This window comes from Arthrobacter sp. yr096, assembly GCF_900108925.1.
In the GTDB taxonomy this organism is placed as follows: domain Bacteria; phylum Actinomycetota; class Actinomycetes; order Actinomycetales; family Micrococcaceae; genus Arthrobacter.
The window spans coordinates 1-374,500 of record NZ_FNYI01000004.1; the positions used below are offsets into that span (position 1 = coordinate 1).

General features: G+C 62.6%; 352 protein-coding genes, 4 tRNA genes and 1 riboswitch. Of the genes, 167 read left to right on the forward strand and 189 right to left on the reverse strand.

All coding sequences use genetic code 11. From position 1 onward, the window contains the following. Positions 1 to 2: 2 nt before the first annotated feature. The 6 genes from BMY91_RS10920 to BMY91_RS10945 all read right to left on the reverse strand — a co-directional run bounded on the left by BMY91_RS10920 (position 3) and on the right by BMY91_RS10945 (position 9,518). A complete protein-coding gene (locus tag BMY91_RS10920) occupies positions 3 to 1,403 on the reverse strand; it encodes an L-serine ammonia-lyase (protein ID WP_090821797.1) in 1,401 nt (466 codons plus the stop codon). Between the two features lie 376 nt (positions 1,404 to 1,779). After that, on the reverse strand, positions 1,780 to 3,099 hold the full coding sequence (glyA, locus tag BMY91_RS10925) for a serine hydroxymethyltransferase (protein ID WP_090821800.1): 1,320 nt from the start codon (positions 3,097 to 3,099) through the stop codon (positions 1,780 to 1,782). Next, positions 3,096 to 3,479 carry a glycine cleavage system protein GcvH gene (gene gcvH, locus BMY91_RS10930; protein ID WP_090821801.1) on the reverse strand — a complete coding sequence of 128 codons (384 nt, stop codon included), beginning with the start codon at positions 3,477 to 3,479 and terminating at the stop codon, positions 3,096 to 3,098. The genes glyA and gcvH overlap by 4 nt, the downstream gene beginning before the upstream one ends. A gap of 186 nt (positions 3,480 to 3,665) precedes the next feature. Continuing rightward, on the reverse strand, positions 3,666 to 4,802 hold the full coding sequence (gcvT, locus tag BMY91_RS10935; RefSeq protein WP_090821803.1) for a glycine cleavage system aminomethyltransferase GcvT: 1,137 nt from the start codon (positions 4,800 to 4,802) through the stop codon (positions 3,666 to 3,668). 11 nt (positions 4,803 to 4,813) lie between these two features. Further along, a complete protein-coding gene (gene gcvP, locus BMY91_RS10940; RefSeq protein WP_090822573.1) occupies positions 4,814 to 7,684 on the reverse strand; it encodes an aminomethyl-transferring glycine dehydrogenase in 2,871 nt (956 codons plus the stop codon). 149 nt (positions 7,685 to 7,833) lie between these two features. Then, a riboswitch (glycine riboswitch) is annotated at positions 7,834 to 7,932 on the reverse strand. 74 nt (positions 7,933 to 8,006) lie between these two features. Then, on the reverse strand, positions 8,007 to 9,518 hold the full coding sequence (locus BMY91_RS10945; RefSeq protein ID WP_090821805.1) for a PucR family transcriptional regulator: 1,512 nt from the start codon (positions 9,516 to 9,518) through the stop codon (positions 8,007 to 8,009). Positions 9,519 to 9,705: 187 nt separating this feature from the next. Between BMY91_RS10945 and speB the strand changes: the two genes are divergently transcribed. From speB to BMY91_RS11000, 11 genes are all read left to right on the forward strand, one after another. Next, positions 9,706 to 10,704, forward strand: coding sequence for an agmatinase (speB, locus tag BMY91_RS10950; protein WP_175538711.1), 999 nt, complete (start codon positions 9,706 to 9,708; stop codon positions 10,702 to 10,704). Then, on the forward strand, positions 10,701 to 12,140 hold the full coding sequence (locus tag BMY91_RS10955; protein ID WP_090821809.1) for a purine-cytosine permease family protein: 1,440 nt from the start codon (positions 10,701 to 10,703) through the stop codon (positions 12,138 to 12,140). The genes speB and BMY91_RS10955 overlap by 4 nt, the downstream gene beginning before the upstream one ends. Before the next feature lie 46 nt (positions 12,141 to 12,186). Then, positions 12,187 to 13,695, forward strand: a complete 1,509-nt coding sequence (locus BMY91_RS10960; RefSeq protein ID WP_256212697.1) for an aminobutyraldehyde dehydrogenase — start codon at positions 12,187 to 12,189, stop codon at positions 13,693 to 13,695. Positions 13,696 to 13,724: 29 nt separating this feature from the next. Further along, positions 13,725 to 15,017: a D-arabinono-1,4-lactone oxidase gene (locus BMY91_RS10965; protein ID WP_090821811.1), complete on the forward strand. Its 1,293-nt coding sequence runs from the start codon at positions 13,725 to 13,727 to the stop codon at positions 15,015 to 15,017. Between the two features lie 196 nt (positions 15,018 to 15,213). Then, complete coding sequence (mscL, locus tag BMY91_RS10970; RefSeq protein WP_090821813.1) at positions 15,214 to 15,678, forward strand: large conductance mechanosensitive channel protein MscL; 465 nt, start codon at positions 15,214 to 15,216, stop codon at positions 15,676 to 15,678. A 244-nt stretch (positions 15,679 to 15,922) separates the two neighbouring features. Beyond that, positions 15,923 to 16,834, forward strand: a complete 912-nt coding sequence (locus BMY91_RS10975) for an ACT domain-containing protein (RefSeq protein WP_090821815.1) — start codon at positions 15,923 to 15,925, stop codon at positions 16,832 to 16,834. Positions 16,835 to 17,190: 356 nt separating this feature from the next. Beyond that, positions 17,191 to 18,540, forward strand: coding sequence for an MFS transporter (locus BMY91_RS10980; RefSeq protein WP_254779877.1), 1,350 nt, complete (start codon positions 17,191 to 17,193; stop codon positions 18,538 to 18,540). Positions 18,541 to 18,644: 104 nt separating this feature from the next. Next, on the forward strand, positions 18,645 to 19,328 hold the full coding sequence (locus BMY91_RS10985) for a GntR family transcriptional regulator (RefSeq protein ID WP_090821817.1): 684 nt from the start codon (positions 18,645 to 18,647) through the stop codon (positions 19,326 to 19,328). Then, entirely contained in the window at positions 19,325 to 20,140 is an 816-nt protein-coding gene (locus BMY91_RS10990; RefSeq protein WP_090821819.1) for an aspartate/glutamate racemase family protein, read from the forward strand. The genes BMY91_RS10985 and BMY91_RS10990 overlap by 4 nt, the downstream gene beginning before the upstream one ends. 29 nt (positions 20,141 to 20,169) lie before the next feature. Then, positions 20,170 to 21,624 (forward strand): amidohydrolase family protein, encoded by a 1,455-nt coding sequence (locus BMY91_RS10995; protein ID WP_090821821.1) that lies wholly within the window; start codon positions 20,170 to 20,172, stop codon positions 21,622 to 21,624. 8 nt (positions 21,625 to 21,632) lie between these two features. Then, positions 21,633 to 22,367 (forward strand): maleate cis-trans isomerase family protein, encoded by a 735-nt coding sequence (locus tag BMY91_RS11000; RefSeq protein WP_090821823.1) that lies wholly within the window; start codon positions 21,633 to 21,635, stop codon positions 22,365 to 22,367. A 21-nt stretch (positions 22,368 to 22,388) separates the two neighbouring features. Here the strand turns inward: BMY91_RS11000 and BMY91_RS11005 are convergent, their stop codons facing one another. The 4 genes from BMY91_RS11005 to BMY91_RS11020 all read right to left on the reverse strand — a co-directional run bounded on the left by BMY91_RS11005 (position 22,389) and on the right by BMY91_RS11020 (position 25,790). Next, positions 22,389 to 22,736, reverse strand: a complete 348-nt coding sequence (locus tag BMY91_RS11005; RefSeq protein WP_090821825.1) for a hypothetical protein — start codon at positions 22,734 to 22,736, stop codon at positions 22,389 to 22,391. Positions 22,737 to 22,879: 143 nt separating this feature from the next. Continuing rightward, entirely contained in the window at positions 22,880 to 24,253 is a 1,374-nt protein-coding gene (locus BMY91_RS11010; protein ID WP_090821827.1) for an NAD(P)(+) transhydrogenase (Re/Si-specific) subunit beta, read from the reverse strand. After that, positions 24,250 to 24,582, reverse strand: a complete 333-nt coding sequence (locus BMY91_RS11015; RefSeq protein ID WP_090821829.1) for an NAD(P) transhydrogenase subunit alpha part 2 — start codon at positions 24,580 to 24,582, stop codon at positions 24,250 to 24,252. The genes BMY91_RS11010 and BMY91_RS11015 overlap by 4 nt, the downstream gene beginning before the upstream one ends. Beyond that, the gene (locus BMY91_RS11020) at positions 24,582 to 25,790 is read right to left on the reverse strand and encodes a Re/Si-specific NAD(P)(+) transhydrogenase subunit alpha (protein ID WP_090821832.1); all 1,209 of its coding nucleotides are present in this window, start codon (positions 25,788 to 25,790) and stop codon (positions 24,582 to 24,584) included. Before BMY91_RS11020 ends, BMY91_RS11015 begins: the two co-directional genes overlap by 1 nt. A gap of 187 nt (positions 25,791 to 25,977) precedes the next feature. Between BMY91_RS11020 and BMY91_RS11025 the strand changes: the two genes are divergently transcribed. Next, positions 25,978 to 26,589 carry an NADPH-dependent FMN reductase gene (locus BMY91_RS11025; RefSeq protein ID WP_090821834.1) on the forward strand — a complete coding sequence of 204 codons (612 nt, stop codon included), beginning with the start codon at positions 25,978 to 25,980 and terminating at the stop codon, positions 26,587 to 26,589. 6 nt (positions 26,590 to 26,595) lie between these two features. Here BMY91_RS11025 and BMY91_RS11030 read toward each other — a convergent pair whose 3' ends face one another. Both BMY91_RS11030 and BMY91_RS11035 read right to left on the reverse strand, forming a co-directional pair. Then, complete coding sequence (locus BMY91_RS11030; RefSeq protein ID WP_090821836.1) at positions 26,596 to 27,297, reverse strand: HAD family hydrolase; 702 nt, start codon at positions 27,295 to 27,297, stop codon at positions 26,596 to 26,598. Beyond that, positions 27,287 to 27,568, reverse strand: a complete 282-nt coding sequence (locus BMY91_RS11035; protein WP_254779876.1) for a hypothetical protein — start codon at positions 27,566 to 27,568, stop codon at positions 27,287 to 27,289. The genes BMY91_RS11030 and BMY91_RS11035 overlap by 11 nt, the downstream gene beginning before the upstream one ends. Before the next feature lie 114 nt (positions 27,569 to 27,682). On the opposite strand from BMY91_RS11035, the gene BMY91_RS11040 reads away from it, so the two are divergent. Further along, positions 27,683 to 28,324, forward strand: a complete 642-nt coding sequence (locus BMY91_RS11040) for an NADPH-dependent F420 reductase (RefSeq protein ID WP_090821838.1) — start codon at positions 27,683 to 27,685, stop codon at positions 28,322 to 28,324. Positions 28,325 to 28,544: 220 nt separating this feature from the next. Next, the gene (locus BMY91_RS11045; RefSeq protein WP_177179899.1) at positions 28,545 to 29,327 is read left to right on the forward strand and encodes a VOC family protein; all 783 of its coding nucleotides are present in this window, start codon (positions 28,545 to 28,547) and stop codon (positions 29,325 to 29,327) included. 51 nt (positions 29,328 to 29,378) lie between these two features. Here the strand turns inward: BMY91_RS11045 and BMY91_RS11050 are convergent, their stop codons facing one another. Beyond that, positions 29,379 to 30,365, reverse strand: a complete 987-nt coding sequence (locus tag BMY91_RS11050; RefSeq protein ID WP_256212698.1) for a PaaX family transcriptional regulator — start codon at positions 30,363 to 30,365, stop codon at positions 29,379 to 29,381. 20 nt (positions 30,366 to 30,385) lie between these two features. Here BMY91_RS11050 and BMY91_RS11055 point away from each other — a divergent pair, with 20 nt between their 5' ends. After that, on the forward strand, positions 30,386 to 31,189 hold the full coding sequence (locus BMY91_RS11055; RefSeq protein ID WP_090821840.1) for a VOC family protein: 804 nt from the start codon (positions 30,386 to 30,388) through the stop codon (positions 31,187 to 31,189). Here BMY91_RS11055 and BMY91_RS11060 read toward each other — a convergent pair. From BMY91_RS11060 to BMY91_RS11090, 7 genes are read right to left on the reverse strand one after another with little or no spacing between them, the layout of a single operon-like run. Continuing rightward, positions 31,167 to 31,592 (reverse strand): acyl-CoA thioesterase, encoded by a 426-nt coding sequence (locus tag BMY91_RS11060; RefSeq protein ID WP_090821842.1) that lies wholly within the window; start codon positions 31,590 to 31,592, stop codon positions 31,167 to 31,169. The genes BMY91_RS11055 and BMY91_RS11060 overlap by 23 nt on opposite strands. 8 nt (positions 31,593 to 31,600) lie before the next feature. Further along, complete coding sequence (locus tag BMY91_RS11065; RefSeq protein WP_090821844.1) at positions 31,601 to 32,959, reverse strand: MFS transporter; 1,359 nt, start codon at positions 32,957 to 32,959, stop codon at positions 31,601 to 31,603. 2 nt (positions 32,960 to 32,961) lie between these two features. After that, on the reverse strand, positions 32,962 to 35,352 hold the full coding sequence (locus tag BMY91_RS11070; RefSeq protein ID WP_090821846.1) for a bifunctional salicylyl-CoA 5-hydroxylase/oxidoreductase: 2,391 nt from the start codon (positions 35,350 to 35,352) through the stop codon (positions 32,962 to 32,964). A gap of 15 nt (positions 35,353 to 35,367) precedes the next feature. Then, the gene (locus BMY91_RS11075; RefSeq protein ID WP_090821848.1) at positions 35,368 to 37,056 is read right to left on the reverse strand and encodes an AMP-binding protein; all 1,689 of its coding nucleotides are present in this window, start codon (positions 37,054 to 37,056) and stop codon (positions 35,368 to 35,370) included. Positions 37,057 to 37,103: 47 nt separating this feature from the next. Beyond that, positions 37,104 to 37,976, reverse strand: coding sequence for an acyl-CoA thioesterase (locus BMY91_RS11080; RefSeq protein WP_090821850.1), 873 nt, complete (start codon positions 37,974 to 37,976; stop codon positions 37,104 to 37,106). Positions 37,977 to 37,979: 3 nt separating this feature from the next. Next, positions 37,980 to 38,462, reverse strand: coding sequence for a cupin domain-containing protein (locus BMY91_RS11085; protein ID WP_090821852.1), 483 nt, complete (start codon positions 38,460 to 38,462; stop codon positions 37,980 to 37,982). Positions 38,463 to 38,505: 43 nt separating this feature from the next. Next, the gene (locus BMY91_RS11090; RefSeq protein WP_090821854.1) at positions 38,506 to 39,360 is read right to left on the reverse strand and encodes a fumarylacetoacetate hydrolase family protein; all 855 of its coding nucleotides are present in this window, start codon (positions 39,358 to 39,360) and stop codon (positions 38,506 to 38,508) included. A 136-nt stretch (positions 39,361 to 39,496) separates the two neighbouring features. Here BMY91_RS11090 and BMY91_RS11095 point away from each other — a divergent pair, with 136 nt between their 5' ends. Both BMY91_RS11095 and BMY91_RS11100 read left to right on the forward strand, forming a co-directional pair. Then, the gene (locus BMY91_RS11095) at positions 39,497 to 39,895 is read left to right on the forward strand and encodes a RidA family protein (RefSeq protein WP_090821857.1); all 399 of its coding nucleotides are present in this window, start codon (positions 39,497 to 39,499) and stop codon (positions 39,893 to 39,895) included. Positions 39,896 to 39,936: 41 nt separating this feature from the next. Then, positions 39,937 to 40,281, forward strand: a complete 345-nt coding sequence (locus BMY91_RS11100) for an iron chaperone (protein WP_090821858.1) — start codon at positions 39,937 to 39,939, stop codon at positions 40,279 to 40,281. On the opposite strand, the gene BMY91_RS11105 is transcribed toward BMY91_RS11100, so the two are convergent. The 12 genes from BMY91_RS11105 to BMY91_RS11160 form a co-directional block, all read right to left on the reverse strand. After that, entirely contained in the window at positions 40,282 to 41,085 is an 804-nt protein-coding gene (locus BMY91_RS11105) for an IclR family transcriptional regulator domain-containing protein (protein ID WP_090821860.1), read from the reverse strand. 178 nt (positions 41,086 to 41,263) lie between these two features. Beyond that, a complete protein-coding gene (locus BMY91_RS11110) occupies positions 41,264 to 41,935 on the reverse strand; it encodes a 3-oxoacid CoA-transferase subunit B (protein ID WP_090821862.1) in 672 nt (223 codons plus the stop codon). A 2-nt stretch (positions 41,936 to 41,937) separates the two neighbouring features. Further along, a complete protein-coding gene (locus tag BMY91_RS11115; RefSeq protein ID WP_090821864.1) occupies positions 41,938 to 42,621 on the reverse strand; it encodes a 3-oxoacid CoA-transferase subunit A in 684 nt (227 codons plus the stop codon). A 14-nt stretch (positions 42,622 to 42,635) separates the two neighbouring features. Further along, complete coding sequence (locus BMY91_RS11120) at positions 42,636 to 43,850, reverse strand: thiolase family protein (RefSeq protein ID WP_090821866.1); 1,215 nt, start codon at positions 43,848 to 43,850, stop codon at positions 42,636 to 42,638. A 90-nt stretch (positions 43,851 to 43,940) separates the two neighbouring features. Continuing rightward, positions 43,941 to 44,387: a 4-carboxymuconolactone decarboxylase gene (pcaC, locus tag BMY91_RS11125; protein WP_090821868.1), complete on the reverse strand. Its 447-nt coding sequence runs from the start codon at positions 44,385 to 44,387 to the stop codon at positions 43,941 to 43,943. Then, entirely contained in the window at positions 44,384 to 45,187 is an 804-nt protein-coding gene (locus tag BMY91_RS11130) for an alpha/beta fold hydrolase (RefSeq protein WP_090821869.1), read from the reverse strand. Before BMY91_RS11130 ends, pcaC begins: the two co-directional genes overlap by 4 nt. Beyond that, on the reverse strand, positions 45,180 to 46,619 hold the full coding sequence (locus BMY91_RS11135) for a lyase family protein (RefSeq protein WP_090821871.1): 1,440 nt from the start codon (positions 46,617 to 46,619) through the stop codon (positions 45,180 to 45,182). The genes BMY91_RS11130 and BMY91_RS11135 overlap by 8 nt, the downstream gene beginning before the upstream one ends. Next, positions 46,616 to 47,230 carry a protocatechuate 3,4-dioxygenase subunit alpha gene (pcaG, locus tag BMY91_RS11140; protein WP_090821873.1) on the reverse strand — a complete coding sequence of 205 codons (615 nt, stop codon included), beginning with the start codon at positions 47,228 to 47,230 and terminating at the stop codon, positions 46,616 to 46,618. Before pcaG ends, BMY91_RS11135 begins: the two co-directional genes overlap by 4 nt. Positions 47,231 to 47,234: 4 nt before the next feature. Further along, a complete protein-coding gene (gene pcaH, locus BMY91_RS11145; protein ID WP_090821875.1) occupies positions 47,235 to 48,104 on the reverse strand; it encodes a protocatechuate 3,4-dioxygenase subunit beta in 870 nt (289 codons plus the stop codon). Positions 48,105 to 48,153: 49 nt separating this feature from the next. Beyond that, on the reverse strand, positions 48,154 to 50,040 hold the full coding sequence (locus BMY91_RS11150; RefSeq protein ID WP_090821877.1) for a bifunctional sugar phosphate isomerase/epimerase/4-hydroxyphenylpyruvate dioxygenase family protein: 1,887 nt from the start codon (positions 50,038 to 50,040) through the stop codon (positions 48,154 to 48,156). Then, entirely contained in the window at positions 50,040 to 50,948 is a 909-nt protein-coding gene (locus BMY91_RS11155; protein ID WP_090821879.1) for a shikimate dehydrogenase, read from the reverse strand. Before BMY91_RS11155 ends, BMY91_RS11150 begins: the two co-directional genes overlap by 1 nt. 310 nt (positions 50,949 to 51,258) lie before the next feature. Next, on the reverse strand, positions 51,259 to 52,029 hold the full coding sequence (locus tag BMY91_RS11160) for an IclR family transcriptional regulator (protein ID WP_090821881.1): 771 nt from the start codon (positions 52,027 to 52,029) through the stop codon (positions 51,259 to 51,261). A gap of 202 nt (positions 52,030 to 52,231) precedes the next feature. Here BMY91_RS11160 and BMY91_RS11165 point away from each other — a divergent pair, with 202 nt between their 5' ends. After that, positions 52,232 to 53,569, forward strand: a complete 1,338-nt coding sequence (locus tag BMY91_RS11165; RefSeq protein ID WP_090821883.1) for an MFS transporter — start codon at positions 52,232 to 52,234, stop codon at positions 53,567 to 53,569. 145 nt (positions 53,570 to 53,714) lie between these two features. Here BMY91_RS11165 and BMY91_RS11170 read toward each other — a convergent pair whose 3' ends face one another. Continuing rightward, entirely contained in the window at positions 53,715 to 56,429 is a 2,715-nt protein-coding gene (locus tag BMY91_RS11170; RefSeq protein WP_090821885.1) for an FG-GAP repeat domain-containing protein, read from the reverse strand. A gap of 227 nt (positions 56,430 to 56,656) precedes the next feature. Between BMY91_RS11170 and BMY91_RS11175 the strand changes: the two genes are divergently transcribed. Continuing rightward, positions 56,657 to 56,893, forward strand: a complete 237-nt coding sequence (locus BMY91_RS11175; protein WP_090822585.1) for a hypothetical protein — start codon at positions 56,657 to 56,659, stop codon at positions 56,891 to 56,893. 22 nt (positions 56,894 to 56,915) lie between these two features. On the opposite strand, the gene BMY91_RS11180 is transcribed toward BMY91_RS11175, so the two are convergent. Continuing rightward, entirely contained in the window at positions 56,916 to 57,203 is a 288-nt protein-coding gene (locus tag BMY91_RS11180) for a MoaD/ThiS family protein (RefSeq protein ID WP_090821887.1), read from the reverse strand. 7 nt (positions 57,204 to 57,210) lie between these two features. After that, positions 57,211 to 58,365, reverse strand: a complete 1,155-nt coding sequence (locus BMY91_RS11185) for a WD40/YVTN/BNR-like repeat-containing protein (protein WP_090821889.1) — start codon at positions 58,363 to 58,365, stop codon at positions 57,211 to 57,213. Between the two features lie 123 nt (positions 58,366 to 58,488). Here BMY91_RS11185 and BMY91_RS11190 point away from each other — a divergent pair, with 123 nt between their 5' ends. Both BMY91_RS11190 and BMY91_RS11195 read left to right on the forward strand, forming a co-directional pair. Next, a complete protein-coding gene (locus BMY91_RS11190) occupies positions 58,489 to 58,737 on the forward strand; it encodes a hypothetical protein (RefSeq protein WP_090821891.1) in 249 nt (82 codons plus the stop codon). A gap of 227 nt (positions 58,738 to 58,964) precedes the next feature. Further along, complete coding sequence (locus BMY91_RS11195; RefSeq protein ID WP_177179900.1) at positions 58,965 to 60,113, forward strand: GGDEF domain-containing protein; 1,149 nt, start codon at positions 58,965 to 58,967, stop codon at positions 60,111 to 60,113. 12 nt (positions 60,114 to 60,125) lie between these two features. Here BMY91_RS11195 and BMY91_RS11200 read toward each other — a convergent pair whose 3' ends face one another. Then, on the reverse strand, positions 60,126 to 60,884 hold the full coding sequence (locus BMY91_RS11200; protein WP_218143841.1) for a LamG domain-containing protein: 759 nt from the start codon (positions 60,882 to 60,884) through the stop codon (positions 60,126 to 60,128). Between the two features lie 49 nt (positions 60,885 to 60,933). Beyond that, complete coding sequence (locus BMY91_RS11205; protein WP_090821897.1) at positions 60,934 to 61,134, reverse strand: hypothetical protein; 201 nt, start codon at positions 61,132 to 61,134, stop codon at positions 60,934 to 60,936. A 167-nt stretch (positions 61,135 to 61,301) separates the two neighbouring features. Here BMY91_RS11205 and BMY91_RS11210 point away from each other — a divergent pair, with 167 nt between their 5' ends. The 3 genes from BMY91_RS11210 to BMY91_RS11220 are packed head-to-tail and all read left to right on the forward strand — an operon-like array spanning position 61,302 to position 64,768. Then, a complete protein-coding gene (locus tag BMY91_RS11210) occupies positions 61,302 to 63,878 on the forward strand; it encodes a CHAT domain-containing protein (RefSeq protein WP_090821898.1) in 2,577 nt (858 codons plus the stop codon). Further along, positions 63,862 to 64,203 carry a CU044_2847 family protein gene (locus BMY91_RS11215; protein WP_090821900.1) on the forward strand — a complete coding sequence of 114 codons (342 nt, stop codon included), beginning with the start codon at positions 63,862 to 63,864 and terminating at the stop codon, positions 64,201 to 64,203. The genes BMY91_RS11210 and BMY91_RS11215 overlap by 17 nt, the downstream gene beginning before the upstream one ends. Before the next feature lie 58 nt (positions 64,204 to 64,261). Continuing rightward, positions 64,262 to 64,768, forward strand: coding sequence for a universal stress protein (locus tag BMY91_RS11220; protein ID WP_090821902.1), 507 nt, complete (start codon positions 64,262 to 64,264; stop codon positions 64,766 to 64,768). Positions 64,769 to 65,078: 310 nt separating this feature from the next. On the opposite strand, the gene BMY91_RS11225 is transcribed toward BMY91_RS11220, so the two are convergent. Genes BMY91_RS11225 through BMY91_RS11240 form a run of 4 tightly spaced genes read right to left on the reverse strand, consistent with a single transcriptional unit; the run spans position 65,079 to position 70,096 of the window. Continuing rightward, positions 65,079 to 66,470, reverse strand: coding sequence for a GntP family permease (locus BMY91_RS11225; protein WP_090821904.1), 1,392 nt, complete (start codon positions 66,468 to 66,470; stop codon positions 65,079 to 65,081). A 23-nt stretch (positions 66,471 to 66,493) separates the two neighbouring features. Next, entirely contained in the window at positions 66,494 to 67,129 is a 636-nt protein-coding gene (locus BMY91_RS11230; protein ID WP_090821906.1) for a bifunctional 4-hydroxy-2-oxoglutarate aldolase/2-dehydro-3-deoxy-phosphogluconate aldolase, read from the reverse strand. Further along, positions 67,126 to 68,784 carry an N-acyl-D-amino-acid deacylase family protein gene (locus BMY91_RS11235; RefSeq protein ID WP_090821908.1) on the reverse strand — a complete coding sequence of 553 codons (1,659 nt, stop codon included), beginning with the start codon at positions 68,782 to 68,784 and terminating at the stop codon, positions 67,126 to 67,128. The genes BMY91_RS11230 and BMY91_RS11235 overlap by 4 nt, the downstream gene beginning before the upstream one ends. 10 nt (positions 68,785 to 68,794) lie before the next feature. Further along, entirely contained in the window at positions 68,795 to 70,096 is a 1,302-nt protein-coding gene (locus BMY91_RS11240; protein ID WP_090821910.1) for a type III PLP-dependent enzyme domain-containing protein, read from the reverse strand. A 177-nt stretch (positions 70,097 to 70,273) separates the two neighbouring features. On the opposite strand from BMY91_RS11240, the gene BMY91_RS11245 reads away from it, so the two are divergent. Genes BMY91_RS11245 through BMY91_RS11255 form a run of 3 tightly spaced genes read left to right on the forward strand, consistent with a single transcriptional unit; the run spans position 70,274 to position 72,463 of the window. Further along, complete coding sequence (locus BMY91_RS11245; RefSeq protein WP_090821912.1) at positions 70,274 to 71,296, forward strand: sugar kinase; 1,023 nt, start codon at positions 70,274 to 70,276, stop codon at positions 71,294 to 71,296. Then, positions 71,256 to 72,062 carry an IclR family transcriptional regulator gene (locus BMY91_RS11250; RefSeq protein ID WP_090821914.1) on the forward strand — a complete coding sequence of 269 codons (807 nt, stop codon included), beginning with the start codon at positions 71,256 to 71,258 and terminating at the stop codon, positions 72,060 to 72,062. Before BMY91_RS11245 ends, BMY91_RS11250 begins: the two co-directional genes overlap by 41 nt. Further along, positions 72,059 to 72,463 (forward strand): RidA family protein, encoded by a 405-nt coding sequence (locus BMY91_RS11255; protein ID WP_090821916.1) that lies wholly within the window; start codon positions 72,059 to 72,061, stop codon positions 72,461 to 72,463. Before BMY91_RS11250 ends, BMY91_RS11255 begins: the two co-directional genes overlap by 4 nt. A gap of 249 nt (positions 72,464 to 72,712) precedes the next feature. On the opposite strand, the gene BMY91_RS11260 is transcribed toward BMY91_RS11255, so the two are convergent. From BMY91_RS11260 to BMY91_RS11270, 3 genes are all read right to left on the reverse strand, one after another. After that, positions 72,713 to 73,441 (reverse strand): polyprenol monophosphomannose synthase, encoded by a 729-nt coding sequence (locus BMY91_RS11260; protein WP_090821918.1) that lies wholly within the window; start codon positions 73,439 to 73,441, stop codon positions 72,713 to 72,715. 119 nt (positions 73,442 to 73,560) lie between these two features. After that, a complete protein-coding gene (locus tag BMY91_RS11265) occupies positions 73,561 to 74,484 on the reverse strand; it encodes an AEC family transporter (RefSeq protein ID WP_090821920.1) in 924 nt (307 codons plus the stop codon). A 116-nt stretch (positions 74,485 to 74,600) separates the two neighbouring features. Continuing rightward, entirely contained in the window at positions 74,601 to 75,914 is a 1,314-nt protein-coding gene (locus BMY91_RS11270) for an LssY C-terminal domain-containing protein (protein WP_090821922.1), read from the reverse strand. A 208-nt stretch (positions 75,915 to 76,122) separates the two neighbouring features. Between BMY91_RS11270 and treS the strand changes: the two genes are divergently transcribed. Beyond that, positions 76,123 to 78,408, forward strand: coding sequence for a maltose alpha-D-glucosyltransferase (treS, locus tag BMY91_RS11275; RefSeq protein ID WP_090821924.1), 2,286 nt, complete (start codon positions 76,123 to 76,125; stop codon positions 78,406 to 78,408). A gap of 65 nt (positions 78,409 to 78,473) precedes the next feature. Here treS and ppk2 read toward each other — a convergent pair whose 3' ends face one another. Further along, the gene (gene ppk2, locus BMY91_RS11280; RefSeq protein ID WP_090821926.1) at positions 78,474 to 79,409 is read right to left on the reverse strand and encodes a polyphosphate kinase 2; all 936 of its coding nucleotides are present in this window, start codon (positions 79,407 to 79,409) and stop codon (positions 78,474 to 78,476) included. Between the two features lie 246 nt (positions 79,410 to 79,655). Next, complete coding sequence (locus BMY91_RS11285) at positions 79,656 to 80,195, reverse strand: GNAT family N-acetyltransferase (protein ID WP_090822587.1); 540 nt, start codon at positions 80,193 to 80,195, stop codon at positions 79,656 to 79,658. A 266-nt stretch (positions 80,196 to 80,461) separates the two neighbouring features. Between BMY91_RS11285 and BMY91_RS11290 the strand changes: the two genes are divergently transcribed. From BMY91_RS11290 to BMY91_RS11305, 4 genes are read left to right on the forward strand one after another with little or no spacing between them, the layout of a single operon-like run. Then, positions 80,462 to 81,499 (forward strand): TOMM precursor leader peptide-binding protein, encoded by a 1,038-nt coding sequence (locus BMY91_RS11290; RefSeq protein WP_090821928.1) that lies wholly within the window; start codon positions 80,462 to 80,464, stop codon positions 81,497 to 81,499. Further along, positions 81,483 to 81,965 carry a hypothetical protein gene (locus BMY91_RS11295; protein ID WP_090821930.1) on the forward strand — a complete coding sequence of 161 codons (483 nt, stop codon included), beginning with the start codon at positions 81,483 to 81,485 and terminating at the stop codon, positions 81,963 to 81,965. The genes BMY91_RS11290 and BMY91_RS11295 overlap by 17 nt, the downstream gene beginning before the upstream one ends. Then, positions 81,943 to 82,776 (forward strand): hypothetical protein, encoded by an 834-nt coding sequence (locus tag BMY91_RS11300; protein ID WP_090821932.1) that lies wholly within the window; start codon positions 81,943 to 81,945, stop codon positions 82,774 to 82,776. Before BMY91_RS11295 ends, BMY91_RS11300 begins: the two co-directional genes overlap by 23 nt. A 46-nt stretch (positions 82,777 to 82,822) precedes the next feature. Beyond that, positions 82,823 to 84,001, forward strand: a complete 1,179-nt coding sequence (locus BMY91_RS11305; RefSeq protein WP_256212731.1) for an MFS transporter — start codon at positions 82,823 to 82,825, stop codon at positions 83,999 to 84,001. Between the two features lie 19 nt (positions 84,002 to 84,020). Here the strand turns inward: BMY91_RS11305 and BMY91_RS11310 are convergent, their stop codons facing one another. Next, positions 84,021 to 84,929: a MurR/RpiR family transcriptional regulator gene (locus tag BMY91_RS11310; protein WP_090821936.1), complete on the reverse strand. Its 909-nt coding sequence runs from the start codon at positions 84,927 to 84,929 to the stop codon at positions 84,021 to 84,023. Positions 84,930 to 85,107: 178 nt separating this feature from the next. Here BMY91_RS11310 and BMY91_RS11315 point away from each other — a divergent pair, with 178 nt between their 5' ends. Continuing rightward, positions 85,108 to 86,400, forward strand: coding sequence for an exo-beta-N-acetylmuramidase NamZ family protein (locus BMY91_RS11315; RefSeq protein ID WP_090821938.1), 1,293 nt, complete (start codon positions 85,108 to 85,110; stop codon positions 86,398 to 86,400). Positions 86,401 to 86,456: 56 nt separating this feature from the next. Further along, complete coding sequence (locus BMY91_RS11320) at positions 86,457 to 88,460, forward strand: glycoside hydrolase family 3 protein (RefSeq protein ID WP_256212700.1); 2,004 nt, start codon at positions 86,457 to 86,459, stop codon at positions 88,458 to 88,460. Between the two features lie 6 nt (positions 88,461 to 88,466). On the opposite strand, the gene BMY91_RS11325 is transcribed toward BMY91_RS11320, so the two are convergent. From BMY91_RS11325 to BMY91_RS11335, 3 genes are all read right to left on the reverse strand, one after another. Beyond that, entirely contained in the window at positions 88,467 to 89,477 is a 1,011-nt protein-coding gene (locus BMY91_RS11325) for a YdcF family protein (protein WP_090821940.1), read from the reverse strand. Positions 89,478 to 89,486: 9 nt separating this feature from the next. After that, on the reverse strand, positions 89,487 to 89,960 hold the full coding sequence (locus tag BMY91_RS11330; RefSeq protein ID WP_090821942.1) for an SgcJ/EcaC family oxidoreductase: 474 nt from the start codon (positions 89,958 to 89,960) through the stop codon (positions 89,487 to 89,489). A gap of 80 nt (positions 89,961 to 90,040) precedes the next feature. After that, positions 90,041 to 90,394 (reverse strand): iron chaperone, encoded by a 354-nt coding sequence (locus tag BMY91_RS11335; protein WP_090822591.1) that lies wholly within the window; start codon positions 90,392 to 90,394, stop codon positions 90,041 to 90,043. Between the two features lie 60 nt (positions 90,395 to 90,454). Between BMY91_RS11335 and BMY91_RS11340 the strand changes: the two genes are divergently transcribed. Together BMY91_RS11340 and BMY91_RS11345 are read left to right on the forward strand one after the other, a co-directional pair. Beyond that, entirely contained in the window at positions 90,455 to 91,066 is a 612-nt protein-coding gene (locus BMY91_RS11340; RefSeq protein ID WP_143054064.1) for an AAA family ATPase, read from the forward strand. Between the two features lie 33 nt (positions 91,067 to 91,099). Next, complete coding sequence (locus BMY91_RS11345; protein ID WP_090821944.1) at positions 91,100 to 91,537, forward strand: VOC family protein; 438 nt, start codon at positions 91,100 to 91,102, stop codon at positions 91,535 to 91,537. An 8-nt stretch (positions 91,538 to 91,545) separates the two neighbouring features. Here the strand turns inward: BMY91_RS11345 and BMY91_RS11350 are convergent, their stop codons facing one another. From BMY91_RS11350 to BMY91_RS11380, 7 genes are read right to left on the reverse strand one after another with little or no spacing between them, the layout of a single operon-like run. Further along, positions 91,546 to 92,199 carry an alpha/beta fold hydrolase gene (locus tag BMY91_RS11350; protein ID WP_256212701.1) on the reverse strand — a complete coding sequence of 218 codons (654 nt, stop codon included), beginning with the start codon at positions 92,197 to 92,199 and terminating at the stop codon, positions 91,546 to 91,548. A gap of 14 nt (positions 92,200 to 92,213) precedes the next feature. Next, positions 92,214 to 92,618, reverse strand: a complete 405-nt coding sequence (locus BMY91_RS11355) for a rhodanese-like domain-containing protein (protein WP_090821946.1) — start codon at positions 92,616 to 92,618, stop codon at positions 92,214 to 92,216. Then, entirely contained in the window at positions 92,615 to 93,430 is an 816-nt protein-coding gene (locus tag BMY91_RS11360; protein ID WP_090821948.1) for an IclR family transcriptional regulator, read from the reverse strand. The genes BMY91_RS11355 and BMY91_RS11360 overlap by 4 nt, the downstream gene beginning before the upstream one ends. Further along, entirely contained in the window at positions 93,431 to 95,053 is a 1,623-nt protein-coding gene (locus BMY91_RS11365; RefSeq protein ID WP_090821950.1) for a beta-N-acetylhexosaminidase, read from the reverse strand. It lies immediately after the preceding gene. Next, positions 95,050 to 95,961, reverse strand: coding sequence for a carbohydrate ABC transporter permease (locus BMY91_RS11370; RefSeq protein ID WP_090821951.1), 912 nt, complete (start codon positions 95,959 to 95,961; stop codon positions 95,050 to 95,052). The genes BMY91_RS11365 and BMY91_RS11370 overlap by 4 nt, the downstream gene beginning before the upstream one ends. Further along, on the reverse strand, positions 95,958 to 96,950 hold the full coding sequence (locus BMY91_RS11375) for a carbohydrate ABC transporter permease (protein ID WP_090821953.1): 993 nt from the start codon (positions 96,948 to 96,950) through the stop codon (positions 95,958 to 95,960). The genes BMY91_RS11370 and BMY91_RS11375 overlap by 4 nt, the downstream gene beginning before the upstream one ends. A 43-nt stretch (positions 96,951 to 96,993) precedes the next feature. Further along, positions 96,994 to 98,286, reverse strand: a complete 1,293-nt coding sequence (locus tag BMY91_RS11380) for an extracellular solute-binding protein (RefSeq protein WP_090821955.1) — start codon at positions 98,284 to 98,286, stop codon at positions 96,994 to 96,996. A gap of 257 nt (positions 98,287 to 98,543) precedes the next feature. Between BMY91_RS11380 and BMY91_RS11385 the strand changes: the two genes are divergently transcribed. Genes BMY91_RS11385 through BMY91_RS11395 form a run of 3 tightly spaced genes read left to right on the forward strand, consistent with a single transcriptional unit; the run spans position 98,544 to position 101,519 of the window. Then, positions 98,544 to 98,909, forward strand: a complete 366-nt coding sequence (locus BMY91_RS11385; protein WP_090821957.1) for a metal-sensitive transcriptional regulator — start codon at positions 98,544 to 98,546, stop codon at positions 98,907 to 98,909. Positions 98,910 to 98,958: 49 nt separating this feature from the next. Beyond that, on the forward strand, positions 98,959 to 99,192 hold the full coding sequence (locus BMY91_RS11390; protein ID WP_256212702.1) for a heavy-metal-associated domain-containing protein: 234 nt from the start codon (positions 98,959 to 98,961) through the stop codon (positions 99,190 to 99,192). A gap of 8 nt (positions 99,193 to 99,200) precedes the next feature. Beyond that, positions 99,201 to 101,519, forward strand: a complete 2,319-nt coding sequence (locus BMY91_RS11395) for a heavy metal translocating P-type ATPase (protein ID WP_090821960.1) — start codon at positions 99,201 to 99,203, stop codon at positions 101,517 to 101,519. Positions 101,520 to 101,545: 26 nt separating this feature from the next. On the opposite strand, the gene BMY91_RS11400 is transcribed toward BMY91_RS11395, so the two are convergent. Continuing rightward, positions 101,546 to 101,818, reverse strand: coding sequence for a DUF2277 domain-containing protein (locus BMY91_RS11400; RefSeq protein WP_011776687.1), 273 nt, complete (start codon positions 101,816 to 101,818; stop codon positions 101,546 to 101,548). A gap of 158 nt (positions 101,819 to 101,976) precedes the next feature. Here BMY91_RS11400 and BMY91_RS11405 point away from each other — a divergent pair, with 158 nt between their 5' ends. Beyond that, on the forward strand, positions 101,977 to 102,240 hold the full coding sequence (locus tag BMY91_RS11405) for a WXG100 family type VII secretion target (protein ID WP_011776688.1): 264 nt from the start codon (positions 101,977 to 101,979) through the stop codon (positions 102,238 to 102,240). Positions 102,241 to 102,300: 60 nt separating this feature from the next. On the opposite strand, the gene BMY91_RS11410 is transcribed toward BMY91_RS11405, so the two are convergent. After that, positions 102,301 to 103,320 (reverse strand): EamA family transporter, encoded by a 1,020-nt coding sequence (locus tag BMY91_RS11410; RefSeq protein WP_090821962.1) that lies wholly within the window; start codon positions 103,318 to 103,320, stop codon positions 102,301 to 102,303. 71 nt (positions 103,321 to 103,391) lie between these two features. Here BMY91_RS11410 and BMY91_RS11415 point away from each other — a divergent pair, with 71 nt between their 5' ends. The 4 genes from BMY91_RS11415 to BMY91_RS11430 all read left to right on the forward strand — a co-directional run bounded on the left by BMY91_RS11415 (position 103,392) and on the right by BMY91_RS11430 (position 109,469). Further along, positions 103,392 to 103,940 carry a CGNR zinc finger domain-containing protein gene (locus BMY91_RS11415; RefSeq protein ID WP_090821963.1) on the forward strand — a complete coding sequence of 183 codons (549 nt, stop codon included), beginning with the start codon at positions 103,392 to 103,394 and terminating at the stop codon, positions 103,938 to 103,940. A gap of 211 nt (positions 103,941 to 104,151) precedes the next feature. Then, a complete protein-coding gene (locus BMY91_RS11420; protein ID WP_090821964.1) occupies positions 104,152 to 106,875 on the forward strand; it encodes a DUF7927 domain-containing protein in 2,724 nt (907 codons plus the stop codon). Positions 106,876 to 106,966: 91 nt separating this feature from the next. Then, on the forward strand, positions 106,967 to 108,454 hold the full coding sequence (locus tag BMY91_RS11425; RefSeq protein WP_256212703.1) for a SpaH/EbpB family LPXTG-anchored major pilin: 1,488 nt from the start codon (positions 106,967 to 106,969) through the stop codon (positions 108,452 to 108,454). A gap of 106 nt (positions 108,455 to 108,560) precedes the next feature. Further along, positions 108,561 to 109,469, forward strand: coding sequence for a class C sortase (locus tag BMY91_RS11430; protein ID WP_090821966.1), 909 nt, complete (start codon positions 108,561 to 108,563; stop codon positions 109,467 to 109,469). 56 nt (positions 109,470 to 109,525) lie between these two features. Here the strand turns inward: BMY91_RS11430 and BMY91_RS11435 are convergent, their stop codons facing one another. The 3 genes from BMY91_RS11435 to BMY91_RS11445 form a co-directional block, all read right to left on the reverse strand. Beyond that, positions 109,526 to 109,873: a hypothetical protein gene (locus BMY91_RS11435; RefSeq protein ID WP_090821967.1), complete on the reverse strand. Its 348-nt coding sequence runs from the start codon at positions 109,871 to 109,873 to the stop codon at positions 109,526 to 109,528. Positions 109,874 to 109,941: 68 nt separating this feature from the next. After that, positions 109,942 to 110,526, reverse strand: coding sequence for a DUF308 domain-containing protein (locus tag BMY91_RS11440; RefSeq protein ID WP_177179901.1), 585 nt, complete (start codon positions 110,524 to 110,526; stop codon positions 109,942 to 109,944). A 9-nt stretch (positions 110,527 to 110,535) separates the two neighbouring features. After that, a complete protein-coding gene (locus BMY91_RS11445) occupies positions 110,536 to 111,876 on the reverse strand; it encodes an MATE family efflux transporter (RefSeq protein ID WP_090821971.1) in 1,341 nt (446 codons plus the stop codon). A gap of 42 nt (positions 111,877 to 111,918) precedes the next feature. Here BMY91_RS11445 and BMY91_RS11450 point away from each other — a divergent pair, with 42 nt between their 5' ends. Both BMY91_RS11450 and BMY91_RS11455 read left to right on the forward strand, forming a co-directional pair. Further along, complete coding sequence (locus BMY91_RS11450) at positions 111,919 to 112,485, forward strand: antibiotic biosynthesis monooxygenase (RefSeq protein ID WP_090821973.1); 567 nt, start codon at positions 111,919 to 111,921, stop codon at positions 112,483 to 112,485. Between the two features lie 68 nt (positions 112,486 to 112,553). Further along, entirely contained in the window at positions 112,554 to 112,988 is a 435-nt protein-coding gene (locus BMY91_RS11455; protein ID WP_090821975.1) for a DoxX family protein, read from the forward strand. Between the two features lie 130 nt (positions 112,989 to 113,118). Here the strand turns inward: BMY91_RS11455 and aztD are convergent, their stop codons facing one another. Then, positions 113,119 to 114,432, reverse strand: a complete 1,314-nt coding sequence (gene aztD / locus BMY91_RS11460; RefSeq protein WP_256212704.1) for a zinc metallochaperone AztD — start codon at positions 114,430 to 114,432, stop codon at positions 113,119 to 113,121. 296 nt (positions 114,433 to 114,728) lie between these two features. Here aztD and BMY91_RS23590 point away from each other — a divergent pair, with 296 nt between their 5' ends. The 5 genes from BMY91_RS23590 to BMY91_RS11485 all read left to right on the forward strand — a co-directional run bounded on the left by BMY91_RS23590 (position 114,729) and on the right by BMY91_RS11485 (position 121,563). Beyond that, complete coding sequence (locus tag BMY91_RS23590; RefSeq protein WP_305728417.1) at positions 114,729 to 119,090, forward strand: rhamnogalacturonan lyase family protein; 4,362 nt, start codon at positions 114,729 to 114,731, stop codon at positions 119,088 to 119,090. A 129-nt stretch (positions 119,091 to 119,219) separates the two neighbouring features. Next, a complete protein-coding gene (locus tag BMY91_RS11470) occupies positions 119,220 to 119,618 on the forward strand; it encodes a hypothetical protein (RefSeq protein ID WP_254779868.1) in 399 nt (132 codons plus the stop codon). Positions 119,619 to 119,620: 2 nt separating this feature from the next. Further along, entirely contained in the window at positions 119,621 to 119,953 is a 333-nt protein-coding gene (locus tag BMY91_RS11475; protein ID WP_090821980.1) for a PEP-utilizing enzyme, read from the forward strand. Continuing rightward, positions 119,950 to 120,516, forward strand: coding sequence for a hypothetical protein (locus BMY91_RS11480; RefSeq protein ID WP_090821981.1), 567 nt, complete (start codon positions 119,950 to 119,952; stop codon positions 120,514 to 120,516). The genes BMY91_RS11475 and BMY91_RS11480 overlap by 4 nt, the downstream gene beginning before the upstream one ends. 72 nt (positions 120,517 to 120,588) lie before the next feature. Continuing rightward, positions 120,589 to 121,563 carry an acyl-CoA thioesterase gene (locus tag BMY91_RS11485; RefSeq protein ID WP_090821983.1) on the forward strand — a complete coding sequence of 325 codons (975 nt, stop codon included), beginning with the start codon at positions 120,589 to 120,591 and terminating at the stop codon, positions 121,561 to 121,563. A gap of 9 nt (positions 121,564 to 121,572) precedes the next feature. Here BMY91_RS11485 and BMY91_RS11490 read toward each other — a convergent pair whose 3' ends face one another. Further along, positions 121,573 to 122,181 (reverse strand): arsenate reductase/protein-tyrosine-phosphatase family protein, encoded by a 609-nt coding sequence (locus BMY91_RS11490; protein WP_256212705.1) that lies wholly within the window; start codon positions 122,179 to 122,181, stop codon positions 121,573 to 121,575. 387 nt (positions 122,182 to 122,568) lie between these two features. Here BMY91_RS11490 and BMY91_RS11495 point away from each other — a divergent pair, with 387 nt between their 5' ends. Further along, a complete protein-coding gene (locus BMY91_RS11495) occupies positions 122,569 to 125,136 on the forward strand; it encodes a LuxR C-terminal-related transcriptional regulator (RefSeq protein ID WP_256212706.1) in 2,568 nt (855 codons plus the stop codon). A 97-nt stretch (positions 125,137 to 125,233) separates the two neighbouring features. Next, complete coding sequence (locus BMY91_RS11500) at positions 125,234 to 125,788, forward strand: helix-turn-helix domain-containing protein (protein ID WP_143054065.1); 555 nt, start codon at positions 125,234 to 125,236, stop codon at positions 125,786 to 125,788. Here BMY91_RS11500 and BMY91_RS11505 read toward each other — a convergent pair. The 5 genes from BMY91_RS11505 to BMY91_RS11525 form a co-directional block, all read right to left on the reverse strand. After that, complete coding sequence (locus tag BMY91_RS11505) at positions 125,785 to 127,170, reverse strand: UDP-glucose dehydrogenase family protein (protein WP_090821988.1); 1,386 nt, start codon at positions 127,168 to 127,170, stop codon at positions 125,785 to 125,787. The genes BMY91_RS11500 and BMY91_RS11505 overlap by 4 nt on opposite strands. 70 nt (positions 127,171 to 127,240) lie before the next feature. Continuing rightward, a complete protein-coding gene (locus tag BMY91_RS11510) occupies positions 127,241 to 128,161 on the reverse strand; it encodes a nucleotidyltransferase family protein (protein WP_090821990.1) in 921 nt (306 codons plus the stop codon). 92 nt (positions 128,162 to 128,253) lie between these two features. Then, positions 128,254 to 129,219: a GDP-L-fucose synthase family protein gene (locus tag BMY91_RS11515; RefSeq protein WP_090821992.1), complete on the reverse strand. Its 966-nt coding sequence runs from the start codon at positions 129,217 to 129,219 to the stop codon at positions 128,254 to 128,256. Continuing rightward, positions 129,216 to 130,253 carry a GDP-mannose 4,6-dehydratase gene (gmd, locus tag BMY91_RS11520; protein ID WP_217639246.1) on the reverse strand — a complete coding sequence of 346 codons (1,038 nt, stop codon included), beginning with the start codon at positions 130,251 to 130,253 and terminating at the stop codon, positions 129,216 to 129,218. The genes BMY91_RS11515 and gmd overlap by 4 nt, the downstream gene beginning before the upstream one ends. Positions 130,254 to 130,298: 45 nt before the next feature. After that, positions 130,299 to 131,525, reverse strand: a complete 1,227-nt coding sequence (locus BMY91_RS11525; protein WP_090821996.1) for a glycosyltransferase — start codon at positions 131,523 to 131,525, stop codon at positions 130,299 to 130,301. 124 nt (positions 131,526 to 131,649) lie between these two features. On the opposite strand from BMY91_RS11525, the gene BMY91_RS23115 reads away from it, so the two are divergent. The 10 genes from BMY91_RS23115 to BMY91_RS11575 all read left to right on the forward strand — a co-directional run bounded on the left by BMY91_RS23115 (position 131,650) and on the right by BMY91_RS11575 (position 142,493). Continuing rightward, positions 131,650 to 131,802: a hypothetical protein gene (locus BMY91_RS23115; RefSeq protein ID WP_177179902.1), complete on the forward strand. Its 153-nt coding sequence runs from the start codon at positions 131,650 to 131,652 to the stop codon at positions 131,800 to 131,802. 643 nt (positions 131,803 to 132,445) lie between these two features. Continuing rightward, positions 132,446 to 133,018 (forward strand): DapH/DapD/GlmU-related protein, encoded by a 573-nt coding sequence (locus tag BMY91_RS11535; protein ID WP_090822000.1) that lies wholly within the window; start codon positions 132,446 to 132,448, stop codon positions 133,016 to 133,018. Further along, entirely contained in the window at positions 133,015 to 134,343 is a 1,329-nt protein-coding gene (locus BMY91_RS11540) for an O-antigen ligase family protein (RefSeq protein ID WP_090822002.1), read from the forward strand. Before BMY91_RS11535 ends, BMY91_RS11540 begins: the two co-directional genes overlap by 4 nt. After that, positions 134,340 to 135,686: an oligosaccharide flippase family protein gene (locus BMY91_RS11545; protein WP_090822004.1), complete on the forward strand. Its 1,347-nt coding sequence runs from the start codon at positions 134,340 to 134,342 to the stop codon at positions 135,684 to 135,686. Before BMY91_RS11540 ends, BMY91_RS11545 begins: the two co-directional genes overlap by 4 nt. Next, positions 135,687 to 136,601 carry a hypothetical protein gene (locus BMY91_RS11550; RefSeq protein WP_090822006.1) on the forward strand — a complete coding sequence of 305 codons (915 nt, stop codon included), beginning with the start codon at positions 135,687 to 135,689 and terminating at the stop codon, positions 136,599 to 136,601. Next, positions 136,598 to 137,881 (forward strand): glycosyltransferase family 4 protein, encoded by a 1,284-nt coding sequence (locus BMY91_RS11555; RefSeq protein ID WP_090822008.1) that lies wholly within the window; start codon positions 136,598 to 136,600, stop codon positions 137,879 to 137,881. Before BMY91_RS11550 ends, BMY91_RS11555 begins: the two co-directional genes overlap by 4 nt. Continuing rightward, complete coding sequence (locus BMY91_RS11560; RefSeq protein WP_143054066.1) at positions 137,871 to 138,959, forward strand: glycosyltransferase family 4 protein; 1,089 nt, start codon at positions 137,871 to 137,873, stop codon at positions 138,957 to 138,959. The genes BMY91_RS11555 and BMY91_RS11560 overlap by 11 nt, the downstream gene beginning before the upstream one ends. After that, a complete protein-coding gene (locus tag BMY91_RS11565) occupies positions 138,943 to 140,160 on the forward strand; it encodes a glycosyltransferase (protein ID WP_177179904.1) in 1,218 nt (405 codons plus the stop codon). Before BMY91_RS11560 ends, BMY91_RS11565 begins: the two co-directional genes overlap by 17 nt. A 187-nt stretch (positions 140,161 to 140,347) precedes the next feature. Then, the gene (locus BMY91_RS11570; RefSeq protein WP_090822014.1) at positions 140,348 to 140,686 is read left to right on the forward strand and encodes a PqqD family protein; all 339 of its coding nucleotides are present in this window, start codon (positions 140,348 to 140,350) and stop codon (positions 140,684 to 140,686) included. A 130-nt stretch (positions 140,687 to 140,816) separates the two neighbouring features. Further along, complete coding sequence (locus BMY91_RS11575) at positions 140,817 to 142,493, forward strand: tyrosine-protein kinase domain-containing protein (protein ID WP_090822016.1); 1,677 nt, start codon at positions 140,817 to 140,819, stop codon at positions 142,491 to 142,493. 330 nt (positions 142,494 to 142,823) lie between these two features. On the opposite strand, the gene BMY91_RS11580 is transcribed toward BMY91_RS11575, so the two are convergent. Continuing rightward, positions 142,824 to 144,281, reverse strand: coding sequence for a sugar transferase (locus BMY91_RS11580; RefSeq protein ID WP_254779864.1), 1,458 nt, complete (start codon positions 144,279 to 144,281; stop codon positions 142,824 to 142,826). A gap of 456 nt (positions 144,282 to 144,737) precedes the next feature. Between BMY91_RS11580 and BMY91_RS11585 the strand changes: the two genes are divergently transcribed. After that, positions 144,738 to 145,397 (forward strand): helix-turn-helix domain-containing protein, encoded by a 660-nt coding sequence (locus BMY91_RS11585; RefSeq protein WP_256212707.1) that lies wholly within the window; start codon positions 144,738 to 144,740, stop codon positions 145,395 to 145,397. A 228-nt stretch (positions 145,398 to 145,625) separates the two neighbouring features. Here BMY91_RS11585 and BMY91_RS11590 read toward each other — a convergent pair whose 3' ends face one another. From BMY91_RS11590 to BMY91_RS11615, 6 genes are all read right to left on the reverse strand, one after another. Continuing rightward, complete coding sequence (locus tag BMY91_RS11590; RefSeq protein ID WP_090822021.1) at positions 145,626 to 146,177, reverse strand: transcriptional initiation protein Tat; 552 nt, start codon at positions 146,175 to 146,177, stop codon at positions 145,626 to 145,628. 170 nt (positions 146,178 to 146,347) lie between these two features. Further along, the gene (locus tag BMY91_RS11595) at positions 146,348 to 147,601 is read right to left on the reverse strand and encodes a hypothetical protein (protein WP_090822023.1); all 1,254 of its coding nucleotides are present in this window, start codon (positions 147,599 to 147,601) and stop codon (positions 146,348 to 146,350) included. A gap of 312 nt (positions 147,602 to 147,913) precedes the next feature. Continuing rightward, a complete protein-coding gene (locus BMY91_RS11600; protein WP_090822025.1) occupies positions 147,914 to 148,570 on the reverse strand; it encodes a GntR family transcriptional regulator in 657 nt (218 codons plus the stop codon). Between the two features lie 112 nt (positions 148,571 to 148,682). Continuing rightward, positions 148,683 to 149,720 (reverse strand): transketolase family protein, encoded by a 1,038-nt coding sequence (locus BMY91_RS11605; protein ID WP_090822027.1) that lies wholly within the window; start codon positions 149,718 to 149,720, stop codon positions 148,683 to 148,685. After that, positions 149,717 to 150,580 carry a transketolase gene (locus BMY91_RS11610; RefSeq protein WP_090822029.1) on the reverse strand — a complete coding sequence of 288 codons (864 nt, stop codon included), beginning with the start codon at positions 150,578 to 150,580 and terminating at the stop codon, positions 149,717 to 149,719. The genes BMY91_RS11605 and BMY91_RS11610 overlap by 4 nt, the downstream gene beginning before the upstream one ends. Before the next feature lie 94 nt (positions 150,581 to 150,674). After that, on the reverse strand, positions 150,675 to 152,012 hold the full coding sequence (locus BMY91_RS11615) for an MFS transporter (protein WP_090822031.1): 1,338 nt from the start codon (positions 152,010 to 152,012) through the stop codon (positions 150,675 to 150,677). Positions 152,013 to 152,216: 204 nt separating this feature from the next. On the opposite strand from BMY91_RS11615, the gene BMY91_RS11620 reads away from it, so the two are divergent. The 5 genes from BMY91_RS11620 (at position 152,217) to BMY91_RS11640 (ending at position 156,646) form a co-directional block, all read left to right on the forward strand. After that, positions 152,217 to 153,059 (forward strand): sugar phosphate isomerase/epimerase family protein, encoded by an 843-nt coding sequence (locus tag BMY91_RS11620; RefSeq protein ID WP_090822033.1) that lies wholly within the window; start codon positions 152,217 to 152,219, stop codon positions 153,057 to 153,059. Positions 153,060 to 153,089: 30 nt separating this feature from the next. Continuing rightward, entirely contained in the window at positions 153,090 to 153,863 is a 774-nt protein-coding gene (locus tag BMY91_RS11625; RefSeq protein ID WP_090822035.1) for an SDR family NAD(P)-dependent oxidoreductase, read from the forward strand. A 40-nt stretch (positions 153,864 to 153,903) separates the two neighbouring features. Continuing rightward, the gene (locus BMY91_RS11630; protein ID WP_090822037.1) at positions 153,904 to 155,643 is read left to right on the forward strand and encodes a dihydroxyacetone kinase family protein; all 1,740 of its coding nucleotides are present in this window, start codon (positions 153,904 to 153,906) and stop codon (positions 155,641 to 155,643) included. Positions 155,644 to 155,653: 10 nt separating this feature from the next. After that, the gene (locus BMY91_RS11635; protein WP_090822039.1) at positions 155,654 to 156,112 is read left to right on the forward strand and encodes a ribose-5-phosphate isomerase; all 459 of its coding nucleotides are present in this window, start codon (positions 155,654 to 155,656) and stop codon (positions 156,110 to 156,112) included. 72 nt (positions 156,113 to 156,184) lie between these two features. Next, positions 156,185 to 156,646, forward strand: coding sequence for a phage tail protein (locus BMY91_RS11640; RefSeq protein WP_090822041.1), 462 nt, complete (start codon positions 156,185 to 156,187; stop codon positions 156,644 to 156,646). A gap of 4 nt (positions 156,647 to 156,650) precedes the next feature. On the opposite strand, the gene dnaB is transcribed toward BMY91_RS11640, so the two are convergent. Then, positions 156,651 to 158,039 (reverse strand): replicative DNA helicase, encoded by a 1,389-nt coding sequence (gene dnaB, locus BMY91_RS11645; RefSeq protein ID WP_089597011.1) that lies wholly within the window; start codon positions 158,037 to 158,039, stop codon positions 156,651 to 156,653. 596 nt (positions 158,040 to 158,635) lie between these two features. Between dnaB and BMY91_RS11650 the strand changes: the two genes are divergently transcribed. Both BMY91_RS11650 and BMY91_RS11655 read left to right on the forward strand, forming a co-directional pair. Beyond that, positions 158,636 to 159,109 carry a hypothetical protein gene (locus tag BMY91_RS11650; RefSeq protein WP_090822043.1) on the forward strand — a complete coding sequence of 158 codons (474 nt, stop codon included), beginning with the start codon at positions 158,636 to 158,638 and terminating at the stop codon, positions 159,107 to 159,109. Between the two features lie 7 nt (positions 159,110 to 159,116). Then, positions 159,117 to 159,692 carry a hypothetical protein gene (locus tag BMY91_RS11655; protein WP_090822045.1) on the forward strand — a complete coding sequence of 192 codons (576 nt, stop codon included), beginning with the start codon at positions 159,117 to 159,119 and terminating at the stop codon, positions 159,690 to 159,692. Positions 159,693 to 159,698: 6 nt separating this feature from the next. On the opposite strand, the gene BMY91_RS11660 is transcribed toward BMY91_RS11655, so the two are convergent. Next, positions 159,699 to 160,067 carry a TFIIB-type zinc ribbon-containing protein gene (locus BMY91_RS11660; protein WP_256212708.1) on the reverse strand — a complete coding sequence of 123 codons (369 nt, stop codon included), beginning with the start codon at positions 160,065 to 160,067 and terminating at the stop codon, positions 159,699 to 159,701. Positions 160,068 to 160,169: 102 nt separating this feature from the next. On the opposite strand from BMY91_RS11660, the gene BMY91_RS11665 reads away from it, so the two are divergent. Continuing rightward, positions 160,170 to 160,652, forward strand: a complete 483-nt coding sequence (locus tag BMY91_RS11665) for a MepB family protein (protein WP_090822050.1) — start codon at positions 160,170 to 160,172, stop codon at positions 160,650 to 160,652. On the opposite strand, the gene BMY91_RS11670 is transcribed toward BMY91_RS11665, so the two are convergent. The 4 genes from BMY91_RS11670 to BMY91_RS11685 form a co-directional block, all read right to left on the reverse strand. Beyond that, a complete protein-coding gene (locus BMY91_RS11670; protein WP_090822605.1) occupies positions 160,638 to 161,264 on the reverse strand; it encodes an FMN reductase in 627 nt (208 codons plus the stop codon). The genes BMY91_RS11665 and BMY91_RS11670 overlap by 15 nt on opposite strands. A 91-nt stretch (positions 161,265 to 161,355) precedes the next feature. Then, positions 161,356 to 162,315 (reverse strand): alpha/beta hydrolase, encoded by a 960-nt coding sequence (locus BMY91_RS11675; protein ID WP_090822052.1) that lies wholly within the window; start codon positions 162,313 to 162,315, stop codon positions 161,356 to 161,358. 72 nt (positions 162,316 to 162,387) lie between these two features. Then, complete coding sequence (locus BMY91_RS11680; RefSeq protein ID WP_256212709.1) at positions 162,388 to 163,347, reverse strand: alpha/beta hydrolase; 960 nt, start codon at positions 163,345 to 163,347, stop codon at positions 162,388 to 162,390. Between the two features lie 208 nt (positions 163,348 to 163,555). Further along, entirely contained in the window at positions 163,556 to 164,068 is a 513-nt protein-coding gene (locus tag BMY91_RS11685; protein WP_090822056.1) for a GNAT family N-acetyltransferase, read from the reverse strand. A 157-nt stretch (positions 164,069 to 164,225) separates the two neighbouring features. Here BMY91_RS11685 and BMY91_RS11690 point away from each other — a divergent pair, with 157 nt between their 5' ends. Both BMY91_RS11690 and BMY91_RS11695 read left to right on the forward strand, forming a co-directional pair. Further along, on the forward strand, positions 164,226 to 165,476 hold the full coding sequence (locus BMY91_RS11690; protein WP_090822057.1) for a CaiB/BaiF CoA transferase family protein: 1,251 nt from the start codon (positions 164,226 to 164,228) through the stop codon (positions 165,474 to 165,476). Then, the gene (locus BMY91_RS11695; RefSeq protein WP_090822059.1) at positions 165,473 to 166,450 is read left to right on the forward strand and encodes a beta/alpha barrel domain-containing protein; all 978 of its coding nucleotides are present in this window, start codon (positions 165,473 to 165,475) and stop codon (positions 166,448 to 166,450) included. The genes BMY91_RS11690 and BMY91_RS11695 overlap by 4 nt, the downstream gene beginning before the upstream one ends. 21 nt (positions 166,451 to 166,471) lie before the next feature. Here the strand turns inward: BMY91_RS11695 and BMY91_RS11700 are convergent, their stop codons facing one another. Both BMY91_RS11700 and BMY91_RS11705 read right to left on the reverse strand, forming a co-directional pair. Then, positions 166,472 to 166,921, reverse strand: coding sequence for an SRPBCC family protein (locus tag BMY91_RS11700; RefSeq protein WP_090822061.1), 450 nt, complete (start codon positions 166,919 to 166,921; stop codon positions 166,472 to 166,474). 81 nt (positions 166,922 to 167,002) lie between these two features. Continuing rightward, positions 167,003 to 167,296, reverse strand: a complete 294-nt coding sequence (locus BMY91_RS11705; protein ID WP_090822063.1) for a DUF4287 domain-containing protein — start codon at positions 167,294 to 167,296, stop codon at positions 167,003 to 167,005. A gap of 105 nt (positions 167,297 to 167,401) precedes the next feature. Here BMY91_RS11705 and BMY91_RS11710 point away from each other — a divergent pair, with 105 nt between their 5' ends. Beyond that, the gene (locus BMY91_RS11710) at positions 167,402 to 168,307 is read left to right on the forward strand and encodes a hypothetical protein (protein WP_256212710.1); all 906 of its coding nucleotides are present in this window, start codon (positions 167,402 to 167,404) and stop codon (positions 168,305 to 168,307) included. Positions 168,308 to 168,311: 4 nt separating this feature from the next. Here the strand turns inward: BMY91_RS11710 and BMY91_RS11715 are convergent, their stop codons facing one another. From BMY91_RS11715 to BMY91_RS11730, 4 genes are all read right to left on the reverse strand, one after another. Continuing rightward, a complete protein-coding gene (locus BMY91_RS11715) occupies positions 168,312 to 169,049 on the reverse strand; it encodes a GAF and ANTAR domain-containing protein (RefSeq protein WP_090822065.1) in 738 nt (245 codons plus the stop codon). 36 nt (positions 169,050 to 169,085) lie between these two features. After that, a complete protein-coding gene (locus tag BMY91_RS11720; RefSeq protein ID WP_090822067.1) occupies positions 169,086 to 169,985 on the reverse strand; it encodes a diacylglycerol/lipid kinase family protein in 900 nt (299 codons plus the stop codon). A 119-nt stretch (positions 169,986 to 170,104) separates the two neighbouring features. Further along, the gene (locus BMY91_RS11725) at positions 170,105 to 170,851 is read right to left on the reverse strand and encodes a class I SAM-dependent methyltransferase (RefSeq protein ID WP_090822609.1); all 747 of its coding nucleotides are present in this window, start codon (positions 170,849 to 170,851) and stop codon (positions 170,105 to 170,107) included. Positions 170,852 to 170,867: 16 nt separating this feature from the next. Next, positions 170,868 to 171,269: an IclR family transcriptional regulator gene (locus BMY91_RS11730; protein WP_256212711.1), complete on the reverse strand. Its 402-nt coding sequence runs from the start codon at positions 171,267 to 171,269 to the stop codon at positions 170,868 to 170,870. A 58-nt stretch (positions 171,270 to 171,327) separates the two neighbouring features. On the opposite strand from BMY91_RS11730, the gene BMY91_RS11735 reads away from it, so the two are divergent. Both BMY91_RS11735 and BMY91_RS11740 read left to right on the forward strand, forming a co-directional pair. Next, a complete protein-coding gene (locus BMY91_RS11735) occupies positions 171,328 to 172,005 on the forward strand; it encodes an ABC transporter ATP-binding protein (protein WP_090822069.1) in 678 nt (225 codons plus the stop codon). Between the two features lies 1 nt (position 172,006). Continuing rightward, positions 172,007 to 173,539, forward strand: a complete 1,533-nt coding sequence (locus BMY91_RS11740; protein WP_090822611.1) for a DUF6297 family protein — start codon at positions 172,007 to 172,009, stop codon at positions 173,537 to 173,539. A 16-nt stretch (positions 173,540 to 173,555) separates the two neighbouring features. Here BMY91_RS11740 and BMY91_RS11745 read toward each other — a convergent pair whose 3' ends face one another. Continuing rightward, positions 173,556 to 174,407 carry a PhzF family phenazine biosynthesis protein gene (locus BMY91_RS11745; protein WP_090822071.1) on the reverse strand — a complete coding sequence of 284 codons (852 nt, stop codon included), beginning with the start codon at positions 174,405 to 174,407 and terminating at the stop codon, positions 173,556 to 173,558. 58 nt (positions 174,408 to 174,465) lie between these two features. Here BMY91_RS11745 and BMY91_RS11750 point away from each other — a divergent pair, with 58 nt between their 5' ends. Beyond that, the gene (locus BMY91_RS11750; protein ID WP_090822073.1) at positions 174,466 to 174,888 is read left to right on the forward strand and encodes a DUF1801 domain-containing protein; all 423 of its coding nucleotides are present in this window, start codon (positions 174,466 to 174,468) and stop codon (positions 174,886 to 174,888) included. Between the two features lie 83 nt (positions 174,889 to 174,971). Here the strand turns inward: BMY91_RS11750 and rplI are convergent, their stop codons facing one another. The 4 genes from rplI to rpsF all read right to left on the reverse strand — a co-directional run bounded on the left by rplI (position 174,972) and on the right by rpsF (position 176,745). Next, positions 174,972 to 175,424: a 50S ribosomal protein L9 gene (rplI, locus tag BMY91_RS11755; RefSeq protein ID WP_090822075.1), complete on the reverse strand. Its 453-nt coding sequence runs from the start codon at positions 175,422 to 175,424 to the stop codon at positions 174,972 to 174,974. An 18-nt stretch (positions 175,425 to 175,442) separates the two neighbouring features. Beyond that, the gene (rpsR, locus tag BMY91_RS11760) at positions 175,443 to 175,682 is read right to left on the reverse strand and encodes a 30S ribosomal protein S18 (protein ID WP_003800144.1); all 240 of its coding nucleotides are present in this window, start codon (positions 175,680 to 175,682) and stop codon (positions 175,443 to 175,445) included. A 128-nt stretch (positions 175,683 to 175,810) separates the two neighbouring features. Then, the gene (locus tag BMY91_RS11765) at positions 175,811 to 176,389 is read right to left on the reverse strand and encodes a single-stranded DNA-binding protein (protein WP_090822077.1); all 579 of its coding nucleotides are present in this window, start codon (positions 176,387 to 176,389) and stop codon (positions 175,811 to 175,813) included. Positions 176,390 to 176,439: 50 nt separating this feature from the next. Beyond that, a complete protein-coding gene (rpsF, locus tag BMY91_RS11770) occupies positions 176,440 to 176,745 on the reverse strand; it encodes a 30S ribosomal protein S6 (protein WP_011776755.1) in 306 nt (101 codons plus the stop codon). Between the two features lie 231 nt (positions 176,746 to 176,976). On the opposite strand from rpsF, the gene BMY91_RS11775 reads away from it, so the two are divergent. Beyond that, positions 176,977 to 177,315, forward strand: coding sequence for a YnfA family protein (locus BMY91_RS11775; RefSeq protein WP_090822079.1), 339 nt, complete (start codon positions 176,977 to 176,979; stop codon positions 177,313 to 177,315). A gap of 99 nt (positions 177,316 to 177,414) precedes the next feature. On the opposite strand, the gene BMY91_RS11780 is transcribed toward BMY91_RS11775, so the two are convergent. Further along, positions 177,415 to 177,497: transfer RNA gene (locus BMY91_RS11780), tRNA-Leu, on the reverse strand. A gap of 119 nt (positions 177,498 to 177,616) precedes the next feature. Here BMY91_RS11780 and BMY91_RS23120 point away from each other — a divergent pair. Beyond that, the gene (locus BMY91_RS23120; RefSeq protein ID WP_175538704.1) at positions 177,617 to 177,781 is read left to right on the forward strand and encodes a hypothetical protein; all 165 of its coding nucleotides are present in this window, start codon (positions 177,617 to 177,619) and stop codon (positions 177,779 to 177,781) included. Positions 177,782 to 177,790: 9 nt separating this feature from the next. After that, a complete protein-coding gene (locus tag BMY91_RS11785) occupies positions 177,791 to 178,450 on the forward strand; it encodes a DUF1345 domain-containing protein (RefSeq protein ID WP_177179906.1) in 660 nt (219 codons plus the stop codon). Positions 178,451 to 178,532: 82 nt separating this feature from the next. Here the strand turns inward: BMY91_RS11785 and BMY91_RS11790 are convergent, their stop codons facing one another. The 8 genes from BMY91_RS11790 to BMY91_RS11825 form a co-directional block, all read right to left on the reverse strand. Next, entirely contained in the window at positions 178,533 to 179,948 is a 1,416-nt protein-coding gene (locus BMY91_RS11790; RefSeq protein WP_090822081.1) for an amino acid permease, read from the reverse strand. Between the two features lie 222 nt (positions 179,949 to 180,170). Continuing rightward, the gene (locus BMY91_RS11795) at positions 180,171 to 181,478 is read right to left on the reverse strand and encodes a M18 family aminopeptidase (protein ID WP_090822083.1); all 1,308 of its coding nucleotides are present in this window, start codon (positions 181,476 to 181,478) and stop codon (positions 180,171 to 180,173) included. 37 nt (positions 181,479 to 181,515) lie between these two features. After that, the gene (locus BMY91_RS11800; RefSeq protein WP_090822085.1) at positions 181,516 to 182,445 is read right to left on the reverse strand and encodes an intradiol ring-cleavage dioxygenase; all 930 of its coding nucleotides are present in this window, start codon (positions 182,443 to 182,445) and stop codon (positions 181,516 to 181,518) included. An 88-nt stretch (positions 182,446 to 182,533) separates the two neighbouring features. Continuing rightward, positions 182,534 to 183,226, reverse strand: coding sequence for a response regulator (locus tag BMY91_RS11805; protein ID WP_090822087.1), 693 nt, complete (start codon positions 183,224 to 183,226; stop codon positions 182,534 to 182,536). Further along, a complete protein-coding gene (locus BMY91_RS11810) occupies positions 183,223 to 184,512 on the reverse strand; it encodes a sensor histidine kinase (protein WP_090822089.1) in 1,290 nt (429 codons plus the stop codon). Before BMY91_RS11810 ends, BMY91_RS11805 begins: the two co-directional genes overlap by 4 nt. Positions 184,513 to 184,538: 26 nt before the next feature. Next, entirely contained in the window at positions 184,539 to 185,438 is a 900-nt protein-coding gene (locus BMY91_RS11815; protein ID WP_090822091.1) for an ABC transporter permease, read from the reverse strand. Between the two features lie 5 nt (positions 185,439 to 185,443). Further along, positions 185,444 to 186,385 (reverse strand): ABC transporter ATP-binding protein, encoded by a 942-nt coding sequence (locus BMY91_RS11820; protein ID WP_090822093.1) that lies wholly within the window; start codon positions 186,383 to 186,385, stop codon positions 185,444 to 185,446. Between the two features lie 159 nt (positions 186,386 to 186,544). Continuing rightward, on the reverse strand, positions 186,545 to 188,047 hold the full coding sequence (locus tag BMY91_RS11825) for a bifunctional phosphatase PAP2/diacylglycerol kinase family protein (protein WP_090822095.1): 1,503 nt from the start codon (positions 188,045 to 188,047) through the stop codon (positions 186,545 to 186,547). Between the two features lie 93 nt (positions 188,048 to 188,140). Here BMY91_RS11825 and BMY91_RS11830 point away from each other — a divergent pair, with 93 nt between their 5' ends. Next, positions 188,141 to 188,839 (forward strand): phosphatase PAP2 family protein, encoded by a 699-nt coding sequence (locus tag BMY91_RS11830; protein ID WP_143054067.1) that lies wholly within the window; start codon positions 188,141 to 188,143, stop codon positions 188,837 to 188,839. Here the strand turns inward: BMY91_RS11830 and BMY91_RS11835 are convergent. From BMY91_RS11835 to BMY91_RS11865, 7 genes are all read right to left on the reverse strand, one after another. Continuing rightward, positions 188,760 to 189,971, reverse strand: coding sequence for an MFS transporter (locus tag BMY91_RS11835; protein ID WP_090822097.1), 1,212 nt, complete (start codon positions 189,969 to 189,971; stop codon positions 188,760 to 188,762). The genes BMY91_RS11830 and BMY91_RS11835 overlap by 80 nt on opposite strands. After that, a complete protein-coding gene (locus BMY91_RS11840; RefSeq protein ID WP_090822099.1) occupies positions 189,968 to 190,735 on the reverse strand; it encodes a DeoR/GlpR family DNA-binding transcription regulator in 768 nt (255 codons plus the stop codon). The genes BMY91_RS11835 and BMY91_RS11840 overlap by 4 nt, the downstream gene beginning before the upstream one ends. Before the next feature lie 221 nt (positions 190,736 to 190,956). Continuing rightward, a complete protein-coding gene (locus BMY91_RS11845; RefSeq protein WP_062072182.1) occupies positions 190,957 to 192,639 on the reverse strand; it encodes an ABC-F family ATP-binding cassette domain-containing protein in 1,683 nt (560 codons plus the stop codon). A gap of 67 nt (positions 192,640 to 192,706) precedes the next feature. After that, entirely contained in the window at positions 192,707 to 194,677 is a 1,971-nt protein-coding gene (locus BMY91_RS11850) for a penicillin-binding transpeptidase domain-containing protein (RefSeq protein WP_371261048.1), read from the reverse strand. Between the two features lie 123 nt (positions 194,678 to 194,800). Continuing rightward, complete coding sequence (locus BMY91_RS11855; RefSeq protein ID WP_256212712.1) at positions 194,801 to 198,676, reverse strand: NPCBM/NEW2 domain-containing protein; 3,876 nt, start codon at positions 198,674 to 198,676, stop codon at positions 194,801 to 194,803. Between the two features lie 155 nt (positions 198,677 to 198,831). After that, entirely contained in the window at positions 198,832 to 199,488 is a 657-nt protein-coding gene (locus tag BMY91_RS11860) for a response regulator (protein ID WP_090822101.1), read from the reverse strand. Next, positions 199,485 to 200,765 carry a sensor histidine kinase gene (locus BMY91_RS11865; RefSeq protein ID WP_090822103.1) on the reverse strand — a complete coding sequence of 427 codons (1,281 nt, stop codon included), beginning with the start codon at positions 200,763 to 200,765 and terminating at the stop codon, positions 199,485 to 199,487. The genes BMY91_RS11860 and BMY91_RS11865 overlap by 4 nt, the downstream gene beginning before the upstream one ends. A 195-nt stretch (positions 200,766 to 200,960) precedes the next feature. Between BMY91_RS11865 and BMY91_RS11870 the strand changes: the two genes are divergently transcribed. Together BMY91_RS11870 and BMY91_RS11875 are read left to right on the forward strand one after the other, a co-directional pair. Next, positions 200,961 to 202,040 (forward strand): ABC transporter permease, encoded by a 1,080-nt coding sequence (locus BMY91_RS11870; RefSeq protein WP_090822105.1) that lies wholly within the window; start codon positions 200,961 to 200,963, stop codon positions 202,038 to 202,040. Between the two features lie 31 nt (positions 202,041 to 202,071). Then, the gene (locus BMY91_RS11875; RefSeq protein WP_090822619.1) at positions 202,072 to 202,770 is read left to right on the forward strand and encodes an ABC transporter ATP-binding protein; all 699 of its coding nucleotides are present in this window, start codon (positions 202,072 to 202,074) and stop codon (positions 202,768 to 202,770) included. A gap of 79 nt (positions 202,771 to 202,849) precedes the next feature. Here BMY91_RS11875 and BMY91_RS11880 read toward each other — a convergent pair whose 3' ends face one another. After that, positions 202,850 to 203,248 (reverse strand): winged helix-turn-helix transcriptional regulator, encoded by a 399-nt coding sequence (locus tag BMY91_RS11880; RefSeq protein WP_090822107.1) that lies wholly within the window; start codon positions 203,246 to 203,248, stop codon positions 202,850 to 202,852. An 83-nt stretch (positions 203,249 to 203,331) separates the two neighbouring features. On the opposite strand from BMY91_RS11880, the gene BMY91_RS11885 reads away from it, so the two are divergent. Beyond that, positions 203,332 to 203,937: an NAD(P)-dependent oxidoreductase gene (locus tag BMY91_RS11885; protein WP_090822109.1), complete on the forward strand. Its 606-nt coding sequence runs from the start codon at positions 203,332 to 203,334 to the stop codon at positions 203,935 to 203,937. A 7-nt stretch (positions 203,938 to 203,944) separates the two neighbouring features. On the opposite strand, the gene BMY91_RS11890 is transcribed toward BMY91_RS11885, so the two are convergent. The 5 genes from BMY91_RS11890 to BMY91_RS11905 all read right to left on the reverse strand — a co-directional run bounded on the left by BMY91_RS11890 (position 203,945) and on the right by BMY91_RS11905 (position 209,871). After that, entirely contained in the window at positions 203,945 to 205,390 is a 1,446-nt protein-coding gene (locus tag BMY91_RS11890; protein WP_090822112.1) for a phytoene desaturase family protein, read from the reverse strand. Further along, positions 205,383 to 206,900, reverse strand: a complete 1,518-nt coding sequence (locus tag BMY91_RS11895) for a glycosyltransferase family 87 protein (RefSeq protein WP_177179908.1) — start codon at positions 206,898 to 206,900, stop codon at positions 205,383 to 205,385. Before BMY91_RS11895 ends, BMY91_RS11890 begins: the two co-directional genes overlap by 8 nt. A gap of 173 nt (positions 206,901 to 207,073) precedes the next feature. Further along, positions 207,074 to 207,214, reverse strand: coding sequence for a hypothetical protein (locus tag BMY91_RS23125; protein WP_167510425.1), 141 nt, complete (start codon positions 207,212 to 207,214; stop codon positions 207,074 to 207,076). 609 nt (positions 207,215 to 207,823) lie between these two features. After that, positions 207,824 to 208,405, reverse strand: a complete 582-nt coding sequence (locus BMY91_RS11900; protein ID WP_090822115.1) for a histidine phosphatase family protein — start codon at positions 208,403 to 208,405, stop codon at positions 207,824 to 207,826. Further along, positions 208,402 to 209,871, reverse strand: coding sequence for a CCA tRNA nucleotidyltransferase (locus BMY91_RS11905; RefSeq protein ID WP_090822119.1), 1,470 nt, complete (start codon positions 209,869 to 209,871; stop codon positions 208,402 to 208,404). Before BMY91_RS11905 ends, BMY91_RS11900 begins: the two co-directional genes overlap by 4 nt. A 196-nt stretch (positions 209,872 to 210,067) precedes the next feature. Between BMY91_RS11905 and BMY91_RS11910 the strand changes: the two genes are divergently transcribed. The 5 genes from BMY91_RS11910 to trxA all read left to right on the forward strand — a co-directional run bounded on the left by BMY91_RS11910 (position 210,068) and on the right by trxA (position 215,928). Continuing rightward, entirely contained in the window at positions 210,068 to 210,571 is a 504-nt protein-coding gene (locus BMY91_RS11910; RefSeq protein WP_090822121.1) for an NUDIX hydrolase, read from the forward strand. Between the two features lie 26 nt (positions 210,572 to 210,597). Continuing rightward, entirely contained in the window at positions 210,598 to 212,604 is a 2,007-nt protein-coding gene (gene murJ / locus BMY91_RS11915; RefSeq protein WP_090822123.1) for a murein biosynthesis integral membrane protein MurJ, read from the forward strand. A 140-nt stretch (positions 212,605 to 212,744) separates the two neighbouring features. Next, a complete protein-coding gene (locus BMY91_RS11920; protein ID WP_090822125.1) occupies positions 212,745 to 214,406 on the forward strand; it encodes an ABC transporter substrate-binding protein in 1,662 nt (553 codons plus the stop codon). Between the two features lie 204 nt (positions 214,407 to 214,610). Then, a complete protein-coding gene (trxB, locus tag BMY91_RS11925; RefSeq protein WP_090822127.1) occupies positions 214,611 to 215,567 on the forward strand; it encodes a thioredoxin-disulfide reductase in 957 nt (318 codons plus the stop codon). A gap of 34 nt (positions 215,568 to 215,601) precedes the next feature. After that, a complete protein-coding gene (gene trxA, locus BMY91_RS11930) occupies positions 215,602 to 215,928 on the forward strand; it encodes a thioredoxin (RefSeq protein ID WP_014923339.1) in 327 nt (108 codons plus the stop codon). A gap of 4,055 nt (positions 215,929 to 219,983) precedes the next feature. On the opposite strand, the gene BMY91_RS23310 is transcribed toward trxA, so the two are convergent. The 9 genes from BMY91_RS23310 to rpmH all read right to left on the reverse strand — a co-directional run bounded on the left by BMY91_RS23310 (position 219,984) and on the right by rpmH (position 228,554). Then, positions 219,984 to 220,136 (reverse strand): hypothetical protein, encoded by a 153-nt coding sequence (locus BMY91_RS23310; protein WP_218143842.1) that lies wholly within the window; start codon positions 220,134 to 220,136, stop codon positions 219,984 to 219,986. Between the two features lie 2,771 nt (positions 220,137 to 222,907). Further along, a complete protein-coding gene (locus BMY91_RS11935; RefSeq protein ID WP_090822129.1) occupies positions 222,908 to 224,137 on the reverse strand; it encodes a ParB/RepB/Spo0J family partition protein in 1,230 nt (409 codons plus the stop codon). A 67-nt stretch (positions 224,138 to 224,204) separates the two neighbouring features. Next, on the reverse strand, positions 224,205 to 225,260 hold the full coding sequence (locus BMY91_RS11940; protein WP_254779860.1) for a ParA family protein: 1,056 nt from the start codon (positions 225,258 to 225,260) through the stop codon (positions 224,205 to 224,207). A gap of 87 nt (positions 225,261 to 225,347) precedes the next feature. Continuing rightward, a complete protein-coding gene (gene rsmG / locus BMY91_RS11945) occupies positions 225,348 to 225,998 on the reverse strand; it encodes a 16S rRNA (guanine(527)-N(7))-methyltransferase RsmG (RefSeq protein ID WP_090822133.1) in 651 nt (216 codons plus the stop codon). 6 nt (positions 225,999 to 226,004) lie between these two features. Further along, positions 226,005 to 226,556 (reverse strand): Jag family protein, encoded by a 552-nt coding sequence (locus BMY91_RS11950; protein ID WP_090822135.1) that lies wholly within the window; start codon positions 226,554 to 226,556, stop codon positions 226,005 to 226,007. Continuing rightward, on the reverse strand, positions 226,556 to 227,533 hold the full coding sequence (gene yidC / locus BMY91_RS11955; protein ID WP_062072211.1) for a membrane protein insertase YidC: 978 nt from the start codon (positions 227,531 to 227,533) through the stop codon (positions 226,556 to 226,558). The genes BMY91_RS11950 and yidC overlap by 1 nt, the downstream gene beginning before the upstream one ends. A 16-nt stretch (positions 227,534 to 227,549) precedes the next feature. Beyond that, positions 227,550 to 228,035: a membrane protein insertion efficiency factor YidD gene (gene yidD / locus BMY91_RS11960; protein ID WP_090822137.1), complete on the reverse strand. Its 486-nt coding sequence runs from the start codon at positions 228,033 to 228,035 to the stop codon at positions 227,550 to 227,552. Next, positions 227,965 to 228,375, reverse strand: coding sequence for a ribonuclease P protein component (rnpA, locus tag BMY91_RS11965; RefSeq protein ID WP_090822139.1), 411 nt, complete (start codon positions 228,373 to 228,375; stop codon positions 227,965 to 227,967). The genes yidD and rnpA overlap by 71 nt, the downstream gene beginning before the upstream one ends. A gap of 41 nt (positions 228,376 to 228,416) precedes the next feature. Beyond that, a complete protein-coding gene (gene rpmH / locus BMY91_RS11970; protein WP_011776797.1) occupies positions 228,417 to 228,554 on the reverse strand; it encodes a 50S ribosomal protein L34 in 138 nt (45 codons plus the stop codon). Between the two features lie 465 nt (positions 228,555 to 229,019). Here rpmH and dnaA point away from each other — a divergent pair, with 465 nt between their 5' ends. The 11 genes from dnaA (at position 229,020) to BMY91_RS12020 (ending at position 241,159) form a co-directional block, all read left to right on the forward strand. Continuing rightward, entirely contained in the window at positions 229,020 to 230,438 is a 1,419-nt protein-coding gene (gene dnaA / locus BMY91_RS11975) for a chromosomal replication initiator protein DnaA (protein ID WP_024818846.1), read from the forward strand. A 563-nt stretch (positions 230,439 to 231,001) separates the two neighbouring features. After that, a complete protein-coding gene (dnaN, locus tag BMY91_RS11980) occupies positions 231,002 to 232,126 on the forward strand; it encodes a DNA polymerase III subunit beta (protein ID WP_090822140.1) in 1,125 nt (374 codons plus the stop codon). Between the two features lie 42 nt (positions 232,127 to 232,168). After that, positions 232,169 to 233,053, forward strand: coding sequence for a phosphogluconate dehydrogenase (NAD(+)-dependent, decarboxylating) (gene gnd / locus BMY91_RS11985; protein WP_090822142.1), 885 nt, complete (start codon positions 232,169 to 232,171; stop codon positions 233,051 to 233,053). 23 nt (positions 233,054 to 233,076) lie between these two features. Then, a complete protein-coding gene (gene recF, locus BMY91_RS11990; protein ID WP_090822144.1) occupies positions 233,077 to 234,270 on the forward strand; it encodes a DNA replication/repair protein RecF in 1,194 nt (397 codons plus the stop codon). Continuing rightward, a complete protein-coding gene (locus BMY91_RS11995; protein ID WP_090822146.1) occupies positions 234,257 to 234,811 on the forward strand; it encodes a DciA family protein in 555 nt (184 codons plus the stop codon). Before recF ends, BMY91_RS11995 begins: the two co-directional genes overlap by 14 nt. 337 nt (positions 234,812 to 235,148) lie before the next feature. Next, positions 235,149 to 237,227: a DNA topoisomerase (ATP-hydrolyzing) subunit B gene (gyrB, locus tag BMY91_RS12000; RefSeq protein WP_090822149.1), complete on the forward strand. Its 2,079-nt coding sequence runs from the start codon at positions 235,149 to 235,151 to the stop codon at positions 237,225 to 237,227. 62 nt (positions 237,228 to 237,289) lie between these two features. After that, the gene (gene gyrA, locus BMY91_RS12005) at positions 237,290 to 239,959 is read left to right on the forward strand and encodes a DNA gyrase subunit A (RefSeq protein ID WP_143054068.1); all 2,670 of its coding nucleotides are present in this window, start codon (positions 237,290 to 237,292) and stop codon (positions 239,957 to 239,959) included. Further along, positions 239,956 to 240,660 (forward strand): DUF3566 domain-containing protein, encoded by a 705-nt coding sequence (locus BMY91_RS12010; protein WP_090822151.1) that lies wholly within the window; start codon positions 239,956 to 239,958, stop codon positions 240,658 to 240,660. Before gyrA ends, BMY91_RS12010 begins: the two co-directional genes overlap by 4 nt. 113 nt (positions 240,661 to 240,773) lie before the next feature. Next, positions 240,774 to 240,847 (forward strand) — tRNA-Ile (locus BMY91_RS12015). A gap of 46 nt (positions 240,848 to 240,893) precedes the next feature. Then, positions 240,894 to 241,013 (forward strand): DLW-39 family protein, encoded by a 120-nt coding sequence (locus BMY91_RS23315; protein ID WP_217639245.1) that lies wholly within the window; start codon positions 240,894 to 240,896, stop codon positions 241,011 to 241,013. A gap of 70 nt (positions 241,014 to 241,083) precedes the next feature. Then, positions 241,084 to 241,159: transfer RNA gene (locus tag BMY91_RS12020), tRNA-Ala, on the forward strand. Between the two features lie 269 nt (positions 241,160 to 241,428). On the opposite strand, the gene BMY91_RS12025 is transcribed toward BMY91_RS12020, so the two are convergent. Continuing rightward, positions 241,429 to 243,423, reverse strand: a complete 1,995-nt coding sequence (locus tag BMY91_RS12025; RefSeq protein WP_143054069.1) for a glycoside hydrolase family 84 protein — start codon at positions 243,421 to 243,423, stop codon at positions 241,429 to 241,431. Between the two features lie 118 nt (positions 243,424 to 243,541). Here BMY91_RS12025 and BMY91_RS12030 point away from each other — a divergent pair, with 118 nt between their 5' ends. After that, entirely contained in the window at positions 243,542 to 244,450 is a 909-nt protein-coding gene (locus BMY91_RS12030) for a DMT family transporter (protein ID WP_090822155.1), read from the forward strand. 17 nt (positions 244,451 to 244,467) lie between these two features. Here BMY91_RS12030 and BMY91_RS12035 read toward each other — a convergent pair whose 3' ends face one another. Further along, positions 244,468 to 245,343: a glycosyltransferase family 2 protein gene (locus tag BMY91_RS12035; RefSeq protein WP_090822157.1), complete on the reverse strand. Its 876-nt coding sequence runs from the start codon at positions 245,341 to 245,343 to the stop codon at positions 244,468 to 244,470. 117 nt (positions 245,344 to 245,460) lie between these two features. Continuing rightward, positions 245,461 to 246,420: a hypothetical protein gene (locus tag BMY91_RS12040; protein ID WP_090822159.1), complete on the reverse strand. Its 960-nt coding sequence runs from the start codon at positions 246,418 to 246,420 to the stop codon at positions 245,461 to 245,463. A gap of 153 nt (positions 246,421 to 246,573) precedes the next feature. Here BMY91_RS12040 and BMY91_RS12045 point away from each other — a divergent pair, with 153 nt between their 5' ends. Together BMY91_RS12045 and BMY91_RS12050 are read left to right on the forward strand one after the other, a co-directional pair. Next, positions 246,574 to 247,116: a peptidylprolyl isomerase gene (locus BMY91_RS12045; protein ID WP_090822161.1), complete on the forward strand. Its 543-nt coding sequence runs from the start codon at positions 246,574 to 246,576 to the stop codon at positions 247,114 to 247,116. A gap of 21 nt (positions 247,117 to 247,137) precedes the next feature. Next, entirely contained in the window at positions 247,138 to 247,992 is an 855-nt protein-coding gene (locus tag BMY91_RS12050) for a rhomboid family intramembrane serine protease (protein ID WP_090822163.1), read from the forward strand. A 13-nt stretch (positions 247,993 to 248,005) separates the two neighbouring features. Here BMY91_RS12050 and BMY91_RS12055 read toward each other — a convergent pair whose 3' ends face one another. The 7 genes from BMY91_RS12055 to BMY91_RS12085 form a co-directional block, all read right to left on the reverse strand. Then, positions 248,006 to 248,617 (reverse strand): GyrI-like domain-containing protein, encoded by a 612-nt coding sequence (locus tag BMY91_RS12055; RefSeq protein WP_090822165.1) that lies wholly within the window; start codon positions 248,615 to 248,617, stop codon positions 248,006 to 248,008. Positions 248,618 to 249,375: 758 nt separating this feature from the next. Next, on the reverse strand, positions 249,376 to 249,996 hold the full coding sequence (locus BMY91_RS12060) for a DNA-3-methyladenine glycosylase I (RefSeq protein ID WP_090822167.1): 621 nt from the start codon (positions 249,994 to 249,996) through the stop codon (positions 249,376 to 249,378). Positions 249,997 to 250,096: 100 nt separating this feature from the next. Continuing rightward, positions 250,097 to 250,813, reverse strand: coding sequence for an alpha-ketoglutarate-dependent dioxygenase AlkB family protein (locus BMY91_RS12065; RefSeq protein ID WP_090822169.1), 717 nt, complete (start codon positions 250,811 to 250,813; stop codon positions 250,097 to 250,099). Continuing rightward, positions 250,810 to 251,439 (reverse strand): methylated-DNA--[protein]-cysteine S-methyltransferase, encoded by a 630-nt coding sequence (locus BMY91_RS12070; RefSeq protein WP_090822171.1) that lies wholly within the window; start codon positions 251,437 to 251,439, stop codon positions 250,810 to 250,812. The genes BMY91_RS12065 and BMY91_RS12070 overlap by 4 nt, the downstream gene beginning before the upstream one ends. Next, entirely contained in the window at positions 251,436 to 251,966 is a 531-nt protein-coding gene (locus tag BMY91_RS12075) for an RNA polymerase sigma factor (RefSeq protein ID WP_090822173.1), read from the reverse strand. The genes BMY91_RS12070 and BMY91_RS12075 overlap by 4 nt, the downstream gene beginning before the upstream one ends. Beyond that, complete coding sequence (locus BMY91_RS12080; RefSeq protein WP_090822175.1) at positions 251,966 to 252,475, reverse strand: methylated-DNA--[protein]-cysteine S-methyltransferase; 510 nt, start codon at positions 252,473 to 252,475, stop codon at positions 251,966 to 251,968. Before BMY91_RS12080 ends, BMY91_RS12075 begins: the two co-directional genes overlap by 1 nt. A gap of 45 nt (positions 252,476 to 252,520) precedes the next feature. Then, a complete protein-coding gene (locus tag BMY91_RS12085; protein WP_090822177.1) occupies positions 252,521 to 252,775 on the reverse strand; it encodes a cell division protein CrgA in 255 nt (84 codons plus the stop codon). Between the two features lie 158 nt (positions 252,776 to 252,933). On the opposite strand from BMY91_RS12085, the gene BMY91_RS12090 reads away from it, so the two are divergent. Next, positions 252,934 to 253,761 carry a class E sortase gene (locus BMY91_RS12090; RefSeq protein ID WP_090822623.1) on the forward strand — a complete coding sequence of 276 codons (828 nt, stop codon included), beginning with the start codon at positions 252,934 to 252,936 and terminating at the stop codon, positions 253,759 to 253,761. Positions 253,762 to 253,931: 170 nt separating this feature from the next. Continuing rightward, positions 253,932 to 254,573, forward strand: a complete 642-nt coding sequence (locus BMY91_RS12095; protein WP_090822179.1) for an aminodeoxychorismate/anthranilate synthase component II — start codon at positions 253,932 to 253,934, stop codon at positions 254,571 to 254,573. 98 nt (positions 254,574 to 254,671) lie between these two features. Here BMY91_RS12095 and pknB read toward each other — a convergent pair whose 3' ends face one another. Genes pknB through BMY91_RS12130 form a run of 7 tightly spaced genes read right to left on the reverse strand, consistent with a single transcriptional unit; the run spans position 254,672 to position 264,214 of the window. Further along, the gene (pknB, locus tag BMY91_RS12100) at positions 254,672 to 256,573 is read right to left on the reverse strand and encodes a Stk1 family PASTA domain-containing Ser/Thr kinase (RefSeq protein ID WP_090822180.1); all 1,902 of its coding nucleotides are present in this window, start codon (positions 256,571 to 256,573) and stop codon (positions 254,672 to 254,674) included. Between the two features lie 10 nt (positions 256,574 to 256,583). Continuing rightward, positions 256,584 to 258,419: a protein kinase domain-containing protein gene (locus tag BMY91_RS12105; RefSeq protein ID WP_090822182.1), complete on the reverse strand. Its 1,836-nt coding sequence runs from the start codon at positions 258,417 to 258,419 to the stop codon at positions 256,584 to 256,586. Further along, a complete protein-coding gene (locus tag BMY91_RS12110; RefSeq protein WP_090822183.1) occupies positions 258,416 to 259,873 on the reverse strand; it encodes a penicillin-binding transpeptidase domain-containing protein in 1,458 nt (485 codons plus the stop codon). The genes BMY91_RS12105 and BMY91_RS12110 overlap by 4 nt, the downstream gene beginning before the upstream one ends. Further along, the gene (locus BMY91_RS12115) at positions 259,870 to 261,300 is read right to left on the reverse strand and encodes an FtsW/RodA/SpoVE family cell cycle protein (protein WP_090822185.1); all 1,431 of its coding nucleotides are present in this window, start codon (positions 261,298 to 261,300) and stop codon (positions 259,870 to 259,872) included. The genes BMY91_RS12110 and BMY91_RS12115 overlap by 4 nt, the downstream gene beginning before the upstream one ends. Continuing rightward, positions 261,297 to 262,976, reverse strand: a complete 1,680-nt coding sequence (locus tag BMY91_RS12120) for a PP2C family protein-serine/threonine phosphatase (RefSeq protein WP_090822187.1) — start codon at positions 262,974 to 262,976, stop codon at positions 261,297 to 261,299. The genes BMY91_RS12115 and BMY91_RS12120 overlap by 4 nt, the downstream gene beginning before the upstream one ends. A 3-nt stretch (positions 262,977 to 262,979) precedes the next feature. Further along, positions 262,980 to 263,459 carry an FHA domain-containing protein FhaB/FipA gene (locus BMY91_RS12125; protein ID WP_090822625.1) on the reverse strand — a complete coding sequence of 160 codons (480 nt, stop codon included), beginning with the start codon at positions 263,457 to 263,459 and terminating at the stop codon, positions 262,980 to 262,982. Positions 263,460 to 263,464: 5 nt separating this feature from the next. Next, on the reverse strand, positions 263,465 to 264,214 hold the full coding sequence (locus BMY91_RS12130) for an FhaA domain-containing protein (RefSeq protein WP_090822189.1): 750 nt from the start codon (positions 264,212 to 264,214) through the stop codon (positions 263,465 to 263,467). A 386-nt stretch (positions 264,215 to 264,600) separates the two neighbouring features. Here BMY91_RS12130 and BMY91_RS12135 point away from each other — a divergent pair. Then, positions 264,601 to 264,683 (forward strand) — tRNA-Leu (locus BMY91_RS12135). 63 nt (positions 264,684 to 264,746) lie between these two features. Here BMY91_RS12135 and BMY91_RS12140 read toward each other — a convergent pair. The 8 genes from BMY91_RS12140 to BMY91_RS12175 all read right to left on the reverse strand — a co-directional run bounded on the left by BMY91_RS12140 (position 264,747) and on the right by BMY91_RS12175 (position 274,727). Then, a complete protein-coding gene (locus tag BMY91_RS12140) occupies positions 264,747 to 265,946 on the reverse strand; it encodes an aminotransferase-like domain-containing protein (protein ID WP_090822191.1) in 1,200 nt (399 codons plus the stop codon). Beyond that, positions 265,943 to 267,646 (reverse strand): ABC transporter ATP-binding protein, encoded by a 1,704-nt coding sequence (locus tag BMY91_RS12145; RefSeq protein WP_090822192.1) that lies wholly within the window; start codon positions 267,644 to 267,646, stop codon positions 265,943 to 265,945. Before BMY91_RS12145 ends, BMY91_RS12140 begins: the two co-directional genes overlap by 4 nt. A gap of 1 nt (position 267,647) precedes the next feature. Then, positions 267,648 to 268,502, reverse strand: a complete 855-nt coding sequence (locus BMY91_RS12150; RefSeq protein WP_090822194.1) for an ABC transporter permease — start codon at positions 268,500 to 268,502, stop codon at positions 267,648 to 267,650. Beyond that, positions 268,499 to 269,467 (reverse strand): ABC transporter permease, encoded by a 969-nt coding sequence (locus BMY91_RS12155; protein WP_090822196.1) that lies wholly within the window; start codon positions 269,465 to 269,467, stop codon positions 268,499 to 268,501. The genes BMY91_RS12150 and BMY91_RS12155 overlap by 4 nt, the downstream gene beginning before the upstream one ends. After that, complete coding sequence (locus BMY91_RS12160) at positions 269,464 to 271,116, reverse strand: ABC transporter substrate-binding protein (protein WP_256212713.1); 1,653 nt, start codon at positions 271,114 to 271,116, stop codon at positions 269,464 to 269,466. The genes BMY91_RS12155 and BMY91_RS12160 overlap by 4 nt, the downstream gene beginning before the upstream one ends. A gap of 62 nt (positions 271,117 to 271,178) precedes the next feature. Next, positions 271,179 to 272,591 carry an FAD-binding oxidoreductase gene (locus tag BMY91_RS12165; protein WP_090822200.1) on the reverse strand — a complete coding sequence of 471 codons (1,413 nt, stop codon included), beginning with the start codon at positions 272,589 to 272,591 and terminating at the stop codon, positions 271,179 to 271,181. Positions 272,592 to 272,890: 299 nt separating this feature from the next. Further along, a complete protein-coding gene (locus tag BMY91_RS12170) occupies positions 272,891 to 273,589 on the reverse strand; it encodes a FadR/GntR family transcriptional regulator (protein WP_090822202.1) in 699 nt (232 codons plus the stop codon). 10 nt (positions 273,590 to 273,599) lie between these two features. After that, positions 273,600 to 274,727: an L-talarate/galactarate dehydratase gene (locus BMY91_RS12175; RefSeq protein ID WP_090822204.1), complete on the reverse strand. Its 1,128-nt coding sequence runs from the start codon at positions 274,725 to 274,727 to the stop codon at positions 273,600 to 273,602. Between the two features lie 447 nt (positions 274,728 to 275,174). Between BMY91_RS12175 and BMY91_RS12180 the strand changes: the two genes are divergently transcribed. The 3 genes from BMY91_RS12180 to BMY91_RS12190 are packed head-to-tail and all read left to right on the forward strand — an operon-like array spanning position 275,175 to position 278,684. After that, positions 275,175 to 276,668 carry a purine-cytosine permease family protein gene (locus BMY91_RS12180; protein WP_090822206.1) on the forward strand — a complete coding sequence of 498 codons (1,494 nt, stop codon included), beginning with the start codon at positions 275,175 to 275,177 and terminating at the stop codon, positions 276,666 to 276,668. A 40-nt stretch (positions 276,669 to 276,708) separates the two neighbouring features. Then, positions 276,709 to 277,875, forward strand: a complete 1,167-nt coding sequence (locus tag BMY91_RS12185; RefSeq protein WP_090822208.1) for a M24 family metallopeptidase — start codon at positions 276,709 to 276,711, stop codon at positions 277,873 to 277,875. Further along, the gene (locus tag BMY91_RS12190) at positions 277,875 to 278,684 is read left to right on the forward strand and encodes a carbon-nitrogen hydrolase family protein (RefSeq protein WP_090822210.1); all 810 of its coding nucleotides are present in this window, start codon (positions 277,875 to 277,877) and stop codon (positions 278,682 to 278,684) included. The genes BMY91_RS12185 and BMY91_RS12190 overlap by 1 nt, the downstream gene beginning before the upstream one ends. 33 nt (positions 278,685 to 278,717) lie before the next feature. Here the strand turns inward: BMY91_RS12190 and BMY91_RS12195 are convergent, their stop codons facing one another. Both BMY91_RS12195 and BMY91_RS12200 read right to left on the reverse strand, forming a co-directional pair. Further along, positions 278,718 to 279,725, reverse strand: coding sequence for a LacI family DNA-binding transcriptional regulator (locus BMY91_RS12195; RefSeq protein WP_143054070.1), 1,008 nt, complete (start codon positions 279,723 to 279,725; stop codon positions 278,718 to 278,720). Continuing rightward, a complete protein-coding gene (locus BMY91_RS12200) occupies positions 279,725 to 280,690 on the reverse strand; it encodes a polyprenyl synthetase family protein (protein ID WP_090822214.1) in 966 nt (321 codons plus the stop codon). The genes BMY91_RS12195 and BMY91_RS12200 overlap by 1 nt, the downstream gene beginning before the upstream one ends. 171 nt (positions 280,691 to 280,861) lie before the next feature. Here BMY91_RS12200 and BMY91_RS23435 point away from each other — a divergent pair, with 171 nt between their 5' ends. From BMY91_RS23435 to BMY91_RS12210, 3 genes are read left to right on the forward strand one after another with little or no spacing between them, the layout of a single operon-like run. Then, positions 280,862 to 281,107 (forward strand): RNA polymerase sigma factor, encoded by a 246-nt coding sequence (locus BMY91_RS23435; protein WP_256212714.1) that lies wholly within the window; start codon positions 280,862 to 280,864, stop codon positions 281,105 to 281,107. Beyond that, the gene (locus tag BMY91_RS23440; protein WP_256212715.1) at positions 281,085 to 281,435 is read left to right on the forward strand and encodes a hypothetical protein; all 351 of its coding nucleotides are present in this window, start codon (positions 281,085 to 281,087) and stop codon (positions 281,433 to 281,435) included. Before BMY91_RS23435 ends, BMY91_RS23440 begins: the two co-directional genes overlap by 23 nt. Then, positions 281,432 to 282,241, forward strand: coding sequence for a hypothetical protein (locus tag BMY91_RS12210; protein ID WP_090822216.1), 810 nt, complete (start codon positions 281,432 to 281,434; stop codon positions 282,239 to 282,241). Before BMY91_RS23440 ends, BMY91_RS12210 begins: the two co-directional genes overlap by 4 nt. 26 nt (positions 282,242 to 282,267) lie before the next feature. On the opposite strand, the gene BMY91_RS12215 is transcribed toward BMY91_RS12210, so the two are convergent. Then, positions 282,268 to 282,975: a TetR/AcrR family transcriptional regulator gene (locus tag BMY91_RS12215; protein WP_090822218.1), complete on the reverse strand. Its 708-nt coding sequence runs from the start codon at positions 282,973 to 282,975 to the stop codon at positions 282,268 to 282,270. 106 nt (positions 282,976 to 283,081) lie between these two features. On the opposite strand from BMY91_RS12215, the gene BMY91_RS12220 reads away from it, so the two are divergent. The 3 genes from BMY91_RS12220 to BMY91_RS12230 all read left to right on the forward strand — a co-directional run bounded on the left by BMY91_RS12220 (position 283,082) and on the right by BMY91_RS12230 (position 286,962). Next, positions 283,082 to 284,455, forward strand: a complete 1,374-nt coding sequence (locus tag BMY91_RS12220; RefSeq protein ID WP_090822220.1) for a flavin monoamine oxidase family protein — start codon at positions 283,082 to 283,084, stop codon at positions 284,453 to 284,455. A gap of 85 nt (positions 284,456 to 284,540) precedes the next feature. Next, on the forward strand, positions 284,541 to 285,428 hold the full coding sequence (locus tag BMY91_RS12225) for a universal stress protein (protein WP_090822222.1): 888 nt from the start codon (positions 284,541 to 284,543) through the stop codon (positions 285,426 to 285,428). 22 nt (positions 285,429 to 285,450) lie between these two features. Then, positions 285,451 to 286,962 carry an APC family permease gene (locus BMY91_RS12230; protein ID WP_090822224.1) on the forward strand — a complete coding sequence of 504 codons (1,512 nt, stop codon included), beginning with the start codon at positions 285,451 to 285,453 and terminating at the stop codon, positions 286,960 to 286,962. Here the strand turns inward: BMY91_RS12230 and BMY91_RS12235 are convergent. Continuing rightward, on the reverse strand, positions 286,959 to 287,504 hold the full coding sequence (locus BMY91_RS12235; RefSeq protein ID WP_090822226.1) for a hypothetical protein: 546 nt from the start codon (positions 287,502 to 287,504) through the stop codon (positions 286,959 to 286,961). The genes BMY91_RS12230 and BMY91_RS12235 overlap by 4 nt on opposite strands. A 106-nt stretch (positions 287,505 to 287,610) precedes the next feature. On the opposite strand from BMY91_RS12235, the gene BMY91_RS12240 reads away from it, so the two are divergent. Continuing rightward, a complete protein-coding gene (locus BMY91_RS12240) occupies positions 287,611 to 287,994 on the forward strand; it encodes a VOC family protein (RefSeq protein ID WP_090822228.1) in 384 nt (127 codons plus the stop codon). A gap of 53 nt (positions 287,995 to 288,047) precedes the next feature. On the opposite strand, the gene BMY91_RS12245 is transcribed toward BMY91_RS12240, so the two are convergent. Next, on the reverse strand, positions 288,048 to 288,497 hold the full coding sequence (locus BMY91_RS12245; RefSeq protein ID WP_090822230.1) for a DUF5997 family protein: 450 nt from the start codon (positions 288,495 to 288,497) through the stop codon (positions 288,048 to 288,050). Positions 288,498 to 288,530: 33 nt separating this feature from the next. Here BMY91_RS12245 and BMY91_RS12250 point away from each other — a divergent pair, with 33 nt between their 5' ends. Then, positions 288,531 to 289,256, forward strand: coding sequence for a LysR family transcriptional regulator substrate-binding protein (locus BMY91_RS12250; protein WP_090822232.1), 726 nt, complete (start codon positions 288,531 to 288,533; stop codon positions 289,254 to 289,256). On the opposite strand, the gene BMY91_RS12255 is transcribed toward BMY91_RS12250, so the two are convergent. Continuing rightward, positions 289,257 to 289,955 carry a GntR family transcriptional regulator gene (locus BMY91_RS12255; RefSeq protein WP_090822233.1) on the reverse strand — a complete coding sequence of 233 codons (699 nt, stop codon included), beginning with the start codon at positions 289,953 to 289,955 and terminating at the stop codon, positions 289,257 to 289,259. A 109-nt stretch (positions 289,956 to 290,064) separates the two neighbouring features. Between BMY91_RS12255 and BMY91_RS12260 the strand changes: the two genes are divergently transcribed. From BMY91_RS12260 to BMY91_RS12275, 4 genes are read left to right on the forward strand one after another with little or no spacing between them, the layout of a single operon-like run. Beyond that, positions 290,065 to 290,823 (forward strand): LamB/YcsF family protein, encoded by a 759-nt coding sequence (locus tag BMY91_RS12260; protein ID WP_090822235.1) that lies wholly within the window; start codon positions 290,065 to 290,067, stop codon positions 290,821 to 290,823. Positions 290,824 to 290,870: 47 nt separating this feature from the next. Beyond that, on the forward strand, positions 290,871 to 292,220 hold the full coding sequence (locus BMY91_RS12265; protein ID WP_090822237.1) for an MFS transporter: 1,350 nt from the start codon (positions 290,871 to 290,873) through the stop codon (positions 292,218 to 292,220). Positions 292,221 to 292,226: 6 nt separating this feature from the next. Continuing rightward, on the forward strand, positions 292,227 to 293,891 hold the full coding sequence (locus BMY91_RS12270) for a 5-oxoprolinase subunit B/C family protein (protein ID WP_090822239.1): 1,665 nt from the start codon (positions 292,227 to 292,229) through the stop codon (positions 293,889 to 293,891). 7 nt (positions 293,892 to 293,898) lie between these two features. Next, on the forward strand, positions 293,899 to 295,659 hold the full coding sequence (locus tag BMY91_RS12275) for an acetyl/propionyl/methylcrotonyl-CoA carboxylase subunit alpha (RefSeq protein WP_090822241.1): 1,761 nt from the start codon (positions 293,899 to 293,901) through the stop codon (positions 295,657 to 295,659). Here BMY91_RS12275 and BMY91_RS12280 read toward each other — a convergent pair whose 3' ends face one another. Further along, entirely contained in the window at positions 295,660 to 296,907 is a 1,248-nt protein-coding gene (locus BMY91_RS12280; protein WP_090822243.1) for a D-arabinono-1,4-lactone oxidase, read from the reverse strand. A 130-nt stretch (positions 296,908 to 297,037) separates the two neighbouring features. On the opposite strand from BMY91_RS12280, the gene BMY91_RS12285 reads away from it, so the two are divergent. Then, positions 297,038 to 298,042, forward strand: coding sequence for a LacI family DNA-binding transcriptional regulator (locus BMY91_RS12285; protein WP_090822245.1), 1,005 nt, complete (start codon positions 297,038 to 297,040; stop codon positions 298,040 to 298,042). Between the two features lie 51 nt (positions 298,043 to 298,093). Here BMY91_RS12285 and BMY91_RS12290 read toward each other — a convergent pair whose 3' ends face one another. The 3 genes from BMY91_RS12290 to BMY91_RS12300 form a co-directional block, all read right to left on the reverse strand. After that, on the reverse strand, positions 298,094 to 299,089 hold the full coding sequence (locus BMY91_RS12290; protein ID WP_090822247.1) for a bile acid:sodium symporter family protein: 996 nt from the start codon (positions 299,087 to 299,089) through the stop codon (positions 298,094 to 298,096). Positions 299,090 to 299,169: 80 nt separating this feature from the next. Continuing rightward, positions 299,170 to 300,666 carry a SulP family inorganic anion transporter gene (locus BMY91_RS12295; protein WP_090822249.1) on the reverse strand — a complete coding sequence of 499 codons (1,497 nt, stop codon included), beginning with the start codon at positions 300,664 to 300,666 and terminating at the stop codon, positions 299,170 to 299,172. A gap of 21 nt (positions 300,667 to 300,687) precedes the next feature. Beyond that, positions 300,688 to 301,794, reverse strand: coding sequence for a GTP pyrophosphokinase (locus tag BMY91_RS12300; protein WP_090822251.1), 1,107 nt, complete (start codon positions 301,792 to 301,794; stop codon positions 300,688 to 300,690). Positions 301,795 to 301,903: 109 nt separating this feature from the next. Here BMY91_RS12300 and BMY91_RS12305 point away from each other — a divergent pair, with 109 nt between their 5' ends. Genes BMY91_RS12305 through BMY91_RS12315 form a run of 3 tightly spaced genes read left to right on the forward strand, consistent with a single transcriptional unit; the run spans position 301,904 to position 304,547 of the window. Beyond that, positions 301,904 to 302,725, forward strand: a complete 822-nt coding sequence (locus BMY91_RS12305) for an alpha/beta hydrolase fold domain-containing protein (RefSeq protein ID WP_090822253.1) — start codon at positions 301,904 to 301,906, stop codon at positions 302,723 to 302,725. Between the two features lie 39 nt (positions 302,726 to 302,764). Continuing rightward, positions 302,765 to 303,715 carry a carbohydrate kinase family protein gene (locus tag BMY91_RS12310; RefSeq protein WP_090822255.1) on the forward strand — a complete coding sequence of 317 codons (951 nt, stop codon included), beginning with the start codon at positions 302,765 to 302,767 and terminating at the stop codon, positions 303,713 to 303,715. A gap of 22 nt (positions 303,716 to 303,737) precedes the next feature. Further along, positions 303,738 to 304,547, forward strand: coding sequence for an HAD family hydrolase (locus BMY91_RS12315; protein ID WP_177179909.1), 810 nt, complete (start codon positions 303,738 to 303,740; stop codon positions 304,545 to 304,547). On the opposite strand, the gene BMY91_RS12320 is transcribed toward BMY91_RS12315, so the two are convergent. Then, positions 304,544 to 305,476, reverse strand: a complete 933-nt coding sequence (locus BMY91_RS12320; RefSeq protein ID WP_090822259.1) for a methyltransferase family protein — start codon at positions 305,474 to 305,476, stop codon at positions 304,544 to 304,546. The two genes, BMY91_RS12315 and BMY91_RS12320, sit on opposite strands and share 4 nt — an antisense overlap. Next, on the reverse strand, positions 305,473 to 306,387 hold the full coding sequence (locus tag BMY91_RS12325; RefSeq protein WP_256212716.1) for an NAD-dependent epimerase/dehydratase family protein: 915 nt from the start codon (positions 306,385 to 306,387) through the stop codon (positions 305,473 to 305,475). Before BMY91_RS12325 ends, BMY91_RS12320 begins: the two co-directional genes overlap by 4 nt. Before the next feature lie 86 nt (positions 306,388 to 306,473). On the opposite strand from BMY91_RS12325, the gene BMY91_RS12330 reads away from it, so the two are divergent. Both BMY91_RS12330 and BMY91_RS12335 read left to right on the forward strand, forming a co-directional pair. Further along, positions 306,474 to 306,722, forward strand: coding sequence for a hypothetical protein (locus BMY91_RS12330; protein WP_090822261.1), 249 nt, complete (start codon positions 306,474 to 306,476; stop codon positions 306,720 to 306,722). A gap of 38 nt (positions 306,723 to 306,760) precedes the next feature. Beyond that, positions 306,761 to 307,540 (forward strand): glycerophosphodiester phosphodiesterase family protein, encoded by a 780-nt coding sequence (locus tag BMY91_RS12335; RefSeq protein ID WP_175538697.1) that lies wholly within the window; start codon positions 306,761 to 306,763, stop codon positions 307,538 to 307,540. Positions 307,541 to 307,569: 29 nt separating this feature from the next. Here the strand turns inward: BMY91_RS12335 and BMY91_RS12340 are convergent, their stop codons facing one another. Continuing rightward, positions 307,570 to 309,372 (reverse strand): glycoside hydrolase family 2 protein, encoded by a 1,803-nt coding sequence (locus tag BMY91_RS12340; protein WP_090822265.1) that lies wholly within the window; start codon positions 309,370 to 309,372, stop codon positions 307,570 to 307,572. A 75-nt stretch (positions 309,373 to 309,447) separates the two neighbouring features. Between BMY91_RS12340 and BMY91_RS12345 the strand changes: the two genes are divergently transcribed. Together BMY91_RS12345 and BMY91_RS12350 are read left to right on the forward strand one after the other, a co-directional pair. After that, positions 309,448 to 310,410, forward strand: coding sequence for a D-2-hydroxyacid dehydrogenase family protein (locus tag BMY91_RS12345; protein WP_090822267.1), 963 nt, complete (start codon positions 309,448 to 309,450; stop codon positions 310,408 to 310,410). 57 nt (positions 310,411 to 310,467) lie between these two features. Next, positions 310,468 to 311,610 (forward strand): glycerate kinase, encoded by a 1,143-nt coding sequence (locus BMY91_RS12350; protein WP_090822269.1) that lies wholly within the window; start codon positions 310,468 to 310,470, stop codon positions 311,608 to 311,610. Here the strand turns inward: BMY91_RS12350 and BMY91_RS12355 are convergent, their stop codons facing one another. Beyond that, on the reverse strand, positions 311,611 to 311,847 hold the full coding sequence (locus BMY91_RS12355; protein ID WP_090822271.1) for a DUF2630 family protein: 237 nt from the start codon (positions 311,845 to 311,847) through the stop codon (positions 311,611 to 311,613). Between the two features lie 93 nt (positions 311,848 to 311,940). Between BMY91_RS12355 and BMY91_RS12360 the strand changes: the two genes are divergently transcribed. Beyond that, positions 311,941 to 312,384: a YdeI/OmpD-associated family protein gene (locus tag BMY91_RS12360; RefSeq protein WP_090822274.1), complete on the forward strand. Its 444-nt coding sequence runs from the start codon at positions 311,941 to 311,943 to the stop codon at positions 312,382 to 312,384. 13 nt (positions 312,385 to 312,397) lie between these two features. On the opposite strand, the gene BMY91_RS12365 is transcribed toward BMY91_RS12360, so the two are convergent. The 6 genes from BMY91_RS12365 to BMY91_RS12390 form a co-directional block, all read right to left on the reverse strand. Continuing rightward, complete coding sequence (locus tag BMY91_RS12365) at positions 312,398 to 313,942, reverse strand: PucR family transcriptional regulator (RefSeq protein WP_090822276.1); 1,545 nt, start codon at positions 313,940 to 313,942, stop codon at positions 312,398 to 312,400. A 99-nt stretch (positions 313,943 to 314,041) separates the two neighbouring features. Then, complete coding sequence (locus BMY91_RS12370; protein WP_090822278.1) at positions 314,042 to 315,184, reverse strand: DUF917 domain-containing protein; 1,143 nt, start codon at positions 315,182 to 315,184, stop codon at positions 314,042 to 314,044. 1 nt (position 315,185) lies between these two features. Further along, entirely contained in the window at positions 315,186 to 316,733 is a 1,548-nt protein-coding gene (locus BMY91_RS12375; RefSeq protein WP_090822629.1) for a hydantoinase/oxoprolinase N-terminal domain-containing protein, read from the reverse strand. A gap of 5 nt (positions 316,734 to 316,738) precedes the next feature. Continuing rightward, complete coding sequence (locus BMY91_RS12380; protein WP_090822280.1) at positions 316,739 to 318,082, reverse strand: purine-cytosine permease family protein; 1,344 nt, start codon at positions 318,080 to 318,082, stop codon at positions 316,739 to 316,741. A gap of 132 nt (positions 318,083 to 318,214) precedes the next feature. Then, complete coding sequence (locus BMY91_RS12385; protein WP_090822282.1) at positions 318,215 to 319,336, reverse strand: VanZ family protein; 1,122 nt, start codon at positions 319,334 to 319,336, stop codon at positions 318,215 to 318,217. A 193-nt stretch (positions 319,337 to 319,529) separates the two neighbouring features. Then, positions 319,530 to 320,816, reverse strand: a complete 1,287-nt coding sequence (locus BMY91_RS12390; RefSeq protein ID WP_090822284.1) for an MFS transporter — start codon at positions 320,814 to 320,816, stop codon at positions 319,530 to 319,532. A 56-nt stretch (positions 320,817 to 320,872) separates the two neighbouring features. On the opposite strand from BMY91_RS12390, the gene BMY91_RS12395 reads away from it, so the two are divergent. After that, complete coding sequence (locus tag BMY91_RS12395; RefSeq protein ID WP_090822286.1) at positions 320,873 to 321,826, forward strand: ArsR/SmtB family transcription factor; 954 nt, start codon at positions 320,873 to 320,875, stop codon at positions 321,824 to 321,826. 49 nt (positions 321,827 to 321,875) lie between these two features. On the opposite strand, the gene BMY91_RS12400 is transcribed toward BMY91_RS12395, so the two are convergent. From BMY91_RS12400 to BMY91_RS12410, 3 genes are all read right to left on the reverse strand, one after another. Further along, positions 321,876 to 322,427, reverse strand: a complete 552-nt coding sequence (locus BMY91_RS12400) for a dihydrofolate reductase family protein (protein WP_090822288.1) — start codon at positions 322,425 to 322,427, stop codon at positions 321,876 to 321,878. 11 nt (positions 322,428 to 322,438) lie between these two features. Then, positions 322,439 to 322,759, reverse strand: a complete 321-nt coding sequence (locus tag BMY91_RS12405; RefSeq protein ID WP_090822290.1) for a hypothetical protein — start codon at positions 322,757 to 322,759, stop codon at positions 322,439 to 322,441. A 151-nt stretch (positions 322,760 to 322,910) separates the two neighbouring features. Further along, positions 322,911 to 323,477 (reverse strand): type 1 glutamine amidotransferase domain-containing protein, encoded by a 567-nt coding sequence (locus BMY91_RS12410; RefSeq protein ID WP_090822293.1) that lies wholly within the window; start codon positions 323,475 to 323,477, stop codon positions 322,911 to 322,913. 192 nt (positions 323,478 to 323,669) lie between these two features. Between BMY91_RS12410 and BMY91_RS12415 the strand changes: the two genes are divergently transcribed. The 3 genes from BMY91_RS12415 to BMY91_RS23650 all read left to right on the forward strand — a co-directional run bounded on the left by BMY91_RS12415 (position 323,670) and on the right by BMY91_RS23650 (position 325,951). Then, on the forward strand, positions 323,670 to 324,161 hold the full coding sequence (locus tag BMY91_RS12415) for a DUF2975 domain-containing protein (protein ID WP_090822295.1): 492 nt from the start codon (positions 323,670 to 323,672) through the stop codon (positions 324,159 to 324,161). Beyond that, complete coding sequence (locus BMY91_RS12420) at positions 324,161 to 324,427, forward strand: helix-turn-helix domain-containing protein (RefSeq protein WP_090822297.1); 267 nt, start codon at positions 324,161 to 324,163, stop codon at positions 324,425 to 324,427. Before BMY91_RS12415 ends, BMY91_RS12420 begins: the two co-directional genes overlap by 1 nt. A 93-nt stretch (positions 324,428 to 324,520) precedes the next feature. Further along, entirely contained in the window at positions 324,521 to 325,951 is a 1,431-nt protein-coding gene (locus BMY91_RS23650; RefSeq protein ID WP_090822299.1) for a lysozyme, read from the forward strand. Between the two features lie 177 nt (positions 325,952 to 326,128). Here BMY91_RS23650 and BMY91_RS12430 read toward each other — a convergent pair whose 3' ends face one another. Then, positions 326,129 to 327,484: a uracil-xanthine permease family protein gene (locus BMY91_RS12430; RefSeq protein WP_090822301.1), complete on the reverse strand. Its 1,356-nt coding sequence runs from the start codon at positions 327,482 to 327,484 to the stop codon at positions 326,129 to 326,131. Between the two features lie 254 nt (positions 327,485 to 327,738). Between BMY91_RS12430 and BMY91_RS12435 the strand changes: the two genes are divergently transcribed. Further along, on the forward strand, positions 327,739 to 328,344 hold the full coding sequence (locus tag BMY91_RS12435) for a malonic semialdehyde reductase (RefSeq protein WP_090822303.1): 606 nt from the start codon (positions 327,739 to 327,741) through the stop codon (positions 328,342 to 328,344). An 82-nt stretch (positions 328,345 to 328,426) separates the two neighbouring features. On the opposite strand, the gene BMY91_RS12440 is transcribed toward BMY91_RS12435, so the two are convergent. Next, on the reverse strand, positions 328,427 to 329,899 hold the full coding sequence (locus BMY91_RS12440) for an MFS transporter (protein ID WP_090822305.1): 1,473 nt from the start codon (positions 329,897 to 329,899) through the stop codon (positions 328,427 to 328,429). 105 nt (positions 329,900 to 330,004) lie between these two features. On the opposite strand from BMY91_RS12440, the gene BMY91_RS12445 reads away from it, so the two are divergent. Further along, positions 330,005 to 330,661 carry a TetR/AcrR family transcriptional regulator gene (locus BMY91_RS12445; RefSeq protein WP_218143844.1) on the forward strand — a complete coding sequence of 219 codons (657 nt, stop codon included), beginning with the start codon at positions 330,005 to 330,007 and terminating at the stop codon, positions 330,659 to 330,661. A 499-nt stretch (positions 330,662 to 331,160) separates the two neighbouring features. Further along, entirely contained in the window at positions 331,161 to 331,676 is a 516-nt protein-coding gene (locus BMY91_RS12450; protein ID WP_090822307.1) for a 2'-5' RNA ligase family protein, read from the forward strand. Here the strand turns inward: BMY91_RS12450 and pgm are convergent. Further along, positions 331,666 to 333,327: a phosphoglucomutase (alpha-D-glucose-1,6-bisphosphate-dependent) gene (pgm, locus tag BMY91_RS12455; RefSeq protein ID WP_256212718.1), complete on the reverse strand. Its 1,662-nt coding sequence runs from the start codon at positions 333,325 to 333,327 to the stop codon at positions 331,666 to 331,668. The two genes, BMY91_RS12450 and pgm, sit on opposite strands and share 11 nt — an antisense overlap. 201 nt (positions 333,328 to 333,528) lie before the next feature. Further along, the gene (locus BMY91_RS12460) at positions 333,529 to 334,284 is read right to left on the reverse strand and encodes an SDR family NAD(P)-dependent oxidoreductase (protein ID WP_090822312.1); all 756 of its coding nucleotides are present in this window, start codon (positions 334,282 to 334,284) and stop codon (positions 333,529 to 333,531) included. Between the two features lie 217 nt (positions 334,285 to 334,501). Here BMY91_RS12460 and BMY91_RS12465 point away from each other — a divergent pair, with 217 nt between their 5' ends. Then, complete coding sequence (locus BMY91_RS12465; RefSeq protein ID WP_090822315.1) at positions 334,502 to 335,155, forward strand: DUF4190 domain-containing protein; 654 nt, start codon at positions 334,502 to 334,504, stop codon at positions 335,153 to 335,155. A gap of 92 nt (positions 335,156 to 335,247) precedes the next feature. Here the strand turns inward: BMY91_RS12465 and BMY91_RS12470 are convergent, their stop codons facing one another. From BMY91_RS12470 to BMY91_RS12480, 3 genes are read right to left on the reverse strand one after another with little or no spacing between them, the layout of a single operon-like run. Then, complete coding sequence (locus BMY91_RS12470; RefSeq protein ID WP_090822317.1) at positions 335,248 to 336,747, reverse strand: peptide MFS transporter; 1,500 nt, start codon at positions 336,745 to 336,747, stop codon at positions 335,248 to 335,250. A 54-nt stretch (positions 336,748 to 336,801) separates the two neighbouring features. Continuing rightward, positions 336,802 to 338,238 (reverse strand): amidase, encoded by a 1,437-nt coding sequence (locus BMY91_RS12475; protein ID WP_090822319.1) that lies wholly within the window; start codon positions 338,236 to 338,238, stop codon positions 336,802 to 336,804. Beyond that, positions 338,231 to 338,974 carry a Type 1 glutamine amidotransferase-like domain-containing protein gene (locus tag BMY91_RS12480; RefSeq protein ID WP_090822321.1) on the reverse strand — a complete coding sequence of 248 codons (744 nt, stop codon included), beginning with the start codon at positions 338,972 to 338,974 and terminating at the stop codon, positions 338,231 to 338,233. The genes BMY91_RS12475 and BMY91_RS12480 overlap by 8 nt, the downstream gene beginning before the upstream one ends. Positions 338,975 to 339,127: 153 nt before the next feature. Here BMY91_RS12480 and BMY91_RS12485 point away from each other — a divergent pair, with 153 nt between their 5' ends. The 3 genes from BMY91_RS12485 (at position 339,128) to BMY91_RS12495 (ending at position 340,753) form a co-directional block, all read left to right on the forward strand. Further along, positions 339,128 to 339,454, forward strand: a complete 327-nt coding sequence (locus tag BMY91_RS12485) for a rhodanese-like domain-containing protein (protein ID WP_017198239.1) — start codon at positions 339,128 to 339,130, stop codon at positions 339,452 to 339,454. A gap of 29 nt (positions 339,455 to 339,483) precedes the next feature. After that, the gene (gene pheA, locus BMY91_RS12490; RefSeq protein WP_090822323.1) at positions 339,484 to 340,416 is read left to right on the forward strand and encodes a prephenate dehydratase; all 933 of its coding nucleotides are present in this window, start codon (positions 339,484 to 339,486) and stop codon (positions 340,414 to 340,416) included. Between the two features lie 106 nt (positions 340,417 to 340,522). Then, the gene (locus BMY91_RS12495; protein ID WP_090822325.1) at positions 340,523 to 340,753 is read left to right on the forward strand and encodes a hypothetical protein; all 231 of its coding nucleotides are present in this window, start codon (positions 340,523 to 340,525) and stop codon (positions 340,751 to 340,753) included. On the opposite strand, the gene BMY91_RS12500 is transcribed toward BMY91_RS12495, so the two are convergent. Then, entirely contained in the window at positions 340,750 to 341,811 is a 1,062-nt protein-coding gene (locus BMY91_RS12500; RefSeq protein WP_090822326.1) for a diacylglycerol/lipid kinase family protein, read from the reverse strand. The two genes, BMY91_RS12495 and BMY91_RS12500, sit on opposite strands and share 4 nt — an antisense overlap. Before the next feature lie 111 nt (positions 341,812 to 341,922). Between BMY91_RS12500 and serS the strand changes: the two genes are divergently transcribed. Beyond that, entirely contained in the window at positions 341,923 to 343,203 is a 1,281-nt protein-coding gene (serS, locus tag BMY91_RS12505) for a serine--tRNA ligase (protein ID WP_090822633.1), read from the forward strand. A 25-nt stretch (positions 343,204 to 343,228) separates the two neighbouring features. Here the strand turns inward: serS and BMY91_RS12510 are convergent, their stop codons facing one another. Then, on the reverse strand, positions 343,229 to 344,029 hold the full coding sequence (locus BMY91_RS12510; protein WP_090822328.1) for a class I SAM-dependent methyltransferase: 801 nt from the start codon (positions 344,027 to 344,029) through the stop codon (positions 343,229 to 343,231). Positions 344,030 to 344,203: 174 nt separating this feature from the next. Here BMY91_RS12510 and helR point away from each other — a divergent pair, with 174 nt between their 5' ends. The 4 genes from helR (at position 344,204) to BMY91_RS12530 (ending at position 348,671) form a co-directional block, all read left to right on the forward strand. Further along, a complete protein-coding gene (gene helR / locus BMY91_RS12515) occupies positions 344,204 to 346,405 on the forward strand; it encodes an RNA polymerase recycling motor ATPase HelR (RefSeq protein WP_218143845.1) in 2,202 nt (733 codons plus the stop codon). Positions 346,406 to 346,486: 81 nt separating this feature from the next. Beyond that, a complete protein-coding gene (locus tag BMY91_RS12520; RefSeq protein ID WP_090822330.1) occupies positions 346,487 to 347,332 on the forward strand; it encodes an HAD family hydrolase in 846 nt (281 codons plus the stop codon). 23 nt (positions 347,333 to 347,355) lie between these two features. Continuing rightward, positions 347,356 to 348,195 carry a helix-turn-helix domain-containing protein gene (locus BMY91_RS12525; protein WP_090822332.1) on the forward strand — a complete coding sequence of 280 codons (840 nt, stop codon included), beginning with the start codon at positions 347,356 to 347,358 and terminating at the stop codon, positions 348,193 to 348,195. An 80-nt stretch (positions 348,196 to 348,275) separates the two neighbouring features. Beyond that, positions 348,276 to 348,671: a DUF1761 domain-containing protein gene (locus BMY91_RS12530; RefSeq protein ID WP_090822334.1), complete on the forward strand. Its 396-nt coding sequence runs from the start codon at positions 348,276 to 348,278 to the stop codon at positions 348,669 to 348,671. 4 nt (positions 348,672 to 348,675) lie between these two features. On the opposite strand, the gene BMY91_RS12535 is transcribed toward BMY91_RS12530, so the two are convergent. Continuing rightward, positions 348,676 to 349,416 carry a GAF and ANTAR domain-containing protein gene (locus tag BMY91_RS12535; RefSeq protein ID WP_090822335.1) on the reverse strand — a complete coding sequence of 247 codons (741 nt, stop codon included), beginning with the start codon at positions 349,414 to 349,416 and terminating at the stop codon, positions 348,676 to 348,678. Between the two features lie 132 nt (positions 349,417 to 349,548). On the opposite strand from BMY91_RS12535, the gene BMY91_RS12540 reads away from it, so the two are divergent. Then, the gene (locus BMY91_RS12540) at positions 349,549 to 350,316 is read left to right on the forward strand and encodes a sigma-70 family RNA polymerase sigma factor (protein WP_090822337.1); all 768 of its coding nucleotides are present in this window, start codon (positions 349,549 to 349,551) and stop codon (positions 350,314 to 350,316) included. A gap of 20 nt (positions 350,317 to 350,336) precedes the next feature. Here BMY91_RS12540 and BMY91_RS12545 read toward each other — a convergent pair whose 3' ends face one another. Next, complete coding sequence (locus BMY91_RS12545; protein ID WP_256212719.1) at positions 350,337 to 351,419, reverse strand: FUSC family protein; 1,083 nt, start codon at positions 351,417 to 351,419, stop codon at positions 350,337 to 350,339. Positions 351,420 to 351,603: 184 nt separating this feature from the next. Between BMY91_RS12545 and BMY91_RS12550 the strand changes: the two genes are divergently transcribed. The 3 genes from BMY91_RS12550 to BMY91_RS12560 are packed head-to-tail and all read left to right on the forward strand — an operon-like array spanning position 351,604 to position 353,536. Then, entirely contained in the window at positions 351,604 to 352,515 is a 912-nt protein-coding gene (locus tag BMY91_RS12550) for a hypothetical protein (protein ID WP_256212720.1), read from the forward strand. Next, positions 352,512 to 352,943: a phage holin family protein gene (locus tag BMY91_RS12555; RefSeq protein ID WP_090822339.1), complete on the forward strand. Its 432-nt coding sequence runs from the start codon at positions 352,512 to 352,514 to the stop codon at positions 352,941 to 352,943. Before BMY91_RS12550 ends, BMY91_RS12555 begins: the two co-directional genes overlap by 4 nt. Further along, positions 352,940 to 353,536, forward strand: a complete 597-nt coding sequence (locus BMY91_RS12560; RefSeq protein ID WP_090822342.1) for a DUF3618 domain-containing protein — start codon at positions 352,940 to 352,942, stop codon at positions 353,534 to 353,536. The genes BMY91_RS12555 and BMY91_RS12560 overlap by 4 nt, the downstream gene beginning before the upstream one ends. A 49-nt stretch (positions 353,537 to 353,585) precedes the next feature. Here BMY91_RS12560 and BMY91_RS12565 read toward each other — a convergent pair whose 3' ends face one another. From BMY91_RS12565 to BMY91_RS12590, 6 genes are all read right to left on the reverse strand, one after another. After that, positions 353,586 to 354,185, reverse strand: a complete 600-nt coding sequence (locus BMY91_RS12565; RefSeq protein ID WP_090822343.1) for a hypothetical protein — start codon at positions 354,183 to 354,185, stop codon at positions 353,586 to 353,588. A 58-nt stretch (positions 354,186 to 354,243) separates the two neighbouring features. Next, the gene (locus tag BMY91_RS12570) at positions 354,244 to 354,894 is read right to left on the reverse strand and encodes a hypothetical protein (RefSeq protein ID WP_256212721.1); all 651 of its coding nucleotides are present in this window, start codon (positions 354,892 to 354,894) and stop codon (positions 354,244 to 354,246) included. Next, a complete protein-coding gene (locus BMY91_RS12575) occupies positions 354,866 to 355,501 on the reverse strand; it encodes an RDD family protein (RefSeq protein ID WP_090822345.1) in 636 nt (211 codons plus the stop codon). The genes BMY91_RS12570 and BMY91_RS12575 overlap by 29 nt, the downstream gene beginning before the upstream one ends. A 54-nt stretch (positions 355,502 to 355,555) precedes the next feature. After that, positions 355,556 to 356,332, reverse strand: a complete 777-nt coding sequence (locus BMY91_RS12580) for a hypothetical protein (RefSeq protein ID WP_090822346.1) — start codon at positions 356,330 to 356,332, stop codon at positions 355,556 to 355,558. Continuing rightward, on the reverse strand, positions 356,329 to 357,309 hold the full coding sequence (locus BMY91_RS12585) for a hypothetical protein (RefSeq protein ID WP_090822348.1): 981 nt from the start codon (positions 357,307 to 357,309) through the stop codon (positions 356,329 to 356,331). Before BMY91_RS12585 ends, BMY91_RS12580 begins: the two co-directional genes overlap by 4 nt. A gap of 198 nt (positions 357,310 to 357,507) precedes the next feature. Continuing rightward, on the reverse strand, positions 357,508 to 357,996 hold the full coding sequence (locus BMY91_RS12590) for an inorganic diphosphatase (RefSeq protein WP_024818962.1): 489 nt from the start codon (positions 357,994 to 357,996) through the stop codon (positions 357,508 to 357,510). 209 nt (positions 357,997 to 358,205) lie between these two features. Between BMY91_RS12590 and dacB the strand changes: the two genes are divergently transcribed. The 16 genes from dacB to BMY91_RS12670 all read left to right on the forward strand — a co-directional run bounded on the left by dacB (position 358,206) and on the right by BMY91_RS12670 (position 374,297). Continuing rightward, positions 358,206 to 359,654 (forward strand): D-alanyl-D-alanine carboxypeptidase/D-alanyl-D-alanine endopeptidase, encoded by a 1,449-nt coding sequence (dacB, locus tag BMY91_RS12595; protein ID WP_090822350.1) that lies wholly within the window; start codon positions 358,206 to 358,208, stop codon positions 359,652 to 359,654. A gap of 60 nt (positions 359,655 to 359,714) precedes the next feature. Next, a complete protein-coding gene (locus BMY91_RS12600) occupies positions 359,715 to 360,836 on the forward strand; it encodes a zinc-dependent metalloprotease (protein ID WP_090822643.1) in 1,122 nt (373 codons plus the stop codon). Between the two features lie 86 nt (positions 360,837 to 360,922). After that, the gene (gene tilS, locus BMY91_RS12605) at positions 360,923 to 361,993 is read left to right on the forward strand and encodes a tRNA lysidine(34) synthetase TilS (RefSeq protein WP_090822644.1); all 1,071 of its coding nucleotides are present in this window, start codon (positions 360,923 to 360,925) and stop codon (positions 361,991 to 361,993) included. A 31-nt stretch (positions 361,994 to 362,024) separates the two neighbouring features. Beyond that, entirely contained in the window at positions 362,025 to 362,576 is a 552-nt protein-coding gene (gene hpt / locus BMY91_RS12610; protein WP_026540856.1) for a hypoxanthine phosphoribosyltransferase, read from the forward strand. Positions 362,577 to 362,708: 132 nt separating this feature from the next. Further along, on the forward strand, positions 362,709 to 363,545 hold the full coding sequence (locus tag BMY91_RS12615; RefSeq protein WP_090822353.1) for a hypothetical protein: 837 nt from the start codon (positions 362,709 to 362,711) through the stop codon (positions 363,543 to 363,545). Positions 363,546 to 363,742: 197 nt separating this feature from the next. Further along, positions 363,743 to 365,812: an ATP-dependent zinc metalloprotease FtsH gene (gene ftsH, locus BMY91_RS12620; protein WP_090822356.1), complete on the forward strand. Its 2,070-nt coding sequence runs from the start codon at positions 363,743 to 363,745 to the stop codon at positions 365,810 to 365,812. A 10-nt stretch (positions 365,813 to 365,822) separates the two neighbouring features. Continuing rightward, positions 365,823 to 366,458 (forward strand): GTP cyclohydrolase I FolE, encoded by a 636-nt coding sequence (folE, locus tag BMY91_RS12625; RefSeq protein ID WP_090822646.1) that lies wholly within the window; start codon positions 365,823 to 365,825, stop codon positions 366,456 to 366,458. A gap of 5 nt (positions 366,459 to 366,463) precedes the next feature. Beyond that, entirely contained in the window at positions 366,464 to 367,369 is a 906-nt protein-coding gene (gene folP, locus BMY91_RS12630) for a dihydropteroate synthase (RefSeq protein ID WP_090822358.1), read from the forward strand. Between the two features lie 12 nt (positions 367,370 to 367,381). Continuing rightward, positions 367,382 to 367,741 carry a dihydroneopterin aldolase gene (gene folB, locus BMY91_RS12635; RefSeq protein WP_090822360.1) on the forward strand — a complete coding sequence of 120 codons (360 nt, stop codon included), beginning with the start codon at positions 367,382 to 367,384 and terminating at the stop codon, positions 367,739 to 367,741. Beyond that, the gene (gene folK, locus BMY91_RS12640) at positions 367,738 to 368,277 is read left to right on the forward strand and encodes a 2-amino-4-hydroxy-6-hydroxymethyldihydropteridine diphosphokinase (RefSeq protein ID WP_090822362.1); all 540 of its coding nucleotides are present in this window, start codon (positions 367,738 to 367,740) and stop codon (positions 368,275 to 368,277) included. Before folB ends, folK begins: the two co-directional genes overlap by 4 nt. A 2-nt stretch (positions 368,278 to 368,279) precedes the next feature. Next, on the forward strand, positions 368,280 to 368,801 hold the full coding sequence (locus tag BMY91_RS12645; RefSeq protein ID WP_090822364.1) for a DUF3180 domain-containing protein: 522 nt from the start codon (positions 368,280 to 368,282) through the stop codon (positions 368,799 to 368,801). Continuing rightward, positions 368,782 to 369,294, forward strand: a complete 513-nt coding sequence (locus tag BMY91_RS12650; protein WP_090822366.1) for a PH domain-containing protein — start codon at positions 368,782 to 368,784, stop codon at positions 369,292 to 369,294. Before BMY91_RS12645 ends, BMY91_RS12650 begins: the two co-directional genes overlap by 20 nt. A gap of 20 nt (positions 369,295 to 369,314) precedes the next feature. Next, positions 369,315 to 370,880: a PH domain-containing protein gene (locus BMY91_RS12655; protein ID WP_256212724.1), complete on the forward strand. Its 1,566-nt coding sequence runs from the start codon at positions 369,315 to 369,317 to the stop codon at positions 370,878 to 370,880. Further along, complete coding sequence (locus BMY91_RS12660; protein ID WP_090822370.1) at positions 370,873 to 371,781, forward strand: Rossmann-like and DUF2520 domain-containing protein; 909 nt, start codon at positions 370,873 to 370,875, stop codon at positions 371,779 to 371,781. Before BMY91_RS12655 ends, BMY91_RS12660 begins: the two co-directional genes overlap by 8 nt. Before the next feature lie 5 nt (positions 371,782 to 371,786). After that, a complete protein-coding gene (gene panC / locus BMY91_RS12665; RefSeq protein WP_090822372.1) occupies positions 371,787 to 372,689 on the forward strand; it encodes a pantoate--beta-alanine ligase in 903 nt (300 codons plus the stop codon). A 105-nt stretch (positions 372,690 to 372,794) separates the two neighbouring features. Beyond that, positions 372,795 to 374,297 carry a DHA2 family efflux MFS transporter permease subunit gene (locus BMY91_RS12670; RefSeq protein WP_090822374.1) on the forward strand — a complete coding sequence of 501 codons (1,503 nt, stop codon included), beginning with the start codon at positions 372,795 to 372,797 and terminating at the stop codon, positions 374,295 to 374,297. The last annotated feature ends 203 nt before the right edge of the window (positions 374,298 to 374,500 follow it).

Sequence of the window (374,500 nt, forward strand, 5' to 3'; positions counted from 1 at the left end):
ACTCAGCATTCGACGACGTTGACGGCCAGGCCGCCCATCGCGGTTTCCTTGTACTTATGGGACATGTCCTTGCCCGTCTCGCGCATGGTCACGATCACCTCATCGAGGGAGACCCGGTGCGTCCCGTCCCCCCACAACGCCATCTTCGCGGCGTTGATCGCCTTCGCCGCCGCGATCGCGTTCCGCTCAATACACGGGATCTGCACCAACCCGCCGATCGGATCACACGTGAGCCCCAGGTTATGTTCCATCGCGATCTCCGCAGCGTTCTCCACCTGCCCCGGCGTACCACCCATCACCTCGGCCAAACCAGCGGCAGCCATCGACGACGCCGAACCCACCTCACCCTGACACCCCACCTCAGCACCCGAAATGGACGCCTGCTCCTTATACAACACACCCACCGCACCGGCAGCGAGCAGGAACTTCACCACCACATCATCCCGGTCCGCCTGGGTGGCCTTGTCCATGCCCGGCGCGTAGTTCAACGCGTAATACAACACCGCCGGAATAATCCCCGCAGCACCATTGGTCGGCGCCGTCACCACCCGGCCACCAGTCGCGTTCTCCTCGTTCACCGCCAGGGCGATCAGGTTCACCCACTCCTGCCAGTACTTCGGATCGTTCCGGTCCTTGTCCTCCTTCAGGAGCCGCTCCAACCAGTCAGGAGCACGACGACGGACCTTCAACCCACCCGGCAGCACGCCTTCACGCTTCAACGAGGTCTCAACACAGGCTTCCATCACCGACCAGATATGCAGGAGACCATCACGGATCTCTTCCTCAGACCTGCTGGCACGCTCGTTGATGAACATGATGTCGGAAATCCCCAAACCCTTGGACGCGCACCGGCCCAACAACTCCGCCGCCGTCCTGAACGGCAACGGCAACTCCTTCTTCGACTCCTCAAGCTCCTCCCGGGCCGCGTCCTCCTCGCCGTCCCGGACAATGAACCCACCACCCACAGAGAAGAACGTCGCCTCCCGCAGCACGTTCCCCTCCGCGTCAGAGACAGCAAACTTCATCCCGTTCGTATGCCGCGGCAACACCGTCAACGGGTGCAGGATCATGTCTTCCAGGGCGTAGTCGAGGAGCACGCCGCCAGCCAGGTTGAGCTTCCCTGTGTCAGCAATGGAAGCCAGCCGCTCCTCCACCTCATCCGGCAGGATCTTCTCGGGTTCAAACCCTTCGAGCCCCAGCAGGACAGCAGTGAAGGTCCCATGCCCCTTACCTGTCGCGGCCAAGGAGCCATAGAGATCAACCCGTAAGGCGGCGACGGAATCGAGCACACCGGAATCACGTAGCTCAGCAGCAAACACCGCCCCAGCACGCATCGGCCCCACAGTATGCGAACTCGACGGACCAATACCCACAGAGAACAGATCGAAAACACCAACAGCCATGGCCGGGATCCCTTTCAGGGAAGAGTGAAACAAGAAAAAGAATGTGGGGCCGGGCCAATTCCCGAGCCAAGGCAGGCCCAGCCCCCGGAGGTCCCAGTGCGAACCTCCAACCCGGTTTTTATGTGCGGCATTCGTTCCCAGCAAATGCCGCACCCGGGTAGATCAAAAAACGTGAGCCCTTCGCAACGGTCGAGCCGTCAGGTCCACCCGGGCCCTCGGGCCCCAGCCCTTGAGCCGACCACCCATTTCGGGGCTTCGCTGCCAAACATGCCGTGCGCACGGCACACCCAGCAGGGAACCCCCGAATCGGCCACAAGAAGACACCTTCGAACCGAGCGCGCGGAGGATGCCAGCTCCGACGGGCCACCCAAGAGGCTCAGCCCAGGTTCGCAACCCCCGGGTAGAGCGGGTGCGCCGCAGCTAGAACCTCGACGCGGTGACGCAGCCCGGAAAGGTCCGCGTCGGCGTCGGCGATCAATGCCTCAGCGATGATGTCCGCAACCTCGCGGAAGGCCGCTTCTCCGAAGCCGCGTGTGGCAAGCGCCGGGGTGCCGATCCGGAGGCCGGAGGTGACCATGGGCGGGCGCGGGTCGAAGGGGACGGCGTTGCGGTTGACGGTAATGTCGATCGCGGCGAGGCGGTCCTCAGCCTGCTGGCCATCGAGTTCGCAGTCACGCAGGTCAACCAGGACCAGGTGCACATCGGTGCCGCCGGAGACAACGGAGATGCCTTTGGCGGCAACGTCGGGCTGAACCAGTCGCTCGGCGAGGATATGAGAGCCCGCCAGGACACGCTCCTGACGCTCACGGAACTCCTCGGAGGCAGCGATCTTGAACGCGACTGCCTTCCCGGCGATCACGTGCTCCAGCGGTCCGCCCTGCTGGCCCGGGAAGACGGCCGAGTTGATCTTCTTGGCGATGTCGGCGTCATTGGACAAGATGATGCCGCCGCGCGGACCGGCGAGGGTCTTGTGCGTGGTGGACGTTGTCACATGCGCGTGCGGGACCGGCGACGGGTGCAGCCCGGCAGCCACCAGGCCGGCGAAGTGGGCCATGTCCACCATGAGGTAAGCGCCAACGGAGTCGGCAATCCGGCGGAATTCAGCGAAGTCCAGCTGCCGCGCGTAGGCGGACCAGCCAGCCACGATCAGTGCCGGTTTGTGCTCCTGCGCCAAGCGCTCCACTTCGGCCATGTCCACCGTGTGGGTGTCCTCGCGGACTCCGTAGGGCACCACGTTGTAGAGCTTGCCGGAGAAGTTGATCCGCATGCCATGGGTGAGGTGCCCGCCGTGGGCCAGGTTCAGGCCCATGATGGTATCGCCCGGCTTGATGAGTGCGTGCATCACCGAGGCATTGGCCTGCGCACCCGAGTGCGGCTGGACGTTCGCGTACTCGGCACCGAACAGTTCCTTGATGCGGTCGATGGCCAGCTGCTCGATCACGTCTACGTGCTCGCAGCCGCCGTAGTAGCGCTTGCCCGGGTAACCCTCGGCGTACTTGTTGGTCAGCACCGATCCTTGGGCCTGCATCACGGCGACGGCTGTGTGGTTCTCGGACGCGATCATTTCCAGGCCGTCGCGCTGGCGACCCAGTTCGTCGTCGATCTTCGCAGCGATCTCGGGGTCCAGCTCGGACAGCTGGGCATCCAGCGACGCCGACACCACCTGCTGGTAGTCAGTCACAGATACCGGGTTCACAGCTCTCCACCATTCGTTGCAGCGTATTCTTCGGCCGACATGAGCGGCCCTTCTTCCGTGGCGGCCACCTTGAACAGCCAGCCGGCACCGTAGGGATCGTTGTTGATGAGCGCGGGATCGGTGACGACGGCGTCGTTGATCTCGGTCACCTCACCGGTCACCGGCGAGTACAGGTCTGAGACCGACTTCGTCGATTCCACCTCGCCACAGGTCTCCCCCGCGGTGACGGTGGAACCAACCTCGGGCAGGTCCACGTACACAATGTCGCCCAGGGCATCAGCGGCCACCGCGGAAATCCCGATTCCCACCGGCCCGTCCCCATCGACGGCAACCCACTCGTGCTCAGCCGAGTACTTCAATTCAGCAACTACCTTGCTCATAAGATTCCTTCTCTCACTAACTGAAAACTTTCAAGATCACCCGCGGCAGGTTGACAAATCAACCAGCGCTTAGGGGTGGGCGTCCAAGGGAGCATCGCGTCCGCCCAGCGGGCGCTAATGCGACCGAGCCCGCAGAGGAGGTCGGCTCCGCCGGGCTTCGATGAGTCACCGGCCACTCCCGCCGGGCTATTTTTGGCGCTTGTAGAACGGCAGCTGCACGACTTCGAACGGCTCGGCCTTGCCGCGGAGGTCGACGTCCACGATGGTGCCCGGTTCGGAATGCTCGACGTCGACATACGCCAAGGCGATCGGGTAACCGAGCGTCGGGCTTGGCTGGCCGGAGGTGACTTCACCGATCAGGGAGCCGTCCTTGAGGACCGAGTAGTGGGCGCGGGCGGCGCGGCGTCCGGCGCCTTTGAGGCCCACGAGCTTCTGGCCGAGAGTGGATCCGACGCCGGCGGCCTTGATGGCTGTCAGTGCATCGCGGCCGATGAAGTCGCTTTCCTTGGCGAGGGAAACCACCGGGCCCAACCCTGCAGCGTAGGCGTTGACGTGGCGGGAAAGCTCGTTGCCGTAGAGGGGCATCCCGGCTTCCAGTCGCAGGGAGTCGCGGGCAGCGAGTCCGGCCGGGATGAGACCGTGGCCGTCGCCGGCGTCGAGCAGCGCTTCCCAAAGGCCAGCAGCATCGACGTTGGGGAGGTAGATCTCGAAGCCGTCCTCGCCGGTGTATCCGGTGCGGGCGAGCAGCAAATCCTGACCGTTGATGGAGACCTCAACCGCTGCGTAGTACTTCAGTTCGGTGACCAGCGCGTGCTGTTCGGCCGGGACCAGAGCAAGCAGGATCGCTTCAGCGTTCGGACCCTGCACTGCGATCAGCGAGGTCTCGGCCGACGCGTCTTCCACCACGACGTCGAACCCGGCAGAACGGTCCTTCAGCGCAGCAGCAACTACCTTCGCGTTCCCCGCGTTGGGCACCACCAGGTACTTGTCCACACCTTCTTCGGGAGAGGGACGGCGGTAGGTAATGAGGTCATCGATGATGCCGCCGTCTGCGTTGCAGATCAGCGAGTACTTGGCTTTGCCCACCGCGATGGCGGACAGTTTGCCCACCAGGGCGTAGTCCAGGAAAGCAGCCGCGTCGGGGCCGGTGACCCAGACTTCGCCCATGTGGGAGAGGTCGAACAGGCCGGCGGTCTTGCGGACCGCGTGGTGCTCGGCGAGCTCGGACTCGTACTTCAGGGGCATCTGCCAGCCGCCGAAATCGGTGAAAGAGGCGCCGGCCTTTTTGTGCTGCTCGTAAAGAGCGGTGTAATTCTCAGACATGTCAGGAGTCCTTAGTTTTCGAAGTCAGCAGTGTTCTCGAATGCCTCGAGGGGCGGGCAGGAGCACACAAGATTCCGGTCACCTGCGGCGCCGTCGATCCTGCCGACCGGCGGGAAGTACTTGTCCTGCTTGAGGTGGTGGACGGGGAACGCTGCCTGCTCACGCGGGTAGTCGCGGTCCCAGCCGGAATTTACGACGGCGGCAGCCGTGTGCGGCGCGTTGCGCAGCGGCGACTTCTCCACAGTGAAATCACCGCTGGCCACCTGCTCGATTTCGGCACGGATGGTGATCATGGCTTCGATGAACCGGTCGATCTCCGCCAGGTCCTCGGACTCGGTGGGCTCCACCATGAGGGTGCCCGCCACCGGGAAGGCCAGCGTGGGGGCGTGGAAGCCGAAGTCGATGAGGCGCTTGGCCACGTCCTCGGCCGTGACACCCGTGCGGGCGGTCAGCTCGCGGAGGTCCAGGATGCATTCGTGGGCTACCAGTCCGCCCTCGCCCGTGTACAAAACCGGGAAGTGCTCATCCAAGCGCGAAGCAACATAATTCGCTGCCAACAAAGCAGACTTGGTGGCTTCCGTCAGCCCTTGGCCACCCATGAGCTTCACGTAAGCCCAGGAAATCGGCAGCACGCCGGCGGAGCCATAACGCGACGCCGAGATGGCCACGCCGCGCCCTTCCTCGTGCGCCGCTTTGTTCGCGTCGCCCGGCATGAACGGAGCCAGGTGTGCCTTCGCAGCAACCGGGCCAACGCCCGGACCGCCGCCACCGTGCGGGATGCAGAAGGTCTTGTGCAGGTTCAGGTGCGAGACATCGCCGCCGAACTTACCCGGCTGGGCAAGACCAACCAGCGCGTTAAGGTTCGCACCGTCAACGTACACCTGGCCGCCGGCTGCGTGGATGGCGTCGCATACCTCGCGCACATCGGCGTCGTACACACCGTGCGTGGACGGGTAAGTGATCATGATGCAGGACAGGACGTCCTTGTTCGCCTCGATCTTGGCCGTCAGATCCGCGTGATCGATGGTTCCGTCAGCAGCCGTAGCCACCACAACAACCTTCATGCCGGCCAGCACTGCTGAGGCAGCATTGGTCCCGTGGGCCGAAGCCGGGATCAGGCAGACAGTGCGCTGCTCGTCGCCACGGGACAGGTGGTAGCCGCGGATCGCCAACAAGCCTGCGAGCTCGCCCTGCGAACCGGCGTTGGGCTGGATGGAGACCTGGTCGTAGCCGGTGATCTCCGTGAGGTCCGCTTCAAGATCCTCGATCAGTTCACGCCAACCCGCCGTCTGGTGGTCAGGAGCGAACGGGTGGATCGAGGCGAACTCCGGCCAGGAAATGGCTTCCATCTCAGCAGTCGCGTTGAGCTTCATGGTGCATGAACCCAACGGGATCATGGTGCGGTCCAGCGCGAGGTCCCGGTCTGACAGCTTGCGGATATAGCGCAACAGCTGCGTCTCGGAACGGTGCGTGTTGAACACCGGGTGCTGCAGGAAATCGGAGGTGCGGACCACGGATGCGGGCAGTTCGAACCCGGAGGCGTCCCCCACTGGACCGGCCCCGAAGGCAACGGCCACTGCGGAGAGGACTTCCGGCGTCGTGGTTTCATCAACCGAAACGCCAACGGTGTCGGCGTCGATCAGCCGCAGGTTGATGCCGCGGGCTTCGGCGGCGGCGATGACCTTGTCCGCCTTGCCGGGAACGCGGACGGTGAGGGTGTCGAAGAAGGCCTCGGACACGAGTTCGCGGCCAGCCTTTTGCAGGGTCGAAGCCAAAACGCGGGCGTGTCCGTGGACTGTTTCGGCGATCGCCTTCAGGCCCTCGGGACCGTGGTACACGGCGTACATCGAGGCGACGATCGCGAGCAGCGCCTGGGCGGTGCAGATGTTGGACGTGGCCTTCTCACGGCGGATGTGCTGCTCACGGGTTTGCAGCGCCAAACGGTAGGCCGGTACGCCGGCGTTGTCCTTGGAAACGCCCACGATGCGGCCCGGAAGCGTGCGCTCCATGCCTTCGCGGACGGCCATGTAGGCAGCGTGCGGGCCGCCGAAGAACAGCGGCACACCGAAACGCTGCGCGGTACCGACGGCGATGTCCGCACCTTGCTCGCCCGGGGGCGTGATGAGGGTGAGCGCCAGCAAATCGGCGGCAACCGTGACCAGGGCACCGCGTTCCTTGGCGTCGGCGATGACTCCGGAGTGGTCAAACACACGGCCCGAAACCCCGGGCTGCTGCAGGACAATACCGTTGATGTCGCCGTCGGGAAGTCCGGCGGACAGGTCCGCAATCTCAACCTCGAAGCCCAGCGCCTCGGCGCGGCCCCTCACAATGGCGATGGTCTGCGGAAGGAGGTCGGCGTCCAGGACGGTCTTGCCGTCCTTCGCCGTCTTGTTCTTGTTGGCCCGGCGCATCAGCAGCACGGCCTCAGCTACGGCCGTGGCTTCATCCAGCAGGGAAGCATTCGCCACGGGGAGTCCGGTGAGGTCCTGCACCATAGTCTGGAAGTTCAGGAGAGCCTCAAGGCGGCCCTGGGAAATTTCGGGCTGGTACGGCGTGTAGGCCGTGTACCAGGCTGGAGCTTCCAGGATGTTGCGGCGGATAACGGGCGGGGTCACGGTGTCGTAGTAGCCCTGGCCGATCATCTGCACGGCGGTCTTGTTCTTGGACGCCAGTTTGCGTAGCTCGGCGAGAACCTGCACCTCGGTGAGGGCATCCTGGAGCTTGAGGGCAGTGTCCTGGCGGATGGAATCGGGGACGGCGACATCCACCAGACCGTCGACAGAGTCGTAGCCGATGGCCTTGAGCATGGTGTCAACGTCGGCTTGGCGACGGGCGCCGATGTGCCGGTCCGCGAAGGCGGTGGGGGTTGATTGAACAGTCAAGAGGAACTCCATGATTCAGGCGCCCAGTGAGCGCCACGATGATGTGGGGTTCCTCCCCGCTCTGTATTGGACCTGAGAGATTCCGCAGGAATGATTGCCTGCTTGCACCGTCGGTGAGCCCGGTTGCCCGGACTGCTTTCCAGAGTTGCCTAACCGCGGCGGTACATGGGCCTGAGAGATTCCTGGGGAGGATTTGCTCCTACGGCGCCTGACTGGATGTACCGGCAGGACTCTCCCGCCGCAGATCAAAAGCGTTGCGTCACCTGAGTGACACGCTTCACACCATAGCGGGTTATTTTGAGAAAGCGCAAGCAAGGTGACGTTACTGCTGCATGGCCTCGTGGATCTGCAACGCGAACCACAGCTGTGCCACGGTTGAGGTTTCACCCATGTCCAGCCCCGTCAGTTCACCGATTTTCCGGATCCGGTAGATGATGGTTTGCCGGTGCGCGAACAGGGCGGCAGCTGTCTTTTGCCACGACCGCTGCGAGTCCAGGTAAGTCCTCAGCGTGACGATGAGATCACCGTCCTGGCCCTGCTCGTAGTCGAAAATCGGTCCCAGGAGACGCCGGACCAGCGCAGTTCCTTCCTCGAAACCCGTGAGCCCAAGCCATGACGGCCCCTCCGCGTACCGGGCCAACCCCAGCTTGTTGGCCCTGGCTGAACCGAGCGCCCAGAGGGACTCCTGCAACGCCCGCTGTATAGCGCCGACGGCCGCCGGCGCACTGATCCCGATCGCGGCGTCAGTTCCTCCGCAATGGACCAGGACGTCGTCGGGCACATCGGCCGGAACCACCACGTGGAGCCTGTTGTTCCGCTTCAAGGACGCCGACGCAACCCCGTGCCGCCACAGTTCGATGTGCACGTCAGCCAGCCCGCCGCCGTCGTCCGCCACGCCGGAAGCGTCCGCTGACATGGTCGCGAGCACGAAGCCCTGGGCCGGCACGTCAAAAGCCGTCAGCCGGCTCTCCATCTCGGCCACACCCAAACGTCCATCCATGGCTTGCATCAGGAACTCGCCGGCCAAGCGGTGGCGGCCTTCCAGCGACAGGACAATGCGCGAGAGCTGCAGTCCCAACACCGTTGCGGCATGAAGAAGTACGACGGCGTCCGGGTGCGGTTCGCTGTTGGGCAGCACCACCAAGAGCGCGTTGGCATGGGTGGGGATGTCCATGGTCAGCACATGCCTGCCGCGGATCCGGTGCCACTGGAAGTTCTTTCCCGCCAGGCCCACCTGCCCGGACAACGGTGCCCACGCATCGGTGAGGAACCCGGGAAGTACCTTGCCGTCGGGATGCCAGGGGTGGAGGCAGCGGCGGTCCACCACGAAGAGTTCCGCGTCGAGTTCGGTTGATAGCCGCTGGACGAGGCTCTGCCAATGGTCCTCGGACGCTCCGGCAGTGCGGAGAAGATCATAAACGCGGGCTGTTTGGCGTAAACGGCGGGACTCTTCGAGCAGCGAAGACTCGGCAACCGAACGGGCTATGGCGATGAACGGCAGCGGATACGGGATGTTGATCAGGGGCAGCGGGAGCCGGTTGCAGGCCTCCAGGAACTCGTCCGTTAGCGGCGGTGCGTGCATCTTTTCACCGATCGCCAGTGCGCTGGCGCCACTGTCCACCAGGGCCTCGGCGAGCGCTACTTGGCCGGCTGCATCAGGGGGAATGGAGAGGCCGTTGGTCATCATGAGCTCCCCGCCGGTGACCCACTCCCACAGCCTGGGTAGGTCCGAGGTGTGCGCCCAGGTGATCCGGTTATCGGCGCCGTCCGCACCGGCAAGGAGGGTGAGGCCCAGCTGTGGCTCGGCAACGAGTTCGGCCACGGTAATTGCCATAGTTGCGCTCCGATTCCTTGCGTTGACGGCGTTCTGGCTGCCGTATCAAGCGACACTTAGACATTCGTCTAAACGCCTCGACCATTTGTAGTCAATGTAGCGCTATCCGCAGTGATCCGCGTCACCAAGAATGGAATTACTTACTTCCCGCTCAACGGCGAGCACCCCTCACCCCAAGGATCCGTCAATGACAACGCACCAGCCCATCGGCCCTGTCGACGCAACCAAAGTCCCCCGGTATGCAGGCCTCGGTACCTTCGCCCGCCTCCCCCAAATCGACCGCGTCCCGGATTACGACATCGCGATCGTCGGCGTCCCGTTCGACGGCGGAACCTCCTTCCGGCCCGGCGCCCGTTTCGGTCCTGCCGCAGTCCGCGAAGCATCCCGCCTCCTCCGTCCCGGCTACCACCCGGAGCTCGACGTTGAGCCTGTGTACGAAGCTCAGGTGGTGGACGCCGGTGACATCGCCTGCACCCCCTACGACATCACCCGGGCTGTCCGGGAGATCGAAGAGCAGGCTTTGCCTTTGATGAGCGAAGACAAGCGCCTCATTTCCATCGGTGGCGACCACACCATCGCGCTGCCCATGCTGAGGGCTTTGAACAAGGTCCATGGCCCGGTTGCGCTGCTGCACTTCGACGCGCACCTGGACACGTGGGACACCTATTTTGATCAGCCCATCACGCACGGCACCATCTTCCGCCGCGCCTTTGAGGAAGGTCTCCTTGTGGAGGACAAGTCGATGCATGTGGGAATCCGCGGACCGGTCTATGATCGCAACGATTTCCTCCGCGACCACGAGTTCGGCTTCCAGATCATCCGTTGCTCGGACCTGGACGTGATCGGCGTTCCGGCGGCCATCCAACGCGTGAAGGACAGGCTGGGAGACACCCCGGTTTACGTCTCCATCGACATCGATGTCCTGGATCCGGCCTTTGCGCCCGGCACAGGCACCCCGGAGATGGGCGGGCTCCACTCCCGGGAACTCCTGGCCCTGCTCCGCGGACTGAACGGCATCAACATCGTGGGCGCCGACGTCGTCGAAGTCGCTCCGGCGTACGACCATGCGGATATCACCACGGTAGCCGCAGCCACTCTGGTCTTCGACCTCCTGGGCCTGATGGTGAACCGCAGCAAGGCCACCACTGTTCGTGAACTGGCCTCGGCTACCAGGACCCTGTCATGAGCACCGCCCCAACAACTGAGGTTCCCCGGCTGGAGGACAAAACCATCCAGCCCATCCCGGCCAACGAGCGTCACGGCAAGGCAAGGGACCTCTTCACCATCTGGTTCGGTTCCAACATCATGATCATGACCATCGTGACCGGCGGACTAGCCACCACGGTGTTCGGCCTGGGCTTCGTCCCGGCCATCGCGGGCATCATCATCGGCAACGTCGTGGGCGGCATCTTCATGGCGCTGCACTCCGCCCAAGGCCCGCAGCTGGGCGTGGCACAGATGATCCAGACCCGTGGCCAGTTCGGCTCGTTCGGTGCCTTGTTGATCGTGGTCATCGTGGTGGTCATGTACGTCGGCTTCTTTGCCGCCAACCTGGTGTTCGGTGGCGAAGCAATGGCCGCCGTGAGCCCCGGTATCAGCGTTGACGCGGGCATCATCATCATTGGGGTGGTCAGTGTCATCGCCACGATTTTCGGCTACCGCCTCATTCACGCCTATGCACGCGTACTGAGTGTCGCCGCCGGCTTGGCCCTCCTGCTGGCCTTTGGCTGGATTCTGGTGGTCCACGGATTGCCCGGCAACTTCCTGGAGACCGGTAACTTCAACTGGGTGGGCTTCATGGGCACCATCTCCGTCTCGGCCCTGTGGCAGCTTGCCTACGCGCCTTACGTCTCCGACTACTCTCGCTACATGCCGCAAGGCACTGGCTCGGCCCCGGCCTTCTGGGCCTCCTACTCAGGCTGCGTGCTGGGAACTCTGTTCCCCATGATCCTCGGCGCCTTGGTGGGCACCCTGGCCGTGTCCATGAGCACCGGCGATGTGGAAATTGTCGGCAGCCTGGGCGCCCTGCTCCAGCCTTGGACCCTGATCATCGTGGGCATCTTCTGCCTGGGGGTCGCGGCGTCGAACGCCATGAACCTGTACTGCGGCGTCCTATGCACCCTGACCATCGGCCAGACGTTCAAGCCGAGCTGGCTGCCGCGTGCCAAGACCCGCAGCATTGCCGCGATCATCCTCTTCGTCGTCGCAGTGTCCATCGCCCTGTTCGCCCGCGACAACTTCATCCTCTTCTACACCAACTTCCTGTCCTTCCTGATGTACGTCCTGGTTCCCTGGACGGCTATCAACCTGGTGGATTACTACCTTCTGCGGCACGGCGACTACCGGGTTGAAGACTTCTTCAAGCGCGACGGCGGCGTGTACGGGCGGTTCAATTGGGTGGCCATCGGCTCCTACATAGCGGGTGCCCTGATCCAGGTCCCGTTCTCGGCAACGGCCATCTACACGGGCCCCTTGGCCGCGGCCATGGGCGGCGTGGACATCTCGTGGATCGTCGGCCTTGTGGTGGTCGCGCCCCTCTATTACGTCGCTGCCCGGGTCTTCGGCAAGAAGACAGAAGCCGCCCCCTTTCCCGCAACTGCCCTCACCCCAGACCTCATCTGATCAGCCCCCCTCATCTGACCAGCCCCTCATCTGAAAGCGAAGCATCATGACTGCCACCCAGACCCAACAGTTCACCGTCCGACGCCCTACCCCTGACCACGTCCCCAACCTGTCGCTCCCCTTGCCACCAACAGGGCACTTCATCAACGGATCCTTCGTCCCGGGATCCTCGGGCCAGTCCATCGACGTCGTGGATCCCACCACGGAGCAGGTCATCGCCTCGGTCCAGGCGGGCACCGCCGATGATGTGGACGCCGCTGTTGCCGCCGCCGTCGTCGCCCAAAAGACCTGGGCTGCCACCACCCCGAAGGAACGCGCTGATGTCCTGAACCTGATCGCCAACATCATCGAGCAGAACCGCCAGGCGTTCCAGGCCATCGAGTCGGCCAATACCGGCAAGCCGCAGGCTGTGTCTGAGGACGATGTCTCCAGCACCATCGACACCTTCCGCTTCATGGCCGGCGCCTCGCGAACGCTGACCTCCATGGCGGGTGGCGACTACGCCACAGACCACACCTCGGTGATCCTTCGCGAACCCGTGGGTGTGGTGGGCGTCATCACTCCATGGAACTACCCGCTGCTGATGGCCGCCTGGAAGATTGCGCCCATCCTCGCGGCCGGCAACAGCATTGTCATCAAGCCCTCCGAACAGACCCCGCTGTCCACGCTTAAGCTGGTGGAAGTGCTGGCCGGACGTATTCCTGATGGCATCCTCAACGTGGTCACAGGTCGCGGCCGGACGGTTGGGCAGCGGTTGTCCGAACACCCGGACATTGCGTTGGTGGCTCTGACCGGCAGCGTCGTCAGCGGCCAGGCGGTGGCCGAAACCGCCGCGAAGTCCGTCAAGCGCGTCCACCTGGAACTCGGCGGCAAGGCTCCTGTTGTTGTCTTCCCCGACGCCGACCTCCGCGCCGCCGCTGCCGGCGTGAGGAACGCAGGCTTCTGGAACGCCGGCCAGGACTGCGGCGCTGCTTGCCGCGTCCTGGTGCACGAGTCCGTAGCCGAAGAATTCACTGAGCACCTGGTCCGTGAGGTCAGCACCCTGGTGATCGGCGATCCCGAGGCGGGTGACGACGTCGAAATCGGCCCCATGATCTCGCTCCCCCACTACGAGCGGGTCAAGGAATCCCTGGCAGAAGCGCGGGCCGCAGGGCTCACCATCGCCTTGGGCGGATCGGCCCTGGAAGGTCCCGGGTACTTCATTGAGCCCACGGTCATCAGCAACGTTCCAGCCGGCGCGCACATCGCCACGCACGAGATCTTCGGACCCGTCGTTACGGTGGAAACCTTCAGCACCACCGAGGAAGCGGTGACACGTGCCAACGAGAGCCCCTACGGCTTGTCGGCCTCGGTGTGGACCAAGGATTCCAGCCTTTCCCTTCGGATTCCCAAGCAGCTGGATTTCGGCACGGTCTGGGTCAATGCGCACCTGGTCCTGGCCTGCGAGGTACCGTGGGGCGGATTCAAAGGTTCCGGCTATGGCCGCGACCTCTCGCTCTACGCCCTGGATGACTACTCGCGCACCAAGCACGTCATGATCAACCACGGCGCGTAAGCGTACAGACAAGCAACGGAGCTTTCACCATGACCACTCATGTTCCCCGGGCGGCGGCCGCACCGGCCGCCGCCACTCCCACGGTCCCCTTCACCACGGACGTTACGTGGACCAACTGGGGCGGTAACCAGAGCGCGACTCCGGCCTTCACCGTGCGGCCCAGGAATGAACAAGAAGCGCTCGACGCCGTCCGTTTCGCCATTCGCGAAGGCTTGCCTGTGCGGGCGGCCGGTTCAGGGCACTCGTCCTCACCGTTGGTTCAGACCGGCGGTGTCCTGATGGACATGTCCGGGCTCTCGGCCATCACGGGTACTGATCGGGTGGGGCGCCGGGCCCGGGCACTGGCCGGGACCACCATCAACGCGTTCGGTGATGCCCTGTGGGACAAGGGCTTGGCGCTCAGCAACCAGGGTGACATCGACAAGCAACAGATCGCTGGGGCGCTGGCCACCAGCACCCACGGCTCCGGTAAAGACCTGGGCAGCTTCTCCTCCAAACTGCGCTGGGTGAAGCTGATCAACGGCTACGGCGAGATCGTGGAGATCGGCGAAGGCCAGCTGCGCGAACTTCGCGCCGCGCAGACGGCCCTGGGTACTTTGGGCATCTTCCTGGAAGTCGAGCTGGCCGTAGAGGACAGGTACTACCTGCAGGAACAGATCACCTACCCCACCTGGGCGGAAACGGCATCCACGTGGCAGGCCGACATCGATGACAACAGGCACTACTCGTTCCTCTGGTGCCCGGAGGACGACTCCTGTGAACTCCTGGACCTCCCCGGCTCGCCGGATCACAGCATGGGTGGCCGCAGCTACACCAAGCGGTACAACGTTGCTTCGATTCAGGACGAAAGCCAGCTCTCCTCCGTGGAAGGTGCACGATTGGACCGCTCCTACCGGATCTACCCCGGAGGATTCACCACGCAGTTCCATGAACTTGAGTACTTCGTCCGCAGCGAGGATGGTTTGGTGGCCGTCGAGGCCATCCAGGACCTGATCCGCAGCAAGTATCCAGAGCAGAAGTACCCGGTGGAGGTCCGCTGGGTGAAGTCCGACGACGCCTACATGTCCCAATTCCAGGGCCGTGACAGTACCGTCATCACCCTGACCACTGAACCCGGCACCGACTACTGGCAGTTCTTCCGCGACGCCGACGCTGTCCTGCAGGACTTCGAACCCCGCGCTCACTGGGGCAAGATCCACTTCATGACCCGCAGCCGGCTGGAGCGCCTGTACCCGGAGCTGGACACGTTCATCCAGGTTCGTCGGGAGTTCGACCCCCGCGGAATGTTCCTCAACGACCACACCCGGGCGCTGCTCGCCTGATAGCCCGCCCGTCGGCCGGGGGTGAGAGAAGGCGCAAACCCTCTCTCACCTCCCGGCCCCTCCCAACAAACCCTCTCTCACCCCCCGGCCCCTCCCAACAAACCCTCTCTCACCCGATTGACACCCGCTTGAAACCGCGGGGTGGTATTTTGATCACTGCTGAGGCAGACACCCGCACCCAATCGGAGGACCATCCATGTTTAAGGGTTTCAAGGACTTCATACTTCGCGGCAACGTGATCGAGCTGGCCATTGCCGTCGTCATCGGCAGTGCCTTCACCGCCCTTGTGGCAGCCTTTACCAATCACATCATCAACCCCGTGATCGCGGCGGCCGGCGGCATGAACGCCGAAGGACTGGGCTTCAAGATCTGGGAGAACAACCCCGCGACGTTCGTTGATTTCGGCTCCGTCCTGACGGCCCTGGTGACCTTCGTCATCACTGCAGCCGTGGTGTACTTCATCTTCGTGGCGCCGATGAACAAGATTAACTCCCTGGTGAAGGAGCGCCTCTCCACCGAGGAGCCGGAGGAAGAGCCGCTGCCTGCTGACACAGCACTGCTGGCCGAAATCCGCGACCTCCTGAAGGAAGCTGCCGCCCAGCGCGACACAAACAACATCTCGGAACTCGACTCAGACCTGGATTCCGACCGCACCCGCTAAAACGGGAAGCTCATCCAGACCGGACAGCTCGTCGCGAGCGTTCCTTCCCAGTTGCTTGACCTGAGCCCGGCGTTCTCCCCGCGAGAACGCCGGGTTCTTGCGGTTCCGGCCCGGCCCCGCGCGCACCAACTGGGAAGGAGCGGTTGCCCTCTGCGGAAACAGTCCTGTCCGCGGAAACCTGCCTGTCCCCGGAACGTGACCGCAGGGCAACCGGCCTGAAACAGGGGCAGGGCAGCATGAAAACATGAAGCCCAACCCGAGCACTCCCGTCACCGCGGATCTCCTCTGTGATGTCTGCGGTCAATTGCCCGAAGCTTCCAAAGCCCGGCTCACCCTCGCCAACATCGCGGTCATGCTTCCCATCGAACTCCTGGTCCATGCAGCTGTGGTTGGAACCCATCTGCCCTACGTGGCCAAGGTCCTGCTGCTGGCAGTCACCGCCACGGTATTGGTCATCTGGGTGGCTGAGCCGTCCGCTGCCAAGGTCCTCCGACGATGGCTGCACGCGCCGGCGCTCCGTCAGCGGCGCACACTGCACCTCGCTCCTGCCCTGTGGCGCGCCCGGACCGTTCTGTTGGACCAGCCAGGGTCCCTGCAGAAGGTCACGCTGTCCCTCGCCAGGTTGGACGCCAATATCCTCAGTCTTCATATCCATCCGATGACCGGAACCGGCTCAACTCACGCGGGCTTCTCCGCTCAGACAGGTGCCGATGAACGGGTCATGGACGAGTTCGTTCTCTCCGCACCGGGCAATGTCACCGAGCAGGAACTGCTAAAAGCACTGCACGACGGCGGCGGGCATGAGTCCCATGTCTGGCCCACCACTGCTTTGGCCATGGCAGACGGCCAAACCAAGGCGCTGAGCCTCGCCGCCCGGGTCGCCGGGAATCCGCAGGAACTTCCCATGGCTGTCGCCGAGCTGCTTTCCGCAAAAGTTGTGGCGACGGACCCGGAAGGCCCGGCACCCGGGGTGACTACCGGCGTCGGGCCCTCAACCGACATCCTCAAGATCCCGACTGCCTGGCATGGGCCGCTGATCTTCTCCCGTCCAGGCGAGCCGTTCAGCCCGGCGGAATCGGCGCGAGCGCATCGGCTGGCTGAGCTCGCCGAAATTTTGGCATACAGTCCTGCAGCAACGGAGGGCTCCCGCGGCTAGCCGAGGCACCGCTCCTTTCAGGTTTACTCCAGCAAAACCCGACGTTTCGTAATGAAACGCCGGGGTCTGGCCTGCCATTGCAAAAAAGCCGTAGGAATCACAGCAGGAACAGTCACATGTGGTTTTTAGGATCTGTATACCAAACCCCTTGACAGTGTGCCGGGTCACATCTACCTTTGTTTTTGGGATCCCAAAACGGGATCCCAAATGATCCGCTTCCGGCTGTGATCCCGCTCCATCGATGAGCAGGGACCGCAACAGTTGCCGCCGGCACGGGTCAGGCTGCAGCGGTATCCCGCCCGGCTCATCCCCCCAAAAGACATTCCATCCCGTTGACTCCTAATGAAGGAGAAGCTGTGTCTCCCCAAAACACCCAACTGGCAACCGAGGAAACCCAAGAAAACGAGCCAACCTCCGGCAAGGACGGCGTGCAGCGACGCACGAACGTCCGCTGGAAGCTCTTCATCCTGCTTCTGGTCCTCGTCGCAGTCAATTACATCGACCGCGGATCCATCTCCGTGGCCTTGCCCATCATCCAGAAGGAATTCAACCTGCCACCTGAGCTCGTAGGGCTCTTGTTGTCAGCCTTCTTCTGGACTTACGCCCTCATGCAAATCCCGGTCGGCTGGCTGATCGATAAGTTCGGCCCCCGCAAAATGGTCACCGCCTCCTGCATCGGCTGGGGCGCGGCCACGGCCGCCTCCGGTTTCGCTGGTGGCTTCCTCAGCATGTTCATTGCCCGTTTGGGTATCGGCGTCACCGAGGCAGGTGTCATGCCCGCCGGCGGCAAGCTCAACGCCATCTGGATGCACAAGAAGGAACGTGGCCGCGGCGCCACTATTCTCGACGCCGGAGCTCCCCTGGGTGCAGGCCTGGGCGGCATCCTCATCACCTGGCTGATCGCCTCCACCGGCAGCTGGCGGATGTCCTTCATCATCGCCGGCGCCGCTACCATCCTCATGGGTTTGGCAGTCTGGTGGTACATCCGCGACAACCCCCGCCAGCACAAAGGCGTCAATGAGGCCGAAGCAGCCTACATTGAGGCTTCCCACGCCGAGGACGACGCCGAGGCCGCGAAGGAAGGCGCCCAAGGCAAGCGTGCGCTCCTCCCCTACTTGAAATTCCGGTCCTTCTGGGCAATGTGCTTCGGATGGCTTGGCTTCAATGGGGTCTTCTACGGGCTGCTGACCTGGGGCCCGCTGTACCTGGCCCAGGCCAAGGGCTTCGATCTGAAGACCATTGGCTGGTCCACGTTCGTCATCTTCGGCGCGGGCTTCGTCGGTGAAATCCTGGGCGGCATCATTGCAGACAAGTGGCGGGCCTCCGGCGCATCCGCCAACCGCGTCATGCGTACGCTGCTGGGCATCTCCAGCGTCGTCGTGGTGGGTGGGCTGGTAGGTGTCACCGTGGTCGCAGACCCGATCACCGCCGTCGTGCTTCTCTCGGTAGTCCTGTTCTTCCTGCGCTGGGTTGGCCTCTTCTGGTCCATTCCGTCCATCCTTGGCGGCCGGACCAACGCCGGCGTCCTGGGCGGTGCCATGAACTTCAGTGGCAACATTGCCGGATTCGTCACGCCGATTGTGGTAGGCCTGATTGTCGGAGCCACCGGCTCCTACACCTGGGCATTGCTGTACTTTGTTGGATCCGCAGTGGTCATGGGCGTCTCGGTGCTGGCCCTGGATTACAACAAGCGACTCCCGGTCTAACTCGCACAGACCGGTCCGGCCGGAGGGTCCTGAACCGCCCGACTGCCGGACGCCCGCCGGGTGGCCGGGCGCACTGCCTCACACATCACGAAATGGAGCTGTACATGCTAGCCGCAGAAGACACGAAGAACGCTGACCGCCCCCTCCGGGAGTCAGTGCGTGACACGCTCCGTTCAAGGATTTTCGAGGGGCACTATGCGCCCGGCACCCGGTTGGTGGAACGCGATCTCGCCGCAGAATTCAACGTCTCCCGCCTTCCCATCCGCGAAGCACTCCGCATGCTCCGTCAGGAAGGACTGATCAGGGACCGTGCCGGGCGCGGCTCTGAAGTCAGCGGGCTGAGCCCCAAGGACGTGGAAGATCTGTTCGATGTCCGCCAATCCCTTGAGGTCCTGGCTTGCCGGCTGGCCTCCAAACGAGCCACCCCGGGTGACCTCGAGTATCTCCAAGGCCTCTTGGACGAGGCCGATCGCTGCCTGGCCAAAGGCTCCATCCTGGAAGCGCACCGCGCCAACAGCGAATTCCACGATGCCATCACGCGCATCGCCAACAACGACTTTCTCCGCTCCGCACTGGAACCCCTGCAGGGACGCATGCACTGGCTTTTCCGCCACGTCAGCGACCTCCCGGAACTCATCCGGGAACACCGCGACCTCTACGCCGCCATCGCCAGCGGCGATCCGGACCGCGCAGCCGCCCAATCGGCGTCGCACATCGGCAAATACCGCGAACAGTTCCCGCAGGATTCCAGCGCAACCGAGCCCAAGCTGCAACGGAAGAAACCATGAAACTCCTGGTCATCAACCCCAACATCAGTGACGACGTCACCGCTCTGATCCAGGCCGAAGCCCAAAGGTCTGCAGGACCGGATACCGAACTGATCGTCCGGACTGCTGCACACGGCGTCGAGTACATCGAAACGCGCTTCGAGTCCCTTATCGCCGCGGGTGCGGTCGCAGAACTGATCGCCGAGTACGCTCACGACGACGCCACCGGACTCCCGCACGACGCCGCCGCTGGCGGTGGCCCGGTGGACGGCGTCATCGTGGCTGCGTTCGGGGATCCTGGCATGCCTGCTCTGAAAGAGCTGGTCGGTGTTCCGGTCATCGGCATCACTGAAGCGGCCCTGTGCGCAGCAGCACTGCAAGGCCACCGCTTCTCCATCATCGCCATCTCGGACCGTATCCAAGCCTGGTACCTGGACTGCGTTGAGCGGTTCGGTTTTGGCGGCCGGCTGGCTTCCATCCGCTCCATTAACCAGAGCCTGAACTCCGTCGGCTCAGTACAGGCTGACTTCCGGGAAACCCTTTTGGCGCTCAGCCGTAGGGCCGTCGAGGAGGACGGCGCCAACGTCGTCATCCTGGCAGGCGCCCCATTGGCCGGACTTGCCCGCGAGCTGGAAGGACAGATCCCCGTGCCTGTTGTGGACGGCATATCGGCCGGCATCCGCATGACCGAAGCCGTGGTGGCACTCCGCTCGGGAACCCATCGCAGTGGCTCGTTCGCCGCTCCCCCTGTCAAGGCCCGCCGGGGCCTGTCGGATAACCTCGACGCCGCTTTGGCCGTCGCGCAGTCGGCTCACCGCCCTGCCACTGTCTAGAAACCTTCAAGAACAAAAGGAGGACAACGATGTCCCAACTCCCAGATCTCGTCATTGCCCACGGAACCGTGGTCAACAGCTTCGGCCGGCAGCCAGCCCACGTGGTGCTGGACGGAGGCCGGATCACCCGGATCGTCGACGCCGCTGAGGCTGTCCCCGCCGCCGTCAAAACCGTGGACGCGTCCGGCAAGCTGGTCATCCCCGGAGGCGTGGATGGCCACTGCCACGTGGCGCAGGTGACCGGCCGCTTCCGCACGCTGGATGACTACCGGACCACCTCAACAGCCGCTCTGTGGGGTGGCACCACCACCATCATCGACTTCGGAATTCCGCGCGACGCCCAGGAAACTCCGCTCGACGCTGTGCTGAACAAGAAGCGCCTGGCCACCGAGTCGCGCTGCGACGTTGCCCTGCACGGATCAGTGGTCAGCTGGGACGAGACCGTGCCGTGGCAGTTGGAGCAGCTCGCTGCAGAGGGCGTCCGTTCGGTAAAGATGTACACCACCAACCGCGGCTCCACCATGGCCGATGGGGACACCGTCCTGAAGGTCATGCGGGAAATGGTGCGTCTGGACGGCCTCACATACATCCATGCCGAGCACGATGCCATCATTACCGACTGCACCGAACAGCACGCTTCTGATGGCCGCATCGGCATTGAGCACCTGCACCGTACCCGGCCCGAACTCGCCGAGGAGGTCTCCGTCCAGGAGACCCTGGCCATGGCCGAGTACACCGGAGCGCCCGTGTACTTTGTGCATCAGTCAACGCCCGGTGCCGTGGATCTGGTGACCGAGGCCCGCGAGCGCGGACAGGAGGCCTACTCCGAGACATGCCCGCACTACCTGACCTTGGATGACACCGTCTACGGTTCTGCATTCCCGGAGTGGTACGCCTGCTGCCCGCCCATGCGCAGCCCCGAAACGGTGGCCGCGCTGAAGGAGCGCCTCGCTGCCGGAGCGATCCACACGGTCTCTTCGGACCACTCCTGCTATGACCTCTCGCAGAAACGTGAGCGCACAGACGACGTCCGGTACATGCCGCACGGGCTGCCCGGCGTGGAGACCCGCATGCCTGTGGCCTTCACGGCCTTGGTGACCGAATCCGGAGGTTCGGTGGAGGACTTTGTTGAGGTGTTCTCCGCCGGTCCCGCACGGATCAACGCGCTGCCGCGCAAGGGTGCAATCGTGGAGGGGTTCGATGCCGACCTGGTGATCTTCGATCCCGCCACACAGCGAACGGTCGACGGCGGCGCGCTGCACATGGGGACTGATTTCTCGCCTTTCGAGGGGAAGACGCTGAACGGCTGGCCTGCCGTGGTTGTCTCTGCCGGACGGGTGGTCCTCGACGACAGTGGCTTTCATGATCCCGGTGCAGTGGGGCGCTTCGTAGCCCGGAACGGTTTCATTGAGCATCGCGATGCCCTTGCCGAACCTCTGACCGCTCATGCGGCGTCTGTCACTGCCGCTTCTGCCACCGCCTAGGAGCCACCATGCCTTCAGAGAACCGCCCCACCCGCATTGGCATGATCGTGCCGTCGTCCAATACCTGCCTTGAGCCGCAGAGCTACCGGATCCTCGGCGATCGCCACGATGTCACCATCCACTCAGCGCGCATTCCTGTCACCCGCATTGCCTTGGATGATTCCTCCGACAAGCAGTTCGATTCGTCCGTCATGCGTGCCGCCGCCGAGCTGTTGGCCACGGCGAATGTGGACGTGATCGCTTGGAATGGGACCTCAGGATCGTGGCTGGGCGCTGCGCATGACCACGCAGTGGTCCGCGAGATCACCGAGGCCACGGGAATCCCGGCTACAACGTCCACGCTCGCCTACCTTGAGGCGTTCGCTGTCTTCGGCACTGAGAGGATCGGGCTGTTCACGCCCTACACCGCGGATGTGAATGAAGCCGTGATTAGCTCATACGGCCGCGAGGGAGTCAAGACTATCGACCATCGCCATCTGGATCTCAGCGACAACGAGTCCTTCGCCAGAGTCACCAACGACGAGATGCTTCCAGGTTCCCTTGAACTGGCGGCTTCGCACCCGGATGCCTTGGTCTATCTGTGCACCAATTTGTACGGCGCCAATATCACCGCCGAGGTAGAGGCACGCACGGGCGTTCCCGTGCTCGACTCCGTCGCGGTCACGCTGTGGCATGCGCTGAAGCTGGCTGGCGCTCCTTTGCTTGACCCGAAATGGGGACGGTTGCTGGCGGACCCTGTGTAAGGCCCGGGAGCCGGTGCCGCGTCAGCTTTCGTCCACCTTTTCCAGAAGCTTCCCCAAGGCATCACGAATATCGTCGTAGTCATACTGACCGGCCCTGCTCTCGGCGGAAATAACACCGCAGCGGTGGATTTTCTTGAAGTCACCAATCGGGAATTTGTAGTGGCCCTTTTGATCGTCGGGGTGTTCGTCGTCCACACCAAGAAACCACTTGGAATACTCGGCATGCCCATGCTTTTCCAGAAACGCGTTCTCATCCTTGGAGGTGGGAGCATGCTCGCTCCAGTCATCACGGGTGTCCTTGACCACCTTGCCGTCGCGGATCAGGTGCTTCGCGTGGTCGAAAGCCTTGTTGTTGAGTTTCACGGTCATGGCGCAACCTCGCTGGTGGGGCGGTTCGGCATAGGCACTTTGTGCAGCCCAGCATAGGACCATCACGGACCGCCCCGGAAGCCCCGGACAGACGTCGGCCGGACTGAAGGGGTTCACCCAGGATGTTGTTGCGCAGGCGTCAACTACAGCCCCTTGACCGCCCCCAGCACCTTGGTCAACGAGTCCTTGGCATCGCCAAACAAGAGAGTGGTCTGCGGCTCGTACAGGAGCTCATTCTCAATCCCGGCAAACCCCGGCCTCATGGAGCGTTTGAGGAACACCACCTGCCGGGCGTCGGCCACCTCCAGGATGGGCATCCCATAGATCGGTGAGCCGGAGGTTGTCTTGGCGGCAGGATTGACAACATCATTGGCTCCCACCACCAGGGCAACATCGGTGGTCTTGAACTCGGAGTTGATCTCGCTCATTTCCTTCAGCGACTCGTACGGCACATTGGCCTCGGCCAGCAGGACGTTCATGTGCCCTGGCATCCGGCCTGCCACCGGGTGGATGGCGAAGTCCACGTCAATCCCCCTCGCTTCCAGAGCCAAAGCGAGCTCTGCCGCGGTGTGCTGCCCCTGCGCGACGGCAAGGCCGTATCCCGGGACGATGATCACGCGCTGCGCATAGCCGAGGAGCACCGCCACGTCCTCTGCGCTGGACGAACGGACCGGCCGCTCGCTCACGGCCGTGGAACCCGCGGTGGATCCGCCCTTGAAGGCGCCGAACATGATGCCGGCAACGCTGCGCCCCATAGCCGCAGCCATGGCACGCGTGAGGATGGTTCCGGATGCTCCCACCAATGTTCCGGCAACCACCAGGAGGACATTCCCCAGCACCAACCCCGACGCCGCGACGGCCAACCCGGTGAACGCGTTCAGGAGCGAGATGACGATCGGTACGTCAGCGCCGCCCACCGGGAGGACCAGGAGGATGCCGGAAACCAGGCCCAACACCAGAAGCACCAAGGCCAACTCCAGCCAACCGTTCAAGATCACCATCACGCCGGCTCCCACCGCGGCCAGCAGCACCAAGGCCATCAGTGCAGGCAGTCCGGGGAACGTCACCGGGCGGGTGGTCATCAGTCCTTGGAGTTTGGCAAAAGTCACACCAGATCCGGCGAACGAGACCGCCCCCACCAGCAAAGTGAAGACGATAGCTACACGGACCCAGGCGTCCCCTGTATGCGGCAGCTCAAGCAACGCCACCAGAGCAGCGGCGCCGCCGCCCACACCGTTGAACAGGGCAACGAGTTGGGGCATCTGCGTCATGTGCACCCGACGGGCCACAGGGGCAGCCACGCCCGATCCCACCACAATCGCCCCGAGAATCCAGGGAATGTTGTCCAGTTTCACGGATACAAACACCGTCACCACCGCCAGCAGCGCACCAAATGCCCCAATGAGGTTTCCCCGCCTGGCCGTCCGTGGTGAGTTCAGGCCCTTCAAGGCCAGGATGAAACAGGCTGCCGCGGCCAGGTACAGCAGAGCCGTCCAGGTGGGATTGAGCAGCGTCATTGGCGGCGCTCCTTAGCCCCGGGTTCCACCGCATCAACGTTCGACGGCGGCCGTTGCCTTCCGCGGAACATCTCCAGCATGCGGTCTGTCACCACGAACCCGCCCACCAGGTTGGCCGTGGCCAGGACCACCGCGAACAGGGCCACCGCCAACACCCACGGATCGGCAGCCTGTCCAGCCACGATGATGGCCCCCACCAAAATGATGCCGTGGATGGCATTCGCTCCGGACATGAGCGGCGTGTGCAGGGTGCTGGAAACCTTGGAAACAACTTCGAAGCCCACAAAAACAGCCAGCACGGTGATCGTCAGCAGGCTCATGCCATCCATCAGCGCACTCCTTCAGGTCCGGGCTGGGGACGCCCGGACGGAGCAACCCCCAAGGCCGTGTCGCCAGCGAGCGCCGCGAGTGCCTCCGCTGTGGGCGCATGCCGTACTTCGCCATTGTGGGTGAGGCAGGTTCCGGCCACAACTTCGTCATCAAAGTCCGGGGACACCACGCCGTCACGGGTCATGAGGGTCAGCAAATTCGCGACGTTCTTGGCATAGAGGCGGGACGCGTCCGCCGGCATTGCCGAGGCTGGGTCTTTGATCCCCACCAACGTCACAACGCCCTGGCCGTCGCCGGTGGGGATGGGAATATCCTGCCCCGGGATGCTCCCTTCCACATTGCCGCCGGACTCGGCCGCCAGGTCCACCACCACGGAGCCCGGGCGCATGCCCTGCACCATCTCCCGGCTCACCAGGAGCGGTGCGCGCCTCCCCGGAACGGCGGCAGTGGTGATCAGGACATCAGCCTGCGCGACGTGCGGCGTCAATAGTGCCCGTTGCAGCGCGCCCCTGTCCGCGCTCAGTTCCCGTGCGTACCCGCCTGATGCTTCAGCTGTCTCCAGATCCAGCTTGATGAACGTTCCTCCCATGGACGCCACCTCGTCTGCCGAAGCGGGCCGGATGTCGTTGGCCGAAACCCGGGCACCAAGCCTCTTCGCTGTTCCGATCGCCTGCAGGCCGGCCACGCCGGCCCCCAACACCAGCACCCGGGCGGGCGGGATGGTTCCGGCCGCCGTCATGTAGAGCGGGAAGAACCTTGGCAGCCGCATGGCAGCTTCCAGAACGCACCGGTAGCCGGCCACCAACGCTTGGGAGGTCAGGGCGTCCATGGATTGGGCGCGCGATATCCGTGGGACAAGTTCCAGTGCAAAGGATGTGATCCCGCCGGCGGCGAGTGCCCGCACGGTGGGCAACTCCGACGACGGCGACCCCAGGCCCACGGTGACCGAACCCGGGCGGAGAGCCCCCGCCGTCGACGGTTCCATGGGGCGCACGTGGCAGTAGACATCCAGCATGCCGAGGTCCAAGGACTGAACCAGTGAGGCTCCGGCCTGCCGGTAATCATCGTCGCTGTGGCCGGCGGCCAGCCCGGCGCCGGACTCGACCTCCACCGTCAGTCCCAAACCGGTCAATTGCTTGACCGTTTCCGGCGTCGCGGCCACACGTCGCTCACCGTCGAGCGCCTCGCGCGCTATGCCTGCTTTCACCCGCCACCCCTCTTCCGGAACTCCCCAGAAACCAGTTGGCATGAGTCTATGACCGCGGGGGTCCGGGCGGGAGTAGGGGGCTGCGCTATGTGTACAAGTCCATTAGGGTCGATGGGAGCTGGGGGCAACCAGCCACCACACCGTCGACGAGCCGGTTCCGGCCGTGCCGTCGGGAAGGAACGCCGCTATGGACACGTTCAAAATCGGCTATTTCGTTGGAAGCCTCTCAAGTACTTCCATCAACCGGGTCCTCTCCAAGGCGCTGATCAGCGTCGCGCCGCCAGAGCTGGAGTTCCATGAGATCGCCATCAAGGATCTCCCTCTCTACAGCTCGGACTACGACGCAGATTTCCCACCGGCCGGCCGGGAACTGAAGGACGCCATCGCGGCATCGGATGGAATCCTGTTTGTCTCCCCCGAATACAACCGTTCCATCCCCGGCGCCCTGAAGAACGCCATCGACTGGGGTTCACGACCCTGGGGCACCAATTCCTTCGCCCGCAAGCCCACAGGAATCATCGGCGCATCGCCGGGTGGTATTGGAACGGCCGTGATGCAGTCGTCCATGCGGAGCGTGCTGAGCTTCCTCGACGCGCCCCAGTTGAACGCGCCTGAGGCGTATATCCGCTTCGTGGCGGACGCGTACGACGACGACGGTTCAGTTAAGGACCAAGGTACAGCCGGGCTGTTGCGGCACTACATGGAGGAATACAGCGCGTTCGTGCAGCGCGTCCTTGCCGCCAACGCACCAGGCCACATTGGCGACCAGGAGCCCGATGCAGAGAAGCTGAACCGCTAGTCGAAATCAGGGGTTCAGCGTTCCCGCCGCCAGCTTTCCAATAATGCTGGATTCCAGGTGCTCCAACAGGTGCCGCGGATTGTCATAAACTTCCGCGGCACCAGCCTCGCGCAGCTCAGCCTCGCTGATTCCACCGCAGGTCAGGGCAACGACGGGAACACCGATCGCCGCACCGGCTTTCACGTCCCAGACGGCATCGCCAACAAAAACGACATCCTCCGGGTTGAGCCCGAGCTTCTCCAGGCAGGCCTCCAGGATGTCCGGTGCGGGCTTGCTTTCGTCAGCATCGTTCGAGCTCGTCCACGCGTCGATGGACGAACCGGCGTCCAGGATGTGGCGGCTCACCTCCAGGTCGCGATCCTGCGCCGATGACGCCAGCCCCACGGCCAGCCCGGCGTCGGAGCACGCAGCCAAGAGGTCGCGGGCCGAGTCGAAAGCCCGCAGCGTGGGCCAGAAAGTTGAGAACACGGCGCCGTGGGCTGATTTCAGGTCTTCCTGCATGTCCCGGGGGCAATCAGGTATCAGGCTCTGGATGAGCTTGTCGCCTCCCATGCCTACGCGTCGGTGGATGGCGGACATCTCGATGTCCAGCCCTTCGCGCCGGAAGGCCTGCCACCACGCCAAGGCGTGGAAGTAACTGGAATCAATGAGCGTCCCGTCCACATCGAACAGGACTCCGCGCTTCTTCTGTGCTGCATCAGCTTCCATGGCCTACCACCTTTGCTTGAGACCGTACACCCTGCGGCGCAGGCGCAGGGTCGTTGACAGGTTCCTCCATCACCAGGAGCGCATACCGTTCGGCGGATCCCGTGCGGAGCAGCCCTGTTCCCGCAACATCCCGCATGGCCGCTACTCCCTCTATGGCTTCGTCCAAGGAGGCGTAGCGTTTAGAGAGACCCATCAATGCGTCCCCGCTATCCAACACCAGGATGCGAAATCCTCCGTCGGGGGTTTCCACCAGTTCCAAATGACCGGCCACTCCAACCTCCTCGCCTCGATGACACACCATATAGTAAGACTACTTAGTATAGGCCCGTTCGAAATATTGCGTAACGCGGGAAATAGGCGTCTGCAACTTGTTGTTGGCATGGGCATGACAACAATCGGAATCATCGGTGCAGGACACATTGGCAGCCAGGTCGCACGAAAGGCCGTCGAACTAGGCTACGACGTCGTCATCAGCAACTCGCGGGGCCCCGAAACCCTCAGCGGGCTGGTCGCAGAACTTGGGCCGCGTGCCCGGGCCGCCACGGCGGCTGAGGCAGCAGCGGCGGGCGATTTCGCCGTCGTGACCGTTCCTTTGAAGAACTACCAGAGCATCCCCACGGAGCCGCTCGAAGGCAAGATCGTCATCGACACCAACAACTACTATTGGGAGCGCGACGGCCGCATCCCGGAACTGGATAACGGCGAGGCAACCACATCCGGGCTCCTCCAGAAGCATCTGCCCACCTCCAAGGTGGCCAAGGGCTTCAACCACATCTTCGCCAAGGACATCACCACCGACGGCGCGCCCGCCGGCACCCCCAACCGCCGCGCACTGGCCACGTCAAGCGACTTCCCTGAAGCCGCGGACCTGGTGACCAGGCTGTATGACGAGTTCGGCTTTGACACCGTCAACATCGGCCCGCTCGAGGACAGCTGGCGCGTGGAGCGCGACCGCCCCGCCTACGTCATCCGCCAGAACGCCGACGAATTGCGGGACAACCTCGCCAAAGCGCCACGCACCGTCTAAACAACAACGCACGACGGCGGGCAAGCGCCTTACGCCTTGCCCGCCGTCCTTTTTTTGGGGGTGCTTTTCGCATAGCGGGACACCTCGAATTTCTGGTGCAAAACCGTGTCACGAATCCGGTCCAGCGCGCACTGTATGGATGGCTGCCTTCTCAGATGCCCGGCGCATAGGGCATCCGGGGAGGCAGCTGCCCCTTAGAGCCCTGAACCCGAGGAGTCCCGTGTCCACCAAAATCTCAAACTGGCCCGCAGCAACACCCATCTGGGTGGACCTCGGCATCGATGATCTCCAAGCGGCGAAGGCCTTCTACTCGGATCTCTTCGGCTGGGACTACGTCTCCGGCGGCCAGGACTCCGGGGATTACCTGCTGGCGCACGTCGATGGGCGTGCCGTGGCTGGGCTCGGCCCCAAGCAGGACCCTGCCATGCCCACCGTATGGACCACATTCCTGGCATCGGACGACGTCGACACCACGGCCAAGAAGGTGGTTGCGGCCGGCGGGCAGCTAATTGCCTCCCCGTTCGACGTCATGGACTCCGGCCGCATGGCTTTGGCCATGGATACAGTCGGTGCAGTCTTCGGAGTATGGCAGGCCGGCAATCACATTGGCGCGGAGCGCGTCAATGAGCACGGCGCGCTGTGTTGGAATGAGCTCCACACCCGCGACTACACAGGGGCGCGCTCCTTTTACGCCCAGGCCTTCGATGTCAGCTACCAGGACGTCGCTGAGGAAGGCCTGGTCTACTCCACCATCAGAAGGCCACTGGACGGACGCGAAGTTGGCGGAATCCACCACGATACGGAGCTTTCCGAGGACGTGCCCAACCACTGGATGACGTGGTTCGCCAGCGACTACGTGGAGGGTACTGCCACCCGCGCCGTGGAACTTGGAGCCACGCTCCTGGGGCCCGTTGCCGACAGCCCGCTGGGACGCATGGCAGTTGTCCGGGCGCCGCAGGGTGAAGTCTTCGGCATCATCGACGCACCCCGCACCAGCGAGTAGCCGGGGGCGCCGCACCAGCGAATAGCCGGGGGCACTGACTGCCGGGAAAAGTCAGGCTGCCGCCGGATCCAGGGCCTCGGCGATGACCTCGTGGGCGTGGGCGGCGGCAAGGGGCGACGCCAAGCGATGAACTGCCTGGAAAGTCCTGCGCACCGCTGGACCATGCCAATCCGGCGGGAGGTAATCGGTGGGCAAGTTCGGGTCCCGGTAAGGGAACCGTCGCCACATGGTGAGCATCGGAATGTAGTAGCGGAAAGCGTCACGCCGCAGCTCTTCAGTGGACTCGGCAAGGGCAACGTCAGGATCGTCACCAACCCGCTCCGTCCACTGCTGCCCGGCCCCGCTGTACAGCTCGAGGAACTCGGTGAACTGCTCATCGAGTTCCTTGAGGTCCCACCATTCGGAAATCTTGGGGCGCATGGGTCCGTCGAAAACGTAGTCACTGCGGAACAGGTCCACGAACTCGATCAATCCACTCGCTGTGAGGCGCTCCCGGGCCTGGTCCAGCTTGTGAGCGGGCGCGATCCAGACGCCGTTGGCAACAGAGCCAAACCCCAGTCCGGACAGCTCGGAACGCAACTGGTGCCTGCGATTACGCAGGGATTCCGGCACGGAAAACACGGCCAGCACCCATGTATCCACCGGCGCAGGCTGTTCGGGCGCAAAAATCCGCCGGTCGCCTTCGCGGAATACATCGCTGACGGACTCCGAAATTTTGTACTTGGCGATCCCGCCCTCGCGGACACTCTTCAGCACACCCTTGGCCTTGAGCCTGGACACTGAGGACCTCACGCCAGGGGCGTCGTAACCGAGCGAACCCAGCATGGAGATCAGCGCAGAAACCGGCAAAGCATCGCCCGCGTTCCGGCCGTAGAGGCCGAAGATCGTGACGAGCAGCTGCTGGTGGCGCACCGGGGGTGCCGGGACGGCGAACATCGAAAGGATCCTCATTTCCGCGCCGCACAGCAGGCGCCAGTCCAGTTCATCATAGGTGCGGGATCCGGGGAGGCAGGCGTAGGCTGAGCGGCGTCCCGGCACTTATTCCTGGAGGTCCCGCCATGACCGATGCGCCAGCCTACCCTGTGGGAGCACCCTGCTGGGTGGAGTCACTTCAGCCTGACGTGAGAAAGGCCGAAGTCTTTTACGGTTCATTGTTCGGGTGGACGTTCGAGGATGCATCACCGGAGGGCTCCCGCGTTGCGCGGCTCGAGGGACGACGCGTAGCCGGTGTTGGGCAAGCGCCTGCAATGCTCGATCGCGGCGTGTGGGCCACGTACTTCCTCGTGGCGGACCTCGACCATTCAGCGGCTCTTATCGGCGAGGCCGGCGGAAGCATACTGGCCGGGCCTTTGGACACCGGCACTGAGAACGGGGGCAAAGGTGAGCGCACGGCGCTGTTTGCCGATCCCAGTGGCGCGCCGTTTGGAGTGCGTGAAGGCAGCGCCCCCACCGTCGCTGAAATCGTCGATGCGCCCGGCGCTTGGCAGATGAGTGCCCTGCACACGCCCGACATGGCCGGTGCGGAGACGTTCTACGGAACGGTTTTCGGTTGGCGGCTTGACATGGAGCCCGGCACGGACGTGGGACTGTGGCGCTTGGCTGGCAGCACCCGGCGGGCCACCCACCCAACCTTGCCGGATGACGTTGTCGCCGTAGCGACACTGGCTGTCCCCGGGACAGGAGTGCCACCCCACTGGGCAGTCAACGTTCAGGTGTCCGATGCCGATGCTGTTTCCCATCGGGTCATCGAGCTCGGCGGTTCTCTGCTGATGCCGCCAACGGACGCCCCTGGCTTCCGGAACGCAGTTCTGGCAGATCCGGCCGGCGGAGTACTCGCCATCAGCCAGCTCGTAGAGGCGTAGGCCCAGCCTGCCCACCTGTGATCGCGCGGACCAGATGCTCCGGCCAGGGCTGCGCCGAGGTAGTGCCGTGGGGGACGTGCACCGTGGTGACCGTCCCGTAGGCGGCCACCGCACCGGCGTCGGACATCACCTCAAAGGCGAGCGTCAGCGAGGTCCGGCCAAGCGCGTGGATCTTCACCATGGCGGTGATGCGCTGGCCGAACCACAGTTTGGCCTTGTAATTGATGACTTGCTGGACGCGGGGAGCGCTGGGGAAATAGTCCGGCAACTCCAGCTTCCGGAACAGCTCGGCTTCCGCAGCCTCCACCCAGCGCAGGATGGCCGAATTGTGCTGGTGTCCGGAGGCGTCCGTGTCCACCCATTCAACGGTGCGCTCAACGCACGCCTCCGGAAACCTACCCACGATTCTCCTTAGCGGGCACTGACGGCGGCGTCATCCGGATCAGCGCTGGATGCCAGGAGCGGCACCTCGGGCTGCGGCTTCGGAATCATCGCCACTGCACCGGCTGCAAGTACTGCGATACCTGCAAAGATGGCGAAGTTGGCCTCGAAAGGCAGCTTGGAACCCGCAATCCAGCCACCGATCAACGGACCGGAAATGGCACCCAGCCGGGCGAAGCTCAATGCCCAACCTGTTGCCGTACCGCGGACCTTGGCCGGGTAGTAGTCGGCAATGTAACCGGTGAGGACCAGCGATGTGGAGATGGATCCGACGCCGGCGAACGCTACGAACAGCAGGTTCACCACCATGGTGTTGGGGAAGACCAGCAGCATGATGCCCAGGCCGCCCAGAATGTAGAAGACCACCAGGATGAGTTTCTTGCCGTACTTGTCAGCGGCGCGGCCCAGGAGAAGGCCACCGATGGCGGACGCGAGGCTGAAGACCAGGAGGAACGTCAGGGACGAGCCGAGGTCGTAGCCGGCCTTCTTCATGATGCTCGGCAGCCAGGTGTTCAGGCCATAGACCAGCACCAGGCCACAGAAGAGCGAGATCCAGAAGAACACGGTGGACCGCAGGTACTTGCGCGAGAACATGGTGGTGATGGTCTTCCACCAGGGATCGGCCACCTGCGCACCCGAAGGGGCAACCGGGACCACGGGCCGGTAGTCCACAATCTGCAGTTTGGCAGCCAAAGCCTTCGCCTCAGGCTTGCGCCCCTTGGACTCCAGGTATTCGAGGGACTCCGGGAGGAACTTCCAGATGATGGGGAGCAGGACCACCGGTGCGGCACCGATGGCGATCACAGCGCGCCATCCACCGACTGGCAGGACAAACAGTGCGGCCAGCGCGGCTGCCACGATGCCCAGCGAGTAGCCGGAGTACATCAGGCCGTAGTTGTAGGAGCGCTTGTTCGGGGCCGAGTACTCAATGGTCAGGGCTGCGGCCACGGGGATGACACCGCCCATGCCCAAGCCGCCAATGAGGCGGAACAGGCCGAACAGTTCGGGCGTCGGAGCCCAGGCGGCGCCCGCTTGGGTGAGGGTGAAGATGACCATGGAAGCCAGGAGCATCTTCTTGCGCCCCACGAGGTCGCTCAGCGTGCCAATGAAAAGGGCTCCGATAAGCATGCCGATCAGGGCATATGATCCCAGTCCGCCCAAAGCCAGCGGGCTGAGGTTCCATTCCTTATACTCGGCCAAGGCCGGGAGGACGGCTCCGAGAACGCCAACGTCATAACCTTCGGCGAGGATCGCAAGCCAGCAGCAGAACAACACCAGGCCGGTGGTCTTCTTGGGCACGTTCCAGTTATTGACTGGTGCGGTGGCCATGGCTACTTCACCAAAACCGATGCAGCGGCGGACTCGGGAGTCCAGCGAAGGTGGGTGTTGACCTCTTCAATGTCCGCTTCCTTCAGCAAGGACAGACGGGGACGAACGGCGTCCGTGCGTGAGCTCGGAGGTTTCCGGCGGCCGGCACGGAACTGTGGAATCCACTGGGCGCCCGGCCCCTGGTATTCCTGTTCGGCCGCTGCGTGCAGGGTCCACTGGGGATCATAAAGGTGCGTGCGCCCCAGTGCGATGAGGTCGGCACGGCCCGCGAGGAGGATGGAGTTCACGTCGTCGTAGCTGGAGATGGCGCCGACGGCGATGACAGCCACGCCTGCCGGTGCGGCAACTTCCTGACGGATGCGGTCGGCGAACGGCGTCTGGTAGCTGCGGCCGAAAGCGGGCTTCTCTTCCTTGGCCACCTGTCCGGTGGAAACATCCAAGCCGGCAGCACCGTGCTCAACAAAGGCCGCGGCGATGGCCACAGAATCGTCGGAGGTGTTGCCGCCCTCGATCCAGTCGGTGGCGGAGATGCGCACGGTTACAGGCTTGTCCGCAGGCCAGGCCGCGCGAACGGCGTCGAACACTTCCAACGGGAACCGCAGCCGGTTCTCCAAGCTGCCACCGTATTCGTCGGTCCGCTTGTTGGACACCGGCGAAAGGAAGGAGGAGAGCAGGTAGCCGTGGGCGGCGTGGATCTCCAGGAGATCGAAGCCTGCCTCCTCGGCACGGACCGTTGACGCGACGAACTCCGCCTTGATGGCGTCCATGCCCGCGCGGTCAAGCTCCACGGGGGTCTGGTTCTCAGCGCTGTACGGCAGTGCGGAAGGACCGACGGCGGTCCAGTTGCCGGACTCGAGCGGCTGGTCGATGCCTTCCCACATGAGCTTGGTGGAGCCCTTGCGGCCTGAGTGGCCCAGTTGGGCACCGATCTTGGCGGTGGAACGGCTGTGGACGAAGTCCACGATTTCCTTCCAGCTGTCCCGCTGCTCATCCGTGTACAGGCCACTGCAGCCAGGAGTAATACGTCCGGATTCGGAGACGCAGACCATTTCGGTCATCACCAGGCCGGCGCCGCCGAGGGCCTTGGAGCCGAGGTGGACCTTGTGGAAGTCGCCCGGAACACCGTCAGTTGCCGAGTACATGTCCATCGGGGAGACCACAATGCGGTTCTTCAGCTCCAGCCCACCAATGCGGAAGGGCTGGAACATTGCCGGTGCCACCTCGCTGAGGCCCTGGGATTCAGCAAAGTCGCGGTCCACGGCATCGGCGAACTCAGGATCGCGGAGGCGCAGGTTTTCCTGGGTGATGCGGCGGCTGCGGGTGAGCAGGTTGAACGCGAACTGCGTAGGGTCCTGGTCCTTGTACTGACCGATGCGCTCGAACCACTCCAGCGATGCCTGCGCGGCGCGCTGGGTGGACGCGACCACGGGACGCCGCTCGGCCTCGTAGGCAGCCAGTGCCGACTCAACATCAGCGTGCTCGTGCAGGCACGCAGCCAAGGCAAGCGAGTCTTCCATGGCGAGCTTGGTGCCGGACCCTATGGAGAAGTGTGCCGTGTGGGCAGCGTCGCCCAGCAACACCACGTTGTTGTGGCGCCAGTTCTCATTGCGGACGGTGGTGAAGTTGATCCACTTCGAGTTGTTGGTGAGGACCTCATAGCCGTTCAGCTCTTCTGCGAAGATCTCACGGATCTTGGCGATGGCCTTCTCATCCGAAACGCCCGGAGGGAAGACCTCGTTGGCGGTCTCGTCGAATCCTGCCGCGTGCCACACGTCCTGGTGCATTTCCACGATGAACGTGGAACCCTCGTCCGAGTACGGGTAACCGTGGATCTGCATGACGCCCCACTCGGTTTCCTTCACGAAGAACTTGAAGGCCTCAAACACCTGGTCCGTGCCGAGCCACATGAACTTGTTGGTGCGCGGATCAAGGTCCGGTTTGAAGGAATCGGCGTACTTGGCCCGGATCTGCGAGTTGATGCCGTCAGCTGCCAGCACAAGATCGTAGTTGGCTTCGAGTTCCTCGATGGCCGGGGCGAGGGTACTGAACCGCACGTCCACGTTGAGTTCGATGCAGCGGCGCTGCAGCAACTCCAGCAGTTCCTTGCGGCTCATGGCGGCAAAGCCCTGGCCGCCTACCGTGATCATCTGGTCGCGGAAGTGGATGTCGATATCAGACCAGCGGGCAAAGCGGCGGCTCATGTACTCGGCCACCACGGGATCGGCGTTGCCGATGCCGCCCAGTGTCTCATCGGAAAACACGACGCCGAAGCCAAAGGTGTCGCTGGCAGCGTTGCGTTCCCAGAGCGTGATGTCGTGCGACGGGTCCAACTGCTTCATCAGTGCTGCGAAGTACAGGCCGCCGGGGCCGCCTCCAACGATTGCGATTTTCATGGGTGTTGCTCCTTCTCAGGCCTGGCTCTGGCCGGCGGGGGTAAGTTGTTCGGTGTCGCTCGCGGTTTTGTCCTGCGTGAGGACCCTGTCGCGGAGCTTGAAGTGCTGGAGTTTGCCGCTGGGATTCCGGGGCAGTTCAGTGACGAAGCGGACGTCCCGGGGGTACTTGTACGGGGCAATGGTCTGCTTCACGAAGTCCTGGATTTCCTTGCGTTTCCCGGCGTCGCCAGTGACGCCTTCGCGCAGGACGATGAACGCGCAGACGATGCTGCCGCGCTCCTCATCCGGGATCCCGATGACCGCGTTTTCCACGACGTCCGGGTGCTGATCGATGGCCGTTTCAACCTCAGGCGCACCGATGTTGTAGCCGGAGGAGACGATCATGTTGTCCGAGCGGGCCTGGTAGGTGAAGTACCCGTCGGCGTCCATGGAGAACGTATCGCCGGTGACATTCCAGCCACGGACCACGTAGTTGGCTTGCCGGGGATCGTCCAGGTAGCGGCAGCCCGTGGGGCCGATCACGGCCAAGCGACCGATGCTGTTCGGGCCGAGTTCGTTGCCGTCGTCGTCCAGGATGGTGGCCCGGAATCCCGGCACCGCGCGGCCGGTTGTTCCGGGGCGGATATCGTCCCCCGCTGCAGAAATGAAGACGTGCAGCATCTCCGTGGCGCCAATCCCGTTGACCAACCGCAAACCCGTTGCCTCATGCACGGCTTCCCAGGTTTCCTTGGAAAGGTGTTCACCCGCAGAGACGGCCATGCGCAGGCCGCGGAGGAGGTCACCGCGCTTTTCCTTGAGGATGGCCCGGTAGGCCGTGGGGGCCGTGAAGAGGATGGTGGCTCCGGCGGCTGACGCGTGCTCAGCCAGCTCTACGGGGCCCGCCTTTTCGGTCAGGAGCGAGGACGCGCCGAACCTTAGCGGGAAGACCACCAGTCCCCCAAGCCCAAACGTGAAGGCAAGCGGCGGCGAACCGGCAAAGACGTCGTCGGCTGTTGGCTGCAGGATGTACCGGGCGAACGTGTCGGCGTTGGCAAGGATGTCCCGGTGGAAATGCATGGTCACCTTGGGTACGCCGGTGGTGCCCGACGTCGGACCCAGCAGGGCAACGTCGTCTGCGGCCGTGTCCACAGCCGTGAACTTGCCGCTCTTGTGCCCGCAGCGCGAGGCGAGGTCGCCGTCGTCGTCGAATCCGTTGCCTGCTCCGTACGTCAGCACGGTGACGTCATCCCCCGCGGCAATCGCGAGTTCGTCCACGAACCTGTGGTCAGAGATGGCCACTGCCGGCTTGGTGAGCTGGATCAGGGTGGCCACCTCGCTGGATCGCAGCATAGGCATGGTGGTGACCACTACGGCACCGGCCTTCAATACGCCGAGCCAGGCCGCGACAATCCACGGGTTGTTGGGGCCACGCAGCAGCACTCGGTTGCCGGGGACAACCCCGAGGTCTTCGGTGAGGACCTGTGCCACCTGATTTGAGCGCGTTTGGAGCTGACCGTAGGTCCAGACGGTGCCATCAGGGGTCCACAATGCGGGACGGTCTGCGCCGAACTGTTCGACAGCGTCGTCGATCAGCACTGCGGCAGCGTTGAGCCGCTCGGGGTAATGGAGTTCGGGAAGGGTGAATTCAAGCGCAGGCCAGGTATCGGCGGGCGGCAGGTGGTGGCGGGTGAACGTGTCCACGTGGGCCGATGGCGTCATGCTCATGGCCGTTCCTTTCAGTGGTGCGTCGTTGAAGCTGATGAATGGTGGTTTCAGGAGCCGGCGCGGATCATGCCCTCTTGGGCGACCGTAGCGAGCAGCCTGCCTTGGCGATCGAAGAAGCGGCCCATGGCGAGGCCCCTGTTACTTTGACCGGAAATGGCGTCCTGGGCGTAGAGCACCCAGTCGTCCGCGCGACCGTCCCGGTGGAACCACATGGAGTGGTCCAAGCTGGCGGTGGCGAGTCCGGGGCTGGACCAGTTGAGTCCGTTGACGCGGAGGAGCGGCTCCAGGATGGTGTAGTCGCAAACGTAGGCAAGGGCGGTGCGGTGAAGGTTGGCGTCATCGGGCAGGGCGTCGAAGGCCTTGACCCAGATGGCCTGCTGCGGCACCGCGCCACCTTCGAGTTCGATATATACCGGACCAGGAATATGGCGCATGTCGAAGCTACGGCCCGCGGACCAGTAGTCCGCTGCTTTGCCGTCCACGCCGTCCAGCGCTTCCGCCGCGGTCCGCAGCGAGTCAGGCTCGACGGCGGCAGGAGACTCAGGTTGGAAGTCCGGGCCGTCTTCGGGGACCTGAAAGGAACCCATCGCGGCATAGACAGGCTTGCCGTTCTGGAAGCCCCGGACGGTGCGGGTGGAGTAACCGCGACCGTCCCGCAGGCGCTCCACTTCGTAGCGGACACTGGAACCGATATCCACGGGGCGCATGAAGTAGCTATGCATCGAGTGCAGACTCCTGTCAGCATCAACGGACCGCATCATTGCGGCCGCAGCCTGTGCCACCATGTCCCCACCATAGGCTTTTGGCCACGGCACGTACTGGGTGGTTGCTTCATAGGCTTCGTCGAAGACCTCTGCCGTTGTGGGCGTGAGTTCAACTGCCTTGAGGAACGTCTCGGACGTCAGGGTTCCAGTGATCATGGTTTAGACCCGGCGGTAGTCGGCGAGGGTTTCGTCAGCCACGTCTTCGAGGTTCACCACGAGGTTCTCCGGCGTGCGTGCGGTGAGCCAGACGAGTTCATCCGTGATGGACATGTTGGCTTCAACATGGGGCATGAACGGCGGCACGAAAACCCAGTCGCCAGCCTTCATGTCGATGAACTCCGAGTAGTTCTCGCCGAAATAGATCCGGCCGTGGCCGCGGAGCACGTACCCGCCGGTCTCAGCTTCACCGTGGTGGTGCGGGAGGGAACGGTAACCAGGGGTGTTGGATACCTGGCCGAACCAGATCTTGGTGGCCGGCGTGTGCTGGATGCTGACGCCGGAGACGCGGATGCAGTCTCCCGACTGGGCAGTATTGGTGTCTTCGGCGCCGGCGCGGGTGACCACCGGAACAACCTTTCCGTCAGCTTGGGCGTAGATGGAGTTATCGCCTTCGAGGCGGTATTCGGTGGTGGTCTGGCTCATGGGTCTCTCCTTCGTGTGGGGTGACGCTTGTGTGGGGTGGGACTTAGACGGTGGCGGCGACGGGCGCGTGGATCCGGAACTGGTTTTCCAACCGGCCGATCCCGTCGATTTCGGTGGTGAGGACGTCGCCGTCCTTGAGGAAGCGCGGCGGGGTCATTCCCATGCCCACTCCCCCAGGAGTTCCGGTGAGGACGAGGTCGCCGGGGCGAAGGGTGGTGAACTGCGAGATGTAGGACAGCAGCCGTGCCGGGCCGAACACCAGAGTGCTGGTGTTTCCCTCCTGTACCAGTTCGCCGTTGACGTAGCCGCGGACGTCGAAATGCTGCCCGGCTTCATCGGCCGTCAGCATGACCGGACCAACAGGGGTGGTGCCGTCCCAGGCCTTGCCTTGGAACCACTGCAGCGTCCGGTTCTGCCAATCACGCATGGAAACGTCGTTGGCCACGGTGTACCCGGCAATGGCCTCACGGGCTTGTTCTTCGTCAGCGCGGAACAGTTCAGAACCGACGACGACGGCCAGCTCGGCTTCCCAGTCCACACGTCCGCTGCCGTGGACTTCCACGGCGTCGGCGGCACCAACCAGCGTGTCTGCGTATTTTGCGAACAGGGTGGGGAACTCAGGAAGTTCGCGGCCCATTTCCTGGATGTGGTCGCCGTAGTTCAGGCCGCAGCAAATGACTTTGCCCGCCCGGGGCAGGAGCGGCGCGAGTTCTGCGTCAGCTGCGGCGATGACGGTCTGATCCTTGGACGCGGCAGCCCCCTCCACCACAGCACGCCAATCCGCCTGCGCCAGGAGTTCCCCAACCTCAGTGGCGGGCAACGCGAGGTAGGAGTCGGCGCCCGTGGCGAGTGCCGCCGTCGTACTTCCGCCGGCCGTACGCAAGGTGGCTAGTTTCATTGCGGGTTCCCTTCGAGATTTTGTGATGTGTCGACTTTTTTACGATCGTCACATATGCTCAACGTAGCACGGCGGAAATGATCTGCACAGAGGCTTTCCAAAAGTTTTTGCAGTTGCCACAACGAGGAGGAACAGCATGAGCCACACAACGATTAACCCGGAATCGCTGCCCAAGCCATCGGGTTTCGCGCACGGAATCCTGGCCGGCAACACCGTTTTCCTGGGCGGGCAGACGGCCCTGGATAAGAACATGAACATCGTTCCCGGCGGCATCGTGGAGCAGTTCACCCAGGCGTTCACCAACGTTTTGACGACGTTGCGCGAAGCCGGCGGGCAGCCGGAAGACCTGGTCAACGTGACCATCTACCTCACGGACGTGGACGACTACATGGCGAACGGCCGTGAGATTGGGCGCATTTGGCGCGACATGGCCGGCTCGCAGTACCCCGCCATGGCTGGCATCGGCGTCACGCGCCTCTGGCAGAAAGAGGCCCTGATCGAAATCCAGGGCATCGCGGTGATCCCGGAGCGCTAAACCTCTGGCCGATATAGGCGCATGTGGTGAACCATGTCCCTATGGGAACCGTCACCGAATATTTGGAGAACGTCAGCGAGGCCAACCGCGGGATCCTTGAGCGGATTGTGGGGATCGCCCGCGAACTCGCGCCCGATGCCGAAGAAGGCGTCAGCTACGGCATGCCCGCGCTGCTGGTTGATGGCAAGGGCTTCCTGAGCGTGCTCGAAACGAAGAAACACTTGGCCCTCTACCCGTTCAGCGGGCAGATCCTGCCGGAAATGTCGGAGGAGCTTGGCGGTTATTCGTGGTCACCCGGGACGCTGCGGTTTTCTGCGGACAACCCCGTGCCGGATTCCATGGTGCGCCGGATCCTGGAGACGCGGTTGGCGGCGATCCGGAGCTAGTCAGTGCTTGGCCGAGACGTCCTGCGAGATCGCGTTGGCCGTGGCCACTACTTCGGCTCGGACTGAATCCAGATACGCGTCCGCATCCGGCTGCGCTGCGACCGCTTGGGCCTGCAGTGACACGTTGATCGCAGCCACGTTGTCGCCGTTGTTGTGGTTCCACACCGGGGCTGCGATGGACATGAGGCCGATTTCCAGCTCCTGGTCCAGCAAGCACCAGCCTTGCGCACGGACATGCTCGACGGCGGCCCTCAAGTCGGGAACGCTGGCGACGGTTCGCGGCGTGATCGGGGTGAGTTCCGCCGTCGTGAGGTAAGCCTCAAGCTGGGCCTGCGGCAGTCCGGCGAGCAGGACGCGACCCATGGACGTGGCGTACGCGGGGAACCGGGTACCAACGGTGATGCCGACGTTCATGATCCGGCGCGTGGCAACGCGGGCCACATAGAAGATATCCGGGCCGTCGAGGACTGCGGCGGAGGTGGACTCCCCCAGCTTCAAGCTGAGCTGCTCCAGGTGCGGCTGGGCCAACTGAGGCAACGACAGCGCCGAGAGGTATGAGTAGCCGAGCTGCAGCACCTTGGCCGTGAGTGCGAACGTTTTGCCGTCGGTGCGGACGTAGCCGAGCTCAACCAACGTGTGCAGGAACCGCCGGGCCGTGGCTCGCGTCAGGTCCGTGCGGGCAGCCACTTCGCTGAGAGTCATGAGCGGATTGTTCGCGTCGAACGCCCGGATCACGGCGAGTCCCCGGGCCAGCGACTGGACGTACTGGTCGCTGGCCTGCGGGGTAACTGCGGAGTCGCTCATGGTTACCAATCCTAGAGTGCGTTGCGGGGCCTACTCTGCGCCCCGAACTCGCGAAATACCACGCAAAGCGGGCCCCACAACACAAGGGCTCGAACTTGCGGGGCCTACTCTGCGCCCCGAACTCGCGAAATAGCGCGCAAAGCGGGCCACACAACACAAGGGCTCGAACTTGCGGGGCCTACTCTGCCTTGGCCTTCAGGGGCAGCGGCACGAGCTCCTGGATTTCCTCAAAGGTGCAGCCGAAGGTCTCGCGGACCGTGACGCCGTCGGGTCCGGTGAGGAACACGGCTTTGTCCGTGTACACGCGGGTGACGCAGCCGACGCCGGTGACCGGGTAGGTGCACTGCTCCACGAGCTTGGACACGCCCTCGCGGGTCAGCAAGGTCATCATCACAAAAACGTCCTTGGCGCCGGTGGCCAGGTCCATTGCGCCACCGACGGCGGGGATGGCCCCCGGGGCTCCGGTGTGCCAGTTGGCTAGATCGCCGTTGGCGGAAACCTGGAACGCGCCGAGAACGCAGATATCCAGGTGCCCGCCACGCATGATGGCGAACGAGTCGGCATGGTGGAAGTACGCGGCTCCGGGCAGCTCGGTGACGGGAATCTTGCCGGCGTTGATCAAGTCTTCATCGATCTCATCACCTTCGGCCTCCGGGCCCATACCGAGCATCCCGTTCTCCGTGTGGAGCGTGATGTTCTGTTCCTCGGTGAGGTAATTGGACACGAGAGTGGGCTGGCCGATGCCCAGGTTCACGAACGAACCGGGGGCGATGTCGCGGGCCACCAACTGGGCGAGCTGGTCGCGGCCCAACGGCTTTTCCGAGGTCTGAATGCTGGTTTGGGTGCTCATAATCAGGCCACCTTCTCTGCGCTGGAACCGCTGACGCGGACCACGCTGTTGACGTAGATACCGGGTGTCACCACGTTCTCCGGATCCAGAGAACCGGTAGGCACGATCTCCGATACCTGCACGATGGTGTGTTTGGCAGCAGCGGCCATGATGGGGCCGAAGTTCCGGGCGGTCTTGCGGTACACAAGGTTGCCCTTGCCGTCAGCCTTGAGTGCCTTGATGAGCGCGACGTCGGCGTGGATGGGTGTTTCGAAGACCTGCCACTTCCCGTCCAAGAACCTGCTCTCCTTGCCCTCAGCCAACGTGGTGCCGTAGCTGGTGGGGGTGAAGAAGCCGCCGATTCCGGCACCGGCGGCACGGATGCGCTCAGCCAGGTTGCCCTGCGGAACCAGTTCCAGCTCAATCTCGCCAGCGTGGTACTTGGCGTCGAAGTGCCAGGAATCGGACTGCCTCGGGAAGGAACAGATCATCTTGCGGACCCGGCCTTCCTTGATCAGCAGCGCCAGGCCCTGGTCGCCTTGGCCGGCGTTGTTGTTGACCACGGTCAGGTCCTTCGCGCCGCAATCCATGAGTGCATCGATCAGTTCGAACGGCTGCCCGGCGTTGCCGAACCCGCCGATCATCACGGTGGACCCATCCTTGATGCTGGCGACAGCCTCGCCCACAGTGTCAATGAAATTCAGCATGACTCTTACCCCTTCTATGCCGACGCGCCGGCAGTGACGTTTTCGAGCACCACGGCCAGGCCTTGGCCCACGCCGATGCAGATCGCTGCCACGCCCCAGCGCTGGCCGGAGGCCTGCAAGGATCGAGCCAGCGTTCCCAGGATGCGGGTACCGGAGGCACCCAGCGGGTGTCCCATCGCGATTGCACCACCGTGCTGGTTCACGATTGCGGGGTCAATTCCCCACGCGTCAACGCACGCCAGCGATTGCGCGGCGAACGCTTCGTTAAGTTCGACGGCGCCCACCTGGTCCCAGCCGATGCCCGCCTTCGCGAGGGCCTTGTTCGCGGCCTCCACAGGGGCGAAGCCGAAGAACTGGGGATCGTTGCCGTGCGCACCGCGACCGGCGATGCGGGCGAGGGGCTCCAGGCCGAGTATGGAAGACGCGGCTTCGGAGCCGATCCACGCCGCCGAAGCACCATCAGACAAAGGCGAGGCGTTACCGGCGGTGACCGTGCCGCCGTCGGGCCCGTCCGACTCAGGGCGGAAGACGGTCTTCAAACCGGCAAGCTTCTCAGCCGAAGAACCGGCGCGGATTCCCTCGTCCCGGACAAGGTCGGTGCCCGGAACCGCGGTCACAAGGTTGTCGTAGAAGCCTTCATTCCACGCGGCGTCCGCCAAGTTGTGCGAGTCGGCCGCAAAAGCATCCTGCCGTTCACGGGTGATCCCATACTTCTCGCGGAGCCGTTCGGTGGCCTCGCCCAAGGAGATGGTCCAGTCCTTGTTCATGGCCGGGTTCACCAAACGCCAACCGAGCGTGGTGGACGCCAAGGTCATGTCACCGGCCGGGTAGGGCTTGGACGTCTTGGGCAGCACCCACGGCGCACGGGACATGGATTCGGCGCCACCCACCAGCATCAACTCAGCGTCGCCGGCGTTGATCTGGCGCGAAGCGATGATCGCCGCGTCCAACGAGGACCCGCAGAGCCGGTTGACCGAGGTGCCCGGAATGGAGACCGGCAGGCCAGCCAGGAGCGTTGCCATGCGTGCTACGTTGCGGTTTTCCTCGCCGGCACCGTTGGCGTTGCCGAACACCACCTCGTCGATCCGCTCAACGTCGAGCCCAGGGGCCCGCTTGACGGACTCCCGGACCACGTGGGCGGCAAGGTCATCGGGACGGACAGCGGCAAGTCCGGAGCCGAACTTGCCAAAGGGCGTGCGCACGGCGTCGTACACGAAAGCCTGATTCATGGGTTTCTCTTTCTCTTGCCCAACTGGCTGGCAGTAGAGGTTGTTTATGAGGGCTCAGAACAACCACGATTGCGAGCTAGTTGGGGGAACTCAGTTGGGTTCGGCCGCGTCGATCTCGGCGAATACTTTTTGGGCCGTCTTGAAGGCCGAGTTGGCCGACGGCACACTGCAATAAATGGCGGTCTGCAGCAGGATTTCCTTGATTTCGTCCCTGCTTAGGCCGTTGTTGAGGGCCGCCCGGACATGCATGGCCAGCTCCTCCCAGTGACCATGTGCCACCAGCGCCGTGAGGGTGACGGCGGAACGCATTTGCCGGCTCAGGCCAGGCCGCGTCCAGATGCCACCCCAGGCGATCCTGGTAATCATGTCCTGGTAGTCCTCGGTAAAGGAATCCTTGTTGGCGTTCGCCCGGTCCACGTGCGCGTCGCCGAGCACTTCGCGGCGAACCACCATGCCGGCGTCGTAAATGTCCTGTGCGGTGGCATCAGACTGAACGGCGCCCTTCCGTACAGCGCCGTTGTGTTCAGAAGAGGTCATCGTCCGTTCTCCTTCATAAAGGTGCGCATCAGTTCAGCCACGGCGGCTGGTGCTTCCGCGGGCGCCAGGTGCGCGACGCCGTCGAGCGTTTCCACCTGCGCGAGTCCTCCACCGGCTCGGATGCCTTCGGCCGTTTCTTCGGCGAGCGACGGCGGCGCTACTGAATCCTCGACGCCGGCAATCACCTGTGTAGGGACAGTGATGCTGCCGAGCTGCTCGCGGACATCGAACGCGGCGAGGGCTTCGCAGCAGAACGAGTAGCCAAAGCGGTCGGCGTCGCGGAGGGCATGCAGGAGGCGGCTGCTGATCTCCGGCTGACGGTCCATGAAGCCCGGCCCGAACCAGCGCTCGGCGGACCCTTGGATCATCACGGGCGTGCCCAGCTGACGAACCGTCTCGGCGCGCTCCAGCCAGCCTTCGGGGGTGCCGAGCTTGGCGCCGCTGCACTGCACGGACAGGCTGCGGAGGCGGTCGCCGTGCTTGATGCCGAGCTGCAGGCCGGTGGCCCCGCCCAGCGAAACACCGGAGTAGTGGAACTTTGATTCCGGCGACACCGAGTCGACAAGATCGACGACGGCGTCAGCCAGTTCCGCAATATCGAAACCTTCGGTGGTGGTGGGCGAGATGCCGTGACCGGGGAGGTCCCACCCGATGACGTCGTACTCATCGCCGAGGAGGGCCGCGGTTTCAGTCCACAGCACAGTGGACGTGCCCAGCGACGGGCCCACTACCAAGAGCGGTTTGGCTCCGAGTTCGCGCTGCGGGGACAGCAGCACGGCCTTGACTGTTGGCTTAACCACGTGTGGCTCCCTTCGTTGAGATTCCCGTGTTTGTTGCTGGCGCCGTGAAGTCGGGGTAGGCGTCCAGGATGCGGCGGCTGATCTCCGATGCCTCACCGAGGTAGCTCGCGGGGTCCAGGAGCTCTTCAAGCGTGGCGTCGGAGACCTTGTCCGCGGGGACGGTTTCGCGCAGGAGCTTGGTATAGATCCGCGACTGCTCGGCGACGGGTGCTTTCAAGGTTTCGTCGACGACGGCCTGAAGCTTCTGCTTTCCGTCCTCACCGAGGAGAGGCGCGACGGCGGCAGCCACACCTTCGCTGAGCAGCAGCGGCCCCGAGATTTCCAGGTTCCTGCGCATCGCCTCGGGGAAGAGACGGAGGCCTTCGGTGAGTTCGCGGAGGTGTCCGGCTGCGCCCAGGGCCAACGCGAGCAGGTGACGCAGAGCCGGCCATTCGCTGTGCCAGGCTCCGTCGGGTCGCTCGTCGTTGAATGTTGCTGCGGCAAGGTGCAGTTGCGCGGCAAGAGCGGGAGCCTGCAACGCCGCACTGCGGATGAGCACGGACAGCACGGGGTTCTGCTTCTGGGGCATGGCCGAGGAAACACCGCGTCCGGCAGCCAGCGGTTCGCCCAGTTCGCCGACTTCCGGGCGGCTGAGGAACAGCAGGTCTGCAGCGATCTTGCCGAAGGAGTCGATCAGGGCGGCGAGCCCGTCGCCGAGGGCCGTGACCGCGAGGCGGTTGGTGTGCCACGGCGCTGGAACAGGTGCGAGGCCCAGTTCGGCAGCCAAGGAATCCGCAAGGGTGAACGGCGTGGAGTCCGAGCCGGCGGTGAGCTTTGTGCCTGAGGCCAACGTCCCGCCGGCCCCGCCGAACTGGACCGGCAATTCAAGGGATTCCAAGCGGGCAGCCGCAGCCGCCACGCCGTGGAACCACTGCGCAGCCTTGAGCCCGAACGTGTAGGGAAGCGCGTGCTGTGTCAGGCTCCTGCCCACGCACAGCGTGTCCGCATGCTGCTCCGCCAAGGTGGCGAGCGCCGTCGTCGTGCCCTTGACGTCAACCAGGAGCGCGGAAACGGTGCGGCTGGCCAGCAGCATCAGGGCGGAGTCGAGGACGTCCTGGCTGGTCAGCGAGGTGTGGACAGCTTTGCCGGCACCGATTCCCGAGGTGTCCAACTCCTTGACGCGAGCACGCAGGTCTCCGAGCAAGGGAATCACCGGGTTGGCGCCGCCCTGGGCGCGTTCCGCTACCGAAGCTACGTCGTAGGAGTCACCATGGGCGGCTTCGGCCACCACAGCGGCGGATCCGGCAGGGACAAGCCCCGCACCCTCAAGGACGGCAGCCCAGGAGGCTTCGACGCGGAGGATTGCCGCGATCACGGCACGGTCGTCCGTCAGCGCCGCCACAGCGGACGACGCCGAGACGGGGCTGAGGAGGCCGAAGTCGCCGTCGGTCATGCCTGGGTTTCCCCTTCAGAATGGTCCGCATTGACGCTGGTTTCCAGTGAGCCGTCCTGCTGGAAGTCCAGGAACACGGTCTCGTCGCCACCCTGCAGGCGGATGTCCCAGGTGAGGCCACCATCGGCGTCGCGGCGGGCGATCAGCGTCTTGCGGCGCTCCGGGTCGAGGGAGCTCAGCAGAGGGTCATTGGCCAGCGCTTCCTCGTTTTCGGGAAGGTACACGCGGGTGAAGAGACGGTTCATGAGGCCGCGGGCGAAGACCGCCACGGAGATGAACGCTGCCGCGCCGGGAGCCATGGGGCCGGGGTTGACCGTAGTGAAGGTGTACACGCCCGAGTTGCCCACGGAGCCGCGGCCCCAGCCGGTGAACGTGTAGCCATCGCGGACCAGGGAGCCGGTGCGCTGGACGATCTTGCCCTCGGAGTCCGGCTGCCAGATTTCCAGGATGGCGTCCGGGATAGCGTTCCCCGCGCCGTCGTACACGGTGCCTTGGAGGCGGATGCTGCCGGGGCTGCCCGGAGCCAGGAGTTCGTTGTCCTTGTTAAAGGGAAGGGCGTAGCCGTAGAAGGGGCCAACGGTCTGACCCGGTGTGGGTGCCAGCTTGCTCATGCGCTTACTCCTCGTCCCCGGCGTCGCCGTATGCTTCGTTTTCGGTCCAGGTGCGCTTGGAACCGGTCAGGATGATGTCCCACTTGTAGCCGAGCGCCCACTCCGGGCTGGTCAGCTCGTGATCGTACTGTGCCACGAGGCGGTCGCGGGCGTCCTGGTCCACGATCGACTGGTAGATGGGGTCCAGCGGGAAGAGCTGGTCGCCCGGGAAGTACATCTGGGTGACGATGCGCTGGGTGAACTCCGAGCCGAACATGGAGAAGTGGATGTGCGCCGGACGCCAGGCGTTCAGGTGGTTCTTCCACGGGTACGCGCCGGGTTTGATGGTGGTGAAGCTGTACGAGCCGTCCGCACCGGTGATGCAACGGCCAACGCCCGTGAAGTTCGGGTCAAGCGGCGCGGGGTGCTGATCGCGTTTGTGGATGTAGCGGCCGGATGCGTTGGCCTGCCAGATCTCCACGAGCTGGCCCGCAACGGGCCTGCCGTCGCCGTCAAGCACGCGGCCGGCAACAATAATCCGCTCACCCTGGGGCTCACCGTTGTGCTGGATGGTCAGGTCCGATTCCAGTGCGTGCACGTCCTGGTGGCCGAAGGCGGGCGAGTAGAGCTCGATTGTCTCCGGGTCCGCGTGGTGCAGGCTCTTGGTGGGGTGGCGCAGGATGCTGCTCCGGTACGGCGAGTAGTCCAGGCGCGGCATGGTCTCCGGAGCGCGCCCGTTCTTCAGTGCCTCGGCGTAGCGATCGCCCATGGCTTTGATCTCAGCACTGAGATCTGCCTGGGTTTCCACCTTCTTGGACTCGTGTGCGGCGTGTGGCTCAGCGGGCGGCACGAGTTCCTCTGATTCGAGCGTCTGTGCTGTCTGTTCCTGTGGCACGGCCGGCTCCTTTCGGTTGACGGGTTCTTCTGGTTTATGGGCAGCGGGCCTACACCCGGTGAAGCGAGTCGTATTGGACGGCGTGACGTACCGGAGCGTTGGGCGCCCCGTAGCCGTCATAGTTGCCGCGGCGCTCCACCATTTCGAAGAACACACTGCCCACTGTGGCTGTGTAGAAGTGGAGGAATTCGCCGTTGGCGTCCCGGTCATACAGGAGGTTGAGCTCCTTGAGGGTGGCCAGGAAGCCGGGTTCGAGATCGAATCGGGCATCCAGGTCCTCGTAATAATTGGCCGGAATCTGCAGGAACTCGAGGCCGCGATCGCGGGCGGACCGGGCCGTGGCCACGAGGTCGTCCACGGCGAACGCGATGTGTTCCTGGTACGTTTTGCGTGCTGTTTCCTGGGCTTGCTGGGCGGGCGCCAGGTTCAGGACCAGCCTGACCGCGCCAGTGCTGGTTTCCATAACCTGCGAGCGCACCAAGCCGCTGGGGCTCGGGACTTCCGCAAATGGCTGCGGTTCCAGGGCCAGGGCACTGGTGTAGAAGAGGACGGCTTCATCGAAGTGCTGCCACGGCTGGGCCAGGTTCACGTGGTCAATCACAGCGTTCTGCGCACTGGACGCGTGGTCCAGGCCCTCGCCGAACTCGTGTGTCCACGCGGCGGTGCCGTCCGGGCTTCCCTGGCACAGGAAGATCTCCGTGGAGTCCGGGGCGGAGATACCTTGGAAGACTTCCTCGTCCGCCTGGACCTTGCGGGCAACCACGGGCGCCTTGAGTTGCTGGGCACGAGCGGAGGCAATCACTGGAGAGTCGACGTCGAACCCCAAAGCGGCGATAGCCGGTTCCGAGTGCGAGGCCGCCTGCTCGTTGATGATCACGCGCGCCTGGCCCATGGTCCAGAGCTGGACGTCCTTGGTGCGGTGGCGGCCTTCGAATTCAAAGCCGAGCTGGCCCAGCAGCTTCTCCAGCTGCGCGGTGTCATCGGCCTTGACCTCGGCGAAGTTGAAACCAGCGGGCTCGTTCACCTTGGGCAGCGTGGCAAGTTCCATGGGATAACGACGGCGGGACGAACCGCCGTTGCCGGCCGCGGTCCCAGTTCCGGTTTCCACAGCGGTGCTGGCGAGCCATTTGGCGCTCTGCTCCTCCAGCCAGATCAGGGAGCGCATGGCGTCCACGGCCGTGCGCTCGGTGTCCGACTGACGGAAGACGTCGTTGAAAACCTCCAGCGAGACTGGGCCGGTGTACCCGGCGCGGACAACATGGCCCATGAACTTGGCGAGCTCGAACTGCCCCTCGCCCGGGAACACGCGGTAGTGACGGCTCCAGGACAGCACATCCATGGAGAGCTTGGGGGCGTCGGCAACCTGGACGAAGAAGATTTTCTCCGCGTTGATCTGCTCGATGGGCGCGGTGTCCCAGTCCCGGGAAAGGATGTGGAAGGAGTCCAGGCACGTGCCGAGGTTGGGGTGGTCCACCATTTCCACCAGGCGGTAGGCGTGCTCGTAGTCATTGACGTATTTGCCCCACGCCAGGGCTTCGTAGGCAACCTTGACTCCGTGTGCCCCGGCCAACTCCGCCAATTCTGCGAGCTGCTCGGCCCTCAGGTCGTCGTCGTCGATGGTGGCTGTCGCCACGTTGGAGCAGACCAGGATGGTGTCCATGCCCAAGCGGGACATGAGCTTGAACTTGGCCTCGGCCCGCTTGAGGTTGGCCTTGAGCAGCTCCGGGGTAACGCCGTCGAAATCCCGGAAAGGCTGGTAGAGGTCCAGGCCCAAACCGAGGTCGGCGGCCATTTTCCGGACTTCTTCCGGGCTGTGCGGGGACGTGACGAGGTCCTGCTCGAAGATCTCGATGCCATCGAAGCCCGCAATGGCGCAGGCCTGCATCTTCTCCTTCAGCGTGCCCGACAGGCAGACCGTGGCGATACCGGTGCGCATCAGTGGCCTGCCTTCGTCAGCTCGGGGGCCGCCGCCGCGTCTTCCACTGCGATGAGTTCCAGGAAGTGTGCCCGCATCCGCTCCCGGTCGGCTTGACGTCCTGTAATGAGCTGGAAAGCGTCGGCCGCCTGACCCACCGCCATCCTGCCGCCGTCGAGGACGTCGCAGTTCTTGGCACGCGCTTCGCGGACCAGTTGCGTTTCGATGGGGCGGTAGACGATGTCAGCCACCCAGTGGCGTGGCTCCAGGAGTTCGATGTCCAGGGGCAGTCCCGGGTGGGCGGCCATGCCGATCGGGGTGCAGTGCACCAGGCCGTCGGCGAGCGGCATGATCTGCGCGAGTTCGTCAGTGCTGCGCGGCGTGACCGTGGCTTCGGGGAAGAGTGCGCCCAGCTCGGAAGCGCGTTCCGCAGCGCGGGCAGGGTCCATGTCCACCAGGTCCAGGGTGCTGACGCCGGCGGTGAGGAGCGCGTAAGCAACAGCCGAGCCGGCACCGCCCGCGCCGAGCTGGACCACACGGTTCAGTTTGGCGTTCGGGAGTCCGTCGGCGAGCGCCGAACCGAAGCCCGAGAAGTCTGTGTTGTGGCCGATAAACCGACCATCCCGAATCAGGACCGTATTCACGGCACCCAGGCGCGCGGCGTCGTCGGAAATTTCGTCAAGGTGCTCAAGCACCAACTGCTTGCAGGGGTGCGTGATGTTCAGGCCATTGAAGCCCATGCGGTGGGCTGCGGTGAGGAGATCCCCGACGGCGGCGGCCGGCAATGCCAGTTCCAGCAGGTCAATGGGGCGGTACAGCAAGCGAAGACCCTGCACATCGGCTTCGCGTTCGTGCATGGGCGGCGTGAGCGAGGGCATGACGCCCTCACCTATGAGGCCCACCAGAACGGATTCGGCTCGGTTGCTCATCCTAAAGCTCCTTTGACTTCAGCACCGCGGGCTTTTTGGCGCTTTCCGGGGCGCCGCTTGCCGGGGTGTTATTTAGATTACTACAAGTGTTCATATTCCGCACGCTTGTTCTTATCGCGAACATTTACTGAGCGCCGAAGTTTTGTGAGGTCGCGTTGCGGGGCCTGCTCTGCGCGGTATTCCGGGGATCCGGGGCGCAAAGCGGGCCTCACAACGAGGACCCTCGCGTTGCGGGGCCTGCTCTGCGCGGCATTCCGGGAACCCGGGGCGCAAAGCGGGCCTCACAACGAGCGGGCGTGCATCGCGGGACTCAGCGCTGGGGCAGCCTGGCCGCGAGTTCAGCCGCGGCCTCCTGCAGCGTGGGGACGTGCGCAATGAGTTCCTCCATGGTGAGGCGGAACACCGGCACGGCCGTGGCCAGGGACGCAAAAGCGTGGCCCTGGGAATTGAGGACCGGCACAGCGACGGCCCGCATGCCCACCTCGTTCTCTTCATCCATGACGGCATATCCCTGCCGGCGCACCTGCTCGATTTCTTCACGGAACTTGTCGCGATCGGTAATGGAGTGCTGGGTCAATGGATCCAGGGGCAGCTCCTCCAGGAGGCGCTTCCGCTCGATCTCTTCCTCAAAGGCCACGATCGCCTTGCCAACCGAGGTGGTGTGCAGCGCGCCCAGATGCCCGGGGTCGCTGGTGACACGGAAGGTCTTGGGTCCATCCACCTTGTTGACCGTGAGGTGATGATTGCCATCACGGACGGACAGGATGGTTGCCTCATGGGTTCGCTCCGTGACGCGCTGGAGGACAGGCAGGGCCGTCGCGGCGAAGCCGTGGTGATTGGAGACCCGCTGGCCGAGCTGGAACACGCGCAAGCCCAGGTGGTAGCGACGCCCATCAGGCTCATAGTCCACGAATCCGTCACGCGTCAGGGAGCCCAGCAGGCGATAGGTGGTGCTGAACGGCAGGCTGGCACTCCGGGCCAGATCAGCCGCACTTGCACCGCGCGGTTCATTGCCCAGAAGTACCAGCAGGCTTAGGGCTTTGCCGACCATGTCGGTCTTTGTGTCCTCTTTCACACTCATAACTCGATGCTCTCACATGGTGAGAGCTATTTCTAGATGGTGGTGACATCTCTTGACAAGTGACCCCACTCACAGCCACTATTGCTGTATTGCACAAGTAGCTCTCACCATGTGGTTACTTTCGGGATGATCCGGCCGCACCTCGCTCTGGTCTTCCCTTGAAGCTAGATCCGCGACATCGTCGTCACAGAAGGAACCTCCCATGAGCCAAACAATGCCGTCAGCGACGCCAGGCACTGAAACAACCACCGGAACTCCCAAGAAAGCAGCGCTTGCCAGCTTCCTTGGCAGCGCCGTGGAGTACTACGACTTCTTCATCTTCGGCTCGGCAGCGGCCCTGATTTTTCCGCATGTGTTCTTCCCGGACGCAGACGCCAACGCAGCCATCATGTCCTTCGCGACGTTCGGCTTCGCCTACGTCGCCCGCCCAGTGGGCGCCGTCATTCTGGGCCACTTCGGTGACCGGATCGGGCGGCAAAAGGTCCTCATGTTCACCCTGGTCCTGATGGGTGCCGCCACCTTCGTGATCGGCTGCCTCCCGGACTTCAAGACCATCGGCTGGTGGGCTCCCGTCCTGCTGGTCCTGGCCCGCCTGTGCCAGGGCCTCTCAGCCGCCGGCGAGCAGGCCGGCGCCTCCTCCATGACGTTGGAGCACGCCCCGGACAACCGCCGGTCCTTCTTCACCTCGTGGACCCTGACCGGTACCCAGGGTGGCCAGATTCTCGCAGCCCTCGTCTTCATTCCCGTGGTGGCACTGCCCGATGAGATTAAGTACGGCATCGGCTGGCGCATCCCGTTCTGGCTCAGCGCAGTGGTTGTCATGGTGGCCTACTTCATTCGCCGCACCCTGCACGAGCCGCCGGCATTCGCCGAGGCCAAGAAGAACAACCAGATCTCCAAGCTTCCCGTTGCCGACCTCCTGCGATTGCACTGGCGCGATGTTCTCCGCGTGGTCTGCTGCGCCTTCATTGCCGCAGTGAGCACCGTTTTTGGAACCCTGGCGATCAAGTACGCCCAGGACGTTGCCCACGTGAACAGCACCATCACACTGTGGCTGGTGGTCGCGGCCAACGTCGTGGCCCTCGGAACCCAGCCCTTGTTCGGCATGCTTGCGGACAAGATCGGCCGGAAGCCCGTCTTCATCTACGGAGCAATCGCCAGCGCCATCATGACACCGGTGTTCCTGCTGACGCTCGAGTCGGGCAATGTGCCGTTGATGTTCCTGGTTTCCATCGTGTTCTTCTCCTTCGGATACGCTGCCGCCAACGCCGTGTGGCCGTCCTTCTACGGTGAAATGTTCAGCACCAAGGTCCGCTTCTCCGGACTGGCCATCGGCACGCAGCTCGGCTTCCTCATGGCAGGCTTCGCCCCCGCAATCGTGACCGCACTGGGCGGCACCAAGCCGGGCGGATGGGTCCAGATTTCCATCTTCACCGCCGTGATCTGCGTGATCGCAGCTGTCTCAGCCATGACCGCCCGCGAATCCGCCAAGGTTCCCACCGCGGAGCTCGGCCTCCACAAGCACGCGCAGCACGCCTAAGTCCTGCACGCTCCTTCCCGGTTAGTCGGGGTCCGGAGCGGCGAAAGCCCGGAATGCCACCTGACATTCCGGGCTTTTCGCTGTGCCGGACACACCCCGGGCCGAGGCAACCGGGAGGGAACGCGTAGCTCGCTACCCCATGGAGCTACCGCGGGTTCAGCATCACCGGCTTGAACTTGCCGGCACCCGTTCCGGAGTACATGAGCAGGGTCCCATCACCGGCCACCCCGACGACGGACGGGTCGCCAGTGCCCGTGAAGCCGTCCCCCAAGGCTGCAACGCTGGAGAACATGTTCCACCCGGAACCCAGGTAGGAACGGGCCAGGAACCCGCCGTTGCCGTTGCCCGGGTAGAGCCACAGCCCACCGTCGGAGCCTCGGCCCAGGAGGTCTTCCTTGCCGTCGCCAGTGAAATCGCCGGCCTGCAGGACCAGGTTGAACATGTCCCACCCTGTGCCGATCTGCTTGCGTGCCAGGAAACCGCCGGCCCCGTTTCCGGGATACAGCCACAACACGCCATCGGCAGACTGGGCCACGATGTCAGCCTTGCCGTCGCCGTTGAAATCACCCGGAGCAAGCAGTTGGGTGAAGCCCTGCCAACCCGTGCCAATCTGCTTGCGGGCCAGGAATTGGGCCTTGCCGTCGCTCGGATACAGCCACAGTGAACCGTCCGAAGCCCGGGCAACAAGATCGGGGTGACCATCGCCGTCGAAATCGCCGGCACTGACCACGGCAGTAAAGACGTTCCAGCCCGTTCCCACCTGGACCCGGGGCAGGAAGCCGCCCGAACCGTTGCCGGGGTAGAGCCACAGCACACCATTGGTGCCGCGCGCCAGGATGTCAGCCACGGCATCGCCGTCGAAATCTCCTGCTTCCCACACCTGGCTGAACTGGTTCCACCCGGTTCCGATCGCCAGGCGGTCCGCGAAGCCGGAACCGTCACCCGGGTACAGGCTCATGCCGGAACCGTTGACAGTCAGGACATCTGCGTTTCTGTCGCCGGTAAAGTCCTGCCCGCCAATGATGCTGCCCGCCAGGTTCCAACCGCTTCCGACGGCGGCACGCGGCAGGAAGCCGCCCTTGCCATCTCCTGGGTAGGCAAAAAGCGTTCCGTCGGCGGAGCGGGCCAGGAGCCCTGCCGAACCGCCACCAAAGGAGCCGGCCGGGGCGAGGCTTGTGAACACGTCCCAGCCCTGGCCCAGCTGCGTGCGGGCAAGGAAACCGCCCGAACCGTTGCCGGGGTAGAGCCACAGGACGCCGTCGGGGTCGGCCGCGATCACGTCGTTGCGGCCGTCACCGTTGAAGTCGCCGGGCGTCACCAACTGGGTGAAGCCCTGCCAGCCAACGCCAACCTGGGTCCTGGAGAGGAAACCACCCTTGCCGTTACCCGGGTAGAGCCACAGGGCGCCATCGCTGCTGCGCGCCAGGATGTCCGCAAAGCCGTCGCCGTTGACATCGGAAGTCCCCAACACCGCGTTGAAAATGTCCCAGCCTGAGCCGATGCGCACCGGATCCTCCAGGCGGTTGCCGGGTAGACCTGCGAACAGCAGCAGCGATCCGTCCGTTTCCCGGGAAATGACGTCGGGCAGCTTGTCGCCGTCAAAATCTCCAGCGGAGAAGCTCATTCGCGCCTTGAGCTTGGGATCGGCATTGATGGTCACAGTGGCCGACGTGGCACTGACAGAATTGATGGTCACCATGGTGCCCGTGTACGTGGTGAAGGTGCTGCCGGCCTGCCATGCATGGTTGGGGCTGTACCAACCGCTGAATGGCCTGGTATCCGGCATGAGGATGAGCGACGAGGCAATCGTGGCGCCACCGCGCTGGACGATCTTGACGCCCTTGTTGCCCCCCGAAAGGTAGCTGTCGTACCCAACAGGCTGCCGAAGTTCCAGATAGTAGACTTCCCGGCTGACGGGATCAGTGAACTTGATGGCCCTCTGGGCCTCGGTGCCACCCCACGGCTTGAGCGTGTAACTCTTGACGCCGGCGGCCACACCAATGTCGCGGATTTCGTCGCCGCGGCCCAGCCCACCGTAGTCCCAGAAGGTGGAGCTGATCACGGGCGAGTTCCATTGGGCTGCACCCATGATGTCCGTGGTGTCGCCGTATTCGCGGATATAGCAGGACGAATCCGTGAACTGGCCGTTGCTGTTGACCCCGACGTCGGACGCGCCGCTGCCGCACTGCAACGCGTCGGCATGCATCATGCCAATCACGTGCCCGAACTCGTGGCTCATCACATTGTTGGAGAAGTTGCTGATCTGCGGCAGAAGGACCCTGCCGCTGTAACTGCCACTGCTGTATCCGGCGCCCAGCGCGTTTCCGGACAACGTGGCAGTCGGGATGAAAATGACCAACGCCGTGTAAGGGCTCGCAGACCATTTCAGCTCGCTGGTGATCGTGGAAATGATGGTGCTGTAACTGTCAGTGGACTTCGCCTTGGACGGGTGCCCGGCAACCTTGCTGGCAACGGACATGGACAGCTTGTTGGCCGTCATCGCCTGCCAATATTTACTGGTTGCCGCCACAGCCTTCTCGGCCTCGGCCATGGAGACCGGGTTGGTGTTGTCCGCCAGCGTGGCGGTCACCAGCCGGACGCGGATGTCCCCGCCGGGCCCTGCTGCCGCTGCGCCGTCACGAAGGAGGGAATCGACGTCGGCCTGTCCCTTTGGCGCGTTGCCGGCGGGCGGCGTGTCGAACATGTGCTCCGAGTGCGGCGTGCCCTCCACGAACTGGACGTTCGGATTATCAGGACCGGGCAGGGGAACGGCCGTTGCCGGGGCCTGTACGAAAAACAGGCCGGTGGCAAACACCACCAAGCCTGTGGACAGCGCGATTGATCGCCGCAAAACACCCATTGAATCTCCCGGGGATGGAGCCTGCGGTGCCTGTGAGTCTCAGGAACCAAGGTCAGGGTACAGCCGGGGCCGCACTGTGCCCGGAAGGCAGGGCGGGGTCACAGGAAACGCAACCATCCCGGAATGCTAACCGGACCCTAACCGCCCCGAAATACCGTGGCAACATTGCCGCGCCAGACTGGAATAGCCGGCAAGTGCAGGCACAAGCTCCAGCCCAGGAGGCCACCATGTTGAAGGAAGTCACAACACACACAACACGTATACGCGCGATCAGCCAGCTCCACCGCGGAGACGAGATCGAAGCCCGCCTGTCCGTGGGTCCCGCCTACGATGACGTGGTCATTCGGCGCGGACGGGTTCAGGAAACGGCACCGGGAATCGGCGTCGTATGGATCATGGATCACGTCTCCGGCATGAGGAAAGCCATCAATACCGACGAATGCAGTGTTTGGCGCGTCGCCTGAACCGGCTTGACCCCAAACCCCCTCAGCCACCGGCCACGGACTGGACAATCAGGACCTCCTGGCCAGCGGTAACCTCCGTCTCAAGACCCTTCAGACGCCGGACCTCATCACCGTTCACGTAAATATTCACGAAACGGCGGAGTGCCCCGGTTTCATCACGCAATCGCCTGGCCAGCACCGGATAATCTCCGGTCACCGAATCCAGCAACTGTCCAACGGTCACAGCCCCGTCGGCGGACGCAGTCAGATAGGACTGTCCGCCGACGAGTGGCTGCAGGACACCAGGCAACAAGACCGTAAAGTCAGCCACAACGGACCTAACCAGGTACCGGGGCGCTGGACTTTTGTTCCAGCTCGACGGCGGTGTTGTTGCCAACCACGACGGCGGCACGCACGCACAGCACGTCCGGCAAGTGCGAGGCCACTTCAGTAAAGGTCTCGCCCTCGTCGGCGCTGGCGTACACCGCACCCCCGCGGGTTCCGAAGTACACGCCCACGGGCTCTGCCGAATCCACCGAGGCAGCATCACGGAGCACCGCGTTGTATTCGTGGTCCGGGAGGCCCGTGTGGAGTTCCTTCCATGAATTGCCGGCATCGCCGGTGCGGTGCACACTGAGCTTGCTGTCCGGCGGGATGCGTTCACCGTCCGCCTTCAACGGAATCACCCAGGCCGTTCCCTCGCGCCGGGGGTGCGTGAGCATCACGAAGCCGAAGTCGGCGGGCAGCCCCTCCGCGATGGAGCCCCAGTTCTCGCCGTCATCGTCCGTGCGGTACACGCCGTGGTGGTTCTGCGCGTACAAACGGCCCCCGACGGCGGCATCCGCTGCGATCTTGTGGACGCACTGGCCGAACTCGGGGTTGGGGTCGGGCATGAAGTAGGCAGAGATCCCTTTGTTGCGGGGCTCCCAGGAGGTGCCGCCGTCGAGCGATCTGTAAACGCCGCCCGTACTCATGGCGACGTGGACCTTCTCACCGGACGGGTCCACCACAATCGAGTGTGCCGCCGCGCCGCCGTAGCCAGCACCCCACTCGCTGCGGTGCGGGTGGTCCCAGAGCCCGCGGTTCAGCTCGAAGTGCTCGCCGCCGTCGGTCGATTTCCACACAGAGATCGGTTCACAACCTGCCCAGACGACGCCAGGGCGGGAATCGGCGTCGGGGTAGATCTGCCAGATACGTTCCAGGGCGGCGTCGGTGCCGTCCGGGAATTTGATGGCGCCCTGCTCGGGTTCTGTCCACGAGGCGCCAAGGTCATCTGAATGGGCCACGGTGGGGCCCCAGTGCTCGGACCGTACGCCCACCATGATCCGGGTTTTGCCGTCCCGCGTGTCTATCCCGATGCTTGGAATCTCGCTCATCAGGAAGTGCGGGCCGGAGAGGGACCATTCTTTTCGGTCTGTGCTGGTTGCCAGCCACAGGCCTTTCTTGGTCCCGATCGCTAAGACATAACTCTCTGCGGTAGCCATGCTGTCCATGCAACCACCGGGGTGGATGGGTGGCAAGGCCCATTTTGCACCGCCAACACGCCTCAAACCGAAAATGCCGGATCCTGGAATTCATGAGTGAACTGCCTGCGAATTCCCGAGTAGGGTGACTTGATGCCCCGTTCAAACAAGCTCACCGAAAATCAGGCATTGGCTCTCACGTGGCGACTGAATTGGGTATTCCCCATATCTGTTGCCGGTTTAGCAATCTCTCTGCTCCTTGTGTGGAGCTATCCGGGGCCGTTCCTTGGCCCCATCCTGGTCCTCATATTCTTCTTGGCAGTGGCGTCCAGCGTCGCCGCGCTGGCCGTGGTCCGCATAAAGCTCACGTCGATGCGTGGTTCCAACGAAATTGGAAATTGAGAGACTCCTACCTATTCACTAAAGTCACAAAACATGCTTGACTGTTGGCTTTGCGGCCGAATACGGTTCGCGACAACAGATCCGGGGGATGAGATGAATTACGGGGATGACAGGCATTGAAAACAGTGAGTGAAAGTTCCGCGGACTCCGGCCAGTAGCGGGACTGCGCCGTGGTTACAGCCGCATTGCAAGAGGGAACAATAGTACTGGACCCATTTTCCGTAAGGATGGTCCTCGGGCTGGTTACCCTGACCCTGATCGTCATCTCCTACCTCTCATCCCAACGCAAACGCTCGCCCTACGCCGGTTGGTGGCGGGCAGCCCTTTGCCTCTTCTTCGTGGGCAATGCCGCCTTTCTGTTGAACGGCACCAGCCTCCAAATCTGGGCGAATCCCGTCGGCAAAGCACTGGTTGTGGCCGGCGCCTTCTGTGTCTGGGCAGGCGCACGAACACTGCGGGACCGGCGGGCCAGCCCCTGGCTGCTGCTGCCGGGATCGTTGCTCAGTGCCCTGGCCGCGGTGCTGAACGGGCCGGATTCGAATGTATGGTCAGGCGGATTGGTTTACCTGGCCCTCACCACACTGGCCATCACTCTGGCCGCAATAGAACTCTGGTTTGCCCGGCCCGCCCGCTCGAGGATCACCAAGTTCTTGTCCGTTACCGCGGCAGTCACCGCGGTCTACTACTTGTTCCGGACGGCTACCTACGCCATCGAGGGGCCGGACGGAGAAGTCTTCCGCACCTTCTTTGGTTACGCACCGGCAGCCCTGATGCACTTGATGCTCCTGGTTTCCGTGTCCTCCACCATGAACACGCTCAGCAACAAACAGCTGATCAGGCGGCTCAAGGAGCGTGCCGAGCGCGACCACCTGACCGGGCTGCTGAACAGGGGAGCTTTCCTGGACCTTGCCGCACGGCACCTGGTTCGGCCAGCATCGGATCGAGGTGCGGCCCTGATCCTGGCCGATTTGGACAATTTCAAGGCCGTCAATGACGAGCATGGGCATTCCGCCGGTGACGCCGCGCTCCGGGCTTTCGCAGTTGCCTGCACTTCTTCGGTCCGGACAACGGACCTTGTGGGCAGGTATGGCGGCGAAGAGTTCATCCTCTTCCTGCCGGGAGCCACCCAGCAACGGGCAGAAGCCATCGCTTCTGAAATCAGTAGCCGTCTCTCTGCCATGGAGGCTCCGGATGGCCAACCATTCCCGACCGTGAGCTATGGCGTCACCTCCACCGGCGTGGAAGCTCCGGACCTGGCCTTCATGATCAACGTGGCGGACGCTGCTCTGTACAGCGCCAAGGCCCAAGGCAGGAACAGGGTGGTGGGTGCTGACCCTGTGCAGGCGGAATCCGATGTGGACAAAATAACCCCCTAGCCCGCTGGAACGCTAGGCGGCGCTGGTTCCCCTGACAGAGTGAACCGTGGAAGTCTTCGGGTAGTGCTGAGGGTCCCGGTCTTCAGATGCGGGGAACTCAAAGAGATCGATCATGAGCTGTTGTTCGTAGACGAGCCGCTGTGGGCTGGCCATGATGACACGCCCGTCCACCATGAACTCAACACCTGCTTCAGACCAGCGGACACCGTAGCTGTGTGGTTCAGTGGCGTCCATGGGCATGTGGATATCCCTGACGTCAGTGGTCAGCCGTGGATCATGATGTGCTTTGATGCCGACGCGAACTGTGGAACCGCCCGGACCAATCTTGTCCCCAAATAGCTCTGCCACGCAGAGTTCACCGGAATCATCGGGGCCCGACTCTTCAAAGCCCACCAACCAGATGGCCAGCATGCAGCTAGGATCCGCGGTTGCACTGGAGTTGACATGGACCTCTCCGGCAACCGGTGTCCACAGCCGCCGGGTTGGCTGGGGCGTCACCACCAGCAGGTCATCCACACGGTGGCGGTGCGTTCCGCGCGTGGAGCCTGCTGGTCCGGAGAAGGTCCCCGTTTGCAGGTTGCTGACCCGAAAGGATCCGTCGGCGTCACGCCAGGCAGGCTGGTCCGCATCAATGCGCAACCGCAATCCAGCACTGGAAAAGTCATAGCGGGCTTGAGACCTGGCGGGCACAGTCCACTGGGGCAGGTAGTGGTCCACCCAGAGATCCTGGTTGAGGGCCGGTCCGGCAAAGCGCTCGTCAAAAGTGGGCACCAGCAAAGCCTAAACGAGCCTCCGCCGCGGAGAAGCCACAAACCAGACGTCAGTCCACAAACTCAGACTGCGTCTCGATGAAGTCCCAATCGGCCATGGTCAGCACGCCACTGACCTTGTCCGGATGCGGGCCACCGGCCTCGGCAATATGCTGCAGCACCTGCAACGGAAGCTCCTCGGCGCGCAGGTTTTCACGCAACCACTCTTTGCTGTCCAAGTGCAGATCCAGCCACCACATGAAGATTTCCATCGCGGACCGCCTTCCCTCGGATTAACCGTAGGCCGGGGCGGAGGCGTCTACAAGGGCCGGCATCCATAGACCCTTGTAAGCAGGGATACGAAGGGCCAATCTATTCGTAAGGGCACTCAGGCGTGCTGTTCGCAGGCCGGAATGATCCTAAGCACAAGGGATCCGCGATGGACTGTGACATCGAGCTGGAAATCGACACCGGCTCTGCACGCGGTGAATACACGGTGCACGTGGTCCGTGCACCGGCGGGAGGTCACGCTTCGGGGACGTTCACCTTGGACGTGGATGGCATCCTGGACCGGCTCCCCCAGCTGGAAGCCACCGTACTGGCTTCCGCCGTCGCGGCCCGGCGGACCATGCCTGTGGCAGAAATGGTTGTCCGTGAGGTTGGGCAGGAATTGTTCCAGGCTTTGTTCACCCGTGAGGTCTACGGAACGTACCGGGCCAGCCTGGGCGCCGCCCAACATGCCGGCCAGCAACTCAGGGTGGTCCTGAGGTTGGCCGCCCCGGAGTTGGCCACCATGCCGTGGGAAACCCTGTTCGACCCCGAAACAGAAACCTACCTCTGCCAAACCGAACCCTTGCTGAGGCACGTCCCGGCCCCGGATTACAACCAGAATCCTTTGGATGTGGCTCCCCCGCTGCGCATCCTCGGCATCGTCGCTTCGCCGCGCGACCTCCCCGCCCTGGACGTTCAGGCGGAAAAAGAGCACCTGAGCCGGGCTTTGGCCGGTCCTGTGTCCGAAGGACGGGTGGAGTTGGTCTGGGCGAAGAGTGGAACCTGGGACGATGTGCAGTCCATGCTGCTGGCCGGTCCGTGGCATGTGGTGCATTTTGTGGGTCACGGCGACTACGACTCGCGGACCGACGAAGGCAGAATCGCGCTGGTGGGGCCGGATGGCCGGGCCGCCATGGTCCGCGCTGTGCGCCTGATGGCCCTCCTCAGCGTCGCCGCGCCCCGCCCGCGGTTGGTGGTGCTGAACTCGTGCTCCTCCGGTGAAATGGGGCAGTCGGACCTTTTCTCCGGGACCGCATCAGCTCTGGTGCGGAGCGGAATCGGGGCTGTGGCCGCGATGCAGTTCGCCATCAGCGACTACGCTGCCATCGCTTTCGCTCACGGTTTCTACGCCGCGATCGCCAACGGTCGCACAGTGGATGAGGCCGCCCGCGTGGGCCGAATCTCCGTGATGGCCAGCCCCGACGGCACACTCGAGTGGGTGACCCCCGCCTTGTACGTCCGCAGCGGTTCCACCCAGCTGTTCACGCTGAAAGGCATGCCGCGGGCCTCAACTGCCGGTGAAGGTGCGACGCCGGCCGGAGCCTCGGGCGCGCAGGCGGCGGTACCAGCCACGCCGGGTCAACCGGCAGCCCCGGTGGGTGCAGCAAGCGCCGCCCAGGCAGGCACCGCCCAAGCCGGCGCCGAATTAACCAGTGCTACCCGGGCCAGCGCCGAACAAGCCATGAAACGCGCCCAGCTGCGTGCCCTCTACGTTCAGGCATCAGCGGAGCTGCGGGCCCACCGCTTGGAGCAAGCCACAGAGCTACTGGACGATCTTCTGACCTTGGAGCCCGGATACCGGGATGCGGCAGCGTTGCGGGACTCTGCCCGGAACCGGCTGCACCTGGCCCGGACGTACCGCGAAGCACTCGAAGCAGAAGAAGCCGGTGACTGGCTCGCCGCTGCCGACGGGTTCGCGGCAGTTCAGGACGATCCCGGATTCCCCGAGGCAGCCACACGAAAACAGGACTGCGAGCGCCGCCAAAGAGTCTCCGATTTGCAGGGCGAACTGCGCTACCACTCGTCGCTGGGGTCCTGGGAAGCAGTGCTGGACGTCTCCGCGGAGTTGGCATCAGTGGACCCGGACGCAGCAGACCCGGACGGGCTCACCACCGCAGCGCTGGCGGAAATCGAGAGGGCCACACCTAAAGAATTGCCCAAGCCTGAAGAAGCACCTGAACCAGAGCCTGCACCGAGGGGGTTCTATACGTCTGTGTCCCCGGCACCGGCCCCAACACCGGCACAGCCCCAAAGGTTGCCCGGGAGCGCGGGGCCGCCGCAGAAAGACACCACGCCAAAAACCCAAACTCCGGCACCTGCCCGGGTTCCGGCGTCGGGCCCTGATGTTTCCGTACCGAGCACAGGCCGCAGCCAGGAACCCCTGAATTGGACACCGCTGGCCTGGGGCGGTGCCGCGCTGGCCGTGGCCGGCGGACTAGGCGCCTGCTTCGCGATCTACTTCCTCTGGTTCGATGAGAACTACTGGTATGAGAGCGGCGGCGATGGCTCCCTGCGAGTGGTCTACGGCTTGGTGGCGCCGCTCGGGTATCTGTTACTGGCGGTGGCCGGCCTTCCGGACCGGACCGTCGTGGGGCGGTTGGTGATGGCGGGAGTGGTGGTGTCCGGGGCCGTTTTTGGGCTCTCCGGACTGAATTACACCGTGGAATTGACCGCGGTGGTGGCCAGTTTTGTCCACGCTGCGCTGGGTTTATGGGCTGGGGTCCTGGCTTTGCGTGCGCAATCCGTGAGGGCTGACGGATGGCTGCTGCTCTGGCCTACCGTGACTGTGCCGTTGGTGTGGATCCAGGACAAGGGCACGTTCCTTGAATCCTGGTACCGGACCCACGCCTACTTTGCCTTGGTGCAACTTGTGATCGTGTGCGCAGCGGGTGTCGGTTTCCTGGTGGCGGGCCGCCGCCTGCGTGCGTCGTCGGAGAAGGGACAGGAACATGAGCCGGCTGGTTGAGTTCACCACGGACGACGGCGGCACAGTGGTTGTGGAGGTCGCCAGCGCGGCGGGGAGCCTGGTGACCAGGGGTGGCGATCACGCAGGCGATCATTCCGGCGTGTTCGCAAGGGCCCAACAGACCTTTGAGCGGGCGCTGGCGCATGTCCGTCCCGCTGTTCAGGGAGTGATCGATGAACTGTTGAGCTTGGAAAACCGGCCCGATGAGGTGAGCGTGGAGTTCGGCATTGACCTGCACGCGGAGGCGGGCGCCTTCATTGCATCAGCGAGCACTGCGTCAAATTTCAAGGTGCGGCTCACCTGGAACAAGCCTTCTGAAAGCTAACCCGTGGTGGCCCCCAAACAGCCTGTTCAATGGCACTCCGCGGCGCAACAATAAGGGTATGGCTGCGGAGAGTTTCAGCGGAAGGATCCCCATGGTGGTCGGTGTCCTGCCGGATCAGCATGTGGAGGTCCTTCAGACCGCCCGGACCTTGGCCGAGCAGCTGGGCGTGCCGCTGGTGTGTGCTTACGTGGACGAGGCCAGCTATTTGGTGGAGTGGGACCCCTCGCGTGAGACACACCGGATGTCGCTGCACCCGGAAAAGGACGACGAGGAGGTCGCAGCCGTCCGCGACGATCTTGGCAAGGTGATCGGCGAAGCAATGGATGGCGGCACGGCCGATTGGACGTTGCGGCTCCTGGCCGGCGATCCCGCCCGGGCCTTGGGCCGTTTGGCGTCGGACATCAACGCTTCCATGATCATTGTGGGTACGCCCGAGCCCGGTTTGGGGCATCGGATTTCGGAGGCGTTGAACGGTTCGGTAGCAGCGTGGCTCAGCCATCACCAGCGCCGGCCGGTGTTGATTGTGCCGCAGAAAAAGAAGCCTGGCACTGCTCATAAAAACTAAAGCGAAAGTACTTATTCGAGGTGGTGGCAATGGGCCCCGGGGCAACGTAGAGTAATTACTGCAGGTCAGCGAAAGCCCCTGCTCAAAGGCCGCTCCGGAGTGCGTATCCCCCAATAACGCACTCCGGAGCTCTTTGTTTTAAGCGGCCGTTCAGGCGTGTACCGTCCCCACCCTCTTTGGCGCGAAAACGGCCCCGACGCGCCTTGAGCAAGGCGTGTCGGGGCCGTTTTCGATTTCATAGTAGGTGGTGGCGGTACAGGGTCACCACGGGTAACTCACGACGCCGGCACCCGGCCTGGGTGCCACAGGCTCACCTGACGAAGGTGTACAGCAGGGCCGCCATTCCGAAGCCCACAACGGAGAGCACCGTTTCCAGCACGGTCCAGGTTTTCAGGGTGTCCTTGACGGACATGTTGAAGTACTTGGAGATGATCCAGAATCCGCCATCGTTCACGTGGCTGGCAATGATGGAGCCCGAGGAAATGGCCACCACGATCAACGCGAGCTGCGGCTGGGTGTAGCCGGTTGCCAGGCTGGGAGCCAGGATGCCGCCGGTGGTCACGATTGCCACGGTGGCCGAGCCCTGCGCAATGCGCATGCCGGCACTGATCACGAAAGCCGAGAGGATGATCGGCAGGCCGGCTTGGGACAGGGAGTCCGCCACAGCCTTGCCAACACCGGTGGCGGAAAGGACAGCGCCAAAGAACGCACCGGCACCAACAACCAGCAGGATCATGCCTACGGGACGCAACGAGGAGCCCGTGATTTCGCTGAGCTCAGCGGAGGTCATGCCGCGGCGGATGCCCAGCAACCACATGGCCAGGAGCACAGCAACGGTCAATGCGATGGCCGGGTTGCCGAAGAACTGGAGCACGTCCCTGAACGGGCCGGCCGGTGCGAAGATGTTGCCGAAGGTACCGCCCAGGATGAGGATCATGGGCAGGCCGATAGCCAGCAGTACCAGTCCGATGGAAGGCTCATTGCCCTTGGCAGTGTCCGCTTCGGGAACAATCCGGTCCTCGGGCACGGAGACCATGACGCGCTTGCCGATCCAGGTGCCCCACAAAATACCGGAAGCGAACCAGGCCGGGATACCGCAGATGAGGCCCATGAGGATGATCCAGCCCAGGTCCACGTGGAACAGCCCGGCTGCAGCAACGGGGCCGGGGTGCGGCGGAAGGAAGGCGTGCGTCACGGAGAGACCAGCCAGCAGCGGCAGCGCGTACAGGGCCAACGACTTGCCGCCACGGATCGCAGCAACGTACACCAAGGGTGCCAGGACGAAGATGCCGATGTCGAAGAACACCGGGATACCCAGCACGAAGCCGGTGATACCCATGGCCAAGGGGGTGCCCTTTTCCCCGAAGATCTTCACAAGCCTTCCCAGCAGCACTTCCGCGCCGCCGGATCGCTCAAGGATGGCGCCGAGGACAGTACCGAGGCCGATGATCACCGTGATGTGGCCGAGGATGCCGGCAAAACCCTTCTCAATGAGGGCGTCGCTGCTCTTGGTGGCTGAGCCCACCAAGGCCTCCACGGAGATCCCACCCACCAGGGCCACGATCACACCGGTTCCCACCAGGGCGATGAACGGTTCGAGCTTGACCTTGATGATCAGGAACAGCAGAAGGGCAATGCCTGCGCCTGCCAGGAGGAGCAGGCCGGCGGTATCGTGCCGCAGCCATTCGAGAAATTCATTCATGGGCGTTTCTTTCTGGGTGAGTCCTACTTGAGGGTGCCGGTGAAGGCGGCGGCACGTGCCGCGATGTCTGCCCAGTCGCCTGCAGCAACTGCTGCGGGCGGGACCACGCTGGTGCCGCAGCAGACTGCGGCAGCACCGGCGTCGAGGTAGCTCTTGGCGTTGGAGGCGTCGATGCCTCCCGAAGGCAGCAAGCGGATGCCCGGGTACGGGCCCTGCAAGTCCTTCAGGTACGCCGGGCCGAGCTGCCGGGCGGGGAAAATCTTGACGGCGGCCGAGCCCAAATCCAGGGCCTGTGCCACCTCGGTGGGGGTCATGGCTCCGAGGCTGAACGGGATCCCCGCAGCCACGGCCACGGCGGCAACTTCCGGACGGAGGCCCGGCGTCACCAGGAACTGGGCGCCGGCGTCGATCGCTGCGCGGGCTTGGTCGGCGGTCATCACTGTGCCGATTCCGACGGCGGCACCGTGGTCCGCTGCCGTCTCCGCCGCACGCTGTACATGCTTGAGCACATCCGGGGTGGTGAAGGTGAGCTCGACGCTGCGGATGCCGCCGTCGGCCAAGGCCCGGCAAAGATCCGCGGCGTCGGTGATGGACGGCGCGCGGACCACGGCCAGGGTGCGGTCGGCTTCGAGCTGCTGGAGGAACTGTTCAGGGGTCATTGTTGTCCTTCTCGGGTAAGGCCGTCACTGTGTCGGCGCAAGGCACGGCCGGCGCGCGCCCCGGTGGGGTTGCCGCCGTCGATCGCTGCTGTGCCGTTGACGAAGACGTACTGGATGCCGCTGGCGGCTTGGCGGGGATTCTCAAAAGTGGCTTCGTCGCGAATGGTTTCGGGATCAAAGAGCACGACGTCGGCCGCGTAGCCTTCGCGGACCAGCCCCCTCTTGTGGAGCTTGAGTCGCGCGGCGGGACGGCCGCTGAGGTGGTGGACCGTTTCCTCAAGGCTGAGCAGCCCGAGGTCGCGGGAGTAGTGGCCGAGGTAGCGCGGGAACGTGCCCCAAGCACGGGGGTGCGGCTTGGCGCCAACCAAGAGTCCGTCGCTGCCGCCGGTGTGGGTACGGTGCTTCATGATGGCTTGCACGTTCTCCTCGTGGCCAACATGCTGCAGTATTCCCGTGCCAAGGCGGTCCTCCGTGAGGATCTGCGCGAAGACATCGAAGGGATCCTGCGTGGTTTCGGCCGCGATGTCCTTGATGGTCTTGCCCACGTAGCCTGCGAGCGCAGGGTTCTGCACTCCGCTGATTTCCAGGGTGTCCCACTCCGCAACCACGCCGTGGCAGCCGTCTGAGCCGTAGATCTCCACGGCTTCCCGGATGCGTGCCCTGGTTTCCGGGTCTGCCAGCCGGGCCAACGTGGCCTCGGTTCCGCCGGAGGAGGCCCAGCTCGGGAGAATGGCGCTGAGGGTGGTGGCCCCCGGGAGATACGGGTACGTGTCCAGGGTGATGTCCACGCCCTGCTCCAAGGCGTGGTCGATCAGGTCCAGGAGTTCACCGGCGCGGCCCTTGTTCTCCGCGAAGTTCATGGTGGCGTGGGAGAGATGCAGGGCACAGCCGGTCTGGCGGCTCAGCCCGATCATCTCAGCGTAAGCATCGAGCGCTCCTTTGCCGTAGGAGCGGTGGTGCGGCGCATAAAAGCCGCCCATTTCCCCGACGGTGCTGCAGAGCCCGGCGAGTTCCTCAGTCTGCGCGTACATTCCCGGCGTGTAGGTCAGGCCCGAGGACATACCCACAGCACCTTCCTCCATCGCCGTGCGGATGACGTCCTGCATCTGCTGCTGTTGCTCCGGCGTGGGGTCACCTTCGGCGAAGCCCATCACCATGGCCCGGACGGTTCCTTGGGGAACGAGGTAGGCGGCGTTGGTGGCGATGCGGCCGCCGTCTTCCTCAGCGTCCAGGCGGTCGAGGTACTCCCCCACCGTCCGCCAGTTCCAGTCGAAATCGGCCGGATTGTCGTTCCAGCCGGCGATCTTCTCCCGGACACCGGCCAACGTGGCGTCATCCACCGGGGCGTAGGACAATCCGTCCTGGCCCAGCAATTCCGTGGTGACTCCCTGGCTGAGCTTGGCGTAGTGCTCCCTGTTGACCAGCAGTTGCAGGTCCGAGTGTGCGTGCATGTCGATAAACCCTGGGCTCAGGACGAGTCCCGTGGCGTCGATGACGCGGTCAACGCCGGTCTCCGCTGCGGTGAGGGAACCAGCGGCGAGGGAACCAGCCTCGACGACGGCGGCAATCACCGGGCCGTCCAGCAGGACGTCCGCGCTGCGGCGGTCCGCTCCGGTTCCATCCACCAGGGTGGCGTTGCTGATGAGAATCTTCATGGCAGGGGTCCTAGAAGAAAGTATGGATAAGGTCGACGACGGTCTGGTCGCCGTTGGTGTCCGCGAGGACCGGAATGACGGTCCATTTGTCGAACGCGGTGCACGGGTGGGACAAGCCCAGCCTCACGACATCGCCGGGGCTCACCGTAGTGGTGTCGGCGTCGAAGGTCATGAAGCTGTGCTGGTCATTGACCGAGGTGATGCAAGCGCCAACCAAAGGCTGCATGGCGCCGCCCAGCTCCGGGCCGATGAACTGCGGTTCGGGCAGCCCTTCGTCGAAGGGGAGGTCGCGCTTGCCGGCGTCCAGGATGGCCAGGCCGGGTTCGGTCTGCGAAACGACTCGCGCCCAGCCATACATTCCGGCCGTGAAAGGCTGGTCTCCTTCACGGGAGAACGGCGAGATTCCACGGTAGAAGCCGTCGTCGTGGATGATGTAGGCGCCGCTGCGGATCATGAGGTCCACGGTGGGGCCACCCTCCGAATCTGCGCTGATGTAGGGCGACAGAACCGATACGACGTCATCAAAGTAGGCGCTTCCCCCGGCCGTGAGGATCACGGAATCCGTGCCGTACAGGCCTTCGGTGAGAAGCCTCTGATGCAGCAGTCCCATCTGGGCGAGGTAGCCACGGACGGCGGCCAGTCCGGCGTCGTCCGCTGTGTGTGCGAGTGAGCCTTCATAGCCGCTGACGCCTGCCAGCCGCAGGTTCGGCGAGGCCGAAATGGCATGTGCCACCTCCATGGCAGCGTCCACGCCACGGGCGCCGGTCCGTCCGCCATGGGCTCCGAGTTCCACCAGGACATCCAGTACGGCGTCGCTGCCGTCAAGTGTCCGGTTGATGACATCCACGGTTCCCAGGGAGTCGATCCAGGACAGGGTGGTGGTGTCCGCGGGCTGGCCTGCCACCCACTGGATTGCGTGTGGGTCCGTGAGGCTGTTGGCCAGCTGCAGGTTCCGTACACCGAACTCGCGGGCCACGCGCAGCTGCGCGAAGTTGGCCAGTGTGATGCCCCAGGCGCCACGGGTGAGCTGCTCGGCCCAGAGCTGCGGGGCCATGGTGGTCTTGCCGTGCGGGGCAAGCAGGACACCGTGTTCCGCGCACCACTCGGCCAAGCGATCGGCGTTGGATGCGAGCGCGTTGGCGTCGAGTGTGAGCAGCGGGGTCTGGAGGTCGGCCAGCGTGTGCCTGGCGGCAAGGAAGTCCGCGTGGGTGGTCCCGTTCCCGGTGGCCGGCACGGCCTTGTGCCGCCAGTCGAGCCGGCGATCGGCAAGGTCCGCCACGGCGGATGCCGAGATGGCTTCGGAAGTATTCACGCGTTGGTTCCCTTCGCGGTGCTGCGTTGTTGAAGCTGCGTTGTGGGGGCTTATGGGGACTTTTGGCTGCGTTGCGTATTTTGCAACGCTGGTTGCAAACCTGCTGGTGATATGTCTAACATGGTGGCGGATTGAGAGTCAAGGCCGCTGCGAAGCGCATGAACTAGTGGGAGAACGATGCTTTCAGCTGTATGCGTGGGCGAAACGATGGCCATGCTTACCCCTGTCCACGCCGTTCCGCTGCACCTGGCCACCGAGCTTCACTTCGGGATCGGCGGCGCGGAGTCGAACGTCGCCATGGGCCTGGCCGCCATGGGTTTGGACACACACTGGGTCAGCCGGGTAGGCAACGATGGCTTCGGCACACGGATCCTTTCTGACCTTCGCGATCACGGCGTAGGGGTTTCCGGCGTCGAGGTTGACCATTCCCTGCCCACAGGCCTCTACGTGAAGGTTCCCGCCCAGGGTTCAGGCCCCGACGGCGGCAGTTCGGTTTTGTACTACCGGCAAGGATCTGCGGCCTCCGCCATGGGACGGGCCACGCTCGCCAATCCGGCCGTATCTTCTCTTCTGGAAAACGCTGCCCTGATCCACCTGAGTGGGATCACCGCAGCGTTGTCCCCCGAGTGCCTGTCATTGCTGGAAGCCATCCTGACTGAGCCAAGAAACGGCCGGACCATCAGCTTTGACGTCAACTGGCGCGAAGCCCTCTGGGCAGGGCAGGATCGTTCCGTCCTGCAGCGCCTGGCGAACCTGGCCGACGTCGTGCTTGTAGGAAAGGACGAAGCCGAGCACGCGTTCGGCACCACCGACGAGGCAGAGCTCCGCCGGATGATGCCGGACCCCGAGGTGCTGGTCATCAAGAACGAGGCCATCAGCGCCATTGCGCTGACGCGCGGCACGGCTGACTCAAGCGGCACCCGGGAAGAGGTATCCGCACTGTCCGTTGCCGTCGTCGAGCCCGTTGGCGCCGGCGACTCGTTCGCCGCCGGGTACCTCAGCGGCATGCTGTTCGGGCTCGGCCAAAAGGAGAGCCTGCGCAGGGGCCACGTCGCTGCTGCGTGCACGCTCACCGTCCACGGTGACCGCGGCCCCTTGCCCGACGCCGCCGAGCTCGCAGCCATCCTCGATTCTTCGGATGACGCCTGGGCTGCTATTCATGTTGAAGACGGACAATTCAACACCAGAACCGGAGCGTGACACCGTGAGCCAGAGCCTCAAGCGGGCCATCGACCTACTCGGCGAACTTGCCGCCAAACCCGCAACCCTGGACGAACTCGCGTCCAAGGCCGCGGTGCACAAGACCACCGTGATGCGGCTCCTGCACGCCATGGAGGAGAAGCGCTTTGTGGTGCGCGACGAGGACCAGCGGTTCATGCTGGGCTCAAAACTCTTCGAACTGTCCTCGCTGGCACTGGAACAGCGGGACATCCGCAAGGTGGCCCACCCGCATCTTGCCGAGCTCAACGGCCTCACCGGGCATACGGTTCACTTGGCCGCGTTCGAAGGAAGCGAGGTGGTGTACATCGACAAGTTCGAGTCCCACCACCCGGTCCGTATGTACTCGCGCATCGGCCTCACTGCATCGCTGCACTCGGCCGCCGTGTCCAAAGTCCTCCTCGCCGACATGCCGCGCAGCCGGCAGGAAAAGATTGCGGCGGGGCTGGACTACATCAAAGTTACCGAGAACACCCTGACCTCACCGGAGGCCCTCCTGGCCGAGCTGGAACAGGTCAGGATCCAGGGCTGGGCCCACGACAATGCCGAGCACGAAGCGTTTGTGCACTGCATCGCGGCCCCCATCCGCGACGCCAGCGGCGCCGTTGTAGCCGCAGCCTCTTGTTCGGTACCGGTAGTGATGCTCAGCTATGAAGGCTTGCTTGAGCTGCTGCCCGACCTCAAAGCCAGCACCGAGGCCATCTCCAACGACCTCGGCTGGATCAGCCACGAAAGGAACTCAGCATGAGTGAAAAGACCGTAGTACTGACCGAAAACGCCCCCGCCCCGGCGCACGTATTCTCCCAGGGCATCAAGAAGGGTGGCATGTTCCAGGTTTCGGGCCAGGGCCCCATGGACCCCGCCACCAACCAGTACATCGGCGAGGGCGACGTCAAAGTGCAGACCCGCCGCACGCTGGAGAACGTGAAGGCCATCCTGGAAGCCGGCGGATCCTCCGTTGAGGACGTCCTCATGTTCCGCGTTTATCTCACCACCCGCGACGATTTCGCCGCCATGAACGAGGTCTACGGTGAGTTCATCCGCGAGAACGTCCCCAGCGGTCTGCTCCCGAGCCGCACCACCGTGTTCGTTGACCTGCCGCACGAGGTCATGCTGGTGGAGATCGACGCCCTGGCCGTTACTGCGTAACCCTCTCTCACCTAACGTCGTTTTCCGGAGAACCCTCTCTCACCTAACGCCGTTTCCAGGGAAACCCTCTCTCACCTCTGGTCTGAAGGCTCGACGGCGGCACTCACGCGAGTGCCGTCGTCGAGCCTTAAGTGGTGGCTGGGACGCGTACCGTCACCACCCACTTTGAAGCTGCAACCACCCCAACACGCCGCGAAGGCCGGCGCGCCTCGTCTTCCAGGGCTCAGAGTGGGTGGTGGCGGCACGCGCCTACCTTTGGAAGCGGAGCTTCCACGGAGTAAGCGCAGACTCCAGCTGTTCGCGGAGATTCATCTTGGATGCGCCCTCCACTCTTTCTTCGAAGTGGATGGGCACCTCGGCGATTTTCAGTCCTTGCCGGGCTGCCCGGTAATTCATCTCTACCTGGAATGAGTAGCCATCACTGCGAACGATTGCGACATCAATCCGCACCAGGGCATCAGCCCTCCACGCTTTGAATCCCGCTGTTGCGTCCTTGACCTTTAGATTGAGAACTGCGCCCACATAAAGGTTGGCCCAGGCAGAGAGTGCCTTGCGATGCCACGGCCAATCCGAAGCCGTAGACCCGCCAGCGACATATCGTGAGCCGATGACCAACGCGGCGCCTGAGGTGCGAATCAGGTCAAGCATCGTCGGGATGGCCGACACGGGATGGGAGAGATCTGCGTCCATTTGGATGACGATGTCCGAGTTCTCAGCCAGGGCCCTGGCCATTCCAGCCACATAAGCCCTTCCCAGCCCATCTTTTTCTTTCCGGTGCAGCACAGACACCGCTCCCATGGATTCCGCTGCCAACTGGTCAGCTACCGCCCCGGTTCCATCGGGGGAATTGTCATCCACCACGAGCACACTGAGATTCTGGATACCCAGCGCGTGGATCCGGGCAACAAGAACCGGCAAGTTCTCCCGTTCATTGTAGGTAGGCACCACAACGGTGATTTTCGGATTATCAATAGTCAAAAGTGGGTCCCCAATTCGATTTCGGATCTATCCCGAGCACGGCGTCGTTCTGCACATGTCGGGCCCCGCCAGTCTATTGACCAGATCTCGTGGCCCGAATCGGCCCGCACAAAATGGCGTCAGCCGAACAGCCAAGCCGCCCCCAGCAGCAGAGGCACCGCCAAGATGCTGGTGAACACCGCCGTTGACTGGGCGATTCCTTGGCCCACCCCGTAACGGACCGCGTAGAGGACCACGTTCTGACCGGTCGGGAGGATCGCGCATGCGGTGACCACAAAGGTGCTGAAGGGGTCCAGGTGGAAGACGAAGGCGGCCAGAACCCACGCGAGCGCGGGTTGGACTGCCGACTTAAGGATGACCGCGATGGTGGTTGGAACGCGGTCATCAATGCCAGGGCGAACCGACAATCCATGCAATGACATGCCGAAGATGATCAGCATCAGCGGAACAGCCAACTGTGCAACCAGCGCCAACGGATCCAGTACCAGGCTGGGCAGTTCGATTCCCAGGGCACTGACCAGCACCCCGAGAATTGCCGCCACAGTGACGGGATTACGGAACGGGATGGACAGGGTGCGCCACACCGACACTTGTTTGCCTGCAGGGTCGGTGAGATCCAGGATGGTCAGGGCAATGGGCGTCACGATGGCCAACTGGAACAGCATGATGGGCGTGACGTAGGTGGCACTTCCAAGAATGTAGAGAGACAACGGAACACCAAGGTTGGTGGAGTTCACGATTCCCACGGAGAGTGCGCCGATGGTGGTCCGCCGGACACCCCAGCGAGCAATCGTGCCAGCCACCGTAAACACGAGCATGACGGCCACGGCGGTCACCACGGAGATCAGGCCTGTGGCACTCAGGACGTCGTTGATATGCCTGGAGGCAATGGCTGAGAACATCAAGCAAGGCAAGCCCACCATGAAGGTCAACGTGGAGAGCACTTTGCTGCCCTCTGGACCCAATGCCTTGGTTCTGCCGAGGATGTAGCCGATGAGCAGCACCACGCTGACAACGAAGAAACCCTTGAGGACTCCGTCCAAACCGTTTTCCTCAATCCGCTCTTCGGGATGCCCACGGAGGACACAGGCTCTCTGGAAACAGATTTCAGACTATCCGGCAGGTGGGCTTTCTCCCGCTCTGGTTACGCCAAGCCTGGTCAGGAAGCAACGCGCCTGTTGAGAACAGACGGCGGGACGGCAGGAACGCGCTGCCGTTTGGCGTAAACCCTGGCCCGTTGGCTGGAAAGAGCCAACAACACGAGGATGTCCGAGGCGAGACCGGAGAGACCCGCCTCAAGGGTGAGATTCGCAGTTCCGGTGGAGTAGTCAATGGCCTGCACCAGGATGGAGAAGGAACTCAGGGCCATCGCAATCACCCGGGCACCGTTGCTGCCCAGGAAAATCCGCCAGGCGAGGAAGACCTCACCCAGCCCGAAGACCAAGACGACGCCAGCCACCAAGGCGATGGCCGCCGTCGTGGTTTGTGGGTCTCCTGAACCGTCATCGAAAGTGACGCCGTCAATGACCCCGCCCGATGTCATCAGCGTGATCGCCAAGACCAACGCCGCGATTGCCCTGGCCACTACCAGTGCAGCGCCCATCATGGTGGGGGCGGGCCGCCTGTCGCGGCTATCGGTCCGCCGAGCCGGTTGGGTGGCAGGGACCGGGACACTGCGCGCATCCACGATTGGGAGGTCGCCATCAGTGGAAATCGAATCCCCGCCGCCGTTACGTGTGTGATATCCGGTGGAAAAGTCCTCGATGACCTGGACGGAGACGGCCGGCTCTGCGGCCGAAACGGTGGAAACGATGTGGTCCCGTTCCACATCGGTGTTCTGCTCGATCTTGTGCGTGATCTGGAGTGTGAAGAGCGAGAAACCAACGCTGCGGTCATAGGTACCGGCGGCCAGCCAATCCACTTTGTGGCCGCCCGGCAGGAGCCACCCCTCCGGGCAACGCCAGAAGCGCACATGGTGGCGTTTGCCGGGCGTGTTATCCACTTCCTGTTGGTAGGCGAAGTCCTGTTGCCGGTCGAAGAGGTACAGAGGGCTGACCGGCGCCTCAGAGTAACTCCTCCGGAAAATGGTGGAGCTGACGATTCGGCGGCTGCTGGCGAACGTAACATCGTCGGCCATGGTCCAGCCAGCGGACTGCATGATCGCGTGGATCTGGGGTTCGGCGCCCAGCAGCGCCACGTTCACGGGATCCCCGAGGAGGCCATCGCTGGTCCGCGCGCGGCCAATGAAGTATCCGGGAACGTAGATGGTGGTCAGTATCCGGTGCAGCCGCGGGAGGAGCAAGTAGGCAAGGAACGCCCAGAACACCACGGAGAACCAGATTTGCCCCCACCCCAAATGGAAGCTCTCCCCTACCAGGAGGAAGGCCAGCCACACCGCAGCGGCCCCACCAAGGATGAAGAATCCGTGGTCCAGCCGGCTATCTGTCACGTCCCTAGTCAACGCTTTGTACATCCGAGCCCCCTGTTTTGCACGTCACGCACCTTAAGCTTCGTCTTAAGACGCATCATCTGTACACAATCTCCGGATATTGGCTTGGGGTCGACAAACGTTCGGGTACCCCGACTAGCATGAATAGTCCCGGGAAGCCGGGGTACGTGACCTCTTGAACACCACCTCGTAAGGTCGGCGCCAAGTGCGGCGGCCACCAAAGGAGAAGCCTGTGCGGGAGCCGATTGTGAACGAAACCGTGTCCGACGCCAACCAGAACACCGAAGAGCCCGGGACGGATGAGTCTCCAACGGAGGGCGCAGGAAGCGAACCGGCGGAGATCACGTTTGACGAGCAGTTTTATCCGGCACGCCCCAAGGCCCTGCGGCCCATTGCGCGGAGGCGTCAGTTCTTCGCCGCACGCCCTTCCCTGGAATTCGATGGGCTGAACTCAACGTACGTGGACTGGTTGCGGAACCAATCCATGCTCGGCGACGCCAACACCATGGCACGGCAGCTTTCCGGCCAAGCGAGCATGTGGCAGAACTCCTATGCCAGGCCCAACCCCAGGGCGGCAGTGGAGAGAGCGCCCGTCTGGTTCACCGCCTATCCCCTGTCCTTCATTACCAAGGACGGCCAGTCATTCCTGTCCGCACTGGGTGATCCCGAACTCTGGGACGCGTTCAGCAGGATTGGCATCCGGGGGCTGCACACCGGGCCGGTCAAACTGGCCGGCGGCATCCGCGGATGGTCACAGACACCCAGCGTCGACGGTCACTTTGACCGCATCAGCATGGCGATCGATCCGGCGTTCGGCACCGAGGAAGAGTTCCGCCAGATGTGCGAGGTGGCCAACGAGCACGGCGGCACTGTCATTGACGACATCGTCCCCGGGCACACCGGCAAGGGCGCTGACTTCCGCCTCGCCGAAATGAACTTCCGGGACTACCCCGGCATTTATCACATGGTGGACATCCCGGAGGAAGACTGGCACCTGCTGCCGGACGTTCCCGAGGGCGAAGACTCCGTGAACATCAGCCCCGACGCCGAACAAGCCCTGCAAAAAGCCGGCTACATCATCGGCCGGCTCCAGCGGGTGATCTTCTACGAGCCCGGGGTCAAGGAGACCAACTGGAGCGCCACCAAGCCGATCATCGACACCACCGGCAAGACTCGCCGCTGGGTCTACCTCCACTACTTCAAGTCCGGCCAACCATCCATCAACTGGCTGGATCCAACGTTTGCCGGGATGCGGCTGGTGGTGGGTGACGCGCTGCATTCCCTGCTGGACCTTGGCACGGGTGCCTTGCGGCTGGATGCCAACGGGTTCCTGGGCGTCGAAAAGAGCGCGGAGGAGGAGCCGGGCTGGTCCGAGGGCCACCCGTTGTCCGAGGCAGCGAACCAGTTGATTGGCTCCATGATCCGCAAAGTGGGTGGGTTCTCCTTCCAGGAACTGAACCTCACCATCGACGACATCAAAGCGCAGTCCGAATCCGGCCCTGACCTCTCCTACGACTTCATCACCCGCCCCGCCTACCACTACGCCTTCGTCACTGGCGACACCGAGTTCCTGCGCCTGACCCTGCGGCTTTCCATGGAGATCGGCGTGGATCAGGCATCCTTGGTGCACGCCCTCCAGAATCACGACGAACTGACTTACGAGTTGCTTCACTTTGCCGCGGGCCACCGTGACGACATCTTCGAACTTGGCGGGGAGGAACTGACCGGAGCCGAAGTTGCCGAGAAGGTCCAGGACACCTTGCGGGAACGCCTGACGGGTGAAAACGGACCGTACAACGCGCTCTTCACCACCAATGGCATCGCCTGTACCACGGTCAGCTTCATCATGGCGACCCTGGGCATCAGGGACCCGGATGCCATTACCAAGGAAGAGGAGGCCCGGGTTTTGGATGCCCACGTACTTCTTTCCATGTACAACGCCCTGCAGCCGGGAGTCTTCGCGCTTTCCGGCTGGGATCTTACCGGCATCACTGCCCTGGACCGCGAGACCGTCAAGGAGCTCACCTCCCAGGGCGACACCCGCTGGATCAACCGTGGCGCGCACGACCTCATGGGCACCAGCCCGGATGCGAAGACCTCACTGGCCGGCATGGCCAGGGCCCGCAGCCTCTACGGTCCCCTGCCCGAACAGCTCAAGGACCCAGAGTCTTACGCGCGCCGGCTCCAGCGGATCCTCACAGTGCGGGAAGAGTCGGGGATCGCCACCAGCACCCTCCTGGATGTGCCGGACGTCTCGAACCGCGGCCTGCTGGTCCTGGTCAACCAACTCGCGGACGGAGCACTTCAGGTCACCGTCCTGAACTTCTCCGACCAAGACATCGCGGGCAGCATCCAGTCTCCCCACCTGCCGCCAGGAGCCAGCGTGCACGACCTCTTCAGCCGCGAGAACGTTGGCCAGGTGGACGATCTCCACAGCTTCTTCCTCGAACTCCCTGCCTTCCAGGGCACGGCACTTCTCCTCAAGGATCCGGTAGTGGAGGACGAGGCCACCGAATAGAAAGCACGACGTCGGCACCCAGCTGAGTGCCGACGTCGGGCCCTGTTTGGTGCTCGCTTGAAGCGTTAGTCGCCTACAGCGTCGCGGCCACGGCGCAGGATCAGGGGATCGGCTTCGTAGACCACCGAGGTGTCCTTGTTGTCGTAGCCGAACTGGTTGAGGAAGTACCGCATGGCATTGATGCGGGCGCGTTTTTTGTCGTTGGACTTGACGGTGATCCACGGCGAGTGGTCAGAGTCCGTGTGCAGGAACGTTTGTTCCTTTGCGTCGGTGTATTCGTCCCAGCGGTCCAGTGATGCGAGGTCCATGGGAGAGAGCTTCCAACGGCGCACGGGGTCGATCTGGCGGATCGCGAAACGCGTGCGTTGCTCTTGTCGGGTCACGGAGAACCAGAACTTGGTGACGTGGATGCCGGAGTCCACCAGCATCTTTTCGAAGACGGGTGCTTGGCCCATGAATGTGTCGTATTCCTGGTCAGTGCAAAAGCCCATCACGCGCTCCACGTTGGCCCGGTTGTACCAGGACCTGTCGAACATGACGATCTCACCGGCCGTGGGCAGGTGCTGGATGTATCGCTGGAAATACCATTGGCCCTGCTCGCGGTCGGAGGGCTTGCTGAGGGCCACCGTCCTGGCGTGGCGAGGGTCCAGGTGCTCGTTGAAGCGTTTGATGGTGCCGCCCTTGCCCGCAGCATCCCGGCCCTCGAACACGATCACGTGCTTGAGCCCCAGGTCTTGGCCCCAGTACTGGAATTTCAACAGCTCAATCTGGAGCCGGTACTTTTCGATCTCGTACTCGTCGCGGGTCATCCGCTCCTTGTACGGATAGTCTTCGTGCCACGTTTCCACCGCCGAGCCACCGGGATCGATGAGATCCGGGTCCTCGCCCTGGCCTCCACTGATGGTGTAGCCCAGCTCCACCAAGTGGTCGATGGTCTCGCGCAGATTGTCCCTGACCCACCAATTGTCCAGGGATGTGGATAGTGAATGTGCCTCCGTCATGCGGTCCTCCTGGTCAGCCGGGTAGTGCGCGGCAGCCTAACAAGGGTTGGTGACGGGAACGTGAACAGATTTGCGGTTAGCCGTGGTTGCGGCGGGACTCCCACGTGGTGAAAAGTAACCACGCCAGCCAGACGCCCAGTAGGGTGGCGGCGGCATAGGATTCAGGGTTGTCACCCCAGGGTTGACTGGCCATGCACCTTAAGGTGGCAGCACGTGGACGCGAGTCACAACCCTAGGGTGACACTTCTACTGGTTTGCTAAAGCAGCCAGGTCGATCCAGTAGCGACGAAAGGGGCGCCCATCGGCGCCAGTCCGCACATCCTCCAAGGTCCCGCCCACGCGTTCAATGGTCTTGGCGGAAGCGGCATTCGAGTCATCGCAGGTCAGGAGAACGCGGTCCGGCTCTCCCTGGGCAGCCAGGCGGGAACACAACTCCCCCAGAGCCCATGACGCCGCCCCCCGGCCGCGATCCGACGGCCGAACACCATATCCAATGTGCCCGCCGGAGTTCAGGAGTGCCGGTGTGAGGTAGTGCCGGAACGCAATGGCACCCACGTACCGCAAGCCTTCCGCAATCCAGAGGTAGGTGCAGGGAACTATGCCGTCCTTCTCCGCCGCTTGCCCCGCGTCTTCCAGTTGCCGAACCCATGCCGCGAACCCCTCGGGGGTGATGACGTCGCCCGCCATGAATACCCCGGCACCGTCCTGATGGGCGCCGTCCCACTCACGGTGGGACTCAAGGAAGGACTGGTGAAAAGAGACATCCGGAGCGACGAGCTTAAACATGAAGACGACCCTATACCTCGCCGTAGCAGTGGCGGTGACACGGACGCGACACGCGCATGGATAATCGACAAACTTGTCATATGCGTGACACATGTCATAGATTCATCTGGTCAAACAAGTTTATAAAACAAAGGAGTGAATCACATGCTTAAGCTGAAGCGACTGGCAAAGCGCCGTTCCAAGCTGAACTTCGTGTTCAACTGAACAAAGCAGGAATAGTGGGGACCACGCATTGCGTGGTCCCCACTCATCATTGGAGGCAAGAATTGACAGCCACTACCTACTCGCTCAAACAGTCCCTCCCGGTTGTGACAACAGAGACAGCCGTACAAATCGGACTGGCACCGCCCAACGCAATCGAAATTGAGGACGCCCCGCCTGGGCTCGCCGAATTGCTCGGCTTTGCATCGCACCCACGAACGCTGGAGGACTTGGGCACCAAGGCGCAAGATCTGCTTGGCGGGGACTCCGGGCAGATCGTTGAGGAGCTCATCGAGGCTGACATTCTCGTCCCGTACAGGTTCGACCTCACCGGCCGGCACAGCCGCCACGATCTCTACTTCGAACTTGCCCACGGCACAGGACCGGGCGCCAGCGATCTACTGCTCAGCCGGAAAGTCGCGCTCATCGGCGTGGGCGGAATCGGCACCAATGTGGCCATGCAACTCGCAACAGCGGGGGTGGGGGTAATCATGCTGGTCGACGGCGACACAGTGGAAGAAAGCAACCTCACCCGGCAATACCTCTTTACGGCACAAGACGTTGGCGCTTCGAAGATCGAAGCCGCCGCACGAAACCTTCAGCTTCGGGCTCCGGCCACCAACACGGTTGAAGTCGCGGCCATGATCTCCAGCGTTGAAGATCTTCTGCCGATCTTTCAGGACTCAGACTTCGTTGTGGTATCCGCAGACACGCCCCAGGAAGTGCTTGAGTGGTCCAACGAAGCCTCGATCGCCACCGGCACACCCTTCACCTGCGCCGGCTACCAGGACACGCGCGGCGTGGTGGGACCAGTTGTCAGGCCCGGCACGACGCCTTGCCTGCAATGCGCAGCAACTGACAACGACGGTCGCACCAATTCCACGGCGTCGCTCACCACGACAAACCTCAACAGTGCATACCAGGCCCCCAGCTTTGGTCCCCTGAACGCCATTGTGGCCTCCATTGCCGCTATGGAGGTGTTCCGTTACCTGCTGACTGGATCCACCAACCTGGACGGTAGAAGACTGGTGTTTGACTCCCTGGAGTTGTCGTCTGAGTTCGAAGATTTCGCCAGGAACACCCGCTGTGCTGCGTGTTCCTGACTGCGATGTGGGCAAGCTGTTGGTGACTCTCACTGGCGCTTACGTGGTTGCATCCCTCGGTGCCACCATCGCCAACAAGAACTTCTGGCCAATCGCATCCAACAACATGTTCAACGCAAAGTTCGGGGACCGGGTGTCACGCTTCGCGATCGAATTCCATCTGTCGGACGGAACCGTGGTCACCTGCGGGCCCGCCAACTGCCTGCCAACCCAGTTCTTCCGGGCCGGGGCAGTGTTCGCCAACATTTTTATGGCCAGTGAAGAGCAACCAAAGCACGTTCTTTGCCAGCGAATCGAAAACCGGCTTCGCCGAAACAAGTGGAAACCTTTCGATGAGGTCCGACCCCCCGCCCATCTGCCCAACATTCCACTGAGCAGAATGGAAATTCTTGTGGAGACCACCGTTCGGGGAATGCCTGAGGAAAAGGAAGTTGTGTACACCTATGTTCCGTCGATTCCGCGTTAGTTCAGTCACGTCCCGGCAGGTTCGTGCTGCTGGCGTGTGGATCGTCGCCGCCTTGGCAGTAACACTTCGCCCAGGTGCGGCGGCAGCGCAGGACTACAGGGCCGCAGTTGCTTCGACGGGGTTGGATGCGGTTCCAACTTCTGATGCTGGGAAGAGCCGGGTTGCCCGACGCACGGCAACTGCCCTCCTGTTGGCGGCTGCGGGAGCAAGCGAGGTGTACAGCGGGCCCGGTGCAAGGCACGCGCCTTGGCTTCGGCGAGCGGCACTCGGAGTGTTCCTGGAGACCCGTGCTGCGGATGCCCGGTCACTTCCAGGACGATGGCCTTACGACACGTTTATCGAGGCCGTACTTCTCACAACCCAGCTGTCCGGGCTGCCGAACAGGCAGCCGGCCAGCCTGCCGCTCTCCATCTCGCGCGTGGCTCTGTACTTGCCCTACACCCAAGCAGGCCTGTCCAAGCTCATCCACGGTTTCGACGCCTGGGTTCGTCGTGGCGACGCCAACCACATTTACCACCTGCATTTGAAGGCATCGGGCAGCCACCCATTTGCGCAGGATCGATTTGCCCAGCCTGTTCGGGCAATGACCCGCCTCATTCCATTTCTTGAATTTCTCGCACTCCCACTGGCACTGGTCCTCCCCGGCAAGTTCCGGATCGTGCTCCCATGTTGCAGCACTATATTCCACATTGTTATTGCCCGCACCTGGAATATTAGCTTTTGGCAGGCCCCCCTCATGCAATGGCTGATGTTGTCGTTGGAAAAGCAGCCCGATCTTGCCATCATTCTCCGCGCATCCCGAGGTAATTAAATTGTCGCTTGCAAAGACATGGCAGAGACGTCTCCACCTGACAGGAATGTGGGTGAATTCGCTGGGTGGTGGCGCGTACAACATCGCGCTCCCCCTCATAGTCCTCCAAACGAGCGGCAGCCTCGCCCAAATGTCCATCGTGGCCGTGGCATCACAGCTGCCCAAGGCCTTCCCTGGAGTACTCATTGGCGGACTCGCTGACCGCATGTCGCCCCGTTCCATGACCCACATTGGCTATTGGGGCCAGGCACTGGTTGTCGCCGCAATGGCGCTGCTTATCGGCCCGTGGCACACACCCTTCTGGGTTCTGGTACTCGGCGCGTTCCTGCGTGGCAGCCTCGACATGTTCGCCAGAACGGCCACGTTCGTGGCCATCCCGAAAATGTATGGCGAAGGCACTGCCAAGTTCAACGCATCAGTGTCCACTGCGTGGACCTCCGCTTCCATTGTGGGACCGGCCATCGGCGGCGCACTGAGCGCCGTTTGGGGCCCCTGGTGGTTGCTGGCCGTAGACGCGGTGTCCTTCACCGTCATCGCAATGATCATGAATTTTCTGCCGTGGCCGGACCACCCAACCAAACAGCCTGGCCGTCCAGGCTTCTTCCAGGATCTTTCAGCCGGGTACCGAAGGCTCTCCCAAGTCAATGGTTGGTGGCGCTTTGCCGGAACCGTCGTCCTCATTGGCTTCTTGTCTGCCCCGCTGTCCACGCTCGCGATCTTCCAGACGTCAGTTGGCCTCGGAGGCTCTACTACGGAAGTGGGAATCGTCGGTGCGGCTGCGGCTGCGGGACTGTTCTGCGGGTCATTATTGTCCGGCTTGGTCTCCACTTGGCAACCAAACCTGTTAATGCAGCGTTCCTCGTGGCTTATGGCAGGAGGAGCTTTGCTCTTTTTCATCCCATCCTGGATTGCCGTCGCGAGTGCTCTGTTCATTGTCTGCACCGGAGGCATTGCGTGGACGATTGGACGTACCTCCCTCATACACCAACAGATCCCCTCGTCCGATCTTGGCAAGACCATGACCGCCGTCCAGTTCTTGGAAACAGTTTCAAGCCCCCTCAGTCTTGCCGTCGCCACCTTCCTCATGGGGGTGTCCTCATTCATGGCCTTTGCCTCGATACTTCTGGCAGCACTTCTTTCAGGGGTGCTTGCCATCAATTCCGGATCGATGCTGAAGCCGGGTGAGCGGCAGGCAGAGGACAAGCAAAGCGAGCCCGTCCACTAGCAGCCCGCGGCGTCGGGACTTAGTCGGGCGAACTGGCTCGGGGCAGTTTCCGGCCCTGGACAGCGGCGTGGGTCTTGCGCAATGCCGCGATGGAGGCCTCGTAGGAATGCTGGGCAACCCCCACAAAGAGGCAGTCCACCACCATCATCTGGGCTATCCGGCTACCCATCGCGCCCGGCCGGAAGGGTGTCTCGCGGGCGGCAGTACTGAGCACAATGTGGGCAGTACGGCCCAGCGGCGAATCAGCATGATTGGTGATGGCGATGGTGGTGGCCCCGGTGTCCTTGGCCGCCTTGAGGAAATCGACCGTATCCACGGTGGCGCCCGAGTGCGAGATGGCGACAGCAACGCCGTCGTCGTCCAAGAGCGCTGCCGAAGTCAGCGCGACATGCACCTCGGGCCAGGTGAACGAGGTGAGGCCTATGCGATGCAGTTTCTGCTGCAGGTCCTGGCCAACCAGCCCGCCCGCGCCCACTCCGAAGATGTCGATTTTCCGCGAGCGCGAGATCGCTTCAACAGCCTCGGCGAGTTGGTCGACGTCGAGCACTTGAGCGGTGTCAGCGATGGACATCGTCTCGTTGTAGGCGATCTTGGAAACGATGTCCCGCAGCGAGTCGGAGGTATTGATGTCCTCGTAGACCCCCGTAGGTGCGTTGTTGGCCAAACTCTCCCGGGCCGTTTCCCTCGCAAGGTCGAGTCGAAGATCGGAGTAGCCGCGGTAGCCCACCTTCTTGTAGAAGCGGACCACCGACGTAGTGGACGTTCCACCATGCTCGGCAAGGTCACCGATGGACATCATGGCCGCCCGGGAAGGATCCGCCAAGACCAGCTCAGCGACAGCCCGCTCGGAGGGGCGCAAAGCCGGCAGGAGGGAGCGGATCCGAACCAGGACTGTTCGTGACGATTGCACATTTCCAGCCGCTTCCATGGCGGACTCCTTCCAACAGGCTCGCCCGGCCCAGGTACGCGACAGACGTTTGTAAATAACTTACCTAAACGCAAACGCAAAGGTAAGTCATTGACGCAACCTCGACGGGCGAATACGGTCGATGTAATCCAAGTCACAAAAGTTGTCATGCACTTCTGCTCATCAGGAAAGGCTCCCCATGACACTCAACCGTCGAAGACTCATCCACGCCTCGGGGCTGGCCGCCGCTGCCGCCGTCGTATCACCCTTCGCATCAAGCGCCACCGCCTCCTCTCAGGCCAACCGCCCGGGGAAACCCGGAACCACCGTCAACGGGGCGGACACCGCCGCCGCCAGTAAATGGAGCATTTTCGCCGGGCGCAAAGTAGGTGTCATCACCAACCCCACCGGAGTCCTGGCGAACTTCCGCTCCATCGTGGATGACATGGCGGGCAAAGGTGTGGACGTCGCAGCGGTTTTCGGCCCGGAGCACGGATTCCGCGGCACAGCCCAAGACGGCGCGAGTGAAGGAACGTCCGTGGACCCGCGGACCGGCATCACCGTCTACGACTCCTACGGGGCCGAGGTTGATGACTACGTGGGCTTCTTTGAAGCGTCCGGCGTGGACAGCATCTGTTTCGACATCCAGGACGTCGGGGCACGTTTCTACACCTACATCTGGACCATGTGGGGCGCCATGCAGGCCGCGTCCCGGACCGGTACCAGGTTCGTGGTCCTGGATCGTCCCAACCCGATTGGCGGCCAGGCGCGCGGACCGGTCCTCCAATCAGGTTTCGAATCCGGAGTCGGACGGCTGGGCATCGCGCTCCAGCATGGCATGACGGTGGGCGAGCTGGCCAAGTACTTCAACGCCGTCCACCTGCCGGCCGCTGGACTCAAGCCCCTCCAGGACCTTCACGTAGTCCAGGTCCAAGGATGGCGGCGTGAAATGACCGGACCGGACAACCGGGCATCATGGATCCTCCCGAGCCCCAATATGCCAACTCCGGAAACGTCCCTCCTGTATCCCGGAACGGCGTTGTTCGAGGCCACCAATATGTCCGAAGGCCGCGGCACAACCCGGCCGTTCGAACTGATCGGCGCCCCCTACGTGGACTACCGCTGGGCCGAGGCACTCAACAGCAAGGGCCTCAGCGGCGTGACGTTCCGCGAAGCCTATTTCCAGCCCACCCTCTCCAAGAACCAGGGCCTCGTCTGCGGTGGCGTGCAGATCCACATCACCGACGCCTCCCGCGTTGAAGCCCTTGAAGTGGGCACCCACATGCTGGTCGAAGCCAAGCGGCTGTACCCGGGGTTCGCCTGGCGCGGCGACGCAGGGCGGTGGATGGGGCTGCTGAGCGGTTCGGACCGCTTTGCAGAACAGCTCGACGCCGGTGCTGACGCCAGGACCATCACCGACAGTTGGCGGTACGAACTTGGTCAATTCGTCCGCGATACACGCCAATACCTCCTCTACAACGGTCAGCGCTAGCCAAGGCAAACACTCAGACGATTGGGATGCACATGCACAGAAAAGGAACCACCCTCATGACTGCCGCAGCCACGGCCCTCCTCATGACCGGGGCGGGAACAGCAGTGGCCGCTGGCCCCGGCACCACGGTCATCACGACGCCGGCCGCTGCTTCCCCGGATATCGACGCAATGATTGCGGGCATGTCACTGGACGAAAAGATCGGCCAGATGACGTGGACCCATGTCTACGGCTCGTCCGCGAATGACACGTCCATGGCGGCGAGCAACCAGGAACGTTACGGCGTCAATACGCCCGCCGAAGTGGTGGAAAAGTACAACCTGGGCGGCGTCCTCTACTTCGCGTGGTCCGGGAACACGAACAATCCCCAGCAAGTTGCGGGCCTCTCCAACGGCCTGCAACAAACTGCTGTGGGAGCCGACGGTAAAGGCATCCCGTTGGCAGTCACTATCGACCAGGAAGGCGGGCTGGTTGCCCGCATAGGATCACCGGCCACGGTCCTCCCGGGCAACATGGCCCTGGGGGCCGCGGCGAACCAGGATCTGGCCCGCGCGCAGGGCGAAATCCTGGGTTCCGAGATGCGGGCCATGGGTATCAACGTGGACTTCGCCCCGGTACTGGACCTCAACTCCAACCCGGACAACCCGGTCATCGGAATCCGGTCCATGGGTGAGGACCCTGCGCTGGTCAGTGAACTCGGCGCTGCGCAGATCAACGGCATTCAGGCCCGCAGCGTGGGAGCAGCAGCAAAGCATTTCCCCGGCCATGGCGACACGTCCGTTGACTCCCACTACGGCCTGCCGACTGTCACCTACGACCGCGCCACCCTGAACAAGCACCTGGAACCATTCAAGGCAGCGATCGATGCCGGCGTGGACATGGTCATGACGGCACACATCATTGTTGAGGCCATCGATCCCGAAATGCCGGGCACCCTGTCCCACAAGGTACTCACCGGCTTGCTCCGCGATGAGCTGGGATTTAAGGGACTGGTTACCACCGACGCCTTGGATATGGCCGCCATGGCGGCCGAATGGCCGCAGGAAGAAATCGCAGTCAAGGCCATCCAGGCCGGTTCGGACATCCTCCTCAACTCCCCCAACGTGGATGCCTCGTTTGCCGGGGTGCGTGCCGCCGTCGGGTCCGGTGAGATCACCGAAGCCCGAATCGACGAGTCCGTTCGGCGGATCCTGGAGTGGAAGGTCAAGCGGGGAGTCTTTGAGCAGCCCATGGCTGACCCCGCAAATGTGGACAAGCTGGTGGGCACCGGAGGAAACCTCGCCACAGCCAATCTGATCTCCGACCATGCCGCTACCCTGCTGCGCAACCAGGAGCGGGTGTTGCCGCTGGCTCCCGGCAGTTCCGTACTCATGGTGGGGGCCGGTTCGGGACGCCCGGAAACTGCGGGACCAATGCTCAAGGAACAAGGTTTCGCGGTCACTGAAGACTACGAGAATGGCGCGTCGCCCTCCTCCGCCTACCGGGCGCGGGCGGTTGCCGCCGCCAGCAAGGTGGACGCAGTAGTCTTCGCCTCCTACAACGCCACCAGCAACGCCGCCCAGCAACAAATGGTGGCTGAGCTGGCGGCTACTGGAACCCCCGTGATCGTCATAGCCACACGCAATCCCTACGACGTCAGCGTCTTCCCCGGGGCCGCCGCCGTACTCAACAGCTATGGCATCAACAGGGTCAACTTCCACGGTGTTGTGCGTGCCATCTCCGGCGCGGTCAACCCCGGCGGCAAACTGCCAGTCAATATCCCTGAAGCCGATGGCGACGGCGTCCTCCTCCCCTTGGGCTTCGGCCTCCACTACGACACGTCGACGCCGGAGGCAGTCACCTTTACGGACCGGCCGGGCAAGGGGCAGGACGCGTACACCATCCCCGCTGTCGCAGGCGTGGTTTACCTGATAGAGGGCAAGGAGGCGGCAGCCGGGACGTACCGGAAGCCAGCCGGCACAGTGACCGTCACCGCGGTTCCTGCCAAGGGATACGTCTTCACGGACAGCGCCGTCACGCAATGGAGCCACACGTTCACCACGGGACTCCCCAAGCCGTAGTAAGAGCTAAACCACGGGCGAGTTCATCAATGCGACCGTGATGATGAGGGCAATCCCGAACATCGGCAGGCAAAGAACGATGTTGGTCCGGCGGTTGTCCCTCATCACGGCCACGAACTCCCTCAGGAACGCGCTGGGCACGAAATACCTGGCCGTCGGGGCACCTACCACCTCCGCGTTGATCTTCTGCCGACGGGACAGAAGCGCAGCGCGGAGCACGTGGTAGTTGTTGGTGCACACCAGCAACGGGCCTTGGATGCCTTTCTCAGCCAGCAGGGCTACGGAGTATGCCAGGTTCTCGCGGGTGGTGGTGGCCTTGTTCTCCTCCACCACATCGCCGGATGCCGCACCGTTGGCCACCAGATACTCCTTCATTGCCGTGGACTCAGGCCGTGGTTCGTCCGCGCCTTGGCCTCCGGAAGGCACCAAGACCGGCTTGACCGGTGCGCCGCCGTCGTAAATCTCCAACGCCTTGTTGAGGCGTGCTGCGAGCAGCGGCGGGACGTTGCCGTCGATCAAACCCGAGCCAAGGACGATCACAGCGGCCGGATTCGGGCTGAACCGCATTCTGGAATACACCAAGGCGTATCCCAGAAACACCACGAACGCGCAGCCCAGGTAGGCGCACAGGAAGAACGCCAGGGCGGCGAGGCCAGCCAGCACCGGCTGCCCACTCAGCACAAACAGGAACGCGATCACCGGCGCGAGGAACACGGCCAATCCCACCGCTATCGGCAGGAAACTGCTGATGCCGGGGCCCTCCTTGCGGACCATCGTGGCGCCGTTCGCGATCAGGAAGCCCGCGAACACGAAGATACTGACCACGGGCACTACCAAAACCACCAGGTTCAGCCATTCGAACCACGGATTCAGGTCGATCAGGAAGTCCAGGAGGGCCTGCAGCAGGAACCACGCCGCTACCAGCAGGAGCACGCCATTGCGGAGCCGTCGCCGGTCCGACTGGTACGAGGCAAGGAAGATGCCCGCGAAGAGAAGTCCAAGGACCAGGGTCAGCATGGTCCAAGCCTATGCGGTGCCGCTCCGGCCCGCGGGCGCCTCGTACGATTCGGGCTTGAGTCCTTGGTCGGTGGCCACGTGGGTCTGCATCCCCGGGATGATGTCCGTATTTTGTGCGCTGACGGCCAGCCACCGCCCGTCACCCTGGCGCACAACCGTGAAACTGATAACGCCCCGCCGGGGTCCGGATCGTTCTCCGGTGGGCGTGATCTGGCCGGTCATGGACCATCTCCCATGAACAACGGCAACACCGCCCGGAAGCTCCCGGACCTTGACCTTTTCCAGCACCATCTCCGTGTCCGGAAACATGTGCCGGAAGCCGTAGTCGTGGTTGAACTGGATCTGCCGGCGGTTGTTCCACCACATGCCCACCACGTTGACGAAGTCCGCATCCTCCACGAAGAGCTCCGCCAGCGCCACCGGATCAGCCGCGTTCCACGCGCTGGCGAAACCATCAGCTACGTCGCGGGGGCTCGGTGTCATGGAGGCGGTCCTTCCAAGGTGGCGAGGTGGGAGTCAAAGACGTACGACGTCGGCACTCAGGTGAGCGTCGCCGTCGAGCCTTAAGTTGAAGGCAGCTGCTGCAGCCGCCACGCGATGATATCGCTGATGAGCTCGGTGGGGAGTGGGGATTTATGGGGCAGTTTGATGGCGTGCTCGGTGGTCCCGAAATCTGCCAGCTCCGCGGAGAAATGCGTGATCGCATCGGGGGTCGGATAGAACCCGACGTGGTGCTTTGTTCCAGTGAAGAAGAACAGCGGCTCGGTGCCGAGCTTGAAGGTGGGCATGCGCCAGCTGATCGATTCTTCCGCTTCATCAGGCACGGCCGAGCGGATCAGTTGGTACACGGTCAGCAGTCGTTGCCGAACATCGCCGTCGTACTGGTCGATGTACTCGCTGATGGTACCCGGTGTCACGGTGGCCTCCCTGTGAGCGATGGTGCACACCCGATCCTATTCCCGCCTAGGGTGTTGAGCATGCGAAGAATTCCAGAGACCTTCGACCAAGCAGACGGTGAGCAATCGACGGCAGGGTTGATTCTGTTGAACGGTCCACCGGGCATCGGAAAGTCGACCCTGGCCAGGCTCTTCTCCGACCGGCATCCAGGAACTTTGAACTTGGATGTCGATCAAGTCCGTTGCCTCATTGGTGGCTGGCAGGAGGATTTTCAGGGAGCGGGGAATCTGGTCCGCCCCATCGCGCTCACCATGGCTGCCACGCATCTGGCCGCGGGGCACCGCGTGATCATGCCGCAATTTCTCGACTCCGACCAGGAAATCGGATTGTTCCGCAACGTTGCCCGGAAATCCGGCGCGGGCTTTCGAGAGGTCGTTCTCATGGACACTCAAGAGTCCTCGATCGAGCGGTTCTACGCTCGCGGAGACAACCACGATCCCTGGCACGCCCGGGTCACGGCGATTGTGGAGCAGAACGGCGGGCCCCAACTGCTGAAGTCAATGTATATCGGCCTGACCAACGGCCTTCACAACCGAGGCTCCGCATCAGTCATCAGCAGCCGCAGAGGAGCGATTGAGGAAACGTACGCGCGTCTCGTGGAAGCTTTGGGTGTTGAGCCGATTCACCACTAGAGCTATTCCGCATGCCTTGGTAGCTTCGAACCCATGGCCATCAAACTTGAGAACGTCGGTATTGCTGTGCGGGACATCGAAGAAACCATCGCGTTCTTCACCGATCTGGGTCTGACAGTGCTGGGCCGCGACACCGTCAGCGGCGAGTGGGCGGATACCGCCGTCGGGCTTGATGGCAACCACGCGAAGATCGCGGTGCTCCAAACCCCGGATGGCCAGGGACAGCTGGAACTGTTCGAGTACATCCACCCGGATGCGATCGAGACGCAGCCCACCCTTCCAAACGAAATCGGAATGCACCGGGTGGCCTTCTCCGTTGACAACATCGACGAAGCCCTCGAGATAGCCGCGAAGCACGGTTGCACTCCCCTTCGCGGCGTAGCTACTTACGGTGACGTCTACAAGCTCACCTATCTTCGCGGACCCAGCGGAATCCTGGTGATGCTTGCCCAGGATCTAACGGAAGCCTGACCCCAGGGTTATCCGCTTCCGGAAATCTGCCGGGCGAAGTCATTGAGAGCGGTGGCCACGGCGTCCGGATTGCTCAACGTGGCGTAGTGACCACCAGGGATTTCCACGGGTTCTGTTCCCAGCCTGTCGCGAACCTGGCGCCTCATAAACCTCGGAGGGAAGAACAGATCGTCGCGGCATAGAATCCCCAGGGTTGGCACGTCCGGGTGTTTGCCGGGCCAGGGCCCTGACATCCAGGCCCCCTGCTGATCGCGCTCCCGTTCGGTGGCCTCCTGTGCCAAATCGTCAGGGACGAGATTGAAATATGGCTCATCGGGAATGGTCTCGCGGTCATGGCCGGTGTTGGTCCACCAGGCACCAAAGGTCTCGCCGGGCATCGGAATCATCGCCGAGAGGTACACCAGGCCATCGGAATGGAGCTCCTCGCAGACCAAGGGGGCCGTGAAGCCACCCAACGAATGCCCCACCACGATGGTGTGCTGAGCATCGCCAACCGCTTCCGTCACTGCGCGGGTGTAGTCCTCAAGTCCGGCAGCGGCATCTTCAATGGGCAAGTCGACAGCCACCACTTCATGCCCCGATGCTTCCAGCAGCGGGCCCACCAGATGCCAATCCCATGCCGTGGAACCACCACCGTGAATCAGTACGAAAACTGCCATCATGCCCCCGATTGACCTCAGGCCGGATGTGCTGTCACCAGCGCATCCGGCTCAGTTTGAACAACTCCCGCGGGTGTTTCCACAGGGAGTCCGTTACGGATCCAGTACTCGATGCCTCCGATCATTTCCCTGACGGAGTACCCCAGTTCCGCGAAGGCAAGCGCCGCTAACGTGCTGCCATTGCACCCTGGACCCCAGGAGTAGACCACTACTTGCGAACCAGCCGGAATGACGTCGGCGGCCAACGCCGGAATCTGCGCCGTCGGGATATGTACGGCACCCGGAATATGTCCGTGGTCCCACGAGGATTGCCTGCGGGTGTCCACCACAACCAATGAGCCTGGCGTGGCGTCAGCAACGTCCATGACGTCAATCTCGCACTCAAGCTTCGCCCGGAAATATTCAGCTGCACTCATACTCATGCGAGATTCGCCAGCTTCGCGGACGCCCGGCGGGAACCAAGCTTGGCGGATATCCGGAGGCTTGTCTCCGCAGCCATGGGCCCCACCTCACGGACACGTTTGGCGGTCATCCGCGACGACAACGAGGACACAGACAGGGCCGCCACTACGTGATCGTCATGACCAAAGATCGGTGCGGCCACGCACCGCACTTCCGGCTCGTTCTCACGGTCATCAATGGAGTAGCCCCGCCGCCGGATGGCTTCAAAATCAGCCCGGAGCAGCGAGGGATCCGTGATGGTCTTGTCCGTGAGCGGCTCCAGGTTTCCGGCCAGGATAGGCCCCACTACTTCCTCCGGACTGAACGCGAGCATGGCCTTGCCAACGGCGGTGCAGTAGGCAGGCATAGTGGCGCCCACGCGCGAAGCCATCCGCACTGTGGCCTCGTCCTCCACCTTGTCCAGGTACACAACGTCGTGCCCGGAAAGCACCACCAAGTGGCAGGTGCTTTCCGTGGCACGCATGAGGCTCCGGAGCTCACCATTGGCGACGCTGCGCAGATCCACCCGGTCAAGATAGGACTGGCCCAGGCGCAGACAGCCGTGACCCAGGCGGAACTTCCCGGTCTCGTGGTCTCGCTCCAGCAGGTTCTCCTCGAGGAGCGGCGCGGCTAGGCGCAACAACGTGCTCTTGTTCAGGCCAGACAGCCGGGCCAGCTCCACCAGGGCAAGCCCATCACCGTTGCCGGGCTCCTCAGCCACAACAGTGAGCAGCGCCAGCGCTTTGCGGAGTGATGCCGAGGAATTCCGGGCATCCTTGCCTTCAATAGTCACTCAGTTCCTTACAAGCTGCTCGGCGTCGTAATCGCGCTTCCAACCCTCAACACCCGGGCGTTGCTGCCACGGCGCAGGACCGGACAATGGCCGGTATTCCACACCCATGGCCTCGAGCCGTGCCAGATGCGCATCCGTGAGTCGCGTCAGGAACTCATCGTAGTCCCGGCCCTCCGGCCTGGACCAGAACACCTCGGCGATCGCACTCAGGCGGGGGAACGCTGCGAACTGCACGCGCCGGGGCGAATCCAGGTGTTCGCTCCAGATGTTGGCTTGGGCCCCCAGCAGACGGCCCGGGAAGTCAGTGCCTTCCAGGCCTGGCAGTGGCTCAAACTCGTAGACGTCCTGCAGCGTGGTCACGAAACCAACCGGCACCGGCTCCTCATCACCGTCGGCTTGGCGGTGGTCGAGGTAAAGCTTGTGCTCGGGGCACATCACCACGTCATAGCCGTTGCGCAGGGCGTCGATACCGCCTTCGTATCCGCGCCAGGACGCCACAAGAGCCCCGTCCGGAAGGCCGCCGTCGCCGATTTCGTCCCATACGGACGTGGCGCGGCCGTGGCCCTTCAAATGCAGAGCAAGCTGCCCGACGAACCAACTGTGAAGGCCCGAAACATCGTCCAAGCCCAGCTCTGCAGCCTTTGCCTGCGCTTGCGGGCTGGCTTGCCATTGTGTCAGTGGCACCTCGTCCCCGCCGAGGCTGATCCACGGGGAGGGGAAGATCTCCACCACTTCATCCAGGACGTTCCGGTAGAAATCCAGAGAGGTTTCGGACACTTCCAAAACGGTCTCATTGATGCCCCAGCGCGTCCACACCTCCACAGGCGCTGTACCCTCCGCTGGGCCTGCACCCAGCTCCGGGTACGCCGCGATGGCCGCCTGGCTGTGGCCCGGAACGTCAACCTCCGGGATGACGGTGATGTGCCGATCGGCGGCGAATGCCACGATCTCGCGAAGATCGTCCTGCGTGTAGAAGCCACCGTGCGGTCGGCCATCGAAAACACCTGCACGCCAGGAACCAAGCGACGATTCACGGCGCCACGCACCGGTTTCGGTCAGTTTGGGATAGCGGTTGATCTGGATCCGCCAGCCCTGATCGTCCGTCAAATGGAGGTGAAGGACGTTGAGTTTGTGCATGGCCATCACGTCGATGAACCGGAGCACGTTGTCCTTTGGCATGAAGTGCCGCGCGACGTCCAGCATGGTGCCGCGGTAGCCGAATCGCGGCTTGTCCTCCACTGAAACGCGCGGAACAGACCATCCATCAACAGCCCCAACCGGCGCCTGCCGCAGCGCGGCCGGGCCCATCAACTGCAACAGCGTCTGTGCACCATAGAACGCACCGGCGGCATCACCCGCAGAGATAACGACGCCGTCACTCACTTCCAGTCGATAAGCCTCGGCGTCGAGTGTGGGGTCAAGCAGGAGTCGGATATCTCCCTCGCCGGCCGGAGCGGGAGCCAGGTCCCAACCGGTGGCTGCGCCCAAAGCCCGGGCGAGCCAGCGGCGAGGACCGCGGAGTTCAGGATCGGCACCCAGAGTTGTACCGGCGTCGAGCTCCAACTCGCCAGTCCCCGCTGAAAAAGTCCACGGCGCCGGGACCAACTGGTGGAGCCCGCTCATCCCTTCACCGCCCCGGCCAGTCCGGACACCAACTTGCGCTGGACTGACACGAAGAAGATCAGCACAGGAATGGTCATAATGACCGAACCGGCCATGATGGCTCCCCAATCGTTTTGGTCGGGCTTGAAGAACGTCAGCAAGGCCATGGGCAGCGTCTGGTTCTCCTGGGCGGAAATGATGAAGGTCTTGGCAAACAGGAAGTCGTTCCACGTGGAAATGAACGAGAACACCGAACATGCCACCACACCCGGCGCCACCAAAGGGAACAGGATGGAACGAACAAACCGGAAGCTGCTGGCGCCGTCCAAACGGGCGGCCTCCTCAACTTCCAGCGGGACGGCGGCCACGAAGCCGCGAAGCATCCAGATGGCGAAAGGAATGCTGAAACCAACGTGCACCAGAACCAGCGATCCCAGCTGGTTCAGGCCCACCAACGGGATGGCTTCGCCGGCGTTGCGCAGCAGGAAGAACAGCGGAATGGTGAGTGCTTCCACAGGCACCATCTGCGAGACCAGGATGATGATCAGCAGTTTGGTGCGCATCTTGAAGTTGTAGCGCGTCAACGCCACAGCCGCGAGGAACGCCAGGACGGTGGACAGCACCACAACTACCAGCGCCACGATCACGCTGTTCAGGAAATACTGGCCAAAATTGTTCACACCAAGGACGCGCCCGAACGAGTCCAGCGACGGCTCCAGGGTGTAAGGCGCCGCGTCACCGGCGTCGAGCGCTGTTTTGGGCTTGAGTGCGGACAGCACCATCCAGAACAGCGGGAAGGCAACGATCAAGGCGATGACAATCGCCGCGGCATCGGCGCCGAAGCGGCGCTTGCCCTGCTTCCGCAGCTTCTGCGGGGCGTCAGCCTTGGTGGTTCGGCGCGGGACTGATGAAACGTCGACGGCGGTCATAGGGCTTCGCCTGTTCTCTTGAGGATCCGGAGGTAGACCAAGGTGATGACCATGAGCAGTGCGGTCATGATCACGCCCAGGGCAGAACCCAGGCCATAAAGGCTGGCGGCGAAGGCCTGCTGGTATCCATAGACGTTCAGCACCAGGTTCTGGCCGGCTATGCCACCGCCGTTGGTCATGATGTAGATCTGCGAGAAGATCTTGAAGTTCCAAATGATGGATTGGATGGTCACCACGATCACGATTGGCCGGAGCATGGGGAGCATGATGCTGCGGGCAATGCGGGGCATGGACGCACCGTCAATCCTGGCGGCTTCAATGACTTCGGTGGGGATCGCCTGGATGCCTGCGTAAACCGTGACCAGCACGAACGGGAACGAGCACCACACCACTTCGCTGGCGACTAGCCCGAAGGCCGACCATTTGTCGTAGGTCCAGGAGTACCCCTCGAACTGAGTCAGGCCGATGGCCACCAGCGTCTTGTTGACCAAACCCAGGGTGGGCTCGAACAGGAACAACCACACGGCGCTGCCCGTGACTGCCGGAGTGGCCCATGCGCCGAGCGACACCACGAACAGCAGCGAGCGGACCCACGGGCGAAGCCGTGTTGCCAGCACCGCCAAGGAGCTGCCCACCAGCAAGGTGAAGACCACGCAGGCGGTGGCGAAGACCACCGTGTTGCCCAGGACGGTCCAGAACTGCGGGTCCGCGAAGAGCTTCTGGTAGTTCTCCAGGCCCACGAAGTTCAGGGGCGCCTTGCCGCTGACCTGGGCCTGGCGGTAGTCGTACAGCGAGACGTTGATCAGCTGGAAGATCGGGTAGCCGAGCAGTGCGATCAGGACGATGAAGGCCGGCGCAAGGTAGAGCCAGGGCTCCAGTCCGCGCTTTCCGTTGGAGAAACGCCGGGACGTGCGTCCCGCCGTCGTCGAGCCTTTGCCCGGGGTACCGCCTTGCGGCGCTTCGGGCAGAACGGGAGTGAGCGCTGTCATGATGCGCCTTTGGTTGTTGGACTTTGTTGTGGGGCGTAGCGCATTACTTGGACCCGAATGCCGTGTTCATGGCGGCAGCGGCCTCCGTGGTAGCGGCGTTCACGTCAGCCTTGCCCGTGACAACCTTCTGGTACATACCGGTGAAGACACCCTGGGCGTCGATGGTGGACCAGTTTTCCGTCACCGGGACAAACTTGGTACCGGCACCCAAGGTGTTGATGAACGGTTCAACCTGCTTGTTGGTCTCCGCCACAGACTTCTGGACGTCGCTGAACGTGGGGAGGTTGCCCATGGAGTCAAACATCTTCTGCTGGTACTTTTTGCTGGCCAACAACTTCACGAAGTCTGCTGCCAAGGTGCGGCGTTCACTGCTGTTGAAGACACCCAGGTTGTTGCCGCCGGCAAAAGCCGGAGCAATGGAACCGGCAGTCTTGCCGGGAACCGGAACCACCGCGAACTTGTCCTTGATGGCGCTGGCAGCAACTGCCTTGTAGTTGAAGTCGCCGCCAATGGTCATGGCCGACTTGCCGGCGATGAATTGCTGGACGCTGGCATTGCCGCCGAACTCAGCGCAGGTCTGGGCAGGGCAGATGTCGTCCTTGAGGAGGCGGGTGTAAGCCGCAACGCCTTCGCGTGACTCTGTGGAGTCCAGGCCGGAAACGAACTTCTCGCCTTCCTTCGTGGCGATCTCGCCGCCGTTGGCCCACAAGTACGGCATGGCGGAGAACTGCGCAGCGCCGCCAACGGAGATGCCCAGCAGCTCAGGGTTTGCAGCGCGGACAGCGCGGGCCACGGTTTCTACCTCATCCAGGGTCTTGGGAACCTCAAGGCCGAGCTGCTGGAGGAGGTCCGTGCGGTAGTAGAGGGCACGAACACCCACGAACCACGGGACACCGTAGTTCTTGCCGTCGATTTCGGTGGTGTCCAGGATCTTCTGGTCCAGGTCCTTGGCTTCATCCCAGGACTTGATGTCCCCGGTGACGTCGGCCAGGCCACCGGACGCCACATAGCTGGCGAGGTCCGTGTTGCCGAATTCGGCCACATCCGGGGCGCTGGAAGGATCGTTGAACGCTGCCTTGAACCGCTCGGCGCGGCTGTCAACGGGAATGTACTGGACATCGATCCTGGCACCACTGTGTGCCGCTTCGAATTCAGCAACGGCTTCCTTGACCACCGCGGACTTGGGGTCCTGGTTGACCTCGGAGAAGAGCCAGACACGGACGGTGCCCGTCTGCTCGTCCGAGCTGGAGGCTGCGTTGTTGGAGGTGGGTGGAGCGCAGGCAGTCAATGCGAGCGCTGCGATGGCAATGGCCGCGGCGGAGCGTGCGAGTTTCAAGTGTCCTCCATGGAGAAAAGGTGGATACCGCGGGATTTCCCCCTCCGCGGCTATGAGACCAAACACTATGAACGCGCGGGTGTGGGCGGAAGCACATTCGTCAAAAGGTTTGCATTGCAAAACAAGAATCCAGTTTTTAAGCATTTTGGTCTATACCAAGAGACGTTTTGAGGGACATCGACTTTAGGTTCCACATGAAGTGAAGATACCCCCTGGGGGTACTTGACGCATACCCCCTCCGGGTATATGTTGAAAACATGAGCACTGCAGATCTGAGCATGAGCCACCCGGACGCGCCCATCATCGAGGTGGACCTGGAGCACGCCGCGCCGCATGGCTACACCAGCAACAAGGACGCCTACCTCAAGCGGCTGAAACGCATTGAGGGCCAGGTCCGCGGAATCGCGCGCATGGTGGAGGATGACAAATACTGCATCGACATCCTCACGCAGGTTGCGGCCGCCACCAAGGCCCTCCACGCAGTCAGTCTCGGGCTTGTTGAGGAGCACATCGGCCACTGCGTCGTGGGAGCAGCCTCCGAGCCTGATCCCGATGCCCGCGCCGAGCAGATCGACGCCAAAGTCAAGGAGGCCACCGATGCCATCGGGCGCCTGCTGCGGTAATGCCGCCACCAACCACCACACCATTCAACTCACCTCCAAGGAGCACGCCATGAGCCAAACCATCCAAACCAACGTGAACGTTTCCGGCATGACATGCGGCCACTGTGTCTCCAGCGTGAGCGAAGAACTCGAAGCCCTCAGCGGCGTTGAGGACGTCGCCGTAGACCTCAACCCGGGTGGCCTGTCCACCGTGACCATCACCTCAACCAGCGAGCTCTCACCGTCGGAAATTGGCGAGGCCGTGGCAGAAGCCGGCTACCTGGTGGTAGCCAACGACGCGTAGGAGTCCTCTTGAGTAGCCAGGACACTTTCAACAAGCCCGCACACCGGGTCATCGAACTCGACATCGAGGGCATGACCTGCGCCTCTTGCGTCAATCGAGTGGAACGTAAACTGGGCAAGCTCGACGGCGTAGAGGCCAGCGTCAATCTGCCCCTCGAATCAGCCCACGTGACCGTCCCGGCCACCGTGACTGACCAGCAAATCGTGGACACGGTCAACGCGACGGGCTACAAAGCCACTGTCCGCCAAGCCCCGGCGCCACACACCCGCGAACACAGTGAACACCAGCACCACGGCAACCAGACTCCGGATGCAGAACACGCCGCCCATGAAAATCACATGGATCACGGCCCCTCTGCGTCAACGCTCCGGCCGCGGCTCATAGCGGCGGCGCTGCTGACTGTCCCGGTGTTCGCCATTTCGATGATTCCCGCCCTCCAGTTTGCCAACTGGGGCTGGGTCGTCGGAGTCCTTGCCCTGCCCGTGGTGAGTTGGGCGGCCTGGCCGTTCCACAGGGCCGCGGCCATCAATGCCCGGCACTTCGCATCCACCATGGATACGCTCGTTTCCATCGGCGTCATCGCCGCTTACCTGTATTCTGCGTGGCAGTTGTTCGCAGATCCCCGGATGACAGAACACCCCGGCATGGAAAGCATGTCAGGCGGCGGTTTGTACTTCGAGGTCGCCGCAGTGGTCACCACGTTCCTGCTTCTGGGCCGGTATCTGGAGGCCAACGCGAAAGCCAAGGCCGGTAATGCGCTGAAAGCCCTGCTGAACCTGGGCGCCAAGGATGCCACGATTTTGGTGGAGGGTGCTGAGCAGAAGATTCCCGCTGATCAGCTCCTGGTGGACGACGTCATCGTGGTTCGCCCCGGAGAGAAGATCGCTACTGATGGCGTGGTCACGGACGGAGAATCCGCCGTCGACGCTTCACTGGTAACGGGCGAGTCTGTGCCGGTGGAAGTTGGCCCGGGCAGCCTGGTGACAGGCGCAACCATCAACACCTCCGGCAGGCTGCTGGTTCGCGCCACGCGGGTTGGCTCGGACACAACACTCGCGCAGATGGGTCGCTTGGTCAGCCAGGCACAAACCGGCAAGGCTCCCATCGCCAGGCTTGCAGACCGGATCAGCTCTGTCTTTGTACCGATCGTGCTGGTCATCGCACTGGCGACGTTCCTCCTATGGCTGTTCTTCTCAGGCGATCTCAATGCGGCCTTCACCGCCGCTGTTGCTGTTTTGGTGATCGCATGCCCCTGCGCTTTGGGCTTGGCGACTCCCGTGGGGCTGCTGACCGGAACGGGTCGTGGCGCGCAGCTGGGGATCCTGATCAAGGGCCCTCAAGTTCTGGAAGACACCCGGCACGTGGACACCATCCTGCTGGACAAGACGGGCACCGTGACCAGCGGAAAGCTCGCCGTGGACCACACCGTCGCTCTGAACGGTCATACCCCCGCCACCGTTCTGACGCTTGCCGGCGCCGTGGAGTCAGCGTCCGAGCACCCTATCGCCCACGCGATTGCGGCCGCCGCGAAGGACGCAATGCCCGACGCCGGGGCGTTCCCTGCCGTTGAAGGATTCAGTTCCGCTCCCGGCGGCGGAGTGCGCGGAACTGTTGTGCTGGACGGCAGCGCATACGCGGTTGTGGTCGGGCGTTCTGGCTGGCTCGAGGGAAACGGCATCACCCTCGACCCCGGCCAACGGGAAACCTTGGCTGCTGAAGAAAACGGTGGCGCCACGGCCATTTGGGTTGCCGTCGGCGGCCAACCCGCAGGAATTGTGAGCCTCAGCGACACCATCAAGCCCGGATCGGCCGCGGCGATCAAAAAGTTGAAGGGCATGGGCATCCGCCCCATCCTGTTGACCGGCGACAATGCCGCTGTGGCCGCCCAAGTGGCTGCCGCCGTCGGAATTTCACCGGACGACGTCTTCGCCGGAGTTTTGCCGGAGGGCAAGGTGGCGGCGGTTCGAAAGCTGCAGGAGTCCGGCGCAACGGTTGCCATGGCTGGCGACGGCGTGAATGACGCCGCAGCCTTGGCTCAGTCGGACCTGGGCATCGCGATGGGCTCGGGCACCGATGTGGCGATTGAAGCCTCAGACCTCACAGTGATGGGTAGCGATCTCGGTCAGCTGGTACAGGCCATTGAGCTCTCCCGAAAGACACTATCCACCATCAAGACCAATCTGTTCTGGGCGTTCTTCTACAACGCGATCGGCATTCCGGTAGCGGCCCTTGGCTTCCTAAATCCGATGATTGCCGGCGCTGCCATGGCGGCGAGCTCGGTCCTGGTGGTCGCGAACTCCCTACGGCTCCGCTCGTTTGGGAAGTAGAGCACCTGAGGGCGATGGGGTCTGGGCTAAGCCGTCCCGAACCGGACGGCGGCCCGGGCCTTCGCTTTGGCAGCTTCTTCGTCACGGTTCTTGGCCGGGCCATGGCTCACCAATGAGTCCAGGAGATGCTGCGTAATATGCGCGATCTCATGAACAGCCTCAGCGAAGGCTTCCTCGTTGGCTTTGGACGGCTTGGTGGATCCGCTGATTTTGCGTACGTATTGCAGGGCAGCGGCCTCCACTTCGGCGCTCGTGGCGTGCGGTTCGAAGTTATGAAGAGTCCTGATATTGCGGCACATAATCCCATGCTAACTATGGGCAGTGCTGCATGGGGAGGGGTGCCCATCGACGGGTTTGCGAATCCCGGGATAGGTTTTAGCTATTGGATCTTCCGGATGAGCCGGAGGCCGCTGGGGATGCCGAAGAGCTCGGGTCCGAACAAATGAAGGAGAATCTCATGGCTATTTGGGGTGCAGATGTTGATCAGCTTCGTCAGCTCGGTAACAAGCTGAAGGCCGGCGCCGAGAACATCGAGCAGCAGCGTTCACAGCTGAAGGGTGCTCTCGACGGTACCGACTGGAAGGGCCCGGACGCTGACAAGTTCCGCGGCGAGTGGGACAGCCAGCACGCTTCCAACCTGAAGAAGGTTGCCGACGCACTTCGCGAAGCCGGCGATCGCGCTCAGAAGAACGCTGAGCAGCAGCAGCAGGCTTCCAACTAAGACAGTTGGGAAGGGCCCCGGACGCACCAGCGTCCGGGGCCCTTCGCTTTTAAGTTTCGCCTAGCTCCGTGAAGCCTTGGTGACGGGCCCGGACGGGACTGGTTCGACGTCGTTGACGTGATCCAAAGCCGGGGCGGCACGGCGGTCTCCGCGCAATTCATCGATGCGTACCAGCACCACGCCGCCAACAATCAGAGCACCACCCAGCAGTTGGATCGGGCCGGGCAACTCACCCAGCAGCAACCAAGCCCACACCACGGCAAAAAGCACTTCAGTCAGGGAGACGAAGGACGCCACCTTGGAACCCAGACTGCGGGCCGCCATGATTCCGGAGACATATGCCAGGACAGTGGCCAGGACGATCAGTCCCACAGCGGATACCCACCAAGGCGTAGTCCAGGGACCAAGTGTGGTGTCAGCGTTGCTGAACGTCATGGGGAGCAGACCCAGCAAGCCAACCAGCCACATCACCAGCGCACCCACAAGGAGACCACCAGATGCGAGGACCAGCGGCGGAAGAGTCTCATTCTCCTTTGCCGTTATGAAGAAGTAGATCACCAGGCACACGGCAGCCGCCATGCCCCAGAGGACGCCAACAAAGTCGACCTTCACTGCGCCGGTCAGGTCCAGCACCAGAACCAGGCCACCCAAGGACAGCAATGCCCCCGCCGCGGTGAGCGCGCGGGGCCGCCGCCGGCTTGCGATCCACAGCCACAGCACGATCATCACCGGCGCCAAATACTCAAGGAGCAGGGCAACTCCCACCGACAGCCGGGCCACAGCGTTGAAGTAGAACAGTTGGCAGCCCGCCACACCGATGAGCCCGAACAACAGGATGGTGAGCCAGTTGTCCTTGAGCTGGTGCCAGCGTCCGCGAAGCACCACGACGGCGGGAATCACCAGAATCAGCGCGGCGCCTGTGAGGCGCACGGCAACTGCGGCACCGGGTGACCACCCGGTTTCCAGCATCGACTTGGCAAACGATCCGGACGTGCCAAACACAGCGGAAGAAAAGAGCGCGATGCCGAGTCCCGATGCCAGGAAACCTTTTGCATCAGCCTTCGTCGTTGGAGCTGACACAGCAGCCTCCTGTCAGGAGTAAAGTGGGCTTATGGTCATGACAGTACTCCCGAAACATGTAAGGAGTCAAAGTGCTTTTTGCGCCTGACACCGAGGTAGCCCTTCGCAGCGTCGTCAATCTGATCAACACCGCGGCCAATGGTGAAGAATCACTCACCACCCCGGCCGACCTCAATGCCTTCCTCGACGCCGAAGAGTTCACCGGCTCAAGGTCCGGGAGCGCGGCAGAGCTACGCAGCATCAAGCGGCTTCGCATCGAACTTGCAGCACTCTGGAGCTCTGACGAAGACACGGCAGCCAAGTCCGTCAACAAGCTGCTCACCGATGCCAAGGCCCTGCCCCAACTGGTCAAACACGACCATTGGGACTGGCATCTCCACGCCACCACCCCCGAGGCGCCCCTGGCGGATCGAATGGGAACCGAAGCGGCGATGGCCATCATTGACGTAATCCGCAGCAAGGAAATGGACCGGATGCGCGTATGCGCGGCGGATGACTGCGACGCCGTCGTGCTGGACCTCAGCCGAAACCGCTCCAAGCTCTACTGCGACACCGGCAACTGCGCCAACCGCGCCCACGTTGCCGCATACCGGGCAAGGAAAGCGGCGGAGGCTGACTAGAACAACACCGGGACAATGCGGCGGCACGCCTTGTGGCGAGGCCAAGCCAATCCCGCCACCCTGGCACACCCTGATTTGCATGTGATGTAGATCACGCAGAATCTGGCGTCACGAAATTCAATGTAGTTTCACCTATCCCCCAGTACTAAGCAGCGGCGGACTCACGGCGCGAGCTGCGCGACCACGCGCGTCAAGGGAAAAGGGAATCCACATGCAGAAGCAACTCGAGCATTTCCATGCTCACGCCAAGGCGAGACATGGCGCCAGGCCTGCCCTTGGCCTGATGATGTGCGCGCTCCTGGCTCTGGTCAGCATCTCTGCGTACGGCGTGGCCAGCTGGCCTGCTCCCGCGGCCGCCGCGCCCGGCACCCCTGGCGTCACCCAACCGGGGACCCTGGTCTACAGCGAAGACTTCTCCAACCAAAACGCGGCAACTGCCCCGATCCCGCTCGGGACGTACGTTGGCGGGACGGCGGCCCAAAACGAGCAGTACACGGCAGATGCGGCCTGGCTGCCGGGCGCGCAGGCCTGCAACGGCTGGATTCTGCGGCAAGGCACCCCCTTGCCTGCCAACGGCGGCGCCATCATCAACAACGATCAGTGCGGGCGCAACGGAGCCATCGGGTTCCTGGGTGACATGGCGTACGTGATGGGCAAATACCAAGGCATGTCCGATGCTCAGGCAGCCCAGAACCAGATCCTCAGCGAGTACACCAACACCACCAACGGAACCCAAGCCGCAGGACTGCAGCTGCAGACAACCAAAAACAGCATTCCCACCATCGCCGGCCACTATTACGCCATCTCGGGAATCTTCGCGGAGACGAACTGCTTCTCCAACCACGCCAGCCAGGAATTCTCCATTCTGATCAACGGGGTACCCACAGTAGTGGGTTCAAGCCTGGACCCCTGCTCCGATCCCAGCAGGCAAGTCATTTCGTATAACAACGTCAACTACAGCGTGGCAAAACTGCAGTCCGGCGCCATCCAGGTCCCCCTCACCGGCACGGCACCCACATTGGGTGTCAGGGTACGGAACCTGCAGGCGACAGGCACGGGCAACGACGTCGGCTTTGACCTCCCCCAACTGGTGGACGTAACTCCGCAACTGGATAAGGCCTTCTCTCCTACCAGCATGTACCAAGGCCAAAACACGGTCCTGAGCTACACGGTGACCAACACCAGCGACCTGATGGCCAAGAATGGATGGCGCTTCGTTGACACGCTGCCCGCTGGGCTAACCGCCGTGGGCCCCCTCGGTGGCACGTGCGTCCGAACTGCCGGCACGGTCTCCGGTGGAACCGTGGATGTTACCGGCAACCTGGCCCAGGGCACTGCCTCGTGCACCATCACGGTCACCGTTACCAGCAACACCCCGGGTTTTTACAACAACTCCGGCTGCGTGGCCAATAACGCTACGACGATCACCAACTGCACCAACAACTTCCCCACGATTACGGGCCTCTACCCGCCCGGCACGGCACCGCTGACCGTTCGTCCGTTGACGGATCTATCCATCACAAAGAAGGCCAATATCACGGCCTACATCCCGGGGCAGCCCATCACTTACACCGTGATTGCGCACAACAACGGTCCCAGCGACGCCATCAATGCCATCTTTACCGACCCACTGCCGGGTAGCCTCGCAGGCTCTGCCTGGACCTGCGTTGTCACGGCGGCAGGTACATCCAACCTGCCTCCTGCCGGGCCAACGTCCTGCAATGCCCCGAGTGGATCAGGCAGCATTTCCGGCACAGTCCGGATCAACACTGGCGGAACACTGACCTACACGGTCACCGGAACAGTGGCGGCGGGTACTACTGGAGACATCGTCAACACAGCCACCATCGTGCCCGCTGCTCAAACGGCTGTTCCCAACATGCCTGGCGGCGGCCCCGACCCAGTGCCAGGTTCCACCACCCAGGTCCCCACCGTGGACCCGGCCTGCCCGCCACTCCCCGGGGTGGGATGTTCGGCAACGGTGACAACCCCCGAGGATCCGCAGTGGACCATCGCCAAGAGTGCAAAAGTAAACGGCACACCTGGCACCACATCGGTCAAACCCGGCGCCACGATCACCTACACCGTGACCGCCACCAGCACCAGGGGCCAGATCAACAACGTCGTCCTCACCGACAACCTGTCCGATGTCCTGGGTCAGGCAACCTTCGCGCCAGGGTCCGCCACCCTCACCATTGGCACCGCAGCCCCCGTAGCTGTGGCGAATCCCGTGGCACCATCCACCATCCTGACAACCCAGCCCTTCACTCTGCCTGCCGGCCAGACCGCAACACTCAGCTACAACGTGACGGTCAAGCAGGATGCTTGGAGTTCCCAGTTGGTCAACGTCGCAACCGGCACGGGCAGCGTCATACCCGTCCGGTGCGCCACGGGAAGCACGCCATTGGCACCCGAGTGCTCCACCATGCACCACACGCCGGCCAAGATCCTCATCGAAAAGGTTGGGGAGTCCTCCGCTGAGGTGTGGGTTCCCATGGCGGGTTCCACATGGGCCATCCGTAACGACGCCGCAGGAACTCCGGGGCCGGTCAACACGAGCTACACCGTGGTGCCCATCGCTTCCCACACCGGGCAGTTCCAGCTCGAAGGCATCGAACCAGGCGTTTACTGGCTCGAAGAAACCCGGGCTCCGGAAGGGTTCAACCTGCTGGCCGAGGCTGTGCAGTTCACGGTTGCTTCCAACGGTGCCGTAACACTCGGCCAAGGAAGCGGCTCCGGAGTGGTCACAGCCAGCGACAGTGACGCCAACGGCATTTTCCTGGTCACCGTTCGCGACGTCCCGGCTTTGAAGCTGCCGGAGTCAGGCGGTGCCGGCTGGTGGCCCTTGACGGCAGGTGGGGCATCACTGCTCCTGGTCGCCTTGGTCCTTGCCTCCAATAACTTCAGGCGCACGCGCATCCGCGCATCTGCCTGACCCACAAGTGGTCCCACCGCCCGGTAGGGCCACGTCTCCCCAAAAATGTTCGCTCCGAGCATCGCTACACAACATTAGAAAGAGGATAGAAGTGAGTATTTCAAGCCCCCGGGGTCTCTGGAAGACCGCCGCCGCCACTATTGCCGGGGCGGTGCTGGCTGTGTCGTTCTCCGTAGCTCCGGCATCGGCCGCTCCCCTGGTTGATGGCGACCAGACCGGTTCCATCACCGTCCACAAGTTCGAACGCCCCACCACCCCCACGGGGCTGCCCAACAACGGCACCGAGGTGGACACAAGTACCTTAACGGCCTTGGCGGGCATCGAGTTCACCGTCCAGCAGGTCAATGCCATCGATTTGTCCACCAACGCAGGGTGGGACGCAGCGCATAACCTGAGCAGCGTCTTCACGCCGGCGAACCCGGAAGGTTCCATCGCGGGTGCCGGGTTCACCCTGGGTACCGGTCAGGCTCAGACCACCGATGCAGCGGGGACCGCCGCCTTCGCCAATCTCCCGGTCGGCCTCTACCTGGTGAGTGAAACGGGCTACCCGGCCGGGGTAACCCCATCGGCTCCGTTCCTGGTTTCCGTACCGTTGACGGACCCGGACAACAAGGACAACTGGATCTACGACGTCCACGTCTACCCCAAGAACTCCATCACGGGTGCGGAGAAGACCGTCACTGATGCTCCCGACGTCAAGCTCGGCGACCAGATCGACTTCACCATCACAGGTGACATTCCGAACGAAGCCGTCATTGACGGCTACAAGATCGTGGATGCTTTGGACACCAAACTGACCTACCTGGATGCCTCCGCCACCCTAGTTGATGGCACGGTTATCACCGAAGGTATGCACTACACGGTTGAATTCGATGCCAACACCAACACCGTCTCTGTCATCTTTACCCCGGCCGGCCGCGCCGTGCTCGCCGCACACAACGGCACCCGCGTTCAGGTTGTGGTGAATACAAGCGTCAACACCATCGGCGAGATCGAGAACGAAGCGCTGGTCTACCCGAACCTCGGCAGCTTCACCGGCACCCCGGGCCAGCCCGGCGGTCCGATTGTTACTCCCCCGGTTGTTACCAAGTGGGGCGAAATGACTCTTCAGAAGGTCAACGAGAACGGCGCGGCACTGGCCGGTGCTTCCTTCTCCGTCTACGCCAACCAGGCTGACGCACAGGCCGGCACCAACCCGATCGCGCTCAATGGCCAGACCATCTTCACCGTGGCCGCTGATGGAACCCTCACCATCTCCGGGTTGCGCTACTCTGACTGGGCCAACGGCGCTGCTGTAGCACCCGGCTCCGCGGATTACCGCACCTACTACCTGGTGGAGACCACCGCCCCGGCAGGCTTCGAGCTCCTTGCTGAGCCGGTCTCCTTCCTGATCAACTCCACAAGCACCACGGTGGGCGTCGACGTGCAGGTCAAGAACATTCCTTCCAACGGCGGCTTCGAACTGCCGCTGACCGGTGGCGCCGGAACCGGCCTGCTCTACGCAGCCGGAGCACTCCTGGTGGTTGGCGCCGGGCTCCTGCTGGTTCGCTCACGCCGGAGCACCACCAACAACCAGTAACTGAGGGCCCACCCAAGGTCCGCAGCTTGAACACCGGAGTGGGGAAGAACGCCCTAAGGCGTGCTTCCCCACTCCGCTTGCCCCAGAGCACACTTCCAGGATTCTGATGACACCGCCTCGAGCTTCACTGCAGAAAAGACTCCGCGCCGCATGGAACCTGCAGCGCATTCTCATCGTCGTGGCCGCAGCCATGGGCGTGGGTGTTTTGCTGTATCCCACTGCTGCAGCATGGTTCTCCGACCGGGTCCACGCCACTGAGATCAGCGGTTATGCGGACACTGTGGAGAATCTGGCCCCCTCCACCCAGGAGGCGCTTCTGGATGAAGCGCGGCGATTCAACCAAGCACTGCCTTCGGGCCCTCTCCGTGACCCTTACTCCTTGAACGAAAAGGGCGAGCAGACCGTGGTGGGAGCCGGTTCCGAGGCGTACAGGAAACTGCTGGACGTGGGTCCGGGCGGCATGATGGGACGCATCAGTATCCCCTCCATCCACGCTGACCTGCCCATCTTCCATGACACCGACGAAGAGACTCTTTCCAAGGGCGCCGGACACCTCTTTGGCTCGGGACTTCCGGTTGGCGGGAAGGACACGCACAGCGTTATCACGGCACATTCAGGCTTCGTCAATGCCACTCTCTTCGACAACCTGGACAAGGTGGTCACCGGGGACGTCTTCTCAGTCGACGTGCTCGGAGAGACGCTCTATTACAAGGTGGATCAGGTCCTTACGGTGCCACCCGAAGATACCGACGATCTCCGAAAGGTTCCGGGTGCAGACCTCATCACCCTGGTCACCTGCACCCCCAAGGGCATCAACAGCCACAGGCTTCTGGTCCGCGGAGAACGAACCGATCCACCGTCCGGAGAGTCAGCACAGTCGTTTCCCAGCCAGGCACTGGACCCCGGGTTCCCTTGGTGGGCCTTGGCACTGATCGGCACCACGGTCCTGATCGTCCTGGCTACCCGCCCCCGCAAGCGCGGGCGTCGGGAAGCAGTTGCCAAAGCGGCTTCGTGAGGCCCTGGCGCCCACAAAAAAGCGCTCCCCCACCGAGGTGAGGAAGCGCTGGAAGGTTAGCGGCCGGCGTCGGGCGTTTCCGTCTCGTCCGGTGAGTCCGGGGTACCCGGGCCGCCGTGGCCGCGCTTGGAGCTGAGGTTGATACCGGATCCTTTGCCGAGGTGGTCGGCATTCTCCTTGTGGCTCATGGACAGCATGGCAGCCACAACCAGGCTCACGATGAACGCAATGCCGGCGCCGGTGAACGCGAGGTCGAACCGCGGTGCCCGCGCACTGCCGCCGGAGGCGAAGATGAGCACGGCAACAAAAGCCAGTACTGCAAAGAACGCGGAGAACATGAGGGGTCCCTTGACCGAGGTCCGCATCTTGCGCGGTTCTCCTGGTGTCTGGTCTGCCACGGTCATTCCTCCAATGATGGCGGTTCGTGTCCGCCGGTCTGCAAAAGTTCTACGACGAGTAGAACGTCCAGCTACTAGTTTACGGCCTCGGGCGAAGCACCCGGCGCAGCAGCCTCAGCAGCAAGGCCGGAAGCAATCCGGGCGTCGTGCCGCAGCGTCAGGCCGGAGAGTATCCACAGCACGCCTGAAATGATCGCTCCACCGCCTGCAACACCCAACAGCGCGTGGGCCCCAAGCGAGGTGAAGAACGGCAGCGCCCCAGCTGTGCCCACGGCAATGACGCCGGAAATGAGCCAGTCCCGGGCCACCAGATCCCGTTTTCGGAGTCCATGCATGAACTCCAGAAGGCCCAGCACCAGCAGCGCAAACATCGCCGACAGGGATACGCCGGCATCAGATTGAGTGATCAAGGCACCAACGCCGCCCAGCGCCACAACCGCAGGCACGGCGATGGGCAGAGCGCGGGACATCCACACGGCTGCAGCGGTTGCGATCAGATACAGCCCCACGGCCCACGCCAGGACATGCACTGACGGGGACGCCCAAAAAATAGTGACCGCACCAAACACCAGCGCAACCGTGGCGCGGATGAGCACGGGTTTCCAGAGCACGTCCGCGGAGGCAGGAGGGGTCTGGGCAGGAGTCGCTGGGAGAGTCACCCGTCCAGTTTAGTGCGAACCCAGCACCATCCACCGATCGGTCCGTGCTCGCAGCCCCAAAGTCACCCCGCGGGCCAGCATGTAGCCCAGCGCAAACGCGGCCCACAACCACAGAAGCCCCGCCACGCCGTCGGGCCTTACTTGGTAGATAACCACCAGCAGCGGCAAATAGACCGCTAAATTCACGACGCCGGCAATCGCCAGATAGCGCGCGTCACCGGCGCCTATGAGGACACCGTCCAGGACGAAGACGTACCCGGCCAGGGGCTGTCCCACGGCAAGGACCCAAAGCGCCACGGTCAAAGCTGAGCGGACGCCCTCGTCCGGGGTGAAGATGTAGCCCGCCCACGGGGCAGCTATGGCCAGCAGCGCGCCGGTGATCACGCCGAACCCCAGGCCCCAGCGGACCATGGTGCGGGTCAGCTCACGGACCCGGTGGGCGTTCCTGGCGCCGAGTTCCTTGCCGATCAGGGCCTGCGCGGCGATGGCCAGGGCATCCAAGGCGAACGCGAGGAAGGAGAAAATGGTCATGGCCAACTGGTGCGCCGCCAGGTTTACGGCACTCTGAGCGGTCACCACCAGGACAGTGGCCAGGATGGCCAGACGAAGGCTGAGGGTGCGGAGCATGAGCCACGAACCAACCTTGGTCATGGCCCGGATGCCATGCCAATCGGGCCGCAGGGACACTCCGTGTTGCCGCGCGTTTCGGCTGACCATCACCAGATAGACGGCGGCCATGGCCCACTGGGCGATGCTGGTGCCGATTGCCGAGCCCGCGACGGAGAGATTCAGGCCGTACACCAGGAACCAGTTCAGCGCGATGTTCAGGGCGAAGCCGGCCGTGGCCACGAGCAGCGGCGTCCGGGTGTCTTGCAGCCCGCGAAGAATACCGGTGCCCGCAAAGATGAGGAGCATTGCGACCAGGCCGGGCATGGACCATCGCAGGTAATCGACGGCGAACTCGCGTACGTCCCCCGTTGCGCCCATGAACCCAACCAGGGGCTCGGCCGCCACGAAGCCCACCACCGCGAGCGCCAGCCCCAGCAGCAAGGCCAGCCAGACGCCGTCGCGCCCTGCCGCCAAGGCCTTCCCCAATTTTCCATCGCCGATCGCACGGGCCACTGCCGGCGTCGTGGAGTACGCCAGGAAGACCATGAGTCCTACCGCGGTGTGCAGGACGGTGGACGCGAGGCCAACTCCGGCCAGTTGGTCCACGCCCAAGTGGCCCACAATTGCGGAGTCGGCCAGCAGGAAAAGCGGTTCGGCGATCAGTGCGCCGAAAGCGGGGACGGCCAGGCGCAGGATCTCGCGGGCGTTGGAGCGGGGTGTGGTGGTTGTGGTTTGAGGCACTAAACAAGCCTAGTCCGCCACGGGCCGGGTACATTTGGGGCCGTGTCACACGAGCATCCCGTCACCGTTTCCGTCGCCCGCACCATCCTGCCCGGCTACACCCGGCAGGCGAATGCGTGGGCCCATGCCGGCCAGGAGCTGGCCCGCGAATGGCCCGGCTATCTCGGCTCCGGGTGGGTGCGCAATGGCGTGGATTCCAGTGAATGGCACATGCTTTACCGCTTCGCCGACGCCGATTCGCTGCAGGAGTGGGAGAACTCCGAGGAGCGTCGCTGGTGGATAGATAGTGCCAGGGACATGATGGAGACCACCCGCGTTGAGCGGCACACTGGAATTGAGGGATGGTTCTCGCGGCCCGGCGACGTGTCCGTCGTAGTCCCCGAGACGGTGGTACCGCCGCGCTGGAAGCAGGCCATCAGCATCTTCCTCCCGTTCTTCCCCCTCAGCCTGCTGGCGAATTTCCTGTTGCACCCTCTGACGCAAAGCTGGCCTCTGGTGTTCCAGGTGCTCCTCAACATCGTGATTCTGACGCCGCTGATGACGTACATCTTCCTTCCGGTGACTACCCGGCTCCTGCAGCCTTGGCTTCAGGCAAAGCCCCGCAGGTAGCTGCGGTTTTGGTCATAAAAAGCCACGATTAGTTGACACTTCAACTTATGTCCGCAAGGGTTGAAGATATGAACAAGTCCAGCTTGACCACCACAGCCCTGACCATCCTGCGCGTCATTGCAGGATTTCTCTTCGCCGCGCACGGTTGGCAGAAGTTCAACGAATTCACCATCGCCGGAACGCAGGCGTCCTTCGCCCAGATGGGCGTTCCCGGCGCTTCCGCAGTAGCACCGATCGTCGCAACACTGGAACTCGTGGGCGGCATCGCCCTGATCATCGGCCTTCTGACCCGGGTCTTTGCAGCACTCCTCGCCGTCAACATGCTCGGCGCCCTGTTCCTGGTGCACGCCCCGGCCGGAGTCTTTGTGGGCAATGGCGGGTACGAGCTGGTGCTCCTCTTCGCGGGCGCCGCCCTGGCTCTCGCGCTGGCCGGTGCTGGCAGGATCTCCGCCGACGCCGCACTGTTCGGCCGTTCGGGATCCAAGCTGCGCGTCCTCGCGTAACCCCCCACCCCCGGACCCTCTCTCACCTAATTGCCCTTTCACCCGGACGCTCTCTCACTTTCTTCAGGAAAGTGAGAGAGCGTCCGGCGTTAAGGAGCGATAGGTGAGAGAGCGTCCGGCGTTAAGGGGACTAGCCCGTCACGCCCGTGAGCTCGTTCGGGACATGCTCGAGCTGAGCCGACTTGGAAACCTTGCCGGCCTTCAGGTCCACCGCGTGAATGGTGCTGTTGGCTGGCTCGGTGACGAACGCCGTCGAGCCTTGAACGAACAGCGTGGGGCGCGGGTCCTGCCACGTGGCGGACTCTTCCCACGCCGCAACTACGGGAATGGTGGACGTGATAGCGCCGGAGAGCGGGTCTATGACGCGGAGGCTGCCATCAGTGCCCAACACCAGCGCCTCACCCGAAGGCCCACGGCCCAGGGAACGGAAGGAATAGCTGGTGCCGATGTCCACCAACTGCATGGTGGCGGTCTGGGTATTGACCAGCGAAATGCGTGTAGGGCGCTCCGGCTTGGCGGCCTTGTCCACTTTGTAGTCGCCCAGGATGACAGGCGACTTTTCCGAGCCGGCCTGATTGCCCAAGCGACCATAAGCATCGGGGCTGGCCACCTTGGTGATGGCGCCGTCCTTGTAAATCAGCATCCCATTCTCGCACCCAACCACCACGGCTTCACCCGCAGCAACAGCCTCGCCATGAACGCCAGGGCAGTCTTCGTTGCGCACAACTTCCGTGCGGTCCTGCCCCTTGCCGGCCGAAAGGACCGCAATCCCGGAACGGCTTTCCTCGTTGCCGAGGGTCACCAGCAGCTTGCCGTCCGCCAACTCGACGGCCACGCCGTGGTGCGCTTCCGGTGTCACATACGTGTCCGTGGCGGGCAGTTTGCCGTCCTCGACGGCAGCGGGCAGCGCGGACGTCTTGAAGCTCTCCACCTTGCCCGAACCATCGTTGAACAGCACGGTCTTGTCCGCGTGCAGCACCACATGGCCGGCCTTGCTTGCCTCGAACGCCAACCCAGTCATCTTGGGATCTGTCACGTAGTGATGGCTGTGATCGCCGTGGGGTTCGGTCCAGGCGCCGGCATCGAAGAGACGGAATGCATCGCCGGTGGAAACGAAAACGTGCCTGCCGTCGCCTGCCGGATTCAGGCGGTTGAAACCGGACATTTCCACACTTCCCACGCTCTCGAGAGAAGCAGCATCGAGAACCGCGATGCCGGCGTCGTGCGTGTAAACGAGGCGCGGAGTCGGCGCGCCGGCCTCTGTGGGGCTCGGGTCGGAACTGGCGGAAGGCGACACCTCGGCCGCACTCCCAGCCGGGCCGCCAGGGGCGCCGCACGCCGTCAACAGCAGGGTTGAAAGCACGACGGCGGCAAGTGGCGCGGCGCGCAAGCGGCCTCCGAGCGTGGTCGGGGCAGGGGTCATGGGGGTTGAGTGATGAGGCATGGGTTAAATGATATTGATTCTCATTTAGACTGCAAATCCCGCCAAGATACCCATGTCATATTGCACGGTTACGAACACAAAGAAACAAATTCTCCCGTCAATTCCTTGACGAGTCATTTCACAGACTGGTAAACATATCCCCACCGGGCAAGCGTTTTCCGAGCCCTCCACCCGCATCCCTCAGTCAACGGCCTCCCGCCAAGCAGCAGCGGACGCGTCTTGCCGGTTAATGAAACGATACAAAGTCCGACAGTGTGGTTGGGAAATACCCCCACGCGTCATCAAAGGAGATGTTCGTGAAACACCCCCCTCAACGCGCGGTCAGGACGGGCACTGCGGCCCTGACTGCCGCCGTCGCCTCAGTCGCCCTGGCCTTTACGGGTATGCCCGCAGTGCACGCTGACACATCCCTTCCCGCCGCTGGAAGCGGCTATAAGTTCGATTTCGGCCCGGGTGCCGTGGCCGACGGATACATCCGGGTCAACGCCGACACTGCGTACACAACCACCACCAAGTTTGGTTTCACTGACACTGCCGTCACATCCGGGAGCGACCGCGGAACGGCCGATGCGCTCCGCAGCGACTTCGTCCAAGTCCAGGGCAGCTCTTTCACTGTGGACCTTCCCAATGGCGACTACACCGTCAAGCTCATCGCCGGCGACGCCACTGAGTCCACGAACATCGCCATCACGGCAGAGAAGATGGCCAAGGTCCAAGCCACAGACAAACCCGCCGGCCAGTTCCTTGAGATGGAATTCCCCATCTCCTTGGTGGACGGCCAGCTCAATCTGGACATCACCGGCACCGCTGCCAAGATCAACTCCCTGGTCATCGCAGCCCGCGCTCCACGGTCTGCCACCACGGATCCCGGCGTCTATCTGGCCGGCGACTCCACCGTGCAGACCTACGATCCCGGCTACGCACCCCAAGCGGGCTGGGGACAAATGATCGACCGTTATCTGGATGACAAGGTTGCCGTCTACAACCACGCGATCGGCGGCCGCAGCTCCAAAAACTTCATCAGCCAAGGACGGCTGGACGAGATCCTCCGTGTGATCAACCCCGGCGACTACCTCATGGTCCAGTTTGGCCACAACGATGCAACCATCGGCGTGGACGACCGCTACGCGTCACCTGCCGACTACAAGGAGTACCTCCGTACCTACGTCAACGGTGCCCGCCAACGCGGAGCCACCCCCATCCTGGTCACGCCGGTGGGACGCAGGGACTTCGATGCAGCCACCGGCACGTTCCGCGTCAGCTTTCCCGAGTACGTGGACAAGATGAAGGAGCTTGCCGCTGAGGAGTCCGTTGCGCTGGTGGATCTTTCGGCCCTGAGCCGCGGCTATTACGACGCAATTGGCCTGGAAGAGACCAAATCGGTCTTCCTCCATGTCGACGCGGGCGTGTACCCGGGGCGTCCAAGCGGCACGGCTGATGACACCCATTTTCAGGAGTACGGCGCCATCCAGATCGCCCGCCTCTTGGCTGGCGGCATGAAGCAGCTCAGCGTTCCGCTGGCGTCGCGCGTCCAGGAGGTCACGCCGCCGTCGAACGTTCCTGCCAAGCCGGAGGGCTTGGTGGCAGGCAGCGTCTCCAACGCCGGCGCTCTGCTCAAGTGGCAGCAGGTTGAAGGCGCGGACGTATATAAGATCTACCGGAAACTGGCCACCGAACCGGATTCCGCCTACAAACTGGCCACCACCTCCACGGTTCCCACCACCACCCTGAACGGCCTCGAGGAAGGCACCGCTTATGCGGTGCGTGTGGCCGCCATGAACGGCAAGGGCCTCTCCGAGTACAGCGATGCTTTGGCGCTGACCACCAAACAGGCCACCTACAAGTTCGACTTCGGACCGGTCGGCGCACCTGTTGAACCCGGCTACACGGAGGTCAACCGCACCATGGCTTACTCCGCTGAGCGTGGCTACGGCTTCAAGGACACCACCGTGCTCAGCGACCGCGACCGTGGCGCAACCACCACCAATCTCCTCCGCGACTTCGTGCTGAGCGGCGCCAGCTTCGAGTTCCAGCTGGACGTCCCCAACGGCACCTACGCCCTCAAGACGTACCACAGCGACTGGATCGGCTCCACGCGAACGGACATCGCGGTGGAAGGCAAGGGCTTCGGCACTGTCACCTCGGGCAAAGCTGCTTCCGCCACCAAGGTCATCAATGAGGTCCTGGTGACCGACGGTCAGCTCAATCTCAGCATCAGCGGTTCAGGCCAGCGCCTCAACGGGCTCGAGGTCACCCCGCTCCTGGTGGGCCCCACCAATCTCAAGACCACGTCAGTTGAAGCGTCCGCCCAGCCACCCGCCGTCGGACTCGCCTGGGATGCCGTGGGCGATGCCGCCACTTATCGAGTGTTCCGCCAGGCACCGTTTGAGTCCTCTCCCCAGCGGATTGCCGAAAACGTTTCCGGGCCTTCCTACTCGGACACCACCGCAATCGCCGGCCTCTCCTATAAGTACTACGTCACTGCCGTGGACCGAACCGGCCTGGAGTCCGTTCCATCCAACACCCTGGACGTTCCGCTGATCGATCCCGCCACCGCTGCACCCGTTGCACCGGAAAAGCTGAAAACCAAGAAAGTGGAAAAGACCAGCGTTTCGCTTCAGTGGGGCGAGGTTACGGGCTCGACGGCGTACCTCGTCTACCGCTCGACGGCACCTGACGGGGCCTTCTCCTACGTTGGCAAGACCGACGATAAGAAGTTCACCGACACCACCGTCCTGACCACCATCAAGTACTACTACCGGGTTACCGCGTTGAATCCGGGCGGCGAATCCGTGCCGTCAGCCACCGTTGGTACCGAAGATGTGGTGGTCCTGGACCGTCAGATGGAAAAGCTTGACCGGGCACCCGTCGCCGTTCCCACGGCAGAGGGCATCCGGATCGGCTGGCGCATGCTGGGCCTGGATGAGGACAAGATCGGCTTCAACGTCTTCCGCGACGGAAAGAAGATCACGGCCCAACCCGTTACCAACAGCACCAGCTACCTGGACGCTACGGGCACTGCCACCTCCAAGTACGTGATCAAGGTAGCCGGAGGTGGAAGCAGCGGCGAGAAGGAGACCAAGGAATTCAGCCCGCTGGCCCAGGATTACCTCGCCATCAAACTGGACAAACCGGCGGACGACTACACCAAGGACGGGCAGCCCTACAGCTACTCGGCCGGTGACGCCACCGTAGCCGACCTGGACGGCGACGGGCGTTACGAGATCATCCAGATGTGGTCGCCGTCCAACTCCAAGGACAACTCGCAGGCCGGCTACACAGGTACGGTCTACGTGGACGCCTACACCATGGAAGGCGCCAAGCTCTGGCGCATCAACCTTGGCCCGAACATCCGCGCCGGCGCCCACTACACGCAAGTCCTCGCCTATGACTTCGACGGTGACGGCAAGGCCGAAGTGGCCATGAAAACCGCCGATGGGACCCGGGATGCTGCCGGTACGGTGATCGGCAATGCCAATGCCGACTACCGGAACAGCAGCGGCTACGTCCTCACTGGCGACGAGTTCCTGACCGTCTTCCACGGACAGACCGGCACCATCATGGACACGGTCGCCTACGACCCGCCGCGCGGGGATGTCGGCGCCTGGGGAGATACGTACGGAAATCGCGTGGACCGTTTCCTGGGCGCCGTTGCTTACCTGGACGGCGAGCATCCCTCGATGATGTTCAGCCGCGGCTATTACACGCGTGCCGTGCTGGCTACCTATGACTTGGTGGGCGGCAAGATCGTGAAGCGTTGGGTCTTCGATTCCAACGTTTCCGGTGACCAGTACCGGGGCATGGGCAACCACAACCTGTCAGTTGCTGACGTCGACGCCGATGGCAAGGATGAGTTCATCTTCGGTTCGATGACCATCGACGACAATGGGCAGCCGCTCTACACCACCGGCCTGGGCCACGGCGACGCCATCCACACCAGTGACCTGGATCCGTCGCGTCCTGGCTTGGAGACCTTCGCAGTCCACGAGGACATGGGCTCCAGCGGAAACCTCGGTGCAACCTTCCGCGACTCCGCCACCGGCGAAGTCCTCTGGAGCATCCCTGCAGTCAAGGACACGGGGCGCGGCGCTGCCGGCGACATCGATCCCCGCTACCTGGGCGCTGAAGCGTGGGCCATCGGCGGCGACGCTGCGTGGAACTCGCCAGTCGGCGAACTCCGCTCGGCCAAGGGTGAGTTGCTGTCCACCAACATCCCGGCTGCCAATTTCCTGGCCTGGTGGGATGGCGACCTGCTCCGGGAGATCGTGGACCACGACTGGGATGCTGCCGCAAACAGCGGCACCCCGAGCATCAGCAAGTGGAACTGGAACACCCAAACCAGTGATCGCCTGCTGACTGCCACCGGTGCAAAGACCAACAACAGCACCAAGGGAACCCCTGCGATCCAGGCCGATCTGCTGGGTGACTGGCGCGAGGAGATCGCGTGGCGCTCAGCTGACAGCACCGAGCTGCGGATCTACACCACCACGTCCGGGACCGATGTTCGTCTCCGCACGTTGATGCACGATCCTGTGTACCGGACATCGGTTGCCCGCGAGAACATCGCGTACAACCAACCACCACATCCGGGCTTCTATATCGGCGTAGGCATGGAAGCCCCATCTATGCCGAAAATTGCATATACGGGAGGAAAGTAGCTTTCGGGCTCGACGTTGCGCGCTGCCCCGGGACCTGATGGTGCCGGGGCAGCGCTTTTCCCTCAGCAACGCCATAGCCCTAATCAACACTCTGTTGACAACAAACTGTTGATACCCAAAGCTATGCGAATGATCGAAACCACTGACGCCCACGATGCCAAGCTGGCCGAACTCCATTCACAGGCAACCCAGCTGCTCCTCGAAAGGGGCGCTTCGGAACTTCCCGCCCGACCCTGGCTTCACGGGAAGCAGCCACCTTCCGCCATGGACCTGATCCAGCACGTTCTATGGCGTTCACGGGGACAGGACAGGGTTCCCGATGCCTCGGATCTCCGGGCCGCCCTCGCGCTGGTGGCTGCCGCCCGAGACGAGATGGACGCCGTCGAGACCGCACTTTTGTTCCTTGCCCGGGCCGAGGGACTGACCTGGCCGCAGATTGCGGAGAGCTTGGGGCTGCGCTCAGCGCAGGCTGCCCAGCAACGGCTGGACCGGCTCGCAGACCGTCCACATTCACCGGCCAGAGGCTGACCATGACTGTGGTGCTGACCGGAACAGCTGCGAGCGCGGGCACAACCCACGGCCCTGCCCGGCCCATTCACGGACCCGACGATTTTGGCCGCTTCCAATCGGGCGACGTCCTTGTATGCCGCACCACGGACCCCGCGTGGACTCCCCTGTTCGGCATGGCATCGGCGGTAATCACGGAGACTGGTGGAACGTTGTCGCACGCCGCAATCGTCGCCCGGGAATTCGGAATCCCTGCCGTGCTGGGCGTTCGTGACGCCCTGGTGCTGCTCGCCAATGGACAGCCCGTGGCCGTGGACGGAGCGCGGGGAACAGTCACCCTGATGGACGCCCCGTGAATCTCCTTACCTTGCATGCTGTTCGTCTTCTTGGGTTCGCAGACACAGCGGCGGTTGCCGAGCGCTTCGCCCAGGACTCCGGTGAGGTGGAGTCCCAACTCATCGACGCCGGGGTGAACGGCCTGGTTCTGCGCAGTACCTTCGCCGGGGAAGGCGGCTGGTCGTTGTCGAGTCTGGGACGGGTTGAGAATGAGCGGCTGCTGGCTGATGAACTGGACCACGCGGGTGCGTGGAGCACGGTGCTGGCCGTGCATGACGATTTCGCGGAGTTCAACACAGGCGTCGTCGGTGCCTGCAGCGCCATCCAGTTGCAGCCTTCCGCCCACAGTGACGCCGTGGATGTTTTGATAGGCGCCTTGGCGGCATGGCGTCCTTTGGAAACCCGGCTGGCCGAACTGTTGCCCAGGTTCGCCGGCTACTCTGAGCGACTGCTCCGCGCCATCAAGCTGGCTGTAGAGGATCCGGCCTGGTTTACCGCCACCGATCGCGATTCCTTCCACCGCGTCTGGTTCGAAGTGCACGAGGACCTTATTGCCACCCTCGGGATCCAGCGAGGACCGTGAGTGTCTGCCGGGGTGGACAGCCGGGACCGACTTACTGGCGTAACAGAAACCCGCCGACAGTAAACTTCCAGCATGAGCGACGCTGCCGGCAATTCCGTGACCCTCCGCTTCCTTGCGGCCCCCACCGACGTCGGGCACAGCGGCTCTGTGGATGCCGGCACCGTCCTTGAATGGGTGGACAAGGCTGCCTATGCGGCTGCGGTGGGTTGGGCCAAGAGCTATTGCGTCACGGCCTATGTGGGCAACATCCACTTCACAGATCCGGTGAACAGCGGGGACATGGTGGAGGTGACCTCCACCATCGTGTACACGGGACGCTCCTCCATGCACATCCACACCGTGGTCAGCTCCCGGGATCCAAAAGGTGGCCCGGAGACCATGCACAGTCAGTGCATGGTGATCTTCGTCGCCGTGGGTCCGGACGGCAAGCCAATTCCGGTTCCCCAATTTGAGCCGTCCACGCCCGCGGAGATCGAGCAGCGTGACCACGCTCTGGCTCGCATCGAAGTTCGTGAACAGATCGTCAACGCGATGAACGCGCAGGAATATACCGACGCCGGGACCGCCGAGCGCGTCGTCCTGCGGTTCATGGCGTCCCCCACTGATGTGAACTGGGGCGGCAAGGTCCACGGCGGCATTGTGATGAAGTGGATCGACGAAGCTGCGTACGTCTGCGCCTCCCGTTACTGCGGCAAGGATACCGTTGCGGTGTTCTCCGGCGGTGTCCGTTTCTACAGGCCCCTGTTGATCGGGCACATCGTCGAGGTGGAGGCTCGCCTGGTCTACACGGGCGCCAAGGGCATGCACGTCGCGGTGCATGTCCGCTCGGGGGATCCCAAGACCGGAGAGTTGAACCTGACCACGTACTGCCTCACGGTGATGGTGGCGCGTGACGAAACAGGGACTGCGGTGCCCATCCCTGCGTGGGTACCGGTGTCCGACGAGGATGTGAAGCTGCACGCACACGCCCGCGAACTGCTGGAAATCCGCGGACGGGCTCCAGGGAACAGGCTGCCGGATCATCTGACGAAGCTCGCTGGAAGCTAGGGGACCCACCTACTTGGCGCGCAGGGCCACGGCAGCTTCAATAATGGTGCTGAGGCTAGGCAACATTTCCTGCGTCATCTGATCATAGGCACCGGGGCCGAGCCTGTAAGGATCGGTCACGTCGTCATGTTCTGCCACGCTGGCTGCCGCGTGCTGGCGTCCACGGTAGGCCTCGGCCACCAATCCGGGCCAGGTTCCTTCCCGTTGAAGGCGCAATGGCATGTGGTCCAGAATCCGGGCGAATTCCCGCAAGGTGAACGTGCGTTTCAAGGCCGAGGGGGAAAGGGCCAACACCTCTGGCCTATGAGACCGGGCAAGCACCAGCACAAGGTCGGCTCTGGCAATGTGTTCTTCCTCGAGCTGGCGCGCCCGAAAGTCCTCCAGGCCAACTCCCAGCTGTGCTGCGATGGTGAGCGATCCGGGTTGGGCCGGATTGCCTGAATGCGCAAAAGTGCCGGCGCTGGATACCTCGAACGCTCCCGGCGATGCCTCGTCCAGTCCTGCCTGGAGGAGACGTTCAGCCAAGGGCGAGCGGCAGATATTGCCGGTACAAACCACTAATATCCCGAAGGCATCCGTGCGCCCCCGTGCTTCGGGCTGCTGATGGATGTGACTCAAGCGCCCCCCAATGGTGATGGAACAGTCCGGACATGCTGGGGCGATTTCCAGAGTGAAACCGTTCCAAGACGAAAGTGTTCACGAAAGAGTGAGTCGATGCCAAATCGGCTGCTGCATTTCCGTCTTCGCCCGCATTCATCCGGCCGGGTTGGACCAAATCCCTGCGCACGGCACCGCTCCCTCCAGGAAAGAACCCCGGCTATTCCACAACACGAATCGGGGCGACTGGACACTTGAAGTTTGAACAAATACGGCAATGGGGGTGGGCTTCCTCATCTTCGATGCCTCTCGGACGAATCAGGCATCGAACAGCAGCAAGGCTTTTTGGCAACATCACGTGGTCGAACAGCCGCTTCCATAAGGGGTCAGCAGTTGTATAAGCAGAAGATGAACAGTGTCCTGGACTACGTTGCAAAGGGGCTGGGCGTAAGAATCGTCGGTGCGCCCGGGAGTGGCCGTTCCACTCTGCTCAAGAACGTCGTGGCAAAGCTGGAAGAGGACGGGGCCACGGTCTACACCATGTTCGCCGCGCCTGCTCTGGCCGCTGTGCCTTTTGCCGGCATTCTTTCCCTGGGCCTGGACCTCCGTTCCAGGACAATCGGAATCCTCGGCATCGTGGACCTTCTGTCGGTGCAGATGGCCAGGACCGGCGTGCATTTGATAGCGATCGACGATCTCGAGAATCTGGACCGGGAGTCATCGGCAGTGGTTGATGTCCTGCGCAGCAGGAGCAATGTCCCTCTGATCACCACCATGAATGACAGGCCGTTCCAGGCCAAGAGCTCCGGCCACTTGGTGAGCATTCCTGAAGCGACAGTGTCGCTCACGCCGCTGGGATACGAACAGATCAGCAAACTCATCATGAACACCCTGGGTCACCCCGCAGACGTGAACGTGGTGGCGGGCATTCTTAACAAGTCGGGAGGCAATCTGCGGCTGGCCGTCCGAATCATCGAAACGTCCGTCCTCAGTGAACGCCTTATTCTCAAGGATGGCCGTTGGTGCATGAACGGCACCAAACTGATGAACGAACACCTCCACGGCACAGTGGAAGCCCTGCTTCAGGGGTTGCGACCGGAGGAAGTCCGGGCCCTCAACAAAATGTCGCTCCTTGGTCCCAGTCCCGTTGACCGCCTTGTTGCTGCCGTGGGTGAGGAGGTGCTGGACACTCTCGAATACAACGGGTTGATTTCAGTCATAGAAGGTCCGGACCACAATCTCCTGGCAGCTGTTTTCCCACCGATAGTCGACGATTACCTTCGCGCCCACACGCTGAGCTCGCGCAGGATTCTCCAGAGCGCGGTGACAGATCACGTCGTTGAAGAACCGGGTGATCATCATGTGCAGGCGGCCGATGATTTGCTGTCCGCTTCCATGGTGGTGCTACGCGCTGAAATGGGCAGCAACCACGCGGCGGCCACCCGGTATTTTCAGCAGAGGCTCCACTCTCTTGAAGAACAGCATTATCAGGCGTGGGAACGGGATCGGAGCCTCTCCAACGCTGTCGCGGTCCTGAATGTCTACTGGGGGGCGCCAACCAACCCCCACAGGATCCAGGAGGTTCTCCGCCGGACTGACTCCGATCGCGGTGAAACAACGGACCTGTTTTTCTTCACCATGTCCTTGGCCTGGTGGCAGTTCTCACGTGAAAAGAACCTGCCCGGCGCGATAGCCACCATGCACGCGCTATCTTCCAGTCAACCGGAATTACGGCACGAGGCGGAAGCGTTCCTGATGTTCCTTGCCACGTCCAACGGCAGGATCTCCAGCCACCAGGACCAGCAACTCCCCGATCCAACAGTGCAGGGTCCGGACGGCAGCATCATCCCAGCCGTCAGGGGACTGCTGGAGCTTTACCGCCTGAACCCCCAAGGAGCACTCGGCGCACTGGATTCAGCGGTAGGTACCGGCAACTGCCGGCGCTTCGACTCTTTCATTCGCGGAATGGCAATGCTCTCCAGCGGACGTGAGGAGGAAGCACTCGTCATGGCACTCGACTGCCGGGAAAAGGCCCTGCAGGACGTCGATCAGTTCGCCTTTGTAAGCCAAAGTTACATAGCTGCATTGTCCCTGCTCCATCACGGTTTGTTTGACGAGGCGGAATACCTCATGGGCCGCGCCTTCTCGTTGGGAAAACCGGGATTCCTTGTGGACTCGTTGCACAGTGCCATGCTGCGATTGTCATCGTTGCGCGATGCGGTGCCAAGGAGCGCCCTCGGAGCCACGTCAGAGGCACACGGGCGGGATATTGGCCCCGTCCCTGGTATCGGAACGGGTTTGCACGATCTCGCCGCCAGCCGGCCAGCCAGCGCCAAAGCCTTCGATGAGCGCGCCAGCAGGAGCATCGAGAGGTCCCTTCAGCACGGTTTTATCTTCGAAGCCATGCATACGGGGCTCTTCGCCCTGGGACTTCTCCCTGGCCCCCGCATCCGGGGTCTCGTCGGGAAGATCCTGGAAGATCGTGGGATCACAGTCCACCATCAGCTCCTCACCATCGCTGACGCGGCCATCGAGATGGACCTTCCCCGGCTCCGGCACCTGCTCGACACGTACGTGCTGGACGGCGACACGTTCCAGGTGTCCATGGTGCTTAGGGGTGCGGAGCAGCGGTGCCAGCTCAGCGGAGAGCCCGGTGCCGCGGCCGAAATCAGGCGGGCAGCCAAGGACTTCACAGCCCGCTTCCGTATGGCGGGGACCTTGTTGAACTTCCGGTCAGAACCACCCGGTTCGTCCCTGACCCTGAGGGAGATTGAAGTTGCCCTCGTCGCCGGGCAGCAGAGCAACCAGGACATCGCCGAGCAATTCGGCATCAGTATCCGGACTGTGGAAAGCCACATATCCAATGCGCTGCGGAAGACGGACACCACCACTCGAAAGCAGCTCGCCGATCTCATTCGAAATGCGCCGAAGCCCATGGCATCGGGTTCCCCGGGGGTCTCCCCAACTTCCGCCTAAGGCGCCTCGACCATGTGCCGGGGCCTTACACATTCCGGACCCTGTTCACAGCCTGCGGGCCCTGAGCAGTAGATCCACCAAGACAGGAGTTACAGAGTTGCCCCAAATACTAGTCGTCAGCCAGCAGCGGCAATTCACTGCACTCATCCAATGGGTCACCAGCTCGTTGCACCCCGCGTCCTCAAGGAACTTGTCCGTGGTGGATGGGACATTGCCCGGGCTTGAAGAGAACGTGGTTGACCTGGTCCGTGACGGCTACCGCGTTCTTGTATACGGTGGCGTTCTCCACAGCTCCCACGTCTTACGTCTGATGGACCTCGGCGTACGGGGCTACGTACCTGAGACGGCTACGCTTCCCAACCTGCTGGCAGCAGTCAGGAGCGTTGCCGACGGCGGTACGCATCTGCCGTTTGATCCTGCCTCCGGCCGGGACTATGTACCCCTGACCACTGCCGAGGAAGTCGCAGCCAACGCCTATTTCCTGGGGGACGAGGAACTCCCCCGGATCGAAGTGGCCAGGCGTTTGGGAATTGCCGACTCAACGCTCCGGAACCAACTGGCATCGGTACGGCGAAAGCTTGGAATCCCCCCGCAGGCCAGCCGAACAGCGGTGAGCCGGCGTTACCGCGCTACCGTGAGGCAATCGGTTTAACCTCCCGCGGCAGGACCCAAACTCAGCTGGAGTGCCGTACTGGCTGGCCTCCCGGTCTCCTCGCTCACCGGAAAGCGTCGTCCAAGCGATCCAACAGACCATCCAGCGTCTTCCCACCTTGCGGCATCCAGTATGTTCCGCCCGTCGATAATCCTGCGGGTTTCCGTATGTGCTGAAAGAACTTCCGGCGTCAGGGCTTTAAACTCGTCCCACTCGGTGAGAAGAAGGACCAGGTCCGCATTCTTTACGGCGTCCACCATCGATGTCACGTAAGTAAGCTGTGGCGATCGTCTGGAGGCGTTGGCGTTGCCCGCGGGGTCGTACACCAACACCTCCGCCCCTTCGTCGAAGAGCTTGCCGGCAACATCCAGGGCTGGAGAGTCGCGGACATCGTCGCTGTTGGGTTTGAACGCTACGCCAAGGATGGCGATCCTGCTTTGCGATAGTGAACCAAGCATCAATCGGGCCAGATGGACTGCCCGTTCCCGCCGCCTCAAATTGATCTCATCCATCTCATCGAGGAAGCGCATGCTGCGTTCCAAGCCGAGTTCCACAGTGCGGGCTTGAAGGGCCCGGATGTCCTTGGGCAGGCATCCACCACCGAACCCGATGCCAGCGTTCAGGAAGCGGCGGCCAATCCGCGCGTCGAGGCCGATGGCGTCCGCAAGCGTCCGAATGTCGCCACCGATCACCTCCGTTACCTCGGAAAAAGCATTGATGAACGAGATTTTCGTTGCGAGAAACGCGTTTGCAGCCACCTTAACGAGCTCCGCAGTCTCAAAGTCCGTAGCGATCAGCGGTACGCCGGATGCTATGGCGGTCGCATAAACCTCCCGCAGAATTTCCTCGTCCTCACGCGACTCCACACCAATGACCAGCCGGTCAGGGGTCAACGTGTCCACAACGGCAAAGCCCTCCCGGAGGAACTCGGGATTCCAGGCAAGGCTCACCGAAACCCCGGGACGTTTGTTATCACGGACAAGGGTTTTCAGGCGCCGGGTGGTTCCCACCGGCACCGTCGACTTCCCGACGATGAGGGAATCCTTGGTGATATTCCGGGCGAGAGAAATCGTGGCAGCGTCAACAAACTGCATATCGGCAGCACCCTCGCCGGTGCGCTGGGGCGTTCCAACACCTATGAAGTGCACATCCCCCCAGGCGCCCACCTCCTCGTAGGAAGTAGTAAAGCGAAGACGTCCGCTGTTCACATGCTTTCGGAGAAGTTCGGGCAGGCCTGGCTCATGGAAAGGCAGCAGTCCTTCTGAGAGAGATGCCACCCTCGACGGGTCGATATCGAGTCCGAGCACCTCATAGCCGAGTTCGGCCATACAGGCGGCGTGGGTGGCACCAAGGTAGCCGGTGCCGATGACGGTAATGCGCATGAATCCTCGCTTTTCGGAATGAAAACTTTGATCAGATCTAAGGGGGCCGCAGTGCACCCTGCTTATCCGGCTATTTCCGGATTCGGGCACGGATTTCGCGTACTTCCTTCAGGGTTTGGATCCCCTCGGTGAAGCTCCGCCACAGTCGACGGAATCTAAAGGACGATTGCTGCCAGTAACTGGTGTTGCGAAGTTCAAGGTCATGCCAGCTGAGGGAGTCCCGGGACGGGAACAGCGCCTGCCACAGCGCAGCCGGCTTCTTGGTCCACGGGATCTGGATGAGATGAAAGAGACGTAACGTGGCGGACCTTTGCGCCGTCGTCCGCAGAACCCAATCAAGAGGTGGCTCTCCAAGGTCAAGGGCCCGGGTCTCCGGCAAGGCGGCAAACACCGGGCCCAGTGGACCCGATGCGCCCAGCTCCACAGCCCTGTCGTAGTGTTCTCGGGACGATGCTGATATGTGTCCTACGCAAAAGGCGACGTCGCCATGGAGGACTCCCTTGGCTGGACTTCGCAATGCGTGCAGCAGCGTGACCAGAAGTGCGTCGTTGCGGGACAGAGTCCATGCCGGACGGCCGCCTAGCTCAATGCGTTGCCTCGCAAGCCACAGACGTTCGAAAACCACGGACTCATCCTCGTAAAACCCCGGGAACCTCCAGTGAACGTCTATGTCGGAGGGCCACCCTGCGTTGAAAAGAGTGGTCGAATGGTCAGGGAACGCGTCAGAGACTTCCCGAATCCTGGCCTCCCACCCACCTTGCTCAAGCGCGGTCAGCAGGGTCTCCAGATCAGAGCGCAGGAGAAGGACGTCCAGATCGAGCGATTGCCTTTCCGGCCGGGCATCGACCATCGTGGCTGCTGGGCCTTTGATGAGAAGAACCCGGATGTTGCTTTTCTCTGCCACGTGGGACACCAGCGCCGCCGATAGCCTGATGGACTCGTCCATCCTGAGAATTTCTGCCGGAGATGCTGCCTGAACCTGCGATCTCATACCCAGTCGCCGCCCAATGCGGTCATGAACGTCCAAGCAGGGACGTGGCACCGGCCGGCCACCGCCTGTAAAAAGTGAAGCGGTGCCACCGCCTAATCCCTGAAACCGTTCCGGTTCTCCTTGAACCAGGCGTAGGTGGCCTCGATCCCTTCCTGCAGGGAAATGCTGGCTGTCCACCCCAGAGACTCAAGCTTTCCCACATCCATGAGCTTCCGGGGCGTACCATCCGGCTTCGTCTCGTCCCACTCAATGGCGCCTTCATAGCCGACAGTCCGGGCGACCATTCCGGCTAGCTCTTTGATGGTCATGTCAACGCCAACGCCAACGTTCACATGTTCCGCGCCGTCGTAGTTTTCCAGCAGGTGCAAGCAGGCAGCAGCCAAATCGTCCACGTGAAGAAATTCGCGCCGTGGTGCGCCCGTTCCCCAGTTGGTTACCGTGGTTTCTTCGCGAACCCGGGCCTCGTCAAATCGGCGGATAAGGGCCGGCAGCACATGGGATCCGCGTGCAGAGAAGTTGTCCCCAGGGCCGTAGAGATTGGTGGGCATAGCGGAAATCCACGGCAGGCCATACTGCTGCCTGACGGCTTGCACCTGCATGATTCCCGAAATCTTGGCAATCGCGTATGCCTCGTTGGTCTCTTCCAACGGACCCGTCAGGAGATACTCCTCCTTGAGGGGTTGGGGAGCCATCCTGGGGTAAATGCAGGATGAACCCAAAAACAGCAGACGTTCCACTCCATATTTTTGGGCTGCATCCATGACATTCACTTGGATTTGCATATTTTCACTGAGGAAATCCACCGGGTACGTCTTATTGGCGAGAATGCCGCCAACCTTCGCGGCGGCCAGCGCCACGTAGCGGGGCCTCTCCTTCTCGAAGAAATCAAAGACAGCGGTACGATTCCTCAGATCCAGCTCTTTGGATGATTTCCCGATCGTGTTCGTGAAACCTTCGGCATTGAGCTTCCGCCACAGCGCGGAACCAACCAATCCTCCATGCCCGCCGACATAGAAGGGGGCCGCCCGATCAAGCTGTCCTGGCGTGAACATTGTCATCGGGCGAGGGCCTTCCAGGACTTCAGATCAACGGCATCGATCCAGGGATTTCCGCCGTGCTTCAGGGCTTCAATATCGGCATCCACCATGAGGCGGGCCAGCTCCGGCGTCTTCACCGTAGGTTCCCAGCCCAGCTTTGCCTTGGCCTTTGAATAGTCGCCAATGAGGGCCTCCACCTCGGTGGGACGCAGGTAACGCTCATCGAAGCGGACGTAGTCTTCCCAGTTCATGTCAGCGTGTTCAAACGAGTACTGAAGGAAGTCCTTGACGGTGAAGCCCTCGTTGGTGGCAAGCACATAGTCATCAGGCTCATCCACCTGGAGCATGCGCCACATGCCCTCGACGTACTCCGCTGCGTAACCCCAGTCGCGGACCGCTTGCAGGTTCCCCATGTACAGCTCCGACTGCTTGCCGGCCTTTATCGCCGCGACAGCGCGTGTGATCTTGCGGGTCACGAAAGTTTCACCACGTCGCGGCGATTCGTGGTTGAACAAGATGCCGTTAACGGCAAACATGCCGTAGGCCTCCCGATAGTTCTTGGTCATCCAGTAGCTGTAAACCTTGGCGGCCCCGTACGGAGAGCGGGGATAGAAGGGGGTTTCCTCATCCTGCGGCGGTGGAGTGGCGCCGAACATCTCTGACGAGGATGCTTGGTAGAAGCGCGTCTCGATACCAGCCATGCGCACGGCTTCCAGGAGCCTGATGGTGCCAATTCCAGTCGTGTTGCCGGTGTGCTCCGGTTCGTCGAACGAAACCCTGACGTGGGACTGGGCGGCCAGGTTGTAGACCTCATCCGGACGAATTTCTGCCAGCAGCGTCACCAGGCGGGCGCCGTCGGAAAGGTCCCCGTAGTGCAGGAAGATGCGCGCGTCACTGTTGTGCGGGTCCACATAAAGATGATCGATTCGTGCCGTGTTAAAGGTCGAGGAGCGACGGATCAGGCCATGCACCTCATAGCCTTTTGAGAGCAGTAGTTCGGCGAGGTACGAGCCGTCCTGGCCCGTTATTCCTGTGATAAGCGCTTTCTTGACCAAAGTTCTTTCCTTCTTGTCGTACATCTGAATGTGGCAAATCTCGTATCAGTGAGAGCGTTTCCGCGACGCGAGGTCGCTCAACCAGGCGGCGTAGTTGTCCACGGCCACCTTTTCGGAAAGGACCTTCTCGCTGTACTGTTGGCCCGCGGCGCCGAACTCCCTGGCCGAACCGGGATCCTCGCGGAGGAGTTCAATCGCTGCCACCAAGTCCTCCGGAGTGCCGGGCTCGGCCCGGACACCGGCTCCTGCTGCCGACAACTCGTGCGAGGTTGCGCTGCCCGCCTCGGTGGCGGCAACTACCGGCAGACCTGTCACGAAGTAACTAGTCAGCTTGCTCGGCACCGACATTTCCCGGACACCCGGACGCTCGTTGACTATCAGTACGTCGGCCGATCGCAGCGCCTCCGAGTAGGCGCGGTCCGGAAGAGGCTCGAGGAACTGGAGCCTGTCGACGCCATATCCCTCGGATTCGAGGAAGCGCCGTTGGTTGCCATTGCCCAGCAGCACAAACCGGACATCGCTTCCGCCCCGCTCTGCCACACCTGCGGCGGCGACGAGATTCTCCAGCCCTTGCTTCACGCCCATATTTCCCGCATGCAGGGCAACAAAGTCCGTTGGCGCCCAGCCCAGCCGGTCCCGGGCCGCCGACCTGTCGAACGAATGGTGGTGGCGGACGTGGGTCCAATTTCGAATCACCCGGACGCGGTCCGCGGGCACTCCCAACTCATCTACAAGGTGGTCACGAAAACGTTCGTGAATTACGCTGACTCCGTCTGCAGCCTTGAGGATCGCGGATTCGATGCGCTTCATGACTGAAGCCAGCGGCGATGGCGCAGCGCTGGTTTCCTCCATCCCCTTGCTGTACAGATCCTGAACCCAGATGCCAACGGGGACGCGGAAGATCCGTGCTCGAAGAATGGCGAACGCCGCAGAGAAGAGGGCGGGACTGACAACCAGGACCACGTCGGGGCGATGCCAGCGCTCAAGCACAGTGCGGGCCCCAAAGGTAACTTCCATGATGAAGCGCCCAATTCCGTTGGGCCGTCGCGGGACCGTTGAACGGAGCCGCTTGACGGGCACGGCTTCCAGATTCTCCTCCATGGAGAGGCCTTTGTATCCGTCGGCGATCTTCCATTGCGGATAGTGGGGGTATCCAGTCAGCACGTTGACCGTGACCCCGCGCGCGGCCAGTCCCTGAGCGAGTTTGGTGGTGTAGGGGGCATTACCGCTGGGTTCCGGGGCGTAATTCAGTCCCACGATCAGCGTCTTCATGAGTCCTTGCCGATGCGATGGACGCTCAATGGAGGGGTGGACGCCGGATGCGGTACGGATTCACACGTCACAGGGGGCCTACAGGCCAACGGCCAAGCAACAGCGGCCCAAACAGAGTGACAACATGACCCAGTACGATGCCCGCAATGAGTACGATCCGCCTGCCCTTTTCATGAGACCGCAACTTGGTCTGGTCAGGGATCTCCAGTCCTTCGTAAAGAACTGGGCTTTGAGCCACGATCTGGGGTTCCAGGGCACGGGCATGGCCCGGAATTGATGGTGAACAAGCCACCACCCTCGTCTTGGTGTCCATTTTTCCTCAGCATTCTGTGATTCGGATACCACTAGATTGTTGTTGGAGATCAATGCCCCCTAGACCGGAAATACCCGACTTTCTACGTGGTCGGGTAGGACCCCACATAGCCCACGCTCCGCCACCTGGGCCTGATGACACTCCTTATCGCCGCACGGGAAGCAGTGGATGCGGCCAGCGCTGAAGTCCATCGGTGTTCCGCCTGCACCTCGGCGGCTCCGTGGCGCTACATCGGGTATTACGTATGGCCGCCAGGGACATCTGCGTGTGGGTGGTGGGTGATGCGAAAACCACGCGGGCAATACGTGGTTTGCGGGGCGGCAGGACCACTCCGGGGCTAGAGCTTGCCCCTCCACGCAGGTGGCCATGGCATCCATACGTAATGCGTGGCGAGCCGCCACGGAGGCATCTGAAAGGGCCTGTCCGGCGGTCAACCCCACCACCTAGAAAGGGAGGCCCATTGGGTCTAGGGGGAGCCAACCCCCAACCACAATCTAGTGGTATCCGAATCACAGAATGCTGAGGACAAAATGGACACCACGACGAGGGCGGTGGCGTGTTCACCACCGATCACAGACGACGCCCAGGCCCTGGAACACCACCGAGGATGAGTCGGTTGGATCTTTCCGGGTTCACCGGCGCCGGCTACCACAAAGGCCGTGGACTACTCTGGCAAGCAGCCTGGTTCGCCATTCAACATCTGATCTTCCGCACGTGGTGGTGCCCCGCGTCCCTTCGGGTGCGCCTTCTCAGGGCCTTCGGTGCCTCCATCGGGCAGGGCGTGAAAATCCGCCACGGAGTTACTGTTCATTGGCCGTGGAAACTAGCCATCGGCGACAACGTGTGGATCGGCGTCGATGCCTGGATCCTCAACCTGGAGCCCGTCACCATTGGTTCCGATTGCTGCATTTCCCAAGGGGCCCTCCTTTGCACCGGCAGCCACTCCTTCGATTCCCCCACTTTTGAGTTCGACAACGCACCAATTGTCATTGGTGACGGGAGCTGGATTGGCGCCCGTGCCACGGTGCTGCGTGGCGTGAACATCGGCGACGCGTGCCTGGTAGGGGCCTCGGCTTTGGTGGTCAAGGACTTGCCCAGCGGGACACGACTGCTCGCTTCAACCGGCCACACGCGGAGCGGTGCCGCAAAACCTGCCGGCACGGGTGGAGAGCCGCTGTGAGCACGCTGATCATCTGGATCGGACTCTGCCTGGTCTTCAGCGTCGTCTTTGTTCGCCGTATGCACTTTGTTCTGGCCGCCGTTATTGTGGTGCGAATTCTGGTTCCCGGGGTGGTTCAGAACGAAGTAATGCCCGGGTTGCACCCGTCGATGTACTTGTTTCTCTGCTTTGTCCTGGTCCAGCTGGCATTCGCTCCAAGCATTTTCGGACGCGTCATCCGTTCTGCAGGAGTATGGCCTCAAGCAATTCTCGGTGGCATCGCGGCAGTCATGATGACCGACGTCGGAAATCCGGGCAGCGCAGGACTGCTGGATACAACCATGTTTGTGCTGGGCATCGTATGGGCACCGTACTACGTCTTCGTTTTCATGCGATATTCAATCCGCTCGGCACCAGCAGCAGGAAAAGTCTTCCTGGTGACGTTTGTCCTTTTGGGCCTTGCGGAAGCCGTGCTGTCTCAGATCCAGGTGGCCACAGGACGGCCCCTGGTGTGGGAAAGCGACTTCTCACGAATCTGGCTGAATGGCACTCAATCCGAGCTTGGTGCTGCCATTGGAACGTTTGGTCACGGTATCCAAGTTGGTGTCTTCTTTGCGGCCCTCATGCCTCTTCTCGCCCTGATCCGGTCCATGTTCCTTCGCTTCGCGCTGGCAGCAGTCCTCCTGGTCACGGTGCCGCTTGCCTACGGTCGTATGGGCCTCATCCTCACGATCGTCGGATTCGTTTTTCTGGTGATCATCGGGGGCCGCAGAATTCTTCGGAGCGTCCTTCTTGCAACGGCGGTCGCCGTCGCGCTTTTAGTTAGCATCCAGGGCGTCGCCGGTGAGAAGCTCTTGCATAAATTCGAAGATGACAACGGCTCCGCGGCCCTGAGAGTAGCCGCCTTCGACTGGTTCTGGGAGCACACTTCGGAGTTCTTCACGGGCGGGTATCCGGGCAGCCGGGATCTCAAGGGCATGGGCACTCTGGGCTCCAGTCTTGAGAACGGCTACTTCATGATGGCCCTCATGTTCGGAATTCTGGTTGTGGTGGCGTTCTTCGTCTTCATGGCTTGCCTCCTTTTGGGCCACTTCAAGATCAAAGAACGGGACAGCTGGCCGGGCGTCGCTGCGGCGGCGCTGATCATCGTTTCGATCAACGGCTATAGTTCCATCGGCGGCAACTCCATCGACATCCACCTCTTCTGGTTCGTGCTGGCCATGGCGAGCTACCGTTCCTCCCGGAATCCCCGCTTGGTGGAAAGCGCCCGGAGAGTGTCGTCACGTCGCTTGCCCGGTCAGGGCGGTTCATCGTCTTTTCCTGCGGGGCGGGTACCCGCTTCATGAGACAGCGTTTGGACCGCAGCACTGGCACGGACGTCGCTCAAAAAGAAAGCCATGGAAGCCGGATCTTCTATGCCGTAGCCGGATCGGCAATGACTCCGCTCATGTCACTTGCCACCGCTCCAATCCTGGCTCAATCGCTGGGTGTTGTGGGACGCGGGGAGCTTGCTGCCGGCATGGCTCCCATGCTCTTCGCGGTGGCTGTGGGAGCACTTGGCATCCCCGAGGCACTCACGTATTTCATTGCCAGGCAGGCGCGAGGCGCCCGCAGGGCCGTAAGACGGGCTTTTTGGATTCTCACACTGTTGGGGATCGCCGCTGCAGCGCTCGTGACGCTGAGCGCCTCGCTCCTCGCGGATGGAAACGCGGAAATCCGGCAACTCATTTTTGTTACCGCGGCCCTGACCGTTCCGACTTTTTGGGCCTCCGTGCCTAACAGCGTATTGGCCGGAAACCATGCGTGGAAGCAGTCAGCGTTGATTGACTTTGGCCTGTCCGCCCTGCGCCTTCTTGTTCTGGCCGTGATGGCCGCGGCCAATACTTTGACCCCTTTGGCGGCAACTATTGCGATGCTCGGCTTCCCCCTTCTGAAGGGGCTGGTGACGCTGCCGTACCTCATCAGGTACCGACGCGGATCAAGAAACGCCACCGCTGCAAGAGTCAGGTTGTTCAACTACGGAAGCCGCTTGTGGGTGGGTTCCCTGGCGGGAGTTGTCCTCTTGCGTCTCGACCAGCTTCTGATGGTTCCGTTCGCAAACGCGGCACAGCTCGGACTCTACTCTGTTGCCGTCAGCCTGGGAGAGATTCCCGCTTTGCTTTCAAGCGCCGTCCGCAATGTTGTGTTTTCCTCTGACGCGGAAAGCTCCCATCAGCGCGAGGACCAACAACGACTCCAACAGACCGCCCGTTTAACCTCGGCTGCGTCAGCCTTGGCGAGCCTCGGAATCGGAGTGTCCCTTCCGTGGGCCATCCCGTTGTTTTTCGGTGAGACGTTCGGAGCAGCTGTAGCAGTGTGCTGGGTGATTCTTGCAGGTGTGGCCCTCGGGAGTGCCGGTTCTGTAGCCGGTGCAGGGCTCAGCGCACGTGGCCGTCCGGGGCTCCGCAGCTGCGGCATGGTCATTGGAGCATTGCTCAACACCGCCATCCTCATGGTGACCGTACCAACCATGGGTGCAATGGGGGCGGCTCTGGCCACCCTGGCGGGAAGTGCGGTCGCCGGCACTATGAACATCGTGTGGCTGCGCACGCACTTTGGAATGACAATGCGGGGCTTCTATGGCCTCAGGCGCCACGATCTCCAGCTCGTCCACACAACGATTTCAAAGATGACAGACAGGAAGAAGTAGATGCCCGTTCCAATTAATCCGAGGCGTCAGCTCGCCTTGGACAGTTTACTGCCGAAGATTCCACGGCTTGCGTACAAGATCGGGCTCATCAGCAGCCTAAGAGTTCGTAACTTTTTAAGCCGGCAGAAAGTAACGGGGGCAGCGGACGTCGTAGTGAGCATGACCTCCTACGGGCGTCGATTGGGAATCGTGGCCCATGCCTTGGAGTCTATTGCCGGAGGTTCAGTAAGGCCGGCCCGCATGATCCTTTGGGTCGATGAGCCTGACTTCCAGCCCGAGGCCTACCCTATGCTTCAGCGCCTTCAACGGCGGGGCTTGGAGATCCGCTTTTGTGATGACTTTGGACCACACAAGAAGTACTTCCCCTATTGCCGTGACTTCGCCCGGGATGGACTGGACCTCGCGCTTGCCGACGATGACCTTATGTACCCGCGACGTTGGCTGGAGATCCTCATCCGCGCCTCAGGGCATGTTCATGAGATCCCGGCCTACAGGGCTCATCGCATGAAGACTAATGCCGGAGACGCAACTCTTGCCGATTACAACTCGTGGACACCGGCTCCAGTTGGTTCAAACAGCCACGCCAATTTCCTGACGGGAGGAGCGGGGGTGCTTCTACCTCCCCGGCTGCAGTCCGCGATAAAGGACGCAGGAACGCAATTCCTCGACGTGGCTCCCCGCGCGGACGACATCTGGCTGAATGCGTTGGCGATCCGCAGCGGTTATCGACGCCGGGTGGTCGACGCTGCCGGGCAACACCTCACGATTTACCCCCGATCACAGGAGCAAGCCCTGCACTACGAGAACGTGAGCGAAGGCAAGAACGATACGCAATTGGCTGCGGTCTTCAGTCTTGCCGATGTCACCTCCATAGCCTCCGACAATGCGGCAAACGACATCACCACCAAACCATGACCGGATCCACGCCAAATACCTCCGCGGGTTCCATGGAAACGGTGCTTGTGCACCCCTTCGGGAACGAAAACGTCCGTCAGACCCTGACCGCGCTGAGTGAACACCGCCAACTGTCCGCCTTTGTCACCTCGATCGGATGGACAGATTCTGAGGCACTGTCCTGGCTCCGGCCCGCAAGGTCACTGGTTGAACGCCGGCTGTTTCCCATGATCGGAGACCATCAGCTGCACGTCACGCCGGCGAGTGAACTCGTCCGCAACCTTCTGCTGCGTGCGCAGCCGGCGGGGCTACGACGACTCGGCTCAGCTTCGGGTCCACTCTCGGCCCACTGGGTGGCCAACCAAGTGGAGACGAAGGCCATTAAGACGCTCCAACGGCTACCTCAACCGGGTGCTGTCTACGGATACTCAACCTTCGCCTCAAAGGTGTTCAGGGCGGCCCGGGAACGCGACATGGAAACGATTTTGGAAGTTCCCCACGTTCACTGGGCTACTACCAGGCACTGGGCCGAGCATCTTGAGGGCCTCGCACCTGGATGGGCAGTCACGGCACGCCAGGATTTGTCCCCAAGCCTGGTCCATTCCAAGGAAGACCTTGAGCTCCAACTGGCAACCCGGCTGATCTCGCCGTCGGCTCAGGTCACTGAGAGCCTGCGTGCGGCCGGTGTCGAGAGCCACATCGCAGAGATTCCCTACGGCTGCCCCCACGTCCACCCTGGGCAGGCTCCGCTGAGCTGGGACGGACGCGGCCCGCTCAGGGTGTTGTTCGTAGGCCGCATAGTAGGCATGAAGGGTATTGCCGACGTTGTGTCCGCTGCAAAAGCGCTCTCTTCCGCCGTGCACGTTACGGCTATCGGCCAATTGCCGGGCGAGACGTTTCCTGCCCTCGAGGACATGCTCGGAACTGTCGACTACCGCGGGACCATGCCACGGAGTGACATTCTCCTGGAAATGCGAAAGCATCACGTGCTGTTGCTGCCGAGCCTCGTGGAGGGCCGTTCCCTCGCGGCCTTGGAAGGGCTGAGCCAGGGGCTACCCGCGGTGGTGACGCTGGGAAGTGGAGTCGATGATCTGGTGGTCCAGGGCGCGGGAGCAGTAGTGGATCGTTTTGCGCCCGAACAAATTGTCGCCGAGCTGCAACGATTCCTGGATAATCCTGGACTGGTTGAAGAGCGGAGCGCCAAGGCGTTGGAGATCGCCCGAGCATCAGGCTGGGGTCCCTTTCGTGAAGGAATTGCCCGGTTCCTCCAAGAAATTGGAAGTGGTGCGCGTGGCAAATAGCCCAACACCCGAGCAACGACCGCTGAGGATCGCTGTGGTGGCGCATGTCTTCTATCCGGGCGTTGGCGGTGTGGAGATCACTTCCGACATCCTCGCGCGCGGATTCATGAGGCACGGCGCTGAAGTATCGGTCATCACAAACACCGCAAAACCCGACCAGACAAGAGATTTCCCTTATGAAGTCATCAGGCGACCGTCGCCACGGCGCCTGTTCGCTTTGGTGCGCAGGGCCGACGTCGTCTTCCACAACAACCCCGCAATCTCGCTGTGGTGGCCATTGGCGCTGCTTCGCAAGCCGTGGATGGTCTCCCTCAGGATGTGGGTGACCATGCCGGGGCAGAAGCTAACCCGAATACAGCGGCTCAAATACGCCGCCAAATACCGCATCATCCAGCGGGCGGACGTCATTGTGGCCAACAGCAAAGTTCTGGCAGATCATGTTGAAGGCGACGTCGAAGTCATTCCGAACAGTTACCGTGATGAACTCTTTTCAGTGCTCGACGACGAGGTCCGCGCTCCGCTGGGAATCGCCTATTTGGGGCGCCTCAGCGAGGATAAAGGCGTTGACCTCCTGATCCAGGCAGCAGCGGAACTAGTGGGGGACATAGAAGGCTTCTCACTGACAATTGTGGGTGACGGCCCGGAACGTGAGCGCCTCGAAAATCTTGCTGGGAAAAGCGGTTTGGGCACGGCAGTGACGTTCCTGGGCTCTCAGGGTCCGGAAGAGGCCAACCGGATTCTGAACAGGAATTCCATTGTTGTTATCCCCAGCCGAATGCCGGAGCCGTTTGGCACCGTCGCTCTTGAAGCTGCGGCTGCGGGGTGCGTCGTCATTTACGCAAACCACGGCGGGCTGCCAGACGCCGCCGGCAGTCAGGCAGTGGGTTTCAGCCCACTGGATTCGAAGTCGTTGCACAGCCACCTTCGTGCACTGCTCAGCAATCCGGACGACGTCTTTGCCCGGCGGAGAGACGCCCTGACTCATGCGAACCGGCACAAAGAGAACATCATGGTGGACCGCTACTACGCGGCGATCGAACGCACGCTCAAGGAGGCCGGCCGTGGAAGAAATCGGTAGCGACGCATTGAGGATAGTCCAGGTGGTAACCCTGGTCAGCCCGGACGGCGCCTACGGCGGGCCCGTGCGGGTTGCGCAAAACCAGTCGATGGAACTTGCCAGGCACGGACACCAGGTTCAAGTATTCGCCGGGGTGCGCGGGGAAGTGGACCAACCGTACTTTGGCGACGGTGTGCGGTCGCGCCTCTTCAGGGCGATCCGCATCATCCCCGGCACCGGGTTTGCCGGGCTGGCAGCTCCAGCAATGTTGCCGGCGCTGTGGCAGGCGCTCAAGGGTGCAGATATTGTTCACCTCCACCTTGCGCGGGACTTGGTGATGCTTCCGGCCGCCCTCCTTTGCCTCATGCGGGGCATTCCTTTTGTGGTCCAAACCCACGGGATGATCGACGAATCCGATAAGAAGCTCGCCAGGATTCTGGACACCCTGGTGACACTTCGCGTGCTGCGGGCCAGCAAGCGATGCTTTTGGCTGACGCCCGAAGAACAGAGATCACTCGGAGGGCTTCTGGGTGCCCGTCACGGAACCCTGGAACGGCTGGTTAATGGAGTGCCCCGGGCTGACGCCGCCGAAGACAAAGAGACAACGTCCTTCGAATTCCTCTACCTGGCACGACTGCATAAACGCAAAAGGCCTTCGGTGCTTGTCCAGGCAGCCACTCTTCTCTCCACGACCACCGACAAGCCGATGGAAGTGGCTCTGGTGGGACCGGACGAAGGCGAGGAGCCGGAGGTTCGACGTCAGATTCAGGCCTTGGGATCGTCCGGTTGGATCCGGCTTGAGGGGCCATTGCAACCCAGCAAAACTCTGGACCGAATGAGAAGGGCATCGGTGTATGTGTTGCCGTCAGTTGACGAACCATTTCCCATGAGCGTCCTGGAGGCAATGTCCGTGGGCGTTCCGGTCATTGTGACTGACAGTTGCGGACTTGCCCCTTTCATTGCAGAGTCCGGAGCGGGCATCGTCTGCGACTCATCCGTCCACAGCCTTTCTGCCGCCCTGCGTCGTTTCTTGGAGGAGCCGGGTCTGTTGGCATCTTCGTCGGCTGCCGCCATCAAACTGACCAGGGAACGCTTCTCCATGGACAGCGTTACCAAGCAGCTTGAAGACGTTTACCGCGATCTGACCAAAGCCGGTTCGGACGCCTCGCCTCCCCCAGCGATCAACGAGTCGAGGAATGTGGCGACCCACCATAAGTACTGACAAATCAAGGCGTAAATACGGAGAACCGGCCGATCACGGATACGGAGCTGGACGCGCTGAGGCGCCTTGAAAGCAACCTTTCAAAGCGGGGTCACAAGGCACTCCGCGCAGATTGACCATAAGTGCGGGCCCGGCAGTTGTTAAGACTGCTTCCAAGGGTGCGCCCCGGATTCCAGGAAACAGGTACATGCACGTGACGCAGTTCTGGCATAAGGCAAAAGCCGTCGCTGAAGTCCCCACTCACGGTGAAGAGCGCTGGGCTCTCCTGAATCTGAATCAAGGTTCCCCCCTTGTTCTGCTGGGCTCGGCGGCCGCCATCTGGGAACTCATTGATGGAACGCGGACTGAAGGCGACATTCTCCAGGAGTTGAACAGGGCTTTCCTGGGCGTGAACGGAACTTCCATGGCGGAGCAGGTTCGGAGCTTTTTGACCGAACTGTCCGTTCACGGCCTCGCCGAGAGCAACGAGCGTTCATCAGCTGCGCAACCCGATGGGCCATCCAAGGGGGCTGAGCCTAGGTACTGAGGCCAGACGTATATGAGGTTCTCAGTGCCTCATGACAGTACCGAGACTGACATAACAGTCTTGGAATAGTACGCACCTGGCATGCATGGAGAGGACCACACAATTGCTGCAGGACGATAAACCTCAAGGGATGTCAGGCAATGACCTCCTTTCCGTAGTCCGCTCACATTGGCTCGGGATCCTGGTCATCACGGTGTTGATGACGGGAGGATCCCTTGGCTGGTATGCCCTGCAGCCCAAGGTCTACGCAGCTGAATCCAGCGGCATAGTGGTCGCCGCCGGGGCCGAGAACCTCGGTTTGTCCCTCGCTGGGGACAGCCTGGCCAAATCCAAAGCCAAGGGTTATCAATCAGTTGGCGAGTCCATCCTGGTCGCTGAAAGCGTCATCAGGACCTTGGGTTTGAAGGAATCGGCACCGGACATCACAAGATCCATCAGCGTGAGTGTTCCCCTCGATTCGGTTGAGATTCGAATCACCGCACGATCCTCAGATGCCCAGACAGCCCAAAATGTGGCTGATGCGTGGGTTGCCGCTCTGGCGTCACAGGTCTACGAATTGGACAAGGGGAATGCCAGCCCGGGCACAGAGCCTGTCACCAAGATCGTCCCGTTGGCGAAAGCAACCCTGCCCTCGGCACCTGTTTCCCCCCTGCTGACCGCGACCATTGGAATTGGCTTGGCCGGTGGTTTGCTGGTTGGCCTTGGCTATGCCCTGGCCCGCAACCACTTTGACCGCAGGATCCGCGCAGCAAGCGAAATCGAACGCTTGTTCGGCCTCGCGGTTGTTGGAACCTTGCCGTTGGACAAACGGCTCAGTGAAAAATCAAGCGTCCTTGAAAGTACATCGGTGGTTCACCGCGTTCCTGGCGGCCATGCCATGGCTGAGGCCTTGCGGGAACTTCGGACCAACCTGAACTTTATTGACGTGGACAACCCACCCCGTATTCTTCTGATTACCAGTTCTCTGCCTTCCGAGGGCAAGAGCACTGTAACCAGCAATCTTGCTGCGACGATCGCCGCTGCCGGAAGAGACGTCATCGTTGTTGATGCCGACCTACGCCGGCCCACGGTTCATCAGGTTTTCGATGTCCTGCCGGATGTAGGCGTGACCGATATTCTCTCAGGCCGGGCATCCATCGACGACGTACTTCAGGAATGGGGCCCGAATCCGCGGCTCAGAATCCTCACCGCGGGTCGAATACCACCGAATCCCTCTGAGCTCCTTGGGTCACGGGCGATGGAACACCTGCTGAAAGACCTGGCGCAGCGGGCTATTGTCCTCATTGATGCGCCGCCTCTGCTCCCTGTCACGGACGCAGCTGTCCTTTCCCGCGTCGCAGACGGCACCCTGGTGGTTGCACGCGCCCGTAAGACCACCCGGGACACCCTGTACAGGGCCCTCAGCAACCTGACGCGCGTTCAAGGGCGGGTGCTGGGCGTCATCCTCAACTGCGTGGCTACCAAGGGACAGGGCGATCTCAACTATGGCTATTACGGCGCGTACGTCAGCGCCGACGAGTCACGGGACACCATTCCACCGCGTTCAGGGATGAACCCCACCTCCCAACCCGGACATGCTGGGGTTTCGGTGGACGGCAATGGTTTCGAGGCACATTCACCGTGGCAGGGACCTGCCAAGGCTGCAGAGATCACTTCCCAAGCGATGCTGTCAGGCCTGGGCCATGCCATAGCCGGGCCCTCAAATTCCCTGACAAACAGCTCTGACACCCCGTCATTTTTGGCCCCCGAAAGCCAATGGCGTTCCCCCTCTGATGGGAGGGGCCGACGCTCGGCCCCACCGAGCTAGGGTCTGACAGTCCCCCGCTTACCTCACCTACCCGGTTTCACCCGAAGTGCCGCGACTTGCCCCAAGGGGCAGACGCGGCACTTTTTTGTGCCCGGCTCCCGCGCCGCCAGCCTCAGCGGGCGGGCTGGCCCCCTTGTCGGCGAGGCTTCCCCCCATCGCCTATGCCGGACGCATCACTGCCTTGGGCGTCGGGGACGGCAGACGCATCCCTCGACTGGCTTCACATTGAAGATACGAGGATCTCACTCATGGCAAGCAGGCAGAGCAGCACTGTTATCCCACAGGCCGCCCCTGCCCTCAACTGGCAGTCGTTGAGGGCAGGCGCGGGTGTCAGTATGCGCCGTCTTTGCCGAATACGGCTCTGACCGTGCGCAGTAGGTAAATCATGTCCTGGAACATGGACCAGTTCTCCACGTAATAGAGATCCAGTCGAATTGAGTCATCCCACGACAGGTCGCTTCGTCCACTTACCTGCCATGGGCCAGTGAGGCCTGGTTTAACGAGGAGCCGACGATGGGCAAAGTCATCATAGGTTTCCACTTCCACCGGTAGTGGGGGCCGAGGACCTACAAGGCTCATGTCGCCCCAAAGGACATTGAAAAGTTGTGGCAGCTCATCGATGGAGTAACGGCGGATGAAGCGGCCAACCCGGGTGACGCGAGGATCATCCTTTAATTTGAAGAGAACGCCGTTTCCCTGGTTCTTTGCGGCGAGCTGAGCCAATTGCTGCTCGGCATCGACAACCATTGACCGGAACTTCAGCATGCTGAAAACTTCACCGGATCGGCCTATACGCGTCTGGCGGAACATCGCGGCGCCAGGGCTGTCGAGCTTGACCAGCAGTGCAACGACGCACATGGGAACGGCCAGGATAATGAGGAGGGCCAAGGACGCCAGGATGTCGAATCCGCGCTTGGCCAGCGCCTTGGGGCCCTCGAGGTTGGGCGTGGTGACGTGGATCAGGGGCAGCCCCGCCAACGGCTGCATGTGAATGCGTGGGCCGGCGACGTCGGTCAGAGCTGGTGCCATGAACATGCCGATGTCCCGGGCCGTCAGCGTCCAACCGAGTTGCCTCAGTGTTGGGGGGTCGACGTCGGCGCCGGAGATGGCCACAGAGTCCGCAGCGGTGGCGTCCACAGCCGCCAGTATTCCGGCCAGGTCCCTGCCCTTACCAATGACGGGCAATTCAAGACCTTCCGGCCAGGGCTCCTTTGCGTCCGGAGCGGTCAGGTACGCTGCCACCGGTTGATAGCCCGCCGCTGGATGGGCCACCAGCTGCCGAACAAGGTGGGCGGCACTCTGGGCCCCTCCGATGACCAGAACCCGGCGCAGGTGCTGGCCGGACTTTCGTCGAAGGATCAAGCCTTTTCGCAGGGCCCAACGGCCTATGAGCAGCGTTACGATGCCTAACGGCAAGGCCACTGCCACGTAGCCTCGGGCGGTATCGAGCTGGAACACGTAGGAGAAAATGGCTATCCCCCCGAACAACCAGAGTGAAGCTGTGGTCACTCGTCTGTACTCATCAGTGCCGAAACCCTGTATTCGTGGTTCCCTGGTACCTAATGCGCCCAAGGTAATCCACCACAAAATATCAAGGACCACACTGACCAGGGGATAGGGCGTCTGCACGGACCAAACATCCAAAGAATGGCGTTCCAGGCCGAAGCGAAGGAGCTCGGCGATAGCAACGGCCCAGGTGATGCAGAGAAAATCAACCAGCAGCACCCTGACCCGCCCATCACGCTCAAGCACGTCCAGCTTGTCATTTGCCTGCCGTGAGCTGCTCACACGTTGAACGGGGTTTCTAATCAAAGTCGACACCACAAATTCCATTTAGGCTAGCTGAAGGTTCCGGTGGAACTGTGGTCGCAGTTCCCGCTTGAAGTGACCGCTGCCGAAGCCTGCCCTGCGGATGCGCACGCCCTAAGCTGCGGCTCTAAGAGGGGCCCGCTGCGGCTTCTCGGGTGCGGTCATTCTTCATTCCTGACAAAACGGAGTTGCTCCGTCTGTCTGATTATGGAAGAGCCCTGCACAGGCAGCGATCTGCCTGCTCTCGAAGTACTAGGGTGGCCCACAAGCAGCGTCAGGCAACGGCGTGATCCCTGGGCGGCGCACCACTGAGCCCGGGCCCGCGACAGCCACTGATGGAGCTGGGGAGCGGGCTAGTTTACTCATGTGTCAGATCACCAACACCTAAGAGCTGGCGCCGAAGAAGCCCGGGCTTATCCATCGATCGGGGGCAAAATGGGAGCAGTTGCCTACACCTTCGATGTCGATTTCATTCACAGGAATCCGGTCCTCTCCAGCGCGATAATGTCCGAGTGGCAAAGCAGTACGGAAGCCACAACGCTGGGGAAGGTCTATACATCGTGGTCTTCATTTTCGCGTGATCATCCACGGGCAGCCCACTGGATAGTGCTGGACGCGTTCTTTGACGATGAAGTGCCCCTTCCGCTGAAGGTGCGCACCATTGCGGCAACCGGCCGGCGCTGCATTGTATTGGGCAGGGTCAGCCAGGCTCAACGGTCCGCCCTGGCTGCGGAGGGCGCCGTGGCAATTCTGGATGACGACTCCACAGCTGCCGAAATTCCTCGTCAGATCGAAGCGGTTGTGGTTGGCTCAGTAGCCCCACTCCCTACGGAGTCGAGCATCGGAACCAGGCTTACAGACCGTGAAATACAAGTCCTGGAGCTCTTCGCGCAACGCCGGGCGTTGACCGCCTCCACAATGGCCGCAGCACTTGGACTCCGCACGACCACGGTGCGCGGCCATCTCTTCCGGGGCCGCAGGAAACTCACGGCCGCTGGCCTCAGGTGTGCCACACGCGGAGAACTGGCAAATGCACTTCAGGAGATTGGGTACAGCCACACGGACGCTCAGTGGCAGGCCGCTGGAAGATGGTGAACAAGAGGGCAGGCAGGCCGCAGGCCGCAGTCCGTTCGGCCCGAGGCCAGTGTCTTGCCCACAGCTGACAAACGCTTGAACCCGTAGGCCCATGATGCGGCCTACGGGTTCAACGAATGGGACGGGGCCTTGAGGGGCACCGTCCCATGTCCAGGGTTAGCTCACTCGCCACCCCGTTACGGCTGGCCGAAAATGAGACCACAACCGCAACAGGGGCGTTTCGACTTTTTAGTCGGATTCCGTCAGAACCACATTGATGACAGAGACGGTGGTGACGCCGTTGCTGGTCACAGTCACGGTCATAGTGGCCGTTGACGGCCTCTCCGAACTGCTCAGGTTCTGTGTGCTCACCGCAAAGAGTGCAACACCATCGGCCCCGGTGGTAACGGTAGCGCTGCGGCTTTGGTCCGACTCGGGGCCGCCGTTGTCCGGCGCTGGGTAGGCGTAGATACCAAGCACGTCACCGTCGTCGTTCTGTCCCGCTACGGTGACCGTGACAGTGGCGCCTACAACGGGGTTGCCGTTCGCGTCTTTAACCGTGACGGGGAAGTCGTAGGCCCTTTGGTCCAGGTCCTCTTCGAAGCTTCCGTAGTGGTGGTCGCCCTTCCAGTTGCTGATGACGGTTCCGGTTCCGGGCGTCACAACTACGGGAGGGACTGAGGCGGCGATTGCCGGAGTTGCGGCAGCGACTGCAATGACCGGAATGCTCCACGCAGTGCCGATCATCACTTTACGTCGATCTATTTCCGGATTTTTTATTTTGCCTTTATCCAAGGTCATCGTTTGCTCCTTCAAGCCAGTCAGTGCGCCAGCAGACTGAAGTAAATCTGTAATAGGAAAATTCGGTGCAATCGGAACTTATCACTGCGCTGTTTTGGCGACATTTTCCCGCTTGGAATGTACTACGCGGGACTTCTCCACACTGGATTAGCCGGCATCTGTTTCAGGGGCTATGCCGCCAGCAAAACCCCGTGGGCCTGAAGTTCTTCCACGCTGCTGAGCAAATGGGATTTGTACCCGACCGGAAGTCCTATGTCAGGGGCGATCCGCTCGGCGATGCCGTTGATGTCGCAGGGAGTTGCCAGTGCATGCCAGATCGCCGGACCCACTCCGCTAAGCCGGACCACGCCACGGTCAGTCATGACCAGGAGCTCCGTCCCTTCCCCATTCGGCAGGGGAATCTCAACGGCATCTACCAACTCGGATCTCCTGAGCAGCCCAGCGCGAACGGCATCCCGGGACAGAGGCCCTTCGGGGGACTGCAACCCGTCACCAAGGACTGCCGCCCATGTCTTGGAGATGGCTGGCCGCTCAAGCAGGGCAGGCAAGACGGCGGCCAGATCTCCTGCCTCGCGGTATGACACACGGACGGCGCCACCGGTGGCGTCCAGAATCTCGCAAAGACGCCGCATTGGCTGGTGGACCTCACCAAGGGACGAGGTGTGGGGTGCAAGTTCGATGATGGCTTCCGCGTGTCCCAGCGGGGTGACCGTGGGAACGGCAGCGTCGGGATCCCGGTCCAGCAGTACAACCGACGCCAGGGCTGGCGCGGCCGGCGCCACGAGCAGGCCGAGGTCGTCGGGGCTGATCTGATGCTTGGGAGAGGCCGGATCCTGGATAATCACGGAGAGTGGCTTCGCGTAGGGAACCATCACGCCCAAGCCATCCACGGCAACGGTCTCATCGGTGACGTAGCCAAGGGCCGCCCCAAGGCGCCTGGTGGCGGTGGTCTTCCCCATGCCCGAACGGCCTACGAGTGCCACCGCGCGGCCGTTTGTCACATCAGCCAGTGCCGCGGCATGCAACATCACCAGGCTTCCCCTGCCCGCGGCGATGCCCGCCAAGGTTATGGAGCTCGTCAGCTCCGACGCGAAGTCCCTGAAGGTGCGGCCGGTAACCACGGCCGTGCCAACAACTGATGAGACTGTCGCCCGGAACGGGCGTTCTTCTGAGTGCTCCGGGCCCGCGACGGAGTGCGTTCCGGGAGTCGGAACCGAGCCGCCGGAATGATCGAGGCACCGTGACCAGGCCCGCCGCAACTCCGCTCGAAGCTCCGCGGTCACTCCTGCAAGCAGCACCACTGAGACAGGGGACCCCAGAACACGGAGTTTCAGTTCGCTATGTTCGGCAATCCTGGCTTGTTCTCCTGCCAGCTCGACCTCTCTGGCTCTTCCTTGATTGCTCGCCGCCGACCCTGTCGTCATGGTGGTGCTCCTGTTCCGTAAATGGTCTCTGCTGAAGGTGCATCAGCAGCAATGGTCGTGACCACGCAGGCGTCAAAGGACCCGTCCACTGATGATTGCCCCGGACCACATATAGTCAGCTTCTAGATTCAACCACACGAACACCAATTCAATAATCCTTTTCCAGGAAAGAAAATTTGCCTGCCGGAATGCCGGGAAGGGTTTTATTGACGACCCCATTGGACGCGCCCTTGAAGGCAAAAGAAAAGCACGCCTTCCAGCGTGCTATCCCTCAGATGATGAGCAGGATTCAATCAAGCAGGTGCCGCAAATCTATCCCACCAAATTCTCGGCCGCGCCATCCATGTGCGCGATGATGGTTTCCCGCGCCTTCGCAGCATTCCCGGTCTCAATGGCGGCCACAATGTCGTGATGCCGGCCAACGCTCATGTTCCGGGTGGCGCGTTCCAGCCCCGCGAACATGATGGACATCCGGATGGAACCCTCCAGGGATTCCCACGAATGCAGCAGGGTTTCGTTTCCCGACAGGCGGCAGAGCGTGCGGTGGAACTCAAGGTCGGATTCGATCCGCTCCTCCAGTGATGACTTCGAAGCCTTTTCCATGGTGTCGACGGCGGCACGCAGCTCCGCGAGTGCAGCTTCCTTGTCCGGCATATCACTGAGCGTCCGGGCCGCCAATGATTCAAGGACACCGCGGACGGAGAAGATGTCGCGGATTTCCTTGACGTCCAGGTGCCGCACGGACATCCGGCCGCGGGCTCCGGCGGAGATCAGCCCTTCCTGTTCCAGCTGACGCAGCGCTTCCCGGAGGGTGCCGCGGCTGATCTGGAGCATCTCGGAGAGCTCGGTTTCAACCAGGTGACGGCCAGGCTCAAGCTCTCCACTGGTGATCGCGGTCCGCAAAGCGGCCAGCGCCTGTTCGCGAAGGCTCTTCTTCTCGAGTCCCAGCAGTGATGCGGTGACGGCCATGGTCTGTCCTCGGTTCTATGGGCGACTGCTAACAGTCCGGTGTTAACAGTCGATACTACGGGCAGGAGTGCGGGACGGGCAGTCATGTCCGTCCCGCACTCTCAAAGAAAACTCAGCCGAGTTCCGCCAGCACCTTCGCCACGATCCGGTCCACGGACAGGCCGTACCGTTCGTGCAGAGTTGGCAGCGCACCGGCGTCGAGGAATTGGTCCGGAAGCGCGATGGGAACCACCCGCTTGCCGAGACCCGCGGTGACGACGGCGGACGCAACAGTCTCGAACAGACCGCCAACAACAGTGTGGTTCTCCAGCGTCACGGCAAGACGATCCGTGCTCAGTTCCGCCAGTACAGTGGCCGAGTCGAACGGCTTGATGGTGGGCGTGTGCACCACGGCCACGTCCACGTTGTGCTTCGCCAAGGCTTCGGCGGCCTGTAGGGCGCGCATGGTCATCAAGCCGGAGGACACGAACACAACGTCGTTGCCTCCACGCAGGACCTTTGCCTTGCCGAGCTCAAACGTATAGTCGTACTCATCCAAAACCGTGGGTACGTTGCCGCGCAGCAAGCGCAGGTACGTGGGTCCGTCCGACGCCGCGAGCTGGGGAACAGCTTGCTCGATGTCAATGGAGTCGCAGGGATCCACGATGGTCAGGTTGGGCATGCCGCGGAAGATCGCCATGTCCTCGGTGGCCTGATGACTGGGCCCGTACCCGGTGGTCAGGCCGGGAAGCCCACCCACAATGTTGACGTTCAGGTTCGGCTCGGCGATGTCCAGGCACAGGAAGTCGTAGGCACGCCGTGCCGCGAACACGGAGTAGGTGGACGCGAACGGAATAAGGCCGGTCTCAGCCATGCCCGCTGCAGCGCCGAACAGGAGTTGTTCGGCCATGCCCATCTGGAAGAACCGCTCCGGGAAGGCTTTGGCGAAGATGTGCATGTCCGTGTACTTGCCGAGGTCTGCCGTGAGGCCAACAATCCGGGTATCGGCCTCGGCGGCCTTGACCAACGCGTGGCCAAACGGAGCCGGCGTGGTCTTCTGTCCCGGATCAGCGAATGACGCGATCATGGCGGAGGTTTTCAACTTCGGCTTGGCCGCCTGAACGGGGGCGGAAGAACCAGCGGCGCCGGCCGCCGTCGTAAGTGTGCTCATGCTGAAGCCGTCCCTTCGTATCCAGCGGTCAGCTGTTCGCGGCAGACCTGCCATTCGTGTTCTTCGATGCGCATGAAGTGCGCCTTTTCGCGGGTTTCCAACAGTGGCACGCCGCGCCCAACCTTGGTGTCGCAGAGGATCACGGAAGGCTGACCGGTAGCAGCGGAGCGCGTGGCGATGTTGTCGAACGCCGCCAGCAACGCACCGACGTCGTTCCCGTCCACGCGCTGGGTGTACCAGCCGAACGATTCCCACTTTTCAGTGACCGGTTCGGTGCGGAGCACGGTGTCCGTGGCTCCGTCGGCCTGGAGGGCGTTGATGTCCACCATGGCCGTCAGGTTCCCCAACTGGTGGTGGTGCGCGCCCATGGCGGCCTCCCAGGTGGAGCCTTCGTCCAGTTCGCCGTCGGAGAGGAAGTTGATCACGCGGGATGCGGAGCCCTGAAGTCGCAGGCCAAGAGCCATGCCGACGGCGATGGTCAGGCCGTGGCCCAGGGAACCGCCGGAGATCTCCATTCCCGGGGTGTAGGTGGACATGCCGGACATCGGCAGGCGGGAATCGTCCGAACCGTAGGTTTCGAGTTCGGCCACGGGCACGATCCCGGCTTCGGCCAACGCTGCGTAGTGCCCGATTGCGTAGTGGCCCGTGGAGAGGAGGAACCGGTCGCGCCCCTCCCAATGCGGGTCCTCGGCGCGGTACGTCAGCTGGTCCGCATAGACGGAGGCGAGCATGTCCGCGGCGCCGAGGGCCTGGCCAACGTACCCCTGGCCCTGGACCTCGCCCATGGTGAGGGCGTGATGACGGATTCGGTAGGCGGCGGCGCGGATGCGGTCAACGCGCCCGGGTTCAGGGGCTGCCATGGGCGCCGCTTCAACTGATGAGAGAGTCACTGGTTTCCTTCCGTGCATCGGGCGCGCACCGATGGGGAGAACGCGCCCGACGTCGAGGGGTTGCTTAGGCGTTTACCGTCTGGGGAGTTTTGCTGGCGGCTTCTTCAGCGAGCTGACGCTCACGCTTGCCCCAGGTTTCCCGCGTGATCAGTGCTGCCCACAGGCCGATGGCTGCGTAGACGCTGAACAGGAGGGCCGGGCCCATCCAACCCATGCTGACGAACAGGAGGGTGGTGATGAAGGGGGTGAAGCCGGAGACCATGGCCGAGATCTGGTAGGACAACGATGCGCCGGAGGAGCGGGTCTTGGCCTGGAAGAGCTCCGGGAACCATGCACCCTGGGCGCCGGCGAGGGAGTTCTGGCAGACAGCGTAGGCGATGACGATGGTTGCGATGATCAAGAGGAACAATCCGGTGTTGACCAGCATGAACATCGGGATTCCGAAGAGGACAGCAAACGCGGTGGACCAGATGTAGACGGGCCGGCGACCAACGCGGTCCGTCAGTTTGCCCCAGAAGTACGTGGCGAAGATGCCAATACCGGCAGCGATGCAGAGAGCCACCAGGGTTTCTGTCTTGTCCGCCAGCTTGTTCGTGTGCAGGTAGGAAATCATGTAGGTCACGGACACGGCGTAACCGGCAGTTTCAGCGATGCGGAGGCCGATGCCGCGGACAATGTTGCGCCAGTCGGTCTTGATGACCTCAACGATGGGGGACTTCACAATGTCGCCCTTGGCCTTCACGTCCTCAAACACGGGGGACTCGGGAACCTTGGAGCGGATGATCAAGCCAACAGCCACCAGGACGATGCTGGCCAGGAACGGCACACGCCAGGCCCATTCACTTCCGAGGCCCACGCTGCTGAGGAAGACGAGGTTGGCGAGCAGGAGGCCCACGGGGAAGCCGGCCTGCACGATGCCCGTGAACTGACCCTTCTTCCGCCAAGGAGCGTGCTCGTAGCTCATCAGGATGGCGCCACCCCATTCGGCGCCAAAGGCCAGGCCTTGGATGATGCGGACCAGAACCAGGAGCGCGGGAGCCAGAAGCCCCACCTGCGAGTACGTGGGGAGAAGGCCGATTGCGAAGGTTGCCAGGCCCATCAGGATGAGCGATGCAACGAGCACCGGTTTGCGGCCGAGCTTGTCGCCGAGGTGGCCACCAATGATGCCGCCCAACGGACGGGCAGCGAAGCCGACGCCGAGGGTCGCGAAGGAGGCGAGGGTGCCAGTCACCGGGTCGGCGCCCGGGAAGAACGCTGTACCGAAGTACAGGGCTGCGGCGGTGCCGAAACCGATGAAGTCGTAGGTTTCGATGACTGCGCCAACGCCGGAACCGACGGCGACGCGCTTTGCTTCCTTGGTTCCATGAACCGGACCACGCATGGTCAGAGCTTCATTGCTCATGTGTGTCTTTCCCTTTCAAAAGTGCGGCGCTTCTTCGGCAACCCCACTGTCGACAGTCAACATAATACGTCAACTGTGACCGAGGACACCAGCAATGTCAACAGTCAACTTTGAAGGTTGACTGTTGACAGTTAACGCAGCTAACGTGGTGTCCATCACTAAGGTCCCTCTCTGGCGAGGGCCCCAACTTGAGGATCAACGACGATGTTTCATCAACGACTCGGCTGCTCGTCCATCAGCTTCCGACACCAGGATCTGGCCACAGCCCTTCACACCATGCGCGGCCTGGGCTTCGAGGAAATCGACCTCGGCGCGCTCCCCGGCGTCTGCGACCATGTGCCGTACACACTGGACGCCGAGGCAGTGGAGGCGGTTGCCGCCGTCGTCAATAACTCGGGACTGCGCGTCCGCTCGGTCAACGGCGACGTCGGCGATCTGAACGCAACGCTCGACGCCGCAGCCCACGTGGCGCGTGAGAGGCACCTTGAGATGCTGCTCGCCCTGGCGTCAAAGACCGGCGCCAAAGCGCTCGTCCTGCCCTGCGGCGCGATCGACCACGAACCCGTGAGCACGCTCGAATGCGACATCGACGCCGTAGCAGCCCAACTAATCCACGCCTCTGTCCGCGCGGCTGAGTTCGGCGTCGAGCTGTGGACCGAATCCCTGCACTACTACCGGCTGTGCTGGAACACCGAACGAGCGCAACTGCTCACCGACCGGCTCGCAGGGTCCGACGTCGGAATCGTCATGGACTTCAGCCACATCGTCGCTTCCGGAGGCGACCCCCTGGACTTCGTGGACCGCTTCGCCGCGCGGGTAAAACACGTCCATCTGCGGGACGCCGTGCCGGCCACGGACAACCAGCCGGGGAACATCAACCTCAGCATCGGCAACGGCAACGCGGACTTCGCTGCCGGACTGGCAGCACTCAGGGACGTTGGCTACACCGGCCATTTCTCCCTGGAACTCGAAACCCGGGACGTCACCCACGACGAACGCCCGGCGGCAGCCACCAAGGCAGCCAGCTTCATCACAGACCTCATCTAAACCGCGTCACCTCATATTCAAGGAGCACCCATGACCACCATCCAGCGCACCGCCGTCCTCACCGGAGCTACCTCCGATCGCGGCATCGGCCTGACCACCGCCCGTCGTTACGCCAGCCAGGGCTGGGGCATCGTCATTCTGGACCTCGACGGCGAGAAGTCAGCCAAGGTCGCCGCAGAGATCGCCAACGACTTCAATGTCCCGGCATTCGGCTACGAAATCGACGTCGCCAACGAAACGTCCGTCACCGCCGCCCAGGCCGCCGTTGCCGCAGAAGTTGGTGCCGGAAATCTCCCACCCGTCGGCGCCCTGGCCAACATCGCCGGCATCACCTCCCCCGTACCTTTCCTGGAAACCACCCTTGAGCTGTGGCACAAGGTCATGGACGTCAACGCCACCGGCACCTACCTGGTCACCAAAGCCTTCCTGCCGGACATGATCGCCAACGGCTGGGGCCGCATCGTCAACATGTCCTCCGTTTCAGCGCAGCGCGGCGGCGGCGTGTTCGGCAAGGTTCCCTACTCTGCCGCCAAGGCCGCCATCCTCGGCTTCACCAAGGCACTTGCCCGGGAAATTGGCGAGACCGGTGTGACCGTCAACGCCATCACTCCCGGCGCCGTAGACACCAACATCCGCGTCGGCAGCACCGATGAGCAGGAAGCAGCGATCAACGCAGGCATCCCCCTCGGCCGCAACGCCACCACCGAGGAAGTGGCCGCCGTCATCACGTTCCTCTCCTCCGAGGAATCCGCTTACCTCACCGGAACCACCATCGACATCAACGGCGGCAGCCACATCCACTAAGTCCCTCCCGCCGTCCGAAAATCCAGAACCAGGACCCACCATGACCAGAATCTTCAACGATCCCGCCGACTTCGCTGACGAAGCCCTCGCCGGTTTCTGTGACGCCCACTCGGACCTCGTCCGCCAGGTGGAAGGCGGCGCAGTCCGCCGCAACCGCCCGGCCACGCCGAAAGTCGCCGTCATCACCGGTGGCGGCTCGGGGCACTACCCGGCCTTCGCCGGCATCATCGGGCCGGGCTTCGCTGACGGTGCAGTGGTGGGCAATATCTTCACCTCACCCTCGTCACAGCAGGCGTACTCCGTGGCAAAGGCCGCCAACTCCGGAGCCGGCGTCGTCTTCACCTACGGCAACTACGCCGGAGACGTCATGAACTTCGGCATGGCCAGTGAGCGCTTGAAAGCCGAAGGGATCCCGACGGAGAACGTGCTGGTCACGGACGACATCGCCAGCGCCTCGATCGAGGAAGCGGAGAAACGCCGCGGTATTGCCGGCGACTTCGTGGTTTTCAAAGTCATGGGCGCTGCCGCCGAGGCTGGCGTGGATCTGGACTCCGTGGTTCGTTTGGGCCGCAAGGCCAATGAGTTGACGCGAACCATTGGCACGGCATTCAGCGGCTGCACCTTCCCGGGCGCAGACCAGCCCTTGTTCAGCCTTCCCGAGGGACAGATGGGCCTGGGCCTGGGTATCCACGGCGAGCCTGGATTGTTCGACACCGAGCTGCCGTCCGCCGTCGAGCTTGGGCAGGAACTGGTGCGGCGCGTGCTGGCCGAGACGCCTTCCTCGGATTCGAAGCGGCTGGCCGTGATCCTCAACGGCCTGGGTTCCACCAAGCACGAGGAACTGTTTGTTCTGTGGCGGACCGTGGCTCCACTGCTGCGGGAAGCCGGTTACACACTGGTTATGCCGGAAGTGGGCGAGCTGGTGACCAGCCTGGATATGGCCGGTGCTTCGCTGACGCTGACGTGGCTGGATGACGAGCTGGAGCAGTACTGGACCGCTCCGGCGCTGACTCCTGCCTACCGTCGCGGCGCTGTGGGGTTTGATGTTGCTTCCGTTGGGGCGGATGAAGCTGAGGTGGATGCTACGGCCGCCGCAGACTACTCCTCCACAGCCGGGTCCCGCGCCTACGCCGCCCAGTGTCTTCAAGCCCTGGGCACAACGGCAGTATTGCTTCGCGATTCGGAATCAGTCTTGGGCGATATGGATGCCATAGCAGGCGATGGTGACCACGGACGTGGCATGGTCCGCGGATCCGCGGCAGCCTATGACGCCGCAGCCGTCGCTTCTGAACGCGGCGCGGGAGCCGGTTCACTGCTGGCCGCTGCCGGCGATGCCTGGGCAGACAAAGCCGGCGGAACGTCAGGCGTCCTCTGGGGTGCTGGGCTGCGCGCCATGGGTGAGCGGTTGGGTGATGAGGAAACCCCGACGCCGGACGTACTCGCCCGGTCTGTCCGCGCCTTCGCGGACCGCATCGCGGGCCTGGGCAAAGCCGAGATCGGGGACAAGACCATGATGGATGCGCTGCTTCCGTTCGCCGCATCGCTGGAGGACCGGATTTCTTCCGGTATCGGTGCGGAGCAGGCCTGGGCAGCTGCCGCAGCCGACGCTACCTCGGCAGCAGCATCCACAGCGGAACTTCGCCCGCTCAAAGGCCGGGCCCGGCCACTGGCCGAGAAGAGCCTTGGTACGCCTGATCCCGGGGCGACGTCCCTCGCCATGGTCTTCACCGCCGTCGGGCCCCACTTCACAGCAGTTCCCGTACCCGCCGCAGCCAACTAGGAGTCCTTTCATGCGCATTATTGTTGGAGCCGACGAAGCCGGCGTTGACTACAAAGACCGGATCCTGGCCGACCTTGAGGCCGACTCCCGGATCACTGAGGTGATCGACATCGGAGTGAACCGCGCGGACGAGGACTTCGCCAGGCCGTACCCGTACGTGGGCATCGCCGCCGGAGAGATGATCCGCGACGGCAAGGCCGACCGGGCCATCCTGTTCTGCGGCACGGGAATCGGCGTGGCCATCGCGGCCAACAAGGTCCCGGGAATCAGGGCGACTGCAGCCCACGATTCCTTCTCCGTAGAACGCTCCATCCTGTCCAACGACTGCCAGGTCCTCACCATGGGCCAGCGCGTAGTGGGAGTGGAACTGGCCCGCCGCCTGGCCAGGGAGTGGATCGGCTACGTGTTCGATCCTTCGTCCGGATCCGCCGCGAAGGTGAAGGTCCTGAGCGACTTCGAGGGCTGCTAGGACGCATTAAAGACTGCCGGGGTTAGGGGTCAGTAGCATTGGTCCAAACAGGCCCGCGGACCAGGAGAGCCAATGCCCTACATCGTTGATTTCAAGGACGTTTCGACAGTCGGATTGGAGTCGTCACCCGTGGCGGACGCTGCCGCTGGGTTGCGCGCCAACGAGGCCCGCTACTACAAGAACAAGTACGACCATGAGTTCGCGGTGAGCCCGGCCAGCGAGGTTCCCGACGTCGTTGAGAGGGTTAGCCGGATCCTCAAGGAAGAGCGTGACATCGTGATCCAGTCACGCCCCCTCGAAGCCACGGCCTTCCAAGTGGAAGACCTGCAGATGGCCTACGTTTTCTACGAGTCAGGGCTGGCCATCAACGTCATGTACAGCACCGGCGACGGGAAGCGGGCGGTGGGCTTCAAGCTATCGGACGGCATGGAGGTGCCGGAAGAACTGGCGTCCACCTTCAAATTCGCACGCCAGAAGTCGAAGTTGGCCGGCACCATTCGCGGATCCTACTTCGTGATTAAGGGCGAGTACTGACCCCTTAGAACCCGCCTCCACCGGCTCCTGCGTCGCCTGCCATGTTGGCGAAGCGTGAGTAGTGGCCCTGGAAGGCAACCACAATGTCCTTGGTGGGACCGTTACGGTGCTTGGCGATGAGGATGTCAGCTTCGCCGGCACGCGGCGATTCTTTGTCGTACACGTCTTCGCGGTGCAACAGGATAACCATGTCGGCGTCCTGCTCGATGGAGCCGGATTCACGAAGGTCAGACACCATGGGGCGTTTGTCCTGGCGCTGCTCAGAACCACGGTTCAGCTGTGACAGCGCGATGACGGGAACCTGCAACTCCTTGGCAAGCAGCTTGAGGGCACGCGAGAACTCGGAAACTTCCTGCTGGCGGGACTCCACCTTCTTGCCGGAGCTCATGAGCTGAAGGTAGTCAAGGATGACAAGTTTGAGGTCGTGCTGCTGCTTCAGGCGGCGGCATTTGGCCCGGATTTCCATGAGGGACATGTTGGGACTGTCATCGATGAACAGCGGAGCGTCGTTCATGCGGCCCATGGTGGTGGCGATTTTGGACCACTGCTCGTCCTTGATGGTGCCCTTACGGAGATCCTGCAGGCCAATGGTGGCTTCTGCGGAGAGAAGGCGCATGGCGATCTCGTTCCGGCCCATTTCCAGGGAGAACATCACGGTGGCCAGGTTGTTCTTGATGGCTGCGGAGCGGGCAAAGTCCAGCGCGAACGTGGACTTACCAACAGCGGGACGGGCCGCGATGACAATCATCTGGCCCGGGTGCAGGCCGTGCGTCAGTTCGTCCAGCTCGTAAAAGCCCGTGGGAACACCGGTCATGCCTTCGCCGCGGTGACCGGAGGCCTCGATCTCGTCCACGGTGGATTCCATGACGTCCTTCAACGCCACGTAGTCCTCTGCCGTGCGCTTCTCAGCGACCGCGTACACCTCGGCCTGGGCCTGGTTGACCAGGTCTTCCACCTCGCCGTCCTGGCCGTAGCCCATCTGGACGATCTTGGTGCCGGCGTTCACGAGGCGGCGGAGCACAGCGCGCTCAGCAACGATCTCGGCGTAGTAGCCGGCGTTGGCTGCAGTGGGGACGGTCTGGATCAGCTCGTGCAGGTAAGCCGGGCCGCCGATTCTGTTGATCTCGCCGCGCTTGGTCAGCTCATCGGAGACGGTGACGGCGTCGGCGGGTTCGCCACGACCATAGAGGTCAATGATGGATTCGTAGATGGTCTCGTGTGCCGGCCGATAGAAATCATGGCCACGAACGATTTCCACGACGTCGGCAATCGCGTCCTTGGACAGCATCATGCCGCCGAGCACCGACTGTTCAGCGGGGATGTCCTGTGGAGGTTTCCGGCTCGAGTCCGAAGCGCGTGTGCCCTCGATTGAGTCCAAGTGCGTAACTGACAAAGCCGTCCTCCATTTGTGTACCGCTGCAGGGATTGTGCTCCCCGACGGTCCGTAAAGCGCAGTATGTGGTTACAGAATCCGTCTGGTGCCACTGACCATCTCAGGCAGGGCCGACAATATAGCGTTCCGTATCCACAAGTTATCCACAGTCGATTTCCTCAGCTCGTCGCGAGCTGTGTCATTCGCGATGCCCAAGACACCGCACTGGGGATATTCGTGCCCGAAATGGACACTTCAGACACGTTACAGGAGCCGCCTGACACCCCTTGTGGATAACCTGTGGAATACCACCCCCACGTTGTGCACAGACTGTGCGTTACTCTGTGGATAGAGAATTTCTTTTTGGAGAAACTAGCGCCTGACCTGCGGAAACGTTCCTCACACGCTGTGGACTAAAGAAAGATTTCGCCGGAAATCATCCACAGACCCACGATCGCAGGAGGCCCGGCGGACGGGTAAAACCGAAGTAAACATGCCGCAAATGTGATGCATCTTACAAAGTGCCTCCCAATTTGACAGCGGCCTCTCAGAAGCCTATGCCAAATATGGAATGTGCTGTGGATAACCAACTTCTGGCATAAGCTCTAAGCATGGGGATGAACTTTGGTGACGTGTTGACGATTGCCCTTCCGCTTCTTGTCCTCGTGGGCCTCCTGTGGGCCCTTACTGCGGCCTTCAAACCGCGCGATACCGGCATCTCGGACGCGGAGAGATACCAACGCGAACTGGCAGCCCGCTCAGCTGCCCACCAGGCATCGCAGGTTCAGGCCGCCTTGGCACTGCGCGCCCGAATCGAAGCCACTACCAAGCCGAGCCAGAACGAAGCGCAGCACAGCCAGCAAACGGAACAGAACCGAACTGCTGTCCAGGCCCAGGCTGCACGGTCGCAGGCCGCCGGCCAAGCTGGTCACCAGCCTGCCGTTCTTCCCAATGGCCAGCTGAACCCGCAGCTCGCTTTCGAGTTGCAGAACCTGGTCCGCAGCGGGAAAAAGATCGAGGCCATCAAGGTTCTGCGCCAGGCTACCCACTCAGACTTACTGACCGCCAAGAACTACGTAGATCGGCTCTGACAACGCCATGGACTCCATCCTCATCCCGCTCCTGATCCTCATTGCGGTCATAGCGGGCGTGCTCCTGCTTATTCGCTCGTTCACCAAGCGCACGGCTGAAACCAAGGCCGGCTTCGCGGCGGCGAATGCTCCCAAGGATCCCGTAGAACTGGCCAGGGAATCCGCGGCCAAGCTCAATCAGGAACAGCACCGCCAGCTCTACTCGCTGATCGCCAGGGGGCAGGGAATGGCTGCCATCAAGCTCTATTTGCAGGCCACAGGCGAAGGACTGCGCGCGTCACGTGACGCCGTGGGTGCACTCGCCGCGCACCCTCAGCCGTTCATGCCGGAAGCGCCTTCCAAAGATCTGTTGGCGGACGATGACGACGAACCCGAACGCTTCCCCTACCGGTACCGGGCGATTGTCAGCAAGGGCGACGTGACGCGGGAAGTGAGCAGCAACATGCTCAATGATGAGATTTACGGACGGATCCGGACACTGGCAAAGAGTGGCGATGTTGAGGGCGCGGCCGCGGCGTTGACGCGCCACTCTGACATCACCATCAAGCAAGCCCGCGAGTTCATTGAACTACTGGACGACTAAAGCGTCCTAGAAGTCGAACAGGTCACCCAGGAAGCCTTCCTTCTTCTTGCGCTTCCGGCCGTACTCGTCGCGGCGATCATAGTCACCCCTGCGGTCGTAATCCCTACGGTCATAGTCACCGCGGCCATCGCGCCGGTCCCGGTCGTCATAACGCGGTTGCTGCGGACGGGACTCGAAAGGGTTGTAGAGCGGCGGTGGGGCGATTGGCGGCTGTGCTGGTGCAGCGGCAGGCCGGACAGGGGCTGGAGATTCGGCCGCTACGCGGTCAATGATCTTGTCCAACTCACCGCGATCCAGCCACACCCCCCTGCATTGCGGGCAATAATCGATCTCCACGCCGCTACGTTCGCTCATCACCAGGTCAATGGAATCCACAGGACACTTCATGCTTGCCCCAACGATCGAACCCGTGAATAAGTTCGAGCCGGCCGCGCACTCATTCGAAGCAATCACACGGGGCGCGGGCATACTGAACGGATGATCCACCCGGATGTAGCCGAGGCCCACCGACTCATGGAACTGCTGAGCATGGGGTACTGTCCACCCTGCCCGGAAGCAGAGAACGCCGAATATGGTGCCGCCGTGTCCACCTGCGGAGAGGCACTGGTCCGTTTCCGCGTCGGCAAGCTTACGCCCAACAAGGTGGGCCTCTTCGTTGCGGTGTGGCAGCGTTCAATCGACGGCGGTACAGAACCCTTCCCGGCCGACCACCCGTCCGCCAATGACGCTGACGCACTGGTGGTTTCGGTCAGGGAGGGCGGAAACTCCGGTCACTTTGCCTTCCCCAAGGCGGCTTTGCTTAAGCACGGGATCGTCTCCGTCCAGGGCAAAGGCGGGAAGCGCGGATTCCGCGTTTATCCCCCATGGTCCGCCACGTCGAATCGACAGGCCCGGGCTACTCAGGAGTGGCAGAGCGGGTTCTTCCGGAACTGGACCGGGAAGGATCTACCTGCCGGCTGAGATTCCGGCCAGCAGCTGCTCGAAGGGCAGCGATTCCAGTGCGTCGCTCTTGCGGTTCGGCTGGGTACCACTCAACAACTGCACGAGTTCACCCGCAGCCCGGTCCACGCGCGCCGAGAGCGGCGAGCCGCCGTCGTCGGTGTTTCCCCAATCCTGGGGCCCCGCGAAGACGCCCGTAGCGGCAATCCGGGTGCGGAGGTAGCTGAACAGGGGCCGCATGGCGTAGTCCAGCACCATCTGGTGGCGGTCAGTACCGCCGGTGGCCCCCAGCAGAACTGCCTTGCCGTCCAGTGACTTGGGGTCCAGGACGTCAATAAATGACTTGAAGAGGCCGCTGTAGGACGCACTGAAGACGGGGCTGACCGCGATGATGGCGTCGGAATCCTCTACGCCGGCAATCACTTCTGCGAGGCGCGGCGCGGCGTAGCCGGTGACAAAATTATTCGCGATATCCACGGCAAGGTCGCGCAATTCGACAACGTCGATCTTCGCTTCATAGCCTGCCGCGTGCAGTTGCCGCCTCGCGGAAGCGGCCAGCTGGTCGGCCAGCAGGCGGCTCGACGACGGGACACCGAGTCCGGCGGAAAGTACGGTAATGCGGCGGGTTTCCATGGCATTCTCCTGTTGCTCGTTCATTCAGCCTACATGCATTTGCATCTAAATCAGTGAACAGGAAGGGCGATGGAAGTATTCCCGACGAGCCTCAGCGCGCTTGGACTTGCCTCAGGAACTCCACCGTCGCCGTTGAAATCTGCGCCTGCGCTGCCTGGCGGGTGACCGTCGGCTCGTGGTCGCCAGGCTGCGGACCATAGCTTCCAAAGAAAGCGTGGTTGCCACCCTGAACAGCGAAGAAGGTAGCGTCGGCGGGGAGTAACGCCTTGGAGGCGTCAATCTTCGCTGGCGTACTAAGGCCATCCTCGGTGCCGGAGATGGACAGAACCTGTAGTCCGGCGCGTTCCCGAAGGGAGTCCAATGGGTATGAGGCATAGAGCAGCAAGCCACTCACCTCCAGATTGCTCAACGCAAAGGAACTGGCACTGACGCCGCCCAGCGAGTGGCCACCCACGCTCCACGTTGTGACGCCAGGATGCTCTTCCATGGCGGCGCGGGCCTGGTTTCCGTCCAGCAGACTGAGATTCAGAGGCGTCTTCAGGATGACCACCAGGAATCCCGCATCGACCGCCGGCTTGAGAATGTCCGCATACGCCCGGGCTTCAACGCGGGCGCCCGGATAGAAAACCAGGCCCTGGGTAACAGCAGAGCCCGCCGGAGACATGGTGATGGCAGTTGCGGACTCCGTCACGGACACCTCCGGTGCCGATGCCACCGCAGCACTGCCGGCTTGGTATGCGAACGGATTCAGCCACGCCAGCATGGCCACCAGCGCAAGGACGGCCACCCTGCCAACCCACGCCCCCACAGCACGCACAGTGGACCGCCTCCGGAGTTCGCGCCGGCCTCGCCAGAGCATGAAACCCCACAAGATTCCTACGACGGCGGCCGCCGCCAGGAGCGCTGGCAGCAGCGGATGCCCACGCAGGACGGCCGGGTTGCCGATCAGCATCCACACCGGCACGACGATCAAGGCCGCAGCTGTCACGGCGGAGGCCCAGTAGAGAACCGGCCTGCGGGTGCCGGGTTGTGCTTTGGGCGATGACGTCATGACTCAAGAATAGTTCCATCATGGAGATATATTTAACTCAGCACGATCGGGGAAGCCTCCAATCATACGGATTTACTGACTTCTCGCCGCGTGGGCTGACAGGAAGTCAAAAGTCTTGTCCCGGGTGTCCCGTGCCTCAGCGAAGTTGAGGTGGAACTGGTATTCATGCGGCAGCTCAGGCTGATGATCTGCCGCCCAGAACAGCTCGGTCACTGGAACGCCGGCTGCCTTCAAACGGTTGCTGTACGGCACGGACTGGAGCCAGGTGAGGCCGTCACCGTTGCCCCCGCTGATCAATGTGGGCGGAAAGTCGCCGGTCACAAAGTCAATGGTGGACATGGTGGCACCGGCATACGTGGCGGACCAGTCCTTGGTGCCTGTATACGCCCACAGTGAGGTCTTGAAGCCCCACGCAACAATCCCGTTAAGGTCCGCCATGGCCCTGAGGTCGTAAACACCGCAATGAAGGATGGTGGCCGCCAGGTCAGACTTCTGAAGCGCGGGCTCGATTCCCATCAACTTGGCGTACTCGGGATTCACCGTCAGCGTGGTCATCTGGCTTGCCAGCTGCGCTCCGGCAGAGTCGCCCGCCAGGACAATCCGGCCGGCGTCCACGTTCAACTCAGCCGCATGCGACGTGATGTACGCGAGGGCTTCATTGATGTCCTTTACGGCAGTGGGGTACGTGGCCTCGGGAGCGATCGGATAGCTCAGGCCAATGGTGGTGTAGCCCTCGGCAGCGAGAATCCGGAGGTACGGGTCCACGTCGCGCTGAGCACCCGAGATCCACGCGCCACCATGGATCCACACCACAGTGGGAAGCGGCGTGGTGGTTCCTTCCGGGCTGAAGACGTCAAACGTCGATCCAGGCTTGTAAACCACCCCCGCCCTGGAATCCAGCGGCGTATCGGGGATATACGGCGTCATCTCATCGATGGTGGACTGCGCGCCGCGCTCAAAAACACTGCGAATGAGCATCGCCGAAGGCCATGGAGTCGCGGACAGTGCAAGGAGGATGATCAGCACCAGCACGATTGCCAGATCAAGTTTCCTCAGCCGCCACGTCCGTTTCCGCGGAACCCTGGGGCGTGTTGCGGTCCCCGTTAATTCACTGTGCCTCGCGCTGGCTTGGATCGATTCCAACGGCCCCATCACACACTCCCCCGGTCGGTGTACCTGTGGAACATGCTAAGGCGGAACCGCTGTCCAACGAAGAGCCTCCCCGTCGCGTCCCCAACCGTCACCGCAGCGGCCGTGCCGCGGAGAGGAGGACCCCTTCACCGCCGTCGAACGTTACTGTGTGAAAACCGGGACCGCGCGCAACTTCCCGGAACCCCCACTTCCAGTGCAAGGCGAGCGACGCCTGGTTCCGAGCGTTAACCACGTACCAAGCGTCATCCGCCCGCTCCCAGATCCATTGCAGTCGCGCCTCGGTCAGCTCGCTCGCCAACCCGCGGCGCCTGAAGGCCGGCAGTACGGTGATGCCAGCCAGATAGTGACCGGCCGGAGCTGCGCCATCGGCAAAATCCCACCAATGCGTTTTGGCCCATGCCACGACGGCGTGCGCGCCGTCCGCCGTCGTGCCCGGTGGCATCTCTGCCACCAGGAGGAGACACGCTGCGTCGGCCACCGCAGCTTTCATGCTCGCGGCAAGGCCGCGCGTGTTTCCGACGTCAGCCCTGCCAGCAGCGATGTCAACGGCCACGATTGCGGGCACGTCGGATTCCTTGGCCGGCCTGATCATTGGGGTCATGTTGTCAGTCTAGATTTGGGATCGGCCCGCATCAGCGCAAAAAAACTCTGGCTCCGGCGGTCGTTTTTGGACCAGAGTGTGAGTGATGGACTTACATAAGCCACAGTGGGAGTGTTCGCCAAAAACCCCACCGCAGAAGCACGCACGGAAGAAGGCCATGACACACCAAAGAATTGCCCCGCTGGACGGCGTTCGGGTTCTGGAGCTAGGCAACTACATCGCAGCGCCTACCGCCGGCCGGCTTCTGGCGGACTTCGGCGCAGAGGTCATCAAGGTGGAGCGGCCAGGAACCGGCGACGAAGTGCGGAACTGGCGGCTGCACAAGGGCACCACGTCCATGCTCTACCGCACGCTCAACCGGAACAAGAAGTCCGTGGTCCTGGATCTCCGCACGGATGCCGGGAAGAAGGCGGTACTGGAACTCGTGGGCAAGTGCGACATCCTGTTGGAAAACTTCCGCCCCGGCACCCTGGAAAAGTGGGGCCTCGGCCCCGAAGTCCTCAACGAAGCGAACCCCGATCTCATCGTCACACGCATCTCAGCCTTCGGGCAGACGGGCCCGCTGGCCGAGCGGCCGGGCTTCGCCGCCGTGGCCGAAGCGTACGGAGGGTTCCGCAACCTGGTGGGCGACCCGGACCGCGCACCTGTGCGGGTGGGCGTCTCCATCGGAGACTCGATTGCGGGCCTGTACGCCGCTTTCGGTTCCATGATGAGCCTGTATCAGCGTGAAGCACGACGCCGGGACTCGGCCGGCGCTGTTCCGCTCACCGAGCGCATCATCGACGTCGCGCTGAACGAGGCCATGTTCTCCATGATGGAATCGCTGATCCCGGACTACCAGGCGTACGGAGTGGACCGCCAACGCGTTGGTGGCCGGATGGAAGGGATAGCTCCGTCCAATGCCTACGTGTGCAAGGACGGCGCGAGCATTGTGGTGGCCGGCAACGGCGACTCCATCTTCCAGCGGTACATGCAGACCATTGGTCGCCCCGATCTTGCTGAAGACCCCGCCCTTCAGACAAACGCGGGACGCTGGGCCAGCCGCGAAGCGCTTGATCAAGCAATCGGCCAGTGGACTGCGACTCTGAACGGCCCGGATGCCTTGGCTGCACTCGAAGCCGCCGGGGTACCCGCAGGACCCATCTACACCGCTGCGGACATCAGCGTAGACGCCCAGTACGCCGCCCGCAACATGATCCAGAAATTCGACGTTTCCACCGGCGAGAACGTCATCCCCGGAGTGGGATTCCCGGGCATCGTCCCGGTCATCGGCGGCCAGTCCCTGCCCATCCGAAACCTCGGCCCGGACTTGGGTGAAGACACCCAGGAAGTACTAGGCGGCCTCCTGAACATGGACGCCGCCCAGATCAGTGCGGCCTCCGGTCGCGAGGAGGCTGACCGATCATGAACCGCTACGAAAGTCCCCTTGCCGAGAACCTGGGCAGCGTCCTCCTTCGGGACGTCACCCTGCGCGACGGTCTCCAGCTCACGGGCAAACTGCTGCCCACGGAACAGAAGATCGAAACCGTGCGGGAGCTGCTTCGCCTGGGGGTGCCCGCAATCGAGCTAGGCTCCATGGCGCGCGCCGATCTGGTTCCCACCATGGCCAACACGCTCGACGTTGTTCGGGCCCTCACTCCCGAGGAACTGGAAAAGTGCTGGATTTGGGTGGCAACACCCGGACACGTTGCCAAGGCGTCCGCCGTCGGAGCGCGGAATTTTCAGTACTGCTTGTCGGCCTCGGATTCCCACAATAAGGCGAATATCGGCCGGACCACGGACGAAAGCCTGGCCGCGTTGCCCGAGGCCGTGGAGTATGCACGGGCAGTTGATGGCCAGATCCAGTTGTGCATCGCAACGTCCTTCACCTGCCCGTTTGAAGGCTATGTACCTGAAGAGCGCATCCTCGCCATCGCCAACGACCCCCGCGCCAACGGCACCACGGACATCGTCATCTGCGACACCTTGGGACAGGCCGTTCCGGCACAGGTGGCCCGCCTGATAACACGTGTGCGGGACGAGTCCCCAGCCCGGCGGATCGTCTACCACGGCCACGACACCTGGGGTTTGGGCGTTGCCAACACCCTTGCGGCGATCCAAGCGGGCGCGGCCATGGTGGACGGGGCACTCGGTGGCCTGGGTGGTTGCCCCTTCGCTCCCGGCGCCAGCGGCAACACCTCCAGCGAGGACATCCTGTTTGCCACGCGCCCGGAATGGCTGACGCCGGACACGTTCGGGGAACTGGTGGTGCTGTCAGAGAAGTTGATCGCCGAGCTCGGCGAACCCAACCGCTCCAAGGCCGCCCAAGGTGCCCGCTCCAAGGCGGAAGCCTTTGATTGGGTTATTCCATCCGCTCAGCCTTCCGGCACAGGAGGCAATTAGGCATGGGAAATCACGGCTTGGTCACCCTGCCCGCCCTGCTCCACCCTTGGCCATGAGTTCCAGGCGCTTCAACGTCTCGCGGTTCCGGACACCGATCACGGGATCCCGCAGGGCTTTTGGCACCAGCTTGCCCGGGCCCTTGACGGCATCCTCGCAGATACTGACGCGGCATCGGGTGCTTCCAAGGTCTTCCAGTGTGATCAGCACCTTGGCCTCACCCATGGGCCAGCCTCTGGCGAGGAGTTCCAGCTTCCGGCCGGTTTCCATGGCTGTCACGCTGGTGCTGTCATTGATCAACAGCGGCCAGGCTCCCACGGAGTGGTGCAACGTGGAACCGATGTGTGGCCAGTGATCATCCACCGCGCGGATCCTGGAGGCGCCCACCACCCAACCGGAGTACAGCCAACCGTCAGCGATCACTTTCCAAACGTGGGCCGCCGGAGCGTCGAATACCTGGGTCACTGTGGACATGTGGTCCCTTTCTGACGCGGATGGCCGCGGCGATGACCCTAAGCTAAGCATGCTTATTGTTCACTCGCCATAGGCTTCACCTCAGGGGTTGGGCTTACTGGCCTTGCCGTCCAACCAGAGAGTGTCCGACTCGTCCCGGTGTGTTCCGTCCGACCCCACGTGCTTGCTGTCGATCTGTGGCCCCTTCTTGATGACGTGTACCAAAGCCATCCCATGACCGCGGCCAAGATCGTAATCCGTCTTGAGCCACTCCAGGATGGCTCCGGCCTTGACGGCAGGGTCCTTGAAACCCTTGCTTTCGGCGATCTCCACGAGTTGCCGCGGAGTGAGTCCGGTCTTGTCTTCAATGGCGTCGAGGTAGGCCTGGAACGACATCGTCTCGCCTTTCGTCTTTGACTGCTTGTGGAAGGGAATCCCAGCTATCCGTGACTTTACGTGATGGTGCCGACATCCAAAACGGTTGCCACCTACACTGATCGCATGATGGGCCGGAAGGTGACGACGGGACGGTGGCGCTCCATTCCGGCGTGCATGACGGTCCTGGCGGCAACGCTGGTCACGGCCGCCTGTAATCGTTCAGGTGCCGACAACGCAGCCACAACCAGTGCGGAACCGCCGCCCATCACCATCGAGGTCAACCAGTCCCGGGACCAATACGGCAAACAAGCCGTCCTGATACAACTGACCAACACCACCGATGCAGAACTGACCGTCACTGGAGCCCGGCTGACCTCACCACTGTTCAACGGTGACATCTCCTGGGAGCAGACGGAAGCCTTGAAACTCCCACCCCGCCAGCCCAAGAGCCTCCCGGCCCGCTTGCCGGCCCCAGCGTGTCATGCATCAACCGATGCCGCAGAAGGGCCCAGTGCCACAGTCCGCTTCTCCGAGCCGGGCAAGGAGTCCACTGAGGCGACCACCGGCGCTGATGATCCCTTCGGGGTCCTGGCCAGAAACTCTGGCGAGCTGTGCCTCTCGGCAGACGTTGCCGCCGTCGCCACCATGGCCCTGGACCCCACTCTTGAGGTGGCACCCGACGCCCGCACCGCCGTCGTGCGTCTGGTCATTTCGCCGTCTCCGACCGGTGCGACGACGGCGGGCTTCAGTGTTGAGTCGATCGACCAAACAACGCTCCTGGCGGAGACCCCCACCGATCCCTGGCCACGGGATATTGAGGTTGCATCGGGCGGAAGCGGACGCGAGCTGGCTCTGCGGATCCGTCCCGCGCGGTGTGATCCGCACGCCGTGGCCGAGGACAAGGTGGGAACGCTTCTGCCTTTACGAATAAAGATGGGCGAACGGCAGGGTTTGGTAAAGATCCCCGCCCCGAACCAACTACGGGGCCTTATTTACGACTTCGTCACTGCGGCGTGCGCCAAGCAGTAACCGTTCAGTCGTCAAAGTGGGCAGCCGGTTGCTGCTGTCCGGAAACTCGCGAAACCATCTCCAAAGCCACTGCGTAGAGCTTCTGGTTCCTGTCACTGGAGGCCCGGCGAAGGACGTCGAACGCTTCGGCTTGGCTGCAACGGTTCTGGGCCATGATCATGCCGCAGGCCAGATCAATCACAGTCCTGCTCTCCATTGCCGCCTTGAGGTCATCGCCGCGTTGGTCCGATGCTGCCAGCCTGATGGCAAGGCGCATGGCTTTGCTCGCCATTTCAACAAACAGCACGGCATCGCCAACCACGCCTTCGGTGAACAGGCCCGGCTGCGGCGCGAAGAAATTCAGAACTGCCGCAGAATCGTCCGGCAAGGTCATGGGAACACCCAAGGCACTGTAGATACCCTCGGCAATAAGCGCCTTTGAATACCGCGGCCAGCGCGGGTCCGAATGGACGTCGCCAAGCAGCACCGGCACGCCACTGTCCAGGGCCTGCACGCAGGGACCTTCACCCAACGCCTGCTCAATCCGGTCCAACACCACGGCCCGTTCGCTGCTGCCCCCGATAGTGGCGGTGCGCTTACGTCGACGCAAAGTCACCGCACACTCGATGTGAGCCTTGGTGGCCCGGCTGACCGTGCCCGCAGCGAAATGCGTCAAGCCATCCAGGAAGGCCTTGACGTCCTCCGTACCACCTATGAGGTCAACGAGCTGCTCAAAGTCTTCCGCCCATTCTTCGGCCACCATGACGACCAATCTAGAAGAACCAGCAGCGGGCCACAACTATCCCAGGATTGCCAGTGCCGATGGGGCGCTTTCCACCCTGACCTTGACGTCGGCTTCGACGCTCTTTACCTCACCATCGATCTGGTACGGCAGCGGCTTGAGGGTAGTAAATTCGTAGCTCTCCACACTGGGCTGGTCGCCCAAGCCCTGGGTGGTTGCCCGCAAGGCAGTGAGCAGTACACGCCACTTGGGCATGTGCGGGAAGACGATGACCTCGAACTTACCGTCCGAGGGAATGGTGTCTGCTTCACTCAAGGTGGCGTACTTGGCCATCTCATTAATGTTGGCGAACACAAGGCTGTCGAACTTGCGCCGCTTCCCATCGGACTGGCGAATGGCAAATGGCTTGAACTCGGAGAAAGTCTTGATCACCGTGACCATTTCCTTCAAGGCACCCTTGCTGCCTTTTTCGAGTTCCGTGGCCACCACCGGAGTGAGCCCAAAACCGATGTAGGAGTGGGCATACTCGTGGGGGTCGCCTTCCTTCTGGCCGGTGTGGATGCGCAGAAGGTCAATGTTGTGGACGCGACCATCGGCGATTGCCTGTTCCAGCGGTTTGGTACCAATGATCCTGCTGTGGTCATTGGCATTACCCGCGGCCAGGACTGCACAGACGGCCTGTGGGTTGTCAGCCTGCATGACCCCGTTGACCACCTCGTTGTAACCACCGTCGCCGCTCACGGACACCACCAGGACATCCCCGCCCTCTGCCGCTGCTTCACGCGCCAGGTCAACGGCATGGCCCGCGTGCTCAGTGGGCTGCAGGGTGATCCGGGGCTGGTAAGTGAGAAGACCCTTCAGGTCATCATGCAGCTGCTGCGCCAGCTCAGGCGCATCACCGGTGCTGTTGGGATTAAAGATGATGACGATCGACTCAAAGGTCCGGGCAGAATCCATAACAAGCTCCTGGTCATTGCGAGGTCCCTTACAGGCGGTTGTTACCCCTCGGAAGTTCCCATACTATTCGCAAAGCCGTGGAGCCACGGGTAGACCCGGGATGAGCCCCCGGGAAGGTCCTACCGCCGGGCTTCGATCAAATGCCGGGTTGAGTGAGCAACAAAAGGCCGGCCCGCCCTCATCTGCGCATCCAGTTCCCTGAGCTTGCCCCCATAGAGCTCGGCGGTGAAGTCGGGTACCCACCACACGCATTTGCGCAAAATCCACACCACTGCACCGACGTCGAAAAATTCCATGCGGCACCGGGCGATCCGGAGATCCACTACGGTCAGGCCGGCCGCCTCCGCTGCGGCGGCCTCGGCTCGGGCGTCCCTGCCCTTGCGCTGTTCGGGCAGCGGGCCCAGGAAGTATTCAATGAGTTCAAAGGCGGAAGCCGCCCCAACGTGCTGGGCGAAGTAGTGGCCACCGGGAGCAAGGACCCGGTGGATCTCGTTCCAATCCGGACGGACGGGGTGCCGTGCTGTCACCAGCTCAAACGAGCCATCGGGAAACGGCAGGGCAGGTCCCTCGGTTTCAACGATGTCCACCCCTCGCGGGCCCAGCAACTCCCGTGCGCGCTGCGCATTTGGCGGCCATCCCTCCGTGGCAACCATGCGCCCGGGGAATGCGGAGGCTTCGGACAAAACTTCTCCGCCACCCGTATCGAGGTCCAGGGCGCTCCCGACTGTGGTGAGGCGGCTGGCCAACAACGTGGCGAACCCCCACGGAGGCCGCTCTTCCGCCGCCCGCCCCTCCAGCCAGTCGAATCCCCAACCGTTGACGTCGGCCTCCACAGCCTCGGCTACCAACGTCTCAAAGTCACGCATCTGTCCGTCTTCCCTTCTAGCTTTCGCCGTGAACCGGCCACCGATCAATCTGGTCATGTGTTCCGCAGTGGCCAGCAAAGGCTCCACCCAAGACTCGCAGGTCTCCAGCGGCATGCGCAGGGTTGGGCCGCTGATGGTGACTGCTCCTACCAGGCCGGCTCCCCGCCGAGCCTGCGTAGAGTGGAACGATCTTTCCCAAATGCATTTCGCGGCGCAGTGCGTGGTGGGTATCTGCCATGGCCACGCACACCCGGTAATGCTGTTCGGCCTTGAAGAAGCACGCCGTCTCCCCCGTGGTGTCCCGCAGGGTCTTCAGCAGTGGGCCCAGGATGTCCACAACCTCCATTCCACGCGTCGCAGGAGCGGCCCAGTACGCCATTCGCATGCCGATGTACTCGCGGATATCGCATGCTGACATAGGACTCACGCTAAACGCTGCGGCGGGGTGGCGCCAATCCCGCCGGTAGGGTTGCACCATGGGGACAGTTTTGGAGGCCGAAGGCCTGCTGGTGGGCTATGCCGGGGCTCCGGTGTGCGGCGAAGTTTCCGCGTCGGTGGAGGCCGGTGAAGTCCTGGGAATCGTCGGCGTCAACGGCGCAGGGAAATCCACGGTGGCCAGGACCATCGCGGGAAGGCAGGCCTCGCTGGCCGGAGACGTGAAGGTCCATGGCCTTCTGATCGATCCAGATGCCGTGCCGTTCCGCCGCCAGGTTTCTGCGGTGTTTGATGACGACCTCTTCTTCCCATCGCTCACGGTCAGGGAACATCTGCTCCTGATAGCCCGAGGGCACTCCCTCGATGATCCAGAGTCGCGCGTTGAAGAAGAGCTCGAATTCTTTGGACTGATGGGCAGGTCCCATGCAATCCCCGATGCTCTCTCTTCCGGACAGCGGCGCAGGCTGTTGCTCGCTGCGGGACTCATCCGGCCGTCGTCGTTACTGATCCTGGACGAGCCCGAACAGCGGCTCGATCCGCAGATGCGCGTTGCCCTCGGAGCTCGCATCGCTGAGCATGCCAAAAGCGGGGGTGCGGTGCTGCTGGTGACCCACGATCCGCAGCTGCTGCTCGCCACGGCGTCGTCGTGTTTGGTTATTGACGAAGAAGTGCAGGAGTTCGATCCCGGACAGGGGGCCTCGATCATTGCCGGCTCCTGACGTGCCAATACTCGAAAACACCCGCCAAGGCCGCCAACTGGCCACTGACATTGTTCGCTTCACCCGCCGATCTGCCCGGCGCTACCAGCGCAGCCGGATTTCGTGGGGTACGCGATTCGTCGATGCCTACAGCTGGGGGCTGGGCATCGCCGTGTCTCTGACCATCGCAGCCTCATTCGTGCTGGCTCTCCGCAACGAGATTGCCCTCCGGGCGTCGTCAGCCGGGAGCATCATCCAGGAACAATGGCTTGTGCTCCCGGAGCCCGTCCTGTGGACCAGCGTGACGTTCGCGGTCCTCCTGGTGATCAGCAACCTTGCCAGGAAGCTCGGCCCCATGACCGCGAATGGAGCCGAGGCCACCTGGTGGTTGACCCTTCCCGTCGATCGACGCCCCATGGTCCTGCCCACCTTCCTCCGAAAGCTGGCGATCACCACAGCTGGTGCGGCGGTCTTCTACCTCCCTTTCAGCTTGGTGACCGCCGTTGGGCGCGCTCCCGTGGAACATGTGCCCGCCGCCCTCACCTTCGGCGCCGGCGCCGCTTTGGCCGTAGTCCTGGCTGCCGTGCAGCAGTTGGGACTACTGGAGTCACGCCTGGGGAAGGCAATCACGACGGCGATTCTCCTCGGATGCTCACTCCTCACCGCGTTATGGCCGTCGCCGCTCCCGACAGCGGTGGCGATCGCTGCCGCCGTCGGACTCGTGGCGCTGGTGGTGCCTCGCGTCGGGATGGTACGTGGCGACGAACTGGTTAGAGGCGGCGCAGTGGCAGGGCACGCGGGTGCCTCCTTGTTCATGATGGACACCAATGAGGTGCTTCGCGCCCTCGGTGGCAGCCAGAAAAGGCTCGACGGCGGCAAGGCAGCCAGGTTCTACGCCCGGCCTGCGCACGGCCCGCTCACGGCGCTGATCCGTGCGGACGTGGTTGCCTTCCTCAGACTCAATCCGCCAATCCTGCCGCCGGTCCTGTGGATTGCAGCGTGCATCGCCATCCTCCTGGTGGACGGTGGCCTGCCCGAGTTCGCCCAGTTGGCGGTCATCATGATCGCCGGGTGCGCCACGTCTTCAGGCATGGGAACGGTCAGCCGAAAGACCGCCTTGGTTCCTGAACTCGACGCCCTGCTGCCGATTCACCCGGCGCTGGTACGCGGCAGCCGGACGCTCATGCCCTGTGCTGCGATGGCATTGTGGATGACCCTGCTCAGCGGACTTTTGGTCCTGCTCGGCGCCGCGAATCCAGCCCTGATGGGAGTCGGTGCGCTTGCTGGTGTGGGCATGGGCGCCGGTACCCTCCGGGCGGCCACAAGGACCGCGCCTGATTGGTCGGCGCCGCCGGTGGAAACACCGTTCGGTCCTGTCCCCCGGGCTCAACTGGGTTCACTGATGCGCGGACTGGACGTGACCATCCTGGCCATGGTTCCGCTGATGGTTGCCCTCTACCTTGGATACGTTCCGTGGTCAGTGGTGGCGGTGCAGGCGGTGTTCAGCGCCGGAATTTTCCTGGTGGTTGTGCTGACGCGGCCAAAGCGCGGCTGACGGCCCGGTTGGCCGATTAGAGCAGCACCGTGCCTTGGATGCACGTGGCGGATGCTCCGCCCACCCAGATCTCGCCATCCGCAGCCTGGACATGAATCCGCCCCGCTCGGCCCAGCACAGTGCCCTGCGCAGCGACGTACTCCTCAGGTGCCCTCCCGCTGCCGATCAGCCATTGAGCCGCACCCGCATTGAAACTGCCTGTCACCGGATCCTCCACCATGGCATCGCCAGGGATGAACGTGCGGACTTCAAAATCAACGCCGGCACCTGGCTGGTGCGGGCCGATCACGCCAACCTTGAGGTCACCCATCGCGACGATGTCCGGCTCTATGGCCAGCACTTCCTCCGCCGAGCTGAGCAGCACCCCGATCCATTCCGGACCATTAACCAACCACGAGGCGTCCAGCAGCGCATCCAATGGAAGCCCCAAACCGGCCGCGAGCTGTGCACGAACGTCGTCCCCTACGGGACCAAACCGGGTCAGTGGCGGTGCAGCGAAGGCCAAGCGACCGGCGTCGTGCTTCACCTTCACCAAACCCGCGCCGCACTCCTGAACCAGGACGCCTTCAGTCTTGGGCACTCCCCCTGCCTGGAGCCAGGTATGCGCAGAACCCAGTGTGGGGTGGCCCGCGAAGGGAAATTCCTCGCTGCCCGTGAAGATCCGCACTTTGTAGTCCGCCTCAGGATGCGTAGGAGGCAGGAGGAAGGTGGTCTCCGACAGGTTGGTCCAGTTGGCGAAGTGCTGCATACCCTCCGTACCGAGGCCTTCGGCATCGACGACGACGGCGAGCGGGTTGCCGAGATACGGCACCTCGGAGAAGACGTCGACCTGGTGGAACGGGCGGATGCGGAGGGCTACTGAAGTCACCGCTGCAGGCTATCACCGGACGCTGGCAGGGCCGCCCCGCGTCTGCGAAACTACCATCATGGCAGAGAACAAGACCCAACCTACACACGTCTCCGTGGAGGAGTTCCTGGCAGCTGTGGAGCATCCCGTGCGACGGGCGGACGGCTTTGAACTGCTGGACATGATGCGTGAACTCACGGGCCAGGAGGCGGTGATGTGGGGTCCAACCATCGTTGGATTCGGCAGCTATCACTACAAGTACGACAGTGGCCGCGAAGGTGACTCCGCTGCTATCGGCTTCTCACCGCGCAAAGCGAACCTGGTCCTGTACGGCGTGACGGAAGGCTCTGATGCCGACCGCCTGCTTCCCGAACTCGGCAAATACAAAACCAGCACCGCGTGCCTCTACATCAACAAGCTCGACGACGTGGACCGGGGTGTGCTCGCCGAGATGATCCGCAGTGGATACCACCACACCATGACGGAGATCCACACTCCCTGAAACCCTTGCCGATACGGCATTGTGGGAACAGAAAAGCCCCCACCACCGGAAACCGGCAGTGGGGGCCTTCTTGCAGTCAGAGACTACTTGCCAGCAACAACCTCGAGGTCGATGACAGCAGAAACATCCTCGTGCAGGCGAACGTTGGCCGTGTACGAACCGACAGACTTGATGTGGTTCGGCAGTTCAACGTTGCGCTTGTCGATGGCGCCGAGGCCAGCGGCCTCAACAGCAGCAGCGACGTCAGCAGGCTTGACGGTGCCGAAGAGACGACCGGACTCGCCGGCCTTCACCTCGAGCTTGACCTTCTTGGAGGACAGAGCCTGGGCCTGTGCCTGTGCAGCTTCAACAGAAGCGTGCGCACGAGCAGCGCGGGCAGCCTTGATGGACTCAACCTGCTTCTCGCCACCCTTGCTCCAGGTCAGAGCGAAGCCGCGGGGGAGCAGGAAGTTACGTGCGTAACCGTCCTTGACCTCCACAACGTCGCCAGCAGCACCGAGACCGGTTACTTCGTGGGTCAGAATGAGCTTTGCCATGTTAGTTAATCCCTTCCCTTAGCCGCGGCCAGCGCCGGAGTAAGGCAGCAGAGCAACTTCGCGGGCGTTCTTGATTGCCTGGGCGATCTTGCGCTGTTCCTGAACGGTAACGCCAGTAACGCGACGAGCGCGGATCTTTCCGCGGTCGGAGATGAACTTGCGCAGCAGCGCTACGTCCTTGTAGTCGATGACAGTGATGTCAGCGGCCTTCAAGGGGTTGGACTTTGGTTTGGGCTTACGGAGTTCAGCCTTAGCCATCGTGGAGCTCCTTTTCTATGGAGCCCGTGGATATTGATCCACGGGATGGTGGTGTTCGACGGCGGTTGTCACCACGGTGCCTTTCGGCAGTTTCGGTGAGCGTCCGGCGTCGGACTTTTATTTTTTGTTTAGAAGGGAGGTTCGGAATCCGGGCCGTTGCCCCAGCCGCCAGCATTGCTGACACCGGGCGTTGCCCAAGGGTCATCCTGCTGCTGTGCGGGCTGGTTGCCGCCCCAGGTTCCACCGGAGTTACCGCCCTGGTTTCCACCAGGAGCGCCACCTCCAAAGCCACCGGAGTTACCAGCGTTACCGCCACCGAAGCCACCCTGGCCACCGCCGGAGCGCTGGGTACGGTTGACCTTGGCGTTTGCGTAACGCAGGCTGGGGCCGATTTCATCGACCTCAAGCTCGATTACGGTGCGCTTTTCGCCTTCTTTGGTTTCGTAAGAACGGCTCTTCAAACGGCCGGAGACGATGACGCGCATGCCCTTTGTGAGGGACTCGGCCACATTCTCGGCTGCTTCGCGCCATACCGATGCGCGGAGGAACAGGGTTTCCCCGTCCTTCCACTCATTGGACTGGCGGTCAAAGGTCCGGGGAGTAGAAGCGATGGTGAAGTTCGCTACTGCTGAGCCAGACGGGGTGAACCGCAGCTCGGGGTCATTGGTGAGATTACCGATGACCGTAATAGTGGTTTCGCCTGCCATCTACTGCCTCCTTGTTCGTTCCTGCGGGTTAAAGATCTGGAAGGGGCTGATTACTCAGCAACGACCTTCTGGTCTTCAGGGCGGATGATCTTGGTGCGCATGATCGTCTCGTTGAGAGACAGCTGGCGATCAAGTTCCTTGGCGGTAGCCGGTGCTGCGGTGAAGTTCACCACTGCGTAGATACCTTCGGACTTCTTCTTGATGTCGTATGCCAGACGGCGACGGCCCCAGATGTCAACCTTTTCGATGGTTCCACCATCGGTGGTGATGACATTGAGGAACTTCTGAAGCGACGACTCTACGGTACGCTCTTCGACCTCGGGGTCGATGATTACCATCAATTCGTAAGGACGCATATGTGAACCCACCTCCTTTGGGCTAAGCGGTTACGGTATTTCCGTAACAGGAGGTTCATTTGCGATGCTGTGGCTCGCTCCCCCGCCGAAGACTCGGAAGGAGGGCGCAACACAGACTTCAATATCTTAGTGCATCTCCTGCACCCAAAGCTATTCGAGGGTACCGATGGCTGGAACCGGCCAGGTTGGCTATGTGGATAACCCGGCGACGGAGCACGGAATACTGGACTCATGACCGTCCTGAAGTCCATCGTTCTCTTCGTGTTGGCCGCCGTCGCAGAGATCGGTGGAGCCTGGTTGATCTGGCAGGCCGTCCGCGAGGGCAAGGCGTGGTGGTGGGCCGGGCTGGGAATCGTGGCGCTGGGGATTTACGGGTTCTTTGCGGCCTTCCAGCCGGATGCGCACTTTGGCCGCGTACTCGCCGCCTACGGCGGGGTGTTCATCGCCGGTTCGCTGGCTTGGGGAATGCTGGTTGACGGCTTCCGCCCGGACCGCTGGGACGTGATCGGTGCTGCGATCTGCATCATTGGGGTGGGAGTCATCATGTTTGCGCCCAGGCCAGGCGCGTAGACCCGCACCCGGCGCATGCGCCCATGCCCGGCGCATAAGCCCGCGGCTGGCCATGGATACGACGAAACCCCCGGAAGATGACCTTCCGGGGGTTCATTGTGCGCGGAGGGGGACTTGAACCCCCACCCCCTTTCGAGGACTAGCACCTCAAGCTAGCGCGTCTGCCATTCCGCCACCCGCGCAAGGTGATCAGGAGAAACAGTGTTTCGTTTTTCTCCTCGACAGCGACAAAGACACTAACACGAGGAACGGCATTCCGTGGATTCCTGTCAGATTGATGGCATCCCGTTAGGGTGGGGCCATGGACGCCACACCCCTGAATACCCTGGTTCTGACCGTCGTCTTCGCTGCGATTGCGCTCTATGCGCTGTATTTCGTGATCCGCGCCGGCGTTCGGGACGGGGTGCTCCAGGCCAAGGAACGCGAGGCCGCGAATGCGTCCTCAACCGAAGGCCCCAATGGCTAGGGTGGGCAGATGAAAGAGGTCAGAGTGAGGCGCTCCCGGCTGCGCTTCATCGTCATGGTGGTGGCAGCCGCTTTGGCAGTCATCGCCACGGGCTCCACCGGCAGTTGGGTGGACGCGCCAGCGGTCGGCTGGGCCACCGCTGCATTCATCTACGTCACCTGGGTTTGGCTGGTGATAGCCCGGATGGATCCCGGCCAAACCCAGCAGCACGCAACCTCGGAGGACCCATCCCGGGGAGTCACGGACCTTCTGATCCTGATCGCGAACCTTGCCAGCATCGCCGCCGCTGCCGCCGTGATCGTCAATTCGCACACCGAGGGGACGGACGCCCGCCTGTACTCCGCGGCCCTGGCCCTCGCCTGCGTGGCGTTGTCCTGGATGCTGGTTCAGACACTCTTCACCCTGCGGTACGCGGAGCTTTACTACAGCCCTGAGGCCGACGCCGGTGGTGAGGTGGGTGGCATCAGTTTCAACCAGGACCGCCCGCCCCAGTACACGGATTTTGCCTACCTCGCTACGAGCCTTGGCATGACCTATCAGGTATCGGACACCAACCTCGGCAACCATCGGATCCGAGCCGAGGCCCTGAAGCACAGCCTGCTGTCCTACTTGTTCGGCACTGTCATCCTTGCGGTCACCATCAACCTGGTCATCGGCCTCGCACAGTAAGCGCTGCGGAGCTGCGGTTAAAGCGAAACGGGACAGCCGCCGTCGAACTTTGACGGCAGCTGCCCCGCTACGTTGAGTGCGCTTACGACGCCGGACCGGAACCGATGGTGGCGCCTTCGGCTTCCGCAGTGGGTGCCTCGGGCGGGGTGGCACCACGTTTGCGGTAGCGGAACACGCCAATGGCCACCACGACAGCTGCCAAAGCAAGGGACAGGAACAGCGATTCACGAGTGGATTCGATGATGACCATCCCGATAATCAGCGCCACGATTGCACCGATCGCGATCCACGTGAGGTACGGGAAGAACCACATCTTGAGGTCGAGGTCCTTGGCCGCAGCACCCATGCGTTGACGCAGGATCAGCTGGGACGTCGCAATGACCAGCCATACGAACAGTGCGATGGCGCCCGAAGTGTTCACAAGGAAAAGGAACACAGTGTCCGGGGCGATGTAGTTCAGGCCCACCGTGACGAAGCCAACCACGGTGGATGCGAGGACTGCTGCAGCCGGAACGCCGCGCTTGGAGATCTTCATCCACGACTTGGGAGCATCGCCGCGCTGCGAGAGCGAGAACAGCATGCGGCTGGCCGTGTAGAGCCCGGAGTTCAGGCAGGAGAGCACCGAGGTGAGGACAACGATGTCCATGATGGTGCCGGCGCCCGGAATTCCATAGAGCTCGATCACGGCAACATACGGGCTCTTGGCAACTGAGGCGTCGTTCCACGGCAGGAGCGTCACAACAATCGCGATGGATCCGATGTAGAAGATCAGGATGCGCCACACAGTGGACTTCACAGCCTTCTTGACGGCGTCCACGGGATTCTCCGATTCGCCGGCAGCGATGGTGGCGATTTCGGCGCCGAAGAAGGAGAAGACCACCACGAGGATGCCTGCAAGCACAGCACCGGGGCCGTTGGGCATGAAACCGCCCTGGTCCAGGAGATTGGCGACGCCCGGCGCGGAAACGCCCGGCATAAGGCCCAGGATCGCGGCGATGCCGGCCAGGAGGAAGATGACGATGGCAGCTACCTTGATGGACGCGAACCAGAACTCAAACTCGCCGTAGGACTTCACGGAGCCAAGGTTGGTCAGGGTCAGCAGGACCATGAGCACCAATGCCCAGATCCATTGATCGACGCCGGGAACCCAGCGGTGCATGATGGCGGCGCCCGCCGTTGCCTCGATGCCGAGGACGATGATCCAGAACCAGGCATAGAGCCAGCCAATGCTGAACCCTGCCCAGCGGCCAAGGGCCTTGTCTGCGTAGGTGGAGAACGAGCCCGTCTCCGGGTTGGCGGCAGCCATCTCGCCAAGCATGCGCATGACGAGGATGACTACGAGGCCTGCAGCCAGGTAGGCCACGAGGATGCCCGGGCCGGCCTGCTGAATGGCAGCACCGGAGCCAACGAACAGGCCCGCTCCAATGACGCCCGCGATGGCGATCATGGAGAGGTGTCGTGGCTTCAGTGACTTTGAAAGCTGTTGGTCAGCGTGCATGAATCGGCGCCGTCCTTTAGGTTTGGGGTTGGCCACAGTGGTGTGCCACGGGCCACATGACTAATTCACGCTAACCTGCTACCCCGACGCCGATCCTGTGCAAGCAAACATTTTGACGGCCCTGAAACAGGAACTGTGCACAAAATGTAACCCAAGAAGCATCCAATGTTTCCTATAGGAAACATTTGAAATACCCCTGAAATGACTGCTTGAGGCTTTCGATCAGACGGTGGTCCGGAGGAACAGCTCCGCCACGCGGGCCAAACTCCTGGGATCTTCCACTCCGCACAGTTCACGCGCAGAATGCATGGACAGCAAAGGGATGCCTACATCCACCGTCCGGATACCCAGGCGGGTTGCGGTCAAGGGGCCGATGGTGGAGCCGCACGGAAGATCGTTGTTGGAAACGTACTCCTGATACGGCACATCAGCGTCATCGCACAGGCGGGCCCACAGAGCAGCTCCCGTGGCGTCCGTGGCGTAGCGCTGGTTGGCGTTGATCTTCAGCAGCGGACCGCCGTTCAGCACGGGCTTGTTTGCGGGGTCGTGCTTCTCCGCGTAATTCGGGTGGACGGCGTGACCGGCGTCCGCAGAAACACAGAACGACGCCGCCAGGGCCTGCCGCCGCTGGCTCGGCGACGCGCCAAGGCCATCCGAGATGCGCACAAGGATGTCCTCCAGAATGGGGCCGCAAGCGCCCGAACGCGAGTTGGAGCCAATCTCCTCATGGTCAAAGGCCGCGAGGACTGCGATCGGTCCATCAGCAGGTGTGGATGAAGCGTGCGCAATCAATGCCACCAAGCCGGCATGCGTGGAGGACAGGTTGTCCATGCGGCCGGAGGCGAAGAACTCTCCCTTGGCCCCAAAAACCGCAGGTGCCTGCGTGTCTGCCACCACGACGTCGTACCCTCCGATGTCAGCAGCATCAACGCTGGCGCCTTCAACACGATCGGCCAGCAGCGTCAGGAGATCCTCCCCGGCGGGATCGCCCTGGCCGAAAATGGGATTCATATGCTGCTGCTTGGACAGGTGCAGGCCATTGTCATTGACCCCGCGGTCCAGGTGAATCGCAAGCTGCGGGAAGCGAAGGAGCGGACCAGTGGCAGTCAGGTGCTGGGTGCCATCGCGCAGCACCAACCGGCCGGCCAACTGCAATTCCCGGTCCAGCCAGGAGTTCAGGAGCGGTCCGCCATATACCTCGACGCCGGCTTGCAACCAACCGAACTTTCCCGTGGTTGGTTTTGGCTTGAGCTTGAAGGACGGCGAATCAGTGTGGGCACCCAGGATGTTGAATCCGGTGGTGGGCCCTGCGTTCCCCGGAGTCACCCAGGCGATCAGCGCGCCATCGCGGATCACATAGAACTTGCCTGCACCGCCATCCCACGGCTGCAGTTCATCAAGGCCGGTAAAACCTACCGAATCCAAACGACCCGCGGCTTCGTGGACCGCGTGGAAGCTTGAAGGCGACGCCGAAACGTAAGCGCCGAGATCCGTGATGTGGTCAACTGCTGCGGAGGCATTCGAAGGCATGCCCCCGAGTCTAGTCCCGCTTTCCCGGCCGATCGGCCTATACGGTGACGTTCAGCGCGGCCGTGTAGCCGCCCGCCACGGAACCAGACATAGTCGCCAATTGGTATATGCCGCCGTCATCACCAAAGACGTTGTCCGAGGTCAGGGTGGTATTGGGGAAATTCCGGGCACTGGATTCGTAGCCGGCGGTGGCATACACCTCCTTGCAGGCCTTATCAGTCAGTGCGATCTGCGAAACCGCCAGCACTTGCCCGGCAGCTGAAGTGTTGCTCATCGATTCGAATACCTCAAAGTGAATATGTGGCCAGCGGCCGTTGTACGCACCTGGATAAATCGTGCTGAAGGTGAGCTGCCCATTGGCGTCGGTTTCCTGCACCCCACGCAAGTAGTTCTCGTCCTCGAGGCCCGCATCATAGAGCGAGTACTTGCCGTTTTGGTCGCAGTGCCAGGCATACACGGCAGCCCCAGCCAGCGGGGAGCAACCGTTCGCGTTGTCCAGCAGCGTCAGGGTCACCGTCAGGGGCACGCCCTCGGCCTTGGTGGTGGACGCGCCAAAACTGGACCTGATGTCGCGGCGGACCACCCCTGATGCTTCGAGGACGTTCGGCCCGTTGGAACCGTCTCCGGGATAGGGCCCGAGCGTCTCTTCAGGGATCTCCACACCGCACTCCGCGAGGGCACGGGTGACCGTACTCGACGCCGAAGGCGACGCGGCCGCCGTCGTACTTTCCGTCGCGGTGACGGTAGCGCTGGAAGTGCTCGACGGCGTCGCGCTGCTGCCGTTGCTGCCTCCCGTTCCCGGGGTGCAGGCCGCCAAGGCCGCTGCCGTCCCCGCTCCGAAGAGAACCCCCAGGGTGCGGCGCCGACTCAACAGGGTGGAGAGGTCGAACTCAAGGCCGCGGTCATGATTGGGATGAGGCTGGTCCTTGCCGGCAGGTTCCGTGGAGGGCTGTTGAGGAGAAGTCATGCATCCATGAAACGCGCGCCGGCTACGAGTTGTACATGGGAAGACTATGGAGGCGCTGTGAATCCGTGCGACTTCGCACGGGACGGCGTCAGTAATCCGGGTTGCTCGGCACCACGAGCCCGGTTTCGTAGGCGTACACCACAACCTGCACACGGTCCCGGAGCTGCAGCTTGCTGAGGATCCGGCGGACGTGGGTCTTCACGGTAGCCTCCGAGAGGAAGAACTTGTGGGCAATCTCCGCGTTGGACAATCCCTCGGCGATGGTAGTGAGGATCTCGGTTTCCCGCGGAGTGAGTTCATCCAGGAGCGGATCCCTGTGCGGACTTGGCGAGTGGCCGGGGACCACGCCCCCGCGGACGTACGTCTCCAGGAGCCGTTGGGTCACCCGCGGAGCCACCACTGCATCGCCGCTGGCAACGAGCCGTACCGCGTGGACCAGTTCGGACGGGGCAACATCTTTCAGCAGGAATGCCGACGCTCCCGCCTGCAAACCAGTGAAGGCGTATTCATCCAGGTCAAAGGTGGTGAGGATGATGACGCGGGACTCGGAACCGGAATCGGAAATGCGACGCGTCGCCTCAATCCCATCCATGGTGGGCATGCGAACGTCCATCAGCACCACATCCGGTTGGAGGGCCGCAACCTGGCGGACTGCCTCAATCCCATCCGACGCCTCGCCCACCACGTGGAAATCTTCTTCGCCTTCAAGAATGAGCCGGAAGCCCATTCGCAGCAGCGGCTGATCGTCCACGAGCAGCACTTTGATGATCTCGCCTGTCATGATTCCCCCTTGTCACCGTTCCAGCGGAGCTCGGCGTGGACCGCCCAGCCTCCCCGTTTACCTGGACCGGCAGTAACGATTCCAGCATAGATTCCGGCGCGTTCATTCATCCCGGCGATGCCTTGGCCCGTGCCGAGGCTGCCCACGAAGTCGCTGCCAGCCTCCCGGGTTCCGCGGCCGTCGTCGAGCACCTCAATGGTGACCCGATCACCGTCGCGAGCCACCTGTACGTCTACCCGGCCCAGCGAGCGGCCGTACCGCAGCACGTTGGTCAGCGACTCCTGGACAATCCTGTAGACGGTGAGTTCAAACGCCGGATCTGCGGGCAGGGCAGGCCCGGAATGCGCATAATGCAGAGGCAGGCCCGCCGTCCTGAAGCCCTCAAGTAGTTTGGTGAGGTTGTGCCCTGACTCCAGCGGCGTGAGTGGCGCCGGACGCCCGGAATCATCGCGCAGGACACCCAGGACGCGGCGCATGTCTGCCAAGGCAGCACGGCCGGTCCGCGACAGTTCGCTGAGGACTTCCCCGGCACGCTCCGGATCCTTTTTGACCACCACGGCCGCGCCATCGGAGAGGCTGATCATCACCGTCAAAGAGTGCGCCACAACATCGTGCATTTCCCGTGCGATCCGGTTGCGCTCCGTGACCTTGCCCAACTGCGTGGTCCGGGCCGCCCATGCGGCGATCTCGGCCTCGTGCTCCCTGCGCTGACGAACGGAAATGCCAATTCCCGTGGCCAGGAGGTTGGACAGCATGATGGTGATCGCGGTGGCGATGTTGTTGATCAGGTGGAAGTTCTCCGGAACATCCTGCAGCGTGCCCATCTGACTGGGCGACGTCCACATGAATAAGTACAGGAGGCTCAGCGGCAGGCTTGCAGCAGCAAAAACCACCAAGGCGATCCCGCGCTTCTTGATGGAAGCAAACGCATAGAGCGCGAACCACAGCCCGGCGGAGACGTTTGAGCCCCAGGGGTTCAGGATGGTGGCGGCAACTTCCAACAGGCCGACGGCGGCAACCACCTGTAGGGGGAACCGTCGCCTGAACATCAGCGCAGCTGCGATCAACGCAAGCAGCACCGCCACGGGCCACTTGCCATCAACGATGGAGCTGACGATGGTGGGCAGGGCCAACAGCACGTAGCAGAGAACCACCACAGCATCCATCGCACGAGGCCGCTTGTAGAAGTAGCGGCGGATCCTGCCCCTGCGACGCTGGGCAATTTCAGCGAAGGACGCATCGGCCGCGGGGGCCGATGCGTCCTTCACCTGTGAAGCTTCAGTCATGGATTGAGCCTAGACGGCAGCCCGTCCTAGACGTCCCGCTTTTTGATGACGAACATGGCGGGAATGAAGAAGAGCAGTACGTAACCCAGGAAGATCAGGCCACCCTGCCAAGGGTCAATGATGCCATCAATGTGGCCGATGGAGAGGAATCGGCCGCCGGCCTCACTGGGGATGTACTGGGGAACGTACTTCCAGAAGTCACCGGGTACCAAGGACAGGAAGCCCGATGCAATCGACAGCACGAAGAACAAAGCGACCAGCACGGTCACCCCGCCGGCCGAGTTGCGGAGCAAAGTACCCAGCGAAAGGCCGATCAGTGCCACGCCGGCAACGTAGAGACCGCCGGTGAAGATGCTGTACATCACGCCGTCAGTGGACCAATCAAGGTCAATGTCCAGGCCCTGGAACACCGGCATGGCGATCAGGAACGTGAGCACGGCAGCGATGGTGGTAATGACGTAGGAAATGACCACCAGAATCAGTGCCTTGGCGGCGAAAGCCGGAATGCGCTTGGGAACGGCGTTCATGGTTGAACGGATCATGCCGGTGGCGTACTCGGAAGAGATGAACAAGACCGCGAGGGAGCCAAGAACCAGGGTGCCGATCTGGATGCCGGCGTTGGGCAGGTTGTAAAGGTCAAACCCTGAGCCCGGGGGGAACGACTGCGTCAACATCTCAGGGGTAACCGGCTGACCCGCGTCCTTTGCCTGCTGGATCATCTGATCCAGGAAGGTAAAGCGGATGAGCACGGCCAGGGCGCCGACACCGACCGTGGCAATCAGGGTCACGGCAAGAAGAATGACGGTGGACGTCAGGGAGCGGAGCTTGATCCACTCGGACTTCACAACTCCGCCGAAGGTGACTCCGCGGACGCCTGCGGATGCGTGGGCGGGCGCGTTGGTGCGGTTTTCAGTCAATGTGCTCATCGTCCTTACTTTCCTTCCGGGGCAGCAGCGACCGGCTCGCCGGACATGTGCGAGTGGTACTCCACCTCATCCTTGGTCAGGTTGAAGTAGGCGTCTTCGAGGGACGAAACCTGCGGGGTCAGTTCGTAGACCAACACGTTGTTGTCCAGGGCTACCTGGGCAATGTCACGCGGCTGCAGGCCTGTTACCTCAAGTGTTTCAGTCTGGCTCTGATCAACGCGGACCCCATCTCCCACGAGCAGGGCGGACAGTTGGCTCGCGGCGGCAGTCCGCACCAGGGTTTTGGCTTGCTGGGCGCCTTCAATGATGTCCTGCACAGGAGCGTCGGCGATGATCCGTCCCCGACCAATCACAATCAGGTGGTCGGCAGTCTGCGACATTTCGCTCATCAGGTGGGAGGAGAGGAAGACGGTCTTACCCTGGCTCGCAAGGTACCGGACAAGGTTACGGACCCAGAGGACGCCTTCGGGGTCCAGGCCGTTGACCGGCTCGTCCAGGATCAGGGTTTGCGGATCACCCAGCAGCGCAGCCGCGATTCCCAGCCGCTGCCCCATGCCCAGCGAGAACCCGCCGGCCTTCTTCTTGGCCACGGCACCAAGGCCCGTCATTTCAATGACTTCGTGGACCCGAGAGGTGGGAATGCTGTGTGTTGCGGCCATGGCCAGCAGGTGATTGTAGGCGCTGCGGCTCGTGTGGACGGCCTTGGCATCCAGGAGCGCCCCCACCTGGTGGAGAGGCGCCTTGTGCTGCGCATAGTGGAGGCCGTTAACCGCGACGTCTCCGGACGTGGGACGGTCAAGCCCCATGATCATGCGCATGGTGGTGGACTTGCCGGCACCGTTCGGGCCCAGGAAGCCCGTCACGCGGCCGGCCTGGACAGTGAAACTGACACCGCCAACGGCGGTCTTCTCGCCGTAGACCTTTGTCAGGCCTTTTGCTTCGATCATGGAAGCGTTCCCTCCTCGGAGCACACATGCGTGTGCAGGTGAGTTTTGAATGTACTCACCACGCTACTCACGGAGGGGAAGTAAATCGCCTGTCTCAGGGATGATTCAGGGTCAAGTCAGGGTAGTCCTCGCGGATGACGCGCGGGGCGTCACGGCACATCAATCGGCAGGCAATGGCGAGTACACGCGTAGTTCCCGCGGTTTCACCGCAAACGTTGCACGGCGGACTCCGGGCTTCGGTTCGCCATCCACCGCCAGAACCAAGGGTTCCCCCACAGCTTCAACAGTGATGGTGGTGGCTTCGGTCAGATGGGTGACCTTGGACGCCGCGACGGTTCCTGTCACCACCGCCCAGAGCAAGCGAAGACGGGCAAAGGGCTCGTCCGCTGTAATCATGCGAACGTCCAGGACACCGTCGTCGAGCACAGGCCTGCGAAGCGGCGCATGGTCACGGGGGTAAAACCGGCCCCGGCCCAGGTACAGGATCCACAGTTTGTGCTTCACCCCATTCACGGTAAGGGTGGTGGGCGAGTTCACGCCGAATGTGCGGAGCGATGCCGCCAGCCCAGCCAGCGGCTTGCCGAGCGCTGGCTGCAGGCGCTCACGCCTGCGGACCAGATTCGGATACACGCCAACACTGGCAGTATTCAACATGGCCAGCTCGGTTGTCTCCGGCACATCAGGCAGCCCCCGCTGCATCACAACGTGCCCCAGATCAACCGTGGCTGCGTGCCCTTTGGTCACAGCATCCACAGCGTCGTCGATCGAGCTGGTGCCCAGATCGCGGGCGAAGTGGTTGAGGGTTCCGCCCGGGAGAACCAGGAGCGGGAGTGAATGCTCGACGGCGGCAGCGGCGGCTGTGCCAACCGTCCCGTCACCGCCCCATACGCCCAGCGCAACGGTGCCTGGACGGGTTGCTGCGGCCTCCATTTCTGCAGCGATGTCTTCGCCTTCGGCAATTTCCTGAATATGCGCCTTTGGGAATACACCCCTCAGTAATTCGCCAGTCTCGGGGGTGTAGGAACCACCCATGACGTTGACAGCAATGCTCAGGCCCTCGCCGTCGTGAATTGCGGGCGCCTCCACCGGAGTGCGGCGAGGCGTTGGCTCCGGCGGCCTGGCAGGCCACCACTTCCGGGTTACCAGCGCTGCGCCCGCCCCGAGAGCGGAGCCCAGCACCACATCGGAGGGCCAATGAGCGCCTGTGTGCACGCGGGAGTAAGCCACCCCCGCGGCGATAGGGGCAAGGGCAATTCCGAGGGCGGGGGACACTATTCCGGTGCCCACAGCGAAGGCAACTGCGGATGCGGAATGGCCGGAAGGCATGGAGGAACTGGTTGGCTGGGGATTCACGAAGCGGAACAGGGGCAGATGCTCGGGACGGGGCCTGGTCCGGGGGAGAGCCCGCTTGAAGATGACGTTGGTGACGCCTGAGGCGACACCCAACGCGAGGAGACCATGAACGGCTGCCCTGCGTGGCTTGCCAGGGAACGCGGCCATGATCCCGGCTATGCCAAACCAGAGCTTCCCCTTGGTGGCAGCGGCAGAGAGCCTGCGGAAGAAGACATCGTGATCGCCCTGGGGTTGCCGGGACACGGCCCGAACCAGGAAATGGTCCAACCGTGCAACCCGTTTGGGACCCTTGCCCACGAAGCCTCGCATCCCAACACAGTAACCCTTGCTGCCTGCTCCAGCCGCGTGCCACCGCCGGAGCAGGCAAGGTTTTAGGCCGGGCTGCCATGGCTACGATGTAGTATGGTTCGCGACATCCTTCGGACTCAACGGCCCGACTGGCAGTTGATAACCCCTGGCCTGCTCCTGCTGTGCGCCTTCGCGGTTCCGGCCGCCATGCTGCTGGGAGGGCAAGGTGAGCCGGCCTTCAACGGTGTGGACACCATATGGCAGGCATACTCATTTACCTTGCACTCGCCATTCTGGGATGACGTGAACGCGGTCCTCAATTGGGCCGGTTATGTGGGAGTACTGATCTTCCACGCGCTGCTCGCGGTCTTCTTGCTGGTGTTTCAACGCCCCATGGCAGCCGTCTTCGCTGCGGCTTCGGGCATCTCAGTTTTGGCCGTCACTCAGCTTGCCAAGGCAGTGGTCGGCCGGAGCCGCCCCGAAGGCGCCGAAGTCTTGACCGACACAGGCTCATACCCATCGGGGCATGTATCTGCCACGACGGCTTTCCTGATGGTCCTGGTGTTCCTGATCGGACGTTGGTGGATCAACGTGCTGGCGGTGCTGGGTGTGGTCGCCATGATGATCAGCCGCACTTACCTGTCGGCCCATTGGCTCAGCGATGTCCTAGGCGGGGCGTGCCTGGCAGCTGGAGTGGTACTGCTGATGTGGTGGCGATTCCGGAAGATATGCCTTATGGAGAATGCTGCTCGGAAGCCTCTTCGGCGGGCAAAGGCTTCGCGACGCCTGCAAGCAGGAGAGCGAGCAGAATAGGCGCCCCGATGGCCAGCAAGGCCAAGTGGATTCCTGTGTGGTCGCCGAGGTAGCCCAGGAGCGGCGGTCCAGCAAGGAACGCGATGTAGCCGATGGTGGAAACCACGGACACGCGGGCCGCGGCATGCTTGGGGTCGTCCGCCGCGGCTGACATGCCCATGGGGAATGCCAGGGCAGCACCGATACCCCACAGTGCGGCGCCGACACCGGCCAGGATCACATTGCCGGCGAACACGAACAGCGCCAGGCCCACTGCGGCTGCTGCCATGCTGGCCCGGAGGACGCTGACCCGGCCAAACTTGTCGATTGCCTTCCCTCCCAGGAACCTCATGATGGTCATCGCAAGAACAAAGAGCGCAAACAGCAGCGCGCCCGTGGACTCGGATGCGCCGAGACCATCCACGGCAGCCTTGGCGATCCAGTCATTGCCCGCACCCTCAGTGAGGGTGGCACCCAGAACCACGACGCCGATGAGCAGCGTCCTGGCATCCCGCCAAGCCGTGGGGCCCTTCTCAGCCGGCACGCCGGCGTCGTTGGTTTCCGCAACCTGGTGCGGCAGGAAGTACTTGGGGACGGTCAGTGCAAGGGTGACGGCAATGGCAGCGATAACCAGCAGGTGTTCAGGGAGCCCAACGCCAAGCTGGGAAAGGCCGGCGCCGATCAACGCACCCAGAAAGGCGCCACCTGAGAATGCTGCGTGGAACTGCGGCATGATGGTGCGCTTGAGACGGTGCTCGACATCCGCGCCTTCAATATTCTGGGCCACATCCCACAGGCCGATACCGATGCCGAAGAAGAACAACGCAACGGCCGTTGCTGGAACCGACGCGGCCATCAGCGAGAAAGCAATGGCCGCACCCGCGGCCCCCGCCACGATTCCCGCTACCCGGACCGTGTTCGCGGTGCCGATCCTGCCTACCACCCAGCCTGCCGACGGCAGAGCCAGCAAGGACCCGACCGCGGTGCAGAGCAGCAGGGTGCCCATCTGGCCGGATGTCAGGCTGAGAGCTTCAGTGACGGCCGGGATGCGCGCAGCCCAACTGGCGAAGACCAAACCATTCATGCCGAAGATCAGGAAGGTCGCCACCGCCGCGGCGTTGACGCTTTTGGTGCTTTTGATGCTGGTGGTCATGCAATCACAACTTCCACGGAGAGTTTGGTGAGCCGGGCAAGATCTTCGGGGGATGGCTTGAGGTCTGTCACGATCACGTCCACGGTATCCATGGCTGCCACCAAGGCCACCGCGCTGGCATTCCATTTGCTGCCTGACGAGGCCACGATGACCCGGGCCGCGGATTCCAGGCCCGCGCGCTTCACTGCAGCATCATCAAGATCGTGGGCCAGCAGGCCGTCTTTGAGGTTCAGCGCGCAAGGGGTCACGACGGCGGTGTCGAACCTCAGCGAGCGGATGTTGGCTTCGGTCATGGGTCCCCGGAAGGATTGCTCGCCCGGCACAAGGCTGCCTCCGGGGAGGATGAGCTCAGGTGTCCGACCGGATGCGTTGGCCGTCAGGGCCTCCACACTGTGCAACGACATGGGCATTACCGTGAGCTCGCGATGACTGAACCGGCGCGCAATTTCAGTGGCCGTTGATCCGCTGTCCAGCCACACATGGGCCCTGTCCTTGATGAGCTGGTCAACAACGCCGGCGATGCGCGTCTTGGCTTGGTGGTCTTCCAGCTCGCGCTGACCGTAGCCGGGGTTGTCTCCGCGTGCCAGCAAGCTGCGGGCACCACCATGGACGCGCTTCAGGACTCCATGTGCCGCAAGGACTTCCAAGTCCCTGCGGATGGTGGCACCCGAGGCTCCCGTAGCTTCCACGAGTTCTTCAACGGTGGCTTCTTCGCGTGTGCGCAGCAGCTCGCCTATGAGCCGGTGGCGGTCAGCAGTTCCCATGATTCAACCGTAACAAGAAATGCTCACTTAATCATCATGAATGATCATTTACTCACCAACGCTCTCTCACCGTTAGTGGCTAAAGGGTCCGACGCTCTCTCACCGTTAGTGGCTAAAGGGTCCGACGCTCTCTCACCGTTGGTGGCTTAAAGCGGAACGCTCTCGCAGCCAGTGCGAGAGCGTTCGCGGAAAAGTACCGAAAGGTGAGAGAGGGTCCGTGGTTAGCGGGCGCGCTCCACGCGCTTCTCGTCCCAGACTGGTTCCTCGGATTCATAGACCTTGCCGTCAGAACCAAAGATGAGGAAGCGGTCAAAGGACTTGGCGAACCAGCGGTCGTGCGTGACCGCCAGGACGGTGCCTTCGAAGGAGTCGATGGCACGCTCCAATGCCTCACCCGAGTGCAGGTCCAGGTTGTCGGTCGGCTCGTCCAGCAACAGAAGAGTCGCACCGGACAGCTGCAGGAGCAGGATTTGGAAACGTGCCTGTTGGCCACCGGACAGCGACTCGTACTTCTGCTCGGACTGACCGGCCAGGCCATAAGAATCAAGGGCGCCGGCTGCGGCCTCACGGGCGAGCCCGGACCGGTGCTCGTCGCCTCGATGCAGGATCTCCAGCAGGGTTCGGCCCAGGAGGTCGGGACGGACGTGGGTCTGCGCGAAGAACCCGGGCCGGATGCGGGCGCCCAGTTTCACAGTCCCTTCGTGCGGTACTTCCGCGATCACGACGTCGGACACCGGCAGGTGCTCCCGCTCGGGATCGGTGCCACCGGTGGCCAGCAGGCGCAGGAAGTGGCTCTTCCCTGAACCGTTCGATCCCAGCACGCCAACGCGGTCGCCAAACCAGATCTCGGTCGAGAAAGGCTTCATGAGACCCGTCAGTTCAAGCTTCTGGGCAACGACGGCCCGCTTGGCTGTACGGCCGCCCTTCAGCCGCATCTTGACGTTCTGCTCGATCGGCAGTGCCTCAGGCGGACCAGCCTCCAGGAACTTGGCAAGGCGGGTCTGCGCTGCCTGGTACCTGTTGGCCATGTCGGAGCGGAACGCGGCCTTGTTCTTGTACATATTGACGAGTTCCTTGAGCTTGATGTGCTCCTCGTCCCAGCGTTTCCGGAGTTCCTCAAAACGGGCGTTGCGATCGGCACGAGCCTCGACGTAGGTCCCGAAGCCGCCACCGTGGATCCATGCTGATGCGCCATTGATACCGGGCTCCAGCGTGACGATGCGGCTGGCCGCGTTGTTGAGCAGCTCGCGGTCGTGGCTGATGAACAGCACGGTCTTCTTGGACTCGTTGAGCTTGCTTTCCAGCCAGCGTTTGCCGGGAACGTCCAGGTAGTTGTCCGGTTCGTCGAGGAGGAGAAGCTCATCCGGGCCGGCGAACAGGGCTTCCAGGACCAGGCGCTTCTGCTCTCCACCGGACAGGGTGGAGGCGCGGCGGAACTGCGCTTTATCGAACGAGATCCCCAAGGCTGCCATGCAGACCTCGTCCCAGACGGTCTCGAGGTCGTAGCCGCCGGCATCTCCCCAGTCCACGATCGCCTGCGCGTACTTCATCTGGGTGGGTTCGTCATCGTGCTCCATCATGGCGAGCTCGGTTTCCTCCACCGCCTTGGCAGCTGCTGCGAGGCCTGCCTGGGCCGTGGACACCAGAAGATCGCGGACCGTGGATTCGTCGCGGACCTGACCCACAAACTGCCGCATGATCCCCATGTTCCCCGAGCGTCCAACAACACCCTCATCCGGCGTGAGGTCACCGGAGATGATCTTGAACAGCGTGGTTTTGCCCGTTCCGTTGGGCCCGATCAGCGCCGTCTTGGTGCCGTCGGGGACCTTGAAGGTCACGCCGTTGAGCAGTTGGGTGCCGTCGGAGAGAAAGTAGTCGATGCCGGAAACGTCAATATGGGCCACGTTTCAATCCTCCCACGGCGCGGTATCAGTGCTCGACGGCGGTGCTTGGTGCCGCCGTCAGGCCCTGTCAGCCTGCGGCAGTAAGGAACGACTTCAACAGAGGTCCACTGGTTGTTGCGCCCAGTCCGCCGTCTTCAACGAACACTGCAACCGCCAAATCCCCGTGCGTGGCCACAATCCAGGCGTGCGTCTTGGGCGGGTTCTCATTGCCGAATTCGGCCGTGCCCGTCTTGGCCCCCACAGGGGTGCCCGGAACCTGCGCGAGGAAGCCGGCGTGACCTGATGTCACCACCGCACGCATCATGTCGGCCAGCGCAGCGGCTTCTTCTTTGGTGATTGGTTTGGTGGATGCCGGGGCAACGCTTGCCGGATCCGACTCGGACGACGGCGATGCGGTGCCACTCTCCGTGGGGGTTGCAGCAGCGCTGGGGTTCTGTGCTGCATCAGCGTTGAGGACCAACTGTGGAGAAACAGGAGCGCCGTTGGCAACTGAGGCGGCCATGACCGCCGCTGAGAGTGGCGAGAAGAGCACCTTGCCCTGGCCGATCATGGAAGCGGCGTGCTCGGTGCCTTCGGCGGCGCCTGGGACGGAGCCCAGGAAAGCGTCGGCGCCAAGCTTGGGAGCCTCCACAGCCACACCCAGAGCTTGGGCGGCTGCCTCAAGTTGATCCTGGCTGACTGTCTCGCGGGCATTGATGAAAGCCGTGTTGCAGGAATGCGCAAACGCATCACGCAAGGCGACGGAACCAAGCGAGGATTCAGGGTAGCCCTCGGCATTCTTGAACGTGCGGCCGTCGACAGTCAGCGTGGACGGGCACTCCACCTTGGAATCCGGGGTGGCACCGTTGCGGAACATCGCCAGGGAATCAACAATTTTGAAGGTTGATCCTGGAGCGTACTGGCCCAAGAGTGCAGTGTTGTAACCGTTGCTGCCCGGACCGGAGGCGGCCGCCAGAACCGCACCGGTGGATGGCTTGAGGGCGACGATAGCTGAAGCGGGTCCTACACCAGCCAGCGTCTCTTCAGCGAGCTGCTGCAGTTTCAGGTCCAAGGTTGTTTTAAGCGTTGTTCCGGGTGCGGGAAGGGAGGAGAAGAAAACCTTCGTGCCGGGAGTCTCTCCCTCAGCCTTCGCCTGGGTACTGGCAATGACCTCCACGCCGTCCTTGCCGCGCAGCAAGGAGTCGTACTTCTGCTGCAGACCGCCCGTTCCCGTGGTGTCACCGGCCCGCAAAGCTCCGTTGGACTTCTCTATCTGCTCTGCACTGGCCTGGCCAACGCTGCCCAACAAGGCACGCGCAAAGGTCCTGGTGGGAGCAAGCGCCATGGAATCCAGGATGCTCACGCCGCCGGGGATGGCATTGATCTTTGCTTCTGTGATGTCCGCGGTGTAGGCGCGGAGAACAAGGCCTTCCACAAAGGCTTGCGGCCCGGAGGCAGCAACCTGCTTGGCGTACTCCTCTGCTTCCAGTCCTAGGAGCGCCGCCATGGCACGCGCGGAAGCATCCGCCTGGTCGGCAGGAACCTTGGTCTTGTCGATGCCAACCCGGAAAACCGGCCGGTCCTCCACAATCGGGGCGTCACCGGCGCCCAGGATCTGGCCGCGCTGGGCAGGGACAGTCTTGACGGAGAGAGTCTCGCCATCGGAGAGCTGCGGCGCCAGCAGGCCCGGATTCCATTGAACGGCCCACTTGTCTCCGGACTTCTTGAGGGTGGCGTCGGAGGTGTACTCCCACTTGGCCGAGCCAATGTTCCAGCTGTAGTTCAAGGGGAAAGTGGCGGTGTCGCCGTCGAGCTTTACATCGCCCGACTGCACCGATGGCTTGGCATCAAGCCCTCCGAAGACGGCCTTCAGTTCGTCGTTGGCCGCGGCAGCGTCCTTGCCGGCAACGGCGAGCGAACCAACGTCGAGCGCCGACAGCGATGAGGCGAGCTGCTTGGCTGCTCCCTCCGCACCGGCGCGGCCGTCATCACAGGCGGTGAGAGAGCCAGCCATCACGAGCGTTACCAGACCAAGGACCAAACCCTGCTGCATTTTCATTTTCCCCATTTGCGACATTATGCCCCGTTCCCCTGACAGTTTCTTGTTGTGCCCGGCAAACGGACAGCCGCCGCTTGCCACCTGGGGAACAGGCAGCAAACGACGGCTGTCAGGACAAGCTGCTTACGGTGCGCAGGTGAACTTGGCATCACCCCACACGCCGTGCGCGCCGTTGATGGAACCCGATGGATCCACTACCAGCTCCACGTACGCTGCACCGGTCAGATCCACGGACACGGATTCCGGAGCGAACCCGGGCGTGTAGGTGCGCGACTGGTATTTATTCACACCATCGGCGTTGACCTTGAAGATGATATTGCCGCCGAACCCACTTTCAAGCCCCACCTGGGACTTGAAGGACGTGCATTTGCCGCCCAGGTAATAGGTGATCCTGGAGGCAGCGTGAACGCCAAGTCCCTTGGTGAAGACGGGCTGCTGACCGGTGGCCGGATCGGTGTAGTTGATGGCCAACGCCTTGTCCGGAGACGACGCCGAGTCCTTGTTCGCCACGTTCTTGCCGATCACACCGTAACCGTTAAGCGCCTGGACCCAAGGGGTTTCTGAGGCGTACACCGAGCCGTGCGGAACGTCCGGAAGAGGCTGCGAAGTCACCTTCCAATCAAAGAACTTCACCCGCGTCTCGGTGGGCAAGGTGACGGAGGCCAGTTCTTTGGTGGGGTTGAGCCGGACAGTGTTGGAGAACGCCTGGTACTTGTACTGCGTGTACTCCGGCGACGGACCGTTGGCGTTGTTCCGGCCCAGCTCCGAGACCGCAAGCACGGCCCCGTTCAGTACCGAAGGCTGCAACCAGTTGGGGAAGAAAATGGGTTGTTTTTCCATGCTTCCATCGGCATATGTCAGGGTGAGTATGGGACTCGTACCGTTGCCCACGGCGGCTGATCCGAGGACAGCCAGGTGCGTGCCCTTGCCTTTGACGGCGATGGTCTGCGCGGAGAGCGCCACCGAGTTGGGGACGTCAGGGCCCACCGCCGGCCATGTGTAGTCAACCTGCGTTGGCTTACCGGCGTCCACCGTCACTGTGCTGCCGGGCCGGACACCGCCTGCCGGAACCGTGGCAGCAGCCAGCTGCTCGGCGGCGAAGGTGGCGCCTCCGCCGTCGAAGTTTCCGGTGGCCTTGCCGGCCACGGTGGTGACGGACACGGTGTTGTATGCGGCTGCCAAGGAACCGTAGGCGACATAGATCTGGTTGCCGCCGGTTACGGACTGACTGGATCCGGATGCAGCGTACGACGCCGATACCCGCACGGTCTGTTGGCCCGCCTTCGCGCTGGTCCCCGGCTTGATAACGAATGTGGCTGTTGCAGTAGCGCCACCTTCCACCTTGGCGGCGGTTGCACCGGAGGAAGAGACCACCGTCCAGCCATCGGGGAGAACCGGGGTCAGGACCACATTGGTTTTGGCCTTGGTTCCGGTGTTCACGAAGGCCGCGGTCACCGTGGTCTCCTGGTCCTGGAAGACCTGCTGGCCAGTGGTCACACGGACTTCGGCGGCAGTTTCTTCCTGGCTCTTGCCTCCCAGGGGACCCGCTTGCTGGAGCTGAACCGTGGCGGACTGGTTGGAAGCAATGGAGCCCGTCTTCACCCAGATGGTGCCATTATTCGCCTCGTCGAAGTACCAGCCGGTTGCTGCTGCGGCGTAGGCAGCCTGGGTGGAGTGCTGGGCCAGCTTGGTGCCGCCGATCTTGACATCCTTGGGTGCTGCGCCGGCGTGGACTTTCAGTTCGTAAGGACGGGCCGCAGCCTTACCGGTGTATTCGCCCTTCCGTTCGCCGATGGAGACCTTGACGCTGCTGTTGCCCTTGCCCGGAGCGTCCACTGCGAACACCTGGCTGGACGATTTTCCGTCTTTGAATTCGCGGGTGACCTTGTCATCCTCGTAGAGCGTGAAGCTGTCCTGGCCTTGAGCGTAAACGTCCAAAGTGATCATGGAATCTTCCGGAACCAAAGATGCGTTGCGGGCCACAATGCCTTGCGGGATCACCGCTCCAGCACGGACGAACACCGGCAGCTTATCCAGCGGCGCGTTGTAGCCGTTCAGGATCTGGCCGCCCTGGTAGAGCTTGCCGGTCCAGTAATCCACCCACTGCTGGCCCGCCGGGAGGAATATCCCGTTGCGGACATCGGTCTGGGTAAAGACCGGTGCCACCAGGAAATCGGAGCCCAGCATGAACTGGTTGTTTGCCTCGGCACCGTAGGACCACTCTTGCTCGGGGAACTCGAGGGCCATGGACCGCATCATCGAGACACCACTGGTGGACGACTCCTGGGCCAGCGTGTAGATGAACGGCATGAGTTGCTGGCGGAGCTGCAGGTACTGGCGGTTGATGGCCGTAGCTTCGTCACCGTAGAGCCAGGGACGCTTGTCAGTGGCTGCCCAGCCGGACATGGAGTACAGCGCCGGAGCGAAGGCCTTCCACTGGAGGTCGCGGACGTAGGACTCGGGGGAGCCGCCGAAGATGCCGTCGACGTCGCCCGTGGTGAATGCCAAACCCGAGTTCCCGGCGCCGGTGAGGGCCGAGACCTGCCAGCGGACGGCGTCGAGGTTTCCGGAATGGTCTCCCGTCCACTGCATGCCGCAGCGCTGGGAGCCGGCCCATCCCTCCACCATCAGCGAGGTGCCGCGGGCGTTCGAGTACTGTTCGATTCCACCGTGGGCGGCTTCGCAACCGGTGAGAGCCTGGCGGTAGCCCTGGCCAACCCACGCAACGTCCAGCTTGCGGAGCCGTACGCCGGCCTCGCCCACTTCGTATTCCTGGTTGGTCAGGGAGCGCTGCGTCCAGAGACCAACCTTGAGGTCGGTTTCTTCCTCGATGTTGCTCACTGTTTCCGGAAGTTGCTGGTATTCGCAGCCGTAGCCATCGTTGACCAGCATCCAACCCGCGGGCATGTCGTTCTCAACGAACTTCCGCGCCGTCTTGATGGCGTCAGGGGTTTTCTGCTTGGCGCCATCGGGATCGCCGTAACCGGAGGACGAATAGCCCGGGTTGGAGCGGTTGTAGCAGTCCGCGTCGCCGTATTCGAGGGCATACACCGGGGGCATCATGGGCTTGCCCGTCAACGTGGTGTAGGCGCCCAGGGACTGCTTGTAATCGCCCACGAAGTAATAGGCGTCGAAGCGCTTTTCCTCGTGCGTGGTGGTGGGTTGGCCGGCAAAGTCATAGGAGCCGCGGGCAAACGTGTCGCGCAGGACGCCGTAGCCCTTGGAGGACATGTAGTACGGCACTGCATTGGGGTAGCCGTCGTCGTCCCAGTCGAAGTTCTTGGCGATGTTGATCAGTGCACCGGTGTGGACGGAGCGGCCATTCTGCATGCCGCCGCCGATGAACTGTTCGCCGTCCTGCTGGACGAGGTGCTGTGTTGCCGAGTTCGCGCCGAACGTGATGGGCGCTGACTCTTCCAGGACCAAAGACCCGTCTGCCCGCACAACGCGGAGCTGGGTGGTGGCCTTGTTGATCTCAACGCTGATCTTGGCAGTCTTCAGGACCAGCCAGTCGCCGTCAGTGACCGTCGGAGCGACACCGGGGAACTTGTCTTTGCCCACCACAATGTTGGCTGTCCGGGCGGGGTCGCCTTGGTCCGTATTGGCGGGATCCGTGAACTTTCCGCTGGGATCGGCTTCCAAACGGAAGTTGCCGTCGTCCAGGAACGTCACCCGAATGGCGCCCTTATCAGTGGAGAGGTCGACGACGTTTCCGGACTGGGTGAAGCTCGTCACCGCTCCCAGGGGTGCTCCGGCGGCATCGACAGGTACTTCGGGGGTGACGGCTTTGACGGCCGCGGGATCACCCGGAGCGGCATTCGCGGCCGCTGTGAAGGTCAGTGCGGGAATGGCTCCCGCGAGAAGGAGGGAGGCAAGGCCGAGTGACGCGGCCTTCCTGGCCAAGGAACCTTTTTTGGTGCGTCCGGAGCTGATGGGGGCAGCTCCGGACAGACCCAAGGAGGGTGCGGACATGTGGGGCCAACTTTCGACGAGTGACATTTTATGATCTAACTCATAGCGAAACGTGCACTAATCGTCACTGCTTACGGGCAAAAGGTCAACCGTTTAACCAAAATTGCTTACCCCAGTGAGTCGCAACCAAGGCCGTTTTGGCGCTCAAAACGGCACTAATGCCACCTGGGTTGGGTCGGGAGTCAGCGCCCGCGGATGATCCTGCGTTGGGTGGCGACGGCGATGGCCGCCGTCCTGTTGTCAACGCCGAGCTTCGAATAGATATGCACCAAATGCGTCTTCACCGTGGCCTCGGAGATGAAGAGTTGCTTGGCCATGGCCCGGTTACTCATCCCGGTGGCCAGAAGTTCCAGCAGTTGCACTTCCCTTCCGCTCAAAGCCGGCGAGGGGTTGCGGATCCGCCCCATGAGCCGGGCCGCAACCTCCGGGGCCAGCGCCGTTTGCCCGGCGGCCGCGGATAGGACAGCCTGCCGGATCTGCTCCGGAGGCGCGTCCTTCAACATGTAGCCACTCGCGCCGGCCTCCACTGCAGCAAGAATGTCGGCGTCGGTGTCGTAGGTGGTCAGAATCAGGACAGGCGGCGGGGGAGTCCCGGCCTCGCCCGCCTTGATCTTCTGCGTGGCTGTGACACCATCCATGCCGGCACCCATCTGCAGGTCCATGAGAACCAGATCCACAGGTTCACCCAGCGTGTGCAATTTGCCCAGCTCAAGCAACGCTGCATCACCGTCCTCAGCTTCGGCCACAACCGTGACGCCCGGGAAGTCGGCCAGCATCGCCCGGAGTCCCGCCCGGACCACCGGATGATCGTCCACCAAGAGGACACGGATGTCACTCACGGCGCACCTTCCTCCGCAGGTAAGGGCACTCGAATGGCCACCACAGTCCCCTCGCCCGGCGCGGACTCGATTTCGAGACCGCCGTCCAGCGTAGCCAGCCGCTCGCGCAAACTCAGCAGCCCGACGCCGGTGCCGTCACCACGCGCTGTACCTGCCGCCGTCGACGGTTCGAAGCCTATGCCGTCGTCGAAAACATCCAGCGTCACCTCCGCACCGAGGAAGGACAAAGTCACGACGACGGCCCGCGCCTTGGCGTGCGCCCACACGTTCGCGAGGGAGGCCTGGGCGGCCCGGAGCAGGGTGGTCTGGTAAGTGTTGGGCAACTCCACAGGCGTACCAACCAGTTCGAAGCGGCAACGCAGCGTGGTCCCCCGGGCAGCGGCCTCGGTCTCGGTCTTTTCGCAGAGCCTCCGCAGCGTGTCCACCAGTCCAGACTGTTCAAGGTCCGGAGAGCGAAGGCCGCGGACAAAGCTGCGGGCTTCCGCCAGGTTTGCTGAAGCAGTGTCCTGGACAATCCTCAGGCGCTCCTTGGCGGCCTCAACATCACCGCTTTCCAACGCATTCTCGGCAGACCTGCCCATCAGGACAATGCTGGAGAATCCTTGCGCCAGGGTGTCGTGGATCTCGCGGGCCAGCCGTTCGCGCTCTGCCAGCACACCGGCGTCGTGCTGGGTTTGCGCAAGTTCCGCGCGCGTCCGGCGAAGGTCGTCGGCCACCACCCGTTGGTTCTCCGCCTCCAGAAACAGTGCCCGGTACGCCAGACCGGTGACCACTGCGAACCCGGCTCCGAACACCGGGCCCAGGACCATAGCGAGCTGCAGTCCACCGTCGGCCGAGCCGCGGCTGTGGAACCACAAGGCGCCGATCAGAAGAGCGGTGCTCAGCGCAATCGCCGGCAAGGCTAAACGCCGGGGGAGCAGGTGGAGTTGCAGGAAGAACAACGGGAAGGCCACCCAGGCGAAGTCGCCGCTGACCAGCAGAAGCAGCAGCCACAGCAGCATGACGGCGCCCAGCCACCAGCCGGCATAATGCGTCGGGTTGAACCGCGCGGGATCACCGGCGTGGCGCTTCTCAAGGATGGTCCCGGCGAGATAGACCAGTGCCAGCAAGGCGGACAATCCCAACCCGGCCACGACGGCCACAGTTGAAGGACTCCCAGCTGCGCCCACTCCCGCCAGTAACCGAGTAACGGCCACCAGCAACAACGCCGCAAAACCAACGTGCAGGCACACTCGCAGCACGCGGAGGATGGTGGCGGCGCCGGTGGGGGACTGCATGCCTCCCAGCGTATCGCCGGCACGCTCCCGGACCCCTCACATTCACTGCCTCGACGCCTGAATCAACCATTTGGATGATCAGCGGATCCATCCCATGGATTCAGGGAATCCATCCGCCTCCCGATGCCTGGAAGGTCCTTCGCCGGAAGAGTTGAAAGTGCCGGGATCAAGCCCGCACCCAACCGAAGGAATCCGATGTTTCTCGCCATTCGCGACATCCGTTTCGCCAAGGGCCGCTTCGCTCTCATGGGCAGCGTCGTCGCCCTGATCACTTTGCTGCTGGTGATGTTGTCAGGGCTGACGGCCGGCCTGGGCAACCAGTCGACGTCGGCCATTGAGGCATTGCCTGTTCAGCAGATCGTTTTCGGCGCACCCGCCGGCGCTGATCCCAAGGCGTCCTATACCGAGTCGGAAGTTTCCACGGCGCAACTCGAAACGTGGCGGGAGCAGCCGGGCGTCAGCTCCGCTCAGGCACTGGGGATCAGCCAATCCCGGCTCCAATCCATCGGTGCCGGAGGGACTGCAAGCGGGACAACCAACGTGGCCGTTTTTGGCGGGGCTCTCTCTCCCGTCGCTGTGGAGGATGGGACCGTTGTGGTCAGCGAATCCGTGGCCAAGGACTTGTCGTCGGCAGCCGGCAGCCGTGTCCGGGTTGGCGGGACCGATCTGACCATCTCAGCGGTTGTTGAGGACCAGTGGTATTCACACACCGGCGTCGTCTGGACCACGCTGGACACCTGGCGGTCCATCGCGCATGCGACACCGGGCACTGCCACGGTTCTGGCCGTAACGCACGACGCCGGGGCCTCCTTGGACATCGACGCCGCCAACGCGGCAGCGGGCACGGTCAGCTTGGACCGGGTGGGTTCTTTCCAGGCTTTGGCTTCCTACAAGAGCGAGAACGGATCACTCATGCTCATGCAGGCATTTCTTTACGGCATCTCGGCGTTGGTGATCGTGGCCTTCCTGACGGTATGGACCGTGCAGCGAACCCGCGATATCGCGGTGCTCAAAGCGCTGGGTGCGTCCTCCGGCTATGTGTTGAAGGACGCCCTGGCCCAGGCGGCTTTGGTGTTGCTGGCCGGCGCTGCCGTTGGCGGTTCATTGGGACTTGCCGGGGGACTTTTCGCAGCCCAGGCCGCTCCATTCCTCATCACACCCCTCACCACGCTGGTGCCATTCGCGGGAATTCTGATCCTTGGCCTGGCTGGAGCGGTACTCGCGGTTCGCAAGGTCACCAAGGTAGATCCTTTGCTGGCCCTCGGCGGCAACTAATACTGACATTCCTGGAAAGGCATATACCGTGATTACCTCACTCAAGCTCGTCAACGTCACCCTCGAATACCCGGATGGCACCTCCACCCTCAAGGCTTTGGACGCCGTGAACCTTGCCGTGCACCAGGGGGAATTCCTTTCCCTGGTGGGGCCTTCTGGATCCGGCAAATCCTCCCTGCTGGCCGTTGCGGCCACACTCATCAAGCCCACGTCCGGACTGGTGCTTATCGATGGCCAGGATGTCTCCGCCCTGACGGAGGCTGAACGCACAGCGTTGCGTCGGGACAAGGTGGGCATCATCTTCCAGCAGCCCAACCTGCTGCCGGCACTGACCGCCGTCGAGCAGTTGGTGATCCGTGAGCACTTGCGCGGCAACTCCGTCAAGGACGCGCGCACCAAGGCCGAAGAGCTGCTGGATGTCGTGGGGCTGTCCGGCGCTACGCACAAGCGGCCACACCAATTGTCCGGCGGCCAGCGACAGCGCGTGAACATCGCGCGGGCGCTCATGGGCAGCCCCTCGGTGTTGCTGGTGGACGAGCCGACCGCTGCGCTGGATCACCAGCGAAGCGAGTCTGTTGTCCGGCTGCTGCGGCAGGTCACGGACGAGTTCCGGACGGCAACTGTCATGGTCACGCATGACACCGAGTATCTGCCCCTCACGGACGCGGTCGCATCCATGCGGGACGGCCGGATCAGCGGCGCGGCAGTCCCGGCCGCCCAACCCAACTAGACGCCCACAACAACCAGACGCCCGACCCTACCCTGGAACGGCAGCGGGCGTGTGAGCCGTCCAACGCGCTCTGCTGTCCTCAATTGGGGGAGCCGAGGAGGGACTCGTCCTGTGCGTCGTCGTACGCGTCGCGGGCTTCGAGGATGGTGGGAACGTGGCTCTCCGCCCATTCGCGAAGCATCGACAACGGCTGCAACAGGGACTCGCCCACCGCGGTCAGTTCGTAGTCCACCCGCGGCGGCACCTGCGCATGCACAGTGCGGGTAATGAGTCCGTCCCGCTCCAGGGCGCGCAGCGTCTGCGTCAACACCTTGGGCGTCACCACGCTGACCATCTTGCGAAGCTCGGAGAAGCGAACAGGCCCGTCACCGAGGACTTGGATCACCAAGGAGGCCCACTTGTCACCGATTCGCTGAAAGATCACACGCGAAGGGCAGTTGGGGTCCAGGATGTTGGCCGGGAGGTCTTTAGTATCCATGAGGTAACTAGGTTCCTTTGAAGCTATCAGTATCCAATAGATACCTTTGTTGTATTGCAAGGATAGCAACCCTAAGGAGAGCAATGAAAATCGCAGTCTACGGCGCAACGGGCATGGTCGGCAGCCAGATCGTCAACGAATCCATCACCCGCGGCCACCAGGTCACGGCCATCTCACGTCAGGGCGCCGAGGTTCCCGGAGCCGCCGCGCAGGCCGCTGATCTGGCTGACGGCCAGGCCTTTGCCTCCATCGCAAAAGACCACGACGTCGTTGTGCTGGCTACGGGCCCCAGCCGCACCGGCGGCGACCACGGAGAATGGCTCGACGCCATGGCCACCGCCTACAGCAACGCTGAGGGAACCCGCCTGATGATCGTCGGCGGTGCCGGCACCCTGGAGATCAATGGCGTCCGCCTGCTCGATTCCCCGGATTTCCCGGAGGCGTACAAGGCCGAGGCCACCACGGCCGCCAAGGCATTCGAAGCAGTGAAGCAGACCCCGGAGAACATCGACTGGACCGTCCTGGCCCCCGCACCGATGATCCAGCCCGGTGAGCGGACTGGCGAGTACACCGTGGCCAAGGATTCACCGGCCGGCAACAGCATTTCTACGCAGGACTACGCTGTGGCCATGCTGGATGAAATCGAAACCCCGGCATACCGCCGCGCACGCTTCACCGCCGCAAACTAGGGCCGAACTACAACTCCAGGCCCAGCCCGGGTACCCGTACGTTAAATATGTCCTTTAGCGCATATTTTGCCGCGTGGTATCCGGGCATTCCTGTCACTCCTGGCCCGGGCGGGGTTGACGACGAACACAAATAGACCCCGGGAAGGGGAGTTCGCCACGGGACGTTGGAGACCACAGGCCGTTGTACCAGTCCGCGGAGGTCCAATATCCCCGCGCTGAAGTCGCCACCTACATAGTTCTCGTTGTATTCCGCCAGTTGGGCCGCCGTCGTGGTCTGTGAAGCAACCACCACATCGCGGAACCCAGGTGCGTATCGCTCAATACGCGCCGTGACGGCCTCAGCCATATCCACGGTGGAATTGGCGGGAACGTGGCAGTAGGACCAGAGGACGTGGCGGCCTTCCGGTGCGCGTGTCGGGTCCAGCAAGGACGGTTGGGACACCAGAACGTAGGGATCGGTGGGGTGTTTGCCCATGGCCACCAGATTCTCGGATTCGGCCATAGCCATCCGTGAGCCGCCCACATGCACGGTTCCTGCCATCGCCAATCCTGGGTCCAGCCATGGAACGGGCCCGGACAAGATGAAGTCCACTTTGCAGGCCGCATTACCAAACCGGAATGTTTCCAGTGCCCGGCGGTAGTTGTCGGGTAATTCCGTCCCGCCAATTCGCGCCAGGGTTGGCGGAGCCACGTCCAGCAGAACAGCTTTCGCGGGCCGGATCTGCTCCAGCGAATCCACCCGCTCGCCAACATGGATGGTTCCGCCATGTGCTGTCAGGTCATCCGCCATGGCTCGTGCAATGGACATGGAGCCGCCCACCGGCACTGGCCAGCCACCGGCATGGGCCAGGACGCTGAGCAGGAGTCCGGCGCCGGTTGAACTGAGGGCGGGTTGCGAACCAAGCGCGTGCGACATGACGCCCGTCAGTAGTGCCGGAGCGGCTTCTTCCCGGAACCGCCTACCCCACAGTGGGGTGCCCTGATCCAAGGTGGCCAGCCCGAACCTCAGGGCAGCCAACGGATCCTTCGGGATTCGCAGCAGTTGGTTGGAGGTAAAGTCCACCACCCCGGTCACGCGTGCCAGCAGTGGCTCCATGAGCCGCCGGTACGCCGGACCATCTACGCCCAGTCCAAGCACCGTCCGCTCCAGCGACTGGTAGGCAAGCGCCGCACCGCCATCATCCAGAGGGGTGCCGTGCTGGACTTCGGGAACCCTCAGGTCAATTCGCCGGGAAAGCTCAAAATCGCGGAAGAACGGCGACGCCAGGGCCATGGGGTGCACCGCGGAACATACGTCGTAGAGGTATCCGGGTTCCATCAGCTCGCGGGTTCGCGAACCACCGCCGATCGCATCAGCAGCCTCGTAGACGTGGACATCCAGGCCGGCGCGGGCCATGACAACTGCCGCAGCCAGTCCGTTGGGACCAGCCCCGACGACGGCGACGTCAGCCATCGCTGTCCACCTCCGCCCGCCGGGCTGCTTGGGTTTCGGCGGTCCTCACGGCAGCCGCGGGTCGCCACGGCAGCACCGACAGCGAGGGCCGCAAGAGGTCGATCCGGAGCCAATCCCGGGCACCATCGAAGGGCCCGCCATGAGGATCGTCGTCGCCATACATACGCAGCGGGTCCTGGGCCGGATTCCAGATGTCCATGACTACGCGCGCCATAAGGTAGGCGGTGGCTGTCATATGCAACCCAACGGCCAGGACGTAGTAGGACATGTCGATGTTGTGCTGGACAGAGCCACCACTGGTCGCTTGGCCGAGGTACATCCAGACGGCAGCCCAGTGCAATCCTTCAGCGGCCTGCCAGATGAGGAAGTCACGCCAGCGTGGCCGGGCCAAGGCAAGGAGGGGAATCAGCCAGATGACGAATTGGGGCGAGTAAACCTTGTTGGTGAGGATGAACGCGGCAACAATCAGGAAGGCCAGTTGGGCGATTCGGGGGCGCCGCGGAGCACATAGCGTCAAAGCACCAATCAGGGCGCAGGCCAGGATGAACAGGTATAGCGCCAGCGAGTTGATGGTTGCGGCATTCATCTGCATCCACTGGAGGCGGTCAGCCACGAGGTTGTAGGCAAACCAAGGAGAGCTGTACCCGGCAGGGCGGTCCTGGGTGAATTCGAAGAAGTAGCGCCACCCCGAGGGATTGAGGGCGGCGATAGGCAGGTTGACGGCCAGCCAGGACGCTACGGCTGCTCCGGTAGTCGTCAGGAACGTCCGGAGTTTGCCACTACGCAGGGCCAGCACCAGCACGGCACCAAGGATCAGGACAGGATAGAGCTTGGTGGCCGTACCCAATCCGATGCACACCCCGGACAGGATCAGTTTGTCCTTCGAGAAGAAATACATCGCCAGGGCGAGCAAGCCCACCGCCCACATATCCCAGTTGATGAAACCGGCCAGAATGATTCCGGGTGCCACGGCCACCATGGCTGCGTCCCATGGTCGACGCTTGTTGATCCGCGCTGTCAGGAGGACCGTGACAATCCAGACGGCAACGATCAGGGTTGCGTTGATGTCGAAATAGCCCAGAATCCGTTCGCTGCCAAGACCCTGGCCAGGCACCATCAGCGCCGTGATGCCCGCAATGATCCCCATCAGTACGGGGTACTCGAACAGACTGCCCTGGCTGAAGAAAGGAAAGACGCCATTCCCCAGACCGCGATTTTTGAAGAGTTCGGGGAAATCGGAGTAGCAGGTGGCGTAAAACTGCCCGGGTGTCTCCCAACCGTTCACCCTGCAGTAGTCCTTCACCAGAACTGCAAGCAGCGCTGCGATGACGGTGAGGATGATGAGGACGCGTTCAACAGTGAATGGTCCAGGGGAGATCTGTCCGGGAGAGGAATGCTTCCCCAGCGGGCCGCCTACGAGCTCCGTGAAATTGCGAAGCAGGGAGTCGCTGCGGCTGGGAACCACAAAGCGGGCACGTTTTTGCGGCCGGTGCGGCTTCGTCTCCTGCATGGATCGAGCTTACCGTCATGCTCGGAGTTACAGCATCAGGGGGTTATAGCCTGAGAGGCAGTAAGCGAAGCATCGCTGTTAAGAGGGAGGAGCCCACGCGTAGCCGCGTGGGCTCCTTGAGGTTCAGCATGAATATGTTGCACCTGAAACTCCTTCGGAATGGCTGAAGGTCATCAGCGGATGAGTCCCATTTGGTGCAGGACAACGTAGACGTCTTCACGGCGTTGGTCGAGCAGCTGGCCATTGAACAGAGTACGGTCCTTGGGAGCATCGCTGCTCTTGTAGAAGCGCATGTCTTCGGGGCGCTTTGGCATGGTTTCACCTCCTTTCGGGGGAGTAAATCACCGGTATTTGGGCACAACAATTAGAGCCAATTGAATTCATGGGAAAACAAAGGCCAAAAAGGGCACAAATAGCCGAGGCTGATAAAAGGGGATTAAGCGGACCGATTCAGGAAACCTGGATCGTCGTGCACAATTGCGCGTGCTTCCGGCAGTCCACCCAACAAGAAGCTGGTTCCGAATTTTGGGGAAACTGCGCACCCGCGGCATGCTGCGTGGGTCCGCGCCTACAACTGACTACTCAGCCATCCGAAGAAAGAATGGCTGCCATGAACACCGCCGGCAACAGGCCGGTCCGGTAGGTCAGGAGTGGTCAGCGAGTCCAAAAATGGCGCGCATCATCAGCAGAGGCCGGGGTAGCAGTGACAGTCAACTTCCGTCCGCTAGTCAAAGTAATCATTTTCCCAACCTCCTTTTCTGGCTGAAACAGCCTGCTGTGGCATTGTCCCGGCTGACTAACCGGTGAATGCACGCCTGGTTCCCGGCGGGTCGCTCTGGGAACAAGATATAAGCTACCCCATGAAGAAGGAGTTTGACCAGCGCAATTAGCTAATTTGCCAAAAGTTTCTTGAAATTCATGTTTTAAAGACCCCAGCGGACAATTGCCGGCGTCCGCTTATCCCAACCAAGAGTGCATACCTTCGCGGTTCCAAGAATGAAGTGCCGGCCTTCGCGGGCATCCATTTCCAGCCACCGCGCCGTCAGGATGCGGGAGAAATGACCGTGTGCCACCACCAGGACGTTGTCCATTCCGGACTCAAGCACACGCCCGATGATCTTGTCCGCGCGGGCAGCTACTTCATCCAGCGTTTCCCCGTTCGGCACACCGTCGGTCCAGATGAGGTAGTCCGGGTTGTCCTTACGGATGAGGTCCGAGCTGATGCCTTCGTAGTCGCCGTAATTCCATTCGACAGCCAGCGGCTCGTGCACGGCGTCCGGGTAGCCGGCCAGTTCGGCAGTGCGGCGGGCACGGCGCAGCGGCGATGTCAGGACGAGGTCGAAGTCGATTCCTTCAAGGACCTTGCGTGCTTCAACAGCCTGCTGCTCACCTTCCACCGTCAAGGGAAGGTCCGTCAGGCCCGTGTACTGCCCGCTCTTGGACCATTCCGTTTCGCCGTGGCGAAGGATCCAGAGTTGCGGACGCGGGGAAGTCGCAGCGTTCATGAGGGCTCCTCAGTTTCGGTCAAAGGCTCGACGACGGCGGACTCGGGTTGCGCTTCCCACCATGCCAAGAGTTTCTGCTCGGCTTCCTCCGGCGAAAGAGGTCCGTGTTCCATGCGTTCCTCGAGAAGGAACTTATAGGCCTTGCCAACCACGGGACCAGGCTTGAGTCCCAGGAGAGCCATGATTTGCGCTCCATCGAGGTCAGGCCGGACTGCTGCCAACGATTCCTGCTCCAAGAGCGCCGAGATGCGATGTTCAAGGTCATCGTAGGCGAAGGACAAGCGGTCTGCCTTGCGCTGGTTACGCGTGGTGACGTCGGATCGGGTCAACCGGTGCAGGCGCTCCAGCAGGGGACCGGCGTCGGTGACGTACCGGCGGACAGCGGAGTCGCTCCAGCCTGCGTCACCATAGCCATAAAACCGCATGTGCAGTTCCACCAGGCGGGACACGGCTTTGATGGAGTCGTTGTCGAACCGCAGCGCCTTCATGCGTTTGGCGGTCAGTTTCGCACCCACCACATCATGGTGGCGGAAGCTCACCGCGCCGCCCTGTTCAAAACGTCGCGTAGCCGGCTTGCCGACGTCGTGCATCAATGCTGCAAAGCGCAGCACAAAATCGGGGCCGGGCACCGGACCGTCGGGGCCCGTTTCCAAAGCGGCAGCCTGCTCCAGCACCTGCAGTGAGTGCTGGTACACGTCCTTATGACGGTGGTGCTCGTCTGCTTCCAATCGGAGAGCGCTGACTTCGGGGAGCACGAACTCTGCCAGGCCGGTGTCCACCAGGAGATCGATCCCCACGCGCGGGTGCGTGCCGTTAATAAGCTTGACCAGTTCCTCGCGGACGCGCTCGGCGGAAATGATCTTGATCCGGTCCGCCATTTGGGACATGGCCAGCCGGACGTCGTCGTGAACCGACACGCCGAGCTGCGACGCGAAACGGGCCGCGCGCATCATGCGCAGCGGATCGTCGGAGAAAGACGCTTCAGGTGCACCGGGCGTCGCGAGCTCTGACGCGTGGAGGTCACGGACGCCACCGAAGGGATCCACGAGTTCCAGGCTGGGCAGTCGCAGCGCCATGGCATTGATGGTGAAGTCGCGGCGCAGCAGGTCGTCGGTCAGGGAGTTGCCGAACGCCACCACGGGCTTGCGGGAATCGGGGTCGTACGCCTCGGCCCGGTACGTGGTGATTTCAATTTGGAAGCCGCTCTTCTTCATTCCGATCGTGCCGAAGGCGCGGCCGATTTCCCAGAAGTTGTCCGCCCACTTCCTGATGACGGCGATGGTCTGGTCCGGCGTTGCATCGGTGGTGAAGTCGAGGTCCGGGGATGTCCTCCCCAAGAAGAGGTCGCGCACGGGTCCACCTACCAGGGACAGCTCGAATCCGGCGTCGACAAAGCGCTGCCCGAGGTCGAGCACCACCGGATCGATGGTGAAGTTAACTGAAGAGCTGTCCAATACGTGCGCCATAGTTCCTTAAGCTTGGCAGATTTTTGCGCAGCAGTGGGCCACTGTTCCATGCGAAATCAGGCATGTGTCCGCGGACCATCTCCTGCAGTACATCTTGTGGCCATGTCCCGGTCATCACTCCGGGGCAAGAGTCGTTAGAGTGGACCTCATGGCCAACCCGATCCCGAGCGCTCCTGGCAGGAGGACAAACGCACCGTTGCCGTCGGCAATCGGTGCGCACGTCGCGCCTGCCCCGCAGCACCCGGTGCAGGCCTCGCTTCCCACTGTGGAGGAAGTGTCCGCAGGCGGCGTTGTAGTAGACACGTCCGACGGCGAACTCCGGGTTGCGATCATCGCCCGCCTTAATAGGGGTGGCCGGCTTGAGTGGTGCCTGCCGAAGGGCCATCCGGAAGGCCGCGAGAACAACGAGGAAGCTGCTGTCCGCGAGATCGCCGAGGAAACCGGCATCGAAGGCAGCATCCTGGCACCCCTGGGAAGCATCGACTATTGGTTCACGGTAAGCGGCCACCGCGTCCACAAAACCGTGCATCACTTCCTGCTCCAGGCAACCGGCGGTGAGCTGACCATCGAGAACGATCCTGATCAGGAAGCCGTGGACGCCGCGTGGGTTCCCATCCAGGAACTCGCCCGCAAATTGTCCTTCCCGAATGAACGCCGCATCGCAGATTTGGCACGGGAAGTGCTGCCCGAACACCTCTGACCCGGGTACATGGGACGATAAAGGCGATGTCTGAAGCCAAAACCACCCAGTCCGTTCAATCCGGAGAAGCACGTTCCAGCGCCATCATGGCGGCAGGAACGCTCGTTTCCCGGTTCCTTGGCTTCGCCAAAACGTGGATGCTCGGCGCAGCCCTTGGCCTTGGTTCGACGGTCAATGACACGTTCATTAACGCGAACAACCTTCCCAACCTGATCTTCCTGCTGGTGGCGGGCGGCGTGTTCAACGCCGTTCTTGTCCCACAGATCATCAAGGCCAGCAAGGCTCCGGACCGCGGCGCGGATTACATCAGCCGCCTGCTGACCCTGGCCGTGCTGGTACTGCTGGCATTGACGGCATTGGTGACGCTCGCAGCGCCCTTGGTCATCGACCTCACCACGCAGGGCTACTCAGAACAGCAAAAAGCCCTGGCAGTGACTTTCGCTTTCTGGTGCCTGCCGCAGATCTTCTTCTACGGGCTCTATGCCATGCTCACCCAGGTACTGAACGCCCACGGAGCGTTCGGCCCGGCCATGTGGGCGCCCATCCTGAACAACCTTGTGGCCATCGCCGGCTTGGGTATGTTCATCTGGATCCTGGGCGCCAACATCACCAACCCGCACACTGTGGACAATTGGGGACCCACCCAAACCTTCCTGATTGCCGGGTTCTCCACCTTTGGTGTGATCGCCCAGACGGCCATCCTGCTCGTGCCCGTCTTCCGGCTGCGCCTTGGCCTGCGTCCGCGCTTTGGTTGGCGCGGCGTTGGACTGGGCCAGGCTGCCAAACTGAGCGTGTGGACTCTGGCGACTGCCGCCGTCGGGCAGTTGGCGTTCCTTTACGTCATGAGGATCGCCACCATTCCCGGCGCTGAACGCTTGCGGTTGGACAACGCGGGGGATACTGCCGCTGCTGCCGTCCTGCCGGGTAACGCTGTCCTGGAAGTGGCGAGCCAGCTCTACCTGCTGCCGCACTCGATCATCGCTTTGTCCTTGGCCACAGTCCTCTTTAATCGCATGACACGCGCATCCCAGGACGGCAACAAGGGCGAGCTGCGGGACGCCCTGTCACACGGTCTGCGGACCATGGCCGTCGCAACGGTTTTCGGCGCCCTGGCCCTGTTTGCGCTGGCTGGCCCGCTGGGGATGTTCTTCTCGGGTGGCAACCCGCAGGACGGCGTCATGCTGGCACAGACGCTCACCATCCTGGCCCTCAGCACCCCCTTCTTGAGCGCGAACTTCATGATGTCCCGCGTGTTCTACGCCAATGAGGACGCCCGCACGCCCTTGTACGTGCAGCTGTGGCTGGCGGTGATCTACGTGGTGGGCGCGTTCTTCATCCAGTTCCTCCCCGTCGGTCAGATCATCTACGCGATCGCCATTCTCTACACACTGGGCAACATCCTGTCCGTGGTGATCAGCGTGATGTTCCTGCGCCGGTTGCTGGGCCACCTCGACGGCCCGCGCATCGCGAATTCCTATATCCGCATGGGCTACGCCGGGCTGGGTTCCGCACTGGCCGGTGCCGGTGCGCTGTGGCTTCTGGGCAGTTACCGGGCCGATGGATTCGCCTGGAGCAGCCGCCCGGCCGCACTGGTGACGGTGGTCGTCGTCGGGCCTGTCATGCTGCTCGCCTACCTGGTCCTGCTCCGCGTCTTCCACGTCACCGAACTTCGCGACCTCCTCCGCCCGCTCATGGGCCGTTTGGGACGCGGCGCTCCCGCGCCTGTTGGCGCTGCGGCAGAAACCACGACGGCGGCCCGGGCCACGGTCTCGGACGATACCGGTTTGATCCCGCGCATCTCGGGCGAGTTCGACGCCGCTTCGTTCAGGGCGGGTCCGGCTGTAGAACCTCGAAGGGCGGCTCCCGTGGCCGGCCCGGAAGCTCCCAAGACCTACCTCCCGGAAGAGGAAATGCCCAGTACTGCCCGCGCAGGCAAGTTCCGTCCGCAGGTCCCGCTGCCGGGTCGACGCACCTACCAAGGCGACGCCGGACAGAATCCGTACTTCCCATCGCGGGGAAACCGCCGCAAGTAAGCCGGTGCCGCCAACGTGGGCGGCGGGCGCCAATCGGCTAGGCTAGAAACGAATATAGGTAGTTGCAACAGCGGTTCAACCGGCTCGCCGGGCGAGCCACGTGCAGGACCCGCAGCTCCCGGACAGCCTAGGAGGAACACGTGTCCCACCCGATCGACGTCGGATCTGTACTTGGCGGCCGCTATAAGGTCACGGCCAATGTACTGACCTCGCATGACCAAGATCAGGTGCTCGACGGCGTGGACCAGGTCCTCAACCGTCCCGTGAGCATCCTTGTCGCCGGCCCCGGAAACGCCGAGCAGGTTGCTCAGAGCGCCCGTGAAGTGGCTACCGGAGAGCGCCCCGGCCACGTCCAGATCCTGGATCTCGGCGTTAGCGACAACACCACGTACCTCATCACCAACCACAGCACAGCGCCTGATTTGCTGGACCTGGTGGTGGCAACCAACCCGCCATACATTGAGCCTTTCTTCACAGAGACGCTCGGCAGCGAAATCTTTGGCCAGCCCCGGACGTACGAGCCCGAAACTTACGACGGCCTCTACGAGGATGATGAGCACGACGCCGAGTACATCCAGTACGACGAGAACGGTTACCCCATTCCGTCCGAGGGAGACGCGGAGCAACCCGTCCCCGGCTCCCAAGCCGGCAATGTTCCTCCTATGCCCTCCTCCAGCCCCTCAGCACCCAAGAGCGGCATCGCAGGAAAGTTGGCTGCTGCCGCGGCCGGTGCCGGTGCCGCCGGTCTCGCCGCGTGGAAGAACTCAAGTTCAAAGAATCACGACGCCGACGCTGCCGCCGGCTCGGGTTCTGCTGCCGCCCCCGTCACGGCCGCCCCGTCCAACCAGCCGCCCACCCAGGCCGTTACGTCGCAGCCTGCGCCGCCTACTAACAAGCCCACTGCTCCGGCCCAACCGCCCACCCAAGCAGTTAGCTCGCAGCCTGCACCTGCCCGGGAGCCAGCGGAACCCAAGGTTTCATTGTGGTCCGACGAGGACTACGGCTTTGCCGGTGGCGGTGCCGCTGCAGGGGGAGCCGCTGCAGCGAGCAGTACCTCGGACCCGGGTTACGACCGCGCCCCAACCAGCTTCCCGGCGTCGGCCGCTGTACAGAACGACTACGACGATGAAGAGGTCTACGAGGACGAAGCTCCTGAGAAGGAACCCCGGTCCCTTCGCTGGCTTGTGGGCGGTTTGCTCGCCGCAGTCCTGATTGTCGGTCTGGTCCTTGCGGTCACCAACCTGGGCAGCCTCCTGCCCTCCGGTACACCTGCAGCCACACAGAACACCACCGCCCCGCAGACCACCACCCCGCCCTCCGAGGAGCCGACGCCCTCCGAGACTGCGCCCCCGGCAGCTCCTCCGGCGATCGCCGGCATTACCCGTCTGGGGGACTTCCCCTTCGCCGCAGAGTACGACAAGGACCTGACGAGGGCTTTCGACGGCAACGCTGCGAGCTACTGGTCGGACATGGAGTTTGCCACTGCTGACTGGGGCGGACTCTTCGGAGAAATGCCACTGGTGGTCAAGCTGAAGGAGCCGGCGGAGGTCAAGTCCATCGTCCTCAACCAGCTGGGTGGTTCCGGCGGAAGCATCAGCGTCTACACCAACGATCGTCCCGCCATGGACGGCGCCAAGCTCGTAGGCACCAACAGCTTCACCTCCCCGGAGCTGACCATGCCGCTGGCCGCACCCACGCAGACCCAGTACGTCATTGTGGTCATCAAGGCCCTCCCCAAGCTGGCGGCCCCTAAGACGCGATTCGGCTACGGCCTCCGTCTGGCCGAGGTCACCGTCCAGTAACCAGTTTTCAGGCACTTTCGTAAAGTGGGGACTCCCGGTCATCGGGGGTCCCCACTTCGATGTGCCGTGTCCCCAGACGGTACCCTGAATGATGGTGGCTTTTAGGGTCCCCAACTCCAACGGAATATTTGGGGCGTTACAGGGGTTGAGTCAGGTGGCTGCCCCGAAAGCCGCAGCATCGACTAAGGAAGAGGTTCACGCCACGTGAGCATTGCAGAAAACAGCGCATCGCAGGTGCGTGACGTCATCATCGTAGGTTCAGGCCCTGCCGGCTATACAGCCGCTGTTTACACCGCCCGCGCCAACATGAAGCCTCTGCTCATTGCCGGTTCCGTCACCGCTGGTGGCGAACTGATGAACACCACGGACGTGGAAAACTACCCGGGCTTCCCGGAAGGCATCATGGGCCCGGACCTGATGGAGAACTTCGAGAAACAGGCCGCACGTTTCGGTACCGAGATCCTCTTCGAGGATGTCACCGAACTCGATCTCGACGGCGACATCAAGACCGTAACCATCGGCACGGGGGAGACCTTCCAGGCCAAGGCCATCATCCTGTCCACCGGTTCGGCATACCGCGAGCTCGGCTTGGCCAACGAAAAGCGCCTCTCCGGCCACGGCGTGAGCTGGTGTGCAACCTGCGACGGTTTCTTCTTCAAGGACCAGGACATCGCCGTAATTGGTGGTGGCGACTCCGCCATGGAAGAAGCACTGTTCCTCACCAAGTTCGCCAAGTCCGTAACCGTCGTTCACCGCCGCGATACCCTCAAGGCTTCCAAGATCATGGGTGATCGCGCCCAGGCACACGAGAAGATCAACTTCGTCTGGAACACCGCCGTCGAAGATGTTCTCGGTGGGGACAAGGTCACTGGCCTGAAGCTGAAGAACCTGGTGGACGGTACCGAGTCCGAACTCGCTGTAACCGGCGTCTTCGTGGCCATCGGCAACGATCCCCGCACGGACCTTATCAAGGGCAAGGTTGATCTGACCCCAGAGGGAACCATCGCCGTGGAGGGCCGCAGCTCCCGGACCAACATCAAGGGTGTCTTCGCCGCGGGCGATGTCATCGACCCCACCTACCGCCAGGCCATCACGGCTTCGGGTTCCGGTTGCGTGGCCGCCCTCGATGTTGAGCACTACCTCGCAGACCTGCACTCCTAAGCTGCATCCAAGCAACCATACGAAGGGAAAAGTTATGAGCAACGCTAAAGACGTCACTGACGCAAGCTTCAGCACGGATGTCCTGGCTTCCGAGAAGCCGGTCATCGTGGACTTCTGGGCAGAGTGGTGTGGCCCTTGCCGCAAGCTCGGCCCCATCCTGGACGAGATTTCCGTTGAGTACAGCGAGAAGGTTGACGTCGTGAAACTCAACGTCGACGACAACCCGGCCATCGCAGCCGAGTACGGCATCACTTCCATCCCGGCCGTCTACCTGTTCAGCGGGGGAGAAGTGAAGAGCACAGTCATCGGCGCCAAGCCGAAGCAGTTCTTCGAGAAGGAATTCGCGGACGTCCTGTCCTAGGGTCAATTTCTGATTCTGAAACATCTAAAGCCGGCGGTTGCTGCTCCTGAAGGAGTGGGGACCGCCGGTTTTTTGTTGATGTTTTAGATAATGAACCTAAATCGTGCACTTTTTGGTGTTGTCTTCCGATGGCTGCCTTGGCTCGTCCCAGAATGCGCTGCTTCACTTCTCCCTACCTGGGGTAGGGGCAAACAGTGCCTGGTGGACACCTTGCAGCAGTTCGACAAACCCTACTCACCGAAGTGCCACACCCCTCACCCGTCAGCCGCTCAAATCGGCTTGAGGAGGTTCAGGTTTCTCGCCCCTCAGCGTGCACCTCACTGATTGGCTTTGGCCTCATCATCACTTCGATGACTCTGCGTGGCCGGAAGCTTCGCCCTGAATTATGGCCTAAAGACCAGGGCACTCTCGGTTCGCGTAGACAACCCAGGTTCACTGCAGATAGACCTGAGTCAGGGAAGCGCCTAGGGGAGAGCTGCATCTCTGGATTTCGACTTATGCGCACTTTCGTCTCCGGATTGCGTACACCCAAATTTTCCATGGAGCGTGTTCACCCCTCGCGCCCGTGCCCCGCCAGCACGTGGTGGATGTCCGCGCCCCACAATGTCGTTGTTTCACCACTAAACCTCGGCCCGCCACGCCCGCAAGGCGTTTGATTCCGACTTCGCACCGTCGCTGCCACCATTTACAGTCACGGTCCGTGATTCAGGTCCCATACTCCATGGTTGCTGCTTGTGCACTTTATTGAATAGCAAGCGGTTGTTTCTCGGTGACTCATGCTGTCTTCGGCTTGGCTGGATGCGGCCTTGCTCAAACCAGGAGGGACCAGAACGAAATCGGTAGGATCGGACGAAGACACTGGGCAGGCGGAGGCTCTGAATCACCTCTCATTGCAGCCGGATGCCAAGGCTGGGCTCTCGCGTTTCACGTGAAACATATACGGCAGTGCGGCCTAGGGACTTTCTCGGGCGTTCCGACGTAACGTGTGATCTTCGCGTTCACGACGTGCATCCGTACGCAGGCACCAGTGGGCAAAACAAGCCAGTTTTCATGGCATCCCATCACTTGTTTCACGTGAAACGTCATTACGACGGCAGTTCCATCCACAGCATTACCAGCGTACGGATCGGGATATTCGGCTTGACTGCCCAATTCGATCGTCAGGTCCAGGGTGCATGACGTGGTCGGAGGAACGGGATCTAAGAAATATGCGTGCGGTCCATACCAAGGTAGCGGATGTCGGTAGTCCGAAGGGATCGGTTTTAGGTGTTGGAACAACAACTCGCTCCATTAACCACCGGCTTCCAAACATCCCGGCTATTGGAACCCCATCAGACCCAAATATGGCCCCTTGCGGCCCCAACAGTACTCCTGTTTGACAGCGGGATTACGCCGGCGAGCACACGAGAGTTGAAGCAGATGGTCGCCAAGACCTGCGATTGGTGAGTCCTCACGAGTTCTGAGCGCACTATGAGGCGCACAAAGCTCGCTGTAAGAGCAATTTTGGCGCCTACCCGCTCTATCCGAATGCTCTAGCGGTATCGCACCTGCGCGCTCTATGACCATCCCAGCAAGCTCAACCACAATCATTGGGCAAGATTCTCAATGCTGGGAACGGCAATCCGACTGAGGCCACACAGCATCTGGGGCACCACACAGCCTATGGGGGACCGCGTCTAACCGCAGGACCCTCATGGTGCCAGGCCCAAACTGGCCCTGGAACTCCATCTCATCCGCAGATCCCCATTCGCCAGGGGTCGTAACCCGTCCCTAAGCCCGCATCCCGCCCGAGAACCATATCAGCGCGGACCGTAACCATTCAGAACCGTAACCATTAAGGGCGTAGCCGTTCACGGCGGTAACTCACACGAAGACATTATCTCCATCCATAGAAGCCGCTTTCGCCCTCTGGAGACCTTAATTGCACCCATAACGAGCCCAATGTCCGCCATTGACCAGCTACGGCCGCGTACGCCAAGCCCCTTCCTGGTAATTCCTGCGGCGGTCCTATGGCCGAAGCTGTGTGGTCCGGCTCTGCCGGCGGGGTCAGTGCATGAAAATTCGCGATCTCCTTAGGTAGAGCAGCCTGAAAGGTAGTGGACCTCAACTCAACAACACCCACTTGCCCATAATCGGCCGCTAGAGGCCTGGCGTGTTCGTTCACGGGTAACCCACCAGATAGCCGCTAAGCAGGCCACCCAGAGGGCATCTGCTGCTTCCGATGACCCGTTTCCTCTCCATCGGTTCACAGGGAGAGCATATTTGCCGGAACGAGAGCCGATGAAACGTCGAATCTTCGGACACAGGAGGGACCACTATGGGAAACCTGAGGACTGACGCCTCACTCGGGCACGAGACATTTCTCCTGCTTTCCCTCCCAGTTCCGGCTGGGCCGCCCCTTTCGGACTCCACATTCTCCGCCCCGTGCGGCCTGGGTTGTAATACCCGTTGATCCCATTGGCTACTGTTTCACGTGAAACAGAGACTGTGAATCCGAGGCGCGATCCCGGACGCCCTCATTGCCTGAACACAGCGAAGAGTGCCCGAGTCCGTCGTATAGAGGGCAACGGCATTCCTACGTCATGGCTTTGAGCAAGGAGAGGGTTCCACTGTAGTCACGCTTTGGAGGCCACGGATCGGTTCGACGGGCGGGCCTTCTCGAAACAGGTTGTAGTAGCTCCCGCCTGCGTTGGGGGCAGTCCAGTCTCACCTAGTGAGCCTCAGACATCCCGGGGCAGTCCAGCCTCACCTAATGAGCCTCAAACACCCCGGGGCAGTGGAACCGTGACCCCAGGCCCCAGTCTCCACTTCGCACAGCATCGCCACGAGGCCCGCGACCACAGCCCGCCGCTAGTTATCCGGACGCGCTGTTGCATCGCAGCGACCCTTCCCTATGGCGTCTCTTCGATGCCACCAACTTCGGGCTGAGACTCTTACCGGCCCACCCCTCGTCGCAATATCCACGACTGGCCCCACCCTCCATGCAATAGCCCCACCCTTCCCCGCCCTCCAGTATTGGCCCTGACGGTGCCTCAGCTGTTCTGGAGCCCGTCTGACCCCACGCCCCTAAGACCGAAACGCGACCTGCCGCATCATCAGTGCAGCGACAGGTCGTAACACTCGCAATGTTTCACGTGAAACGGGAGCACGTCCGCGCTGATGCATGTGGCGGGAGAGCCGTACAACAAGGCCAAGTGCCGGACCGCCAAGCAGATCTCTTCGTTATCGCTAGCCAGACGAGAGCCACCAGGCTTCGGTCCCCCCGATGAGAAATGACAGAGACCAAAGAGCACTGCCTTCACCCAGGAGCAGCTGTGCGTCTGGCAACCCCCAGTTCAACGCCAGCTCGAGGTGCATGGCCTCACACCGTCTGACCTGTTGTACACATAGTCAGAGCGTCACCCGCTGCCAAAACCTGGCGTACTACGACTCCAGACGCATTCAACTGTTCCTGCATTGCTGTTGGGGACCTTCCCATCTCTTCGTGGCAGAGCTTCGGAACTTGACGCCCCCAGGCAAAGCGGAACCAACACAGACGCAATTGGACGCTCCGTCCCCATCGAGGCGACGGAGACATCAGATCATTACAGACACTGCGCAGCCTCCGTAGGCGGCTCCGTGAGCAGCACCTGGCGATCCAGGGACATCAGGACAGGAACAGTGCCCGATCACTCCTCACTCATTCCTTGTGCCTGGGCGCTGGCTATCCGGACTCGCGCGGCCGACCCAAGCGAGGGCCAAAGCTGACGTTCGCAAGAACGTTGAAACTGGCCCCCTTCCGCCAAGATCATGAGTCGTTGTCTCGATCAAGCAATCGACTTACGCACAACGTTATGCACATCGTTATCCACAGCCTTATCCACCGTCCATGAGATTGACCACAAGCTAACAATCTGCGGTTATCGCGATCCACTTCCTGAGTGGTATCCACGCGCTAAGACGTCCATCTCCTGCTCTACGGGTAAACCGTGAAGGAACCGAAGCCAGTCGACCAGAAATCAATGAATACCGGGCTATATGCGATTGCTCACACCGCCGAAGCTGTGCTCCAGGGACTATTCGAGCCAATCCAAATTCAGTCCCCTGGTGCCGGCCTCGGGCCGTGCCAGCTGGCGGCATATGAGAGTACGAGCGTCGACGTGGATGAGCTTGTTCTCCACAAAGTTATCCCCAATGTTTTCCACAGGGATATCCACCGGGTTGTCCACTGTGGCGAATCTACAATTGCCTGCTCCCAGGGCGTTGGAGCTACAGTCGGATTTGTCTCGTTTCACGTGAAACATGACGCCGTGGGATCTCCGACACCACTACGTCAAACAGTCGCCCAAGCAAACATTCCACTGCAACTCGGAACAAGTCCAGCTCTTACGAACGTCCTCGAGACTGCAGCCCAGAAGTCGCACCACATGCCTGCCATCAACATCGGACCAATCCGCCGCCTGAACGGATGGGGTCTGCAAGCATTATGTACTCCTGCTGAGAGCGTCAGCACCTTGAATGTAGGCTGCAAGCACGGCTTCCCAGCAACCCCTAGAAGGGCTGTGAGTGACTTCAACGGTGGCCCCAGTGATTCCGTGAGCACGGGGGAGCCTCAGCTTTTCGTCGGGTCGTCATGGACTAGCTGAAGCCCCGTACCTTTCCTGCCTCACAGATGAAGCTGGGGGGGCAGATGTACATCGACGCCCGATACCCCCGCACCAATACGTTCACGGGGAATCTGTCTCCGTAGGGAAGTGACTCCAGCCGACAAGAGATTGCAGCTTCACTGACTGCGATTCGACTTCTAAGCTTGTCCGGCATCAATACATCATGGTCACCAGGCATCCACGCGGAACCTCTCATCGTCCATTGGGCGTCAGTGCCGCAGCATCCACCAAAGCGGCGGACGGTATACAGATGACCCGCCTGGAAGTCGCCGGTGGGCCCTAGCGTTGCCAAGGGTGTGCTCAGGAAAATCAGGGCATAGCATGGTGTCCCTCCGTGCTCCGGACCCGCCCAACCCCATGAACACTGTGCCGGGCGGGGATGCCTACTGCGCCTGGATCGGGCACGACAAAGGCAAACCAATTGCCTCGGTTACAAAATTGCCCGCAAGCCCAGTCCCACCTTCAACGGATCGGACCCAGATCGTACTGAAGCAGGAGCCAATGACAACAACCGGCGTCGACCGGCACCGGTGTCCGGTACTCAGAGGCGTATCCAAGATTCGCTAAAGGACGGCCTCCTTACCCGTCGACGAGGGAAAGCGTTCTGTGGACAGTGCACGGTAGCTCTCGGGATGTTGGCGAGCACCCACCACTGCGGATATCCAGGGTGGCGAGCTGCAGATGCGAACCCCAGCATAGAGCGAAGACGCAGTTGCACGGGGGAGTCTGATCGCTGTTCGGCCATTGCGTCATAGCCGCCAAGCCTGACACCAGCGGGTGAGGATCCGCCACCAGGGCTCAGCGTGACCACCCCGAGCGTAGGGTTAGTAGAACCGACCGAAATCTAGGCCACATACGGTTTCATTCCTACGCGGCAATCCATGTTTCACGTGAAACCAGGTACTAAGAGCCAGCTAGGCGTGGGTCGCCGCCTAAGCAGACTCTGCGGAAACTCACTCTCATACTGCCCACGGTCGGATTACCCCCCGCCACGCTTCTACGTCCAGGAGCATTTCGCGCGTCTCAAGTGGCCATTGAATGCTTCCTGTTCAGTACAAGCGACCAAGCCAGCTAACATTCTCTGCGCTGCGAAGCGTTCCTTACCCTAATGTTTCACGTGAAACGGCGGCTCTGAAAGCGGTTGACGCATGCAAATTCGACGCGGTGCCAGTGCCGTGGTGTCAGTGAGTGACGGAAGCCGCCCACCTACAAGCAAGCCCTGAAGAGTCTGTTGCTCTGATCCCTCTGGGGAGTCCAGGCACAAAGATAATGACAACATCGAGTCTGAGTGAGCGCAGCCCAATGGTTCCGCCTTGCAGGAGAACTTGGTATCGATAGTACTTAGTGCGAAGACATTGGGCAGCCAGGTGACGAGCTGCGCAAGCTGACATCCAAGCATCCAATCTGCTACACCACACATGGAGTCCACAGGTTGAATCCCCTTTGGCAGGGCGCCGAGCGTCGAATTGCCCTTCTTTATGCCGAATCATGAGCAATTCGGTCGTCCCGAGTCGTACGGGTACCTCTCCGTTCAGCCCAACTCGCGCACAGTAGGCAAACAGAAGCTGCTTCCCGGAAGAATCTGAATCGAAAGGCGCATCTGCGGGACATTACCCTCTCAATTGCTGCGCAGAAGTAGTGTTTCACGTGAAACTGCGCGGAGGATTGGAACCCGGATAGCTCGATGAATCGGGCTGTTTCACGTGAAACAGCGTAAGGGCGGTCCCGGATTCAGAACTGCCCGACGTGCTCCAGGCGTTCACCTTGCTGAATCTGGACTGAGCTCAAGGCCTCCGGTCTGGAACTACCAAGCTGGTCCAAGTTGGTTCCCCGCATTCAGGAAGCCCTCCATTGTTGGCCAACTACCGCAGCGGAGCCCTTACGGGCATCCGAGCCTCCCAGACCGGCACCTAGCCGTACACCGCCCATGGCCAGATTCGTCGGCAGTCGATGAATGCGTAGAGATTTAGCGATGAAGCCCTTAGTCCATCAACGCACCATCACGCCCTCAAAGCTGGCAGGCAACGTGGTTCTGCATTGGGCCACCGAATTGCCACACTAGGGATAGACGCTCATGTCACTGAGACTCATCAGTCCAGCGCTATCTCCGCGTCGAGGGGAACAGGAAATTCGACTTTGCAGTTGTGTCTCCTACATGCGGCCGTCAGAACCTTGTTCCGCTGACAAGTTTCACGTGAAACATGTCAATGAACACTGAACATGCGGGGCCCAACGCATGATCAATCCGCCCCCAAACCAACAAACTGCTCATCCTAGAGGCAAACAAGAAAGGGGCCCACTTATAAAGTGAGCCCCTTCAGTTGATTTGTTAATTACTCCTCTGCGCCTGGACCCAGGACATCCATGATGCGGTTGAGGTCCTCGACGCTGGCGAACTCGATGCTCACGCGGCCCTTCCGAGCACCAAGGGTGATCTTCACATTGGTATCCAGGCGATCCGAAAGAGACGACGCCAAGTAATCAAGACGTTCGTGGCGTGCATTTGGCTTTGGAATGCTGCTCTTCGCAGGCGTTGTGGGGTCCTGGTACAGGGCAACGGCTTCTTCCGTGGCCCGAACGGACATTCCCTCAGCCACGATCTTCTGAGCGAGGCGCTCCATAGCAGCAGCATCAGGGAGTGCGAGCAAAGCTCGAGCATGGCCGGCAGACAGAACACTCGCCGCAACCCGACGCTGCACCAGCGGTGGAAGCTTCAGCAAGCGCAGTGTGTTTGATACCTGTGGGCGTGAGCGGCCGATGCGGTCCGCCAGCTGCTCGTGCGTGGTACCAAAGTCTTCCAAGAGCTGCTGATAGGCAGCTGCTTCTTCCAAAGGGTTCAGCTGACTGCGGTGAAGGTTCTCGAGGAGAGCGTCACGGAGAAGGTCGTCATCCGTCGTATCACGAACAATGGCAGGGATAGTTTCGAGTCCCGCGGCCTGTACTGCACGCCAGCGACGTTCACCCATGACGAGCTCATACGGTTCTCCACCTTTTTCAGTTGAAGTACGTACAACAATTGGCTGGAGAACGCCGATTTCCCTTACGGAGTGCACCAACTCAGCCATGTCGTCTTCATCGAAGACGGATCTGGGCTGCTTACGGTTCGGGTGGATATCGCCCACCGGAATCTCAGCAAACCTGGCACCGGGAACCTCTACCAGCTCAACATCATTGGCGGACGGAGCGGATGAAGCGTGCTCAGTAGAGGGCGCCTCAACCGGCGTCGGCTTGGGCTCCTCTGCCGGTACCTCTTTGGAAGCAGCCCGCTTTGCCGCCGGCTTGGACGTCGGGGACTTGGCCGGGGTCGCCTTGGCGACAGGCTTCGCAGCAGCGCTCTTTGCCCTGGACGCAGAGGCAGCGGAAGTCTTTTCCGGGGACTCCTTGGAAACAGCGGCACTCAGGTCATCAGAAGCAGCATCTACTGTGGACTCTGCAGTCTTGCGTGCCTCAGGGAAGAACAGATCCACAGGACGGGATGGTGCAGCGCCATTCCCCTGAGCTCCTGCAGAGCTGGGAATGAGAGCCCCAAGACCCCTGCCGAGGCCCCTTCGCTTTTCGCTCATTGATTCATCCCTCCGATGGAATAGCCGAGCACGGACCGGCTCAAGCTGTTGCAGTGTTTCAAGAATTCTAGCGTTCAGCGATTTCGGCGGCGGCTTCCATATAGGACAGCGCGCCGCTCGATGAAGGATCGTAGGTCATGACCGTCTGCTGGTAGCTCGGCGCCTCAGAGATGCGTACAGAGCGCGGAACCACAGCACTGAGGACCTGCTCGGGGAAGTGCTGGCGGACCTCTGATGCGACTTGAGCGGCAAGGTTCGTCCGGCCGTCATACATGGTCAAAAGGATTGTGGAAACTACCAGATCAGCGTTGAGGTGCTTCTGGATCATCTCAATGTTTTTGAGTAGCTGGCTCAAGCCTTCCAGGGCGTAGTACTCGCACTGGATGGGAATGAGGACTTCGCTGGCTGCGCAGAACGCGTTGACGGTGAGCAGTCCCAGGCTGGGTGGGCAATCGATGAAGATGAAGTCCAGCCGGCCTTCACCGTTCTTCTCCCGCTCCTTGGCGTAGACGTCAATGGCACGTCGGAGCCGCTGCTCGCGGGCCACCAGTGACACGAGTTCGATCTCAGCGCCAGCCAGGTGAATAGTGGCGGGCGCGCAGATCAGATTGGGGATGTCAGGGCACGGCGCCACAACATCCTTCAAGGGGAGGTCATTTATCAGGACATCGTAGATGCTGTCCACATCGGCATGGTGCTCGATGCCCAGGGCCGTCGATGCGTTGCCCTGCGGATCGATGTCGATCACCAGGACGTTGAGTCCGGCGGACGCCAAGGCAGCTGCGATGTTGACCGTCGTAGTGGTCTTACCCACTCCGCCCTTCTGGTTGGACACTGTGAAGATCCGTGTCCCCTCCGGCTTGGGCAGTTCGCGGCCTATCAAGCGCTCACGACGCCGGGTCTCGTTGGCCAGCTGGCGGGCGATGGGGCTTGAATCATCAATGGAATCCATGACGTTGTGCACTCCATCTGAAACGGTTTCACGTGAAACGGCCGCATTATCAACTGAATTAGTGCGCACAATCGCGGATTGAAGGGACGCAGAGGGTGTGGCCATGGCCCGCGCGGACCCCAAAGACATAAACGGGGGGATCCGCTGCGTGGAGGTTTCACTACTGCCCACTGGTCACACTCTCACTCTCATTCGGCGCTTGCTGCCGTTCTCTAGCCTAACCGCTCAGCCGCCGACACGCGGGAAACCGAGCGGGACCTACGCCGTCTTTCCGGGCTTGTTGACGATAATCCTCACCACGGTGGTGGGTTCCTCCAAAAGCTCCTGTCCACAAACAACAACGGACGTTTCCACGCCGCCAAGTTTGCGTATGACCTTCTTTGCCTTCTCAATCTCCTCGGCAGCACTGCGGCCCTTGATGGCAACTACTTCGCCGTGGCCATTCAGGAGGGGGATGGTCAGTCCTGCCAAGTTGGTGAGTGCAGACACCGCTCGGGCCGTCACCACATCCGCGTCCACCATTCCAACTGCCAGTTCGGCACGCGTCCTCATGATGGTGACGTTGTCCAGGCCGAGGTCGTCCACGACTTCCTGCAGCCAGATGACTCGGCGTTCCAGCGGCTCAATCAGCGTCAGTTCCAGGTCTGGACGGGCAATCGCCAGGCAGAGGCCCGGGAGGCCTGCGCCGGATCCGACGTCAGCCACGTGGCTGTCCATGGCAATCGCGGATTCAATGACGGCACAGTTGAGAACATGCCGGCTCCACAAACGGGGAATCTCGCGCGGACCAATCAACCCACGCTCAGTTCCTGACGTTGCGAGGTGTTCCACGTAGCGCTTGGCAAGATCCAGGCGCTCCCCAAAAATCTTCTCTGCCGCTTCCAGTTCAGCTGCGGTAATTTCAACCATGAGCTGCTAGTCAGCCGATACAACGATGTGGCGGCCAGCGCCTTCGCCTTCGGACTCGGAAACGAATCCGAGGTCGGCGACAGCGTCGTGCACGATCTTGCGTTCGTAAGCGCTCATCGGCTCAAGGGCGACAGTTCCGCCGTCGGACTTCACCTTGGCAACGGCGTCATCGGCGATCTGCTGAAGGACGCCCGCACGCTCCTTGCGGTATCCGTTGATGTCCAGAACCAGACGCGAGCGGTTTTCCGTTGCAGAAAGAACGGAGAGCCGCGCAAGCTCCTGCAGTGCCTCAAGAACTTCACCGTCGCGCCCTACCAGGCTGTCCAAAGCGGCGGATTCTTCATCGGCGCCGATGGAGATGTAGGTGCGTCCGTTGCGGACTTCAATGTCGATGTCGCCGTCGATGTCGGCGATATCCAGGAGTTCCTCGAGGTAGTCGGCGGCAATGTCGCCTTCCTCTTCCAAACGGCTGGCCGTCTTGGACTGGGTTTCTTCCGTGGAGGCTTCCTGCTCTTCAGTCACAGGGGCAATAACTTCTTCAGTGCTCTCGGCAGACATTACTTCTTCTTCCTGTTCTTACGTTGTGGCTGGACGCGCTGGGCACGGATCTCAGCTGCTGCAGCGGCAGCAGCTTCGGCTTCAGCGGCAGCGTCCGCGGTCTTCTTGCCACCCAGCAACGGCGGGAGGCCCTTGGCGGCGCGTCGTTCCTCCAGTGCCTTGGCAGCGGGTGAGCCCGGGGTGGGCATACGGCGGATGACAAAGAACTGCTGGCCCATGGTCCAGAGGTTGGTGGTGGTCCAGTAGATGAGGACGCCGATGGGGAAGTTGATGCCACCGATACCGAACACGAGCGGCAGGATGTAGAGCATCATCTTCTGCTGCCGCATGAACGGGCTGGCCATGGCCTCTTCGGACATGTTCTTGGCCATGATCTGCTTCTGGGTGATGAACTGCGAGGCCGTCATGGCCACGATCATCACGATGGAGAGAATCCAGACTGCGACCTCGTTGCCACCAGCACCACCGTGGAGCAGCGATGCAGAGAGCGGGGCACCAAAGATGCTGGATTCATCGAACTGGACAACCTGGTCGGCACTCATTGCCCCGATGCCCTTGCCGCTGTTTCGGGCCGCGGTGATACCCGACAACACCTGGAACAGCGCGAAGAAGAACGGCATCTGGATCAGCATCGGCAAACATGCCGAGAACGGGTTGGTCCCGTGCTTCTTGTACAGCGCCATCTGCTCCTGCGCCATGGCCTGGCGGGAGAGCTGATCGGTCTTGCCCTTGTACTTGGTCTGAAGTTTCTTCAGGTCCGGCTGCAGGAGCTGCATACCGCGCTGGGCTTTAATCTGCTTGACGAAGACAGGAATCAGGGCGGCACGGATCACCAACACGAGGCCGATGATAGACAGAGTCCACGTCCAGCCGTTCGCGGCGGGCAGGCCAATGAAGCTCAGTCCCTCGTGGAAGCCAACCATGATGATTGACACCAGCCACTTGAACGGAAACATGATTGTTTCAAAGAAGTCCATACGATATCCCTATTCGTTAGGCCGCCGAGCGGCCTTCTTCATCAGCCTGAGCAGCCAGGAACTGGTCCGGATTGTTCAGTACAACAATTGTGGGCGTCTGGCCTTCGGGCCAATGACGATGGCCGGCGGGGACATGATCCACTCCACCAGCGTTCCAGGGGTGGCATTTGGCGAGCCTCTTGGCTGCAAGCCAGCTACCCTTCACGGCGCCGTGCACCGTCACTGCTTCCAAGGCGTAGGCCGAGCAGGAGGGAAAGAAACGGCAAACCTGGCCGTACAGGGGCGAGATGACCTTGCGATACGTCTTCAGCAAGAGAATGAGGATGTTGCGCGGCAAATCCCAAAGGAAGGTGCCCACCGCAGCGGACAGATTCCTCGAGGGAACCTGTCCGGAGGGCGCGCTTGAAGAAGGAACGACGGCGGTGCTTATGTCATGCACGCGGTGTCCCTTCCGTTGTGGTGCCGTTGTGTTCAGTCGAAGCGTTGCGTGGAGCTGAACCACTCAATCGCTTCGTCGTCACTGCCAGTGCGGCGTTGTAGTCCGAGAGCAGTTGCTCCCAGCTGGCAGATGCAGCTGCGGGCAACGCCCGGACCACGACCGCCAGACCCGTTCCATGCGTGTGCAAGGAAAGTGCGCCTGCTTCTCTCAGTCTCCTCTTAACGAGGTTCCTGGTCACGGCGTTCCCGACGGCTTTGGAGACAATGAAGCCGATTCGACTCGGCTCCCCGGCCCCGATAGAGGCCGTATATAACACTAAGTTCCGGCGTCCATTGCGGACGCCGGAACGTACAGTTGTTGAAAAGTCGGTAGACGTCCGCAGACGGTTAGGGGTGGCTAGCACCGTCGAACCCGCAAAAAGACCCTGACCGACAAGTCAGTTATTTACGCCGACAGTTCGACGCGGCCCTTGCCGCGACGGGCAGCCAGGATGGCGCGGCCGGCACGGGTGCGCATACGAAGGCGGAAGCCGTGCTTCTTGGCCCGACGGCGGTTATTCGGCTGAAAAGTCCGCTTGCTCACGTTAGTTACTCCAGTGGATCAAAGGTGCGCCCACCCGATCAAAAAAGGGGAAGAACTGGCCGACGCTAAGTTTTGTATGTGCCTGCCGCCGTTGCCTCCCGCACGGTGAACGTACGGAGTTACAACTGATCTCAAAAGCGGACACAAAGGACTTCACAACGTTAGGGCAAAAAGGCACCCACAGTCAAACCGGGAGCCTGCCGGAGGCCTATCCACAGCTGTGTCCAACCACCGTTCCCAACCTGTGGATGAAGTGGCTCACAGGCCTCTTTCCAGAACCACACCGGTGTAATTATCCACAGGCAACTTCCCAGCTATCTTCTAGCGATTTCATCCCCTAGAGTGGCTCAGTAGCCCATTGTCCACCCGCTGTGTATAACTCTGTGGATTATTGCCCAGAACAGCGCCGCCGGAGTGACTTCGGCTGCCAGCAACGCCGGCAAGCAAGTATTTAGGAACTGATTGATGACAGTAGACGAAGCCAACCACGCCAACACTGTCGGAAGTTCCTGGCGCAGGGTGCTGAGCCTCATGGAACAGGACGACCGGGTTTCACCCCGTCAGCGCGGTTTCGTCATCCTCGCCCAGGCTCAGGGCCTCATCGGTTCAACTCTGCTGGTGGCCGTACCCAACGAACTCACCCGCGAAGTCCTCCAGACGCAGGTCAAGGACGCTTTGGATGATGCCCTCCGCAATGTCTTCTCGGACGACATCCGCTGCGCAATCGACGTTGATACCGATCTGGTGCCCGTCCACGCTGAGCCGGAACCCGTCGTCGAACTTTCTGCTGTTTCCGACTTCGCCGAGCCGAAGCCGCAGCCCACACCCCCGAGTACCTCGCATGAATTCGGGCGCCTGAACCCGAAGTACATTTTCGATACTTTCGTGATCGGTTCTTCCAACCGCTTTGCACACGCTGCGGCAGTGGCTGTGGCGGAAGCGCCGGCGAAGGCCTACAACCCGCTGTTCATCTACGGTGATTCGGGTCTCGGTAAGACCCACTTGCTCCACGCGATCGGTCACTATGCCCGCCGGCTCTACAGCGGGATCCGAGTCCGCTACGTGAACTCCGAAGAGTTCACCAACGACTTCATCAACTCCATCCGTGACGATGAAGGCACCAGCTTCAAAACCACGTACCGCAACGTGGACGTGCTCCTGATCGATGACATCCAGTTCCTGGCGGGCAAAGACCGGACCCAGGAAGAGTTCTTCCACACGTTCAACGCGCTGCACAACGCCAACAAGCAGGTTGTGATCACCTCGGACCAGCCGCCCAAGATGCTCGCCGGCTTCGAGGACCGCATGACATCCCGCTTCGAATGGGGCCTGCTGACGGACATCCAGCCGCCCGAACTCGAGACGCGCATCGCTATCCTCCGCAAGAAGGGTCTTAGCGAGGGTCTCTCGGCACCGGACGATGCCCTGGAGTACATCGCTTCGAAGATCTCCAGCAACATCCGTGAACTCGAAGGCGCTCTGATCCGCGTTACCGCCTTTGCGAGCCTCAACCGCCAGCCCGTGGACGTAGCCCTTGCCGAGATGGTCCTCAAGGACCTGATCACTGATGACGGCGCCCAGGAAATCACGGCAAAGCAGATCCTCGACCAGACTGCCGACTACTTCAAGCTCAGCATGGAAGAGCTTTGCAGCAAGTCCCGCACACGGACCTTGGTCACTGCGCGGCAAATAGCCATGTACTTGTGCCGCGAGCTGACGGACATGTCGCTGCCCAAGATCGGGCAGGAGCTCGGTGGACGCGATCACACCACAGTCATCCATGCGGACCGCAAGATCCGCGAGCTGATGGCAGAGCGTCGTGTGATTTACAACCAGGTCACCGAGCTGACCAACCGCATCAAACAGCAGCAGCGCGACTCCTGAACCCACATCGCACCCGCCACTACATACCTTATTAACAGGTGCATGTGGATAAGCCTGTGGATACTTAAGGGGACAAGCGTGCTTAATGGGCTTAAAACCCTTAAGCCGTCTGTGGATCGTTAAAAACGGCCCTGGGAGTTGTCCCCATCCACACCCTGTTTAAAACCCAGTTAACGCACAGTCCGTGAACAGGGCTTAACCGCGGAACTGCGCGGCGAGATGGGGTTATCCACAGTTTCCACAGCAGTTATTAACACTACGAATCCCAAAAAATTGAAATCCCTCAAATAACAATCTCGTTCTGCCACACTTCGAGCCCGGCCACCGGCCAGGCCGAGGCCAGCCTGCGGCTGTCCACATACGCAGGGTCCGTCCGAACGGGGATGGGTTAATCGCGGATCTTCCGGCTAAGCTGTCAGCAGCGCTCCCATCCTTGGGTCTGTTTGTAGTTCGCTGAGTGCGGACCATGCAGGTTCCGGTGCCGGACTGCGAAGACTTAGCGGACTCCAAGCAGGAATCCGCAGCTATTACATGGCAGCAGCAATGAAAGGCGGCACCCTTCCGTGAAGTTCAGAGTCGACCGCGACGTCCTGGCAGAAGCCGTTACGTGGACCGCGCGGTCGTTGTCTCCGCGGCCGCCCGTACCGGTGCTTTCCGGTCTCCTGCTCAAAGCCGAAGCAGGCACCGTTAGCCTCTCGAGCTTCGACTACGAGACCTCGGCTCGCTTGGAAATTCCCGCAGACATCGCCGTTGAGGGCACCATCCTGGTATCAGGACGCTTGTTGGCAGACATCTGCCGCAGCCTCCCCTCTGCGCCGGTCGAAGTCGAAACCGACGGAAGCAAAGTCACACTGAGCTGCCGCCGAAGCAGCTTCCACCTGGCCACCATGCCTGAATCCGAATACCCGGCACTCCCGGCTTTGCCGGCAATCAGCGGCACCTTGCCTGGTGATGCTTTTGCCCAGGCCGTTTCCCAGGTCATCATCGCGGCCAGCAAGGACGACACCTTGCCGATCCTCACTGGCGTTCGCATGGAGATCGAAGACGATCTCATCACGCTCCTCGCCACAGACCGTTACCGCCTTGCCATGCGCGAAGTTCCCTGGAAGCCCGTCACCCCTGGAATTTCCACCAGCGCTTTGGTGAAGTCCAAGACTCTGAACGAGGTTGCCAAGACCCTCGGTGGCAGCGGCGACATCAACCTGGCCCTGGCTGACGACGACAGCCGCCTCATCGGCTTTGAAAGTGGCGGGCGCACCACCACCTCACTTCTGGTGGACGGCGACTACCCCAAGATCCGCTCCCTTTTCCCGGATTCCACGCCCATTCATGCCACGGTTCAAACCCAGGAACTGGTGGAGGCTGTCCGCCGTGTATCGCTCGTTGCCGAACGCAACACTCCGGTGAGGCTTGCCTTCACCCAGGGTCTGCTGAACCTCGACGCCGGTACAGGCGAGGACGCGCAGGCTTCCGAAGAACTTGAGGCCCAGCTTTCCGGCGAAGACATCACCGTTGCCTTCAACCCGCATTACCTCGTTGAAGGCTTGAGCGTCATCGAAACCAAGTACGTTCGCTTCTCCTTCACCACCGCCCCCAAGCCGGCCATGATTACGGCCCAGGCTGAAGCGGACGGCGAAGACCAGGACGACTACCGCTACCTCGTGATGCCGGTCCGCCTTCCCAACTAATCGGCAAGCACCCACCCGCTTTCGCAGAAAAGAGTTTGCACTGTGCACATCGGACTGATCGGCCTTGGAAAAATGGGGTTCAACATGCGGGAACGCATGCGGAACGGCGGCATCGAGGTCACGGGTTTCGACCGCAATCCGGACGTCACCGATGTCGCGTCAGTGGATGAACTCATTGCCGCTCTGCCCACTCCGCGACTCGTGTGGGTCATGGTTCCGTCAGGCGCCATCACCGATTCTGTCGTGACGGAACTCGGCGACAAGCTCAGCCCCGGCGATCTGGTGATAGACGGCGGCAACTCACGCTTCACCGAAGATCAGAAGCACGCTGCTGCACTCGCGGAGAAGAGCATCCGCTTTGCCGATTGCGGAGTTTCCGGCGGTGTGTGGGGCTTGGAGAACGGTTACGGACTCATGGCTGGCGGGGCCGATGAAGACATCGAGCTTGCCATGCCGGTCTTCGATGCCTTGCGCCCTGAAGGCGAACGCGCGGACAGCTTCGTTCACGTTGGCGGAGTCGGCGCCGGCCACTACGCCAAGATGGTCCACAACGGCATCGAGTACGGCCTCATGCAGGCCTACGCGGAAGGCTACGAACTACTGGCAGCCAAGGACATCGTGAAGGACCTTCCGGGGACGTTCCGTGCGTGGCAAAAAGGAACCGTCGTCCGGTCCTGGCTCTTGGATCTTATGGTCAAAGCACTGGACGAAGATCCTGGTCTGGCCTCGATTGATGATTACGTTGAGGACTCAGGCGAAGGCCGCTGGACGGTGGAGGAAGCCATTGCCAACGCTGTACCGGCTCCGGCAATCACGGCTGCACTGTTCGCCCGTTTCTCTTCCCGTGAAGACAACTCTCCTGCCATGAAGATGGTTTCCGCCCTGCGCCATCAGTTTGGCGGGCACGCCACCCGTCCGGCCAACTAGGCCGCAGGAGTCCTGCAAACGGCGTGTACCTAGAACATCTTTCGCTGACGGATTTCCGCAGCTATGCACAGGTTGACCTGAAGCTCGGCCCCGGCGTGACTGTCCTGGTTGGTTCCAACGGAATCGGCAAGACAAATCTGATGGAAGCCATCGGGTACCTGGCCACGCTGAGTTCACATCGGGTGAGCACGGATGCGCCTTTGCTCCGCTTCGGCGCAGAGCGCGCCATGATCCGTGCCAGGCTGGTCCGCGGAGAGCAGTCAACGGTCATCGAGCTGGAGATCAATGCCGGACGCGCCAACCGGGGCCGCATCAACCGAAGCAACCCGGTCCGCGCCAGGGACATTTTGGGCATCTGCCAAACAGTATTGTTCGCGCCGGAAGACCTGGCGCTCGTCAAGGGCGACCCGTCGAACCGCAGGCGCTTCCTGGATGAGTTGTTGGTCAGCCTTGTTCCGCGCCATGCGGCCACTCGAAGTGACTACGATCGCGTCCTGAAGCAGCGGAACGCCCTCCTGAAATCGGCCCGGGCCGGCAAATTCACCGCCGGCCACGAAGCGACACTGGATGTTTGGGACCAGCACATGGCCCGGGCAGGTGCCGAACTCCTGCACGCCCGCCTTGAACTCGTGGAACGATTGCGTCCCCACTTGAACAACGCTTATGCGCAGCTCACCGACGGGTCCAAGGAAGCCGGCGCCATCTACAGGTCAACCATCCAAGGCGTCCTGGACGACGACGGCGGCCCGGCCGATCACGGAGCGGAACCTTCGCCGTCGGTTGATGACCTCCGGCTCTTGTCGGTAGACGAACTCACTGAACGCTACATCCAGGCTTTCGCAATGTCCCGGAAAAAGGAACTGGAGCGTGGGATTTCGCTGGTAGGTCCGCACAGGGATGAACTTGAACTTATCCTGGGCCAAGCCCCCGCCAAGGGCTATGCCTCCCACGGCGAAACGTGGTCCATGTGCTTATCCCTGCGGCTGGCTTCCTACTATGTGATGCTGGATGATGCCCGCACCGGTGGCACCGCGCCGATTCTCATCCTGGACGATGTTTTTGCCGAACTCGATGTCCAGCGGCGGCGTAAACTTGCTGCAATAGTTGCCGGTGCCGAGCAGGTACTGGTGACTGCCGCCGTCGACGCAGATATCCCTGAGGAGCTGGCCGGACGGCGCGTAACCGTTGTTCCGGGAGGCATCGATGGCGAAGGATAGCCGCGACGGACTTCAACCTGGACGCGATCCGGACGAGATTGATGCTGCCCAAGCGGCCCTGAACCGCATGCGCGAGGCCGCTGCAGCCCGGGGAGAAGTGCGGCAAAGAGCCCCACGGCCTGGTTCTGCCCCGAAACGCAAGGGCCTGCGCGATACAAGGGGTTTTGCCCAGTTCCACGGCAGCGGCAGGGATCCCTTGGGCCTGGGAAATGTGGTTGGCCGTCTGGTGGCTGAACGCGGCTGGACGTCTCCTGTGGCGGTTGGCTCTGTCATGGCGGAATGGGAGACCCTGGTTGGTGCGGATATTTCGGCCCACTGCACCCCGGAGAGTTTCACCGATACAACCCTGCATGTGCGATGCGATTCCACGGCATGGGCCACGCAACTGCGGTTGTTGAGCAGCAGTTTGCTGGAGATGTTCTGCAATGAGCTCGGCGAAGGGGTGGTCACCAGCATCCAGGTGTTGGGGCCCTCGGCTCCGAGTTGGCGAAAAGGCGGGCGAAGTGTCAATGGTCGGGGCCCCAGGGACACGTACGGCTAAACGGCGTGCAGGGCGATTGAACGCCCCTGAGCCGTATGGACCCCCATCGGGACCACCGCAGGGCCATTGCAGATAGGGCCAGTGGCCTCCCATGGGCATATTCAGCTCTCGGCTGCCCCCGTATTTGCAAGGATTCACGCGTATCCACGATAGAATTGGCGTAGATCACTGAGCGCCGGTGAAACGTCGTCCAGGTCCTGAATCCACTCTGGTGGCATCGGAGACCCCTTCGTCGGAGTAATCGGCGCAATCAGTCACGTGCCCGTTGGCGGCCGCGGTTCACTGCGGGCAGCACCGGGAACGGCCGACATCGAGTACAGAGGAGTCGAAAGCGCCTGTGGCTAACGACAATGCAGAGACCTTGGCAGTAGAGCCCGAAGAGGAGACTGTTCCCAAGCCTGACACGCCCACGGAGGCGCCCAGGGAGTACGGTGCCAGCGACATTACCGTGCTGGAGGGCCTCGAAGCCGTGCGCAAACGCCCCGGCATGTACATCGGTTCTACCGGTCCCCGAGGCCTGCACCACTTGGTCTATGAAGTGGTGGACAACTCTGTTGACGAGGCCCTTGCCGGCTATTGCAGCCACATCGAGGTCACGCTTCGCGCTGATGGCGGCGTCCGGGTTGTTGATGATGGCCGCGGCATCCCGGTGGACATTCACCCGACCGAAGGCAAGCCCACGGTTGAAGTTGTCATGACCATCCTGCACGCTGGTGGCAAGTTCGGCGGCGGCGGTTACGCAGTATCCGGTGGCCTGCACGGTGTGGGTATCTCCGTGGTCAACGCACTGTCGCGTCGCGTGGACACGGAAGTCCGCCGTCAGGGTCACGTTTGGCGCATGACCTTCGCCGACGGCGGCAAGCCCCAAGGCGAACTCGTTCAGGGTGAAGCCACGGACGTTACTGGAACGTCCCAGACGTTCTACCCGGATGGGACCATCTTTGAGTCCACCGAATTCGATTTCGAGACGCTCCGCGCGCGCTTCCAGCAGATGGCCTTCCTGAACAAGGGTCTGCGCATTACGTTGACCGATGAGCGTCCCGTTGCACGCGAGGGCGACGACGATCTTGATCTCGATGCTGTTGCAACCGAAGGCGAAGTCGCCGCAGAGCACCGCACGGTGGTTTACCAGTACCCGGATGGGCTGCTGGACTACGTTAAGCACCTTAACTCGAACAAGAAGGTGGAAATCGTCCACGAGGACGTCATCGCTTTCGAGACCGAAGACACTGAGCGGCACATCGCCGTCGAAGTTGCCATGCAGTGGACCACCGCTTATTCGGAAAGCGTCCACACCTATGCCAACACCATCAACACCCATGAGGGCGGAACGCACGAAGAAGGCTTCCGCGCCGCGATGACCTCGCTCATCAACCGTTATGCGCGTGAGAAGAGCATTATCAAGGAGAAGGAAGACAACCTGACCGGTGATGATATCCGTGAAGGTTTGACGGCGGTTATCTCGGTCAAGCTGTCCGAACCGCAGTTCGAGGGCCAGACCAAGACCAAGTTGGGCAACTCCGAGGTCAAGGGCTTCGTCCAGCGCGTGGTCACTGACCAGCTGGGTGACTGGCTGGAACGCAACCCCGGCCCCGCCCGCGACGTGATCCGTAAGGCCATTTCGGCTGCCCAGGCGCGCATGGCCGCACGGAAGGCCCGCGACAATGCCCGCCGTAAGAGCCCGTTGGAATCGTTCGGCATGCCCGGCAAGCTCTCCGACTGCTCTTCGAAGGATCCCTCGCGCTGCGAGGTCTATCTGGTGGAGGGTGACTCTGCAGGCGGTTCGGCCAAGCGCGGCCGCAATCCCGAGACCCAGGCCATCCTGCCCCTGCGCGGCAAGATCCTCAATGTTGAGCGTGCCCGCTTGGACAAGGCCCTCGGTAACGCGGAAGTCCAATCCATGATTACGGCTTTTGGAACGGGCATCGGCGAAGATTTTGATATCTCAAAGCTCCGCTATCACAAGATCGTTTTGATGGCCGATGCTGACGTTGATGGCCAGCACATCACCACGTTGCTCATGACGCTCCTGTTCCGGTACATGCGCCCCCTCATCGAGAACGGCTATGTTTACCTCGCCCAGCCGCCGCTGTACAGGATCAAGTGGTCCAACGCTGCCCACGATTACGTATACAGCGACCGTGAACGCGATGAAACCATCCGCAAGGGTGCCGCCATGAACAAGCGACTTCCCAAGGACAACGGCATCCAGCGCTACAAGGGTCTTGGCGAGATGGACTACACCGAGTTGTGGGACACCACCATGGACCCGGACCGCCGCACGCTGTTGCAGGTCACCATGGACGACGCACTGGCCGCCGATCAGACATTCTCAGTCCTGATGGGCGAGGACGTTGAATCACGCCGTAACTTTATCCAGCAGAACGCCAAGGACGTCAGGTTCCTCGATATCTAGGGGCTCATAAGGCCACCGAATATTCCAGAACTGACATATACCTGAAACGGAAAACTTAGATTATGAGTGACGAAACTCCCGAAGTCCCGGCGGAATCCAACGCCGAGGACGTCATCCTTGAGGGCGATGTGCTGACTGACCGCGTGGAGCAGGTGGACCTGCAGACGGAAATGCAGCGGTCCTACCTCGATTACGCGATGGCCGTCATTGTCGGCCGTGCCCTTCCGGACGTCCGTGACGGTCTTAAGCCCGTACACCGCCGCGTCCTGTACGCGATGTTCGACGGCGGATACCGCCCCGACCGCTCGTTCAACAAGTGCGCACGCGTTGTGGGCGACGTCATGGGTACGTACCACCCGCACGGTGACATGGCGATCTACGACGCTTTGGTCCGGCTGATCCAGGACTGGACCATGCGCTACCCGTTGGCACTGGGCCAGGGCAACTTTGGTTCGCCCGGTAATGACGGCGCTGCCGCACCGCGTTACACCGAAACCAAGATGGCCCAGTTGGCCATGGAAATGGTCCGCGACATCGACGAGGAAACCGTCGATTTCCAGGACAACTACGACGGCAAGAACCAGGAACCCACCATCCTGCCGGCGCGTTTCCCCAACCTGCTGGTCAACGGATCCTCGGGTATCGCCGTCGGCATGGCGACGAACATTCCGCCCCACAACCTCCGCGAGGTTGCTGATGGTGTCCAGTGGGCACTCGACAACCCCACGGCGACCCGCGAAGAACTCCTCGAAGCACTCTTGTTGCGCATCAAGGGACCTGACTTCCCCACGGGCGCCACCATCCTGGGCCACAAGGGCATCGAAGACGCCTACCGTACCGGCCGCGGCTCCATCACCATGCGCGCTGTGGTCAATGTGGAGGAACTTCAGGGCCGTACCTGCCTTGTGGTGACCGAGCTGCCCTACCAGGCAAACCCGGACAACCTGGCCATCAAGATTGCTGAGTTGGTCAAGGACGGCAAGATCTCCGGCATTGCGGATCTCCGCGATGAAACCTCCGGCCGTACCGGCCAGCGCCTGGTGATCGTGCTCAAGCGCGACGCCGTGGCCAAGGTGGTCCTGAACAACCTTTACAAGCACACGCAGTTGCAGGACAACTTCTCGGCGAACATGCTGGCGATTGTCGACGGCGTCCCGCGCACCCTGAGCTTGGATGCCTTCATCCGGCACTGGGTTGCGCACCAGATGGACGTCATCGCACGCCGTACCCGCTACCGCCTGCGCAAAGCCGAGGAAGAAGCGCACATTCTCCGTGCACTCCTGAAGGCCTTGGACATGCTGGACGAGGTCATTGCCCTCATCCGTGCTTCCAACACCACGGAAGCAGCCCGCGAAGGGCTCATGGAGCTTTTGGAAATCGATGAACTCCAGGCCCGTGCCATCCTGGATATGCAGCTCCGCCGCCTGGCCGCCCTGGAACGCCAGAAGATCCAGGACCGGCACGCGGAACTCGAAGCGATGATCGAGGAATACAACGCGATCCTTGCTTCGGAGGAACGCCAGCGCCAGATTATCAGCGAAGAACTCGCGGAGATCGTAGCCAAGCACGGCGATGACCGGCGCACGCATATCCTGATGGGCTTCGATGGCGACATGTCCATGGAGGACCTGATCCCCGAAGAGGAAATGGTTGTCACCATTACCCGCGGCGGTTACGTCAAGCGGACTCGAAGCGACAACTACCGCTCGCAGCAGCGAGGTGGCAAGGGCATCAAGGGTGCTCAACTGCGCGGCGACGACGTCGTGGAGCACTTCTTCGTGACCACCACCCACCACTGGCTGCTGTTCTTCACCAACCTGGGCCGGGTTTACCGCGCCAAGGCTTACGAACTGGCCGAAGCCGGACGTGATGCCAAGGGCCAGCACGTTGCCAACCTGCTGGCCTTCCAGCCGGATGAGCACATCGCACAGGTCCTGGACCTGCGCGACTACCAGCAGGCCCCGTATCTGGTGCTCGCCACCAAGAACGGCCTGGTCAAGAAGACGCGTCTGGAGGATTACGACACCAACCGCACGGCCGGTGTTATCGCCATCAACCTGCGTGACGAAGATGAGCTCGTCTCGGCCCAGCTTGTCAGCGAGACCGATGACCTGCTTCTGGTGTCCCGCAAGGGCCAATCAATCCGATTCACAGCGACCGATGACGCACTGCGTCCCATGGGCCGCGCTACATCCGGTGTGACGGGTATGAAGTTCCGTGAAGATGACGAACTCCTGGCCGCTGACGTGGTCCAGGATGGCTCGTTCGTCTTCGTGGTAACCGAAGGCGGTTACGCCAAGCGGACCGCTGTGGACGAATATCGCCTGCAGGGACGTGGTGGCCTGGGCATCAAGGTGGCCAAGCTCGCCGAAGACCGTGGGGACCTTGTAGGCGCCCTGATCGTGCAGGAAGAGGACGAAGTTCTGGTGGTCATGGAGGGCGGCAAGGTTGTCCGCTCGGCCGTGACAGGCGTCCCCGCCAAGGGGCGCGACACCATGGGCGTCATTTTCGCCAAGCCGGATAAGAATGACCGCATTATCGAGGTTGCGCGCAACAGCGAACGCGGTTTGGAAGGCGAAGAGTCCGAGGACGGACTCGACGATGACGTAACGTTGGCTGCAAACGACGGCGTCCCCGAGGCGACCGCAACGGCCGAAACGGAAAACGACGCAGACCCGGAAATCGAAACGGGCGCGGAGCTGAACGAAGACAACACCGGAGGTAACGAGTGAGTAATTCCGACTCATATCCCAAGCCGAGCACAGGTGTCCCCGGCGGACTCCGGCAGCCCTCGGGCAGCGCACAGCCAGGAACGCCTGCGCGACCCCAGCAGCGTCCCGGAACCGGGTCCACCGGTTCCGGCGCAGCTGGAGCGCGGCCCGCAAGCGGAACTAATTCCGCCCAGCGGCCGGCAGGAGCTCCAGGACAGCGTCCGGCCCAGGCAGGTCAGCGACCCGCCGGCGCTCCGGGACAGCGCCCGGCCCAGCCCGGACAGCGCCCAGCGGGTGCCACGGCCCAGCGTCCAGCCCAGGGTGCCCCGGGCTTGGTAAAGCCGGCTCCCAAGGCCAAGGTTCGCCGTGCACGCCTCCTGGTCAGCAAGGTTGACCCGTGGTCCGTACTGAAGATGGCGTTCCTGCTGTCTGTAGCTCTGGGCATTGTCACGGTAGTCGCCGCGATCGTGCTCTGGACTGTGCTGGATCTCACGGGCATCTTCAACCAGGTGGATAGCTTGCTGGGAACCCTCGCGGGTTCCGAGGGCAGCGGATTCGAACTGAAGAAGATTGCTTCCCTGGGCCAGGTGGCGTCTTTCGCCACCATCATTGCGGTGGTGAACGTGGTCCTGTTGACCGCGCTCTCCATGCTTTCGGCAGTCCTGTATAACATTTCTGCAACGTTGGTTGGTGGCGTGGGCGTCACCCTGACGGACGACTAGTGAAAAACCGCGGAAATACGCCGAAATTGGCGGAAAACCTCCGCGAAAATGCCTCGATTTGAGATCGGGCCGGGATGTGCTGTACAGTCATATCTCGGCCCGATGAGGCATCGGGGCGTATAGCTCAGGCGGTTAGAGCGCTTCGCTGATAACGAAGAGGTCCCAGGTTCAAGTCCTGGTACGCCCACGGAACCTACAAGGTTCAGGTAACACTGAATCGGAATGAGGTGCTTGTGAAGAAGTTGCTGGTAGTTGTAGCAGCGGCGATCGCAGGTGTCCTGGTCTATAAAAAGGCTCAGGAATCCGAAGCCCGGAAGGATGTCTGGAGCAAGTCAACCGACACGGTGGACTAGCTGCGGAGCCCGGTTGGAACTGGTAAATCCCGGTCCTGACATGGGGTATGATTGACGGGTTGCTTCTTATGGGGGCATGGCGCAATTGGTAGCGCACCTGCTTTGCAAGCAGGGGGTTCGGGGTTCGAGTCCCCGTGCCTCCACCATAAGAAAAGTCCCGGTCAGAAATGACCGGGACTTTTGCTTTTAACCCTATTCCCTGCAAACACCGTGGTCAGAAGCCCTTTTCCCACGACGGGACGGCTAAGCTCTCCTGAGGCCATACCGCCCCCCAGCGGCGCCGCGAACGTTGGGGGAAGCCTGGAGACGAACCGGTGCTGGGAATGGGACTGGCCCACAACTACCTGGTGGACCGGCCCAGGGTCGTTGCGGAACACCCAAAGTCGAACAGCAAGCATAGGGCCCACGCACGGACTCAGCCAGCAGGGGCTTGTTGAAGAGCCCGCTCAAGGAACGCCTTCAGCTCACTGTCTCCCAGCACAGGAGTGACCACCCCGAGCTCCAACGTTGGCTGGGATTTCGCGCCAGCGGCGACCAAGGAGCTCTGGACGTTCCTGCGAGCCACCATGGCAGCCTGGGTATCGCCCTTCCTGGCAGCCTCCAGCATGCCCAAGGCCTCCTCAACGCCACGACCATACTCGGCGGCCGCCGCAACCCAGGCGCTGGCGTCCTTGGCGAAACCAGGCTGGGCCATGCCGGGAAGGAGATCGGGCAGGCGCTGAAGCAGCTCAGCGCGTGCCTTCAATGCTCCCGAACCAGGCTTCCCGGCGTCGTAATCCGCCCAGAACTGGTCAATATCGCGGCGCAGACCGGGAGCGGACGGCGTGAGCTCGTCGTCCTGCCAATCCTGGTTCAGGTCAGCGAACGCCTTCACAGCGGCTTGGGTGTCGGGATCCGGACCGGCTACAAGGGACAAGGCGGCGTTCATGGACTTGGCGGGGTCGTACGCCGGCCCGTTCCAGGAGAGATCGGCGTAGTTGAAAATGGCCGGCAGGGAAAGATACGGCTGGATCATGGGGTTGGTAACAATGCCACGGATGGATTCATGAAGATCCGCGTCCCTGCCGATCACCGGTGCCAGGAACAGGTGGTCCTGCGAGAAGTCGTTGACCGGGTAGTTATCCCAGATGATGATGTCCCGCGGTGATCCGGGGCTCCCATAGCTCTGCCGTGCCGTATCCGCTGAGTCCTGGCTAATTCGATGGGACACTACGTCCTCGCCGGTCCACTGCACCACGATTCCGGGATTCAGCGCACGGCCAAGCTCCTTTTTGTACGGGGTGCTCCCGGAGCCGTTGTAGAAGGTGGGGACGGTTTCCAAAGGCAGGACACCAGCCTTGCCGGCGATGAACCTTTCATTGACGTCATTGAGGAAGGACGCCTGTGCCTTTGCCAGGTTGACCTGGCCCGAACCGAACTCCCGGAGGTCGTCAGCGCATTGGACCTTGGTGGCGATATCGTCCAAGGGGATCACGAAGGACCGAACCCCCAGCGAATACAAGGATTCAAGCTTGGCCACGGCGTCGTCCAGATCAGATGTGCGTGAATAGCAAATGTCGATCCCCGGTGACAGGGCGTAGCTGAACCGGACGTGGTTGGCCGCTGCAGCATCAATGAGCTCCCGCAGTTCCCCAAGCTCCTGATTCGAGTAGAGGTCCCGCCACTTGTCCCTGAGCAGGGGGTCGTCCTTGGGCGAATAGATGTAGGTATTCATCTTTTGCCGGCCGGCGAACTCGATCACGTCCAAACGGGCCTGATGGGACCATGGCGTTCCGTAAAAGCCCTCGATGACGCCGCGGGTTTCCATCAGTGGCCAGTCGCTGATCCGCGCTGCAACTACAGATCCGTCCTTGAGCAGCTGACGCAGTGTCTGCACTGCGTGGAAAACGCCGTCGTTGTCCCCACCGGCGAGCACCGCAGTCGGGATCCCGTCAGGCCGCCCGGTAGCCAGGGCGTATCCTTCCGGCCGTCCCAGTGCCTCCCGGATTTCAGCATCGCTGTCCAACTGCAATGACTTGAGGGCCGAAGCCGCAGCTGCCCCTGTTCCCAAGTAGACGGCAGAAGCTCCCTCGCGTGGGTTGGACAATTCTGCGACGATCTCGGTGGTCCCTCCAGCACCCGCCACCAAGTCCTGAACAGCGGCAATCGAGGATTGATCCGTTCCTGAGGGGGCCACAACGTAAACGTGGCCCAGCAAAGGGACCGGACCCCCGGATCCGGCGTGGGCATGCTGCGGAACCGGGAAGATGCTGGGAATTCCGGCCGCATCTCCCTCCCGCCCGCCGGGACGCTCACGTGAAACAACAAACCAGCCGGTAACCACCAGGGCAGCCGCGAGTGCCCCCGCTGCGAGCGACAGCAGGACATACCGCCGCCGTTTGGCGCCAGCGCCGATGGGTGCTGTGTTCAATCGGGTAACCCCTTGGGTATGTCGTCGCCGGCTCACTGGAATGTTGAGTCAAGACAATCACACTGTCCGCCCATCAGATAGGGGCGGAAGCACTCCCCCGCCACACTAGGGTTGATCCGTGAACCTTCTCATTGCTGCCCTTGGGGTCTTGGGTGTTGCCTCTTCCGGACCGCTCATTGCAGGCACTCTCGGAGCCACCTCGGTGACGGCGTTGGCCATAGCTTTTTGGCGCAACGCGATCGGTGCGGTGGTGATGGCCGCGCCTGTGGTCATCCGGGAGCCCCGTGCCTTCGGTAGGATCACCCGCCGTGAGTTTGGTTGGTCTGCTCTGGCCGCCGTTGCCCTCGCCTTCCACTTCGCGTGCTTCATTACCGCGCTGCAACTGACGTCGGTGGCCGCTGCGACCGCCTTGGTGTGCCTCCAGTCGGCGTGGATTGCAGTGTTCCAGTTGTTCAGGGGTACGCGACACCGTTGGCCGGTGCTGCTGGGTTTGGGGATTGCTTTCGGTGGCGTTGTAGCCATCACGGGGTTCGACATGGGCTCATCCCCAGAAGCCCTCCTGGGAGACCTTCTGGCACTGGCTGGCGGAGCCCTGGCGGGTCTGTACACCCTCGCCGGCGGCAAAGCCCGGCAGTCAATGGGTACGGGAACGTACACCACGCTCTGCTACGGCATGTGCGCCGCGATCGTGGCGGTGCTGGCTTTGTTCAACGCCCAGCCCCTCACAGGGTTCGACGCCGGAGGCTGGCTGGGGATTATCGCCATCACCATCTGTGCGCAGCTGGTTGGGCACACGGCGTTCAACCATCTGCTGGCAACCATGAGTCCCCTGCTGGTGTCCATGATCATCCTGCTGGAGATTCCAGGAGCAGCGATTTTGGCAGCCATCTTCCTGAATGAAACCTTGCCGGCCGGAACATATGCGGGCCTGGCACTGATCCTGGTTGGACTTGCCGTGGTGGTTGCCGGGCAGCGGCGTGGCCGGCCCGAAGCAGACCGGCGCGAAGCCGAGTTGGGTACGGACTGACGTTCCGGCGTCGGGCGCTAAACGCCGCCCCGGCGGACGCCTTGCGCGGAGTTGGCAGCGTGGATGGCGCGCAGCAGCTTGGCCGGGAAGTAGACCGAGAAGAACACCACCATGGGTGCTTTCAGGGCCATCTTCTTGACGTTGTGTGCCTTGTAGGTCCGGTCAAATCGCTGGACGTAGTAGCGGTAGTCCCGGGGTGAGTCCTCGAGTCGACGGGCGGACATCCCGGACACCATCTGCGGCAGGTACTGCACTTTGAGGTCGTGCTCGAAGAGATGCAGCGAAAGATCTATATCCTCATGCATCTCATCTTTGGGGTCCAAGCAGGCTTCGTCGCGAATGGTTTCCCATGCAGTGCGGCGCAGAGCCATGTTGGAACCGAAAAGGAAGTGGTACTGGTGTTTGGCCAGGCGCAGCATGAGTTGGCGCATCTTGTCGTCCGCCTTGAGCCCGAAACGGCGCATGGGCATGTCGTAATAGACCACGGGACCGGTGGCTGCGGAAACCGAAGGGTCCATGAATGCTTTTTGTACCTGTTCCACCCAATCTGGTTCCAGGACGGAGTCAGCGTCGATCCGGCCAACCACGTCCCCGGTGGCGCTGTTCAACCCGTGGTTACGGGTGGGGATGAGGCCTTGGGCGGCTTCCTGCCGCAAGAGAATGATGGGGCTCTCCGGGTATTCCTGCTGCATCTGGCGAACAATCCTGGCCGTGCGGTCCGTGGACAGATTGTCCACCACAATGATCTCGTCGGCAGGTACGGACTGGTAGATGGCCGCGATGAGGCACTGGCGAATGACGCTTTCCTCGTTATACGCCGGGATGACGATGGAAACGCCCGGAGGAACCGGAGCATCCTGGAGGGCACCCGCAGAGGGTCTATCGGCTGACATCACTCCAAATCTAACACCCGGACCCGGAGACTGATGGAGGCTTTGGTTACAAGCCGGCAAACACTGAAGGGACCCCGGCATCGGCCGGGATCCCTTCAAATGCTTGAACTGCTGGTGCTAGCTGTGGGCACCCTTGGCGTCGGTATCCGTGCCTTCGGTGTCCTTGTGCAGGCTGGCGGCGATGTTCTTGACGGCAGTTTTGGCGTCGGTTGCCACCTTTGCGGTGGTCTCCTCAGCGCTCTTCGCAGCGTCCTCGGCTACCTGCGCGGCCTCAGCAGCTGCCTCATCCGGCGTGACATCCGTGGCAGGGGTTGCGGCCGCAGCTGCAGAGGCAGCGGCGTCGGCCGGAGCCGGCGAGGATGCCGGAACCGGTGCGGGCGTCGGTGTCACCGGAGCAGGTGTCTTCCACGGATCCTCAACCGGCTTGGAAGCCTTCCAGGCAGCAACACCGGCAGCGGCCGCGGCGGCGATGACCGTAACGATCAGCCAGCCGCGCTTCTTGGGCTTGGGTTCTTTGCCCAGCTTGGTGGAGACAGCCTTGCTGGCTTCGCCGGCAACCGCCTTGATCTGCTTGCTGGTGGCCTCCGCCTTCTCCTGCACGCTGTGGACAACGCCGGAGTCAACCAGCTTCTGCGCGACGGCGTCTACCTGGGCCGGGGCGTTCTCCAAGGCGTGGTGAACGGCCACCGAAGCCTGGCCCAACTGCTCGGACAGCTTGGGCAGGTATTCGTCCACCACTTTGTCCCGCGCGTGTCCAAGGGCAGGAGTGGCTTTATTGAGCGTCTCCTGGATCCTGGGAGTTGCGTCCTCTACTGCGTCATGGATCTTCGGCGCGAGGTGCGCCAGTCCATCCTGAATCCGCGGTGTGACAACTGCAACGCCATCGGCGAGGTTGTGCGCAGCGGACTTCAGTCCCTCTTGGATCTTGGGGGAAGCGGTGTCAATGCCGTGCTGGATACGCGGAACAGCCCAATTAACAGCTGCTTCCACGCGTGGTGCAGCCCAGTCGCGGGCGTTATCCACACCAACCGCAACGGATTGTTCAAGGTCGCGGGCAATACGGTCTGATTTCTTCACAACTACCTCCCGATACACATGCTCGTTTGTTGCTAGCCTACGTCGCCAAGTGAACACGGGCTATTCATCTCCTGGATTAGGCCCGGATTTCACCGAGCGCGGAACAGGCTTTACAGCCACTAAGGCGTTGACCCTGCATGGAAGAATGGGGCCATGACCATCGCAACCGCAAAAGCAACGATCCACACGACCCTCGGCGACATCAAGGTTGACCTCTTCGGCAACCACGCGCCCAAGACGGTCGCCAACTTCATTGGCTTGGCCACTGGCGAAAAGTCCTGGAATCACCCTGAAACGGGCGAAGACAAGACCGGGACGCCCCTTTACGACGGCACCATCTTCCACCGGATCATCAAGGACTTCATGATCCAGGGCGGCGATCCCCTGGGCCGCGGCGTTGGTGGCCCCGGCTACCAGTTCGACGACGAAATCCACCCGGAACTGACGTTCAACGCTCCCTACAAGCTGGCTATGGCCAACGCCGGTATCCAGATGGGCAAGGGAACCAACGGGTCACAGTTCTTCATCACCACGGTGAACACCGACTGGCTGTTCGGCAAGCACAGCATCTTCGGTGAGGTCACCGATGAGGAATCCCGCAAGGTTGTTGACGCTATTGAGGCAGTCCGCACTGGCATGGGCGACCGTCCCGTCGAGGACGTCGTCATCAACAGCATCGACATCGAACAGCTCTAATCACCTACTGAAACTGAGCTCATGAGTTACGGAATTCCGTCGGCAGAGCCGTCCGCTGAAGTTCCGGTGTGCCCCAGGCACCCGGACCGGCCCTCCTATGTGAGGTGCCAGCGCTGTGGGCGCCCTGCATGCCCCGAGTGCCAGCGGGCGGCCGCCGTCGGGTTCCAATGCGTTGACTGCATCAACGAACAAAAACGTACGACGCCGGTATACCGCTCTCCCTACGGCGGCGCCCTGGCTGTCGGCCGGCCCTTGGTGACGTTCACGATCATCGGGCTGTGCGTCCTGGTGTACATCCTTCAGTGGATTGTGCCTGGGGATGAAGTGTTCGAGAATTTTGCGTTCGCCAACATCTTTGCCGTCAGTGAGCCATGGCGCATGGTCACTGCGGCCTTCCTGCATTCACAGGGATTCCTGCTTCACATCGTTCTCAACATGTACACGCTATGGATCTTCGGACAAGCCCTGGAGCCTTTGCTCGGGCGTATCCGATTCCTTGCCGTGTATTTGCTTTCCGCAATCGGCGGCTCTGTAGGGTTCCTCGCCCTCACCCCCACGCTGCCCCCTGTTGGCGTCGTAGGAGCTTCCGGCGCCATCTTCGGGTTGTTTGGCGCCATGTTGGTGGTTCAACGCCACCGGGGCGGCGAGACCAAACAACTGTGGGTCCTCATCGCGATCAATGGTGCGATCGGCTTCTTCGTCCCCAGCATTGCCTGGCAGGCTCACTTGGGCGGATTGATCACCGGTGGCCTTGCTGCTGCCGCGATTGCTTACGCTCCCAAGGGCAAGAACCAGGCCCTTCTCCAAGCCGGTGGACTGGTCCTGGTGGCAGGTCTGCTGGCAGTGGTTACCTGGTTCCGCGTCACAGCTGGCTAGCAGCAGCACCGACTCATCCTGTGACGGGCTGCCGCAGGATGGTCTTGAGCTTGTCAGGGGCCGCCCGGCGAGGGTCCCCGAGATAGATCTCATGGTGCCTGCCGGTCATTGTCAGTGACTGCGACGGGATGAACGCATTGTGCATCTCCTCGAGTACCGGTCCCTCGTTGTCGTAGGGGCCAATGTGGAGTGTCTGCACGCTCAGCCCTTCCTCCAGCGGCTCCAAACGGAGAGCCTCCAAGGCCGGCGCCTCCCCCTTCCTGGCAACCAGCTCCCGTGCCGCCTCAAAATGCTCCGGCGTGATCCAGTCAGGGACCATGCTCATCAGTGTCCAGTCCCAGCGTGACTTGTCCCGGGCGCTGGTGAACGACTCCATGTCATCGGACCACCACAACGCTTCCAGCGGCATGACGCCGTAATCCTTCCCGAGGTCGGCCTTGCTGAAGAACTTCAGTTTGTAAGCCACGGGGTACAGCGTGGTCAACGCATCCTTGTAGGCCTGGGCAGTGTTGGGGTCCCCGTGACCATCGATCATCAGAAACTGCAGCGTGGGAACGGTCACCACGGCGAATTCGCCGCGCTTGGCACTGTACGTCGGAATCAGCTTCTTGAAGTCGCTCTTCATGGCACCAAGGTACGCCCGTCGTTCAAGAAGGTTCCAACGGGATGCCTAAGGGGTTATCCACAACTGTTATCCACACTGTGCGTAACTTACACGGGTGTAGTTAGAGGTTCATCCCGGCGTTGGACCTGCCAGAGCGGCAGATATCCCCCGAAAGGCATGAATTTCTCCACAACTGTGGATAACTTTGTCCCCGTGGGGGTCGAATATGTGGACAAGTAGGCCTCTTGGCAACATTCTGTGGATAACCCTGTTAATTACCGTCAGCTTCGAGGTCTATCAACAGCCTTATCAACAGTGTTAATAACTACAAGCGTGTAGTTCACCAGGTGGCTATGGTCGCTCAGGCCCAGCAACGCAGGGATCCCAGGATTGAAACCCACAAGTTTTCCCCACTTGTGGATAACTTGTGGGCAGGGGGTTGTTGTTAAGTGGGTAACTACCGACACGTGCGCTGACGCCGCCTCTGAACAACGCGTCGCTCAATGGGTGCGCTGCAGTCATTGTGATCGCCCAAGAGAGACTCTTGGCAAATCCGGCAATGCCGGCATGTTGAACATTCGATGAAGCTTGGCGCACTATCCACAGCGCCGTGCACAGTGGGTATAAGTCATGGCCTGGCGCTTTCCCGCCCATAATCAGCGACAGCGCAGGGATGTGGAGCGCCAATACATGGATGTCCACAGAGTTTATCCACGCCTGTGGATAAAGTTCCCCACTTCTGTGGACAAGAAATGCGCCCCGGCTGGTGAGGAAACCAATCAGGGAGTGGTGCCTCCGGTGTGGATCCAGACACCGGACGTTCCACGGCGATGGCTGTCCACCAAGTGGGTATCGATGATTCCAATCGCTTCCATCAGGGCATACATGGTGGTGGGCCCAACGAAGGCGAAACCCTTCTTACGGAGTGCCTTGGACAGCGCGATTGATTCCGGGGACGTTGTGGGGATGTCTGCAAAAGTGCGGGGCTCCGGGGTGCTGTCCGGCTGGAAGGACCACACGAAGTCCACCAGACCACCCTCCTCACGGAGCGCGATGGTGGCCTTGGCGTTGGTAATAGCGGCCTGGATTTTCAGGCGGTTGCGGACGATCCCGGAATCCTGCATGAGACGTTCGACGTCCGCTTCGGTGAACGCGGCAACGCTTTCGGGGTGGAAGTCCAGGAATGCTTTACGGAATGCTTCCCGTTTCCTGAGGATGGTGGCCCAGGAAAGGCCGGCCTGGAAGGCTTCAAGACTGATGCGTTCATACATACCCTGCTCGTCGCGGACGGGCATGCCCCACTCGTGGTCGTAGTAGGCCTGCATGAGGGCGTCCGAGGCAGCCCACAGGGGTCGGGCCAGGCCGTCGTCACCGATGATGATGCCGTTATCCGGACTCATGAACGCTCCTCTGCAGCCGAGCCATCAGGGCGCCGGCGTTTTTTGTGCTTCCCGGGATATTCTGCCCGGTGCCAGTGACATTAAGGTCCGGGCCGGTGCGTCACGACAGTCCAGTGACCCGCATGGTGATGTTGATCCGACCACGTGACAGGCCACAATCCGCAGGAGCCGTTCCAGGGAGGACCTTGGGGATGCCGTGATAGGCGAACCGGGACGGACCACCAAATACGAAAAGATCGCCGGAACGAAGTTCAACGTCTGTGTAAGGCTTTGTCCGGGTCTTGGTGTTGCCGAACCGGAAGACACAGGACTCGCCGATGCTGAGGGACACCACAGGTGCGCTGGAGCGCTCGTCCTTGTCCTGGTGCATACCCATGGCCGCGCCGTCGTCGTAGAAATTCACCAAGGCAGCGTCTGGAGTGTACTCAGCGGCTGATGCGGTCAGGGACTCATCAACGGATATGCCGGACGCATAGGCTGCCGCAACCGCCTTGCGTCCCAGACGGACCATCCAATCAGGGAAGTCCAGCACGGGCCGGCCGTTGACATCGGTAGCTTCCCGCGAGTATCGGTATGGCTGCCAGTGCCAGCCGAGGCATACGGTTCGAACCGACATTTGGTGCCCACCAGGAAGGGTGGCAGCCCTGAGAGGAACGGGGCCGTGTGTCCACTCCCCAAAGCGGTTCACGATCCACCGCTGCTGCTCCAGCGTCAGCCAGCCAGGGACATGAACCGCGCCTGGAGCAATCAGGCGGGGACCGGCGTCGTGGTTTTCCGGCTGTACCAGCTCCAACGGAAAGAGGGCGTCGTCATTCACGCCGCTGCCTCGAGGGTCAACAGCGCGCGTTTTGCATCTGCTCCGCCAAGGTAGCCGCCGAAGCTGCCGTCCGACTTCACTACGCGGTGGCAGGGCACGATCACGGGCAGGGGGTTGGTTGCACAGGCGGTCCCTACGGCACGGACCGCATTGGGACTGCCGGCCGCCACGGCGACTTCCGCGTAGCTTTCCGTGCGGCCGTACGCGATGCGGGGCAAGTGCTGCAGGACGTTCAGGCGGAAGCCGCGGGACAGGCGGAAATCAAGGGTGAGATCAAATTCCCTCCTGGCGCCGGCAAAGTACTCATCGAGCTGCCGTGCAGCATCATCCAAACGTGCCGGGGCCTGAAGGATTCTGGGGCTGACGGTGTTGGCCAGAAGCTGCAGGACGTCCCCGTGGTTCTCCAGTTCGAAGGCAACGCGGACGATTCCCCGGTCCGTGGCGGCGAGGAGGAGCTTCCCTAGCGGGGAGTCCACTATCCGGTACGCGATGTCCAATGTGTGGACGAGTTGTGCGTCGCGGGCCAGCCGGGCATGAAGTCCGGCGAGGGCGGTTTCGAGACCGGCATCGAGGGGCTCCAGGAGCGATGCGACCTCAGAATGATCGGGGCTTGCTTCAAGGGTCATCGGAGTTCTCCTTTCGAAAATGAGTGCGCCAGCGCAGGAGGATCAGCAAGGGCATTGCGGAGTGATTTCACGCCGTCGGCGCCGGCACGCCGGGCGGCATCCGGCGTGCCTCCCAGCAGGTCGGCGACATCCTTGTAAGGCAGACCGGCCAGGTAGTGATAAGCCACCGCCTGGCGCTGCTTCGGTGGAAGGCCCGCGACGGCGTCCAGCAGTTCCGCGTGTCCGCCACCGGGAATGCCAAGGCCTGAAGGGCGCTCGGGCGGCGAGTCCACTGGCAGGGCACGTCGGCTCCCGGCACGCAAATGGTCAATGCACTTGTGGTGTGCAATGGTGACCAGCCATGCCTGCACGTTCGCGCCCGGCGGCAGATCCGGATATGCCTGGAGGGCCGCCAGGAAGGTATCGGACCAGGCATCCTCGGCATCGTGTGTGCCCAGGACGGCGCGGCATACCCGGAGAACCGTGGCGCCCTGTTCCTGGACTACGGCCTCAAACGGTCTCTTGCTGACTGCCTGCTCCGGCTCCATCAGAACAGCTTGCCTTCCCGAACGGTGGCGGGTTCTTCCAGCTCCAGGAGGAAACGCTTGTTGTGGAGACCACCCGCGTACCCGGTCAGCTGTCCCCTGCGGCCCACCACACGGTGGCACGGGATGATGATGCTGATGGGGTTTCTTCCTACGGCTGATCCCACGGACTGGGCGAGATGGGGGTCGCCCAGCTCGGCGGCCAACTCACCGTAGCTGACAGTTTCGCCAAAAGGAATGTCTTGGAGTCGGGACCAGACCTTCTCCTGGAATGCGTTCCCACGGGCCTCGAAAGGGACATCGAAAACGGTGCGGTGGCCACCCAGGTACTCCCCAAGTTCAACCCGGGTCACAGCAAAGACCGGATCCTCGGGTTCCGCGGGGACTCCGAAGTAGTCCGGCGGAGGCATATGCCAGTGACCTTCGTAGAAGATACCCGTCAAAAATTCCCCGCGGGCAGTCAGCGTCAACTGCCCCAACGGGGAATCCATGGTGGTGTGCCGGATGCTCATATCTTGTAGACGTTCACGGGCACGGAAATGTGAGGTGCGGTTTCCCTAGGAGCGCCAGCGGGTGGTCATGAGGAAGCCGACGATTGCGATGCCAAAGCCTGCAACGATGTTCCAGGAAGCCCAGTCCCGGACAGGAAACTGGCCCTCAGTGATGTAGAAGGTGATGATCCAGATGAGCCCCAGAATCATCAGTCCGAACATGACGGCCTTATACCACACCGGGTTGGGCTTGTACTGCTGCGTTGCGGAAGTCTGCTGGGCCTGACGGGCAGGCCGCTTGCGGGGCTTGGACTCGGGCACGGATCCTCCTTGGCTGTACGTTAATACCCGTTTCGGCCGGCCTTGATATCCTGCAGGAAGGAAAATTCCAGCGGTTAACGGCCACGCGGCGTTCCGGGTTGGTTCTAGCTGTCAAGTCTAGCCGCAACTCGGGGTCCGCCCGCCCGCGTCCGCGCCCGATACAAGGAGACCCTGTGGCGCACCAGCAGACGACGACGGGTTCTTCCGTGTCGTCCGCCCGCCGCGGTCAGGAGCGGGGTCCCCGCAGGCCGCTCCGCGCATCGGATGTCATCCGCAAGATCAGCCAGATCCTGGGCGAGCTCCTCATTACTGCGGGAATTGTCCTGCTTTTGTTTGTGGGCTGGGAACTGTGGTGGACCAACGTGGAGGCCGACGCCAAACAGACGGAAGCCGTCCAAAGCTTCGCGCAGGACTTCACTGGGCCCATGACGCCAGCAGCGCCGGACGCCGCCGTGGATTATGGGCCGCCGGTTGTAGGGACCGCTCCGGGATACGGCGAAATGATTGGGATCATGTACGTCCCCCGCTTCGGAGCCGACTACACCCGTCCCATCATCGAAGGCACTGATGCAGGGGTCCTGGACACTCTTGGCTTGGGCCACTACGGGACTACCAGCATGCCCGGCGCAGTGGGCAACTTCGCTGTGGCCGGCCACAGGCAAACCCACGGAGCTGTGCTGGACAATATCCACACATTGGTTCCCGGAGACAAGATCTACGTTCAAACGGCTGATGGCTACTACACCTACGTCTTCCGGAACAACCAAATCGTCCTGCCGGACCGGACGGATGTTCTGATGCCCGTTCCCACGCAAGCTGGAGTCACACCGAAGGAAAGTATCCTCACCATGACCAGTTGCAACCCACGATTCGGGTCGCAGGAACGCATCATCGCCTACTCCACGCTGGATGGCTGGCAGCCTGCGTCAGCCGGACCGCCGTCGGAAATCGCTGCCCAAGTAGCCCAAGCCCAGGGAAAGGGGTAAAGGATGTACGCCTGGATCTTCCGCAATTTACCCGGGCCGCTGTGGGTGCGGATCCTGACATGCTTGGTATTGGTGGCAGCAGCACTGGTACTGATGGTCCAGTTCCTCTTCCCCTGGTTTTCCCAGTTCACCACTTTGACTGACTCAACGATTGGTTTAGTGCAGCAGCCATGAGCACAACAAAAATTCTTGTAGTAGATAACTACGACAGCTTCGTCTACACCCTGGTGGGATATCTCCAGGAACTCGGCGCCGAAACTACAGTGGTCCGCAACGACGACGTGACACTCGCCGAGGCTACCGAACTCGCAGCTACCCGCGACGGCGTCCTGGTCTCGCCCGGTCCCGGGACCCCGGCCGAGGCCGGCGTGTGCATCGAGCTCATCAAATGGTGCGGCGACAACAACAAGCCAATGTTCGGCGTATGCCTGGGACACCAGGCCCTCGCCGAGGCCTACGGCGGCGTGGTGACCCATGCTCCTGAGCTCATGCACGGCAAGACCTCACCGGTCCAGCATGAAGGCAAGAGTGTTTTCGCGGGCCTTCCTTCGCCGGTTACTGCCACGCGCTACCACTCCCTCGCAGCGGTCCGCGACTCCATTCCGGACGTTCTTGAGATCACCGCGGAAACAACCAACGGCGTGGTGATGGGCCTGCAGCACAAGACCGCGCCACTGTGCGGTGTCCAGTTCCACCCGGAATCAGTACTCACCGAGGGTGGCTACCAGATGCTCGGCAACTGGTTGGAGTCCCTGGGCATGACCGGGGCCGCCGAACGCGCATCCAAGCTGAGCCCGCTGATCAAGCAGTAGGCAGGGAGGTGGGCGGCATCCGCCGGCCTCCGCGGGCTGCTCCGTCGTCGCTTTGACGCACGCTTCCGGTGGCCAGCCCGCGGCCGACAGTCCGGACGTTACTTCTTGGTCTCAGTGGGCTTCGGCGTTGGCTTGTCGGTGTTTGTGGGTGTCGGCGTGGGCGTTGGTGTCGGGGTGACAGGGGCTTTGGCCACCGTCACGGTGACCGTCTTGCCCTGATCCACCTCAGTGTTGAAGGTTTCGCTCTGGGCCGTGACGGTGCCAGGCGCCACCTCGGAATTCTCTTGCTCCACCACTGCCATTACCAACCCATTGGTCTTGAGGGTGGCTTCTGCTTCAGTCTGGGGCAGCCCAATCAGCTGCGGCATAAGGACCTTGCCCGAGGAAACCTGCAGTTCCACTTTGGAGGAGGCTGCGATTGGCCCGCCGGGGGCAGGCGCGGTGTTAATGACCACGCCCACTGGAACAGTGGCGCTGTGAGTCCTGACCGTGGAAACGTCGCCGGTGATACCAAGCTTTCGCAGGGCGTCACGAGCGTCTGGTTCAGTGCGGCCCACGATGTTCGCCGGGATGGTGACGGAGCTGGGGCCGCTGGAAATCTTGAGGATAACCTCGGCGTCCTGGTCCAGCAGGGAACCGGCCGTCGGAGCTGTGCCAATGGTCATGTCCTTGGCTACCGAATCGCTGGCCTCGCGCACGGTCTTTGGCACCAGCTTGGCCGAGTACAGTTCCTGGATTGCCTGGGACTCGGACATGTTGGCCACCACGGGCACAGGAATCTTCGCTGGGGGCGGTGGTTGCAGGTTCATGAGGCTGTACAGCCAGAACCCACCGCCGGCCAGCACGATCAGCGTGAAGATCACCAAGGTTGCTATCCACGTACGACGGCGGGTCTTCTGACCTGCTGTCCGCTCGCGTTCCGTTGGGAGGCCCAAGGGAAGCGCGTCATCCTGCGGATGGTCGACGGGTTGGTCCTTGAATTGATCGACATCAAGAAAGCCCACGGCGGTGGTGCTCAGGAGCTGGGTGGCGGGGTCCTCCTCCACGAGGTCGTTCGGATCGGTGGGAGCTTCGCTGGACGGAAGAGCCGGCACGGGAATTCCGTTACTTGCCGCGCGCAGTGCGCGTCGGAAGGACGCTGCATCCTGGAAACGGTCTGTGCGGCTCTTCTGGAGGGCCTTGGCCAGGACCGAATCCAACGCTTCGGAAACATCGGGGTTGTGGGCACTTGGCATGTCCGGGATCTCGCGGACGTGCTGGTACGCCACTGAAACCGGGCTATCGCCAACAAAAGGCGGCCGGCTGGTCAGCAGTTCGTAGAGGAGGCAACCAGCAGAGTAGAGATCGCTGCGAGCATCCACGGTCTCACCACGTGCCTGCTCCGGTGAAAGGTATTGAGCTGTGCCCACGACGGCCTGTGTCTGGGTCATGGTGGCTGCGGAGTCGGCCATGGCACGCGCGATGCCGAAGTCCATGACTTTGACGTCTCCGGTGTCAGCGCACACCATCACGTTGGCCGGTTTGATGTCGCGGTGGACGATGCCCGCGCGGTGGCTGTACTCCAGTGCGGACAGGACGCCCAGTGTGAAGCCGATGGAGCTCTCCACGTCCAGCTCATTCGCCTTGATCATGTCCCGCAAGGTGCGGCCGGCCACGTACTCCATGACGATGTACGGGACGCGGACGTCCTCGCCGGGACCACCAGGTACGGAGTATTCGCCCGTATCGAAGATGGCCACGATGGACGGGTGGTTCAATGCCGCCACGGCCTGGGCTTCACGTTTGAACCGGGCCTGGAACTGGGGATCGCGGGCGAGGTCCGCCCGAAGGACCTTGACCGCGATGGTCCGTCCCAGCAAAGTATCCGTTCCGCGGTAGACGTCCGCCATGCCGCCGCGACCGATCAGCTCACCGAGTTCGTAGCGGGCGTTGAGGATGCGCTGTGAAGACACAGGTGTGCTCTCCTCTCGATGCGCGGGACCTTGGCGTGGCGTAGACATAACGGATCAGCTAGTTGCTCGGGCTGCCGCTGGGGCTGGCACTCGAAGAACCGGGGTTGGTGGGCACAACGGACTTGGACAGGAAGTACGTCACGGTGGAGCCGGCGGGAACTTCGGCCCCCGCAGCGGGCGAGGACCGCACGAAGGTTCCGGGCTGCTGGCCGACGGCACCGTTCACGGGATCACCGGCTACCCAACGGAGCCCGGCGCCCTCTATGGCGGCCCGAACCTGCGACTCGTTCGCTCCGACGCCAATGGTCGGAACGGCTACGGATTCAGGTCCCTTTGAGTACTGAACCGTAATGGTCTGTCCAGGATCGACTGGCCCGGTCGGGTTAAGGCTGATCACGGTCCCGGGAACAGCGGCGTTAAAGACTTCCTGACCGTCCACACCCAATCCCAGGGCACGCAGCTCGGCGCTCACCGATTCAAACGGCTGACCCAAGTATTGCTCGGGGATGACGTTGACCTTCTGCGGGGTGGACTGCGTGGGCGTGGGAGACGGCGACTCCGAGGTTTGGCTGGGTGTAGGAGTAGCCGAAGTGGACGTTGGGCTGGCTGTACGGCTGGCGCTGGCCGACGTGGACTGGCTCGGGCTGGGGCTCGGCGAGAAGAATCCGGACTGGGAAATCAGGAAACCAACCAGTGCGAACAGGACCAGCAGGATCAGGGCCACCAAGGGCCAGGTCCAGGGGCTGCGCTTCTTGCGTTCGGGCTCGCGGTCGTCGAAGTTGTCGTCGTCGCTGTAAGCCACTTCTTCTTCGTCGTTGAGCTGGCGCTCTGCCTCCAACGCGTTGGCGCGCGACAAGGGGTTGTCGGAAGAAGCCGCGGCGGCGCCCACAGCAGCTCCGGCTGCGGCGGCACCGAGCACCGGAAGTGCGGAGGTCGCCGTCGACGACTGCTCTTTTCCGTAAGGCGAGGTGACGACGCCGGTGGGTGCGGTCGCGGTGTCGACGGGCGCCGTGATGGGCCCCGTGGTGGATTCGAACAGCAACATTCCGGGTACGGCGGCGTGGGCCGTGGCGATGTCGCCGTTGCGGATGGCGTCAGCGGCCTCGGCCAGCTTGATGGCGTTGGCGGGACGGTTCTTGGGATCCTTGGCCAGCATGGACATCAGGAGGGCGCGCACGGGCGTGGGAAGGGTTTCCGGCAGGGGCGGCGGCGCGTCGTTGACCTGTGCCAAGGCGATGGCAATCTGCGATTCGCCCGAGAAGGGACGGTGGCCGGTGAGGCACTCATAGCCAATGACGCCCAGGGAGTAGATGTCCGAAGAGCCGGTGGCGGTCTGGCCGGTTGCCTGCTCAGGAGCCAAGTACTGGGCAGTGCCCATGACCTGGCCGGTCTGGGTCAACGGGACCTGGTCTGCCAGGCGCGCAATGCCAAAGTCAGTCACCTTCACGCGGTTGTCCGGGGTGATCAACAGGTTACCCGGCTTGATGTCCCGGTGAACCAGGCCCTGAGCGTGTGCCACGGCCAGGGCGCGGGCGGTCTGCGCGATGATCGAGAGCGTCATGTCCGGGGACAAAACCTGCTCTTTTTCGAGGATTCCGCTCAAGGGGTGGCCAGGCACGAGCTCCATGACCAGGTACGCCGAGCCGGCTTCCTCGCCGTAATCGAAGACGTTGGCGATGCCCACGTGGTTGAGGAGGGCGGTGTGCCGTGCCTCCGCCCGGAAGCGCTGCAGGAAGCCGGGGTCCCCCGTGTATTCCTCCTTGAGCACCTTGATGGCAACGATCCGGCCGAGGATCTGGTCCTTGGCCTTCCAGACCTCGCCCATGCCACCAATCGCAATGCGACTGGTCAGCTGGAACCTGCCGCCGAGTGTGATTCCCGAAGTAGGCCTCACTTATTCAACACCGCCTCAAAAATCTTCTTTGCGTTCGGACTGGTTAGCTGGGCACCGCTGAGCACATCCACACCTTCCATGACGATGGTGACGGCCACTTGCGGATCGTTTGCCGGGGCGAACCCGGTAAACCATGAGTTGTTCAAACCTGAATCGCCAAGCTCCGCGGTACCGGTCTTGCCGGCCACCTTGACGCCGGAAACGGCTGCTCCCTTGGCAATGCCGTTATCCACTGCGCTGGTCATCCACTCGGTGATCTGACCCGCGATGGGCTGGGTGGTGCTGGTGCGGAGGGCCTCAGGCTTGAGTTCGCTGATCACGCGAAGATCGGGTGCGCGCACCGTCTTCACGAGGTTGGGCTTCATCTGCACGCCGCCGTTGGCGATCGCCGCCGTCATCATGTTGATCTGCAGCGGAGTGGCCTTGACGTCGCGCTGGCCCACTGATGACTGGGCGAGCTGGGCCTGGTCCAGGTCTTCCGGGAAGACGCTGATGGCCTGCTGGAGCTTCAGTTGATCGCCGAAGGTTTCACCGAAGCCGAACTTCTGGGCCTGATCCCGGATGGCGTCCTGGCCAAGGTCAAGCGCGATGCTTGCAAACGGCGTATTGCAGGATTGCTCCAAGGCGAAGGCGAAGGAAGCTGTTTCGCGGACGTTGCAGTTACCGCCGGCGTAGTTGGGCAGGCTGGCACTGGATCCGGGCAAGGGCAGGCTGCTGGGGTTCGGCAGCTCGCTGTCCTTGTTGTATTTGCCCGACTTCAGGGCTGCCGCGGTATCGATGAGTTTGAAGACCGAACCGGGTGACAGCAGGTTGCCCGTGGGGCCGCTGACGTTCTGGTTCAGGTTAATCCCGGGAACCTGGTTCAGTTCGTTGTAGCTGGCCTGGGCCGCCGCGGTGTCGTGCGTGGCGATCAGGTTGGGATCATAAGACGGTTTGGACACCATGGCGAGGATGGCGCCGGTCCGCGGATTGGTGACCACGATGGACCCGCGCTGACCGTCGGGAATGAGGTCGAAAGCGAGTTTCTGGATTTCAGGGTCCAAGGTCAGTTCCACGGATGCGCCCTTGGGCTCGTTGCCAAGGAACATCTGGCTGACGCGGTCCAGGAACAGCTGGTCCGAGTTGCCCGCGAGTGTGTCGCCCATGGACTGTTCCAAGCCGGTGGAACCGAAGCCCTTGGAGAAGTATCCGGTAATGCCGGCGTACAACTCAGGCTGCGTGTACTTGCGCTGGAATGCGCAGGATTCTGTCCCCGGAACGGACTCCGCTACGGGTTTGCCGCCAACAATGATCGCACCGCGATCGTTGCAGAACGAGGCCAGGATGGCCCGCTGGTTCCAGGGGTTGGCGTTGAGGTCGTCAGCGCCAATGACCTGCACATAGCTTATGGCGCCGAAGATCAACGCGAACATGGCGACAGCCGCCATCCATGAGCTGCGAATAGCCTGGTTCATTGTTGCTTCACCGCCTCTGTTGGTGCGCTGGGTGTCTTGCCTGTGGCCGGTTTACGAATGCCGTTGGTGTTGGTGCTTGCCGGAGGTTTATTGACCATGGGTGTGGTGTCCACCGGGCCGCGGGCCGTGTTGGAGATCATCAGCAGGAGGCCAACGATGATCCAGTTGGCCAGGAGCGATGATCCGCCGGCGGCCAGAAACGGCGTGGTCAGGCCGGTCAGCGGAATGAGCCGGGTGACGCCGCCAATGACCACGAAGCACTGCAGTGCAATGGCGAAGGACAAACCGCAGGCGAGCAGCTTGCCGAACGCATCCCGGGTGCCCAACGCTGCCCGGAAGCCTCGCGTGAACAGCAGGAGGTAGAGCATGACGACGGCGAAGAGGCCGATCAAGCCCAGTTCTTCACCGATGAGGGCCACGATCATGTCGCTGTTGGCAAAAGGAACCAGGTCCGGCCGGCCTTGACCGAGGCCAGTGCCTACCAGGCCACCATCGGCCATACCAAACAAGCCCTGGACAATCTGTCCACTGCCGCCAGGAGACCTGCCGAAGACCTCCGGGGTGAAGGCGTTGATCCAGCTGTCGATGCGGAACGCAACGTGGGAGAAGATCTGCGAGGCAACAAAGCCGCCGCCCAGGATCAGGAGCAGGCCGATGACGACCCACGAGATGCGGCTCGTGGCCACGTAGATCATCACGATGAACAGGCCAAAGAAGAGGATGGAGGATCCGAGGTCGCGCTGGAAGACCAGCACTCCGATGCTCACCAACCAGGCAGTAATCATGGGTCCCAGGTCCTTGAACCGCGGGAATTGCATGGGGCCGATCTTCCGGCCTGCCAGCAGGATGAGGTCGCGGTTGGACGAAAGATAACCGGCAAAGAATATGGCCAAAGTGATCTTGGCGATTTCACCAGGCTGGAAGGTCATGGGACCCACCCGGATCCAGACCCTCGCGCCAAGGATCTCACCCGCGGAAATGCCCGGAATCAAAGGGAGCAGCAGCAGGAAAGCACTGACGGCCAGTGAAATGTAAGTGAAACGGCGAAGAACCCGGTGGTCTTTCAAGAACCAGATCACAGCGATGGAGACCGCCATGGCGATCAGCGTCCAGCGGAGTTGGTTGTTGCCGGTATCGTCCGCCGGACCGTCCATCCTGTGGATCAGGGCCAGCCCCAGTCCGTTCAGCGCTACAACAATCGGAAGTATTACCGGATCGGCATATTTCGCGCGGAGCCTGAGGACCACGTGGAAAGCGAAAGCGGCAACGGCCAGCAGGCTCGACTGGAACCAGAAGTCCCTGTCCAGGCCTACTTCAGAGTTAATGCTCACCAAGGCACTGGCGCCAATACCAACGGCAAGGGCAAGGACGATGAGCACCAGCTCAACGTTCCGGCGGGGTTTGGGAGAAGTGTCTGTCTGGATCACTTGGCCGCCTCACAGGGAGTCGGGACGGGCGAGGGAGTGGCAACGGCCGCGGTACTGGGTACGGGCACGCTGCTGGTAGGCGACGGAGTGGGTGTAGCCGGAGTGCTGGTAGGGCAATTGGCTGAGGCGCTGCCCGTGTTCTTCAGGTTTTCCACAATGGTCTGGGCATCGTCCAGGTCACCCGCCGGAACGGTCTGGCGTACGCTCTGCTGGCCGTATTCGGGCAATGAATCCACCCTGATGTCAGTGACGGCTTCCAGCCGGGAGAGCTGAATGGGTCCGAGGCGCTGCGAGATGCCGTTAAAGATGGCAACGCGCTGGTCGTATTCGCCCACGTAGTAGCGGGTTTGGGTCCACGCGTAGCCCAGCCACAGGCCAACGACGACGCCCACCACAACAACCGCGGCGACAGCCGGCATCAACCAGCGGATACGCCGCCTTGCAGGCTCTTCAACGTCCACGCGGTCCTGCTCGGCCTTATGCGTGAGGACAGTCGCTGCCCTGCGGGCCACGGTGCGGCCGGCAACAGTAGGGATGGATCCGGTTTCGGCAGCAGTAGCCGCAGCGCCAACCAGTTCATGGGGACGGCTGGCCAGCTCTTCGCGCAGGACTTCAGCGGAGAGGTGCTCACCGAGGTGTGGGTCGGTGGTGGTGGGCGGCTCGCTGGACGCCTTGGAGGACTCGGCGGATTCGTCGACTTCCTTGGAGGGATCGCCCGCACTGAACGACGACCCCGCGTCTGCCGCCAGCGCGGCTTTCGCCTTCTCCGCAGAGTCGGCGTCCTCAGCTTTCCTGGTTGCTGAAGGACCATCGGGAGACTTGGACGCCGTGACGGGTTCGGGCTCGTCCACTGCGGCAAGTGCCGCAGCCGGAACGACGTCGACGGCGGCCGTGTTGACGTCGTCGTCGGTCTCTTCGACGATCTCCAGCATCACCACGGTGACATTGTCCGGGGCGCCGGCTTCAAGCGTGAGGTCCACCAGGATTTCCGCGCACTCGCGCAGGTCCTTGGTCTCGCGGACCATGCGCTCCACAACGTGTCCCGCAACGTAGTTGAGCCCGTCGGAGCACAGCAGCCAACGTTCGCCGGGTTCAACGTCCAGAACGTCCAGGTCCAACTCGGGGCTGGCATCCACATCGCCCAGGACGCGCATCAAGACGTTCTTGTGCGGGTGTGTTTCGGCTTCCTCGGGGCGCAGCCGACCCTCGTCAATGAGGCGCTGAACGAAGGTGTGGTCCACGCTGACTTGCTCGAACTTCTTGTTCCGCAGGCGGTAGGCCCGGGAATCACCGATGTGGGCGAAGTGGAGCTTGCGGTCCTCAAGGAGCAGCGCAGTAACAGTGGTCCCCATGCCGGAGAGCTTGGGGTTCTGGTGGACGAGTTCGGAGAGCAGGGAGTTGGCGGTCTGGATTTCGTCCGCGAGGACTGTTTCCGCGCCGTCGGGGTAGTCGTCATGATCAAGATGGATCATGTCCAGAACCGTTGAAGCAGAAGCGACATCGCCGCCTGCGTGACCGCCCATGCCGTCGGCCACGACTGCAAGATGGCGGCCCACATATGCGGAGTCGTCATTCTTGGAGCGGATCCGTCCGACGTCGGAACGCGCCGCGTAGCGCATGATGAGCGGGCGCTCCGCGGGCTTTTCCTTGCCTTCGGGGGTCTCGGGGGAGGCCATGGACTACGGCCTCAATTCAATGACCGTCTTGCCGATTCTCACGGGGACGCCAAGCTCAACCGGCAAGGCACGGGTGAGCTGTTGATCGGCCAAATAGGTGCCGTTGGTGGAGCCGAGGTCCTCAATGAACCAACGGCTTCCTTGCGGGAACAGCCGGGCATGGCGGCCGGAAGCGTAATCGTCCTCCAGGACAAGGGTGGCTTCCTGGGCGCGGCCAAGCAAGATGGGGCTGGCGGCGAGGGGGACCGTGGTGCCCTTGAGGGGGCCTTCAGTGACCACCAGTGTGCGGGCGTGCTGGATAGCAGGCGGCGGAGAAGCGGCCAGTTCAGGATGCTTGCGCACCTCGCGTGCCGTGGGGGCCCCGGTGACGGCTTTGCGGCCGATCTGGAGGTCACGACGCATGGTGGTGACGATGCTGAAGATCAGGACCCACAGCAGCAGCAGGAAACCGAAGCGAAGCGCTGTGATGGTCAGTTCGCTGATGTCGTTCACGCGTTGCCACCCTGGTTTTGGGGGAGGAGGCGGAAAATGATCTTGGTACGTCCCATCGTGATGGTTGAGCCGTCTGTGAGCTCCACGCTGCCGTTCACTTTATGGCCGTTGACGTAGCTGCCGTTAGTGGAGCCAAGGTCAACGGCCCAGGTGCTCCCATTCTCCGTGCGGATTTCAAGGTGCTTCCGGGAGACTCCTGTGTCATCCACGAGGATGTCTGCTTCCGAGGAGCGGCCCAGCACTACGGAGTGGGCATTGAGGGAATATCGTTGGCCGCCGATGTCCAGAACGGGCTGGAGGCGGGTGGGCTGGCGTGCCGGGGCGGCCGGAACATGCGCCCTGGGAGCTTGTGGAGCCGGAGTACCGTCGTCCGACGATTTCTCTGTCCGGGAATTTATTTCAAAATGGCCGGCCCGTTCTTCGTCATTTCGACGGAACGAGATCCGGACCGCGCCCTGAAGCGTGTAGCCCTGGCTGCGGACGTGCTGAATGACGACGTCGCACAGTTCCTCGGCGAGGGGTGTTCCCCATTCCTGGGCCCGGGCGAAGTCTTCGTCGCTGAGCAGGACATCAAAAACGTTGGGAGCCAACGTGCGCCCCGCAGCGATGGTGATGGACTTGTTATCCAACTCCCGCCGTAGCTTGCTCGCAATCTCCACCGGCTCAACACGTGCCCGCGACCCTGTGGAGAAGACATTGCGGACGGCCTTTTCAATGCCGCGCTCGACTTTGTCCAGCAAACCCATGGTCCTTCTCCTTTCCTTGCCGCGGCACCCGCTGTGCCTGGTCCGATAGTCCGTCCATTGCTCCGTCTGCGCACACGGCAAAGTACGCGCCTGACGGCCCTTCCACTTCCCGATACTACTGGGACTGACTGGGAATGGCCTTAATCCACAACGCCTTGCGACCCGGAAAAGTTCGCGCCCGGCCCTTGCTGGCGCGGGAGTCGGGGGTTCAAATTTCCATGGAGTTCAGCCGTTGTTGGGGGATTTTTTGGTGGCTTCGCTGCCTCACCAAGGGGGTGCCGGAGCCCCGATTGGTGTTTTGCCACAAATGTCCGTTATGCTTGATCTCGCTGCTTTTGAAGGAATCGAAGCTGGGAAACCCGCAGAAGTCCAGAAAAAGAAGTTGCGCGCGAGTGGCGGAACGGCAGACGCGCTGGCTTCAGGTGCCAGTATCCGAAAGGGTGTGGGGGTTCAAATCCCCCCTCGCGCACGCAAATAAGAAAGAGCCCCGGTCTTAGGACCGGGGCTCTTTCGTTGTGCCCTGGAGTGAGGTTTACGGAACTTGCCGCTTCAGCGCACGTCCCAGGCGCGCAGCCGCTTCCTCCAGCTTGGACGCCGCAACGTCGCCATACGCCAGGCGTAGGTGCCGGTCAGCGTCCGTTCCGGGCCCCGAGGGGAAGAACGACCCCCGCTGGTACTCCACTCCTTCTGCGCTGGCATCAGCGGCCAGCTGGTCAGGATCTATGGAGTCGTCTGCCAGTTTGGGCCACAGGAACAGTCCGCCGTCCGGGAGAACAGTCTCAAAAGCTCCCGGAGCTTCCCGGTGCAGCGCGGCAACCAGCGTTTCAGCGCGGTTCCGGTACAGCGCGCGGGCCCGGTCCAGGGTGGCGTCGAAGATTTGGGGGTCGGAGGTGACCAGTTCACCGATGATGGCCTGGACCAGCGTGGAGCTGTGGGAATCCTGGCGGCTGCGCAAGGCCACCAGGTCACGTGCCAGGCGCTCGGGTGCAACCGTCCAACCAAGGCGCAACCCGGGCCCCAGTGTCTTGGTGAAGGTGTTGATGTGGAGGACGTGGTCAGAGTTGTTGAACTCCTCCACACTTTCCTGCACGCCGGCAAAGCGAAGCTCACGGTACGGGTTGTCCGCAAGGATCACGAATCCGTAGTGTTCCGCCAGTCGTACGAGTTCTTTCCGGGCCTCCCCGGACAGTGTGCCTTGGGAGGGGTTGTGGAAGTCCGGCACTGTATATAGGGCGGCTGGTCGGGCACCGCCCCTGAGCTGGTCCGAGAGATGATCGACGTCCAGGCCCTGCGGACCCACGAATACCGGCAGGGTCCGTGCATCAGAGAGCTGGAGCCCACGGAGGAACAGCGGGAAGATCGGGTTGTCCACGGCCACCAGGTCCCCGCGTTCCACCACGGACTGGATGGCCAAGGAAAGTCCATGGAAGCCGCCGTTGGTGATGAGGATCCGGTCAACGGAGACGCCTTCGCGTTCTGCTATCCACTCCCGCAGCGGCGAAATACCCTCTGTCCGTGAGTATTGGAGCGCAGGGACGCCGGGCTTGGCCAGAACACGTGCTGTGGCGGCGGCCAATTCCTCCGTGGGGAGGACGCTGGGATCCGGAATGCCGCCCAAAAGCTCAATCACATCCGCTCGACGATCCCGCAGAGTCTGGTCGCCGAAGCCCTTGGGCGCGGTGAAGGCCTCCACGAGGGCGGGCCGGCGGGTGGATATCAGGTTCACGGTCATGCTGTTGCCTTCGCTAGTTGTTTGCTGGTCTGTTCCTCGGTTGGCGCAGTTGCCAGCGGGATCGCCCCAAGGAGGGCGCGGGTATAGGGATGCTGCGGTCGGTGGAAGATCTCCTCCACGGGACCGTCCTCCACCACGTGGCCGCGCCGCAGAACCGATACGGAGTCAGCTACCTGCCGCACCAGCGCAAGATCGTGCGAGACGAACAAGTACGTCAGGCCCAGCTCACGTTGCAGTTTGGACAGCAGCTCAAGGATTCCCGCTTGAACGCTCACGTCCAGCGCGGAGGTGGGTTCATCCAAAACCACGACGTCGGGCCTCACCACCAGCGCCCGGGCGATCGCCACCCGTTGCCGCTGGCCGCCGGACAGGTGAGCGGGCCGCCGTGAAGCCACCTCGGACGGTAGGCCCACGGCTTCCAAAGTCTCGCGAACCCGCTGGGCACGCCCGGCCTTGGTGCCCACGCCAAACTGATCCAGTGGCTCGCGGACAATCCTGCCCACCCGCCACGTGGGGTCGAGGGACGTGAACGGGTTCTGGTAGACCAGTTGGAGGTGGCGGCGGATCTCGCGGACATCGGCCCTGGAACGGCCCGACGTCGATTGGCCGGCTACCGTAATGTCCCCACCGTCCGGCTGTTCAAGACCCAGCAACAGCCGGACCGCGGTGGTTTTGCCGGACCCGGACTCGCCGACGAGCGCGTGCGTCCGCCCGCGTTCCACGGAGAAGGACACCCCGTCGCAGGCGAGGACGTCCTTTCCGCCGGCCGAGAAGCGCTTGGTCACACCACGGACGTCGATCTGGAGCCCGGCGTCCGGCGCGCTGGACGCCGGGGTGCGGGAGCCGCCGTCGTGCGCTGGTGTTAAGGTGATGCGCTGGTTCCTGTATCGGTCCGGGTGCAGCGCCGGGACGTCGGCCTGAAGGCTCCGCGCGTAATCCGTGGTGGGCGAAGCGAACACTTCCAGGGACGGTCCACTTTCCTGCACCGAGCCGTCCTTCAGCACCACCAGGGACTCGGCGCGCTCGGCGGCGATCGCGAGGTCGTGCGTGATGAGGAGCAGGCTGATGTCCAGCTCGCGGCGGAGCTCGGTCAGCATGTCCAGGATGAGCTTCTGAACGGTCACGTCCAAAGCGGAGGTTGGTTCGTCAGCCACAATCAGCGCCGGACGAGGCAACACCGTGAGCGCGATCAGAACGCGCTGGAGCATGCCGCCGGAGAGCTGGTGCGGGTAGGAATCGTAAACCCGGGAAGGGTCCGGGAGGCCCACTTGCTCCAGTACGTCCAGGATTTTTGCGCGGCGGGCGGTTGGGTCTGTTTCGCCAAGCAAGGCGGCGGCCTCCTGAGCTTGCGCACCGATGGTCCGCACCGGGTTGAGGGCCGATGCCGGGTCCTGGGGGATGAAGCCCAGCTCCCTGCCGCGCAGGGGACGGAAGTGTTTCTCCGGGAGCGCCAGGACCTCACGTCCGTTGAGCGCTACCCGCCCAGTGGCCGTCGCTTCTCCGTGGGGAAGCAACCGAAGGATCGCTTTGGCGATGGTGGACTTGCCCGATCCGGACTCTCCGATGAGCGCCAGGCTCTCGCCTTTGGCTACAGAAAAGGAGACGTCATGGACCACGGCGGTGGGACCGTAGGCGATGGACAAGCCCTGCACTGTTAATAGGTCTGCGGACACGTTGGTGTCCTGGGTGTTCAGAGGCATGTCACTTCGCCTTTCGCAGCCAGCGGCTGATGCGGTTGACGGACAAAACGGTGACCACGATGACCAAGGCAGGCGCATACACCAGCCAAGGGGCCGTCACGTAGGTCTTTCCTGAGGCCACCAGCAGGCCCCAATCGGAGGCCGGGGGCGGATCCCCATAGCCCAGGAAGGCCAGCGACGCGATGATCAGGATGGACGTGCCGAACTGGAGCACAGCGAGTACCAACACGGACCGGTAGGCGTTGGGAAGGATGTGGCCGAGCAGTGCGTGGAGCCGGTTGCCGCCTTGCAGATAGGAGGCTTCCACGAAGGTGGCGCTGCGGACGCGCATCACTTCCGCGCGCATCAACCGGGCAAAGACCGCGACGGCGGACACTCCGGTGGCGATGGCCGCGTTGATGGTCTGGAAACCCAACGAACTCACGATGACCACGGCCAACAGGAACCCCGGGATGGCGAGGAGAACGTCCACGAACCGGCCCAGAACGGAGTCCAGCCAGCCGCCGCGGAATCCACTGGCCAGGCCGATGATGCTGCCCACCACCAACCCGATGAGCACTGCCACCAAGGCGCTGGTGACAGAGGATGCCGTGCCGTAGACGACGCGTGCGTATTGATCGCGGCCAAGGTAATCAGTACCGAACCAGTGTGCGGCACTCGGGGCCGCCAGTTTGCTCGCGGTATCTCCCGTGACAGGACTGAACGATGTGAAGAGACCTGGAACAAGGGACCAGAGGATGACGAGCAAAATCACGGCGAAGGACAGGACCACGGTGACCGGGGGTAGCCCCGCCGTGAGTCTTTTGGATGCTGTTCCAACATTGCGCAGTTGGGCGTAGCCAAGCGTGGCAGTCATGCGCTCACCTTCTCGCGGAGTTTGGACTCCCGGAGTTTGACGCGGGGATCGAGCAGCGGCGACGCGAGGTCGGCCACCAGGTTGACGGCCACGAACACCACGGCCGACAGGGAAACCACGGCTTGAAGCACTGGCTGGTCTTCTCCCGTCACGGCTTTTTGGACAACGGTGCCGATGCCGTCACGGCCGAAGATCGTCTCGGTAATAACTGAGCCACCCAGAAGTTCACCAACAATGAGCGCCACCATGGCCACGGAGGGCAGGGCCGACGGTTTCACCAGATGCTTGGCGAAGAGCTTGGCCTCGCTAAGGCCACGCGAACGGGCCACCAAGGCGTACTCCTGCCGGGATTCGTGGTCCAGGCTGGCAATCAGCACCTCGGCCAGCGGTGCCGAGACCGGAATGGCCAAAGTGATGGCTGCGAACAGCGTTGCCACCGGACTGTTGGGATCCGTGGTGGTGAAGGAATGAAGACGGAAGGCAAAGAGTTCGATCAGCACCAGGCCGATCACGAAGTTGGGCACCGACAGGAAGAACGACGGAATGGAGCGGACGATCGCCGCCCACCTGCCCGGCAAATACTGGGCGCCGTACGCGATGACTACCGCGAAAACGATGGCGATGAGCAGCGCGCTGGTGGCAAGAGTGAGCGTGGAAGGCAACGCGTCTCCCACGATCTGGGACACAGGAAGATTGGATTGAAGCGAGAAGCCCAACTCTCCTGTCAGGAACCGTCCCAGGGAGAGCAACAGCTGCACGATCACGGGCTGGTCCAGGCCGTAGAAGGCCACGATCCGCTGGATGTCCTCCTCGCTCAATCCGTGCTGCGGGTCCCTCAACGTATTGGTGATCGCATCGCCCGGGAGGACGCTGATCACCAGGAACGTGAGGACATAGGCCAAGAGGACGACCACCACCGCCTGACCCGCGCGGGTCAGGGCAAAGCGGTTGTAATCGCTGGTCACTGCGAGATCCAAGCGGTGTAGAAGTTGGCATAGGCCAAGCCGTTGTACTGGACATCCTTTATCTTCGGGTTGATCAGGTAAAGGCGCTGGACGAGCTGGTTAAGAGGGATAAAGTATCCCTGCTCCAGGACGTACTGCTGGAGCTCGTCCGCAACCTTTTCGCGGGAAGCCCGGTCCGAGGCCGTGGCGATCGCAGTGGAGAGGTCGTTGAGCTTCTGATCGCTGGTCCCCAGGCTGAACCAGTCCTCGCCCTTGTTCTGGCTGGTCAAGACTCCGGCGACCGTTCCGACGTCGACGAAGCTGCGTGAGGTCTGGAACAGCGGCGGCTTGCTGGCTTGGATGGCCGCGTAGCCGGCCACGTCCACTACCTTGAGGTTGACCTTGATGCCCACCTTCTTGAGTTGCTGGGCGATGAGCTCATCCTCGGCCTTGGTGGACGGGACATACGGATTGGGAGTGAGCGTGAATTCGAGGGTTTTGCCGTCCTTGGTGCGGTACTCGTCAGAACCCTTGGCCCAGCCGGCGTCGTCCAGGAGCTTGTTGGCTTTGTCGGCGTCGAATGCGAAGGAGTCGCTGAACTCGCCTGCTTCAGGGACGTTGCCCTGGATGAAGGTGGTGGCGGCGTTCCAGTCGCTGGTGTAGACGGTCTTGAGGATTTCTTCACGGTCAATGCCGTGCTGGATCGCCTTGCGCACAGCGGGATCGTTGGTGGGGAAGGCCTGCGTGTTCACCTGGAATCCGTCCACAAAGCCCAGGTAGCGCGGCGTACCCACCGTGAAGCCCTGTGCCTTGAGCGACTCGATTTCCTGCGGCTCAACGTTGAAGGCAACATCGGCCTGGCCGGAAACCACCGTGGAGGTCCGGACTGACGTGTCCTTGATGACCTTGTACGTGATGGTGTCCAGACGTGCCGGACCCGTGTGGCCGAGCGCTGCCGGACCCCAGTTGTAGTCCTTACGCTTCTCCAAGACGTAGCTGTCACCCTGCTTCCAGGACTTGACCACAAACGGGCCGCTCCCGATCTCCTGGCTGAGGTCCGCCTGGGCCTCTACGGGCAGGGCCAGAGTCTTTGGGGAGAGCAGGATGCAGCCGTGGTACGCCAACGTGGCGATGAAGCCCAGTGCGGGGGAGGAGAAGGACACCTTCACGGTTTCCGCGTCGGACGCCTCTGCTGACACGAAGTTACTGGACGGGAAGAGGCCCACCTTGCTGACGCCACGCGTGGAATCGCCCTTGGCCCAGGCGTTGAGGTTGGCGACGACGGCCGCTGCGTCCAGCGGAGTTCCGTCAGAGAAGGTCACGCCCTTCTTCAAGTGGATCACGAAGTCCTTGGCGCCGTTGAGTTCTTCCCAGCTCTCGGCAACCCACGGGCTCAGCTCACCCTTTTCATTGACGTACACCAGTTTGTCCGTGATCTGGCCCCAGAGGTTGCCCTCGTAGCTGGAGATGGACGTCTTGCTGGAGACCCAGCCGGTGTCGTAGCCCTGGATCAGGAAGGTGATGTTGCCGCCGTCCACGGGAGTTGTGGAGCCGGCGCCGGTGCTGGCCGTTGTGCCGCCGCACGCGGTGACAAGGGCTGAGGTGGACAGTGCGCCGAGGCCTGCAAGGAAGGCCCGCCTGCGGAATTCGGGGGTATTAAAGGTGTTCACTGGGTGCGCTCCTGATGCGTTGGGGGATTGCGTTGGGGTGGTGGTGCTGGCGGGCAGGGCGCTTAGATGGCCTTGCCGGGATTGAGGGTCTGTTGGGGGTCGATTGCCGCTTTGATGGCGTGCTGCACCTCGCGGCTGTGCTCCGAGAGTTCCAGGGCGGCCCATTCGCGCTTGATGGTGCCCACGCCGTGCTCGCCGGTCACTGTTCCGCCGAGCGAAAGCGCCACCTTCACCAGTTCAGTGGCGGCTTCCAGGAGGGAGGCAGGCGGGTTCGCGCCGTCGTCGGGCGTTTTGTCCTTGGTGATGAGCGGGTGAAGGTTCCCGTCGCCCGCGTGCGATACCGCCGAGATGTCCACGCCGAAGCGCGCTTCCAGGGCCGGGAAAGCGGCGTAGACCTTGGGCAGCTGGGACTTGGGAACGGCGATGTCCTCGCCGATGTACCACTTGTCCTGCGGGAGGCCGCGGCCGCTGCGGCGCAGTTCCCACAGTCGCGCGCCGTCGTCGTCGGACTCCACGGTGACACGTCCACCAACCGCACTGAGCGCGGTGGCGAGGTCCGCTGCCTGGTCGCCGATGCCGTAACCATCGATCTCGATGAGGATTAATGCAGCACCGCGGCTGCGCAGGCTGGTCCCCGAGTGGGCGTCGATGTTGACCAGGCTGGGGGTGTCGAAGAACTCGATCGCCGCAGGGCGCACCGGCGACAAGGTGATGGCTGCCAGCCCGTCCGTGCCCTCAGCGGTGCTGTTGAAGAACGCGCTGACCGTCTTGCGGGCCACCGGGATGGGGCGGAGACGGACCGTCGCCTTGGTGACAATGCCGAGGATGCCTTCTGAACCCACAATCAGCGACGTCAGATCCAGTCCCGTGACGCCCTTAATGGAGCGGTGGCCAACAGTGATGAGGCTGCCGTCGGGGAGAACGACGTCCAGCGACAAGATGGACTCCCGCGTTACCCCATACTTGGCGCAACGAAGACCGCCCGCATTGGTGGCGATATTTCCACCAATTGATGAAATGTCGAAGCTTGCGGGGTCTGGTGCGTAGAAAAGACCAAATGATTCAAGGTGCTTATTCAAATCGGCATTGATGACACCAGGCTCTACAACCGCCACCTCGTCCAGCGGGGACACCTCGATGATGGCCGTCAGTTTTTCGGTCGAAATGACCACTTGGTCCTGTTGTGCGGTTGCCCCACCCGACAAGCCGGACCCCGCGCCGCGCGGAACAACGGTCACGCCGAGTTCCGCGGCGAGTCTGACCGCCGTCTGAACTTCCGGGGCTGAGGAGGGAAGCACGACGGCGGGGCCCGGGTTTCCGCTTGCGGCTGCGGTTTTGGCCGTGGCTGCGTCGTGGCTGTAGCGGGTGGTCCCGGTGCCGGGTTCAAGAACCTCGATGCCATCAACCTGGCGCCGGAGTTCCTGGACGTATGCCTGGAGTGAGGTGTGGTCTTCGGTGAGTTGCTGTGTTGTCATGCCGGCGTCTCTCTGTCCGGGTGCATGACAAGGCATTCCTGCGTGAAGCACCCAAAGGCTTTTGATGGATTTCCCGGTCACAAAATGACGGGTTCTTCAAAAGTTAGCGGGACTCGGAATTTACTCGCCAGTTTCTTGAAATGTCGATCAATAGTTCTCAATGGGGCGTCGCGGGGATTCCCATTTCGTTAAATGGGGTCGCTGAAAGACGAATTGTGTCCCAGTAAAAAGCGCCGCGACGTCACATGTCGCTGCCTGCTGGGCCGGCCGAACGGCTACCTGCTTGGGCGTGCGCGAGGTCAGCCGCGGGCTGAAGCCGCGAACCGGCGTCGTGAGTTGCTCAGGTGCAGGCGCATCGCTGCCGCGGCAGCAGCTGGGTCGCCCTCGGCGATTGCGTCGTAGATGGAGGAGTGCTCGTGGACTACTTGATCGAAGCGTTCGCGGGAGTCCTGCTCATCATCGGCGACGAGGCGGGGGCGGGGCATGGTGATCATGGTTTGGCCCAGGGCGGAGATGCAGTCCGTATAGAAGGCGTTGCCGGTGGCTGCCGCAATCGCCCGGTGGAATTCGAAATCGGCCTTCATGGAATGTGCCGGGTGCCCTGAGCTTGCTTTGAATTGCTCCAAGGCGCCTTGCGCGGCTTTGAGCTGGCGTTCTGTGTGGTTCCGGGCAGCAAGTGCTGCAGCTTCAGTCTCGACGCCGATGCGGAAGTCCAGCATCTGCAGGCGGTCTTCCATGCTGGAAACAGCCCGCGATCCAGGCGCGGGTGACGGACCTTCCGCGGGCGGTGTCAGCGCGAAGCTGCCCCGCCCGCGTTCGGTTTCCACAAGTCCCTCGGCCTGCAGGTGCGTCAGGGCAGAGCGGACCACGGTCCGACTCACGCCGAACTCGCTGATGAGGGTGTTTTCGCTGGGGAGCTTCTCACCTGGCTGGATGACGCCGTCGACGATGCGGTTGCGAAGGTCGGCGGCGAGATCCGCGGTCAGGTTTCGGCTCATGGGTTCAAGATTACGCGCCGAATTCCACAGATTCGGTGGTCCAGGCGCGAGCCTGATCGCTGAGGGTGACGCCGAGCCCGGGGCGGTCCGGAACGATCATGCGACCGTTCTTGGTCTCCAGGCGCTCCTCGAACAGCGGGTCCAGCCAGTCGAAGTGTTCCACCCACGGCTCGCGGGGGTATGCAGCGGCCAGGTGGAGGTGGATTTCCATGGCGAAGTGGGGTGCCAGGCCCAGCCCGCGTTCATCCGCCAACGCCGCGAGCCGCAGGAATTGGGTGATGCCTCCAACCCGGGGTGCGTCGGGCTGGATGATGTCGCAGCTGTTGGCGTTGATGAGGCCCTTGTGTTCTGCGACGGATGCGAGCATCTCACCGGTGGCGATGGGGGTGTCCAGGACCTGGGCCAGGTGCGCGTGGCCTTCAAAGTCGTAGGCATCCAGCGGTTCTTCGATCCAGATGAGGTTGAATTCCTCCAGCTGGCGGCCCATGCGCAGCGCGGTGGCCCGGTCCCACTGCTGGTTGGCGTCCACCATGAGCGGGACGTCCCAGCCGATGTGCTCGCGGACGCCGGCCACACGGCGCAGGTCCTCCTTGGAGTCGGGCAGGCCAACCTTGATTTTGATGCCGCCGATACCCTCGTCAATGGATCGCGTGGCGCGCTCTTTGACCTCGTCCAGGGTGGCGTTGAGGAAGCCCCCGGAGGTGTTGTAGGTCTGCACTGAGTCGCGGTAGGAGCCCAGCAACTTGGCCAGGGGGAGTCCGGCGCGCTTGGCTTTGAGGTCGTAGAGTGCGATGTCGATGGCTGCCAGGGCCTGCGTGGCCACGCCCGAACGGCCCACAGAGGCGCCCGCCCAGAGGAGTTTGGTGTAGATCTTGCCGATGTCGTTGGGGTCCTCGCCGATGATGCCCTCTGCGACTTCCTTGGCGTGGGCGTACTGTGCGGGGCCGCCGGCACGCTTGGAGTAGCTGAAGCCGATGCCGCTGTGGCCTTGCTCCGTGGTGATCTCGGCGAACAGGAACACCACTTCGGTCATGGGCTTCTGCCGACCAGTGAAGACTTTGGCATCGCTGATGGGTACGGTGAGGGGCAAACGTGCCGTGGACAGCTTGACGTGGCGAATCAGATCTACGGTGCTCATGGTTCTCCTAGTGGGTGCGGCATCCTTGCCTGCCACTTAGGATACAAGTTTTGAACTTGTACTACAAGGGCTTGGGGGTTGTTATGACGACTGCCGAGGCCTCGCATACCACCTGTTTCCGGGGGCCGTTCTAGTTGTAACCGGGGAAGGTCCTTCGAGTCCGAGGATGGTGAACGGCTGCTGAAGGTAGGGCGGTCAGCGGCTTTGGAGAACTGGGGCTAGAAGGCTTCGCTGCGACGTGGAAGACGATCTCACGCATAGGGCGGCTCCTCGTCGAGCCTGGGCGTGAAAAGTTGAGATTCCCTGGCCTGGGACTAGACAAGAAGAAACGCTTCTGCAATTATTGACTCCAAGCTTCATGAGGTGACATGAAGCACACATTTTTGCAGAAGCGTTTCTGCAGATTCGTATTTTGGGGAACACTGACACCTAACATCTGCCGGGCCAATGGTCCGGCCCTCAAATCATTTGGAGGTGGCCACATTGAATAATGGGGCCTCAACAGTCAAAACGGAGCCGCAAGGCTCCTCAAGTGCGGAGGCACTGGTCGAAGACCACGGAGTTCGTCCGATTCCGACGCGGGACAGGACCTCCGGGGGAGCGGATCAATTCTGGATCTGGGCCGGTGCCAACCTTGCACCAATCAACTGGGTGCTGGGCACTGTCGGTCTTGGGTTGGGCTTGAGCTTGACCGAAACCCTGCTCGTCATTCTCGTCGGAAACATCATGGGCTCGGCATTATTTGGGCTCTTCTGCATCATGGGTCACAACACCGGGGTTAACGCAATGATGCTGGCTAGGCTCGCGTTGGGGCGGCGCGGAGCCAAAGTCGTGGCCGCAGTAATGGTTCTCATGCCTATGGGTTGGGTCGGAGTCAACACTTGGATCGTTTTGGACCTTGCGATGACCGCCCTCAAAGAAGTGGGCGTCCAACCCAACGACACGGTGAAGTATTCAATCGCGGCAGTCATCATGGTGATTCAGGTGCTTTTGGCTGCCTGGGGCTTCAACGCCATCAAGAAGTTCGAACGCTGGACGATGCCCGTCATCCTGGTCGTGATGGTCGTCATGACGATTGTTGCTTCGCTCAACGTCCATCCGAGCTTCGCCCCGGGATCGTTGGAAGGCGCCGACAAACTGGCTGCCATGAGCCAGGTCATGACCGCGATTGGCATCGGTTGGGGCATCACCTGGTTCGTTTACGCGGCTGACTTCACCCGCTTCACACGTCCGGCAATGCCCACTAAAAAAGTGTTCTGGTCCGCGACGCTCGGAATGTTTATTCCCGTCGTCTGGCTCGGTTTCCTCGGGGCGTACATTGCATCGGCCGGTGGTGGAACCGACCCTGCCGAATTGGTGCTGACGGCCTTCGGTGCTTTGGCTTTACCCATCCTCGTCCTTATCCTCCATGGGCCAATCGCTACAAACATCGTGGTCATGTACTCGTCCGTTCTGGCAGTCCTTTCCTTGGACATCAGGGCACGGCAATGGAAGATAGCGCTTGGCGGAGGAATCATCGGCTCCTTTGTGCTCTGGCTTTTCCTTCAGTCCGCGAACTTCGCCAACTCCGCTGCGCAGTGGATGAGTGTTCTCGTACTCTGGATCTCGCCCTGGGCTGCCGTGACATTGGTTGACTTCTTCGTCCTCCGCCGTCTGAAGGTGGATGTTTCACGCCTCTACGCAACTCCTTCAGCCAAATGGTCCGATGATGTCAACTGGCCGGGAGTCGTGTCCCTGACGGCAGGGCTGGTAGCCGGGTGGCTCTTCCTAAAAACCGGCATTCCAGGGGTCGAAGGTCCACTCGCGATCGCGCTGGGAGGCACGGACCTTTCATGGCTATCGAGCAGCATCGTGGCCGGCTCTCTCTACTACTTCTTCGGGCGCAAGAACGCGTCGCCCGCCACCGTTCCCGGCCCGTCAACGATGGCGACCGCTGATTAATCTCCCGATAGACCTGCACCACCAAGAAAAGAAGGAAATCATGTACAACTGGTCCACCATCAACATCGACAGGCTCCGCCAGGATCGCCGCACTGCCATCGCCGAACTGATGCAGCGAAACCAGCTCTCCCACCTTCTCCTGACTGGGTTTGACCACATCCGCTATGCCACGGATTACCGCACACAAATCATCGCCGAAGCTTTCGACTGGTTCGCAGCTGTCGTCGACCGTGACGGAAACGCGGAAATATTCACCCCATGGGTCGACGAAACACAGGCAAACCCGATCGCGGACCTGCCGTGGGTTACGGCCATCCATGCCATGCCATCATGGGCCCCTGTGGTTGGCCACCCCGAAACCTGGACCAGGGGTTTGGCCGCAGCGCTGAAGGGGGCAACGAAAGTTGGCATCGAGCTCATCGATCCAGCGATCCTCTCCCGCCTCCAGGCTGTACTACCGCAATCAAGCTTTGTTTCGATCGGCCAGGAACTTTACGACATCCGCATCCGAAAGACCCAGGATGAAATCATCCTGCTCGAAGACGCCAGCATCGTTAACTCCATCGGAGCTGAAGCCGGAATCGCAGCCGCCGTGCCTGGCGCAACAGACCACGATATCCTCGCTGCAGTGATGGGCAAGCTACAGGAATCGGGACCTGAGTTCCTGAGCCACTCACTGTGTAACCACCGCCGCGGAAATGGCGGATGGTTCGCCGAAGGCAGCGTTCTTCGCGAAGGAGACCCCTACTTCTTCGACATCGGCGTATACGGGCAGCACGGCTACGCGTCCGACATCGCCCGCACAGGATTCGTCGGCGGCGAAGCACGTCCGGAAATCCGCGCCGTCTACGAGAAGCTGCTTAACGCCCACCGCATCGCGGAGGAGACAGCAAAACCGGGTGTGTTGGTCTCCAAGGTTGACGAAGCGGTCAACAAGTACCTCGCCAGCGAAGGCTTGCCGACCACCCCGTACGCGATCGGTCACGGCGTCGGGCTTCGTGCCTGCGAGTTGCCCACCATCTACCGGCATGGGCTTTTCGACCGCGACCAGGTCATCGTAGAAAACAGCGTCATCTCACTCGAACCCGAAACCGGCATCGAAGTAGACGGAGAATTTATGCTCCTCAAGCTCGAAGACAACTACCTCGTGCAGTCCGATGGCGTACGCCGTCTCTCGCCGGCAGGTTACGGACTGGAGCTGGTCTAATGAAACGCGGTGTACATTCTCTGCCCGAAGAGCACCGTCACCGGCCGACGTCCCTGCTCGCTGTGCTGGCTCAACTTGAGCCGGTTCCCCGTCGGATCGACGAGAATGTACACCGCGTGCTCAGCATTCTCGAGGAACATCACGAAGCTGACCTGATCGTCTTCCCGGAGCTGTTTCTGACGGGCTACACCTCCGTCGACGTGTGGGAACTGCAGCTATCAGTGCACAGCCAACCCATCGAAGTTCTGCAGGCCGCTTGCCGCGGCCACCAGACGGCGTTAATTGTTGGTTTCATCGAACAAGCAGGGTTACGTCCTTACAATTCGATGCTGATGATCGACAAGGACGGCACCATAGCCGGTGTTTACCAAAAAACACACCTTTTTGGCGGGGAAGCAGAAGTGTTTACCCCAGGGGACAATCTTGAATGTGTGAAGCTGGGAGCCATCACAGTAGCGCCGCTGACCTGCTTCGACATCGAGCTCCCCGAACCTGCAAGAAAGCTGGCAAATCAGGGTGCCGACCTCATCATCTCCATCGCCGCGAATATGGACCCGTACTACGACGATCATGAGCTTGCAGGCAGGGCGCGGGCTCTGGATAACCGGATCCCCCACATCTACGTCAACCGCCCTGGCTCTGAAGGTCCGTTCGACTTCGTCGGCGGCTCAAGAGTCATTGCAGCAAACGGTAAGGTGCTGTCACAGGCTGGGCGCGGCGAAAGCGTCCTCAGTGCGGAGCTCACTTGCGGCGCCAGGGTCGAGGCGGACGTGGACTACCTCAGTCATTTGAGGCCGGAACTGTACTAGGATCTGTCACTTGATCAGTACATCGGGCAGGCGTTACGTCTTCCTGGCTGATCGGACGGCCCCGTCTGCCGTGCTTGCCCGGACGACGAGGTGGGCCGGAATAGTCACGTTCCTCGTCGATTGTTCGCCTTCGATTTGTTCGATGAGCATCTCCGCGGCGGCGCGGCCTATTTCTACCGGTTGCAGTTCGACGGCCGTCAGTGGCGTGGAAGCACCGGCCACTGCTGAGCTGTCACCGAGGCTGACGATCATGACATCGCGAAGAACAGAGGCTGCCATTGAAGCCCCAAGGGCGAGACGGTCCAGTGTTGCAAATATGGAGTCCGGGGCGTCTTCCCTGCTGAGGAGCTTTTCAGCGGCCTGGCGGCCGGTGTCTTCCGAGAGGCTTCCCGCCACCACTTCCAGCCGAGGCTGAACACCCCGGGCCTTGCACCAGCCTTCGTAAGCGTGAACACAATCCGCAGCATAGGAAGCGCTGATAGGGCTGGAAATCAAGCCAGGTCGCCTGGAACCCCTCTCCCACAAGTGATCCAGGACCTCGGAAACCACAGCGGAGAAATCGTTGTCAACGCAACTGGTGACAGCAGAGTCCAACCTGCCCACTGTCACCAAGGGCCGGCCGTCCACCAAGGCACGTTGAACCAGCCTGTTCTCAGGCACGGGGTCCACCACGATGGCTCCGTCGTAAGGAATGGTGGTCTTGCCCGCCCACTCCCCGATAGGAGCCATCGCCAAGGCGTAGCCCCTGGACGAGGCAACTTCAGAGGCTGCGCTCATGACCCTGACGAAGAACTCCACATTCCACATCGACGTGACTGCCGTCTCCGGCGCCGCAATGGACATCATAAGAATGCCCGTCCTGCCTGACGCGAGACTCTTCGCCGCCGTGCTTGCCTGATACCCCAAGCTCTTGGCAGTCTCCAGCACTTTCTTTCGAGTCTCTTCGGGCAGGCGGCCCTTACCACTTAGAGAGTCGGAAACTGTCGTCACTGAAACGCCTGCTGCCTTGGCAACGTGCCGGATGGTAACTCTCGTAGCCACTATTTGCCCCTTCCCCAATGCGACGACAAGAGATGGCTGTATTCAGCGCGCACCCCGTTTTTCAACGCCGCCTTGAAGTATCCCTCTGTCCACGAGACCAGAGGTCTTGCCTTATCCAACGTCAACGCCTGTTCGATAGAATTCGCAGCGGCCGCGACATAGCCTTCGAGTAGGTCAAGACAATAGAAAACCACGTCAGGATTGCGGAGCAACACGTATGCTTCGCTGAATTGGTTGGCTTTCAAGGCCTCTTCCAAAGCAGTTCCTGATGTGGTGAAAACCCTGATGGCCGCTACCCCGTACACGCCGTTGGGGAGGTCCGTTTCGACCGGCTTGCCAAGAACCTCCTCGTCCCCGAGCAGGTCGAGAAGATCATCCAACAGTTGGAATGCCATTCCGAAGTTCCACCCGAACGAACGTACCTGATCAACTGTCGACGGTGACAATTTCAGGACGAGAGCGCCCATTTCGCAGCTGGCAGCAAAAAGCTCCGCGGTCTTCAACGAAATGTAGGAAAGGAAATCTGTCTCCGCCGAACTCAGGGACAACCGGGACTCTGCCAGTTGCCCGAGCGTCAGACGCTCAAAGGCACCCTGCCAAACTGAGGCAGCAGCGGGACCCGCTTCCTGAGCGAGTCTCATGCCCCTGGCCAACAGCAGATCGCCCGACAGGATGCTAATTCCTTCCCCTGCAGAGATATGTACGGCGGGCGCGTCCCGTCGATAGTCGGAGCCGTCGATCAGATCGTCATGAATAAGGGATGCGATGTGAAGCAATTCCACCGCTGCTGCAGCTGAAAGAAGTGACGGTAGGGGCCGAGAGCCGACGGCGGTCCCTAGGTCAAGGATCAGTCCGGACCTGATCATCTTTCCGGCCGAAACCACCGGACCCAGGATGTTGTCGAGCGACTCCGAGCCAGTTCCTTCGGCGTGCTTAATAACAAGACCGCGGACCTGACTCCCCACGGAGTCGACGTAGTCTAGTGGCGGCAAGATAACTCCAATTCGACTGAAGAAACGTTTCTGTAATCAATCTTACCTTGAGGCCCGCGGCGGGTTGACCCCGTGTCCTTCGAGTGGCGAGGATATTCGGAGCCTCTGCAACACACTTAGGTATGTGGCGGACAGGTACAGGGTATGAGCTACCTTTCGAGAGCCCCTGATCCGGAAGAGGCCTTTCGGGCACTGTACGAATCCGCCTATCCCGACCTTCTCAGGTTCGTTCAACGTCGCACTGACTTGCCGAATGCCGAGGACGTCGTCGCGGAGGCGTTTCTCGTAGCCTGGCGACGGTTTTCGGAAGTGCCGGCACTCGAAACTGACGCCAGAGCCTGGGTTTTTTGGCATTACACGAAACCTCATGCTGAATGCCCGCCGCGGTGAACACAGACGGCAGGCGCTCGGCGTTCGCCTGGCCGAGACGATGGTGACATATGGCGGCGACGGTTCGCACGCCGATCTGGTCAGCAGCCGCATCGACCTAAGCCGGGCTTGGGCGCTCCTCTCAGAAGTGCACCAAGAAACTCTGGGACTCGCGATCTTTGAGAATCTTCCCGCACCCCAGGCAGCACAGGTGGTGGGTATCTCTCCCGTCGCGTTTCGGCTGCGCCTCACAAGAGCGAGGCGGGCTCTCCGAATGCTGCTCCACCACGTCCCCGCGAATGAGTCTGCCGCGCCGGCGACATCTTCCGAAAAGGCCTCGACACCATGAAAAACAGCCAGAATATCGACACACTTTTGCGGTCCATGGACGCCGCCGATCAGGGTGCGGATCCCGACCGGCACCGTGTACAGGCAGACCTGGAAAGGATCCTCAGATCCCACCCGGCTGCTGAGGTGCTCGTGGAAAAGAAGACGCCGACGTCGCGTCCGAGCCGAAGGCGTCGAACGCTCGCTTTGGGTGCCCTCGCCTTGGCTGCCACCGTGGGGCTCCTCGTCGGGCCGGTCCTCTCGCGAGGCGACCCGGCCTTCGCCACGTGGACCGCCGCGCCGGGCGCGCTGATCGGTTCGGAGCGCGACAACGCTGTGTCCGGCTGCGTCCGGTCCAGCAAAGGTGTTGGTGATGGCATGTTCGCCAGTGATGTGGCTGCAGCGGAAGTAGCCATCGCTGAGAAGCGCGGTGCGTGGACCACCGTCGTCCTTGCGGGAGCGGATGGATTTGAAGCTACGTGCACCACGGATTCCACAGCGCCGTGGTTCAAAAGAGGATCCTTCGGTTCAGTCGGTAAGCCCGGCAACGGGCGAGGTCCCGAAGCCCGGGAGATCAGGACCACCCAGCTGGGTACCGGCGTGATTGCAGACAATCCGCTCTCAATGGCATCGGGTCAGGTTGGCCCCGAAGTCGTCGGGATGACCTACATCAGTGTGGCCGGCGAAAGGATCACGGCCACGGTCTCGAAGGGACAGTTCGCCTTTTGGCTTCCGGGAGGGGAGCTGACAAACTCCTCAGACGAGTCCGTGCCTGTTGAGGTGACCTACACCGACGACACGACAGAAATTCGCTATCTCAGCCTCTGACGGGCGGGGCGCTACAAGCAGCGAACCTACCCCCGCAGCGCTCCGAATCCCGTGATCAGCGCTTCAAGCCCCAGACTAAAGGCAACATCGGTGGGCCGCTCATGCCGTTCAAGAGCTAACCGATCCACAGCGGCCGTGAAGTTGGGGACCTGCTCGGCGAGGCTGCCGGCGTCGAAGATGTCCTCAGGCGCGGTGACGTCATAAGCGGCGCCGAACACAAACGCCTCCAGGGCCACGATCGCCGAGATGATTTTCTCTTCCGGGAACCCGGCGTCACGGAAGCCGGCCGTCACTGCCTCATACATGGCCAGGGTTTTCGGAGCGTTTGCCACAGGAAGTACTGCAATGACGGGGATGAGCGGCGTATGCTCCGAGAAAACGTCGCGGTAGGACCAAGCCCAGCGGCGCACAGCGGCATCCCACGGCTCCACCCCAAAAGCAGTCACATCCACCATCGCTGCCAAGTGGTCCTCCACCAGCAGCAGGACGTCATCTTTGGAGGCCACATGGTTGTACAGGGCGGAAGGCGCCACGCCCAGGGAGCGGGCCAGGGCGGCCATGGTGAGTCCGTCGTAACCCTTGCTGCTGATCAACTCAAGCGCCGCCGTCGTAATGCCGTCCTGATCCAGGATCGCCGCAGTTGGCCGGCCGGCGCGGCGGCGCGCGGGAACCGTGGAAGGAGCGGGCGTTGGTGCGGGCATCGGAGGCCTTTCTGCTGCCTGTGTCCCCAGCATTATTCCATCGGGCCTTCACAGCAGCCGACTCCAACGCTACTATGGATATAAATGAACGCCATTCATTTACTGGTCAGCCACCGAGGACGGCCACGGAGAGGACATCATGCAGAATCTTGATCGCGACGTTGTGATCGTCGGTGCCGGGCCGTCAGGGTTGACGGCGGCACGCGAATTGAAGAAGGCCGGACTCAGCGTTGCAGTGCTCGAAGCACGCGACCGCGTGGGTGGCCGCACCTGGACCGACACCATCGACGGCGCCATGCTGGAGATCGGCGGCCAGTGGGTTTCCCCGGACCAGACGGTCCTCATGGAGCTGCTGGACGAGCTCGGGCTGAAAATGTACTCGCGCTACCGCGACGGCGAGTCCGTCTACATCGGCGCCGACGGCACGCGCACCCAGTACACCGGTGACACGTTCCCGGTCAACGAGACCACCAAGGCCGAGATGGACAAGCTCGTAGCCATCCTGGACGAACTTGCTGCCGAGATCGGCCCCACCGAGCCCTGGGCCCACCCCAAGGCACGCGAGCTGGACACCATCTCCTTCCACCACTGGCTCCGCCAGAACTCCAGCGACGAGGAAGCCTGCAACAACATCGGCCTCTTCATCGCCGGTGGCATGCTGACCAAGCCCGCCCACGCATTCTCCGCACTGCAGGCAGTCCTCATGGCCGCTTCGGCAGGCTCCTTCAGCCACCTCACGGACGAGGACTTCATCCTGGACAAGCGGGTCATCGGCGGCATGCAGCAGGTTTCGCTGCTGCAGGCAGCAGAGCTGGGTGATGACGTCGTACTTAACAGCCCGGTCCGCACCATCAAATGGGACGAGGGCAACGTGACTGTTGTGTCCGAGCAGGCAACCGTCAACGCCCGCTTCGTGATCATGGCCGTGCCGCCCAACCTGTACTCCCGCGTCTCGTTCGAGCCCCCGCTGCCTCGCCGCCAGCACCAGATGCACCAGCACCAGTCGCTGGGCCTGGTCATCAAGGTCCACGCTGTTTACGACACCCCGTTCTGGCGCGAAGAAGGACTTTCAGGCACGGGCTTCAGTGCCGGTGCCCTGGTCCAGGAGGTCTACGACAACACCAACCACGGCGACACCCGCGGCACCTTGGTGGGCTTCGTGTCCGACGAAAAGGCCGACGCCGTGTTCGAGCTCAGCGCCGAGGACCGCAAGAAGGCCATCCTCGAGTCCATCGCCAGCTTCCTGGGCGACAAGGCACTCACGCCCGAGGTCTACTACGAGTCCGACTGGGGCTCCGAGGAATGGACCCGCGGCGCGTACGCCTCCAGCTACGACCTCGGTGGCCTGCACCGCTACGGCAAGGACCAGCACGCGAACGTCGGGCCGATCTACTGGTCCTCGTCCGACCTCGCAGCCGAGGGCTACCAGCACGTGGATGGCGCGGTCCGCATGGGCCAGGCAACTGCCGCCCGCATTGTTGAAGCCAACAAGCTGGCCGCGGTAGCCGTCTAACCGCTGACAAAACCAAACCGGCAGGCCCGGGGGAGCACCATCCCCGGCCTGCCGGCTCCACTGTTTAAGCACCGAAAGGACCACCATGCGCTACGTAGTGGGGTACACCGCCAACGCGAGGGGGCACGACGCCGTTCACCTCGCCGTCGCGCTGGCCCGGAACCACGATGTCAGCCTGGACCTGGTCCTGGTGATCCCGGAGGATTCCCCCTTCAACGCCGTCTATCCGCCAGAGGCCGGCTACAACGACATCCTCAACCAGCAAGCCCAGCGTTGGTTGGATGAAGGCCTCGATCTGGTTCCGGAGGACGTCCCTGCCCGCGCGCACATCCGCCGCGGCGACTCAGAGGCGCAAACCCTGATCGATGCTGCCGTGGAATTCGATGCCGCGGCACTGGTCATCGGCGCCACCAACAGCGGCCTGTTCAAGCGGTTCACCATCGGCTCCGTGGCGAGTTCGCTGCTCCACTCCTCGCCCGTTCCGGTCGCTTTGGCTCCGCACGGCTACCACCGGATGGAGCCGATCACGCGCTTGAGCTGCGGATTCGGGACGCGCCCGGGTGCTGATGAACTCCTCGACGTCGCTGTTGAGTCCGCGCGGGATCGCGGCCTTCCGCTGCGGCTCGTCTCCCTGTTGGCGCTCGACGGCGGTAACTCGCCCGGGTTGGCCGACGCCGCCTGGGTGCATGCCGCCGACCGCCTTGCCGCCGTCGGGAGTCCCGCCGTCGGGGGTTCCGCTGAAGCGGCCGGTTCCGATGTGCCCGAACCGGAGATCGTGGTCGCCCAAGGCCGCACCATCGAGGAAGCCGTAGACCGGCTCGACTGGGAAGACGGCGAAATCCTGCTGATCGGTTCCAGCCGCTTGGCTCAACAGCGCGCAACTTTCCTGGGCAGCACCGCAAACCGGATCCTGCGCGCCCTTCCCGTTCCCATGATCGTGGTCCCGCGGGACTACACGCGACAAAGCTCCTAGCAATCGCCTGAGAGGCAAAACCATGTCAACTGCACCAAAGACGGTCCAGTCGAAAGATTCGTCCCTGAGTGAAAAGGGACTGAAAGCCGGATCGGTGGGCCTGATCGGCGCCGTCGTGATCGGCGTTTCCTGCATCGCTCCCGCCTATACCCTGACCGCGGCCCTTGGCCCCACCGTGTCCGAGGTGGGCGTGCACCTCCCCGCCATCTTCCTGGTGGGTTTCATCCCCATGCTGCTGGTGGCGCTCGGCTACCGCGAACTCAACAACGCAATGCCCGACGCCGGAACCTCCTTCACGTGGGCGACGCGCGCCTTCGGCCCGTGGATCGGTTGGATGGGTGGCTGGGGGCTGATCGCGGCCACCATCATCGTGCTATCCAACCTTGCCGCGGTCGCAGTGGATTTCTTCTATCTGATGCTGGCGCAGATTTTCAGTAACCCGGAGTTGGGGGAGCTCAGTAAAATCCTGCCCCTGAACATTGCCACCACGCTGGTGTTCATCGCGTTGGCGTGCTGGATTTCCTACCGCGGCATGGAGACCACCAAGGGCGTGCAGTACGTGCTGGTGGCCTTCCAGTTGCTGGTGTTGGGCTGGTTCGCGGTCTCCGCCTTCGCGCATGTTGCCAACGGCACGGCCTTCGACGCCACCGCCATTTCGCCCGACTGGTTCAACCCCTTCGCCGTGGACTCGTTCTCACAATTCGCGGCGGGTGTGTCCCTCTCAATCTTCATTTACTGGGGCTGGGACGTCACGCTGACCATGAACGAGGAAACCAAGAACCCGGAGAAAACCCCGGGCCGTGCAGCGACCATCACAGTGCTGGTCATCGTGATCATCTACATGACCGTTGCTCTGGCTACGTTGTCCTTCGCGGGCGTTGGTGAGACCGGGTTGGGTGCCGGTAACCCCGAGAACCAGTCCAGTATTTTCGCAGTCCTTGCCGGCCCGGTGATGGGTCCGTTCGCGATCCTCATGTCACTGGCCATCCTGAGCAGCTCTGCGGCGTCCCTGCAGTCCACGTTCGTTTCACCGGCCCGCACCATGCTGGCCATGGGTCACTACCGCGCTATCTCGCCCAAGTTCGGCAAGATCAGCCCCACGTACAAGTCGCCCAGTTTCGCCACCATCGCGGCCGCGATTGCCGCCGCCGGCTTCTACGTGATCACCCGGACGGTGTCAGAGAACGCGCTGTGGGACACCATCACGGCCCTGGGCATGATGATCTGCTTCTACTACGGCATCACCGCGCTTGCCTGCGTCTGGTTCTTCCGAGCCGAGGCATTCAGGGGAGCGCGTGCCTTCTTCTTCAAGTTCCTGGCACCCCTTGTGGGCGGCGTGATCCTGTTGGTGATGTTCGTCAAGACGGCCATGGACTCCATGGATCCGGAGTACGGGTCCGGCTCATCCGTGGGCGGCGTGGGCCTGGTGTTCGTGCTGGGCATGGGCGTGATCCTGCTCGGAGTGGTGGTGATGCTGGTGATGTACCGCCTGCGTCCCGAGTTCTTCAAGGGCAAGGTTCTGACCCGGGCCTAGGCTCTGCCCACCCCTGCCGCCCGCTCGGCTTCGCTCAGCGCGTCGGCAAGACGTTCGACGGCGGCGCGATAGTCCGTGCCGGCTGTCACCTTGCAGTATTCGGCCTCGCGCATGGCCCGGGTGAGCGCAGCTGTCTCCGCAGTCCTGACGTCGGTCATTGCCGGGTAATCGATGGTCTGCGCCGGATCCAGTTCGTAGCGACGCCACTGCTCCAGGATGCTGCTGTGGCGGGCGGCGTCGTCTGAAAAACCAGCACGACGGCGGGGTTGGGCCGCGTGGATCCGTTCCACTTTACGGATACTCGCCAGGGTTCCTGCCGCGGTGGCCAGGCCGACGAAAACCATGATGAGACCGGCCGGAGGCCATTGCACTGTTGGGACAAGTATGGCGGGCAAAATCACCACCAAACCGCCGAAAAGGTCCCAAAAGACGCCGTCCGGTTCCGGCCCGGGCCCATACGTCAGTTTCCTGTGCAGGACATACGTGGTTGCTGCGGTTGCGAGAACCAGAGCTACACCCCACAGGAGCATCATGGCGGGCATCGGACCACCTCCAGGCGACATCACGCTGCTTTGATTTCAGTATGCGCCAGCGTCCGCGTGGGCGCGAGGGGTCACCCTGTCGCACCTCCGGCGTAGCCTTGGCATCATGAGACTGAAAATGTGCAGCATCCACGTCAAGGACCCCGCAGCAGCTCACACGTTCTACACGGAGACGCTGGGTTTCGAGACCCTGATGGCCATGCCTGAGTACAACCTGTTCATCATTAAGGATCCCGGGGCGGACAACAGCAGTGCGCCCGGGCTGTTGCTGGAACCCAGCGACAACCCGATCGGCGCCAATTACATGAATGCCGTGTACGAGGCCGGTATGCCCGCGGTAGTCCTGGGCGTGCCGGATGTCCAGGCTGAGTATGAGCGGTTGCTCGCTGCCGGCGTGACATTCAAAGGCGAGCCTGCTGAGGACCCGTCCGGCGTCAGCGCGGTCTTCGACGACGGTTGCGGCAACTTCGTGCAGCTCCACCAGGACTAGCACTTAAACAGCTGTGGCCGGGACGCAAGGTCCCGGCCACAGCTCGCTAAACCTTAAGCGTGGTCCCGCTTGGAGGTCTTCGGGGCGTCGCGCTTAGCGGCAGCGTTGTCCCTGGCTTCCTTGGTTGCGGCCTTCTTGGCAGCTTCGTCCTTGACGCGCTGCGCCTCGGAACGCACTGCTGCGTGTGTTGCGCGCTCGGTGACCAGCCACTGCGGCGGAGCCTGCAGCAGCTCGGTGATTTCCGCCGTCGTGAGTGCTTCTTCGACGCCGCCGCGGGCAAGGCCGCTGATGGACACGTTCAGTTTCTGTGCCACCACCGGGCGGGGGTGCGGGCCGTTGCGGCGCAGCTCGGCGAGCCACTCCGGCGGGTTGGCCTGGAGTTCGGCGAATTCGTCGCGGGAGATGGACGAATCCTGGAACTCCTGGGGTGTAGCGGGCAGGTAGATGCCGAGTTTCTTGGCGACTGTTGCCGGCTTCATGGACTGGGAGTTCGAGGACGTCATGCTTCAAGGGTATCTGGCCGGTACTGTGAGTGTGTGCCAGACGCTGAAGAATCCGCCGAAACAACCGAACCCCTAGCCGGTCTCCGCTTCGCCTATGTTGCGGGTGTGACGCCTGGGAAATGGATCCGGCGTTGGGAAGAGCGGATGCCCGACTATCCGTTGCACGCCTTCATGTCCGACGACGCCGCGCAGCTTACGGTGTTGCGTGACGGCTCCGCAGACCTGAGCTTTGTCCGGTTGCCCGTGGACCGCGAAGGCTTGAACGTCATTCCCCTTTATGAAGAGCAGCCTGTTGTGGTTGCTCCCAAAGGGCACGAGATATCGGTGTTTGAGGAAGTCGCGCTGGACGACCTCGCCGAGGAGAACTTCCTGGACATCGACGAAATGGGTGGGCCGGACATGGCCCTCCAGGTAGTCGCATCCGGTGCCGGGCTGGCGATCCTTCCGATGTCCGTGGCGCGTCACCTGAATGCTAAAGACACTGTCATGCGTCGCCTGACCGGGGCTCCCACCACGCAGATCGGCCTTGCCTGGCTGCTTGGAACCGACAGCCCCGTGATTGAGGAGTTCATTGGGATCGTGCGTGGGCGGACAGCTCAGAGTTCACGCCAGCCCTCAGCCCAGCAGGAAAAGCCCAAGAAAGCACCCAAGCCTGATCGTCGCGGTGGTGGTCCCAAGAAGCCGGCCGTTGCGCAACGCTACGCGCCGAATCCTGACAAGGACCGGGGCAAGGGTTCGCGCAAGAAGGGCAAGCGCTGACTATCCGCCGTGGATGGCGCTTTGTTGCTGCTCTGAACGGTTGAGGTAGGCAAGGAGAAGGTCCCCGGCCTTTTCCAGTTCGCCGGCTTCCAGCGCCGAGCAGATCTGTTCGTTTTCCGTGAGCCAGTCGCTGTAAAAGTGGGCGTTGACGGTGGCTTTATGAAAGTAGAGCCGCATCTCGGCCAGGATTTGAGCCATGATCGTGTCCAGCCTGGTGCTCTCGGCCAGGGCGACGATTGCTCCATGGAAGTGCTGGTTGGCGCTGCCCAAGCCCTCATTGTCGTCGGCGGCCGCTGCGCGCTTGCCCTCTTCGACGGCGGCCCTGACGGCGGCAATGCGCTCGGGTGAGCCTCCTGCGCGGATGGAGCTGACCTCAATGGCCCGGCGGACTGTATAGACGTCGTGGATATCGCCGGCCTCAAGTGTGGCGACGTAGACGCCTCTGTTGGGCTGTCGGAGAAGAAGCCGCTCACCTGCAAGCTCGGCAAATGCTTCGCGGACGGTGTTCCGGGAGACGCCCAGATCCTCGGCGATGGTGGCCTCGGTCAGCTTGGCGCCCGGAACCAGGAATCCCTCGGCCAGTTGGTAACGCAGTTCTTCGGCAACCCTCTCGGCCACGGAAGGGACCCTCAGACGCACCCGCGCCCGTGCGCCATCAAAGCCAGGGTGTTCGCTTTTTTCCTGATCTGCACTGGCCATGACACCAAAAATACACGATTGCCGAAAACCAGGATCGCTGGATCGTTGAACAATCCAGCGAAATGGTGCATGCTGGATGTAACGCACATCACGAGGCAGGGATCACATCATGGCAATCATCGATCTGAACAGCGACGTCGGAGAGTCATTCGGACGCTGGACACTCGGCGATGACGCCGCCATGTTTGAGTCAGTCTCGAGCGCAAACGTTGCGTGCGGATTCCACGCCGGCGATCCCAGCGTCATCCGCAGCACCTGCGAAAAGGCGGTTCAGGCCGGCGTCGTGATTGGTGCCCATGTTGGCTACCGTGACCTCGCGGGATTCGGCCGCCGGTTCCTGGACATCGATCCCACGGAACTGGCTGACGACGTCGTGTACCAGATCGGTGCGCTCCAGGCGCTGGCCGCCACCACGGGAGCCCGCGTCCAGTACGTGAAGCCCCACGGAGGCCTCTACAACGCGATCGTGAAGCACACCGCGCAGGCACGTGCCGTCGTCGACGCCGTGAAATCGGTTGACCCCAACCTTCCGATCCTGGGCCTCCCCGGCTCCGAGGTACTGCGTCTCGCCGAGCAAGCCGGCCTCCGTGGTGTTTCCGAAGCTTTCGCGGACCGCGCGTACAACCCTGACGGCACCCTGGTTTCCCGCTCACAACCGGGTGCAGTACTGCACGATCCCGCCGAAGTGGCCCAACACGTCCTTCGGATGGCCACCGAACAATCCGTCAGGACCATCGACGGTTCCATCCTGAAAATCCGCGCAGAAAGCATCTGCGTGCATGGTGACTCACCCGGTGCTGTGGCAATGGCTACCGCCGTGAAGTCCGCTCTGAGCGACGCCGGCGTCAGCATCGGCTCGTTCCTCTAGCCCGCCCCGGGCTCCCCGCACCAACCCTCATCCCCCCGGAGGACATCATGACCAGCACCAACAAAGCAGCCAAGGCAGTGACAAGGAAGCCACCGCCCGGCGCGCTAAAGGCGTACGTTGCCAGCCTCACCGGCACCTCGCTGGAGTACTACGACTTCGCCATTTACTCCGTGGCCTCGGCCCTCGTGTTTCCCAAGATCTTCTTCCCGGGAAATGACGAGTTCGTTGCACTCCTTCTCTCCTTCTCAGCTTTCGCGGTGGGTTACCTTGCCCGTCCGATCGGTGGCGTCATCTTTGGCCGCCTTGGCGACAAGATCGGCCGCAAGTACGTCCTGGTGTTCACGCTTGTTCTGATCGGCGTGGCCACCGTGCTCATCGGAGCGCTGCCCGACTACTCCGTAATAGGCGTCGCGGCCCCCACAATTCTTGTGCTGTTGCGTTTGGCGCAGGGCATTGGCGTTGGCGGCGAATGGGGCGGTGCGGTGCTGCTGTCCAGCGAATTCGGTGATCCCAACAAACGCGGCTTCTGGTCCTCTGCCGCCCAGATCGGTCCGCCCGCCGGCAACCTCATGGCCAACGGCGTCCTCGCCATCCTTGCCGCTTCCCTCAGCGATGAAGCATTCCTTTCGTGGGGCTGGCGCGTAGCCTTCCTCGCCTCCGCTCTCCTGGTGGTCTTCGGCTTGGTCATCCGGCTCAAGCTGGAAGAAACCCCGGTGTTCAAGGCCATCCAGGCCAAGGGTGATCGACCCAAGGCTCCCATCAAGGAAGTCTTCACCACACAGCCCAGGGCCTTGGTGGCCGCGGCTCTCTCCCGCGTTTGCCCCGACATCCTCTACGCACTGTTCACCGTGTTCGTAGCTGTTTACGCCACTAAGCAGCTGGGCATGACCACCGGAAATGTCCTGTCCGCCATCCTGATCGGTTCGGCCTTCCAGCTCTTCCTGATCCCCTTGGCAGGCGCACTCACGGACCGTTTCAACCGTCGCTGGGTCTACGGCATCGCAGCAGCCGCCACTGCCGCGTACATCCCGCTGTTCTTCCTCATGATCCAGGGCAAGTCCGTAGCCATGCTGACAGTCGGCACCGTGATCGGACTGGCACTCCACGCCTTCATGTACGGCCCCCAGGCGGCCTTCATCACCGAGCAGTTCCCGGCCAGGCTCCGCTACGCCGGCAGCTCGCTGGCCTACACCCTGGCTGGCGTCATTGGTGGAGCCGTTGCTCCCATCATCTTCACCGCACTGTACGGCGCTGCGGGCGGCGGTTGGTACCTGATCGCCGTTTACATCCTGGTGGCCGCTGTTGTCACGATTGTCGGCATGCTCCTCGGCCGCGACCCCAAGCCGGAAGAAGACGTCCGTTTGATGCAGGGGACGCACGCTCAGCCGGCGGCGTAGCTGAAGATGGAAACCGTGATGCACACGACTACCGCAAAAAGGGTTCGCTCCGTTCGTCCCGTTGGCACCCGGGCCGTCCTGGCAGAGCTGGAGGGCCTGCAGGATGTCCTTGCCCTTCAGGACATGCTCTACAAGTCCCCGCTTCCCGGCCAGGTGGACGTTCTTGCCGCCGCGGAAACAGTCATGGTGGTGGGTGAGTCAGCGGCAGCTACCCGTGCGATCGGTGCCCGGCTGCTGGAGTTGGAACTCACCACACCTGAGGTCACCGATTCCGGGCTGGTGGTCATTGACACCGTGTACGACGGCGAGGACCTCGCCGATGTTGCGGAGCTGACCGGGTTGAGCGTGGACGGCGTTATTGCCGCGCACACAGGCCAGATATGGACGGTTGCCTTCGCTGGCTTCGCACCCGGATTCGGCTACATGGTGGGCCAGAACGAAGCCCTCACGGTTCCCCGTCGTTCTTCCCCGCGTACAGCGGTGCCTGCGGGATCTGTTGCTCTTGGTGGTCAGTATTCCGCCGCCTACCCGCGCCGTTCGCCGGGAGGTTGGCAGCTGATCGGCCGGACGGGGGCACGTATGTGGGATCTGGATCGTGCCCAACCAGCCCTGGTCCGCCCTGGTGACCGGGTGCAGTACCGGGCCGTCCGCGAGGTTGTGACGGCTAGTGATTCTCCAGTGAGCGAACCTGACAAGGAGCACCACACTGAGTCCGGACTAAGGATTCTCAATCCGGGTGCACAGAGCCTGATCCAGGACCTCGGCCGTCGAGGCTTTGGTCCGTTGGGTGTCTCCGCCGCTGGCGCCCTGGACCGGGCATCGCTGCGACGAGCCAACCGGCTGGTAGGCAATGGCGCTTCGGCCGCTGCCATTGAGACCGTCAATGGCGGGCTCACAGTTGAGGCCGTCGGAGACCAAGTGATTGCCGTGGCAGGCGCGCCCACCACGCTGACCATCCAGTCGCCGTCGTGGATTGAGTCCGAAGAGTCCGACGGCGGCGCCCAGCCGGGCGCGCAGCGGACCGTCCCGATGGCCACAGCTTTTGCGCTGCTGGACGGCGAGGTGCTCACCCTGGGCGCTCCCGAGTCCGGCTTCCGGAACTATGTGGCGATCCGCGGCGGAGTGGACGTTCCCGAGGTTTTGGGCAGCCGCTCGGCGGACACCATGTCCGGGATCGGCCCGGCCCCGTTGGTCATCAGGCAGGTTGTCCCTGTAGGTGAGAACACGGAGTCCACAGCGGTTGGTGCCCCCGAGCTGCAGCCCGACTTCCCCGGCACCGGCGTCACGGTACTGGACGTTGTCCCCGGGCCCCGGGCTGATTGGTTCAACCAGGAAGCGCTCGATTCGCTCTGCAGCCAGGAATGGCTGGTCACGCCGCAGTCCAACCGCGTCGGCATGCGCCTCGACGGCACACCGCTGGAGCGGACCCGCGAAGGTGAGCTCCCCAGCGAAGGCACCATGGCCGGCGCCCTCCAGATCCCGCCAGCGGGACTGCCCGTTCTGTTCCTGGCGGATCACCCCATTACGGGAGGCTATCCGGTGATCGGCGTGGTGCGCGATGAACACCTCGATCGTGCCGCGCAGGTCCCCATTGGCGGGCGTATCCGCTTCCGGTTCGTTCCGGATTCACCGGACGCCTCCATGACTTTTACCAAGACCCCAGAGAAGTGAGTATTAGATGCGCAAGGTCCTGATCGCGAACCGCGGCGAAATCGCCGTCCGTGTGGCCCGAGCCTGCGACGACGCCGGCATTGCCTCGGTGGCCGTTTACGCCGACATTGACGCCGATGCCATGCACGTTGGCGCCGCCGACGAAGCCTACAGCCTGGACGGAAACTCGCCCGCTGACACCTACCTGAACATCGGGAAGCTGCTCGCTGTAGCGGCGCAGTCCGGCGCTGACGCCGTCCACCCCGGCTATGGTTTCCTTTCCGAGAACGCCGATTTTGCGCAGGCAGTGCTCGACGCCGGACTTGAGTGGATCGGTCCCTCACCGGAGTCGATACGCCAGTTGGGCAACAAGATCACCGCCCGCGAAATTGCAGTCCGCGCCGGCGCGCCGTTGGTTGCCGGCAGTGACGGGCCGGTGTCCTCTGCTGCGGAAGCGCGGGCCTTCGCAGAGGAACACCGGCTTCCGCTTGCCATCAAGGCTGCCTTCGGCGGCGGTGGCCGCGGCCTGAAGGTGGTCCGCGAGCTTGCCGAAGTAGAGGAAGCTTTCGACTCCGCAGTCCGTGAGGCTGTGGCTGCCTTCGGTCGAGGCGAGTGCTTTGTTGAGCAATACCTGGACCGGCCCCGGCATGTGGAAGCCCAGATCATCGCCGATGTTCATGGCAACGTGGTTGTGGTGGGGACGCGCGACTGCTCCCTGCAGCGCCGCCACCAGAAACTCGTGGAAGAGGCCCCCGCGCCGTTCCTGAGCGATACGCAGCGGCAAAAGATCTACGAAGGATCCAAAGCAATCATCCGTGAAGCCGGTTACTACGGCGCAGGAACGGTGGAGTTCCTGGTCTCAGCGGATGGCGCGGTGGCGTTCCTGGAGGTCAACACCCGCCTCCAGGTGGAGCACCCCATTACGGAGGAAACCGCCGGAATCGACCTTGTGCAGGAACAATTCCGCATCGCTGCCGGTCTGCCGCTCAGCATCACCGAAGACCCCACTCCGCGTGGGCACTCCTTCGAGTTCCGCATCAATGCCGAGGACGTAGGCCGCGGATTCCTGCCCTCACCGGGCACCGTGGCTTCCTTTGAATCACCCACCGGACCGGGAATCCGCTTGGATACCGGCGTGCGTTCGGGCTCGTTCGTCGCACCGCAATTCGACTCGCTCTTGGCCAAGTTGATCGTCACAGGGGCTGACCGGCAACAGGCTCTGCGCCGCGCCCGACGTGCCCTCGCCGAAATCAACATCACGGGTCTGCCCACGGTGCTGCCGTTCCACCGGGCCGTTCTGGAGTCCGATGACTTCACATCGGTTGCCGGCTTGAACATCCACACCCGCTGGATCGAAACCGACTTCGCTGACCACATCCCCGTGGATCCCGAATACAACGTGGAGGCTCCGGACGGAGAGCGGCGAACCATCACCATTGACGTGGACGGCAAACGCCTTGCCGTTGGGCTTCCGGCTGACCTGCTGGATGGCTGGGCGCGCTCAGGACAGGGGCTTCCAGCTGCCTCGGACGTGACGGGGCTGCCGGGTTCTGTCACAAATGCAGACTCACCAGCCGAATCGGCCCTCGTCTCCAGCATGGCCGGCACTGTTGTGAAATGGCTTGTTGAACCTGGCGCTGACGTAGCTGCGGGTGACCCTTTGGTGGTTCTGGAGGCCATGAAAATGGAAACCCAGGTCCCCGCACACCGCTCAGGTACGCTCTCCGAAGTCCTTTCCGCACCCGGCGGTGTGGTCACGGCTGGCGCAGTCCTGGCTCACATCGAGTAGTTAGGACGTAACGGCAACGCCCAGCACGCTGTCCAGCAAGCCGTTGCGGAATTTGCCCGAGGGATCATTCGCCTGGACCAGGGCACGGAAGTCCTCGAACCGCGGGTAGAGCGCGGCAAAGTCGTACTGGCCGGGCGTGAAAAGCTTGCCCCAGTGCGGGCGTGCACCGAACGGACGCAGCGCTTCCTCAAGCTCGGGCAGCACTGCTTCCACCTCGGTCTGCAGCGGTTTCCACGTGAAGTGCAGCGCCACGCTTTGCTGCTGGTAGAACGGGCTGAGCCAGAACTCATCTGCTGCCACGGTGCGGATTTCAGAGACGAACAGGAGCGGCGCGAGCTTCTGGGCGAGTTCCCGGACAGCCTGTAGCGCGGCCGGCGCCTGATCCAGGGGCAGGAGGAACTCGCTTTGGAGTTCCTCGCCGTTGCTCGGCGTGAACTCGTGACGGAAGTGCGGCAAGCGGTCCAGCCACTTCCCTGCGACGTCCAGCTGCTCGGTGCAGTTTTCTGCGGACATATCCGGCAAGGGGTGCATGGCGGATGTCGCAGCCGTCGCCCCAAACAGATCAGGCAGCGCCGCCTCGGTGTCCAGGGCCTTAAGCCAGACCTGCGGGATGGTGTCGCCGGTGTAATCCGTGAAAAAGCTGACGCTGTAGGCACTGGAGGCGATGCCCTGGAATTCCGCCAAGGCCCTCTCCCAAGAGAGACCCGTGAGCACGCGCTGCCGGACCTCATAGCTCGGGCGAATGGCCAGCTCCAGACCTGTGACGATGCCAAGGGCTCCCACGCCCACCACGCTGGCGAGGAAGTCGTCGTCGTCCGCTGAAAGGGTCACCAGCTCGCCGGAGGCGCGCACCAGCTCGACGCCGACGACGGCGGCAGCCAAGGAGGGATTGTTGACTCCGCTGCCGTGTGTGCCGGTTTGGATGGCGCCCGCAACGGAGATGTGCGGGAGGGAAGCGAGGTTGTGGATGGCGTACCCCTGTTCCTCCAAGGCTCGCCCCAGGGCCCCGTAGCTGATGCCACCACTGACCTTGACCGTGCTCCTGGCGACATCCACCACGATCTCCTGGGGCAGGGAGTCAAGCAGGATATGGATGCCGTCGGTGTCTGCCACCGTGTTGAAGGAGTGCCGGGAACCGAGCGCTTTGATCCGCGACGCGTTGGCTACGAGGTCCTGTAGCTCCTCCACCGACGTGGGGCGGTGGACTTCCGCGGATGAGTACTCAAGGTTTCCTGCCCAGTTCTGCATCGACTATTCTTCCCGCTCGGAATACTTATTGGCTCCCGCAATTGTTAACGTTCACAACTAATTGCGTCAAGGGGTGTCCACTCCATTGCCGCTAGAGTTCAAGAAACCCGCTGTCTACCAGGAGTGCCACGTGAGCAAGGGATCCAAGCCCACCATCCGGGACGTAGCAAAGGCGGCTGAGGTCTCGCTGACCACCGTCTCCTACGTACTCTCAGGTCGGCACGGTGGCACCACCCGGATCAGCCAGCCCACCCAGGACCGTGTCCTGGCCGCGGTCAAGGAACTGGGCTACGTGCCCAATCAGGCCGCCCGGGGAATGCGCCGGGGCAAGACGGACGTGATTGCGGTGGCGATCGGAAATCTCGAATGGCCGTGGGACAGGGCCCTTGCCACGGCTGCAGCAGCAATCCTCCCGCAGCACGGCTACCAGCCGGTGATCTTGTTGGGTGACGATTGGCGGAAGTTCATGATGTCCGGCGGTGCGGACGGCGTCATCATTGGCTACTTCCCTGAGGCAAAGTCCGAGGATGAAACCGTCACGGAGCTGGCTCGACGCGGCGCTGCCCAAGTGGTGATCTCCGGAACCATGAATCCTGCCGGGTTCGATGTCCTGGCCCCTGAGGCTGACGCCGGACTCAGGGAGTGCATGGACTTCCTCACCGCCTCCCACCGCAGGATCGCCTGTATTCGAAGGGCGGACCCGGCGGGCCGTCCCAAGAGCCGGTTCTCCGCCTACGCAGCCGGACTGGAAGATGCGGGTATCCCGCTCGATGAGACCCTGGTCAGAACCTCGCAGCACCGTCCAGCCATCGCCTATCAATCAGCGCTGGAGCTGCTCCAGCTGCCGGACCGGCCCACGGCCATCCTTTGCACGGACGACATGGAGGCGCTGCAGACCATTCGGGCTGCCTACCGCCTCGGCCTTCGTGTGCCCGAGGACGTTCAGATTGTCGGCGTCGGCAACTCCACCGAGGGCCAGGAATACGATCCTGCCCTGACCACAGTGGGCCCGGAGCCGATCTTCGAGCAGGTGGTCCGAATGTTGCTCAATCGCTTGGCCGGAGCCACCCCAGTTGAGGGAGTCCGGATTGCATCACCGTGGAAGTTGCACCGGCGCGGCACCACGGCGGGCTAGCTGGTCCCTCAGCGGGCCTGGTTCCTCAACGGGCCTGGTTCTTCAGTGGGCTCAGTCCTTCAGCGGACGGCGGGCAAGCCATGCGGCAACGATTGCGCCGGAGATGTTGTGCCACAAGGAGAACACAGCGGACGGCAGTGCGGCCAGCGCGCCGAAGTGCGCGGTGGCCAGTGTCGCGGCAAGGCCGGAGTTCTGCATGCCGACCTCGAACGCGAGGGCTCGGCGCGCTTTGTCATCCAGGCGGCCAAGCTTGCCAGCCAGGTAGCCAAGGCCCAGGCCGAATCCGTTGTGGAGGACCACTGCCAGGAACACGATTCCTCCGGCGGCAACAATCTTGCTGGCGCTGCCAGCCACCACAATGGCGACAATCAGCGAAATCACGACGGCGGATGCCCACGGAAGTGCCGGAAGAACCTTCGCGACGAGCTTGGAAAGGAAGAGGCGGGCCAGCAGTCCGGCGATCACCGGCAGCAGCACCGTCTTCACGATGTCCATCACCATGGCGCCAGCATCGATGTGCAGGAACGAGCCGGCCAGGAAGAGCGTTAGCGCGGGAGTCACGAGGGGCGCGATGAGGGTGGAAACCGAAGCGACAGCCACGGACAGCGCAACATCGCCCTTGGCAAGGAACGCCATGACGTTGGATGCGGTGCCGGAGGGAGCGCAGCCCACCAGGATGAGGCCGACAGCCAGTTCTGGAGGCAACTGCAGGAGTACTGCAATGAGCCACCCGGCGCCGGGCATGATCACGTAGTGCGCCACGATGCCGAGGGCAACAGCCCATGGTCGGCGCGCTACGGAGGCAAAGTCCGGCGGAGTGAGCGTGAGGCCCATGCAGAACATGATGGTGCCAAGCAGGTAGGGAACGGCGACACCCATCGGTTTGAACAGATCCGGAATCAGGAATCCGAGGACGCCGGCCACAACCACCAGCAGCGGGAAGACCGTGACGGCAATGCGCGCAATCTTGGCTTCAGCGGCAAGGGCGGCGTTGACGGGCGCAGCGGATTCTTCGGTTTTCGATGGGGTATTGGTTGCCTCAAGCATTCATCCATGCTCACACTGCTGCTACCCAACCAACGAGTTCGTTACATTCGCCGGCGTGTATATGTCAGATGACCGCTGTTTCAGGAGTTGAGCTTCCCGGCCAGGCGCTCACGCATGCGGATGCTTGCCTCGTTCAGGCCAATGAACTCCACTTCGCGCCCGTGATTCCGGTATTTCTCTGTGACCGAGTCCAGGACTGCCACCGTGGAAGCGTCCCAGATGTGCGAGCCGTGAAGATCGATGACCACTCGATCTATGCCGTCTGAGGAATCTTTCGCGTAATCGAACTGCGTGTAGAGGTCGTTGGAAGAGGCAAAGAAGAGTTCGCCATCTACCGTGTACGTCGCCACGGTTTCGCCATTGAGGAGCAGTTCCGTCCGCTCCACGGTTGCGAAGTGGGCTACCCGCCGCGCGAACAGGACCATTGCGGTCAGAACGCCGACGCCGACGCCCACCGCCAGGTTGTGCGTCGCCACCACTGCGGCGACAGTAACCAGCATGACGGCGGTCTCCGACTTGGGCAGGCGCTTGAGCGTTGAGAACCGGATGGAATGCCAGTCAAAGGTGATGAGCGAAACGAAGATCATCACGGCCACCAAAGCCGCCATGGGAATCATCCCCACAACGTCGCCCAGCACCACCACCAGGATGAGCAGGAATACTCCGGCAAGGAACGTTGAGAGCCGGCTCCGCGCGCCTGAGCCCTTCACATTGATCATGGTTTGACCGATCACTGCGCAACCACCCAGGCCGCCCAGGAAGCCGGTGACGATGTTGGCAGCACCCTGGCCCCAGGACACCCGCGTCTTGTTGGAACGCGTGTCTGTGATGTCGTCCACCAGCTTGGCGGTCATCAGCGATTCCAGCAGGCCCACCAACGCCATGGACAGCGCGAACGGCGCAATGATCTGGAATGTCTCCAGGTTCAGTGGGACGTTGGGCAGGAAAAGCCCGGGAAGGCTGTCCGGCAGTTCGCCCTTGTCGCTGACGGTGGGGACGTCGATGTTCCCCAGAACAGTCACCAGCGTAATGACAACGATCGCTACCAGAGGTGCCGGAATGGCGGTGGTCAGCCGGGGGAGTCCGAACACGATGACCAACCCCACCACCACGATCGGGTAGACCATCCACGGCACGTTGAACAGCTCGGGCATCTGCGACATGAACACCAGGATGGCCAGTGCGTTGACGAAGCCGATCATCACGGAGCGGGGAATGAACCGCATCAGCTTGGTGACACCCAGGACCGCCAGGATGATCTGGAAAACGCCCGCCAGGATGATGGTGGCAATGAGGTAATCGAGCCCATGTTCTTTCATTACGGGAGCGATCACCAAGGCCACGGCACCGGTCGCCGCGGAGATCATGGCCGGACGGCCGCCCACCAGAGCGGTCACCACGCCCATGGTGAACGATGCGAACAAGCCGATGCGGGGATCCACTCCGGCAATCACGGAGAACGCGATGGCCTCCGGGATGAGCGCCAAGGCCACCACGAGTCCCGCGAGGGATTCCGTCAGCAGGCGGCGGGGCGAGCGGAAGGTCGCCCGCAGTGACATGAGTTGCTCGGGTGTCATGGGTCCTTAGAATGCGGTCTTTTATAAAGCAGTCTGGCGGTAACGCTCAATCTGCTTAAGACGCCGCAGGAGGCTGTCGCGCCGCGGGTGCGGGACGACGTCGGGCGCCTCAGCGGTGAGATCAATATGTTCGGTTCCGTACTGCCACAGCAGGAGGTCGTCCAGGAGGCGGTCGGGTCCGGGGGAGTAGCGGTGGTCCAGGGCCTTGCGGACCTCGGTGATCCGGTTGGCGCTAAGCAGTCCGGCCAGCTCCACGGTCTTGGTGAGTCCGTGGGCAGCGAGCAGCTCAGCAGCCCATCCCCAGTCGTCATCAACTTTACGGTCAACGTGCGGCAAGAGGGTACGCCAGACGTCACGAACCCGGTTTGGCGTCAGCGGCGAGCCACCCTCACCTTCGAGGTCCCAGTAGCTGCGGACTTCCTCGTAGCGCTCGTGAAGATCCGCGAAGGCGCTCTCCACGGTTTCCAACATGGCTGCTGTGGCCGTGAACTGGCGGTCGAAGTGCGGCGTCCAGGCGCGGGGGTCTTCGGCCTTGAAGCGGATGTCGTGCTCGATCTCGCTCCAGGCATGGGCAAACACTGTACGGATCTGGCATTCGAAGAAGTAGCTGCCGTTGGCAGGCATGTCCGGATTGAAGACGTGCTGGTACTCCTTGACGGCCTCGTTCTGGATGGTGCGCAGGATGAGGTGCCGGCTGGAGTAGCCGTAGGTTCCGGACTCGATGGAACCGATGTCCTTCTCACGGTCGCCTCGGCAGTCGAAGAGCTGCCGTTGGCGCTTGATGATGTTGGCCACGGCCGCGTTTTCGGCCGGAAGTTTGGTGATGACACGGATGCCCACCATGTCGTTCAACGTGCGGAACGGGTCCGGAAACTTCAAGACACGCGGGCCACCGGGCTCCAACGGGTCATCCGTGCGGGAGATTTTTTCCCGGAACGACTCCACAGTTTTGGTCCGGCCAGTGACAAACAACGGAGTTACCTCGGCGTCGTTCAGCATGTCCCTCAATGTCAGCAGGACATCGCGCGTGACCCGCTTGAGGGCAGGGCGAACACGCTCATAGAGCGCCACGTTCGCATCCACTGCGTCGCGCTGATCCTGGTCCAGGCTGTCCCAATTGCTTGCCATGCCCCCAGCTTACGGGGCGGGCCCGACACTGAACCGGCCACCCGCCGTCGGGGTGCCTCTAGCCAAACTTCCGAACCGTCACGATAGGCTCAGTACAAAGGAGGGCGCAATGTTGCGGCACAAGTACAGCTACGGCGAACACCCCAGTCAGTGGGGCGAACTCTTCATACCTGAACCGAGCAACGGAAACCATCGCGGCGTATCAGCCGTGGCCGGTGGAATTGCCGTTGTGATCCATGGCGGCTACTGGCGGTCCCAGTACGGCGCTGAGCTCGGAGAGCCCCTTGCACGGGACCTCGCAGCGCACGGAATCACCGCGTGGAACCTCGAATACCGGCGTGCCGGAAACGGCGGTGGTTGGCCCCATACTTTTGAGGACATCCTGGCCGGCATCGACCATCTCTCCCACATTGCCGGCGAGCATGACCTTCAGCTTGGCAAAGTAGTGGCGCTGGGCCACTCTGCGGGTGGTCATCTGGCCGTCTGGGCGGCGGGACGTCAACGGCTCTCCTCCATCGGAACGCCCGACGCCGACAGGCAACTGGTGCGCGGACCGGAGGACACCGCAGTGCACCTGACGGGCGTCGTCAGCCAGTCCGGCCTCCTGAACCTTGCCGCCGCGGAGAAGCTGAACCTCAGTAACGGAGCTGTCTGCAACCTCATGGGTGGCGATTCGGGCAGATACCCCAAACGGCATAAATACGCTGATCCCATGAGTTCACTCCCACTGGACGTCCCCGTATATGCCGTGCACGCCACGGATGACGAGGACGTTCCTGCGAGCCAGTCCGAGGCATATGTGGCTGCGGCAACTGCAGCGGGGAGTGCGGCCCAGCTGTTGCGCGTTCCGGGAGACCACTTCGACCTGATCGATCCCAAAGCCGTGGCATACAAGAAGTGCCGCGAGCTGGTGCAGCGCCTCCTGTCGTAATCTGTGGTCCGTGAGGTCCGCCTCTGGCAGAGTTGTCCCATGCTGACAGTCATTGGTGAAGCCCTGGTGGACGTCGTTCAACGCTCCTCTGGAATTGAGGCGCACGTTGGCGGGAGCCCGCTCAACGTTGCCGTCGGCCTGGCCCGGCTGGACCACCCCGTGCAGTTCATCGGGCGCTACGGCCGCGATGCCTACGGCGATTCCGTTGCGGCGCACCTGCGGTCGAGTTCAGTCATGGTGCCGCTTCCGCCGGACGAGAAGGCAACCAGCGTGGCCACCGCGCAAATCGACGACGACGGCGCGGCCACGTACGTTTTTGACCTCACCTGGGAACTGCCCGGACTTGCCGGAAGGTTGCCGCTGATGCTGCAGGGTGCCACTTTGCTGCACACGGGTTCCATTGCCACCTTCCTGGAGCCGGGCGCTGCTGACGTGCTGGCCGCGGTCGAGCATGCCCACCCGGGCAGCACTATCAGCTTCGATCCCAACTGCCGTCCCAGCATCATCACGGACGTTGAGTACGCCCGGACCCAAGCCGAGCGCTTCGTGGTGCTTTCCGACGTTGTGAAGGCCTCTGATGAGGATCTTGAGTGGCTGTACCCTGGCGTTGATCCGACGGAGTCTGCGCGGCGGTGGCTGTCCTTGGGCGGCGACGAGGGGCCGGCGCTAGTGGTGGTGACGCGTGGTTCGCGCGGGCCGTGGGGAGTCACCCGCGCAGGCGAAACCCAGATCCCGGCGCCATCTGTGAACGTGGTGGATACCGTGGGGGCAGGCGACTCGTTCATGGCCGGGTTGTTGTCCGCGATTGTGGATCATGGCCTGGACGGCGCGCAAAACAGGGGTGCCTTGCGGGCAATGCCGGTGGAAACGCTGGCTGCGATCATGGATCACGCAACCCGTGCGGCTGCAGTCACGGTGTCCCGGGCAGGAGCCAATCCGCCAACCCGGGCCGAGCTCAACCACGGGACAGCCGCCGGCAAAGTGGGCTGAGACCGCCGCGTAGACTGGCATGATGCGGCTCGTAGCAAGCGATATTGACGGCACCATCCTCGGTCACGACGGCAAAATCAGTGATCGGACCATCAAGGCATTCCAGGCGTGCCGCGACGCCGGCGTGGAACTGGTGTTCGTCACGGGTCGCCCGCCGCGGTGGTTGTACCCCCTCCAGGAGCAGCTGGGGCACAGCGGAATTGTGATCTGTTCCAATGGCGCCGTGGTGTGGGACCTGGAAACCGAGAAGGCGCTGTCTTCCTGTGCGCTGGATGCCGACTCGGTCTTCGAGGCGCGCCGCATCATCAAATCCCTCCGGCCTGATGCCCTGTTTGCTGTGGAGACACTCACGGGTTTCCAGCTGGAGCCTGGGTTCATTGAAAATGAAACCAGCGAACTGCTGGCCGAGTTCACCCCCAAGCCGCTGGTGGAGACCCTCACTGCGGATGACGCCGTCGTGAAGTTCCTGGCCATTACCCGCAACGGAACGCCGGACGAGTTCCTTGCCGAGGTTCAGCCCGCCGTTGCCCACTTGGTGTCCACAACGCACTCTGCGCCGCGGACGGCGATGCTGGAGATGTCCGTTCCTGGCATCAACAAGGCCGTCACTCTCGCCAAATACGCCGAGTCGCTGGGTATTGAGGCTGCCGACGTGGTGGCATTCGGGGACATGCCCAACGACATCGAGATGCTCCGCTGGGCCGGTCACGGCTACGCGATGGCCAGTGGACACCCTGAAGCCATTATTGCGGCCGGCCAGCAGGCACCGCACTTTGACGACGACGGCGTGGCCCAGATTTTGGAAGCCAAGCTGACGGAGCAGCGGGTTTAGTTTCGCCTGACGCTGGGAATCCAGCAGCGAACCGAATCGCGGTAGTGACGGAACTCGGCCCCAAACCGGTTTTCGAGGTCTGTTTCCTCAAGCGGCCGGACGGCGTAGTTCCACAACAGTGAGCCGATCAAGGCGTACGCGATGACCAGCCACGAGCCCAGAATGAGGCCCACTCCCACGCCTTGGGTGATTCCGGCGACAGCCATCGGGTTGCGAACCCAACGGTACGGACCTGCAATGACCAGACGGTTCGGCATGGCAGATGGCAGCGGAGTACCACTGCCACGGGATGACATTGTCACAGCGGAGGCGACACCCAGGCAGCTCGCCAGCACCAGGATGCCCACACCGATAACCCCGGAAAGCGGTGGGAGGGCGAGCGACACCAACCATCGCTGTTCCAGCCACGAAATGACCACGGGGACCACCAGAAGGAAAAAGCCCCAAAAGAGGGCCATCTGTCCCAGTGTCGCGCCCACATGTGCTGTAACCCCGCGCTGCTCGTCAGCGGGACGGAAAGCGAACGGGCCCCGGACAATCCACTCGGTTGGAAGCCGTCCCAGCAGGACACAGCAGAGTGCAACCGCCGAGCAGGCCGCAGCAGCGAGCATCATCAGTACACCCAAGCCCGCCTCGGAAAAGACCGTGGCGAAGACCGCCAGGGCAATGGCCACGACGGCGGTCCAGCCGGTAGCAACCACGGCCGCAGCCTTAACGCCGAACGCCGCCACGGCGGAGCAAACCACGAACAACGGAATGTCGAAGGCCGCAACAGCCAGTGGATCCAGGCGGCCGAGCGTGGCTTCGCGGACAGGTGGTGAAACGAACACGGCCGCCCACCAGCACAGACCCGCAACGGCCTGTGCTGCAAAATAGGCCCGGCCCCACCAACCCAGGTTCGGTGTCACCGCAAGGGAAGGGCGGCTCACGGGTGCCGTACGCCCTGACCGTCCAGTAGGGCCCGGTACCCCTCCTCGAAGGTGGGGAATGCGAAGTCAAAGCCACTCGCCCTCAACAGCGCATTCGAACAGCGCTTGTCGCCGGGGCCGGCGTCGGACGCGCCGCCGGGTTCCGCCGTCGGGGGTTCCGGGCATCCCATCCCAGCGGCGAGAAACTGCATCACCTCGCCCATCTCAGCCGGGTAGTCGTCAACACCTACGTACACCGGATCCGGAACCTGTTCCATGGTGGTGAGGTGGACGATCATGGCCGCAGCATCGTCCCGGTGGACACGGTTTGTGTGCCGGGGCTGTGCCGGAATGACGGCCTTGCCTGTCCGGACCTGGTCTATCAGCCGGGTGCGTCCGGGCCCGTAGATCCCGCCCAGCCGAAGGGAAATCGGCCGGGTGGCTGTGCCGTGGGTTCGGGCGAACAGCAAATCCTCGGCCTCCACCAGGATCTTCCCGCTGAAACGCGTGGGCTCGGTGGGGGTCGACTCGTCCACAACAGCCCCGCCGGAATCCTTGTAAACAGCGGTGGAGGAGACGAAGAGGATCCGGCGCGGCTCCAGGGATTGCCGCTCCAGCGCATCCAGGACGTTCTTTACACCGTTCAGGTAGGCCGCTCGATAGGCCTCCTCAGTGGAGGAATCGGCGGCTACAGCCACCACAACAATGTCCACATCTGCCGGCAGTTGGGGCACGCCCTTGGAAAGGTCCGCGTATACGCCGTGGATTTCAGGCGGCAGTTTTTCCGGGGACCGGCGCAGGCCCACAACCTGGTGGCCAGCTGCGGCGAAGCGGAGTCCGGCTTCCGTTCCGAGGTCGCCGCATCCGGCAATCAACACAGTCATGTCCCTAGTCTGGCAGTACCAGGCTGTCACCTGCTTCCCAGCCTCCATACAACCAGCGTTCACGTTGCCTCCGTAGGCTTCCAGCCAAGGACCCGTTCGCATCGTGTCTACCAGTCGGATTAGCAGGGGGAAACATGGCCAAGCGCAGGATCAACGATTTCAACACGGCGCCTTTGCGGCGCATCGAACCCGATCATCACTGGCGCTCGCTGCGCCAGGGCGACCGCGTCAGCGTCACGCTCACCCCGGGGTACGCATCGGCCGGCGTTGTTGACGCCGTCACCGGCGATGCCACGGCGGTATGGGTGGAGCTCGACGGCGGTCGCGGACGGACGCTGGTGCACGTCAGTGACGGCGTGGCGATAGTTCCGCACGAAGCCTGACGCGCTTCATCGGGGTGCACGTCGGCTACGCTACGGGTGTGACGCTGCCCTATTTCCTCCGCAAGGACGGTTCGGTGGGCCCTTTGGCCTTCGCGCACCGTGGTTTCTCGCTGGACGGCCTGGAGAATTCCATGGCTGCTTTCAGAGCTGCAGTGGAACTGGGGACCGTGCACCTTGAAACGGATGTCCACACCACCTCGGACGGCGTGCTGCTTGTCTTTCACGACTCGTCCCTGGACCGCGTGACCGATTCGGCTGGGGATATTGCATCTCTGACCGCCTCGGAAGTCTCCGCTGCCCGGATTGGTGGGATTGAACCGGTCCCAACGTTTGATGAGCTTGTTTCGGCGCTCCCGACTGCCCGGTTGAACCTGGACGTCAAGGACTGGAACTCGGTGGGCCCCATGGCCAAGGCCATTGAGAAGCACGGGATCCATGATCGCGTCCTGGTCACAAGTTTCTCGGACCGGCGCCGCCGGGCAGTCCTGAAGCTCCTGTCCCGCCCGGTTGCCACGTCCGCTGGAAGCACCCTGACCGCCGTTTTCGCCCTGCTTGGCCCCGTGCTTCCGGTTCCGCTGGCGCGCAAACTGCTTGCCGGCGTCGACGTCTTCCAGGTTCCCGTTCGCTACGGACTGTTCCGGGTGGTGACTCCGGGATTCATCGGGCGGGCTCATCGGCTGGGCCTCCAGGTGCATGTGTGGACCATCAATGATCCCGCTGAGATGGAGCGCCTGCTGGACCTGGGCGTGGATGGAGTCGTGTCAGACCGCTTGGACCTCCTTAAGGAAGTCCTGGTCCGCCGAGGCCGGTGGGTCTAGGCCCTTCCTGCGTACACCGCGAGGTGGAACTAACGGCCATCCCGGCGCAGCTGGCTGGCGCGGATCCGGGCGAGATCGAACTTGCTGGTGCGATCGAAGGTGAAGATGCCGTTTTTCTCCTGGAACACGTCCGTTAGCTGGGTGTAGCAGTAGCCGAACATGTCCGGGTTCTCCAGCAGGACACCGCAGAGACCGTCGAAGCGGGCGTAGAACTCTTCCTCGCTGCTGACCCGCTGGCCGTAGCCCCAGGAGGTGGACACATCCGATCCCTCGGCTGCCTGCCGGGCTTCTTCTTCGTTCCACCAGATGCCGCCGAACTCCGAGACGAAGTACGGCTGGCCGGCGTAGGGCACGGAGTACTCTTCGCCGTCAGCCTTGCGGTTGATATACGGCTTCCCTTCGGCGAGGCCCTGCTGTTCCAGGCGGAAACGGTCAGGGTCTTGCTCGTAGGAGTGGGAATCGTAGATGTCCGTTCCGCGGATCCGATGCGCGTAGCCGGAGGCGTCGATGACCGGCCGGGTGGGGTCCGCGAGCTTGGTGGCCAGGAACATTGCCTGGGTGACGTCGTCCAGCACCGTCAGGCGGTCGTGCAGAATCTGGTGGGTTTCGTTCAGGGGGCACCAGCCGATGATCGACGGGTGGTTGACGTCGCGTTGCAACACCTCCAGCCACTGGGCAACAAAGCTGGCCGTCGGCTGCTGGTTGTGCCCTACGGTTCCGCTGCCCGAGACGCCCCAGTCGCCGAACTCGCCCCACACGAGATACCCCAGCCGGTCCGCGTGATAGAGAAAACGCTCCTCAAAGACCTTCTGGTGCAGGCGGGCACCGTTGAATCCGGCGGCCATGGAGAGCTCGATGTCCTTGACCAGCGCCCCTTCATCGGGCGAGGTCATCAGCGACTCCGGCCAGTATCCCTGGTCCAGGACCAGACGCTGGAACACGGCCTCGCCGTTGATGCGGACCACCTTGCCGTCCAGGGCTATCGACCGCACGGCCGCGTAGCTGCCCACCCGGTCAACAACTTCTCCGGAACCGTCCCGCACAGTCACTTCAAGGCCATAGAGGAACGGGTCTTGGATGGACCACGGGCGGAGGGAATCGGCTGGGATGCTGAGACGGAGAGACGGAGTGAGATCCAGGTCCGCCCGTGCAGAGGCCTCAATCCGTTCCGTTCCACCAGTGAGGACCGCAGAAACCGTGTGCCCAACCCGATTCTGGCTGAGCGGGACCTCCACCGTGATGCTTGAGTCCGCCAGATGGGGGGTCATGCGGAGGCGTTTGATGTAGACCTCGGGAACGGCCTCCATCCACACCGTCTGCCAGATTCCGGTGGTGCGGGTGTACTGGCAGTGCGTGTTGTTGTACCAGGTTGCCTGCTTGCCGCGTGCTTGCAGCTCGTGCCGCGAATCCCTGGCACGGACAACAATCACAGCGTCCGCGCCGGGCTCCACTACACCGCCCAAATCTGCGGTAAACGGCGTAAATCCGCCCCGGTGCCGGGCAACCTCAACCCCGTTCACCCACACGGTGGCGTCGTGATCCACGGCGCCGAAGTGCAGCAGCACGCTGTGCCCGGACCACTCCTGCGGAATGGTGACCATCCGGCGATACCAAACGGCTTCCATGAAATCCACGTTCCCGATCCCTGAAAGCACTGATTCCGGCGCGAACGGCACCAGAATCCTGTTGTTCAGTTCGCGGGTGGCGAGCCCGCGCTCCAGGCCGGAGTCCCCGGCGTCGATCTCAAATCCCCAGGTGCCGTTGAGGTTCATCCACTTGTCGCGGACCAGTTGTGGGCGGGGGTGCTCGGGCTTGGGTATGGTGGAGGTCACATTTTGGCTCACACTCAAAAACCTAACGTGAGATGGTGTTCAGTACCACCAGCCGCCGCGCGAGGAGAGATTGACGTGACCCGATTCCGTTTGGCCATCCTTGATGACTACCAGCAAGTGGCAGGGGACTATGCCCCCTGGGATTCACTGCTCGACGACGGCGTGAAGGTCAGCGTTTTCAGCGCACCTTTCGTCTCGGAAGAGCAAGCTGTGGCCGCCTTGGCACCGTTCGACATCATTGTGGCGATGCGCGAAAGGACCCGATTCCCGCAGCGCGTCCTCGAGTCGTTGCCCAATCTGAAGCTCCTGGTGACAACGGGCATGGCGAATGCGGCGATCGATCTCGATGCGGCGTCGGAGCGGGGCATTGTGGTGTGCGGAACGGGGGGCTCTCCGGCCGCGGCTCCGGAACTGACATGGGCGCTCCTGTTGGCGTTCGCGAGGAACGTGGTGGTGGAGGAGAACTCACTGCGGGCCGGTGAGTGGCAGAGCAGGGTGGGGTTTGAACTCGAGGGCAAGACTCTCGGGATTGTTGGCCTGGGCAAGATTGGCCAGCGGATGGCGGAGTACGCCAAAGCCTTCGGGATGGACGTGGTGGCATGGAGCCAGAACCTGACCGCAGAAGCGGCCCACGCTGCGGGTGCCCGCAAGGTGGGCAAAGAGGAGCTGTTCCGCGAGTCCGACGTCGTCACGCTGCACTTGCGCTTGTCTGAGCGGACGGAGGGGATTGTCGGTGCGAAGGAGCTGCGACTCCTGGGCCCTGATGGCGTGTTGGTCAATACCGCACGGGGACCCCTGGTGGATGAAGCCGCGCTCATCCAGGCCCTTGAGGAGGGCTGGATCCGTGGCGCAGCCTTGGACGTCTTCGACGAGGAACCCCTGCCGGCCGGGCACGCGCTGCTGCATTCTTCGCGGACCGTGCTGTCGCCTCACACCGGCTATGTGACTCACGAGAGCTACCGGCAGTTCTACGGTGGTGCATTCGAGGATGTGAAGGCGTGGATTGAAGGGGCGCCGGTGCGGGTCATCAACGGGTAGTTCACTTCATTACGCGCTGGGCAAGCGCTTTCCGAGCAAAGCTGGCAAGATGGGTCCATGCGTATCCTCATCGCCCCGGACAAGTTCAAGGGATCACTGACCGCCGCCGAAGCCGCGTCAGCCATGGCCGAAGGTGCCCTCCGCGTTTACCCGGATGCCGTGACCACCCAGTTCCCGGTTGCCGACGGCGGCGAAGGCACCCTGGATGCCGCCATCGCCGCAGGTTACGAGGAGCGGAACAACGCAGTGGTGGGCCCCATTCTTAAGCCTGTTGGTGCTTCCTGGGCGATCCGCAAGGATGCGTTTGGTGGGGCCAGCGCTGTGATCGAGACCGCGATGGCTTCCGGCCTGGCTCATATGGAACCTACTCCGGAGAACTCGCTTCGCGCCCATAGCTACGGCTGCGGCCAGCTGATCGCCGCGGCGCTCGACGCCGGTGCCACGGAGATCGTGCTGGGCCTGGGCGGCTCGGCAATGTCAGACGCCGGCAGCGGCGCGTTGCGTGCCTTGGGACTCAAACCCCTTGATGCGGCCGGAAACGTGGTGCCCCTCGGCGGAGGTTCGCTCATCGACGTCGTTGCCTTGGATGTTTCCGAGCTGGATCCGCGACTTTCGGCCGTGAAGTTCCGGATCGCCGTCGACGTCCAAAACCCGCTGTACGGACCGGAAGGTGCCGCGCATGTTTTCGGCCCCCAGAAGGGTGCCGATGAGGACGCCGTTGAGAAGCTCGACGCCGGTCTCCGCAATTGGGCGTCGCTCCTTCGGGAGGCCACCGGCCGCGATGTGAACGTACCGGGAGCCGGAGCGGCAGGTGGGTTCCCAGCGTCGTTCCTGGCTTTCACTGACGCTGCGCTGGAAGGCGGCTTTGCGCTGGTGGCCGGACTCACTGGCCTCGCGCAGCACTTGGGTGACGCAGATTTGGTGATCACCGGCGAGGGTTCCATGGACCAGCAGTCGCTCACCGGCAAGGCACCCATTGCGCTTGCCGATGCTGCGAGCGTGCACGGCATTCCCGTCATCGCGGTGGCTGGACGCATCACAGTCACGCCTGAAGATCTGGCGAAGCACGGCATTGTTGCTGCAGCCCAGTTGCTGGACGTGGCGCAGCGCAAAGACGGCGTCCCGGACGTTGCCGACGCCGTGGCTAACGCTGCCAAGTACCTGGCGTGGGCCACCAGCCAGGTACTTGAAGGAGCCTAATTACTGCCGGTAGCCCTCAACCTCGTTAACGCTTCGGGCTGAGGCGTCGTCCGGGTTCCCACCGGCGTCCTTCTTGGCCCGCCGTTGGCGCAGCAGGTCCCAGCACTGGTCGAGTTGGGCTTCCAGGTGGGCAAGGCGGGCGGTCTCATCGCCCGTCCCTGTGCCGGCTGCGTCGCGGAGACGGTGCTCTTCTTCCACCAGCGACTGGATGCGCTCCAAGAGATCCTGGTTGTCCATGGCTTTGACTCCTTTGCGGGGTTTGCAGGGCTATCTCGAACGTAGTCCTGCTGGTGGGGTGCGTCTACGGGTGGCCACCGGCATACTTGGCTCATGAAATTCACTACGACCATCGTGGGCGATGGGAACAAGGCGGGCATCGAAGTTCCGGACCAGATTGTTGACGGGCTGGGCGCCGGCAAACGGCCTCCCGTGGTGGTGACCATCAACGGCCGGAGTTACCGCAGCAGCATCGCCGTGATGGGCGGCAAGTACATGGTGGGCGTCAGCTCCGCCAACCGCGAACTCACCGGCGCTGCTGCAGGAGACACCATCGAGGTGGACCTGGAAGTGGACACCCAGCCGCGCATCATTGAGGTTCCGGAGGACTTGGCGGCCGCGCTCGACGAGGAGCCGCAGGCGAAGGCCTTTTACGAGACCCTGAATTACAGCAGCCAGCGGAGATATGTGGAGCCGATCGGGGATGCCAAAACGGAGGAAACCCGTGCCCGGCGCATCGCGAAAGTGGTGTCGGATTTGAAGGCCGGGAAGAAGTAGGCGCCGGGAAGACCTAGTCCGGCTTATCCATCAGCAAACTCCGGCACGCCAACTGCAGCGCCAGCCGGGCCTCCGGGTCCTCCAGGTTGATGGCGATGAGTGCTTGGATCCGCCTGATGCGATCACTGACCGTGTTGCGGTGAACATTCAGAATCGCTGCGGTTTCGGTCAGGGAAGACTCGCAGTCCAGGAATGTGGTGAGGGTCTGAAGGAGTTCGGGCCCGGCTTTGAGGAGCGGAGCCAGGAGCTCCCGGGCCGCCGGACGGAACGTATCAGTGCGGGTCCAGATCAGGAGCAGCTGGGCCATATCCAATCTGTCCACGTGGACAAAATAGCCGGAGTTCTCCCGTGCCCCGGCGATGCGTGCGGCATCGTTGGCTTCCTCGAGGGAGCGGACGATCCCTTCGGGCTGCGCCTGCATTCTTCCCACTCCGAATTGAGTGGCAACAGTGGACGCCAGTTCCCGCTGGGCCCTGCGGAGGGCGTTGCTGATCTTGCTGACCTCGGCCGGGTCCGGTTTGGAGGGGAAGGAGATCCACCCTGCCCAGCCGTCGGATTGCTCAACAGTGGCAGCCTCGATCTTCTCGCGGATCAGGGTGCGGTCCAGATCCGGTTTTCGGGCCACCAGGTCCACGGGCTGGCGGGTGATCACCCGGAACGCTATGTGGAATCCGTCCAGGGTCCAGCCCAGCTCCAATGCCCTGGCCCTGAAGGGTGGGCTGACAGTCCCGGCGTTGTCGATCAGTTCGCCCAGCAAGGCAATCCTGTGCCGGGCATCGCGCTCCCGCTCCAGCCGTTGCCGCGACAGCAGCTCGGAAACCGCTATGGCTGCCACTTCCAAGGCCGCTCTGATGGCCGCCTGTTCTTGATCCAGCGCGGGACCGGGGACCACCCTTAGCCGGGGGCCGTTGTCCTGCTCCCGGTGGACAGATGCGAAAATTTCGGTTCCGCCGGTTTGCGCATCTCCGTTGGCGCGCGGGTCATCTTCCCCGGCAGAAATCAGCTTTCCGGACGGATCCACCAGTGTCACAGAATGCCCGAGTGCCACTCCCAGCCGGTGCAGCAAATGGCCCAGAGATCCAAATGGCACACGGCATTCGACGGCCACACGGGAGATCAGCTGCCCCTGACGATGCGCTGCGCCGGACAGCAGTTCCTGCGCAGCCATCCCGAATTGCCAGGTGTTATGGACGGCCAGCACCACCAGCCCCAGGCGTTCGGCGAGCCTTGTGACGTTGGGCGGCAACGCGCCGTCGTCGTTCTGCAGCCTGACGGCAAGAGCCACGACGCCGGCGCCGGACGCCAGCGCCAGCAGGGCCTCCACCTCCCACGAGACGCCTGACGGCAACGGCTCAAGGGGGAGCAGAATGCAGTTGCGGAGTGTCAGGGGGTCGTTGTCGAGGTTTTTCTGTTCGCGGACCTGGCGATTGACCTCTGCCAGTGAACCCGCCAAAGCGACCAGCGACGACACGGTTGTGGTGCCCGGCTCTCCGACGCTCTCCATCACGCCCGCCGGGAGGTGGTTGGTGACGGACCACAGCGGGATCGGGGGGATCATTCAGCTGCTCCGGTTCTCCTCGATGGCTACCACCCCATAATGCCACCGCCGCGCCACCAACGGTGGTTGGTGGCGCGGCAGGGCAACGTTCGACGTCGGTCAGGCGCGGTATCGCTCGATGGACTCGGTGTGTTCCTCCTGAGTCCCATCCCAGCGATGTGACGGGACGCCGTATCCGAAGTACTCGGGCCCGGCCAGCGCGAGGCCCTCCGTGGTGTGCCAGCGAGGGTCGCTGGGAGCAGTAAGGATGCACAAGCGCTGCCCATAGCGCAGGTTCTCCGTGGTTATCGGCTCGGCGGATTCGGCGTCCACCACAATGATGAGGTCCGGCGTTGTGGTCACGACGGTTCCGTCCTTGGTGGCCAGCAAGTGCTCGTTTTGGAAGTGCAGCGAAAGCACGGAACCCGCGTCCGGACCCATTCCCTCGATCAGGGCCTGCCCTTTCGCGAAGCCGCCTGTGGTCTGGCGCTGCAGGTCCGTGACCTTGCCCAGATGCACTATGCGCCCGCTGAGGGTTTCCGCCAACACATCACAGGGGTTGAGGTTGTTGTGCTGGGCGTTGGCGATGGCGTCTCCGATAGCGATCGCGAAGGACATGGAACCGGCCACGAAGCTCTCACGGGCCTGCGCGCCGGTCATGGCATAGGTGCTGTTGAAGGCGTTGCATCCCATTTCGATGGAGGCCTGCCGGGCAAAGCGCTCAGCCCAGAACGAGTCGATGGCTTCGATAACAAGCGTGTTGCCCTTCTCGTCAGCCAAGGCCATGGGGGTGGCCTGAATTCCATAAAGCGGTGCCATTCCCATTTGTATCTCCGGGAACGCCCGCCCGATCAGGTCACCGTCGATCAAGGGAATCCCCAGCTGCGCCGCCGCCACGATGGGCAGCAAGGAGTTTGACCCACCGATTTCCAGGCACGCGGTGTGGGTTGCCGTCCTGTTGACGGATGCCGCCAGTTTCTCGATGGTCAGGTATAGGTTTTCCACGGTGTCGAGCTTCTCCACGGCTACCGTGGGTGCGCCGATCGCAGCAATGGGAACGATGAAGGCATCATCTGCCAGGTCCTCAACGGAGACGAGTTCCACTGGACCGAACTCTTCGATTGCCTGTTTCGCCAGGAGGGCGCCAATGTATGGATCGCCGCCGCCGCCCGTGCCGAGGATCGCTGCTCCGCGTGCCAGCGAATCAATGTCTGCAACGGTGATCCACTTCAGCTTGCGGCCGTGTGTCACTTCCAGGGTCATCTCATTTTCCTAACGTGAGGTTGCCGGCTGCCTTGACGCGAACGCGCATGGCGTTTCCGGGAAGGTAGGGGATGGGGATGGCTTCCTGCTCGACAATCGTCACCGTGTCCGGGTTGGCACCGGCAGCGACGGCACGGTCAACCGCCTCCTGCCGCGCGGATTCCAGGGCACGTTTCTGATCTCCGTCGGCAATGGAGGACACTCGATCCACCTCGCCGCTGATCTGGGCAATGGCGGCGCCGTAAGCGTTGGCGACGTCGAAGTTTTCGGGGCGGTGGATGGTGCCCAAGCCGTCCAGTTTCTCGGCCAGCAGGATGGAGCCGCCGCCGACGGCCACCACCGGAAGTTCCGCGGACGAGGTCCGGATCCGATCGGCGATGTCCGCGATGGTCCTGTCGATCTGTTCCAGGGCTGCCCGGACCACGGCGTCACTGACATGGCTCACCAAAGATGCGTCTCCGACGTCGGCCCTTCCGCTGCGGACTGCGATGTCAGTGGCCGTCAGGACTGACCCGCCAAAGACCAGCGACTCTTCGGTGAGGCGGTAGCCTACCGAATCCGGGCCCACGGTTCCCTGATCAGTCCGCACGCGGGAACCGCCACCCAGCCCGGCGGAGAGGACATCAGGCATCCGGAAGTTGGTGCGGAGCCCCGCCAAGCGGACGTGGGTGCTGGACTCGCGGGGGAAACCGTTCACCAGGACCCCGACGTCCGTGGTGGTGCCGCCGATGTCCACGATCAGGCAGTCGGAGAAACCGGAGAGCGCCGCTGCTCCGCGCATGGAGTTGGTGGGACCCGATGCGAACGTGGCCACCGGGTAACGGCGGGTGTATTCAATGTCCATGAGGGTGCCGTCGTTCTGGCTGACGTAGAGCGGCGCGGTGATGCCCTGCTCCAGCACAGCCTTGGCGAGGCCGTCAACAATCCGGTTCGCCATTTCAGCGAGGGAAGCGTTGACGATGGTTGCGTTCTCGCGCTCCAGGAGGCCCACCCTGCCGATTTCGTGTGAGAGGGAGACAGGGAATTCGGGGCCGAGTTCTTCCCGGAGGATGGCCAATGTGCGCTGCTCGAATTCATCATTGACGGGCGAGAAGACGCTGGATACCGCTACTGATCGGATGCCGTGTGCGGCGATGTCAGCTGCGTGGCGCCTTATCTCGTCGGGATCAAAGGGGCTGATGGGGCGGCCATCGAACTCGTGGCCCCCATGGGCCAGATAGGCGCGGCCCTTGACTGCGTTGGTGAGGGTGCCGGGCCAATCCGTGAACGGCGGCAGGGACGCGGTGGCGGGAAGTCCCAGCCGGATGGCAGCTGTCGGGCAGAGATCCCGCGCCTCAATGAGGGCGTTGATGAAGTGCGTGGTTCCGATCATCACGCCGCGGATATGGTCCGGGCTGAAGCCGTTCAGTTCCTTCAGTGCGGTGAGGACCTGGGTGATGCCGCTGGTGACGTCCCTGGTGGTGGGGACTTTGGTGGAGGCGAGTACCTGCGCGCCATCCAGCAGCACGGCGTCAGTGTTGGTTCCGCCGACGTCAATGCCGATTCTCAGGCTGCTCATGGTGTGGTTACCGCTTCTTCCTGTGTGGTGGTTTCACTGGTGGGGTGGTTGTCGCCGTAGGACCGCAACAGGTTCAGCTTGCCGGCGACGATGTAGAGGATGAACGCCGCGGCGAGCGAGGTGAAGGCCGGGAGTCCGAAGGTGACGAAGTAGCCCAATGCCGCAGAGATCGCCCAGATGACGAACGTGGCGGGGATCCAGTTGGGTGATTCAGCCGGCGGGAGCCCTGAATCGCGGCTCGCTTCCAGCAACGGCCGCCACTTCCTGATGACGAAGTATTCAGCCATGATGATGCCGGCTACCGGCGGGAAGACGACGCCCAGCACCATAAGGATGTCGATGAATCTGTCCAGGATGCCAATGGCCGCGAGGACACTTCCGAATACGCCCAGCAGCAGCGTCACGTGCCCACGGTTCAGGCGCTTGTTCATGGCGCTGTTGAAGAAGGACACAACGCCCAGCCCGGCACTGTAGAGGTTCCAGTCGTTGATCTTTGACGTGCCCAGGACGATGATCAGGATGCCCACCCAGCCCACGGAGGAGAAGATGATCTGGGTGACGTCCGCCGTCTTTACTGCGTGGGCCAGCAGGACGCCGATCATGCCTATGCTGTAGTTGCCGAGGGTCATGCCGACGACGGTCTGCTTGACGACGTCCCCGGCGCTCCTGTTGTAGCGGGTCATGTCGGGCGTAATGACTGCCCCAAGAACGGCGCTTCCAGCAACGATGGTGGTAGCGGTGACAAAGTCCAGCTGCGGGCCCGGTGGGGCATCGTTGAGGAGCTGGCTGATGGAGTGGTTGCTCAGTTCGGCCCATGCCGCCCAGGCGATCAGGATCATGAAAAGTGGCACCGTGATGTTGGCCAACCACTGCATTGATTCGAAGCCGCGGACCACGATCAGCGTGACCACCAGGCCAAAGACGAGCGACCAAGCCCAGGTGGGAATTTCAGGGACAATTTGGTTCAGTCCGGCGCCGGAAATCCCTGACTGGATACCGAACCAACCGATGAGGCTGATGCAGATGGCAAGGCCCAGGACCGATGCCCCGCCGCGGCCGAATCCGGTCCAGCGGGCCAGCATGGAGGTGGTGAGGCCTTGGCGCATGCCGGCGATGCCGACAAAAATCATGAGGGCTTCGACGATCAATGCGCCTACCGTGAAGGCCCAGAAGGCGTCCCAGAAGGTCATGCCGAAGCCAAAGGTTGCCCCGAGAAGAAATTGGCTCAGGTCAGAAGTCTGGCCAAAGCGTTGGACTGCGATGCCGAACCAGTGCTTCCGCTTCGTTGCGGGAACTCTGGTGATGGGGTAGTCATCGTGCCCTGTGTCGGAGGTGGACATGACATACATTCCTTTCGAGTGATTCACTTCACAGTATCTGTGGGTCACTCGAAGGTCATTGGGCAATGTGCAGTGATGGGCAGCCCCGGGTATGCGAAGTGCACACTCACCCCGGGTCCGCGGAGTTGACGCCTAGTCCGCTCGCGTCACTGACCCAGCCACCCGCCGTCGTACGCTCTCGCGGGAGTCAACCATCTGCGCACCTGTCAGGACGCCCGAAAGTCCTCGCGACTTTGTAAGGGGGACTGCCACGAAGGCCGCCAACAAGAGCAGGCCTGCCAGTGGTCCAAACGCCGTTGACGGCAGCTGGGCGCCAAAGAACGACAACACCACGTAGAGGCCGCCCGTGACGCTCGCCCGGAGCAAGGCCCGACGCCGGGTGGCTGGCCACTGCGGTTGCAGCCACACGGCTCGCTGGCCGAGGGACGCTCCCGAGCCGACGAGTGCCGGCAGATAGAACACCAGGAACCCGGGCACTAGGTGCATGAGGAGGAGCGAGATGGAGTCGTCTGCATCCGGGAGGTTCGCGCCAACTGCGAGAAGCACAACCCGGTAGACCACAACGAACCCGAAGCCAAGGAAGCCCAGCGAAACGTAATCGATGATCATGCCCAGCCACCGCCGCCATACCGTGACGGGGCGGCTCTGGCCGCGGGCTGCGCGGAGTTCGCGTCGTTGCGGCATGAACCAGAGCACCAGGGGCGCCGTGAGCGCACCGATCAGGGCGCCGAGGGTGTTGGTGATGAGGTCGTCGACGTCGGCCAGGCGGTAGGCGCAGTCGTAGATACCCCACAGTCCGGTGAACTGTGTGGCCTCGATGAGCCCCGAGGCCACAGCGCCGGTGAGGGTGGAAATGGCAATGTTCCACGAAAGGTAGCGCCGCGCGATCACGCCCCACGGAATGAACAGCACCACGTTGAACACAACCTGCAGTGTGGCGCGGCTGGTCAACGTTCCGGTGATCCCCAGGCCTGACGTTTCGCGGTGGATGTCGTCCAGGAACTGAAGCGGAAGAGCTTGGAACGTGCTGCCGCCCGGCCCGCATTTCACCAGGGCGGGGTCCGGCAGTGGCAACAAGGTGTACGCCACCAGCGCTACGCCGTAAACACTGAGCCCTGCAGCGCCCAGGAACCGCCGCCACGTGAAACGGCCGTACATCCTGTACTGGATCGCCACAATCGGCACCATGAACACGCCAAAGAGGATCACCCCTCCCAGCACACCCACGTATGCCGGCCACACCCATTCCCCCATGATTCCCTTTCACGCGCTCACTCCATGCTTTCAGGATGGGGGGTTCAATTCCTCCGTCTGCATGGTGATGTTGCTCGCGGCAGGCTGGTACCGGGGGTGGAGTTTGGCGTAACGAATCGGCGTCTGCCGGCACATAAAGGACGTGGGTAAATCGATGTGGGAGGTGGCTTGGGCGCACCCTGATCGGACGAGGTTAGGCGGATCCCGCCGTCGTCGACGCTTTCCGGGCTATCAGCGCGATTCCGGCCGCAGACGCGAGGAAGATGGCGCCCAGGATGCACCATCCGATAGAGCCATGCTCGACGACCGTGGCGGTGACCACGAGCGGTGCCAGCATGGCTCCGAGCGAGAACCCCATACCGAACATGCCCTGGTAGGCGCCTGCCCGGCGGGGGTCGGCGAGCTCGAAGCTCAGTCCCCACGTACCGGCTTGCGAGAGGATTTCGGCGAATGCATGCAGCAGGGCCGCTCCGCACAGAAGGGCAATGGCGGCGATGACCGGCATGCCGCCTGCCATCGCGTACAAAGCGCAGGCCACAGCCATGAGCACGCCGCTTCGCATCACGATCTTGCCGGCGCGGCGGGGGTGGTCGGTGCCGCGGGAGAACGGGACTTGCAAGAGGATGACGCACGCGGTGTTGATGACCAGAACCACCGAAATGAGGACGTCGGGGGCAGTGGTGTCCTGGGCGATCCACAAGGGAACACCCATCTCAGCCAGCCCGAATTGCATGCCGAAAACGCCGGCCAGGACCGTCAAAAGCACGTAACGACCGTCGCGAAAAGGTGAGATGCCCTGATTCGGGCCGGTGTTGCCGGCGTCGCGGCGGGGTGCGTCCACCCGCGATGGGAGGCTGAGGAGGCGGAGAGCGCTGAGGACATAGATAGCGCCGGCGCCGATCATCAATCCGCGGTAGGCCTCGGCTGTTCCCGCCAGCAACGCCAAGCCCGCCACCATGCCACCCGCCGCGATACCGACGTTGGTGATGGTGCGGAGGACTGCCCTCGTATTGACGCGGTATGGACCATCAAAGGCCCGCGCGATGATTGCCGACCGCGTCGAATTGGCCGCACGGTTCACGCCAACCGCAATACACGCTATAAGAAGGGCGGCGCTGAAATTTCCTGCGAACGGATACGCCATGATCGCCAGACCCTCGACGGCGGCCAGCCCGGCCAGGAGTCGCCGTGCTGAAAAGCGATCTGCCAGCCTGCCGCCGATGTACGACGTTGCGACGCCTACGCCACTTGAGACGGAGAGAATCACGGCGATCTCGGCGGCGCCCAGGCCCACGAAGCTGGTGAAGTACAGGACTGTGAGCGTCAGGAAGATTCCGCGACCCACCGTAGCGACCAAGGTGGCGGAGGCGAGGGTCCTGAGCACCGGATCCTCGAGCGCGGTGCGGAATGTGTGCTTTGGGTTGGGGGGAGCTTGCGCTTTCGGCGTGGCAGGGACGGTATTTGCGGGGGATTCACTCACAGATACAGTTCTGTCACGGGGGTTCCGTGCGTGGTATTGATGTAGCGTTGTGCTTCATGCTGAGGTACGAGCTCTCCGATGCCGATCTGGGTGGCGTGCGCTTCGGCATCTCCCCGTTGTGCGAACTTGGCCTATCCCTGAGGGCTATTCGCGATCCAAGCCGATACCCGCTGCAAGTCCCTTGGTTGCGAAGAACCGAGGACGCCCGGTCCCGTCTCAACCTGGAGGGCTTGCTGGCGCTGGTGGATGAGCGACATTGGACGCCGGATTTCCTGAACCCCCGGCCGTCGTCCCCTTTGACCCGGATCGATGATGAGTTTGCAGCTCTGTCAGTGATCCCGGCGGAGCAGTTCCACTCGGATTTGATGAGTGTTCACGGCGTCATCCCTGCTTTCTATGCAGGTCCAGCCCGTCCGGCCATTCGGCGCATGGTGGGTGTCCTTGAAGACTTCTGGGACTCATGCTTCGCGCCGCATTGGCTGCGCATGAGGACCATCCTGGAAGCTGACATTGTGTATCGAGGCCGTCAGATTGCACAAAGTGGCCTGTTCACGATGCTCAACGACTTGTCAGCTACCGCAGATTTTGATGGACATGCGCTTTCCATCCGGCTCCAAACTCCTGTTTCCCGGACCGAGCAGACCGATGGCCTGGGTCTGACATTGGTCCCCACCATGTTCACCCGCCGGGCCTCGGCGCCCGTGAGCGCAGGGATGCCGCCCATGCTGATGTATCCCGCGCGTGGCCAGGGGGCCATGTGGGAAACGGAGCGGGTCGCCAACCCCGCTGCCATTGTTGCGGTACTGGGTGAAGTCAGGACCAGCCTGCTGACGGCGTTGGCCGCTCCCGCCTCGTCCACCGAGCTCGGAGTTCGCTTTGGTGTTACAACTTCCGCTGTGAACCAGCACCTCAGGGTGCTCCGGGACGCCGGGCTGGTCACATCAACGCGCTACGGCCGGAGTGTGCTCTATTTCAGGAGTGAATTGGGCTCGGCGCTGCTGCTGGGCTGACCGCACAGGCGAGGTTCCGGCGCAAGCCGGGTACCCGTCGTCGTACGTTTCAGTCTTTGCGCACGCTGTACGTGGTCACCACGTTGCCCTTGCTGGTGGCGTACTGGTCCTTCAGTACGAGCCGGTTCAGCGGGTCGCCGTCCTCAAAGAGCCGCCGTCCGCTGCCGGCCACCACCGGGTGGGTCATCAGAGTCAGCTCGTCGAGAACGCCCGCGAACAGTAACTGGCGGACCAAGGAGATGCTGCCGCAGACGGCGATCTCGCCATCTTCGCGGTTCTTCAGCCCGGCGACGAACTGCTCCACATCGCCCTCTATCAAGTGCGAGTTCTCCCATTCGAGAGGCCCGGTCAGGGTGCGGGAGGCGACGAACTTCTCCACCGGATTGATGAAGGCCGCAAAGTCCTCGTCGCGTGAAGCATTCGGCCAGTATCCGGCCCACTCCTGGTAGCTGACGCGCCCCAGCACCACGGTATCCACCGTGTTGATCATCTTCGTCAGGCCTTTGCCGAGTTCGTCGTCGAAGCTGTCGAACTGGAATTTGAAGGGGTCCTGCACCACCCCGTCAACGGAGTGGAACAGTCCGGCGGTGACTTTGCGCATGGGTTCTCCTGTTAGGCGGCGCGGCTGGTTGTTTGGAGTTCGCGGGACGGCAAGGCCGTCACATTGGTGTTCCGGAGGCGGACAGGGACCTCGTGAAGCTCGGCGAAAACCTGGAGCTGTTGCAGCGCGTCGGCATCAACGGTGGCTTCGGTCAGGTCCATTTCGACGCCGAGACCGCCGCCCAGGCTCCTGGTGCGTTGCACCACCGGGTAGAGGCCCTGGAGACTCAGTGTGGTGACGCGACCGGTCGCGGCGATCTGGATCTGTTCGCCGTCCACGTCGACGCGAACAACTACGGAGAGCTTGTCGCTGGACAATGTATTGCCTTTCATCAGGTTGCTGCCACGCTGCAGCGTCCCCCAGCGTACGTACCTGATGTGACCTACGCAACATTGCGACGTTGTGACTTAGGCGAGTGCCGCCGTCGTACTTCACAAGAAGTACGACGGCGGCACTCGGCTTTTGGTGCTGCGCTGCGGAGGGCTAGGCGGTCTGGCCGGCGTGCTGGCCCTCGGAGATTTCCTCCACGAGCTTGCTGTTGAAGGCCGGGAGATCGTCCGGGTTTCGGCTGGTGACCAAGCCCTGATCGCACACAACTTCCTCATCGGTCCAGTTGGCGCCTGCGTTCTTCAGGTCCGATTGGAGCGTGTGATACGAGGTGACGTTGCGTCCCTTGATCACGCCGGCGTCGATGAAGATCCACGGGCCATGGCAGATCGAGGCCACGGGTTTGTGCTGTTCGAAGAAAGCGCGCGTGAAGTTCTGGGCGTCCTTGTCCACGCGGAGGTTGTCCGCGTTCACCACGCCGCCCGGGAGAACCAGGGCGTCGAAGTCGGAGGCGTTGGCGTCTGCTGCTGCCAGGTCGACGTCGAAGGTGTCGCCCTTCTCAACGCCGTTGAAGCCTTGGAGTTTTCCCTTGGATAGAGCCACCAGGGCGGGCTCGCCGCCAGCGTCCTTGACGGCCTGCCACGGGCTGGTGAGTTCAACCTGCTCCACGCCGTCTGTCAGCAGAAATGCGACCTTCTTGCCTGCGATGTTGTGTTCTGACATTGTTCCTCCTCGTTGCGCAGCGGGTGCCTTGTGGGCGTGAGCCGCCGCTGTGAGAGTTGTTTGTCTGACCTGTTCCAGCCTAGGGAACGTCGCTTTAGTAAGCAAGCTGACTAATTCTGCCTGGGTGCTGCCTCGATTGAATAATGATCGAATATCGATAGAATCTCATTGTTGCTCGATAAAGGAGATCCCTTGGGAAAGTTGACGATCCTCGCGCTGCGAGCGGTGATTGCGATGGTGCTCGCCGGTTCGTTGTTTGTGCAGGTGTGGATGGTGCCGTTGTTCTCAGCTGATCTGGTGGAGGCCGGCGCCTCCGACGGCCCCCGGATTGCGCTGCTGGTGATCATCGTTCTGGGCATCCTGTGCGTGCAGGTGGTTGCGGTTTGCGTGTGGCGGCTGCTGACCATGGTGCGCCGCGGGACAGTGTTCTCGCACGGGGCTTTTCGGTTTGTGGACATCATTTTCGGGGCTGTTTCTGTTGCCGCGCTGCTCATGTTTGCGATCGCTGTCCTGCTGGCCCCGGGTGAGATTGCGCCAGGTATTGTGCTGCTCATTTGCGGTGCTGCGTTGGTGATCGGAGGCGTGGCGCTTCTTGTGCTGGTCATGCGGACGCTGCTTGCCCAGGCTGTGGCGCGCGATACCGAGGCCGCGGGTCTCCGCGCCGAACTCGATGAGGTGATCTGATGCCGATCATCGTGGACATCGATGTCATGCTGGCCAAGCGCAAGATGCCCGTGGGCGTGCTCGCGGAGCGGGTGGGTATTACGCCGGCCAACTTGGCTGTTTTGAAGAACGGGCGGGCGAAGGCGGTGCGGTTTACTACTTTGGAAGCACTGTGCGATGTGCTGGAGTGCCAGCCGGGGGATTTGCTGCGGTGGGAAGCCGGTTCGGCTTTGGAAACTGACGACGTCGGTGCACGGCCGGTGGTGCGGGAAGGCCGCGGATCGTAGTACCCGCGGCCTGCCTTATGCCTACCGGATAGTAGGCTTTGCTGAATGACGTGGGGGCGCCGGTTCCTCCCGCACTCCCGAAGGAATCGTCGAATGAACTTCTCCATGTCCCGCTGCTCAAGTGGCCTGAAAACCGCGGCTGTAGTGCTCGTCACCGTGATGCTCGCAGCGGCGGGGGCCGGGGCGGCCACCGCGTCCGAAGAATCGCCCGCAGCCCAGAACGACCACGCCATGGGATCGACCCTTCGTGGTCATGAAAGTGCAGACCAGAAGTTGTTCTCCATCCAAGGCACAGAATCGGCTTTAGCAGTGCCGTCCGGCGTGCGCGGAATGGACGTCAGCAGCCACCAAGGCGTGGTGGACTGGACCAAGGCCGCCGCCAATGGCGCCAAATTTGCGTACGTGAAGGCCAGCGAGGGGACTGGCTACCGCAATCCCTACTTCCAGGCCCAATACTCGGGGGCTGCTTCTGCCGGCATGCTGCACGGCGCCTACCATTTCGCCCTTCCCAATGCGTCGTCCGGTGCAGCGCAAGCCAACTACTTCCTCCAGAGCGGTGCAGCCTGGACGCCGGACGGGAAAACATTGCCTTCCCTGCTGGACCTGGAATACAGCCCCTATGGCGACGGCGCCTGCTATGGAATGACCCCGGGCCAGATGATTTCGTGGATCTCCGACTTTTCCACCACTATCCTGTCGCGAACCGGACGCCTTCCGGCCATCTACACGACCACCGACTGGTGGAATAGGTGCACCGGTAAGGCAGACGGCTTTGGGAATCACCCGCTGCATATCGCCAGGTGGGCGTCGACGCCCGGTGCCCTGCCAGCCGCTTGGAAAAACTACACCCTGTGGCAGCATGCCGAGTCCGGCGTGTTCCCGGGGGACCAGAACGTCTTCAGGGGCTCCCTCGCCGATCTGACCGCCTTTGCCAGGAACCCGGGACCCATCTTCTCTGATATTTCCGGCGGCCAATTCACTGCCGAAGTCAACTGGCTCGGGTCCCGCGGCATTTCAACAGGATGGACCGAGGCCAACGGTGCCAGGACCTACCGACCTCTTGCCCCTGTGGCACGTGATGCGATGGCCGCGTTCATGTACCGGCTGGCTGGCTCGCCCGCTTTCACCGCTCCCGCGAAGTCGCCGTTTGCCGATGTTGCCACGAATAACCCGTTCTATAAGCAGATCACGTGGCTTGCCAGCAAGGGCATCAGTACGGGGTGGGCCGAGGCTAACGGGACAAAGACCTACCGGCCGCTTGAACCCGTAGCCCGTGATGCGATGGCCGCGTTCATGTACCGTTTGGCCGGCTCTCCCGCTTTCACCGCTCCCGCGAAGTCGCCGTTTGCCGATGTTGCCACGAATAACCCGTTCTACAAACAGATCACCTGGCTCGCGAGCAGCGGCATCAGTACCGGGTGGGCCGAGGCTAACGGGACAAAGACCTACCGGTCCCTTGAGCCGGTTGCCCGTGACGCCATGGCCGCGTTTATGAGCCGGTTCGACACTAAGTTCGGGAGCTAGCGGGTCCTGTCATTCGTGACCTCAGCTCGTGAAGGATCCCGAAAGCCGTCAACCTTCCTGGCCACCCAAATGCGCGAATACCCGGCGTCAAGGTGGAGACGGAGCGCACGCTCCGTCTCCAGTAAGTCCATGGCTGGCTCCAGGAAATTCCACGTTCCGCCATGAGCTCCGCTGCCCCTACTTCCCCTTCTTCCCGCCCCTCTTCGCCGCAGCGTTCATCGCCGACTTCACCGCAGGCGGCAGCCCCGCCGTCTCGGTCTCCGGCTCGGCGACGGTCCCGCGCCAACGGGCCAGCCCCTTCATGCCGTGGTAGATCACCAGCGCAGCAGCGGAACCAAGGGCGATGCCTGTGAACTTCAGCTCGCCAATGGTCCAGGTGTAGTCCGCGATGCCGATGATCAAAGCTACAGCGGCCGTCGTCAGGTTGATCGGGTTGGAGAAGTTGACCTTGTTCTGCACCCAGATCTTCACGCCGAGGACGCCGATCATGCCGTAGAGCATCGTCGCTGCACCGCCCAAGACGCCCGGCGGGACGGTGGCGATCAATTCGCCGAATTTCGGGGAGAAGCTCAGCAGGATGGCGAAGATACCGGCCACCCAGTAGGCCGCCGTCGAGTAGACCTTGGTGGCGGCCATGACGCCGATGTTCTCTGCGTACGTCGTTGTACCTGAACCGCCGCCAAACCCGGCAAGTACCGTCGCGGCGCCGTCGGCCATCAGCGCCCGGCCGGAGACGCCGTCGAGGTTCTGGCCCGTCATTGCCGCTACCGACTTCACATGCCCAACGTTCTCAGCAACCAACACCAGCACCACGGGCACGAACAGGCCCACCACGCCGATGTGGAATTCGGGTGTCTGGAACAGCGGCAAGCCGACCCACGCGGCCGCGTCCATCTTTTCGTAGGAGACCTCGCCGCGCATCATCGCCACGAGGTACCCCACCACGACGCCCACCAGGATGCTCAGTCGGCCAAGGATCCCCCTGAACAGAACAGAAACCAGGATGATCGTGACCAGGGTGATGAGCGCGGTAACGGGCGCCAGGTCAAAGTTGTTCTTCGCGGCGGGTGCCAGGTTCAGGCCGATCAGTGCCACGATTGCGCCGGTGACGATCGGCGGCATGAGCCGGTTGATCCATTCGGCACCGAACTTCTGGACGATCGCACCAATAAGCGCCAGTACGACGCCGGCAAGCACCACGCCGCCCAAGGCGCCACTCACGCCGTACTGCTGCTGGGACGCCATGATCGGGGCGATGAACGCGAAGCTCGATCCAAGGTAGCTGGGTACGCGACCCTTGGTGATGACAAGGAACAGCAGTGTGCCGATGCCTGAGAAGAACAGGGTGGTGGCTGGCGGCATGCCCGTGATGATGGGGACCAGGAAGGTGGCGCCGAACATCGCAACCACGTGCTGCATGCCGATGCCGATGGTCAGGGGCCATGCCAGCCGCTCGTCGGGTGCCACCACGTGGCCGGGGCGAATGGACTTGCCGTTGCCGTGGAGCTTCCATTTCATGCCGAGCATGCTCATGGCGGGCCTTCCTCAGAAGAGTGTTGGGATTCGGTGCAACATTACCGCCATTGCGGGGCCCGCTCTACGCGCCTCGCGCGCTTGGAAGCGCGCAAAACGGGCCTCACAACGCAAGGAAACGACACGCGGAGTCACGCTGTGTGCTCAACGTCACGGGCCGTCACGGGAAGAGGACAACGGAAGTTGAAGTTGCAACCATGGAAAGCAGAAGTGCCCGGCCGACTCAGGGCCAGGGCCCAGCGAAAGGTTTACGAATGACGATCGTCCACGAAGAAGCAGTCATTGACGCCGCAGCAGTCGACGCCATTTTTGCCGAAGCCCGTACTGCCAACAGCTTCGCCGGTGAGGTCACCGACGAGCAAGCCCGTGCCATCTACGAGCTCACCAAGTTCGGTCCCACCGCCTTCAACTCCCAGCCGCTCCGCGTGACCTACGTCCGCTCGGACGAGGCCCGCGCCAAGCTGGTGGACACCCTCTCCAACGGCAACAAGGCCAAGACCGCCTCCGCTCCGCTGGTGGCCATCCTCTCGTACGACACCGACTGGCAGGGCCAGTGGGACAAGTTCCTGCCCGCCTACGGCGCGCCCAAGGCAATGTACGACGCCGATCCCGCTTTCGCCGCTGCTACGGGCAACAACAACGCTCATTTGCAGGCCGGCTACTTCATCCTGGCCGTGCGCTCCCTCGGATTCGCTGCTGGCCCGATGACCGGCGCCGACTTCTCCGCCATCGACGCAGAGTTCTTCCCGGCCGGCGACCAGAAGAGCTTCCTGGTGGTCAACATCGGCCAGCCCGGCCCGGACGCCTGGGGCGAAGCCAAGCCGAAGTTCGCTTACGACGACGTTGTTCGCACCGTCTAAGTTCTCACAGAAGAAACGCCCGCTCACACGAATGTGAGCGGGCGTTTCTGTGTTGTCGGTGCCTACACCGCGGCCAAGCGGTTTACGAGGCTTCGTCGAAGTCGTCGATTCCGGCAACTTCGGCATTCCGGCGCCGTTGCACCCGGGAGGGAACCACCAGTGCTGCCAGGAGCGCCAGCACGCCAACCCCTGCGGAGACCCAGAATCCAATGGTGAACGCATCATCGGAGGGGGCGCCTTGCGGTGTGACGTTGGAGGAGATCAGCGCGGCGATGACGGCCGTGCCGATGCTGCTGCCAATGGTGCGCAGCACGGTGTTGGCGCTGATGGCCTCGCCGGTCTGCGTTGCAGGCACACTCTCGACGATCGCGTTGGAGGTCGCGGCGAGGGCCATCCCGATGCCGATGCCGGTGAGAATGCCGGAGACCACGATCTGCCATTCTTCGCCGTGTCCCAGTGCGGGAATGACGAAGGCGATAGTGACGGCCACGGCGCCAAGGATCATGGGGATCTTGGGTCCCACCTTGCGGATCAGTGCGCCGGCGATGACGCCGGAGATCACCATGGCAACGACGGTCGGCAGCAGGTAGATGCCGGCTTCGCTCACGGTCTTGCCAAAGCCGTAGCCGAGGACTGTGGGCAGCTGAAGGATGGTGGGGACCAGTACAAACGTGCCGAACATTGCGAAACCGAACGCCAGTGCAACGATGTGCGCGGTCCATACGCCGCGGTTGCGGAACAACCGCACGTCGATCAGGGGTTCTGCCACTCGCAGTTCCACCAACACAAACGCGATCAAGGCGATGCCGCCACCGATGAGCAGGCTGACGGTCTTGCCGTCGCCCCACCCCCACGTCTGGCCTTCGCTGATCGCGAGAAGTACGGCAACCAGGCCCACCGAGAGGATCCCGGTGCCCAGGATGTCGAGCTTGCCGGGAGTTTTCACCGGGGACTCGGGCATTCCGAAGATGGCGCCGAGGAGGGCGATGAGCACGAGTCCGGCAGGCAGCCAGAACAGCCAGTGCCAGGACAGGGCCTCGACAATCGGTCCAGCTGCAACGATTCCAACACCGGCACCGATGCCGAAGATGGCGGACAGCAATCCGATGGTGACGCTGACCCGTTCCTTCGGGAGCTCATCGCGAACGATGCCGATGGACAGTGGCATCACCGCACCCGCCGCACCTTGGAGTACGCGGCCGATGATCAAGACAGTCAGGTTCGGCGCCAGGGCTGCGAGAACTGTGCCCACCAGGAGAAGTGACAGCACCACGATCAGGACTTTTCGCTTGCCCACCATGTCGCCCAGTCGTCCCAGGATCGGAGTCAGGACCGAAGCGGAGAGCAGGTAGGCCGTGAGCACCCAGCTGGCGTCGCTCGTTGCGACGCCGAGATCCTTGCCGATGGTGCCAAGGGCCGGCGCGACGAGCGACTGCAGGACGGCGAAGGACAGGCCGCCCAAGGAGAGATAGGCGATGATCGCGGTGCCCCGTTTGCGGTGAGCCTCCTGACCCGGTGCCGGCGCGCTTTGAGGGCGCTCGATGGTGCTGGACATGATTCTCCTCGGGATGTAAACGATTGATTACTTAGACAATAAATCAAAATAGTTACCTATGTCAACGATCGTTTACTTGTCTCCTAGGCGGGCTAGAGTGGGGGAGTGGGCAACCAAGTGCAGGAATCAAAGGCTCTCGACGGCGGGGCTACGTTTGCGGATGACGAATTGATTCGATCGGGTCGGGACGCGGACGTCACCAGGCGGGCGCTCGTCCGGGCTGCCCGACGGCGTTTCGCCACGGAAGGTTACAGGGCCACCACGGTCCGCCACATCGCCGCAGACGCGGGCGTCAACGTCGCTCTCATTAGCAGGTATTTTGGATCGAAAGAAGGTCTCTTCGAGGCCTGCATGAACCGCACTGTGGATGAGCTTGATCCTCAAACCCGGGCTCGCGCATCCAGCGTTGATGAGGTGATAGCCCGGCTTCTCACACACGTCGTCGAAGCCCCCAACGCCGACGACCCCCTGCAACTCCTGCTCCTGCTGCGCTCATCCGGCGATGAGAACGCCGACGCGATCCGCCGCAGGACCTTGGAACGCTTCACCGAACAACTCGCTGCAGCAGCAGGGTGGAATGCGGATGTTCCCGCCTCGCAGCCGCTGCTTCTTCGCGCCCAGATGGCTATCGCACTCATGCTGGGGCTGGTGATGCTGCGGACCGCCACCGAGGTGCAACCCCTGGCTTCAGCTTCCGCTGATCAACTCACCGAGCCCCTCGAGCGTGTCCTCCGAGTCCTTCTGGACACCAGGGAGAAGTAAGCACACCACGGAGAAGTAAGCGAGCGTCCGTACCGTACCGACGCTCTCTCACCTTTCGTCGTGTTTTCCGGAACGCTCTCTCACTGCTGACCTGGGATGGGCGCGGAAAGCATCAGCGCAACCGCTATTGGCGGAATGCGCCCGGATCTTGGTCGTCATTTCGTCTGGCAGCGGCTCGTATGACCAGGCGAACTATCAGGATCACTGCTATCGCGACCGCCACCGTTACAAGCAGGCCCAGAATTACCAGGATGTGCCAACCTTCAAGCCTCATCATTTCCCCCCCAAATAAGATCTCCGCTTGCCCCGACCCTATAGGAAGGTGAGAGAGCTTGCCCCGACCCTATAGGAAGGTGAGAGAGGGTGTGGGGTTTCCGGCCGTTTGGTGAGAGAGGGTCCGCGTCTCCAGCGACGCTCTCTCACCTTTCGTCGTGTTTTCCGGAACGCTCTCTCACTCCGGCGCGCTTTCGTCCGCCGTGCCGGGTGGCAAACTATGCCTATGCGGAACCTCATTTGGGTGGCGTTCACCGAGCCCGTGCAGCAGGGGCTGGTTTTTCCGCGCAGCGACTGGCCGCTGCACATCACGCTGTTAAGGTTCGACGTCGGCGCGAACGTGGGTGCCGACGTCGCCGATGTCCTTGCGGACCTGGCCGAAGCGCCAGTCAAGGGTGCGCTGGGAACCCGGCTGCGAGTGGGCGAAGAGGCGGGCTTCGGACATCTGGGATCGATCCCGGTGAGCCTCATCGAGCACAACCCGCTGCTGCAGGGATTGCATGAAGAACTCGTTGAGGCGGCAAACGGAGTCGGCGGCAGAATCGCTACACCGAACTACGTGATGGAACGCTACCGGCCGCACATCTCGCATCACGACGGCAAGAGACCAAAGTCCGGAGACGCCGTCGTGCTTGATCAAGTAGCCCTGGTGGACATGGCTCCGGAAGGCGACCACACCATTCGGCGCATCCTCAGGCTCTGGACGCAGGACGCCCAGAGCCTGGAGGAAACTACGCGATAACTCCGTCCACCAGCGCCTTTGCCTCTTCCTGGACCAGGGCCAGGTGGTCGGCACCCTTGAAGGACTCGGCGTAGATCTTGTACACGTCCTCGGTGCCGGAGGGGCGGGCCGCAAACCAGGCGTTCTCCGTGACAACCTTCAGGCCACCGATCGAGGCGCCGTTGCCGGGAGCCTCGGTGAGCTTCGCGGTAATCTCTTCGCCAGCCAAGGAGGTAGCAGTGACGTCTGCAGCAGAGAGCTTGCCCAGCTTGGACTTCTGCTCGCGGCTGGCTGCCGCATCGATGCGGGCGTAGACGGGTGAGCCGAACTGGTCGGTGAGGCCCTTGTAGAGCTGCGACGGAGACTTGCCCGTAACGGCCGTGATCTCTGAAGCCAGCAGGGCCAGCAGGATCCCGTCCTTGTCCGTGGTCCACACGCTGCCATCGAGCTTGTTGAAGGATGCGCCGGCCGATTCCTCGCCACCGAAGGCGCCCTCGCCGGACAGCAGCCCGGGCACGAACCACTTGAAGCCAACCGGAACCTCAACCAGCTTGCGGCCCAGTCCCGCAGCGACGCGGTCGATGATCGAGGAGGAAACCAGCGTCTTGCCCACCACGGACTCCGGGTTCCAGCCGCTGCGGTTCCGGTACAGGTAGTCGATGGCGACTGCGAGGTAGTGGTTCGGGTTCATGAGCCCGCCGTCGGGAGTAACGATGCCGTGGCGGTCGGCGTCGGCATCGTTGCCCGTGGCGACATCGTAGGCGGCCGTGCCGTCGGCACCCACGGACATCCGCTTGATCAGTGACGCCATGGCCGACGGTGATGAGCAATCCATGCGGATCTTCTCATCCCAGTCGAGCGTCATGAAGGCCCACTGCGGATCAACGGTGGGGTTCACCACGGTGAGGTTGAGCTGGTGGCGCTCGCCGATTTCGCCCCAGTAATCCACGGAGGCGCCACCCATGGGGTCGGCACCGATCCGGACGCCGGCCTCGCGGATGGCATCAAGGTTAAGGACAGAGGGGAGATCGTCCACATAGCTGCTGAGGAAGTCGAACTTGCCGGTGGTGTCGGCGGCCAGGGCATCGTTCAGGGGCATGCGCTTAACGCCGCGAAGCCCGTTCTCGAGCAGTTGGTTGGCGCGGTCGGCGATCCAGCCGGTGGCGTCAGTGTCGGCCGGGCCGCCGTGTGGTGGGTTGTACTTGAAGCCACCGTCGCCGGGCGGGTTGTGGCTGGGGGTGACCACAATGCCATCGGCCTGTGGAGTGCCGGCGCCGGCCTCGCTGTTGTACTTGAGAATCGCGTGGCTCAGGGCCGGAGTGGGGGTGTAGCCGTGGCGGGCGTCCACCAGCACGGTCACGCCGTTGGCGGCCAGTACCTCCAGTGCGGAGTTTTGCGCGGGCTCGCTGAGCGCGTGGGTGTCGCGTCCTATGAACAGCGGTCCGGTGATGCCCTGGCGGCCGCGATACTCAACGATTGCCTGCGTGATCGCAAGGATGTGCGGCTCGTTGAATGACGCCTTCAAGCTGGATCCGCGGTGTCCCGACGTTCCAAACGCCACGCGCTGCGCGGGATCGCCCAAGTCCGGAGCTACGTCGAAATACGCGTCCAGCAGGGCTGTGATGTCAACAAGGTCCTGGGGAAGGGCAACTGTGCCCGCTCGGCTAGCCATGGGGTCCAGCATGCCAGACCATGGGGCCTGCTGACAGGAAATGTCCGGGATCCGGCCCCTGTGACGCCGAAAGGCGCCCGGGCAACCCGGGAACCGGCCAAGTTTCACCTCGCGTTCAGGTGCACCTGCTAGCCAAAAGAGATCGCTCCCGCCCGGACCAAACCGGGCTGGAGCGAAATTCCATCCAAACAGTCGCAAGAGCTAGACGGCGGTGTACCCGCCATCAACCAGCACGTACGAGCCTGTCATGAAGCTGGCCTTATCGGAGAGGAGGAATGTGGTGACGTTCGCGATCTCCTCAGCCTGTCCCAAACGGCCCAGCGGGTGCTTGGCCTCAAGTCCGTTGATGACTTCCTTCGGTGCGGCGGCCAAGAGGGGCGTATCAATATAGCCTGGGCCGATCGCGTTGACGCGGAGTCCCTGTGCTCCATATTCAGCAGCAGCGTTCTTGGTCATGCCCACCACGCCGTGCTTGGCTGCGGTGTACGCGGCATTGCCGGGAGCAGCAACGGCTCCGTGGATGGATGCCATGTTGACGATTGCCCCTTCCGAGGCACCTGCGGCAAGAATGGCCGGGACCTGGTACCGCATTCCGTAAAGGACGCCGCTCAAGTTGATGGCGATGACGCGGTCCCAATCTTCGATGTCGATTTCTCCCACGGGAGCGCTCGCCCCGCCGATGCCGGCGTTGTTGACGGCGTAGTTCAGTGCGCCGTACTTCTCTACGGCGAAATCGACGGCTTTCTTGCTGTCCTCGGCCACCGCTGTGTTGCCTTGGAACGGAACGGCACTGCCGCCGTCGGCCGTGATCTGGTCTGCTACGCGTGTGGCGGCCTCGAGATTGACGTCCACCACCACCACGTTGACGCCGTTCTTCGCGAGGTCTTTGCTGATCGCTTCTCCGAGTCCGGAGCCGCCGCCGGTGACCAGCGCGGTTTTGCCTTCGAAGTTACCCATGATTCCTCCTTCGCGGGACGGATCCCGCAGTTTCCGTAGTCAGCGCAGCTTAAGTCGCTATTGACGTAAACCGAGTCTGACTCGAAAAAATTCCATGCGTATGCATGAATATGACGTTCGTCTCATCCGTGCGCTTCTCCTCCGGGCGCGCTACCTTATGCGCCGCCCCTGACGGCGGTAGTGTTGGGATCAAAGACCAATATGCAGGGGGATTCTCATGTCAGATCAGCCATCCAAGGGCAACGAGGACAAGCCGGCGGGCTACGAGCCGCCGCAGTACGTTCCGCCCGCACAGTTCAGCGCACCCGAGAGCACCCCGGTGCAGGGTTCTCCTGAGTCCGGCACGCCCGAGCCGGGCGCCACCCAGCCGCTTCCGCCGTACGAGCAGAGCGCCTACACGCAGAACGCCCAGGGCCAGAACGACTTCTACACACAGCAGCCGCCGCCCGGCAGCCAGGGCGCGTACACCCCGGGCGATTACAGCCAGCAGCCGCCTTCGCCGTATGGCCAGCCGCCCAGCCCCTACCAGCAGCAGCCTTACGGACAGCAGGCCTTCAACCAACAGCCGTACGGCCAGCCGCAGTCGCCGTATGGCCAGCCCGCTTACTACGCCATGCCCACGCAGCCCAAGGGCCTAAGCATCGCCAGCATGTGCTGTGGCATCGCGGTCTACATTGGCCTGGGCTTCTTCATCCTTCCGCAGATCGCGGCCGTGGTCCTGGGCCACCTCGCTTTGAAGCGCGAGCCCGCCGGCAAGGGAATGGCGATCGCCGGCTTGGTGATGGGTTACCTCGGCGTTGCGCTGACGGTTGTCTTCGGCATCATCTTCATTGCCGCGATCGGTGCCTCACGAAGCAGTTACAACTACTAAACAAACACGTACGACGGCGGCCCTTGCGTCAGGTGGTTATCCCACCAAACGCAAGGGCCGCCGTCGTTGTCAGGTCCGTTGGGGTCGGCGGCCTAGCGAACGCCGCCCATCAGCTTCTTGATCGCGGGCGAGGCAGCTGCAAGGCCAATAGCCAGGACCATTGCCACGCCACCGATGCCCAGGAAGTAGGGGAGTTCGTCGTCGGGGTTGTACAGACCGGCGAGGATGCCCGCCAGCGTGGTGCCCAGCGAGACGGACAGGAAGAACAGCGCCACCATCTGCGTGTGGAATGCCTGCGGCGCAAGCTTGGTGCTCACGGACAGGCCGATGGGGGAGAGGAACAGTTCCGCCAGGGTGAACATGAACAGGATGCCTACCAGTGCCAGCAGCGGAGTCTTGCCATCGCCGGCCAACGGGATGAAGGCAAGGAATGCCAGGCCCATGATGAACAGGCCCGCGGAGAACTTCAACGGTGAACTCGGCTGCTTGGAGCCCAGCTTGGTCCAGAGGGCAGCCATGACACCGGCGAAGATGATGATGAACACCGGGTTGATGGACTGGACCCAGGCGGCCGGCATTTCCCAGCCGAAGAGGTTGCGGTCCAGCTTCTCCTGCGAGTACACGGCGATGAACGTGAACTGCTGCTGGAACAGTGCCCAGAACCCGGCCGATGCAATGAACAAGGGGATGAAGGCCACTACGCGCTTGCGCTCCACGCCGGTCACCAACGGGCTACGGAAGATCAGGAACAGGTAGATCACTGCGGCGCCGATCGCGGCGTAGGCCATGCTGCTGGCCAGGTTGTTGGCGTTGACCAGTCCAGTGCCGAGCAGAACGGCCACCACAATCAGGATGCCCAGGAAGATCAGGCCGTACTTGGTGCGGTCCTTCGCCGGGAGCGGGTTGGGAACGCGGTGTGCTTCTTCCGGGAGGCGCTTGCGGCCCAAGGAGTAGATGACCAGGCCGATCGCCATACCCACCGCTGCAGCGCCGAAGCCGATGTGGAAGCCGTAACTTGTCTGCAGCCAACCAGTGACCAGCGGGCCGATGAGGCCGCCCAGGTTGATGCCCATGTAGAAGATGGAGAAGCCGGCGTCGCGGCGCTCGTCCTTCTCGCCGTACAGGGTTCCAACCAGTGCCGTGGCGTTGGCCTTCAGTCCGCCGGAGCCGATGCCCACCAGAACCAAACCGGCGATCAGGCCCGGAATTCCCGGGATGAGTGCCAGGGCGATGTGGCCCGCCATGATCATGATGGCCGATCCGAACAGGACCTTTTCGGAACCGAAGAGACGGTCGGCGAGCCAGGCGCCGAGGATCGTCGACAGGTACACGCCACCACCGTATGCACCCACCAAACCAGCGGCGAGGCCCTGGTCAATGGAAAGACCGCCCTGCTCAGCGGTGAAGTACATGTAGTAAAGCAGAATTCCCTGCATGCCGTAGAAGGAGAATCGCTCCCACATTTCCACGGAGAAGAGGCTGGCCAACATCTTTGGGTGGCCGAAGAATGACGTATCGCCCGCTGGCTTTGCGGACTCAGCCGTGGTTTGAGGTGTGCTCATTTTCTCAATGCTGGCACTGACTGCGGGCATTGTCACATCGATGAATGCCCGGGGCAACCACTTTCCATATGCTAGACGTCGTGTTTAGGCGGCTTCGAGGGCGGCTGCAAGCTGGAGAAGCAACACTTCAGATCCCATGCGGCCAATGAGCTGAATTCCCATCGGCAAACCAGCGACTGTCGCGTGCACGGGAACGCTGATGGCCGGGAGTCCGCACACGTTCACCATGGACGACCACGGCGCGTACTCGCACTGCCTTTTGTAGTCCTCGTCAGCGTCGCCGGCCCACTCGCTGGGCCACGGCTCGCCGCTGTGGCCGCCGCCCGTAAACCACCCAATGGGCCGCGGAGTCTGAGCCAGCGTCGGCATGAGGATGACATCCCATTGCGCGTATTGCGTGATCGTGTCCTGCTCGAACTGCCGCAGGAAACCCAATGCCTCATTCAGTTTCAGTGCGCTCCGTTGTTGCGCCCGACGCCGGAACGTGCGGGTAAGTGGCGTCAACAGTGCCTCACGCTGGGGTGCTATCCGGGCGCTTCCGACGCCGGCAGTCCAGGCCGTGGTGAACGCTTCGGGATAGCGGTTGTCGTAGCGGATTGCCGCTTCGGTCACGGTGTGGCCGGCTTTTTCGAGCTGTTCCGTGCCGCGGGCCAAGGCGTCCATGGCCTCGGGCTCGATGCTGAAGGGGTAGGTGGCCGCCCATGGACTGTCCAGGCTCAGGCCGATCTTCAGGGGCTCCGGCGCCCGTCCCACATTGGCGAGGTATCCGCCGTCGGGGGCTTGATCCCTGGGAACCAGCGCGTCCATGAGCAGCGCTGCGTCCGCAGCTGTCCGCGCGAGTGGTCCGGCCACCACCAGCCTGGCGGAGTCGCCCGCGCTCGCGCCCGATGGCACTACGCCGCGGCCTGGCTTCAGTCCGACCAGTCCGCAGGCGCCGGCCGGAATCCGGATGGATCCGCCGCCATCGGTCCCGGGTGCGAACGGCACCAAGCCTGCGGCCACCGCTGCAGCGCTGCCCCCTGATGAGCCGCCGGAGCTTCGACCCAAGGACAGTGGATTGCGCGACGGCGGTGCAATGCGGTTTTCGCTGTACGCCGTCAGTCCAAACTCCGGAACCTGGGTCTTGCCCAGCGAGATGACGCCTTGGCCCTTCAATGTTGCCGCGAGAGCGCCATCCTCCGGCGCGGGCTTGTGTTCCAGGGCGGCGCTGCCGTGCGTCGTGGGTACGCCGGCCACGTCAGTGAGGTCCTTGAACGCCGTGGGCATCCCGTGAAGAAGGGCTTGCTCCTGGCTGCGCCCTTCGCGGACCAAGCGGGCGTGAAGCTGATCAGCACGGTGGGCAGCTGCCATGGCGCTCTCAGCAGTGACCGTGACAAAGGCGCCCAGGTGCTTGTTCCGGGACTCGATCTCGCGGAGGAAATGTTCCGTGGACTCCCGGGCCGAGAGTTCGCCCGAAGCCAAAGCGTCGCGGAGCTCAACAGCGGTCAGTCGTGAAAGGTCGTCCGGGGAAAGATCAGCCAAGGAAACGCGACTCCAACCGTTCCTCCACAGCCACAGCGTCCACCGACTCGCCGGCGCCCGCTGTGACCCGGAAGGCTGCCTTGTTCTTCACTTCAGACACCACCTCCACAAGGTCAGTGCCGCGGTACACCAGCCCCACGCCGTCGTCCGTGCAGTGCGTCTCGCCAAGAGTGCCGTCGGCCACCAGTTTGTGGATGGCTGGAGCGCGCCGGGGCTCGGAGTCGTAGTGCACACCGCTTGCGTACGGAAGGAAACCCAGTGCATCGGTGACCGGGCGAAGTTCAGGGCCAAAGGAATCGGTCACTCCACCCTGGTACCAGCAAATGGAACCTGCGGACACGCCAGCCAGCACCACTCCGCCCTCCCATGCCTTCCGGAGGGCCCGGTCCAGTCCGTGCGCGCGCCAAACGGCCAGCAGGTTCACCACCGAGCCGCCGTTCACCCACACCACGTCCTGCTCCAGCAGATGAGACTCCGGGTCCTCGATGTTCGGCATGGTGAAGAGATTGAGATGGCTGAAGTCGAACCCCGCGATGCGTGCGGCCTGGTCCATTTCCGCTGCCCACCATCGCTGGTCTCCGGACGCCGTGCCGATGTGGGTCACGCGGGGCGCGCGGCCGGTCACTCCGGAGAGCTCCACCGCGTAATGCATCAGGTGGTTGAACTCGATCCTGGTGCGGTCGCCCGGCTTGTATCCGCCGGATGTTGCCAGAATGGTGGGTTGCCCGGTAGTCACGGGGTACTCCTAACAGCAGATTTTGGGGGGATGGCCTGGGTCCCAGTCTTAACGTCCGGGCTTCCGTAAGCAACCACCTGCCGATTCGCGTTACTTGGCTGAGCTGCGGGGACTAGGCTGAATGCTGGACTTAATCGATGGGAAAGGACCGCTATGAGCGACTTCGATACCGTGCCTGTGGGCGATATTCCGGCTGACGCCAGCATTTTGGACGTTCGCGAAGACTACGAGTGGGTTGCCGGGCACGCTGAAGGTGCGCGCCACATCCCCATGGACCAGCTGCCGGCGCGCTTGGACGAACTGGACCCGGACGACGACCTCTTTGTCATCTGCCGTACCGGGGGCCGTTCTTTCCGGGCAGTCCAGTGGTTGGTGGGCCAGGGCTACTCGGCGGTCAATGTGGCTGGGGGCATGGACATGTGGTTCGAGGCCGGCAAGCCGATGGTGTCGGACAACGGCCTCAAACCAGTAGTTCTCTAGCCACGTATATAACCAGCAAGGAATATTCGATGTCAGCAGTCACCTATACGTTCCTCGGCCCTGAAGGCACCTTTACTGAGGCCGCCCTCATGCAGGTGCCAGGGGCTGCTGACGCCACCCGCATTCCGTGTACCAACGTGAACACGGCCCTGGAGCGGGTGCGGACCGGCGAGGCTGATGCGGCCATGGTCCCCATCGAGAACTCGGTTGAAGGCGGGGTCACCGCCACGCTGGATGCGATCGCCACGGGCCAGGAACTCCGGATTATCCGTGAGGCCCTTGTTCCCATCACCTTCGTGCTCGTGGCGAGGCCCGGCGTCGAACTTTCCAGCATCAAGCGGATCTCCACGCACGGTCACGCCTGGGCGCAATGCCGGCTCTGGGTAGACGAACACCTGCCGAACGCGGACTATGTTCCAGGATCCTCCACGGCAGCTTCGGCCATGGGCCTGCTGGAAGACGACGCGCACTACGAGGCCGCCATCTGCGCCCCGTTGATCGCCGCCGAACAGCCTGGACTCAACGTTCTGGCCCGGAACATCGGCGACAATCCGGACGCCGTCACCCGCTTCATCCTGGTGAGCCGGCCAGGACTCCTGCCGGAGCGCACAGGCGCGGACAAGACAACTGTGGTGGTGCCGCTGCCCGAGGACCACCCGGGTGCCCTCATGGAAATTCTGGACCAGTTCGCCTCACGCGGAGTGAACCTGAGCCGCATCGAGTCGCGGCCCACCGGACAGTATTTGGGGCACTACTTCTTCAGTATCGACGCCGATGGACACGCCTCCGATTCGCGGGTGGCGGACGCCCTGGCAGGACTGCACAGGATCAGCCCGGCAACGCGGTTCCTGGGCTCATATGCCCGCGCGGACAAGCAACCGGCCGTGGTGGCACCGCATACTTCGGATGCCGCTTTTGCCTCGGCGCATGCTTGGGTTGACTCGATCGTCAAAGGCTCATAGGCGGCGTCCACAGGGCGCCATCATTCCTCTTTCGCAGTGATGCTTCTGTGCGTATGCTTGCCTGATCCATAAACGATGGATGAATATCAAACGAAAGGGAACGGTCATGACTGTCCACAGCGATGACAAAGACGGCCAGGGCATGATCGTCAATCCCAAGCCCTCGAGTGACAACAAAGATGACTGGGACGGCGACGATGCTGATCGTGCGGATCGCCTGCGCTTTGAAGAAGAACAAGCCATGATCAAGGAGCAGTCCGAGGCCCGGGCTGCTGCCAAGGCGGCCGCTGAAGAAGCAGAGAAGAACGCAGCCCAACCCGGGAAGGGCGCTGTCTAGAGGCTCTTTGCCTTTGGCACACGCACCAGCAGGGACCCCGGTTCCACCTGCACGGTGACCTTGGTGGCCTCACCCGACGGGTCGCCGTCCAGCTGTGTGGCCATCGGTTCCTGGCTGCGGATGGTGACTTTCCCGGAGCGGTAGAAGCTCATCATCGGCAGGTTCCGGTTGTGTTTGAACAACACCTTTGTGTACATGGCGAGCCAGCCAAAGGCGCTGCGCGGGCTCATCACCACAATGTCCAGCATGCCGTCGTCAATCATGGCCTGCGGAATGAAGTCGATGCCGCCAGGGATCAGTCCACAATTTGCGAACAGCACGCTGCGGATCTTCCGGGTCTGCTCCGGCTGGTCATCCATGGTGATGGTGACGCGTTTCCGGCGGCCGGGCAGGTGGCGGACGCCGGCTTCCGTATAGGCCAGCCAGCCTACGCTTTTCTTGAGGTTATCCCTGGTGTCGCCAACAACCTCTGCGTCCAGGCCCATGCCCGCGATGACCAGGAACGTGTGCTCGGCGGACTCGCCAGTGATCTCGTTATCGATGCCCATGGTGGCGGTGTCGATGAAGCGCTGATGGCCGAACAGCGCGGTCTGGATGCAGCCAGCCAGGTCCGTGACGTCCAGGTCCACGTTGCGGGCCAACAGGTTTCCCGTGCCGAGAGGTATCAGGCCCATGGCCACGTTCTTGTGGGCCAGTGACTCGGCCACAACCCGGACTGTGCCGTCACCACCGCAGGCAAGAACGACGTCGGCCCCGTAGGCCAAAGCTTGCCGGGACTGCCCGTAGCCGGGGTCGTCAGCGGTGGTTTCGAAGAATCTTGGCGCGTCCCAGCCGGCAAGATCGCACGCTTCATGGATGGCGCGGCGGGCCTCGTCCGCGTTGTTCTTCACAGGGTTGAGGATCACCGCCACCCGCTGGTCTCCGGGACTTGGCTTGTGCGCATCCTCCCGGACCGCGCTCCTGATGTGCCGGGCTTTCAATCGGCGCACACCCCACCAACTGGAGACGGCAAACGCCACGCCCCCAGCGAGAATCACGTACAGGATCCAGTCGCTCATGGTGCTCCAACACTATCCTCCTGGACAGTCCCGTTCTGCCGCACGGCAGCGCGGCCGGGGTTTAGCCGCCGCAGCACCGGGAAATCGCAGCCGATTCGATACTCTTGTGTGGTGATCGACGTAAAAGACCTCAGCGAAAATCCGGACAAGTTCCGTGCCAGCCAGCGCGCCCGTGGCGCCGACGAGTCCGTTGTGGACGCGATCATCTCCGCCGACTCCTCCCGCCGTGCCGCCCTGATCCGGCATGAAACCCTGCGCGCAGAGCAGAACGCCTTCGGCAAGAAGGTGGCCCAGGCCAAGGGCGAGGAAAAGCAGGCCCTCCTGGCCGAGGTCAAGGAACTGGCCAACTCGGTCAAGGCCGCTTCCGCCGAGGCCGAAGCCGCGCAAGCCAAGCGCGATGAGCTGCTCCGCGTCATCCCCAACCTCGTGGTGGACGGCGTCCCCGAGGGCGGCGAAGACGATTACGTTGTGGTCAAGACCGTGGGTACTCCCCGCGAGTTCACTGACTTTGAACCCAAGGACCACCTTGAAATCGGCGAACTGATCGGCGCGATCGATATGGAACGCGGTGCCAAGGTTTCCGGCTCGCGCTTCTACTTCCTCCGCGGCGTGGGCGCCCGCTTGGAAATGGCGCTGCTGCAGATGGCCATGGAACAGGCAATCGATGCCGGCTTCGTGCCCATGATCACCCCCACTTTGGTGCGCCCTGAAACCATGCAGGGCACCGGTTTTGACGTAAAGCACGACGCCGAGATCTACCGTCTCGCTGAAGACGACCTTTACCTTGTGGGAACCTCGGAGGTTGCCCTGGCCGGCTACCACGCAGACGAGATCCTGGACCTCTCCGCCGGCCCCATCCGGTATGCGGGCCAGAGCTCCTGCTACCGTCGCGAGGCCGGTTCGCACGGCAAGGACACCCGAGGCATCATCCGCGTGCACCAGTTCAACAAGGTGGAGATGTTCATCTACACCACCGTTGAGGAGGCTGCTGCCGAGCACGAGCGCCTGCTGGCCTGGGAAGAGGAGATGCTGGCCAAGTGCGAGCTTCCCTACCGCGTGATCGACACCGCTGCCGGTGACCTGGGAATGTCCGCGGCCCGCAAGTTCGACTGTGAAGCCTGGGTTCCCACGCAGAACGCTTACCGCGAGCTGACGTCCACGTCCAACTGCACCACGTTCCAGGCACGCCGCCTCAACATCCGCGAACGCGTGATCAATGAGGAAGGCGTCGCCAAGGGCACGCGTGCCGTTGCCACACTGAACGGCACCTTGGCCACCACCCGCTGGATCGTGGCCATCCTTGAGCACCACCAGAACCCGGACGGTTCCGTCAACGTTCCCAAGGCGCTGCGGAAGTACCTCGGCGGCCTCGAGGTTCTGCCGGTTCTTTAGCTTCCACGGATCCCGCTCCTGTCCGCTACGCCTGCCCTTGAACGGCGCGCATGGTGGCAGGGGCGGGATTCTTCGTTGTTGGCTCCGGTGAGTGGGGCTTGCGGGCAACGACGATCAGCTCGCCCTGCCCGCTCCCCACGTCCTCGCCGGACCATCCGCCGCTGATGCGTTCCGCGGCGAAGCCCGCCATGGTGAGATCGAGCCGCAACTGTTCCTCTGTGCGGAACGCCAGGACCGACGTCTCTGCCGGCTGGATACTCCCGTTGAGCACCCGGTGTTCAGTGAGGGTCACCAGCCCGCCGGACAAAGGAGCGCACTCCATCCACGCTTCCAGGGTGGACCCATCCGGAAGTGTGTGCCCACGGAGCGTCCTTACCGGCGTCCAGCCTTCCCATGCTCGTGCCAAGGGATCGCGGGAATCGAAGGCCAGCCGACCGCCTGGTGCCAAAGCGCGGTGCACGTCGGCAAGTGTCCGGGACCAGTCGTCGTCGGCACTTATCGCTTGAGCGACGTGCGCAGTCATGATCGCGACGTCAAAAGTCTCTTCCGGGATCTGCGCGGATGTGCCGTCGATCCATGTCACGTCCTCAGCGCCGCGTTTCCCACGGGCGGCCGCGAGGGAGCTGGTGTTCGGGTCGATGCCAACAACGCGATGGCCCGTGGCTGCAACGGCGAGGCTGACCCGGCCCGTGCCGCAGCCCAGGTCCAGCACCCGGCTGTTGGGTTTCTCATTCACCAGCGCGAGGAAAAAGTCGTCGTCCGCGGCCCATTGATTCTCTGCATCGTAAAGGGCTGAGAGCTGGGCCCCGGTCATCAGTGAAGACATCCGCCTACCCTACAGTTCCGGGCCGCGGCCAGCCGGAATTGTGCACAGCAAATGGAAGGGATTAATCCCTTCCATATTCAATTTATAACGCACAGGGGGGCTTGCGGCAAGGCCCCCCTGCTGCTGAAAAATTGATCCACGAACCCCACAAACAAACGGAAAAGGGAGTCGTGAATGCCTGAAATCAGCCACGTGAAGAGCAGTGCATTTGCTGTGCCTGGGCACCTCGCGCGTAAGGTCGATCCGCGGCTGATCGGCGGCGACGAGCAGCAGTTCGAAGCTATTGCCGCGAGCCTTTCGGAATCCATTGCGGACTTGTCTGTCCGTCTGGATCTCGTGCGGAAACAGCCCGGTGGCCGCGGCCAGGGGGCACTGGATCGGGACCAGGAGATCCACAGGCTCACGGCGCGGCTGCGGTCCCTGCGGCGTTTCGGATTGGACCTTTGCTTGGGACGCATGGTCGGCGCGGATAATCCTGAGCCGGTTTACGTCGGCAGATTGGGGCTGACTGACAGCGGGGGACGCCGGGTCCTGATCGACTGGCGGTCACCAGCGGCCGCGCCCTTCTTCGGGGCAACCCACGCCAACCCGATGGGCTTGGTGAGTCGCCGCCGCTACCGCTGGACACGTGGCCGGATCAGTGACTACTGGGACGAAGTGTTCACCGCCGACGGGTTGGAAAACAACGCTGCGTTGGATGACCAGTCCGCTTTCATCGCAAGCCTGGGCAGCAGCCGCTCGCCGCGGATGCGTGACGTCCTGGGGACCATCCAGGCGGACCAGGACCAGATAATCCGCGCGGGATCGCGTGGCGCTTTGGTGGTCGACGGCGGTCCGGGCACCGGTAAGACCGTGGTCGCCTTGCACCGGGCGGCCTATCTGCTCTATTCGGATCCCCGGCTCAGCCACCGCGGCAACCACCGGAAGAGCGACATCCTGTTCGTTGGCCCCCACCAGGGTTATCTGGCGTATGTGGCCGATGTACTTCCCAGCCTGGGTGAAGAGGGTGTACAGACCTGCACGCTAAGGGACCTCGTCCCCGAAGGTGCCACGGCCGCCGTCGAAAGCGATCCCGAGGTGGCCCGGCTCAAATCCTCAGTGGACATGGTGAAGGCGATTGAATCCGCAGTCAGGTTTTACGAGAAGCCGCCGTCCGAGGACGTGGAGGTCGAAACCCCCTACGCCGACATCCGGCTCAGCAGTGAGGACTGGGCCGAGGCTTTCGAGGCTGCGGAACCGGGAATGCCGCACAATGAGGCACGCGATGAAGTCTGGGAGGCCCTGCTCGCCATCCTGGTGGACAAACTGGACGAGCACGATGTTCCGGAGAGTTTGCTGCGCCGGGTGCTGGCCCACAACGCCGGGCTACAGGCTCGATTCAACAAAGCCTGGCCGCTCCTGGACTATTCAATGCTGGTGGCGGACCTCTGGCGGGTCCCCGCCTATCTGCGCCTGTGCGCACCGTGGCTCCAACCCGACGACGTCGGGAAGCTGCAGCGCAAGGACCCAACTGCCTGGACGGTTCCAGACCTGCCACTGCTGGACGCGGCGCGGCAGCGGCTGGGTGATCCCGGGGCCTCGCAGCGCAGGAGAAGACAGCAGGCCTTGCAGGCTGCCGAACGGGAGCTCATGGACCGTGTTGTGGAGGACCTCATAGCGGCTGACGACTCCGAAAACCTGGAGATGTACATGCTGCGCGGCGAGGACATGCGGGACAAGCTCGTGGACGGGGACGTTGTGGAATCAGTGGATCCGGATATGCTCGCCGGACCGTTTGCGCACATTGTGGTGGACGAAGCCCAGGAACTGACTGATGCGGAGTGGCGGATGCTGCTCCTTCGCTGTCCTTCCAGGAGCTTCACGGTGGTGGGGGACCGTGCCCAGGCCCGGTATGGGTTTACGGAATCGTGGGAGGAGCGCCTCGAACGGGTGGGCCTGGTCCATGTGACGTTGGCTGGGTTGACCATCAACTACCGCACACCGGAAGAGGTGATGGCGGAAGCCGAGCCCGCGATCAGGGCCGCACTCCCGGACGCCAACGTGCCTGTTTCGGTTCGCAGCAGCGGCATACCCGTAGTCCATGGGGGCGCCCATCAACTGCACACGATCCTGGACACCTGGCTCGCCGCGAACGCTGAAGGGACGGCCTGTGTTGTCAGCCGGCGGGGGCAAACACCCGCGAATCCGGACCAGGACCGCGTCAGCCGGCTCACCCCCGAGCTGTCCAAAGGCCTGGAGTTCGACCTCGTGATACTCATCGACCCCCAAGACTTCGGCTCGGACGCTGCGGACGGGGGAGTGGAGGGGGCCGTGGACCGTTATGTGGCCATGACCCGCGCCACCCGCCAGCTGGTCATTCTCCGGAGTGGTTTCTGAACAGACTGTTCACGCTGCGTTAATCCGCTGCTGTGGCGCCGGTCCTAGTTGAGTGTCGGCGGTGTCTGTTGTACTGGAAGCATGACTATTTTGACTGATACTCCAGTTGCTGGCATCGATGACCAGCCAAATAACACCAACAAGCTCATGGTTGCCTTGGACGTTGACGGCACGCTCGTCGATCACGATGGCCACATGTCTCCGGGCGTGCGCTCCGCTGCGCAAGCAGTTGTCGCCAGCGGCCATGACGTCATGATCGCTACTGGCCGATCATTGAATGCGACGCTACCCATCATCCAGCAGATCGGTCTGGAACGGGGCTACGCAGTGTGCTGCAACGGCGGCGTAACGCTCCGGCTGGATCCCACCTTGGACACGGGGTACCAGATCATCCATAAGGCCACTTTTGATCCCGCTCCGGCCCTCAAAGCACTGCGCGAACGGCTGCCCAACGCCAAATACGCGCTGGAGGATGAGGAAGGAAACTTCCTCTCCACCGAGCGCTTCCAGGACGCCAGCTTCGGCGTGGAATCCATTGGTGTGGACTTCCAGACGATGTTGGACGCCACTGCGGTCCGCGTTGTGGTCTTCAGCAGCGAGAACACTTCTGATGAATTCAACGAGGCCATCAAGCACATCGGGCTCTCCGGAGTGACCTACTCGGTAGGTTGGACGGCGTGGCTGGACATCGCTGCCGAAGGCGTTACCAAGGCCAGCGCCCTGGAGGCCCTGCGTCAGAAGCTCGGCACGGACCGGGCCAACACCGTGGCAGTAGGCGATGGGCGCAACGACATCGAAATGCTCACCTGGGCGGGCCGCGGCGTGGCGATGGGCCAGGCCCCGGATGAGGTGCTCGCCGTAGCGGACGAGGTCACCGCGTCAGTGCTGGACGACGGCGCCGCCCTGGTTCTGCGCGGCCTGCTGTAACTGCTGCTGCCTAGACTGGGGCTGTGTTCTACCAAGAATGCCCGGCGCCGGTCGGGTTGCAGCCGTTCGTCACCCATCTGTGGTTCGTCCGCGCCCAGCCCCAGGCTCGTTACGAGAAGATCCTCCCCGGGCCGGAGGCGCACCTGATTCTTAACCTGTCGGATCCGTACCGGCTCATCAGCCCTTCGGGAAATGGAGCGCAGGCCACCGCAACGGAAGTCGCCACCGGGTTCTACGCGGGCCTGCAACGCAGCTATTTGATCAGCGAGAACCCGGACCAGCTCTTCAATATCGGTGCCCGCCTGACTCCCTACGGCCTCGCAGCGTTCACCAGCCAGCCGCCGTCGGGCCTTCAAAACCGCGTCATTGACGCTGAAAGTGTCTTCCCGGGTTTCACGCAACTGCGCTCGCAGCTTACGGAAGCCGCGCCGGATCAAGCTTTCGCGGCCCTGACGGCCTTCCTGCAGCAGCAGATCAGGCCCGGCTACCGGGCGGATCCCAGGACCGTGGAGGCCGTTGAGACGCTGGCACGTGAGGACGTCGAGGTCAGCGTGCTGGCGGCCAGGCTCGGAATCAGCTCCTCCACTCTGGAGCGAGTCATGATGCGGGACTGCGGGACAACGGCCAAGGCGTACTCGGACGTGTGCAGATTCAACCGGATAGTGAATCAGGCGGCAGCGCTTCCCAAAGGTGCGGTGCCGGGGCGCGAACTCCTGCATTTGGCCGATTACTACGACCAACCGCATCTGATCCGCGCTTTCAAACGCTTCAGCGGTTTCACGCCTACCGAGTACCTCCAGGTGGTGCAGAGTTACGGCGCCGAATACGCCACTTTCGTCCCGCTGGAAGAAGTAGACCTATAGTTTTGCGGCTTTAATACAAGACCCCCAGCATCCCGCGGCGTACTGTCCACTCAGGAACTGAGCACCCTGAGAGGATACCCATGGACCTTCAGATCAATTGGCTGGCAGTGCTTCTGGCTGCGTTGGCGACGTTCGTGGTGGGCGGGCTCTGGTATTCCTTGCTCTTCGCCAAACCCTGGCAGAAGGCGGCCGGCGTTAGTGATGAACAACTGAAGTCGGGGACGGCGCGGGTGTTTGTGGGCTCGTTCATTCTGGCTGTGGTGATGGCCGTCTTCCTGGCGGCTTTTATTGGTCGCGGTGGGTTCGCCTTTGGGACGTTCGCCGGACTGGCTGCCGGTTTGGGGTGGGTGGCCACGGCGTTTGGAGTGAACTACTTGTTTGAGCGCCGTAGCCTGACGCTGTTCGCGATCAATGCCAGCTACAACGTAGTGACGTTCACTGCCATGGGCGCCATCTTCGGCGCCATGCAGGGGTAGCGTCCTACTTGAACACGGTGTGAATGGGGCCTCCGCCGGCCGATTCAACAATGGCCTGGGCAACTACGCGTAGTTTGACGTTCCGGTTGCTGGAGGCCTTCTTGATGAGTTCCATAGCTTCCACCTGGGTACAGCGGTTCTGGGCGATGATGATGCCTGTGGCCACGTCGATCACCGTCCGTGACTCCATGGCCGCCCGCAGGTTCGCTGCGGTCTGGCTGTGCTGTGCAATCAGAACTGCCAGCTGAAGTCCTTTGGACGCTTGCTCCACGTAGTCATTGGCGCGCTGTACGGCCGCTTGGTCAAAAGCGTTGGGGCGGTCTGAGTACAGGTTGAGGCCGGCCGTTGAGGCGTTGTCCGGGAGCGGGAAGGGAACCGCCAGCACGGAACGGAGCCCGTGGCCGGTAATGGCGTCGTTGTAGTCCGGCCACGTGTTGTCTTTTTCGAAGTCGGGGATGTGGACCTGGGTTCCTTCGCGGCAAGCGTGGAGGCAGGGTCCGTCCGGATAGGCGTATTGGACCTCGTCCAGTTGCCGTGCCCGCTCACTGCTGCTCGCTACGGTGCCGGCTGTGCGGTGACGCATCAGGGTGATCCCGCAGTAGACCTCTGCGCCAGGGCTGCTGAAAATGGTTGCCGAGTGGCGGGCCAACTCCTCAAGAAAGGCCTCCGCATCCGGGGTGTTGAGCAGCAAATCCTGTATGTCTGCCAGCACTGTGGACGGCTCGTCCAGCTTGGGGGTTTCCATTGAGATCTCCGATCCGTGGATTGGCTACCTTTCGAGCCTAGCCCCGTTGAAAGCGAATAGTAAGTATGCTTCTCTTTTAACGAGTCTTGCCGTGGGCTCACCCTTTCCATCTGCTTCGAGGATTGAAGCCCCATGCGACAAGTCCCACCCCTGGACGCCCCAACGCGGCCCTCCGCCGGAGTTTTGGGTGCCGATGACCACGATCATCAGGACAGCTTGATTCTGGATCACCTCAATCTTGCCAAGTCCATCGCCTCCAGATATTCGGCGCACGCCTACGACCTCGACGACGTCAGGCAGGTGGCCTACATGGGCCTCATCAAGGCCTCGCGCGGCTACGACGAGTCAAAGGGCGACAATTTCTCCGCCTATGCTGCGCCCACTATTGCAGGCGAGATCAAGCGGTACCTCCGTGATAACTGTTGGGTAGTCCGCCCACCGCGGACCATTCAGGACGTCAGGCGCCAAGTCCTTGCGCGGACCGAAGAATTGACGCAGATCCTGCAGCGGACTCCCACCCCGGACGAAGTTGCCGCGGACCTGCGGCTGGATCCGGGCCAGGTTGGTGAAGCCCTGATTGCCGGCACCAGCAAGCGACCGGACTCCTTGGATGCTCCGGCATTCGAGGGTCGTGATGGCTTCCAGGGCACTCTTTCGGCGCTCGGATGCCCAACAGAACGCCTGGAGGATGTGCTGGCGCTGCGTGACTCCATCCGGGAATTGAGTGCGGAGGACAGGCATCTGCTGTACCGACGCTATTACCGCGAGGAAACGCAGTCCGCCATTGCCCAAGCTCTGGGGACGTCGCAAATGTACGTCTCACGCAGGCTCTCGAAGATCCTCGGGGGACTCCAGGCGCGGCTGCTGGACGAACAACTAAAGAGCCCCTGCGAATTGTGATCACTGAAGCCGCGGGCAGCTTACTCTTCAGACAACACCACTGTGAGTATCCGGCGCAGGCTCATGGCCACTGAGGCTGGCGCGTTCACAGGAGACTGCTGCGCAGCGGCTTCCGCGACAGCATCGCCAAGGGCCGAGATGATGTCTTTCGCTTCTGCCAAACGGCTGGCCAACTCGCCGGATTCCGCATCCCGCCAGTGATCAATCACAGCCGCAACGGCGTTCAGGGACTCGGCCAGATTGCCCACTACGGCATCAGGGATGACAGTCCCGGCGCCCTCCTCCCAGATGGCGCTCGCCAGGACGTCTGTAATGTCCTGGACGTGGAATGTGAGCCGTTCAAGCGTGCGCAACTCCGCCAAATCACCAGGAAGGCGGGTGGCCCGACGGCGGGACCTGGGGTTCGCTTTGGCGCTCAGCTCGGCTTGGTGGACCGCGGTCCGCACGGCGGCGGCCGTCAGGGACAGCTCGTCGCTGCGGCTGGCCCAGGCCTCGTGGTTGGGTGGCCATGACTCCTGCATTGCCTTGGCCATGTCCTTGAGCTGCCGGGATAAGGCGCCTTGGTGGCCGGCGATGGCGGGGTCGATGTCGTCCAAGTGCAGGGGCGGGAAAACCAGCCAATTCACGGCGAAGCCCACGGCAACGCCCAGGGCCATCTGGAGCACGTAGGCGAAGGAGAAGCCTTCCGCGTTCGAGTCTCCAAGGACCAGCACGAACAGGGCTGCCATGGGAATCCATTCGGACGCAGTCCCCAGCCGGGGAAGGCCGCCGATCAGCACGCCGAGGCCTACCACCACGGCGACGGCCAGGGCAGTCGGTGCGGCCACTGTGGTGATGGCAAAGGCCATGCCGATGCCCAGGACCAGTCCAGCCAGGCTCTGCAGCCCGTGCTTGGCGGAGTCCGCAACAGTGGGGTGCATGCTGACCAAGGCGCCCAGAGGGGCGTAGTACGGATAGGCGGCTGCGGATCCGGGCATGAAGGGTGCGAGGTACCAGGCGAGTCCGGCTGCAACGGCTGTTTTGGCCGCAAAGAGGATGCGGTGGCGTGTGACGGTTTTTCGAAGCGCGGGGATCAGCCGCCGCCTGCTTGGCAGTTGGCTCATCAAGCCAACATTCGCAGGTATGGCGTCACCTGTCGAGCGGAGAGTGCTGAACGTGAGCGACGCATCAATTTCTTCTGTGGTGGTGATTGGAACCGCCGAAACCGGGTACACACCCCTTGATAGTAACGATACTTACTATCCCGGCTGCTGTCCGCAGCCTGCCAACTGTGGAAAGAGAGCGACAATGACTGAGGGCCAATCTCCGCAGGACGGAAGCTTCGCGACGCCAAGGGTTGGTGCCCACGCCGGGACCCAACCCTTTACGGGAAGCTACCTGGACTCGCCGGACGTTGAAACTGAAACTTCCGGAATCCCTACCACCGGTGCATCCACCGGTTCTGCTGATTCCGGAACCGTTGACACCGCCAAGCACGAAGCCGCAGGAGTTGCCGGTGCCGTTGGCGATGCTGCCAGCGGCGTCGTAGACACTGCCAAGTCTGAGGCGGGTCACGTTGCCCATGAGGTCAAGGTGAACGCCCGCCAGCTGCTCACTCAAACCAAGGGGGAGCTGTCTGATCAAGCCCAAGCCCAGCAGCAGAGGGTAGCCCAGGGTTTGCGGTCGATCTCCGATGAACTGTCCACCATGGCCAACTCCACGGAAAATGGTGGCGTCGCAACCGACCTGGTCCAGCAGGCCGCCCAGCGTTCCTCCTCGGTTGCCCAGTGGCTCGAGGGCCGGGATCCGGGCTCGCTGCTGGAGGAAGTCAAGGGCTTCGCTCGCCGGAAGCCGGGAACCTTCCTCCTGCTGGCAGCCGGTGCAGGCGTCCTTGCCGGCCGTCTGGGCCGGGGCATGGCGGGCAACGCCTCCAGCCCGGAATCCGCCGGTGGCGCTGACGCTGCACAAACGCCCCACGCAACGTACACCCCCAGTGCAGGCGGCGCTGTAACTCCTCCGGCCTTGGACCTCCCCGGGCCGTCGGTCACCACCGCCGGATACGGTACGGGCACCACCGGATATGATGCCGGCACGACGGGCGGTTATGAGGGATCCGCGCTTCCTTATCCGGAGACCGGGACAGGTGGCGTTAGGTCCCAGGGGGACCCTCTTGCAGGACCTCTTGATCCGGACGACCCCCAGTACGGAGCGCACCGATGAGCAGTTCCGCCAATCTGCCTCCCACGGAGGCCCACGTGAAGGCGGAAACCCTTCCCCTCGGCGAGCTGTTGGGCGACCTGACGCGGGACGTTTCAACGTTGATGCGTCAAGAAGTGGAACTGGCCAAGGCGGAACTCAAGGAGTCCGCCACCAAGGCCGGCAAAGGCGCGGGGATGCTGGGCGGAGCGGCTTACGCAGGCCACATCACCGTGCTGTTCCTGTCCATCGCCCTTTGGTGGGCGTTGGGCCAGCTCGTTGGCCTCGGGTGGTCCGCCGTCATTGTCGCGGTCATCTGGGGAATCATAGCGGCGGTCCTGGCCACCCTGGGCCGCAAGGAATTGAACACCATCAAGGGCATGCCCCGGACCGCTGAGACGGTCAAGGAAATACCCCCGGCTTTGAAACCGAACACTGAGGAGTCACGATGACGCAGAACCCCGACGCCCTGCGCGCCGACATCGAAGAAACGCGCCGGCGGCTGAGCACCAATGTTGATGCGGTGGCTGACAAGGTCACTCCGTCACACATCGTCAACCGCCGTGTGGACAAGATCAAGACTGCCGTCTTCGGCGCCCGTGATGACGTCAGCGATGCTGCAGGCGATGTCGCACACCGAGCCGGGGAGGCGGTTTCGGACGTCGCCGGCAATGTTTCAGGCGCCGTGTCTGACCTTGGCGACGCACCGCAGGCGATCACGCGCAAAACGCAGGGCAGCCCCATCGCAGCCGGTCTCATCGCCTTCGGCGCAGGTTTGTTGGTCTCTTCCCTGTTCCCGGCCTCGGAAAAGGAACGCGAAGCGGCCCAAGCCGTCAAGGAAGCGGCCCAACCGCTTACTGACGAACTGAGTCACGCGGCCCAGGAAATGGCCGATCACCTGAAGGTACCTGCACAGGATGCGATGCAGAACGTGAAGGACAGCGCCACGGATGCGGCGGCAAACGTGAAGGATGAGGGTCAGGCCGCAGTTGCGGACGTCCAGGAACGCGCCGAGACGGCCAAGGACAACGTCAGCAGTCAGTAGTTTTTCCGACGGACCCGGCCGTCCCGCAACTGCGGGGCGGCCGGGTTTGTCATCGGACTTCCAAAATCAACTGCAGCAGCCGTGCCGCGGCCGGACGTGCCGCGTGTTCCTCGGCCCATTGCGCACGTGCCAAGGCCTTGCTCACGGCCTGGGTGGTGATGCCGAGTTCCTGGGCTACGGCTTTTTGCTGGCCGCGGACCCCGGGAGTCAGTAGATCCAGGACCCGCCATTCCGCGGCGCTCCTGTGCTGCACGATGTGTCCCAAGAGGCGAAGCACTGCTTCTGCCTCTGCAGCCAGCGCTGCGAGGGGGCCGTCCACGGCAACGGGGATGCGCTCCTTGCTGTTCCGCAACCGGTCGACGGCGCGCCGGGCGTACACCAAGCCGTGCCCTGACGCGTCCTTGACCAGATTGGGCAGCGGTTCATTGATGGGTCCCACACCAATTCCCACGTACCACTGGCCGGAGCGGAGCGCGATCAAGGCTGTCTCCACCGCCTGGTGGCTGGATTCAACGATTCCCTGCACCTCATCCTCAACCGAACGGTCAAAATCGAGCCGCGCAGGAATGTGCCGCAGATCCTTGAGCAGCTGCGGTACAAGGTCGCCGTCGTGCCGGCTGTCGCGTTGGTTGATGGTCAGAGTGAACATAGTGGATCACATGCTACCGGCTGGTAGACCGTCTGCAAGGGCCAAATTTGCCTGCAGCTTAGTCAAGCGCCACTGGCCCGGTCAGTACGACGGCGGGCAGCGCACCCGCCGCTGCCCGCGCGGCCCGGGGCATTCCGCACGCAGTCATGGCCTCTCGTATGGCTGTGGCCAGGGGAGCTGGATCCTCGTTTGAGGCAAAGACCCAGAAGGTGCCGCGGGACTGGAAAACCACCGCATTCCTGCCGCCTGCTCCCAGGGAGATTTTCCGGCGTGCCACCAGGCGGCGCTCAGGATCAGTGCCATCAGCGGTGGTTACGGCCTTGATGGTCTTCGGAGCTATCTCGCTCCAGGTAAACACCAGCCTCGTGCTTGCCTGCGAGTATTTGGCCACCATCCCGCCGTCGAAAACCAGCAGCTTCCGGAAGCTCCCCAGCAGGGTCATGGACCACAGAACCAGGCCTGTCAGGATGCTCGTCAACGCAAAGAAGGCGGGATCGTTGAAGTGCCCGGCCTCCCGGGTGGATCGTATGGGGCTGACAAACTCAGCGATGGTCCCAAAGACGAAACCCACCGCTACGCAAGGGAGCAGGGCTTTCCAGAAGATGTGCCGCGACTGAGCCACATAGCGGAGTTCGCCCAGCTCAGGCCGGAGTCTGTGCGCAGTGCGGCGAACCAGCCAGTTACGGCCGCGCATCCGGGCGCTGGCCATAGAGGTTGGGCAGGTTCTGCCGCGCGGCGTCGGATGCCCGAGCTGCGGCAGCAGCCTTGGGATCGGGCACCGGCTGTTGGCCATTGGCAACCCCGGAGCGGCGATCTACAGCGGCAAACTTCGGGTCCCAGGTGTCGTCCCCGCCGCCACTGATGGCAGAGGCAATGAGCATCACCACGAAGAACGGGAAGAAGGACCAGCAGATGGCGCGCCAACCGCCCAGCCATGCACCCGCCGTCGTACCGTTCTTGATCCGCACGGAACGCATCCCGGCGGCGGCGTCGCCAACACTTCCAGCAGTTCCCCAGATCATTCCGTACACGAACAAGCCCACGAACCACAGGACTACGTAGAGAGTCAGCCAGAAACCGTCATTGAACCCCAGGAGCGAGCCGCTGTTCATCATGGACTCGCGCACCACCGCCGCAATGGCAGCCAGGATCACGTAACCCACCAGGAAAACAAGGGCATCCAGCACGCGGCCCCAGAAGTGGGCTGCACCTGAAGCCTTGACGAAGTACGCGCCCGTATCTGTGTGACGGCGAACAGCGCGACCGTTGACGGCGTCAAGCAATCCGGTTGAGGTGGTGGACTTCGAGGTGCTCATGTGGGGCTTTCGGCTGGACGGTGGTGGGCGGCTTGGGGGTGGAGTTCAGGCCGGTCAGGCCAGCCCGGCCAGTCCGCCCAGAACGCGGGCCAAGGACGCAGGCGAGGTTTCCTGGAGTTCAAACGTCACTGTCTCGCCGGCTACCTGCGGGGTCAGGACATGAACACCTGAAGGGGCCGTGTAGACAGTGACTGTGGGGAATTCGTTGGTGTCCGCGTTGAATGCCACTACGTTGCTGGCAGCTTGGGTGTCGGCCAATGCGGTGGCGGCGTGTGCCTCGAACTGTGCCTCTGTGTAGAGGGCGGCGTCGGTGTCGCGGACCGCGGCCTTTTCCGGGTCCACGAATTCTGCAAGGCGCGGGACCAGCTGCTCGCGGGTGATCACTGTGAAGCCGTGCAGTCCGCTTTCGTCCACTTCCTCCAGCAGGACGCCGTCGTCGTGAAGGTAGCTGTAGAGCCAGCGCTTGCCGGTGGATACTGTCCTTTCCACGGAGACAACGCTGCTGCCGCTGCGCCGCAGGGTGAGCGCGCCGGTGATGTCCTCGGTGGCGTGGAGCCGGGACGGTTCGGTCTCGCCCTCGAAGATCACCGGGTACACGAGCTCCTTGGCCAGCAACCCGCGCAAGGCAACAGCGCAGAGGACCTCCTTGTTGGCATCCTGGGCGGAGAGCCAGGGGAGCGCAACCATCTGCTCGTGCTGAACGCCGTCCAGCGCCACCACTTCTTCGTCCGTCAGTGTGGGCAGAGGTGCTCCGACTGCACTGGCTGAGGCAAGAACCTTGGCTGCCGCCTCAACGTCCCGCTGGGTCCATTTCATGGTGCTGGTGGTCATCCGAATATCCCTCCGACAAAGTTTCCGACTGACTTGGCGGCGTCACTGACCCCGTCTGCAACCTTACTGCCTACATCCTTGGCGAAGCCCGCCACTTCCTTGGCACCATCGGCAATGTAGCTGCCCGGGTTTCGGGCAAAGTTGCTGATGGAATCCCAGTTGTCGGCCACCAGGTTGCCCAGTGCCCAGGCGCCGGCCACGATGCCTGCACCGATCACGATGGGTGCGCCGATGGGTCCCAGCAGTGCGGCGCCGCCGGCCGTCATGAGCATGATGCTGCCAACACCGCCAACCACGGACAGGCCACCGGCGACGCGGTCACCAGTCCCGCGCCAGCCGTCATGCTCCGGGTTGATCATGTCGCTGATGCCACCCACGATGTTGAGGGGTGCCGCAAGGGCCCCGGCCACGCGGAGGCCCTTGGAGAACTTGCTGGCATCCTGGAACGCCTGGCTGTACGGAATGTTGGCCTTGAGGTCAGTGAGGACGTCCGTGACCTTTTCGCCGTTGCGCAGCGCAGTCATGGCATCCCGGACTACTGTTCCGCCGGCGCGCCAATTGGTGAGGACCTCGCGGGTTTTCACCCATTCCGCGTTGCCGAGCTTGAGGTACTTGTAAGCCGTCCACAGCGGCGCGGCCAGCCCCTTTACACCCATTGCGGTGTCGTAGACGTCCTTGAGGACACCCACTGACGTGCCCGAGCCATCGTTGTGGCTGGCGAACTCCTGCTGGTTGGCGTGCTTCTTCAGCTGGCTCGCGTTCTCGCGCAGCATGGTGGCGGCCTTCACCAGGCTTTGCCGGTGCTGGGAATTCCAGTCGCCCTTGAACACGGTGGCGTCCCTGCCCTGCCACGCCGTCGTGGAATTAATGGCGTTGGATAACTGCGCGCTCTCCAAATTGATGGCATCCGCAGCCTTGCCCATCACTCCGGCAAGACTGCGAAGCTGCGCGATGTCTGCGCCGTAGAACCCAGCCATGTGGAACCCCCTGTGTGCAAGCGTCGAAAAGTCTCGTCCCAGCCTAGGCGGACCTGCAAGCTGCCGCGATGGGGAGACATGCCCATGTGCACAAAAACCATCAGTTAAAGAACGACGGCGGCCGGTGCGGTTCGCAGGGAACCGTACCAGCCGCCGTCGGGCGGGTCAGGCGCTGGGCGCGACCCTAAAAAGCGGCGCTTAGTGCGCTGCCGGAACGTAGCGCTTGATGGATGCTTCCAGCTCGGCTTCGGCAGCGGCGCGGTCGCCCCAGCCCTCGGCCTTGACCCATTTGCCGGGCTCAAGGTCCTTGTAGCGCGTGAAGAAGTGCTCGATTTCCTTGATCAGGAACTCGCTGACGTCGCTGACTTCCTGGATGTGGTCGAAACGTGCGTCAACGGGGACGCAGAGGACCTTGGCATCTCCGCCGCCGTCGTCGGTCATGTTGAAAACGCCGATGGGGCGGGATTCAACGATGACGCCCGGGTGCAGATCGAAGTCCTGCAGGAGCACCAGTGCGTCCAGCGGGTCGCCGTCTTCGCCCAGGGTGTTCTCGAAGAAACCGTAGTGCGTGGGGTACTGCATGGAGGTGAACAGGACGCGGTCCAGGCGGACACGGCCGGTTTCGTGGTCAACTTCGTACTTGACGCGCGATCCCTTGGGGATCTCGATGGTCACGTCGTGCTTCATGGAATGCTCCTTGACGGGTGTGGGTGGGGCGTCGCTCCGCCGAAGCGGCCGTCACGGGTGACGGTGCCTCAGGCAGGCTGCTCAGCCCGGGGCTGGCGGCAGGCAAAAGTACAGCCGGTGCCGCCGACTACTATTGAGGATATAGCGAGAGGCCCGGGTTTCTTGAACCGGCGGGGACATTTCAGGACTGACAGGACCAAGCAACTTCCATGAAGGGCATTAAAAAAGGGGATGCCCGCTCAGGGTTATCCGTGGCGTGGGGGCGTCTGAAATGGCCGGCGCTGTTGGCCGTGGTCCTGCTCTGCGTCGCTGCCGTGGTGACGGCGGGGATGGTTCCGGGGCTGCTCACTGCGCCCAAGCCCGCACCATCGGTTCCCTCCTGGCAACAAGAGCCGGCTCGGCTGTCCGATGCCAGCGGCGTGCTTCCACTGTCCAACGACGCTCCCATCCCGGTGGCTGCCGACGTCTCCCGGCTCCTTGATGCCACCTTGAAGCCGGACGGCGCGGGAAGCATCAGTGGCGTGGTGATGGACGCGTCCACTGGAAAGGTCCTTTTTGACCGTGACGCCAACGGCAACCGCATCCCGGCGTCAAACATGAAGCTGCTCACCGCCGTAGCCTCGTTGAAGGCTCTTGGCCCCGAGTCACGCTTCACCACCCGGGTGCTGGCCTCGGACAATCCCTCCACGGTGGTGCTGACTGGCGGAGGGGATGTCCTGCTGGGTGCCGCCTCCTCCGATCCCGCGGCCGTCATGGGCCGTGCCGGCTTGGCTTCCTTGGCCGCCGATACTGCCGCCGCCTTGGCGCAAGCCGGGGTCAAAGGCCCCATCACTGTGCAGGTGGACGACTCACTTTTCACCGGTGCACCCCTCAACCCGGCGTGGAGCCTGGATGACGTGGCCGCCGGCGAGACGGCTCCCTTGTTCTCCCTGGCCCTGAACTCCGGGCGCTACTCGGCCAACGTCCTGACCGGACCGCGACCGCAGGATTCCGCCGTCACCACCGCGCAGGCCTTCGCCGATCAGTTGGCGGCCGCCGGCGTCGCGGTGAGTCCCGGCGTCGAACGCGGCAAAGGCCTCCCCGCCAAGGTGCTGGCCGCCGCCGAGTCCGCCACGGTCAGCGAACAAGTGGACCTGATGCTGGAGACCTCGGACAACTTCCTCGCCGAGGCGCTGGGGCGGATGACTGCCGGAGCCTCCGGTCAAGAGGCCACGTACGACGGCGCCACTGCAGCCGTGCGGCAAAGGCTGGGGGAGTTGGGGATCGCCACGGATTCGATGCAGTTGGCCGACGTTTCGGGGCTCGCGTTGGAGAACCAGGTCAGTGCGCGGCAGTTTGCCGAGGTTGTCCGTGCCATCACCAGCGGACCGGAGCCCGCATTGCGGACGGCCTTGGACGGCTTCCCGGTGGCTGGCCTGACCGGCACCCTTGACGACAGGTATGTGGACGCCGGAACTGCGGAAGGCGCGGGGCTGGTTCGCGCCAAGACAGGGACGCTGAACACGGTGATCGCGTTGAGCGGTTACGTGGTGGATGCCGATGGCAGGCTGCTGGTGTTCTCGTTCATCGGCAACGGGCTGGATCCGGGTGCTGCCGGGAACAAGGTAGCTATGGACCGATCGGCGTCGGTGCTGGCGTCGTGTGGGTGCGGGGGCTGATGCTCAGCGTGGAGCGAACTTAAGGGTTCACTGTCGGTTACGTGTGGTGTGATGGTCCTTATGGTGTCATCTGCCCGCGATTCGTCAGCAGGGGCCCCGTCCCTGATCAATTGGGACCTGGCCGCCTCTACGGCTGCCCGGCTTGCCCCTCCCGGTCCGGAGCTTAGCGCCGGAGAGATTGGCAAGGCGGTGGAGAACCTGCGCTTCAATGCGGATATCTCCGTCCCGCATGTGCACGACATCACGGGGTTGGACGCCGCACGGGATCTGCGCGATTCCCACGTCCTTGTGGTGGACCGTGCTTCTTGGTCCAAGGCCAATACGCAGAGTTTCTCCGTGATGCTGCAGCCCGCGTTGAAAAAGATGCTGGACAGCCGCAGTGGAGTGTCCATGACCCCCGCCGCAGCTGCAGCCAGTGGCGCCATCACCGGCACCCAGCTCGGTGCAGTGCTGGCATTCCTTTCCAGTAAGGTCCTGGGCCAGTACGATCCCTTTGCTGCCTTGGCTCCGGACTCCAACGTTCCGCCAGGAGGCCGGCTCCTGCTCGTGGCGCCAAACATCATCTCCGTGGAACGCGAACTTAACGTCCACCCTGACGACTTCCGCCTCTGGGTCTGCCTGCATGAGCAAACGCACCGCGTGCAGTTCGCCGCCGCGCCATGGCTCAGGCACCACATGCTGGACGAAATCGAGAAGCTCAGCGGCAACCTCCTGGGCAACATGGATTCCTTGGTGGAACGCGCCGGCGCAGTGGCCAAGTCCTTGCGCGACCGCAACCCCTCTGAAAAAGCCCCGGGCCGCGGCGCCATTCTGGACCTCCTGCAGAATCCAGAAGAGAAAGCGTCCCTCTCCCACATCACGGCCGTCATGAGCCTGCTGGAAGGCCATGCAAATGTGGTGATGGATGCCGTTGACTCCAGCATCGTTCCGTCCGTGAAGACCATCCGCCAGCGCTTCAATGACCGCGGCAAGGATCGCGGCGTCGTTGAGAAATTCATCCGCAACCTCCTGGGCCTCGATGCCAAGATGCGCCAGTACACGGACGGCGCCAAGTTCGTGCGAGAGGTTGTCGCTGTCGCAGGCATGGATGGCTTCAACAGGGTCTGGGAAGCAGCAGGGCACCTCCCCACCGAAGAAGAGATCCATAACTCCAGGCTGTGGCTTGAGCGGATGGGACTTTGACCGCTTCCGCCGCAGGAGCTCCTGCAGCCAAGGGCCGACGCCGGCCAGGGCGTTTGGCCCCGGTCGTCGGCAAAGCACGCAAGCAGTTGCAGAACGCCCTGGCCGCGGCGGGCTATCCGTCACGTGTGCTGGTCGCCTGCAGCGGCGGGCCGGATTCCTTGGCGCTCGCAGCTATCGCCGCCTACTTTGCCCGGCGTGGCCATGTGGACGGTCATCCGGTGACCGTGGCCGGCGTCGTGGTTGACCACCAACTGCAGGCCGGATCTTCGGAAGTTGCTGACAGGACCGCGGCCGTTCTCCGCGAGCTTGGGCTCTCTCCTGTGGAAGTGCGCACCGTGGAGGTCGCGGCGACTGGTTTTGGCCCCGAGGCCGCTGCCAGGGATGCCCGTCATTCCGCGTTGGACTCCGCTGCGGATGACTTTGGCTGTGACGCGATCTTGCTGGGGCACACTCTGGACGACCAAGCTGAGCAGGTGCTTCTGGGCCTGGCCCGCGGCTCGGGAACGCGCTCCCTTGCCGGAATGAGGCCCGCCCGTGGTCGCCTGCTGCGCCCCTTCCTGGGACTTCGCCGCGAAGAGACTTTGGAAATCTGTGACGTGGAGGAGCTTGATCCCTGGCACGACCCCAGTAATGCAGATCCCGCCTTTGCCCGTTCCAGGACCCGAGTGGAGGTCATGCCCGTACTGGAGGCGAAGCTCGGACCGGGAGTTGCAGAGTCGCTGGCACGCACGGCAGCCATCCTTCAGCAGGATGCGGATTTCCTTGAGGAGCTGGCCAACGAGACCTATCTCTCACTTGTGCGGCGGGAGGGCGGCGATGCATGGCTGCCCGAGGACGCCGTCCGTCAGCTTCCGGCAGCGCTGAGGTTCCGCGTGATCGCGAAGGCGGCGGCCGACGTCGGGGGTCAACAACCCGGCTACGGGCGGCTCCAAGCCGCGGAAGCGTTGCTTCGCCGGCAAGGGTCAGCCGGGCCCGTGGAGCTTCCGGGGCACGTCAGTGTGTTTCGCTTGTCCCTCAGCGATCTGGAGCAGGAGAGGCCGGTTTCATACGCCGCGTCGGCGGCCAATGAGACCGGTGATTCGCCCCAGGCCGGTCCCCGCGAAGCCGCGCGCTGTGGGAAGCTAGTATTCCGGCATCAGAAACCGTCCCAACAGTAGCCGCACCCGAGCATCAAAACAGGAGCCATTGGTGGATTCAAACGACGTCCAGGCAGATCTCAAGCACGTTCTTTACACCAAAGAGCAGATCCAAACGCGTATCGCAGAACTCGCGGCGCAGATCGACAAGGACTACGAGGGCCGCGACATTTTGGTTGTCGGCGTCCTCAAGGGCGCCGTCATGGTCATGGCCGACCTCGCCCGTGCGCTGCACAGCCACGTGAGCATGGACTGGATGGCCGTCTCGTCCTACGGCTCGGGTACCCAGTCTTCCGGCGTAGTCCGGATCCTCAAGGACCTCGATACCGACCTCATGGGCAAAGACGTTCTCATTGTGGAAGACATCATCGATTCCGGCCTGACCCTTTCCTGGCTCAAGTCCAACCTGGAATCCCGGGGTACGGCCAGCGTTGAGATCTGCACGGCCTTCCGCAAGCCGACCGCTGCCAAGGTGGAAATCGACGTCAAGTACGTGGGCTATGACATCCCCAACGAGTTCGTGGTTGGCTACGGCCTGGATTACGCAGAGAAGTACCGCAACCTGGACTTCGTGGGCACCCTGGCCCCGCACGTCTACGAGTAAGCCTCTTTCCGCTTCCACGCCGCACAGTTTCCCGCCATCCGCACCTTGAAGACTCTGGTGCAGGGGCGCGAACGGGTGCGGCGTTGGCGTTTAAGGGGGTGCTCTGGGACAGGCCCGGAGCTAAACTGAACCATGACCGGTGCCCCCGCCCGTCTGCTGGCTGGCTTTGCCGTCCTGGCAACCCTCCTCACGGCCTGTACACCTGTGGCCGATCTCAACGAGACCGCTGCCGGTCCATCCGCCGCGGGTTCCACGGTCCTGCCAACAGGCACCCCTCCCCAAGCACCCTCGGCAACCGCCGTGCCCCCACCGTCTGTGACCGCGGTACCGCCAGCGCCTGCACCTCCAGCACCAGCACCTCCGCCCGAGGCCTTCGCCCTCAACCTCTACCAAGAGGGCGACTTCGTGCCGCAGTACACCTTTGACTGGTGCGTTGCGGCCAGCATCCAGATGGCGCACAACCTTACTGACGGCACGCGTGGAGCATCCTGGGCTGGTGCGGCGCAGCAGGGCGAACTGTGGGAGATGGCCCGGGCGAGGTCCTCCAACGCGTTCAACGGGGCCAATCCGCGGGGGTGGGCCCAGGTTCTGACCGAGGTGGGGATGGGTCCGTACACGGTGGTCAGCATCGCGAACTATGAGGACACCCTGCAGACCGCGGCCCGGGCAATTGCAGAGACCGGCCGGCCGGTGGGGCTCGTCATGTGGAGTGGTCGCCACGCATGGGTGATGAGCGGATTCGAGTCCGTAGGTGATCCCGCCCGGTTCCCGGAGTTCCACGTGACCGGTGTCCATGTGCTGGATCCGCTATACCCGCACGGCAGCGGACAATGGGGCCCGTCGCCCGAGCCGAACAGCCTGCTCACCCCGGAGCAGTTGGCCACGCAGTTCGTGGTCCGCGAACCCCGGCGTTGGAGCACGGATCTTCCCACGGGTTATCTGCTGGTGCTCCCGGTGGCCGCGGCCTGACTCATCGCCAGAGTAAAAAAGCCTGTCCCGATGCGTCGGACGCGAGTATCCTGTGTACGCCCAGAGGGAACTTTTGGACTTTCCGATGCGTGAATTACTGGGAACGGTGTATAGCTTGAAACTGAAGCAGCACCACTCGCGCGCAGAAGTTGCGCCTTGCAGCACTACCAGGAGGGACGGGGCAAAACCCCGATCAGATGAAAGCTAAGAGTTTCTTCAAGGGCCCGGGCATCTGGATTGTTGTCGTCGTTGGCTTGCTCCTGGTGGCATTCGCAACACTGGCTCCGGGCGGTTCCACGCGCATTGACACCAAGGAAGGCCTGGAGCTCCTTTCCCAGAGCGGGAAGGTTGAGCAGGCCAAGATCTTCGACGCCGAGAACCGCGTTGACCTGGTGCTCAAGGACAACCTGAACCTGGATGGCCAGGACAAGGGCAAGAACGTCCAGTTCTTCTACGTCACGGATCGCGGTCCTGATGTTGTGAAGGCTGTTACCAACGCCAACCCGGACAAGGGCTTCACGGACCAGCCGATCGAGAACAACTGGTTCTCCGGCTTGTTCTCGCTGCTCATCCCGGTGCTGCTGCTTGGTGTGCTGTTCTGGTTCCTTCTTTCCCGCATGCAGGGTGGCGGCTCCAAGGTGATGCAGTTCGGCAAGTCCAAGGCCAAGCTGGTCAACAAGGACATGCCGCAGGTGACCTTCTCCGACGTCGCCGGTGCTGACGAGGCCGTTGAGGAGCTCCAGGAAATCAAAGAGTTCCTCCAGGAACCCGCAAAGTTCCAGGCCGTTGGCGCCAAGATCCCCAAGGGTGTGCTGCTGTACGGCCCTCCGGGCACTGGTAAGACGCTGCTGGCCCGTGCTGTTGCCGGCGAGGCCGGCGTTCCCTTCTTCTCCATCTCCGGCTCGGACTTCGTTGAGATGTTCGTCGGTGTTGGTGCTTCCCGTGTCCGAGACCTCTTCGAGCAGGCCAAGGCAAGTTCCCCCGCCATCATCTTCGTTGATGAAATCGACGCTGTCGGTCGTCACCGTGGCGCCGGCATCGGTGGCGGTAATGACGAGCGTGAGCAGACCCTGAACCAGCTCCTCGTGGAGATGGACGGCTTCGACGTCAAGACCAACGTCATCCTCATCGCGGCTACCAACCGTCCGGACGTCCTGGACCCCGCTTTGCTGCGCCCGGGCCGCTTCGACCGCCAGATCACCGTGGAAGCCCCGGACATGATCGGCCGCGAACAGATCCTTAACGTTCACGCCAAGGGCAAGCCCATGGCGCAAGGGATCGACCTTAAAGCCGTGGCCAAGAAGACTCCCGGTTACACCGGCGCTGACCTGGCCAACGTGCTCAACGAAGCCGCATTGCTGACGGCGCGTTCCAACGCCAACCTGATTGACGATCGCGCGCTGGACGAGGCAATCGACCGCGTCATGGCCGGCCCGCAGAAACGCAGCCGCGTGATGAAGGAACTTGAACGCAAGATCACCGCGTACCACGAAGGCGGCCACGCGCTGGTTGCCGCTGCCTTGCGCAACTCCGCTCCGGTCACCAAGATCACCATCCTTCCCCGTGGCCGTGCCCTTGGCTACACCATGGTGATTCCCGAGGACGACAAGTACTCGGTGACCCGCAACGAACTCCTGGACCAGATGGCCTACGCCATGGGTGGCCGTGTTGCCGAGGAGATCGTTTTCCACGACCCCTCCACCGGTGCCTCAAATGACATCGAAAAGGCCACCTCCACGGCCCGGAAGATGGTTACGCAGTATGGCATGAGCGAACGCGTTGGCGCCGTGAAGCTGGGCCAGGGTGGCGGCGAACCGTTCCTCGGCCGCGACGCTGCCCAGGAGCGCAACTTCTCAGACCAGATCGCGTACGTCGTGGACGAGGAAGTTCGTCGCCTGATCGATCAGGCGCACGATGAGGCTTATGCCATCCTCACGGAGAACCGCGATGTCCTGGACCGCTTGGCATTGGAACTGCTTGAGCGGGAAACCCTGAACCAGGCCGAGATCGCCGAGATCTTCCACGACATCCGGAAGCGCGATTTCCGCGAAATCTGGCTGTCCAAGGAGTCCCGTCCGGTGCAGTCGATTCCACCGGTGGAAAGCCGCGCTGAGAAGGCTGAACGCGAAGCCCAGGAAGAAGCCAAGAAGGCGCGTCTGGACGAGCCGCTGGACGTCGTCGCACCGCATGCCCAAGGAGTCAGCAGCCAGGATTCGTTCCAGGCCCCGCATCCCGACGGCGGCAACGACCACCCGCATCACGGCTAAGCTTTCTGCTGTGACTCATTTCGACGACGACGACGACCTCGCCGCCGCCCACGGTTCCGCCGCGGGCTCCAAGCACGGCCACAAAGTTGACCGCCCGCGTATTGAAGCCGCTGTCCGCGAGATTCTCCTGGCAATAGGTGAAGATCCCGACCGTGGTGGGCTCCAGGACACGCCCAAGCGCGTAGCCAAGGCTTATGCCGAGGTGTTTGCAGGGCTGCACCAGCACCCTGCGGATGTCCTGTCCACCACGTTCGACCTTGACCATGAAGAGCTTGTCCTGGTGAAGGACATCCCCTTCTACTCCACGTGCGAGCATCACTTGGTGCCGTTCCACGGCGTCGCGCATGTTGGTTATATTCCGTCGCATGACGGCAAGGTGACCGGCCTAAGCAAGCTTGCCAGGCTGGTGGACATCTATGCGCGACGCCCTCAGGTGCAGGAACGCCTCACCACCCAGATCGTGGAGGCGCTCGTGAAGCACCTCAACCCACGCGGGGCGATAGTCGTCGTCGAATGTGAACACATGTGTATGTCAATGCGCGGCATCCGCAAGCCCGGCGCGAAGACCGTCACCAGCGCGGTGCGCGGTCAACTCCATGACCCGGCCACCCGCGCCGAGGCCATGAGCCTCATACTCGGAAGGTAAGCACTATGGACTCCCTCGCTGCAGCACCCGGAACCGGCCCGGCTACAAGCCCGCTGCCGGTTCTCCGCAAGCCGCGCCCCGCGGCAAGGTTCGAGGACCTGCCAACGGACCGCACGCTGGTCATGGGAATCCTCAATGTCACCCCGGATTCCTTCAGCGACGGCGGCACCCACCGCACGCCGGATACTGCCATCGCGCTGGGGCTGCGCATGTTCTACGCAGGGGCGGACATCATCGACGTCGGGGGCGAATCCACGCGCTCGGGCGCCGAACCGGTTTCCCCTGAGGAAGAACAGCGCCGCGTCATCCCGGTGATTCAGGCCCTGGTCAAGGCCGGTGCGCTGGTCAGCATCGACACGATGCACACGTCCACGGCAGCGGCAGCAGTAGACGCCGGAGCGGCCATCATCAACGATGTGTCTGGCCTGACCATTGAGCCGGACATGCCCGAGCTCGTGGCGCGCACCAAGGCTCCGTACATCCTCACGCACCGCCGCGGCGACGCCCTGACCATGGACAGCCTCACGGACTACAACAACGTGACGGAGGACGTGGTGGCTGAGCTCAGCGGCGTCCGCGACAAGCTGTACGCAGCGGGCGTGGCTCCGGAGCAGATCATCATCGATCCCGGCGTAGGTTTCTCCAAGAACGAGGACCAGAACTGGGAGATCCTCAAGAATCTGGACCAGCTCTTCACGCTTGGCCACAAAGTGATGGTGGCTGCCTCCCGCAAGCGGTTCCTCGGTTCGCTTCTCACGGTGTCCGGTAAGTCGGCTGCTCCCTTGGAACGCGACGCCGCGACCGCTGCCATTACCGCTTTGAGCGCCACCAAGGGCGCTTGGGCTGTCCGCGTCCACGACGTCGGCCCCAACCTTGACGCCGTCAAGGTCGCCGCCCGTATAGCCCGCTGATTGGAAAACGCTGTGGACAGGATCACGCTGACCGGCGTCACCGCCGTCGGTTATCACGGAGTCTTCGATTTCGAGCGCCGTGATGGCCAGCCGTTCGTGGTGGATGCCGTGCTGCACACGGATTTCACCAAGGCTGCCCAGACGGATGACCTGCAGTACACAGCCCATTACGGCGAAGTTGCTGAACTGATCACCCAACACATCGAGGGCGAGCCCTTGAACCTGATCGAGGCCCTGGCCGTCAGGATTGCCGAGGCCATTCTGGCGAATTACACCGTGGCCGCGGTCGACGTCACCATCCACAAGCCCAAAGCTCCCATCGAGGTGCCGTTCGGCGACGTCACTGTCAGCGTCCACCGGGAGCGATCATGACGTCCGGCTATACCAAGGCCATCCTGGCCCTTGGCAGCAACCTGGGGGAACGTAACGACACTCTGTCCACCGCCGTGGCCGATCTGGTGGACCCTCCGGAGGTTCGTCTCCTGGGCGTTTCTCCGGTGGTGCAGACCAAGGCAGTTGGCGGTCCCGAGGGCCAACCCGACTTTCTGAACATGGTCATGGCTGTGGAGACCACGCTCACGCCGTTGGAGCTTTTGAAGCACTGCAACGAGGTGGAGGAGAAGCACCACCGTACCCGCGAGGTGCGCTGGGGTCCCCGGACGCTGGACGTCGACATTGTCGTGTTCGGCGACCTCGTCAGTGACGACCCCATCCTCACCCTCCCGCACCCCCGGGCGGGGGAGCGCGCTTTTGTTCTCTATCCGTGGTCCCTGCTGGAACCACACGCGAAACTCAACGGTCAGAGCGTTGCCGATCTTGCCGCCGTCGCAGCTGACATGCCGGACATTCGTCGGTTTGACGGCTACGGTGACGTCGCCGGAGTGCCAGCGACGGGAGCGGTGGAGTAGCCATGAAAGCCATGCGCCCCGTGGTTCTGGTGCTCATTGCCGTCATCGCTGCCGTCATCGGCTGGTTGGCCACTGCAACTACCAACCGCTTCAGCATGCCCACCCCGGTCCTGCCAGTCTCTGCGCTGATCACCATGGGCGTCATTGTCGGCCTCACGCTTGTCATGGGGATCCGGGTTCTGCGGTGGCGGAATGGCAAAAAGAAGAACATGCTCAACCCGATCCTGGCGGCCCGGACCCTGATTTTGGCCCAGGCCTGCGCCTACGCCGGAACGTTGCTCCTCGGCTGGCATGCGGGAATCTCGGTTGACCTTCTCCGCGTCGGCGGCTTGCGCAGCGGTGAAGGCATCCTCTGGAATGCCGTGCTGATGGGCGGTGGAGGCGTGGTGATGATAGTGGTTGGACTTGTTGTTGAACGGTTCTGCCGGATACCCCCGGAGGACTTTGAGGGCGGTACCGCCGGACCGGAACCCCGTCGCGGCGAAACCAAAGGTGAAGGCGAGTATGCATACCGAGGCGATTGACCCTCCTGGCGTTCAGTGGCTTCGGGTGTCCCCGAAGTACGTCACCGTTCGCTTGGTGGAGTGGGCCATCGGCAACGTCTTCATGGTGGCCATTCTCAGCTTGCCGCTCATTTTCGTGCTGTTGGGTTGGTGGCGATGGCCACCCTTATGGCTCGCCATCACAGTTCCGGCGGTAATGCTGGTTCTGGCACTGTGGCGGCTCCTGCTGATACCGCGCCAAGTGCGTGCCATCGGCTACGCAGAACGCGATGACGATCTCCTCATCCGCCGCGGCATCTTCTTCCAGCGCACCATGGTGGTTCCCTACGGCCGGATGCAGTATGTGGACGTGGCAGTGGGGCCCGTCGAGCGCGGCCTGGGGCTGTGCACCCTGAAACTTCACACGGCCTCGGCCGGAACAAACGCACATCTGCCAGGACTCCCCGCTGAGGAAGGCGCGCGTCTGCGCGAGCAACTTTCTGCCCGCGGAGAAGCCAGGCTGGCTGGGCTGTGAGCCCTGCGGACAGTGCGGCTGTGAGCCCGCCGGCTGCAACGGGCGACGGCGACTGGAAGCGTGTCCACCCGGCGTCACCATTCGTTCGCGGCTGGGTGGCGCTGGCCGCCGTCGGATTCTTCTTCGGCCGCGACGCTTTTGAGCGGATGCTGCAGGGCCGGGATTTCCTGGATCCCAACCTGAACGGCCGTGTTCCATGGCTCCTGGCCGGCGGCGCCGTCGTTTTGCTCCTGACAGTTGGCGGCTTCATCCTCAGCTGGTATTTCACGCGCTACCAGGTGGCCGAAGGCTATGTGCGGGTGAACACCGGCTTCCTGTTTAAGCAGCAGCGGCAGGCACGCCTGGACCGTGTGCAGGCCATCGACATTGTGCAGCCGCTCCTGGCACGGATTTTTGGTCTCGCCGAACTCAAGTTTGAAGTGGCCGACGCCGGCGAGTCGGCAGTGCGGCTGGCTTACCTTCCGCTCCACCAGGCCAAGCAGCTCCGCGCCACCATCCTTGCGCGGGCAGCGGGCGTGGTCAGCGGTCCCGAGACAATCGAGGAGATTCCCGAAGCGCCGGAGCACGTGGTGCTGGCCGTGCCGCCGGGCAGGCTCATCGGTGCCCTGCTGTTAAGCGAGCAAACCGTCGGTATTCTGCTCGGCGCCGCTGTTGTTGTCACCACCTCGGTTCTCCTGGAGAACAACGCCATTTTCCTGGCGCTCATCCCTGGCATTTTGGGTATCGGTGCCGCGTATTGGAGTTCGTTCAACAAGGGCTACAACTTCACCGCGGCCATCTCCCCGGACGGCATCCGCCTTCGCTACGGCTTGTTGGATACGCAGGCGCAGACCCTGCCGCCCGGACGCATCCAGGCGCTGATGGTCACTCAGCCACCCCTTTGGAGGGTCTTCGGCTGGTACCGCATGCACGTCAACGTTGCCGGCTACGGTGTTTCGGCCAGCAGTGAGGGCGCTGCCCGCACCGTGTTGCTTCCTGTTGGCTTGAAGTCTGATGTCATGCGGATGATGTCCTTGGTACTGCCGGATCCTGGTGTGGGGGATCCGGAACGGGTCTTCACTGCCGGGCTGGAGGGCTTGGCACCGGCCGGGCCTCAGTCCAGCGCAGGGGACGGGTTCGTCACCACGCCCCGCCGTGCCCGCTTGCTGGCCCCTTTGGGTTGGCGGCGCAACGGATTCTTTGCCACCCGGACTGCCTTGGTGATCCGTTCCGGCCGTTGGTGGCGCACCTTGGTCCTTGTGCCGCATCAGCGGACGCAGTCCATGGCGCTGCACCAGGGACCGTTGGCGCGGCGCTTCGGGGTGGCCGATCTGGTTCTCCACACCACGGCTGGACCCGTTTCTCCCCGCGTGTTCCAAGCTGGAGTGGAGCAGGCCGTGGAGCTCTTCGACCAGCAGTCCGCCCGGGCACGTGAAGCACGGAAGCGGCAAACCAGCGAACAATGGCTGGCTCAGGTAGCACCGCAGGCGCCCGAGGTTGCGGCCGCGGTGGAAGCCGAACAGCCCCAACGGCCAGCGCAGCCTGTACAACCCGTACAACCCGTTCAACCCCAGACTTCACCCCAGGAGGACCGACACAATGGCTAGGCCAGGACGACTCGGAGTTGGCATCATCGGCGCCGGCAAGGTGGGTGCCGTCCTCGGTGCCGCTTTGCGCGCGGCCGAACACGCCGTCGTCGGGGTTTCTGCTGTGTCCGAGGCGAGTCGGGAGCGGGCCGGGACCCTGCTTCCCGGCGTTCCGATCCTGGAGATCCAGGACATCGTGGAACGCTCGGAACTCGTGCTGTTGGCTGTTCCGGACGATGCCTTGGGGGAGTTGATCGCCGGACTGGCAAAGCTCGGCGCCTGGCAGCCTGGCCAACTGGTGGCGCATACGTCCGGCCGATTCGGCGTCGGAATCCTCAGTCCGGTCCGCCCAGCCGGCGCCATCCCACTGGCACTGCACCCGGCCATGACCTTCACCGGTATGAGCCTGGACCTGACCCGGCTCATGGACTGCACTTTCGGAGTGACCGCGGACGCCGCCATGCTTCCGATCGCCCAGGCATTGGTAGTTGAGATGGGTGCTGAGCCAGTGGTCATTGCCGAAGGGGACCGCACGCTCTATCACGCGTCCCTCGCGCACAGCTCCAACCACATGGTCACGCTGGTGGCGCAGGCGTCGCAGATGCTCCGGGAGATCGGGGTCGAATCCCCTGAATCCATGCTCGGTCCGCTGCTGCGGGCCACGCTGGAGAACGCCCTTGCCTCCGGCGAATCGGCACTGACAGGTCCCGTGGCGCGCGGGGATGTGGGTACTGTTGCGGCGCACGCGAATGCACTGAGGGAATACGACGGCGGTGCGGGCGGCGATGTCCTCGCGGCCTACCAGGCCATGGCGCAGGCTACTGCCCGCCGGGCGGTAAACCGCGGGTTGCTGCGCCCGGAACAACTGAATGACATTGACCAGGCGTTGGGCGCTGAACCCAACGCGCCGGAAGGAAACTGAACAGCATGGCCATCAAACTCGTAACTACCGCGGCGGAACTGCGCGCCGAGAGTGCCAGGCTCCTGGCTGCCAAAGGTGGAAACTCGCAGGGCCTGGTGCCCACAATGGGGGCTTTGCACGCGGGCCACGCGGCGTTGGCGCGGACCGCAGTGGCTGAGAACGACGTCGTGGTGGCCACCATCTTCGTGAACCCGCTGCAGTTCGGTGATGCTGTGGATCTTGACCGCTACCCACGGACCCTCCAGGCAGATATGGCCCTGCTTGATGCCGAAGGCGTGGACCTCGTCTTCGCACCGTCCGTGGACGAGGTGTATCCCGGCGGCCAGCCCTTGGTGCGGGTGACATCCGGCCCGTTGGGCGAAAAGTGGGAAGGTGCCTCGCGCCCGGGGCACTTCGACGGCGCCCTGACTGTGGTGGCCAAGCTGCTTCACTACGGACTGCCCGGAGGTGCTGCCACGGACGGCACGACGGCCGCCTACCGGGCTTACTTTGGCCAGAAGGACGCGCAACAGTTGGCTCTGGTGAAGCGCATGGTTTCTGACCTGAACTTCCCGGTGGAAATTGTTCCCGTGCCGATCGTGCGGAGTGAGGACGGTTTGGCGTTGTCCAGCCGTAATCGTTTTCTCTCTGAGGAGGAGCGGGAGGCCGCGCTGGTGTTGTCGCGGGCTTTGCGCCTCATTGAGTCGCGCGCCACCGCACACCAACCGCTGGACCTGGATTCCGCCGTCGCGCTTGTTGAATCCCAGCCACTGGTGGAACTGGACTATTTCGACGTCGTGGATCCTGCCACGCTGGAGCCGCTGGCAGAGAACTGCAAGGAGACGCCCTTCCGCGGTGAAGGGCTGGCGATCATTGCAGCCAAGGTTGGCCCGGTGCGGCTCATCGATAACGCCCCGTTGTTTTCCTAACGTTTGGAATTTTCCTGCTGACGGGAATTGGATGGGCGTTTAGACTGTTTTAGTCTTCACCGGCACAGATCGCCGGACACCAAATCCAAACCTTGGGGAACCCTCATGTCTACCGACGTCACGTCCGACGCCAACGGCAAGCCTGAATCCGGCGCTTCCGGTACCGTCGCCTCTGCGGAGGCAGCCGCCCCGCAGGCTCCGGTGTCACAGGCGCCTGTGTCGGGCAAGATGTCCCGCGAATCGGTGACGGTCATCGTCACGTTGCTGGTTGCCACCTTCGTGGTGATCCTCAACGAGACCATCATGAACGTCGCCCTGCAGCGGCTCATGACGGACCTGCAGGTCAGCGCTTCCACAGTCCAGTGGTTGGCCACCGGGTTCATGCTGACCATGGCAGTCGTCATCCCCACCACCGGGTTCATCCTGCAACGGATGAGCACGCGCGGGGCGTTCATGCTGGCTATGGGACTCTTCAGCGGCGGCACATTGTTGGCCGCCTTGGCACCGGGATTCCTGGTGCTGCTGCTGGCGCGCATTGTCCAGGCCGGCGGAACGGCCATCATGCTGCCATTGCTGATGACCACCATCCTCACGCTGGTACCCATGGCAAAGCGCGGTGCCGTCATGGGCAACGTCAGCATTGCCATCTCGGTTGCTCCTGCCATGGGGCCCACCGTTTCCGGCATCATCCTGGACCACTTCTCGTGGCGCTTCATGTTCGTGTTCGTGCTGCCCGTTGCCTTGGCAGCCTTTGCGATTGGCGCCAAATACCTCACCAACGTGGGTGAGCGCGAGAAGACCACTTTGGATGTTACTTCGGTGATCCTTACTGTTCCTGCCTTCGGTGGCCTGGTGTACGGCCTGAGCCAGATTGGTGGCGCCAACGCCGGGATTGTTCCGGTCATCGCCCTGGTGGTGGGTCTCCTCTCCCTGGCGCTGTTTGTCTTCCGGCAGTTGAAGCTCCAGAAATCGGACGCGCCGCTGCTGGACCTCCGCGCCTTCAAATTCCGGATGTTCACTGTGTCCACGCTGCTGATGGTCGTCGCCATGATGGCGCTGTTCGGTGGTGTGATCCTGCTGCCGCTGTACCTGCAGAACACCCTGCACCTGCAGCCGTTGGAGACCGGGTTGGCGTTGCTGCCGGGCGGTTTGGCCATGGGTTTGCTGGGTCCGGTCATTGGCCGCATCTTCGACAAAGTGGGTCCGCTGCCGCTCACCGTTTCCGGCTCAGTCCTCATGGTCCTGACTCTGTGGCAGTTCTCCCGGCTTGATGAGGGAAGCGCGCTGGGATGGGTGATTGCGCTGCACGTTACGTTGAGCCTCGGCCTGGCATTGTTGTTCACACCGGCCTTCACCACCGGCCTGAACCCACTGCCGCCGCACCTCTATTCACACGGTTCGGCGATCATCAGCACCGCCCAGCAGGTTTCCGGTGCAGCTGGTACGGCATTGCTTGTGTCCATCTACGCCGTGGTTTCTGCTTCGTCCGGCCTCGTTGCCGGCATGCAGGCAGCGTTCCTGGCAGCCACCATCATTGCCGTTGCTGCCGTCATCCTCGGTGCCATGATGCGCAAGACCGAAGGTGCCGGGGGCCACGGAGGTCACTGACCCGCGCCTCGCCCCATACTCCCGCATTGGCTTCCCTTCTTCCCTTCCGACGCTCTCTCACCTTTTTGGGGTTTTCGGGGGATCCTCTCTCACGTTTTGGTCTTTTTTGGGCAACGCTCTCTCACTGTGGTGGGGGAGCGTTGTTGGTTTCCGGGGTTGGTGTTCGACGGCGGTTGGTGGGTTTGGTGTGAGGGGGCGGGTTG

Bases quoted from the DNA above. Each gene is read 5' to 3' on its own strand.
- BMY91_RS10920 (WP_090821797.1), bottom strand. From the start codon at position 1,403: ATGGCTGTTGGTGTTTTCGATCTGTTCTCTGTGGGTATTGGTCCGTCG.
- gcvH (WP_090821801.1), bottom strand. From the start codon at position 3,479: ATGAGCAAGGTAGTTGCTGAATTGAAGTACTCGGCTGAGCACGAGTGG.
- gcvT (WP_090821803.1), bottom strand. From the start codon at position 4,802: ATGTCTGAGAATTACACCGCTCTTTACGAGCAGCACAAAAAGGCCGGC.
- BMY91_RS10945 (WP_090821805.1), bottom strand. From the start codon at position 9,518: ATGGCAATTACCGTGGCCGAACTCGTTGCCGAGCCACAGCTGGGCCTC.
- speB (WP_175538711.1), top strand. From the start codon at position 9,706: ATGACAACGCACCAGCCCATCGGCCCTGTCGACGCAACCAAAGTCCCC.
- BMY91_RS10955 (WP_090821809.1), top strand. From the start codon at position 10,701: ATGAGCACCGCCCCAACAACTGAGGTTCCCCGGCTGGAGGACAAAACC.
- BMY91_RS10960 (WP_256212697.1), top strand. From the start codon at position 12,187: ATGACTGCCACCCAGACCCAACAGTTCACCGTCCGACGCCCTACCCCT.
- BMY91_RS10965 (WP_090821811.1), top strand. From the start codon at position 13,725: ATGACCACTCATGTTCCCCGGGCGGCGGCCGCACCGGCCGCCGCCACT.
- mscL (WP_090821813.1), top strand. From the start codon at position 15,214: ATGTTTAAGGGTTTCAAGGACTTCATACTTCGCGGCAACGTGATCGAG.
- BMY91_RS10975 (WP_090821815.1), top strand. From the start codon at position 15,923: ATGAAGCCCAACCCGAGCACTCCCGTCACCGCGGATCTCCTCTGTGAT.
- BMY91_RS10985 (WP_090821817.1), top strand. From the start codon at position 18,645: ATGCTAGCCGCAGAAGACACGAAGAACGCTGACCGCCCCCTCCGGGAG.
- BMY91_RS10990 (WP_090821819.1), top strand. From the start codon at position 19,325: ATGAAACTCCTGGTCATCAACCCCAACATCAGTGACGACGTCACCGCT.
- BMY91_RS10995 (WP_090821821.1), top strand. From the start codon at position 20,170: ATGTCCCAACTCCCAGATCTCGTCATTGCCCACGGAACCGTGGTCAAC.
- BMY91_RS11000 (WP_090821823.1), top strand. From the start codon at position 21,633: ATGCCTTCAGAGAACCGCCCCACCCGCATTGGCATGATCGTGCCGTCG.
- BMY91_RS11005 (WP_090821825.1), bottom strand. From the start codon at position 22,736: ATGACCGTGAAACTCAACAACAAGGCTTTCGACCACGCGAAGCACCTG.
- BMY91_RS11010 (WP_090821827.1), bottom strand. From the start codon at position 24,253: ATGACGCTGCTCAATCCCACCTGGACGGCTCTGCTGTACCTGGCCGCG.
- BMY91_RS11015 (WP_090821829.1), bottom strand. From the start codon at position 24,582: ATGGATGGCATGAGCCTGCTGACGATCACCGTGCTGGCTGTTTTTGTG.
- BMY91_RS11025 (WP_090821834.1), top strand. From the start codon at position 25,978: ATGGACACGTTCAAAATCGGCTATTTCGTTGGAAGCCTCTCAAGTACT.
- BMY91_RS11030 (WP_090821836.1), bottom strand. From the start codon at position 27,297: ATGGAAGCTGATGCAGCACAGAAGAAGCGCGGAGTCCTGTTCGATGTG.
- BMY91_RS11040 (WP_090821838.1), top strand. From the start codon at position 27,683: ATGACAACAATCGGAATCATCGGTGCAGGACACATTGGCAGCCAGGTC.
- BMY91_RS11055 (WP_090821840.1), top strand. From the start codon at position 30,386: ATGACCGATGCGCCAGCCTACCCTGTGGGAGCACCCTGCTGGGTGGAG.
- BMY91_RS11065 (WP_090821844.1), bottom strand. From the start codon at position 32,959: ATGGCCACCGCACCAGTCAATAACTGGAACGTGCCCAAGAAGACCACC.
- BMY91_RS11070 (WP_090821846.1), bottom strand. From the start codon at position 35,352: ATGAAAATCGCAATCGTTGGAGGCGGCCCCGGCGGCCTGTACTTCGCA.
- BMY91_RS11075 (WP_090821848.1), bottom strand. From the start codon at position 37,056: ATGAGCATGACGCCATCGGCCCACGTGGACACGTTCACCCGCCACCAC.
- BMY91_RS11080 (WP_090821850.1), bottom strand. From the start codon at position 37,976: ATGATCACTGGAACCCTGACGTCCGAGACGTTCCTCAAGGCAGTTGAA.
- BMY91_RS11085 (WP_090821852.1), bottom strand. From the start codon at position 38,462: ATGAGCCAGACCACCACCGAATACCGCCTCGAAGGCGATAACTCCATC.
- BMY91_RS11090 (WP_090821854.1), bottom strand. From the start codon at position 39,360: ATGAAACTAGCCACCTTGCGTACGGCCGGCGGAAGTACGACGGCGGCA.
- BMY91_RS11095 (WP_090821857.1), top strand. From the start codon at position 39,497: ATGAGCCACACAACGATTAACCCGGAATCGCTGCCCAAGCCATCGGGT.
- BMY91_RS11100 (WP_090821858.1), top strand. From the start codon at position 39,937: ATGGGAACCGTCACCGAATATTTGGAGAACGTCAGCGAGGCCAACCGC.
- BMY91_RS11105 (WP_090821860.1), bottom strand. From the start codon at position 41,085: ATGAGCGACTCCGCAGTTACCCCGCAGGCCAGCGACCAGTACGTCCAG.
- BMY91_RS11110 (WP_090821862.1), bottom strand. From the start codon at position 41,935: ATGAGCACCCAAACCAGCATTCAGACCTCGGAAAAGCCGTTGGGCCGC.
- BMY91_RS11115 (WP_090821864.1), bottom strand. From the start codon at position 42,621: ATGCTGAATTTCATTGACACTGTGGGCGAGGCTGTCGCCAGCATCAAG.
- BMY91_RS11120 (WP_090821866.1), bottom strand. From the start codon at position 43,850: ATGAATCAGGCTTTCGTGTACGACGCCGTGCGCACGCCCTTTGGCAAG.
- pcaC (WP_090821868.1), bottom strand. From the start codon at position 44,387: ATGACCTCTTCTGAACACAACGGCGCTGTACGGAAGGGCGCCGTTCAG.
- BMY91_RS11135 (WP_090821871.1), bottom strand. From the start codon at position 46,619: ATGACCGACGGCGACTTCGGCCTCCTCAGCCCCGTCTCGGCGTCGTCC.
- pcaG (WP_090821873.1), bottom strand. From the start codon at position 47,230: ATGAGCAAGCTGGCACCCACACCGGGTCAGACCGTTGGCCCCTTCTAC.
- BMY91_RS11150 (WP_090821877.1), bottom strand. From the start codon at position 50,040: ATGCGCACCGGTATCGCCACGGTCTGCCTGTCGGGCACGCTGAAGGAG.
- BMY91_RS11155 (WP_090821879.1), bottom strand. From the start codon at position 50,948: ATGAGCAACCGAGCCGAATCCGTTCTGGTGGGCCTCATAGGTGAGGGC.
- BMY91_RS11160 (WP_090821881.1), bottom strand. From the start codon at position 52,029: ATGAGTGTGAAAGAGGACACAAAGACCGACATGGTCGGCAAAGCCCTA.
- BMY91_RS11165 (WP_090821883.1), top strand. From the start codon at position 52,232: ATGAGCCAAACAATGCCGTCAGCGACGCCAGGCACTGAAACAACCACC.
- BMY91_RS11170 (WP_090821885.1), bottom strand. From the start codon at position 56,429: ATGGGTGTTTTGCGGCGATCAATCGCGCTGTCCACAGGCTTGGTGGTG.
- BMY91_RS11175 (WP_090822585.1), top strand. From the start codon at position 56,657: ATGTTGAAGGAAGTCACAACACACACAACACGTATACGCGCGATCAGC.
- BMY91_RS11185 (WP_090821889.1), bottom strand. From the start codon at position 58,365: ATGGACAGCATGGCTACCGCAGAGAGTTATGTCTTAGCGATCGGGACC.
- BMY91_RS11190 (WP_090821891.1), top strand. From the start codon at position 58,489: ATGCCCCGTTCAAACAAGCTCACCGAAAATCAGGCATTGGCTCTCACG.
- BMY91_RS11195 (WP_177179900.1), top strand. From the start codon at position 58,965: ATGGTCCTCGGGCTGGTTACCCTGACCCTGATCGTCATCTCCTACCTC.
- BMY91_RS11205 (WP_090821897.1), bottom strand. From the start codon at position 61,134: ATGGAAATCTTCATGTGGTGGCTGGATCTGCACTTGGACAGCAAAGAG.
- BMY91_RS11210 (WP_090821898.1), top strand. From the start codon at position 61,302: ATGGACTGTGACATCGAGCTGGAAATCGACACCGGCTCTGCACGCGGT.
- BMY91_RS11215 (WP_090821900.1), top strand. From the start codon at position 63,862: ATGAGCCGGCTGGTTGAGTTCACCACGGACGACGGCGGCACAGTGGTT.
- BMY91_RS11220 (WP_090821902.1), top strand. From the start codon at position 64,262: ATGGCTGCGGAGAGTTTCAGCGGAAGGATCCCCATGGTGGTCGGTGTC.
- BMY91_RS11225 (WP_090821904.1), bottom strand. From the start codon at position 66,470: ATGAATGAATTTCTCGAATGGCTGCGGCACGATACCGCCGGCCTGCTC.
- BMY91_RS11230 (WP_090821906.1), bottom strand. From the start codon at position 67,129: ATGACCCCTGAACAGTTCCTCCAGCAGCTCGAAGCCGACCGCACCCTG.
- BMY91_RS11235 (WP_090821908.1), bottom strand. From the start codon at position 68,784: ATGAAGATTCTCATCAGCAACGCCACCCTGGTGGATGGAACCGGAGCG.
- BMY91_RS11245 (WP_090821912.1), top strand. From the start codon at position 70,274: ATGCTTTCAGCTGTATGCGTGGGCGAAACGATGGCCATGCTTACCCCT.
- BMY91_RS11250 (WP_090821914.1), top strand. From the start codon at position 71,256: ATGTTGAAGACGGACAATTCAACACCAGAACCGGAGCGTGACACCGTG.
- BMY91_RS11255 (WP_090821916.1), top strand. From the start codon at position 72,059: ATGAGTGAAAAGACCGTAGTACTGACCGAAAACGCCCCCGCCCCGGCG.
- BMY91_RS11270 (WP_090821922.1), bottom strand. From the start codon at position 75,914: ATGTACAAAGCGTTGACTAGGGACGTGACAGATAGCCGGCTGGACCAC.
- ppk2 (WP_090821926.1), bottom strand. From the start codon at position 79,409: ATGACGGAGGCACATTCACTATCCACATCCCTGGACAATTGGTGGGTC.
- BMY91_RS11285 (WP_090822587.1), bottom strand. From the start codon at position 80,195: ATGTTTAAGCTCGTCGCTCCGGATGTCTCTTTTCACCAGTCCTTCCTT.
- BMY91_RS11300 (WP_090821932.1), top strand. From the start codon at position 81,943: ATGTTCCGTCGATTCCGCGTTAGTTCAGTCACGTCCCGGCAGGTTCGT.
- BMY91_RS11305 (WP_256212731.1), top strand. From the start codon at position 82,823: ATGTGGGTGAATTCGCTGGGTGGTGGCGCGTACAACATCGCGCTCCCC.
- BMY91_RS11310 (WP_090821936.1), bottom strand. From the start codon at position 84,929: ATGGAAGCGGCTGGAAATGTGCAATCGTCACGAACAGTCCTGGTTCGG.
- BMY91_RS11315 (WP_090821938.1), top strand. From the start codon at position 85,108: ATGACACTCAACCGTCGAAGACTCATCCACGCCTCGGGGCTGGCCGCC.
- BMY91_RS11320 (WP_256212700.1), top strand. From the start codon at position 86,457: ATGACTGCCGCAGCCACGGCCCTCCTCATGACCGGGGCGGGAACAGCA.
- BMY91_RS11325 (WP_090821940.1), bottom strand. From the start codon at position 89,477: ATGCTGACCCTGGTCCTTGGACTTCTCTTCGCGGGCATCTTCCTTGCC.
- BMY91_RS11330 (WP_090821942.1), bottom strand. From the start codon at position 89,960: ATGACACCGAGCCCCCGCGACGTAGCTGATGGTTTCGCCAGCGCGTGG.
- BMY91_RS11340 (WP_143054064.1), top strand. From the start codon at position 90,455: ATGCGAAGAATTCCAGAGACCTTCGACCAAGCAGACGGTGAGCAATCG.
- BMY91_RS11345 (WP_090821944.1), top strand. From the start codon at position 91,100: ATGGCCATCAAACTTGAGAACGTCGGTATTGCTGTGCGGGACATCGAA.
- BMY91_RS11350 (WP_256212701.1), bottom strand. From the start codon at position 92,199: ATGATGGCAGTTTTCGTACTGATTCACGGTGGTGGTTCCACGGCATGG.
- BMY91_RS11355 (WP_090821946.1), bottom strand. From the start codon at position 92,618: ATGAGTATGAGTGCAGCTGAATATTTCCGGGCGAAGCTTGAGTGCGAG.
- BMY91_RS11365 (WP_090821950.1), bottom strand. From the start codon at position 95,053: ATGAGCGGGCTCCACCAGTTGGTCCCGGCGCCGTGGACTTTTTCAGCG.
- BMY91_RS11370 (WP_090821951.1), bottom strand. From the start codon at position 95,961: ATGACCGCCGTCGACGTTTCATCAGTCCCGCGCCGAACCACCAAGGCT.
- BMY91_RS11375 (WP_090821953.1), bottom strand. From the start codon at position 96,950: ATGACAGCGCTCACTCCCGTTCTGCCCGAAGCGCCGCAAGGCGGTACC.
- BMY91_RS11385 (WP_090821957.1), top strand. From the start codon at position 98,544: ATGAGCACTGCAGATCTGAGCATGAGCCACCCGGACGCGCCCATCATC.
- BMY91_RS11390 (WP_256212702.1), top strand. From the start codon at position 98,959: ATGAGCCAAACCATCCAAACCAACGTGAACGTTTCCGGCATGACATGC.
- BMY91_RS11400 (WP_011776687.1), bottom strand. From the start codon at position 101,818: ATGTGCCGCAATATCAGGACTCTTCATAACTTCGAACCGCACGCCACG.
- BMY91_RS11405 (WP_011776688.1), top strand. From the start codon at position 101,977: ATGGCTATTTGGGGTGCAGATGTTGATCAGCTTCGTCAGCTCGGTAAC.
- BMY91_RS11420 (WP_090821964.1), top strand. From the start codon at position 104,152: ATGCAGAAGCAACTCGAGCATTTCCATGCTCACGCCAAGGCGAGACAT.
- BMY91_RS11430 (WP_090821966.1), top strand. From the start codon at position 108,561: ATGACACCGCCTCGAGCTTCACTGCAGAAAAGACTCCGCGCCGCATGG.
- BMY91_RS11435 (WP_090821967.1), bottom strand. From the start codon at position 109,873: ATGACCGTGGCAGACCAGACACCAGGAGAACCGCGCAAGATGCGGACC.
- BMY91_RS11455 (WP_090821975.1), top strand. From the start codon at position 112,554: ATGAACAAGTCCAGCTTGACCACCACAGCCCTGACCATCCTGCGCGTC.
- aztD (WP_256212704.1), bottom strand. From the start codon at position 114,432: ATGCCTCATCACTCAACCCCCATGACCCCTGCCCCGACCACGCTCGGA.
- BMY91_RS11470 (WP_254779868.1), top strand. From the start codon at position 119,220: ATGATCGAAACCACTGACGCCCACGATGCCAAGCTGGCCGAACTCCAT.
- BMY91_RS11475 (WP_090821980.1), top strand. From the start codon at position 119,621: ATGACTGTGGTGCTGACCGGAACAGCTGCGAGCGCGGGCACAACCCAC.
- BMY91_RS11485 (WP_090821983.1), top strand. From the start codon at position 120,589: ATGAGCGACGCTGCCGGCAATTCCGTGACCCTCCGCTTCCTTGCGGCC.
- BMY91_RS11495 (WP_256212706.1), top strand. From the start codon at position 122,569: ATGAACAGTGTCCTGGACTACGTTGCAAAGGGGCTGGGCGTAAGAATC.
- BMY91_RS11505 (WP_090821988.1), bottom strand. From the start codon at position 127,170: ATGCGCATTACCGTCATCGGCACCGGCTACCTTGGTGCCACCCACGCC.
- BMY91_RS11510 (WP_090821990.1), bottom strand. From the start codon at position 128,161: ATGAGATCGCAGGTTCAGGCAGCATCTCCGGCAGAAATTCTCAGGATG.
- BMY91_RS11515 (WP_090821992.1), bottom strand. From the start codon at position 129,219: ATGACAATGTTCACGCCAGGACAGCTTGATCGGGCGGCCCCCTTCTAT.
- BMY91_RS11525 (WP_090821996.1), bottom strand. From the start codon at position 131,525: ATGAAGACGCTGATCGTGGGACTGAATTACGCCCCGGAACCCAGCGGT.
- BMY91_RS23115 (WP_177179902.1), top strand. From the start codon at position 131,650: ATGACCCAGTACGATGCCCGCAATGAGTACGATCCGCCTGCCCTTTTC.
- BMY91_RS11535 (WP_090822000.1), top strand. From the start codon at position 132,446: ATGAGTCGGTTGGATCTTTCCGGGTTCACCGGCGCCGGCTACCACAAA.
- BMY91_RS11545 (WP_090822004.1), top strand. From the start codon at position 134,340: ATGAGACAGCGTTTGGACCGCAGCACTGGCACGGACGTCGCTCAAAAA.
- BMY91_RS11550 (WP_090822006.1), top strand. From the start codon at position 135,687: ATGCCCGTTCCAATTAATCCGAGGCGTCAGCTCGCCTTGGACAGTTTA.
- BMY91_RS11555 (WP_090822008.1), top strand. From the start codon at position 136,598: ATGACCGGATCCACGCCAAATACCTCCGCGGGTTCCATGGAAACGGTG.
- BMY91_RS11570 (WP_090822014.1), top strand. From the start codon at position 140,348: ATGCACGTGACGCAGTTCTGGCATAAGGCAAAAGCCGTCGCTGAAGTC.
- BMY91_RS11575 (WP_090822016.1), top strand. From the start codon at position 140,817: ATGTCAGGCAATGACCTCCTTTCCGTAGTCCGCTCACATTGGCTCGGG.
- BMY91_RS11585 (WP_256212707.1), top strand. From the start codon at position 144,738: ATGGGAGCAGTTGCCTACACCTTCGATGTCGATTTCATTCACAGGAAT.
- BMY91_RS11590 (WP_090822021.1), bottom strand. From the start codon at position 146,177: ATGACCTTGGATAAAGGCAAAATAAAAAATCCGGAAATAGATCGACGT.
- BMY91_RS11595 (WP_090822023.1), bottom strand. From the start codon at position 147,601: ATGACGACAGGGTCGGCGGCGAGCAATCAAGGAAGAGCCAGAGAGGTC.
- BMY91_RS11600 (WP_090822025.1), bottom strand. From the start codon at position 148,570: ATGGCCGTCACCGCATCACTGCTGGGACTCGAGAAGAAGAGCCTTCGC.
- BMY91_RS11605 (WP_090822027.1), bottom strand. From the start codon at position 149,720: ATGAGCACACTTACGACGGCGGCCGGCGCCGCTGGTTCTTCCGCCCCC.
- BMY91_RS11610 (WP_090822029.1), bottom strand. From the start codon at position 150,580: ATGGCAGCCCCTGAACCCGGGCGCGTTGACCGCATCCGCGCCGCCGCC.
- BMY91_RS11615 (WP_090822031.1), bottom strand. From the start codon at position 152,012: ATGAGCAATGAAGCTCTGACCATGCGTGGTCCGGTTCATGGAACCAAG.
- BMY91_RS11620 (WP_090822033.1), top strand. From the start codon at position 152,217: ATGTTTCATCAACGACTCGGCTGCTCGTCCATCAGCTTCCGACACCAG.
- BMY91_RS11625 (WP_090822035.1), top strand. From the start codon at position 153,090: ATGACCACCATCCAGCGCACCGCCGTCCTCACCGGAGCTACCTCCGAT.
- BMY91_RS11630 (WP_090822037.1), top strand. From the start codon at position 153,904: ATGACCAGAATCTTCAACGATCCCGCCGACTTCGCTGACGAAGCCCTC.
- BMY91_RS11635 (WP_090822039.1), top strand. From the start codon at position 155,654: ATGCGCATTATTGTTGGAGCCGACGAAGCCGGCGTTGACTACAAAGAC.
- BMY91_RS11640 (WP_090822041.1), top strand. From the start codon at position 156,185: ATGCCCTACATCGTTGATTTCAAGGACGTTTCGACAGTCGGATTGGAG.
- BMY91_RS11650 (WP_090822043.1), top strand. From the start codon at position 158,636: ATGAACTTTGGTGACGTGTTGACGATTGCCCTTCCGCTTCTTGTCCTC.
- BMY91_RS11655 (WP_090822045.1), top strand. From the start codon at position 159,117: ATGGACTCCATCCTCATCCCGCTCCTGATCCTCATTGCGGTCATAGCG.
- BMY91_RS11665 (WP_090822050.1), top strand. From the start codon at position 160,170: ATGATCCACCCGGATGTAGCCGAGGCCCACCGACTCATGGAACTGCTG.
- BMY91_RS11670 (WP_090822605.1), bottom strand. From the start codon at position 161,264: ATGGAAACCCGCCGCATTACCGTACTTTCCGCCGGACTCGGTGTCCCG.
- BMY91_RS11675 (WP_090822052.1), bottom strand. From the start codon at position 162,315: ATGACGTCATCGCCCAAAGCACAACCCGGCACCCGCAGGCCGGTTCTC.
- BMY91_RS11685 (WP_090822056.1), bottom strand. From the start codon at position 164,068: ATGACCCCAATGATCAGGCCGGCCAAGGAATCCGACGTGCCCGCAATC.
- BMY91_RS11690 (WP_090822057.1), top strand. From the start codon at position 164,226: ATGACACACCAAAGAATTGCCCCGCTGGACGGCGTTCGGGTTCTGGAG.
- BMY91_RS11695 (WP_090822059.1), top strand. From the start codon at position 165,473: ATGAACCGCTACGAAAGTCCCCTTGCCGAGAACCTGGGCAGCGTCCTC.
- BMY91_RS11700 (WP_090822061.1), bottom strand. From the start codon at position 166,921: ATGTCCACAGTGACCCAGGTATTCGACGCTCCGGCGGCCCACGTTTGG.
- BMY91_RS11705 (WP_090822063.1), bottom strand. From the start codon at position 167,296: ATGTCGTTCCAGGCCTACCTCGACGCCATTGAAGACAAGACCGGACTC.
- BMY91_RS11710 (WP_256212710.1), top strand. From the start codon at position 167,402: ATGATGGGCCGGAAGGTGACGACGGGACGGTGGCGCTCCATTCCGGCG.
- BMY91_RS11715 (WP_090822065.1), bottom strand. From the start codon at position 169,049: ATGGTGGCCGAAGAATGGGCGGAAGACTTTGAGCAGCTCGTTGACCTC.
- BMY91_RS11720 (WP_090822067.1), bottom strand. From the start codon at position 169,985: ATGGATTCTGCCCGGACCTTTGAGTCGATCGTCATCATCTTTAATCCC.
- BMY91_RS11725 (WP_090822609.1), bottom strand. From the start codon at position 170,851: ATGCGTGACTTTGAGACGTTGGTAGCCGAGGCTGTGGAGGCCGACGTC.
- BMY91_RS11730 (WP_256212711.1), bottom strand. From the start codon at position 171,269: ATGTCAGCATGCGATATCCGCGAGTACATCGGCATGCGAATGGCGTAC.
- BMY91_RS11735 (WP_090822069.1), top strand. From the start codon at position 171,328: ATGGGGACAGTTTTGGAGGCCGAAGGCCTGCTGGTGGGCTATGCCGGG.
- BMY91_RS11750 (WP_090822073.1), top strand. From the start codon at position 174,466: ATGGCAGAGAACAAGACCCAACCTACACACGTCTCCGTGGAGGAGTTC.
- rplI (WP_090822075.1), bottom strand. From the start codon at position 175,424: ATGGCAAAGCTCATTCTGACCCACGAAGTAACCGGTCTCGGTGCTGCT.
- rpsR (WP_003800144.1), bottom strand. From the start codon at position 175,682: ATGGCTAAGGCTGAACTCCGTAAGCCCAAACCAAAGTCCAACCCCTTG.
- BMY91_RS11765 (WP_090822077.1), bottom strand. From the start codon at position 176,389: ATGGCAGGCGAAACCACTATTACGGTCATCGGTAATCTCACCAATGAC.
- rpsF (WP_011776755.1), bottom strand. From the start codon at position 176,745: ATGCGTCCTTACGAATTGATGGTAATCATCGACCCCGAGGTCGAAGAG.
- BMY91_RS11775 (WP_090822079.1), top strand. From the start codon at position 176,977: ATGACCGTCCTGAAGTCCATCGTTCTCTTCGTGTTGGCCGCCGTCGCA.
- BMY91_RS23120 (WP_175538704.1), top strand. From the start codon at position 177,617: ATGGACGCCACACCCCTGAATACCCTGGTTCTGACCGTCGTCTTCGCT.
- BMY91_RS11785 (WP_177179906.1), top strand. From the start codon at position 177,791: ATGAAAGAGGTCAGAGTGAGGCGCTCCCGGCTGCGCTTCATCGTCATG.
- BMY91_RS11790 (WP_090822081.1), bottom strand. From the start codon at position 179,948: ATGCACGCTGACCAACAGCTTTCAAAGTCACTGAAGCCACGACACCTC.
- BMY91_RS11795 (WP_090822083.1), bottom strand. From the start codon at position 181,478: ATGCCTTCGAATGCCTCCGCAGCAGTTGACCACATCACGGATCTCGGC.
- BMY91_RS11800 (WP_090822085.1), bottom strand. From the start codon at position 182,445: ATGACTTCTCCTCAACAGCCCTCCACGGAACCTGCCGGCAAGGACCAG.
- BMY91_RS11805 (WP_090822087.1), bottom strand. From the start codon at position 183,226: ATGACAGGCGAGATCATCAAAGTGCTGCTCGTGGACGATCAGCCGCTG.
- BMY91_RS11810 (WP_090822089.1), bottom strand. From the start codon at position 184,512: ATGACTGAAGCTTCACAGGTGAAGGACGCATCGGCCCCCGCGGCCGAT.
- BMY91_RS11815 (WP_090822091.1), bottom strand. From the start codon at position 185,438: ATGAGCACATTGACTGAAAACCGCACCAACGCGCCCGCCCACGCATCC.
- BMY91_RS11820 (WP_090822093.1), bottom strand. From the start codon at position 186,385: ATGATCGAAGCAAAAGGCCTGACAAAGGTCTACGGCGAGAAGACCGCC.
- BMY91_RS11825 (WP_090822095.1), bottom strand. From the start codon at position 188,047: ATGCGAGGCTTCGTGGGCAAGGGTCCCAAACGGGTTGCACGGTTGGAC.
- BMY91_RS11830 (WP_143054067.1), top strand. From the start codon at position 188,141: ATGGTTCGCGACATCCTTCGGACTCAACGGCCCGACTGGCAGTTGATA.
- BMY91_RS11835 (WP_090822097.1), bottom strand. From the start codon at position 189,971: ATGACCACCAGCATCAAAAGCACCAAAAGCGTCAACGCCGCGGCGGTG.
- BMY91_RS11840 (WP_090822099.1), bottom strand. From the start codon at position 190,735: ATGGGAACTGCTGACCGCCACCGGCTCATAGGCGAGCTGCTGCGCACA.
- BMY91_RS11850 (WP_371261048.1), bottom strand. From the start codon at position 194,677: ATGAAAATGCAGCAGGGTTTGGTCCTTGGTCTGGTAACGCTCGTGATG.
- BMY91_RS11855 (WP_256212712.1), bottom strand. From the start codon at position 198,676: ATGTCACTCGTCGAAAGTTGGCCCCACATGTCCGCACCCTCCTTGGGT.
- BMY91_RS11865 (WP_090822103.1), bottom strand. From the start codon at position 200,765: ATGCAGTCCCCCACCGGCGCCGCCACCATCCTCCGCGTGCTGCGAGTG.
- BMY91_RS11870 (WP_090822105.1), top strand. From the start codon at position 200,961: ATGTTTCTCGCCATTCGCGACATCCGTTTCGCCAAGGGCCGCTTCGCT.
- BMY91_RS11880 (WP_090822107.1), bottom strand. From the start codon at position 203,248: ATGGATACTAAAGACCTCCCGGCCAACATCCTGGACCCCAACTGCCCT.
- BMY91_RS11885 (WP_090822109.1), top strand. From the start codon at position 203,332: ATGAAAATCGCAGTCTACGGCGCAACGGGCATGGTCGGCAGCCAGATC.
- BMY91_RS11890 (WP_090822112.1), bottom strand. From the start codon at position 205,390: ATGGCTGACGTCGCCGTCGTCGGGGCTGGTCCCAACGGACTGGCTGCG.
- BMY91_RS11895 (WP_177179908.1), bottom strand. From the start codon at position 206,900: ATGCAGGAGACGAAGCCGCACCGGCCGCAAAAACGTGCCCGCTTTGTG.
- BMY91_RS23125 (WP_167510425.1), bottom strand. From the start codon at position 207,214: ATGCCAAAGCGCCCCGAAGACATGCGCTTCTACAAGAGCAGCGATGCT.
- BMY91_RS11900 (WP_090822115.1), bottom strand. From the start codon at position 208,405: ATGAACGCTGCGACTTCCCCGCGTCCGCAACTCTGGATCCTTCGCCAC.
- BMY91_RS11905 (WP_090822119.1), bottom strand. From the start codon at position 209,871: ATGGCGCACGTATTGGACAGCTCTTCAGTTAACTTCACCATCGATCCG.
- murJ (WP_090822123.1), top strand. From the start codon at position 210,598: ATGTCTGAAGCCAAAACCACCCAGTCCGTTCAATCCGGAGAAGCACGT.
- trxA (WP_014923339.1), top strand. From the start codon at position 215,602: ATGAGCAACGCTAAAGACGTCACTGACGCAAGCTTCAGCACGGATGTC.
- BMY91_RS11935 (WP_090822129.1), bottom strand. From the start codon at position 224,137: ATGAGCGAAAAGCGAAGGGGCCTCGGCAGGGGTCTTGGGGCTCTCATT.
- rsmG (WP_090822133.1), bottom strand. From the start codon at position 225,998: ATGGTTGAAATTACCGCAGCTGAACTGGAAGCGGCAGAGAAGATTTTT.
- BMY91_RS11950 (WP_090822135.1), bottom strand. From the start codon at position 226,556: ATGTCTGCCGAGAGCACTGAAGAAGTTATTGCCCCTGTGACTGAAGAG.
- yidC (WP_062072211.1), bottom strand. From the start codon at position 227,533: ATGGACTTCTTTGAAACAATCATGTTTCCGTTCAAGTGGCTGGTGTCA.
- dnaA (WP_024818846.1), top strand. From the start codon at position 229,020: ATGACAGTAGACGAAGCCAACCACGCCAACACTGTCGGAAGTTCCTGG.
- BMY91_RS11995 (WP_090822146.1), top strand. From the start codon at position 234,257: ATGGCGAAGGATAGCCGCGACGGACTTCAACCTGGACGCGATCCGGAC.
- gyrA (WP_143054068.1), top strand. From the start codon at position 237,290: ATGAGTGACGAAACTCCCGAAGTCCCGGCGGAATCCAACGCCGAGGAC.
- BMY91_RS12035 (WP_090822157.1), bottom strand. From the start codon at position 245,343: ATGTCAGCCGATAGACCCTCTGCGGGTGCCCTCCAGGATGCTCCGGTT.
- BMY91_RS12045 (WP_090822161.1), top strand. From the start codon at position 246,574: ATGACCATCGCAACCGCAAAAGCAACGATCCACACGACCCTCGGCGAC.
- BMY91_RS12050 (WP_090822163.1), top strand. From the start codon at position 247,138: ATGAGTTACGGAATTCCGTCGGCAGAGCCGTCCGCTGAAGTTCCGGTG.
- BMY91_RS12055 (WP_090822165.1), bottom strand. From the start codon at position 248,617: ATGAAGAGCGACTTCAAGAAGCTGATTCCGACGTACAGTGCCAAGCGC.
- BMY91_RS12060 (WP_090822167.1), bottom strand. From the start codon at position 249,996: ATGAGTCCGGATAACGGCATCATCATCGGTGACGACGGCCTGGCCCGA.
- BMY91_RS12070 (WP_090822171.1), bottom strand. From the start codon at position 251,439: ATGACCCTTGAAGCAAGCCCCGATCATTCTGAGGTCGCATCGCTCCTG.
- BMY91_RS12075 (WP_090822173.1), bottom strand. From the start codon at position 251,966: ATGGAGCCGGAGCAGGCAGTCAGCAAGAGACCGTTTGAGGCCGTAGTC.
- BMY91_RS12080 (WP_090822175.1), bottom strand. From the start codon at position 252,475: ATGAGCATCCGGCACACCACCATGGATTCCCCGTTGGGGCAGTTGACG.
- BMY91_RS12095 (WP_090822179.1), top strand. From the start codon at position 253,932: ATGAGCACAACAAAAATTCTTGTAGTAGATAACTACGACAGCTTCGTC.
- pknB (WP_090822180.1), bottom strand. From the start codon at position 256,573: ATGTCTACGCCACGCCAAGGTCCCGCGCATCGAGAGGAGAGCACACCT.
- BMY91_RS12110 (WP_090822183.1), bottom strand. From the start codon at position 259,873: ATGAACCAGGCTATTCGCAGCTCATGGATGGCGGCTGTCGCCATGTTC.
- BMY91_RS12120 (WP_090822187.1), bottom strand. From the start codon at position 262,976: ATGGCCTCCCCCGAGACCCCCGAAGGCAAGGAAAAGCCCGCGGAGCGC.
- BMY91_RS12130 (WP_090822189.1), bottom strand. From the start codon at position 264,214: ATGGGTTTGCTGGACAAAGTCGAGCGCGGCATTGAAAAGGCCGTCCGC.
- BMY91_RS12140 (WP_090822191.1), bottom strand. From the start codon at position 265,946: ATGACCGTGAACCTGATATCCACCCGCCGGCCCGCCCTCGTGGAGGCC.
- BMY91_RS12145 (WP_090822192.1), bottom strand. From the start codon at position 267,646: ATGCCTCTGAACACCCAGGACACCAACGTGTCCGCAGACCTATTAACA.
- BMY91_RS12150 (WP_090822194.1), bottom strand. From the start codon at position 268,502: ATGACTGCCACGCTTGGCTACGCCCAACTGCGCAATGTTGGAACAGCA.
- BMY91_RS12165 (WP_090822200.1), bottom strand. From the start codon at position 272,591: ATGACAACACAGCAACTCACCGAAGACCACACCTCACTCCAGGCATAC.
- BMY91_RS12170 (WP_090822202.1), bottom strand. From the start codon at position 273,589: ATGAGCCGAAACCTGACCGCGGATCTCGCCGCCGACCTTCGCAACCGC.
- BMY91_RS12175 (WP_090822204.1), bottom strand. From the start codon at position 274,727: ATGAGCACCGTAGATCTGATTCGCCACGTCAAGCTGTCCACGGCACGT.
- BMY91_RS12180 (WP_090822206.1), top strand. From the start codon at position 275,175: ATGGTCCGGCCCTCAAATCATTTGGAGGTGGCCACATTGAATAATGGG.
- BMY91_RS12185 (WP_090822208.1), top strand. From the start codon at position 276,709: ATGTACAACTGGTCCACCATCAACATCGACAGGCTCCGCCAGGATCGC.
- BMY91_RS12190 (WP_090822210.1), top strand. From the start codon at position 277,875: ATGAAACGCGGTGTACATTCTCTGCCCGAAGAGCACCGTCACCGGCCG.
- BMY91_RS23435 (WP_256212714.1), top strand. From the start codon at position 280,862: ATGAGCTACCTTTCGAGAGCCCCTGATCCGGAAGAGGCCTTTCGGGCA.
- BMY91_RS23440 (WP_256212715.1), top strand. From the start codon at position 281,085: ATGCTGAATGCCCGCCGCGGTGAACACAGACGGCAGGCGCTCGGCGTT.
- BMY91_RS12210 (WP_090822216.1), top strand. From the start codon at position 281,432: ATGAAAAACAGCCAGAATATCGACACACTTTTGCGGTCCATGGACGCC.
- BMY91_RS12215 (WP_090822218.1), bottom strand. From the start codon at position 282,975: ATGCTGGGGACACAGGCAGCAGAAAGGCCTCCGATGCCCGCACCAACG.
- BMY91_RS12220 (WP_090822220.1), top strand. From the start codon at position 283,082: ATGCAGAATCTTGATCGCGACGTTGTGATCGTCGGTGCCGGGCCGTCA.
- BMY91_RS12225 (WP_090822222.1), top strand. From the start codon at position 284,541: ATGCGCTACGTAGTGGGGTACACCGCCAACGCGAGGGGGCACGACGCC.
- BMY91_RS12230 (WP_090822224.1), top strand. From the start codon at position 285,451: ATGTCAACTGCACCAAAGACGGTCCAGTCGAAAGATTCGTCCCTGAGT.
- BMY91_RS12235 (WP_090822226.1), bottom strand. From the start codon at position 287,504: ATGCCCGCCATGATGCTCCTGTGGGGTGTAGCTCTGGTTCTCGCAACC.
- BMY91_RS12240 (WP_090822228.1), top strand. From the start codon at position 287,611: ATGAGACTGAAAATGTGCAGCATCCACGTCAAGGACCCCGCAGCAGCT.
- BMY91_RS12245 (WP_090822230.1), bottom strand. From the start codon at position 288,497: ATGACGTCCTCGAACTCCCAGTCCATGAAGCCGGCAACAGTCGCCAAG.
- BMY91_RS12255 (WP_090822233.1), bottom strand. From the start codon at position 289,955: ATGGCCAGTGCAGATCAGGAAAAAAGCGAACACCCTGGCTTTGATGGC.
- BMY91_RS12260 (WP_090822235.1), top strand. From the start codon at position 290,065: ATGGCAATCATCGATCTGAACAGCGACGTCGGAGAGTCATTCGGACGC.
- BMY91_RS12265 (WP_090822237.1), top strand. From the start codon at position 290,871: ATGACCAGCACCAACAAAGCAGCCAAGGCAGTGACAAGGAAGCCACCG.
- BMY91_RS12270 (WP_090822239.1), top strand. From the start codon at position 292,227: ATGGAAACCGTGATGCACACGACTACCGCAAAAAGGGTTCGCTCCGTT.
- BMY91_RS12275 (WP_090822241.1), top strand. From the start codon at position 293,899: ATGCGCAAGGTCCTGATCGCGAACCGCGGCGAAATCGCCGTCCGTGTG.
- BMY91_RS12280 (WP_090822243.1), bottom strand. From the start codon at position 296,907: ATGCAGAACTGGGCAGGAAACCTTGAGTACTCATCCGCGGAAGTCCAC.
- BMY91_RS12290 (WP_090822247.1), bottom strand. From the start codon at position 299,089: ATGCTTGAGGCAACCAATACCCCATCGAAAACCGAAGAATCCGCTGCG.
- BMY91_RS12295 (WP_090822249.1), bottom strand. From the start codon at position 300,666: ATGACACCCGAGCAACTCATGTCACTGCGGGCGACCTTCCGCTCGCCC.
- BMY91_RS12300 (WP_090822251.1), bottom strand. From the start codon at position 301,794: ATGGCAAGCAATTGGGACAGCCTGGACCAGGATCAGCGCGACGCAGTG.
- BMY91_RS12305 (WP_090822253.1), top strand. From the start codon at position 301,904: ATGTTGCGGCACAAGTACAGCTACGGCGAACACCCCAGTCAGTGGGGC.
- BMY91_RS12310 (WP_090822255.1), top strand. From the start codon at position 302,765: ATGCTGACAGTCATTGGTGAAGCCCTGGTGGACGTCGTTCAACGCTCC.
- BMY91_RS12315 (WP_177179909.1), top strand. From the start codon at position 303,738: ATGCGGCTCGTAGCAAGCGATATTGACGGCACCATCCTCGGTCACGAC.
- BMY91_RS12325 (WP_256212716.1), bottom strand. From the start codon at position 306,387: ATGGAGGCTGGGAAGCAGGTGACAGCCTGGTACTGCCAGACTAGGGAC.
- BMY91_RS12330 (WP_090822261.1), top strand. From the start codon at position 306,474: ATGGCCAAGCGCAGGATCAACGATTTCAACACGGCGCCTTTGCGGCGC.
- BMY91_RS12350 (WP_090822269.1), top strand. From the start codon at position 310,468: ATGCGTATCCTCATCGCCCCGGACAAGTTCAAGGGATCACTGACCGCC.
- BMY91_RS12355 (WP_090822271.1), bottom strand. From the start codon at position 311,847: ATGGACAACCAGGATCTCTTGGAGCGCATCCAGTCGCTGGTGGAAGAA.
- BMY91_RS12360 (WP_090822274.1), top strand. From the start codon at position 311,941: ATGAAATTCACTACGACCATCGTGGGCGATGGGAACAAGGCGGGCATC.
- BMY91_RS12365 (WP_090822276.1), bottom strand. From the start codon at position 313,942: ATGATCCCCCCGATCCCGCTGTGGTCCGTCACCAACCACCTCCCGGCG.
- BMY91_RS12370 (WP_090822278.1), bottom strand. From the start codon at position 315,184: ATGACCCTGGAAGTGACACACGGCCGCAAGCTGAAGTGGATCACCGTT.
- BMY91_RS12380 (WP_090822280.1), bottom strand. From the start codon at position 318,082: ATGTCCACCTCCGACACAGGGCACGATGACTACCCCATCACCAGAGTT.
- BMY91_RS12385 (WP_090822282.1), bottom strand. From the start codon at position 319,336: ATGGGGGAATGGGTGTGGCCGGCATACGTGGGTGTGCTGGGAGGGGTG.
- BMY91_RS12395 (WP_090822286.1), top strand. From the start codon at position 320,873: ATGCTGAGGTACGAGCTCTCCGATGCCGATCTGGGTGGCGTGCGCTTC.
- BMY91_RS12400 (WP_090822288.1), bottom strand. From the start codon at position 322,427: ATGCGCAAAGTCACCGCCGGACTGTTCCACTCCGTTGACGGGGTGGTG.
- BMY91_RS12405 (WP_090822290.1), bottom strand. From the start codon at position 322,759: ATGAAAGGCAATACATTGTCCAGCGACAAGCTCTCCGTAGTTGTTCGC.
- BMY91_RS12410 (WP_090822293.1), bottom strand. From the start codon at position 323,477: ATGTCAGAACACAACATCGCAGGCAAGAAGGTCGCATTTCTGCTGACA.
- BMY91_RS12420 (WP_090822297.1), top strand. From the start codon at position 324,161: ATGCCGATCATCGTGGACATCGATGTCATGCTGGCCAAGCGCAAGATG.
- BMY91_RS23650 (WP_090822299.1), top strand. From the start codon at position 324,521: ATGAACTTCTCCATGTCCCGCTGCTCAAGTGGCCTGAAAACCGCGGCT.
- BMY91_RS12430 (WP_090822301.1), bottom strand. From the start codon at position 327,484: ATGAGCATGCTCGGCATGAAATGGAAGCTCCACGGCAACGGCAAGTCC.
- BMY91_RS12435 (WP_090822303.1), top strand. From the start codon at position 327,739: ATGACGATCGTCCACGAAGAAGCAGTCATTGACGCCGCAGCAGTCGAC.
- BMY91_RS12440 (WP_090822305.1), bottom strand. From the start codon at position 329,899: ATGTCCAGCACCATCGAGCGCCCTCAAAGCGCGCCGGCACCGGGTCAG.
- BMY91_RS12450 (WP_090822307.1), top strand. From the start codon at position 331,161: ATGCGGAACCTCATTTGGGTGGCGTTCACCGAGCCCGTGCAGCAGGGG.
- pgm (WP_256212718.1), bottom strand. From the start codon at position 333,327: ATGGCTAGCCGAGCGGGCACAGTTGCCCTTCCCCAGGACCTTGTTGAC.
- BMY91_RS12460 (WP_090822312.1), bottom strand. From the start codon at position 334,284: ATGGGTAACTTCGAAGGCAAAACCGCGCTGGTCACCGGCGGCGGCTCC.
- BMY91_RS12465 (WP_090822315.1), top strand. From the start codon at position 334,502: ATGTCAGATCAGCCATCCAAGGGCAACGAGGACAAGCCGGCGGGCTAC.
- BMY91_RS12470 (WP_090822317.1), bottom strand. From the start codon at position 336,747: ATGCCCGCAGTCAGTGCCAGCATTGAGAAAATGAGCACACCTCAAACC.
- BMY91_RS12485 (WP_017198239.1), top strand. From the start codon at position 339,128: ATGAGCGACTTCGATACCGTGCCTGTGGGCGATATTCCGGCTGACGCC.
- pheA (WP_090822323.1), top strand. From the start codon at position 339,484: ATGTCAGCAGTCACCTATACGTTCCTCGGCCCTGAAGGCACCTTTACT.
- BMY91_RS12495 (WP_090822325.1), top strand. From the start codon at position 340,523: ATGACTGTCCACAGCGATGACAAAGACGGCCAGGGCATGATCGTCAAT.
- BMY91_RS12500 (WP_090822326.1), bottom strand. From the start codon at position 341,811: ATGAGCGACTGGATCCTGTACGTGATTCTCGCTGGGGGCGTGGCGTTT.
- BMY91_RS12510 (WP_090822328.1), bottom strand. From the start codon at position 344,029: ATGTCTTCACTGATGACCGGGGCCCAGCTCTCAGCCCTTTACGATGCA.
- helR (WP_218143845.1), top strand. From the start codon at position 344,204: ATGCCTGAAATCAGCCACGTGAAGAGCAGTGCATTTGCTGTGCCTGGG.
- BMY91_RS12520 (WP_090822330.1), top strand. From the start codon at position 346,487: ATGACTATTTTGACTGATACTCCAGTTGCTGGCATCGATGACCAGCCA.
- BMY91_RS12530 (WP_090822334.1), top strand. From the start codon at position 348,276: ATGGACCTTCAGATCAATTGGCTGGCAGTGCTTCTGGCTGCGTTGGCG.
- BMY91_RS12535 (WP_090822335.1), bottom strand. From the start codon at position 349,416: ATGGAAACCCCCAAGCTGGACGAGCCGTCCACAGTGCTGGCAGACATA.
- BMY91_RS12540 (WP_090822337.1), top strand. From the start codon at position 349,549: ATGCGACAAGTCCCACCCCTGGACGCCCCAACGCGGCCCTCCGCCGGA.
- BMY91_RS12545 (WP_256212719.1), bottom strand. From the start codon at position 351,419: ATGAGCCAACTGCCAAGCAGGCGGCGGCTGATCCCCGCGCTTCGAAAA.
- BMY91_RS12550 (WP_256212720.1), top strand. From the start codon at position 351,604: ATGACTGAGGGCCAATCTCCGCAGGACGGAAGCTTCGCGACGCCAAGG.
- BMY91_RS12555 (WP_090822339.1), top strand. From the start codon at position 352,512: ATGAGCAGTTCCGCCAATCTGCCTCCCACGGAGGCCCACGTGAAGGCG.
- BMY91_RS12560 (WP_090822342.1), top strand. From the start codon at position 352,940: ATGACGCAGAACCCCGACGCCCTGCGCGCCGACATCGAAGAAACGCGC.
- BMY91_RS12565 (WP_090822343.1), bottom strand. From the start codon at position 354,185: ATGTTCACTCTGACCATCAACCAACGCGACAGCCGGCACGACGGCGAC.
- BMY91_RS12570 (WP_256212721.1), bottom strand. From the start codon at position 354,894: ATGGCCAGCGCCCGGATGCGCGGCCGTAACTGGCTGGTTCGCCGCACT.
- BMY91_RS12575 (WP_090822345.1), bottom strand. From the start codon at position 355,501: ATGAGCACCTCGAAGTCCACCACCTCAACCGGATTGCTTGACGCCGTC.
- BMY91_RS12580 (WP_090822346.1), bottom strand. From the start codon at position 356,332: ATGACCACCAGCACCATGAAATGGACCCAGCGGGACGTTGAGGCGGCA.
- BMY91_RS12585 (WP_090822348.1), bottom strand. From the start codon at position 357,309: ATGGCTGGGTTCTACGGCGCAGACATCGCGCAGCTTCGCAGTCTTGCC.
- BMY91_RS12590 (WP_024818962.1), bottom strand. From the start codon at position 357,996: ATGAAGCACGACGTGACCATCGAGATCCCCAAGGGATCGCGCGTCAAG.
- dacB (WP_090822350.1), top strand. From the start codon at position 358,206: ATGAAGGGCATTAAAAAAGGGGATGCCCGCTCAGGGTTATCCGTGGCG.
- BMY91_RS12600 (WP_090822643.1), top strand. From the start codon at position 359,715: ATGGTGTCATCTGCCCGCGATTCGTCAGCAGGGGCCCCGTCCCTGATC.
- BMY91_RS12615 (WP_090822353.1), top strand. From the start codon at position 362,709: ATGACCGGTGCCCCCGCCCGTCTGCTGGCTGGCTTTGCCGTCCTGGCA.
- ftsH (WP_090822356.1), top strand. From the start codon at position 363,743: ATGAAAGCTAAGAGTTTCTTCAAGGGCCCGGGCATCTGGATTGTTGTC.
- folP (WP_090822358.1), top strand. From the start codon at position 366,464: ATGGACTCCCTCGCTGCAGCACCCGGAACCGGCCCGGCTACAAGCCCG.
- folK (WP_090822362.1), top strand. From the start codon at position 367,738: ATGACGTCCGGCTATACCAAGGCCATCCTGGCCCTTGGCAGCAACCTG.
- BMY91_RS12645 (WP_090822364.1), top strand. From the start codon at position 368,280: ATGAAAGCCATGCGCCCCGTGGTTCTGGTGCTCATTGCCGTCATCGCT.
- BMY91_RS12650 (WP_090822366.1), top strand. From the start codon at position 368,782: ATGCATACCGAGGCGATTGACCCTCCTGGCGTTCAGTGGCTTCGGGTG.
- BMY91_RS12660 (WP_090822370.1), top strand. From the start codon at position 370,873: ATGGCTAGGCCAGGACGACTCGGAGTTGGCATCATCGGCGCCGGCAAG.
- panC (WP_090822372.1), top strand. From the start codon at position 371,787: ATGGCCATCAAACTCGTAACTACCGCGGCGGAACTGCGCGCCGAGAGT.
- BMY91_RS12670 (WP_090822374.1), top strand. From the start codon at position 372,795: ATGTCTACCGACGTCACGTCCGACGCCAACGGCAAGCCTGAATCCGGC.